This is a genomic window from Dysgonomonas termitidis (assembly GCF_054657735.1).
Window position 1 is genome coordinate 1,153,429 of sequence record NZ_BAAHYD010000002.1, and the last position, 461,373, is coordinate 1,614,801.

A 461,373-nucleotide genomic window follows, 5' to 3' on the forward strand; every position below is an offset into this window, starting at 1 on the left:
TAAAGAAAACGATTGGAGATATCTGATGAGAACATATAAACTACTGATTATTCCAGTTATACTGTTGATGTCCTATGCTACTTTACTGGCACAGGATGGGCGTGATTATTTGCAAAACATCAATACCTGTTTATTAAAAAATGATTGTCGGTGTGCAAAGAAATGGTATATAGCCTATAAGAACGTAACAGGAAAAACAGATGCCGGTGTAGAGAAGCAGATAGCTGCTTGTGAGGGTAATTTGCATACATCCAACGATTCGGGCAAAGTGGAAGAGAAACCATTCGTTACAGTAGAGCAGATGCCTGGCTTCCCCGGAGGTGAAACAGAAATGCACCGGTTTATCAATGATAATCTGAAATATCCGGTTGTAGCTCAGGAGTCAGGGATACAAGGCCGTGTTACTATACGTTTCGTTGTTACCAAAACAGGCGCAATCTCAGATGTAACGGTAATCCGTGGTATCGACCCTTCTTGTGATAAAGAAGCAGTAAGGGTTGTAAAAGCGATGCCAAAATGGATTCCGGGTAAGCAAAACGGTTTGAACGTACCGGTTTACTTTACTCTTCCGGTTGTATTCCGTTTGAGTGAACCGGGTTACAAGCAACATACAATACAAAAGGGAGAAACATTATACTCCATCAGTAAATTTTATGGAATTACCGTAGAAGAATTGATAAAAGCCAATCCTGAAATTAATAATAATGAATTTCGGACAGGCAATATTTTAGAAATCCGTACAAAATAAATAAACAAATGAAAACGTATAAATTACTGATGATTTTAGCCGCCCTGCTAATGGGGAGCATTACCTTATCGGCACAACAAGAAGGAAACGAATATCTGCAAAAAGCAGAAACCAGCTTATCGCAAGGTAATTGCAAGCAAGCCATGCTTTGGTATAATACCTATAAAAACTTAACGAATAGAACAGATGCCGGTATAGAGAAGCGGATAGCAGCCTGTGAAGAAGTAATCCCAGCTCTACAAATAGAGAATCGTGTTGAAACTGTTTTTTTTAGCCCAAAAAGTAGTGCAATCATTGATAGGAACCAAAAAGTTAACATCTTTAACACAGCTAAATATCTTCAAGATAATCCTAGCGCTAAAGTTAAAGTTGTAGGTTATGCAGACAAGAAAACAGGTACTCCTTCTATCAATGAAAAACTTTCTGAAAAACGTGCTAAGAATGTAGCAAACGAGTTGATCAAGAAATACAACATCGATAGCAACCGTGTAACTGTAGTATGGAAAGGTGACACAGTACAACCATATGCTGAAAATGCATGGAATGAGGTTGCTATTTTATTTCTATATTAAGATAGATAATTTTTGTAAATCTGAAAAAAGAATTTGTCGGGCAAAAGTCTATCACTTGTCCTTTGCTTGAAGTTTGGAATAGTTTTGTGTAGACAAATGAAACATTAAAAAACAATAGGATAACAAATGAAAACGTATCGATTACTGATGATTTTAGCCGCTCTACTATTGGGCAACATTATCTTACCGGCGCAAGAAGGGAACGATTACCTGCAAAAAATCGAAAGCAGCTTATCGCAAAGTGATTGCAAAAAAGCTCAGCTTTGGTATAAAGCCTATAAAAATGTAACAAATAAAACAGATGCCGGTATAGAGAAGCGGATAGCAGCCTGTGAGGGTAAAGTTAATATTCCGAACCCTCCCCCTCTTCATTCCTCCGAGCCTGCAATGGTCTATGTACAGGGCGGGACGTTTACCATGGGCTGCACATCCGAACAGGGCAATGATTGCTATGATAATGAAAAACCTGCGCACCGGGTCACATTAAGTGATTTTTACATTGGGAAATATGAAGTAACGCAGGCGCAGTGGCAGGCGGTCATGGGCAACAATCCATCGTCTTTTAAGGGTGATAACCTGCCGGTGGAAAATGTAAGCTGGGACGACGCTGTGAGTTTTTGCCGCGAACTGAGCCGTATGACAGGCAAGACTTACCGCCTGCCGACAGAGGCGGAATGGGAATATGCCGCCCGAGGCGGCAGCAAAAAGACAGATGCCAAATACAGCGGGAGTTATTCTCCCGACAAGGTAGCCTGGTACGGAGATAATTCAGGCAACAAGACGCATCCGGTGGGAATCAAGCAGGCTAACGAGCTGGGTATTTACGACATGAGCGGTAATGTATGGGAATGGTGCAGCGACTGGTACGGCATTTACCCTGCTTCTGCGCAGACAAATCCTGCCGGAGCTTCTGAGGGCTCTGACCGCGTGTTTCGTGGCGGTAGCTGGAGCTTCAGCGCGAGGAGTGTGCGCGTCCCGCGCCGCAGCTACAATTCGCCCGTCCTCAGGTACTACAATCTGGGCTTCCGCCTTGCCTGCAGTTCAAATCCGGAAAATGAAAAATAATAACAATTAAAAAATAAAATTATGCTTTGCAAGAAATGTAATTTTAAGAATGACGCAGACGCACGCTTTTGCGAAAACTGCGGTGTTAGTATTGAAAATGCTAGGGATACAGCTTTAGACAGTCAGGTTACTGACGTACCTCCACACCCATCTGAACCTGAAATGGTTTATGTACAGGGCGGGACGTTTTGGATGGGTTGTACACCCGAGCAAGGCAACGATTGCGATGAAAATGAAAGCCCTTTGCACAGTGTAACGTTAAGTGATTTTTATATCGGGAAATACGAAATAACGCAAAAGCAATGGCGGCTGATTATGGGAACCAATGTGAAACAGCAAAGGGATAAAGCCAATGCGAACTTGAAGATTTATGGTGAAGGAGATAATTATCCGATGTATTATGTAAGCTGGGCGGAGGTTCAGGAGTTTATACAACGGCTAAACGCGGCAACGGGTAAGGCATACCGTTTGCCGACAGAGGCGGAATGGGAGTATGCCGCCCGAGGCGGTAGCCGGAGCCGGGGATACAAGTACAGCGGTAGCGATACGGCAGGAGAAGTGGCGTGGTACAATGATAATTCAGGCGACAAGACGCACCCGGTGGGAACAAAGCAGGCTAACGAGCTGGGTATTTACGACATGAGCGGCAATGTATGGGAATGGTGCAGCGACTGGTACGGCATTTACCCTGCCTCTGCGCAGACAAATCCTGCCGGAGCTTCTGGGGGCTCTTACCGCGTGTATCGTGGCGGTAGCTGGTACAGCATCGCGAGGAGTGTGCGCGTCCCGTACCGCTACAACATTTCGCCCGGCTACAGGTACCTCAATCTGGGCTTCCGCCTTGCCTGCAGTTCAAGATAGATGTTTTGTGCCAGCAAGTATAGGCTTTTGTTAAAAAGCGACAAGGGACGAAGTCGCAAAAAGGCAAAAGCCTTTGATACCGCGAAGCGGTCGAATAATAAAAAATAATTATGCAATTTAAACTGTTTACAGTCCCGACATCGGATGATGGCGCAGCAATCGAGGAAATGAATAAATTTTTACGGTCGCACAAAATACTGGAAGTCGAACAACAACTGGTTTCTACCCGGACAGGTAGCCAATGGCATTTCTGTGTCAAATACCTGGCAAACGCACAGATAGAGAATAAACCCCAGAATGCGGTCAGAATTGATTATAAAGAGGTATTGGACGAAAAGGCATTTGCTGTTTTTTCACTTTTACGTGAAATCCGGAAAAAAATTGCAGGAGAAGACAGTTTACCTGTTTATGCCGTATTTACCAATGAAGAATTAGCCGGGATAGCTGTATTAAGTGAAATTACAGTTGAAAGTATTAAAGAAGTGAACGGTGTCGGTGATAAGAAAGCAGAACGCTTTGGTAAACGTTTAGTCGACCATTACAACCAAACTCAAACGGAAGGATGAAACGGAGGGGATATATTTTCGAACAAATTACGGATATCGATAACCTGCGCCTAGCTTTCTGCAAAGCCAAACAGGGAAAATCAGCAAAAAAAGATGTACTGCTATTTTGTGAAAATACGGATAGTAACTTATTGTCTATCAGGGATAGGCTGATGAGCGGAAACTACCGGTTCGGCATGTACCACTACTTTACAATTTACGACCCCAAACGCAGAGTTATATGCGCGGCATCTTTTGAAGAGCGGATCATCCATCACGCTATCATGAATATTTGTTCCGCCCATTTCGAAAATTATCAAATCCCCGCCAGCTATGCCTGCCGCAAAAGTAAAGGGACTTTTGCAGCCGTTAAAAAAGCAGCTTATTATCAAAAAAAATATACATGGTATCTGAAATTGGATATACGGAAATATTTTGATTCCATCGACCATGAAATATTATCCAGCAAATTGCAACGAATGTATAAAGATAAACGCCTGCTCGATACATTTTGGCGAATAATAGACAGCTATCATGTCAAAGATGGAAAGGGCGTTCCGATCGGCAACCTGACCAGCCAGTATTTTGCCAATCATTATCTTTCATTTGCCGACAAATATGCTACCGAACAGTTGCGTATCCTCGCTTATGTCCGCTACATGGACGATATGCTGCTGTGGGCTGATAATAAAACCGAATTAATGGAAAAAGGAACTTTGTTCGAACACTTTATCATTCAAAATCTGAAATTGTCATTAAAGCCTTTTGTCATGAATAAAACGGAGCACGGTTTACCCGCATTAGGGTTTATGCTATATCCCAATCAAATACGATTGAACAGGCGTAGTAAAAAACGTTTTGCAACCAAACTTACAGCTTATACAGCCCTACTGGATACCGGCAATATGTCCGAAAAACAATTTGCCCGGCGCGTTTTATCCCTCTATGGCTTTATATCCCACGCAAACAGTACAGGATTTATAAAACATATATTACAAGAATCCGGATTGGACGCTAAAGGCTCTAACCGCGTGAATCGTGGCGGTAGCTGGAACAACAACGCGAGGAATGTGCGCGTCCCGAACCGCAACAACAATTCGCCCGGCAACAGGAACAACAATCTGGGCTTCCGCCTTGCCTGCAGCACAAAACAACTTATTGATTTTGAACAAGTGTCCATATCCCTCCCTGAGAAAGGGTAAAAATAATTCATCCTTATCCGGCGAGTAGCAAATGTCCGAAAGACGGATAAGGTTTTTAGGTTTACAAAAAATATAAATAACCGACAATGAAAAAGTATAAACTATCGATAATATTGGTTGCCTTCTTAATGTGCTGTGTGATTTTACCGGCGCAGGAAAGAAATGATTACCTGCAAAGAATCGATTCCTGCACATCGCTGAACGATTGCCGGAAAGCCCGGATCTGGTACAATATATATAAGGATATCACGAATAAAACAGATGTCGGTATTGAACTACGGATAGCTGCCTGTGAAGGCACATCCCCCGAACCTGAAATGGTTTATGTGCAGGGCGGGACATTTACAATGGGCTGTACTCCGGAGCAGGGCAATGATTGTACTGGAGCAGAAAAACCTGCCCATAAGGTAACACTGGGTGATTTCTATATCGGGAAATACGAAGTAACCCAAATACAATGGGAAAAGATTATGGGAACGAACCCAAGTTATTTTAAGGGCGAAGGCGATAACTTACCCGTAGAGAAAGTAGATTGGGAACAAGTACAGGAGTTTATCCGCAGGCTGAATCAAAAGACAGGAAAAAATTACCGTTTACCAACGGAGGCGGAATGAGAATACGCAGCCCGTGGAGGTGTGCAAAGCAAGGGATACAAATATAGCGGTGGAAACCTTGCAGACGATGTAGCGTGGTACGACGGTAACAGCAATGATATAACACATCCGGCAGGTACGAAGAAAGCCAATGAGTTGGGCATTTATGATATGAGCGGCAATGTATGGGAATGGTGCAATGACATCTATGGGAATTATAAAAAAAGCGATTCGCAAACAAATCCCGAAGGAGCCTCTTCCGGTTATGACCGCGTGATCCGTGGCGGTGGCTGGCAATATAACCTAAGGGATATGCGTGTGCCGAACCGTTATGCCAACGCACCCGGTGACCGGTACGGTAATCTGGGTTTCCGTCTTGCATGCAGTGACTGAGGTATCCCTGCGTGGTGTAAATAGAAGTATCTGAAAAAATATAAGATTGCAAAATATGAGTGTGGATAGACTATTAATTGTTTCAGCCGCCTTGATTCCGGGCTGTATTGACTTTTCGGGACAGGATACTAATTTCCTGCAATAAGGTAAGGACTATTAACAATAATATGACTACATATCAACAATGTTAATTATTTGTTATACAATGTATAAAATAATTATATTTACAATTTGTAAATCGTAAATATAAAAGAAATGAAGAAACATAACGGAATGAGGCCGCAGGATGTGGTCATACTTTTGAAAATTTTAACTTTTAAGGGACGTCCGTGGACATTCTCTGAACTGGCCTCGTCTTTGCAAATCAGTGCAGGCGAAGTAAGCACTGCTATGGAGAGAAACAAGGAGGCTGGATTAGTCAATCCCGCTAAAAACAGAGTTAATAAACTTGCGCTACGTGAATTCCTGATACATGGACTAAAGTATGTTTTTCCTCCACAAGCCGGGCATTCTACACGAGGGATTGCCACTGCCCATTCAGCGCCACCTGTCAGCAACCATGTTGTGAAAGGCCGGGAAATATATGTATGGGCATATTATAAGGGAACGCGCACAGGTAATTCTATAGTTCCTCTATATGATAAGATTCCGAAATTTATAGAAAACGACGTGGAACTGTATGAATATCTGGCAATTGCGGATACATTCAGAATAGGAAAAAAACGGGAAGTGGAGGTTGCCACCATGGAACTGGATAAAAGAATGAATGATTATGGCGAATAATATAGAACTTATCCAGTGTGTAGCCGGAGGCCTTGGCTTATTGAAAGATGAGGTCGTTTTTGTCGGCGGTTCGGTTGCCGAATTATATGCACAGCAACCGGAGTTGTCGGATATAAGGCCAACGATCGATGTGGACTGTGTCGTTGAAATCAGCACATATAGCGCATATTATAAGCTGGAAGAAAAGCTGCGCCTATTGGGTTTCCATGACGACACAACTGCCGGCGCTCCCGTTTGCAGGAAAATATATAAGGGAGTCAAAGTGGATATTATGCCTGTAAATCCCGATATTCTGGGATTCAGTAACGAATGGTATGCAGACGGGATACAATATAAAATAGAAAGGGTATTACCTGATGGAACTTCTATTTTTATCTTCCCGGTAGAATATTACATTGCTACCAAATTTGAAGCATTGAACAGCAGAGGCGGGACGGATATAAGGAGTAGCCACGACTGGGAGGACATCGTATATGTAATGACCAATTGCCCGGCAATGCTGAGCAGGATTAAACAAAGCGACAATACGAAGCTTACCGAATACCTGAAAGAGCAATACCTACGCTTATTGAAAAATGCCAATATCCGCGAAATCATATATTCATCTTTACCTTATCATTCGGAAGAAGAGAGTATAGACGATGTCCTTGACCTGATTTATAAAATAGTAAATTAAAAAACGATGTCTAAAAAATAAAATAGAAATGATATTATGATAAATAAAATTTTCAGATCCGGTTTAATAATCTTTACGGTTATTGGTTTGGTTGCCTGTGGACGAAATAAGACAAATCATTCGGAAAAGGCGTTTGTTGAAACCATCTCCAATATAGAACGGGAAGGTGATTCCCAAATTAACATTGATGCCGTTTTCCAGTTGCTCGAAAACTATCCGGAAACAATGGACTTTTCTTTCGACGCTTATAAAGATTACGAAACAAATCCTGATGTACATCTGCCGGGATGGCTCTCTTTTGCCACTTCCAATGACGGCAAAGTAAGGATCTATAGCATTGAAATGAATGGCGGTGTCAGTAATCCCAACTATACCAGTTATTGCCATTTTATTCAATTCAGGCATAATGAAAAAGTGTTTCTTAAAAGTGTCATTGAATATTTTAATTCCGGTTTCTTCGTTGATGGGATTTTTTCTGTCGAAACAGAAAACCAAACATATTATCTTTTCAGATTTACATCGGGAATATTCGCACAAGGAAGCCATTATAAACAAATAATCAAAGCATATCAAACTGATAATAACGGTCATTTTAATAGTAAAAAATTATTCAAAACAAAAAAAGAAAACCTTGATGAAATAGAAATCTCGTGGGATTATGATTGTATCGAACAAGACATTCCTTCTTTGAGACATGAAGGTTGTGGAGATGAAATAATATACGACAGTAACGATAAAAAACTATTTGTTCCTTATATCATTGCCGTTGAAGGCGGTAACGCAATGACAGAGGGAAATCTTATCTATCAATGGAAAGGCGACCATTTTGAATATACCGGTATTGCTCCGGTCAAAATCCTGGAAACGGAAAAATTCCGTATACAAATAGATATAACGAACAACGGAAAGTACCGTTATACTTCGTGGTCTAAAGGAAAAAGAATGCCGGATAAACCTGATTTGATTATTGAGAATGGAATAAAAGAGTGCTGGTGTGAACCAGGGATAGAAGATTGCAATTGTAATACTACCTATGATAATGGCGAGAGCGCAGTACTCGGGGAAAGATATATTTTTGAGATGGGAAATTATATATATATGTATGAAGATGGTTGGATAAAAGGAGGCTATGTTAATGAATTATCCGTAATTAAAAACGGCTACAAAATTTTAACAGAAAGAATAGTCGAATGATAACCTGAAACCCGAACTAGGAAAAATCAGAGTTTATCAGTGGAATTAAAAATTTACCTGTGCTATTATCCGGAAGAAATGGATATAGATAATATTCCTAACCGGACTTATAAAACAGGAGATTAAAAATGATATCTAAAAAAATAAAATTACAGAAAAATGAACGTGAGCAGATTATTAATTGTTTCAGTAGCCTTGATTTTGGGCTGCTCTGCCCTTTCCGGACAGGAAACCGGTTTCCTGCAACAAGGCAGGGACTGTTACCGGCAAGGCGACTATGAATGCGCCATTAAAAATTACAAAAAATCGCAAGCCCTGGAAAACCAAAAGGTGGATGATTTGCTGGGCAATGCCGAAAGTTGCCGCGCCTTGTTGAAAAAAGGAGATGACTATTTTTTTCAATCAGACTATGCAAAGGCTAAAACGTACTATCAATTAATCCTTGAGACGAATCCGGAGGATGGCAATGCTAAGAACAGAATCACAGCCTGCGACAAAAATTTGAAACAATCAGAGGCTCCCTATGTGGAACTAAAAGGTGTCAATATCATTGTTGCAAAGAAAGATGCAAGTAACGAGAGTCTTGTTTGGGCGGACGCAAATACATTGTGTGAAAATTTAATACTTGGAGGATACACAGATTGGCGATTACCTACAAAAAATGAATTATCTACAATCTTTACTAACAAAGATATTATTGGAAGTTTTCATAATATGTACTATTGGAGTGGCACAAAATGGAGTAGCACTAGACATTCTGCTGTTGACCTAGCAGGTGGCAAAGTATTGGAAGCATATGACACACAAACTATGTATTGCCGTTGTGTACCTAGTACTATTCCACCGAGAGTATACCCGAGAGCTACAGGCTTAACAATATACAAAAATTAAATAAATAAAAACTATGTTCAACAAATTAATAAATTTCTTTGCACCGAAAGACGAAGAAATACCGAAAGAAACGCCGCAGCAAGAAGTCCCGAGAGCGGAAAGACAGGAGAAAAAGGGAAATAATCCACAAACGGCTACCGATACCGTAACATTCCGCAGTAATTTAATAGAGGCGATTGTGAACAAACTACGCCCACAAGCATTCGCGGATAAAGTGGACGGTTATTATACATTATATGTCGCAGGAACGAACGATGACCTGAATTACCAAGCCGAAATAAATAAGGCCGACTTCCTGAACGATTTACTTTTGGCATTGGAAAATGCGAATATTACGGCAGTAGCCAATGTTCCATGGACAATAAAAACCGAACTTCCGCCGGAAAACGCGGCAGGTATTTCGGAGGTGATGCCCGGCATCCGTTTGCAGTATGTAAATAAAGTAGCAGAAGCAACGCCCGCACAACCGGTTCACACCAAAGCCAGAGTGAGTATCTGGCACGGTAGGGGCTCCCTTGTACAGAATTCTTATCAGCTCGATTCCACAAAGCAAAAAACATACAACATAGGCAGAGGCGAGTTTAACGAAGAAACATTCCATGAAAATCATATCGTCATAAATGATCGGGAAAGCAATCCTGACAAAAATGAACTGAATACTTATGTGAGCCGGATGCATGCTAAAATCGTGTTTGTGGAAGGAAAAGGATTTTGCCTGCAAGTGTTGCCCGGCGGCAGTAAATTAGCTTCCAATGGCAGGACACGGATTATACACGGCGAAGATTCGAGTGTCGAAGCACAAAACCTAAATGTCCGGTACCAGTTGTTTAACGGGGACATCATAGAATTGGGGCGTAAGGTTTTGCTGAAATTTGAAACGGCAGACGATAATATGACGGAAAACAGAATCCGGCCCAATAAAGGTTTTGAAGAAGAAGACTTGTTTTAACACCGATAAAGATTATGAATGAATTAGGACAAAAAATAAAACAGGCGTTCCCGGATGTCGCAATCCTGAAAAACCAAGACAACTACAGTGTTTTCAACGGGCGAAATTTGCCTTCCTTTGTGAAAGATTTCCTTATCCGCAAGCATATCGATGGCGAAGGGATTTTGGACAGGAATGCCATCGTCTCATTTCTCGACAAGCATATTCCCGATGACAATAATATGGTAAAAAGCCGCCTGTTAAGCCAGGAAATCGTACAGCTTTTAACCCGCTTTATTATTTCAACCGACATCAAAGAAGGAAAAGTCCGATTGGCTATACCGGATGCGGGAATTAAACTTACCGAGGCATTTATTCCCGAATGGTTAATAAGCAAGCATAAAGACGACCTGATAGACGGTGAAAAATGGGGTGTTATCAAACTGAAATACAATCCGCCTTACGGACGGGAAAAAGGGTGTATCGAATTGACGGAATACAAGCCGTTCCGCCCCTATAAGGTCGATCTGAAATATTTTACAGATTGCCGCAAACAGTTTTCGACAGAAGAGTGGGTAGACGTCCTGCTCTCTGCAATGGAGTATAATCCTCAGGGATTTGATAATATGACTCAAAAACTGGAGTTTATATCCCGCCTGCTTCCTTTCGTAGAGCCGCGTTTGAATATGATTGAACTGGCGCCTAAGGGAACAGGGAAATCGTATGTTTTTGGCAATTTGAGTAAATACGGGTGGCTGGTAAGCGGCGGAAAAGTGTCGCGGGCCAAATTGTTTTATGACAAGGCACGGCAACAACCCGGAATAATGAAAAATTATGACCTGATTACTTTCGATGAAATACAAACCATTGTTTTTCAAGATCCATCCGAAATGCAAGCTATCCTTAAATCTTATCTGGAGGCAGGCAAGGCAACGGTGGATAACTACGCGTTCCTTTCCGAATGCAGTATGATGCTGATGGGAAACCTGCCTTTAACAAGCGACAACCAGCCCACCGACAACCGGTATTTTACGGCTTTACCTGAAAATTTCCGCGAATCCGCTTTGTTAGACCGTTTCCATGGATTCATAGAAGGGTGGAAACTGCCTCGTATGGAACAGGGTATGATATTGAAAGGCTGGACTTTGAACGTTGAATATTTTTCGGAAATCCTCCATGCACTCCGTACTGCTCCCGAATATTCATATCTCATTAATGAAGTAATATATTCCGAAGAAAAGAGCGACCTGCGCGACCTAAAAGCTGTAAAAAGGATTGTCACGGCATACTCCAAATTACTGTTTCCCCATATTACAAGCGTCGAAGATCTGGATAAAGAGGAATTCAACACCTATTGCCTTGAACCTGCCATCCGCCGTAGGGGAATCATAAAAGAGCAGTGCCATAAGATAGACGACGAGTTTAAAGAACATATGCCCGACATCCGGATTACAAATTATGGAACAATAAATAACAATTAAACCATATAATCATGTCACAATTATTTTTAAGCGAATATGAAATTTTAAGCAGCAGCACCTCCCACGAGGGCGCATTCGCTACTGTCTATAAAGTGCGCCACAAGCAGTTGGGTTACATCCGCGCTATCCGTGTATTGCGCGAAACCATCGTAAACGAGAGTGACCTGAAATACCAGAAGTTCCTTGCCGAATGCCGTCTGCTGTTGCGCCTGGGCAACGGCGGGCACCCCAACATCGTGCGTATCGCCCAACCGCGCCTGTTGCAGGGGCACGCCCTGGTGGAGATGGAATATGTACACGGCAAAGACCTGAATGACTATATCATTGAAAAGAGCCGTTTTATCCCCATAGACGAGGTACTCCGCTTTGTGCGAGAAATAAGCAGCGCGTTGGCCTACTGCCATGAAAGGATCTACGAGTTCTGCATGGACAGGGAGGAAGACAACTTGCGCGACGATCCCGAGGACGGCAGCAAGGTATTGCTCGACGCCTCCGCCAAACAACGCCTGACAGACAAATACAAGGTAATACATAACGATATCCACTCCAAGAATATCATCCGGAAATACGACGGGAGTTTTATCCTGCTTGACTTCGGCCTGTCCATCCAAAACGGCACAGTGGTAAAAAGCAGCACCCGCAAGGGAGGTGCAGCCGAGTATAAGGCGCCTGAGAAATGGGAGAACGAAGGCCTTATCACCGAGCAGACCGACATGTACAGTTTCGGGGTATTGATGTACGAGATGCTGGCGGGACAGGTTCCCTTCCCGTACAATACGGATGTCCCTTCCACCAAGGCCGAATACGACCTGATGCAGCAGCATGGGCAGGAGCGGCCCCCTGCGATAGAGTCTTTGCGCCGTTCTGCATTTGAGGAAGCGAATCCGGGCAAAAAGTATGAAAAGGATTATCCTGTCTGGCTGGAAGCAATGATCATGAAATGTCTTGAAAAGAAGCCAGGAAACCGTTACAGGAATGCACAAGTATTTTTTGACGAGGTTGAAAGGCAGCTTGCCGGCAGTAAGGGGTGGGCAGATAATGAATTGGCAGGGAAATTGCAGGCTGAAAATACACGCCTTGTCCAAACCGTCAATCAGTTGACGCAAACTACGGCTCAGTTACAGCAAGGAAATAATGATAAGGAAAACGAAATAAAACAATTAAAATCCAGAATCCAGGAACTGCAAAAAAGCAAAGCAACGCCAGAAAATGAAACAAAGCCGGTGCCAAAATCGCAAGAGGCTATTCCTCAGAAAGAAAGCCAGCGCATTATATCAGGTAAAGCTTGTCTGGTTTGTGGTAAAAACATCAATGAAAAAGCACATTTCTGCAAATGGTGCGGAGCACGGAGTGAAAACAGGAACAATTAAAAAATAAGGTATGATTTGTAAAGAATGTAATCTTGAAAATGACAAGGACGCACGCTTTTGTGAGAACTGCGGAACGGGTTTGCAGGTGAAAGGTCAATCAGGGCTTGAAAAAATGATATGGAGCTGTATTGTGCTGCTGTACGTGTTTGTTGTAGGCGTATTTGTTACAAATAAATACCAACATGCATTTTTCGATGAGTTGTGTACTACCGCTGAACGCGCTGATCAAATGCAGAGAGAAACAGGTATTTATGGTAGTGATACTGACGCACGCTTAGCATATGGATATGAAGCAAGTCAAGACAAATACCATAGAGCATATGAAACATTTGATTTAACAAAAATGTTATTGGGTATTCTTATTATATGTGTTTTTATTATGCTTATCGTGTTGCTCGTTATGAAAAAAATCAAACTGTCATTTGGCATAACAGCCATTTTATTGTGTATTTATGCTGTAATCCCTGTATTACTTTATGATGCACGTAAAGAACTAGGATTAATTGTTGTGTTCGTTACCGCCATAGTTACAATACTTATTTATAAATATTCATTTGCAGAAAATAAAAAACTGTTATGATTTGCAGGAAATGTAATTTTAAGAATGACGCAGACGCATGCTTTTGTGAAAACTGTGGAGCGGATTTGCAGGAAATTCGAATCGAAAAGCCGCGTAACAAATGGAATTTGTCGCTAATAATTAATGGGGTATTTTGTTTTATTATAGTAGTTTTTACCGTAATAATAAGCATAAACGAAGGTAGTAGCAATCATGCAGAATACCCAACGTTTGAAGCAGTAGATAGCATTTCATATGAAAATGAAGCGGCAAAAGACAGTGTGGCTTTGAGTAAAGTGATACAAGACAGTATGGTATCCTCTCAAGTAAAAACAGAAGCGGCATCGAAAAAAACGATTTCTGAAAATACAGAAAGTTACTATAATGTAATTACAGAATTTGCATACATATATGATTATTACGGAAATTCCGAAACAGATGCTTATTTTGATAAAATTCCTGCGGGGTCTTATTATCCATATGGAACAACCCTTTTGATTGAATATGAATTTAAAGGATTTGGAAAAATTACTTATCGTGATGAAAAAGGTAATAATGTAAGAGGTTTTATTTTAATGAGTGATTTAAAAAGAAATTAAAATATGTTTTGTAAGAATTGTAGTTTTAAAAATGACAAGGACGCACGCTTTTGTGAAAATTGCGGCGCAGGTATTGAAAAAAGTCCCATTGAAACTAATAAAGCGCTCAAACGATTAATAAAATGTTATTTGATACTGTTTTATGTTTTAACACTATTTGCCCTGTATTTTGCTATAGCAAGTGTATCCGAGCCGAAAGCCAAGGAGGAATATAGTGCTTCCGTAACACAGCATGATGAATCTTATAATAATAGTCTTAAAATATATGAAAACGAGAACAGTTCGCTTGCTGATATAAGCAACTCTCTTTCTACTATTTCAATTTTCGGATTCCTATTTATAATTGTAGCTGTCATCGTTTTATATAAATTGAAAATAGTTCATTTACCATTAGCTATTAATTCCATATTGATTAGTCTGTATGCTTTTATCGTTTTAGTTCCTATCATGAACAATGTCGAAATAAGTTCTCTGATTATATGTGCTTGCATTACATTGCTCTCCGCCATTTTCACTGCGCTTATCTTTAAGTATGTTCCGAATAATGTAGGTGTGGATAGGCCGTCTCCTACAGATAGTGACTGGAAGAAATCCAATCGAAAATTGGGTGAGTCACTGATGAAAAAAATGCATAACAGTAAAAAATAAGATATGATTTGTAAAAAATGTAATTTCGAAAATGATGTAGACGCATGCTTTTGCGAGAATTGCGGTGCAAGCATTGAAATAGAAACTCCCAAACCTAAAAGAACAGTTTTTATTTCTATTATTTTGGTTTTAACCGTAATAATTACTGTGCTTGCATGGAATTTATTGAAAATAGGACTTAACGGAGAATATCTTGAGAGTAACACACTAGGGACAGTTAGTGATTCAACTGTCGCTACCCCTCCTCACCCCTCCGAGCCTGCAATGGTCTATGTACAGGGCGGTACGTTTACCATGGGCTGCACATCCGAACAGGGCAATGATTGCTATGATAATGAAAAACCTGCGCACCGGGTCACATTAAGTGATTTTTACATTGGGAAATATGAAGTAACGCAGGCGCAGTGGCAGGCGGTCATGGGCAACAATCCATCGTCTTTTAAGGGTGATAACCTGCCGGTGGAAAATGTAAGCTGGGACGACGCTGTGAGTTTTTGCCGCGAACTGAGCCGTATGACAGGCAAGACTTACCGCCTGCCGACAGAGGCGGAATGGGAATATGCCGCCCGAGGCGGCAGCAAAAAGACAGATGCCAAATACAGCGGGAGTTATTCTCCCGACAAGGTAGCCTGGTACGGAGATAATTCAGGCAACAAGACGCATCCGGTGGGAACAAAGCAGGCTAACGAGCTGGGTATTTACGACATGAGCGGCAATGTATGGGAATGGTGCAGCGACTGGTACGGCAGCTATCCTGCTTCTGCGCAGACAAATCCTGCCGGAGCTTCTGAGGGCTCTGACCGCGTGGCTCGTGGTGGTAGTTGGGGCGACTTCGCGGAGGGTGTACGCGTCCCGAGCCGCGGCGACGGTTCGCCCGACAACCGGAACAACTTTGTGGGCTTCCGGCTTGCCTGCAGTTCAAGATAGTTAAATAAAAATATAGGTATCGTATTAGCGGTTGGATTAAAGAATAAAATATGTTTTGTAAGAATTGTAATTTCGAAAATGACACAGACGCACGCTTTTGCGAAAACTGCGGTGTCGGTATAGAAAATGTCAAACCCAAGTATAATCCGCTTTTTATTGTTTTGGCAATCGTATTTGCTATCATTGCCCTCGGTTTATGTGTTTATATCTCCACACTACGGCATGATTCAACACTAGCAGAACCCCGGGAAGCAACAGAAAAGACAATAGAGGAATTAAGGAAACTGGTTTTTCAGTGGAATGATGCCCATTTATCAAAAGATACAGGTTTATTTTCAGATTTATTTAATGGTATTGTCCTGTTTTACGGTACACAATTGGATAAAAATATATGTATAGAGAAAAAAATATCGCTTTTCTCTAAAATCCCGGATTTCAAACAGGCAATATTTGGCAATATAGATGTGGAGAAAATAAGCGATGCAGAATACAGGTGTAATTTTATGAAACGTGTTACAGCAGATAATAACGTTACTGATTATCCATCATATTTGGTATTCAGGGAAATAAACGGTGACTGGAAAATTGTAACCGAAAGCGACTTAATAACGGATAAAAACCTTGCAAAGCAAAGAAAAAAATAAGTAAGTGAATGAAAAAAAATGAAATCGTTAAACTTCTAATCATTATATTATGTTACAAAAATTGAAAGAAAAAATTGAAAAAATCGCAAGCGGTTTTATACCCAAAGACGATGCAACGGGTGTAAATAAGCCGGGGGAACTTTCCCGCCAACAATTAGTGAACCAAATATTGGAACACTTCCAACTGAGCTTTGCGGAAGAAACCACGGACGAAAGTATGCTTTATCCCACTTCGTTTAATATTGTGCTGCATCCCGATGATTATGCCAAACGCCAACAGGGTTTTGCGCAAACATCGAAAGATTCTGCATCCAAATTCCATAAGTTTTTAAAGGGAAAACTGGCCCAATATGCCGATCATATTCCACACGCCACTTATTGGAGTTTCCAGTTTTCGTCCTGTGGAGCCGGTGATAATGTAGAGGCAGGCAATGGTTCGTTCTCCGTAGTAGAGGCAGGTGAGGCAATAATAATGTCTTCACTTTATTCCATCGATTTTTCAGCGGCTAATATGGCATCCGGTACTAACATTAAAACAACCCGCAAACCCCAAGGTTCACTAACTACGGAATCATACAATATGAATAAGGATGCGTTATTAGGAATGGACATCCTGAATAAGGATAAATTCAGGATAAATTTCGATAAGGAGTTTGGTGCAGCCAAGGAACCTGTAAGCATAACCGGCTCTGATATGGAAGCCAATGCCTATGCCGTACTGAAATTCAAAGAAGGATCAGTTTCCAAATCCTACTTTATGATCGACCAGCAAATTGAAATATCGGGAAAGAAAGATACCCGTGGCGGAACAAAATTCCTTAAACTCGATAGTGACGATATGATAAACAGCCATGTGATTATAAAATTTGAAAAGAACGTGTTTCAGATTGCCGCCTTTGGAAATACCAAACTCAATTCGCGGACACTTAAACTCAGTCAGGGAGCAGATATAACATGGTATGATTTGGCAAAATCATCCTCAATACTTATAAATGATCATATTATTATTGATTTTAAAGCGAAATAAATTATGTTGAAATTTTTATTGATCATAGCAATTCTGGCGCTAGTCGTCTTTTTATTTAAACAACACCGCAATAATTATCCTAATTAAAAAATATATAAAATGGGACATACTATTTCTTTTTGGGGTAAAACCGATATGGGTAAAATCCGCACTAACAACGAGGATGCTTATATTGTCCAAAAAATTTGGGACGAAAATCATATCCTTGCCGTCGCTATCGATGGTGTAGGAGGCTACGACGGTGGAGAAGTGGCTGCCGAAATTGCTCAAAAAACCATAGTAGAGTATCTTCAGGAATACCCCAACGGCGAACGGCTCGAATTACTTAAACAGGCTGTTATCGAGGCTAACAACAAGATTTTTGAAGAGCGAACCGTTCAAACGCAGTTTGCCAATATGAGTTGTGTACTTACGGCATGTCTGGTAGAGGTAGCCCGCAAACAAATCAACATGGTACATGTGGGAGATACGCGATTGTACCAGTATTGGCATAATAAATTGGAAAAACTCTCCCATGACCATTCGCTTGTGGGCTATCGCGAAGAAGTAGGCGACCTGAGCGAAGACGAGGCCATGAACCACCCGCAACGCAATGTTATCAACAGGGATATAGGTTCCGGTCGTCACGAAACTAATGATGAAGATTTTCTCGATTCTGCCGTTTTCCCTTTACAGCCAAACAGTACACTTCTGCTTTGTTCGGATGGCTTGTGCGATATGGTTAAATCTTCGGAAATGGTATCTGTGCTGGCAGACACACGCACTCTCGACGATAAAGTACAACAACTGATTGAGTTAGCCAACCAAAAGGGAGGGAAAGACAATATTACAGCAGTTCTTGTGGAGTATCAAAGCGATGAACAGGAACCTGTCGGTATAGAAAACGAAAATGTACAACCTAATATCCGTGTAGAAACAATAGATGAATCCAAATCAAAAACCGGAAAAATGAAAAAACTCACCATCGCATCCGTTATGTTTATAGTCTTAGCGATTGCTTTTACCGGCGGCTGGTTTAGCAAGTCGTATTATGACAAGTCCAAATCTATGCAATTCCAACCGAAAACATCAGTTAATAATCCGACAAATGAAATACCTACAGATACTATAGAGGTTCGAAAAGACACGGTTATCAGCATTCCTGTCGACATATGTAAAATGAATAATAAACAGTTGTTTATCAAGGTACTTAATGAGCCTAAATAGGAGATGGAATATTGAAAATGAATCATTCAAAAACAAAAATATATGGCAATAATTGATTTAGTCAGATGGTCGCCGCAGGGAAATAAAACGATTTATGCATGGCGTTTCCCCGAGACCAATTTAAGTACCTACACGCAACTCATTGTGCAGGAATCGCAGGAGGCGGTATTATTCTCAAAAGGACAGATTGTTGGCAAGTTTGGCCCTGGGAAACATACATTAAACACTGAAAACCTGCCTGTTTTACGCAACCTATTCGGAATTCCTTTCGGCGGAAAAAATCCTTTTACGGCAGAAGTGTGGTTTGTCAATAAAACCACACCGTATAACATTGATTGGGAAACCAGTAGTATGTCAATGCATGATCCGGACTATAATACGCAACTTCCGCTTGTCTCAAAAGGACGTTACGGTTTGAAAATTACCGCTGCCGAGAAATTCCTGGTCAAAATCGTCGGAACAAAATCCGAATTTACACAGGACGATTTGACCGATCAGTTCCTGGGCGAATTTTCTACGAAAACAAAATCCACCATTCTGCAATTTATGCTTAAACACAGGATCGGTTTTAAGTCCATTTCCGCCTACTTAGACCAACTTTCCGAATTTTTGAAGGGTACAATGGCTGCATTTTGGGAAAATATAGGCCTGGATCTGACACAATTCTATATCACAAGCATTGATATCGATACTTTGACTGAAAGCGGCAGGCGAGTAGCAGATGCAATCGCACAGCAAAGTTCGATGTCGATTACAGGACATACCTGGCAACAGGAACAGATGTTTAATACAGCCAATAATGCAGTGGATAATTTTGGCAACGGTAACGGTAGCCTTATCGGCGGTTTAATGGCAATGAATATGATGGGAGGAATGGGAGGCGGAGGTAGTGCCGGTGCCGGAATGATGCAGCCGCAGTATAACCAGCCTGCTTTTGGCGGAAATAATCAGGATTTTCAAGGACAACCAATTCAAAAGGAACAACAGGTAAAAATGGTTTTCTGTTCAAATTGTGCTAAAAAGTTTCCAAACACAGCCCGGTTTTGTCCGCACTGCGGCGACTCCTACGATCCTTGCCCTAAGTGTGGAACGGACAATGCACGAAACGCAAAGCGCTGTGTCAGTTGCGGAACACCGTTAACAGGCAGTGGCGAAGGCGGGAATGTCTGCCCCAGTTGCAATGCGCCGATGCAAACGGGAGCAACTTTCTGTGGAAACTGTGGTAAACAGGTTTCTTCGGGTGATAATTGCAGCCGTTGCGGAACAGCATTGGCACCAGGCGTAAAGTTCTGTCCGAAATGCGGGAATAAGAGATAATTAAGAATTCGAATTAAAAAATCACAAATACCATGACTATAAAAAATATCCTTTCGTGGTTATTATTGCTTTTTGGTGAAGGAATCATTATAACGGCGTTTATCCTTTTTAAAGGCGAACCCCCAACAGATATTCTTATTTTGAATATTACAACCGGCTCACTCGTTTACGGGCTGTTTACTTTTAATTACCGTACACCTTGGATCAATCTGAAGGACAAATCGCAAAAACAGGTTGGAGCTTTGGGGATAAATTGGCTTATAACCTGGTCTTATGCCATTTTTGCAGCCGGATTGATTGTAATCGGCTATTTTGTACCTGAACTCACTTTTACCATTCAACTGTTTATCCACCTTGCGTTCTTATTTTTCCTGTTTTTGTGGCTCTTGCTTTCCCGTCACTCTGTCGACAAAGTAGCAGAAGTTTATATGCAGGAAACGCAAAACTATAACGAAATTAACGAAATGAAATCTGCGATGAGGCGCTTGAAAGACAAAATGAATGATTTGCCGGAATTACCCGGAAGCTTTACAAACCGCATTAATTCGCTCGAAGAAGGGTTACGCTTTATTTCTCCTGCAAATAACGAGGAAGCGTACAATTTAGAACGTTCTTTTACGAATATTGTGAGCGATATTTCTTCTGCAATTCATAATTATTCAATGAATGAGGCGGAAATAGAAAACAATCTCAAAAACCTTGAAAGAATTTATCAAAACAGAAAAAATACATATTCAAATTAAATCAAATAAACAATGACAGGTAAAATTTTCCCCGAATCGGGTAATATCTATCAAGACCAAGCGAAGATATTATTCAATTATTATAGCCGAGCGGCTGAAAAGATCGTAACCGAAGAGGAACGGTTAGAACACGAAATTGTGGTTTTGGAAGAAGAAAAGGTAATTTTGAAAGAACAGATTTCCGGTTTGTGGGTATGGTTCCTGACCATTATACTGTTCTTTATTTATTTCATAAAAAAGAACGGTCTGGAAAAAGAAATTGCAGAAAAAGACAGCCGTATTGCCGAATTTGAAAAGCAACACGCTGAAATTTTCCGCGATTACAAAATGAGTAAGCTTGGCGTGGCATATGTTCCCGTTGCCGACCAAATCAAGTATGAAGATAAAAGCTTTATTGTAGATTATACCGGCAAGGTTGATGAATCGGAAGTTACACTGCAACTCTCGCGTCAAAACGATTTGCTGATAGAGACTATTGCCGATCTGGAAAACCTCTCCTCCGAAGCGCCGATCGTTGAAACCTCCAATGAAACAGAAACGATTGAAACAGACGATTATTCCACTTCTATCCAGGAAATCAACCAGCACGATTATTTTGGAAAGCTGGAACGCTCGCTACGTACAATTTCTTACTGTATGGATGACCTTGACACTACTTCGGTATCGCTTCCGCTGGTTGCCGGGAAAAGTGAGTATTTACAGTTCCTGGATGAATTTGCGACTACGGAACTGCCTGTAAATGCTCCGGTTATCAATGTATTCGATAAAGGAAAATATACAGGAAGTATCAATAAATTTCAGGAACTCAATAAATTAAAAGATTCTTTATCGAATAAAACACAGCAGTTTGAAGATGTATTGAAAGGCTTAATGATTACGATGGCAAACTCCGTGCAGGCGATTTCCGCATTGAAAGTTGCTTCTACAGACAAGATTGTTTTCGAATCGAACAAAGTACTATATCAAATCCTCAAATCTCCATATAATCATTACTCGCCTATACTTGAACACGAAGAAATCGAACGTATCCGGAATGAGAAGTTTGATTATAGTGAATCAGTCCAGGGTTACGAGCCGTTCCAGCTTAAACTGAGTTCGCGGGTTCGCTACAACCTGCTTTCGGGTATGTGGACGGCAGAAGACGGCAGCACAATCAACCTGCCTTTTGGCGTACACCAGATTTATGAAGAAATCGTTGCGCCCGTAGTACAAAACCTGATGAATGAAAACCGCATTGAACGCCTGAAAATCTATAACCATATCAAAGACCAGAAAATTAATTATCTCAACAAGTGGCATCAGGATACCGATGCGTTCTATCGTGCCAACCGTGCCGAAAGCGCTGATATTATTAATTTGATGCAGGCAAGTTTACGTGAGTATGTTGCCGCTTACAATACTTTGATATCGTTACAGCGTACCGAAGACAGTATGGTACAGTCGAACGGTTCGCTTGATTCTACTGTTGTCGATGTAGTTGACAATACAACCGAAACGCTTGCCGCTTTCGAATTGCAATCTAATGAATTTAAAAATACGCAGGCAAATTTCGAGGAATATATGGAGCGCCTCAAAGAAGATATTGATCAAAAAGCTGAGAAATTTGGCCATATCGAATACTTCGACGCCAAACTGCGGGATGGACATTCGAACGAAGTTGCCGTCGCCACAAGCGAAATCCACGATTTAGATGCCCGCCGCAAACCGCTTGCTCTTGTAAATCCGTTGTTTGCAAAAACGTCCGAACTACCGCCTTCTCCAAATATTGAAGATATTACTTTTGAGCATATTTCTTTGAATCTGCCAGTTATTGCTAAAAATGTGTTGGAAAACCTGAAAGATGACAATTTGCAGACGGAAAACGAAATTTCACAATCTGAATTTGACACAACAGGAAGCGCAACGGATTTTGAAAAGGATACTTCTGATGAAAATTCTGAAATTCAGGAAAATAATAGTGTGGAAACGGGACAGGAAGGACAAGGAAGATATCAGTATTCCGCAGAAGAATTATATGGTTTCCCCGACGATGTATTACAGCAAATAATGGATGAAATGGGCATGGAATACAATGCTGAAGATTTTGAGCGCGAGAAAGCAATTATTGATATCCTTGAATCCCAAGGCGAATTTAATAACGAATAAGGAGGGACAACTATGGCTTCATATATCGATTGTGTAGTAGACACCAACCCGATGGCACAGGAAATAAGCACTGTGTCCAATCACATTAAAGGAACTACAACTGCTGTTGTAGCAATGCAAACTGCCGTTGTGTTAGCAGAGCAAAAGGCTGCCGACCATGTTTGCGATAATGTAAACAAAGGCTTTTATACTTTGATCCGTTCTCAGATTTCGCAGAAAATAGCCAAACTGCAAAGCGAAGTAGACTCACATTTAATGCATCTCAATCAGCAGCGTAAACAACTTTTGTCTGTCAAAAGCAGGATGGAGCACGATTATAACATGATTTCGGGCCGTTACCTGAAACTTTTCAACGGGCTTAACCAAAACCTGAAACAGCGGGTCTTGGAACTCGACAGACCTATGATTGACTTTGCCGTAAAAGAAGTGGAAAAAGTATCGAACAGAACCAAATACCTGGCAGCAACCGTCCCTGTTTCGCAGTTGGAGTCATTAGCGGCAAGCCAGAAAATTATTGCCTCGAATGTAAAATTCCGGGGTTTGAAGCTTATCAATTCAATGAGCAACTTCCTTGCCGATATGTCGGAACAGAAGAAATTGACTGACCGTATTTTGGTGGAAAAAGTAAACGCGGTTGAAAATTCCATATTGTTCATTCCTGTTCTTATCAGCGAATGTAATTTTGATAAGTACGGCAACGAAGATATCGATGTTGCGGTTAATAATGTTCAATTAAGCCAGCAGGCGCAGGCGGTTGTAAAAAATGCCGTTAATCATCATATTGAAAACCTGCAATGGCAGCCAGTAAAAGAAATAGACAAAGAAGTAAGAAGCGAATTCAGCAAATTGCTTTCATCAGCCAATACTTCGCAGCGTGTTAAAGAGATGGCTAACAAACTGTTTATGGCAAATAGTTTTCAAACAATAAAAACGGACAGTTATGAGTTATAGACGCAGTTTTAATAAAACAATTTCCGTGCATTATTCCGGTTCTGTCAGCTACCCTGCTTCCCAGCACGGCGGGAGTGTGTCGTATAGCGGAACTGCCCACGAGAATGTTACAGTGAATATCGATGTCGAAACCACTCCTTTTGATCGCAGCATCGATAACTGCAATAGTAATGTTAGTTTGCTCACTGGTGCAGTTGTTGCCACAGAAGCAGCGCAAATCGCATCAATCGACAATAATGCAAAAAAAATAGGACAAACCATAATTGATGGCTTTTTTAAGACTATCCGTTCCGAAATCAGCCAGCAAATAATGGAATTAACCACAAAACTTGATGCAACCTTAATGCATCTGCACGAATTGGCAAAACGCTGTGTGGGAAAGCAAAAACAGATGGAAACCGACTATAATCGTATTACAAGCCGCTATCTGAACATTTTTGAAGATCTGAACAACGAACTAGAAAACCGGATTTTCGAGTTGGATAAGCCCGCCTTTGTTTTCAAACGCGAAAGTGACAATCACACTAACCGTGCTTTGGGCAGCGATTTAGCCAGCACCGTCTCTGTTTTTGGGAAAGAAGGTTCTGAGTTACAGGCAAGAATCAGCGCTTCCATTGCCAAGAAACGCGCATTGGATACTATCGGCAAGGCAAATATATTTTTGCTGAAACAAAAAAAACTGGATGAAACAATTAACCAAAGCATGTTGAATGAAACTGTTACCGCTGTCCTGTACCTGCCGGTTTGCTTTATCGAGACGCAAAGCGAAGAAAGCCAAATTGACAGAAGACTGTTCCAATCCGGTTCCCTATCCAAAATGCAGGAAAACGAATTAATGGCTGATTTTCAGGCACAGCATTGGAGTATTATTTCCGGTGAAAGTAAAGCCCAGATCGGGCGTTATTTCAATGCCGAACTTAACCGTCATTTCAGTTCAGCCGATACACACAGCAATCGTGTAAAAGAAAATATTGCAAGTATGTTGAATTTCAATCATATTAAAAGTATATAATTAAAAAAATCAAATAAAATGAAAGAATTAAAAGAACTTCGTTTTAACGAAAGCAATATACAATTGAAGGATAATTTAGTGCGAAGTTCAATCCTGCCCGAAAAAGTTGCTGAACTCAATCGCACCATCACAGTACAAGGCAACACGGTTATAGAAGGGCCTGTATATGCCCACAAACTTGAAATTCAAAATGGTGACCTTGAAATCCAGGGAACTGTTTTCACACAGTTGGAACTTTATGTCAATAGCGAAGCAAAAGGCAATGTGGCATTTAAGAAGAGCGTTGGGTCGGCAAATTCCGTTGTTTCACGTGCAGCGAACTGCAATATCATGTTCTATTCCGATATTAATGCAAAAACTGTTACGCTATACAACGCATTTGTGGCGGGTACTATTTACGCCGATGAAATTATCTTAGAAAATTGTATAGTAATCGGCGGTGTTTTCGCAACACAGCAAATTGACCTGACAAATTGTATTGTTGGTACTTTCAATACGCCATCTGTAAGAATCGCACAAATGGTAAGTTTATTGTTACCAAGCGCGTTTTCGATTGAAAAAATACTTGCAACCGCCGAAGCAAAACTATTCAATTTGAGTTTGGCTGATTTAGGTGCATTATATAAAGGGCTACCGCAAGCCGGCAATTCCGGCAAGATTGAAATGAATATCGAGACCGATGAGGTGAAAACGACACTTGCCAATGAAAAAATCCAGAAAACGCTACGCAGTTATACAGTTGTTGGTAAAGTATTGGCAGCCGATCTACTGGACATGGACAAGTTCCAAAATCATTTCCTGCTCACAGCGGCAAGCCTGGGTTCGCAGCTACTCAAAACTTACGATATGGGTATTGACAAAAATGGTAAACCCGCTACGTTGACTTCCGAAAAAATCCGCGATTTCTTCTTTGATATTCTCAAAGGAAAGATAGAAATTCAGAACATTGACGGTAAGTTCGATATTTCGCAAATTACAGGAAAATTGTAGAAAAGTGAAATATTCTGTTCGATGGAAATTATCAGGCAACTTTTATTGAAGTTCTAGCCGGTGAAGTTAAGACTAACAGTACGGCTAATGACGGAAAAATAAGAGCCATATTGTTTCCAGGGTAGAATCTGATTATATGGGTTTATATATGTATTCAGGGTGGGTGGAACGGTAACACTGCCAAATACAATGAGCCAACGATATATAGTAAGTATTCGGCGAACCCTGCCAAGTACAATCAAAAAAAAATATATGGAAGCAGATTCCGTAACATACACTATACAAGGCATAGAGCTAGCTTCGGCGTTCAACTGAAAATAAACACGGTTGTATCAAGATTTAATCATAACGAAAGACTGACAGATTTTATTAACGAAATAAAACCTTTTCGCTGGAAAATCTTACAAGCCACAAGAATAGAAGGTCAAAATGATGCCGGTTTTAATGAAGTTGCCGTTACTTTTCCTGATTTTGAGTACTTTTGCAGCCGTAACAAAGCAGGTATTTTGCCTGAAATAGAGGTCATTATGGAAAATAACGAATTGATAAAAGGGTCTTACATTATGGTTGATTGTTTAGGCAGATTTTTTGACAACAGTAAAAATTGCCACAGTTACTCCGATAAAATTCTGGAAACTGGAGTTGAAAATGCTTTGAATCAAATAAATGTTGATTCTCAAAAGTTTATTGCACGAAACGGAAATTATTCAACAATAAGAGAAAACATTTTATGCACATTCTAAAAATCATTCACGGCTACCCGCCCAACTACAACGCAGGCTCGGAAGTTTACTGCCAATCCGTCTGTAATGAACTCTCTAAACGACACAAAGTTTCCGTTTTCACAAGGGAAGAAAACCTGTATGCCCCTGATTTTTCCATTCGCCACGAAAAACAAAGCGACAATTTAGATTTGTACATTGTCAATAATCCGCAAGGTAAAGACGACTACCGACACAAGCAAATGGACAATAATTTCGCCGATTTGCTAAAACAACTCAAACCTGACATTGCTTATATCGGACACCTCAACCACCTTTCAATAGGGCTAATTGACGAATTGAATAAACAAGTTTTTATGTTGCACGATTATTGGCTGATGTGTCCGCGTGGCACAGTACATGACAAAAAATAGAAAGTCCCTCTATATTGCCCTTACAGGGCGCGATTTGAGAGGAAGGACTCATTCTACCCAAGGCGTTGCCATTGGGCTAAAGTATGCAGCCCCTTCGGGGTGTCCTGAGAAAAAACAGGTTGAAAGCCTGATATACAACAGCCCGGGGTATCGCCCCGGGTATGGATAATCCTCTGCAAACGGCGCCCTGTAAGGGCAACATACAAAAATTGTCATGTACTAAGCCGCGTGGTCAGTTTTTAACTCGCAGTATCGGTAAGGAAAACAATTTTCAGGTTTGTAATAGACAAAACGACCGCAAATGCGCCTGTGATTGCTACGAAATTTATTTTAGCGGCAAAGAAACTGAAAGAGAACAGTATATTGCAGCGTGGGCAAATTGGATAAATCATCGAATGATTGAAACAAAGTCAATTATCAACAAAGTTAATTTGTTTATTGCTCCCGCGAAATACCTGCGTAACCGTTTTATTACTGACTTTGAAATACCAGAAAACAAAATCATTTATCTTTATCATCAGATTCTCCAGAATACCATCCGAAGTAACTATCATATGCACTTTAAATCCGTAGAAATAAACACGTTTAGATACGCATTTACCCCTGTATTCCTCTCCTTTGACTATACGGGAGTTTGTAATGCGAATATTCTGACAGACTGCCACAGGGAAACTGTCGATACAATAAGTTGTTTCAAGATTCATATTCTTTATTGCCTGGCCTGTACAGAAAAAGAGTTGGCTAAGAAATTCCCCTATATTGTGCAACCTGCGGTTGAAACGGCTTTTACCAAGCATATCAGGCATCAGGCCCGTACTACGGACAAAACTAAGGGATGTCTCGATATTTCCACCGAAACACCGGGCGGCAATCAAAACTACTGTTATAATTTCCGCATCAGTAGTTTTACGCCTTTCCGGCTCTTTGTGATTCATAGACTTAAGTATATCATCAAAAAATACGTATATTGCAACGGTTTTTGTAACCATGGTCAATCCTCTATTTATGTGAGTTAGCAACACTAAATTAAGGTATTGACCTTTTTTATTATAAATATTTATTAATAGCAACTTGAATTATATAGTAAATCATTTAGATTTCATTTGCAGTAATAAAGAAAAATATCAAAGCGAATATAGAACAGCTGACCGATAAACAACAAATGAGCGAGAATTAAGGAAAATGGAAAAGTAATTGAGAATTTTTCAAGAATTTTATGCTGACGTACTAATGGAAACTAAAATTGATGCCGTGAACCGGGTGGAAGAGTTATTCAGATAAGCAGAAAAGAAAGGAATATAAAACAATTCATTTCTCTTTCGTTAGAGCCTTTGAAAATCAGAAAATGATTCAAATTTCCAAGAGAATTTATAAATTTAGTCGTTTCTGCTTGCTAAGCAATTGGATTAGAGATAAAAAGTTAAATATTTACGAAAATTTGAGTATTTTTGCGGGACAAAAAATGCACCTATGTCAGTACAAAGTGAAGCAGTACTTGAAAACAGATTGATTACAAACTCTTAAATCGATGAACTATGAATACGTTCAGATTGATGAAAAGACTAATCTGTATTGCTTTTTTTGAACTGAACAGAAATAGATAGAAAAGTATGAGTTCAAAATTTTTCAATAATAATGTTGGCAATACGCTCTTTGACAAACTCAAAGGCGTTGCTTCTGAAATGGCAAACTTCAATCGTTTTCTTGCGGTAGTAGGCTTTTTCCGTTCTTCCGGATACTTCAAACTTCGCAAAGAACTTGGAGATGTAGAAGAAATCAAAATCTTGGTAGGCATAAATATTGATGACATATTCCGTAAACACAACAAGGCTTTGTTGATGTTGTCGAATGGAGAAAAGGCAAAGGAAATCTATCAAAAAGACTTCAAAGAGGATATTGTCAATGCACGATATGCCCAAGATGTTGAGGAAGGTATTTTACAAATGTGTGATGATCTTGTGTCCGGACGGTTGCAAATGAGAATCCATGATCAAAAGAACCTTCACGCAAAGTTCTATTTGTGTCTCCCGTACCACCATACGGAGAATTCTGATGGATGGGTGATAATGGGTTCATCAAATATTTCCGATTCAGGGTTAGGCATTACACAGTCCCCACGTTATGAATTGAATGTAGCGATGAAGGATTATGACGATGTAAAATATTGCTCCAATGAATTCAATTTACTATGGGAACAATCGATACCATTAACGGCAGATGACATAGAGAGCTATAAGAAAAAAACATACTTGGGTTATCAGCCTACACCTTATGAATTATATATCAAGGTACTTATTGACACATTTGGCGATCAAGTAGAAGATGACTTTACAATTCAGCTACCGGAAGGAGTGAAAGATCTGAAGTATCAGAAAGATGCTGTAATACAGGGCTACCAGATGCTGATGAGGCACAATGGTCTTTTCCTTGCTGACGTGGTAGGTCTTGGCAAAACCATGATTGCCACTATGATAGCAAAACGTTTTATGGAAGTTAATGGTAAAAATACGAATGTACTTGTAGTGTATCCTCCGGCATTGGAAGACAACTGGAAAAACACATTCAAATTGTTTGGCATATCAAAGAAAGCGCAATTTGTGACGAATGGTAGTCTTTCTAAAATATTGGATAGTAAAGCTCAATACAAAGACAAAGAGGAGTTTGACCTTATAATTGTGGACGAAGCACACGGCTTTCGCAGTGACAGTTCCGGAAAGTATGATGAATTACAAAAAATCTGCAAGTCACCCTGTTGCAATGCCGGATTATTGAAAAGTTTACAAAAAAAAGTAATGCTGTTATCGGCAACCCCACTAAACAATCGACCGGATGATTTACAGAACCAACTTCTTCTGTTCCAAAATAGCCAAAGCTGTACTATTGACGGAGTACCTAACTTAAAAGCATTCTTCTCTCCGTTGGTATTGGAATACAAAAAACTGATGAGAGAACGTGATACTCGCGATGTAACAACGGAGGTGGATAAACTCTATGAGACAATAAGAGAAAAAGTTATAGATAAGGTCACTGTTCGCAGAACGAGAAATAACATTATCAATGCTCCCGATTATAGTGCGGATATAAAGTCTCAAGGCATTGTATTTCCTCACATTTTGCCTCCTCATGAACTTGTTTATAAGATGGACGAAGATACAAGTGTTCGTTTTTATGCAACTCTCGCAGCCTTGTCTGACGAAAGCTATGAGCAGCATCTATTTTACGCCCGTTATCGTGCCGTTGAGTTTTTGAGACCGGAATTAAGAAAGAAATATGGCAATGCGGAACATATCGGTCAGACACTGGCGGGTATCTACCGGGTTCACATGGTAAAACGCTTGGAGAGTAGTTTTCATGCGTTCAAGAAGTCACTTCATACATTATTGCGCATTACCAATGATATGCTAAAAATGTTTGATGAAAACAAGGTCATTATAGCACCGGATTTAAAGATCAAAGACTTACAAGCTAAAGATATGGAGTTGGATCAGATTATTGAGCTTGCACTTGAAAAAGGATATTTGGAGAGTGACATATTATATAGGGCAGAAGATTTCAGCCCTGAATTTATTACGATGTTGCAGAATGACAAAGAGGTTTTGGAACGTTTAAACGCTGATTGGAATAAAGAAAATGAAGATCCGAAGTTTGATGAATTCAAGATTCGTTTGGAGACAGAGTTTATGAATGCGGATCTAAATCCGGCAGGCAAGTTGGTTCTTTTTTCCGAAAGTGTTGATACGCTTGAATATCTTAACAAACGATTAACCGGGGAGTTGGGACGTGAAGATGTGCTGATGATTACAGCGGCCAATCGTAACCGAATGGGACAAGCTATTAAGGAAAATTTTGATGCAAATAGTGTGGTGAAGAAAAATACTTATAATATCATAATCACTTCTGATGTATTGGCTGAGGGTGTAAACCTCCACCGTTCCAATGTGATTGTTAATTATGATTCCCCTTGGAATGCAACGCGGCTTATGCAACGAATAGGCCGTGTCAATCGTATTGGTTCTGTCGCAGATAATATATATAACTATATGTTTTATCCATCACAGCAAGGTGATAAGGAAATTCAACTCTACAAAAATGCACTTGTCAAGTTGCAAGGCTTTCATTCTGCCTTTGGCGAGGATGCACAGATTTATTCAAAGGAAGAAATTGTAAAGCAGTTTACTCTCTTTGACAATAATGTAAAAGATAGCGTTGATAAGAAAATAGCCTTGCTGCGTGAGGTACGGGAACTCTATAATTGTGACCGCAAACTGTATCACAAAATAAAAAATCTGCCAATGAAAAGTCGAGTGATGCGTGATACAGGTAAGAACTCCAGAAAGTCTGTTATTTTTGTTTCATCAAGTGTAAAGACAGAATTCTATCTTGCAACTGACAAACAGGTTGAAGCAATAGATTTTTTGGAAGCAGTGAAGTATCTTGAAGCCAAACCGGAAGAACTTCCTGCACCTTTTATGAACGAAGAAAAACATTATAAGCATGTAAACAAGGCTCTCAATATTTATACGACAGAATATGTAGAGGCATCGGACACTGCATCCATCAACCGAACAGACCTTGATAAAATTTCATTGGAAGCCAATAAGTTTTTGCGTACTATAAAACAAATCACTACAGATACCGAATTGACATCACAATGTGATGTGCTTATGGCTTATATCAATGAAGGTGTCTATGCAAAGTTGCCAAGATACTTACGTACATTGTCCCGTGAATATAAAAATGATCGGGAACAGATTAAGCTAAATGAGTATAATATTCAAGTCGCAATCTCAGGACTTATTGATGAATATCAAACCATGAGCAAAGAGCAACGGCATGAAATTGCCGATATTTCAGACCCACAAATCATAATATCAGAATCATTTATATAAAAAGACCATTATGGCATATAGTCAAGAATCACTTCGGCAGTTATTCCAGCAGAAGTTTAACTTGAATAATTGGTATTCGCTATTACGCGATTTTTTTCAAGCTTCAGAATTGAAAGCTAATGCTGAGAAGATTGCTGGTACCAGTATTGGAGGACAAGGATATTACCTTGGAACCATAGATACAACCGATAACTACAGAATCGGATTGTTTTACTATGACATCAAGGATAGCAATGTAGCCAGGAAGAAAGTTAAATTGCGCAATCTGGTAAAAACATTCATCAATCCTACATGGGGAGAGTTTGATGCAGCCCTTGTTGTCTTTGATAATAAGGAGAATTGGCGTTTGTCTTTCATTTGCGATATAAAGGGTGAGAATACCGCCGCCAAACGATACACTTATGTTTTTGGCGATGCAGAAAACTATTATAACACTCCCGTTGGACGTTTTGATGAATTGCAGCACCAAGGTGTTTCATTTGAGAATATCAAAGAAACATTCTCTGTTGAAGCGTTGACAAAGCAGTTCTACAAAGATTTGTTCGAGTGGTATCAATGGGCTGTCAGTGATGAGGCCGGTATCACTTTCCCCAACAATGCAGCCGTAGATGATGATGACCGTGAGAATATTGATGTAAAGATAATCCGAATGATAACCCGGTTAATGTTTGTCTGGTTTATCAAGCAGAAAGGCATTGTTCCCAATTATATCTTCGACATCTCGTATCTTCGTACTATTTTGAAAGATTTTCAGCCATTTGCTGCTGATGATGGAAAATACTATAATGCCATTCTGCAAAATCTGTTCTTTGCGACTCTTAATCGTGCAATAATTGATGAAGATGGTAAGAAACGCGGTTTTGCTCGTATTGCCAGTGGCAAAGATTTGAAAACATTATATCGCTATCAGGAACTTTTTACAATCCCAGAAGAAGAAATTATCAAGATATTTGCCGAAGTGCCTTTCCTGAATGGCGGTCTGTTTGAATGTTTGGATAAAACACGTACACTTGACGGTGTAGAAAAGGCGTATTATTATGATGGATTTAGCCGTAACGATGTAAAGCTTGCCGATGGCAGATATAAAAACCGTGCGTTTGTACCTAACAAATTGTTCTTTATGCCGGAGAAAGGGCTGTTCTCTATATTGGCACGTTATAATTTCACCATAGAAGAAAACACTCCCAATGAACAACAAGTGGCACTTGACCCGGAACTTTTAGGTAAGGTGTTTGAAAACCTGCTTGGTGCCTATAATCCAGAGACAAAGGAAACAGCCCGTAATCAAAGCGGTTCATTCTATACTCCTCGTGAGATAGTTAACTATATGGTGGATGAAAGCCTGCAAGCATATTTGGGGAAGACGCCTGTTGTAATGTCATTATTCAGTGATGACTTTGTGAAAGACCCTGCTTATGAAACGGAATATCAATCTATTGCCGGACGGTTAAAGTCCATTAAAGTTCTTGATCCGGCTTGTGGTTCGGGTGCTTTTCCTATGGGCTTGCTTAACAGGATGGTTGATTTATTGCAAAAGATTCATACAGAAGAAAGTGTTTACGACCTAAGATTGGCTATTATTGAGAATTGCATATATGGTAGTGATATTCAAAGTATTGCTGCGCAGATTACAAAGCTAAGATTCTTTATATCATTGATATGCGATTGCGGGAAGGATACTAATAAGTCAAACTTCGGCATTCCTACATTGCCAAATCTTGAAACCAAATTTGTCGCTGCAAACTCTTTGATCGCAAAGGAAAAACGTGCCGTTATTGGAAATCTGTTTGAAGATATGGAAATAGAACCAACCAAGAAAGAGTTGGCAAAAACTCGCCACGAACACTTCTCGGCAAAATCAGCATCGACCAAACGCCGTTTGCGTGATAAAGACCAGGAATTACGTGAGAAATTGGCAAGATTGCTTTCTGAAAATAGAGACTTTGCCCCTGAAGATGCTAAACAGTTAGCAGATTGGAATCCTTATGACCAAAATTCTGTCAGTCGATTCTTTGACTCTGAATGGATGTTTGACATAAATGATGGCTTTGATATAGTTATAGGTAATCCCCCATACATTCAATTGCAGAATAATGGAGGTGAGCTTGCTGCACTTTATGAAGATTGCGGATATAAGACTTTCGCCCGGACAGGCGATATTTATTGCCTGTTCTACGAACGGGGTTGGCAGTTATTGAAACCTGATGGTCATCTATGTTATATCACGTCTAACAAATGGATGAGGGCAGGGTATGGAGAGAAAACGAGAGAGTTTTTTGCAAATCAAAGCAATCCCCAACTTTTGATTGATTTTGCAGGAGTGAAGATTTTTGAGAGTGCCACAGTAGATACAAATATCCTGCTGTTTTCAAAAGGAGAGAATAAGCATGAAACCATTTGTGCCGTTACCAATAAACAGAATAAGGATAGCGTAAAGAATTTGAGCGTTTTTGTGCAGCAAGCGCAAGTAATTTGTGAGTTTACCAACTCTAATAGTTGGGTTGTACTTTCTTCTATAGAACAGAGTATTAAGCAAAAAATAGAGGCAATAGGAACCCCTCTGAAGGATTGGGATATTCAGATTAATTATGGCATAAAAACTGGACTTAATGAGGCTTTTATTATTCCAACAGAAAAACGAGATGAAATTTTGGCTGCTTGTTTAAGTGAGGAAGAGCGCAAAAAAACGGATGCACTTATACGACCTATTTTGCGTGGACGTGATATAAAAAGATACGGATATGAGTGGGCTGACTTGTGGTTGATTGCAACATTTCCATCGCGAAAGTATGATATAGAAGAATATCCTTCGGTTAAACAATATCTTCTTTCCTTTGGAAAAGAGAGGTTAATACAATCTGGAGGCATTGGGAGTCGTAAAAAGACTAATAACAAGTGGTTTGAAACCCAAGATAGCATTAGTTATTGGGAGGATTTTTTGAAGCCAAAAATCATTTACCCTAATATGACTAAATATATGCCTTTTGTTTTAGATAAAGATGGATATTATACCAATCAAAAATGCTTTATTCTTACAGGAGATGGTCTTGCTTATTTAACCGCATTTTTCAACTCTAACGTGTTTAAAATTTGCTATAGAAACAATTTTCCAGAATTACAAGGAGGAACGCGAGAATTATCAAAAATATTTTTCGAAGATATTAAAATTCCTCATCTGGAATCCATAATTGAAGAAGATTTTGAGATACTTGTAGAAGATATGCAAAATGGAAAAGACTATGCTGATATAAGGTTAGAAAAGGCTTTATTACTCACATTAAATCTACAAGATGAAGAAGATTATATTCTTAATTATAAGATTCAATAAAATTGATTTCTTCTTTATTCAAATCAAATGCTTCATAAATAGTTTTACTAGATACGTTTTTGGGGATTGAGATATTTAATACATAAATAGAAAACATTCTAACAGCAGTTTCCCCAAGCTGGACAGAGAGAGTTCTATAATACCAATTTATTAAATTTGAATTGAGGTATTCTATAAGTATAGGTAAATCATCATTATTTTTTGTCGTAATAAAATAAACAGTATTATTACAGTAAATGTGTTCTGAACAATAACAAAAACTTAATCTTTGAGATATGTCTGGATACAGAATTTTTGGCTTCAAAAAATCCTCCATATAAACGCAGTTACGCAAATTATATGGAGTATCACCTTGATCAGATCTATGTTCAATTCTTCCCCAGAAAGAGTCCAAATGAGCTTTTATTGCAGGGTAATTTTCAATGTCTACTCTTGGGATATTCTTCTCTTTTATTCCATTATGAGTGCTTATAAGCCATCGATCTGCCCACTCATATCCGTATCTTTTTATATCACGTCCACGCAAAATAGGTCGTATAAGTGCATCCGTTTTTTTGCGCTCTTCCTCACTTAAACAAGCAGCCAAAATTTCATCTCGTTTTTCTGTTGGAATAATAAAAGCCTCATTAAGTCCAGTTTTTATGCCATAATTAATCTGAATATCCCAATCCTTCAGAGGGGTTCCTATTGCCTCTATTTTTTGCTTAATACTCTGTTCTATAGAAGAAAGTACAACCCAACTATTAGAGTTGGTAAACTCACAAATTACTTGCGCTTGCTGCACAAAAACGCTCGTTTTATTTCATTCAAAAGCCACATTTTTTAAGAATCGGGCAAGAGTGTTTCTATCGACTTTACAAATTTTGGCTATCTTACGTTGAGATACTCCTGCATCAAGTAGTTCTGTTATTAGTCTTTTTTTGTTTGATAATTTATATTTGTCAGGATTGCTTTTCCTTCCTTTAGGACGTCCTAGTATAATACCTTCCATCTTTTTTCGTGCCAAAGCTTCTTTAGTTCTCTGACTAATCAGATTCCGTTCTATTTCAGCCGAAAGCCCAAAAGCAAAGGCGAGAACTTTGCTTTGAATGTCTTCTCCAAGACGATAATTATCTTTGATAGTCCACATCCGGCATTCTTTTGTCATGCAAATATTTAAGATTTCCATAATCATAAACAGATTACGCCCTAATCTGGATAACTCAGCACAAATAATCAAATCATCTTTCTGTACCTTTTTTAGTAATCTGCCAAGTTCCCGTTTATTGTAAGCTTTTGTCCCACTGATTGTTTCTTCAATCCAGCCATCAATATTAAGCTTTTCTTTATCACAAAAATTACCAATCTCGAACCGCTGATTTTCAACAGTCTGTTTATCACTACTTACTCTAATGTATCCGTATACCATAGTCTTTTTGATAAAACATAATAAAAATAATTGAAATGTACTCTCTATTTCTATTAAATCTGTATGTAAACAAAACAACAGCGGATTTGAGAGAATCAGAATAGGAGATGAAGACTATAGCGTTATCAGAACAAGCATCCATTGACTGCCATATGCAACCATTTTGCATACAATTGAATTACTTTTGTTACAAATAACAACAGCCTGAATGTTATACGCTTCTAAGATATTTGTACTATATTTGCGATACAGTACGATGGTACTGTACATATTGTAAGAAGCGTCACGTTTCATCCTTTGTTTAGGAAATCGCCAATTGACTAATGTAGCAAGGATAAACATAACGTTCCTGTTTGATGATTGTACTTTCTGTGCAACATATCAGGCGTGGGCTGTTGTTTATTTGCTACAAGGTGTTTGGCGATACCTCTAAACAAAATAGATAAGCAGTGCCATGCTTTCTGTGTTTATCGGAGAATGATTAGATAAAAACTCAAACTTATAAACTAAGAAAATGGAAAAGATAAAAAAAGGATTCATTAAAAAGTATTTTACATTATTTATATCGGTTATAGGGCTGTTGATACTGATTTGTTTTGCCCTATTGTTAATTCCAGAGTCTCAAATGCCAACACTGCTACAGAGTAGCGGATTAGTTGCAATTATTAGTGCTTTCCTAGGCGTTATTATGACAGTATCTGTAACTGCTATTCTATTAGAAAAACAAGCCGACATCGAGCAAACAAAAAATAAGAACATGAAAATCTTCGAGAAAAAGCAAGAAGTATATCATGCTTTTCTGGAAAAACTGAAAGAAATTATTCAGGATGATGAAGTAGCAATAGGGACTGTAAAGGGACAGGCTGTTGATGAATTGAAAGATTTAATTTTTCAATTGGGTTTCCTGCAAATGCATCAGAATTCAAAAGATAGCATGAATAATATATTGGAAAAGATAGCGAAGATTATCGAATTGATGAATAAATATAAAAATTCTGAATCCAAAAACGAAGAATTAGAGGGATATTATACGGAGCTCTCAATGGAGTTGTTCGAGGTCGTTGCTATCTTGCGAAAAGACCTTTATGACGAAGATGCAAAAGATATAAAGAACGACAAAATAAACGAAACGAGGAAACTCATAGGCGAGGTTCTAAAAAAAGGATTATGTGATAACACTCCTGATACGGATAGAAACATAATCCTGGCTGACTTTTTACACAAATTTTACAAACAATTTGAAGAGAAAGGATATCCGATAGATTTGAAAGGTGCTACAATCAAGCATTTGGTTGAAATTTTTTATAAAGAAAATCACCGCATTACCTTGTTTCTGGAAATTCCTGAAATAGAGATTGGTTTTGAAATAGAAATTAACAAAGAAGGCTTTTGGTACAGTATACCAAAAGATGAAGATGAAGAGGGTTGTAATCGCATAATAGAGTGTTTGAAAGACACTCCATTTAAGAAGAACAATAAAGATTGGATTGCCAGAAAAGAGTCGAATAGGAAGTTGAATTTTATGGATTGTAATGAAAACCTTAAAATACCAAACAAACGTTCTCAAGTTGTGCGAGAGTTAGTAGAGGAAATATATGAATATATAATCCGAATAAAAAATTGTTAAACTAATATTGCATTATTTCTTTCCTGTGCTCGTATTTGGCACTGGTTTAAATTATCTTTATACACATAATTATAAGATGAAATGTTGAATTTCGCATCCATTGATTTTGAAACGGCAAACTACAATCGCTCAAGCATTTGTAGCTTAGGTATTGTGATTGTAGAATGTGGAAAAATCATAGATAAGATATATCGATTAATACGTCCACGACCTAATTTCTATTGTTCGTGGGCAACAGATATTCATGGACTGTCTTATTATGACACACTAGACGAACCGGAATTTCCAGATGTTTGGGACGGTATTAAGCCCAAACTGAGAGATTTTCCATTGGTTGCTCATAACAGTTCTTTTGATGAGGGTTGCCTGAAAGCTGTTCATGATCTGTATGGGATAGAATACCCGAATTATGAGTTCCACTGTACATATCGAACAGCAAAAAGAAAGCTGCCTAATTTAGGGAATCATCAGTTGCATACGGTAGCAACACATATTGGGTATGATTTGGAGAATCACCATCATGCTTTGGCAGATGCGGAAGCATGTGCAGAGATCGCGTTACAAATTATAGATTATTGATATTAAGCCTTAATTACAATTAGAATTAGATGAACAATAGAGGAGTAAAATTAGAGCCTAAATTGGTAGGAGATATATCCGGAGATTTTTTCATTCCATCTTATCAAAGAGGATATAGATGGGATAAGGAGCAGGTTGAAAAGCTATTGGACGATATCCTTGAAAATGGGAGTAATAATTATTGCTTGCAACCAATCGTAGTAAAAAATAATAACAATGTGTATGAACTAATAGATGGACAGCAAAGGCTTACTACCCTCTTCTTAATTTTAAATTTCATAAAGTATGAAGGGTATAAGCCTAGAATTAATGTGAATTTTTCTTTGGATTATGAAACGCGCCCTGATAGCAAAGGATATCTTGAAAATGTAAATAAAAATTTAGCAGAAAAGAATATTGACTTCTACCATATATATGGAGCATATAAAGCAATAAGAGATTGGTTTATAAAGCAAAAGAATGATTCGGAAGCTGTTGATGATATATACCAGTATCTATGCAAGTTTGTTAAAGTAATATGGTATGAAACAAATGAAAATGACTCGACAGATCTATTTACCCGGTTGAATATAGGAAAAATACCTTTGACAAATGCAGAGCTTGTGAGGGCACTATTCTTGTCACGGGATAACAATTCTGATGTAACAGAAGAAAAACAAATTGAAATTGCAACCAGTTGGGATATTATAGAAAAAGAATTACACAATGAGGAATTCTGGGGATTTTTAACCAATAAAAAAGCGTCGAAATATAATACCCGTATAGAATTGCTGTTTGAAATGATAGCAGATAAGCACGAGCATGAAAAAGAGAAGTATTATACATTCTATTTCTTTAGTAATAAAATTAGTATGGATAAGACTCCTATTTCTGATTTGTGGAAAGAGATACAAAACTATTACCTAAGGTTAAAAGAGTGGTTCGAAAATAGAGATATTTATCACAAAGTAGGCTATTTGGTAGCTACAGGAGTTCACATACAAACATTAATAAAAAAAGCAGAGGGTAATAAGAAAAGTGTATTTTTAGCGAGACTTGACGAAGAAATCAGACAGAGAATATCGATTTCTACTGAAAATCTTTGGGAATTGTCATACGAGAATAACTCCGATAAAGAAAAAATAGAAAATATTCTGTTATTGTTCAATGTTGAAACTCTGCGTTTATTAAAAATTTCGCAAGAAAAATATTCTTTTAATGCACATAAATCGAAACAATGGTCGTTGGAACACATTCATGCGCAAAATTCACAAGGTTTGAATAAGAAAGAAGACCAGCAGAAGTGGTTAAGACTACACCTCGAATCATTGAGAATTATTGCTCAAACTGATACATCTTCAACAGTACGGGATTTAATTGAAAAAATAGAAGCTAAATATGAGAATATAGACAGAATTATTTTTGATGAAATTTTCACCGAGGTAACATCTGTCCTTTCCGAAAAAAATGATAAAAAAGATTATCTTCATTCTCTTTCAAATATGGCATTACTGAGTTTTGAAAACAATGCAGCCCTTAATAATTCGACATTCGATGTGAAAAGAAATAAGATATTGGATATGGATAATGCCGGACAATACATCCCGATTTGCACGAAGCGTGTTTTCCTGAAATACTATACTAAATCGCAAGATTATCAATTGCATTTTTGGGGGGAAACCGACAGAAAAGCATATATGGATGCTATGGCAGGAGAGAAAGGTATTTTGTCTAATTATTTAATGTAAAATTATGAGCGATATATACACTAACCCGATATCATTTAATCAATTATTTACTCAAGAATTTGGTAGTAAGGAAGAACAAAAAGAAAAAATTAATGTCATTGAAATCCCAATCATTCAACGGGATTATGCCCAGGGACGTGAAACTTCGGATGTAAAGAAAATTAGGCGAACTTTTTTAGATGTTTTATTTGACACATTAATTAACAGAAAAAACATCAAGTTAGACTTTGTTTATGGAGATATTACAAATGGGAAAATGACACCTCTTGATGGACAACAGAGGTTGACTACATTATTCTTATTGCATTGGTATATTGCATATCACGAAGACATAGAAGAGATTAACTTCTTATCAAAGTTCACATATCGCACTCGATTTAGTTCGAGAGATTTTTGTAGTGGGCTAGTTTCATTTAAGCCTGACTTCTCACAACAGAAAATCTCAGAAGATATAATTGACCAACCTTGGTTTATGGGAGCTTGGTCAAACGATCCTACCATTGTTTCTATGTTGGTGGTAATAGATGAAATTCATAATCGGTTCAAGAATACATCAAATCTATGGAGTTGTTTGGCTGACGATGCAAATCCAGCCATCAGTTTCTATTTCTTACCAATAAAAGAAATGGGGCTAACTGATAGTCTTTATATAAAAATGAACTCCCGGGGGAAACCTCTAACTCCCTTTGAACATTTTAAAGCGAATTTTGAAAAATTAATAAAAGCGATCTGTGTCGATCTGTATAATGAGTTTATATTCAAAATAGACAACAATTGGACTGATATTCTTTGGAAATATAGAGGTGAGAATAATATCATTGATGATGAGTTCATGAAATATTATCGCTATATAACAGAAATATTGTGTTATCAACATAATTATGAGATTGTGGATGACGATTTTGTTCTTTCTGAAATTGTATATGGGATAAATTGCCCGAAAGCCAAGTACAATCTAAGATTCTTGTTTAATGCTTTAGACTGTTGGGAAAAATATGATATAGATGCTTTTTTCGAAAGTCTTTTCTCTAGTAACCAATATGAAGAAAGGAAGGTCAAATTATACATAAGCAATCGTAATTTATTTTTGCAATGTTGTAACGACTATGGAATAAGGGACGGACATAGAAGGCGCTTTACTTTAAATTTTTCATTATTGCTATATGCTGTTTTGCAATTCCAGATGAATCGGGAATCTATTACACTTGATGAAATATTTGAGCGTTTAAGAATCGTCCGGAATTTAGTTTTTAACTCTTCTGATGAAATTCGTGAAGAAAGGATGAATGCATTACTTCAAGAAACATCTGATATTATAGTGAAAGGCGAGATTTCGTTAGACTCTTTGGGATATAGTCGGAATCAGAAAGAAGAAGAAATCTACAAAATGGAATGGAGGAGAATTAATCCGACATTAGCCGATTGTTCATGCCATTTGGAAGATCATTTTCTTCTGCAAGGTACATTGAGAATTATAGATATCGATGATATAGATAATCTACAAAACAAAGAGGAAGCATTTTTTAAGATGTTCGACCATTCTATTCCCTATATGACTATAAGTAGAGCATTGCTGACTATTGGAGATTATTCCCAATTATTTACGGGTTGGAGGTTTTCTCTAGGAAATACCAATGATTCTACATGGAAAGATTTATTTTCATTCAGTAATCAGCGAAAATATTTTGAGAATACAAAAGATTGCTTAAATAAGCTTCTTATTGATATTGATTCTGAACTTCCTGTTTTAGAGCAATTGGAAAGTATGATAACTGCATATAAAGCAAAAGCTATTTATGATTGGAGATATTATTTTATAGCATATGAGCCAATGAGAGCTGGTGATAGCGGAATGTACTATTGGGAGAATGATAGAGAAAGGCAAAAAAATAATGCGTATGAAGTAATTATGATGAATACTCCGTCTTCTTTGTCTGGAAGACATTGGTATCCGTTTCTATTGGATGTGTATTGGGATGGGACACTACACGAACATTTATTAATTGGAGAATATGGAGATCCATTATATATAAAAGAAACTGGAGAAAAAATATATTGTAAAAATGAAGCATGGGAAATCACAAATGAAGAGGGAGCTATTACCACTATTTCAATACCTCAGGACAATGGGATTGATATTGAAGATAGGCTGATTAAACTCAAAAATTATTTGATTTCATATTTGAAACTATAAACTTTTACTCATATAAAATATTCATTGACTACATCAAAGGGTTTATATTCGGGCAAGCCATAGATAATGCGCCTGGAACAGCTTCCGAATTAATGCTCAAGATAGAGAGCAATTTACTTTGGTTAAAATATGGAAAAATGATATATTATGATTGTAGAGAAACGGTGAGGACGTATGTTTGATTAAGAAAAAGCAAAATTAAAAATCAAAAAATATGACAGAAAATAGTTTTAAAGAGATAATGGCATTATTAAAGTCATTTACAGAAGTTTATAAAAAAGAAGAAGAAAAATTACCTTATCACATTAATTTGATAGATGATCTACGTGCCGATGAGAATGCGCATAGCCGAATTTTAGGAAAATTGCTGCAACAGAAAACTTCCGATAATAAATTTGAGATTCTGGAAAGTTTTTTGAGTTTTATAAAGGGAAAATATACAGACAAAGATTTAAAAAAAATAGAAATAAAAAAACCGCGAATTACACAGGAAAAATGTCGAATTGACTTGTGGGTGCAAGATAAAGATTATGCAGTAATTTTTGAAAATAAAGTAAATTATGCACCAGACCAACATAATAGAAACAAAGGACAATTAGAACACTATATTGATGTTACAAAAGAAAAATACAATATAGAAAATATATTTGTTATATATCTTCATAATGAAAAAGAGCCAGACGAACAATCTTGGGGCGAATATAGAGAGAATTTTAAAAACAGATATTTGAGAATGTCATTCAGCGATGATATCCTTTGTTGGCTTAAAAAAGATGTATTACCCCAATATATAAATACAAAAGATAAATTTCTTTCTTCCGCATTGGAACAGTATATTGACCATTTGGAAGGAAAATATAATTTACGAGAAATTGATAAAAATAAAAATATGGTATTACAAGAATTAATAAAAGAAGAGATAAGACTAAATGGTCTTACTTCACAAGAAAGCATTGAAAAGCTCAATGAAAAGAAAGAAGAGTTAAGTAAAATAATAAATCAAATCGATTTATTAACTAGCTCTTTAAACTTAGAATTGGCGGAGAAATATATTTCAGAACGAAGGAGTATTATAACCTATCCAGAAAATTTTATCGATCCTCAACGAGAGAAAAAGAAGAATGACGAAAATAATATATTAACTATTGTAGAAAAAGACAAAGGCTTTGCAACAGTATTATATTATGACCAATCTGAAAGCTGTTATTTTTATGGAATTAATACGTGGGACACTGACAATAATATAAAATATAAAGGAGTAGAATTCTTAGTTCAAGAGATAAATAAAGAACTAAACTTGAAAGGATGGGGAGATAAAGAATGGTATATTAAGTGTCGTATTGAAAAAGATGAAGACGCTTATTCTAAATTCGAACAGTTATTAGAAAAAGTCATAGAAACTGTCGGTAAAAAATAATACTGAATGCGCCTTCTCCACCTTTCCGACACCCATAACCTGCACAAGCAATTGACAGACTTGCCTGCTGCCGATATCATCATCCATTCCGGGGATCTATCAATGGCCGGAACAGAGAACGAAGTTATCGATTTTATAGAATGGTTCGGAGCATTGGATTACCAGTACAAAATTTTCATTGCTGGCAATCACGATTTTTGCCTCGACGGAAAAGCACCGGCGAGAATACAGAAATTTTTACCCGAAAACTGCTTTTATCTTTATGCTTCGGGCATTGAGATTGAAGGCTTGTGGTTTTGGGGCATCCCTTATTTTATATCTTACGAATTGCGCATGGAAAAATACCTGCATGATTTGGAATCAATTCCGTGTAATACAGATGTTTTGATTTCACATCGCCCACCGCTTGGTATTTTGGATAACGCCAATAATACCTTTTTTGGTTGCCCAGATTTGCTCCAGAAGGTATTAAACATTCGCCCGCATTACCATCTTTTCGGGCATATCCACGACGCCTATGGTATTGAAAAATCAGTATATACAACTTTTTCCAATGCGGCATTGGTAGATGAAAAGTACCGGTTATTAAACAAACCATCTGTATTTGACATTTGATTTAAGCTAATGCCCTCATTTGGCACAGGCCGGATGTATCTTTGTACAAGATATATAAACCATTAAAACCGAAACATTTATGGCAAATTTTTATTGCGAGTACTGCGGAGCAAAGTCTTCAAATGTTGCATCACTAACAAACAACTCTTGTATGCGACACCCAAATGGTTCCAATAAGGGGAAACATAAATTGTATGAAGGGAGTGAGAAAAACAGATACACCTGCAAATATTGCGGAACATCAAGCTCTTCAATAAGTTCATTGACAAATAATTCCTGCATGCGCCATCCTAATGGGTCGAATAAAGGGAAACATGCACCGGCTCTTTAGTATTTTCTATCGCATCATTAAAACTGCTCATACCGGGCAGTTTTTTTTGAAATCTTTTAAATGTATGCCGCTATTTGGCATATCATACACTTATCTTTACAGAAAATAATAGATATGAGACAGTTAAATATTACACAAAAGGGTGAAAGTATTAACAAGAAGGTTGATAAAAAGACTCCTAAAACTATATTGGATCATATAGAGTGTATAGTCGAATTAGTTGAAAATTCCGGTTTGAGTAAAGAGTTTTACCGGAAAGCAAAGAAAAGCATTGATTTTGTAGCCGGGAAAATGGGACTGACAATGAATCAGGCTGTCCTCTTTGCTATTTTCATAGAGAAATGTGATGATAGCAGGATTTATGTCAGCGATTTTTCCAAACTTATTGGCTGCCGGCTGGTTAGGATTATAGGTTTAATGAGTGATATCGATGAATTAGAAAAGCGGTACCTCGTTCGCTGTAAAAGAAGTGACAGCCAAAAAAGCTACCGGGTGCCTGTGGATGTTGTTAATACCCTGAAACAAGACATCGCATATACACCCGAAAGCACCCGGGGCCTTACTACAAAAGAACTATTCAAGCATATCAATCGCCTGTTCAATGAAAGGGAGGACTATGAAATTTCCTGTGCTGCATTATTGGAAGAACTACAATCTCTTTTAGAAGATAACCGGTCCTTACTTTTTTGCCGGCAGGTAAAAGAATACGAAAAGATATGCGAGGATAAAAATGACTTCTTATTACTATTACTCTTCTGTCACCGTTTTGCCAACCTGGATGATGATTGTGTCGGTTTCCATGATTTTGAGGATTTGTATGACGAGAAATGGATATTTAGAGGAATGAAGTCGAACCTGCAAAAAGGACACAGTGAACTGGTCAGAAACAATATTTTAGAATATTTTAATGATAATGGTTTTGGAGACAGGGAATACTTTAGCATATCGACAGTAGCCAAAGAAAAACTTTTTGCAGAATTAGACATAAAAGTCCAGCAAGCGGAAGGTAAGAAAAACCTCATTTTGCACGACAGTATTACGGCGAAACAATTATTTTACAATAAACGGGAACAATCGCAGATAGAACAACTTGCGGCGCTTCTTCACAAAGACCATTTTCAGTCTGTTCAGGAAAAACTGGAAAAAGGAGGGATGAGGAAAGGCTTTGCCTGTTTGTTCCACGGAGCGCCCGGCACAGGAAAAACAGAGACAGTATATCAAATTGCATATTCTACCGGACGGGATATTATGATGGTGGACATATCCGAAACAAAAAGTATGTGGTACGGGGAAAGCGAAAAGAGGATTAAAAAGATATTCGACTCTTACCGTGGTTATTTGAAAACGTGTGAAATAGCGCCTATCTTGCTTTTCAATGAAGCTGACGCTGTTATTGGAAAACGGAAAGACACAGGAAGGGGCTCCATTGACCAGACAGAAAATGCAATGCAGAATATCTTATTGCAGGAAATGGAGAATCTGGAGGGTATAATGATTGCAACAACAAACCTCACACAAAACCTGGATAAGGCTTTCGAAAGGAGATTTTTATATAAAATCGAGTTTGACAAGCCTTGTGTTGAAGCTAAAGAAAAAATCTGGCATACAATGTTACCTGTATTATCAGGGCAGGAAAGACTGGAGTTGGCCAATGATTATAATTTCAGCGGAGGCCAAATAGAGAATATTGTCCGGAAATATACTGTGGATTCCATCCTGAACGGAATAACGCCGACAATAGAGGCAGTGCATAGCTATTGCCGGAATGAGTTTTTATGTAAAGACGAAGAACGAAAAAGAGTAGGATTTACGAAATAATTGTATCATTAAATTGAATTATAAATTATACGAAATATGGGGAATAAAAAAAACGCCAAAGACTCCACCTCCAACCTTTTCAACCGTTATGTCTGGTTGGTTGACATTATTTATCGAAGGGGAAAAATAACATTCGAAGAGATCAATGAACTCTGGCAAAAGTCATCGTTGAACCTTGATAGCGAAGACTTTCCTTTGCGTACTTTCCATAACCACCGTGGTGCTATTGAACAGATGTTTGACATTATTATCGAATGTGATAAGCGGGATGGCTATAAGTATTATATCGAAAATACTGGGGATATGGAACGGGGAGGTGTCCGGAGCTGGCTATTGAATACATTTGCGGTTAATAACCTGATAAACGAAAGCCATAAGCTAAAACAGCGGATTTTATTTGAAAAAATACCATCCGGGCAGAAGTACCTCACACCAATAATTGAAGCCATGAGGGATAGTCTTTCATTGGAAGTAACGTATCAGAATTTTTGGAGTGATTCGTCCTATACATTCGAGATAGAGCCTTATTGTATCAAGGTGTTCAAACAGCGGTGGTATGTGATGGCATATAGCTCGTATAAGGAACAAATACTTATCTATGCATTGGACCGTATAAAAAATATAAGCATCACAAACAACCCTTTCCGGTTACCGGAAGATTTTGACGGTGAACTATTTTTTGCCGACTCCTTTGGGATTATTGCGGATGATGAAATCCCGGCTGAGACAGTAAAGATTAAGGTCTATAAAAAACAGGACTGCTATATCAGGACACTTCCGCTGCATCATTCCCAAAAAGAAGAAGAAAATACGCCTGAATACACTATTTTCAGTTATTATATTAAACCGACATATGATTTCCGGCAGGAATTATTATCCCATGGGGCAGACATTGAAGTATTAGCACCGGAATGGTTCAGGGAAGAGATAAGCGGTATCATCTACGACCAATATAAAAAACATAAAACATTATGAAAAATTTATTTAAACTTTTAGCATTAGTAGCATTATTTATATTTTGTAATTGTTCTGGAAACGACCCTTGGGTTGAACCAGAAGTAGGAACTCCGGAAGTTCCAATAAAACCTACGGAACCGAAGATTGATACAATTATCACTTCAAGAGGTACTTTTGTTAAAGTAAATTCTGGAACTTCTAATTCAAACAAGAGTGGTTACCAATTATCTTTGTACAAGAAAGTAATTGTTTATGATACTACTTATGTAACGAAGACTAAATCTCTTAAAGCAGGAGAATTAATCACTAAATTAGATCTTAAGAAAATAGTTCTTGCTGTTGAGGTTAACGGTAAAATGTATGAATTCGAAGCTCAGTTAACAATTGAAACTCAAAATAAATACGGAGAAGGACCTTTCGCTGCTGACCAATACTTTCATACTAAAACTGTCGATGAATGGATGAATGAGTTACTGCAACAGCCCTTTTCATCCAGTTTCCAGACTACATCAGAAAATTTAGTGAACTTCTCTTACTATCAAGACATGTTTGTGGAAGCTGCTCCAAAATATGTAGAGATTCATTTAAGAGGTTCAAAACAATTTACTCCATCTGAAATATTTTCTTACAATTTTCCGTCTAATTACGATACTAAGTATTATTCAGATTATCATGTAGGAAATCTAATGTTTCATAATACTATCTGGACTTCTAATTCTGAGATTCCAGCTTATGGAACAAGTACAAAAGTTGAAGACAATTCCGAATATAAAGTTAATATTTCAATTAAGACTATAACTGATATAGTCGGATTTGATTATAGTTCTTATCAATATTGTAAAACTAATAACCTAATAGGTGGAACTGGATATGATCATATGATTACCAATTATAAATTAACTCTGGATCAGTCAAAAGCTTATCCAGTTGTAACTGTTACCAAAAATGGCGCAGTTTGGTTTGAAGGGATTGTTCATGGAGTCCTAGAAAATAATCTAAACTCTATTTATGGTGGTGGTCCAGCTAATCATTTAGCAGCTATTAATTTCAAGACTGGTAATGAAATCGAATACTTAAATATATTTGATACAGTCGGTGATGTTGGAGAAAGTGGTAGAGTTGCTACTCCCATGAATTTCCAGAGATTCAATGAAATTGCAGGACAAGTTAATGTGGATGGAATGTCAGTGATCAATTATAAATACGTTTACTGTAATGAAAGCGAAACAAATCAAATTGGTAATAATTAATAGATATGAAATCTAAAATATGGGCTATAATATCTTATTAAATGAGTAACTCTGCAAGAATACCTTCTAGGTATTAGAGGAAAACCTTTCTTCTGTATAAAGAATTATAATGGAAGAATGTAAAAGGATCAGCCCAATCATAAAATTGGTAGGTGCAGGAGGTGGCGGTGGCAACATTGTAAACCAGATGTATAATAGCGGAATATGTGACATACCTGTTGTTTTATGTGATACAGACAGGCAGGCTTTATGTAAACCCGGTAGAAGTATGTGTATTCCTTGAACAAAAAACATGAGGCAAACCGAATGACGGGAATATCCCGGAGATTACCGAAGCCATAACTGAAAAAGACAGGGAAAATATAGAGCGGTTATTTAATGACGGAACCAGGATGGCATTCATTATTGCAGGAATGGGTGGAGCTACGGGAACAAGGACTGTTCCCATTATAACGCGTATGTGCAGGGATATGGGAATACTTACGGTAGGAATCCTTACAACGCCGCTTTTATGCGAAGGACGCGAACGGATTATATCAGCTTTGGATGGGATTGGGAGAACAGCAGAAAATGTGGATGCCTTATTGGTTGTAAACAGTGAACTCTTTATGGATAGCAATATTACCGCTATCAGCTCCAATACTTTCACCCCAATTAACGATATGATTATGACCTTGATCAAGGATATTACAGATATTATAACCATACCTGGCCATATCAATTTAGACTTTACTGATGTAAAGACTATCCTGAAAGACGGGGGAATAACCATTATAAGTAGGGTCTGCTGATAAACTGATAATTCGTTAAGGATGAGTGAAAATACTTATATTTGTTTTTTCCAAATGCAAGGATATATGAAGAAACAGCGCAAAAGTCGTGCACTTAGTCCCAATTATGCGAGTCCGAATCAGTTGGTTTTATCGGGATTTGAAAATCCATTCGATCAGCAACTCGATCCGGGAAACCGTTGGGTTGTATTGTCCCATTTGATTCCCTGGGATGAGATTTGCAATCTTTACCTCAAACATGTAGGGGTTAGTTCAACGGGTCGACCGGGATTGAGTCCTCGTGTGGTTTTGGGTTCTCTAATGATCAAGCATCTTTGCAATTTGGATGATCGGGAGACAGTGAGTCAGATTTCGGAAAACATCTATATGCAATACTTTCTGGGGTACTGTAGCTTCACCCATGAAGCCCCATTTGATGCTTCACTGTTTGTGGATTTACGAAAACGCTTGGGTCTAGATACGATCAATGCGATCAACGAGCGGATTGTTCAGTTGAAGACAGGGATGGAGTTTGTGAAAAAAGAATCGGATAAAGACGATTCCGGCATTGATCCTGATGAGGATTCCTTATCCGGTGGCTCAGCGAACAAAGGCCGGATCATTTTTGATGCTACTGCTTGTCCACAGGATATTGCTTATCCAACGGATTTGAATCTGCTCAACGAAGCTCGTGAAATATCGGAAAACCTGATTGATCAGCTCTATACCCATCTGTTACATGATAAAAAGCCGCGTAGCTACCGCAAGGTTGCTCGCAAACGCTATCTGAAGACAGCCCAGAAGAAGAAAAAGAGCAAGAAAGAGATCAGAAACTCCGTTCGCATTCAATTGGGGTATCTCAAGCGGAATATAAATTCTATCCATCGGTTGCTGGATGCTTATCCTAACCTTCCCTTAAAGAAGAAGGATCGGAAATATTTGTATGTTATCCAGACCTTGTTTGATCAACAGTTGTACATGTATAAGTCCAGGACGCATACAGTGGAAGACCGGATAGTAAGCATCCATCAACCTCATGTATGCCCCATAGTCAGAGGAAAGAGTCAAGCCAAGGTAGAGTTTGGTTCCAAGATACATGTTTCCATTATTGATGGCATCTCGTTTCTGGATGAACTTTCCTGGGATGCTTTTAACGAGGGAAGTCACATGGAGCACTATGTTGAAAAGTATCGTGAACGGTTCGGATGCTACCCCCGCGAAGTACTCGCTGATCAGATTTACTGTAGTCGTCCCAATCGGGTTATGCTCAAGGAAAAAGGCATCAAACTTTTAGCAAAGCCACTGGGCAGGCCTTCGCCCATGTCAATTCATGTAAGTCCGGGAGAGCGTAATCCAATAGAAGGAAAGTTTGGACAAGCCAAAACAGGTTATGGCTTAAACCGTATCAAAGCCAGACTCCGACAAACAAGCGAATCATGGATTGCCTGCATCTTCCTTGTGCTAAACCTGGTCAAATTGGCGGGGATGGCACTCCCGTGTCTTATTCAGAACTTATGGTTTAGTTTTTCAGCATTGCTGTTGGAGATAATCGCTAATAAATCGGATGGACGCAATAATAGTTATCGGAACCGGGAAATAGCGGACGCAAACCGAATTAAATATGAATTGGTCTGCTGAGTTTTTCAGCAGACCCTAGTATAGAACGTTAACCGCAGACAGAAAGAATCCAAAGCAAAAACCCTATATAAAATCCGAAGATGAATATCATTACTCTCCATGAACACCTCACCAAGCGTGCAGAAGCTCAAAACCAGCAACTCCGGATATTGAAGAGTGGGAACGAACATCTGAATAACGAAGAGAAAGCTCTCCCCCCTAGTCTGTCAGTCCGTCCAGCTTGCTGACTGCCTCACGCTTGTTCTTATCTATGACTTTGGCATATATCTGTGTCGTCTTCATATCGGCATGTCCCAATAGCTTACTTACTGTCTCGATAGGAACGCCCAGGGACAGCAAAAGGGTAGCGTTTGTGTGCCTGGCTACATGGAAGGTCACGCGCTTCTTTATCCCTGCCGCCAATACCCAGCTTTTAAGGGCCTGATTTGTAAAGCCGCTGGATGATAAGGGGTAGATGATATCTTCTCCCATAGCGGTTCCCCTTTCCGGGAGGAACTTCAAGGCTTCGTCAGATACCTGTAAGTATTCTTTCTTCTTCGTCTTCTGCTGGGTAAAGCAGATCTGCTTCCTGCCTTCATGGTCGGTCTGGATATCGTCCCATCTCAGGGCCTTGACATCCGAGAAGCGCAACCCGCTGAAACAACTGAACAGGAAGGCTGACTTTACCAGCGGTTTGATACATTCGGTCTTTACCAGCGCCCTGATTTCTTCCAGGCCTAAGTATTCCCTGTCGCTTTCCGGACGTTTGGGACGCTCGAAGCGGGTCATCTTCTTCATCGGGTTATCGGGAATGATACCATCCTGTACCGCACAGTTCAATACAATGGATAAGGCGCGGCTGTAACCGTAACGGCTGCCTTTGGATAACAGGCTGCCTTTAGCGTTTGCCGCAATGCCCCGGCGGCTGGAGAGGTTCTCCGCTGTCAGCAGGTATTCACTGAAGCCGCAGCAATACTCCCTGGTAACTGACCTGAAGGTTAGCCCGTCACCCTTATAAAGGATCAGGTGTTTTATAAGGCTCCTATAAGTATCGCATACCGCTGTCTTGCCCTCCGCTTCTTTACGTTCCGTCAATGCCTGCAAATATTTGATGAAATTCGCCTTTTGTTTCAGTCCCATATTGACAAAGCCGTTTTCCTTACTGGAGAGTTCGTCGATACGTTGCGCCTTGATACGGACGGCCTTGTCAAGCATACGGCGGTTCAGTTCCCTGTCTTCGGGTGTCCTTTCGGGTACAAGGTAAAGTTTGGGGAACTCGTATAAGCGCTTACCGTTCCTGTAGATATCGAAGTAAATGGATTGGCTGCCGCCGGAGAGTTGTTTGAAGCGTATCTTTACCGGCTCCTTTGCTTTGGGTTGTTTCCTGCTGTTTGTCATAAGGATAAATATTAAATTAAAAATTAAACCGGGGGCAAGATACAAACAAGGAACGGTATATCAAAGGAAAATAAGGATTAATTACCTTTTGATATATATGTTTTTAAATAACTAATAATCAGATATTATATAAATACAAGAAACATAATAGTTTACGAAAAACAAACAAGGTAACAATTATAAAAATACATAAGTAACAAACAGGTAACAAATAATGGATAAAAAAGGATTATGTAAATGAAAAATAAAAATCTATTTTTACTCTTATTAACTAGTTTAAATAACTGTATATAAGCGTATTTAGTTTCTTTTATATCCCTTTTATTTTCGTTTGCTTTCTGGGTGAATTTTGATGGTAACTTTTAAGGTAACAAAGGTAACACTTTTTTACTTATTACTTTTTACCCTCATCGTAAGTCCCCTTTGGGGGATTTAGAGGGCCTGTCAATACTTCAAAGAGCTATCGGCTAAAAGCCATATATATAGATAAAGTATTTACCAAAAAACAGATAATTATTATAGGAATAATCCCCCATTCACATTATTTATATAAAAAAGCCGAAAGACAAAATATCGTCTTTCGGCTTCTTGTATTATTACTTACCTGATTTTTATTTATAATCGTCCGGAGTGATAACGATTTCTCCTAACGATTTCTTGTCAGAATCAAGATAAATGTATTTATATGTGATCCCAAAATCTTTTGCAGACTTAAGTTCCGGTGAGTTTTTAAATGCATTTATCATTGTAGCTTTAGTTTCGTCATTTATTACTAATACAGACGGATCGGCTACGCTAAATTCTGTTACCATTGTGTCTCCTCCTTCAATGGTACACTTTTCCATAGTCATGCCGTTTCCCATATCAAGAGGGCATTGTTTGTTGACTATTCCAACTTGTAATTCCAGGTATTTCTTTTTTGCATCGCTACATTGGATAAAGAATGAACATGCAAATACAATAGCAATAATGCTAAGGGTAGTTTTTGTTAAATTTCTCATAAGTTGTATTTATTTATTAATAGTAAGGATGCAAAGATAATATTTATCTTTTAATTTTTGTTAAGGTTTGGTAAAGATAAAAAGAGAGCTGTTAATGACAACTCTCTTTCCTGTATTTTAGCGGTATCTTATTCAGAAACTACTTCGAAAGGAATTTCTACAGAAACTTCTTTGTGAAGCTTAGCTGTTGCTTTGTAAGTACCTACTTCTTTTACCGCATCTTTGATGATGATAACTTTACGGTCTACATTGTAACCTAATTTTTCAAGAGCTTCTGCGATCTGGATATTAGTTACAGAACCGAAGATAGTACCGGTAGAGCTTGTTTTTGCCCCGATAGTAAGTGATACTCCTTCAAGTTTGGCAGCCAAAGCTTCGGCGTCTTTCTTGATTTTCTCAAGTTTGTGAGCGCGTTGCTTCATGTTTTCAGCCAAAACTTTCTTTGCAGACTCTGATGCTATCACAGCTTTACCTTGAGGTATAAGGTAATTACGTCCATAACCGTCTTTCACAGTCACGACTTCATCTTTATATCCTAAGTTAAGGATGTCTTCTTTCAATATAACTTGCATTTCTTTTTCCTCCTTTTTATTATTTCATTAAGTCTGTAACGTAAGGAAGCAAAGCTAAGTGACGGGCTCTTTTTACAGCTTGTGCAACACGACGTTGGAATTTCAGAGATGTTCCGGTAATACGGCGAGGAAGGATTTTTCCCTGTTCGTTAAGGAATTTCTTCAAAAACTCAGGGTCTTTGTAGTCGATATACTTGATACCGTTCTTTTTGAAACGGCAGTACTTCTTTTTCTTGACATCAACTGAAGGCGGAGTCAAATATCTGATTTCTGATTGCTGTGCCATAATTTAGTTCTCCTTTACTTCTTCTTTTTTAGGTGATTTTAGATTTCTTCTCTTTTCTGCGTACTGGTGTGCAAACTTATCCTGGCGGAAAGTCAGGAAGCGGATAACACGTTCGTCGCGGCGGAAGTTGATTTCTAGTTTAGCGATAACAGCCGGATCAGCTTCAAATTCTAACATCGCGTAAAAACCGGTGGATTTCTTCTGGATCGGATAAGCCAGTTTGCGAAGTCCCCAGTTTTCTTCATTTACTATTTTTGCCCCTTCATTGGTCAAAATAGTCTTGAATTTTTCTACCGCTTCCTTCATCTGTACATCAGACAAAACGGGAGTCAAAATGAAAACGGTTTCGTAATTGTTCATAAATTAAATAATTATAAATTAAACATGTCATTTTTGCAAATGAGGTGCAAAGATAGAGCTTTTTATTTATATAACAAATGCTAAAGCTTTAAAAAATCTTTGATAAGCAGACTTCTTATCTTACATTTGTACACAATATAAGAGGAACCGTCAATGGAAAATGAAGAAATACTCAGCTTGGATGGAGATCAGGATCTTATCTTCCCTATCATCAACGGAAAAGTATCGATGGCAATTAACCGTATGATGTACCGCAACCTTCGTAAAGAAGGGCTCGATATTACACCCGAACAATGGACGGTATTAGCTTTTCTTTGGCGTGAAGATGGTGTCACTCAGCAGACCTTATGTAACTCCACATTTAAAGATAAGCCGAGTATGACCCGCCTGATCGATAACCTTGCCAAGCAAAATCTTGTCTACCGTAATGCTTCCACTACGGACCGGCGCTCCAATTATATATTTCTCACTGATCTTGGTAAATCAATAAAAGACAAGGCCAATAAAGCAGTGTATCAGACCATGGATGCTGCTTTGGCGGGAATTGACGAAGACGGGCTTAAGCAGGTGCGCTTCCTGTTGGCGGCTGTTTTCGGCAATATACGGGAGGCCCTGGAGGATTCTAATCGCTATTAGAACCTGATAAATATCTTATTAATCTGTCTCGCAGCTTTCCGGAGACAGGATAGTCAAATTTTCTCGCAAAGAACGTGTCCGAACGGATAATGTCCTCAAAATCCCTTTCGTCCAGATTGGCCGGATATACTCCGTCCCTGTTTTCCCATAACATGAATCTCAGGTTCTTTTTCGCTACCTTTTCTTTGAACGGGGAATTCATCAGTATGGAATGCAACAGGATCTCTTCGGAGCAAAACGTATATTTATAAGTTTCCAAAATATTAGGATACTTATCGAGAAAGCAGAGGAAGTATTTTACCGCCGGAAGTGTCAGAGTCCAATAGGTTGAACCTCCATAGAGGCTGTTTAGTTCGGATGGCAGTTTCCTTTTATAACCCGCAAACTTTTGTATCTGTACAAATGCTTTGATAAATAGGCGATGCCAGCTTTTTGCATTAAAGACCTCATACAGATTGTAATATATAACCCGGTTGAATCCTCCTCCTATCCATGTTTTAATAGGTAGTGGCCTGGCCGAAAGATACTCTGTTCCATAATTCTCTTTCAGATAACCGGATATCTGTTGCGGCGACTTTACAGGGAAGTCCTGTCCTGTGATCAGGTGGACATAATCTATGTCTTTGTCTTTCGCGCATTCCTTCGATAAAAGGAGGATGGCTTTGAGGTGGTCGACGCTACCCCAGTTGACTCTGTATTCCCGCGATACGAGCTTAACGGCAGGCTTCTCTTCCAGCATCTTAATATCAGAACCGGTAATCCGGCTTTTCTTATCTATATGGATATAGAATGAATAGTCTTCATCGAAGAAGTCTACCAGTTCGTTTAATTGCTGTGGATTCTTATATGCTGTTACCAGTATGGCGTGTTTCATTTCTTTAGTTTTTAATAATCAAATCCATATAAACAGGGAGGTGGTCGCTGTATCCTCCCAGATATTTAAATCCTGAATAAGTACGGAACGGCTTCTGTCCGCCATACTTTTTATTATCGTCATGCAAGAGGAATGATGCAGGGTAAACATGTGCTTCTTTCCCTTTTATCGAAATTTTAGAAGAGAGGTTCAATAGGTTCCCGCTTATAATAAACTGGTCTATGAAGTTCCATTTCCCCCTGTATTTATAAGAGCCTGCATTCTTCTCGCCTGAATAATGATAAAACATATTGTATAAGTTTTTGTCCGAAACCGGGGATTTGATGCTATGTGCGCCAAGGCTTTCAGATAGACTTATATCATTCGGATAGTCATTGAAGTCGCCCATAATAATGATATTCGCTTTCTTCCGTATGCGGAAAAGGCTGTCGGTCTTCTGTCTCAATAGTTCTGCACACCGTATGCGGTCGGGTCTTGTCCTTTTGATCCCTTCGCGCCGTGAAGGGAAGTGGCAAACGAATATATCCAGTATTTCATCATTGATGACTCTCCCTGTAACATGAAGTATATCCCGTGTCGTTTTCATTGGGTCCGATTGCAGGGTGGGAGTATAAGACCTTTTGCTTATTATCTTTATCTGGTCCCTTTGATAGAGCAGGGCAGTGTTCGAACCTCTGTTGTCTTTGGAGTTGGTTATTATATATTCATACTTATGTTTCCTCAGTCCGGCTCTTTTGGTAAGGTCGAACAGTACAGAGTCGTTTTCTACTTCGCATATGCCGACTAACGCAGGCGGATATTTATCGCCGGCAGATGCTATGACCGTGCCTATATCATTTAGCTTCTTCCAATACCGGCGGTTTGTCCAGTGCAATTGACCGCTTGGAGTGAGATCGTCATCGTTTGTTCCCGGATTGTCTTTTATGTCGTACATATTCTCTACATTGTAGAACATGATACGGAAATTTTCCTGGGCATTTGCCTGTATGCTGATTATCAGCAGCAATATAATGCCTTGCAGTATCTTCCGGAATTTATTTAATCTGCTCATAACAACCAATATCGGGGGAATCCTGACGGGATTTACCCCGCAAGTCGAAAGGCAGACCCCTGGAATATGTTTTATCAGCTTTATCTATGGCCGGAGATGATTCCTGTAACTCAAAGTTGTATGAATAGATACCTTCCGTATTTAAGTCTTTGAATAGAGGGTCTTTATTCCATATTATATTTTCAAAGTGCGAGTCTGAAATCTCCGTGCCTTTTATCAGGCAGTTTATGAACTGATGATTGTAGACTGCGTCAGCGTTTCTATTCATTAAGAATTCTCTGTTCAATGAACCGTAAACGATAGAGTTCATAAAATCACATTGAACTAACGGCATCTCCTTGCTGTTGCTTATTACCAGGCCCTCCGTCGTCCTTGCCGACCATCTGAAATAACTGGCGATCGTACAATGCAGGAATGAATATTTTCCCCCGTTGAGATTAAGTGCGGCGCCTTTCGAGTTGACAAGCAGGCAGTTCCCGCCGTCAATATTGCTGTTTGTGGCTAATATCCCGTATTCCAATGTGTTTTGTACAATTGCATTCAATAAGGTTGCTTTTTTGTACCGGATGTCTGACGCATAGAATGTTATGCCTTTTGTGGCATTCCGTATATTTATGTTTTCAAGTTGGTTGTTGTAACTTTCGGAATAGAAATACACGCCGTCCCATTGTCCCGGGACATTGTCGTAAGGTATATCTGCTTCAATCTTGTCAAAGCGGTCTCCCCTGAAAATGACAGGCTTTTCTATTGTCCCGCTGGCTATCAGCGTACCGTGTATCCGGATAGAAGCATTATTCCTCAAAAAGACTTTGGTGCCTTCAGCCATTGTAGCCGTAACCCCTTTGTCGATCACGATGGAATCATATACAAGAAGCGGTTTTTTGCCTGTAATTACAGAGTCTTGGGTAATCCGTTCGCCTTTCCATATATAGACATCCTGTCCTACAGCTTCCAGTTGCAGGTACTGGATATTTCCGTTTGTTTCGAATCTGATAGAATCGCGTATTAACAACGGATTTTCATTATTCGTAGGATTCACAGTAACTTCTATGAATCCAAAAAGACTGTCCTTTTTCAGTATTTCTACATTTGAGAGCTTCGTCCCTTTTTCTCCGTCGATATTCATTCTGAATCCGCTTTTTGCTGGGTTCATCAATTCTATCGAGCCTATCACGAGCGATCTGCTGTTCTTATTATATATTTTAAACTGCCGTGTCGCAGAGCCGATAGTAGTAAATACGGTATCGAAACTGATTGTATCGCTCGAGAATGAGAGGCTCAGGCTCTTGTCGTCCGAAAAATCATCTCTATCTTTACAGGAGCTGAATATCGAAAGGAAAACGGATAATAGAATAATCCCCCTTGCCAGCCTTTTCAAAGGAAACAACAGATAAAGCAGTTTCTTTAATTTGCAATTAGTTCCCGTTATTTTATAACTCATAATTAATGATTTCAGTACTCTGTCATTTTTATCTCGCCATACCAAATTTCAGATGGATGTAAAAGATATATTCTATCGGCCTGCTTCATTTAAAACTCCGGTTTTCTTTTTCAAATACTTCAATACGCAATAAGAGATTATACTTATCAGGCACGCTATAATGAGAAAGTAATTATAGGCTTTCTGATGTTCCACCCATTCTCCGGACAAATCGAAAGCACAGAATATCAGAAACAAGGCGAGCAACCCGTTCTTCTCTTTTTTCAATACTTTTTTCCAGCTAAACGACAATGAAGGTTTTATAAACAGCCCGAAGTCCGGTAAAAAAGCCGGAGTCTTGTCTGCCCATTCACTGTAAACTGTTCCGAATTTCCTACCTAGGAATTGTTCTTCCGCAAACATGATTCTTTCGTAGTAAACCCAGTATAGAAGGCAAAAGGCAATAATAAACCACAGGTTGCCGGTCAGCAGGCATACTCCTAACCACATTAAAAAATTTCCCAGATAAAGCGGATGCCTTACAACAGAATACACGCCGGTGGTATTGAGTGTATCCGCAACTTGCCCGTTGGCAGTGTTCCTGCCCGACGTATTTTCCGGTGTATATCCTACAGTATAAATACGGATACCTAACCCTAACAGACTTATAACCAGACATGCCACCTCATAATATGCTTCGTAAAGAGTTCCTTCGAGTATAAATGTCTCGGGGTATATTTCCGTTTGCAAATATAAGTATGCGCCTATAAACAGGATAATAATGGGTAATATACCCCTATAGCGGAAAAGCCAATTTCCTTGCCGCTCAAATTCTTCTTTCAATGCCATATCACTTTTCTATTGATGTAATTAAATATATAATCATAATTTTACTACCAAATTAGCACTATTGTCCCGGCGAGTATCAATGTTCCGCCGGCAATAGTTTTTATATCTATTGGTTCTTTCAGGAAAATAAATGCCAGCACCATTACAAAAACAATGCTCAATTTATCAATCGGCGCAACTTTCGATACATCGCCTGTCTCCAGAGCCTTAAAATAAAATATCCATGAAAGTCCTGTGGCTAATCCCGACAAAATCAAAAAAACAAGGCTGACTTTACTTAATTCCTTTACATCTTTCAGATGGCCGCTGAAAAAGACAATGCCCCAAGCTAAGAAGAGTACAACTGATGTCCGGATAGCAGTAGCCAGATTCCCATTGATATCTTTTACTCCAACTTTGGCTAAAACGGCTGTGAGCGCAGCAAATATGGCTGATAAAAGAGCATAGTATTTCCACATATTCTTCTTCCCTATATATGTTCGCCGAACCAGAAAGTAAATTCGGTGGATATTATTTTTACAACCATTATAACGAATTTCATGGGGTCCTTATTGTTCCGTTATCGACCTATTTTCATTTTTATGCAAGACATTTCCCTTTGTCAAAGTTATCGGGTGGTTTGCGATTCAACTGCAAACGCCGTCTATAGAACAGGATTGCCCGCTTATGATTTCTCCTTTTCCGGTAGATATGCCGTTTTGTTCCCATTCGGCATATGCTTTGTTCAGCACCTCCAGATAATCTTCAACAGGAATGGAACCCTGCACTATTTGCTTGTTGTTGAATACATAGAAAGGGATGTATTCGAGATCAAGCTCGTTTTCGCTATATTCAATATCCTCTTTTATCTTGTCCAGATATTTATCGCTGTCCAGCATTTCCACAATGGATTTTTCAGTCAGTCCTATTTGTGTACCCAATTTCACCAGAATGCTGTTGTCGCTTATGTCTGCACCTTTCACAAAATAGGCATCGAAGAGTATCTCTTCGGCTTCGGTTGCCAGTCCCGATTCATTTGCCAGCTTCACCAGACGGAGGGCGTCGGATGTATTAGCCACGATAAGATTGTCGTAATCATAATTTAATCCGACTTCTTTTGCCAGTTTAGCCGTATTTGCCATTGTTTCATGGGCTTCATTTATACTTATCTGATATTTATCCGCGAAATATCCGTAGATTTTCGACTCCAGAGCTTCTTTCGGAAGTTCAGGATCTAATTCATAGCTGTGCCAGACAAGTTCTATATTGTCTTTGTGCTGGAAACGGCTCAAAGCCGTTTCCAGTTTTCGTTTGCCTATATAGCAATACGGGCAGGCTATATCCGACCATATGTCTATTTTCATTTTATCCATCTTTTTATCTCTATTTCGTTGATAATTAGTTTTGTAGTTCCTAAAAGGTAACAAAAGTAACAGATATATCAGTTAACAGTAAACAGTGAACTAACTTGTAACTCGTAACTGCCCTAGGGCGAAGTAACTTGTAACTATTAAAAAAGGTAACAAAGGTAACAGTTTTTTTGTTTTTTATTTGTTACTATTTATTATTTCAAAGAGCTGCAAAACAATGCTTTATTGTATAGATAAATATATTTGTTAAACTTAAAAAGTAACAAGGCTATAATAATACAAAGATACTATTAACCTATAATATATTTACTCTTCGGCAGATATGAAATTACTTTTATAATAATATAAGATACCAGAAAAGTACATATAGCCAGTAGAGGGATTTTTATTGCGGCTGTGGAAAAAATATCATCGAAAGCCCAATAGAAGAAATTCAAAACCATTATATGCACAAGGTATATGCCATAACTCATAATGGAAATACTTGTTATTACTTTTTTCAGGATAGTGTCCTTTCTACATTTGATATTCTTTATGACAAGAAATATCCCCAAAGCCATGATTGCCACGTTGATGGTTCCGTAGTTCCATGACAATTCCAGATCCGGAACTAATTCCTCTGTCCCGAGCCGGCTTGCGAAGAGTGAATATGTAACTGTGTAACCTGTTATAATCAAAGACAGTCCGGCGGGCAGGTCCCATTTGCTCTTTGCCGTACAGAATTTTTTGAGATAGAAGCCGAGTATGGCGAATCCGAGAAATCCGGTAAAGTAATATAGCAGGGATGTCGGATTCCAGTAACATTCTCCCAATACCTCGGGGAATACCTGATGTATATAAGGGAGGAGTAATGTGATTGCCCATATAATGAGGTAAAAATGCAGGCCGTTGCGCGATGCATTATTCAGCCAGGGGGATATGACGGGAAAGAACAGGTATAACCCGATCAGCATATAGATATACCATAGGTGACCGACCTCTACCCCATAGTTAACCGGGATTTTGGCTATACTGACAAATATTCCTTCCATATCGGTCTTACCCATAGCGAAAGCATATAGTGCATATAATATACACCATATAATGAACGGTATCAATACACGGGTAAAGCGTTTCTTAAAGAATATATTCATCTGTTCCTTGACAGGCAGGACAAAATAGCCTGTAATTATTATAAACAGGGGTACTGCTGTTCTGAACAGCGAATTATAGATGTTGACCCAGAGCGGACCGTCTCCACTCGCGACGGTTCCTCCGTCCCCAATGTAATAAAATTCACCGGCGTGTACCTGTATTACCATATAGCAGGCTAATACTCTGAGCAAATCGAGACTGAATACCCTATCTCCTTTCATTTTTTTTCTTAATAAGTGTTTTATGTTGGAATTTTCTGTCTTGTTTTAAAGTTCTATTTTTCTAACGCGCCAGTCGGCTTGTATTTGGCTGTACCGATTTGGCTAACGCCGATTTTCAATTCCGCTTCGCTCCAATTCATTTTGCCTTGATGCAAAACGAAACAAAAAATCAAGGCAGCATCCCCCGGCGACCCAAAACCGTAGCTCCGGTGGAGCAAAATAATACGGAATCATCTTTAGCCGGATTATCAGTCAGGTATAGCAGCTACCGTATTTTGCTCTACACCTCCGCTTTACGGATTGGGTGCCCCGCCTGCTGGACGAGGCCGGAATCGCGATGCGACGACAGAACAGAGGCTCTTCAGGCTTTAGTCCTATGTGCATAAGCCTACTCGTAACTTGTAACTGCTCACAGAGCGTTGTAACTTGTAACTAAAAATAGAACAAATAAATCCTTTTATAAAAATGCCGTGCCAATTAAGCATATTACTATCGGCACGGCAAATATTTTATTTCAGATGCTATATATCGAATAGCCTGGTCGGTTTTATTTAGCAGGAATGTTTTTCAGTATTTCAAGTAAGAAAATCCACCATTTTTCAACGGAAGGGATTTCTACCTGTTCTTCCGGCGAATGTGCATTCCGGATTGTAGGTCCGCACGAAATCATGTCCAGATGTGGATACTTTTCCAGAAATAGCCCGCATTCGAGACCGGCATGGATTGCCATTATCTCCGCTTCCTTGTTGAAGAGCTTTTGATAAGCATCTTTAGCTACTGCCAGTACTTTAGAATCCGGATTAGGCCTCCATCCCGGATATCCCGCCGAATGTTCCACCTTAGCTTTCGCCATTGTGAATACAGCATTCACTATATTTCCTGCATCATCCTTCAATGAATTGGTAGAACTTCTCTGGCTTGTAGTTATCAGGATTGTATTTCCTTCTTTCATTTTCACCGAAGCCAGATTTGTAGATGTTTCCACCAGTCCGGGTATTTCAAAACTCATGCCCAGTACGCCATGGGGACAAGCATATAGTGCGTTCAGTAAGTTGTTTGCTGTGTCCTTATCTATAACAAACGATGGAGTGTCGGTAGATTCCACTGTCATTTTCAGGTTTGGATCTATGCTTTTCAACTCAGCTTCGATTTCCGGAGCCAGTGTATTCAATGCCACTATTACCTCTTCCTTTTTATTATAAGGTACTCCTGCTATGGCATATGCTTCGCGGGCAATGGCGTTATGCAGGTTTCCTCCGTTAAATTCTGCGAGGGACAGGCCATATTGCCTGCTGAGAGTCCATAGGTAACGGTTTAGTATTTTGTTTGCATTGCCGAGCCCTTTATGGATTTCCGAACCGGAGTGCCCTCCGTTCAATCCTTTTATCTGAGCTTTAAACCAGAAATAGTTTGAAGGAGTGCTTTCCTGTTTGTATGTAAACGTAGCTGTAGTTATCTTACCACCTGCGCATCCTATATATACTTCACCTTCTTCTTCTGTATCCAGATTGATGAGGATATCCCCATTCAGGAAATCTTTACTTAAAGCATAGGCTCCGGTCAGGCCTGTTTCTTCGTCCACGGTGAACAGGCATTCCAGCTTGCCATGCTCTATTGTATCTGATGAAAGTATTGCCAGTGCTGCTGCAACCCCGATGCCATTGTCGGCACCCAGTGTTGTGTTTTTTGCCTTTAACCAGTCGCCTTCTACGACTGTTTCTATCGGATCATTATCGAAATCATGGACAGTACCGCTGTTTTTCTCACATACCATATCTACATGTCCCTGAAGTATTACGGTCGGAAGATTTTCTTTACCTTTGGTCGCAGGCTTGGTAATAAGCACATTCCCGGCATCGTCTTTCTTTACCTCCAGATTATGCTTTTGAGCAAAATCGAGCAGATAAGCTATAATTTTACCTTCTTTTTTCGATGGGCGCGGGATCTGGCTTATTTCATGAAAATAATTCCACACTGCACCAGGCTTTAAATCTTTTATTGTCATATTCCGTTAAATTTTTTAGTAGATGACTACTCTAATTAGTAATAACATATAAAATTAGAGAGATAACATATAAAAAGCAATTTTTTTACATCTTTTAAAGGTTTCAATATAGCGTTGTTTTAACATAAAGATATATCTTTGCCAAGTCGTTCTCAAAAACAGGTATGGAAATGAGTCCCGTACCCACGGATTTTCTGTTTTAAAAAAGGATTAACTAATGCATTTAAATAAATGAAGAATATCTCTTATGTTATTAACGGTGTACTTGCAGTTGCAATAATCGTATTGTTTATTTTATTTTTTACATCTAATAAGAAAAGCACAGAAGGTGGATCTGCATCCCTGAAATTTGCAGAAGGTGATTCTACAGGCGTTTTGCCTATAGCTTATGTCAATGTTGACTCTTTACTTATCAATTACAATTATGCAAAAGATGCAAATGACGTTTTGATGAAGGAATATAACAATTCTAATGCTACATTGAACAACAAGCAACGTCAATTTGAACAGGAAGTAGCCGATTTCAGAAAGAAAATCGATAACAATGTGTTCCTCAGCCAGGAACGCGCGCAACAGGAACAAGTCCGTATCCAGAAAATGGAGGCTGACCTCCATACTACAGCAGAACGATTGAGAGAAGATTATATGAAAAAACAGGCTAAAGTAAATGCGGAGATAACCGATTCTGTACGTGTCTGCCTGAAAGATTATAATAAAAAGGCTAATTATCAGGTGATCTTTAGTAATACGGGATTGGATAATATCCTGCTTGCAAAAGATTCATACGATATTACAAAAGATGTGATACAATTGCTCAACAGCCGCTACAAACCGGAAGCAGCAAAATAACAGAAATGAAAATATAGAAATAGGATAATTGCCGTAGGGTATTATCCTATTTTTTTATACCTTTTCAGATCTATATAGTCAAAGCTAAATTTAAATATTATGGATTTGTATGGAATTGTAGGGAACCCTTTGGTTCAGTCTTTTTCACCCCGCTTCTTTACCGAGAAGTTTCAGAGGGAGGGTATCGATGCCGAATATGTGAAATTTGAGATACCGGATATTTCCTTATTTCCGGATATTGTCGAGGCACACCCGAATCTTAAGGGAATGAATGTAACCATTCCTTATAAAGAAAAAGTAATTCAATATCTCGATGATCTGGAACCTCAGACAAGGGAACTGGGTGCAGTTAATGTTATAAAATTCATACAGGACGGCGATAAGGTAAAGTTGGTGGGATACAACTCCGATATCATAGGTTTCCGAAATTCTATTGAACCACTGATTGACAAGCGGATTCATAAGAAAGCGTTGATACTGGGTACGGGAGGAGCTTCAAAAGCAGTGGCCGGAGGATTAAAGAATCTGGGACTCGATTTTATATATGTCTCCCGCACACCTAAGGCCGGACAACTGCAATATCAGGATTTGGATAAAGGTATATTTAATGAATATACGGTAATCGTGAATGCATCGCCATTAGGTACATTCCCGAATGTAGATGAAGCGCCGGACATTCCTTATCAGTATCTGACTCCGGATTCCTTGTTGTATGATCTGGTCTACAATCCTGCCGAAACTAAATTTCTGAGACTTGGCAAAGAAAGAGGTACTAAGGTGAAGAACGGTGCGGAGATGCTAGAATTGCAGGCTTTGGCAGCCTGGGATATATGGAATAAATAAATTTCGATTATTGATTTTGTGAAATTGAAAGAAAACAATTAAATTTGGCTCAAAATATAATAATGAAAACAATAAATTTATCGGAACAAAACACTGTATTGAATCGTTTTGTCAGTGAACTGCGCGATGTGGAAATCCAAAAAGACAGCATGCGCTTCAGACGTAATATAGAAAGGATAGGGGAGATCATGGCTTATGAGATAAGTAAGACGTTGAACTATTTTCCTCTGGAAACTGTGACCCCGTTAGGTACTTCGGTCACAAATGTACCATCCGACCCTATTGTGATAGGAACTATCTTGCGTGCCGGACTGGTATATCATCATGGCTTTCTGAACTGTTTCGATCAGGCGGAAAATGCATTTGTTTCAGCGTACAGGAAATACCGGGAAAATCATCAGAGTTTTCATGTGCATATCGAATATATAGCATCACCCCGAATTGAGGATAAAATATTAATTCTCACGGACCCAATGTTAGCGACAGGCGGGAGTATGGATTTGTCATACCAGGCATTGCTGACGAAGGGACAGCCTAAACATATCCATATTGCAACTATTATAGCCAGTAGGCAGGCAATAGGATACTGCGAACAGAATTTCCCGAAGGATAGGACTACTATCTGGGCGGCAGCTATAGATCCTGAATTGAATGAGTATGCATATATTATCCCGGGATTGGGAGATGCAGGTGATTTAGCTTATGGTGAAAAAGAATAAGATAAGGTATTGAAAATAAAAAAGTCCGGAATTTCCGGACTTTCTTATTTATGATATATTGATTAGTTTAATTGTTCCTTTTAGAATAGAGCCATGCGGACTCAAACTTGGGGTTTTCTTTCCTGAAAGTATCGAGGAACGATTCAGCCTCTGTTTTATCGTCGAACGAAGATACATATATCCTGTATCTGTCACCTCCTTCTACAATATTGGCTTTGTTGAAACCATTATTTTTAATTTTTGCGAGCAGATTATTCGCTCTGTCCATTGTGTCTTCTCCTCCGACAATAATATAATAAAGACGGCCGGATTTAGGCCTGGCCGGATTTTCTTCTGTCGTGTTGCCGGTTTGTTCTGTACTATATGCCTGATTGCTCACGTTTTCAACTTCTTTATCTTGATAGTGTGATAATGAACTTGTAATTGTTGATATAAAATCAGCTTTTTGAGAATTTTTATTATTGCTGTCTTTGATACTAACAGGCGTCATAAACAGTGTGATTGCAGCTACGCTGGCGGCAATGGCACCTATAGTGTACTTTAGGGACAGGTTCCTTTTATTCCTGAAGGTTATCTTGTCTATCTCGGCCAGTTGTTTTATACCCATAGGATATAGGCCAAACAGGCCGGGATGTATAATCATAATGTTCTGAACGAAAATAATATTGCCTCCATTGTCGGATGTAAATGAACCCAAATTGCCGAATGGAACCGTTTTGCCATCTTTCAGGCCCATCTTAATAGTTGCGACAAACTCCTTTATTCTTTTACATGCAGCGTTATAGGATATATTCTCATTTTTGGAAATGTATGATGCGATAATACCATCGTTATGATTTAATTCGGGATTGAATACAATACTGTTTTTAGGAGGGTTGATCTCGCCATTGGATAAAAACACGGCCGGTTCCATATTTAAGATGAAGCCACCGAAGTCAGGAATGATAACACAATTATGTATAGGAAGTGAAAATTCCAGGTATGTAAGTATTGTTTTTTCCATATTGCAAATATAAGCATAAGCCGGATATTTTTGTAGTTAAAACTGAAATTTTATTCTTAGGTCTGTCTATTTCGGTTGTGCTCAGTATTTAAGAAAATTTGTAAGTGTTTGCATCTGATAACAAGATTTGAAAAAAGAGTATGGATGAAAAAACCGTAGATTAATATAAAAGCATTAATTTTGTGAAAAAAGTAAACAATGGACACTAAAGATATTATTATTGGTCAGATAGAGAATTCAATTTCCGTGAAAGAGGCGATACTAACCGATATTACTTTGCTGAAAAATATTCAGGATGCGGCCGGAATGATAACGGATGCCTATAAACAAGGTGGAAAAACCCTGTTGGCCGGAAATGGAGGAAGTGCAGCCGATGCCCAGCATATTGCAGGGGAATTTGTAAGTAGATTTTATTTCGACAGGCCGGGTATACCTTCTATTGCTCTTTCTACGGATACTTCTATATTGACGGCTATAGGCAACGATTATGGTTTTGACCGGTTGTTTGAACGTCAGGTGCAGGCTCATGCTCAGGCTGCAGACGTTTTTATTGGAATTACTACCTCCGGTAACTCGGAGAATATAGTGAGAGCATTAATGGCTTGTAAGGAGAAAGGCATTAAGTCTGTTATTCTTACAGGTAAAAGAGGAGGGCGGGTGTCGGAGATTTGCGATATCTGCTTAAAAGTCCCTTCGGATGAGACTCCGCGGATACAAGAATCGCACATACTTATCGGCCATATAATTTGTTGTATTGTGGAAGAGGAACTGTTCGGATATTTAAATAATAAATAATTATTCTGGAATTAATCAGATTTAGGGTGTTTACCGGAAGGCGAAATGTTTGTCGATAATATGCTTGCTTTCAGCTAAAAAATGCCTACATTTGTAACGCAAAAAAAACAGGAGGGGGTCCGGCTGATTGTGGTTGTGGTAAATTCCTGATTTTGTGTGCTCTGGATTTATTTGACCGGATTGGAATCAATATCCTTTTAGGTTTAGGTGACATAGGGCTACCTTATACAAAATTTTTTTTAAAACGACGATAATTATATAGCTCAATTTAGAATTGGAGAATCATAAATTTCCGGAAAAATTAACTCAAATATATGAAAAGACTTATTCTTTATTTATTTACTTTTTTGATTTCGATTTGTTCCCTTTTTGCTCAAATGTCAGATGATCAGGTGATCAGTTATGTCAAGTCCGAAATGGATAAGGGTACGTCACAACAAACAATAGCGGCTGGACTCTTAAAAAGAGGTGTATCTCAAGCCCAATTAGAGAGGATAAAAGACGAGCAGAACCAAACGAGGTTAAAAGTTGCTCCGGGAGTTATAGATGACGGTTCAAAATTAAGGACGGATGTATTAGATGAGACAATGGCCAATGAACCTGCCGTTGATAATAAGCGACGGATATTTGGAAAGGATATATTTAATAAGAAAAATTTATCTTTTACCCCGAATGTTAATATTCCCACCCCGGAAGATTATAAACTCGGCCCTGGGGACGAGGTCGTGATTGATATTTGGGGCGCATCCCAAGCATCTGTGAGGCAGACTATATCCCCGGAAGGAAGTATAAGGGTTGATAGACTGGGGCCTGTTTATTTAAATGGAATGACGATAAAAGAAGCAAATGATTATGTTCAGCAAAAGTTTTCCGGGCTATATTCAGGGATAGGTGATTATGAAGGTGCTTCACAGATAAAACTTACTTTAGGGCAAATACGTACGATCCAAATAAATATAATGGGTGAAGTATCAGTTCCAGGTACTTATTCCATGTCTTCATTGTCGTCTGTTTTTCATGCGTTATATAATGCCGGAGGTATAAATGAAATAGGTTCATTAAGGTTAATTCAATTATACCGTAAGGGTAAATTGATTAAAACTATCGATATATATAAATATCTGTTGGATGGTGATTCGAGTGGTGATATACGGTTAAATGATGGGGATATTATTATTGTTCCGCCATATATATCACTGGTTGAAATAACAGGTAAGGTGAAGCGTCCGATGTATTATGAAATGACTTCGCAGGAAACATTAGCAGATTTAATTAAGTATTCGGGAGGTTTTGTAGGTGATGCATACCGGGATGAGGCTGGATTAGTACGGAAAACCGGAGGTTACGATAAAGTGTTTACATTGGCATCTGATAATTTTAAAAATTTTATCCTTGATGATGGTGATCAAGTTACAATTCATGCCGGATTAAATCTGTATGAAAACAGAGTGGAAGTACAAGGCGCTGTTTATCGGTCTGGTTACTATGAGATTGGTAAAGACATAAAGACTGTGAAGGATTTGATAGAAAAAGCCGGTGGCCTCAAAGATGATGCGTTTTTAAGCAGGGCTATATTGACGCGGGAAAAGGCTGATTTAACAATAGAGAATTTATCAATTAACTTAAGTTCGCTTCTTAAAGGTACTGTCAGCGATATAGTCTTAAGGAAAAATGATGTTTTATTTGTAGCAACGAAAGATGTTGTTACTGATTTAGGAAACTTTGCTATATATGGAAATGTTTCGAATCCAGGTTCATATAAATATGCAGATAATACAACAATTGAAGATCTTATAGTCCGGGCTGGAGGATTATTAGGGTCAGCATCTATGGCTAAAGTTGATGTTGCCCGTAGAATAGTAGATCCCATGAGTACAGAAAGTCAATCTGTGATTGCAGAAACATTTACTTTTAGTATAAAAGATGGTTTAATTGCGGATGGAGTATCTAATTTTACTTTGATGCCATATGACCAGGTGTATGTGCGTAGAAGTCCGGGATATATTGAACAGCGTAATATCGTGCTTCAGGGGGAAGTATTGTTTCCCGGGACATATGCCCTTAAAGAAAAGACCGAGAGAGTTTCCGATGTGATAAAACGAGCAGGGGATCTGACTCCGCATGCTTATTCCCGGGGAGCAAAATTGGTGAGGGAAAAGTCCCAGAGAGAAATAGAAAATCAGAGAAAATCCTTAAAAATGCTTTCCGAAAGCGGAGCAAAAGATTCTATCTCCAGCGATTTAATGGAAATCGATAAGTATTATACTATAGGAATTGAGTTAGATAAAGCAATTGCAAATCCTAGATCTGAATATGACCTGGTATTACAGCTCGGAGATATGTTGCTGATACCGGAATATGATAATACCGTGAAGATTAATGGATCTGTCATGTATCCGAATACTGTATTATATAAAAAAGGAGAAAAGGTTTCATATTATATCGATCAGGCGGGAGGTTATAACGATGTTGCTCAGAAGAAAAGGGCTTATATTGTTTATATGAATGGTACGGTAGCAAAGGTTAAAGGCTCAAGTAAAGATGTGATTCAGCCGGGTTGTGCGATAATAGTTCCATCCAAAGAACAGAAGCAAAAAATGACTTTAGCTGAAACGATCAGCATTGGTACCAGTATAACTTCGATGGCCTCAGTTGTAGCTTTATTGATTAATGCATTGACTAAATAAGGGATGGAAGAGAAGCAAAACAATATAGCAGAAGAAAAAGAAATAGATTTGCTTGCATTAGCTAATAAAATATGGGCAAATAGGAAGTTTATATTAAAGGCCTTAGGTGTCGGATTGGTTATAGGTCTTATTGTAGCATTTAGTATTCCGAAGGAATATACGACGACGGTAATTTTAACTCCGGAGTCTAAATCTACAACATCCGGAAATATGGGATCATTAGCAGCATTGGCAGGGATAAACCTGAATAGTGCTGCTGGTCAGGATGCTTTAGCTTCTCCGGAATTATATCCAAGCGTTATCAGTTCCACTCCTTTTTTAAGAGGACTGCTGGATATACAGGTAACAGATTCAAAGATGGGTATTGATACAACTTTATATAGCTATATAAATGATTACCAGTCTGCGGCATGGTGGGGTTATATCCTAAAGGCGCCCGGATTACTAAAAGGATTATTTTCATCGGAAAAGATCGATATGAATGATAGTAATTCTAATAGCCGTATTATATCTGAAGAGGAACAAAAGATATTAAATAACTTGACTGATAGGCTGACTATAAGCTCTGATAAAAAGACAGGGGTAACGACAATTGAGGTAATGATGCAAAGCCCTGAGATTTCGGCATATCTAGCCGATACGGTAACGTCTTATCTTCAGTCTTATATAATTGATTACCGGACTCAGAAAGCACGGAAAGATTTAGCGTATTCAGAAAAGTTATATGAGGAGTCCAAGGCCGATTATTATAAGACTCAAGCAACTCTGGCCGCATATGTCGATGGGAATATGAATGTTGTATCTGCCAAATATAGAACTACACAGGAAAGGCTTCAAAATGAGGCTAGTTTAGCATATACAGTTTATAATCAGATGGCTCAGCAATTACAGATGGCTAAAGTAAAAGTGCAGGATACTACTCCGGTATTTACAGTGATACAGCCGGCGGTGGAGCCTTTGTTTCCGGCTAAACCGTCGAAGAAGTTGATTTTGATGGGATTTATATTTATTGGTACTATTAGTGCTATTGTTTGGGTGCTGAGAGAGGATATGAAACGTTTTTTAATAAACTGAAAACATGATTAATATATTAGATTGCACTTTGCGGGATGGGGGATATTATACTAATTGGGATTTTGAAAATTCTTTAGTTGATCAATATATACACGCGGCAAATATATTGCCTATTGATTATTTAGAAGTTGGTTATAGGAATAATATCTCAAAATCCTATTTGGGAAAATATGCATATTCTCCAATTTACGAACTGGAGAGGTTAAGATCTAGAAGTCAAAAGAAACTAGCTATAATGTTAAACGAAAAAGATACAAAACTTGGAGATCTTTTTCATCTAACGGAACCTATAAAAGGCTTAGTTGACATGATAAGAATTGCTGTTGACCCGGTAAATATTGAAAGAGCAGTAAAACTAGCAGAAGCGATAAAATTGCAAGGATACGAGGTTGGTTTTAATGTAATGTATATGTCTAGATGGGGGCAGATAGAAAATTTTTATAGCAATCTTTTTAATTTAAATCGAGATACTATTGACCTTTTATGTATGGTTGATTCTTTTGGAGGAATAGCACCAGTAGAAGTTGCAGAATCTATAGATCGAATAAAAGAGAGAATTGATATTCCATTGGGTTTTCATGGGCATAATAATTTAGAATTGGCATTGGTAAATACGTTGACTGCAATAGAAAAAGGGGTTGATTTTGTAGATTCTACTATTTTAGGAATGGGAAGGGGAGCCGGTAATCTTAAAACAGAGTTATTATTAACCTACTTATCGAAATATTATAACCTCACTGTTGATTTCAATGTGATGGGTTCTTTAATAACGACATTTGGTCCATTACATGAAAGATACAGATGGGGAACAAATCTGCCTTATATGATTTCAGGAGCAAATTCTATACCCCAAAAGGAAGTGATGGAATGGGTTGGAAATAGAATTTATTCGTTTAATAGTATAATAAGGGCTTTGGATAATAAGAAAGAGTGCCAGATTGATAATAAGAAGTATCCTATTTTTAAGGATATAGCCTATTCTGATGTCCTGATAATTGGAGGTGGAAGTGGCTCAGTCGAACATTTAGATGGAATCATTCAATTTATTAAGACAAGACCAAATATCGCAATTATACATGCGACATCCAGGAATGCATTATATTATAAAAATATAGAAGCGCCACAATATTTTTGTTTGGTTGGAAGTGAAGGAGAACGTTTAAAAAAAATATTTAATAGCGATATAAGTTCTATAAGAAAGTGTGTTTTACCACCTTATCCTCGTATAATGGGTACAGATGTACCTTTGAGTGTAGAGGATCGAACCTTTGAACTGGAATCTATAACATTTACGGACCTATACAAAGATTCTTGTACATCTTTAGCCTTGGAAGTGGCTTTACAAATGATGCCTAAGAATATTTATATAGTAGGTTATGATGGTTATCCGAATGGATTGACTCAAAGAGAAAGAGAATTATCTAATGAGAATGAATATTTATTTAACGTTTTTACTGAAACTTGTAACATAAAATTAACCTCATTAACACCATCATTATATACAGACTTGATTGTAGAATCTATTTATCAAAAAATCTAATTTTATGAAAAAAATAATAGGAGTGATTCCCGCCCGGTATAAATCATCTCGTTTTCCAGGTAAACCTTTAGCTTTAATTAATGGTAAGCCTATGATTATCTATGTTGCTGAACTGACCGCAAAAGCTTTGGGTATAGAGAATACTTATGTAGCAACAGATGATCAACGCATTTTTGATAGTGTAACTTCATTTGGATTTAATGTGGTAATGACGTCGGAGTCATGTCTAACCGGGACTGATAGATTATGGGATTTTGCTCAGCAGATAGAAGCCGATATATATGTGAATATACAAGGAGATGAGCCTTTGCTAAACCCGGATGATATAAAGTCTATAGTTAATGAAAAGCTCAAATATCCCGACTATGTCATAAATGGAATGTGTTCAGTATTGGATGATGAAGATCCTAAAAATATTAATATACCGAAAGTTTTAACCGATAAGGATAAAAATCTTATTTATATGTCCAGATTGGCAATTCCAGGTATAAAGTCTGAGTCCTTGAGTATAAAGCCGATTTATAAAAAGCAAGTTTGTATTTATGCTTTTAGTTACGAAGAATTAAAAGCTTTTGGAAGTGAGACAGAAAAGGCATATTATGAGCAATTTGAAGATATAGAAATACTTCGTTTTTTTGATCTCAATATCCCTATTAAAATGGTTGAAACTACAGGGTCAACCATTGCAGTTGATAATCCGGAAGATATCCTGGCTGTTGAAAGAATACTAGGTATGAATTAATAGAAGAATATAAGCATTTAACAAAATATAATGAGAATATTTGTTTGTAATTTTCAAGAATATAAATCAAACGCTTTTAATGAATAGGTATATTTATTGTTTTCTTGTATTATTTTTATTATCTTGTACAAAAGAAGATGATTTAAATATTATTAATGTATCTAATATATCCGATCAGGTTGGTATAGTAGTTTCTGATACAACCAAAGAAAAACTCGCTCATTGCTCCCTTTTATACAGCGATAGATTCTTAAATGATGGAACTTTTTGGATATCTTATTATTGTGACGAAACCCAATCTATTGAAAATCCCCTTCATACAACAATATATCCTGTCTTATGCAGACTAAATATAAGAAAGAAATATAAGGATTCCCTTTTGCGTTGGCCTATCATAAAGGCAAATTCTATATTTAAAGACATCAGGATAGGAAATAGGGCTCTATATGACCCAAATTTACGGGTTAATGAAACTAATATACAAGTTTATTTTCAGGCTTTAATCAATGGAAAAACTAGTATTGTTTATCGGGAGTTTGATAAGAATAAGTTGCAGTTTAAAGAAGAATTGCAGATTTCGAAGTTGAGATATAATAACGTGGATGGGAAGGAACAAGTTTATAATTTAGATGATGATGGTGTTGCTCAATGTCTTAAAGATTTTGGTTATCAGGGTAAGGGAATAACCCATCTAATCATAACCCGTTTTATAGAGTATAAAGGATATACATATATGGCACTTACGCCATATTCAGGGACATCAAGAGGTATACTCCTTAAATCTTCAGATGGAATTGTTTGGGATGTGGTAACAATCCAACCGAAGGATATTCTTGACATAGAATCTCAAATAGAGATCGTTGATGATGTTATTTATTATGTTGCGCGTTCTGCATATAATAAATGTTTTATTGGAAAATATGAGATGTTATACAATCGATGGACTGATTTAATCGAAATTCCAAAAAGTATTGGCTCTCGCCCCGAAATATTTTTTTATAAAAATCACCTGTATACTGTTTATAATATAAGTAATCCTGTTAATTTTGGATGGGGAGTGGTTCCTCGGAATTCTGCAACAATAAGTGAAGTAAATCTTTCCTCTTTGGATTTAGTTACCAAGTTTACCATCCAGAATGAATATGGATTTCACTACTTTAGCGTCAGCCAATTTGACAATGGCCTTTATATGACTTACTCGGAAGATAGAAGAAAGTTGAATTTACATGCATCGGATATAGTTTTTTTAAAATTAGATCTTTGAGATAATGATGTCGTTACAAAGAATATATAAATCTTCTCTTTTTAAAAATACATCTATTTATATAGTTACAGATGCCTTAAATAAGGCAATTCCGTTCCTGTTGCTACCTTTCTTGACTCATTATCTGTTGCCGGAAGATTATGGGGTGATTACAAATTTTAACGTAATAATCCAGATATTATCTGTCTTTTGTTATAGTTGCACCGTAGCTGCACTACCTGTCATGTACTATAAATTGAATAAAGATGAACTGCGATTATATGTTTCTAATATAATCATACTTAATACGGCTATTACAGTAGTTGTTTCGGTTCTTTTGATTATATTTAACGGTTTGATATATGGTTCATTGCAGTTATCCTTGTTATACCAATTGGTTAGTCTTATTGTGGTGTGGTTCAGTTCGTTGACTTATGTTAATCTAGTTTTGTGGCGGTGTGAGGAAAGACCTTTATCATTTGGAAAATATCAAATTTCTCAATCTATATTTAGTGCTTTATCAACTATTTTGCTGGTGATAGTCCTTCTAATGGGATGGCAAGGTAGGGTTTACAGTTATTTGATTTCTGCTGTGGTTTTTGGGTTAGTAAGTCTTTATGTATTAAAAATAAGGGGATTTTTGGAGTTATCGGTATCAAAGAAGTATATGACGCATGCATTATTTTTTGCATTACCCTTGGTGCCTCATGCACTTTCTTTCTGGTTGAAAAGCGGTGTGGATAAAATATTATTGACTGATATGTGTAGCCTCACCGAGAACGGGTTATATTCAGTTGCAATGACATTAGGAAGTATTGTGACTATGGTGCTTCTTGCCTTTAATAACGCTTATGCTCCATACTTATATAAGAAGCTGACATATTTTGATGATAATAAAAATAATATTGGTATGGAGAAAGATAAGGTTAAATTAGTAAAATTGACATATAGTATCGTAATATTAGCATTAGTTTTGGTTTTCTTTGCATATTGGATATCTTGGTTTATTATAAAATATGTATATGATATATCATATTCAGATTCCATTAAGTTTCTACCCTATGTAATGATCGGGCAATTTTTCTATGGGGGATACTTAATGTTTGTATGTTACTTTCATCATACATTCAGGACAAAACTTTTAGGAACAATAACGTTTCTGTTGAGTATGTTACAGATTGCGATGTCATATTTATTTATTAAGTGGATTGATTCTACCGGTGTTGCAATAGCATCTGCTGTTGTATCTTTCCTCACATTTTTCTTTGTCGCTATATTTGCAATGAAAATTTATCAATTACCATGGTTATTCTTTATTAATAAAAAAAATGAATAATAAATTTCAAAAATATAAACAGCTCAAAGATCAACTGAATATTCAATATAAAGGCATCAATCTAAATAGGGTGATGGCTATTGAACTTTGGCCTTTTGTGAATGATAAGAAATCATTTTCTTTTAAGAGAATATTTTATTTTTTTATTTCTCTGAATTTAAAAAAAATAAAGACAGAAAGACCAATTTTGTCTACAATGGGAGTATATAACAGAAATGATCACACTGAATTGTATCAAAATGTTATTGAAAAATTGGAGAAGCAAATATCAATAAATGACCTAAAGGAATATAATAGAATTATTAGAGTTTATCCTAACTTAATTTTTAAATGTACAAAAGATGTATTGAAGAGATTAAAATATACGAATTTTAGTTTTATTCAAAAAATGATAATATCCGCGCGATTTGTACACTATGCCAATATAATTGAGGATATGCAGAAAGTTGACCTTACAAATATATCCAAATACTTAGCATTTAGTGGAGTTCATCCTTTAGAGAATCTGTTTACTCAATATTTATCCAATAAGAATATTAAAACATATTCTTTACAACATGGAGTAACTTTTTTATTGGAGAAGGATATATCTATTGATGCCTTGTGTTATGAGAATTTTCAGTCAGACATCCTCTTATGTTGGGGAAAATACACAGTTGATGAATATCATAGATTCGGAATTTCATCGGAAAGATTATTAGTAGCAGGATATCCTAAAACTTCAGAGTGTATAAATCTTAAGGTTAATAATACTTATCGCAAATGCTTGGTGCTTTGCTCTAGACATATCTATGATAATGCAAATCTCGAACTATTAAATATATGTGGAGAAATTAGAGAAATAGAATTCTTTTTGAAGTTGCACCCCTCTTTGGATATTGAAAGATATAAAAAACGGGTATCTAATGCCAGTAATCTAACAATCATTGAGAATGGTCAAACTTTAATGTCATTGGCCGATAATGAGTTATTCGATTTTTCTATTGCTGTTAATACAAGTGCATATTATGAGGTGTTAGCTAAAGGAATTCCTTGCTTACGTTACGATAATGGAGCCTTTGACAAAATGTATGGATTAAATGATATTTTCACATCAAAAAATCAAATGTTAGAAATTCTTGATCGGCTAAAAGCCCAGCCCCTTTCAGAATTTCAACAAGAAGTAAACTTACTATTAAACTATGTATTAGGTATCGGTGAGGACAAGTATAGAGAGATTTTATTGAACTTTGAGAAAAATGTTAATTTTGTAAACCATGATTGAGAAGATCTATAATAGATTGAAGATATTCAGAAATAATAGGAAATGGCGTCTATTAAATAGACATAATTTTACTACACTGAATAGTTTATGTTCTACAGAGCTTATTCAAGTTGGACGAGAAACTTATGGAAATCTCACCGTTTCAAGTTGGGGAGTAGCCAATGAAGGCTTAAAAATAGGAAGTTATTGTTCTATAGCTGATGAGGTCAAATTCATATTAGGCGGTAATCATAGATTAGATACATTCTCTACTTATCCTTTTAAAGTGAAAAAATTTAATATTCAGGACGCAGAGGCGATATCAAAAGGACCTATTATTATCGAAGATGATGTTTGGATCGGCCTTTATACGATCATTCTGTCTGGTGTAAAAATTGGCAAAGGATCTGTTATTGGGGCTGGATCCGTTGTTGCGAAAGATATACCTCCATATTCAATAGCCGTTGGAAACCCTGTTAGAGTATTAAGGAAAAGATTTAGAGATGAGGTGATTGAATTCCTTTTACAACAAGATTTTAATAGTATAGATTTTAACAAAGTAAAAATTGATGATTTATACAAATCAATATCCACTGTAGAGGATATAAAAGAGACCATTTTAAAATAATATAAGATTTAATCTAAAATAATATATGAGGATATTGTTGCTTACAGGAAGTATTAATGCGAAACTGGCATCTCCGGTTATGACCAAAATAGTCAATATAGAGGATAGGCGTAATCAATATCTTAATACCATAAAAAGGTATATCAAAGAATCTGATTTCGATACTATAATTTTTTGTGAAAACACAAAGTCTGATTTTCCCGTGGAAGAATGTCAGGATTTAGCTGACGAATATGGAAAACAGATTGAATTTATATTTTTCTTAGGTAATGTAACTTGTATAAACAAGCAAGGAAAAGGCTTTGGAGATGGAGAATGTATTGAATATGCAATTAATCATAGCAAATATTTACAGGATGACTCAGCCTGTTTTTATAAAGTGACAGGACGGCTTTTCGTCGAAAATATTAATGATATATTGAAAAATAGTTATAAGAATGAGAATTGTTTTTATCGATTAGGTTTTAAAGCTCTAACTGTAGGAACATTCTTTTTTAAGGTACAAGTTGGCTTCTTCAAGAAGAACTTAATGACAGAATACAAGTTTGTAAATGATTCGGATGGTAGATATTTAGAGGTAATCTATTATGATATCCTTATAAGAGAAAAGGTACGAGCATTTAATCCTTACCCATATATTAATGGCCTATCGGCTTCTACAGGAGAATCATATTTAAAGACGTTGAAACTTAATAAAAGAACATCCTATATTTTTAATAGCTTGGGATTATATAGAGTGAATGGTATTTGGTCTAGTTTGTTTAATTTTATAAAAAAGAAACTTTTACTAAAAAATACTATTTCATAATATTATAACTTAGAACCTTTTTTACTGGTCTCATGCATTTAGAATATATTTATATATAATTGGGGTCGTATATGAGCTGATTAATATCGTTTTAACATATCTCTGTGATCTAAATAATTTAGTTTATTGATAAATAATACACTCATATTTGAGATAACGTAACATTAAAATGAACAAATCGCATTTGATTTTAAATTTGAAAAAAATATTAAAAAGGAATCAACTCCTTTTTATTTTAGCCTATAAAGGTCGACATTTTCTATTAAGATTAAGCAATTGGATTCATATAGGTTTCTCGGTATCCAACAATGGTGTTTATTCTAAATTGAAATATGATATAAGAGGTAAGGGTAATTCAATTTCAATAGGTCGAAATGTTGTATTAATCAATGTTTTAATTTATATACGAGGTAATGGAAATAATGTTGTTATACAAGATGATGTTTTGATTATGAACTCCATTTTATGGATTGAAGATAACTCTAACCTGATTCTATTGGGGAAAAATGTAACCATTGAGGGCGCACATATGGCAGTTACCGGTATTGAAAAGAAGATTGTGATTAGTGACAATTCTATGTTAAGTAATAATATTACAATTAGAACGGGAGATAGTCATGCTATCTTGAATGAGAAAGGAGAAAAAATAAATGTAGAAAAGGATATATTCATTGGTAAGCACGTTTGGATTGGAAGCAATGTTACAATTCTCAAAGGAGTACATATTGAAGATAATAGTATTGTAGGAACTGGGTCTTTAGTCACAGACAATATCTCTCATTCATCAATTGCAGTAGGCATTCCGGCAAAAGTGATAAAAAATAATGTTTCTTGGATTAGGGATAGATATTTATGATAAAAGATATTGAAAAAATAAAATCAGATATTAGTATTATAACTGTAGTATACAACGGTATCTCAGATATTGAAAAAACTATATTATCAGTTATAAATCAAGAATATGAAAATATTGAATACATTATTATCGACGGTGGTAGTACTGATGGAACAGTCGATATAATTAAAAAATATCAGGATAGAATTACATATTGGGTGAGCGAGCCTGATAAAGGGATCTATGATGCAATGAATAAGGGAATCGAGAAGGCGACGGGGGAGTGGGTCAATTTTATGAATGCCGGAGATTGCTTTTTCAATAATACTGTTCTTCAAGATATCTTTATTGATAGCCAGATTAAAGATAACTGTGCCGTCATTTATGGTGATACCGTACAATGCTTCTCTTATGGAAATTTTGTAATTAAAGCTTTCCCTCTCGAAATGCTAAAAAAGAGGATGGCATTTTGCCATCAATCTAGCTTTGTCCGTCGAAATATACTAGTTCTCCATCCATTTGACTGTTCTTATCGGGTATGTGCCGATTATAATCTTTTTTATAAAATATTTGAATCCGGATATCAGTTTTATTATCTATCTATGTGTATTTCGATATATGAAGCTGAGGAAGGTTTGTCTTCAATAAATCGTCTTCGGGTACTTAAAGAAGAATGTAAAATAAATGGTATTCAAGGGCTGGCGTATTATAAATTGTTCTTAAGAAACAGGATACGCGCATTAATTGTTGCATCTTTACCTCATTATATATCTCACAAGCTATTGATTAGGCGCCTGAATAAGACAAAAGATATGTATATATATGAAGCAAAAGAATTACATGGAACAATAGAAAAAAAATGAAAGGATGATCTTTAATGAAAGCTAAAATACAAAAGGTAATTTTATTGCTGTTTATACTGACACCTCTTTTTTGTCTTTCTGAGATCTTTGAATATTTAGGTCTTGGATTGTCTTTTGATATGTTTTTCATAAAACTACCCAAAGATATCTTAATGATATTTTTATTGCTTATGTGTACTATATTCTCGTTCAGATATAAACATCCTCATAATTATTATATTTGCTTGTTATTGCTATTTTCATTTACAATAATATGCTTTGCTTTTTCATATTCATTAAATGGATTACAAATAGCAATGGCGGGCGTTCGCTGGGCTATACCTTTTTTTTTGCTAATCCTTTTATACGATGTTGTTGATATTGATTTATTAAAAAAAGTAACAAAGATACTCTTTTGTTTACTGATATTGCATGCGGCAGTACAACTTCTGGAAATGCTATTCTTCCCTCCACGTAAGGGCCTGAACATTTTTGGGTTTCCAGGAAGACTTCCGGGCATCTTTGTACATCCCAGCGCAAGCGGTACGTTCGCCGCTTTTTGTTTCTATGTTATCCGGTATTTTCAGGAAGGTAAAATACGGCTTTTAGGCTTAGTAATAGCTATCTTGTCTGTATTTCTATCCATGTCTTCTACCGGAGTGATATTATTGTTTTTACTGATATTTATGCCTTGGTACTTAAAGAGTAAACATAAGGGAATATTATCTATTGTAGCCGTGTTATTTCTATTCTTAGTTGTGACTAATTTGGATTTCTTGACTGGACGGGGAGAAGGGTCATCAGCCGTTTCTGGGGGGACAAGAATACAGATACTGCAAGAAATTGTGGATTCAGCAGAGCCTATATCTACAAATTTTGGGCTGGCGACCAATACAGCTATTAATTTGATGTCCAGTTTTGGAATTCAATCTAATGCATATATTGCTGATTCCTTATATACTTCTGTTCTGACAAATTATGGGGCTATCTTTTTCTTTTTGTTTATTAGTGCTATATTATATTTACTATTATATTTATTTGTAAGAAAGAAGATTGATATCCCTTTTGGCTTGATATTTCTTATATCAATAACATCTGGTGTATCTATAATCATAGTGGAAATGTTTCCTATGAATATTATTATCGCTGTATTTCTTTCATATTTTATGAAAGAATATAGCTTTATATCAAAAAATAAATAAGATGAAAATTCAGTTTATAACCAATTATAGCAAATTATATGGTGCAAATAAGATTCTTTTAGACTTGTTGAAATATTTAAAGTCAGAAGGCTATGACATATCTATTTTAGTGCCATCTAATGGAGACTTAGTTCATGAATTAGAAAAAGAGGATATAAAATATGAAGTTATTTTTTATTATTCATCATTTTTGTATTTCAAAAAGACTATAAAATTTATTGCATACCCATTACTTTTATTGATAAATATAGTAAATTTTCCAAGGATATATTATCATATAAAAAAACAAGACCCGGATCTGATATACTCAAACACCTCTGCTGAAAATATCGGAATATTAGTTGCCAAATTATTGGGTAAAAAACATATTACACATGTTCATGAGTTTATGTCCATAAATCATGGTGCATTATTCATGGGAGGACAGAAGCTAAAGGCAAAGTTTTTAGACAAAAGTGATGGCCTTATTTTTGTTACGAAAGCTGTTGCATCACATATACTAGGGGGAGGATATTTGCAGGGGAAACATAGGATAATATACAATGGATTATCTATGCCAAAAGTTCAATATGATAACATACCTAAATTTAATGCTCCTCCGGTTAATTATGGGATTGTGGGTATATTCTCTCGTGGCAAGAGACAGGATGTTGCAATTAAATATTTTAAAAAAATAAAAGAAATTTATCCGCAGTCAAAATTACATCTGTATGGTGACAAAGAAGGAGCATACAAAACTCACTTGATAAATTTGGTGAAAGGATTAGGCCTTGATTCGGATATTATTTTTCATGGTTTTGAAAAAGATATTGAGAAAATATATCGAGATATAGATATTTTATTAATGTTTTCAAAATCTGAAGGTTTCGGTTTGGTAACACTTGAAGCAATGCTGCGAAAGATTCCTGTAATTGGATATGATAGCGCAGGAACATTAGAATTAATAGGAAATGAAAATTCCGGATATTTGTTCAAAGATATTGATAGTTTTATTGATGCCGTAAAACAATTGCAGTCGCCAGTTAAATATAATAATATAAGAGAAAATGCATTTGAAAGAGCGCAATTATTATTTAGCGACAAGAATTTTTGTATCAATATTGAGAATTTTATAAATCAAATAGCAAACAATGAGTAAAATCATTATTACAGGAGGTTCAGGCTTTATTGGGACTAATCTTATTGATAATTTCTTGAAAAAGGGTAGTGCAATTCTGAGTCTTGATATGTTCGAGCCAAAGAAAACTGAACACATACCTTTTTTTAGAAAAATAGATATATGCAATTATTATGAATTAGAGTCGGCTATATTGGATTTTACTCCTGATTATGTAATTCATCTGGCAGCACGAACTGATTTGAATGGAAAAACATTAGAGGATTATAATGCTAATATCTTAGGAGTCGAGAATCTGATAAAGGTGTTAAAAAAAGTAGAGACTCTAAAAAGAGTAATTTTTACTTCTTCTATGTATGTGTGTAATCCTGGATATATACCTGATGGAGATAATGATTATCATTCTCATACAGTATACGGAGAAAGTAAAGTATTGACCGAAAAAATTATTAAAGAAAGTGATCCGGAATATTGTTGGTCTATTATTAGGCCTACCTCTATCTGGGGACCATATTTTGGAGAACCGTATAATTTATTCTTTAATATAGTATTAAGTCGAAAATATTTTCATATGGGAGATAAGGCTTGTTCTAAAACATATGGATATATAGATAATACTATCTATCAGATTGAGTCAATATTGACGGCTAATGAAGAAATTGTAAATAAGAAAGTCTTTTATTTAGGTGATTATATTCCTTATAATATAACAGAGTGGGCGAACGAAATTGCTTCTGAAGCTGGATTTAAAATTCCAAGGATACCATATTTTTTGTTCAAATGTGGAGGATTGTTTGGTGATTTTGTTAAACTCTTTGGTGTAAAATTTCCAATGACGAGTTTTCGCCTTAAAAATATGACGACTGATAATATACATAATCTTGAACCAATTAGGGAAATAGCACCTAACTTACCAGTAGAAAGGGCTGAAGGTGTTAAACGTACTATAAAATGGATAAAAAATTGATGCGGATTCTAATCTATGGAATAAACTATTATCCAGAGCTTACAGGCATTGGTAAATATACAGGAGAAATGGCCTCTTGGTTTGCACAGCAAGGGCATGATGTAAGTGTTTTTACAGCGATGCCGTATTATCCAGAATGGGAAATTCATAAGCAATACAGAGGCAAATTATGGTATAAAGAAGTCATTGATAATGTGAAGATTTATCGTTGTCCTTTTTACGTGCCCAAAAGAATAAATTCGAAAAAAAGAATATTACATGAATTTTCTTTTTTGTGGAGTAGTTCCTTTCGTTGGCTTCCTGCATTGTTCAAGAAAAGATTTGATTTAGTAATAACAATTAATCCTCCGTTTTATATAGGATTTTTCTCTTATATTTATTCTATATTTAAGAAGACTGTCTTAATTACACATGTTCAAGATTTACAGATAGATGCTGCTAAGAATTTAGAGATGCTATCTAATCAAGAAGCATTAAATATTATGTTTAAGCTAGAGAAATTTCTTCTAAGAAAAAGTGACTTTATATCCACATTAACTTTAGGTATGAAAGAACGGATAATCAAAAAAGGAATAGGAGAGAGCAAGATTATAATGCTCCCTAATTGGGTAGATACTGATTTTATAAAACCTATACCAAAAGATCAATCTTTAAGAAACCAATTTAATATTCCTATAAATGATACCGTTATCTTGTATTCTGGAAATATGGGAAAGAAACAAGGTTTAGATTTATTGATAAATGTTGCTGGACAATATAAATATAGATCTGATGTTCATTTTATAATGGTTGGGGCAGGAGCCGAAAAAGATAATTTAGAAAATATGGCTAGAGAAAAGGGACTTAGTAATATGAAGTTTTATCCATTACAGCCATATGAGAAATTGCCAACCCTATTGGCTACTGCAGATATTCATTTAGTTTTACAGAAAAAGGATGCGTCAGATTTAGTTATGCCCAGTAAGTTAACAGGGATTTTATCAGCAGGTGGATGTGCAATTGTGACAGCTGTATTGGGATCCTCCTTATATGAGGATATAAGAAATCATGATATGGGTATATTGTGTGAACCAGAATCAGAACAAGCGTTAAAAGAAGCTATAAATATAGCTTTATTGAGAGACACAACTCAAATTAAAAAAAATGCCCGAAAATATGCTGAAAGATATTTGAACAAAGATAAGATACTTACGTCTTTTATGTCACTAATAAATAAGAATTAATATTTTATGGGCGAGATAGTATATTGTGGATATAATACATACTTTTGTAGATTAAAATGAGAATCCAATTTATAGCTCATAATGGGCAATTATATGGGGCAAATCAAGTCTTATTGACATTAATCAAAGGATTAATAGGAAAAGGTCATGATATATCTGTTCTTCTTCCTACTAAGAAAGGTTTAGCGGAAATATTGAAAAAAGAGAATATAAATTATACCGTTATACCTTGCTTTCCTCAGTTTATGTATATTAAACTTATGCCCCAATATTTAATATATCCATTATTAGTAATGCTTAATATAATTGTATTCCCATATATTATATATAAAATAAATAAATTTAAGCCTGATATAATATATTCTAATACTTCTGCTGAAAATATTGGAATCTGGGCTGCAAAGATTCTAAAAATAAAACATATATCCCATGTTCATGAATTCATGTCACTAGATCATAAAGCTTTATTTTGGGGTACAAGAAAATGTAAAGAAAAATATTTAGAAAAAAGTGACGCTGTAATTTTTGTATCAGCTTCTGTTATGAAGCATGTTTTTTCCATTTTCCCTAAAACTAACTATACAGTTATTGCCAATGGATTAGAAATCCCTAATGTAAATATCAAAGATAAACACTTATCAAAGATTATTAATTTCGGAATAATTGGGGTATTTAGTCCTGGTAAGAGACAACATATGGCAGTTGAGTATTTTAATGATATAATATTACCATATTACCCACAAGCAAAATTACATTTGATAGGAGATAAAAAAGGAGCTTATAAAAAGCATCTTTTGAAAATAGTTGAAAATCTCAATTTAAAAGATAATATTATCTTTCATGGTTTTATTCATGATACAAACAAAATATATGATGAAATAGATATTCTTCTGGTCTTTTCGGAAGCCGAGGCTTTTGGCTTAGTTACTATAGAAGCAATGTTAAGAGGTGTTCCTGTAATTGGATATGATAATGCCGGTACTACGGCACTCGTCACAAGCGGAGAAACAGGATATCTTTTTTCTGATAAAGATAATTTCTCAATTGCTTTGTCAGAGTTATTATCCAATGATAATTACAATAATATCAGGCAAAAAGCTTTATCATACGCTCAAAATACGTTCTCAAAAGAAACTTATTATAATAATATTGAAGAGTTCATAGCAAAGATTATAAATGAATAATTTACAGAGTATAGAAATTCCTGCTGTATCCATAATAACTGTTGGTATGAATCATCTATCCTATTTAAAAGGGTTACTCGTATCATTGTTTAAAGATAATTCGCTTGCTATACCATTTGAGATGATATATATTGACAATTGTTCTTCAGATGGCACTATAGAATATATAAGAGCTAATTATCCTATGGTTAGAATATATGAAAATACGACGATTAAAGGATTTGGTGAGAATAATAATTATGGTGTCTCTCATGCTAAGGGAAAATATATTGCAATTATTAATCCCGATATAGTGATACTAAAGGACAGTATAGAATCCTTGTTCAACTATATGAATCTATATAGGAATATTAGTTCCTAAATTGTTAAATCCAGATATGTCCATTCAATACTCCGTAAGATCCTTTATTTCTATTAAAATATTATTTTCACGTATTCTGTCCAAAGGGAATGACAGTTGTAAGAATAAATATATAGACAAATATCTCCGAAAAGATCTGGATATAACTAAAATACAGGATGTTGATTGGGCAATAGGCGCTGCAATGTTTATGTCGAGAGATTTTTTTAATCAACTTAAAGGTTTTGATGAAAGATATTTTTTATATATGGAAGATGAAGATTTATGTCTTTCTTCTTGGTTAAAAAATAGGCCTGTTATATATGTGCCTGCTTCACAGATGATTCATAATCATTTAAGGGCAAGCTCTAAAATAAACAAAAAAACTCTAATTCACATTCAAAGCATGTGCAAATTTTTTTTAAAGAATGGGTTAAATCCTAGAAGAAATAAATACTAAAAATGAAAGGAATCGTCTTAGCCGGAGGCTCCGGCACTCGTCTTTATCCTATTACTAAAGGAGTAAGTAAACAGTTGTTGCCTGTATACGATAAACCGATGGTTTATTATCCCATTTCAGTGTTAATGCTTGCAGGAATCAGGGATATATTGATAATCTCTACACCAGACGATCTGCCGTCTTTCCAACGACTGTTGGGAGATGGCTCCGATTATGGGATAAGGCTTCAGTTTGCAGTACAGCCTTCTCCCGATGGTTTAGCCCAGGCTTTTCTTATAGGGGAGGATTTTATCGGAGACGACTCTGTTTGCCTTGTGTTAGGTGACAATATATTTCATGGTCAGGGATTTACTGCTATGTTGAAAGAGTCTGTTTATCAAGCTGAAGAAGGTCAGAAAGCGACAGTTTTCGGATATTGGGTAAGCGATCCTGAACGTTATGGAGTTGCAGAGTTTGATAAAGAAGGTAACTGCCTATCGATAGAAGAAAAACCTGAAATGCCAAAATCACATTATGCCGTTGTCGGTTTATATTTCTATCCCAATAAGGTTGTAAATATTGCAAAAAATATAAAACCATCAGCAAGGGGGGAATTAGAAATTACAACAGTGAACCAACAATTCCTTCAAGATAAAGAGTTAAAGGTTCAGACCTTAGGAAGAGGCTTTGCATGGTTAGATACCGGTACGCATGATTCATTGAGTGAAGCCTCTACTTTTGTAGAGGTAATTGAGAAACGGCAAGGACTGAAAATAGCATGTTTAGAAGCTATTGCGTATAACCAGGGATGGATTGCGAGAGAGAGATTGCTTGAGGTCGCAAAGCCAATGATTAAAAATCAGTATGGGCAATACTTAAATAAACTAGCAAACGAAAAAAGATGAATATAATAAAAACAGATATTGAAGAGGTTGTTATTATCGAACCTCGTATTTTTGAAGATGCGCGAGGCTATTTCTTTGAATCTTTTAGTCAGCAGATATTCGAAGAAAAAGTGTGTAAAACAACTTTTGTCCAAGATAATGAAAGTAAATCTACTTTTGGTGTCTTACGAGGATTACATTTCCAGAAGCCGCCCCATGCTCAGAGTAAATTAGTCCGGGTTATAAAAGGGAAAGTTCTTGATGTTGCCGTTGATATAAGAAAAGGTTCTCCCTCTTTTGGACAATATGTTGCCGTAGAGTTATCCGAAGAAAACCATCTGCAACTTTTCGTCCCACGGGGATTTGCTCATGGCTTTGTTGTATTGAGCGAAAACGTTATTTTTCAGTATAAATGTGATAATTATTATGCACCTCAAAGTGAAGGTGCTATCGCTTGGGACGATCCCGATCTGAATATTGATTGGAAAATATCTACAGATAAAGTTATTTTATCTGAAAAAGATAAACAGAATAAACCATTGAAACATGCAGAATGGTTATTTGATTATAAAGAAAATTTATATTAATAATGAACATACTGATTACAGGTGCTAACGGACAACTAGGTAATGAGATTCGCCGGATAACCGGAGATAGTCAGAATAACTATATCTTTACAGATGTTGCAGAATTAGATATTACAGATTTAGATGCTATTCGCCAACTGGCAATAGGGGAAAAACTGAGTATTATAGTAAATTGCGCTGCATATACCAATGTAGATAAGGCAGAAGATGACTATGATATGGCAGACCTTATAAACAATAAGGCTGTAAGAAATCTTGCTGTCATTGCTAAAGAGACTGGAGCTACTCTGATTCATGTATCGACAGACTACGTATTTAACGGGGAGTCTTGTATACCTTATCAGGAAACTTGCAGAACGAATCCGATCGGAGTATATGGAAAGACTAAATTAGCAGGAGAACTGAGTATACAAGAGATAGGATGTAAATATTTGATATTTCGCACGTCTTGGCTTTATTCTCAATATGGCAATAACTTTGTAAAAACTATGCAGAGGTTAACTTCAGAACGAGATACTCTTAATGTTGTATTTGATCAGGTTGGAACTCCTACCTATGCCGCAGATCTGGCCTCTCTTATATATAAAATAATTGAAGAGGATATATATCATAAACAAGGTACTTATCATTTTAGTAACGAGGGCGTATGTTCCTGGTATGATTTTGCAAAAAAAATATGCGACCTTTCAGAAAATATTTGTGATATTCAACCTTGTCATAGTGATGAGTTTCCGAGTAAAGTCAGACGTCCTAATTTTTCTGTTTTGGATAAAACTAAAGTTAAAGAAACATTTAATATAAAGATTCCGTATTGGGAAGAGTCCTTAACGCAATGTATAAAAGAATTAAAAGCACAAACAAATGAATTTTAAAAAAAATATACTAATCACAGGGGGAGCCGGTTTTATAGGATCCCATGTCGTGAGATTATTTGTAAATAAATATCCCGAATATCATATCATTAATCTGGATAAACTGACTTATGCCGGAAATCTGGAAAATCTTAAAGATATAGAGGGAGCTTCTAACTATACTTTTGTTAAGGCGGATATCTGTGACTTTGAGAAAATGAAAGATATTCTTGAAACTTATAAAGTTGACAATATAATCCATCTGGCGGCTGAGAGTCATGTTGACCGTAGCATCAAAGATCCATTCACTTTTGCTCAAACTAATGTGATGGGAACTTTATCTCTACTTCAGGTAGCCAGACTATTTTGGAACGGAGATTGGGAAGATAAACTTTTCTATCATATTTCTACAGATGAAGTATATGGCAGTTTAGATTTTGATGGAACGTACTTTACTGAGACAACCAAATACGATCCTCATTCTCCTTATTCAGCGAGTAAAGCTTCCTCCGATCATTTTGTACGAGCATATCATGATACTTATGGAATGCCTGTAATTGTGACTAATTGCTCGAATAATTATGGGCCATATCAGTTTCCGGAGAAATTAATACCTCTGTTTATCAATAATATTCGTCGAGGAAAACCACTACCTGTATACGGTAAAGGCGAAAATATCAGGGACTGGCTTTATGTGGTAGATCATGCGTGTGCAATTGATACAATCTTTCATAATGGTAAGGTTGCGGATACATACAATATCGGAGGATTCAATGAGTGGAAAAATATAGATTTAATTAGAGTTATTATCAAAACGGTAGATAAATTATTAGGCAATCCCGATGGAGCGTCCGAGCATTTGATAACTTACATTACAGATAGAGCAGGACATGATCTTCGTTATGCTATTGATTCTTCAAAGTTGAAAAATGAATTGGGATGGGAGCCGTCGTTACAGTTCGAAGAAGGGATTGAAAAGACCGTTCAATGGTATTTGGATAATCAGCAATGGATGGATAATATAACGTCCGGAGAATACGAGAAGTACTATAACGAAATGTATAAAGGTAGATAAAATAGAATAAAAGAACTCTTATGTCCCACACCCTCCACCTCACCCCCACCTCTTCCAAAGAAGAAGCCTACAGGTCCCTCCTTCCCCAACTAAAAGCGTTACTGGAAGGAGAGTCTGATACTATTGCAAATTTTGCCAATATATCAGCAGCGTTGAAGATGACTTTCGGCTTCTTTTGGGTAGGCTTTTATATCGTGAAAAGGGACGAGCTCGTTCTCGGGCCATTCCAGGGAACAATAGCCTGTACCCGTATTAGATGCGGAAAAGGAGTTTGCGGAACAGCATGGAAGGAAAAGAGAACGGTTATAGTCGAAGATGTAAATCAGTTTCCCGGGCATATTGCCTGCGATGCGGCTTCCCAATCTGAAATAGTAGTACCTTTATTCCGGAATGATGAAGTCATCGCGGTACTCGATATAGACAGTGAGCATCTGAATCACTTCGATGAAACAGATGCCCATTATCTTCAGCAAATAGTTAAATTGTTGGAATCCTAAACTCCGGTCACTTTATCAGAACGGGAACAATAGCGGCAATACCAGTATCATCACTATTCCCATGATTAATTGTAGAGGCAATCCCACCTTTATATAATCCATAAAGGTATAACGCCCGGCACTCATAACCAATGCATTTGGAGGAGTCGAGAATGGTGATGCAAAACACATGCTGGCAGCCACCGCCACCGCAAATAAGAACGGATAAGGGCTGATACCCATGCCAATCGCGGCTTTAAGGGCTATCGGGGTGAACAGTACAGCTGTTGCCGTATTACTTATAAACATGGTGAGCAATGATGTACAGAAGTATATCCCCGCTAACAGGGCATAAGGGCCGAAGTCACCCAGTTCACTGACCAGTCCACCGGAAATCAATGTATCTACCCCTGTATTTTGAAATGCTGTTGCCATGGGCAACATGGCTCCGATTAGGACTACACTCTCCCAGTTGATACTCGTGTAAGCTTCCTCCACATTACGCAGGCATCCGGTAACCACCATTGCCACTGCCGCCAGTAAGATTGCTATCACGGACGGTACAAGCTCAAATACCATGGCTATCACCATCAGTATCATAATACCGGCAGCGACAGGAGCCTTCTGATCCAGTGTTACCTTTGCTGCTTCTTTCAGGGGTTGTCCCACCAGTACGAGGTCGTCCTGCCTGTCATCGAGGTTTGCGAGGTCTTTCCACGTACCCTGTATCAAGAGTGCATCTCCCGAATGTAATTTTGCATTCTTTATATCATGCATGCGATATTCATTCTGTCGCTGGATACCGAGTACATTTACATTATATTCCTCTCTGAACTGAATCTCTGAGATTGTCCGGTTTATAAGTTTGGAGTTAGGCATGATAAATATCTCGGCAATACCTGATTCCTGAAAATCCGCAAAAGGATAATCTCCGTTTGTTTCCTCAAGATACAGATGATTTTCGGAAACGAATCTCTCTATATCGTCCACACTTCCATGACAATATAATATATCACCTTTCTGTATCGTTGACTTTGGGCCGGCAACTTCTTCAATTACATTCTTTCTGAATCTGGAATTACCGGTTTTTCGTACAATCTTACTAATGCTTACATTGTAATGTGTTGCTATTTTCAGTTCGGCGAGGGTTTTATTGGATAATGGAGTGTCATTCTTTACCTCTATCCTGTATGACTGGTTTTGCAGTTCATACTCCATTGCCAGTTCAACCAGCGATTTTCCCTGTTTCTTTTTTGTAGCGGAGGCATCACTCTTGGAAATAAGTAATTTGCTGAGGAAAAACAGGATAACGACCCCGACACTTAGTGCGACAAAGCCGATAGGAGCAAAAGAAAAGAATGATAACGCTTTATATCCCGCTTCTACCAAAGCATTGTTAATTACCAGATTGGGAGGTGTACTGATTAGCGTAAACATACCCATACTACTGGCAAAAGCTAGCGGCATAAGATATCTCCGGGGGCTGATATTGGCACTTGTGGCCATGCTGACAATGATAGGCATCATTACGGCTACAGTTCCGGTATTGCTTACAAATGCGCCGATGGATGCGGTAACGAGCATTACCAGTATGAAAAGTTTATTTTCGCTGTTTCCGGCTGTCTGCAATATCTTACTGCTGATTACCTTGGCTAGTCCTGTGCGGAAGATTCCGGCGCCTACAATGAAGAGTCCGATCATCATTATGACGACCGGGTTCGAAAATCCGGCCAATGCTTCCGATGTATCCAGTATTCCGGAAAGAACCAATGCCAGCAGGGCGCATATAGCCACGAGGTCGGAGCGGACCTTTCCCCGCATAAAGAAAACGGATGCCGTAATAAGGATTGCTAATGTAATATTGATAGGGGATAGCAAGGTGGATAATTCCATATTTAAATATATATTATATGATATATAAGCAGCTTGTTTTTTTCGAATGTACACAAAGATAAAGAAACCTTCAGCTCAAAGCGAATACTTTTAAATAAGAACATTAAAAAGATAAGAATTGTTTATCTTTTTTCACGTTCGTTAATCAGGCCATTATTTTTTCGGAAAACCATTTGGAATATATCTTACGGGTATAGCTTCTAATTTTTATTCTTTGCAAATCTTCACTAAAAAAGACTGACAAAATGGGAATTAATATGTAATTTTGTCAGGTTTTATTTACTGTTTAACAGTTGATAGCAGGCAACTATTAGCCGTAATTATAGACTAATGTGTTGGATACTTATGATATATAATCTATTAACTTGTAATTTATAATGGCAAAACCGGACATTCAACAAGTAAAGCAACGCTTCGGTATCATCGGGAATAGTCCTGATCTGAACCGGGCTATAGATATCGCCCTTCAGGTGGCTCCTACCGATATGTCGGTATTGGTGACCGGGGAGAGCGGAGTAGGGAAAGAGAACTTTCCACAGATTATTCATCAGTTCAGTCACCGTAAACACGGGACATATATCGCGGTCAATTGCGGCTCTATTCCCGAAGGAACGATCGATTCCGAACTTTTCGGACACGAAAAAGGTTCTTTTACAGGGGCGACAGGCGAGCGAAAAGGATATTTCGAGGTAGCTAACGGAGGTACTCTGTTCCTCGATGAGGTAGGAGAGTTGCCTTTGTCTACTCAGGCACGCTTATTACGTGTACTGGAAACAGGCGAATTTATAAAAGTCGGTTCGTCGAAAGTGGAGAAAACCGACGTACGTGTCGTTGCCGCTACCAACCTGGATATGGTGACCGCTACCCGCAACGGGCGTTTCCGTGAAGATTTATACTATCGTCTTAACACGGTGCCTATCCGTATTCCGGCACTTAGGGACCGGAAAGATGATATACCGTTATTATTCAGAAAGTTTGCAAGCGATTGTGCCGAGAAATACAGTATGCCTCCAATCGCGCTGACCGATTCTGCAAGGCATATGCTAAAAGAATATTACTGGCCCGGCAATATCCGCCAGTTAAAGAATATTACAGAACAGATCTCAATAATAGAGCAGACGAGGGATATAACTCCTGATATACTGAAGTTATATCTTCCGGCTAATGAGGTCGGGCTTATACCTGTAGGAACAATAAGCGCCGGAGAACAGAAGAGTTTCAATAACGAGCGTGAAATATTATATCAGGTACTGTTCGATATGAAGAAGGATATGAATGAGCTGAAAAAGATCGTTCATGATATCGTAGCCGGAAATATGAAGCCCGGAGATATTATATCCTCTCCTGTAGTAAACAGTAATGAGAAGCCCCTTACGCCGATGGTTGTAAATCAGGCGGACAGAGCATCCGCTTTGCCTATTAAAGATGACGGCCACACGATAATACCCGCATCTACGATTGCCGATGCCGATGTGATCGATGCGCCTGAATATGAGGAAGAGACTCTATCGTTGCAGGATGTAGAGAAAGATATGATTATAAAAGCCCTTGAACGGCATAACGGTAAACGTAAAAATGCAGCTCAGGATCTGAAGATATCGGAACGTACATTGTATAGAAAAATAAAAGAATATAATCTGGAAAACTTATGAGAAAGATATTACTGTCGCTTTTCTTTATCGCACTGTTTGCCGGCTGTACGGTGTCTTATAAATTCAATGGGGCATCTATCAACTACGCCGAGACGCCGACAATCGATATACGCGATTTCCAGAATCAGGCCCCTTATGTATATCCTCCGTTGACCCAGGTATTCAATGAGCGGATGAAGGACGTATTTACCCGTAATACGAAACTGCAATTCACTTCGGTCAATCCATCGCTCGAGATAGAAGGGGAGATTGTTACATATGAATTAACACCTTTATCTGTAAAGGAAGATAACTTCTCCGCCGAAACCCGTTTGACATTAGGAGTGAAGATGCGGTTCAGGAACAATAAAAATCCGAATGAGGACAAAGAGGAAACGATTACCGCCTACCGTGATTTCTCCAGTAGCCTGATGCTTACCGATGTACAGGACGGATTGATTGACGAACTGACGAAAGATATTGTAGACCAGATTTTTAATACGACAATGTCTAATTGGTAAAAACAATGTGCCAATATGTCAATGAGGAAATATGCTAATTGGCGCGAAGCGATAAATAGGTCATTATTTATATATTAGCACATTGGCATATTAGCTAATTAATTTAATAAAAGTGGATATTCAACAATTCTATAAACTGACCGGAAAAGGCGTAAATCCTTCGCAAGAGGATATACAGCCCTTAAAGGCTTTTGTTGAAGAATTTCCATATTCGCAGACGGGTATATTTACTTACCTGAAGTCGGTATATTTGTTCGAATCTGAAAATTTTCAGGAAGAACTGGGTAAGTTGAGTATTTTCGTAAACGACCGCAAGGCTTTATTTTATTATATTTTGAGCGATGAGTACGACTCGTTTTTCCATCAGACGGGAAAAAATGAGGTGAGTGAAGATAAAACCAGTCTGTTACTGAATGCTTTTTTTGAATTGAAGGGAAATAATGATGCGGATGCAGATCTGGAATATAGCATATCGCATTCAAGTCTTGCTACCACAGATTATTTTACTTATATGCAGGTGACTTCTGTGCCGGACGGTGAAGATATTCCGGTTCAGGAAGAATCATCGAGTCTCAAACATCAGAACATCATAGATACGTTTATCACCCGTTCGGAGATGGAAGGAGGTATCCGCATACAAATAAGCGGAGCTGACGAGCCATTATCGGATGATATGGAAAAAGCGGATGAAAAAGATGACGAACTCGACGAAGATGTATTTTTTACCGAGACATTGGCGAAAATCTATATAAAACAGAAGAAGTATGAGAAAGCATACAAAATTATTAAACACTTAAGCTTGAATTATCCGAAAAAAAATATTTACTTTGCAGACCAATTGAGTTTTTTGGAAAAACTGATTATAAATTCGAAATTTAAAGATACAAAATGATTACACTTATTACTGTATTAATTGTAATTGCAGCGATTGCCTTAGTACTGATAGTTCTTGTTCAAAATTCCAAAGGTGGTGGCCTTTCATCAGGTTTTTCATCATCTAACGCCATTATGGGTGTTCGTAAAACTACCGATTTCCTTGAAAAAGCAACTTGGGGACTAGCCGGCTTCATCATGGTGATGAGTATCGTATGTGTTATGATTAGACCGAAAGCGACAACTACTCTTCAACCGGAAGTAGGTGCTCCGGCTCCGGTTAACACTGGTGCTCCTGATATGTCGACAACTCTGCCTGCCATACCAAGCAATAATGCGCCTGCGCCTGCTACAGAGCAGCCGGCGACACCTCCTGCAGAATAATCTCGGACTAAATATAATTAAGATATGTGAAGGCTTCTCTTATGAGAAGCCTTTTTTGTGGTATGGGAGTGTGTATTTACCGGATATATTTATCTATATGGTTTTACGGGTTCTTTGAAAGATTGATTGGCAGATTGGTAAACTAGCAAATAAATGAAAAGGTATAACCTTTGTTACTTTTTGGGAAACTGTAGGGGCAAAATAGCTATAAAACCTGTAACCTTTGTTACCTTTTGCGCCTTAGCGTCTCTGCGTGAAATACTGTTTACTGTTTACTGTTAACTGTTAACTGTTTACTGTTAACTGATATTTCTGTTACCTTTGTTACTTTTTAACTATATATGGTTAAAATATGTAATTTTCCGGAAAGCTATAATTCTGTATATGTTGGTATATCGGCAAGATATTCGAATGTTTGTGTGCTGTAATCCATCCGGCAACAGTAATGGCTAAGCCCGTTGGATACAATCAGGTATTTTACTTTCAGTACGATGTTATATCTTACTATCTGGTCGAAAACAGCTTGGGTAATTTCCACATCCGGCGACTTATATTCGACTATGACCAGAGGGGAAATAGTTTTATCGTAAACGACGGAATCACACCTGCGTTTCTGGTTGTTCAGGTTAATTTGTATCTCGTTGGCTATTAAAGCCTGTGGATACCCCTTCTCCGTTATCAGGTAATTAATGAAGTGCTGGCGTACCCATTCTTCAGGTGTAAGTGTCACAAACTTACGACGTAGCCTGTCGAAAACGCTAAGTCTTCCGTCCGTTTTTTTTACATTTATATTGAAAGGGGGCAGATTTAAATCCAACATTTGTTACCTTTGTTAATCCTGTACAACAAAAAATAAAAGATACTTGTTGTATCTTAAAACAAAAGTAAAGTTAATATGAAAACAAAACAAGAAATTGTAGACAATTGGCTTCCAAGGTATACCAAAAGGCCGTTAGAACAGTTTACCAAACATATATTACTTACCAATTTTGCAAAGTATGTAGAGGTGTTCGCAGGTCATTTCAACGTGCCTATTGTAGGGCTCGACGGCAATATGCCGAATGCATCGGCTAATGGTATTACTATTATTAATTTTGGTATGGGAAGCGCCAATGCGGCCACCATAATGGACCTACTAAGTGCTGTTGAACCCGAAGCCGTATTGTTTTTAGGCAAATGTGGAGGGATAAAGAAGCATAACAACCTGGGAGATTATATATTGCCTATCGCGGCTATCCGGGGAGAAGGGACATCGAACGATTATTTTCCGCCCGAAGTGCCGTCTTTACCCGCTTTCAGCCTGTTGAGGTCGGTATCGTCCACTATCCGTAATCACAACCGTGATTACTGGACTGGGACAGTATATACCACCAATCGCCGGGTGTGGGAATATGACGATGTATTCAAAGATTATCTGAGGCGGATTCGCACAATGGCTGTGGATATGGAAACGGCGACATTGTTTACCTGCGGGTTTGCTAACCAGATCCCGACCGGAGCGTTGCTATTGGTATCTGACCAGCCAATGATTTCGGACGGTGTGAAAACTGAAAAAAGTGACAGCCTGGTCACTAAAAGTTTTGTGGATGAACATGTGCTTATAGGCATAGAGTCTCTTACAACACTGATAAACAACGGGCAAACGGTTAAACATCTGAAATTTGAATAAGGACTATGACTTTTGAGCAAATTATAGCCGATATAAAAGCCCGTAAATTTAAGCCTGTTTACTTATTGATGGGTGATGAGCCGTATTACATCGACGAGATAACAGATATGCTGGTAAGCACCGTCCTGCCCGAGGAAGAAAAGGACTTTAACCAAACTATCCGCTATGGAATGGAGACTGATGTGGCTTCTGTTATTACTATGGCGCGTAGTTTCCCGATGATGTCCGATTATCAGTTGATTGTTATAAAAGAAGCTCAAAATCTGAGTAAAATAGAGGAACTGGAGGTTTATGCAAAGAATCCGCTTCATACAACCGTCCTTGTACTCAACTACAAGAACGGGACGCTGGATAAACGTAAGAAGCTGTATGCGGAAATAGATAAGAACGGTATAGTGTTCGAGTCGAAGAAGATACCGGAATATAAAATACCCGCCTTTATCTCTTCTTACATGCAACAAAAAGGGCTAACTATAGATGCCAAATCGGCACAGATGCTATCCGATTACTTGGGAAACGATCTGAGCAAACTGACAAATGAGATAGCTAAGTTGCTGATTGCCATACCGGGAGGCCAGACACAGATTACTCCTAATCTGATAGAAGAGAATATTGGTATAAGCAAGGATTTTAACAACTTCGAGTTGCTAAAGGCTGTTATAGAAAAGAATACGTTCAAAGTGAACCAGATAGCGGATTATTTTGAAAAGAATCCCAAGAACAATCCTTTGATTGTGACATTGGTAGTTCTTTTCAACTTCTTCAGCAACCTGATGATATGCTACTGGGCAAAGAATAAAACAGAGCAGGGTATCGCTGCCGAACTGGGATTCAGGAATCCATATCAGGCAAAAGATTATGTTGCGGCGATACGCAACTACAATGCTTTTAAATGTATGGAGATACTTAGCCTGCTGAGAACATACGACGCTAAATGCAAAGGGGTGGATAATGTATCTACGCCCGATGGGGAATTGCTAAAAGAGTTACTGTATAAAATAACACATTAGTCTGCGCCTTATGAGAAAGAGTTTTATATACATCCTGTCGGCTTTATTATTGCTAAGTATCACTATTAGAGCAAATGACCCTCTAAGGAAGGAGACATATATCTATTCCGTAAAAGGGACAGACACCCTTCGTCTCGATAAATATGATTTGCCCGGGCCGGAAAAAGAAAAGCCATGCATCGTTTTTATGTTTGGAGGAGGTTTTGTCGGAGGAGTTCGTGATAATAAGAATTACATTGGGTATTTCAATCATTTGGCGAATAAAGGCTTTACCGTAGTTTCTATTGATTATAGGCTGGGAATGAAGAGCCTGAATACCCAGGACCCGATGCGTATCGTAGCCGCTCTTAATAAAAGTATATCTATGGCTGTGGAAGACCTCTTCGATGCCACGGCTTTTGTAGTGGATAATGCCGGAGGTTGGAATATTGATAAGGATATGATTGTCGCCAATGGTTCCAGTGCAGGTGCCGTATCTGTTTTACACGGCGAATATGCTATCTGTACCCGGGCAAAAGTAACGGAGAAACTTCCTGTTGGGTTTAATTATGCCGGGATTATCTCTTTTGCCGGCGCAATATTCAGTATAGACGGGGAGTTGCAGTGGCAGACACCTCCGGCTCCGATGCAGTTATTTCATGGCGATGCCGATAGTAATGTACCTTATGATAAGATAGAGCTCTATAACTACGGCTTTTACGGATCGAAATATATTGCAGGACAGCTAAATAAGATAGCTTCGCCTTATTATTTCTTTGATGTGAAAAATGCGGCGCACGAAATATCAGAGAGTCCGATGACTTCCAACTTACAGGAAATAGACAGCTTCCTGGAAAAATATGTGGCTGGCAGGCAGCCACTGATGATTCATACGGAAGTACAGCAGATCGGTAAACCGGAAATGAAGAAAGACTTTCAGATGTCAGACTATATAAAGACCAATTTTAAGTGACAGATCCCTTTTCTAAAGGAACAATCTCTTTTAAAATACAGGCTTGTCGGCAGATAGTGAGGGGCTGCCACCTTCTATATACGGCCATCCGTCTTTATCCCATTTTACCTGGTCCAGCAATAATACACGGCCTTTAGGATTTTCCACATCTACTCCATGATAGAAAATCCAGTCGTTTCCTTTCTTGTCCTGTACTATCTCGGAACAATGGCCATTGCCTACGAACCGGGAATTGGAGCCTATGACAACTGAATATCCGTTGTCCATCATGTCTTTACCTGATTTATCCACATATGGGCCAAATAGAGATTTGGATCGTCCTACAACAAGTTGGTAGGTGCTCTTTATTCCTTCGCAACAACTGCCAATGGACGCGAACATATAATAGTACTTTCCTTTCTTGTAAATATATGTTCCTTCGAAGGCAGTTCCCGCTATCCGCTTTTTGGCGGCGCCCGGTTTCAGACTTAGGCCATCCTTACCCAGTTCAATGGCATAAATACCTCTGAAGCTGCCCCAGAAAAGGTATTTCTTGCCTTTGTCTTCTATATAGAACTGGTCGATGGAGTTCTGGACGTCTATATCCTTACTTTGGAAAAGCTTTCCTTTATCGAGGAACGGCCCTTCCGGTTTATCGGATACGGCAACACCGATGCCGCATGTCCATTCGCCGCCCCATACCGACATGGAATAGTATAGGACATATTTCCCTTTGATGTAGTTGATATCGGGCGCCCATAGTCCGCCTTTCGGTTCGAAATTTGGGCGGGTACTATTTGTAAAAGCAGTACCGGTAAATGTCCAGTCGGTGAGGTTATCTGACTTGTAGATGGGTATATTGCGGGTATTTTCGGTTGCATATAAGTAAAAGCTGCCATCTTTAGTTTTGATGATAGTAGGATCGGGTAAGCTGGTATTGATTACCGGATTCTGATATGTATTGGAGTTCTGGGCTGATGTATTAATACAGAGAGACTGTATTAGAAAAAGGATAATGGAAAGCAATAATGGTTCTGTTTTCTTCATAATATATAAATTGGAATTCTTCAAATAGGAACGGATAAATGTTCCGGACGCTCCAAATATAATGCATATATTTTGAAGAACAGGAGCCATTAGTGTACAAATGAATATGGGTGATTAAGATTGACTAAAAATTACCTTTCGCTGGCTGAAATTTGCTATAAATGGCTGCCCATACCATTTTATCCTATATAAATTCATCGGGCAGATTAACCAGATATAATTTTGCACTGGCCCGGGTAATTGCAGTATATAGCCACCGGTAAAAGTTTACACCAAGATGCTCTTCCGGGATATAGCCTAAGTCGAGAAATACATTAGACCATTCTCCCCCCTGAGCTTTGTGGCAGGTTACGGCATAAGCAAATTTAACCTGTACCGCATTATAATAGGGATCTGCTTTCAGTTTCTTCATCTTGCCTGCACGGGTAGATATATCGGCATAGTCTTCCATTACATTCACGAATAGTTCTTCGGAACGTTCGCGTGTAAGTCCTGCCACATCGGAATGAAGCGTATCCATCAGTATTTTTAGCTCCAGTTCTATGTCATAATCGATGCTCTTTACCAGTACATCCCGGAAACGGAAACCATACAACTCCTGTTCCCCGCGGACACGCAATACTTCTACTATTTCGCCATTGGCAAGAAAGTCTATGCCTTCAGTATTCTCAGTCCAGAAGTAATTGTTCTTGGTAATCATCAGCATATCGCCGGCAGAGAGTTCTTCTTCCCGGTAAAGTATGCGGTTTCTTACGCCTTGATTATAGATGTTGGAACGTTTATTGGAGCGGGAAATAATCATAGTATTCTCCAATCCGTCGCGGTCATAGGCCGCCGATATTTCATCTATAAGGTCTTCCCCCGATATACGGACAATATCTGTGAACTTTTTTAGCTTTAACCTGGGATAAGCTTCTGTTTTCCCCTTGTTAAGCGCATTCCGGATATGGGTAGCATTATATAATATACCGGAACTTTCGGCTTGCCGGACGATTTGTGATAACATAGTTTCACGCACTTCCAGTCCGTATCCGGTAAGTACATCGGTTTGTAATGCTGGGCTGTCGTCTTCGCCTACAGGCGGTAGCTGGGCAGAGTCGCCAATCAATAATAACCGGCAGTTTTCTCCCGAATAAACGTAATGAATAAGATCATCGAGTAACCGTCCCGTGCCGAAAACGGATGAATCAAGCCCATTGTTGCTTATCATAGACGCTTCATCGACAATGAATAAAGTATCTTTATGCAGATTGTCCATTATTCCGAAACTGCCGAAGTCACCGGAATACTTTTGCTGGCGGTATATTTTCTTATGAATAGTGAATGCAGGGTGGCTGGAGTATGAGGAGAAAACTTTGGCTGCACGTCCCGTAGGAGCGAGCAGGACGGTTTTTTGCTTAAATTCGGTCATTGTTTTTACCAATGCTCCTAAAAGGGAAGATTTACCCGTACCTGCGTAACCTCTCAATAAGAATAAAGATTCTTCTTTCTGTAAAAAAAGAAAATCCACGATCTTTTCCAAAGCGGTAGCTTGTTCGGAAGTAGGTTCGAATGGAAAATTCTGCTTTATCTTATCCAGGAAGAATTTATCAATCATAATGAAGGGTTAAGTGAATTGAAGTTCAAAAATAGTGGATAAAAATTTCTTTTTCTAACTTTGTACATATTAAATCAGGGAAATATATCAATCTTTATAAATAGATTTATCTATAGATTGGAGAAAGAGTAATAAGTATTGAGTAATATGTATGAATGAATATTATTCTGTTTACTTTGCAATATAAAATTTAAATATGTTCTTACCGGAAAATATAGATCTTGGACAGTCAGAAAAATACGTTTTATCCATCCGTATAAAAACGGATGAATTTATGTTTTCTATCTCCGATCCGGAGAATAGGAGGGGATACTGTCTGCGTGAAACTACATTTTCGGCTAATGATAAACTATTAGGTAATATTCAGCGGATTATTTTTGATCTGAATTTCCTTACTCAGGAATTTAAACGGACAAATGTTATTATTGTTTCTCCTGATTATGAACTGGTTCCCGCACCTTATTTCAACATAAAGGAGAAAGATAGATTATATAACTTTACCCATAATCAGGAAGCCGGACAATTGATGTCGGGATTGATTGAAAAACAGGATGCTATATGCCTGTTTAATGTAGAGAAAGATATTTTTGAGTTTCTTTCGCGTAATTTATGGAATCCTCACTTTTTTCACCATTCCAATCTGCTTATTAATCTATTAGAAGACAGGAGAGGGGTAACAAACTTAAGGTCGATGGTGTATTTGAATTTTCATGGTAGCTTTATGGATGTTATTTGTTTTTCAGGTTCAAAGCTTGTCCATTGTTTGACTTATGAAAACGAACCGGCAGCCAATCAGATTTATTTTATTCTTAAATTATGGGAGAGTTGTGGTTTTAATCAATTGGAAGATTATATATATATTAGCGGCAAACCAGATGAACTGGTTGTTATCCGGCTACAGGAGTATATAAAGAATATAGAAAGGGTAAATGCTCCGAGCGAAGTATATTTATGGAATGAGGATGCTCAAAAGGCTCCACTCGATTTATTGGCATTAGCATTATGAGAATTATCAGCGGAAAATATAAGGGGCGAAGATTCGATCCGCCTAAAAGTTTCAAAGCACGGCCAACTACTGATTTTGCAAAAGAGAATCTTTTCAATGTGCTGAATAACACGATAGATTGGGAAGATACCGTTGCTCTCGATTTATTCGGAGGGACAGGGGGGATAAGTCTCGAGCTGGTATCGAGAGGATGCCCGCAGGTCATATGCGTTGAGAAAAATTTCAGTCATGCATCATTTATTGAAAAAACGAAAGAGGAATTGAAAATAAAATCAGAATTATTATTGCTTAAAATGGATGTTTTCAGTTACTTGGAAAGATGCAGGGAGCAATTCGATCTTATTTTTGCAGACCCTCCTTACGATATGAAAAATTTTGTGGATGTTCCGCGTATTGTTTTTGAGAAGGGTTTAATAAAGCCGGGAGGTATATTTATACTGGAGCACCCTAAAGATTATGATTTTTCCGGTTTACCTTTATTTGAGGATAAAAGGGTATATGGAAGCGTGAATTTCAGTATTTTCAGGGATCTTCTATAAAAAAGAAAAGGTTGTCATCCCGACAACCAATCTTCATTGTTAACCTTAAATCTAATACCATGAAAAACACAGTACAAAGATAATTGATTTTTATGTTATAAAACATGTTTTGGTGTTTTTCTTTTGTTTATTAACTTTATTTAACTTAATTAATAATTCTTCATTAAAGTAAAACAGAATATAAACGATCTAAAACTCCGGTTTATCCTTATAGTTTCGTGAATTCGGATGTGGTACGCCAAAGACTTTCGTTGAAACACTATCAATTTCCACCTTCCAAACCCGAACATTATTTATAGATGGCGTGGAATACGTGAATTTCCTTTCGGTATATTGTTTCATAATGATATCCAACGCTTTTATCTTTTCTTCGAAATCGTATTCGAAAACAACCTGACCACGACATATGACACTACTACCTTTCATCCTGTAGCTGCATGCTACTTCCCTGTTCTGATATGTGAGCACCGGTTCGGTACAGAAAGTAATACATACATTCGGATTTTTCTCCAACGAATTGATACTGCTCCCTTCCTGTGCCGAATGTAAATAGATGACATCATCCTGATAACCGAAATTCATCGGTATTATATATGGCATACCATCGGTATCTATCATACCAACATAACAGATCTGATTCTTTAGAATAATTTCATTTATCAGGGTGCGTTCCTCAACAGTAACCGTCATCATAGTGTCTCAAACTTTATTTTGAGGTAAAGATAAGAAGAATATACTTTGAGGAAAACCCCTTATTCCTAATTCTTCACGGACACAATGTAATCGCCTGCAGGGAATGCCAATGTATGCTTAGTTTGATGTTTATAAATATCCTTTGGTTCATATTGTCCGGAAGCAAGTTTCTTGCCATTGATTGTTATTGTTTTATCCCGGCTTTCCGGTAAATAGACTATTGCCTGAGTTCCCTGAGGCACATAAAACTTCAACAATAGTCCATCGTTAGTGCTAACAAACCCGGATTTTATTTTACCTGCTACCGAAGGTATTGTAATAGACGCATCGGGGTATGATGCCGGATCTGGTTCTATTTTAAAAACTTTATATGCCGGCTCTAAAGGATAAACACCACAAAGATACTGGGCCAGCACAGTCAGGGCTCCTCCACTCCATGCATGATTAACACTACCACCGCCAAAGCCACCTTCATCCCAGCCTTCAAACAGAGTAGTGTATGCCCTGTTATTTACCATATATGAGAAACGTCCTTTCGTCCTCTCTAATGCATACTTGCCTTCTCCCATTATAAACAGGGCCTCCATTACATATTTCTCCATATAAGGGCTGGCATGGAACTGTGTATTAAGGAGCTTTATGATGTCCGGATATTTAGTTTTATCTGCAATACCGGATATGACAGCCAATGCCTGTACGCGGTCATCAATACTTCCTCGATATTCGGGATGCTGGTAAGCTACACCATTCCAACATGAATTATACCCCATCCTTACTCTATTCATAATAGCCCTGTATTCCTTCGCATCATCTGTATTTCCCAATTCGTCGGCCATCAGGGCAGCACCCTTCAGAGCAAGGTAATGCCACCCTGCAAATATAAGCCGGATATCTCTGTTGTCTCCCCAGTCCCCCCATGTCCAGCCTCCCGATCGAAAAGCTGTTAACCCGCTATTATCCAGCGTCCACAAGGAAAGATATTTCTTTACGGCAGGATAAACCTCTTTTATTGTTTCTTTGTCTCCGGTATTTATATAATATTTCCAGAAACCATAATATCCTATACTTGCCAGCATTTGTCCGGGAAGCTCGCTGTCGAAATTTCCGGACGGAACAGGAGAGAAAAGAGTTCCATCATCTTTCTGCCAGGCAGCAAGCTCCTTTACAGCCTTCCTCATCAACAAATGCGTGGATGTCGAATAGGTATAAAAACTTTCACCCATAAGCACTACCACGTCGCCCCACCACTGGGCACGTTCCCTGTCGGGGCAATCGAAATATGTATCCCGCATATTTATATAGAGGGTGCGTAGAGCTTTGTCCCAAAATCGCATATAGAAAGTATCACTACATGAGAATTCGCCTTCCACATTTGTATTATAACCGGTTTCCCTGTATTTTATGCCGTCAACTTTCACTCCGGGGGGCACAATAAGATATATTCTCTGTCCATTGAGCCAACCCAAAGATTCATAGTTCTGATCCCCTTTCTTTGTTATATATTCAGCTCTCAGGTTTATATCTCCACCAGCCTCCGTATGATCGGTAAAAATTGAAATCAAATTGCCTCCGTCTTTGTCTGAGACATTGATGATAGGGGTCATCTGCATATTGTAAGGGAGAGTAGCTACAATAGTATCATTTATTGCACCTTTTATCCGTTGCAATTTAACGGCTTTCTTAATACCGAAATCCTTCCAGAACGGGATCGGCCTTTTCACCAGACTATTCCAGGGAGCATCACCCCACTTACCTGCTTCGACAGCATTTCCAAAGCCATATAAGCTTCGGCAATCGGCCGTTTGCCAGTTACCAATATCTTCACGGGCATCGAAACGGATATTCGACTCCGGCAGGCGGTAATTTGGCAAAGGCTCTCCACTATTCCCATAGGCAGGATGTATTTTACATAACCATGAGGCATCGCTTACCAGATCCTGAGCATCTAGTTTTGCATCGAAAATGAGTCCGGCTTTACCACTACTCTTATGAGAGAACCCCTCTTTGCCAAAATACCATAAAAGAATGGCTATTTTATTCTCACCTTTTTTAAGGAATGGGGCTATATTTACTTCATCATAGTATGTATCTCTCGGATTAGGACCACGTTTAAGGCCTCCTTCAAAAATAACCATCTCTCCATTAATCCAAAGCCAGTATTTACTATCGACAGCAATTTTGGCTATGGCTCTGGAAGGTGTTCTATCAATGGATATATCTTTGCGATAAGCAATCCAGGTATTCGACTCGTTTACTTTTTCTTCCGGCGATGTTATCCATTTGGATTGGGCATTTGTAATTTGCAGGCTAATTAAATAACAAGTAATTAATAAAAAGATGTTAATAGTTTTTTTCATGTTCCATAAATTAGTGAAGAATTTACCAATTAAGTCTCCGGAAATCTATCTAAGGGCATTAATATAGAGCAACGGAGATCAATTCATGTTATTATTTAAGCCTGGTTAGCAGGCTTTGTCTCTTTAATTGATTATACACTTGTATAAATTTATTTATCAATTTTGTAGATTTTTTGAATTTTTGTGATTGAGGCATATTTATTGAAGCAATAGGTAACAGGCAGTGACTTTAGTTAATTATGTGTGATATCAGGAATACGAGAAGCGGGCATATTATTTATATCTCCCAACCTCTGATATCTTAGGGTATATCCGTAAAATACCATGCTGATAATAAAAATATTCATTTCTTTGAGGTTCTTCTTATACAGAACTCATCACTATATCTATGATGTTTTTATTCCTGGAAGTATTTCTCTTTGGTATTCTTATTAATTCTTCTGTTATTACATCCATAAGACTTAATCTAAAGTATAATTGGGCAATTTCATTTGTACATCTAAATTACTACCTTTTGAGCAGACAACAAAATTAAAATCCAAAAAATTCTAAAAAAATTAACATTCCATCTGCCAAGGCCTTTGTAGACCGGAAATAAAAATCCCCCCGCAATATAACTATAGCGGAGGGATTCATATATAGATCTATTTTATAGCATCAAGGAATGCCTTAGTTACTGTTTTTGGACATACGCTTACGATCATTTTCATCGAGATATATCTTCCGCAAACGGATAGAATTAGGGGTGACCTCCACATATTCATCTTCTTTTATATATTCCAATGCGTCTTCCAGGCTAAAGATAATAGCCGGAGCCAAACGTACCTTATCATCTGTACCCGATGCGCGTACATTGGTTAATTTCTTAGACTTGGTAAGATTCACAACCAGGTCCCCGTCTTTATTGTGTTCTCCTACAATTTGTCCCATATAAATATCCGTCTGGGGCTCCACAAAGAAACGTCCCCTGTCTTGCAGTTTATCTATAGCATAGGCAAAAGCATTACCCGATTCACTGGCGATTATGGAACCGTTCGCACGTTTTTCTATATCGCCTTTCCAAGGCTGGAATTCAAGAAAACGATGTGCTATAACAGCTTCTCCGGCAGATAATGTAAGAGCGGTATTGTTTAATCCGATTATTCCTCTCGAGGGTATAGTAAATTCAAGATACACACGGTCTTTTTTACTGCCCATCATTGTTAATTCGCCCCGGCGACGTGTTACCAGATCAATAATCTTACTGGAATATTCTTCCGGCAGGTTGATTGTCAGCTCTTCTACCGGTTCATGCTTAATACCGTTTATTTCCTTTATAATTACTTTCGGTTGTCCTACCTGTAATTCATATCCCTCACGACGCATCGTCTCTATCAGGATAGACAAGTGGAGAATACCGCGACCGAATACCAGCCAACTGTCGGCATTCGCTGTTGATTCTACACGCAATGCCAGATTACGGTCAAGTTCTCTCATCAGGCGGTCATGTATATGGCGCGATGTCACGAACTTACCATCTTTTCCGAAGAAAGGCGAATCATTGATCGTGAAAAGCATAGACATAGTAGGTTCATCGATATCGATAGTAGGTAATGGTTCGGGATTTTCTATACTGGCAATTGAATCGCCAATTTCAAAACCTTCGATTCCCACAAGGGCACATATATCTCCGCATTGAACACCCGGAACTTTGGTACGGCCGAGTCCTTCAAATGTATTTATTTCCTTTATCTTCGTCTTAATTATGCTCCCATCTCTCTTACAAAGAGAAACATCCATATTTTCCTTCAATTCGCCCCTATGAACACGGCCTACGGCTATACGTCCCACATATTTGGAATAATCGAGCGATGTGATCAGCATTTGGGGAGTACCTTCCAATATTTCAGGAGCAGGAATATGCTTTACAATGGCATCGAGTAGCGGGGTGATATCTTCGGTAGGTCTGCGCCAGTCTTCCGACATCCAGCCTTGTTTTGCCGAACCGTATATGGTCGGAAAATCCAACTGTTCCTCTGAGGCATCCAGGCTGAACATAAGGTCGAAAACCATTTCATGTACTTCGTCGGGACGGCAATTAGGCTTGTCTACTTTATTGATAACCACAATAGGTTTTAGCCCCATCTGGATGGCTTTCTGTAAAACAAAACGCGTTTGTGGCATAGGTCCCTCGAACGCATCTACTAATAGTAAACAGCCGTCAGCCATATTCAATACCCGTTCTACCTCGCCTCCGAAATCGGCGTGTCCGGGAGTATCTATTATATTGATCTTTGTTCCTTTATAATTGATGGAAACGTTCTTGGACAGGATAGTGATCCCTCGCTCACGTTCCAAATCATTATTATCGAGAATAAGTTCTCCTGTTGATTGATTCCCTCTGAAGAGTTGTCCGGCAAGAAGCATCTTATCTACAAGGGTAGTCTTACCGTGGTCTACGTGCGCGATAATCGCAATATTTCTAATATTTTGCATATATATGATTTGAGGCTGCAAAGGTACTACTTTTTAATAATATACAATCAAAAACAGCCTTAAAAGAGAAGCGCATTTTGTACTATATTCAGGACTGCACTCCGGAGCATCCTCTGCTTTCTGCATGGATAAACAGATAATCGCCAGATAAGTCTTTCAGCACCTCTTCGTCTGAGGTCAGCTGCCCGTCATACAATTTACAGGGGATATATCCCAGATTTTCAAACAGTTCTTTTACAGGTTTCTCATTTTCGCCCCATACTTCTACCTGGACAACCGGCTTGAACTTGTCTATTATACTTTCCATATCAGACAAGACGACATATTCAAAACCTTCGATATCGCATTTTATATAATCCAGCCTGTCTACAGAAGAAAACAGAACCGAAGGAATTTTCATCTTAGCATCGAATGTAAATTCCTGATTTTGAATATCTCCGTCTCTCTGTGGGTCATAGACATGAGGCAAGCCCGTCCTTAAATATCCGACATTAGGCGAACAAACCAGCGTCACATCTTTTTCTTCTTTACCTAATGCATAGGGATATAGAATGATATTCTTCCGTTTGCGGGCTTTTTCATTGAAAATCTTATTGTATAAGGCAATAGGCTCAACCGAATAGACCATTCCGGATTTTCCTACCCACGAAGACATTAATATCGAGTAATAGCCCAGGTTAGCCCCTATGTCTATCACCACATCCCCTTCATGTATAAGATTCCTTATGTAATAATGATATTCGTACTCTTTCTTATTCTTTAGTAATCCCTGTTTGTACATCACAAAAAAAGATCTTTGCAGCAAGCGTAAGTAATTTTCAAGGCTCAGGCAGCGAAAGATTATTTTTTTTATGCTATTTTTCATATGTTATCCGGATTACCTAAGGCTTTATCCGCAAGGCCTTTTTTGAAGATCAAAGAAAAGAGGTTTATTATCCCATATACCCTCTGACGATTCCGCGAGGTGAGTTTTTCACAAAATCAACAATCTGTCTCATTTCAGGAGTTTCTTCAAATTCTTTCTCTATCTTGCTTATGGCATCAGAGAAATTGAAACCCGACTGATAGATCATACGGTATATCTCCTGTATTTCATTTATTTTCTCATTGGAATACCCGTTCCTTCTCAAACCTACCAGGTTCACACCGGAATAGCAAACAGGTTCGCGCCCTGCAATAATATACGGAGGGATATCTTTCCCCAAGCGTGTACCACCCTGTATCATAACATGAGCGCCTATGCGTGTAAACTGATGCACCAATGTTCCGCCACTCAGGATGGCATGATGATCTACCTCTACTTCTCCGGCCAGTTGTGTCGCATTTCCGACTATCACATAATCACTGATTACACAATCGTGCGCAATATGGCTATATGCCATCAATAAACAGTTACTGCCAACTTTTGTATATCCCTTCGATGCCGTCCCCCGGTTTACGGTAACACATTCTCTTACTGTGGTATCATCTCCCACAATAGCAAGACTATCCTCTCCTCTAAATTTAAGGTCCTGAGGAAGACCTCCGATCACAGCCCCCGGAAATATACGGCAGTTCTTTCCTACACGGGCTCCGTAGCGTATATTAGCACCCGACATGATAAGCGTGCCATCCCCTATTTCAACATTTTTATCAACAAAAGCGAATGGTTCTATTACTACATTCTCTCCCAGTATTGCTTCAGGATGTACATATGCCTGATGAGATATATTTGACATGATATACTAAATTAAGGCCTTAAGCCTATTTATTACTTTTGTATCTGCAGCAGCCATAGTCGACTATGATCGAATAATGTTGCATTAAATACTTTATTTTACTTATTTGTTTTTTACAATTTGCGCAGTAAACTCAGCTTCAGAGACAAGTTTATCCCCGATAAAGGCGTATCCTTTCATATTAGCTATACCTCTGCGGATTTCAGACATCATATTTAACCTGAAAATAAGTGTATCGCCCGGTACGGCTTTACTTCTGAATTTAACATTATCTATTTTCAGAAAATAGGTTGAGTATCTTTCCGGTTCATCAACCTGCGAAAGTACCAGCAATCCTCCTATCTGCGCCATAGCTTCGATTTGAAGTACTCCCGGCATAACAGGTTCCTGAGGAAAGTGGCCTTGGAAGAACTGCTCGTTCACACTAAGATTCTTAATGCCGACAATATACTTTTGCCCAATTTCTATCACTTTATCTACCATTAAAAATGGATAACGGTGAGGCAAAAGCTCTTTTATTCTGTTTATATCAAATACAGGCTCTTTGTTTGGCTCGTATACCAGAGGTTGCACTTCGTTCAGTTTAATTTGTTTACGAACTAAACGTGCTAATTTGTTATTTATTTTATGCCCCGGGCGTGTTGCTATAATCCGTCCTTTGATCGGTTTTCCTATCAGGGCCATATCCCCAATGATATCGAGGAGTTTATGTCTGGCCGGTTCATTTGGATACTGGATTTGCTTGTTATTGAGATAACCTAGTTCCGATGCATTCTTATGCGGTACTCCTAACAAATCGGCAAGGCTGTCCAAATCTTGCTGGGATATCTGGCGTTCGTAAATAACGATTGCATTATCCAGGTCACCACCTTTTATCAATCCGGCATCACGCAATTTCTGTACTTCGCGGACAAAGACAAAAGTTCGGGCACTTGCAATCTCTTTTGTAAAATCTTCCAGATTATCAAGAGACGCAGATTGATTTGGTATATATTTCGATTCAAATTCGATGAATGAGTTTATGCAAAAACGGTCGTCCGGCAACAAAGTCAGTTTTGAACCTGTTTCTTCATCCACTACTTCTATTTTCTGACGAACAACAAAATAATCCCTTTCTTCCAATTGCTCTACCGTACCTACCCTGTATATTTCCTGAACATATTGTATAGAACTTCCATCCAGAATAGGGAACTCAGGAGCATTTACTTCAATAAGGCAATTATCTATTCTTAAAGCATATAGCGCCGCCATTGCATGTTCTATGGTACTTATCTGCACTCCGTCTTTTACGAGTACTGTCCCACGTTGAGTATTACCAACATTTTCAGCCAGAGCATCTATTACAGGTTGGTTCTCCAAGTCAACTCTCTTTATTTTATAACCATGGTTTTCAGGAGCCGGATTAAATGTTATCGTGATTGGTAGTCCTGTATGCAAACCTTTTCCTTGTAAAGTAAAACTGCCTTTTAGCGTATATTGCTTGCTCATTATCAATTAATAAATGGTTCTTATTTATTTAGGTTAGATTTCAACTCTTCTATATCCTTTTGTAGCTGGGCCAGCTGACGGTACATATCGGGCAGCTTAGGAAATACGACACTCGATTTAAAGAAATTCCGGACAGGGATAGCCGGAGATCCCAGAATCTTGGAACCGGCTTCGATATTGCTTATTATACCGGACTGGGCTCCAATACTGGCATTATCTCCGATAGTGATATGGCCGCCAAGCCCGACTTGCCCTCCAAATACGCAATGCTTCCCTACCTTCGTAGATCCGGATACTCCTACCTGGGCAGCCATTACCGTATCTTCTCCTATTTCTACATTGTGAGCTATCTGTATAAGGTTATCCAGTTTAACGCCCCTGTGTATGATAGTGGCGTCCATAACGGCACGGTCGATAGTCGTATTCGCTCCTATTTCAACATCATCCTCGATGATAACAATACCCATTTGCGGAATTTTCTTATAGACTCCATCTTCCGGAGCAAACCCAAAGCCATCGCTGCCGATTACAACCCCTGCATGAATTATGCAATTATTGCCGACAGTACAGCCCTGGTATATTTTAACGCCGGGATATATTATAGTATTGTCCCCGATAGTCACATTATCTCCAATGTAAACCTGGGGATATATCTTTGTATTGTCTCCTATTTTAACGTTTTCGGCTATATAAGCAAAAGCACCCACATATATATCCTCTCCATATTTAACATCCGGAGCTATATATGACATGGGCTCAATCCCTGTCTTCTGGGGTTTTGTTTTTTCTACCATATCCAACAGTATTGCCAGCGCGGCATAAGCGTTAAAGCACCGGATAAGAGTTGCCCGGACGGGCTGTTCGGCCACAAAGTCATTGTTTACTAAAACAATACTGGCGTTTGTACTATATATATAGTGCGTATATTTGGGATTCGCTAAAAATGTCAGTGTCCCCGGTTTACCCTCTTCAATTCTGGAAAAATTATTAACTACAACTGAAGAATCACCTTCAATCGTACCGTTTAATACTGTGGCAATTTGCTCTGCAGTGAAGGATATTTGCATAAATAAATATTCAAAAGTATTTGGCGTCCCTTTAAGAGATGCGAAATAAATAATAATTTTCCAAATATATGACTTTTATACTTAAAAAAACAGTTGGTGAAGGTGAAATATTATATATTTATTCTATCTTTCCGTAAAAACTAATGGTTTGCCTATTCGTATCCTGCACAGTCAGAGTCGCATATCCGGTATTACCTATTTGTAATGTAAGCGTATATCTTTTCGCGTTATCCTGCGGTTTTATCACGGCCTCCCACATATCTTTCTTACCTTTGGTCAACGTATATTCAAAATCTGCGGAGACAAATTTTATCCCTCCTTCGTCTGTCGACATTGGAGCCACATATGCCCGTCCGAAATAAGGTAAATATGAGTTTACGGTATCTTTGGAAACATTTAAAGAGTACGAGTAGCCAAGGTTTATAGATTTACCCGATGAGGGTAAGGCCGTGGTAGGAATAAATGTATAATCCTGATTTTCAATTTTATCCGTAATCTGCAAAATGGTTTCCTGCTTCGACAGGCTTTCGCCAGGTTTACAACCAATCATAAATAATGCAATCAGTACAGTTGCTACGAGTGTTTTCATATTAGAATCCCTTTATTTGTATATATTTTCTATTCCAATTGGCATATCCAACTTATTAAATAGAAACGTATAAAATATTATAAATGTTTTATTTATAAAGATAAAAAAGAAAAACACACGCGAGGATATAAAAAATCATCGAGATATAAAACAGGATTACACCTCCTCTTTTCTCTACCAGGGCAAAGAAATGTGAAAGTAAAAAGGCCCCGGTTAGTAAAGCGATAAACTGATATATGACAAAATCAATATTCAAGAACAGGAAGGCCAATATGGAGAATACCGTTATAAAGCTCAATAAGCTCAGATAAGCCCGCGTCCTGATCTTGTCCTTATGGCGGTTGATATAATTATCACTCACAATTATGACCAGCAGTATGGTAGAGGAACCTAAAATAATCCAGTCCCCGATATTTAATTGATAAAATGGAAAACCGGCCAGTTGCTCCGCACTCACAGATGTAAAAGGTGCAAGGAATATATCCAGGCTGTCGGTCAGAAAATAATAGGAAAATGCCGGAAAATATAATAAAAACATTCCTAACAGCGATGCCAGCAATGATTTAAAATTAAAACACCTCATCATTACCAAAGCGAGCCACAAAACAGGCAGGTAGACTAGTAAAGCAGGAATAAACATGCTGCCTAAAGCAAGGATAAAACTTGTCTTGAAAGAGAATATCTGTTTGTCGGGACTGTTATATGCAGTAAATAATATAAATATTATAACCAGAAAAAGCATGGTACTGATATATTCGGCCGACATCTGCATAAACTGAGGATGGCAACTGAATAATAATATGATAACAGCCGGCAACAATATCGTCTTTCTCCGGATAAACAAATGCGTTGTATTTATATGTGTAGCCAGAACAGCCATACTTCCAACAACCAAACTACTGCATAGCAATGAAACCAATCCATCGTTGAAGATGTATAATAAAGGCTTCCACAGATAGCCATTTACCGGCCTGCTATGGGTAAAATCGAAATACAGGAAATAGACAAGACGAATAATAACAGCAAACACAATGGAAATAATAAGCATCCCATTCCCCTCTGTAACACTTTTTTTATATGATTTGGGTATTGCCGCCATTTATTTTAAGTCAAAGCCTATATCTTTTCTATAATATTTTTTATCGAAAACTACTTTCTCCGCATTCTTGTATGACTTAGCCAATGCTTCGTCTTTCGTATCTCCATATGAACTGATGGCAATAACCCGTCCGCCGCTGGTCAGCACTTTATCACCTGCTAATTTCGTTCCTGCATGAAAGAGGATGCTATCCGGAACAGAGTCCAATCCTGTCATTTCTTTATTCTTCTCATAATCTCCGGGATATCCGCCCGAAACAAGCATAACAGTGACAGCATAACGATTGTCTATCTCCATTGTTTTTTCTCCAAGGGTCTTTGTGGCCACACCTTCCAGTAATGATACAAAATCCGATTTGACGCGTAACATCACGGCCTCCGTTTCAGGATCTCCCATACGCACATTGTACTCTATGACCATCGGCTCGCCTTTTACCTCTATCAATCCGAGGAAAATAAAGCCTTTATAGACAATATTATCTTTCTTCAATCCCTCAACTGTAGGGATGACAATACGTTCTTCAACCTTCTTCATAAAAACATCGTCGGCAAAAGAAACAGGAGAGACTGCACCCATGCCGCCCGTATTCAATCCGGTGTCTCCTTCTCCAATACGTTTGTAATCTTTAGCCACAGGGAGTATCTTGTATGAATCGCCATCTGTAAGGACAAATACCGAACATTCTATACCCGACAGGAATTCTTCGATAACGACCGTTTTACTGGCCTCACCGAACATACCTCCAAGCATTTTTTTCAGTTCCTTCTTAGCTTCACCCAAATCATTGAGGATAAGCACACCTTTACCGGCGGCCAGTCCGTCAGCTTTCAGCACGTAAGGAGCCTCCAGTTCTTCCAAGAAAGAATAAGCTTCATCGAGCTGCTCCAGTGTAAAACTCCGGTAGCGGGCAGTAGGGATATTGTGACGCATCATAAACTGCTTTCCGAAGTCCTTGCTGCCTTCCAGTTTAGCGCCTTCTTCCGAAGGGCCGATTACAGGGATATGCCTGATCGCGGCATCGCTTACGAAGTAATCATAGATCCCGCGTACCAAAGGTTCTTCCGGCCCTACGACAACCATATCGATATTATTACCCAACACAAACTTCTTTATTGCCGGAAAATCGGTAACAGACATATCTACATTTTTTGCAATCAGATGTGTGCCCGCATTACCGGGTGCTACATACAGATTGTCGACTTTTGTACTTTGTATTATCTTCCATGCAAGTGCATTTTCGCGTCCTCCGCTCCCTAACAATAAAATGTTCATAGTTGTTATTAATAAGTGGTATCTCAAAACTTTGGACTGCAAAGATACATGATTATTTTCTTAACAGAATAATCAGAAATAATTATTGTAAATTTGCACGCTGAAAAATTAAGGAAAAACTAGTAGCTAAGATATATGCAAGAGGAAAAAGGGATATTTAAAAGGGCCGAATTACTGCTCGGCGACACATTGATGGGCCGGATTGCCGATATCCGGATTATATTATTCGGAATAGGCGGGGTCGGTAGCTGGTGTGCCGAAAGTCTCATACGCACAGGGGTAAAGCACCTTACGATAGTAGATTCGGATTTTGTCTGTGAAACGAATATCAACCGCCAGCTAATGGCCACGACCAAAACCGTAGGGCTAAGAAAAGTTGACGTACTGAAAGCCCGCCTGCTCGACATAAATCCCGATGCTGAAATAACTACAATCGCGGGAGTGTACAGCGAGGAAACTTCGCCCTCCTTCGATCTTGAAAGCTATGATTATATTATCGACGCCATAGACAGCCTCAAACACAAAGTAAACTTAATACTGACCGCCACCCGTACCAGAGCTAAAGTCTTTTCATCGATGGGAGCCGCTCTGAAAATGGACCCTTCCCGCATAAAAACGGATGAATTCTGGAAAGTGAAGGGCTGCCCCTTGGCTGCCGCTATCCGACGGAAGATGAAACAAAGTGGAAAACCTTCTAAAAAAGTAATGTGTGTTTATAGTGATGAGGTTCTCGATAACAAAGGGCTGAAATATGAGAATGACGAATCGAAAAGTTCTCAACTCCTCAAACAGGATAACCCCAGTGTAAAAGCACAGACAAATGGTACATTGGCACACATAACTGCTATATTCGGGTTTACGCTGGCCGGATTGATAATAAAAGATATTTGCAGAGATTAAAGCTGTCTTCAGTTTTATTTTGCATTTTTGTATTAATAAATTAAACAATATAAGAATTATGAACGAACTGAATATCAACTACGAAGAAATATCCTCAACCAAAAAGACAGCAAATATAATAACGGGTGCATACCTGGCTGTTTTTACGTTGTATTTTACAGTTACAGAAGGAATCGCAAGCAGATTCGGACTGTTGTTCTTTTGCGCTACCGCCGGGTTTATACTGGCGGCTATATTAATTTTAAGTAATACTGTATGGCTAAAGGGTGCGGTTCTCAGGATTGATACCGGTTCCATTACATCCGCTTTACCCAAACAAAGTAAAGCGACTATTGACTGGACCAGCGTAAGCCGTGTAAATATCGGTATGAGCTATATCGTTTTTCTGATAAACGGGGAGAAAAAACAAAGAAGGCTCGACCTTGTTACACTCCGGTATGAAGATGTACTGGCCACCAAAGCTAAAATAGTGGAAATATGCGAATACAAAAATATCCCGTATCAGAACGATTAATTGAAAAAACTTTATCTATAGGAAGGAGCTGTCAGCCTTCCGCTATCTCCGTAGCCTGCAATAACCGGTTCGACCGGATATAACACAGCAACGTCTACACAATGGTAGCCTTGCGAAAGGATATAACTCAATCGTTCTGTACATTCTAAAAATGGCTTCATCTCCTCCCAGTATGGCTCATGGAAATGATTGCATGGAGGAGCCCATTCCCACCAGCCTCCCATTGCGCTATAGTAAAAACCATGAAGGCTCAACAGATTTTGTCCGGAAGCGTAATTAGCAAATACTGCTTTGGTTAGCTGTTCTGTATTGGTTGACCATCCACCAAAAGAAAGGAACTTCTCCGTATCCTTTCGGCGGATTTGCGAAATTACTCCTAATATCTATAATCCCGGAACGTTGAGGATAGCCGGGAGAGCGTTCCTAAGCGTTAATAAATATTCGAAAATACCCCTAGGTAAGATATAAGAATTAAAAAAACAATCAATTTCTTCATTGCTATTTAATAATTAGGCACATATTCTAATGTGACAGGTCCCATCAATCCAGATTTCTGTAGAGGTGAATCAGGTTGGTAATCATTTATTCCCGCCCAGGTTTCCCGCTTTTCTTTTGGTAAGGTTTTATCTCCTATCATCCTGTTAACCCATGTGTTGACAACATCTATACAGAGAGTATTTTTCCCTTGTTTCAATGCAGAAGATATATTTACTCTGTACGGCATTGTCCATGTACCACCTACATATTGGCCGTTCACCCATACTTTAGCCATCTTATTGACTTCTCCAAGATCAAGGTATATCTCTTTCCCTTTTGCTGTATTCGTATCAAAATCGAACGAAGTAGTATAGATCATATTTCCAGAGAAGTATTTTATACTATCGTTTGCCGATTGTGCCAAATCTAGAAGTCCGTTTAAACGAATCGGTGCTGGATTCGATAGTTTACCATTGAAGGCGACTTCCCATGCTGCATCAAGATTAGCAACTTTTACCGGTTCGGGGAAATTTTTCGTCCCCACAACAGGTGTGCCTTTTCTCCGGAACACGATAAACGCACTCTCATATCCATACAAAGAGATCGGTACGGTAGTCGTTTCTTTATCGGAAGAGAATTCGGTAAGTTTACGTATTGTTCCGGTAACTGGATCAAACAGTTCGGGCTGCATATCTTTTTTTACTCGGAATTTGAGTTCTGTTTTCTGAGTCGTTTCGCTCTGGTTGGATATAAAATAGATATCTATATTGTCCAGCTTGCGATGCCCAAAAAGAATCGGAGCATTTGCTGGTATCTTGCAATCTTCTATATATCCTATTTTTGAAAACACTTCTTCAAGGTTGACGCCGTTAAATAACATACCTTTACCCACTCTTGCAGAAGTTATATTAATGCCGTCAACTCTTCCCCATAGTTCAGAGGCCATTTCTCTGATTGACCCGTCAGCCTGAGGTTGATCCTGTAAGCTCGGCGAATGTGTTGGAGGAGCACCCAACACTACTGCTCCATCAGCTATCAGCTGTTTGATTTTAGTCAGTACTTCAGGACGCATTGTGCTTACTTTAGGTAAAACTAACACACGATAGGTTGTTCCATGTGGCAATGTTATAAATCCGTTTTTTACTTTCGCATCACGAACCAAAACTTCGGCATTGATATAATCGAACTGATAACCGGAGGGAAGTAAAGGATCTTGTATTCCTGTCATTTTAGGAGTATCTTCACCGATAAAGTATGCTACATCGGCGATGTTAAGCCCCTGACGTAACATATAATTGCAACGTTTGGTGTAATCTATAAACAAATCGATATGCGAAAACCATGTATTATTACGATTGAATTCGGTACCGAACCATGCATTTGTTCCCGGATACCTATCCAGATCGGGTTGATGAACCCATACATGGAATAATGTATTGTTTATACCTTCTGAGAAGTATTTATCCGTACGCTGTTTTGCATCTGCTGGTACGCGCGAGAACGCAGGTCCACCACTGGTATTCGATTCTGCAGTCACAAGATTTTTGCCGTATATATGAGCACAAGAGGATGCCGCCCGGTTTTCAATATTACCTAAATCGTTTTCCCAAGACGGGAATGCGCTAGGCAACCAATACTCACCACCAACCTCATCCGATTGACCTCCATATTGTAAGAATTCAGCAGGAAAACCCCAATGTCCATAGTTTTCAAGCCATGTGCGCAATCCATGTTTATGGCATAACTCCCTAAAACCGCCTACGTAATCGTATGCAATTTTATCAGCCACCAAACGCCGCATATCCCATAAAAATCGATCTGACTCCTTTTGGCTGCCGACCACCTTTCCGAAATATGTCGGCAGAAATGGTAAGGCATCATAACCATAGCACTCTTTGAAAGAATCTAAAAAATCGTCTGTGAAATTTTCTCCTCCAGACTCATAGCTGTCCTGAACAACTAACTTAAAGGTTTTGCGATCTTCAGCTGGAATACGATCTAGTATTTTTCCTATAAAAGCATCAAAATGAGTTGCAATATGTTTTTTGTTCATTTTGTCAATTTCAAGACCTGTACCATCAGGCCCTGCCGGATTATTTGTAACTCCTGTCGGAGTCATACCAATTCGCAATATTACCCACTCTCCTTCAGGGGCATCCCATGCGATCCTTCCATCCGGAGACATATATTCAGAAATATCCAGAATTTTTTTCGGATCAATATTCAATTCTGAATTTTTCGGTTCAGGTTGTTCTCTCCACATATAGTAATCAAATGGAGGAAGTGGTCCTTGAAACATTTTAGCAAAGGTTTTTGCTGCATAATTTTCAATACGTGGCGAGGCCGAAAGCTCTATTTCTCCAATGCCTCCTTCGTGATGTTTGTTGTTCATCACAATCCTGAATTCTTTAGCTGTAGTTTCATCGATTGACATGACAACAGGAGCAAAAGGTTGAAAACCTACGATGAGTCCTAAATTATGCCAGTCAATAACAAAATTTGAAATTGTTTTAAATTCATTACCCACTTTTGCCTGTACATCGAAAGAAACATTAATATTTGAATGCCCCGGATAAACAGTTATACTTCGTGCAGTAAATTCTTTATTGGCAATGATATCTACAGTAACATCTACATTTTGAGGCATACCCGCCCCATTAAAATTATCACCATCGAACAATCTGTCTGAGTTTACAAGGTCTGGAGATATTTTTATTCTAGAATTGGACTTATTTAAAGTTAGAAGATCATTTTTTGGAGCGGGATATGCAATTACTTTTACATCTTGAAACTCAGCAATAGGTTTTTCCAACTGGGTTGAAATGGTTGCAGGGCCCTTTATTCTCATCTCGGACGATGTAAGATAACGCATTGCCTGGCTGGGTTTCACCCAGGGCCCCCCGGCCTGAGTCCAGCCAGGGGAATTGAAGATCCCAATCTCAATATCTAGTTCTGAGGCTGTCTTCAAGGCAGTATGAGTAATATCCCACCATTCATCGCTCATTAACCTTACTGTACGCCCTCCTTCATAAGGATCAAAATAATTATTGCCGATGAAAGCACGATTAATGCCAACTTTTTTCATTGCTTTAAGATCCGCTACAACGCCCTCCTTGGATATATTTCCACACATCCAGTACCAATAGATGGCTGTTTGAACACTTTCGGGAGGGGTGATAAAGTCTTTTTCCAACTGTATTTTTTGTGCAGAACAATATATGCAGGCTAAAACACAGATTAGTATATTCAGAACTCTTTTCATGTCCGTATTATTTTTTTAGAGAATTACAAATTTCCTGATTGATCTTTTTCAATCTGCCTTCCTCCACTTTAATGACCTTGCGGCCGTAAGTAATCAATCCATTGACTTCGCTTTCTACAAAAGAGAACGGAGTGTATCCACCGGTATGACTACCAACTTTAATATCGTTAATGAAGACTTCTGTTTTCCAGTCTACCGCACCGAAATACAACAGTATATTTTTACCCTTCCACTTTGAAGGCACTGTAAATGTACGCTTATTCCATAATTCATTGTTGTTTCCTAATGGTTTTATTACTCCCGACATACTTGATTCAACAGCAAAAGGAACAAGGATTTGTCCATCGAAAGATTTAGGTTCTTGTTGATTTGCCGGTACAATCGAATATTTCCACAAGCCATTCACGTTTGTCCATGCTGAACGCTTCATAATTGGGCGGGGGTATTCGGGCAATAAGTTCTTAGTATCTAATGTCTCGGCCCATTGAGTTTTGATTTTGTCGCCTGCCGATTGCCATTGAGCAAATACTGATACGCTTAAAAGCATCATTGCGAATAATAAAATCTTTTTCATTTAATTACAGATGATTTTAGATTGGTTATTCCATTTTTTACAGGAAAAGAATGATTCGATTTCCTATTAATTAAATACTCCTTCACTTGACTTTAACGAAGCTAAACGTGCAAACATTTCTACTGTTGCCCCGACATGCAATATATCCCAAGCGGTTTGCCTAACTTCACCTTTAAAACTATCGTAGTTCAGGATATTGTATGTCTTGTTGCGGCAAGGAGACATCCATGTATGCGACAGTATCTCCTTCATAAGCTGTTATATATTTTCTATCACCATCAACTTTATATAATTCAATAAGGCCACGCAAAGCAATTGCATTGAACCATGTGTGATCACTGTTTAACCTATATCTTTATTGAATACTAAAGAGTGGAATGTTGTAAACCAGTTTTTGTACATAACCTCGGCTATTTGTTGGGCTTCTGATAAATAATGTTCTTCTTTTGTAAGATTATATACCAGTCATCGTAAATCAATTAGCATTTATCCTACTATAACCCGTAAATATCTAATAAAAGCCGTCTTAACGTTTTTCAACTAGAATAAAATAAGGAAGCATTAATTTTGTAATCGCTAAACAACAAATAAATAACGCTTCCTTTGTATAAAGTACTTCGCAAAGATATGATTGAAAATGAAATATTACATCATTTATCCAGAGCAAAAAAAACTTACCAAACATAAATTCAAATTCTCCGGGCTCAGTTACAAACTGCATTTGCTAGCTCCATAGGCTCAGGTCTTTGTATGACAGGTTGAAAGAAACCCGCTTACTCTCTCCCAGATTTAAATCTATTTTCTCAAACCGTTTGAGCACCATCACGGGAGTAGTTACCGTACTGATTTTATCATTTATATAGAACTGCACAACCTCTTTTCCTCTTCGCTTTCCGGTATTAGTTATATTTACAGAGACTTGAATATCTTCCTTACCGAGCTTTTTCTTTGATACTTGCATATCCGAATATTCAAATGCCATTCCTAAATAGCGCGAATGCCATAGCTAAGAAATACAAGAAGCAATGTTTTAATAATCACGTATTACCTCTGGTTGGGAGCAAAGAAGAAACACATATACAAAAAGCCAGCAAAGTAGGGAGTATATCTCATGAGCTAAATAAAACGATGAAAAAAATTGCTTCAGAGTACGGATATACTGATAAAATTGTTTGGTATTCAGCCAAAGGAACATTCATAACCAAAATGATGCGGTTAGGGTATGAAGCGCCGGACATAGCGGTTATGTGTGGGAATAGCGCGGCTACAATATATAAGAACTATTTCAAGCCTAAAGACCCTAAAAGCATCAAAAATGATCTGAACAAGCGATTCCTGTTATCCGGTAACTTTAAAGTAAAATAGGTTTGGAATACTTTGTATAATATGATGTTTATTTCATATCACGAGAGGGGCTAATGTTCCTTTTTATTCTTATACCATCCACGGATTCTTCTACGGATCATAATCCGTCTGGAATGTGGGCAATTGCCAATGCGTAACAGGCATTTTATCTTCAGCAAACTTCCGGAGTATCTGTGTGTAGGTTATAAAACATTAGCAAAGCTTACACACAAGGATATATCCCGGTTACCAAAATAAAAATTACGTATTGTGAAGATTTCTTTTGATCTACACTAAAAAAACGAAAGAGTCCGGGCCCGGACTCTTTCAATGTTGATGCATCTCTGCATTAAGAGTGTGTTTGTATGAAGGATGTAACTTTAAGGAGTACATCCGGTCCCCTGTATCATAAACTACTATTAATTATTTAGTTAACAGCCTGCTGCCTAATTTAATTATTATCCGCAGTATCCCACCATACTCTGGTATCGAAATTATCCGGCCCCTGAGCTGCAATAGCTGCGTCATAGTTATTTTTATTAGTCAGATAGTCGTCCGGATAATACTGCCGGCGGTAAGGTATATGTGTTACTGTTGCGGCAGGGCCCGGTTTTAGAGCAGGCACATTAAGGCGTCTCCAGTCAGACCAGGCTTCCACTCCGTCCTGCATGAAATTGCCTAACCAGCGCTGCATCGCTATCTTTTCTATTTTTTGAGCATCTGTTCCCGCAAGTTTTATAGCATTTTGACCATAATATGTTTCAATTTGACCGGATAAACCGTGCTGACCGAAAGAAGCTGTAATCCCAGCTTTATATAAAGTCTCGGCATCGGCTGTAATCCATCCTCTGACGGCAGCTTCAGCCTGGATCAGCAGGATATGTGAAGGGGAAATAACAACCCTTTCGGCATCTTGTTTGTAATAAAGCGGATCAAAGACGGCGGTATTTTTATAGTTGGCTATTTCATTCTGGCTTATACCATAGGGCACACCATCATAATTTCCGTTCTGATTAGGGTCGGCATATGCTTCCAGACGTGGGTCATTATAGGCTATAAGCTGATCCAGGATCGTTTTTGACGGGGCAAAATCCTTACGGCCTGAAATTACCACATTGTCGTAAAGCGGATTCTGATTTGCGGTTTCCAGCAGGTATTTATATGAAAGAATATCTGCATTATCTATTATTCCGCCATCTGCATATGCTTTTGCAAACCGTGCTTTGCCGTCTGCCGGCTTGACATCCGACAATTTAATTGCCAGCATCATGCGTACGGAAGCATTCAGTTTTTTCCATTTGCTTATATCGCCGCTATACAAAATATCAAAAGTGCCGTTAAGCGTTTCCGCTTCATTAAATTGTGTATAAGCTTCCGTCAGTTCCTTGTCCAGGTCGGTATAAATATATTCCTGGGTATCATATTTCGGTGTAAAATTACCATCATCCCCTTTCAAAGCTTCCGAGTAAGGAATCATTCCTAGTATGTCTGTCAGGTGCATGTATATGAAGGCACGCAGGGTACGGCTTGCCGCAATCTGGTTATTGACCGAACCAAGCTGGGTGACATAGGATTCATTTTTAGTCGCTTCGTCTGTGTTCAGCTTAATGACTGTTTCCAGGTTCCTTATATTTTCGTAATAATACGGGCCGACACTGAAATCCACCATTGCGTAATTCGAATACTGGATATTCTGCCTTTCCGACAAATATTGGGGATACAACTGGTTCCAGGGATCATAAGTTCCGACCATTGTAAACAAGGGAACCCGTTTACACGCATAAGTGAATAGAAAACGGGTATCCGGACTGGACGGGTTGTTCGGATCAACGTTAATATCGTTAAAATCGCCACAACCGTTAAATAATAAGGTTCCAACCAGGATATATGTATATAATATTATTCTTTTCATATTTTTTACTTTTTTAATTTAAGGTTTAGAACGTAAGATTTACCGTAAAACCAAAAGAGCGTGTGGATGCAGCTTGTCCTCCTTCTATATAATTATATGTTGCACCGCCCGATTCCGACGGATCTATATTCGGCGCTCCCGAATAGATCAACCAGGGATTCTGGGCAACGAAAGAAAGACTCGCTTTTTTTATTCCTTTAACCGTATTTCGTAAGAAACTGCCGGGAACATCATAAGTCAAACTTAATTCGCGAAGCTTCAAATAACTTGCATCGTAGACATAGTCCTCCCAAATCAGGCTTTTACGACCCTGATAATAGTAATTCGCATCGACATATGCTGTCACAGCTTCAAAGTTACCATTCCCCCGGTCAACCACGCCGTCGACACGAACCCCGCCGCCGTCCGCTACAGACGACCGGATAGGATTCCCCTTGTCATTCAATCCTACCGTTGAAGTTAACAGCCCTGAACCTTCTCCAAACATATTGGTCGCTGATGCAATATCCCCGCCTATCTGGAAATCGAAGGATGCTCCCAGGCTAAAGTCTTTATAACGCAAAGAAGTGGAGAAACCTCCGGTAAAATCAGGCTGGATATTTCCCAGTTCTTCCTGAGCCGAAGCTTCCAGCAAAGGTGCATACTGGCCAAGCGCGTGATTAGGGTTTCCCCTGTCGGAAAGGATAATCTGCCCTTTATCGTTCTTTTTCCATGTAGAACCCCTGATAACACCGATTGGCTTTCCTACCTCCGCATATGAATATATGCGTGTAGACCAGCTCATCCAGTATATCTGATAGGAGTCTGTTCCTTCGACCAATTCTTCAAGGGTATTCTTATTCTTTGAAATATTGGCATTAACTACCCAGTCCCAGTTTTTTGTCTGGACAGGTTTACCACCTATGGTAAGTTCTATCCCACGGTTGCGGATAAGCCCGGCGTTCATTTTTCGGGATGTATATCCGCTGACCGGTGTTGTATTTACATTGATGATCTGGTCTTTCGAGTCTTTTGTGTAATAATTGACATCTGCCCATAACCTGCTGTCGAACAACCTTACATCCATACCGATTTCATATGAAGTCGAGATCGTAGGCTTAATGTACGGGTCTTTCAGGTTGCGGTCGAGCCACATGTTTGACAGTGAACCGTATTTGACAAGGTTACCGTCACCATCTTTCAGTTTATATGTCTGGTATATATTATAGGGGTCTATGGTGGAACCTACCTGTGCAATGGATGCTCTTAATTTCCAGAATGAAAGCCAGTCGGTCTTTACAAGGTTGCTGAGTATAGCAGCTCCAGACAAGCCTCCATATAAGTAATTGTTTTTATCCGGGTGAAGGGTAGAAGACCAGTCGTTCCGTAAAGAGAAATCAAGGTAATAGGTATTATCCCACCCAAGGGTTCCTGTTCCGAAAATACTTTGCTCTTTCAATTTGCTTCTGGAGGTACTTCCGCCCGGAAGCCCCGAAGAGGCTGCCGTACTGAAGAATTTATCCAGGAATAAACCATCGCGGGTAAATGCTGAAGTAATATCATAGACATAATCCCGTTGTTCAGCGAATAAAGCGGCGTCAACAGTCAGGCGGTTTTGTAAAAACGAACCGTTCCATGTTAAAAAGCCCTGAACCTGCGTATCTATAACAGAACTTTGCTCCTGTTCGTATTTAGAGACTTCCCCTAAAATATTCATAGGAACTGTCGTTTCATTATTCCGGTTGCGGATATTTCCGTTGACGCGCAGCCCTGCTTTCAGATTTCCTATAATATCCAGGGTTGCAGTAGCATTAAATACATTCCATTGGTAAATGTCGTTTTTATTAATTTCATTAAATAAAGCGAAAGGATTATCATGGAACTGTGGTGTAAGATTATCCGGGCTTGTGATATTCCATGAGCGGAATGAACCGTCCGGACGCTTATAATCTTTCAGGTCTTTCAGGTCAACATTCGTTTGTCCCCATTGCTGATAAGAATACAGGGCATTACCCAAACCTCCGTAACCTTCTGCGGCTGCATTGTGGTTTTTACGGTATGTATATTTATAATCCAAAGATACAGTTAACCTGTCCAATGGTTTGAATTGGGTTTTCACAGCCAAAAACCGTCTGACCGCATCACTGTTAGGGGTGACACCGTCACGTTGAGCATTCGTAAATGAAATTCTGGACATGTAGTCTTTTCCGGACTTGGAAAGGGCTATATTAGTAGTATTGCTTACCCCTGTCTCAAATAAATCAGCCAGGTTCATTCTTGATTCCCATTTTTCAGTCTGCCCGAATTTGGGATGAGTGGGGTCCCATGCATACCAGGGCGCATATTCCCGTCCGTCAAATTTAGGGCCCCAACTGGCATCATCCGCATAATCATAATATTGCAGTCCATTCAGTTTCTCCAAATATTTAGGATGTATGGCAGGGTCATATTCGAAGACATCCATTTCGGCATCGGCACCGTAATATCCCCCACCGTATTCCTTTTGCAGTTTGTTATGTAAATAAACCTTTTCGAAGGCCAGTGTGTGGCTGACATTGATCTCAGTTTTCTCTCCTGTATTCCCTTTAGTTGTGATTATAATAGCTCCGTTTCCACCCCGTGATCCGTATAGGGCTGTTGCCGCAGGGCCTTTCAGTACATTGACGGATTCTACATCGTCCATATTCAGGGAATTAACATTGGCTATAACTCCATCCAGTACATAAATAGGTTCATTACCCCCTGCATTGGTTAAAGAGTTTGTCCCCCTTAAAACGATTTTACCCGCATCGAACTTTGCTCCTGAACCACCTAAAAAACGGACTCCGGAAACTTTTCCTACCAGGGCATTGTTTAAGTCGGTTTGGCGGACTTTTACAAGGTCTTCACTTTTTACCTGCTGGGTAGCATATCCCAAAGATTTTTCTTTCCGGCTCAAACCCATTGCTGTTACTACGACAGCATCGAGGTCACGTGTATCTGTTTGCAACTCTATTTTCAGATTTGGAGCTACAGCTACTTCCTGTGTAACCATTCCGATAAGTGATACCACCAGCGTTTTGGAACCGTCAGGCACATTCAGTGTAAAATTACCGTCAGGATCTGTTACAGTTCCGGTTAAAGTCCCTTTTACTACGACAGAAGCACTGATAACAGGTTCGCCGTTACTGTCTACCACAGTACCGGAAATCCTGGTTGTTTGTGCTACTGTAAATCCGATGCTTAACAATAAGCAGGATAAAACTAACACTACTCTTTTCTTCATACTTAATACACAATTTTTATTAATATTAATACCAACCCACCTGTGAGGTCTGATTTTTTGTTCCTTATATAGATCGGAGAGACAGGCTATTACCGGCCCAAAAGTTTTAAAACAAGTAAGTCCGGAACCGAAACGGCCCGGACGAAAAACAAAAAAATCCCTATACAGTCTGAAAAAGACTGTACAAGGATTGTACTTTTAAAAAAAGTTATATATTTATTTTCTATTATGCGGGCATAGCCTCTCTCTCTCTCTCTCTCTCTCTCTCTCTCTCTCTCTCTCTCTCTCTCTCTCTCTCTCTAACAAAATAGAATTAACCCCCAAATTTTCAGGGAGAAAAATGCGGTTTAACGTTGAATATTTTAAGGATTTCTGTACCTTTACATTCATTGGGAAATACTATTTTTAAGAAGAAGAATGACGCTAATTCATTCGTTCAGGTTGCAAATTTAAATTATTTTTCCAAATAAAGCATAAAAAAGACAATAAAAGTATAAAAAGTATAATATGACAGGAGGTATAGAAAAATAATGTAACAATATATATGGAATGAAATCACGGAATCAGTCCTTATTAGCATGAGATTTTAACCGCACCAGAGGTGCAGATACGGCAAGCCATTGCTATAACCACCTCCAGGTTTACTTCCCGTATATCATACCTGATACGATTGCCCCTGATATATAAGTCACACTTGCAGGATTTTTCCATATCAATACCATATAGAATCTATGCTGACGTTGATTGTTTGTATGCTCACACCAAAAGGTAGAGGCAATTCTACCTTACGGAGCCATACGGTAGAATTTACGGGCTCAAATACAGGGCTGAACAGGGAGGAGAAGGCTTCCCGGTAAATTTAATTGCTAGGGGATGGATTATCCTGCTGTTTGCCTTTGCAGATCGGGTTGTTTTGCTACCTTGGGCAGTAGATTTCACTGTTCAAAAAAGGTAACGGACTGGTAACGGAAGTATGGCTTAAAAACGCCTTTTCCTGCTTTTTCCCCTTCGGAAAACCAATGCAAACGAATATGTTATACACTGGTTGTCAATGTGATGTTATTAAATTTTATTAATCCGCGGGTATATCGTACCTTTGTTACCTTTTAACAGTTTCAGGTTTTGCGCCATTGGTTGATTTCAACTACACTTCGTCAGTTGAACGATATTTCAGATATGCTAATTGGCATATTGGCACATTCATTTCATGTTGGTTTTTAGGGAAAGGTACCAGAATTAAGAATAATAATATAGCTGTAAAACCCCGGCTATTATTAACCGACAACTCCAAACGCCCGAAAAAAAGTGATACTTTAATGTTAAAAAACAAACATTTAGAATACTCAAAACACCTATTGCACACTTTTTGATATTCTGTGCAAAAACAAAGTTTTTTTACAATTTTAATTTCGTTGTCTTATAATTTAATAGTACCTTTGCGCGGAACTAAATAATAACTTTTTATTCAGATAAAATCATGGATATTTCACACATTGAACATTTAGGTATTGCTGTAAAAAGCATCGAAGAACAATTACCTTATTATGAGGGTGTCTTAGGTCTAAAATGTTATAACATTGAAGTTGTAGAAGACCAAAAAGTAAAAACTGCATTCTTCAAAGTGGGACAAACGAAAATTGAACTTCTGGAGCCAACAAGCCCTGACAGCACAATTGCTAAATTTATTGAGAAAAAAGGAGAAGGCATCCATCATATCGCATTCAGCGTGGCAGACGGAGTAGCCAATGCTCTTGCGGAAATGGAATCGAAAGGGGTACAACTGATCGACAAAGCTCCGCGCGGTGGTGCAGAAGGACTAAACATAGCATTCCTTCACCCGAAATCAACAGGAAGCGTCCTCACCGAATTGTGTGAACATCCAAACAAATAAAGTAAGAATGACTTTACCCACCAAATGATGACGTAAGGTCATTTTTACGTTAAACAGATTAATTTATTAGAATCTAAAATATTAAAACATGAGCCAACTTGAAAAGGTAAAAGAGCTAATGGAACTTCGTGCTAAAGCCCGTTTGGGTGGTGGTCAGAAAAGAATAGACTCACAGCACGATAAAGGCAAATACACAGCACGCGAACGTATAGCTATCCTTCTTGACGAAGGTAGTTTCGAAGAATTTGATATGTTCGTGGAACACCGCAGTACCAACTTTGGAATGGACAAACAAAAATTCCTGGGTGACGGTGTTGTAACCGGTTGCGGTACCATCGACGGCCGTCTGGTTTATATTTTCGCACAGGATTTCACCGTAATCGGCGGTTCATTGTCAGAGACTATGGCGTTGAAGATATGCAAAGTAATGGATATGGCAATGAAAGTAGGCGCTCCGGTAATCGGAATCAATGACTCGGGTGGCGCACGTATCCAGGAAGGTGTAAATGCATTGGCAGGTTATGCTGAAATATTCCAACGCAATATCCTTGCATCAGGTGTTATCCCTCAGATTTCGGGTATCTTCGGACCTTGTGCCGGTGGGGCTGTATATTCTCCCGCCCTTACCGACTTCACACTGATGACCGAAGGCACTTCATATATGTTCCTTACAGGACCTAAAGTGGTAAAAACTGTTACAGGTGAAGACGTTACTCAGGAAGAACTTGGAGGAGCAAGCGTACATACAACAAAATCCGGGGTTGCTCATTTCTCTGTAGCAAACGAAGACGATGGACTTGCTCTTATCCGTCACCTATATAGCTTCCTTCCTCAAAATAATATGGAAGAAGCTCCTCGCAAAGAATGTACCGACCCTATTGCCAGAATGGAAGATTCACTAAATGAAATTATCCCTGACAACCCGAACAAGCCTTACGATATGTTTGAGGTTATCGGAGCGGTAGTAGATAATGGAGAATTCCTTGAAGTACATGGCAATTATGCTAAAAACATCATCATCGGCTTTGCCCGTATGAACGGACAATCGGTAGGTGTGGTAGCAAACCAACCTAAATATCTTGCAGGGGTACTTGATATCAATGCATCACGCAAAGCTGCTCGTTTCGTGCGTTTCTGCGATGCATTCAATATTCCGTTGGTAACATTAGTAGACGTTCCGGGATTCCTTCCGGGAACAGGACAGGAATACGGCGGCGTAATCACTCACGGAGCAAAACTTCTTTATGCTTACGGTGAAGCTACTGTACCTAAAGTAACAGTGACTCTTCGTAAATCTTATGGAGGTTCTCACATTGTGATGAGCTGTAAACAACTTCGCGGAGATATCAACTATGCATGGCCTACTGCCGAAATCGCAGTAATGGGTGCCGATGGTGCTGCCGAAGTATTATACGCAAAAGAAATCAAAGAGGCTGAAAATCCTGCTGAAGCACTTGCTGCTAAGAAAGCTGAATACAACAAACTATTCTGTAATCCTTTCAATGCTGCACGTTATGGATATATCGACGATGTTATCGAACCACGCAACACCCGTTTCCGTGTGATCCGTGCTTTGGAACAACTGAGAACCAAAAAGCAAGTTAATCCTGCTAAAAAGCACGACAACCTGCCTCTGTAATCTCTAAAGTGAAATTTAAAAAATTAAAGATTTAACAATTTAAACAAATACTTTGATTATTAAATTTTTAAACATCACAAAAGAAAAAATAAGATGAGCGATCAGAATATATCAAAAGAAGTATTGGCGGCGATAGCACTGGCTATATATGATGCACAGCATCAGCATGATATAGAAAGCAATGTGCTTACTATAAAACATGTATCGAAAGATTATTTGCCTTGGGCCGACAAAAGGGAGGCTATGCTTCAAATGCCAATAAGAAAATAAAATTCGGAAAAACATCATGAAACAATTCATATACAGAATCAACGGCCAGGAATATATAGTTGCCGTAAACAAAATGGAGGGTGACCTTGCAGAAGTAGCTGTAAACGGAACTAACTACAAGGTAGAGTTGGTAAACAGCGACGAGGATGTAAATTTTGTTGCCCGTCCTGCTGCTAAAGCAGCACCAGCGCCTGCAGCCGCCGCGCCAAAAGCAACAGCTGCTGCACCAAGTGCAAACAAACCTGCAGCAGGCGGTGCCGGTACAGTAAAATCACCACTACCGGGTATCGTTATCGGAGTTCAGGTAAATGTAGGTGACGAAGTGAAAAAAGGCCAGACGGTTGCTATGCTTGAAGCCATGAAAATGGAAAATGCCATACAGGCACCTATGGATGGTAAAGTAACAGAAATATATGTAAATGCCGGCGACTCGGTACTCGAAGGTGTAGCCCTTTTATCTATCGGATAATAAAATATTACGCTATATTTGTTAAGAACACTGTATAATTTTATCTATACAGTGTTCTTGCTTTATTACCTGCCTGTGTCCTGCAAAAGCAAGATTTGATCTTTGACATCGATGGTCATATGTTTGAGAAAAATATCCTGTAACAATGCCAGTTCTTTTTTATAAATTGTTTTTTTCCTCTGGACAAAATACAGTGTATTTTCTATTGGTGTGAAACCTTCCCAAACAAGCTGTATATTTCCTTCTTCCAACTGCTTGCGGCATAAAAAATCCGGAATAACGGCAAAGCCTTCCTTATCCGATATGCAACGTATAATCGAACTCATATTCGGAACAATATAGTTCGGCTTAAAATTGGGCCTTTTCTTAAAGTTGTGTATCCAGAAATTGCGGAGATGTTCCATATCTCCGGTTGTTCCAAACCACGCCTGTTTATTCAGCCAGTCTTCAGCAGCTTCGGCATTGCGGACATTTACAGCTTCCCTGAATCCGGATAAATCACTCTTGCTCCCGGCTATCAGTATCAGCTTCTCTTTCGAAAAAGGGGTGTACTGGATATTAAATACCTCGTCTTTTTGAGGGGAGATAACAAAATCGAGCAGGCCTTTATCCAGATCATTCAGCATATCCTGATATACTCCAAACTTTGTAATAAGATTGAAAGGCAGCTCGCTGATAAAAGGTTCGAGCACATACTGGAACGTTTCAAAGCACATCCCGATACTTATACTCGGCCTGCCTGAATCAGCATTCCTGTAAAAATGCCCTTCGGCTTCCTCCAGTTTTTTCACGGCATCCACAATGGAATTATAGAGCATATTCCCATATTCGGTCGGCAACATCTTACGTGTACCCCTGTCGAATAATTTATTTCCGACATGTGCTTCCAGCGAATTCAGATGGAGGCTGACACCGGGCTGGGATATGTAGAGTTTGTTGGCAGCCGAGGTTAATGAACCGGTTTCATATATTGCTTTAAATGTTCTGAACCATTCCAGATTTACCACAATTCTTATTTATTATAATTATGATGCAAATATATAATTTATATTATTTTATTTATCAATAAAAAGGTTATAATTTTGTGGCAGAAATATTAAAAATAAGAAAAGCAATTATGAAAAAGATATTTGTAATAAATGGAGCACCAAAGTTTGCTCATTCGGGAGGAGAGTTTAACAAAACACTTACAGACTGGACGGTAGATTATTTTAAAAACTACAAAGGTTATGATGTAAAAACTACAGATATCAATGACGGCTATAAACCTGAAGAGGAAGTAGAAAAATTTGTGTGGGCAGATGTCATCATTTACCATACTCCCATCTGGTGGTTTCAATTACCTAACCATCTGAAAAAGTATATAGATGAGGTTTTTACTGCCGGACATCAGAACGGTATCTATTTCAGTGACGGCAGGCGCTCTGCCAATCCAACCCGCAACTACGGCACGGGCGGGCTGTTACAGGGACGTAAATATATGCTGACAACGACATGGAATGCTCCGGTTGAAGCATTTACCCTGGAGGATGAATTCTTTAAACAGCATAGTGTAGATAAAGGAGTGATGTTCGGGTTCCACCAGATGAATGCATTTGTAGGCTTAAAGCCTCTTGATAGTTTTCATTTCTATGATGTAATGAAAAATCCGAATATCGGGCAATCGGAAAAGAATTACCGGGCACATCTGAATAAGGTATCCAAAGAGCTATAAAATAGATTATTAGAAATAATAAAGGCTCAGATGATAAAATCCTGAGCCTTTACTTATCTCCATAGAATCATTCTAACGAGTGAATACCTTATACTCCCAAGCCTTCAAGGTATTAGGTAACTTGTTTACCTTCTTCCCTGAGAAATAGTCTGTATAGCTATCCCTGTTTAGAGCATCATTACTCTGATAAGTAATATTTTTGCCCGACAGGTTCAGCATTACCATAATCTCCTTTCCTGCTGCTTCACGGGAATATATCAACACATCTTTACTTGCAGAAGAGGTATAGAATCTTAGTTTACCGCCTATCTTCCCTGCACGTAATGCCGGATGAGTATGTTTCAGTTCGTTCAGCTTTTTATAGAATGCAGTGGTTGCATTGGCTGTCCACGACGGCACCATATCCTTTTCAAAGAAAGAAAGGCGCTTCTTCATCCCCACTTCCTGCCCTGTATATATCATTGGCATGCCATTGAGGGTGTATGCAAGCACGGCAAAAGTTTCCACCCCTTTTCCATAGCGTTCGAATTCTGTACCATTCCATGAATTCTCGTCATGATTGGTAAGGAAGTTCATTTTGTAACCATCGGGACACATAAGGGTATCCAGCTTCTGAACGTATGCCTGAATATCTTCGGCGGTCTTAGTTCCTTTATTCACGTCGGACATCATATGCATCAACTCCCATGAATAATTAGCATCGAAAGCATGCTCCAGTAAGTCATAGTTTTCTGATTCAGCCAGCATAAATACAGGTTTGATACTATCTAATGCAGGGCGTACATCGTTCCAGAAATCAGTAGGCACTTCATGTGCCATGTCGCAGCGATAGCCATCGATATTGAAATCTGTCACCCAATACTTCAGCGCATCCGTCATTGCCGCGCGCATATCTTTATTATCATAGTTCAACTCGTAAGTATCCGTCCAGTCGTATGGGCTTTTCGGATTTCCGGCCTCATCCTTTACATACCAGTCGGGATGCTCAGACAGCCATACATTATCACCGCCTGTATGATTGGCAACCCAGTCCAGTATCACTTTAAATCCTGCTTCGTGCGCTTTGTCGACAAGACGCTTGAAGTCCTCTTTTGTACCGAACTCAGGATTTACCTCCTTATAGTCCTTTACTGCGTAATAGCTGCCCAAAGTTCCTTTACGGTTCTTTTCGGATATCGGATGTACCGGCATAAACCAAAGCACATCAACGCCCAGCTCTTTTAACCGTGGCAGATGTTGCTCGAATGCTGCAAATGTGCCTTCTTTGGTATATTGTCTCACGTTCACTTCGTAAATAACGGCATTGCGTGTCCAGTCGAGATGCTGTACGGTACACTTTTCCTGCGGCTTGTCAGACGTTACCTGCGGTTTCTGTCTGCAAGAATAACCTGTCAGGGCGATTGCCGCAATGGCTAGTAATAGTTTATTTCTCATAAATTATATTTTTAATAAGTATTATTTTATATTCTCAGGCTGTACTGCAGTATTTTTATCCTGTACAAATGCGACAGAGATTGCAGCCAATAACATGGATACACCTGCTACGACAAGCATCATTATCGAACTGCCTCCGGCAATATGTTTCAATAATAAACTGCCGGTCAATCCCGCGGCAATTTGTGGGATAGTAATGGTTGCATTAAATATGCCCATATATACCCCCATCCTGCTTGCAGGCAGGACTGCCGATAAGATGGCATACGGCATCGCCAGAATTCCCGCCCATGCAATACCTACGCCAAGCATGGAAACCAGTAACAGGTTTTTATCATTAAAGAAATACATGGAGACCAATCCTAGTGCCCCCATAAGCAATGCAAATGAATATACTTTCTTCCGCCCGAGCTTATTTGCCATTTTTGCCATCACAATAGAAAATCCGACAGCAAAAACACCATATACCGCGCTTAATACACCATTCCAGTTACCGGCTTCATTGTATGCCTGAGATAACGGATCTTTGGTATTCCATACATTCTCGGCAATGCCGTCAGTAGCATAAACCCACATGAGAAACAGTGCAAACCACGAAAAGAACTGGACAATACCCAACTGGAACATTGTCTTTGGAGTACTCTTCAAGATATGGATGAAAGACTTCTTCTGCTTCTCATCATCTGTTATATTGTTATATTCTTCGTATTCTTTTGGGGGATACTCCTTTACCCGGAAAGATGTCCATAAAACAGTGAGAAGTAAAGCTCCTCCACCAAAATAGAATGCCCATATCACTGAAGGCGGCACCATTTCACCCTCGTTAGGGATATTCCTTATGCCAATCCAGGTGAGTACAAAAGGAAGCAATGAACCAACAACTGCCCCAACATTAGTCAGAAAGCTCTGGGTAGAATATCCTTGATTCCGTTGCCTGTCATTTACCATATCACCTACTAACGAACGAAACGGCTGCATGGATACATTAAAAGCACAATCCATAAACAACAACATAAAAGCTCCGAACAGAAACGGAGGCATAATATGAGCTACAAACTCCGAGTTAGGCATAAAAAACATAGCAAGAGCCGATACAATAGCTCCTCCCAGGATGAAAGGAATGCGCCGTCCAAATCTTGTCCATGTGCGATCGCTGGACATCCCGATAAGAGGCTGGACAATAAGTCCCGCAATAGGCGCAGCTAACCAGTAATAATTGAGATGACTGAGGTCTGCTCCCAATGCCGATAATATACGGCTGGTCTGCGAACTCTGTAATGAATATCCTATCTGAATGCCTAAGAATCCGAAACTGAGGTTCCAGATCTGCCAAAAGGTAAGTGTTGGTTTTTGTTTCATGGTATATTTTAGTATGTATTAATCAATCTCCTCCTTCGGCGGGCAGTTCCCGTGTGGTTTGCCTTGCTATCAAAGAGGTCTTTATCAGTTTGTTCTTCCGCGATACATTTCCGGGGTTCTCTATTTTTTCCAACATAAGTTGCATCGCTTCCTCCCCTACTTTTTTAGGATGCTGATCCATAGTAGTAAGCATGGGATCGGTATCCTGCGATATATTGGAATTGGAAAAGCCGAAGATCGAAACCTCTTCCGGCACATTCAAACCAAGCTTCTTTGTTGCCAGCAATATACCCGAGGCCGTATAATCGTTCATCGCCATAAATGCATCCGGCCTGTCAGGTTCCTGCAGTATCTGCATTGCTCTCTCATAACCGAGCTGCTTGGTATCAGCTATACGCATCAGATTTTCATCTACGGGCAGATGGTATTTGCGCAATGCATCCAGATAACCATTTCTCCTGTTCTTGGATATTTCGAGGTGCAACGGGGCCGAAAAAAAGGCTATACGCTTACAACCTGTCTTTATCATATATTCCACAGCGGTAAATGTTCCCGAATAATCATCCACCACTACCTTATCCGTGTCGATTCCCGTACAAATACGGTCGAAAAAGATGACCGGTATATCGTTATCTATCAATTCCTGAAAATGATCGTATTTTGTAGTCATTTTCGACTGAGAGATCAACACGCCGCATACACGGGCCTTGATAAGAGTCTGTACATTCCGTATCTCTTTCTGGTAATCTTCCGACGACTGACATACAATTACATGGTAATCCTTCTCCTCGGCGATAGTCTCCATACCGGATAATACACCGGAAAAGAAGTGGTTTGCCAATTCAGGAACGATAACCCCGATAATATTGGTATGCTGTGTTCTCAGGCTCAAAGCCAACGCATTTGGCTTATATTTATACTTTTTCGCATAATCCTGCACCAGTTTCCTTGTTTCGAGGCTTATGTCAGGATTATCTTTCAAAGCCCTCGACACGGTCGAGGGCGATATATTCAGATCTTTAGCAATATCCTTAATTGTTAACGGCCCTTTTTTCATGGTCTTCAAATTTTGCATTTACTTTGTATAAAAGTAATCAAAATTCTAATACCAAGACACTTCGAGGCTGCAATGTTAAAGACCCGTTATTTAAGTTTACAATATTTTCACTTATAACATCCTTTGCCTGGCTCTTCGGCAACACTTCTTTATATGGTGAAAGGTCTATCGTCTTTTCACTATCCGAGCCGGACAGGAATACAACAACGGACTTACCGTTGAATTTACGTTCATAAACATAAACACTATTGTTTGTCACAAAATGCTTTAGAGTTCCTTTTGATATAGCTTCATTTCCTTTTCTCCATTGCAACAATTTACGGAGGTAATCGAAAGCCTCGTTCTGTTGCGGCGTTCTGTTAGCCGAAACGAACAGGTCCGTCTTATCACCCTGCCATCCTCCGGGAAAATCGCGACGCAGATACCCGTCTCCCTCTCCCTTGTCGGCAGCCATTAATATTTCAGTACCATAATATATTTGCGGGATTCCACGGGTAGTCAACAGGAATGCAAGAGCCTGTTTATAACGGTTCAGATTAGAGGTTTGCTCTTCGGTCCTGTAAAAACGTGATGTATCATGATTGTCAAGGAAAATAAGCAATTCCATAGGATCGGCATAAACTATATCCTGAGCCAGATATTCATGTATGCGCGACAGGCCTTGTCCCCAATCTGTGGTTTCCTGATCGAATGCGCTGTTCATTATATCCGTAAGAGGGAAATCCATCACCGAACGCAGATAGGAATTTTTCGGATAAGCCAGCTTGCTGTCTTTCTGCCAATAAGCCACACCTACATTCGTATTGAGCCATGTCTCACCCACAATATTAAAATCGGGATATTCCTCTGTAACTTCCCTGCACCAGTCCGACATCATGTCATAATCGGCATAGGGGTGTGTATCCTGACGAATACCATCAATACCGGCATATTCTATCCACCAGATACTATTCTGGATAAGGTATTTGGCTACATGCGGATTTCGTTGGTTCAAATCGGGCATAGACTCTACAAACCAGCCATCCGCGGATCTCTTAAAGTCGTATGCTGATACATGCGGGTCGAACTGTGTAACTGTCTTATATGAAGTCTGCACATATCCGTCAGGATAATTGAACCAGTCTTTAGATGGCCTGTCCTTAAAGAAGAAATGTTCACTGCCACAGTGGTTGAAAATCATATCCATTACCACCTTCATCCCTTTAGCGTGAACCTTATCCACTAAGTCTGCAAACTCCTGATTAGAACCGAAACGACGGTCTACTTTATAATAATCCGTTGTTGCATATCCGTGATACGAACCCTCCGGCATATCATTCTCCATCACCGGATTGAACCAGATGGCGGTTACACCGAGATCGTGTATATAATCCACACGGTCGCTTACTCCTTTAAAATCTCCACCATGACGGGCATATTGTCCGTTACGGTCTATTTTGGCCTCGCGCATCCCTGCAATTACATCATTCGATGTATCTCCGTTTGCAAAACGGTCGGGCATAATCAGATAAAGTACATCCGAAGCATTGAAGCCTATCCTGTCGGATGAGCCGGACTTCCGGCCTTTAATCTCATAAGGAACCACCTTCTTGTCCTTGCCCTGCTGCAATACAATATCGAACTTTTCGGGTTGAGCTCCGGATAAGTCGAAATATAATATAAGATAATTAGGGCTTTCCAGCTTTACAGTTTCTTTCAGCCTTACCGATTTTGAAGTAATACTTACGTCCGATTTAGCCACACCTTCTCCGTGTATCAATACCTGCAATTCAGGATTTTTCATCCCTGACCACCAAAAAGCAGGATCTACTGTTTTTATATCGATTGCAAAAACCGATAAGCTCAGTAAAACGAGTAATAATACTAAATAGATTTTCTTCATGTACTATATAATTTATATTTGATTTATGTCGGTTTTGCCACTCCTACATTTTTTCAGTTATCAGTCAACAACTCGTAACTGAAAAAGGTAACAAAAGTAACACTATCTACAGTTAACAGTAAACAGTTATCAGTCAACAACTCGTAAGATGTAAAACTTTGCGCCTTTGCGTCTTTGCGTGAAACAAAACAAAACGCCAGCCAACCTGTAATTTGTAACTGCCCGCCGGGCGCAGAAATAACATTCGCCGAAGCGAAGGCGAGGCAAACCTGTAACTGTTAAAAAGTAACAAAAGTAACAACCTTTCGAAATTTTTCACACTGTTACTTTTCTATCGACAACACGCTTGTTATCTGTACTCTATAGATAAATTTATAAAAAAAAGTAACACCTGTTCAGTCATCGGTCACCAGTAAGATATTATCTAATTTTTTACTTTTCACTTTTCGTTTTTCACTTTTCCATTACACCTATTCCCTCCCCGATGAACCTACCATCGATTTAACCCTCCGGTTAAAATCTGTAGCTTCGAGTAATTCTTCCAGAGTAAGATGCATCCTGTACCGCCAATAGTGTTGCGATATAGCCGGAATATTTATTCGTTCATCTTCGGCAACAGGACGTTTCAGAATGTCGTCTATCGACAGCCAGTCCTGAAGCGGCAGAATAGCAAGCATAGCCGGAGAATATAAATGATTACTTACAATTTGTGCGCACAAATCGGCTGTGCATTCTTCCGGAGCAGCACCATGCTTCCATAATACCTGATTGTAATATTGCTGGGTCAGCTGCCTGTCTTCTTTCCACCACAAACGGAGAGGTGACATATCGTGGGTCGATGTCGTGCAAACACTCAGGTATGGCAGATGATGCAGGTCGTTGAATAATACCTCCCGTTCTTTTGGCATCCGTTCTATTTCAAGGCTCAATATCTGAAGTTCGTTCATCACCGAAGGCACAGATTCAGGGACCATACCCAAATCTTCGCCGCATACAAGCATCGAGGTCGAAGAAATAAGGGTCGGCAGCTTCGTCATTGCCTGATCGCGCCAATACTGAGAATGGCGGCGATAGAAAAATTCATTATATAACCTGTTGAACGTATCTTTGGCGCTATCGTCCAGGTCCCTGTAGGAATAGTTGTACTGGGCGGTTATACGGGGATGAAACTTATAAGGCTCACGTTTATCCCTGACAAAAAGCACTTCATTGCACAGGCTGTACAAACCGTCCCGGATATAATTTGATTTATCATCATCCCTGCCGGTAAAATGTTCCTTGATCTTGGCTTGCGTATCAAATTCTTCTTTCAGTTCGAAACGCTGCCATCCGGTAGGCCGAAGGTATTTTTCAATTACCTCAGGCACATGGCTGCCGAATATATCAGCCAGGAAACTTTCGTGAATATAATGTTTCAGCATCCTGTCCTCATCGAACCAAAGGCCGTAAGAACGGATTTCATCGGCCGTAAGGGGAAGAGCCGGACTAAAATATCCCAACAATCCCTGAACGGATGACAAAGGTATTTCCCAGATGCGGAAAAATCCCAGAATATGATCGATACGGTAGGCATCGAAATAGTCTGCCATTTTGCGGAAGCGTTTCAGCCACCACCGGTAACCATCCTTAGCCATTTCTTCCCAATTATAGGTGGGAAATCCCCAGTTTTGCCCGAAGAACGAAAAGTCATCAGGTGGCGCGCCCGTCTGTACATCCAGATTGAACAGATGGGGCTCTACCCATGCTTCCACGCTGTCGCGGCTGATGCCGATAGGAATATCGCCTTTGAGCACCACCTCATTCTGGTGCGCGTACTCTTTTACATCTACAAGTTGTTTGTGTAGCAAGTACTGCGTGAAGCACGATAATTCGATATATTTTTTTGCATCTTTATCCGTTTCGGTCAATTTAATCAGTTTCTTTTTATCAAAAGCATTGTTTGTTTTCCATTTTCTGAAATTGGCCGTTTTATATTTATCCCGAAGATAAGAGAAGCAAGCGTATGGAAACAACCATTCTTCGTTCTGCTCATAAAAGGCCTGGTAGTCTTTGCTTTTTAATGTATTTGTGCCTGATTGGGTGAAAAGATCTTTTATGTAACGCCATTTCAGAGCCAGAACCCTGTCATAATCGACATTTTCCAGGGTGTTTAGTTCGCCTGCTTCTCTTTCGTATTCTTTATATAGATTTTCATCTTTCAGCGGATATTCTTTCAGACCCAGATAGACAGGATGCAATGCGTAAATGGAAATTGCATTGTAAGGGTACGAATCTATCCAGGTGTATGTGATGGTAGTATCGTTGATAGGCAGTACCTGTATTATTTTCTGTCCGGTCGCTACTGCCCAATCCACCATTTTCCGCAGGTCCGAAAACTCACCTATGCCAAAACTGTCATTCGAACGTAATGAAAATACGGGGATGGATACACCTGCGGCTTTCCAGTTCATCCAGCCATAAGCGTAGGCAATGGATTCCACCTTAACCATATCTTCTTTTGCCGGAGAGGCGGGCAATGGTGATAAGACACGGTTGAAACCCTCTTCCCAATGTACAATTTTCTTCGTGCTATTATCATAGATTGCAAGTTTGTATTCTAATGTGGTTTTTATTTGTGGCGCATTAATCGCTACCTGCCAACTCCCGAATCTTACCTGTGTAAGCTCCAGAGCATCTTCGGGCTTCCAATTTCCTAATGTCTCCGAAGCTCCGCAAAGTATCAGTTTCTGATTTTTCTTTACATTCACACAGGTAACATTAATAAGGATGGTCTTCTTGTAATATTTGACTTTCGCATTATCACCATGCGCAAAGAAACTTTCCGAAAAACACGACGTGTAAAGGAATTTCTGTTGGGGTACGCCCCGCCATACATCCTGCACATCGAACCGTTTATCAGTCTCTGTTCTCAACCAGTGCGGGCTTCCCCATTCGTGAGCGATTATGTTGTTTTGGTCTTTTACCAGATATTGATATTCTATATCGGTGGCATCACCGGCTTCAATCTCCAACTCCCATATGGATGGAGAAATATTTTTCATTTCTGCGGCCTTGTCCTTCTCCCAATTACCCAAAGCAGGCACTGAACCGCAAACATATACAGTCTGTCCCCAATCGGTATGGTAATCTATTTGTAGTTTTAGTCTCATGAATGATGCATTTTATGGTTTTTAGACTTATGCGTTTTTATGCATGGCTTTGTCCTAAACAAATCTACATAATAATGAGTTAGAATATATCCGGCGCCTCATTATTTTAGTCGAAATTAACTTGCAAACGATTGCAGGGAGCATGCTAACAAGTTACAAACAGGCGAAATACAAGTTGTTAACTGTTGTCTGTTAACTGTTAACTGAAAATTCCTATCTTTGCATCAGAATTGTATGTAACAATGCCGGAATTTAGAAATATAAACGAAAAAGAAAAAATATCAGCACAGCGGTTTGCCGACCTTATACTCGATATAGGAACATTCCTGCTTGCTTCGGGTGCGCACTGCGGACGTCTCAGCAGCAATATAGGAAGGCTGGCCGCGACATGGGAATTCGATATAAATATGAGCCCTACTTTCAACGGCCTCACAGTCACGGTAAAGGATAAGAACGATCCTTCCAATTCCGTCACCTGCTATAAAAACTCACCTCCACACAATGTACATCTGGCTATACTGACCGCTGTATCACATATGTCGTGGAAAGTGCAGGAAGAGAACCTGCCCATATCTTACGTGGAAAAAGAGTTTGCCAGGATAAAAGCCAAGCCTAACTACAAAGATATTGTAGTGGCTGTAGCTGTCGGATTTTCGTGCGGAGGTCTTTGCCTGTTCTCGGCAGGGGACGAAAAAAACGCACTGGTAGCTTTCGTTGCTGCATTTATCGGTTATCTGGTAAGGGTTTTCTTCGCCAAGAAGAAATTCAATCCGATGATATGCATATCTATCGCGGCTTTTATCACAACGTTGATAGCAGGGTTTGGCAGATTATACGGATTCGGGGAGCATCCCGAAGCCGCGATGGCGACCGGCGTTCTGTACCTGATACCGGGTGTACCTCTGATAAATTGTGTCATAGACCTGATAGAAGGCTATTTGCCTTCGGCTCTGAACCGGGCTTTGTTCGGCGGATTCATTCTGCTTTGTATCGCAGCAGGTATGACCCTGTGTATTACACTATTGGGAATAGGTAATTTTTAATTAGAAAATTAGCAAATGGAAGAACTGACAATAATAAATATATTCCGCGACTTTACCATCGCTTTCCTTGTAGGTTTCTGCTGGGCTATACTGTTCGGCTCGCCTAAACGCCTGTTGTGGGTTGCCGGGCTACTTGGCGGTATGGGACATGCTCTTCGCTTCATCCTTATACAACTCGATTTCGGGATGATAACGGCTACATTAGCCGGTTCGGTACTGATAGGGTTAATTGGTATTTTCGCGGCGCACAGGGTAGACAGCCCGCCGGTAGTATTCACCATGCCGGCCTGTATTACAATGATTCCGGGTATGTTCGCCTACAAAACGATGCTGGCCGGAATAAAGGTTACCGACCTGCCTACAGTGGAACAAAACCCGCATATCCTGATAGAGATGTCTCACAACCTGATGCTTACCATGTCATTACTGTTTACATTGGCGATAGGCATCTGTATAGGAGCGCTGCTCTTCCGCAAGTCGAGCGTGAAGAATATATCGTTTAAAGATGTGATAGGAAAGGGTTAAGAAAGAACCTTTTCCCGTCTGCTTTTCTGAATGGCCTTCACTATCCAGCGCGATACAAGGAATACGACTATCTGCGTAAAGATGATAAACACCCCTGACGGAACATCCAATACCGCAGACATGAACAGGCCGACAATACACCCGAAAAATCCGATCAGGATGGAAAGAATAATCATCTTTACAAAGTTGGAAGTAAACAGGTTGGCTGTCATCTGGGGAACGGTAAGTATCGACATCAGCAGCACAATGCCTACCAAGCGGATAGAAAGTACGATTGTAATAGCAATCCCCATCATCATGGCATACTTTATCAGGTTGACGGGCAGGTTGCGAGTCTTTGCAAAATCGGAATCGAAAGCCGCAAACAGTATATGACGGCCAAAGAGCAAAAAGACAATAATCAGCACTATGGACAAAATGGCCAGATAAGTTATATCCGGCTTTGTGATAGTAAGTATATTGCCAAAGAGATAATCCGAAAGATTAGGAGCAAAGCCGGGTTTGAGGTATATAAAAATAATCCCTATTGCCATTCCGAGCGACCAGAAAGAGCCGATTGCCGAATCTTCCCTCACTCCCTGCCTCGATGATAACCATTCGATACCGAAAGCCGACAAGATGGAAAAGATCATAGCGGCAAATATCGGATTCCACCCGAAATAGAAGCCCATACCGATACCTCCTAGCGAAGCATGCGTTATTCCCCCGCTGATAAATACAAGCCGGCGAATAACAACATAAGAGCCTATGATACCGCAGGCGATACTGGCAAAGAGGCTACCCAACAGGGCATTCTGGAAAAAAGTATATGAAAGGAGGTCTATAAATTCCATTCCATTATAAGTTGTATCTGATTTATATCAAATTTGCACTCAAAAACTTACGAATCTGCTCTGCATCCTCTCCTCTTCTTTCTATATATGCCTCTAACTGGTCGTCGAGTATATTGCCTATATTGAAATATTTGGATTTAGGATGTGAAATGATAATACCGCTGACCGAAGCATTCGGAAGCATCACACCGTTTTCGGTCAGCTCCACTCCTATCTCTTCGGATTGCAACAAATCCTTATTCAGCAGGAAATTGACTGACTGGTCGGGTATGGACGGATAGCCCACTGCCGGACGGATTCCCTGGTATTTAAGGGTAAACATATCATTTACACTTATATTTTCATCGGGTGCGAACGCCCAGTACTTCCGCCTTATTTCGGCATGCAGCCATTCGGTAGTTGCTTCCGCCAGACGGTCTAAAACCGACTTGAGAAGCAGTACTTTATATTCATCTCCCTGACGTTCATACTCGCTCATCAGTTCATTTGCACCTACGCCTGCGGTAACGGTAAATCCTCCTACATAGTCTTTCTTTCCTGAAGATTTCGGCGCAACGAAATCGCAAAGGGAAAGGTATTCCTTCTTTTCATTTTTTTTCTGTTGACGCAGCATCGGGAAACGTATGCCGTCGATATACAGGGATTCATTATCGCTATATGATTCATAAACGCCGAATACAGCATTGATATAACCGGCCTTATCATATACCAGCTGGTCCAGCAACGCCTTGGCATCTTTATATAATTGCATACCCTCCGCAGCTTTTTCCCTTTCTTGTTCAGGAAAGGAACTCAGCCATGCAGCCTTGCATGAAGGGCAATCATCGATATTTTGCACAGAGGCATAGCGCGCCGACAAATTCCATGAATGAAAGAAGAATTTCCAGTCTATATAAGGCACAATGATTTCCACCGGGATATGTTTCAATGTCTGACGTCCTTTCACCCGCGGTTCGGGAGTATTGTAATCCTCCCAATTCAGTTTCATGCCCTTATCCAGTACTTCGGACAATGGTAGCAGATCTGCTTTCTTATCACCCGCCGTATCCCTCAATGAAGCATATTCGGAGCGTACATCTTTTATATAGTTTTCCTTTGTCTTAGGATTTATCAGCTTACCTACAGCCGCAGGCGCCTGCGAAGCATCCTTGACATATACCACCGAACCGTTATTGTATTTCGGATCTATCTTAATTGCCGTATGCAGCTTAGATGTAGTGGCCCCGCCGATCATCAGAGGAATGGTAAAGCCAGCCTTTTCCATCTCATGGGCAACGATGCTCATTTCTTCCAGAGACGGAGTTATAAGGCCGCTCAGGCAGAGTATATCAGGTTGTTCTTCTTTTACTTTCTGGATAATTACTTCCGGAGGAGTCATCACCCCTAGGTCGATTACCTCATAGTTGTTGCAGGCAAGGATAATAGATACTATGTTCTTACCGATATCGTGCACATCTCCCTTTACGGTAGCAATAACCAGCTTTCCTGCCTTGTTGCTTCCTGCCGAGGAAGCTTTTTGCGCTTCCAGAGTCGGTTGCAGGATAGCCACTGCACGTTTCATTGTACGGGCAGTTTTTACAACTTGCGGAAGGAACATCTTACCGGAGCCAAATAGGTCACCTACCTTGTTCATTCCGTCCATTAATGGCTTGTCGATAATATCCACCGCCTTCGGATACACCTGAAGCGCTTCCGTCAGGTCTTCTTCCAGATAGTCGCTGATACCTTTTATCAGAGAATATTGGATACGTTCATCGAGCGGATAAGAACGCCATTCTTCCACTTTTTGCTCTGTCTGCCCTGTATTTTCGTTCTTTATCTTTTCGGCATATTCAATCAGTTCATCCGTAGCTTCCGCCCTGCGGTTGAAGATAACATCCTCCACCAGATTTCTCAGATCGGTAGGAATATCATCATATACAACAGATTGCCCCGGATTTACGATACCCATATCCATACCCCGCTGAATGGCGTAATAAAGGAATACGGCATGCATGGCCTCACGCACATAATCATTTCCACGGAACGAGAATGAGAGATTACTTACTCCACCGCTGATTTTAGCATGCGGCAGGTTTTCTTTTATCCATGTGATCGTTTCCAGGAAATCGACTGCATAGCCCCGATGCTCCTCTATACCGGTCGCGATGGCAAGTATATTGGGGTCGAAAATAATATCCAGCGGATTGAATCCGTCATTGACCAACAGCTTATAAGCCCTTTCACATATTTCTATCCTGCGGGCAAATGTATCGGCCTGCCCCGTTTCGTCGAAAGCCATGACAATGACCGCCGCGCCGTACGCCTTAACCAGACGTGCCTGACGGAGGAAATCTTCCTCTCCTCCCTTCAATGAAATGGAGTTTACAATCGGCTTACCCTGTACGCATTTCAGTCCGGCTTCGAGCACCTCCCATTTCGAGGAGTCTATCATTACAGGCACACGGGACACGTCCGGGTCGGATGCCATCAGGTTGAGGAAAGTGGTCATTTCCTTCACTCCGTCCAGCAAACCTTCATCCATGTTCACATCCAATACCTGCGCGCCGTCTTCCACCTGCTTGTGAGCAATAGTCAACGCTTCCTCGTATTTTTCTTCCTTTATCAGACGGAGAAATTTGCGGGAACCCGCCACATTCAGGCGCTCTCCTATATTTATAAAGTTGATCTCTGGCTTGGCTTCCAGTAATTCCAGTCCCGACAGCCACATATATTGGGGCTTCCGGGCCGGTTTATGCGGAACGGCGCCCTGTATGAGGTCTACATATTTTGCGATGTGACCGGGAGTTGTGCCACAACAACCTCCCAGAATATTTACGAGGCCTTCGTCAATATATTCTTTTATCTGGCCTGCCATTATTTCGGGCGTCTCGTCATATTCCCCAAACTGGTTCGGCAGTCCGGCATTCGGATAAGCAGATATAAAATTCGGCGCTATACGTCCCAGTTCTTTCAGGAATGGTTTCATATCCGATGCTCCGAATGAACAGTTTAGTCCTACAGATAAGAAATCTATATGGCTGACGGATGCCAGAAATGCCCCTACCGTTTGCCCCGACAATGTCCGCCCCCCTTTATCGGAGAGAGTGACAGAAATCATTATGGGCAGATCTATATTGCGTTCTTTTCTCACTTCATCGGCTGCAAACAAAGCAGCTTTCGCATTCAATGTATCGAAGATAGTCTCGATAAGCAATAAATCCACGCCTCCGTCTGCAAGTCCTTCTACCTGCTCTTTGTAAGCATAATACAGATCATCGAAAGTCACCGCTCTGAATATCGGATTCTCAACTTTGGGACTCATCGAAGCCGTCTTGTTAGTCGGCCCTATAGAGCCGGCAACATAACGAGGCTTATCCGGATTGCGCCTTGTATAATCGGCGGCGGCTTTCTTTGCCAGTCTGGCCGCTTCAATATTTATCTCCTTTACCAAATCAGACATATTATAGTCTTCCATCGATATAGAGGTTGCATTGAACGTATTTGTTTCAATGATATCGGCGCCCGCTTCGAGATATTCGCGGTGGATGGCTTCTATCACATCGGGACGGGTTAGGCAAAGCAAGTCGTTATTACCTTTCAGTAATGTAGTTGAACCTTTAAACCTTTCGCCGCGGAAATCTTCCTCTGTCAGCTTATAACGTTGTATCATGGTGCCCATGGCACCGTCGAGTATAAGGATTCTATCCTTCAATATATCGTGTATTTTATTCATTTCTATTTTCAATTATTGAATATTTTGCAAAAATACGGATTGTTTATTTTTAATATTTTATCCGATTCAATGTCTTAGTTTTATCGCCAACCAAAAAGAAACATCCTATATTAAATTCTTAGTCTTATTTATCAAAAATTTTTACAGTGTTCACCCCATAATAACGCCCACATGCATTTTGCAGCCATAAGACAGAATCCAATGGAATATCTCCGGTCTTAGGTTTCACAAACCACGAATCCGAAGCCTTGAAACGTCCGTAGATTACAACATCTTTCACACCTTTTTGTTTTTCTGCCAATATGATCCTCTCTCTTTCCGCCCATATATCATGAATCTGCCTAAAATCGTTCAGGCTCTGCCAATAAGAATAGAAAAAGACTAATGTGACCATACCTGTAATAATATACAAAGGAACTTTTAATAAGATTACAGAAAAATCAAGATTGGCATACAGCAAACCTGTAGCCGTAAACATCAGTATAAGTATAGCGAACCAAACCCTTTCCGGAAAAATGGGAGCTGCCACCATAGCCAGGATCGCGACTCCTGCTGTAGCAGCAAATAACAGGGACAGGAGCAATATCCTTTTATCATTATCTTTTTTGAATTTAAGATATAAAAACATAAATATCAGATAGATAATAACCGGAATAAGGAAATACCTTGTTGCAATCTTCAATATATTTGTAAAACGGTAAAAGTAAAACATGTAGGCTGGTTCTTCCCCGCTCGAATTCAAAACATTCAGTTCCACTATGTTCCGTACATAATTCCCCGGGGACAAAAGCATAAAAGCGCAGCCCACAAGCCCGCCTAACAGACCGAACAGCATCCACTTACACAACACTCGCTTCTCTTTCCGGATAAGCAATATCAAACATACTATAAAGAATATCATTGCCACCGCCATATTCTCATTTGTCCATCCGGCAATAATTCCGAACAGGAACATCGCTGTCCTTTTTATCCGGCTATCTTCTAAATTATTGTTCAGAAAAGCCGAACAATAAAAAGATATGAAAAGAAATATAAGTAATGTACCCCACAAATAATTCGCACTTCCTGTTATCCAAAAGACATTCTCTACAAGGGAAGGAACTAAAAACCAGATCATCAGGTTAATTCCCACAAACAAAGATATATTGACCTTATTATTTTTATTCGCTATGCAGTAGATGGTCAGGGCTAATGCAACATAACCGATACTATTGATAATGTCGCCCCAAAATATACCGGAGGCCAGCATAAACTGAGCTATTGCATGTACAACAGACCTGCCACCCCAGTTAAAATAATGCGCATGTTGATAAGGAATAATATCTGCAAAACTTACCCGTGAACCATCTGCATTCATACTATATATCCAGTCATCCAGCGTAATAGGGAAATAATAATTCAGCCCATATATACCGGCGAACAGTAATATGGAAATGAGTATAATATATTTCTGTTCCGAAAGAAACCGCCTTGCTTTCAACATTCAATAGATATTAAGAAAACTGTTTACTATTGTTTCATAGCCCTGTCCATTGCCCGTTTATCGTCTTTTTCGCGCAGGCTCTGGCGTTTATCATATTGCTTTTTACCTCTGGCAACAGCTATGTTCACCTTGGCAAGCCCCCGGTCGTTGAGAAAGACACGGGTGGGCACAATGGTATAGCCAGTTTCTTTGACAAGGCGCTGCATTTTTTTCAGTTCCTTCTTGTTCAGGAGCAGTTTGCGGTCGCGGCGTGCCGAGTGGTTATTGTACGAGCCATAGAAATATTCGGCAATATACATATTGCGCACCCACAATTCGTTTTTTTCAAATATACAGAAAGTATCTACCAGACTGGCTTTTCCTAAACGTATCGATTTTATTTCCGTCCCGGTAAGTACAATACCGGCAGTATATGTTTCGATAAATTCATAATCGAAGCTGGCCCGCTTGTTCTTTATATTAATGTTTGGTTGATTCATATTCTTCTGTTCTGATAACGTACATTTTATTCGAACTTACAAAAATAGTAAATATTAGGCTATTATATTCATTCAAAATCATATTATCAAAACAAACGCGCGAAATTTAATCTTTTTGAAAAAGTTTATCTATATATAGCTTTTAGCCGTTAGCTATTAGCTTATAGCTCTTTGAAATTTTATAGTTACGGGTTTGCCTCGCCTTCGCTTCGGCAAATGTTATTTCTGCGCCCTCCGGGCAGTTACAAGTTATAAGGAAAAGCTGACAGAATAAAAAAGCGTAAAATGTGTCAGATGTGTCAGGTTTTAACATTATATGGTTAATAAATGCAAATTGAACGAATAATTATAACGGTACATTTTCGCGCAGCTACCCTACCATATTGTGAGATAATAAGAGAAAACTCATGAGATTTCCTTTTTTTATCTTTAACTTTATACCTTTAACAAATAAATTTAACCATGAAAACCTCATACGGAATCATCCTCATCCTTCTTCTGTCCGGAATGCTCTTTTTCTCATGCAAAAGTGACAAACCCATAAGTCCATTTGGAGCGTTACCATCCGAAGACCAAACAAAGTGGCAGCAATTGGAATATTATATGTTTATCCATTTCGGGCCTAATACATTTACCGATGTAGAATGGGGTGACGGGAAAGAAGACCCCAAAGTATTCAACCCCACCGGTGTGGATTGCCGCCAATGGGCTTCGACAGCGAAAGCCGCCGGAATGAAAGGCATTATCATTACGGCAAAACACCACGACGGTTTCTGCCTATGGCCAAGTAAGTACAGCACACATACCGTCCGCGAAAGCCCATGGAAAGACGGCAAAGGCGACATACTAAAAGAATTGTCAGACGCCTGCCGTGAATATGACCTGAAGTTCGGGGTTTATCTTTCCCCGTGGGATCAGAATCATCCGGCATACGGAACGCCTGAATACAATCAGGTTTTTGCAAACACCCTGGATGAAGTTCTATCCGGTTACGGAGAAGTATTTGAACAATGGTTCGACGGGGCAAACGGCGAAGGGCACAGTGGCAAAAAACAGACATACGACTGGAACCTGTTTCACGAAACAGTATATCGCAACCAGCCTCATGCCATCATCTTTAGCGACGTAGGCCCGGGCTGCCGCTGGATGGGCAATGAGAGAGGCATAGCCGGCGAAACCAACTGGTCAACAATAAATATAGACGGATTCGAACCCGGACGGAATGCCCCTCCTTCCGAAATATTAAATAGTGGGGAACAAGGAGGAAAAGCATGGGTTCCGGCCGAAACCGATGTATCTATCCGTCCGGGATGGTTTTACAGTCCTTCTACTGACGATAAGGTAAAAACAGTGGACGAACTGATGGATATTTATTATACTTCGGTAGGACGAAATTCAAATTTATTGCTGAATGTCCCTCCCGACCGCAGGGGACGGATACACCCGGCAGACTCGATACGCCTGATGGAATTCCGTACGGCCAGAGAGGAAGCTTTCAGGAAAGACCTGACAGTAAGCGCTAAAGCCAAATCTTCTGAAACCAGAAACGGACAGCAATATAAGACATCCAACGTACTGGACAATGATTATAATACATATTGGGCATCCGGAGATGACAAAACGGCTCCGGCACTGGAAATCACCTTCGAAAAGGTAACAACCTTCAACAGGCTGCTATTGCAGGAATATATTCCTTTAGGACAGCGTGTTTATTCATTCTCTGTCAAATACTGGGATGATGCAAAAAGCGATTGGTCTCTACTCTCAGATGCTACCACTATCGGATATAAACGCATCCTGCGTTTCCCTGCTATCACCAGCAACAAGATAAAAATAGAATTCAACGCTTTGGCCTGTGTTGCAATAAGTACCATTGGTGTGTACAAGGCGCAGGAACAGTTATCCGCTCCCACTGTAGAACGCGACAAATCCGGGATGGTAACAATTAAATGCAAAAGTCCGGACCCTGCCATATATTACACTACAGACGGGAAAGAACCTGCAATAAGCTCCGATAAATATGAGAAGCCTTTTCCATTGGCACAGGGAGGCGTCGTTAAGGCCATTGCGCTAGTAGAAGATGGAAGCAGAAAAAGTGAAACAGTAACGGTAAACTATGACATTGCCCCCGCAAAATGGACGATCGTATCACCTGGCACCAACGGAGCGGAAAACTCAATAGATAGTAATAGCCGCACATCAGCAAAAATAGGACAAAATGAAGCATTAGTAGTCGACTTGGGAGAAAGTATCGCATTAAAAGGATTTTCGTATACCCCGGCAGCGAATGTTCAGGCGGCAAATGTTTCCAGATACGATTTGTATGTGAGTATGGATGGAAAAGCATGGGAGAAAGTAAAAAATAACGCCATCTTCAGTAATATTAAAAATAATCCGGTAGTCCAGAACGTTCTATTCGATAAAGTGATCAATGGCCGCTACCTGAAATTTTATCCGGTAGAACTGACGAATAAAAGTGAGGCCTATGTTATAGCCGAATTAGGCATTATAACCCGATAAGGTGAAATTTTATTTATCTTTACATTCGAAAAGAAATAAAAAATGAAGAAACTCTTATATTTCATATTTCCCGTTATGGTAGCGTTTGCAGCCTGTGGAAGCGATGACGGTATAAGTCCCTTGAAAAGATGGACGGGAACGAACGACATAAGCGATTTTCAGGTGTATATAGGTGCAACGGGAGGTGCTATACCGATACCATACCCACCAGATACAACGGGCAGTATCGACAGTGCGAGAAACGCCCTGTATACCAGAAAAATGAACTCTGTATATAATGTCAACCTGTTTAGAGAGATGAGCGTTTATTTTAATGAAGATAAGATAACGTACGTGGATTCCCTCGGATATTATAAAATAGTATCCAACTATCATTTCAAAGATGATTCCCTTTTCGTACTGAAAGGCGGAAATAAGGATCTGTTCATTGCTATGGGCAACATGGATACACTATACAGGATCAAAGGCTATGCACGTTATATAAGTCCTAAAACCGGGAATGATACAATTTCGTATCACGATTTCCCGCTCACACCGGATATAGTCGCCAAACTTGCAGGATTTCCGGGCGCCGCTGCTATGGAAAGTGACAACGACACCATCGTATGGCTTAATGCCAAGTATATATTTAAGTAATAGTAACAGCATTTGAAGAATATTTTAACGGTTTGTATCTCATAAGCCATTTTCTATATATCTCAGAATCCGATAAAAATGCGTACCTTTGCAGCAAAATTTAAAGAGTACAAGTATATTATGGGAAATTTAGTAGCTATAGTCGGTCGCCCCAATGTGGGTAAATCAACATTATTCAATCGTTTGACCGAAAGCCGGCAGGCTATTGTAGACGAAACTTCAGGAACAACCCGCGACCGCCAGTACGGAAAAACAGAATGGGGCGGACAGGAATTTTCCCTGGTAGACACCGGAGGCTGGGTTGTAAATTCGGATGACGTATTCGAAAGCGAAATAAACAAACAGGTATCCATAGCGATAGAGGAGGCTGATGTTATCCTTTTCCTTGTGGATGTGATGAACGGACTTACCGACCTGGATTCCAGCGTAGGAAACATGCTTCGCCGTTCCAAAAAACCTATCATATTGGTATCCAATAAGGCTGATAACTTTAACTTGCATCATCAGTCTGCCGAATTTTATGCTTTGGGATTAGGTGATCCTGTAAACATTTCCGCCATCAATGGCGCAGGAACAGGAGATCTACTCGATCTGATCATCACCAAATTTACAAAGAAAAGTGAGGAAGAGCACCTCGAAGACATTCCGCGTATAGCTATCGTTGGCCGTCCCAATGCAGGAAAATCTTCCTTTGTCAATGCGCTGATGGACGAGGAACGGAATATCGTAACCAACATAGCCGGTACCACCCGCGATTCCATCTATACCCGTTTCGATAGGTTTAATATGGATTTCTACCTTGTAGACACGGCAGGTATCCGCAAGAAGGGAAAAGTAACGGAAGACCTCGAATACTATTCGGTTATCCGCTCTATCAAAGCGATAGAAAACTCCGACGTATGTGTACTAATGCTAGATGCCACACAAGGAATAGAAAGCCAGGATCTGAATATATTCTCACTGATTCAGAAAAACCGTAAAGGACTTGTAGTCTGTGTCAACAAATGGGATTTGGTTGAAAATAAGGAACAGATCGTCATCAAAACCTTCGAACATGCCATACGCGAACGCCTGGCCCCTTTTACCGACTTCCCCATCGTATTCGCTTCTGCCGTTACCAAACAAAGGGTATTGAAGGTATTGGAAACAGCCAAAGAAGTGTTTGTCCGCAGAAAGACGAAGATACCTACTCATAAGCTGAATGAAGTATTGCTTCCTATCATAGAGCATACTCCACCGCCTTCGAATAAAGGTAAATACATTAAGATAAAGTATATCACGCAGCTGCCTAATACACAGGTACCTACATTTGTATTCTTCTGTAATCTGCCGCAATGGATCAAAGACCCTTACAAGCGCTTTCTGGAGAACCGTATACGGGACAATTGGGACCTGTCGGGTACACCAATAAATATCATTATCAGGGAAAAATAGAATCCGGAGTTTAAAGCACAAAAAAAGGACAACCGAAGGGTCAGGAGTGGTCGGAAGAAATTCCGATCACTTTTTGTTTTCTACGTTTTGAAGAAAATAGAAGGATCACCACCACACTGCACAACAATCATAGATATAATCAGGTTTCTCAATTCCATGGAAAATCTTCTTTTAGCAGTTTTATATCCAAGTTTATTAGCCTGTTTATATATCAAGATAAGTATAGCCACAATCAAAGTCATATATAGGATAACTTTTATTCCATTTTTATTGAGTGACACAAGAGTACTCACATTTAGTTCCTGCTTTATAAATCGGAAGAATACTTCGATATCCCACCTTCGCCTGTAAGCGTCCGTAATATCTTTGGCTGATAAGTTAAGCACATTGGTGATAAACCAAAATTCTTTATCAGGATCATCTTTGCTTTGTGCTACAATTAAGCGAAAAGGTACTTCTACCAGCTCTTCTTTGTAATGGATATTACCTCGTTTATTATTAATAGGCTTACCGGTATATAAATAAACTTCACTATCTTTCAAAAGCATCAAACTACCCAAGTCTAGATCAATATCATCGCTTTTCAAGGATTTTAGTTCAACATGTTTTCGATTCTCTTTTGCTCTTATTATAAAAGGGATAGATTCTCCGGAAAAATCTTTCATGGTTCTAGCTGACTGCAATCCTCTGTCCAAAATGTAAATATTGTGATGTCCGGTTTCTTGTTTCACATGACTTCTTATAACCTCAGGTAAAGCTGTTTCTTCGCCAGAGTATTTGGAGTCTGTAAATATCTTAACATCACAAGGTAAAATGCCATCAAAAGCAATGCTATACTTAACTGACTTCTTTCCGTTTTTATGGTCAATACCTTCTTCTAAGAGTTTGCTACAAGCTTCACTTACCATTGAAGAATCAACTCGTATCAGATTATATTCCTCTTTTTCTGTCGATGAATAGGCTGCTGAGAATTGTTCATAAATACATTCATATATTTGTTTGAAGAAGTCCGCATCAATCTTAGAAAGCCGTTCTGATATGGAACTTCGGCGAACACTCTCTGATTTGTCTAAGTTAAAAAGCATCTTGAAGACTGGATCATTAAAGGTATCCTCTAAGGTTCGCTGACTTAATCTGTCATTCTCTAAAATGCCATACATCAAAAGGTAAAACAATTTCTTGCCATGCAGAACTTTTGAATAATAGTCAACTTTTGTATTTTCGGATAAATGACTTAAAAGTGCCTCTGGAATAACTCCCAATAGTTGATTTATTCCAATCCTATGATCTTTAAATATTGCCATAAATATATGATTATCAATACTTAAAGATAATAAAACTATGTGATAAAAACAAACATAATCAGCTTAATATCAAATGATTATATAAAAAAATAGTCGGAAGATATTTCTTCCGACCACTCCTGACCGAAGGGTTGTCCTTTTTTAATATTATGGTTTTCGATCAATATGCCCATTTCAGATATACGGCACCCCATGTGAATCCGGCTCCAAATGCTGCAAGGATAACATTATCTCCTTTTTTCAGCTTCGATTCCCATTCATATAAGCATACAGGTATAGTACCCGAACTGGTATTGCCATATTTCTGTATATTTACCATCACCTTATCGGCCGATAAGCCCATACGGTTACCGACGGCTTCAATAATACGAACATTCGCCTGATGAGGAACAAGCCATGCCACGTCATCTTTCGACAGATTATTGCGTTCCATTATTTCTACGGAAGCGTCCGCCATACGCGACACTGCATGCTTGAATACAACCTGGCCTTCCTGATATACATAGTGCATATCGTTATCTACCGTTTCGTGTGAAGCGGGGTAAACCGAACCTCCGCCACGCATATGCAGATGCGGTATACCAACACCATCGACATGTAGTGAAGAATCCATTATACCTACCTCTTCGTCCGTTGGTTCCAGCATAACAGCACCTGCCGCGTCACCAAATAGAGGACAGGTGGTACGGTCTTTATAATTGGTTATCGCGGTCATTTTGTCTCCGGCCACAACAACCACTTTTTTGTATTGTCCCGAACGAATGAAATTAGACCCTATTTCCAATGCATAGATAAAGCCCGAACATGCAGCCTGTATATCGAAGCCTAAGGCATTCTTTATTCCACATGCTTCGGCTGTCATTGCTGCAGTAGACGGAAATATAAAGTCGGGAGTAGTAGTGGCAAAAATTATCACCTCTACCTCCTCGGGCTTCGTATTCGTTTTTTCCAACAACTCCTTCACTGCTTCGGCCCCCATAACAGAAGTGCCGAGACCTTTGCCTAATACATGACGTTCCTTGATACCTACACGCGACATAATCCATTCGTCGGTAGTATCAACAATTTTCGCTAATTCTTCATTGGTCAGGATATCCTTAGGGATATATGCACCAACACCGGTAATTGCGGCTCGAATCATTATTATTTTCTGGTTTTGTGAGTACTTAATAAAAAAAATGCCCTATTTCAGGGCCTGGAGTCTCGGTTAAATATGAATTAAACTTCAGCTCCTTTTTCTATAGCTAATTTGCCTCTGTAGTATCCGCACTCAGGACAAACTGTGTGAAATACATGCCAAGAACCACAGTTAGAACATACAGCTAATGTAGGGGCTACTGCTTTGTCATGAGTTCTTCTTTTAGCCGTTCTTGATTTCGACTGTTTTCGCTTCGGATGTGCCATTTTCTTGTTTTATTTAGTTATTTTTATTTATCTGAATTAGAAAAATCAATTTTCTATTATAGTATTCAATCTTCGTCGACAGGGGCATCTTTGAGGCCATCCCAACGCGAATCGGTAAATGAATCGTCATCGTCCAGCGAGATATCATCATCCGAATCATCGTCCAAATCATCATCCGCACTCTTGGCCCTGTGTTTATTTAACTTGGAAGACATCGCTTTATTGCATGTACCCGGAGGATGTACCTTTTTGGCAGGCAGGCTCAATACAATAAATTCATATAAGAACCATGCAATATTAATCTCTCCGTCTTCTTCCGGTATAATTACGATTTCGTCACTTTCTTCGGAGTATTCCTTTCCGAATTTGACGATCAGTTTGTTCTTTGTATCTACGTCCAGCGAGATATCATCCAGACATCTGTCGCATGGGACATGCACTGTACCGGTTATATCAAAATTCAATTCGAAAGTAACAGAGGTCTTTTTCAAAGATACCACAACTTTCAAATCGCCTTTTTTAACGTCGGCCGTACCGTCGTCGATCAGAGCGAAAAAACTTTTGTCCAAATCGTACCTGAACTCATGTTTTCCTTCCGACAAACCTCTGAGAGGTATATTATATAAGCTAAACTTTCCCACGTCTGTATATATAACTCAAAAAGAACGGCGCAAAGGTACAAAGTTTTTTTTGAATTAAAGAATAAATAATTCAAGTTTTCAGAAATTGGCTTCATCAGGCTTTTCTTCTCTTCATTTTGGATTTCGAAAAGGATAAAACCCCAATAAATTATAAATGTGAAATTCATTTATCTATACAGGAAAAGCTTATAGTTCTTTGAAATGTTGACAGGCCCCCTCAATTGGCTCCGCCGAACGTTGTTTTCCCAAGGCGGACTTACAATGAGGGTAAAAAGTAATAAGTAAAAAAGTGTTACCTTTGTTACCTTTTTTAAGAGTTACAAGTTTGCCTCGCCTTCGCTTCGGCGAATGTTATTTCTGCGCCCTGCGGGCAGTTACAAGTTACAGGTTGGCTAGCGCCCTATTTTGTTTCACGCAAAGACGCAAAGGCGCATTTTTTTTACATCTTACGGGTTAATGACTGTTTACTGATTACTGTTTACTGATATATCTGTTACCTTTGTTACTTTTTTGAGCACAAAACACAGATTATCAATATCAGCGGAAGGATTAGAAGATATATACCAAACTTTATTTAACTTTATAATGTTGATTTATATGAATCTTAATTAAAGAATCATGGCAAACTATCCCGAAAATATTCTCAGCATATCAGACATTGAAAAGATAATAGACGGCGAAGATATTGTAGATATATACAACCATAATCTGTCCGGATTGAAAAAGAATTGTATCTATGCGATGCTGTTCTGCATTCCCTTGCTGGTTATAGTCATTCTTTTCAATAAAATAAATTATGCTAATTATATCATGTGGGTACTGGCCACACCTGTGGTAATCATCTTCGGAAAGCAATTTTTCATTAAGGCATGGAAACAAATCCGGTATTTTACTACCAATGTAGACACCCTGGTGGCTTTAAGCACAGGAACAGCCTATATTGTGAGTGTATTCAATACTTTTTATCCTTCTTTCTGGGCAGGCAAAGGACTGGAAGCATATGTATATTTTGAAGTTTCGGCGGTAATTGTCGCATTCGTTCTATTGGGACGATACCTGGAGTATAAGGCAAAAAGGAATATTACTGTCGCCATTAAACAACTGATAGGGCTACAGCCAAGTACTGCCACAGTATTTAAAGACGGACAACTAATAAAAACCCCTATCAAAGATATCCGGATCGGAGATGAAATATTTGTAAGACCAGGTGAAAGAATTGCAGTAGATGGCAAAATAACCCGGGGCGGTTCTTTTATCAACGAAAGTATGATAAGCGGAGAAGCAATGCCCGTGGAGAAAAATGAAGGAAAGAAAGTGTATGCCGGCACTGTCAATGAGGCCAACAGCTTCTATTTCGAAGCTTACAAGGTAGGACGGAATACCCTGATCGGACAAATTGTAAAAATGGTACAGGATGGTGAAAGTAGCCGTATCCCGGTTATTAAAGCTGTCGACAAAGTTTCATCCATATTTATTCCCATCATAGGGATCACTGCCATTGTAACATTTTTCACATGGTTGCTTTTTTCCCCTGACGATGGCTTTACACAAGGTCTTTCCTCTATGATCGCAGTATTGATCATGGCTTGTCCGTGCGCATTGGGACTTGCAACTCCGACCGCTATCATGGCAGGGATAGACAACGGAGCCGCAAATGGCATCCTGATAAAAGGAGATGAAGCCCTCGAAAATGCAAAAAAACTAACAGCTGTTGTTCTGGACAAAACAGGAACTATAACCGAAGGTATATTCCGTGTTACGGATATGAAATGGCTGACAGAAGCCACACCCGAATTGAAGGGTATATTATACAGAATCGAATCTTATTCGGAACATCCGCTTGCCAATGCGGTAAGAACATATATAAGAGACGATATGCGGGCAGAGCCTGATATGAAAGTATCTTCTTTATCAGGACGCGGACTCATGGGGGAAACCGTTAGCCGCAAGTATTACGTGGGTACCTCCAAACTTCTGGAAGAATATCAGGTTGAAATTTCGGATAAAGAAAAAAAGTGGATAGACAGGGAAACCGAAAAGTCGAATACGATCGTGCTTTTTGCCTGCGAAACTGCTTTATTAGCGATCATAGCTATAACCGACGCCGTAAAAGAGACATCACTAAGTGCTATAGACCGGATGAAAAGGGCCGGATTAAAATTGTATATGCTCACGGGTGACAGTAAACGCTCGGCCGATATGACAGCCGGAAAAGCAGGAATAGATACGGAAAATGTAATGGCCGGAGCTTTACCGGCAGGCAAAGCCGCATTTATAAAGGCTCTGAGAGAACAAGGCGAGACGGTGGCAATGACCGGAGACGGCATCAACGATGTGGGCGCATTGGCAATGGCTGATGTAAGTGTGGCTATGGGAAAAGGCAGCGATATAGCAATGGAAGTGGCACAGGTTACAGTTGTTTCATCAGACCTGAATAAGCTGGTACAGACAATAAACCTGTCGAAGATAACAACGAGAACGATACACCAGAATCTGTTCTGGGCTTTTATCTTCAATGCCATCGGGATACCGGTTGCAGCGGGTATATTATTTCCTGTAAACGGTTTTCTCTTAGAACCGCTGTTTGCAGGGATAGTCATGGCATTAAGTTCTGTGACGGTTATCGGTAATAGCCTCCTATTGAGAAAGAAACCAATATAAAAAGGTAAAGAATCCCTGGAATATCGGTATGCCTATAAAAATCAAGACCGCCCTTTCGAGTGGTCCTGAAATCGTAGTTGTAAAGCGTAAAACTTTCCTTAATTTGCAGATGTGCAATAGTTGGCTTGTTTTGAAGCCCACCAAAGTGGAGAAGATGTTTTATCTCCGTCTCTCAGTTGTGCTACACCTGCATTATATTTTTTCTCGTTTATTAGTTTTTCGCTTTGAGGATATACTGTCCTTTGGATATAATTTTTAGCATTGTGAATATCATCATCTGCCGGATATGTCCCCGCACCACTATCTCTGAATTCAGGGATTTCCAGTGCCGGCAAATTCAATCGTCTTTTATCATTCCATATTTGCAACGACAAGTCCGGATAAAATGCTATATATTTCTGGGTAATTATTTTTTCCAGATTCGTATCTCCTGCCCCTTGCGATTTGTTATATTTAGCCGAAGTACCCCAACTATTCCTACTTTCGGAAGTCAGATATGTAGTCGCATTATCGTCCGACAACCCCCATGTTTTAAATGACTCCCTTACCCCGGCTTCATACCACTCAAGAGCTGTTTTCCCAGTATTTACAGAAAAACGTTCTGTTGCTTCGGCAGCGAGGAAACAAGCTTCCACATATAACATAATATCGGTTTTCTTCGTATCGTTTGGTATTACATAGGTTACACTCATCGCTGAAACTTTTGATCTCATATCTCCTACCTCAACCCTGATTCCCGCTTTCAGACCTTTCCATAAATTATCAGTTGGACTAGGGTCAAAATATCGGCTACCCCTTGGATCTACTTTGGCCGGAGCTGTAGTTGCTGTACCGGAATAATCCATTCCTCCTATATTTGTCAGTGTTTTTTCCATCGATACCATCATCACTTGCCTATCACTCCATCCTACCTGATACATGTAATATGGATATTGATTCCCCCAACCCGCAGAACTACCGATTTTGGCATCGTCTCCCTGTTGCATTATCCCACCATCGGCATTAATAGCCGCTAATGCTTGTGTTTTGCACAAATCAGGAGCAATTTCAGACAGTTTAATAGCCATCCTCAATCTAAGCGTGTTGGCAAAGCGTTTCCACTTAAGTATATCTCCTTTATAAACAGGGTCTTCCCTAACCAAAGTAGGTTTTGAATCATCAAATCCTTTGACTGCATCATCTAATTCCGTGAATAAAACCGGATATAATTCATCAAGTTTCATATAATCCGGATTTGGATCATCAGGATCTAAAGAGAAAGGAGCTGGCCCAAAATAGTCAGTAAACATAGTCTGAATATAGACTCTCCATATACGTGCGATAGCCTTTGTATTCTCCCTGCCTTCATAAAGGTCAGCATCCCTGATTACTGTGTTAAGCACAGCAAGCTGGTTGTTGAAATGGTTTTTCCAATAAAGGGATTGCCAATCATCGTTAGGCGTCCAAACACGGGCGGTACTGTTTCCTCCAACATACTGGACAAAGACATCTATACCTAAAGCTTTAACGCGTTGGTGTGCGTCTGCGCCTTCGTAAGTAGCACCTTTTCTAATCTGGCTTCCTACCAACGCTCTCGAAAAGTCATATTGCTCGTCTGTACGGTCATTAGGATTCTCATTCAAGGCATCAAAACCCGTGGTACATCCTGAACCGAGTAAAATCAGGCTTAATATGAAAGATTGTAATATTATTTTTGTTTTCATGAATTCCGGCTTTAAAATGTAACATTTATATTAAATCCTAAACTACGCATAGTCGGCATTGCTCCATACTCAAAACCTTGAGCATTACCTGTAGAGAAACCAGCTTCAGGGTCAAAGCCATCTGTTTTGCTGTATATCATCCAAAGGTTCCTTCCAACAAAACTTATTTTCGCACTTTGGATAAAGGTCTTAGATAATAATTTACGTGGAAGCTTATAGCCAACGCTTAGTTCTCTCAATCTGACATTTGTGGCGTCATATATCCATGCTTCGCTTATACCGCTCAATACACCATAATATTTTTCGGCGGTTGTAGTTATATTATTAGGAGTACCATCTGCCAATACACCCGGGACAGTCATGGACTCACGTCCTGCTTCTGTCATTTTTAGAGTCCCAGCTGCTGCTCCGGATCTTATCGAGCCCATATATACATTACCTCCGTATCTCATATCTATCTGGAATGAGAAATCAAAGTCCCTATATCGCAGACTATTGGTTATCCCTGCCATCCATTTAGGATTTCCATTACCTAACTTCTTTTCGTCACTATCAATAATAGGTAAGCCGTCAGCACCTATCAATATTTGTCCGTTTTCATGCCTCATGTAGCCTTTGCCATAAAAATCGCCGTAAGAACCACCTTCTTCAGCCACTATTTTCAGCAATCCATTATAGGAAGGGTCACTCAAAACCTGCTGAGTAATACCCTCTGCCAATTCTACTATTTTATTACTGTTTTTGGAAAAATTCAGGCTGACATCCCATGTCAAGTCTTTAGACTGTACAGGCGTGCCGGTAAGTAATATTTCTATCCCCCTGTTTCTGACATTTCCGGCATTAACATACTTATATGAAAATCCGGTTGATGATGGAGTATTCATTTTCAAAATCTGATTTTTCGCTTCTTTATTATAATATGCGAAATCCAGACCTAAACGATTCTGAAAGGCCTTTAATTCCAGTCCAAGTTCATAAGAGTTGACCGTTTCATTCTTCAGATCATATAATGCTTTAGTGTCACTCTTGGTCGGGTTAAGATTCGCCACGCCATTTTCCAAAGGAAGACGCACCGTATAATAGTCATAAAGCTGATAAGGAGATGCATCATTTCCTACCTGCGCATAGGATAGTCGCAATTTACCGTAATTAAGGAAGTCGGGTAAAGAATTACTCTTTTTGAGAGTCTCGGTAAATAGCCAACTTCCGCCAACCGAAGGATAAAAATAAGACCTGTTGTCAGGATTTAAGGTAGATGACCAATCGTTGCGGGCAGTAAGGTCTAAATATAACATATTATCCCAAGCTAAAGATGCAGTAGCATAAAGGGAATTAATTTGTTTACGAGAGAGAGACTCTGTAACATCTTTATTCAACCCGTTTACAATAGAGAAAAAATTCTCAATATAGAGGCCGTTTGCCTGTGTCCAAATATTTTCCGCCCGGGCATACATTATATTCCCTCCGGCTGTTGCAACCAAACCAAGTCTGTCAGAGAGCTGTTTATTGAGAGTTATTAAAAAATCAGCATTCGATTCATAACCATTATCATCACTAAGTATATAATCCCCTGATGACTCCCAATAAGGAGTGTAGGTAGCATGTCTCATGATATATTTAGCTGTGGAAAAATCCATTCCATACCGGCCTTGTATATTCAGCCAATCTGTAATATCATATTTCAAAGATGCAAACCCGATGAAACGGTTCTTTCGATCGTTATTGGTATTATTATACGCGGCCCAATACGGATTTCTAATCAATCCTCCGTATTGATCCGTCCATGAAATCGGTTTTCCTGTCATATCTGTCTTGGTACTGGAACTCACTGTCCCTTTCGGATAGCCATACGGATTGAGGACTTTACCTTCTCCTACATATCCCTTAGTCCCATATGAAAGATCAGAGAAATGTACGGAGCGCGGCATCATCAAATAATTATTAAAGACATTATCAGGGTCACCTCCCAATTTGATCCTATTATCAGTTTTTTGTGTTACATAGGTGATCTTGGAATCCATTGAAAGTTTGTCTGTGAGCTTAGATGTAGCCCGTAGGGTAAATGATGTCTTATTGAAAGAACTATTAGGAACAATACCTTTGTTAGACATATTCATTACCCCGAGACGCATCGTATTCTTATCCGAACTACTAGTCAGTTCCAAGCTGTTAGTCCATGTAGTACCCGTTTCTATAAAATCCTTGAGATTGTTATCGTAAGGAGAATATACTATATCACGTCCTACAAAATCTTTAAATGTTTGTCCTGTCATCTTTTCTCCCCAGCTACTAGTCGCATTAGCAACATATTTATTTCCAGAACCCTGCCCATAGACATTTTGGTATTCAGGTAATTCCATAGGAGAGTCAAACGTCAGATTTGAATTGACCGATATTCCAATACCCTTCTTCCCTGCTCCGGTTTTTGTCGTAATCATGATTACGCCATTTCCTGCACGGGATCCGTAAAGAGCTGCCGCCGCAGGGCCTTTCAGAACTGATATTGTTTCAATATCGTCAGGTGAAATGTCTGCCATACCCGAACCTTTATCAACAGCTCTATTCCCCCAATAATCGTCAGAGCCCCCAGTAGAACTATCAATCGGAACACCATCAACAACTACTAATGGCTGATTATTTCCTCCAATTGAGTTGTTACCACGAAGCACTATACGACTGGAACCCGCAGGACCTGTACCAGACTGTTTTACCTGCAATCCAGCTACTTTTCCCGACAATGAATTAGCAATATTTGCATCTCTGGTCTCTGTCAATTGATCACCTTTTACCTCAGACAAAGCATACCCCAAAGATTTTCGGTCACGTTTAATACCCAAGGCTGTAACGACTACTTCATCAAGTACCTTTGAGTCTTCGACAAGTGAGATTTTGATCGTTGTTTGTCCGCCAACCTCCACTTCTTTTGAGTGAAATCCCACATAGGTCACAGTTAATGTTCCATTAGGAGCAACAGACAGAGTAAAATCTCCATCAACGCCCGTCATTGTTCCGTTTGTAGTACCTTTTTCCGATACTGTAGCTCCGGCCAAAGGTTCTCCGGTAGCATCAGTAACCACACCTTTTACAGTAATCTTACTTCCTGTTTGTGAGTAAACAGCACTACTCAGCATCATGAAAAATGTAAGAAGATAAATGAAAGCATGGACATTCCGTCCAAAAGGATTGATCCTTTTCTTTTTAATTTTACACATCATAGTTCTTTTTATTTAAGGGTTCAGCACATTCACATACAAATGTATAAGAGAAAATAACACAAACGCAACACAAAGTGTTAATTAACAATTTAGATATTTTAAACCTTCCAAAACACCAATAAAATATTAAAACTCTAAAAATGTGATGTTTAACAAAACAAAAACTTGTAAATAAAATAGTTAATTTGTGAAAATGTGTTATTAAACATATTCAGATACTTATACGCAACGGAAAACTACTGCTCAAATCTTAATTAACATTTGATAAAAACCATCTATGTCCCAATAGACCCGATATATGAGAATCACACCCGGAACAACTCTATAGATAAAACGCACCGAAAACAATTACAAGAAAAAGCAAGATATAAAACAAAACTATAGAATCAGATGTATTATAGACACATCTTATAAAACACACCATCAAAAACCTCTTTAAACGCAATTTGCAATCTGCACTGAACAAAATGCTATGTTTTTGTCCCAGTGCGCATTTAATTACCAATATTGATAAAATATATGAGCCATTTTGTTCTTTTTTGATAAATAAAAAAAGTATCTTTGTGTCCTGTAAAACAAAGTATGTTAAAAAGAAAATTATGAGTTCAAATCTATACGATTTTTTACCCATATTGATGCAGATAGCTTTTTCTGTCGTATTTGTCTTTGCTACAGTATTTGCATCGAATATGCTAGGGCCCAAACGCAAAAATGCGCGAAAACAGGCAAATTTCGAATGCGGCCTTGATCCGATAGGCAACGCACGTTCACCTTTCCCTATTAAGTATTTTCTGGTTGCGATACTATTTGTTCTATTCGATATAGAAATCGTATTCATGTACCCTTGGGCTGTAAACTTCAAGGCTATCGGATGGGATGGTTTATTGAAAATGGGCGGATTCATCGCATTACTACTTATAGGTTATCTGTATATAGTGAAGCGTAAAGCTTTAGAGTGGGAAAAATAACTAAAAGAAGATATATAAAGTTATAATCCAGAACCATTATCCATGATCGTTGTTATCACAAGAGAGAGGGATAAATAAGGTTTTAAGATTCTAATATAAAAGAAATATGAGCAAGTCTTCTAATATAAATGTAGTACCAGCTCCTGATGGATACACAGGGCATGGATTCTTTGCTACAAAATTCGATTATGCCATTGGGCTGGCACGAGCCAATTCATTATGGCCTCTGCCTTTTGCCACTTCTTGTTGTGGTATTGAGTTTATGGCAACAATGGCATCAACCTACGACATGGGCCGGTTCGGAGCCGAACGGAATAGTTTTTCTCCACGTCAGGCCGATATGCTGTTAGTAATGGGAACCATATCTAAAAAGATGGCTCCTATCCTACGTCATGTGTATGAACAGATGGCCGAGCCCAAATGGGTTATCGCCGTAGGCGCTTGCGCATCATCAGGCGGTATATTCGACACATACTCGGTACTCCAAGGTATAGACAAAGTGATCCCGGTGGACGTGTACGTGCCCGGATGCCCGCCCCGCCCCGAACAAATACTGGATGGGGTAATGCAGTTACAAGAGCTCGTAAAACATGAATCTATCCATCGCAGGGGTTCGGACAGATACGATAAATTACTTGAATCATATAAATTTGAATAAATCGGCATAATGGCACTTGAAACTACAGTTATTGAAAGTAAGATAAGTGAAAAGTTCGGATCGGAGGTCCTGAACTTCAGAATGGAGCACGATATTTTTGTATTCGAAGCTACACCTGCTGTTATTAAGGACGTAATCCGTTTTATGAAAGAAGACAAAACGCTTCGCTTTAATTTCATGACTGACCTATGCGCTATACATTATCCCGACAATGATAAAGATTCCCGGTTTGCAGTAGTTTACCTGCTTCACAACTGGATAGACAATGTAAGGGTAAGAATAAAGACATACCTGAACGGAGACAAACCGGAAGTGGATACGATGGTAGAAATTTTCGCTGCCGCCAACTGGATGGAACGTGAAACATACGATTTTTACGGCATCATATTCAAAGGACATCCAAACCTGAAACGGATACTGAACGACGAAGGTATGGTTTCCTTTCCTATGCGCAAAGAATTTCCTCTGGAAGATTCGGGCCGTACAGATAAAGACGACCGTTTCTTCGGTAGAACACCGAACAACTATGAACCTAATAAATAAAGCAAAGTAAGGAAATGTCAGACCAACTAATAAATCCCGAACATCGCTTTGCGAAAATAGTAAGAGAACAAAAGTTCGATGACGGAAGAGAGTTGAATATATTAAACTTCGGCCCTACCCATCCTTCTACTCATGGTGTATTCCAGAATATACTGCTGATGGATGGCGAACGCATTCTGGATGCAGATACAACGATCGGATATATCCATCGTGCTTTTGAAAAGATTGCGGAACGCAGGACGTTCTATCAGATCACAACACTTACCGACCGGCTTAATTATTGTTCCTCCCCCATCAACAACATGGCATGGTGGATGACAGTAGAAAAAGCGTTGGGAGTGGAAGTTCCCAAGCGTGCGCAATATATGCGTGTCATAGTAATGGAACTGGCGCGTATCACAGACCATCTTATATGTAATTCTATATTAGGTGTCGATCTGGGCGCATATACTCCTTTCCTGTATGTAATGAAATACCGCGAGCTCGCGTATGAAATCTACGAAGAAATCTGTGGAGCCCGCCTAACTACTAATATGGGGCGTATCGGAGGTTTTGAGCGTGACTGGAGTGAGGCGGCATGGCGCAAACTGGATGAATTCCTTGAAGGCTTCCCTAAGGCATGGGGGCAACTGGAAGCGCTTTTCGTTCGCAATCGCATATTTATGGATCGTATCGTGGGGGTAGGCTCAATTTCGGCCGAAAAAGCAATGAATTACGGTTTCACTGGTCCTAATCTCCGTGCCACCGGCATCGATTATGATGTACGGGTGGCAAAGCCTTACAGTTCATACGAAGATTTCGATTTCACAGTTCCTGTCGGTGAGTCGGGAGACACTTACGACCGTTGGTGTGTACGCGCTGCTGAAATAAAAGAAAGTCTGAAAATAATCCGTCAGGCTCGTGACAATATGCCTGAAGGCCTGTATCATGCTGATGTACCGGATTATTATCTTCCGCCGAAAGAAGAAGTATATACCGAAATGGAAGCACTGATACAACACTTTAAGATTGTAATGGGTGAAGTTCCCGTTCCGGTTACCGAAGTGTACCACTCGGTAGAAGGGGCAAACGGCGAATTGGGAGTGTACATAGTCACAGACGGTTCACGTGTACCATACAGGGTTCATTTCCGCAGGCCATGTTTTATCTATTATCAGGCATTTCCTGAAATGATAAAAGGAGGGCTGTTTTCGGATGCGGTAGCTACACTTTCAAGTATTAATGTTATTGCCGGAGAATTAGATGCATAGCCTGAATATGCCAATATGAGAATGTGCCAATGTGCCAATTGAATATAATAATATAAAAAGAGCTAATAGCTAAAGGCTAACAGCTAACAGCTAAAAACAATGGAACAAGTAAGAGATTACAAACAAATAATAAATATGTCGGAAGAATTGATGGCACGCATCAATGAACTATTGAGCCATTATCCTGCCGACAAAAAGAAATCGGCGCTACTTCCCGTACTTCACGCTGTACAAGATGCTCACGACAACTGGTTGAGCCTCGAACTCATGGACAAAGTAGCCGAAATTTTAGAAATAACTCCTATCGAAGTGTATGAAGTTGTAACATTCTATACAATGTTCAATCAGAAACCGGTAGCAAAATATATGTTCGAATTCTGCCGTACCGCTTGTTGCGGATTACGGGGCGGAGAAGACCTGATGGACTATACCTGCCGGAAACTCGGGGTTAAACAGGGAGAAATTACCCCCGACGGTATGTTCAGTGTTGTGGGTGTAGAGTGTCTCGGCGCATGTGGCTACGGCCCGATGCTTCAATTGGGAGACAACTATCACGAAAACCTGACAAAGGAAAAGATAGACACCCTCATAGAAGATTGTAAAGACGGAAAAGTAAATCTATATTAATTGCGATGGCTAGAAAGATATTATTTGAGAAATTAGATATTCCCGGAATACAGGAATACGAGGTTTATCGCAAAAACGGCGGTTATGCATCTGTAGAGAAAGCATTGAAAACAATGACTCCCGACGAAGTTGTTGAACAAGTGAAGACTTCAGGCATGCGTGGTCGCGGAGGAGCCGGTTTCCCTATGGGTATGAAGTGGAGCTTTATCGACAAAAAGTCCGGAAAGCCGCGGCATCTGGTAGTAAACGCCGACGAATCGGAACCGGGTACATTCAAAGACCGTTTTCTGATGCACCACATTCCTCACTTACTTATCGAAGGTGCTATTGTTTCCAGCTACGCTCTGGAAGCGAATCTCTCCTATATCTATATCCGCGGAGAATACATGTGGATATTCAAGATCCTGGAAAAAGCTATAAAAGAAGCCTATGCCAACGGTTGGCTGGGTAAAAATATATTAGGTACGGGATATGACCTCGACCTCTATGTCCATTGCGGTGCAGGAGCCTACATCTGCGGAGAAGAAACCGCGTTGATAGAATCCCTCGAAGGTAAACGGGGAAATCCCCGTATCAAACCGCCGTTCCCTGCTGTAAGCGGACTTTGGAACGAACCTACTGTAGTAAACAACGTAGAATCTATCTCTACCGTTTCATGGATCATAAATAATGGCGGTGAAGAATATGCAAAAATCGGAGTCGGCAGATCGACCGGCACAAAACTAATGTCAGCTTCGGGACATATCAAAAATCCGGGAGTATACGAAATAGAATTGGGCATGTCCGTCGACGAGTTTTTCAATTCGGATGAATATTGTGGTGGTATGCTGGACGACCGTCCTCTCAAAGCTGTTATCCCGGGCGGATGTTCCGTACCGATTCTGCCTCCTCAATACATATTCAAAACAGCAAACGGAGAAGACCGTCTCTTATCATACGAATCTCTTTCCGACGGTGGATTTGTAACAGGTTCGTCACTGGGCTCAGGAGGATTTATCGTTTATAACGATACTGCCTGTATCGTTCGCAATACTTGGAATTTCTCCCGTTTTTTTCACCACGAAAGCTGCGGACAATGTTCTCCTTGCCGCGAAGGAACAGGATGGATGGATAAAATACTTCACCGTATCGAAACCGGTTTTGGCCGCGAAGAAGATATAGACCTTCTGTGGAGCATACAAAGCAAAATAGAAGGGAACACAATATGCCCGCTGGGTGATGCCGCATCATGGCCTGTGGCTGCTGCGATACGTCACTTCCGCGAAGAATTCGAATATCATGTTCGTTTCCCTGAAAAGATTAAGGACAGGAACCATTTTGTGAATGAACCGATGGAAAAAGTTCGTCATTTATTGAAGCCGTTAGCCAGTAGCCTTTAGCTGTTAGCAAAACGGATTGTCATTATATATTTATATTATTCTAAAAATGCTAATAGCTATAAGCTAAAGGCTAACAGCTAAGAAAATGAAAGTTACAATAGATGGACATACTATAGAGGTCGAAGCAGGGACTACCGTTCTGCAAGCTGCACGCATGATTGGCGGAGCCAGCGTTCCTCCTACTATGTGTTATTATTCCAAACTAGAAGATTGCGGTGGTAAATGCCGCTGCTGCTTAGTGGAAATAAGCAAAGGCAGCGAGAGAGATCCCCGTCCTATGCCAAAACTTCAGCCATCGTGCGTTACTGCCGTACAGGATGGAATGGAAGTACTGAGCGCCGATTCGCGACGTGCATTGGAAGCCCGTCAGGCTGTTACCGAGTTTCTGTTAATCAACCATCCGCTCGACTGTCCTGTTTGTGACCAGGCCGGAGAATGTGATCTGCAAAATCTCGCATATGGCAACGGAAACTTCAAATCGCGCTACATAGAAGAAAAACGTACTTTCGAACCCGAAAATATCGGCCCGTATATACAATTGCACATGAACCGTTGTATTCTGTGCTACCGCTGTGTAAAACTAGCCGAGCAACTGACCCCCGAACGTGTTCATGGTGTAGTCGGACGTGGCGACCATGCAGAGATATCCACTTACATCGAGCGGGCAATTGATAACGACTTTTCGGGAAATGTAATCGACGTATGTCCTGTAGGGGCACTGACTGATAAAACATTCCGCTTCAAATCGCGTGTATGGTTCAACAAACCGTTCAATGCACATCGTCATTGCACCAAATGTTCGGGTAAAGTCACATTATGGATGTTTGGGGATACCGTTCAGCGTGTTACTGCACGCAAGGATGAATGGCATGAGGTAGAGGATTTCATCTGCAACGAATGCCGTTTCGAACATAAGAATGTAGAAGACTGGATTGTGGAAGGCCCTCGTAAGTTTGAGAAGCCATCTGTAATCAATGTCAATAACTATACCACTCATCTGAAAAAGGTAAAAATTGAAACCGAGGAGCTTGTACTCGAAGGCAGGGATGAAGACCGAAAGAAAATAAGTATGTCCGGTTCGCCTTATGATGAAAAGGAAAAAGAAGCTATAGAGAAAACAAAAGAAGAATGATATAAATGATGAGTTATAAGTTATGAATGATGAGTTTACATCATGATAGCTATTAACTGATGACTGATAACTGAATTTATGGAAGTTGCATTTATTTTAGAAAAATTAATCTTTATCGTCCTTGTATTTGCGGTAACAATGCTGTTTGCATTGTATTCCACGTATGCTGAACGAAAAGTCGCCGGATTCCTGCAAGACCGTTACGGGCCTAACCGGGCGGGTCCATTTGGGCTATTGCAACCTATTTGCGACGGAGCAAAACTTTTCTCGAAAGAAGAGTTTATGCCAAACACACCCAATAAGATACTTTTCGTTGTGGCTCCTGCCATTGCGATGTCCGTATCTTTGTTAGGTGTTGCTGTAATTCCCTGGGCTGAAAAGTTCGTCATACCGGGGTATGGTGAAGTAATGGGTTACATTGGAGATGTAAATGTAGCCGTACTCTACATTGTAGCTGTATTATCTACCAGTGTTTACGGTGTAGTAATCGGTGGTTGGGCGTCTAACAACAAATATTCGCTGATGGGAAGTATCCGTGCGGGTGCCCAGATGATTTCATATGAAATAGCAATGGGGCTATCCATCATTGCGCTGGTGATGATGACAGGTTCGCTCAGCCTTGTGGAAATAACCGGACAGCAAAGCGGATGGCACGGAATGCAATGGAATGTCATCTATCAGCCTCTGACCTTTATCATTTTCCTTGTATGTTCTTTCGCGGAATGTAACCGTACACCGTTCGACCTTGCCGAGTGTGAGTCGGAGTTGGTTAACGGCCACCATACCGAATACTCGTCGTTGGGTATGGGATTCTTCATGTTCTCCGAATATGCGAGTATGTTCTTCTCTTCTGCATTCATATCGGTGCTTTTCTTCGGAGGATACAACTATCCAGGTATAGACTGGGTAAACGAAAACTGGGGAGTAAATATAGCAAATGCAATCGGTGTTTTGTCTCTGTTGGCAAAAACAACATTCTTCATATTCTTCTATATGTGGGTGCGCTGGACAATACCGAGATTCAGATACGACCAGCTAATGAAACTGGGATGGAAAATGTTATTCCCGCTGGCTATCGTAAATATCTTCCTTGTAGGAATTGCTATTCTGATTTTTAAATAAAAAATAAGGATTTGAGATGTCATCAATAAAAGATATATCGTTATCAGGCAAAAAAGTGGAAGTTACCGATAAAAAAATGACTTTTATCGAGAGCATTTATTTACCTGCTATTGTGCAAGGGATGTGGATTACGATTAAACATTTCTTCAAAAAGAAAAACACAATCCAGTATCCCGAGCAGCAACGTGAGTTCAGTCCTGTATATCGCGGCCAGCATGTATTGATGCGTGACGATCAGGGACGCGAACGCTGTACGGCTTGTGGATTATGCGCCCTGGCTTGTCCGGCTGAAGCTATTACAATGGTAGCTGCGGAACGTAAGAAAGGCGAGGAACATCTTTACCGGGAAGAAAAATATGCCGCTACATATGAAATCAATATGCTGCGCTGCATATTCTGCGGACTATGTGAAGATGCTTGTCCTAAAGATGCGATCTATCTTACCAAATCCAAGCTTCTGGTAAAACCGAAACTGGAAAGAGAAGATTTTATCTATGGCAAGGATAAGCTGGTGATTTCAGTAGAAGATGGTAAAGCGCGGAAATACGATTAGCCTCCTAATCCCCCCGAGGGGGACTTAGAATGAAATAATGAAATGACTAGAAAATATAATAATATAACGCTCTCCATCGTGGTTTTACCACTCCTCCCTCCGGGGAGGTCGGGAGGGGCTTTAACTAATAATATATGATATCTGTAATTTTTTACATTCTGGCAGCCATTACACTCGGTACAGGTATTTTGACTGTAATATCAAAGAACCCTATCCACAGTGCGGTGTATATGATTATCTGTTTCTTTTCCATATCAGGACATTTTCTGTTGCTGAATGCTTTGTTTCTGGCAGTAATAAATATTGTGGTTTATGCTGGGGCAATTATGGTGTTGTTGCTTTTCACCCTCATGTTGATGAACCTCAGTGAACAACACGAGCCTAAAAAGAAAGTGATTAGCCGTGTAGCCGCCACCGTTTCTTCCTGCCTGATGGGTATTGTATTACTGGCAGCACTAATAAAATCGGCTCCTGTGGTAGAGACATACGAAGCCGAGGGGCTGGATTACCAGTCGGTAAATATTATCGGACAGGTACTACTCGATGAATACCTTGTTCCGTTCGAGTTTGCTTCTATACTGTTGATAACAGCCATGATCGGAGCCGTATTAATTTCTAAAAAAGAGAAAAAAGCTTAAGCTATGCTGAATAATATATTAGAACAAGTAGGAATCGACAATTACATCTACCTCTGCATACTTTTGTTTACGGTAGGTGCGATCGGATTGTTGTATCGTCGGAGTACGATAGTTATGCTGATGTCGGTAGAACTAATGCTTGCAGCTGCCAATATGTTGCTTGCAGTATTTTCGGTTTACCATCAGGATACGAGCGGACAGGTGTTTGTAATTTTCTCGCTGGCAGTAGCCGCCGCCGAGGTTGCCGTAGGGTTGGCTATTCTGGTAGCCATTTACAGGAATATAGGCACTATCGATATTGATGAATTAAAAAACTTAAAAGGATAAACACGGATGGACACACTATTAGTATTAATACTTCTGCTTAGCCCCTTTGTTGGTTTTTTAATCAATCTGCTCGTCGGCAAAAAAATTCTGGGACGGACAATGCCCGGAATTATCGCCACGTCGGCTGTACTTGTCAGTTTTGTTATATCGCTCGTATTTTTTCTCCGCGTACTTTCCTCCGGTGAAGTTGTACATGTAGACTTATTTAAATGGATTGCGCTCGGTGAGTTCACTACAAATCTGGCCTTCACACTTGACCAACTGTCCCTGTTGTGGCTGATGTTTGTTACAGGTATCGGCGCGCTGATCCATATCTATTCGATGGGATATATGCACGACGACAGGAATATAGACCGGTTTTTCGCTTATCTCAACCTCTTTATATTCTTTATGTCGGTACTGGTAGCAGGAAGCAACCTGCTGGTTATGTTCATCGGCTGGGAAGGTGTCGGACTGTGTTCTTATCTGCTGATCGGGTTCTGGTCGAGAAATCAAAAATACAATGACGCGGCAAAGAAAGCCTTTATAATGAACCGTATCGGCGACTTAGGCTTCCTTATCGGTATCTTTACACTCGCTTATCTGTTCAAGACCGTGGATTACGATACATTGAAAACCGCCGTATCTACAACATCCAATCCTGAAGTTTCCACATTACTTGGCGTTGCTACTTTAGCTCTATTTGTTGGAGCAACAGGTAAAAGTGCACAGATACCTCTATATACATGGTTGCCGGATGCGATGGCAGGACCTACCCCTGTTTCCGCACTGATACATGCTGCAACAATGGTAACAGCAGGTATCTTTATGGTGACACGTCTTAACTTCCTTTTCGATCTGACACCGGATATACAGACGCTGATAGCCGTTGTGGGAGCAGTGACAGCATTGTTTGCAGCTTCGATAGCTATTGCACAGACCGATATAAAGAAAGTGCTGGCATACTCCACTGTGTCGCAACTGGGACTTATGTTCCTCGCTTTGGGGCTGGGAGCATACCATGTGGCTGTATTCCATGTTATCACGCATGCTTTCTTCAAGGCCTGTCTCTTCCTTGGTTCGGGTTCGGTTATACACGCGATGGGCGGCGAACAGGACATGCGTAAGATGGGCGGACTAAGGAAAGCTATGCCTAAAACATATTATACATTCTTAGTATCTACACTATCCATTTCGGGAATACCCCTCTTTGCAGGTTTCTTCTCAAAAGATGAAATAATGCTGACAGCTTTCGAGCATAACAAAATACTCTGGATACTCGGCGCTCTGGCATCACTGCTGACAGCCTTCTATATGTTCAGGGTACTGTACCTGACATTCTTCGGAAAATTCAGAGGGACGGAAGAACAGAAGCATCATTTGCACGAGTCACCGAATACAATGACAATGCCGTTAATCATATTAGGCTTCTTAGCTGTATTCGGCGGGGTTATCAGCCTTCCTTCTTTCCTTGGTGTTCATAGCTGGTTAAACGGATTTCTTGCTCCGATACTGCCAAGCGCAACAGCAGAACATCCACCTCTGGACATGCAGCTGACAACAGTGATTATCTCATCTCTGATTGCATTTATAGGTCTTGGACTGGCTTACTTCAAATATATTAAGAAATCGGAAGTACCTGCCGGGGATAATAAAATTACAGGATTTGGAAAAGTGCTTTACAATAAATATTATATCGATGAAATATACAATGCATTATTCGTAAAACCACTTTATGCTCTGGCCGGTTTCTTCGATAAATATATGGAACAATGGCTCAAAGGCTTCTTTAAAGGAGGAGGAGAACTAGTCGAAGCTGTTTCCCCGTACTTCAAGAAGTTGCAGAACGGAAGCCTCGGATTTTACCTGTTCTTCTTTGTGTTAGGTTTCAGTGCACTAATAATCTGTTTATTCCTTGTATAAAAATTTTTAAAGAAACATGAATATCGCTATTATATTAATCATATTATTAGTAGGTGCAATTCTTACTTATTTTTCAGGGAACAGATTTGCCTCCAAGGTTGCCATCCTGTTCAGCGTCGCAGCAGGTATATTCTCTGTTGCCCTATGTCTTAAATACGGTGCCGCAGGTACAAGCTACAGCGCGGAATGGATAAGCAATCCGAGTATATCATTCTCGCTCAAGGCAGATGGATTGGCCATCGCCATGATCCTGCTGACAACAATTTTATTACCCATCATTATACTGGCTGCGCATAACCGTGAGTTTAAAAACGAAAAGCTCTTATTCAGCCTTATCATGTTTATGGCCTTTGCCATGACAGGGGCTTTCCTTAGCAGTGACGCGCTACTATACTATGTATTCTGGGAAATGTCGCTTATCCCGATTTACTTCATCATCATATTATGGGGTAACGGAGAAATGGCCAAGCGCCGCAAGGCTGCCATGACATTCTTCCTGTTTACATTCGCCGGATCATTGTTTATGATGGCTGCAATTATATACATGTATGTAAAAACCGGAAGTTTCCAACTGGAAGCATTTTACAACGCTAACCTGAGCAATACGGAACAGATATGGATATTCCTAGCTTTCTTCCTTGCCTATGCGATAAAAATACCAATTTTCCCATTCCATACATGGCAGGCTAATGTGTACCAGAAGGCCCCGGCTGTAGGTACAATGCTGCTGGCCGGCCTGATGTCGAAAATGGGGGCATACAGCGTTATACGCTGGCAGATACCGACTACGCCTTTTGCCGCGCAGGAACTAAGGACAGTTATTCTTATACTTTGTATCATCGGTGTAGTGTACGGCGCTATAATGGCATTGAGGCAAGATGACCTGAAACGATTTATGGCTTATGCCTCACTTTCCCATGTAGGCTTTGTGGCGGCAGGTGCTTATGCCCTTACCTATGACGGTTTGCAGGGGGCAATAGTGCTAATCATAGCACACGGTTTCGGCATTGTAGGACTGTTCTACTCTGTAGATATAATCCAGAACCGCACCAATACATTATCAATGAGTAAACTCGGAGGAATCGCTTCCCATACGCCTAAATTTACAGTCGCGTTCTTCCTTGCCATATTATCTTCTATCGGTGTGCCGCTGACATTTAACTTTATCGGGGAATTTACCATTATGTATGGCCTCTATGAAGTAAATCCATGGTATGCCCTGGCAATAGGAACATCGTTATTCCTGGGAGCATTATTTATGCTGCGAATGTTTCAGCGCGTTATGCTTGGAGAGCCTTCTGAAACTAAGTTCAGGGATCTGTCCAAAACTGAAATTTTCGTATTCAGCCTGATCGTCGCGGTACTATTATTCTTCGGAGTGTATGTAAAACCGGTGACAGACCTTGTATCTTCCAGTTTAGAAGAGATTGTAATGCATATTAAGTAGCAGATAGTATTTAATGATACATTGTTGAATCATAATTTATTATTGCTGTTTTACATATTAAAATAACAAATAGGTCTGTGACCTTAACAGATAAAAATTTAGTCAGATATATAATGAGTACATTGATAGCCATCTCGGGATTAGGAATTATTTGCCTGTTATTAGAGATTCTCAATTTAAGAAAGATCCTTATACCTGTCACCCTTATCGGATTGATAGCGGCATTGGGATTGACTGTTACCGAATTTTATCTGGGAGAGTCATTCCTTGGCACGGATAAGTACAACATGGTGGTGACAAGCGGGTTTTCGCAAGGGTTTTCCATCTTATTCATCGTCCTTGCCATTCTCATCATAACGATGAGCCCCAAATTCTATCAGGACAAGATGGTAAAAATTGCAGACTATGTAGCCCTGAAAGTATTTATGCTCGCGGGTGCCATAGCAATGGTTTCGTTCGGCAATTTCGCCATATTCTTCATCGGCCTCGAAGTGCTTTCCATTGCAGCCTATATATTGGCGGCAAGCGAACCGAAAAACCTGAAAAGCAACGAAGCGGGTATGAAATATTTCATCATGGGAGCATTTGCCTCCAGTTTCATCCTTTTTGGTCTCGCTTTGGTGTACGGTGCAACAGGCTCATTCGATATAAACGAAATAGCAGTGAACTCGATGCTATCGGGAATGCCTTTATGGTTCAATATCGGTTTTATTATGATATCGGTGGGTATGCTCTTTAAGGCATCTATCGTTCCGTTTCATTTCTGGGCACCCGATGTATATGAAGGTTCTCCTACCCTTGTTACAGCGATGATGAGTACGTTAGTAAAGGTAGCTGCAATAGGCGCTTTATACAAAATAGTAAGTATCCTTGCCGCGGGTATAACCCCTGCTTATCAGATAGCCCTGATCGTACTTTCCATACTGACGATGACCGTAGGTAACATCACTGCAATGAAACAGTCCAATATTAAGCGTATGATGGCTTATTCGGGTATCTCGCATGCAGGATTCATGATGATGACATTACTGGCTATCGGTAGTTCAGCCAACACAGTATTATATTATGCCGCGGCGTACAGTCTTGCCGGAGTAGCGGCATTTGCTGTTATACTGGGTGTATGCAGAGGCAAGGACAACGAAGATATTTCCAATTTCTTCGGGCTGATAAAACGGCAACCTGTGCTGACAGCAGTAATGATATGTGCTTTCCTTTCACTGAGCGGTATTCCGGTCTTTGCAGGATTCTTTGCCAAGTTTTTTGTATTCGGGCAAATGTTGCAAACAAACCATCTGATACTGGTTATATTCGGTATCATCAACTCCGTAATAGCTGTATCATATTATCTTGGTGTTGCCAATGTAATGATTACAAAAGAGCCGGAAACCACCGAACGGCTGAGAGTACCTTTCGAATATAAGGCGGTTGCTGCCGCAGCCATTGTATTGAATTTATTGCTGGGTATCTTCCCCGATTTGATTATGGGATTGGCTTTGTAAAGAACAGATACAAAAGATATAAGGAAAGAGCAGGCCTGGCAGTCTGCTCTTTCTGGTTTATATAAATTCAAATATATCTTCTATCGGTGTTTTAAGGGTTCTGGATATATCAATCCCCAGTTTGAGAGACGGGTTATACTTGCCTGCTTCGAGACGAATAATCGTTTCGCGGCGGACATTTACTTTTTCAGCCAGTTCTTCCTGCGTAAGACCTGCCAATATACGGTATTCCTTGAGATGGCTTATAAATTCCGGCATCGGGATTAGGTATAACGTTCAAAATAGTAGAGGACAGAATAATAAACAATTATTGTCACTCCATAGCCGAGAGATGAAAGTGCAATAAAAAATTCCTTTGTAACAGAAAAATAAGGAATGCACAGAGACATAACAAGCAGTAACAGAAACGGTATTTTGGAAGCAATAAGCCACGCACGCTTACCGTTTTCCAAGAATCTTTCATCTTTTTTTTCCCCGGCAAGTTTACCTATAAAATAATTACCAAAAAACATAAAGAATATAAAACCAAACAATGACTTCGGATCATGATTTATAAAGTAGACTAAGCCCGTGAAACCACCAAATCCCAAAGGCCATGTATACTTATAATAGTACATAATATTTTTGTTTGTTCTCCCCTTTATTTCCATAGCGCTAATAATTTAAAGACTATAATTTGTGACAAATATATCACTTTTTATTATTGTGACAAATATATCACGTAAAAAAACCCAGATTATAACCGAAAAACTTTATCTATAGATAGGAGCTGTCAGCCTTTAGCTTATAGCTATCAGTTCTTTGAAAGAATGAAATGGCCCCCTCAATTGGCTCCGCCGAACGTTGTTTCCCCAAGGCGGACTTACAATGAGGGTAAAAAGTAATAAGTAAAAAAGTGTTACCTTTGTTACCTTTTAACAGTTACAAGTTACTGCGCCCTTCGGGCAGTTACGAGTTACGAGTAGACAAGATACGAGATACAAGATACGAGTTGTTAACTGATGACTGTTTACTGTTAACTGTTCACTGTTCACTGAAACAAGTGTTACTTTTGTTACCTTTTTTAATAGTTACAAGTTACTGCGCCCTGCGGGCAGTTACGAGTTACAAGTTAGTTCACTGTTTACTGTTAACTGATATATCTGTTACTTTTGTTACCTTTTTGGGAATAGTTACAAGTAGACAAGACACGAGATACAAGTTGTTAACTGCTAACTGTTGACTGTTTACTGATATATCTGTTACCTTTGTTACCTTTTAACAGTTACGGGCTACGGGTTGTGGTTGTTTACTGCTAGTTGTTTACTGAAAGATATCCGCTTTCGCTTTTTTCTTTCCGAGAAAAAAATGTAGTTTTGTATTGTCCATAATTCAAGACGTTCTGTCTTGAATCTTTTGTAACCGATAAAACAGCTAACGCGTGAAAACAGAACATGAAGAGAAGGTGACCGGGCTACCTGAAAATGCCTTCCGTGAACTGAAGTCCGGCGAAGAATACAAGCCGGTAATGTCTCCCGACAAACAGTATAAAGAAGTAACTCCATGGTCGGTACTATGGGGGCTGGTAATGGCTGTACTCTTTAGTGCCGCCGCTGCTTACCTCGGCCTGAAGGTGGGTCAGGTCTTTGAAGCAGCCATCCCGATAGCGATCATTGCCGTAGGGTTATCGACAGCTACCAAGAGAAAGAATGCTCTGGGTGAAAATATAATTATCCAATCCATTGGAGCCAGCAGTGGGGTTATTGTGGCAGGTGCGATATTTACGCTTCCGGCTTTATACATCCTGCAATCCAAATATTCCGAAATTAGTGTCGACTTTTTTCAGGTATTCTTAAGTTCCTTGCTGGGTGGTATATTGGGTATTCTCTTCCTGATTCCGTTCCGTAAATATTTTGTATCCGATATGCATGGAAAATATCCTTTCCCCGAAGCTACAGCAACCACACAGGTGCTTGTATCGGGTGAAAAAGGCGGCAGTCAGGCCAAACCCCTTATATTCGCCGGAATCATCGGGGGAGTTTACGATTTTGTCATTGCCACATTCGGCGCATGGTCGGAGACGTTCACGACGCGCGTTTTGCCTTTTGGCGAAGAAATTGCCGATAAAGCCAAAGTGGTCTTCAAAGTAAATATAGGTGCCGCCGTTTTAGGGCTGGGCTATATAATAGGACTGAAATATGCCGCAATAATCTGTGCCGGTTCCGCATTGGTATGGTTCGTTATCGTTCCGCTTCTTCCGTTCCTGGGAGATACTATGCTGACGACTTTGAATCCTACTTTTGCAGGAGTTATCTCTACTATGACGCCGGAAGCAATATTCACTACTTTTGCGCGCCATATTGGTATCGGTGGTATTGCAATGGCCGGAGTTATCGGTATTATAAAATCGTGGGGAATTATAAAGAGCGCCGTCGGTCTGGCATCCAAAGAACTTAGAGGTGGAGCTGCCGATACAAAACAGATAGACAAACGCACACAACGCGACCTGCCGATGAAAATTATCTCTATCGGTATCATTGTTGCGCTGATTGTGACATTCCTTTTCTTCTATTTCGGAGTGATACACAATTTATTGTACGCAATAGTAGGTATTCTTGTTGTTGCCATTATAGCTTTCTTGTTTACCACGGTTGCTGCTAACGCGATCGCGATTGTAGGCACAAATCCGGTTTCGGGTATGACGCTGATGACTCTTATCCTGGCCTCAGTGGTTATGGTAGCGGTAGGATTGAAAGGGACATCGGGTATGGTTGCAGCCCTTATTATAGGTGGTGTGGTTTGTACTGCGTTGTCTATGGCGGGAGGTTTCATTACCGACCTTAAAATAGGTTACTGGCTGGGATCAACACCAGCGAAACAACAGTCATGGAAGTTTTTAGGCACACTGGTTTCCGCAGCAACAGTAGGCGGTGTAATACTGATATTGAATAAAACATACGGATTTACAGGAGCTAATGCTCTGGTAGCACCGCAGGCTAATGCCATGGCTGCAGTTATAGAGCCGCTGATGATGGGAGCCGGGGCACCGTGGGTATTATACGCCGTAGGTGCTTTGATCGCCATTTTACTCACTTTATTACGCGTGCCTGCTCTGGCATTTGCCTTAGGGATGTTTATCCCGATGGAACTGAACGCACCTTTATTAATAGGTGGCGCAGTCAGCTGGTACGTTGGCAGCCGCAGTAAAGATGAAGCCCTGAATGCCGCACGGCTGGAGAAAGGTACATTATTAGCCTCCGGATTTATAGCGGGAGGTGCATTGATGGGTGTAGTCAGCGCTGCTATGCGTTTCGGAGGAGTGAATCTGGTTAATGAAGAATGGTTGGCAAACAGCGGTTCCGAATTACTGGCTCTGGCTATGTATCTGGTTATAATCGGTTATCTGGGATATTCTTCCATGAAGGCAAAGAAAGAAATGTTGTAATACTCTGTATTCTTAAATATAGGGAAAAGGATGGGGCAATTACCCCATCCTTTTCTTTTATCAAAACAAGGCCGTATTTTTTCCGGAAAACTTTATCTATATCATAAATTATCAGCTAAAGAGTTCTTTGATTTTATAAAGCCTTCAATGATGTTCATTGGTACTTGAAAAGAAATTGTTCAAAAAAGGTAATCAGTTAAACTGAACTATTCGTCGATAAAACCACTCTGTTTGTCGAACATTTTTGCCCGATTCTTTTAATAGGAGTAATATTGAAAGCTCAAATTCACAAAAACCTATTAAAGTATGAGAATCCATAAATTCGTTTTTAGCTTTTTTTGTAGTATATGTTTGTTTGTAATATCATCCTGTAGTGATAGTACAGATGACATTATTACTGATGAAGATGGAGTTGACGATGATACTGAAGTTGTTATTGATGACGATTTTGAGACCAACTCCCGGGACTCTGTGTTTTCGAATGCAGTTACCATTACCTTTTCTGATAATGCAGCAATAATTACGAACCCGTATGAAAATGACGGAGTGAATATTACCCAAAGTAGTGGCAATGTAGTTGTTACCTCTACAAATCTGATAACAGAAATTAATTACGTCTTGTCAGGGAGCATACAAAGCGGTTCATTTAAGATTTATAGCGATTATAAATTCGGACTTATGATGAACGGGGTGGATATTACCAGTAGCGATGGTCCTGCCCTCAATGTTCAATCCGGGAAAAAAGTAACTGTAACTCTCGTAAACGGAACAAACAGCAGACTTATCGACAGTAATACTTATACGGCTTACGCTGATGAAGATATGAAAGGTGCATTCTTTAGTGAAGGACAATTGAACTTCGAAGGAGAAGGAAGCCTGCTTGTTTATGGAAGATATAAACATGCTATTTGCAGTGATGATTATATAAGAGTGAAAACAGGAAATATCACAATCGCCACGGCCGTCAGTGATGGTATCCACGCCAAAGATTATTTCCGTATGGATGGTGGAACCCTGAATATTAAAGCTTCAAGCGATGGTATCGATTGCGACGAAGGATATATTCGGATAGATGCCGGAAATATTACAATAAACAGTAGTGATGATGGCATTGTAGCTTCATATGAAGATGCCGATACGACTATCGATCCATACATAACTATCGGTAATGCGACCATAAATATTACTACCACAGGCCAAAAGGCTCAGGGTATAAAAAGTGACTTAGGCTCTTTATCGGTTACTGCCGGAACAATCAACGTAACCACTAAAGGGACTGCTGCCAAGGCCTTCAAGACAGGGGGCGATATGAACATAAGCGGAGGCAACATGACATTGATTACAACCGGAGATGCTTTTTATGATACGGATGATAAAGATATATCATCTGCGGCAGGTATAAAGTGTGACGGAAATCTGACCATTGATAAAGGAACAATCACTATAGAAAGTTCCGGCGCAGGAGGAAAAGGCATCAGTGTAGACGGTGAACTTGTCGTTAATGGTGGAACTATAAAGGTCACAACAACAGGAGGCCAGTTTAAATACGGTTCGGACGACACTGCCGCCAAAGCTATAAAAAGCGATGGAAACCTGACTGTCAATAGTGGAAATATCACGATCAAGACCTCCGGCGTGGAAGCTGAAGGACTGGAAAGTAAAAAGACCCTGACCATCAATGACGGCACAATAGAGATAGAGGCATATGATGACTGTATCAATGCATCCAATCACATAGGGATCAATGGTGGAAATATATACTGCTATAGTGAGAGTAATGACGGTATCGACTCAAACGGCACATTGACCGTTACGGGGGGACTTATCGTTTCGTCGGGCACAAAATCTCCCGAAGAGGGTTTCGACTGTGATAACAACACGTTCAAGATTACTGGCGGAATACTTGTAGGCACCGGCGGAGCAACCAGCAACCCAACAGCGAGTGTCAGTACCCAACGGTCGGTTGTTTATGGAACTACAGGCACAGCCAACCAGATTATACATATAGAATCTGCGGACGGAAAAAGTGTACTGACTTATAAAATACCACGTACATATTCACCACTGACGCTGTTGTTCAGCAGTCCCGATCTGGCAGCAAATACAAGTTACACTATATATACAGGCGGAAGCGTTTCGGGCGGAAGCGATTTCCACGGACTGTATACAGGAACAACATATACAAAAGGTACGGCAGCTACGACTTTTACAACAAGTTCTATGCTGACAACTATCGGAACATCTTCAGGAGGGCCGGGAGGACGGCCCTGATTAATACGTTTTTTAGGTTAATTGTAGAGAGCTATTCCGGGATGGAATGGCTCTTTATCTTTTTCAGATAACTTTATCTATATATAAAAACAGTACTATAGACTGATTTCCGGAGAGAATTATTAGTGAGATCAATCTAAAATGATAATTTGTATATATCGGATTTTAATAATATACTTGTATAAGAATAACCCGTTTATAAAATTTAGCTGTATGAAACAAGCTATTTGTTTTATCTTGATTTTATTGACTGCTACATCCTGCAGTTCTACTTACTTCTTTTCTACATTGAATACGAATAACGAATATGTAGAGAAAGTAGACAATGGAGATTTCCTCCTTGAAACCGATAGTTTATGGATCGCCTATTGTTTCAAGGGAGAAAGCGCTCCCATACAGATTACGGTTTTCAATAAATTGTCTGTTCCGCTATATGTAGATTGGCAACGCTCTGCTCTTATACTGGATGGCACAGCATATTCTTATGCGAAAGACAAACTTAATTTCTCAGGAAGCACTCAAGTATTTGTGGATAATTACAATCTTACTCCGGATAAGACATACAGTTTTGCAGACGGAAGTTTTGCCGGAGATATAGAATCGCCTCAGAATATAAGCTTCATACCTCCCGAGACCATGATTAGCTATATCCCTTTAAGGTTGAATATGAATTTTGATAAATTGGACAAGAAGCTTTATCGAGATTCTTATCTGGGAGATAAAAACAGTAATACAATAAAAATAAAGAGGATAGATTACTCCGAATCTGACAGCCCCTTACACTTCGAAAGTTACCTGACTGTTTATGCCCGACCGGAACACCTTATGACATTCCAGCAAAGCTTCTATATGTCGAATTTAATTAAAACCCAGTCTATAAAGCCATCTAACCTTCCGGGAGATATGGCTGAGAGAGGAGATTTCTTTTATATAGAAAAACCCGCCAACAATACTTTCTGGGAGATACTGTTGGGTACAACACTTGTTGTTGGAGCAGTCGCAATTGAAGTTGCTGTAGACGCGAATACCAGATATTAGAAATCACCCCTCCAACAGCTTAACAGCATCAATGTACCGGGCTATTCCCAGCGCTACTTGCTTAGCTTCACGCATCGCCAAAACAACAGTCTGCGGCGTATGCACTACATCCCCTCCGGCAAAAACACCTTTACGGGTGGTCATACCGTATGGATGTTCTTTAGTTATTACATAGCCGCTATCATTCACCTCAATACCCAGAGATGTAGAGACTATACGGTTGGCTGGCTTTGAGCCTATAGCAATGAAAACACGTTCCATAGGCATTATCTTATCTCCGTCGGGGGTTTCGACACGAATAGCTTTGAGTGTGTTATTTTCTCCGATACATTCTACTGTCCGGCTCTTCCATAGAAAATTAGTGCCTTCCTCTACTGCTTCATTATACTCGGTTCTCAATGCAGGTAACTCATCTTCTGTACCTCTATATATCACATTTACAGAATTAGCTCCCATTCTCAAAGCTGTGCGTGCAGCATCCATAGCTACATTTCCGGCACCGATAATCGCTACGTTCTCACCTTCTACCAAAGGGACTGCATTTCTGCTTATATCACCATTATTATACAGATTGACCATCCTGAGAAAATAAGAAGACTGCAATACCTTATACAGATTAATTCCGGGAATATCCAGCCTATTGGGGACGGAGGTTCCTGAGCCTATAAAAACAGCATCAAATTCATGTGACAGCATTTCATCGACGGTCATTTTTTCTCCAACAAGAAAGTCATTTATGAAAGTAACACCCAAAGCTTCTATTTTCTTGATCTCTCTACGGACAATATCCTTAGGCAAGCGATACTCCGGTATGCCATACATTAATACTCCCCCGGGTTCCTTTTGCCCTTCAAATACAACGACATTAAACCCTTCCCTGGCCAGGTCTCCGGCAACAGTCAGTCCTGCCGGTCCGGAACCTATCACTGCCACTTTTCCTCTTGTCTTGGGTTTCAAGCGCTCTTTTATGAGGTTCATATCACTGTCGAAGTCCGCGATAAAGCGTTCCAATTTGCCTACCCTTACCGGATTGTCTTTTTTATTAAGGATACAATGACCTTCGCATTGTTTCTCATGAGGACATACTCTTCCACATATAGCCGGAAGGTTGCTCTTCTCATTTATTATTTGCATTGCCGCACCAATATTTCCCATTGACAGCTGATTTACAAAACCCGGGATATTATGCTCTATAGGGCAACCTTGTATACATAGCGGGTTTTTACAGTTAAGGCATCGCTTGGCCTCGTCAATGGCTTCTTTAGCGGTGTAACTTACATTTATTTCAGCAAATTTATTACTTCTCATTTTCTCTCCGATTATCTATTTAGTCTATTTTGCAATATAAACATTGCAAATATATATACTTTTTTGTTATGTCAAGATTGCAAAATAAACTTTATTGAAAAAATAATAAGAATAAAAGGGAATTGCGGAAATAGAACTTTACTAACTAAAAAGTAAAATCCTGATTCAGTCATTCCTATATCCTTTCTATATAGATAATCCTTTTAGAAAAAAATAATAAATCAGAGGGTAAAGTTGATAAAATAGTGATTTGAAGGCTTAAAACCGAACAGTTTAATGAAAGGCCATATCAATACGGGTTAAATAAAGTTAATAAACGAAAGAAAAACGCCAAAACATGTTTTATAACATAAAAATCAATTATCTTTGTACTGTGTTTTTCATGGTATTAGATTTAAGGTTAACAATGAAGATTGGTTGTCGTGATGACAACCTTTTCTTTTTTATAGAAGTTCCTTTTTGTTCTACCTGTCTAAAAGTGTACTACTTCAAATTAAATGATTCTCAGCAATATATCTCCATAGCGGCGCAGCTTGAACAGACTGCTTGATACCATCCTTTTTTAATAACGATACAAGTTCATCTGCAGATAGCAAATGTACAGATATATCCTCGGTAGCTTCCAGATTCTGCTCCGAAACCTTTTCTACATCGGTAGCAAGAAAACAATGAGTCATATTGGTATGCGTTCCCGGATTGACGGATATTTCCATATATTTCATCCAGTTACCCTTACCATATCCTGTTTCTTCAAGCAACTCCCGTTGCGCAGAAACCTCAAAGGAAGGGTCATACTTTTCAGCTACTCCCGCGCATAATTCCATAGACGTGTATCCGAGTCCGTGCCTGTATTGGCGTACAAGAATAAATTCCTTGTCCTTTGTGATGGCTATAATATTTACCCAATCAGGGTAGTCGAGCAGGTAGTAATCGGGGATTTCATTTCCGTTCGGCAGTTGTATATGCTCGCGCCGGACTGTAAGCCAAGGTTCCTGAAAAAGATATTCACTATTTAATACTTTCCAGGCTTTGTCATCAGTTTTATTGTTCATTATCGTAATTTGTAGATTATCTTATATAAAATCTTTTCTCACGGGAGAAAATGCATCTATGACCGCACCTTTTTCCTGACAGATAAGTCCGTGTACTGCTCCCGAAGGCACATAAAAGCCGTCACCCTTCACCAGTTCCTCTTTTTTTCCATCTATGGTGACTTCAAATCTGCCGCTTTCTATATATGATGATTGTACATGCGGATGGCTATGCATATCGCCGATGCTTCCTTTTTCAAAAGATACTTTGACCAGCATCAGTTCGTCATTATATCCCAGTATTTGTCTGGTAACACCTTCACCTACGGTTTCGGTGATTATATCTCTTTGAAAAATAAACTCTTTGCTTTCTTTCATATTCAGGTAATCTCCAATGTTTAGCTATATATTGAGTTGTTAAGCCAACAAGGCCAACAGCTTTATTTTTCTAATACTATGACATTCATAAGGATACCTTTCAGTGGTTTATCCTTCTCATTTGTTTTCACATTCTGTATTTTGTCCACTACATCCAGACCTTCGATCACTTCACCAAAGACGGTATATTCATTATCCAGATGCGGCGCTCCTCCCCTGGTTTTATAATATTCGCGCTGCTCGTCGGTATATATTGTTTCCGGTTTCCTTGCACTTGCCTGTTCTTCTGCTTCAGAAAGCATCTTACTTCTTAATTCTGTTATAGCAGAACGGTTCCCTTCCTTATACAGAGCCTTGATTGTATCCATGTTGGCCGACTGGATGCCATTGTAAATGCTTTGTTTCAACCGTTCGAACCGTACTTTTTCCAGTTCGTTCAGTTTATTGTCGAAAGCAAGTTCCCCGGTGACGATATAAAACTGTGAAGCATCGGAAGCTTTTGTCGGGTTTTCGGCATCACCCCAGCGGGCTGCGCCTATGGCTCCCCGTTTATGGTAATGTAGAGGAAATCTTATTTCGGAAGGGATAGTATCTCCCATCGTTTTATCTTCGGGTATAGTATCTCCGTCGGCTATATTCCGGGTTTTAGGGTCACCCCCTTGAATCATAAAATCCTTTATTACCCGGTGAAATGTCAGGTCTTTATAGAACCCTTCCTCAGCCAGTTTAAGAAAATTATCACGATGTACTGGAGTCTCATTATACAGCTTGATTTTTATATTGCCATAGCTGGTCTGTAATAGCACAACGGGTTCTTTCGGTTTGTTACTGCACATAGTTATTGTTAATAGGATTATAGGTATAAACCAAAGTTTCTTCATATCGGTTTCTTTAAGTAGGTGCAAATGTACTCATTCTTAAAACAAGTCATAATAATATGTGCTCATCCTTTCCATGGATTTTGTCATGTCAAAACCGGCCTCTTCCGCTTTCCTCTTCATATCCACTTCATTATCGAATACTTCAGCCTGTTTTGTCGCAAAATGGAATATGACATATTTTATTTCAGTCTTGGAATACGATACCGTTTTTGCCAGCAGCATATTCTTATCAAAAGCAAAAAACGTGATGTTGGAAAGTACATTTTTAGCCTTGTTTGTTTCTTTGACTATATTTTTTATACCGCCTTCATCATCCAGAGTCCCGTATTCCATATCATCTATGGCATTTATAGAATAAGGATATATCAGCGGAATACGATAGCTATCCCTGAATCCGGCATAGGTAAAATATGTTTCGGGGATGATAGAATCCGCAGGCTGCATCGCTTTCAGGCTGTTCATATAAGGAGAATCACCGTAATACATTGTATATGCACCGGCAATAGTTTCTACGGCCTGTTCTTTTATTTCAGGCACTTTCTCAATGACGGTATTAACCCCTTTATATACAAGGTAGACTCCGCAGAAAGCAGCAAGTATAAAGAATAGAATAGCCAACAGGCAACCCGTATCACGGCTTTTTTTATTACTCCATTTTACAATGGCCCAGAATACGGCCACTATCATAAACAAACCTGACAAAAGAGTAACAACCAGAAGAATCAAACCTTTTATAACCATAATTCATATTTTTTTATTCGTATTCCAGGTATTCTTGAAAACAAAAATAGCTAAATATTATCAAATCAGCATATTTTGAACAAGGCAAATGGCTTTTCAGTTAACAGTAAACAGTCATCAGTTAACAATCCATAGCTTGTAAAAACTTCGTGCCTTTGCGTGAAACAAAATAGAGTATCTTGTAACCCCTAACTGTTAAAAGGTAACAAAGGTAACAGATATATCAGTTAACAGTAAACAGTTAGCAGTAAACAGTGAACTAACTTGTAACTCGTAACTGCCCTAGGGCGGAGTAACTTGTAACTACTTTAATCAATCTATCAAAGAACTATCAGCTAACAGCTAAAGGCTATCGGCTCTTATTTTATTGATAAACCTCTTCAAAAAAGATAAAATCCTGTGTGTTTGTCCTGATGTTTTGAAAGAATAAAATCTGAATAGCAGATTTTGTTTTTCATAATTTAGTAAATTATGCTAGATTTGCATATACAAAAAATGAAATATGGCAAAATACGGAAGAATCCTCCTGAAGTTAAGCGGTGAATCCCTGATGGGAGGCCAGCAATACGGTATAGATGTTAACCGGCTGAACTCTTATGCCGAGCAGATAAAGTCTGTCGCTGATATGGGTGTCCAGATCAGCATTGTCATAGGAGGAGGGAATATATTCCGCGGACTGAGTGGAGCTTCGAAAGGTTACGACAGGGTGAAAGGCGACCAGATGGGCATGCTTGCAACAGTAATTAATAGCCTGGCATTAAGTTCGGCTTTGGTTGCTATCGGCCAAAAAGCCAGAGTATTGACTGCTATCCGTATGGAGCCTATCGGCGAAATTTACAGCAAGTGGAAAGCAATAGAGTCTATGGAAAACGGCGAAGTCGTTATTTTATCATGTGGCACGGGAAATCCGTTCTTTACTACGGATACGGGTTCATCGTTGCGTGGAATAGAAATTGAAGCCGATGTTATGCTCAAGGGCACACGCGTAGATGGCGTATATACGGCAGATCCGGAGAAAGACCCGTCAGCCGTTAAATTCGAAAGTATCTCATATGACGAAGTTTATTCCCGAGGGCTGAAAGTAATGGATATGACAGCTACCGTGATGTGTAAAGAGAATAACCTGCCTATCGTCGTCTTCGATATGGATACTCCGGGAAATCTGGAGCGGTTGATGAACGGCGAGAATATAGGCACTTATGTGCATGCGTAGTTAGTAGCAAGTTTGCCTCGCCTTCGCTTCGGCGAATGTTATTCTTTCGCCCTGCCGGACAGTTACGAGTTACAAAAGTCTTTAATCCTGAAATATTAAAATCCTGAAATAAATTATGACAGACCTAAAACAAATCGGAAAAAAAGCAGAAGATAAAATGCAGGCTTCTGTAGAGTTTCTTGATGAAACTCTATCCCGTATACGCGCGGGAAAGGCTAATCCTCATATCCTCGACGGGATAAAACTTGAATATTATGGCTCGCTTACTCCACTTAGCGGCGTAGCGGCAATTAATACACCGGATGCGCGGACTATCGTTATTCAGCCATGGGAAAAACAAATGCTGAAAGAGGTTGAAAAAGCTATTCTTAACTCCGATGTGGGCATTACTCCTGATAACAACGGGGAGATCATCCGCCTGTCCATTCCTCCTTTGACCGAAGAACGCCGTAAACAACTGGTAAAGCAAGCCAAACAAGAGGCTGAGGAAGCAAAAGTGAGTATCCGCAATGCGCGCCGAGATGCTATCGATTCAATCAAAAAGTCGGTAAAAGACGGAGTTGCAGAAGATATGGCAAAGGACGCGGAAAATGACATGCAAAAACTTCACGATAGATACATTAAAAAAATAGATGATGTATTTGCCCTGAAAGAAAAAGAAATATTGACAGTATAAAACTGATTATCTTATTATCTAATATGCCAATGTGCCGATGAAGTTCTGCAATTATTCATCATTGGCACATTGGCATATTAATTCATTGGCACATTAAGTATATGAATGGTCTTGTAATAAAGAATACGGGTAGCTGGTATTTGGTCCGCACTGATGACGGGAAGAATATCGAATGTAAGATAAAAGGGAATTTTCGTCTTAAAGGTATACGCAGTACCAATCCCATAGCTGTAGGAGACAGGGTCGGCATTGTTGAAAACAATGAAGGTACAGCCCTGATAACCGAAATAGAAGACCGGAAGAATTATATTATCCGCCGTTCTTCCAATTTGTCGAAGCAGTCGCATATTTTGGCGGCGAATATCGACCTGTGCTTTCTCATCGTTACCATTAATCATCCGGTGACATCTACTGTTTTTATCGACCGTTTTCTGGCATCGGCAGAGGCATACTGTGTTCCCGTGAATCTTATATTCAATAAAACGGATATTTATACCGAAGACGAGACCGCATATATGGAAGCTCTGATCAGCCTATACAACCACATAGGTTATCCGTGCCTCAGGATCTCGGCTTTAGAAAAAGAAGGAATAGAAACTTTACAAGAAAAGATAAAAGGGAAAATAACATTGTTTTCAGGGCACTCGGGCGTTGGAAAATCTACCCTCATCAATACCCTCATTCCTGATACGGGACTAAAGACGGGAGCAATATCAGGTTATCATGGAAAAGGAATGCATACGACCACTTTTTCCGAAATGATAGAATTATCTCAGGGAGGTTTTATCATAGATACTCCCGGTATCAAAGGCTTTGGCACGGTGGATATGGAAAAGGAGGAGATTTTTCATTTCTTCCCCGATATCTTCAGGTTTTCGAAAGACTGCCGTTTTCACAATTGTATCCATATCAATGAGCCCGATTGTGCGGTGAGGGCTGCTGTAGAAAAACATTACATAAGCGAGAGCCGATACAAGTCATATCTGAATATGATGGAAGAGGATGCTGACGGGAAATACAGGAAATAACCTTGCATGTTATAGAATCTGCGCTTCGACAATAACGATTAAATTTAAAAAGTTAATGCCTAAAACTCATATTTTATTATAACTTTGGTGTTATATGCTATTTGTATGCCAATGGAATCAATGGAAGCTGCAGATAATCTGATCCTTATTTTTCAAATCCTGTATGTTGTTACAGCATTGGGAACGATGGTCGTTGTCATCTCGGAAAACAGGAATCCTTTGAAAACTATTTCATGGGTGCTTATTCTGTTGTTGTTACCGTTGGTTGGGCTCGTTATCTATTATTTTTTCGGGGAGGATAGCCGGAAACAGCGTCTGATCTCCCATAAGATGTATAAGAAACTTAATCGCCGTTCTATCGGTCGCAAAGAGTTGCTCGAGACATTGAATCCGCCTGCCGAGCATAGAGGATTGGTAAATCTCTTGAACAGGCTCAAAGGCGCACCTTTATATGGTGGTAGCAATGTCACTTTTTATTCGGATGGAATAGCAAAATTTTATGCTCTATTCGAGGAATTGGAAAAAGCTAAAAAGCATATCCATATCCAATACTATATTTTTCTTGAAGATGAAATAGGGCGTAAAACGCGGGATATTCTTGTGCGTAAAGCGGCAGAAGGGGTGGAGGTACGTCTTATATATGACGATGTAGGGTCGTGGAAGGCCAAGCGCCGCTTCTTTAAGGAAATGCAGGGGCAGGGCATTGAAGTACAGCCTTTCCTGAAAGTAGCGTTTAAATTCCTGACCAGCCGGGTAAACTACCGTAATCACAGGAAAATCGTAGTCATAGACGGTAAAGTGGGATTTGTAGGAGGGATGAATATTGCAGACAGGTATATTTACGGAGTAAGCTTCGGTACCTGGCGCGACAGCCATATAAAAATTGAAGGAAAAGCCGTAGCCGGATTGCAAACATCTTTTCTGATAGACTGGTATTCTTCACGCAAAGAATTTCTGGCTTCCGATGCCTATTATCCAGCATTGGAAAACAAAGGGGATAATCTCATACAATTGGTTACCAGCGGTCCCGTGGGCCCGTTTAAAGATATACATCTCGGTATTTTGCAGGCAATATCCACCGCCAAGGAATGTGTATATATTCAAACACCATACTTTGTACCTACCGACGCATTATTACTGGCTATCCAGATGGCTTCGATGCGGGGGGTGGATGTAAGGTTGATGCTTCCCCGCCATTCGGATACTACATTTGTACATATTGCATCGATGTCATATTTAAAAGATGTGCTGGACGCAAAAGTAAGTGTGTTTTTCTATGAAGCCGGATTTTTGCATTCGAAGTTAATGGTAATCGACAGCTCCCTGACAATAACAGGTTCGGCAAATATGGATGTGCGGAGTTTCGAACATAATTTTGAAATAGATGCATTTATTTACAATGAAGGCACATGCAATGCTGCAAAAGAAATATTCTTCCGCGACATGGAAAAATCCTCGTTATTATCTGCCGAAGAGTGGGAAAAAAGATCGAGATTTGAGAAATTTAAAGAATCCGTTATGCGGTTGTTTTCACCTTTATTATGACCCGTTCCTCCGATTAAATATTATAAGAAAGCAATGAGTAAAAGACGGTTTTTCCATTATCTGATATATTTTATTCCGCTAATAGCCAATGCTCAGAAAATAAGTATATTATTGCCGCAACAGGCCAATAAGGAGTATGTATTTGTTCTGAGTAAGGGGATACAGCAAGATACTATTCAAAAAGGCATACTTCCCTTTACAGGAGATGTGATAATTAACATACCGGAAAGAGAAAAAGATTATGCGGGTATGGGATCGTTGCAAATAAAGGATGCAAGAGCCTTTAATATGATTGTTAATCACGAAGATTTTAGCGTGACACAAGCCGCAGATCAGAAATACATATTCAAAGATTCCCGTGAAAATGAATATTTATATTCTGTTATACAAGAAGGAGCCCGACCGCCCAAGGATACAACACTCTATGCTTCATCTTTTATCGAACTGGTGCGTTATATGCAGCAATTAAATAAACTGACCTCTCAGGGCGGAAGCCTTATGGAAAAAGCTAATGCCCGTTTGTTTGCGTTAAATCAACTTGATATGGATAAGCTTTATACCAGTGGTATATGGTATAATGTTGTAGACGGATTGGTGAAACTAACCGCTGACCAACAATTGATGGCAGAGGATATGTTTCGTTTAATGAAGCGGATAAACTCACAAGAGATCTTTGAGCATTTCGCAAACAATTTGATTGTTATTACCGAGCAATACGGGTGGGATGACGCATTCGGTATTATTGTGCCGTATATAGAAGAATCAGGCAGAATAGCTATTCCGCAAGGAAGGCTATTCGATGCTTTCGCTTTGGCAAAAGTGCGCAAGGGAACATTAGCACCGGATCTGGATGGGCTAACACCTTTGTTGGGGGAGTCTGGTTATAGACGGACTCTCTTGGTATTCTACCAGCCGGATTGTGAAAACTGCCATGTTCAGATAGACCGGTTGATCAGTGATTATCCGAAACTAAAAGAACAAAACGTACGGATAGTTTCGATATCTTCTGATACCAGTAAAGATACATTTGCCGGAGATGTAAAGCGTTTTCCGTGGTCCGATTCTGACAAGTTGTGTGATTACAAAGGATTTGCCGGTGGCAACTTTGTCAAATATGGAATAATGGGCACTCCTGCGTTCTTTCTCCTGGATGAGAAAGGCTTGGTCATAAAACGTTATGCTTTAGTCACTGATATTGATTTCAGTACCAATGTAAAAGAAGAAAAATGAAGTGTTTTTGCCAAAATAAAGATATTTTTATTTGAATTAGTTAAAAAAACTATATCTTTGTGACTTGTATGTTCTGTTTGGAAAAACAGACTTGATTTGTAGAGTTAAAGAATAATTATTGAAAATAAATCTTAATAAGGTGTTTATTAAGTGAATTTTATGAGCAAAAAAGTTGCACTCATCACAGGCGTTACAGGACAAGATGGAGCATATCTATCTGAATATTTGATAAAAAAGGGCTATACGGTTCATGGTATTAAAAGAAGATCGTCCTTGTTTAATACGGAGCGTATAGATCATTTGTATCAGGACCCTCATGATGAAAATCGAAATATGATACTTCATTACGGAGATATGACAGATAGTATGAATCTGACCCGTATTATAGGAGATGTCCAACCAGATGAAATCTATAACCTTGCGGCAATGAGTCATGTAAAGGTTAGTTTTGATACCCCCGAGTATACAGCAAATGCTGACGGTATCGGTACTCTTCGAGTATTAGAGGCTGTCCGATTGTTAAATTTGACCGGTAAAACCAGGATATATCAGGCGTCAACATCTGAATTATATGGATTGGTGCAGGAAATACCGCAAAAAGAGACTACGCCATTCTATCCCAGAAGCCCTTATGCTGTAGCCAAACTGTATGGATACTGGATTACAGTAAACTACAGAGAGGCATATGGAATGCATGCAAGCAATGGTATTCTGTTTAATCATGAATCACCACTGAGAGGGGAGACTTTTGTGACGAGAAAGGTTACCCGTGCTGTATCTCGTATAGCTCTCGGCCTTCAGAAGAGAGTATATATGGGGAATCTGTCCAGTAAGAGAGACTGGGGCCACGCCAAAGATTATATAAAAGCGATGTATCTTATTCTTCAGCAGGATACTCCTGATGATTATGTAATTTCTACCGGAGTAACAACCACAATCCGTGACTTTATAAAAATGTCGTTTTCGGAATTAGGAGTTGAAGTAGACTTTAAAGGAGAAAATGAAAATGAAGAAGGCTATATTGTTAATGTAAATGACGATGCTTTCTCAAAAACAGTTGGAGAAGAATATCTGTCTTCTTTTAAGAAAAGAATAGGAGATATCGTGGTCGGAGTAGATCCGGCATATTTCCGTCCCACAGAAGTTGAAATACTGATTGGAGATAATACCAAAGCCAGAACCAAGTTGGGATGGGAACCTACTTATGATCTCAGAGCTCTCTGTGAGGATATGGTAAGACATGATATTGAATTGATGAAGAAAGAAGAGTTCTTGAAAAATGGAGGCTATCGGATTTTGAATTACTTTGAGTAAGGAGAAAGGTTGTATAATAAATGATAGAAAAAGACGCTAAAATATATATAGCCGGGCATAGAGGGTTAGTCGGTTCAGCTATCCTCCGGAATCTGAAAGAGAAGGGATACTGTAATTTTATCTTAAAAACCCATGCCGAACTTGATCTAACCAGTCAAGAAGCAGTTGCCGATTTTTTTGCAAAGGAAAAGCCTGAATACGTCTTTTTAGCAGCGGCTAAAGTTGGTGGTATTGTGGCTAATAATACATATCGTGGGCAGTTCATATATGAAAATCTGATGATTCAGAACAATGTTATTCATCAATCATATGTGAATAATGTAAAAAAATTAGTATTTTTGGGTAGTTCATGTATTTATCCGAAGGAAGCACCTCAGCCTATGGCTGAAAATGCGTTGCTGACAGGCCCCTTGGAATATACAAATGAACCATATGCTATAGCGAAAATTGCTGGATTGAAAATGTGTGAAAGCTATAATATTCAGTATAATACCAATTTTATAGCTGTAATGCCTACTAATCTGTACGGACCGAATGATAACTTTAATTTGGAAACATCGCATGTTTTACCTGCGATGATTCGTAAAATTCATTTAGGGAAGTGTCTTGAAACGAATGATTGGCATGCCATAAGGAAGGACTTTGATATACGTCCTATAGAAGATATAACAGGCCGGTCTTCAGAAAAAGAGATTCTTGATATGATGAATAAATATGGTATTAAAAAAGTTGGAAATAGTGTGCAGGTCGAATTATGGGGTTCAGGAAAACCAATGCGGGAGTTTCTATGGAGCGATGAAATGGCTGACGCAACAGTTTTTGTAATGGAATCTGTAAACTTTTTAGACTTAATTAGTGTTATAGAAGGTAAAGAAATACGAAATACGCATATTAATATAGGCACAGGCACTGAGATATCAATAAAAGATGTGGCAAATACTATAAAGAGGATCGTTGATTTTTCAGGGGAACTATGGTTTAATATAGAAAAGCCTGACGGAACTATGAGGAAGTTGTCTGATGTATCTAAATTGAATTCATTAGGGTGGAGACATAAAATTGAAATAGAGGAAGGTTTAAACCGGATGTATTCATGGTATAATAAATATATAGTAGATTAAAATAATAGTGTTTAATTATAATTTAAAAGATTGATTATGAAAAAAGTAAGTTTACTTTTAGTTTTAGTTTTTGCGGCTATTACTATTTCTGCTCAAGAGAGTGGATTTAGCACAAAAGCTGGCCGTAAAGCGACTTTTGCGCGTAACGGTTTTTGGGACAATTGGTTTATCGGACTTGGTGCTGGAGCTAATTTTGTACAAGGCGATAACAACAAAGATGCAGATTTTCTGAATCGTCTTACAGTTGCTCCAACTATTCAGGTTGGTAAATGGTACAACCCTTATATTGGAGGCCGTTTGAAATTCCAGGGAGGTTCTTTGCACAATTTCCAAAACAATGCTACTGACATGATCCATAACAAATATTTCGGTGTAGAAGCTGATGTTATGTGGGATGTTACTAACTATTTAGGTAGGTACAACGAGAAACGTGTTTATAGCCTTATACCTTATGTAGGTATCGGTGGAGCAATCGGTTGGGACTACAAATTGGATGACAAAACACATCCAGGTGGAAAACAAAGAAACTTCACTATCAATGGTGGTATCATCAACAAATTCAAATTCTCGAACAGAGTAGCTTTGGATATCGATTTGTCTGCTATGTTGCTTAAAGAAGCTTTCAACCACGGGGGGGCAAACTCTTATGATGGTTTGGTGGCTGCTTCTGCCAGCTTGGTATTCAAAGTAGGTAAGAAAACTGATTTCTCTGAAGCTTTATTGATGGATCAAGGTCTTATCGATGACTTGAATGGTCAGATCAACAAACTTCGTCAGGAAAACGACAGACTTCGTAACCAACCTGCGAAAGAAGTTATCAAAGAAGTTGTTAAGGATTGCCCTAAATGTCCGGAAGCAACTAAAGGTTCATTCGTGTCTAACGTAGTGTTCTTCCGTTTGGGTAGCGCTAATATCGACAAGAACCAAGAAGTTAGCATCTTTAACACAGCTAAATATCTTCAAGATAATCCTAGCGCTAAAGTTAAAGTTGTAGGTTATGCAGACAAGAAAACAGGTACTCCTTCTATCAATGAAAAACTTTCTGAAAAACGTGCTAAGAATGTAGCAAACGAGTTGATCAAGAAATACAACATCGATAGCAACCGTGTAACTGTAGAATGGAAAGGTGACACAGTACAACCATATGCTGAAAATGCATGGAACCGTGTTGCAATTTTCGTAGCTCAATAATCTGAGTCAGAAATATAGAAAAAGAGAGTAGGATTCCTACTCTCTTTTTTTGTTATGTATTTTCTGATATAGAATAATTAAAGGCGAAACGATGCCTCCTATAAATAGGAGACTGTACGTTAAGTTATATATACAGACAGTCTCGTTATTTCTCTATCTGCAGAAAATAATGAGACCCGGACTATAATATTAGCCGGGTCTTATTATTTCTATAATTAAAGATAAATCTTATCTTTTTATTTTACAGTCTCGGTTTCAGTATCTGCTTTCTCCTCTACTACTTCCTCCTCTTTCTCGAAGTCGATATTTGCATTAATAAGGATATTATACCATCCTATTATCTTCTTGATATCGGTTGGATACACACGGTCCCTGTCAAAGTCAGGAAGTATCTCAAGAAAGTATTTCTTCAATTCCTCCGGTTTTGCACTGGTGTTGATAGAAGCTTTCTCTCCGTTTTCCTTTTGTTTGATGGATGCCAGAATGCCTTTTAACGGGGCGTCATCAGTTTCGGTATAGATAGATATATCTCCAAGGGATACAACTTTGTCCCGTGCATGAATCGGCATTTTCTTGCCATCTACCAATGACTCGACAATGACCATATTCTTTGCACTCGAAATAAGTTTATACAACCCCGGTTTACCGGAAACGGATAAGATTGTCTTTAACATAACAATTTGGTTTAGTTTAATATTATAGTTCTATTCTTTTCAGTTAAGCGACAAAAATAATGCTAAAGCTATTAATATCCATATTTACTGTATGGAAAAATATCAAAGTATTTCTTAAAATATTAAAATACAGGGTATTTACTTTCAGAATATCTTTTTATATACATGGCAATAAGGTTTTGTCCCCTTATGCTCATAATATTGCTGATGATAATCCTCTGCTTTCCAGAATGTAGACAGCGGTTTTAGCATAGTGGCAACCTTATATCCTTTACCCTCCAGTATTTCTATATACTTCTCCGCTATTTCTTTTTCATTCTCGTCCGTATAGAATATGCAAGAGAGATATTGCGGGCCTATGTCGGGACCCTGGCCATTTGTTTGGGTAAAGTCATGCGTTTCGAAGAATAACTTCACTAAGTCTTCATAAGTGGTTTTAGACGTGTCATATTCCACTTCGGTCGTCTCCAGATGTCCTGTATTCTTCTGGCAAACCTGCTCATAACTCGGGTGGTCTACATGCCCCCCCATAAAGCCCACAGATGTATGTGCTACACCTTTGGCCTTCATAAAATAATACTCTGTGCCCCAAAAACAACCTGAGGCGAAATAAGCCTTCTTAATCATTTTATTTTCTTCCGGAATAAATTTTAGAGAAATAGAATTAACGCAATGTCTTGTTTCTTTGGCTGTGAACCCCTCATTGAGGAACACATGCCCGAGATGTGCCCCGCAATTGTTGCATATAATCTCGGTACGCATCCCGTCAGCATCAGGAACACGTTTTACCGCCCCTTTTATTTCATCATCGAAAGAAGGCCATCCGCAATGCGAATCGAACTTATCTGATGAATTATATAATGGGGTATTACATCTTTTGCAGACATATACGCCTTTCCGTTTATTATTTATGTATTCACCTGTATATGGCGCTTCAGTCCCTTTGTGGAGAATTACACGTTCTTCCTCGGCTGTTAGTTTATTGTAATTCATATTTTCATTATTTATTTTGTTTTGGCTCCGGACGCATGATATCCCCATCAGGGCTATGCATAATAAGTATATCAACCGTTTCATATCTATTCTTTCTTTTTATAATAACTACGGAAAGCAAATAGCTTTCTTCTTTTCAAATACGATAGATCATACATCTGGGAATAAGCTTCCCGTTCGAATGAAATATTTTCATATGCTCTTAACCTGTTTTTATATTGTATCAATCTGATGAGCCATTCAAGTATATAGCATAGATAAAATAAAAAGATCAGCATCTCCAGCATTTGCCGGGTGTGAATCCGTTCATGATTCTTTTCTGCCTCACTCAGTGAACCATAGTCCTCGCGTACAATAATTAGCCCGAGCAGATTAATTGCGCCGAAGTCTTTTGGTGGAAAACGTTTACTATATATCATTCTCATCTTGGTTTTGTCCAACAAAAATATCTTCGAAAGCAAATGTTCACAAGTTTTTTGAGGCAAATTTTGTTAAAGGCTATATTTTGAATAACTTTCGCTCTCTTTAAAACAAATCAGTATGGAATTAGTTTATGCCTCTATTATACTAGTACTGGCGATTGTGCTTATCCTTTTTATGCAGAAAGGAAATAAGCAGCGTGAACAGGAATTGAAGAATGAGATCAACCGTTTGTCGGCAGATAAAGATGCCATACAAAAAGAGCAAATGGAGAAAATCCGCGAAATAGCCGAAACAAGGGCTTTGTTACAATCGAAGGATGAACAGCTGCGGCTTCAACAGGAAGAGCTGCTCAATACCCGTGCTCAACTAAATAAGGATTTCCAGATACTGGCCAATCAGATACTGGAAGAGAAAACGCTTCGCTTTACGGATATGAACAGGTCGAATATGGAAGCTATCCTGAAGCCTCTGAATGAAAAGCTTGTAGAGTTTAGGGTGAAAGTAGAGGAAACCTATGATAAAGAATCCAAGCAGCGTTTTTCTCTGGAAGAGCGTATCCGGGAACTTGTCGCCCTTAACAATCAGATAAGCGAAGATGCCAATAATCTGACTAAGGCCTTGAAGGGCAATAACAAAATACAGGGAAACTGGGGTGAGATGATTCTCGAATCTATTCTTGAAAAGTCCGGACTGAAAAAAGGAGAAGAGTATTTTACCCAGGAATTCATTGTGGATGAGAATGGCAGCCGCGTCCGAAATGCACAGGACAAGTATATGCAACCTGATGTTGTTGTGATGTATCCGGGAGGACGGAAGATAATTATAGATTCAAAGGTGTCCCTGAGCGCTTATGTCAAGTATGTGGAGGCAGGGTCCGACGATATTAAGCTGATAGCGGAAAAAGAGCATGTGATATCCATTAAGCAACATATAGACGAACTGAGCCAGAAATCTTATCAGGACTATGTAGAGTCACTCGATTTTGTAATGATGTTTATTCCTAACGAACCTGCATATATTCTGGCAATGCAGCTCGATTCTACTCTTTGGGATTATGCCTACCGCAAGCGTATCCTGCTGATTAGCCCGACTAATCTGATTGCGTCATTGAAGGTTGTTTCCGACTTGTGGAAACGGGAGTATCAGAGCCGTAATGCCATTGAAATTGCCAAGCGGGGCGCTGCTCTCTATGATAAATTTGCAGGCTTTGTGGATACCCTTCAGGATGTAGGTAAGAATATAGAGCGTTCCCAAAAATCGTATGATAAAGCTTTTTCCCAGTTAAAAGAAGGTAATGGAAATCTGATGCGCCAGGCAGAAATGCTTAAAGAATTGGGAGTTAAGGCGCAAAAAGAACTTCCGGATAGTAATATATAGTTAAATATTGCTAATTTTTGAAAGAAAAACACCAAAACATGTTTTATAACATAAAAATCGATTATCTTTGTACTGTGTTTTTCATGGTATTAGATTTAAGGTTAACAATGAAGATTGGTTGTCGGGATGACAACCTTTTCTTTTTTATAGAAGATCCTAAATCTATCTGCAAATTGCTTATAAGTGAAAAGTTGACAAACCTGACACTTTTTACTCTTTTTTATCTGTTATCTTTTCCCAAATCATTTTAGATTCTGTAATTAGATGTCAAAGAACCTTTGATATATAGATAAAGAATTCCGAAAATAATAACTGTCCGTATTTTATAGGATGTATCTATAATTCCGGATAGTAAATGGATTGGCATGTGCAAGAAAGCGCAGTCCTTAATTCGTATTAATGTAAAGAAATAACTATCTTTGCGCCAATAAAAATCGCAATAAAAACCCGGTTATGGAATACAATTTTAAAGAGATTGAAAAACGTTGGCACCAGTATTGGATCGACCACAAAACTTACAAAGTAACGGAAGATAAGAACAAACCAAAATATTATGTACTCGATATGTTTCCTTATCCGTCAGGAGCAGGCTTGCATGTCGGCCATCCACTGGGCTATATCGCCTCTGATATTTTCTCCCGATACAAACGTTTGAAAGGCTTCAATGTCCTTCATCCGATGGGCTATGATGCCTATGGGCTTCCTGCCGAGCAATATGCCATCCAGACAGGTCAGCATCCGGCTGTTACTACAGCGCAGAATATAAACCGCTATCGGGAACAACTGGATAAGATAGGCTTCTCCTTCGACTGGAGCCGTGAAATTCAGACATGCGATCCCAGGTATTATAAGTGGACGCAATGGGCATTTATCCAGATGTTCAACAGCTATTATTGCTATGATGAAGATCAGGCCCGTCCGATCGCTGAACTGATCGCTGCCTTTGAACAAGTGGGCACGAATGGCCTGAACATAGCTTGCAGTGAAGAATTGCAATTTACCGCGGATGAATGGAAAGCATATTCCGACGAGAAAAAACAAGAAATATTACTTAACTACCGCATAGCATATCGCAGCGAAACCAAAGTAAACTGGTGTCAGGCTTTAGGTACTGTATTGGCTAACGATGAGGTTATCAACGGATTGTCGGAGCGTGGCGGATATCCTGTAGAGCAACGTTTGATGCGCCAGTGGAGCTTGCGTGTATCGGCTTATGCTCAACGCCTGCTTGATGGTTTGGACAAGATAGACTGGAGTGAATCCATCAAGGAAACCCAGCGCAACTGGATTGGACGGAGCGAAGGAGCAGAGATCCACCTCCCCCTGGCCCCCTCCAAAAGAGGGGGGAGCGCTACACCACCCAATTACACTACAAATAAATTGGATTGGAATACAAATATAGATAACGCGCGTAAAAACCGTAAGGAGTCTACAGTGGCTGAAAATGCCTTATGGCAGATGTTGCGGAATAAAAACATCGGATATAAATTTAGAAGACAGCATCTCATAGACCGCTTTATTGTAGATTTTGTTTGTTTCGAAAAGTCTGTAATCGTAGAAGTAGATGGGAAATATCATGAAAGTGATGAACAAATGCAGGCTGACCAGCAAAGAACCGATATTTTGAAAAGTCTTGGATATGAAGTTCTTCGCTTCTCTAATGAAGAAGTTATTGGTAATATCGAAGAAGTTTTGCAGAAGATAAAATCGTATTGCGACGCCCAAGTCCCCTCTTTTGGAGGGGATTTAGGGGAGGTGGCTATCTTCACCACCCGTGCCGATACGATTTTCGGGGTTACCTTTATGGTGCTTGCTCCTGAGAGCGATTATGTATCTCAGGTCACCAAGCCGGAACAAAAAGCAGAAGTTGACGCTTATATTCAGGCTACAAAACGCCGTACAGAACGTGACCGCCTGATGGATAAAAAGGTATCCGGCGTATTTACTGGATCATATGCTATAAATCCGCTGAACGGCAAAGAAATTCCTATCTGGATATCGGATTATGTACTTGCCGGATACGGAACGGGCGCTATTATGGCAGTACCCGGACACGATAGCCGTGACCATGCTTTTGCGAAGCATTTTGGATTACCTATCATTCCGTTGATAGAAGGTTGTGATGTATCGGAAGAAAGTTTCGATGCCAAAGAGGGTATCATGATGAATTCCGGTTTCCTGGATGGCCTGACTGTAAAAGAAGCTATCGAAAAAGCCCGTGAATATATCAAAGAACATAAGCTGGGACGTATAAAAGTAAATTATCGTTTACGCGATGCTATTTTCTCACGTCAGCGTTATTGGGGGGAACCATTCCCTGTTTATTATAAAAACGGCTTGCCATACATGCTTCCAATAGATAAGTTGCCTTTGGAATTGCCGGAAGTGGATAAGTATCTGCCGACCGAAACGGGTGAACCACCGTTAGGACGCGCCACAAAATGGGCTTGGGATACAGTAAACAATGTGGTGGTAGAGACATCGAAAATAGATAACAAGACTATATTCCCGCTTGAGTTGAATACCATGCCGGGCTTTGCCGGTTCGTCCGCCTATTATCTGCAATATATGGACCCATATAATGCGAAGGAATTGGTATCGAAAGAAAAAGATGAATACTGGCGCAATGTCGACTTGTATATCGGGGGAACCGAGCATGCTACAGGCCACCTTATATACAGCCGTTTCTGGGATAAGTTCCTATATGATATAGAAGTTTCGTGTGAAGAAGAGCCGTTCAAAAAACTTATCAATCAGGGAATGATACAGGGACGTAGCAACTATGTTTATCGTATAAACGGGACAAATAAATTTGTGTCCTATAATCTGAAAGATCAGTATGAAGTACAGGAACTTCATGTAGATGTCAACATCGTTAGTAATGATATCTTAGATTTGGAAGCATTCAAAAAATGGAGGCCGGAATATGAAACAGCGGAGTTCATTCTCGAGGATGGCAAATATATTTGTGGCTGGGCTGTAGAGAAGATGTCCAAATCATATCATAATGTCGTTAATCCGGATGATATTGCTGAAAAATATGGTGCAGATACCCTTCGCATGTATGAGATGTTTTTAGGACCGTTAGAGCAATCCAAACCTTGGGATACAAACGGTATTGACGGGGTGCACCGTTTCTTGCGCAAAACATGGAATCTGTTTTACAAAGGAGATGATTTTGTGGTAACGGACGGAGAACCGACAAAGGAAGAATTAAAATCATTGCATAAGCTGATAAAGAAAGTTTCGGGCGATATAGAGACATTCTCATTCAATACATCTGTTGCCGCCTTTATGATCTGTGTAAATGAACTGACTGCCGCGAAATGTAGCAAGAGAGCGGTTTTACAAGAGTTTCTTGTCGTTCTTGCGCCATTTGCGCCGTTTGTTGCGGAGGAACTTTGGCGTGCTCTAGGTAACACAACTACTATCTTCGATGCCGAATGGCCGGCATTTAAAGAAGAATATCTGGCAGAAGATTCGTTCCGTTATGGGGTGGCGTTCAATGGTAAAGTACGTTTCGATATAGAATTCCCGGCCGACGCGGTTCAGGCTGATGTAGAAGAAACCGTATTGAAGCATGAACTTGCAAAAAAATGGCTTGAGGGTAAAACTCCTAAGAAAATCATTTTTGTACCTAAGAAAATGATTAACGTTGTGTTGTAAAGAGAAATGAATGCTTTCAGAAATATAAGTAGAAGAAAGCATTTTATGATATGTTTTTTTAGTCTAATTACTTGTTGTATTTAAACTTAATAAAATAATAAATAGGTCCGTGACCTTAGAAGCTATGCCGAAAAGATATTTGAAAGAGTTTTACTGGAAAGATTATGTATCTATATTCTTTGGCCTTGCGCTTTATGCAGTTGGGCTTATCGGATTTATAAAACCGGTCGGGATTGTCACAGGGGGGCTTACAGGTATAGCCCTTCTTGTGGAGTATGCATCGGGAATACCGCTTCAATATACATATTTCTTCACAAACTGTGCATTGCTCCTGGTAGCCTTGAAACTTCTGGGTTTCAAGTTTATGATAAAGACTATTTATGGAGTTATTGTGCTTACATTCCTGCTTACCCTTTGCCAGACATATATAACCGAACCTATTGTGAAAAATGAGCCGCTTCTGTCGGGCGTAATAGGAGGAATGATGTGCGGAACGGGTATAGGCCTTGTTTTCAGTGCCAACGGTAGCACCGGGGGGACGGACATTGTAGTGGCACTGATAAATAAATATAAGAATATTGCTTTTGGCAGGGGGATGCTCCTTTGCGACTTTATTATCATCTCTTCTTCATACTTTCTATTTTACGATTACCAGAAGATCGTATATGCCCTGATCGTAATGGGTGTAATGACGTATTGCATCGATATGGTTATCAATGGGTTCCGGCAGTCGGTACAGGTGCTTGTCTTTTCTGAAAAATACGAAATAATAGCTACCGCGATAAATCAGGAATTACATAGGGGATGCACGGTTTTGGATGGCACAGGCTGGTATTCGAAGAAACCGACCAAAGTGATCATTGTACTGGCCAGAAGAACAGAGGCTGTAGAAATGTTCCGCCTGATAAAAAGTATAGATGAGAAAGCATTTATATCCCAAAGTACGGTACGTGGTGTTTACGGTGAAGGCTTTGACAAAATAAGGACCTGACCTTATGAACCTCAGAGGCAAACATATCATACTCACTGGAGCTTCCTCCGGTATAGGCCGAGAGATGCTCGGTATACTTGCTTCATATAACGGAGTGAAGATTCTTGCTGTAGCCCGTCATATAGATGATATACCGGGGGTAGAGGGCGTGGTGTACCCATTCTCTGCCGATGTCAGCTCTTCAGAGGGTATTGATAAGGTCTTTAGTTATGCACAGCAGGTATTCGGACATATTGATATTTTTATAGCCAATGCAGGGTTTGCATATCTCGAAAGGCTGGAAACCACCGATTGGCAGCATATCCGAAAAATCTACGATCTGAATGTATTTTCTCCGGTTTATTCATTGGAAAGACTTGTTGCTCTCAATAAGGACAGACCGGTAGCTTTTGCCTGTACTATTTCAGGGGCAGGATTGGTTTCCTTGCCGGCCTATTCACTTTATTGTTCTACAAAGGCCGCGCTGCATCATTTTGTACAGACCTACAGGTATGAGAAAGCGGATAACCTCCAATTGACTGCGGTTTATCCTGTAGCTACCCGCACAGCCTTTTTTGATAAGGCTACAGGTGAAAAAGATACACCACTTCCTTTTCCTGCGCAAGATGCGAAGACTGTTGCAAGGAAGTATATAAAAGGTATTGAGAAAGGTAAGAAGAATGTTTATCCATCTACTTTATTCCGTTTATTATATCCTATAGGCAGAGCGTTTCCTTTTTGCCTGAAAGTATATTCGCTACTGGAGAGGAAGAAAGCAGGGAAGTGGTTAGGGCTTTAATAGTTCCTTTTTCTTTTTGAACCTTTGGAAAAGTATGTAACCCGCTATTCCTGTCATTATTCCGAAGATAATTCCTATCATTACGTCGAACGGGTAATGTTTGGCCACGTAAATCCGGCTATATGCAACCACTGCTGCCCATAAGACGGCAATATAACCGTAGAATCTTTTCTTTCGGAAGAAGAGAAGGAAAAATACAGCCATCGTAAAAGTAGTAGCTGAATGGGACGAGAAGAAACTAAAACTATTGCTATATTTTTCTATTGCGTGAATCGTGCCTTCCCATAATTCGTTATGAATAGGGCGGGGCCGTTCTATAATCAGTTTTATTATATTTGTAAGCAGGGCGCTGGCTCCGGTGGATAGGAGAAAAAAGAATACTCCTGTTTTCTTCCATACTTCCGCTTTGAAGTAGATCAGGGCGGACATGGCCAGACAGGCCAGAATCCAGTTTGTGTAGGAACTGAGAAAAAGCATGATAGGATCGAGCCAGTCAGCATGTTTCCCATTGAGGAATAGAAAAAGTTCTTCGTCCCAATACCGTAATTTATCTAACATAATTGTTCATCTATAATGAATTGGAAATGCAAAGGAAATATATTATGGTTATATCCCATAATAATATTTATCTCTTTTGTTTTTTTTGTAAAAGTTTATCTATAAAATAAGAGCCGATAGCCTTTAGCTGTTAGCTGATAGTTCTTTGAAAGATTGATTAAAGTAGTTACAAGTTTGCCTCGCCTTCGCTTCGGCGAATGTTATTTCTGCGCCCTACGGGCAGTTACTAGTTACAAGTTAGTTGACTGTTGACTGACATATCTGTTACTTTTGTTACCTTTTGCGCCTTAGCGTCTCTGCGAGAGAATACTGTTGACTGCTAACTAATATATCTGTTACCTTTGTTACCTTTTAACAGTTAGGAGTTATAAGATACTCTATTTTATTTCACGCAAAGACGCAAAGGCGCGAAGTTTTTATAAGCTATGGATTGTTAACTGATGACTGCTGACTGTTAACTGTAAAAGCTGTTAACTGTTAACTGAAAAGTGTGTGTAAATTAAATATATTGATGTAAATTTGCATCCGAACATATGGAAGAAACATTCGACATACACCGAGGAAATATAAACGACAGCGAAAAGGAGTTTGAAAATGCCCTGCGCCCACTTACCTTTAATAGTTTCAGTGGACAAAGCAAGGTAGTGGAGAATTTGCAGGTTTTTGTCACAGCAGCCAAAATGCGGGGAGAATCACTGGATCATACCCTCTTGCATGGTCCGCCGGGATTAGGTAAAACCACATTGTCGAATATCATAGCAAATGAACTGGGAGTGGGGTTTAAGATAACTTCGGGTCCTGTATTGGATAAACCCGGAGATTTAGCCGGACTTCTGACTTCTCTTGAGCCAAACGATGTGCTTTTTATAGACGAGATACACCGTTTATCACCTGTTGTGGAAGAATATCTCTATAGCGCGATGGAAGATTACCGTATCGATATTATGATAGATAAAGGTCCTAGCGCGCGCTCTATACAGATAGATCTGAATCCGTTTACTCTTATTGGCGCCACTACCCGGAGCGGTTTGCTTACAAGTCCGTTGCGCGCCCGTTTCGGTATCAATATGCATCTGGAGTATTACGATATAGAGACTCTGACGAATATTATTCTGCGTTCGGCTAATATACTCGATGTTCCTACCTCTAAAGAAGCTGCCGTAGAGATAGCTTCCCGTAGCAGGGGTACTCCCCGTATCGCGAACGCATTGCTGCGCCGGGTACGCGATTTTGCGCAGGTAAAAGGTTCCGGCAAGATAGATAAGGCCATTGCGGCCTATTCGCTGGAAGCTCTTAATATAGACAAATATGGATTGGATGAGATAGATAACAAGATCCTCCTGATCCTTATCGATAAATTTAAGGGAGGGCCTGTCGGTATCTCTACTATTGCAACGGCTTTAGGTGAAGACGGAGGTACAATAGAAGAGGTCTATGAACCGTTCCTTATCAAGGAAGGTTTTATGAAACGTACACCCCGCGGGCGTGAAGTCACCGAACTTGCCTATAAGCATTTGGGACGGAAAAGGGAAAGTGAGCAGGGTTTCTTGTTTTAATTATGAATTAAGAGTTATAAGTTATAAGTTATAAGTGGTTCTTACTGATAACTGATAACTGTTGGCTGATAACTGATTTTGAATTTAGAACTATTTATAGCGAAACGTATCCATTTTAATGGAGAGAAAGGGGAGAAGCGGGCTTCTTCTCCTGCCATTAAAATCGCTGTTGCCGGAGTGGCAATAGGTTTGGCGGCTATGATACTGGCTCTGTCTATCGTTGTGGGCTTCAAAAAGGAGGTGCGCAACAAAGTTGTAGGTTTTGGTTCCCATATACAAATCACCAACCTGGCAAACAACAGTACTTACGAAACGCAGCCCGTATGCGTTACTCCTGAACTGATAAGCCAGCTCGAAAAGACAGAAGGGATTAAACATGTGGAGGTCTTTGCCACAAAGCCCGGTATAATAAAGACTGATAGTGCCTTTCAGGGTGTGGTTTTGAAAGGAGTCGGTACAGATTATGATTGGGATTTCTTTAAACAAAATATGATTGCCGGTACGGTAATCAATCCGGATGATACAACTCACGCCAATCAGGCAATTTTGTCCGGGAATATAGCGGGTAAATTAAATCTGAAGACCGGAGACAGCTTCCTTTGCTACTTCGTAGGGGAGAATATCCGTTTCCGTAAGTTTTACATAACAGGTATATATAGCACAAACTTTGAAGACTATGATAAACTGTTCGTAGTAACGGATATCAATCTCATCAAAAAGCTGAACGACTGGGACGATGATGAGGTCAGTGGGATCGAGCTGCTTGTAAATGATTACGACAGGCTGGATGAAATACAACAGCGTGTATTTGTGGATATGATGACCTATCGTGACCATAAGGAGAATACTTTCCTTGCCCGTTCTATCAAGGAGTTGAATCCTATGATATTCAACTGGCTCGAACTTCTGGATATGAATGTTGTGGTTATCATTATACTTATGTTTGCCATATCGGTTTTCACCATGATATCAGGATTACTTATCATAATCCTTGAGCGGACTAATATGATAGGTATGCTGAAAACCCTCGGCGCGCGTAATCTAAGCATTCGCAAGACCTTTCTGTATGTATCCTCATTCCTCATTCTGAAAGGTATGTTCTGGGGTAATGTTATTGCTATTGCGATATTGGTGATTCAGAAGAATTTCGGTCTGGTAAAGCTGGACCCTGAGACGTACTATGTGTCGGAAATGCCGGTGGATATCAATGTCTTATACATCTTATTGATTAATGCCGGTACATTGATCCTTTCCATCGTAGCCATGATAGGACCATCCTATCTGATAGCCAAGATCTATCCGGCTAAATCATTAAGATTCGAATAAAGCCTTCAAAGAATACTAGAGAATAGCCATATAAAAATGCCCCGCTCTTTCAGGGAACGGGGTACTTTGCTATATCTCATATGAGTTGCTTATCCGCATTTGGATGCACCACAGTTTGTACATTTCATACAGCCTTCCTGATATACTAAGGTTTCCAGTCCGCACACAGGGCATTTCTGACCTTTAGCTTCGGTTTCGCTAGGCAGGTATTTCTTGAGGGCGCGTTCTACACCGTTTTTCCAGGTATTGATCGTTTCGCTGTTCAGTTCCAGGCCTTGTACCAGTTTCACAACCTGATCGATAGGCATGCCATAGCGAAGTACACCGGAAATAAGTTTGGCATAGTTCCAGAATTCAGGGTTGAATTTGCCGTTCAATCCTTCGATTGTGGTTTTGTATCCCCTCTTATTCTTGAACTGGAAGTCATAAGAGCGGCTTCCTTCATCATTTAAAGTCTTGATAATGGTTCCGTGGTTAATATTCTTAGGCAGCATCAGACCTTCATCATCATCCGACAATCCGGTGAATATCTCGTATGGGCGTCCGTTGTGTAACCCGATGAACGCAATCCATTTTTCCTTATTGTTCTGGAATTTGATAACATCAGCGGCTAGTTCACGAGGGCGCTCCTGAAGGATTTCCGGACGTTCGTAGCAGTCATCACAATTCTCTTCTGCTTGTTTTTTATCGTCAGCAGCAACCAATACTCCGGCGCGCGAGCCGTCACGGTAAACGGTACAGCCCTTACATCCGCTTCTCCAGGCTTCGATATACAAATCGTTTACAAGGTCTTCCGATACATCGGATGGCAAATTGATTGTTACGCTGATAGAATGATCTACCCATCTTTGGATACGGCCTTGCATTTTCACCTTTTGCAGCCAGTCAACATCGTTTGAGGTTGCTTTATAATATGGAGATTCGGCCACCATAGTCTCTACCTCCTCATTCGTATATTTTTTCGTGGTAGGATAGCCTTTGCTTTCCATCCATGTTACGAATTTGTGATGGAACACAATGTATTCTTCCCATGAGTCTCCATTTTCATCAACGAAGTCAACTCGTACTTCCTTATCATTAGGATTTACTTTGCGGCGGCGTTTATATACCGGCATAAATACCGGCTCAATACCCGATGTGGACTGTGTCATCAAGCTGGTTGTCCCGGTTGGGGCAACTGTAAGACAGGCTATATTACGGCGTCCGTATTTCTCCATGTCTTTGATTAGCTGAGGATCGGCTTCTGCCAAACGGTTGATAAACGGATTTTCCTTTTCACGCTTAAAATCAAAAATTTCAAAGGCCCCACGTTCTTTAGCCAGTTCTACGGATGAACGATAAGCCGCAATAGCCAGAGCCCGGTGTACATCTTCGGCAAAAGCAGTCGCTTCTTCCGTACCATAGCGAAGTCCCATAGCGGCTATCATATCGCCTTCGGCGGTGATACCTACTCCGGTACGACGTCCCTGAAGGGTTTTTGTACGGATCTTTTCCCAAAGGTGTCTTTCAGGCCATCTTACCTCGTCTGTTTCCGGATCGTCATCTATTTTTTGTAATATTTTGTCAATCTTTTCTGTTTCCAGATCAATGATATCATCCATAATACGTTGAGCCAGCCCAACGTGTTTAGAGAATAGTTCGAAGTCGAAATGGGCATCGTCTTTGAACGGATTTACTACATATGAATATAGATTGATCGCTAGCAGGCGGCAACTGTCGTACGGACAAAGAGGTATCTCTCCGCAAGGGTTAGTTGAAATAGTCTTAAATCCGAGATCTGCATAACAATCAGGGACAGACTCCTTAATAATAGTATCCCAGAAAAGAACTCCCGGTTCGGCGGATTTCCATGCATTATGGACTATTTTTCTCCAAAGTTCCGTAGCCTGAATATCTTTTACAGTGGTAGGATTTGATGAATCGATAGGGTATTGCTGCGTATATTTCGATCCGTTTACAACGGCCTGCATAAAAGCATCGTCTATTCTTACAGAAACATTTGCACCTGTAACTTTGCCCTCTGTCATTTTTGCATCGATGAACGATTCCGAATCGGGGTGCTTGATTGATACGCTCAACATAAGGGCACCACGGCGTCCATCCTGAGCAACTTCGCGAGTGGAGTTTGAATACCTTTCCATAAATGGCACCAGTCCGGTAGAAGTCAAAGCCGAGTTCTTTACAGGTGAGCCTTTCGGACGGATATGCGACAAGTCGTGGCCTACACCTCCACGGCGTTTCATCAGTTGCACCTGTTCTTCATCGATACGGATGATAGCTCCGTAAGAGTCAGAAGGGCCGTTCAGGCCTATCACAAAGCAGTTTGATAAGGACGCTATCTGAAAATCATTTCCGATACCGGTCATAGGGCTTCCCTGGGGTACGATGTATTTGAAATGATCGAAGAGATCATACAATTCTTTATTCGTTAAGCCCTTTTCGTATTTTGCCTCGATGCGTCCAATCTCATTTGCCAAGCGCCAGTGCATGTCCTCGGGCGATTGCTCATAGATATTGCCCATTGCATCTTTCAATGCATATTTATTTACCCATACTTTTGCAGCGAGTTCATCACCATCAAAATAACTTAATGCGGCGTTATATGCCTCATCAAAAGTATAAACCTTTTGTGCCATTTGTCTTATATTTTTAGATTTTTTTCAGTCCTTGTTTTTGACGAAAGTCTGCGATATTTTTCACAGTACAATATTACTCAATTCAGAAAGATGAAACAAATTTTGCAACAATATTTTTTTAAAAAAAATAAAAGTTTCCCATAATTTATTTTAATAATCTGATTATTATGTATATAATATTTTGTTTTTTGAAAAAAGTTTTCCGTTTTAAAATTCGAACTGTAAAATGTATAACACTGTCTAAAATACAAAGTTCACAATATATAGATAAAAAAAATCGAAAAAGTTGCATTTAACTTTTCCGATTTTTTGCATATATCAGTTATTTTTTATAACCCGTATTATTCTTCGACTCCAATTAGTTCAGGATCAATCATAATGCGTCCGCAATATTCGCATACGATAATTTTCTTGCCTATCTTAATATCCATTTGTTTCTGAGGTGGTATTTTATTGAAGCATCCTCCGCAGGCACCACGTTCGATACATACTACAGCCAGACCGTTGCGCGCGCTTTTGCGAATACGCTTGAATGCCTGCAATAGACGAGGCTCAACCTCAGTTTCTATTTCCTTAACCTCTTCGCGAAGCTGTTCTTCCTGTTGTTTGGTTTCGGATACTATATTGTCCAGTTCTTCTTTCTTTTGTCCCAGATCGGCAGAACGCTCCTGCAAGAAAGTTTTGCTCTTCTCTACCTGTTCTGTCAGATTTTTGGAGTCTTGTGTAAATTCACGGATTCGTTTCTCTGATAATTCGATTTCCAGTGTTTCGAATTCGATCTCTTTGCTCAGATGGTCAAATTCACGGTTGTTACGCACATTGTCCAATTGTTCTTTGTATTTTTCAATTTTCAGTGTGCTGTCTTTCGCTTTTTGTTTTTGGAAAGAAATTGCAGTCTCGGCTTCTTTCAGTTCAGTCTCGTATTTTTTGATACGGGTCTCCAAACCGATAATTTCATCTTCCAGGTCTGCTACTTCCAACGGAAGTTCTCCGCGGAGAATCTTTATATTATCTATTTCAGATAATTTCTGTTGCAGGGCATAAAGCGTCTTTAGCTTTTCCTCTACTGTAATCTCTTTTTCTTGCTTTTTGGCCATGAGTTTATATCAATATTTAAGTTATAAGACTAGACTATTGTAATAAAAAAATGCAGTAATCAAACAGCATCCGGCTATTCTCTTACTACATCATCCGTAAATAGCGGGAGTATGTCACCGCTTATCTACAAATAGTTCACAGGATTTACATCAAATCCTGACATATATACCGCAAAGGTAGGATATTTTTTTGAGATAATATCGAAAAATATATTCTTTGTGAAAATTTCGGATTCGTAGTGTCCTACTGTCGCCAGCAGAATCTTATCTTCCACATCATAATAATCGTTATACTTAACCTCACCTGTAATAAATACATCGGCACTATATGATATCGCTTTCGGTATCAGGAACGATCCGCTTCCGCTGCAAATGGCTATATCTCTTACAGGCTTCCCCCTTAAGGCGGAATGCTGTATTGTTTTCAGGTGGAATGTATCTTTCAGCAGATAAAGGAAGTCTTCCTCTTCTGTCTCTTCGGGCAATGTGCCTACTATTCCGCTTCCGGCCTGCGACCATGTATTCTCCAGTAAATAGAAATCATATGCAGGCTCTTCATAGGGGTGCACAGCTATCAGTGCGCGTTTTACCTCCGATTGCTTATATATGGGTAGGATTATTTCAATTCTTACTTCCGGTTCGGTATGCAGTTCTCCTATCTCTCCCGTGAAAGGATTTGTATTTTCTCCGGCCTTGAAAGTCCCTTCTCCGGATACATTATAACTGCATGAATCGTAATTTCCTATATTTCCGGCTCCCGCATTGAATAAAGTATTGCGTACCAGCTCGGCATGCGAATGAGGTACGAAAGTCACCAGTTTGAGCAACTTGCCCTTCTGAGGATCGAGAATCCGTACGTGTTGCAGGTTAAGCATTTCTGCCAGATAATGATTGATTCCCTGTGCCGCGTTGTCCAGATTCGTATGTGCAGCATAAACTACAATATCGTGCTTGCAGGCTTTTATCATGCAGCGCTCTACATAGTTTTTTCCCGTCAGTGATTTGAAACTGCGGAAGGCGAGGGGATGGTGTGAAATAATAAGATTACAGCCTAACGCGATGGCTTCGTCCATTACAGCTTCGGTCACGTCAATGCAGACCACAGCACCTTTGGCTTCCTGATTTATATCTCCGATCTGGATACCGCTGTTATCAAAGCTTTCCTGCAATGGTATCGGGGCGAGTTGTTCTATGGTATGTAAGATTTCCTTTATTTTCATGATCTCCCGTATTTAGATCCTCAAAGTTATAATTTTACAGGATATTAAGGTCACAGACCTTCTTATTTCTTTAATTAGCATAACAGCCAAAACTGATTATGGTTCGAAATGACCATTAAATACTATCTGTGTCTTATCCTCTAAAAGCAGTCGATAAGAGACTGCTTTTAGATTTTTTATCAATCAAACATCTTTCTGAAATGATTGAATATCTTCTCTTTTACTGATTTGCTAGGCTGAAAATTTGGAGAGTTTTCGAGTCCGCTTAATGTCGATTTCTCACTATCACTAAGATTTTCAGGGATATATACGCTTATATTTATAAGCAGATCTCCTGTGCCATACCTGTTGATGCTCGGTAATCCTTTATTTTTCAGGCGAAGCACTTTACCCGGCTGTGTTCCCGGCTCTATCGTCACTTTTACCTTTCCGTCTATTGTCGGTACCACTACATTACCTCCTAATGCGGCGGTAGACACGGATAGCAATAGGTTGTAAACAACATCGTTATCATCTCTGAACAGTTCCGGATGTTGTTCTTCTTCTACAAGGATCAGCAGGTCGCCGTTTACACCGCCATGACGGGCCGCGTTTCCTTTGCCGCTCATCGAAAGTTGCATTCCTTCGGCAACTCCGGCAGGTATATTGATGGAGATTACTTCTTCTTCGCGAACGATGCCTTCTCCGGCGCAATGGCTGCACTTTTTGGTAATGCTTTTGCCTTCTCCGTTACAGGTCGGGCAGGTTGTTTGCGTTTGCATCTGCCCCAGAATGGTGTTCATTACGCGGGTTACCACTCCCGAACCTTTACAGGTAGAACAGGTTTCGTATGCTGTACCGCCATCCGCACCTGTACCTCTGCAATGTGAGCAGGAAACGAATTTGTTTACCTTAATTTTTTTCTCAACCCCCTGGGCTATATCTTTTAATGTCAGCTTTACCTTTACGCGTAAGTCCGAACCGCGGTTTTGCCTTGGTCCGCGTTGTCCGCCGAAACCACCAAATCCCCCGCCAAAATGACCGCCGAAGATATCACCGAACTGTGAGAATATGTCGTCCATGGAGAATCCGCCCGAATGTCCGCCGAATCCGCCCGGAGCTTCGTGCCCGTATCTGTCATATTTAGCGCGTTTTTGCTCATCGCTCAGTATTTCATACGCTTCTGCCGCTTCCTTAAACTTTTCTTCAGCTTCGCTGTTTCCCGGATTTTTATCGGGATGAAACTGAATCGCTTTTTTACGGTAAGCTTTTTTTATCTCTTCGAAAGTTGCGGTCTTGGTAACTTCCAGTACTTCGTAATAGTCTCTTTTTGTTGTAGTTGCCATTGGAATCTCTTCTTTTTTATTTTGCAACGATTACTTTGGGGTAACGGATAACTTTATCATCCAACATATATCCTCTCTGGACACTGTCTACGATCTTGTCCTTATCTTCTTCCGACTGTGCGGGAACGGTGGTGATCGCTTCATGTTTGTCGGTATCGAAAGTATGTCCGATTGCTTCTATTTCCTTCACGCCATGTTTTGTAAGGAAGTTGATGAATTTGCTGTAAATCAGATCTACTCCTTCTTTCACTGCTTCCACATCTTCTGTTTTGGATATGTTTTCCAAAGCGCGTTCGAAATCGTCCACAACGGATATTATGTCGATTAGTACACGTTCGCTACCTGATTTCAGTAATTCTGCTTTTTCTTTCAGGGTGCGTTTGCGGTAATTATCGAATTCTGCATTCAGGCGCAAATATGAATCGTTCAATTCATTATATTTGGCCTCCCAGTCAGTCAGATTGTCACCTGTTTCTGCTTCTGCCGTTTCTTCAGGCTGATTATTTGTCATATTATCAGCCTCTGCAGGCTGTCCGTTATCAAACTCCTTTTCGGTAAATTCCTCTTTCATATCTTAGTATCTATTTTATTCAGAATCAATTACAAAAGAATATCATGCAAATCGACAATAGGCGATTTGTATTTCTTCAAATGTGCATTTTATTTATAACAAAAGGCTTGCCAAAGTTACAGGAATTAATCGAAATCCTTATAGATTAACTTTCTTAGTCCATAGAAGAAATTCAATTTTGTTAAAAAGTAACAAAGGTAACAGATATATCAGTAATCAGTCAACAGTTAGCAGTTAACAACTCGTATCTCGTGTCTTGTCGACTTGTAACTATTCCCAAAAAGGTAACAAAAGTAACAGATATATCAGTAAACAGTGAACAGTAAACAGTGAACAACTTGTATTTTGTATCTCGTATCTTGTCTACTCGTAACTCGTAACTGCCCGCAGGGCGGAGTAACTTGTAACTATTAAAAAAGGTAACAAAGGTAAATCGCTTTCGTAATAGGCTGACAGTAAACATATAAACCTACTTTTTAAAAATAGCGAGTAACAAACCAGCAACAAAAATGCAAAAAACAATATCAGTCAGGTAGGTTACTGTATGTAAAGGTACTTTTCTTTTCCGATATTATCAACTACTATTCTTTTCCTTTCCGTGACATCATTATACAGACAATAGCCGGAAGATAAAAAAAGAAAACTGTCATATATTACATGTTTTATTTAAACGGGCTATATTTTGCAGATTTTTAAATTAAAATTTTACATTTGCAATATGCAACAGCCCATTTTGGGGATAAAAACACTAGACGTGTTGGGAATAATTATTATATTTGCCGTGTCGGTTGGTTACATCCGGCAGACATATTGGTAAAAAACAAACATGGAAAGTGTTTGGCTTATCTCTCTATAACGAAATCTGGTAAATTTTGATAGAACGAGAATAAGTTAAATTGTTCCCGTGCCCTTATAGGCGTGTGGACTGTTGCTTATTTTAGTTCTAAGGCTTACCAGAGCCCCGTTATATAAGATATGGCAATGGTTCCACGCTTTCTTTATTTAATTAAATTTCTTTCCGGAACCGAAGGAATTATATTTGCTGTATGAAGCAATTGTTCCCTGCCGGGATTGTGGAAAATACCGTGCAAACACACTGGACGAAACGCCATTCCAAATCGAAGATTATTTATCTTATAATTATCATTGGTCTAATAACCACATTAGTCAGCCTACCCTTTATTTATATCGACGTATCCGTACAAAGTAAAGGGACAGTCCGGTCTGTAAACGAAAATAATAGTATACAGTCGGCAGTTTATGCTGAGGTTGCCCAAATAGCCATTTATGAAAATAAAAGAGTTGAGCAAGGTGACACCCTTATATGGCTCCGTACAGACGAACTGGACGAGCAGATTAACCGGCTGATCGAAAAACAAATAGAAAACGGCTTGTTTATCCGTGATATTGACAGGCTGGTTAATGGCTCCTATTCTGCTGCGACCCCCAAATACCAAACTGAACTGGCACAGTATAGAGCGAAATTAGCGGAACAGGATATAACGCTTTCACAAGCGCAAAACGAATATGCTGTCTCTAAAGAGTTATACGAAAAGGGTGTCGAGGCTAAATACGATTACCAACAGACAGAAAGCCGTTACAAAACAGCAGGCTCGCAAAAAGCATTGGTAAAACAACAGCAAATAAGCAACTGGCAGGCGGAAAGGACACGCCTCGAATATGAGAACAAAGACCTGAATTCCGAATTGCTGCAACTGCAAAAACGGAAAACCCAATATATCATAACCGCACCTGTCATTGGCAATATTGTGCAGTATAACGGCATACAGGCGGGTAATTTTACACAGACAGGGCAATCCATTGCCCAGATTACCGCATCCGATACCCTGTTGATAGAATGCTATATTTCTCCTATCGACATCGGCTATATAGAGAAAGGGCAAAAGGTACAGGTTCAAGCCGACGCCTACAATTACCAGCAATGGGGATTACTATCTGGAGAAGTTACCGAAGTATTACCCGATATCGTGGAAATGAATAACCAGCCTTATTTTCGTGTCAGGTGTACGATGAACCGCAACTACCTTGAACTGGCAAACGGCTACAAAGGCTATATGAAAAAAGGAATGAGTGTTACAGGCAGGTTTTATCAGACCCGCCGGAGCCTGTGGCAATTACTCTTTGACGAAATAGACAACTGGATGAATCCTAAAATAAAAACAGATGAACAAAATTAAGATTGGCAAAAATATAAAAATCAAGCAGCGTGATATAACGGATTGCGGGGCGGCCTGCTTAGCGTCCGTATCGGAACATTACAATTTAAAGCTGCCTGTTTCAAGGATACGTCAGGTAGCGGGCACAGACCAAAGGGGTACGAATGTGCTGGGTATGGTCGAGGCTGCAAAACAACTCGGATTCGAGGCAAAAGGTGTTAAAGGGAAAACGGATAATTTATCTAAAATACCGCTTCCTGCAATAGCCCATGTTATTGTAAAAGATGTATTACAGCATTATATTGTTATTTATCAGGTAACGGAGAAACAGATAAAGTATATAGACCCGGCAGACGGGGAAATGCACAAGGCATGCATTGAAGATTTTGCAAAGATATGGACGGGCGTACTTATCCTGCTCATACCCGGCGATACTTTTGAGGTAAGGAACGAAAAGGTTTCCAATATTGCCCGCTTCTTCTTCCTGCTGAAACCGCACAAAGGGATACTTTTGCAATGCCTGACAGGGGCTATACTTTACACTATACTGGGATTATCCACCTCTTTTTATATCGGGAAGATTACAGACTATGTACTTGTGGGAGGAAATACCAACCTGTTAAACCTGATGAGTACAGGGATGCTGATTATACTGGCGTTAAGGTTTTTTTTAGCTGTATTCCAAAGCCTGTTTATATTGAACACTGGACAGCAGATAGACGCAAGGCTGATATTAGGCTATTACAAACACTTACTAAAGTTGCCCCAACGTTTCTTCGATACAATGCGTGTCGGGGAAATTATATCCCGTGTCAATGACGCTGTTAAAATCAGGGCGTTCATTAACGATGTGGCTATCTCCTTAGTCGTTAATGCCTTTATCGTGCTGTTCTCCTTTATGCTGATGTTTATATACAGTTGGAAGCTGGCTTTGGTGATGCTTATCACAATACCCCTGTATGCCGTTATCTATATCGCTGTAAATAAACTAAACAAAAAGCAGGAGCGTAAAGTAATGGAAGATGCAGCCGAATTGGAGAGCCAGCTTGTGGAATCTTTAAACTCGGTAAAGACTATTAAGCAGTTCGGTATAGAGGAGTTTGCGAATATAAAAACGGAAACACGGTTTATCAAGCTGCTCAATACAATCTACCGTTCAGGCGTTAACTCTATATTCTCTAATGAAAGCTCCGGCTTTATCAATTTCCTATTCACTGTGATACTGCTGTGGTTCGGTTCCTATCTGGTGTTGGATAATGAACTGACTGCCGGAACACTGTTTTCGTTCTATGCGATAATCGGTTATTTTACCTCTCCTGTGGCATCACTTATCGGTGTGAACAAGACAATACAGAATGCCCTGATAGCGGCAGACCGCCTTTTTGAGATTATGGATTTGGAGAGTGAAAGCGATAATGAAAAAGAAAAGATAGAGTTTACGCCTAAAATGAATAGAGATATATTATTCAACAACGTAAGTTTCAGCTACGGCACACGCGCTGAGGTGTTTAAAGACTTTACACTGGAAATACCCAAAGGAAAGATAACGGCGATAATAGGTGAAAGCGGTTCGGGAAAAACAACGCTTGCCGTACTGTTGCAAAAACTCTATACCCTGAACAGTGGGAAAATATATATCGGAGAACATAATATCGACTATTTCAGTATCGACAGTTTGCGGGAGCATGTAGCCACCGTGCCACAGCAACTGGACTTGTTTTCGGGAACGATTATAGAGAATATTGCTCTGGGAGAGTTCAATCCTGATATGGAACGTATAATAAACATCTGTAAGAATTTGGGCATTATCCAATTCATAGAAAACCTTTCTAAAGGCTTTGCAACCCGTATCGGCGAGCATGGTGTCGGCTTGTCAGGCGGGGAACGGCAACGGATTGCCATTGCACGGGCATTGTATCGAAATCCTGAAATACTGGTACTGGATGAAGCGACTTCATCGCTTGATTCGGTTTCGGAACATTATGTACAGCAGGCGATACTGGATTATAACAGGCAAGGAAAAACGGTTATTATTATCGCCCACCGTTTGAGTACGGTGATGTCAGCAGATAAGATTGTGATACTCGAAAAAGGGAAGCTGATAGAAGAAGGGACACATATACAACTCTACAAGGAGGGCACAAGATATTATGAAATGTGGCAGAAACAGATACCAATTATGTAAACATAAATTATTAATGATATGAGTATTTTCAGTACAATAGAACGGATAAACCAGTTACATTCTTTGATAAAGACAGGTAAAACAGGAAATCCAAAAACATTGGCAACGCATTTGTCCATAAGTAGAGCGACATTATATAATTTACTCAATGAATTAAAAACTTTTGGTGCTCCAATTATATATTCTCGTGCCCAAAAGTCATTTCTATATACTAGAGAGTTTAATTTGGAACTAAAGTGTACAATTGAATTAATAGAAACGGATGAATTAACAAGAATTAACGGAGGTGGGTATTCTTTTTTTCTTCCGTTTAATTTTTTAGACGGAAGAAACATACTTTTGTAAAGAAATTAAGTTAAACCGGTTTGCTTTTTTGTGATTATTTATTAATTTAAAAAGCATTTTATTATGAAAAATTTAGATTTAGCTACACTTGGTGTAGAAGAAATGAATGATGCTCAAATGCAGGAAGTTGATGCAGGAAGTTGGCTCAGCGACTTTGCTTGTGCGGATATCACATTTAAGTTGGAACTTATCGGAGCATTCATGAATGGATATAACCAAAACAAGAGATAAATTTAGAACTTAAAAAAGCGTCAGAATATTATGAAAAATTTAGATTCATTTGAATTTATGGAGTTAACCAAAGAGGAATTGGTTAACATAGAAGGAGGTTCTCTGTCTGCTCATGCAAAAACTATTGCTCACTATGTAGGTGCACATGTAGCAGATACAATTGATTTTTGGGATGGTTTTTTTAGCTAAAAATAGGATTAAATTTTTAATATTTCTATTATGAATAAATTAAAACTCGATGATGCTTTAATTGCATTACAGGATGATGAGTTAAGGAGCATTAATGGTGGTTCTCAACAATCATATGAAATGGGGAAAGAGTTCCGTAAAGCTGTGGATAATTTTATACTCTTAACTTCTATATTATCGCCTTTCTGGTAAGCTCACTGAAAACAGAAACAGGAGAGATTAATAATCTTCCTGTTTCTATTTTTTTATCAATAATGAATAACTGTATATGTCAATCTGGTCAATAATTCAGGATATAATATTGTTTTTTAAGTCTTCCTCAGAAGAAAAACTACAAAAGCAAAATTTTTCAAGCACTAATAATAAATTCATCCAGACCTTATTATTATCGCTGAAATGTTACGTAATATTATTTATAGTATTATTAATGCTTAGCTTTTTTTTAGCTCCATTCAAAGTATTCGAACTAGTACCTCCCAGACCTGTATTAGATGAATATCCATTACTCTTAATAATGCTTGTTGCTCCTTTCTATGAAGAAATAATGTTTCGCCTGCCTCTCATATTCGATAAGAAATATATCATTATTTCCATATCAATTGCTATCTTATTTCTAAATAAACATGATTTAATATTTGCAATAATATTATTAGTTGTATTCATTAGTATCTCAACCTTCCTCCTTTACAACAAAAAGATAAAATTGAGTAATACTCTCGAACAATTCTGGACAAATCACTTTAATATAGTATTTTATACGCTATGTATAAGTTTCGGATTACTGCACATCTTCAATTTTAAAGAAATGACAACAGCGCAAGCCATATTGTCGCCTTTGGCGGCATTCCCTCAAATTGTAATGGGATTATTTATGGGATATGTCAGGATACGTTTTAACAACGGTTTGATTATTGCCATTCTGCTACATATATATCAAAATTCAATAACAACTCTTTGGCTTAGTATATAGCCCGGTTATCTTTTGGACACTACTCAAGAAAAGACTACGGAATAAAGGAATATATTTATCCCACTACCATTTGAGAAAATAAAACATATAAAACTACAATTCCAAATTTCAATTTTTAGAACACAAGAGGCTTGATACATGAATTTGTGGAAAACTCTTATAACTAACTCAATATTTCGGACTCTCTAAAGCTATTGGGAACGCTAGCTAGCAAATAACATATATATTCATACCCCTTCACCTGATGCTGTCGCCTGCATCAAATATCTATTTAAATACAAAAAGAAAATCATGATAAACAAATAGGTATAAACCCTATTTTACCTTTTGATATATACCTATTTAATTATTTGATATATAGAAATAGAATACTTCAAAGTAACAGTATATTTTACATAAAATGGAAAAAGTAACAAGATATTTCAATTACGAGTAACAACTTGGTGACAAAAGTAACAAAAAAGTCAATAATTCGATTTGGAAATACAGCGTTTTATAAGCATAATATATATGTTATAACTATTTATATATAAGATTATTAAATTGTATTATTGTAATTTTAATTTTTTGGAGTTTTTTATTTTACCTTTTAAGGTAACAAAGGTAACACTTTTTTACTTATTACTTTTTACCCTCATTGTAAGTCCGCCTTGGGGAAACAACGTTCGGCGGAGCCAATTTAGGGGGCCATTTCAATATTTCAAAGAACTATACGCTATCTATCAAAGTCAGATGGCTTTTGTTATATATAGATAAAGTAATAAATAAAAAATGCCATTGGCCGGGATTTTTCAATTTGACCAAAGGCATTCTCAATTATCTGGTTGAGAGGGAGTACTATTTTAATCCTTCAACTCTATAACTTCCAGATCGGAAATATTACCTTCATTCAATACAAAGCGTATCAGTGTCCTTACTTTATGAAATCCGTATTTTCCGGCCGCCCCGGGGTTTATATGCAGGCAGTTCAGTTTTTTGTCGAACATCACCTTCAATATATGCGAATGTCCGCAAATAAACAGCTTTGGCGGATTGGCGAACAGAACGGAACGGGCTCGCGGGTCGTATTTGCCCGGATAACCGCCTATGTGTGTCATCAGTACGTCCACTCCTTCGAGTGTAAAACGCAGGAATTCGGGATATGCCGCCCGTATCTTGCTGTCGTCGATATTTCCATACACTGCCCTGAATGGTTTAAAGGCTTCGAAGCGCAGGGCCAGACTTATAGAACCGATATCGCCGGCATGCCATATCTCATCGCATTCGGCAAAATACTTTTCATACTTGTCGTCCCACCAGCTATGGGTATCGGATAAAAGACCTATTTTTTTCATTGCAGATTGATACATATAATGAAACAAACGGACAGAACGAATGTGCCCATAGATGTATATTTCAGGTAGGGGTCGAGCAGGCGGTTTTCCTCTATACGAAATATATCTATCAGTAGTTTGATAAAAATAAGGAAACACAACAGGTACAGATACTGGTACCAGTGGGTCGTATGCAGAATTGAATATATAGTAAAACAGGCTAGCGCGCCGAATGTAAGGAAAGCATGATAGTACTTCGCATTTCTGAAACCTATACGTACCGGAATCGTTATTTTACCCGAATTCTTGTCATTCTCCATATCCCGCATATTGTTCAGGTTGAGTACAGCTATAGTCAATAGCCCCAGTCCGGTTGCAGGAAGCCACGGCATGAGATCGACTATGTGTGTATGCAGAAAATAAGTACCCGCTACCGATACCAATCCAAAAAAAGTAAAAGAGAATATATCGCCCAGCCCTTTATACCCATACGGATTTTTACCTGCTGTATATTTTATCGCTGCTACAATGCTGGCGGCACCCAGAATCAAGAATAGAGTGATATATCTCCAGTCCATAAATTGGAGTGCTATATATATAAGGAGTATGCCGACAATTGCAGCTACGCCGATTGCTGTAATAATGGCGTTTTTCATCTGTCCGGGAGTGATAGCTCCGCTTTGCACTGTGCGCTGAGGGCCTACACGTTCGCCGGTGATATCGGTACCATGCTGGTAATCCCCTAAATCGTTTGCCATGTTGGATAATAACTGAAGGATGGTTGCTATCAGCATAGTAAGTATGCAGACGGAAATACTGAAATTTCCGGTGCTGTATGCTATTCCGCTGCCGCACAAGGCGGTTGCAACAGCCAGAAACAGGGTGCGGGGGCGAAGTGCCGATATCCACGATTTGAATGAAGCCATTATTTGTTGCTGAATTTTTGAAGTGCAAATTTACAAGAAATAAAGTACAGGTGATCCCAAATCCGGAATTTTTAATTCCCCTATACCTCCCGATCCTTACTTGAATAGTTTCTTTGACTTTTCCAAATCGAACATGATACGGATTCCGAAGTCCTGATACTCGGCTTTTCTGAAAGAAGCGAATGTCCCGAAATTTAAAAGGCGCGTTATATTGATGGAATAGCCTATTTCCGAATATAGCTTCATATCCGGGGTATATAAATTTTTCAGGTGAAGGCTTTCTGTGAACATTTTGCCTTGCAGAAAAGGCAGGCGTTTCAGGAGCAAATAGTTGCTGTCGTAGTTGAATTCGCCTTTTAGCCAGTGCTTGTTGGTCGACGCTGTATAGTTATCGAGTAACATAAACGAAGTGAACGGCGATCTCAGGCTGATGGTTATGTCCGATGTATTGAACTGCTGGAAGTCGGCAAAATGCATTTTATCCTTATTGCCCAAGAATGCTCCTCCTTCGATGTGATAACCGAAACGGGAGAATTCGCTTAACCTGAGTTGCTGATATATTCCCAGCCTTAGTTTCCTGTATTTCGAATTATTTGTCTGCCACGAAGCGAAAGCTTCGCTATACCTGATGAAGAATACGGGAGAGGCGATTCTTTGATATTTTTTCACGCCGTCGCTCAGTGTGTAATATACATATGGTATATAATCTACTCCTATATTATAGGCCGTTCTGTCGAAGCGGTCACCCGAAAACATATTGGGAGTTATCCTGCTTTTCTTACCCCATGTATAATCCGTATGATTTGACAAGCCCGAGCGTTTTGCAGTTTCAATCCCTGTGATAAGCGTCAGTCCGTGAGTCAGCTCGATATTATTGGACACAGATATGTAATCGTTCTGATAAAAATGGTTGTAGTTTCTCCCTCTGATAAGAGAGTTGGTCGCATTATTGAACCTGTGTATGCCCGTAGGATTGAAGTCTTGACTGGCAGAACCGCCCGAAATTATAAGTTCGCCCATCTTCATACGGGAGTAGAGCAGACTGATATCACCTCCTCCGGCTATTCTTTTTCGGGAAGTTGTGTAATATATATAAGGCGATATACTTAGTCTGTTATTTTTTCCGATTTTGGTGGTCAGATCGAATTTTTGCCCCAGCCATAATCCGTCAACAAAATTGTATTCCGGCACCCCGAGCAATAAACCATCAAATTTGAATGTAAAACGGGTAGAATCCCCGCCAATTTTTCCTCCCGTGAAAATATCCTGAAAGGAGAATTTGGAATTATGATGATCTTTGCGTACCGAATCTATATGCTGCTGTACGGAATCTTTTTTTATATAGCTTACTATTTCCCTCTCTTCCAGCGGTATCGCGCGTATGCTTGCCCAATATGCCGAATCACGTTTGGTGGCAAGGCTGTCTGATTCCGTCTTGTAAAGAGAATCTTTTTTTATTTCGAAATCTCTTTTCTTAGTTTTTTTCTTTTCAGCAAGTTCCTTTACTATCTCTTTATTAATCTCTATATCCTTGTATTTAAGTGAAGCGTAGTAATTGAATGTGAACTTATTACCCAGTATGTCTATATTCGAATTTATGAGATAGGAAACGGGTAGGAAAGCATTTTCCTTCAATTCCTGATAAGTGATGGTATGCTCTTCCTTTACGCCATATACATTACTGGTCAGTTCGGCGGAATAAATATGCCATGTATTGTCGGCAATATAAATATATCCGCTGTATAGTATAGGGTCTTTCATTTTCGGGTCCACTTTAATCTTGTTCACTGTTATATTACCGTCTTCGAAGAAACTTTCATACCTGAACCTGTAGTAAGTAAAGGCTTTAGGATTTAGCGGGGATATGAACATACCGGCCTTAGGCATATACAGGGACGATTGTATTACACCCATCGCATCTTTCGCATCAAGATTATCGGGGATACTGCTCGAAAAGGCTTTTACAGTTTGCCTGTACTTATCCGGGGAGGTGAATTGCACTTCATTAAAGGATTCCTGCACAAATACCTGGTTCTGTAATTCCGATAATTTAATTCCTTCTGCATTTTTCGACAGCCTGTCCACCAGGGAGCCGACTTTTAGTATCTCCCCGTTTCCTTTTATATATACATCGGCTGTGTATTCTTTTATTGCTCCTGCGTAGAGTGGGGCCTTTTCTATGGCTTTCCGCATGATGGGGTAGGCCGGGTCTTCATTGTTGGAGACAGTGACCTCTTTCAGTGTATATGGGTTTTCTTCCAGCGTGATATCCAGGGTTAATGTTTCGTTGCCCTTTATTTGTATTTTCCGTTCCACTCTTTTAAAGCCGAGACACTTATATTCTACACTGTAGTTGCCTGCTGCAAGATTTGTCTGGTAAAACCCATCATCATTACAAACCAGGCCCTGATTTGCTTCATTTATATATATGGAGCTCCCATAGAGGGGTTCCCCCGACTTGCCGGTAATTTTGCCTTTGAAATTCTGCGCGGATAGAGATATGTGGGTCGAGGATAAGGCTAAGAATATGAGTAAGTAAAGGGGTTTCATCAGGATATTCGTTAATTAACTTAGTTTAAATAACTACAAATATATCAGATTTATTATTTAGGTGGAGTGTAACTTTTTCACTAAAGATTAAATTTTTGTTACAAAGGGATGACAATATTCTATAAATGAGTAGAAAATAGGATAATTTTATTATTTTTGCGCAGTTTAAAAAAAGTTGAAGTCTTAAATAATAAAATGCTTACAGTAGAGAAAATTGGCGGAACCTCCATGTCCCAGTTTAAAGATGTGCTGGAAAACGTGATTGTGGGGAAAAGAACACCCGATGAAATGTATAACCGTATATTTGTGGTGTCGGCGTATAATAATGTGACTAACTGGCTGTTGGAACACAAAAAAACGGGTGAGCCGGGAGTTTATGTGCAATTTCTCGAGAACAGCGATTATAGTATAGGACTCGATAGCCTGTGTCAGCGTCTGTTGCTGATAAATAAAGGTTTTGAAGAAATAGGTCTGGACCAGCTCGAAGCCCGCGAGTTTATCACTTATCGTATCAAGCAGGCTAAGACCATGTTGCATAGCCTGAGTAAAGTGATGGCATCGGGTTATGTAAATGCCGATGATATTTGTCTGGCTGCACGGGAGATTCTGGCTTCGCTGGGTGAAGCGCATTCAGCATGGAATTCGGTTAATATTCTCAATAATAATGGTATATCGGCGCGGTTTATAGATTTGTGCGGGTTTAACGACTCCCTGCCGCTGACTATCGATGAACGAATTCACAGAGCATTCAAAGGAATTGATTTTAGTAAAGATTTATGTATAACTACCGGGTATACCAAAGGTACTGAAGGGATTATGCGTGCTTTCGACCGTGGCTATACCGAAGTTACTTTCAGTAAAGTAGCTGTAGAGGTACATGCCAATGAGGCCATTATACATAAGGAATACCATCTTTCGAGCGCCGACCCCAACATTGTCGGGGTCGAGAAAACTGTTCCGGTAGGGCGTACGAATTACATTATAGCAGACCAGCTGGCTGATATCGGTATGGAGGCGATTCACCCCAAGGCGGCTAAACCCCTGGAACTGGCCAATATAGATATCCGTATAAAGAATACGTTCGAGCCGGAGCATCCCGGTACTCTGATAACAAGGAATTATGTGTCAGAAGTGCCTAAAATAGAGATTGTTTCAGGTACAAACAAGGTGCTGGCTATCGAAGTACATGACCCTATGATGGTAGGGGAGGTAGGATTCGACCTTAAAATAATGCAGATATTTGCTAAGTATGGAGTAAGTTATATACTAAAATCGACTAACGCCAACTCCATAACTAACATTGTCTGGGATAATTATAAATCGCGGGAGCTGATCGCCGAACTGGAGCAGAATTTCTATCAGGTAGTTGTAGAACGGGTTGCTTTGGTTTGTGCTATGGGTACTAATATAGCATTGCCGGGATTCCTGTACAGGGCGGCAAAAGCATTGTTTGACAGAGGTATTAACGTGGAAAGTTTCGGGCAGTCGCTGCGTCAGGTAAATATGCAGTTTGTAATCAAAAGGGAATTTTACAATGATGCTGTAATAGCCCTTAATGATGAATTGTGCATAGATAAATAGATTTAATAAGACTTTTTTTATATTTTTTAATTGTGTAGAATCATTTTTAATTCTATTTTTGTTAGCTGTAATAATGGAATATTTTGCAGATTTAATACCTAGTGGACACATCTAGATGTAGAAACTCCACATATACAGATATATAGACCTTTGAATTAATTAGTAATAATTTTTATAAAGTTGTTTTTTTCAAAGAATAAAAACCTATTTTTTACGTTATATTTAACTGAAAGCGTTAGTCGGAGTGCAATTTTGGAACAAAATACATTGAAAGATAAAACGGAATAGTATATTTGTAACCTAAAATTGACGCCCTGAATAGCTTTTTTTGAGTTTGAAATATTGAATGTATAACAATCATAAAACAAAAAATTGATTCACTAAACTTAAATTATTTATTATCATTATGGAAACTAAAAAACAACAATCGAACAAAAAGCCTAGATCAAAAGGTGTTTCAGCTTTTGTAGTAGTTATTGGATGTGCTATCGTAGCTCACCTATTCTTCTATCTGGTAGCCGGTGCAGACAGTAACTTCGACGAAAAAGGACATCCGATCAACGGAAACATACTCGGGACTCTGTTTCAAGGGGGTTTCGTAATTCCTATCGTAATCACGTTGCTGCTTACAGTATTTACCCTTTCTGTTGAAAGATTTTTCGCATTGAACAGAGCTAGCGGTAAAGGAAGTACAGCTAAATTTGTGATGAACGCAAAAGCTAAACTGGAAGCCGGTGATATCGCCGGAGCATCTAAGCTTTGCGACGAGCAGAAAGGTTCGGTTGCTAATATTCTTAAAGCAGGTTTAATCAGATATGCAGATGTTGAGAAATTGACAGACCTGCACAATGACGAAAAAGCTGCGATCATTCAAAAAGAAATTGAAGAAGCTACAACATTGGAACTTCCATATTTGCAACAAAACCTATCGGTAATCGCTACCATCTCTACATTAGGTACATTGATGGGGCTATTCGGTACGGTACTTGGTATGATCAAGTCGTTTGGTGCGATGGGACAAGAAGGAGCTCCGGATTCAACTGCATTGGCAATCGGTATCTCTGAAGCGCTTATGAATACTGCAATGGGTATCGGTACAGGTGCTTGTGCTATCATTTCTTATTCTTACTTCTCCGGAAAAGTTGAAGATATGACTAACGCTGTAGACGAAGTAGGTTTTGCTATTGGCCAGACTTACACTAACCTACACGGAGGTTTAGCTAAATAATTAAAAATTTTCGGAATAATTTGTGGAATTTCTGTGAAATTCTACTCTAATAAGTAAAAACAAGAAGATGGGAAAGATTAAGGTAAAAAAACAGAGCACGTTCATCGACATGACCGCGATGAGTGATGTTACTGTACTCTTGCTCACATTCTTCATGCTTACAGCAACATTCTTGCCAAAAGAGCCGGTACAGGTTTTGACACCGGCGTCAGTATCCGAACGTAAGATCTCTGAATATAATGTATTAACTATATTGATAGACACACAAGGACGGGTATTTCTGAATTTGGACGATGATAATGCCAAAAAATCGGTATTACAGTTGATGGGGCAGGACTATGGTATTACGTTTAATGACAAGCAGGTAAGGTCTTTCGTAGAGCAATCCCATATCGGGGTGCCTATGAGTAGAATGTCCGCTTTCTTAGATTTGCCATTGAGTGCGCAGGATGAAGAAATCAAAAAAATGGGTGTTCCAACCGACAGTACCAACAATCAGTTGACACGTTGGGTGAAACATGCGCGTGAAATAGGTGGTGACAATATGCAGATTGCTATTAAATCAGACCAGACAACACCATATCCCGATGTGGATAAAGTGATGAAAATTCTGGTGGAGATGAAAGAAAACAGGTATAGCCTCGTTACAACTCTCAAGAAAATGCCGGAAGGCTTGTAATAATCAAATTTAGAATTTTAAAAAGAAAAGATTATGGCTTCAATAGAGACCGGTGGGGGAGAAGAAAAAAAAGGTAAACCGAAAAAACAGACACTGAGGGTGGACTTTACCCCCATGGTAGATATGAATATGCTTTTGATCACATTCTTTATGTTCTGTACCACATTGAGTAAGCCGCAGGTAATGGATATCGCGATGCCTACCAATGAGAAACTGAACGAAGATGAAGAAGTAAAGGTGAAAGAATCAAAAGCGATCACCCTTATACTGGGAGAAAATGATAAGGTATATTATTATACAGGTATACCGAATTATGAAGACTATACAACCTTGAAAGAAACAGATTTTTCACCGGAAGGACTTCGTGCGCTGCTTTTGGACAGAAACAAAAGCATTGTGGCAAAAATGAAGGAACTGAAACAAGAGAAGTATGTGACTAACAAGAAAATGTCTGATGAAGAGTTTCAAACAAGATCAAAAGAGATAAAAGGCGATAAGGATGGACAGGTTGTTGTTATCAAGCCTACCGCCGACGCCAATTATGCAAATCTTGTAGACGCTCTGGATGAAATGCAGATTTGCAGTATTGACAAATATGCTATCGTGGATATGACCGAAGGAGACCAATTCCTTCTGGAGAATCTCAAGACTAAGGGAGCTTATGGGGCACAGGCAGCACCACCAAAAAAGTAATCACATTATAAAAAGGAGTAAATTATGTCAAAAGATATCAGATTAAATTCCGCAGAATGGTGTGATGTAGTTTTTGAAGGGAAAAATAAACAGTATGGTGCCTACAGACTACGTCAATCATCCTCGAAGAGACATATCGTAGCATTCCTTGTCGTTTGTGTATTCGCGGCTTTTGTTTCAGCTTTACCAGGATTGGTAAGTGAAATCAAAAAACTTACGCAGAACCAGAGCGGACCAATGGATGAAGCTTATGAAATGTCTAATATTCCGGTAGAACAGGAAATTCCGGAAGAGAACATTATTAAACAAGAAACGGCTCCACCGCCGCCACCGTTAAAAACGACAGTGAAATTCGTTCCGCCAACAATTGCAAGGGATGAAGAAGTAGCTGAAGAAAAAATGGTAGGCCAGGAAGAAATTCAGGAAACTAAAATCCAGATTTCGGTAGCTGACGTAAAAGGTACTGACGACAAACATGGTATCGATATCGCAGAGTTGAGAGAGCACAAACAAATTGTGGAAGAAAAACCTGTGGAAGAGAAACCATTCGTTACAGTAGAGCAGATGCCGAGCTTCCCCGGAGGTGAAACAGAAATGCACCGGTTTATCAATGATAATCTGAAATATCCGGTTGTAGCTCAGGAGTCAGGGATACAAGGTCGTGTTACTATACGTTTCGTTGTTACCAAAACAGGAGCAATCTCAGATGTAACGGTAATCCGTGGTATCGACCCGTCTTGTGATAAAGAAGCAGTAAGGGTTGTAAAAGCGATGCCTAAATGGATTCCGGGTAAGCAAAACGGTTTGAACGTACCGGTTTACTTTACCCTTCCGATTGTATTCCGCCTGAAACAATAATGCATGTTTAAATAACAAACATAAAACTGAGTAAAGAAGAGAAGTTTGAAATTAAAAATCATCTTCTCTTCTTTCCCAATAATAGAAGATATGAAAGAAGAAAACAAGACTCCGGTAAAAAAAATATATGGATTTTTTATGTCTCTATTCTATTTTGGAATAGGTTGTGCATTGTCGTTTACAACAGTATTAGAAAATATTATTCCGGTTGGAGTACCTCGTATCATAGGGGGAGTTTTACTTATTGTATATGGTTTATTCAGGGCTTACAGAGCTTGGAAAGAATAAATTTTGACAGTTTAAAAAAATATTTATGAAAAGGTTGAGCTTTATTTTATTCATCTTATCGCTGGTACTGTATTCGTGTAGCGGGCCCAAAGTTACGCGTACCGATACCCCGACCAGTGGCTTGGCAGCAATAGTTGCTGATGAATGTTTCGCACCTATCGTCCAGGAACAAGTCGATGTGTTCGAAGCATTGAACAGAGATGCTACTATTATCCCTATCTATACCGGTGAAAATCAAGCTTTCGACTTATTCATGAAAGACAGTGTGCGTGTTATTATAGCAGCTCGCGAACTGACAGCAAATGAAAGGCTGATTATAAAAGAAAGAAACCGGGTTGTACGTTCGCAGAAGTATGGTACGGATGCCATTGCTTTGATCGTGAATAAAGCGAATACAGATACACTGATAACAGTAGCAGATATAAAACGGATAATGACAGGGGAGGTTCGTACATGGAAAGAACTTAATCCCAAGTCATCGCTAGGCGAGATCGCCGTAACATTCGATAGCCCCAATTCAAGTACTGTCAGATACCTCAGAGACTCTGTCTGTGGTGGTAGACTGGGTAATAACCTGAAAGCAAGAGCTTCGGATAGTACCAAGACTATTGATTTGTCGGAACGTACACCGAATCAGCAAGTGATAGATTATGTCGCGTCCACACCGAATGCTTTAGGCATCATAGGGGTGAACTGGATCAGTAATCCGTCCGATACAACCAATTTAAGTTTTATTAATAAAATCAATGTGATGGCTGTCAGTAGAGCTGAAGAAGCCACTGATAGAAACAGTTATCAGCCTTTTGCGGCTTATATAGGGTTGGAAAAATACCCTTTAAGCCGGAGTCTGTATATAATAATTTCAGATGTGAGAGGTGGATTGCCATCAGGTTTTGTTAACTTTGCAGCGGGTGAAAGAGGGCAACGTATTGTGTATAAGGCCGGTCTTTACCCTGCATATGGCTTAACACGGGTAGTAAGTGTAAGGCCTTCTTTATAAATACTGTAGCAACTATATAAAATAGAATCATTAATCACAAAAATATTACTTAGAAAGATGAAAATGAAGTATTTTTTAGGCTCTTTTCTGAGCCTTATGATCAGCATTTCGGCCCTAGCGCAAAATAGCCCGGGGGCGGATTACTTGAGCCTCGGAGAATTGAAGCTAGCGAAAGAATATTTTCAAAAAACGTTGAGCCAATCTCCGGCAGAAGCAAATTACTATCTTGGTGAAATTGCATTTCAGGAAGGTAAAACAGCCGAAGCCAAATCATTTTATGAAAAAGCGCTGGCTGCCAATCCTGAGGCTGCCCTCGGTGCTATTGGCTTAGCTAAACTGCAATTAAAATCAGATCCTAAAGCAGCTGAAGACCAACTGAAAGAAATTCAGAAGAAAAATAAGAAAGACGTAGCAGTCATTCTTGCTATTGCTCAGGCATATCTTGATAACGGCATGAAAGAAAAAGCTCTGGAGAAATTGCAGGATGCCCGTAAGGCAGATAAAAAATCTCCATATATATACATATTTGAAGGTGACATGTTAGCTAAAGAAAATAAGCCGGGCGATGCGGCTATGCAATACGACCAGGCTATCAACTTCGATGCTAACTGTGTTCTTGCGTATATGAAAGGAGCCAGAGTTTACGAGTTTATCAACCGTAAAACAGCTACGGATATGTTGAAGAAAGTGATTGAAATAAATCCGAATTACAGTATAGCTTACAAAGCCCTGGCAGACGTGTCGTATCGCGATGGATTCTATCCGGATGCTATTGCAGCCTATAAGGAATACTTCAAAGGTGGCGATTATACAATCGAGGATATTACCCGTTATGCAGCAGCCGAGTATTTCACTCAACAGTATAATGAGGCTAAAACACTTATTAGCGAAGGGTTGAGCAAAGAACCAAACAACTTTGTATTGAATCGTTTGTCAATGTATACCAGCAGCGATTTGAAAGATTATGCAGCAGCCGTATCGGCCGGTGACAAATTCTTTAGCCTGCCTAAAGCGAATGATACGATCAAATATCTGAAGCAGGATTATCTGGCTTATGCAAGTTCTTTGAGCGAAACCGGGAATAAAGCTAAAGCAATCGAGCAATATAAGAAACTAATAGAACTCGATCCTTCTAATGTGGATATATATAAAGAGATAGCAACTATCTGTGCAAACGAGAAAATGTATCCGGAAGCAGCCGAATTCTATAAGAAATATACTGAACTTGGTGGAGAGAAGATCGACGCTCAGGATTACTATCAGCTAGGTTTATATTATACCAATGCAGGTAGGGCGGCTAAAAATGATACAATCAATATGACTGCCGACCAAGCTAAAGCTAAATCGGTAGAATTCTATAAACTGGCTGATGGGGCGTTTGCCACCGTTAGTGAAAGAATGCCTGACAGTTATCTAGGTTTTTATCAGAGAGCACGTACAAACTTTGAGTTAGACCCTGATAGCGAACTAGGCCTGGCTAAACCTCACTATGAGAAAACAATTGAAGTTATTCTGGCTAAAAACGATGGAGAGAACACCAGAATATTGATAGAAGCATACAGCTATCTAAGCTACTACTACTATCTGCAGTTTGATAAAACTAAAAAAGCAGAAGATAAAGCTAATGTAAAATTATATGCAGAGAAGGTCCTGGAACTGGATCCTGAAAATGCAAACGGTAAGGCTTTATTCGAATTTGCAAACGGTAAATAATTCATCCGAATATAGTTGAGGTAACCCGGGCTTGATTAAGTCCGGGTTATTTTTTGTGAAAAAAATGATTAAATAGAGAAAAAACCGTATCTTTGCAGCCAATTAAGTGGATAGATTTGTATTGATTGCAACCACATGAAAAAATGCTAAACCATTTTCTGCACTGCATTATACATATCCTTCCTGTTTTCTTAACAGTAAAATTTTTATATACAAATGAGTTATTTATTTACATCCGAATCTGTTTCGGAAGGACATCCGGATAAAGTTGCAGACCAGATTTCAGACTCCCTGTTAGATGAGTTTCTTGCATACGATGAAAACTCCAAAGTAGCTTGTGAAACACTGGTTACCACCGGACAAGTCGTATTGGCCGGAGAAGTTAAATCAAAAGCATATATTGATATACCGGAAACTGCCCGCAAAGTGATCGAACGTATCGGTTATACAAAAAGTGAATATCAGTTTGAGGCGCAATCTTGTGGCGTTTTGTCTGCCATACACGAACAATCCGACGATATCAACAGAGGAGTGGATGGTAAATCCGACCCGATGGATCAGGGGGCAGGAGACCAAGGTATGATGTTTGGTTACGCTACATCTGAAACGGATAACTATATGCCTCTCGCGCTTGACTTGTCTCATGCTCTTTTATTGGAATTGGCGGCAATCCGTAAGAACGAACTGCAGTTAATGCCTTATCTTCGTCCCGATGCAAAATCTCAGGTAACGATAGAATATGATGATAACGGAACACCATTGCGCATAGATACCATTGTTATCTCTACCCAGCACGACGAGTTTGGAGACGATGCGGCTATGCAGGCCAGAATCAAGAGTGATGTTATCAATATCCTGATACCTCGTGTAAAAGAAAAATATAAGTTCAGAGAGGATATTTCTAAATTATTCAATGACAATATTACCTATCACGTAAATCCTACCGGACGTTTTGTTATCGGAGGGCCTCATGGAGATACCGGGCTTACTGGCCGTAAAATTATTGTCGATACCTATGGAGGTAAAGGTGCTCATGGAGGAGGTGCCTTTTCGGGCAAAGACCCGTCTAAAGTAGACCGCTCGGCAGCCTATGCAGCACGTCATATCGCAAAGAATCTGGTGGCGGCAGGTGTATCTTCCGAAATATTGGTTCAGGTATCATATGCCATAGGTGTGGCCAAACCGATGAATATTTATGTAAATACATACGGTAAGAGCAATTTAAATATTACGGATGGGGAAATAGCCAGGAAAGTTGAAAAACTCTTTGATATGCGCCCTAAAGCGATTGAGCAGAGATTGAAACTGCGCAATCCTATATACGCCGAAACTGCAGCTTATGGCCATATGGGACGTGAACCGCAGGTGGTGACTAAGTTATTCAGATCACGTTACAATCCTGAAGGAGTATCCCGTGAAGTGGAACTGTTTACTTGGGAGAAACTGGATTATGTAGATGCCGTGAAGAAGGAATTTGGCTTGTAATAAGAATAAGCAGGGGGTGCAGGTCCGGAGAATGCAGGATCTGTACCTTTCTGGTAATAACTAACGGATTATTTTGGTAAAAGATTCCATACCTCGTACCGATGTCGCAGGGGATAGCGTCGCTTCAAACGATTCAGCCCGTCAGGATTTCTTTGGACTCCGGTCAGTTCAGGGAGAAGTATTCGATGTGGCAGACGGCAGTACCGATTATAGTCTGTATACAGAAAAAAACGTAAGGAAAGAAAGAACCGGGCATGATGGTGTGCATATACCATTCCATATAGAACAGGCAGACGGAGTATTCGGGCTGTTATTGATCTGTTTTATTTTCTTTGCGCATATATACAATGGAGGAATTGCTTTTCTCAAGGAAAATATATCATTGCTATTCTCCTCCGAAAAAGGGCAAAAGATATATCGCCAGACAACGGTAAGGGAATATTTATATAGTTACTTTCTTATTTTCCAGACAATAGTTCTTATTTCTATTTGTACCTACAATATTTTTATTGAGTTCGATTCACGGTCGGAGGCTGTTCAACGGCCATTCATTTCCATTTTATCATATATAGTACTCATCGGTCTATTTTTAGGAATAAAGGATGTCATGTACCTTATACTGGGATACATCTTCGATGAACAGAAACGGATGGGAGTGTGGAGACGTACCTATATTATCGGCATAGAAATTCTGGGTATGCTTTATTTTATACCTACATTACTGCTTATCTACTCGAACTATTATCATTTGCAGATTATTATTTTCATGTTGATTTTATTTCTAATCGTTCAATTAATACTTTTTTACCAAATAATAATCTTTTTTATTAGGGAAAAATTTAACTTTTTGTATCTGATTGCGTACCTTTGCACCTTTGAAATATTACCATATATATTTCTAATGATCGGCTTGGTTTATTTATATAGAATTGACGTATTTAACACACTATGGCTTTAAAAGTAAAGAAAGTCTTGATCTCGCAGCCTGCACCTGTAACCGAGAAATCTCCATACTATGATATTGCTGAAAAATATCATATACAGTTGGACTTTCGACCGTTCATACGAGTAGAGGGATTAGACGCTAAAGAATTCAGACAACAACGGATAAATATACAGGATTACACGGCTGTTGTATTCACTGCAAAAACCGCTATTGACCATTTCTTTGCCTTGTGCGAAGAGTTTAGGATTGTAATGCCTGAGACGATGAAGTATTTTTGTATTTCGGAAGCGGTCGCTTTGTATCTGCAAAAATATATTGTTTATAGAAAACGTAAAATATTTTTCAGTGCCACAGGTAAAATGGATGGCTTGTCAACAGCCTTGACCAAGCATAATAAAGAGAAATTTATCGTACCTGTGTCTGATGTACATACCGAGGACCTGACAGCAGTTCTGGATGAAAAAAAGGTAGGATATACCAAAGCTGTCATGTACAGGACAGTAAGTAATGATATTACCGAACAGGAAATCCTGTCATATGATATGCTCGTGTTTTTTAGTCCGTCGGGAATCGTATCCCTGTTCAAAAATGCACCTCATTTCAAACAGGAGGAAATAGCCATAGGCTGTTTTGGAGCATCTACGGCAAAAGCTGTCCGTGATGCAGGCCTGAGGCTAGACTGTGAAGCTCCGCTTCCGGGTGTGCCGTCGATGACTGCTGCCTTGGAGAGCTTCATAAAAGAGAATCATAAAGCAAAATAAGTTATTGAAATATAAAAAAGAAAAGCTTAACCGGACAGTTAAGCTTTTTTTGTACGAAGTATGGTGATTAAAGATAAAGATCTGGGCGATATAAAGCTTGTGAAAAATGCACAGGCCCGGAGGATTATTGTCCGTCGCAAAGATGATTACCTGCAATTGACATACCCTCCGGGCGTGAGCATATCCTACATAGAGAAAACAATAGAGGAAATGAAACCGCGCCTGTTCAAGCTTTTGGAAAATAAAAAAAAGCAATATCTGTTCACTCCGCAGACAGAATTCAAAACATTTAGTTTCGCTCTGAAGATATTTGAGAGTGCCCCGACAAGCAATTACTATCTGAAATTGAGGGACGGGATTCTGTCCATCTCTTGTCCGCCGGATACGGAATACGATACTCCTGCAGTGCAAACCACAATAAGAGGCTTAATAGAAAAAGCATTACGCTATGAGGCTAAACGTCTTTTCCCTCAAAAGGTAGAAGCATTAGCGCATCGGCATGGTTTTACATTCTCGAATGTGAAAATCAATCAGAGTCGTACCCGTTGGGGAAGCTGTTCTTCGAAGAAAGATATAAACCTGTCTTATCATTGTATGTTGCTGCCGGAATACCTCGTTGATTTTGTTATCCTCCACGAGCTTTGCCATACCAAAGAAATGAATCACGGAGAGCGTTTCTGGCTATTATTGGATAAGGTATCCGGTGGGAAAGCAAAAGAACTGACGAAAGAACTGAAAACATTCAAAACAGGCTGGTAAATAATGTTTAGTTGCGAGGAAACAAATAAACGAGATACAAGTAACCGAATTATGAGTTGCTTACGCCATTGTTAATTCAATAACAATCTATTCTGACAACGATTCCTTTCCAAAGCTAAGCGGCAACAGGTCTTTAGCCGATTCTACTTCATAAATTTTATCCTTCCCGTACATAATTACCCTGATGGATTTTTCAAACCGGTTCTCCACTTCTACCATAACCTGCCTGCAGCCACCGCAAGGGCAGCAGGGTAAATCGGTGAAATCTCCATCATGAAATGCTGCTATGGCAATAGCTTCTACAGGCGTATCCGGTTTTTGGGAATTTGAGGCAAATATTGCCACCCGTTCGGCACACAGACCTGATGGATATGCGGCGTTTTCCTGATTGTTCCCTGTTATGATTTCACCGTCGGATAAGAGGATTGCAGCACCGACATGAAAGCCCGAATAAGGAGCATATGCCTTTTTTGTAGCTAATTTAGCTTCATTTATAAGCTTTTTTATATTTTCCGTACTTTCATCAAAGCTATAAACGAGTATCTTTGTAGTTAAACTTAAACTTTCCATCGTGAATGTTGTTAATTAGTAGAAGTAAGCATTTAACGATCCGTTTACAGAGTGTAACTTTCTATCGTTGTTTTACTTACAAATGTAATAAAAAGGTCTGAGACCTTAATTAAACATCATAAATATATGAAAAAAGCTTATTGTCTGAAGACTTTATCCCAATTTATTATATTATCTCTGCTTATCTTATTCCCTTCTGTTTCTGCTTTTTCCCAGGCTAAACGATATAAAATTTACGACGACTATATTGATACCTACAAAGGTATTGCGATAGATCATATGAAAAAATATAAAATCCCGGCAAGTATTACGCTTGCTCAGGGCTTACTGGAATCGGGTGCGGGTAAAAGTTCTTTGACTCAGAGTTCGAATAACCATTTTGGTATAAAATGCCACAATGATTGGACAGGCGGTCGGGTATACAAGGCAGATGATACACCGAATGATTGTTTCAGGAAGTATAAAAAAGCGGAAGAATCGTATGAAGACCATTCCCGTTTTTTAGCAGAGAAGCCGCGCTATAAATCGCTTTTTTCTCTGAAGATAACTGATTACCGGGGTTGGGCTAAAGGGTTGCAACAATGCGGATATGCCACGGACAAAGCATATGCAAACAAGTTGATAAAGATTATCGAAGACTATGAACTTTACCAGCATGACAAAAAAGGCGGAGGAAAAGAAAAAGACAAGGACAAGGAAGAGCAAATAGTAATAAGAGAATATAAGCATACTCCATACAAAACTCACAATCTGATCTATGTGAGGGCTGAAGATGGAGATACATACGAAGCCATAGCCGCCGAATTTGGATTTAAGTCCAAAGATCTGTACAAATATAATGAAGTGCCGGAAGGTTTTCCTCTTAAACAGGGAGATTTAGTCTATTTTGAGAAGAAAAAATCGAAAGCAGATAAACCTTATTACGACCATGTGGTACAGGTTGGGGAGTCGATGCACAGTATCTCGCAATTATATGGCATAAAAGTCAAGAATCTTTACAAAATGAACAAAAAGGATTTCGAATACGTTCCTGAAGAAGGAGATGTCTTAAAGTTAAGATGAGAATTAAAACACAAAACTTGAATTTTTATTGAGAATGAAACAATTATTTTTTACAGCTGCCTTTCTTATATTGGCAATGAGCGTTTATGCGCAGGATGACAAGAATAAACTCGAAGATGGGAAATGGTATCTGAAAGGAGTAACAGGACTTAATGCTTCACAAACCGCAGTAAGCAATTGGTCGGCCGGAGGTGAAAATGCGATGGCGGGGACAGCCTACCTGAATGGGTCTCTTGTCCGCAAAAGCGGAAACTGGCTTTTTTCAAATGCGCTCGCTTTGGAATATGGACTGACAAATACCAAATCGCTGGGCACACAGAAAACAAGCGATAAAATAGATTTTACCACTCAGTTGGGGTATTCTACCAATAATAAATGGTATTATACTATAATGGGCGATTTTAAGTCCCAGTTTTATAAAGGATATAATTATCCGGACAAGACGAACTATATATCGAAGTTTTTCGCTCCCGCTTATTCCAATATATCAATAGGTTTCGAATATAGGCCCAACACAAGCTATTCACTCTATTTATCACCGCTTGCGGGAAAACTGACGTTTGTAGAAGATGATTATCTTTCCAGTATAGGAGCATTCGGGGTAGATCCCGGAGATAAATTCAAAGCAGAATTAGGTGCTTACTTCAAAGCCCGTGCAGAGAAGACATTGATGGAAAATGTAAAAGCTATATCGACACTGGATTTCTTTACTGCGTATGACAAGTCTTTTGGTAATGTGGATGTGAATTGGGATTTATTGATTAGCATGAAAATAAATAAAGTATTGTCGGCAAGTGTGAATACGACATTGAAGTACGACGATGATGTAAAAATCATAAATGAAGACGGTACTACCGGCGGCCCGAAAGTTCAGTTCAAAGAAATGATCGGGGTAGGGGTTGCCTATAATTTCTGATATATAAGCAAAGTTCACTATATAAGCGGGATCAGCATTTTGTCGATCCCGCTTTTTTGAATGGAATCCGGTTTTAATAAATAATAAAAGGCCGGAACTTTGTTTGTCGGTTTCTGATTTTATGCTAATTTTATACAATAAACAAATTTAACCCGGCGAATATGAATAAATTCCTTTTAATCTCGTTATGTGCAATTATCCCGGTCCTGTCTTACGCTCAGGAGGATGCAAAATATTTGGCAGGTGCGGTACCTGAGGTTGACGGTAAAGTCATTTTTTCCAAATCCATACCGGTAAAGAATCCTATATCTGATGACGATTTATTCAATATCATGGATAAATGGGCGAATGACAATTATGGTTCTAATCTTAATGAAAATTTAGATAATAGGGTTCTGTTATCTAATAAAGAAGAGAAAGATATAGCATGTCTGGGTGAGAAATTCCTTGTGTTCAAGAAAAGCGCGTTTGTATTGGATCAGGCTAAAATGGTCTATCAGCTGATCCTGAATATAAACGGAGGTAAATGTAATGCCACTGCGCGTTATATCAAGTATGAATATTCGGATAGTAAAACGCCTCTATCTGCCGAAGAAATGATAACGGATAACATTGCGCTGAATAAGAAGGGAGATAAGCTCAACAGGTATTATGATAAATTTCGCAGACAAACGGTTGACAGCATCAATAGTATATTCAATTCTATCGACAAATATTTGAATGGTACCGTTACAACAGGGGTTGTTTCTTCAGCAGTTCCTGCATCGGTAGGTGTTCCGGACAGACAGGAGAATATCTCTCCGGCATTGGCTACAGCGACTAATGCACTTGCTGAAGCTTCCATCCCAGGATTCAAAAAGGTGGATACAGGGAAGATACCTGCGAGCCTGCAAGGCAGCAAAGCTTTAATCCTTTCAGGGACGGTGAGTAGTCCTTCTGTTGTTCCAGCATCGTGGGGAGGCATTACTTCCTTGATGGAAAGACCGGTGGCGTTGAGTAATGTCAATACTGCGCAATATACAACAGGAGCAATAGATAATGCCGGAACTTATACAATATCTTTTTATACCGAGGTATATGGTGATGCATTGAAAGAATTTGAAAATACAAAAGGAAATATTAATGACAAAATAAAGGCTTCCGGGCTTACGCCGGTTATTGCACCTTCAGGCGCACCTGTATTCACAGAAGCATGGATGATTATCGAATGCAAAAAAGCAGGAGTAATGCCGTCTTCCGATCCAAAAGCCGCATCGGATAAAACATATTTGGGTGAAATATTGAACGTTTGGATAAAATAAACACAGAATAAAAGCTTATGAGAAAAATAGCTTTAATCACCGGAGCTACTTCCGGACTAGGTAGAGCAATAGCTTTGAGGTTGGCAAAGGAAGGCTATGATGTAATCATAACCGGACGCCGCAAAGATAGGCTGGAGGAACTGGAACGGGAGATTGAAATAAAATACGAGTCGAAGGTATATTCGCTTTGCTTCGATGTGCGGGTATACAAAGAAGTGGAGAAAGCGATTACTGATCTGCCCGAAGAATGGAAGGCAATCGATATCCTTGTTAATAATGCCGGGCTTGCCGTAGGATTAGACCCTATCCAGCAGGGAGTAATTGATGATTGGGAGCGGATGATAGATACCAACATCAAGGGGCTGTTATATGTGACCCGTGTAGTGTCCCCGGGTATGGTGGCGCGAAAATCGGGGCATATCGTTAATCTTGGTTCCATTGCAGGAAAAGGTGTTTATCCTAACGGAGCGGTATATTGTGCTACCAAGCATGCTGTAGATGCATTGAGCCAGGGTATGCGTATGGATATGCTGCCATATAATATACGGGTTACTCAGGTTTGTCCGGGTGCAGTGAATACAGAATTCTCGCTTGTCCGCTTCAAAGGAAACCAGGATAGAGCCGATTTGGTATATGACGGGTATGATGCCCTGACAGCCGAAAATATTGCCGATGCTGTTTTTTATGCAGTATCCCAGCCACCCCATGTAGATATACAGGATATACTGGTGATGCCGACAGCACAGGCCAATGGCAGCATGTTCCATAAAAATAATTAGACAATGTGCTAATGTGCCAATTAGCCCCCCAAAAATAATTTTAAAAAATAAGAACTTTTTGTCGCTTCGCGCCTTGGCACACCGGCATATTTTCTCATTATCACATTATTTATGCGGATAGATATCATAAGTGTTTTGCCTCAGATGTTCATGGGGCTTGTTGACTGCTCTATACTGAAACGGGCACAGGATAAGAGTCTTGTAAAAATAGTCGTTCATAATCTTCGGGATTATGCTACCAATAAACACCGGAATGTGGATGATTATCCCTTTGGTGGCGAAGCAGGTATGGTAATGCAGATAGAGCCGATTGATAATGCGATAACTGCATTGAAACAACAACGTAATTATGATGAAATAATATATACATCTCCGGATGGCGAAGTTTTCAATCAGAAGATCGCAAATCAGATGTCGGCATATGAAAATATCATCATTCTATGCGGGCACTATAAAGGTATAGATTATCGTGTTCGTGAGCATCTGATAACCCGTGAAATATCGATAGGGGATTATGTGCTTACCGGGGGAGAACTTGCTGCTGCTGTAATGGCAGATGCCATAGTGCGGCTTATCCCGGGGGCAATAGGAGATGAACAGTCGGCTTTGTCGGATTCTTTCCAGGACAATCTGCTGGCTCCGCCTGTCTATACCCGTCCGGCAGAATATAAAGGCTGGAAAGTCCCTGATATATTATTGTCAGGTCATCAGGCCAAGATAGATGAGTGGAAGTTGCATCAGGCAATAGAGCGCACCGAAAGGTTGCGTCCCGACTTATTAAAAAGTGAAGAATAAATCTTCAAAAGTTGATGTTTAGAATTCGACCTTTACAGTAACCCTTTCTTTGCTTCCTGTAGTCCAGCGCGGACCTGACTGGATCAGTCGTATAGCTTCATTATCGGACGTGCCGCACAAACTGTACTTTATATCAAACAAGAATGGCCGCCCCAGGGAATTAACGGAGAATTCCACAGCGACTTTTCCTTTACGGTCCTTGCAAATGTCATCGGTCGGTCGGCGAAGCGATTTTTTCAGATATTCGTTATATTTTTCGTAGCCGCCTATAGGTTCAGGTTTGCCGCTATTTGTTTCTTCCGGACCGGATGTTTTGCTCTCGAAATCATCGGGTACATATATTTCTATAGGTACTTCGCTCATGCGTTTGGCATCTTCCGACAAGATTTCCTGCTCGGCTTTACTCATCGAAGCACTTTCTTCACTTTCTATTTTGAAACGGGAGATATCCGGCTTATAAGCCTTTGCCAGTTCAGAATTCTTTTGTGCGATCACTACTATATTTTCAGCATAATATGCTTCAGGTACATAGATCTCGATGATAGAATTTTCATTTGCCTGTTGGGCATATAGTCCCGATTTATGATAGTCGGTCAGAAAATATCCGCCGATGCCGATTATGATAATAATAGCGGCGGCAGCCGATTGCCACATATGCCTGCCGTTTGCCCTGTTTTCTGTTTTCGATCCGGCCTTTAGCCGGTTTTGTATATTATTGATACGTTCGATATGGTTGTCGTCGATGCTGTCGAATCCGTCTATAGCCTCGTACAAAAACGGATCTTTCATCGAATCTTTTTCTATCCGATGGGCATCTTTACCTTTTCTTTGTCCTTTTATGTAATCTAAGAATTTCATTCTTTCAGATTTTTTTCGATACAAATTTTTAAATTCCGTTTACCGTTTTGTATATAACTTTTTACACTTTTGAGATGAAAGCCTGTTTCATCCACGATGTCCGCATACGATTTGTCTTCGTAAAAAAACTTTTCTACTGCTATCCGTTGAGGTTCCGGCAGTTTTTCCAGGCACTCATTCAGAGCGCTTTCCTTTTCTTCATCCCTGCTGTCATCAAATAGAGTAAAAGAACTGTCCGATTCCATAAGCCGGGAATCGAAATTAACAATAATTTCCTTCTTGTTTTCTTTCAATATATGGAAGCAATGATTCTTTACTACACTATAAAGCCAGTTTTTGAATACCTTGATTTCGTAATCCTGAATCTTTTGCGACAGGTTTTCGTATATATCTATTACCGCATCCTGAGATTGCTCGGGACTTTGCAGATATTTGAGGCAAAGACCGTAAATGAGGGGAATATAACGTTCGTAAAGCTGTTGGAAATATTCAGCTTTACGCGTTTCTTTAAATTTTGACAAGAGGGTCTCGTCGCTATCCGATTGTTTTTTCTTATGTAGGCCAAAGAATTGCAAGGGAAATCATTTTTACACAAATCTACAAGAATTTAATTAAAAATCAAACAGTTTGAAAACTTAACCTGAGTGTCATAATCCTGCATTTTTGTTAAAATTTACGATGTAAAATTGTATAGATGGTTCATTTTATGTACTTTTGTCATTGAAATAATAACGAGTTTAATTTTTTAACGAGCACCCATTATGAAAGAAAAAATTGGATCAAACGCAGGTATTATTTGGACTTACCTAGATGCAGAAGGAAGTAAACCTCTCAAAGACATCAAGAAAGCATGCAAATTGACAGAAAAAGATATGTATGCGGCTTTAGGCTGGCTGGCAAGAGAAGGCAAGATTGCTTTCAATGAGCTAAAGGACGACTTGCAGGTCGTTTTGTTGTAAAAAGCAAGAACAAAAATTTCAGATAAAAGGCCCGCTTATCTCTCGTATAAGCGGGCCTTTTTTTTATTTGTATAGATTTGGTTTCTTTTTAGTAAATTTAGAAGAGTAATAATTTTGTTAATTCGTTGGTATTTTTTATTTTTGTCTAGCATTTTGGCTGCTTTATGACTGAAAATGATGAAAAACTTCTGGCTGAATTCGAAATTAGAATGCGGCAATTAATGTATCTCTGCGATAGGCTAAAGGAAGAGAATGCCTTGTTGAAGCAGGAACTGGCACAGAGAAGTGTGACAATTGAAGGTTTGACATCGGAAGCAGAAGAGCTGAAAAGAAAATATGACAATCTGAAATTTGTAAAATCTTTCTCATCGGAGAACAAAGATACATTGCAGGCAAAGAAACGATTGTCAAAATTAGTGCGAGATGTAGATAAGTGTATCGCCATGCTGAAAAATTAACAGATAAAGACGAAGTTATGGACGAGCATTTAATAATTAATCTACGCGTAGCGGATATGAGATATCCTCTCCGGATAAAACGGCAGGAGGAAGAAATATTCAGGAAAGCTGCGGAGGAAATAGATTATAAAATAGGACAATATAAAAATTATTTTACAGGAGATTCATCCCATTCATTGCAGAATAGCGATTATATGGCAATGACGGCTATACAGGCTGTAGCAGAGAAAGTTGAACATCAATTGCGGGCATGTGGATTTGAATCCAGGATGAAAGAACTGACACAGGAATTGGAAGATTATCTGAAAGGTAACGTAAAATAAAATTATAGTACTGAGAAAAATCTAGAGCACTAATTTTAAGTATGAGAGTAATATTCATACTTAAGTTAGTGTTTTTTAGTTTATATAGATATGGTTTTTTAATAATGAAAATGAAATTATGGATATATTATTTTATGTAATAGCTTTCCTTGCCGGAGCAGTCGTGGCGTGGGTAGCTTTGAATTCTATCGGGAATTCGAAGTTCAAACGTCAGGTCAAAGAGGCGGAACTGGAAGCTGAAGTAATCAAGAAAAATAAATTGCTGGAAGTAAAAGAGCAGGCATTACAGATGAAATCTGAGTTTGAAAAACAAGCTAATGCCCGGAACTCTAAAATACAGGCGGCAGAGAGTAAGATCAAGCAACGCGAGTTGAGCCTGAATCAAAAACAGGAAGAACTCCAACGTAAAAAAAGTGAAGCCGATACGGTTAAAGCTAATCTGGAAAGTCAACTGGAGATAGTAGAAAAGAAAAAACTGGATCTGGATAAACTTCATAAACAGGAAGTAGAAAGGCTCGAAGCCCTTTCAGGGTTGTCGGCCGAAGAAGTGAAGGACAAACTCGTAGAGGCTTTGAAAGATGAGGCGCAAACGCATGCCCAGTCATATATCAATGAGATAATGGAAGAGGCTAAGATGACAGCCAATAAGGAAGCAAAGAAGATCGTAATACAATCTATACAGCGCGTTGCTACGGAAACAGCTATAGAAAATGCAATTACGGTTTTCCATATAGAGTCTGACGAAATCAAGGGACGTATAATTGGCCGTGAAGGACGTAATATACGTGCATTGGAAGCCGCGACAGGTATTGAAATCGTAGTAGACGATACACCGGAAGCGATAGTGCTTTCAGGTTTTGATCCTGTAAGGCGCGAAATAGCCCGTCTGGCATTACACCAGTTGGTAGCGGACGGCCGTATCCATCCTGCCCGTATCGAGGAAGTGGTAGCTAAAGTGAAGAAGCAGATAGAAGAAGAAATTATAGAAACAGGTAAACGTACTACTATCGACCTGGGCATTCATGGTTTGCATCCTGAGTTGATACGCTTGGTAGGTAAAATGAAATACCGTTCGTCATACGGACAGAACTTGTTGCAGCATGCCCGCGAAACAGCCAACCTGTGTGCGGTTATGGCTGCAGAACTGGGCTTGAATGTGAAGAAAGCGAAGAGGGCAGGGCTATTGCACGATATAGGTAAAGTGCCTGATGACGAGCCGGAATTGCCTCACGCTTTATTGGGGATGAAGCTGGCTGAGAAATATAAGGAAAAACCGGATATTTGCAATGCTATCGGGGCTCACCACGATGAGGTGGAAATGACCAGTCTTCTGGCTCCGATTGTACAGGTTTGTGATGCTATATCGGGAGCGCGCCCGGGAGCACGCCGTGAAATTGTAGAAGCGTATATCAAGCGTCTGAATGACCTCGAGCAACTGGCCCTTTCATATCCGGGCGTATTAAAGACCTATGCGATTCAGGCAGGTCGCGAACTACGTGTGATAGTAGGAGCAGACAAGATAGACGATGTGGAAACAGAAAAACTATCAGCCGATATTGCCAAGAAAATACAGGACGAAATGACTTATCCGGGACAGGTGAAAATTACCGTTATCCGTGAAACCCGTGCTGTGAGCTACGCTAAGTAAGGAAAACGATTTTTTATATAATAAAAAACGGAGGCAAACATTGTCTCCGTTTTTTTGTTTAGAAAAAGTAGTGTGTGTTACTCTGATCTCTCGGAGTTGTTTTGTATAAGTAGCTGTTATCACCGAAAGGTCACAGTCAGGGCAAAATTTTTTTGAGATTCAGGAGAAAAAAAAATAAGTTTATCTATATATTAGCTTTTAGCCGTTAGCTTATAGTTCTTTGAAGTATTGACAGGCCCCCTCAATTGGCTCCGCCGAACGTTGTTTCCCCTCGGGGGACTTACAATGAGGGTAAAAAGTAACAGATAAAAAATAGTGGGAAAAGTGTAACTTTTGTAACTTTTTGGATATAGTTACGAGTTTGCCTCGCCTTCGCTTCGGCGAATGTTATTTCTGCGCCCTTTGGGCAGTTACGAGTTACGAGTAGACAAGATACGAGATACAAAATACAAGTTGTTCACTGTTTACTGTTTACTGATATATCTGTTACTTTTGTTACCTTTTTGGGAATAGTTACAAGTAGACAAGACACGAGATACAAGTTGTTAACTGCTAACTGTTTACTGTTTACTGATATATCTGTTACCTTTGTTACTTTTTATATAGTGTTCTTTGTGTAAATCTTTGTGTCCCTTGTGGTAAAGAGTTTTAACCACCAAGTACACGAAGGAAATCACAAAGGGCACAAAGGCTAAAAAGACTGTTACTTTTGTTACCTTTTACGCCTTAGCGTCTCCGCGTGAAATATTGTTGACTGCTTGCTGTTAACTGTAAAAATAATGAGCAGTATGTAAATAAAATGAAAAAAACGGGCGGAAAAAGAACTAATCAATGTAGTTTTTGAGGATAAAGGTTATTTTAATTACTTTTGCAATCAGGTATAAAGGATTAATAATATATATAGTAGATAAAGCTATGGCATATAAAATAGCGGTTTTTGATGCAAAGCCTTATGATATGATTACTTTCAACAAGGCCAACGAAGCATATGGTTTTGAACTGGTTTACCATAAAGAACATCTCGATAAGAACAATGTTCTTTTGGCCAGTGGAACAGATGCTGTTTGTATCTTTGTTAATGCAAAGGTAGATGAAGAGGTGGTAACAAAACTTCATTCCTACGGTGTAAAACTGATCGCATTGCGTTGTGCCGGATTTAATAATGTGGATATAGCTGCCGCGGCTAAAAAAGGTATAACGGTGGTACGTGTCCCTGATTACTCACCACATGCTATTGCCGAACATACACTGGCTCTGATGCTTTGTCTCAACAGGAAAGTACATCGGGCCTTTTTGCGTACGCGTGACGGTAATTTTTCTTTGATAGGGTTTCAGGGATTTGACATGTATGGCAAGACCATCGGTGTGATAGGCACAGGAAAGATAGGGAAAGTCGCTACAGGCCTCTTTCAGGGATTGGGTATGAACGTAGTGGCCTATGACCTGTATCCGGATACAAAATGGGCTGAGGCTACAGGGGTTAAGTATGCGCCTCTGGATGAGTTGTATGCCAACGCGGATATTATTACATTGCATTGTCCGTTAACAAAAGAAACTGAATATCTGATCTGTGACGAATCCATAGCCAAAATGAAAGAAGGTGTGATGATTATCAATACCGGACGCGGAAAGCTGATTCATACAAGACATCTGATAGAAGGGTTACTTAGCGGCAAAGTAGGTTATGCAGGCCTGGACGTGTATGAAGAAGAGGGTGCCTATTTCTATGAAGACCATTCGGATAGTGTGATGACTGATGATGTGCTGGCGCGGTTACTGTCCTTCAATAATGTGATCGTAACCTCTCATCAGGCTTTCTTTACACAGGAGGCCATGTCTAATATCGCACATACGACTATGAATAATATACTTGACTTCTTCAACGGTAAAGAATTGAAGAATGAGGTTGTTTATAATAAAGCTTAATGTAAATTCTTACAGTTCGGATTGCAGGTATGAAACGGTTCTTTATTCTTTTTGTTTATATATTCACGTTCTTGGGAATCACAATTGCAGCTGAGTCTAAGTTTGTCGTTGTTATCGATGCCGGACATGGAGGCAAGGACGGCGGAGCAGTGAGGGGTATATATAAGGAGAAAGATATAAATCTGGGAGTGGCTAAGACTTTGGGTGAGCTGATAGAAGCAAACTTTAATGATGTTAAAGTTGTTTATACCCGTAAGACGGATGTTTTTGTAGACTTGGATAAGCGGACACAGATAGCTAATAAGGCTAAAGCCAATTTGTTTATATCCATCCATACAAATTCAACGGCGGCAAAGATGACCAGCGCTTCCGGTGCTGATACTTACATATTAGGATTGGCGCGTAGTGCTGAAAACCTGGAGGTAGCAAAGCGGGAAAACTCCGTTATCCTGTTGGAGGATAACTATACATCAAAATATGAAGGCTTCGATCCAAATTCGACGGAGTCGTACATTATATTTGAGTTTATATCGAATAAATATATGGAGCAAAGCCTGCAATTTGCAGATTATGTACAAAAAGATTTCAGAGGTATCGCAAAACGCACCGATAGAGGTGTGCGGCAGGCCGGATTTCTTGTGCTAAGAAAAACCAGTATGCCAAGTGTGCTTATCGAACTCGGGTTTATCAATAATCAGGCAGAAGCCAAATATTTATCTTCCCGATTGGGTCAGAGGGCGATGGCGACCGCTATATACTCGGGGTTTAAAAAATATAAAAGGGAATTTGATAAAAAGCAAGGCCGGTATGTTGCAGCTCCGGATAAAAATGAGGAAATCGATGATATTGCAGTTGACGAAGCTATCATAAAAGACAAAGCAGTCATTCAAGATACTTATGCCGTAGAGAAAGTCGATACTCCGGTTGCGAAAGAACCGGCCAGAGTAAAAAATATGGTAGAAGTACCAAAGAAAAGAGAGCAATCTCCAAAGAAGATCGGGGAAATCCCGAAAAAGGAGCCTGAAACTTCTGCAAAAACAGAGAAAGCTGCTACAAAGAATATTAACAATCAGACAGAGTACAGGGTGCAGTTTTTGGTGTCACCAAAGAAGCTCTCAGATAACTCGAAAGAATTTAAAGGTCTTTCACCGGTTTCATTTTATAGAGACGGCAGCAGCTATAAATATACTTATGGCTCAACGGCAGATTATAATGAGATAATTAGAATACAGCACCAAGTCAGGGCTAAATTTAAAGATGCGTTCGTGGTGAAATTTAAGAACGGAGAACGTGTTAAATAAGTAACGGCAAAGCGGTATATGGATGGTAGATGGTTTTAATAGCGTATTATTCCAATATAACTATTTGTTGTATTTAAACTTAACAAGAGAATAAACAGGTCTGCGACCTTAGAATTACATATATTTAATAGTTATGAGTAAAATGTCGAAAGAAGTAAGAATAGGTATAGCCTTTGTAATCGCAATTTTCCTTTTGTATTACGGTATCAGTTTTCTGAAAGGGGTAAATCTTTTTAAACCATCAAATTCATATATTGTCGTATTTGACGATGTGTCCGGGCTGACTCAGTCAACACCCGTTACACTGAATGGTTTTCAGGTGGGTCTGGTGTCTTCGATGGAACTTGACCCTAAAAATCAAAAGCGTGTAATTGTATATCTGAACATGGACAAAGGCATGCAGATACCCAAAGGTAGCAAGATGTCACTGGATGTCTCTGTTCTGGGTACGGCAACAATCATGCTCGAGACTAACCCTTATACAAAAGAGAACCTCTCTTCCACCGATACTATAAAAGGTATCCGGGTGAAAGGCATGATAGATGCGGCTGGCACAATGTTGCCTCAGGTGGAACAACTTATACCGAAGATTGATTCGATACTTGTCGGCCTTCAGACACTGGTCAATAATCCTGCCTTGAACCAGTCACTGACAGATATCAATCAGATTACAGGCGATCTGGCCAAATCTACCAAACAACTGAATTCTATGATGACTGCCTTGAATAAGGATGTTCCTGCCATAACCGGGAATCTGGGTAAGATGTCTAATGACTTAAGCAGTGTGTCTGGCAAGATAAATCAAATGGATTTGGTATCAACATTCAGATCTGTAGATTCTACGATGAAAAATATAGAATATCTTTCTACGAAAATGACATCTAAAGATAATTCTTTGGGCTTATTATTGAATGATCGTCAATTATATGATAGTATTAACGGAACAATTAGTAATGCTTCGTTGTTACTTAAAGACGTAAGGCAAAATCCATCCCGTTATATCAATGTGAAGGTCTTTTAAATCATTTTATTTAGAATCGATCTAAATAAGTAAAAATAATTTTTTTGCTTAATAGTGTCACCCTTATACTTTTCGGGCAGTATTACGAAATTGTTAAAACGTAATTAAAATGCTATTAAAAACATAACTTATTGATAACTAGTTGGTTGTTTGTGGCTGAGGGGGTGATTTTGTAATAACATCATAAGTCGTTGAAATTAAAATAGATGTTTCCAAAACTAGAAATCCAAATTTGGGGGTACTTTTTTTTTATGAAATAAATGATGAAATTTACATTACGAAACTGAGAGAGTAATATAGACAAAAATAACTAAACTAGTAAATGGATTCTTCTTCAACTCAAAATTTATGGGCTAATTGTTTAACGGTCATTCAGGATAATATACCTGAAGCGGCTTTCAAAACATGGTTCTTACCTATTGTACCCTTATCCTATGAAAATAAGGTATTTACAATACAGGTACCAAGCCAATTCTTTTATGAGTATCTGGAAGATAAGTTTGTCGATTTACTGAAAACCACTCTGCATCGCGAAATCGGTAAAGATACAATACTACAGTATCGCATATTGATGGAGAATACAACTAATACAGTTGTAGATTATAGAGGTGACGCTAAGACACTACCTGTTGATAAGGGGTATATTAAAAGCTCCAATAAAGTACCGAACCCTTTTCAGAAAGTTGTCGCAGATGATTTTGATTCGCAGTTGAATCTGAAATATACATTTGATAACTTTTTCGAAGGAGAAAGTAATAAACTGGCCCGGACCGCAGGTGAGACCATAACAAAAAATCCTGGTAAGACGGCTTTTAATCCGTTGTTTCTTCATGGTGCATCCGGTGTGGGTAAAACCCATCTCTGTCATGCTATAGGAACACGCATAAAAGAACTGTTTCCGGAGAAACGTGTATTATATGTGTCGGCTCATTTATTTAAGATTCAGTATGCCGATGCCGGGCGTTATAATACGACCAATGACTTTATCAACTTCTATCAGGGTATCGACGTACTTATCATAGATGATATACATGAATTGGCCGGAATAGAACGTACGCAGAATACACTATTCCACATATTCAATCACTTGCATCAGAATAATAAGCAGCTTATCCTTACTTCGGACAAGGCTCCGTCCGAGCTTCAGGGGGTAGAGGAGCGTTTGCTCACACGTTTCAGGTGGGGGTTGACCACGAAAATAGACCATCCCGATAAAGGCTTGAGGTTAAAGATCCTTCAAAATAAGATTCTTCATGACGGATTGTCCATACCAGAAGATGTAGTGGATTATATCGCAGAAAATGTAACAGATAATGCGCGTGATCTCGAAGGTATTATCGTATCTATAATGGCACACTCGCTAGTATATAACAAAGAGATAGATTTATCTTTGGCCCGGCGTGTTATCGGACAGGCAATAAAGAAAATAGAAGCAAAGAAGATAACCATCGGTGCAATAGAATCTGTTGTTTGTGACTTTTACAATATAAAAAGCGAGTTGATTCATACAGCTTCCCGCAAACGGCAGATAGTGCAAGCCCGCCAGGTGACTATGTACCTGTCGAAAAGTTATACTGAAATGTCGTTGGCTCAGATTGGTTCTCTTATAGGTAAGAAGAACCATGCTACAGTGCTTCATGCTTGTAAGACTGTCAAAGAGCAAATGGAAGTAGATAAAGTATTCCGGGACGAAATAGCAGAAATAGAGAAGAAAATAAAAAGCTGAGGACGTTGAGTTCCCAGCTTTTTAGCTTCGTCTTGATGCCCTGTTAAGATGTTCTGTGTTTATTATAATTATTGATCAAGATTTCCTTAATACTAACTTCCTTTTAGTTGCAGTTGCTATTTCAGCAAAAAATGCCTTAATTTCTTTATACTGCGATTTGTCATATCTTCCTGTAAAGATATCGATATTTTGGATATATATTATCTTATTTCCATCTTGTTTTACTTGTGTCTCAAATTCGCCGAAAGGAGTTTTTAGGATTATATCCTTGGGTAAAGATTCGGCCGTATATGACTCGGGGATATTGATGAGGATGGAGTCTGATTCTGAGAACCCATTATTAATTACAATATCCTGAATCCGCGTATTGGATGAAAGCATATTGTAGCTCCCTTTTTCCAGAGGGCAGGCCGGAATAAATAAACGGGTACCTGTTTTATTAACAAAGTCTGTAGCGACGAAGTCAGCGGATAAAGAGCAAGACGGTAATGATGACTTATCCTCTTCTGTCCTTATATTATCTATTTGTACTTTAGGAAATTTGACGTTTCGGTTGATGTATCCGACTACTTTATCTCTGTCCTTTGATGTCATTGCAGATACATTGTACAAGTATCCATGCAGATGTTCAACAAAGGCTAAGGTTCCCTTTGCAGTTCCATCTTCTGAGACATTAATAGTGATCATTGATTCCTGTTTATTGTCTTTGTCCTGATATTGGGAAACTCTACAAACTTTACCTCCGTTTTCAGTTACAACGAGGGCGTCATGACTGGCTATATTATCGTGGATATAGCCAAAAGGTATTGTTTGGGAAGTACATTCGAGCCATAAACTGTCATTCTGAAGAGGTACAAGTAAAATAGCATGATTCGTTTCACTTATATTCGAAAAGCCTTTAGTAAAGGACTTCCTGTTTCCGGAATATATCTCACAATAGTTTGAAGGTATGCCAATGGCATTTAACATGGCTTTCATTTCATTTGATAAACCTTTGCAGTCTCCGAAGCCGGTTTTCATTGTATTTGATGCTTCTATTGGCTGGAATCCTCCGATACCTAATTGAATGCTAACATAACGGGAATTCTCTTGCAGATATCTGAATAGTATTTCTACCTTTTCTCTATCCGTTTTGGCATTCTTTACAAGGGATATAAGCTTGTCAACAATATTATTTGGCAAAGTGTCACGTCCTTTAAGTAAACCTGACACCCACATACCATAGTTCTTCCAATCCGACATATTCCCGCAAGAGGAATCATAGCAAAAATCAGCCGGAGCGATCAATACTCTCGGATATATATCCCTCAGGGCAGGAGCCAAAGGTTCATTATTGATTGCTTTCAGGTTGTTTGCGGTAAATGAATATATGTGTTTATTGCCTACGATTTCATCTTTAGCATTGCAATCGAAATTTGCGTCATATCTCAGGTTCATATCCGCAGGTAGTTCTATCCTGTAGCTCGCATTGACCAGCGACTGCATATAGCTTTGAATGGGCGTGAAAGCGGGGTATGAGATTATACCGTTTTTCCATTTTTCTTCATATGTATATTCTATCGTATATGGATATGTGGGAACTTTATATTCGTAGACAATAGAATAGGCATCTGTCGCCATCTGGTCGGACATGGAAGATATAGTCAAATCTTTCTTTCCGATTTTCCGGATAACGCTACCTGATGCATTTTTTATGACAGCGGAAAAGTCTTTCATTTCCTTGAATTTATCATTGTAAGCATAAAAATGCGCAAAGCCTTCTCCCTGTTTGCTGAGTATTGTCATTGTTTTCGTTATCTTACATGTGGCATTATTCATATCCGTCTGGATTATTACCATATCGGAGTTCTGGACAATCGCAACCGCATTTTCACGGAGGCTGTCGGAAGCCTGACTGGTCGAATTATCATCTGCATATATCATTGCAGATGATATTATATATAAAGTTAGAATGAAGTGTCTGTACATAATTGTTCCGGTTTTAGTTATTCCGCAGCAGCAGCTTTTTTGAGTACGATCTGTTCTGAATTTTTAGCAATCAGCTTCGAAAAGAAATCACGCAGATTTTCATATTCGGCAGGTAAAAATTGTAATTTCTTCAACTGATACTGATAATGAAGCCGGATCTGGCTACCTGATTGAATAATCCGGTAAATAAGGCTCATATCATTGTCATTGAGTACCATTCTCTCACCTTTAGGAAGCTCTTCCACTGTATATCCTTCAGGAACAATGAAATCTATTATTTGCACAAAATTGAGTAGGTAATCAAATTCGATGGGATACTCACGTGTTTCTTTCTTAAATGGATTTTCTGAATATGGTTTATCAGTCAGAGGGGTAATATATAAGAATTCATCTGCCATATCAATATCCAATGATTGTGCATAGTTTATTTTTAATGCTTCGCTTGTATTATCCAGATTTGATATGGTGAAGCTGTCTATCTCACATGAAAGCCTTTTACTAACCGATTCTATATAATCATTCTGGTCTTTATGGTTATAGTAGCTGACCTTGGTATTGTATGCGGCATTACCTTTACGAGTGTCAGCCGATTTTCCAATCAGTTTAGAATCGTTAATAGTCAGATTCATTGTTTTTAATATTGAACCGGACGAAATTCCGGTAAGGTCCACCCAGTCGGAATAGCTTGTCCTCAGAATACGTGCTTGTGGTACCATGCATTTTTCGGGAAGCAAGTTCCAGTCCCCGTATTTGGCTGCGGCATCGGTAAAGTACATGGTAGTGTCAATTTTGATACCTGTGATTACATAATTGAACGCGGAAATACTCGGATGCGATATAGGCATACGGCCATTGCTTCTGGTACTCAATATTACGGGGAACGCATCGAATCCTCCGGCCTGAAGTGCGTTTATTAACAGGAAGTTTACATCAGCGCTTGTGCCGATTCCGTTCTTTAAGGCATCTTTCAGATTTTTTGGATAGAAAGCATTTTGGTCATTCCATTTTACTTTGTATTTGACCATATCCTGTATTTCTTTTGCTTTGTCAAAGTTTACATTCCCTTTGGTTATTTCGTCCTTGAATAAGTCTGCTTTCTTCAGATTACCTCCAAACTGACTGGATTCCATAATTTCTTTATCAATATTGTTCCACGATGAAGAATAGTTTTTCACTGTGGTGTATGGCATTTGTATGCTTTTAAGTTCAAAAGAAACTTTCGATATATAATCGTTTATTGTCCATAGATACGATTCATTTTTAATGGCGGGAACATTGGTTGCCTCAAATGTATAACGATCGGCAGAACACCGTACCTGAGTTGCTTGCGATCGTCCGTTGTCATCTTTATACTGGATATGGAACGTTTCATTTACAGGCTCTTTTTTGGGTGCTAATGCAATATATCCCTGGGTATTCAAATTGTACCGGAAATATTCAGGCAGTGTGACCTCGAATGAAGTATAGATAATAGGTATTGACGACTGGAAATTGAAATCGCGGAGATCGTAAAAGAAATCGGATACAATCGTATATTTATATTCTATAACAGATCCTACTTTTGCAGTAGGCATTGTAAATTTCCTTACTTTCCATTTATTGTCGGTATCTTCTTCAAAAATGAAATCTTTGGATAGTTTTGTCTTCACTACCTTACCTCCTTCCAGATTGTAAGTTGTTCCTGATAATCCCCTGATATCTTCTTTTGATGAATTGCTGGCCTGGTAATACGGGATTTCCTGGTCACACCACTCAAGGCCTTCGGTTTTAAGTATTTTTATCTTCACCTGAAGTGTGTATTCAAACTGAAAGCCATATAGGTTGTTGTAGACGAAGCGTGTATCACCTTTTTTCAATAACATAACGGCGGCGGCAGTCGTATCCTGACGATATGAGGTCATCGATAATTCTTCGACAGTTGCATTTCCGTATTTTGATTGCGAATAGCAATTGTAACCGTTCAGAAATACAAGAATAAATAGAACGAGAAGGGTGATTTTTTTCATAATATTAGGTTAATTAAATTAGAGTAAATGTATAAAAATGTTTACAGATATTAATTATTAAAAGTATGCCGTAAAGCATATTTTTGACATATTGTGCGTTCTTAAAACAAGGATTGTGAATTTTATTTTTATTATTTTTATTATATGAAACTATATGCTGCTTTATTATGGGAATTTTTCAAAAGTGACACATCTGCCTGGTGTTTATTATTACTTTTTTTAATTTTTCTATTATAGGCAATAACTGAAAATAATTAGTTGTAGGTTGATCGCTTCTTTGTATGTATAGATAAATATGAAGGAAGATTTCCATATATTTTACTAAAAATTTCAGATAAAAATCAGGCTGTCGAAACAGGAAGAGCAAATTCAGGATGATTTGCTGTTGTCTACAGATCTTCGATGAAGCTGGTAGAAGGATACCCGGATAGGAATTATATTTATTTCACGTCAGATGCAGGTTTATTTGTGTCAGAGAAACGAATTTATTATTTCAGGTGTTAAAAAAGAACTTCTTTGTTGATAATTATCCGGAACCTTTATTTGAGAACACGGATATGGTCATGTTGGAGAAAGACCTATTAGAAAACAAAAGAGCCATGCTATTCTGCATGGCTCTTTATGTATTTTGTCAGTGACTATTAATATTCACGTCTTCTGTATCCACCATTGTTGCCACCACCTCTGTTATTGTCATAACTTCTGCGAGGACGGTCACCTTCTGTGCGAGGACGAGCTTCAGATACGGAGATAGTTCTTCCGTCATATTCAGCACCATTCAGTTCTTCAATAGCTTTTTGGCCAGCTGCATTATCAGCTAATTCAACAAAACCGTAACCTTTAGAGCGGCCGGTAGCTTTGTCCATAATAACTTTTGCTGAAGTGATTTCTCCATATTCAGTGAATAGATCCTTCAAATCATTGTCGTTGATGCTGTAGCTCAACCCTGCGATAAAAATGTTCATTGTAAAAAAATAAAAATTAAATAATAAATACTCTATGCAGAAGATGTAAATAAATAGGAAAGCTAAAAGAAACTAGACAAGAAAGGTTACCAAAGAAGGGAAATGACTTGAAAAGAAAAATTTAAACTACACTTAAGAACTCTTATGCAATAGCAAATGTAAAAATAAAAATCAGTTATTTAGCATTTTAACCAATTATTTTTTTGTTACACTTCGCTTTTTTATAATTTATTGTATCATATGGACTGAAATTATCAGGAATTGAGCCTTTTGTAATTTTCGATAACGCCCATCACCGTGTCTTTATCATTCCCGATCTGTTTCTTTAACGTATCAATGTCGATAAATTTTTCGTCAGGACGTACAAAATCAATAAATTCGGCAGTCAGCTCCTTATTATATAGATCTCCGTCGAAGTTGAACAGATTTACTTCTATACTTATATTATCTCCATTGTGCAGAGTAGGGCGTTTCCCTATATAAAGCATGCCGTCGTATTTTTGCCCGTCCACATGCACATATACGGCATATACGCCAAAAGCAGGAATTACCTTATATGTCTCCCATACCTGAATATTTGCAGTAGGAAAGCCGATTGTCCGTCCTACTTTAAAGCCTTCCACTATTTTTCCCGAGATAGTATAATTATACGAGAGCAGTTTGGCTGCCTTACGGATATATCCTTCAGCAAGTAATTTGCGAATACGGGATGAACTGACATGGTCTTCTCCGGGAAGCTCCCGGGCTTCAACAACATCGATGCCGATTTCACCGCCGTAGCGCTTATAGTCGGTAAACCCGTCTTCCCTGTTATGTCCGAAGCGGTGATCGTACCCGATAACCAGGGTGTTTACCGACAGTTTGCCTTTCAGTATATCTTCCATAAACTCTCGGGCTGAGAGTTGGGAAATCTCCTTTGTAAAATCAAGACATACACAATAATCGATTCCGGTGGAAGCCAGACGTTCTGTTTTTTCATCAAATCCGCATAGCAATGCGGGCTGATAATCTTTTTGCAAAACCTTTCGCGGGTGTATGGGAAAGGTTATGACTGCAGAAGGCCGCTTCCTCCTGGCCGCTTCCTCTTTCACCTGGTCTATCAGAAAGCGGTGGCCGGTATGTACGCCGTCGAAAAAGCCTATTGTGGCTACTAACGGCGCGTGCTGAAGTTTATGTTCTCTGTCTATAAGCAACATATATAGTTACTGTTTAGAGTAATCTTCTGTCTGTAAAAACCTTTCGCAGATCTTCATCCTGATCTGTCAGATAAGTCCGGAATCCCAGTTTTTCGCCGATTTCTACATTTGCTTTTCCGTCATCGAAGAATAGGGTTTCGGCAGGATTCATTCTGGAATCGGCTATAATGAAATCGAAAATTTCCCGGTCTGGTTTGGCGCATCCTATTTCATATGATAAATAACATTTATCGAAATAAGCATCAATGGGTAATCCTTCGGGGGAAAATTCATGAGTCATGGCCCATCCCATTACAGAGGGATTGGTATTGCTAAGTAAATAAACTTTATATTTTTTACGGAGGTCTTTCAATAACTGATATTTATAATCAGGGATGCCAGCCAGAAAACCTAACCACGCATGGTCTATTTGTTCTGCTGTGACATCCGGGTTATTCGACAATTTGCGAAATTCGGTAACAAAATCTTCCCGGTTTATTTTCCCCTCTTCATATTCCAGAAAAATGCCTTTCTGGCGGAATTCACCCAAATATTCGTTGATATTGGGAAATCCCAATGCGGTGAAACGATCTAATGCGGTTTGTTTGTGCAGGCTTACTATTACACCACCAAAGTCGAATAAGATGTTCTTGATATCTTTGCTCATAAAATTATAAAATTACATTTTGCGCTATTATAGCACGAAGTTAGTTATTTATTCTTTAAGAGCCGTTGTTTTCAATTTTGTATTTGTATTTTTGTTAATATCAAGTAGGAGAAAGTATCTGATGATTACATTATTTAAACCTCACTGCTTATTGTATTAAATTTTAATAGGCTAATAAATAAATTTGTGACTTTAAAATCGTTTCAAAGTGCTCTATAAAACAAGGGGATTAGTACTCAATACCATCAACTATAACGACAAGTATATCCTTGCTCAGGTTTTTACCGAATCGTTCGGGCGGGTGACTTATATGGTTTCGAAGGCTAAGGGAAAAGGTTCGAAAGTACCCAGATCTCTCTTTTCACCGCTTGCTGTCCTCGATATGGAAGCAGAGCATCAGGCCTCACGCGATATTCAACGGATACGTGAAGCCCGTGCAGATATGTATTTGTACGATATATCCGGGGATTTGAGCAAGACTTCCATGATTTTTTTTCTCTCCGAATTTCTCACACGTGTATTGAAGGATACAAATGATAGCCGGTTACTATTTAGTTTTCTGGAGCAATCGGTGCAGATTCTGGAAATGACAGATAAGAGCATATCTAATTTCCATTTGGTATTTATGCTTAAACTCAGCCATTTTTTAGGATTTTACCCCAATCTGGAGGAATACAGGGAGAATAGTTTATTTGATATGATAAATGGCGAATTTGTCCTTCATCAACCTTTACACAAGCATTTCCTGAACCGGACGGAAAGTAAGTCTTTATCCCTGCTGGCCCGTATTTCATACGAGAATATGCACCATTTTGTCTTTTCGCGTCAAGACAGGATAAATATTATAAACAGAATACTGGAGTATTACCGCTTGCATCTTTATGATTTTCCTGCATTAAAATCCCTGGATGTATTGCATGAATTATTTTAATCTGATCCCAAAAATTGATAATTTAGCAGTTTTCGTGATTGAAACTAATATATTCGTAATATCTAATTAACATCTATGACATTGGAAGAAATAAGGAATTCGTATAAAAATCGTATCGATAAAGAGAAAATAACACTATCCAAACTGAAGAAAGTCATATTTCAGGTAGGGACAATGCGGTTGGCTATTGTATTGGCTTGTATTACCATGTGTTATATCTTCTGGGATGGGATTCCTGTTGTATTGGCTGCAATAGGTATATCCGTAGCGCTCTATCTTTTTTTTATGAAATATCATGACAGGCTGTTTATTCAAAAGAAATATTGTGAATTGCTTATTCAAAATGCGGAGAACGAACTGAAAGGGATCGATTATGACTTTTCTGCATTCGATGGCGCACCCGAAAAAGCAGATGCAAACCATAGTTACAGCGTAGATCTGGACTTGTTTGGCAATCATTCATTCTTCCAATCGGTAAACCGGACTGTGACATCTTTCGGGAAAGACAGGCTGGCGGATACATTGCTTTACCCCTTCGAGAAGAAAGACGAAATCGTGGCTCAGCAAGAAGCGTTGAAAGAGTTGAGAGGGAAGACCGAATTACTTGACCATTTCAGGGCAGTAGGGCAAATGACAGGTGCAGAAGATTTGAATATCCATTTCTTTTCGCAGCAGTTTATGCAGACAAAGCTTTTATCCAAGAGCTTCTGGCGGTATTTTATGTATATCTCTCCTGTTGTATCCGTTACGGTTCTTATTCTATGTATTGCCGGTCTGCTTCCATATGCTGTATTAGGTCTGGTCTGGACAATGTTCTTCTTGTTGAGTCTTGCTCCCCTAAAGGATATTAATGCGAAGAAGAACCTGTTTGAAAAAAAAATAGAGACGCTCGGCACATATTCCAAACTATTTAAAATAATAGAGAATGAAAAATTTGAGTCTACATTACTGATTAACATACAGAACAAGATAAACAGCGGAGAATCTGCTTCTTTGGCTATACATCAGTTGAAATCGCATAGTAATAATCTAGATCAGTCGTCGAATGTTCTGGGACTCCTTTTCCTCAATCCCTTCTTTTTCTGGAATATTATCTATTCCATAAAAATAGAGAAATGGATTATCCATCATAAGGATAATATCATTACCTGGCTGAAAGTTCTGGCTAAGTTCGACAGTCTTGTTTCTCTCGGAATCTTTGCCTATAATAACCCTGGTTACACATATCCGGAAGTTGCAGATACTTTTATGCTGGAAGGAAAAGATTTAGGGCACCCGATGCTTAACAGATGCGTTTGTGTTCGGAACGATGTGACGATAAGCCGGCATCCTTATTTCCTTGTTGTAACAGGGGCAAATATGGCTGGAAAAAGTACTTATCTCCGTACAGTCGGTATAAACTTAATTCTGGCATGCGCGGGTGCGCCGGTATGTGCCACTTCACTGACATTTTATCCTTATAAATTGGTTACAAATTTGCGGACCTCCGATTCGCTTACAGATAACGAGTCTTACTTCTTTGCCGAACTCAAACGATTGAAGATGATTATCGATCGTCTGCAATCGGGTGAGCAGCTGTTTATTATCTTGGATGAGATATTGAAAGGAACCAACTCGGAAGATAAGCAGAAAGGTTCGATAGCTCTGATGAAGCAATTGGTTTCGCTCGAAGGTAACGGCATAATTGCCACGCATGACCTCGTGCTGGGTAATCTGGAAAAAGAATTTCCTGAAGCAATAAAAAATTATAGATTTGAAGCCGATATAAAGGATGAGCAGCTATCTTTTACATACAAGATAAGGGAAGGGATAGCACAGAATATGAACGCGAGCTTCCTGATGAAAAAAATGGGAATAACAGGGCTTTGAGTCCCTGCTATCCTCTCCTCAAGGAGAGGGGTTGATTTGAGTATTGATTTATGGCTTTGCTAAAGTCCCCTAAGGGGGATTTAGGGGGCTTAACTAATATATTATGGAAGATATTCTACATTACATTTGGAAATTCAGGCTTTTTCAGAAAGATCTGAAAACGACTACAGGCCAGCCTATAGAAGTGATTGACGTTGGTTTGCCTAACACAAATGAAGGCCCTGATTTCTTCAATTCGAAGATCAAGGTAGGAGATAAGATCTGGGCGGGTAATGTGGAAATCCATAGATCATCGGATGAATGGGTGAAACATAAACATGATGTAAGCAAGAGTTATAACTCGGTAATCCTGCATGTTGTGGAAAAAGCTAATTGTGAAGTATATAATGAACTGGGGCAACCTGTTATACAATGTGAAATAGCTTGCCCTGAGCATATAAAAGAGAATTATGATTTTCTGATTCATTCCAATACAGATATTCCTTGTTGTAATTATTTAGGGTCGATGTCCTCTTTCCATCTTAATTCGTGGATGAATACCTTGCTGATAGAGCGATTGGAACGGAAATCGAAACATATACAGGGATTACTTGAGCGATACAATAATTCGTGGGAGGATGTGTTCTATGTAATCCTGTCACGAAATTTCGGATTTGGATTGAATTCCGATTCTTTTGAACGATTGGCTTTGAGCCTGCCACTTAAGTATATACGGAAGCAGGGAGATAACCTGATTCAGATAGAAGCCTTGTTGTTTGGGCAGTCAGGCATGCTGGACAATCTTAAAGTAAATGACGATTATTATTCATTACTACAAAAAGAATATGCTTTCCTGAAAAATAAATACGAACTGAACCCGTTAGAATCATATGTATTCAAAAGTTTAAGAACGCGGCCGACTGCTTTCCCTCAGATTCGGATAGCACAGTTAGCTGCTTTATTACAGAGTTCTCATGGATTATTTTCTAAAATTACAGCCTGCGATGATGTGGGACGCATCAGGTTGATGTTTCATGTAAATACTTCTGAATATTGGCAGACGCATTATGCATTCGGAGTTTCATCCGAACGAAAGACTAAATATCTGGGAGATGCTTCTCTCGACATTATACTTATAAATACGGTAGCTCCGATTCTTTTTATTTATGGGAGGACTGTCGATAGTGAAATACATCGTGAGCGGGCACTTCATTTTCTTGAGATATTAAAGCCGGAGAGAAATTTAATAACGAAACGTTTCGAGAAACTCAAAATGCCATTAAATAATGCTGCCGATTCGCAGGCAATGATTCAATTGAAGCGTGAGTATTGCGAACTCAGGAAATGTTTATTTTGTAGAGTAGGGCATCAACTATTAACCAGTTAACAGTAATCCGTCAACAGTTGGCAAATCAATTAACCTATAACTAAAATGAAATATATAGATCTTTTTAATCATCTCAAAAAAATAGAGAATTATACTGATAGCGAGATTGAAATTGATAGTCATCTTGTTATGCGTAATTTTACTTTCGAGTCTAATTATCGTTTTATCCTTCCCGGAGGACTTGGTAATAATGACGACTATGAGTATATTCCAAGTATACCTGAAGATTATGAACCTGACGTCATTCAGCAAATGCTGAATAAGAAGGATGCGGAGATTATGGAAAATATAAAATTCCGCTACCATATGATAATGCCAAAGAAGGAGCAGAAGGCCAAGGGGATTATTTTTATGTTTCATGGCTTTAATGAAAAATACTGGAATAAATACCTGCCTTGGGCAAAATATATAGCGGAGAAAACAGGCAAATCGATAGTGATGTTTCCTATAGCTTTCCATATGAACCGTGCGCCTGCGACTTGGAGCAACTCGCGGGAGATGTATCATGTGAGTGAACAGCGAAAGCAGCGGCATCCTGATGTTATCTGTTCCAGTTTGTCTAATGTTGCTATCAGTACCCGTCTTCATAACAAGCCGCAACGGTTTCTTTGGTCAGGCCTACAGACTTATTATGATGTAATTGATTTTGTCGAAGCTTTTAAAGAGGGGCTGCACCCCGCAATAGAAAAGGATGCTTCAATTGATTTCTTCTCTTACTCTATTGGTACATTCCTAGGCGAGATATTGATGATGAGCAATAAGGACGGGCATTTTACACATTCAAAATATGCGACATTCTGCGGAGGGGCGGTGTTTAACAGGCTATCACCCGTGTCAAAGTTTATCCTCGACAGTGAAGCCAATGTGAGTCTATACTCTTATGTGGTGGAGCATCTGGAAAGCCATATGAAGCGGGACGAAGTACTTCGCCATTATATGCATACCCATCCCGAAGGGAATAATTTCAGGAGTATGCTCAACTACCGCTCTATGACGAAAGAACGGGAGGCCAGGTTCAGGGATATGAGCGATCAGTTCTATGCCGTCACACTGGCTAAAGATGAGGTTGTACCTGCTTATGAAGTTATCAATACATTACAGGGTTCGGACAGGGATATTCCTATCAGAATAGAGATGTTGGATTACCCGTATAAATATATCCATGAAGACCCGTTTCCCGCGCTTCCGAAAATTGCGGATGAGGTGGATAAACAATTCTGCTTAACTTTCGATAAAATAAGTGATTTCTTAAAATAAATACCTATGAACAAGATTTTTAATGTAGTAGCGCTAACCCTTTTGTTTCTAACGTCGTTCTCCGGACAGGCGAAAGCTCAGGAAGTGGAAAAGCTGTTTAACGGAACAGATTTATCTAACTGGAATTTTGTACTGGATAAAAATAACGTGCCGGCAGAAAAAGTGTTTTATGTAAAGGATGGCTTGATCCATATAGCAGGTGAGCCGCTTGGATATATGTATACCAAACAGAAGTACGGCCATTATCATTTGCATGCAGAATGGCGTTGGCCGCAGGGGATAGAATCAAATAGCGGGATTTTCTTATTGATAGAAAGACCGGAGACACCTTTTCCAAACGGTATAGAGTGTCAGTTAAAGGCCGGAAGCGCAGGCGATTTTGTATTGCTCAATGGTTCTGATCTGGCTGAATATAAGAATCCTGAAAGCGGACGTCCTAAATTTCCTGTGATCGCGAAGGCTAAGGTATCAACGGAAAAAGTTGCAGGGGAATGGAATTGTGCTGATGTATATTGTCACGACGGAGTAATCTCGGTATATATCAACGGCGTTTTCCAGAATAAGGGTACAAATAAAATCAAAGAAGGTTATATCGGTTTACAGAGCGAAGGTAAAGATGTCGAGTTCAGGAACGTGACATTAACGCCGTTACCTTGAATATAAATAGATAGGGAGTAGAAAAGAAGGGGAATTTATTTCCCCTTTTTCAATTTCTCTATAATAATCTTCGCTGCGTGTCCGGATGCTCCCGGTTTACCCAGTATGTTTATTATTTCATCATATTCCGATAACATCTTATTGCGGTAGGAGTTGTCATTTAATAATCTGTCTGTTTCATTCCTTATGGCCCCGATGGAAAAGAATTTGGCGAATAACTCCTGCACTACTGCCTTATCCGCAATCAGATTGACCAGCGAAATATATTTTGTATGGAGCAGGTTCTTAAATACCCAATATACTACATGAGGTATCGGAGTTTCGTAACAGACAACCTGCGGAACGCGGAACAGCGCCGTTTCCAATGTTGCTGTACCTGAGGTAACCAAAGCTGCTTCTGCATATTCAAGTAAACGATATGTTTGTCCGAAAATTATCTTACAAGGCTTATCCCCTATGTATTTTTTATAATAACCGGCTTCTATAGCAGGTGCTCCGGCTATGACAGGCTGGTAACCGGTAAATTTTTCTATAGATTCGAGCATCGCCGGCAGGTTATCTTTTATCTCCTGCTGACGGCTTCCGGCTAACAGCGCAATAAGAGGTTTATTCTCCAGCTTATTCTCTGATATGAATTTATCGCGGGTATCATCCTTATTCTCTTCTCTGAAATTTGCCACCGCGTCCACTACAGGGTTACCTACATAGTGGATTCGGTAGTTATGCTTTTTATAGAAGTTTACTTCGAATGGAAGGATCGACAACATTTCATCCACATACTTTTTGAACGATTTTACCCTGTATTCTTTCCATGCCCATACTTTCGGCGAGATGTAATAATAGACAGGTATCTCTGTATGTGTCTTTATATATTTGGCTACTTTAAGGTTAAAGCCCGGATAATCTATAAGTATAAGTACATCGGGCTGAAACCTGATAATTTCCTCATTGCACATTTTCATGTTGCGCAGAATAGTTCTCAGGTTGAGCAATACAGGAATAAAACCCATAAAGGCCATTTCTCTGTAATGCTTTACCAGCCGGCCTCCCTGTGCCTGCATAAGGTCACCCCCCAGAAAACAGAACTCTGCATTTGTGTCCTGTTCTTTCAATGCCGCCATCAGATTCGACCCGTGCAGGTCGCCGGAGGCTTCTCCCGCTACAAGAAAATATTTCATAAATATCAGTTAACAGTCAGCAGTCAACAGTTAGCAGTAATGCATGATATTTATGCCTGCAACTCATAACCCATAACTTATAATTAAATCAAGTTTTCCCAAGCCCTTATCGGTTCCAGGTAATCATGGTTTGTCATATCCACTTTTACGGGAACAACCGAAACATAATTGTGAGCTAATGCCCATTCGTCCGTATTTTCATCGTGTGGCTCATCATTGGTAAATTCTCCGGTGAGCCAATATACCTGTTTGTTGGCACCATCTTTCGACAGTACAAATTCATTTGTCCATTTTCCGGACGTCTGACGGCATATTTTCAGACCTTTTATATCATGGCCTTTTGGTATATTTACATTAAGACAGGTTCCCGAAGGTAATCCATCTTTTAATACCTGGCTTGCAAGCATGCGTGTATATTTATGGCAGGCAGAGAAGTCTGCCTGGTAATCGTGATCGAGTAGTGAAAAACCGACAGAAGGTATCTTGAATACGGCTCCCTCCATAGCTGCACCCATTGTACCGGAGTATAGGACTGCAACAGCTGCATTCGACCCATGATTAATCCCTGAAAGGACAATATCGGGCTTACGTTTGGCCAGTTCGGTTATCCCCAACTTTACACAATCGACCGGGGTTCCTGTACAACTGTATATTTTCAGATCCGTCTCATCCTTTATTAAATGTGCCCGCAATGGTTGCAACGAAGTTATTGCGCTCGACATTCCCGAACGGGGGCCGTCCGGAGCCACTACGACTATTTCACCTAATCCTTTTACGCTTTCTATCAATTCATTTATGCCTTTTGCCTGATGCCCGTCGTCGTTTGTTATCAGTATCAGGGGCTTCTTATTATCCATTATTTTGAGTTTATATTTTTCAGTGTTTTGTTAAGAAACAAAGATACGTCAATATTTTTTAAATCTCTTGCAGTACATTTGCTTTATCTGGTCTGAGCGTAGAATGCAGATATATATTTTAAGTATTCTGTACATAATACGGAACCTGCCCTTTTTGGAGTTGCGGCTGTTAACTGTTAATCGTATTTCGCCCCATATCCTTGGCTATAAACCGCACGATACAATACAGGATAAAAATAAATACCAAATACATAATGGCTCCTAAATGATGTAAGTATATTACAGCAAATGTAGCAATCAGAATAGCAGCCGTGACGGATAATGCCTGCCACAGACGGGTATATACATCCAGCTTCTCACCCCATACCTTTGGGCGGAATACCCAGTTGACAGGATGTACAAATGCATTGAGCAGAAGAATTGAGTATGACATGTATTCGTATTTTACGTCATTGAGAATACAGATAATGGCTACAACGCCTATCATTGCGCCATAATAGAGTTTCCCACATTTAGTAGAGGCACTGGAGGGCATATCGGTAGCCATAAAGATAGCCCCCAATAACAAACCTCCTAACGAAAACTGTATGCTATATGGAGTGAATGCTGAGAATATCAATAGTAGAACGGTGAATGCTACCAGTAAGGCTGTAGGTATATGCCACGAAATCCGGCGACGCACCAAAAGAAATATTCCTCCTGCGATTAACAACAGGACAGAATACTCTCCTATCGCCCCGGATGCTTTATATACCAGCTGGTCGAAGAATTTATCTCCGAAAAGACTGAGTTCAGGTATATTTACAGATGTTTTGTCATACCATATAGTACGGGAAGTCATTACCACGGGAAAGAATATTGCCATAAATTCGCGTCCGACCAAAGCCGGATTGAATATATTGCGCCCCATCCCGCCCCAAAGAAGTTTTCCGAACAGTACAGCCATGGCTCCGCCGAACGCGACGATATACAGAGGCGTAAAAGGCGCGATGGTAAACGATAACAGAATGCCCGTTATAATGGCTGAACCATCGGCTACAGAATCTGTCTGTTTGAAAAAGATCGCGGAAAAGATAAATTCGGTTACCAAAGCACTACCCACAGCAACAAGTATCACCATCAAAGGGACAAAGCCAAAAGCCAGATATGATACGGCTATACAGGGAAGTAAGGATATTATGACATCGGTCATTATTTTGCCGGTACTTACATCTTTCCTTACAAAAGGAGCATATATCATTTTATCGTATTGCATCTGCCAGTTGTTTTAATTTGATTTTCCCCTCCTTTATACTCTCTATCAGAGGAACATTACTCGGACAAATATATTCGCAGGCAGCGCATTCTATACAGCTGCTGATACTGTATTTTTCGAGATTGAAGTATTTCCCCCTACGGAAATTTTCTTCGAATTTCATCGGCATCAGATACATCGGGCATACATCTACACAATAGCCGCAGGATATGCAATTACTGCGCTTGATTTTCTCTTTACGGAAGAACAGTACTCCGGACGAACCTTTCGATACTGGTACATTCCAATCGGTAATACCCCGTCCCATCATAGGGCCTCCCAATACAACTGTCTTATTTGTAACAGACAAGCCAAACAGTCTTATAAAATGACCGACAGGCGTACCTATCTTAACTTCAAAATTACCCTCGTTGCGTGATTCCTCTCCCGATATGGTTATTGTCCGGCTAATTACCGGATGGCGGTTTACCACTGCGTCATATATGGCACAAATAGTTCCTACATTACTAACGATAACCCCTATATCGCGGGGACGTTGCGAACGCGGCATCTCGATACCCGTTACCGACCTGATAAGCTGGAGTTCGCCACCTTGGGGATATTCGTCCGGGAGAACAACGACACGGTAGTTCTTATATCCGGCTCTTTGAAGAAATGGTCTGAATACCTTCTGAAGTTCCCTATTCTGTTCTTCGATGGTGATAACAACATCATCTGCCTGAAGTATTCTGTTCGCTATGCCGATCCCTTTGAATAGTTCTTCTGTACGCTCCGCCATCAGTGCATAATCGGCAGTCAGATATGGTTCGCATTCCGTACCGTTAATGATAAATGTATCTATCTTGTGGCCATCCAGTCTGTATTTCACAGATGCAGGAAACTGAGCTCCACCCTCTCCGGCTATTCCGGCTGCTTCTATCAGTTCTATCAATTGTTTGGAAGTATAAGAACCTGTATCGCCTTTCGGCAGCTCGACCTCTGTTTCCTGAAAATCGTTACTTATCACAACTGTAGTCGCCATAAAACCATCAGCTTGCAAAGCTTCCCTTATATCGGTCACTATTCCCGAAACCGGGGAATGCATATTAGCCGGCATATGGTTTATACTCCGCGCTATCAATTGGTATTTCCTTACCTTATCCCCTACATTTACAACAGGCTCGGACATACAGCCATAAGATCTGAGTAAAGGTATGTAAAGAACAGGAGCATCTTCGAGAGACTGAATCTTCTGCTTCTTGGTCTTGCTCTTCATCGAAAAAATATGCATCATAGGCAGAATTTTGATTATAAGTTATGAATTATAAATGATGAGTTAAGGCATCGAAACCTTTTGTACAGGTCATTTTGTCATCCTCATCTATCAAGAAGCCTTCGAATTTAAAATCAGTAGACAGCATATCTGCTTTTTGCAGAAAACCTTCTGCCGTTTCATTAAACAATGCAGTAGAGAGGATATCTCCGGTCATACAATTATCGCTTATTATGCCAACCTGCTTTGTCGCAGATGGAAACCCTGTTTTAGGATTCAATATATGTCCGTACTTTTTTCCTCCTATCTCTACAAAAGTCTTCTCTTGGGTCGATGTTGAGTAACACTCGTTACTTATGTCCAGATTGAAAAGCTGTTGCCCGCTATCCGGGTTTCTCACTACTGCCTGCCACGCCGGATGCGATTCGTTGTTGATTGCCCGGATAGTGCTTCCTCCTGCATTGATAATAGCATCCGTGATACCGATATCAGCCATCTTCTCCACAAGTTTATCTACCGCGTAAGCCTTGATAAAAGAACCTGTGATTATTTCCTGTTCTTTTGCTATCCTGACCCGGTTTTTTTTTATTTCAATTTTGCGGTAATCAATTAGCTTCTTTGCATTCATGAGTTCCCCAGAAAAGGGTACGCCTTGCTGTTTATCCTTATAGAAACCCCATAGACGAATCAGTGGCATGATAGTAATATCGTATGTACCATCGAAGTAACCGGATAAGCTGATAACCCGTTCTAATATCTTAACCGTTTCATCGTCAACCTCAACAAAGTGTCCTGCATGTTTATTTATCCGGTCTATATATGAATCCGGCTGATAGGAGTTATAGTTTTTGTCAACATCCTCCAGAACAGCATATAACTCATCGAAAATATCGTCGTCGTAAAAAGCAGATACTTTAATCTTTATATGAGCATGAAACAGGAAACGCGTCTGTGCCTTGTATAATAACTCCATTATTAATTACTCGGTTCCCGAAGCTTCTTCCGGAGTCGCTTTTTCTATTACTGTTTGTTTTGGTTCTTCTACTTTCTTCGGCTCTACTTCTACTTTCTTCTCCGCTTCTTTTTTTACAGCGGGTACAGTAGATACAGCTTTCGGTTTTGCCGGAGTATTCACAGGAGTTTCCTTCTTCACCTCTTTAGGTTGCGCTTCTGCCGGCTGTTCCGTTTGGGGCTTCTCGTCTTCTTTTTCAGTTGCAGTGACAGGGAGAACCTCTACCTCCTTAGCAGCCTTGTCATTCTCTTCTTCAGCTTTGGCGGTATTATTCGCCGCATTTACCTTATAGCCCCATATAATGAGAATGACACCGAAAAGGAATAGCGTTATTTTTTTTATATTTTGTATTATATTACGCATACTCTTAATAAGTTATGATTATTTAATTTCCTTGTCGCAAATGTAAAATAATAGTTTGACTTGAAAAAAAACATTAACTATTTATAGCATTTTGATTTTAGTATAGATAAAACTAATAAAGTTTTATATTTTTGCACCGGAACTAATTATATACTTATATTACTTATGACTAGAATAAAACTACTGTCCATCCTTATTACATTTTGTTCATTACAAACATTCGCTACTCCACCCCGTACAAAAATAGAGAAAGACAAGGTTACCCTAACCTATATAGAAGTAAAAGACGAAGCTATTGAATTTGCTGCGTCCGATATACATAGTATGATTCTCAGGAAGAACAAAGGATTCTTATGGCCCGCTACAAAAATAGCATTTTCCAGGAAAAACGGGCAACTCTACTTCGACGTAACAGCAATAGATAATTCATGGTGCAATATGTTCCGTACTGACGAAAACCCGTATGGCTATTTTGTTATCGGTGGGAGAATGTTCATCGTAACATCCAAAGGTAATGAGCCTATCGATCTCGGTGAATATTTTACCTGTGATAACGATATAGAAAGAACATTCTACAAACCGGATGCTACAGTGAAACCTGTAAGTAAAAATCCAGTCTGGTATTATCTCCACAAAGGTAAAATGGCAACCGTCTTAGATTCTATAAATATAGCAAGCTTAGGAAGATAAAAAACAAAAGGACTGGGTTTTCAGTCCTTTTGCTATATTACTATAATTTACAATTTACCGGCCAGACTCTTCGGCAGATAAAATGTATCATTCTTATCTATATAGACTACAACTGAAGACAGTGTCACAGGCTGATCATTTAAGTACACTACCGATTTGAAGGCGGGAACAGATAAAGTCACATTCCCTTTCCTTACTTTCAACACAGGAAAACCGGCCGACTTATCGATTGTATAATCCATACCCTTAAACACATCTGTATGCTTTGCAAATATTTCCCTGGTCATTTCAGTCAAAGGTGTCTTAAATCCAAACGCATCACACAGGTATTGATTGATCTCCACATTTGTATTCATTCCTACCGGTATATCTCCATTGGGGTGATAAGCCGCGAGAAAGACTTCTTCTCCGGTGTGTCCTCCGGTGGTGAAACCGAAATAAGTATGTGAATCCATAATATTAATGATGCTGGAACCCATATTTACACTGTTACTTACCTTCATATAATCTGCTTCTTTATAATTCTTTGAACTCAACAGCAGGTTTAGTTCTTCTTCGCTGAGGTCGATATCCGTGTATTCTTTAAATATCGCTTTAAACTCTTCCGGCTTGGATTTCAGTAAGATTCTTTCCAGTCCCTCACCTGTCTTTTTGAACTTGGATACATTTTTAAACAAGTCATCAAGGGTTGCTTTATCATAACTTTTCAGATCCCTGCGCCCGATAGTGAATCCGCTGTTTCCATGGTCAGGAAGTACGATCACTGTTGTTTCCCCGTTTTTCTTCGCAAAATCCATTACTGTAGCTACTGCCTTATCAAAGGCCAGATACTCTGTAATACATCCCACCGCATCATTTCCATGTGCCGACCAGTCCACCTTGCTACCCTCTACCATCAGGAAGAAGCCGTTTTCATTTTGTGACAGCCTGTCTAACGCTTTTTGAGTCATCTCCTGTAAAGACGGGATCTGTTCAGGGTCCCGGTCCAGATCGTACGGCAATTCCCTTTCGTTGAATAATGCCCAAACTTTCTCTTTTCCATTAAATGATCTGAAAGTTTTAACATCATCCTGAATCAGTGTGGTACCTGTATTTTTGAAATGCTGTTTGATATCGTCTGTCAGTATAGAGTTTCCTCCACCAAACATTACATCCAGATTCTGGTATGCCATTTGGGACGCTATATATTCATATTTGCCACGTGCATAATAATGTGCCGAGCAATCAGCAGGGGTAGCATGCGGAAATTCCACCGTAACGACTAATCCCGTCGCTTTATTTTGCTGATATTTAGCGGCCTCCAATACTGTAGCCAAAGGCTGATAAGCCATCGCGGGATCTACGGGAACCAGATCGTTATCAGGATCAGCAACCGGATAAATAGCTACATTACCGGTCTGCTGTGGCATTCCCGTCATATAACAAGAGGTAGTAGGGGCAGAATCACCAATAGGTGCATTGGATGAAAATGTTTTCACCGTACCGCACAGATAAGGGTCAACAGCCAGATTATCTCCGCCCAGTTTATTATAAATCTGATACCAGCGTGCAGCCGAAACAACTCCGATAGAGGTTCCATCCGGTATCATTACTATGACATTCTTTGTCGGTTTTACAGGTCTCCGATACTGCTGCTGGGAAAAAACAGTAATCGAAAATACAAAGAAGAGCAATAAGCCCACACTTACTTTTTTCATTTGTTTTTTTAGATTTTGCGTTTAATTAAGATTCTCAAAGTTACAAATTATTATTTAGATTGATTACAGGCCATAGGTCTCAATATGCTTATAATATATATCATATCAAAGATATTAATTCTATCTCCTGACCCTCTTCATTGATTAAAATAAAAAGTAACAAAAGTAACAGGTATATCAATTAACTACCAACACTTATTTGTTAAGAATAATTGAATATTTTCAACCTATTCCTTAAATCTGGCAGGAAGCAATAAAATAATGAAGCAAGCAATTTACCGTTTGCCTGTCGAACGGTGTTCCTATCGAGACACTCAGCCGGATGCTGGGACATAAGAATATCAGTACGACACATATTTATGCTAAAATAATAAACAAAAAGGTGGATGAGGATATGCAGGCGCTGGAAAAGCGATTGGACGGAAAATATCAGTTTCCATAGCCAAATCATTTATAAATAAATTTACAACAGACAGCAACGATATGAAAACATCAGATAACCCAAATGAAGGGATACTAAGGATAGAGCAAGGGGGAAATAATTCATACCGGATTGTATTTGAGCCTGTAAACGCTGCTGTCTTTGATTTATTTATGTTTATTATTTGCATAATGATTTGGTTTTAAAGGATAAATATGATTATTGCCATGCAGATAAGGATAAGGCAAAGCAGGGAGATAAGGGGGAGTATAATCCGAACCGGCAAGGAGATGACTTTAAGCGCTTTGCGGACAAGTATATAAATACCTGCCACAACCAACAGCGACACCCCCGTTTTAGCCATATACCACATGCAAACACCTGCCAGAGAGACTCTCAATTAAGTGGAAAGGACGAAAAATCGTTGGTGTGGAAAGTCTGGTGAAGATGATTTTGCAAAACCATCCGTTACAGGCAGGTGTACAGCTAAAACGATGTACCCTTGCATGGCTTTCCGAAACTGTCTTTTCCGTGAATCGTTATGCAGTGTGGCGAAAATATATAGTAATGGTATATATATTTCCGCCGCATATAAGTATAACTGCGGAAAAGAGGGTTACAGGATTTAGATAGTATAAAATAAAACTTGTACCTATCCTCGCAGCATATTTTAAAATACAGCTTTCAGTCAAGATTTCTTAATGCATCTCTAATATTTACCTATACTTTCTCAAGATTAGAAAGTCATTAATATTGTTAAAATCAAAAATATTCATTTCCTTTGATTGTGAATATTTAACCTTTTATTTAACTAATATGATAGACTTTTCCGGGAACAGTAGATATTGGGCACTCGCAGGATACGACCTGCGCCTGCCATATAAAGATAATGAAGCGAATTTTATAGTTCCAAGTGTAGAATTGGCTATCCCTCCAAATGTAGATGAAATTACATATGTTGAAGCATATGAAAAAGTGTTTTTTCTAAAAAAAAATATCTCAAATGTAATATATTCCCAATATTTTCCGCACGCAAAGGCTTATAAAGGTTATAATAATTCGTTAATAAAGTTAGCTAAAGATAAACTGAGATTAGACAAACTAGAACAGTATGAGTCAGATTATTCTATTCTGAAATTAAAAAGTACAAAGAAAAATCTGTACGCTCTTCAAAAAGCAGATAATAAATTTTATATATCTAAAATATCTATTTTTGAAAATGGATTTAATGACAGAGAAGATGTAAAAGAAGTTGTTATCCCTTTTCCTGGTAGCATTGAATCTATTGATCAGGATGATATAAGCATAGAAATATTTGATATAAATGATTTTGAAGCAGACATATATATTCTTAGTAAAAAGATGAAAACTATTTATATCTCTAAGTTCCGTTCTTCAAAGGAAAAATGCGTTTTCTCCCAGAATCTTGACGTTTTAACGAATGAACATTTTTTGCCGACATCATTTTGTAAATATGATAAGGGAATCATAATTATGGATGAAGATAGAAAAGCTTTCTGTTTTTTAGAAGCAAAAAAAAACAGATTTGTTAAAAGGGAAACAGTACTTTTTGAAGAAACGGTTAAAGGAATTAAATTTTTCAGTGTTGATTTTGAAAATATTGTTTGCGATTTAACAGGAGAGTATAATAAAATTGACACAGATGTAACCCAAATAGATGTGGTTCTAATATTTAATGAAAATAAAATCTGGTATTTTAACTGTTTTACAAAAAAAATGGAACTTCTTTTTGGTGATGGTACAACACATATACGTAATGCTCCAAATGAGAAAAAAAATTTAAAAGAGTACCGCCTTATTGAAATAAAAGATATAACCCCGATTAGTAATAATTGTATTTTTTTCAAAGAGGAGGCTGAAAACTCCTATAAGTATTCCTTATTAACGCCAAGAATCAGAAGTTTATATATGCTGGGAAACATACCTATAAAAAATACAGAATCAACAACCTATGATATATCCTGATATACATGGAGAACAATTTACCAAATTGGTTTTTTTGATAAACAAAGAACTGGTTAATTATCAAAAAAAGAATACTAATTTATGTTTAGATAAGACTTCTTTTCTGGTCTCTATCGGAAAAAGTATTGATTATTCTGTAATTGACAAGAATTTTGTACATTTTGATGATGTACTGAATCCCTCATCTTACGGTTGGAGATCTGATGTTGAGTTACCATCTATTGAATGGCTGTCTGCTATAATCGCAAGCCATTTAATTAATTATAAATTAGCTATCAAATATTTGACTATGTCATTAAGTGCGATTACGTATTTGGGCTTTTACGGATTATTTGAAATATTTGAAAACGTCGAAGTTAAAGAAGCTTCTAAAGAGCTTCAATTTGAATATTATAGGAAACTATCAAAGTATCATAAAGAACAAGGGAACTATGAACAAGCACAAGACTTCCTCCACAAAGCCATCTTTGTCTCAAAAAAAAGCGTTTTTTTTCCCTATGCTCTTGTTTTATTGTCAAAATTTTATTCGGATTATTTACAACGAAATGGGATAAGTATCGCATATAGTAAAATTGTTTATAACAGAATAACCAATGATAATGACACGACTCGCAGAAATATCATCTGCCTGGATACATATGCTAAAAATATAAAAGATACTGATTATGAAGCAAGCCTCAGGATATATCGAGAATTGATATCAATTACCGGTATTCACTCATTAAGTCTTCAAAGAATCAAATTCAGATATCTTGAACTGGAGATAGATAACTCTATAAAAGAGAGAAATGTCAAGGCGCTGACTCCTTTATTAAAAGAATACGATGATTTAATTCAAAATATACTTAAAAATCCGAAAGCAAAATATATCAGAAATATTCATTTTATAGGCTTTTTCCGAAAAATAATTGAAACGATTGACAGCAAGGACTATAAGAGAAGCCGGTGGCTATATAGTAGAGTATCTAACTTGAAAAATCAAGAGGCTGAATTTACATTAAACGAATGTATAAACGAAGCGAATAAATATAGAGATAGAAAAAATATATCAATTGCCTACTTCGAAAAATCATTCTGGTCTACCGCTGAAAATGAGATTATAAGACGGAAGAAGGTTATCGACAACCTGACAAAAGGCTTGTCTTATATGAACTATTCCAACCACAAATCTATCTTTAATAAAATATATACTAAACTCCTTTTTAGATTAGCGGAAACACATATAACATTGAATAATTGGGATGAAGCGATTAAATACTATAATAAATTATATGATTATATCTCTGTTTTAATAACAGAATTGGATATTGATAAGCAAAAAGTGGATTCTATTGTCAATAGAGAAAAGCATATTGATTTTGAATCCTTAGAATATGTCGGTTTAGTTGATTTGTCTTTCCCTGAGTTAACGGAAATACAATCCTCATTATCTATGGACTACAGAACACTAACAGCAGAAATGATAGATATTAATCAAAAAATAAGTCATATACAAACTTTACAGATGTCAAATTATGGAGATATTATCGAGTCTCTGAAAAAGATCATAAAACATGATTTTGGAAATGCAATCTCCACAATCGGTAATAATATTAAACAGGCCGAAGAAAGTGCTTCAAAATATAAGTGGGATATAGACCTGAGGGATGCTAAAAAAGGGCTTTACAAAATTAACTCCCTGATTGATGAAAGTATCAGATCCAGGTTTGAAAAGCTGATTAATCCGGATGAGATTCCGGATTTAAATACCACTATAAATAATTATATTGTTATATATAACTTCTATCGGGAATATCTGACTATTCACTTTACGGTCAAAGATAAAATTAAAATTAAAATACCCTCAGAACTAATAGGACGATTAATACATAATTTGATTGAGAATTCCCGGGAAGCAGGCATCCGCAACAACATAAATTCTGTCTGGATCACGGTAGAATGTAAAGAAGAGTTTAATATGATTTTTCTAATTTACTCTGACAATACAAAAGAATATGATACACTGAAAAAAGTTATTGATAATTTAAATCAGGAAAATGATATTGTTGCAAGTCACAAAAATCCCCAAAAAGGAGGGAACGGATTGAAAAATTTAAAAAAACTATTCAGCTCATATAATAAAAACAGACTCTGGGAACTAAAAGGTGATGATAATCAAAAAACACTAATTATTCCGTTGAAAGAACGTAGAATAGAATGAAAAATAGAATAATAGAATTCCATATCGGGCCAAGAAATAGTGGAAAATCTGTTTATGTCGAAAATAAAATGCTTATTTTTGACAAGTTGCTTTATATTGCAACGCTGCCTCAAAAAGTAGAATACGGTGATTCCATTAGGAAACACCAAACACGAAGGAATGACAATTGGCATACAATTGAGGTAACCTTCGATTATTACCGGGACATATCTACAATTAGTTCGTTTCTGAACACATCCAGTGAACAGCATGCCTGTATGCTTGATGGGATCTGGACATGGTATCATTTTCAAAATGAATTAGGAGATACAATTAGCCCAAGCGAATTTGCGCAAGGAATTGTTAACCTCGTTATAAACTCAAAATCAAACTGGTATATGGTTGATATAGATTACTATGATTATTTTCCTCAATTGTATACGATTCATAATAAGATAATTAACGACCTATATATAACAAAAATTCATAAAAAAAGTTATGAGTAAAAACGAATTTAATATATTATGGATTGATGACGATTGGGCCAATCCGGATTCATTGGGTTATCAAAATTTAAGCTTGGTCAAAGGAGCTCTTGAAGACAGAAACAAGAATATAAGATTCGAGATCGAGGCAAATATAGTTAGAGGATTTATTGCCATTCAAAATCTTGATAGTGGAAAAATCAGATTTGATTTAATAATTATTGATTTGAATTTTGGCGAAATGAATGAAGGAATATGGAGTGACTTAGTAACAATGATATTGAATAAAAAAAATCAATTTGCTATATATACTTACCATAGAAACAAATACAATGATGACCTGGCCGAGGTTAGAAAAAAATGTCGGGATTATCTGATTGACATATATGATAAAAGTGATAGTGAACGTTTTATAGATGAAATAATTCAAATCTCAGAATTTACTCCCATCACTTTTGTTCATCTGAGTGACTTTCATTATGATTCCACTATAGAAAATTCGCGGAAGAAAAATCAAGAGATGCTATTTGATAACCTTATAGAATTTATATCAGAGGAGCACAAAAATACGCCGATAGATTTTTTTATTTTTTCCGGAGATTTTGCGGCAAAAAATCCCTTACTCGAATCCAAACAAGTTGCCACTTTGTTAAGAAAGATAATATCTGTAACGAATAATGATTTAAATAAACTACTGTTAGTTCCCGGTAATCATGATGTAAACTGGAATGATTTTGAAAAAGGCGTATTAGCGGAAGAACCAGGACTGCCATCTAAAATGTTATATGAGGAAATTTTTGGAGACTCTAAGGACTTTTTCAATAAACTGTCCGGACACAGCGACATGGGTTTAGATACAAAGAATTTGGATTCATTGTGTTTCTCTAAAAAATATAAAAATGGTCAAATAAACATTCTCGGACTTAATTCTGTCTCATTAGATCCAAAGCTAAAAGGTTGTGGTAGTATAAGCGAAAAAGTTATTAAATATATAAAGAATAAATGGAGAGAAGATTCTGCCCTTAATGAATTTAGGATTGCAACTTTTCATCATAATGTACTACCGTCTTTCTCTGAAAATGATTTGGACGAAAATCAAGGAATAACAAATGCCGGAAAAATTATTGAATTGTTAACAAATCAGGGTTGTGATTTATTGCTAAATGGGCATTGTCATTTTTCCGGATTGTACAATTTTTCTTTTTCTTCTTTAAATCATTCCGGTTATTCAGAAATTAAACAATTAACCACCTTATCTACAGGTACGACTGGTGGATACGCACCACAGTATGATAGAGCCAGAAGCTTTAATATTATCAGGATTTATCCAACAACAGATAGGTATAGAAAAAGTCTGAAAATCACACCTGTTATATATGATAGTACAATGAATAAATGGATAAAATGTAATGAATTACAAACAGAGATATCTAAAAGTCAAGATAGTACAATAAACTAAATTTACGAAGATTATGGTTTAAAAATTATTAATTTAAAGATTTAATTTCTTCGAGAAGTGTATTTATTCTCTGAACAGAATAGATACATTTCTTTTGGATCATAAAGCAGTAAGGTGAAAAAACAGGCAGGTAATATTTACAGTCTGAAGAATGCCTGCTTTTATGCAATCGAGGTATTTGAATCTATAAAAATAAAGCGGGACGAGGTCCCGATTATTCCTAAATCATTATCTGCTTAAAATCAAGGATCGCAAAACTTCGGAGCGTATCAACCTTTTTATTTCAGTATTGTTTTCCCAAAGAATAGTCCAATTACAGACCGGGCTCCTAACTCTATCAGTTTCCGTTTCATCTGGACAAAGCTGTCCCCGGTCGTAAATATATCATCTACCAGAAGAACGTTTTTACCTTTTATATATCTGGTGTTGAAGTCAAGATTGAAGATCTTATCCCGATGGGTTTGTCCTTTCATCTGTTCCCGGTCTTCCTTTATCCATATTGCTTTGAAGCCATCCTCTATTTTTAATCTTTTAGCCAGTATATAGTTAAACCGGGCAAACCGCTGTATGTTCCGTTCCCTTGTTGCGGCTGGTATAGGTATAAGTACCGGATTCTCCAGCTCCTTAAAAAAGGGCATGCGCAGGATAGCCAGAGAGAAAAGTTTGGCTACTAAAGCCGATTGCTTTCCCTCCTTAAAACGAAAAACAAGGTTAGAGACTTTCTTTTGATAAGTAGATATTTCTTTCTGATGAGAGACAGGATGATAGTCATGGATGTAGAAGCATAAGGCATTATCTACCTGCAGTTTTCCTTTGAAATGGTTGGTATAAGGAAAAAACTGACGGACAAAGTCGCTCATAAAAGTAAAGTGAAGAATATCCCGCCACAGAGACAGGGTTTGTTCATCCTTCAATCTATAGACTTCCCCTTCGGCATGATCTTCTCCTGCCAAACCGGCCCCGATCAGCAGTGATCCGTTAAACCTATCCCGGGAAACGATGTACCAATCAAACAAAAGGCATATCTTTTCAATAGGACAATCATTTGTACATAAGAAATAGAACTGGCTGTCTTCTTGCTGAATTAACAGAAATTCCCCGGGCAGTTTCAGAAGTTCAAAATAATTTCCGACATCATTTACTTCGGCTTCTTCTATCGGTATGGATATTTTAAGGTTGTTGATCATTAGTGGAAAGGTTTTGATGCTTATTTTTCTATATTCAGTTCCTCTAATTTCCTCTTTACTGCGCTTGGTTGCCTTTTCAGTAACTCAGCGACTTTATCTATTTTTTTGAATTTAGCGTATGCCTTGGTCATAATCTCGATTTCCCCGGCAGACCAGAACTCGTATGCCCGGGAATAGAGTTTTCTCGTTTCTATTTGAGGAAAGGTAAAATCACTCATTTCTCTTTTAGGTAATCTCTCAATATGCGGCCTTGCCTGTTTGATTAATTCGTCAATTTCGATATCCGTAAGTTCAGGCATTTTTATTTCCCTGTATTCATTGTTTGGCTCTGCCGGCAAGCATTCTTCCTGATGTACCCGATAGAAATACCACTCCATGAAAATATCACTGTTTGCATTCCTCTGCGGCTTGCATTGTGGTATCAAAGATTCCAGGACTCCCATCTCATAGAGATAGCGCAAAAATTTGCGGAAGTGTACTCCATTGTCTTTATCTTTCTCAATAAGGTTCTTTCGGGCGAGTACCGGATAAAGATCTGTGGAGCGCAACCCATCGCTATTGATTGATTCCAGATGGGCCTGGATTTCCCTGCTTATCCGTCTGGCTTTTTGAAATTCTTCATGAGTTAGTCCCATAGTATAGTTCCATTTGTGCGTTACAATTCCCTAAAATAATAAAAATTAGATATAAAGTCATTAATCCTGTGGTGTTTTCTGTATTAAAAACATTGTGTACCTTTCTTCAAAGAGTTATTTGAATCTATGAGAACAAAGTAGAATGAGGTATTTTGATCGTTTTAAGTCATTAACAGTTCTCTTCTTTCTGTTTCTTATCAAATGAAAATCAATTACATCCCATTTTTGCATCCTGTGGAGCTGTAAAAAATATGTACCATGTCCACCGACGAAACGAACAGAATAATACACAACTAATTTAGAAGAGCTGAATTACTTTGATCGGCCACTTTACCAAACAATAAAATATTGTATAATATTACGATATTTACATTACCTGTCCGTTATCCCTGTAGTTACCGGAATCAGGTAGGTAACAGGGTGGAACAAGCAGCAAAACCGTTTGTTATGTGTTAATTTGCAATATTTTACATAACCGATAGCTTATATAAACCAGGAATGTTGCCTTCGGCAAAGTCCACAAAAATATAAGCGTAAATGTAACATGAAAAATTAAAGCATTTTCTTTATATGGAAAAGAGCAGCCCTGACTAGTTTAAGATCTGACGTGGACCCCTCCGCCCATTGGGTAAATTCATCATAAAAGAAATCCAGGATCAAAAATCCGGCTTTTGGGTAACTAAATGAATAATTTACCTATATGCAGATATGATTAATGGTTATTTATAACCTGTCAACCGATATCAGAACATGACAAAAAGAAGGCGAGAATTACTTCCCGCCTTAAATGTTTTCACAACGGAATAATCCTTATTGTGATAAGCTTTTAATTTTGTTTTACAAACATAAATTTTTTCTTTGAAAAATCCAAGAGATTGTTAAAAATAATTTACCTTTAAGTGCTAAAAGTAAGATTGTGAAACGAAACATGATTTTATTACAAAAGTTTATAATATAAGGTCATGTGTTTTTTTAACCTTAAAACACAAATTAGTTATATCGCATGAAAAAGATATTAGGTTTGGATTTAGGCACGAACAGTATTGGGTGGGCATTGGTAGATAAAGATGCTCAAAAAATATTAGGTATGGGTAGCCGGATTATTCCGATGAGTCAGGATGTCTTGGGGAACTTCGACAAGGGAAATTCTGTTTCGCAGACAGAGGCAAGAACAGGGTTTCGGGGAATAAGGCGATTGAGGGAAAGACATTTGCTGCGTCGGGAACGGTTACACCGTATTCTTCATATTCTCGGTTTTCTGCCTGAACATTATGAGAAATATATTGATTTTGAAAAGCGTTTGGGACAGTTTGCCAATGAAACCGAACCTAAGTTAGCATACAATGATGATTTCATCTTCAAAGAATCTTTTGAAGAGATGGCGGCCGATTTTAAACGACAAAATCCGGCTTTGTTTTATATAAAACCGAATGGGAAGGAAACGAAGATTCCATACGATTGGACAATTTATTATTTACGAAAAAAAGCCTTGTCGCAAAAAATCGAAAAAGAGGCACTCGCCTGGATTATCCTGAATTTCAACCAAAAGCGTGGCTATTATCAATTGAGAGGCGAAGAGGAGGAAGAAAATCCGAATAAATTAGTGGAATTTCACTCTTTGAAAATTGTTGAAGTTAAAGCAGACGAAAAACCCAATAGCAAAGGTGATACATGGTATTCTCTGCATTTGGAAAACGGATGGATTTATCGCAGATCGAGCAAGAACCCATTGTTTGACTGGAAAGATAAAGTCAGGGATTTCATTGTTACTACCGACCTGAATGATGATGGTACAGTAAAAACTGACAAGGAGGGGAATGAAAGGCGTTCGTTCCGTGCACCCGGTGAAGAAGACTGGACATTGCTGAAAAAGAAAACTGAAGCAGAAATCGAACATTCCCGGAAAACAGTCGGTACATATATATATGAGAATCTGTTGTCGAATCCAAGTCAGAAAATCCGTGGCAAGCTGGTACGAACCATCGAACGTAAGTTTTACAAAGAAGAACTAATCGCCATTCTCAAAAAACAAATAGAGTTACAACCTGAACTGTTTTCCGAGGACTTATATAACGATTGCATTAGGGAACTGTACCGCAATAATGAAGCTCATCAGTTTATTCTGAGCAAAAAAGGTTTTGTCCATTTGTTCGTAAACGATATTATTTTCTACCAACGCCCTCTCAAAAGCCAGAAATCATCTATCTCAAACTGCTCCTTAGAGTTTAGAAAATATAAAGATGGAGACGGGAACGAAATTAAAGAATACCTGAAAGCCATACCGAAATCCCATCCGCTGTATCAGGAGTTTCGCCTTTGGCAGTGGATGTATAATCTCAAAATATACAGGAAAAATGATGACGCAGATGTTACCTCACAATTTATTGCAAGTATTAATGATAAGGAGAATCTCTTTGATTTCCTGAATAACCGGAAAGAAGTCGATCAGAAAGCACTGCTAAAGTATTTTAAATTGACAGAAAAAACGCATCGCTGGAACTTTGTGGAAGATAAGACCTATCCTTGCAACGAGACCGGGACACAGATAAAAACACGGTTGGCAAAAGTCGAAAATCTTCCGGCTGATTTCTTAACATCCGGAATAGAACAGAATTTATGGCATATAATCTATTCGGTAACAGACAAAAAAGAGTATGAGCAAGCTTTGTCTTCCTTTGCAAAGAAATGCAAAATAGATGAAATTTCTTTTGTAGAAAACTTCAAAAAATTTCCGCCATTTAAAAGCGAATACGGAACATATTCCGAAAAGGCGATTAAAAAGTTATTACCATTAATGCGTTTAGGCAAATATTGGGAATGGAATGCCATAGATGCAAAAACAAAAGCCAGAATTGATAAGATACTTACAGGAGAATATGATGCGGAAATAAAAGACCGCGTTCGCGAGAAAGCGATAAACCTGAATGGCGAAAACGATTTTCAGGGTTTGCAACTATGGCTGGCACAGTATATCGTTTATGATCGTCATTCCGAAGCAAGTGATATTATCCGTTGGAAAACGCCACAGGATATTGATGCTTATCTAAAAGAATTTAAGCAACATTCTCTACGGAATCCTATTGTAGAGCAGGTGATTACCGAAACGCTACGGGTAGTACGGGATATCTGGAAGAAATACGGAGACATTTCCGAAATCCATATCGAACTTGGACGTGAAATGAAAAAAACAGCGAAAGAACGGGAGCAGCTTACTTCGTATATTACAGAAAATGAAAACACCAATCTTCGTATCAAGGCCCTGTTGATGGAATTGAAGGAAAATACAGATGGAAAATTGAATGTAGATAATGTTCGTCCATATTCTCCTATACAACAGGAATTATTGAAAATTTATGAAAATAGTGTTATCAATTCCAATGTTGAGATTCCCGAAGATATTCTGAAAATAAGCAAAACGGCACAACCTACAAGCTCGGAGCTTCAACGTTATAAATTGTGGCTGGAGCAGAAATATCGTTCGCCTTATACCGGACAGTTTATTCCGCTCGGCAAATTATTCACTCCTGAGTATGAGATAGAGCATATTATCCCGCAAAGCCGCTATTTTGACGACAGTTTCAGCAATAAGGTGATATGCGAGGCCGCTGTGAATCGATTGAAAGATAACCAACTTGGTTTAGTGTTTATAAAAGAACATCATGGAGAGAAAGTACCATTGGGATTGGGACAGGTAGTCGAAATCTTTTCAGAAGAAGATTATCAGAACTTTGTAAAAGAATATTATGCAAATAACCGTTCGAAACGGACTAAACTTCTGTTAGAAGATATCCCTGAATCATTTATCGACCGTCAAATGAACGATACCCGATATATCAGTAAGATGGTGAAGGGGTTATTATCAAATGTTGTTCGTGAAGAAGGGGAGCAGGAGGCTACCTCAAAAAATATGGTGCCTTGCAGTGGTAGCGTAACCACCGTATTAAAACGAGACTGGGGCTTGGATGCTGTTTGGAACAGCCTGATTATCTCTCGCTTTGAACGAATGAACATATTGACAAACACTACCGCATTTACTGCCTGGAATGAGCAATACCAGAAATTCCTGCCAACTGTTCCTTTGGAATTGTCGAAAGGGTTTCAAAAGAAACGTATCGACCATCGCCATCATGCAATGGATGCTTTGGCTATTGCCTGTGCTACAAGGGACCATGTGAATCTCCTGAATAATCAGTCTGCTAAATCCGACCTGAAAAGATATGATTTACAACGAAAATTAAGATTGTTCGAACAGGTTTCATATTTCGATAAAAAAGCCGGCAAACAAGTAGAACGGGAAATACCGAAAGAATTTATAAAGCCGTGGGATAGTTTCACTACCGATGCCCGGAATGAGTTGGAGAAAATAGTTGTTAGCTTTAAGCAAAACCTGCGGGTAATAAATAAAACTACCAACAAGTATCAGGCTTACGAAAATGGGAAAAAGGTATTGAAATCGCAAGCGAAGGGCGACAGTTGGGCAATCCGGAAGCCTCTACACAAGGATACGGTATTTGCCAAAGTTTCGTTGCAGAGAATAAAGAAAGTAAAACTGAGCGAAGCATTGAAAAACATAGAAAATATTGTTGATAAAGAATTTAGGAACGAAATAAGGAGAATCGGTGCGGCATACGGAAAATTCGATGCGGATAAAATCAATAAATACTTCAAAGACAGGAAATATCTTTATGAGAAAAAGGATGTATCCAAGGTGGACGTTTATTATTTTGAAACGGAGAATGCCGCCGTGCGGAAATCGTTGGACACTTCTTTCACCGAAAAATTTATAAAAGAATCTGTAACAGATAGCGGGATACAAAAGATTCTTCTGAATTATTTAGCGGTGAAGGATAATAAGCCGGAACTGGCTTTTTCGCCGGAAGGCATCGAGGAAATGAACCAAAATATTACTGCGTTCAATGATGGAAAGCCTCATCAGCCAATCCGTAAAGTACGTGTGTATGAAACAATCGGTAATAAGTTCCAAGTAGGATATACAGGGAATAAGAAAGCTAAATATGTTGAGGCAGCAAAAGGGACGAATTTATTCTTTGCCATTTATGCAGACGAAAAAGGTAACCGTTCGTATGAAACTATTGCCTTAAACATTGTGGTAGAACGGTTGAAACAAGGATTAAGAGCTGTCCCTGAGCGGAATGAAAAAGGACATGAATTGCTGTTCCATTTGTCTCCGAACGATTTGGTGTATGTGCCAACGGAAGAGGAGTTGGTCAGTGGAACCAAATGCTGTATTGAGAATATTAGAGTGGACAGGATATATAAAATGGTAAGTTGTACGGGAACAGAATGTCATTTTGTCCCTCAGAATACTTCCAATCCAATAGTAAATAAAGTCGAATTTTCTCCTTTAAATAAGATGGGCAGGAGCCTTTCTGGAGAAATGATAAAGGATGTGTGCATTAAGATAAGTGTTAACAGGATAGGAAATATTTTGTGAAACAAAAAGACAGGCTTTATCAATTTAGTAAGTAAAGCCTGTCTTTAATTTAGTTTAGCTTTTTTCTAGCTTTTTTCCACCCAAAAATGAAAAAACTTACTACCTTTGGGATAGATTTTCTTGCCTTTCTTTATAATGTAGCGGCAAAAAATCTCGATTTTATTATTTTCTTTATTCATAAAGATAAAATAATAATGTGAAATAATTGAGGTGCCTTACCTCTAGGAAACCTAATCAAATTCCCGTTTGATTAGGTTTTTATCTTCAGAAAGGCATAAGATAAAAATTAAAAGCCTATCACAACACTCTCATATATATTATAATATGAAGTTCTTTATTTTACTTATGCCTTTATTTTCTCTTTATACTCTTCATATATATATAATATGAATACACTATTTATACAAAAAACCAAAAAAGAATATTTTTTATAAAAATATGAATCTTTTTTTACAAACAAAACATTTTGAAAAAAAAAAATTATATTTGTTATAAATCTTAACATTCAAATGAAATACCATGATAAAAAAGACACTTTATTTCGGCAACCCGACATACCTGAGTATGCGCAACAACCAGTTGGTAGTGAAACTGCCCGAGGTTGAAAAGAACGATACTCTGCCCGAAAAATTCAAAAAGGATAGCGAAACAACTTTCCCTGTCGAGGATTTGGGCGTCGTTGTCCTCGATCATAAGCAAATCACCCTGACACATGGGCTGATAGAGATGCTTTTGGAGAACAATACCGCTCTTATTACCTGCAATAGCAACCGTATGCCGGTTGGGCTGATGCTTCCGCTATGCGGGAATAAAACGCAGACAGAGAAATTCAATGCGCAAATTCAGGCTACCGATCCTTTGAAAAAGAACCTTTGGCAACAGACCATCAAAGCTAAGATAAAGAATCAAACTGAAGTTTTGCGAAAATTCCGTTCATGCAATATTCGTAATATGGAATATTGGTCAGGCGATGTGAAAAGTGGTGATCCGGATAATTATGAAGCACGAGCTGCCGCTTATTACTGGAAAGAGGCTTTCCCTAAAATTGAAGGCTTTGTCAGGGGCAGGGAGGAATCTCCTCCCAACAACCTGCTGAACTATGGTTATGCTATTCTCCGGGCTGTTGTGGCGCGCTCACTGGTTTCCAGTGGATTACTGCCTACTTTGGGAATACATCACCACAACCGTTACAATGCTTACTGCTTGGCAGATGATATTATGGAACCTTATCGTCCCTTTGTCGATGCGATTGTACTTTCCATTGTAGATAGCGGGGAAAATATTGAAGAGCTGTCACAGTCCATAAAAGCACAATTATTGCAAATACCTACCATTGATGTAATGATTAATGACCGGAGAAGTCCTTTAATGGTCGCAGTCAGTCAGACTACATCTTCTTTGACGCAATGTTTTGAAGGTAAGTTGCGGAAAATAAAATATCCTGAATTTGTAATGTGACATCATGTTATGCAACAGGACAGATTAAATCAATATAGGGTTATGTGGGTTTTAGTACTGTTCGATCTTCCTACCGAAACAAAAAAAGACCGGAAGGTATATGCTGATTTCCGTAAAAATCTGCAAAAGGATGGATTTACGATGTTTCAGTTTTCAATCTATCTCCGTCATTGTATGAGTATGGAAAACGCGAATGTGCATATCAAGCGGGTTAAAAAGTTTTTACCTGAAAAAGGGCATGTAGGAATCATCTGTATAACGGACAAACAATTTGGAATGATGGAATTATTTTATGGCAAAACTGCGGAAGCCAAGAAAACGGAAGGACAACAACTGGAACTTTTTTAAGAATAAAAAATCCCGATTTTGGTCGGGATTTTTATTTGAAATACATCATTTTTTGAAATCCTAATGAGTTGTGCTAGTTGTTGAATTACAGAATATTATCTATACCTATACTGTATTTCAATGAACTAAGATACAAAATTGAAAGCTTATCACAACGCAAAAGCCGATAATATTTGAAAAAATGCAACTGTATTTCAATGAACTAAGATACAAAATTGAAAGCTTATCACAACCATATCCAACGGCCTGAAAAAGCTAAAAAGACTGTATTTCAATGAACTAAGATACAAAATTGAAAGCTTATCACAACGGGCTTCATTGGCTTTGTCTTCCGCCTCTAACTGTATTTCAATGAACTAAGATACAAAATTGAAAGCTTATCACAACATATTGAAACAAATATAATAATTATGGGAGACTGTATTTCAATGAACTAAGATACAAAATTGAAAGCTTATCACAACTTCCAGGCACTTTTCACAGAAATAAGTATCACTGTATTTCAATGAACTAAGATACAAAATTGAAAGCTTATCACAACCTTTTTTCGCATATATGTCAGGATATGTAACTGTATTTCAATGAACTAAGATACAAAATTGAAAGCTTATCACAACTTACAAAGCTTTGCTGAATATTCAGCCGATACTGTATTTCAATGAACTAAGATACAAAATTGAAAGCTTATCACAACTGATATTCTTCAGGTACTCCCACGGATGGGACTGTATTTCAATGAACTAAGATACAAAATTGAAAGCTTATCACAACTGCTAACAGGAGAGCCTCCAGCTCTTCATCACTGTATTTCAATGAACTAAGATACAAAATTGAAAGCTTATCACAACTCTTTTTAGGTATGTCTTCGCCGAAAACAACTGTATTTCAATGAACTAAGATACAAAATTGAAAGCTTATCACAACTAATATCCAATTCATCCATTAAGCCCGACAACTGTATTTCAATGAACTAAGATACAAAATTGAAAGCTTATCACAACTATCGGGAAGAAGTATCTCCAGATTACCTGACTGTATTTCAATGAACTAAGATACAAAATTGAAAGCTTATCACAACTTTCTATTGATAAAGTTGCCATAATATTAACTGTATTTCAATGAACTAAGATACAAAATTGAAAGCAAAGAACCGAACAACAGACCAAAAATATCTCACTACAAATAGAAAAGGCTTCGAAGGAACTCCTCCAAAAATCGAAGATTCTAAAGAATAAGATATATTTATATAATCAAAATAAAAGAAGATTATTCCTCCAAGGTTGATCTTTTTCTTTTTTCATTCATGATTGATTCTTAAAAAAGAATACATATTTTTGTCAAAAGAGTTATTTGAATCTATGAAAATAAAGCGAAACGAAAAGTATCTTGGTTGTTTCTAAATTGTTACCTGTTTCTCTCTTTCTCTCCCTTATCAATTGAAAATCAATTAAATTCTATTATTCTGCATACTTAGGTAACAAAGGTAACAGGGATATCAGTAAACAGTAAACAGTGAACAACTCGTATTTTGTATCTCGTATCTTGTATACTCGTAACTGCCCGAAGGGCGCAGTAACTTGTAACTGTTAAAAGGTAACAAAGGTAACAGATATATCAATAAACAGTCAACAGTAAGCAGTTAACAACTTGTATCTTGTATCTCGTGTCTTGTCTACTTGTAACTATTCTCAAAAAGGTAACAAAGGTAACACTATTTACAGTCATCAGTCAACAACTCGTAAGATGTAAAACTTTGCGCCTTTGCGTCTTTGCGTGAAACAAAACAAAACGCCAGCCAACTCGTAACTTGTAACTACCCGAAGGGCGCAGTAACTTGTAACTTTCAAAAAAGTAACACCTTTCCATTCATTTACTAATTTACAAATCTCCTAACCGGTCTTTCAAAGAACTCATAGCTTTTGCCATCTATATAGATAAAATTCTTGTAAGAATATGCGGTAATCTTCTCTGCATTTTATTCTAAATGAATATCTAAAATGTGAAAATGTATTTAAAAAATACGTTTGCATAAAAATATAGCGTTAAAAGGACGCTTTGTGTGAACAATTTATAGCCTTTCTTCCTTTTATCTAATACACTACTTATGTTTCATCTTTTAAAGTGAGGACTGCTATGAGATTTAATGGAACTTTAAAAGTCGGGGATATTTTATACAGGGTAGACCCGAAAATATTGTCTGTCAATGTGTTTCGGATTAATAACATTGATGATAAACAACAGACGCCGACCACTCATGAAAACTTCGTGATGGAGAAGAAAGAGTCAAGGTTAATTCCGATGTTGATCGAGAAGTTCCCGTTTGAGTTTAAAGGTTTGTTATACTTTTTGACAGAAGATGATGCGAATCATTACGTTAAGACTCAGATAGGAATGTGAAGCCTCCTGAAAAAAAACAAAAGGCCGTGAAATCGTTTGTTTTTCATGGCCTTTTTATTCTGAAAGCTATTATTACTGTACTTTAACTACTTTTCCGGAACCCGATATGGCCTGATCTACCTGCGCATTTCCCTTATACTGCACATTGCCGCTACCCGATACTCTTACAGTCAGCAACTTTTCAGCGTATACAGAGAAGTTTCCGCTGCCTGATACAGAACATGTTACTGTGTCGGCTTGCATATCCATCGTATTTGTTTTTCCACTGCCTGATATACTGCTTTCGATCCGGTTCACTTTACCGGTCATTGCAATATCACCCGAGCCGGAAACTTTTGTAGTCACGCTTTGTGCTACAATGCTGTCTCCTAGGATATTTGCACTGCCCGAAACCGATAAAACCAGGTCGGAAGTTTCCAGTTTTCCTTTGATGTGGAGCTTGATTGAGCCGCTTGCACTCACACGGGCCAAAGTCGTAGAGTTGGTATAGATATTGTATTTAGTAGGGCTCACATTTTCCTTATTCCTGATAGAGAGGATGCCATCATTGGATTCTACAATCAGCAGAGGGAAAATATTTTCGTCTGTTTCTATCCTTAGATATGGTGCGGCATCTGGTTTTTGTTCATAGACAATGCTTGAGCCTCCACTGAACTCTATCTCCTTATAATCCGAGATACTGACTTCATTCTCTGTTATATTTCCATTTCCTCTCACTGAATTGAATGAACAGGACTGGGCGCTTAAAACTAATAGCGTAATACCGATTGTGTACAATAGTGTTTTCATCTTAATATTCTTTTTTGAAATGATTATTTATAGGTATGACGCATCCCTTTCTAATTTGGTTACATCAAAATGGAAAAAATATCAGAAAATTTTATTTTTAATAAAAAATATAATCAATAACAGCCATCCTGCAATCAGGAATAATCCCCCTACAGGCGTTACCGGACCTAAGAAACGCAGATTTATTCCCCAATGTCCGGAAAAGGATAAAAAATAAATGCTGAAAGAAAAAAGCAGGACTCCTGTAATAATACAGATAGCAGCCCACTTTTCCAATGGCGATGTAAATGGCAGTGTGAGGCCTATAACCAGTAATACGATGGCATGGTACATCTGATAACGCACTCCGGTTTCGAAACTGATAAGTTTTTCCGGTGTGAGTATGTCTTTAAATGCATGTGCGCCGAATGCTCCCAGTATTACCGAGAGCATTCCGTATATAGCAGCGATAATTAATACCGTTTGTTTCATTTTCTATCGGCAATGGGTATGTATTCTTTTATGTCGGCGGCATTCTTGTATGCAGGGCGGATAATCCGCTTTTGCTTGAAGTTGAGTTCTTCGATCCGGTGGGCACACCAGCCCACGATACGCGCCATCGCAAACAATGGAGTGTATATTTCCTGGGGCAGGCCTATCATATCATATACGAAGCCCGAATAGAAGTCCACATTGGCGCATACCTGCTTATTGACATTCTTACCCTTTTTCTCCATAAAGTTGAGGATCGCTCTTTCTTCCAGCAGCTTATAGAAGTTATATTCTTCTTCCCGCCCTTTCTCTATGGCAAGCTCGCGGGCCATTTCCTTGAGTAGCATGGTACGGGGGTCCGATATTGTATATATGGCATGTCCTATACCATAAATGAGGCCTGTTCTGTCATAAGCTTCTTTATTTAATATCTTCAGCAGATAGGCGTCTACTTCTTCAACGCTTGTCCAGTCTTTCACATTGGTCTTAATGTTCTTCATCATATCGATGACTTTCAGGTTTGCTCCTCCATGCAGAGGCCCTTTCAGTGAACCTATGCCCGCGGCAATGGCCGAATAGGTATCCGTACCTGTCGAACTGGTGACACGTACCGTAAAAGTGGAGTTATTACCTCCCCCGTGGTCGGCATGTACCATAAGCGCCAGGTCGAGAATTTTTACATCCAACTGTGTATAGTGGTGTCCTTTCATCATATACAGGAAATTTTCGGCAAGCGACAGGTTCGATTGCGGATGTCTGATGTGGAGAGACTTGCCATTGCTGTGCCTTAATGCATTATGGGCATAAGCTATGATAGTAGGGAAAGTGGCAACGAGGTTCAGCGATTGGCGTATCAGGTTCTCGGGGGTGGTTTCGTCCGGCTTGTCGTCGAATGTATATAATTCGAGTACACAACGTGAAAGATAATTCATAATATCATTCCCTACGAGGTCAAGTATATGCATTACAATTTTTGGTTTCAGGTCCATGATACAACTCATCAGTTCTGAGAATTCCTTCAACTCCTTCTTGTTTGGCATATTTCCCGAAAGGATAAGATAGACCACCTCTTCAAATCCCAGCCTGTTTTCTTTCTGGGTACCCCTGACTATGTCTTCGAGACTGATTCCCCTGTATATAAGTTTGCCGGGGATAGGTGTCAGCTTGCCGTCTTCGCTGCGTTCATACCCCACAACATCGCCCACTTTGGTAAGTCCTACAACTACGCCGGTATGATCTTCGTTGCGAAGGCCCCGTTTTACATTCATTTTCTGGAACAGTTCGGGGTCGAAGTTACTAGTTACCCTCACTGTTGCCGATATCTTATCCACTATTTCCTTATCCAGTAATCTCTCCATAGTATATTTGTTATATGGTTTATATTTTGAGTTTAAATTATGGCTTAAAATAATAAGTCACAATTTCGTTCCACTTCATTAATTGTCGCACCCAGACCCTTTAAAACTTTATCGCAGGATGGTTCCATTCCGAAACCTGCCAGCGCAGGCCATTACAACATTCTTTTTTAGCATAAGCGATCACCTTGTTAATAAGGAGTGTACCTATACCTTTTCCCCTGTATGCCTGTCTGACATATAAGTCATCCATGTACAGGGATTTGCCTGTCCATGTATAATAAGCGAAGAAGTAAGTCGCATATCCGATAATGGAGCCATCCTTATCCCTGGCTACAAAGCCGTGAAAATAATTCTTTTCTTTTAGCATCTGTCCGACGGAATTAGTCATCTTTTCAGGTAATTTTTCAAAGGTGGCAAATTCCAGAAATAGGGAGACCAGCTCTTCAAAATCGGATTCCATTATGGGTTGTATATCTATATTCATTTAATCTGCTGATTGCAAAAGTTATCGGTGCTTTCATCTTCCTGCCAATTATATTCTATCCTGAAAGCTATCTTCCGGGCTTCTTCTGTCCCCAGCATGTCGCGAATAAAGCCTAAAGCCATATCCATTCCGGCGCTGACGCCCGATGAGGTGTAATACTTGCCGTCTTTTACCCAGCGTGCCTGCTTTATCCAGTTAACTTTGGATGAGGCACTTTCCACCCAGCCGAAAGCACATTTGTTTGATGTCGCGCTTCTGCCGTCCAGTAAACCGGTTTTAGCTAATAATGCACTACCCGTGCAAACAGTAAGAGTATATTGACTGCCGCTGGCTAACGTCCTTATCTTCTCTATAAAGACCGGATTGTCTATTTCCTTTCGTGTGCCCGTTCCTCCGGGAATAAGCAGTATATCCGTTTCCTCCGGCATTAATAATTCTGCCGGATCGGTTTTTATCTCAATATTGTCCGTGTTGCGGATAAGGCCTCCGGTTTCAGAATAATATCTGATTATGTTACCTTCAACCTTACCGAATATTTCCACAGGCCCGAATACATCGAGTGTTTCAAAACCTGGAAAAAGAAGTATATTGAAAACCATGCAGACTCCGGTTATTATTGTTTCATATAATTCAGGGCACTCCCTGCCTTAAACCATTCTATCTGCGTATCGTTATAGGTATGGGCTACCTCGAACGATTCTTTTTCACCGTTTTTATGGGTGAGCTCGACGGTAAGGTTCTTTCCCGGTCTGAAATCGGTTAGCCCTTGTATGCTTATTTTATCATCTTCGCTTACCTTGTTATAATCATTCTTATCGATAAAGGTAAGGGCAAGCATACCTTGTTTTTTGAGATTGGTTTCATGTATGCGTGCAAAAGACTTTACAAGTATAGCCTTCACATTCAGAAACCGGGGTTCCATTGCTGCGTGTTCACGGGATGAGCCTTCCCCGTAGTTTTCTTCAGCCACTACGACAGACCCAAGCCCTTCCGCTTTGAATTTCCGGGCAAGTTTAGGAACGGCTATAAATTCTCCGGTTTCCACATCCAGTACAGCATTTGTCTTGTCATTGAATGCATTGACCGCGCCGATCAGCATATTGTCGGATATATTATCCAGATGTCCTCGGAAGCGGAGCCACGGGCCAGCCATCGAAATGTGGTCGGTAGTACATTTGCCTTTTGCTTTTATTAACAGCGGCTGGGCGGTAATATCTTTTCCGTCCCATGCAGGGAACGGTTTCAGCTCTTGCAGGCGTTGTGAATCGGGGGCTATTTTTACCTCAATATTTGAACCGTCAGCTGCCGGAGCGATAAATCCGTCATCATCTTTTTTGTATCCGTTTGGCGGTAGTTCATATCCCTGAGGTTCCTGTAGTTTTACATGTTCCCCGTTTTCATTTACCAGTGTATCCGTCATCGGATTGAAGCATAGATCTCCGGCAATGCTGAGTGCCGCCACAATTTCCGGTGATGTAACAAAGGCATGGGTATTCGGATTACCGTCGTTTCGTTTGGCAAAATTACGGTTAAACGATGTTACGATTGAATTGGGCCGCTCCGGGTTATCCGACTCCCTTTTCCATTGTCCGATACAAGGCCCGCAGGCATTTGCCATGATGGTTGCCCCCGCTTCTTCGAAGACCGGTAATATACCATCTCTTTCGGCGGTATAGCGTACCTGTTCCGAGCCGGGATTGATTATAAATTGAGCTTTTACTTTTATATTTTTCTTTTTGGCATCAGCGACGATCGATGCCGCACGCGACATGTCTTCGTATGAAGAGTTTGTACATGAGCCGATTAGGCCCACTTCCATCTTTTGCGGATAACCGTTTTCTTTTACCGCTTTGGCAAACTGAGAAATAGGATGTGCCGCATCGGGTGTAAAAGGCCCGTTTACATACGGTTCGAGAGTCGATAAATCTATTTCAATTATCTGGTCGAAATACTTTTGAGGATTACCGGCTATCTCAGCATCAGGCTGCAGATGCTCCATTATTTTGTCGGCCAGCTCTGCGACATCATTGCGGAAAGTCGCTTTCAGGTATTCGGATGATTTTTCATCATAGGGGAAAATGGATGTCGTAGCACCTACTTCCGCACCCATATTACAAATCGTACCTTTCCCTGTGGCAGACAATGAAGCGGTGCCTTCGCCAAAATATTCGATAATGGCGTTTGTCCCACCTTTCACGGTGAGTATACCTGCCAGTTTCAGTATGACGTCTTTAGGAGAAGCCCAGCCCGACAATTTTCCGGTCAGTTTTACCCCGATGATTTTCGGCATTTTCAGTTCCCAGGGCATTCCCGCCATTACATCTACTGCATCGGCGCCACCTACGCCTATGGCTACCATCCCCAGCCCTCCGGCATTTGGAGTGTGGGAGTCTGTTCCGATCATCATCCCGCCGGGGAAGGCATAGTTTTCGAGTACCACCTGATGGATGATACCTGCGCCGGGTTTCCAGAAACCGATTCCGAATTTATTGGATACGTTGCTCAGAAAGTCAAATACTTCTTTGTTTGTTACTTCGGCAGTGTTCAGATCTTCCTTTGCCGATTTGTATGCCTGTATCAGGTGGTCACAGTGTACTGTCGATGGTACAGCTACTTTTGTGCGTCCCGAATTCATCAATTGCAACAGGGCCATTTGTGCGGTAGCGTCCTGCATGGCAACCCTGTCCGGTGAAAAGTTCACATAATCTGTTGCGCGTACAAAATCCTTAATGGATTCATCTTTCGATAGATGTGCATATAGGATTTTTTCGGACAGAGTCAAAGGGCGTTTTAGTTTGTTCTTAGCCTCTTCAACCTTTGATGGGTAGGATTCGTAGAATTTGCGAATCATATCTATATCAAAAGTGGTACTTTTCATTATAATTGAAGTTTTTAGTTAATTTTTTAATCTCCCAGAACTAACAAAAATAATAAAAAAATTCTATGATATGACGTCTTTTATATTACATTCCTGTTTGAGTTTATTCTAAAGTCCGGCATATCTGAAGTTTGTCTTTCTGTTTTTGGACGAGTGTGGTTCGGTGATAATTTTGTGTTTTAAGGCTTTATATGTGGAAATTTGCAACTGCTTGTTTTAAAAAATAAGACATATTGAAATGTAATAAGTGGCTATTATGAGAGATTCTATTTATCATTGATAGAAAAATAAGATAGGAATTCAGTTTATTGTTCACTTAATTATTTCGGTTTAGAGTATCTCTTTACCTTCTAGGGTTGCCAAGCTAAGTAGTGATGTTCTCTTTGTCGGTTGACGGCAACCTGTATTGATTGATCCCCAAAAGAGGTGTGTACTAATACATAAAAAAAGTACACGAATATGTAATTTAATCATATGCGACAAGGATAAACATATTTAATAATAATATCTATATTTGCCTCCTATCCATTCGGTTTTTAATCCGGAATATTTTAATTGGATTCTAAATCCATAAAATGGAAGTAGTTACTTAACAATCTATCAGAAAATATGTAGTCAGATGCCCAAGGTTCATATATATATAATTTAATATCTATTATTTACGGCCCATATTAATATTTACATATTAACTTAACCTAATTTTTCAGCCCAATGAGAAACTACTATTCTTTTATCCGAAATCAAATTACGAATAAGCGTAATATCTTCTTGTATTTTTCTTTTATTCCGCTATTTTTCTTCATTTCCTGTAGCGAAGATCCGGATACAAACCTGCATTCGCTTGGTGATGTGACCGGTCAGGTCGTCGAACTTGGCAACCCCCTAAAGACGCGGTATGCGGACGGTACCCAGCGCGTTTATGCCCGTAATGTATGGGATATGTATGCTTATCACGGCAAGATATATTTCGGCGGAGGGAACTCGTCTAACAATCCTCCCGCATCCAATGCCGGGAGAGCTGACCTGTGGACCTTCGATCCGGTATCGCAGAAATTTGCCGTGGAATATACCGTCGACGAAGAACAGATACACCTGATCCGTGAGTTCGATAACGAACTTTATCTCCCTGGTCATGATTCGCGGGAGAGCTGGAGTTTGGGTAATTTTTACCGGCTGGAGTCCGGAGCCTGGAAAAAATACCGAACCATTCCCAATGGCGTACATGTATATGATATTTACAAGTATGGTAACAAACTCTATGCAGCCATCGGGCCGAATGGTAATTCAGCCATACAGGTCTCGTCAGATAACGGACTAACCTGGAACAATTCCGGCAAGACTATAATCGGTTCGCGGATTTATACATTGGTACCCCTGGCAGGTGCCCTGTATTCGAATTTCAACTGGATTTACTGTCCCGGGGAAATGAGTGATTTCGTTTTTTTGCCACAGAAGGATCGCCCGCTTTTCACGGCAGGCATCAATGTCGGCGGGGAAACCCGTGTGGAACGTGCCGTAGTATTTAACGGGCGAACCGTTTACATCATAGGTCATACATATAACGACCATCAATACAAGCCGGTGGCACTTATACGCGCACGCGGTCACAGCGATATATCCCGTTTGTCTTTGCCGGAGGAGGCATTACCGAGGGATATACTGATTAAAGGTGAATGGTTGTTGGTACTGGCATCCATCCGGACGGGCGATGAAGTTTACAAAAATATCGTACTGGCAACACGGAATATCGACGCCGATCCCGTGGAATGGACTACTCTGTTTCATTTTACAGCACCTGCTTTTGCCCGCTCATTTGAATACCTGAACGGAAAGTTTTATTTTGGATTGGGTTGCGATGCCGAGGAGCTTACTGCTACTACATGGCTTTCTCCGGCTACCGGTAATATTCTAAGTGTTGAATATAAAGATTTATAATATTCATACAATGGCAGGGGATTAAGCCAGATCTATTTCCCCTGTCCTTTATTCTTTGTATTTGTAGACCGTAACAGTTATCAGATAATGAATCTTGTTTGCGAAAAACAGAAAACCAGAGCTTCCCTGCTACAGGAATTTAAACCTTCCTTCTATAAAATTGTCAAAGAATCTGAACAGAGAATACATTTAAAGAGTATTTTCTTACTTTTGTATTTCATAAAACGAAATATTGCATGAGGAACGGCTTAATTATATTATTCTTATTATTTACAACATTAACAATATATGCACAACCCTCTTCCGATAAATTAATAAGGCAGGGTGTGGCATTGCATGATAAGGGACGCTATAAAGAGGCAATAGCCTGTTATGAGGAAGCATTGAAAGTAAACCCGACATCAATGTCCGCTATTTATGAGATGTCTTTATCATACTTGCAGCTCAAAGATTACGATAAAGCCATTCGCAACAGTACGAAAGTGATCACGGCCAATTTTCAGCCTCTGCTGATGGACGCGTATATTGTAAAAGGCACGGCGCTGGCCAATCAGGATAAAATGGGCGATGCCCTGAAGATATTAAACGAAGCAGTAGAGAAATGCGGAGATGAATACCTGTTGCATTTCAATCTGGGGCTTTGTTACTTCAATAATAAGGATAACCGTATGGCAGTGCAGCATCTGCGGAAGGCCATAGAAATAGATGCCACTCATTCCAGTGCATTTCTTCTTTATGCCTATGCTCTGAACGATTTGGGACGCTGGGTGCAAAGTTTTTATGCATTTCATTTCTTTTTGTTGCTTGAGCCCAACACAGAACGTTCGAAAGACGCTTTCGGAGAAATGTTTGATATAATCAATACTAAGATCGATCCCGGTTCGGAGAAATTATCTCCTGAAGACGGGGTAGACAGACGCTACCTGTATGATGCGATACAAAAACACAAGACAGGGGCCACAGACGAGGTGTCGCAATATACATTTTTTGTAGAATCGTCCAAATTGATATTTTTCACATTGGCTCAGATGCAGAATGATTCCCTGAATGGTTTATTGTGGTATTTCTTTGTGCCTACCTATGAGGAAATACTGGGTTCAGGACATTTCGATACATATTGCCGCTATGTCAGTGTGGCTTATTTCCCCGAATCGCTTAAATGGTGGGAGAATAATAAAACACATGTAGATAACTTTATAGAATGGTTTGAGAACGGACAGGGCGGAGCTGATGAAGAAGCCGATTACGGTGATGATTCCGATTTAGAAGATCACGGGCAGTAAAAAAGGATTTTGGAATAAATGTTACAAGATACAGAGAATAATTTAGTAGAAAGGTTGCATGACCCGAAAAATCAGCAGGCTGCTTTTTCTGAACTTGTGAAAGAGTTTAGCGAGACGCTTTATTGGCAGATCCGTAAGATCGTACTGAGTCATGACGATGCAAACGATGTCCTCCAGAATACCTTTATTAAGGTATGGACCAGCATTGAGAATTTCAGGGGAGATTCCAAATTGTCCACATGGCTGTACCGTATTGCGATTAATGAAGCGATTACATTTTTGAATAAGCAACGCACATTAAATAATGTGTCGATAGACGATGCGGATACGTTTCTGGTCTCACGTCTCGAAGGTGATGAATATTTTGACGGAGACAAAGCGCAACTGAAACTGCAAAAGGCGATATTGACACTTCCTGAGAAACAACGTATCGTTTTTAATATGAAATACTTCGATGAAATGAAGTATGAAGATATGTCGGATATACTGGAAACTTCGGTTGGCGCACTGAAAGCATCATACCATCATGCAGTGAAAAAAATAGAAGAATTTTTATCTGCTGACGATTAAACCTTTTTATCTAATCATAGTCTATAGTATAGATAGAGTTATTAAAGAAAAGTAATTATGTTGGATAGTTTTGACAAAAAGAAGAATCCGTTTAAGGTTCCCGAAAATTATTTCGAGAATTTTAATGCTGATATGATGGGTAAACTTCCTGAAAAAGAAACAGAAAAAGCGAAAGTTGTCCCGTTGTGGAGAAAGGCATTGCCTTGGACAGCCGCGGCTGCCGTGTTTTGTGGAGTCATATTTTCAACAGGAATACTGAATGAAGAAAAGACTGCCGAACCTGATCCTGTAGTTGCTTCTGCTATAGCCTCTTCTTCTGAGGAGGAAGATTATTATTTGTTTCTTGAAGATGAAGTAGCAAGGGCCAAGTACCGGGATGTGATGTATAGTAATTAAACTAAAAAATGTTTTTTATATGAAATTTAAAAGTATTCTGATCTTATTGATTATCATAGTGTCTACAACACATTCAATAAATGGTCAGGGTCTGAAACGAAGTGGTTTTGATATAGAAACTATAAAAAAGGAGAAAGCAGCTTTCCTGATAAAAGAACTGAACCTGACAGATGCCGAAGCCAAAGCGTTTATTCCTTTGGAGTCGGAGTTCATGTCCAGAAAATTTGAAGTGAACAGGGATGCCCGTAGAGAAACCCGCGTGTTGAAAGAAAAACCTAACAAGACCGAAGAAGATTACCAACGCATAACCAAACTGAATCTGGAATCGGAAAAACGGGAAGCAGAACTTCAGATAGAATATTATAAAAAATTCGGGGAAGTATTGTCTGCCCAGAAAGTAGAAAAATATCGTGCAGTGGATATGAAATTCAAAGAATATATGCTGCAAAAGATTGAAGAGCGCAGAAAAGCAAATCCACAACGAAACAGACACGGAAAATAAATTGACAAAAGTTTGTTTTATTGTGAAAAATATATACTTTTGTTTTCGTAAAGAATATAATTATGTACAATAAAGCACATCATCATCATCTTATATTACTGCCGATCGGTAAGTAACGTATATTGATGTGATTTGTTTGCAAAAATATAAAAAGAGCTTGCCTGATGAGGGTAAGCTCTTTTTTTGTTTTCGAAATAATATAAAATTAAATATACTATGGTATTAAGAATTGCAGTACAATCGAAAGGCCGATTATTTGAAGAAACTATGGAGCTTCTGCAGGAAGCAGGTGTAAAACTGAATAATATTAAGCGTACATTACTGGTGCCGGCAAAAGGTTTTCCGGTAGAGATACTTTTTTTACGTGATGATGATATTCCGCAAGCTGTGGCTACAGGTGTTGCCGACATAGGAGTGGTGGGAGAGAACGAATACATGGAAAAAAATGAGGATGCAGAGATTGTAAAACGACTGGGCTTTAGTAAATGCCGTCTGTCTCTGGCCATTCCCAAAGATGAAAATTATGAAGGCATAAAATGGTTTGAAGGAAAAAAAATCGCTACCTCTTATCCTTTTATCCTGAATAAATATATGAAGGAACTGGGTATCCATTCCGATATACATATTATTACAGGTTCGGTAGAGATTTCACCGAGTATCGGATTATCGGATGCAATTTTCGACATTGTCAGCTCCGGAGGTACACTTGTCAGTAACCGGTTGAAAGAAGTGGAAGTAGTTATGCAGTCGGAAGCTTTGTTAATTGCGACAAAGAATCTTTCGCAAGAAAAAAAGAATATTCTTGACGAATTGATTTTCAGAATCGAAGCAGTGCAAACCGCAACTGATAAAAAATATGTACTTTTGAATGCGCCTGAAGATAGATTGAGCGAAATTATCGATATTCTTCCCGGGATGCGTAGTCCTACTGTAACCCCATTGGCGACGAAAGGCTGGTGTTCGGTGCAATCAGTAGTGGAAGATAAGCGTTTCTGGGAAGTGATAAGTAAGCTGAAATCTTTAGGTGCAGAAGGAATATTAGTGTTACCAATCGAAAAAATGATATTATGATACAGGTTTCGGACGATATAGTTTTATATCCGCTGTCGGTAGATGACATTTTTAAGATTTTCAATACATTGAATGACGAGCGTGAATATATGCGCGAGTGGTTGCCCTTTGTAGATACGACAAAGGAAGTAGAGGATACCGCCAGCTTTGTAAATCATGTTTTGGTAACGGCAGATAAGCAGTTTACCATTTATTTCCAGGGACAATTTGTAGGCTTGGTCGGTTTTAAAGATACTGATTCAATCAACAAAAAGGTCGAAATAGGCTACTGGCTGTCACAATATGCACAGGGAAAAGGGATTATGTTACATTCCGTCAGAAAATTGATAGAATATGCTTTTACCGAAATGGATATAAACCGCATACAGATAAAAGTTGCAATAAACAATCACAAAAGCAGGCGGATACCCGAAAAACTGGGTTTTCAGTCTGAAGGGATTGAACGTGATGGCGAATTACTCGTTGATAATGTATTTACCGATATTGCCATATATAGCTTGTTGAAAAAAGAATATGGAGGATAGACAAATGCAGATAATAAAATATCCCGAACGTTCGGAATGGGCAAGTATTTTGTCCCGCCCTGTATTCGATACATCAGCATTGAATAGCACTGTCGGTGCTGTGCTGGATGAAATTAAAACACGGGGAGATAAAGCGGTGTTCGAATACGAAGAGAGATTCGACAAAGTAAAGCTTTCTTCATTGGCAGTAAGTAGAGAGGAGATAGAGGCTTCCGTATCTTTGGTTTCCGAAGAACTGAAAGCGGCCATACGGTTGGCGAAAGAAAATATAAAGACTTTTCACCACAGTCAGATTTTCGAAAGTAAGAAGATCGAGACTACTCAGGGAGTTACATGCTGGCAGAAAGCAGTAGCTATAGAAAAGGTCGGCTTATATATCCCGGGAGGGACGGCGCCTTTATTCTCAACAGTGCTTATGCTTGCTGTTCCGGCAAAGATTGCAGGCTGTAAAGAAATTGTACTTTGTTCTCCACCGGGTAAAGACGGGAAAATACATCCGGCAATACTTTTTGCCGCGAAGGAAGCCGGAGTAGATAAAATATTCAGGATAGGAGGGATACAGGCCATCGGAGCCATGGCTTATGGTACCCAAAGTGTGCCGAAAGTATATAAGATATTCGGGCCCGGCAACCAGTATGTAATGACAGCTAAACAGCTTGTAAGCCTTCGCGATGTTGCTATAGATATGCCTGCCGGACCATCGGAAGTGCAGGTAATAGCCGATGATACGGCAAACCCGGCATTTGTGGCGGCGGATTTATTATCTCAGGCAGAACACGGGGCTGACAGTCAGGTGATACTGACTACTACGAGTGAACAGTTTATTGCGGATGTATTGCAGGAAATAGAACAGCAATTGGTTGAATTACCCCGCCGTGAAATAGCGGAAAAGGCTTTGCTGAATAGTAAACTGATTCTGTTAAAAGACAACAGTGAAATAATCGATATGACGAACCAATATGCGCCGGAGCATCTGATTATAGAAACATCCGATTATATGAATATTGCCGATCAGGTCATAAATGCAGGTTCGGTTTTTCTCGGACATTATACGCCTGAAAGTGCAGGAGATTACGCTTCGGGAACGAATCATACTTTGCCTACCAACGGTTATGCAACAGCTTACAGCGGTGTAAACCTGGATAGCTTTGTCAAGAAAATCACTTTCCAGAAAATCACGAAAGACGGTATCCGTAATCTTGGCCCGGCAATAGAAGTGATGGCGGAGAATGAGGAATTATATGCGCATAAAAATGCTGTAACATTACGGTTGAAAGAATGATTACTCCCTTGATTATAAAATATAAGAGCCGGGAATATGAGGAAATGCTTATTCTTCGGACAAAGATATTGAGAGAGCCTTTAGGCCTGACTTTTACGGATGAAGATATCACAATGGACAAGGATGATATGCTTTTGGGACTTATTTTGTCAGAAAAACAAAAGATGGTTGCCTGCTGTATCCTCACCCGCTTGAATAATAAAACTGTCAAAATGCGGCAAATGGCTGTAGACACAGAAGTACAAAAAAGTGGACTTGGCACGAGTATGCTTTCTTTTGCCGAATATGTGGCCGAAAGGGAAGGGTTTGAGAAAATCGTGCTTCATGCCCGCAAGGTTGCTATGGGTTTTTATCGGAAATATGATTATAAAATAGTAGGAGAAGAATTTACTGAGGTGGGTATTCCTCACTTTGAAATGGAAAAGCAAATAAAAATGGAAAAAGAAAAACAACAGGTAATTGACGAAGTTTCGAAATATATCGACATTACACTAACTCCTTTTGGTAAGTCGCAGCGTGGCGTAATAGATGTGGAAAAACGTGACCCTATGTACGATGGGAATGGTGTGGTATATATGCTCTCTGTCTTTGAGAAAGGAGAGTTGGTAAACAACCGTATCGGTACATATATGGTTCTGCTGAATAAGGGAGATCAGGCGGGGTTTCATGAGCATGGAACCAAGAAAGAACAGGAGCTGTATGTGCTTGTACATGGTGAGGGAGAATATATAGAACGTGAAGGACAGGATAAAATAACAAGGAAATTTAACCTGAAAAAAGGAAATGTGACATCTATACAGGGTGATGATAATTACCATTCTATCATCAATACCGGTGATGAGCCGTTGATCATATTTGTGGTGACGACATACGAAAAGGCCTGATTAATTATTTTTTACTATCGGAACCTGTTCAATTTTAACAATTATCCTTATATTTAGGCTAGTAAATTGATTGTTGAATTTCTAAATCTGTTTAATCATGGGTAAAAGAATATTGATGCTTGCAGGCGATTTTGTTGAAGATTATGAATTGATGGTTCCTTATCAGGCTCTTTGCAGTATTGGCTTTCATGTCGATGTAGTATGTCCGGGAAAGAAAGCCGGGGATCAGGTAGCAACAGCAATACACGATTTTGTGGGTTTCCAGACATATGTGGAATTGAGAGGCCACAATTTTACACTAACGAAGAGTTTCGATAGTGTGAAACTGGAAGATTATGCAGGGCTTTATATCACAGGTGGACGTGCTCCTGAATATATCCGTCTCGACCCTAAGGTGATAGAATACACACGCTATTTCTTTGAAAAGAATTTGCCTGTAGCTGCTATTTGTCACGGCATTCAGATACTGACAGCCGCCAATGTGGTAAAAGGACGTACATTAACATGTTATGTAGCCGTAGGTCCGGAAGTAACATTGGCCGGTGGTAATTATAAAGATATTCCGGCAACGGAAGCTGTCACAGACGGTAATTTGACCACCTCTCCTGCATGGCCGGGGCATCCCGCTATATTAAGGGAGTTTTATAAATTGCTGGGGGTAAAGATAGAGTTATAAATGGTCAGCTTTCGCAGGCTGATTGAAGATAAATAGTTTTAATGTCCTTTGTGCTAAGCTCTTGAATTGTGCAAAGGGCATTAAATTTAAATGATAATTGAATAAACAATGAATCTGCAACAATTAGTCCGCAAGAATGTATGGAATATGAAGGCCTATTCTTCGGCACGTGACGAGTTTAAAGGGGAGGCTTCCGTATTTCTGGATGCAAATGAAAATCCGTTAAACGATAAGTACAACCGTTATCCCGACCCATTGCAATGGGCACTGAAAGAAAAAATATCGAAAATAAAAGATATTCAGCAGGGGAAGATTTTCCTGGGCAATGGGAGTGATGAACCCATAGACCTTGTCATTCGTATATTTTGCGAGCCCCGTATAGATAATATTGTGGCTATCGATCCTACATACGGTATGTATCAGGTGTGTGCTGATGTAAACGATGTGGAATATCGCAAAGTATTGCTGAACAGTAATTTTGATCTTGATGCCGGTACATTGTTGGAAAAGGCAGATGAGAATACAAAACTTATATTCCTCTGCTCTCCAAATAACCCGACAGGTAATTTGCTGAACAGGAAAGAAATAGAAAAAGTGTTGAACTCTTTTCCCGGTATTGTAGTCGTAGATGAAGCCTATATCGATTTCGCATCAGAAAAAACATGGCTGAATGACTTACAAAAATATCCGAACCTGATAGTTTTGCAAACATTTTCCAAAGCATGGGGATTAGCCGCTGTCCGTCTGGGGATGGCTTTTGCGTCACCGGAAATTATCAAACTATTCAATAAGGTAAAGTATCCGTACAATGTAAATATCCTCACGCAGAACTTTGTGAATGGAGAACTGGATAAACTGGAATTGAGGAAAGAATGGATACAAATCTTGCTGAAAGGACGCGATTATCTGAATGAGGAATTACTAAAACTCCCTTTTGTAGAGAAAATATATCCGACAGACTCTAATTTTATATTGGTCAGGGTTACAGATGCAAACGGATTATATAAGCAGCTGGCAGATAAAGGTGTGATTGTGCGTAATCGTAATTCTGTATCTCTCTGTGCAGGTTGTCTGCGTATTACTGTGGGTACAGATGAAGAAAATAAGATATTGATAGAGACTTTGAGAAATATTTGACATGAAGAAAAGAGCATTATTTATAGACCGTGACGGAACAATCGTGATAGAACCACCGGTAGACTATCAGCTGGATAGCCTTGAAAAGCTGGAGTTCTATCCTAAAGTTATCCGTAACCTTTATTTTATCCGTAAAAATCTGGATTTCGAGTTTGTTATGGTAACCAATCAGGATGGATTGGGGACCTCATCGTTTCCCGAAGATACATTCTGGCCGGCACATAATCTGATGCTGAAAACATTGCAGGGTGAAGGGATTACTTTCGACGATATACTTATCGACCGCAGTTTTCCCGAAGACAATGCGCCTACCCGGAAACCCCGAACAGGGCTATTGGGTAAGTACATGAATGAAGAATATGATATGACGCATTCATTTGTAATCGGTGACCGTCTGACCGACGTGGAACTGGCAAAAAATTTAGGAGCGAAAGCTATATTCTTACGCGATGATATGGATGTTCCTGCCGGATTACAAGATGCTTGTGTATTGCAGACTACCGACTGGGATATTATCAGTGAATTTCTTTTTGCCGGAGAGCGAAAGGCAGAAGTAAAGCGTACGACAAAAGAAACGGATATCTATATTGCTTTGAATCTGGATGGAAAAGGCATTTGCGATATAACTACCGGTCTTGGATTCTTTGACCATATGCTCGAACAGATAGGCAAGCATTCGGGCATTGATTTGACCATAAAAGTAAAAGGTGACCTGAATGTGGATGAACATCATACGATAGAGGATACTGCGATAGCTCTGGGTGAAGCGCTTTATAAGGCTTTTGGCGATAAACGGGGAATAGAACGCTATGGATATTACTTGCCGATGGATGATTGCCTGTGTTCTGTTGCTCTTGATTTCGGAGGACGTCCGTGGCTGGTATGGGATACCGAGTTTCATCGCGAGAGGGTGGGAGATATGCCTACCGAGATGTTCCTGCATTTCTTCAAATCGTTGAGCGATTCGGCAAAGATGAATTTGAATATAAAAGCGGAGGGTGCAAACGAACATCACAAAATAGAAGGTATATTCAAAGCTTTTGCCCGTGCCGTCAAAATGGCAAAGAAACGGGATATTTTCAACTATGAACTTCCGTCTACCAAAGGAGTAATCTGATTCATTGGTTATTTTGATACAATAAATAGACGCTAATCTCTGTTTTTATAGAAACATTAACTTCTCATTTTTCATTTTTTGTGTAAGTTTGCACCGATGAAAAAATATATACTGACAGCGTTTCTGTTTTTTGCCATATTTTCCGTGCTGAACGCTCAGGATAGCAGGCGTAGACCCACCCGGTCTACCCCCCCCGTTCAAAAGCAAAAAGAGGATTCGGCAGCTCCGGTTCCGGATAATTTTCCGGTAACGGTTACGACGGTAGATACTGCCAAAGTTGAAGTCCCACCTATATATGGATGGAAGATTTCGCCTCGTTTGGGAGAGCGGATTTTCTTACCGATGGATACGGCTATCGTTAATTTTCATCAGAGTATGCTGGTCGATGGTTTCGATGTCAATGTGGGGTATCTGGGGAATGTCGGTTCGCCGGCACAATCGATGATATTTTTCGACCGCCCCGAATCATCCCGTTTTGTATTCCTCGATGCCATGCACTATTGGCGTAAAGATCCACAGGATAAGTATTATCTTAATACAAAAGTTCCGTATTCTAATGTCCGCTATCAGACAGGAGGCGGGGGGCAGAGCGCAGAACAGCGTTTGCAAACGGAGATCTCCATGAACCTGGGTAAGAAACTGAATGTTGGCTTTGACTTCGACTATGTATATTCGCGGGGAAATTATACTTCGCTGTCCAATAAGCAGATGAACTATGACTTTTATGCCAGCTATATAGGGGATAAATATAAAATGCATGCGTTTCTGGCAAATAACAATTTCAACAATATAGAAAATGGCGGGATCACCAATCCTTTATATATTACCAATCCGAATTCGGATGAAATAGTGCAGACTCAATTCAGAGGCAATTCGCTGGACATTCCTGTGAGGATGCAAAGTACATGGAACAAGATGAGGGGTAAGCATCTCTATGTGACCAATCGCTACGATCTGGGCAATGATGAAGAGGAATATATGGTAAATGATACCACCAAAGCCTGGCGTAAAAAAGCAAATTATATTTCTCCGGCCAGTGTGATATTCACAACACATTATACTGACCAGAAACGTCGGTTTTTATCGAACTATGCAGGAATAGATACTCTATATCAGTATTACAATAATATAGATGGAAGTGTTGATCCGGAACCTAAATATATGAGTAATATAAATGACTTTACGTCGTATTATTCATTTAAGAATACATTTGCCTTGGCTATGAATGAAGGTTTCCGTAAATGGACTAAGTTCGGGCTGACAGCCTTTGCCGAATACGATGTGCGTAAATACTCAATGCCGGGAGGATTGCCGGGACTGCATGAACGGTATAGTGAAAATGCGTTGACTATAGGTGGTGTTCTGTCAAAAGAGAAGGGTAAATATCTGAGATATAAAGCTTCGGCAGAATTTAATATTCTGGATGGGAAGGACTATAAACTCGAGGGGGAAATTACCACTATGCTGAATCTTTTCGGCAAGCAGGTTTCGGCAAAAGCGAACGGATATATAAAAAGCATAAGCCCCAGTTTCTTCCAAAAGAATTTTTCTTCCAAATACTGGAACTGGAATAGTGAAAATACCAACTTTAGCAATACCAACAGGGTATATGTAGGCGGGGAAATTAATTTCCCGGAATTATCCTTTTCTAAAACACGCATTAGCGGAGGGGTGGAAAATATAAAGAATTATATATACTATAATGAAAATAAAGTAACGGCGCAAGAGTCCGGTAGTGTTCAGGTAGTTTCTTTACGCTTAGATCAGAATCTGAAAGCGGGAATCTTTCATTGGGATAACCAGATCGTATATCAGAAGTCCGGGAACGAGAATGCAATTCCTCTGCCCGAACTTAGTATATATTCCAATATATACCTGATGACCAAAATAGCAAAGGTATTGACCCTGCAAATGGGTGTTGACGGACACTTCTTTACCGAATATTATGCTCCCGGTTACGAACCGCTCACCATGCAGTTCTATAATCAGCAAAAGGAGAAGATTGGTAATTTTCCGATAACAACGGCATATATAAACTTACACTTGAAATTTACCCGTTTCTATATCATGATGTATAATCTGACAGATGGAATGGGCAATGGACAATCTTTTACACTCTATCGCTATCCGGTAAATCCCCGGATGTTAAAACTTGGTATTTCGTGGCGGTTCAATAATTGATTACACCATGACAAAGAAAAAAACTCTGGTTTCTGTCTTACTATTTATTACAGTATCAATAATCATCTCGGTTTTTGTATTCAGCAAAAGCGGTCAGCCAAAGGACTTTGCGCAGATAAAAAAAGATGGGGTACTGCATATTGTTACTGATTATAATTCTGTAGGCTACTTTGTTTCAGGAGATACTATAGCAGGATTCAATCATGACCTGATTCAGTTACTAAAAGCGCATATTCCGTTGAAAATCGAAATTCTGCTGGAAGCTAGCCTCGGTAAAAGTATCGAAGGACTTAAACACGGAAAATATGATGTCATGGCACGTAATATCCCGGTTACTTCCGAATTGCGGGGTACTCTCGTTTTTACCGACCCTGTCGCTCAAAACAGGCAGGTGCTGATACAGCGGAAGAAAGAGTTTAACGAAGGGGTGGAGCCTTTGCGAAGTCATCTCGCTTTGGCTAAAAAGACATTGTATGTCCCTCTCAATTCCCCTGCCATATTGCGGATAAGAAACCTTTCGCACGAGATAGGTGATACGATCTATATAAAAGAGGATTCTACCTATGGTGCCGAACAGTTGGCTATGCTGGTAGCGTCCGGAGATATTGACTACGCTGTTTGCGATGAGAAAAGTGCGGAGAAAATAGCGCGGTCTTTGCCGGAAATAGACTATTCCACATTGATAGGTTTCACGCATATTGAAGCATGGGCGGTAAGCGAAAAATCTCCGGTTCTTTTAGACTCGCTTAATACATGGATAAAGCAGGTTAAAGGATCGAAAGAGTATAATGATATATACCAAAAGTATTATAAATAGGAATCTGATCCTACTATTTGTTATACAGGTCTTCTATGTTTGATAAATTATCTTTATAATATTACCTTTGTACTCGCTTATTGTAAGTTACAGTTCTCTTTTGGCAGGTCTCCATTGTTTTTTGATAAAAAATGATTAAAATTGCTATGTAGACTTTGCAATGACGTAAAAAAAAAGTACCTTCGTCAGATTTTAATTTAGATTATTAAGATTACAGAGTGGAATCATTCTTTCGTACACATAGATATTTAGTAGAACACCTTGACAGTGTTATTCCAAGATTGTTGATGAAGCAGATTGACTGGTCTCAGCGGTTAATCGGGATAAAAGGTACCAGAGGGGTTGGAAAAACTACATTTTTACTCCAATACGCAAAAGAGTTTTTCGACATAAACAGGAGGGATTGCCTCTATATAAATCTCAACCAGTTTTATTTTACTATCAGGTCTATAACTAGTTTTGCGCGAGAATTTGTAGAGCGTGGAGGTAAAACATTGTTGCTGGATCAGGTCTATAAATACCCTGACTGGGCAAGGGAACTAAAAGAATGCTACGAGCTTTATCCGCAATTGAAGATCGTATTTACCGGTTCTACCGTAATGAAACTTCATGAAGACGAAGGTCTTTCGCCTATTGTGGATGTATATAACCTGAGAGGTTTTTCCTATAGGGAGTTTCTTAATATCCAGTTCGAAAAAGATTTTTCAGCATACACTCTGGATGAGATTCTTACAGATCACGAAAGGATAGCGGAAGAAATCTGTACCCGGATAAGGCCGCTTGATAATTTCTGGTCTTATATGCATCACGGCTATTATCCGTTCTATCTTGAGAAGAGAAATTTTTCTGAGAACCTGCTGAAAACGGTAAATATGATGCTCGAAGTAGATGTGTTGTCAATTAAGCAGATAGAGTTAAGCTATCTTCCCAAATTGAGAAAACTATTGTACTTATTGGCGCAATCCGCGCCGGGTAAGCCGAATATAAGTCAGTTGAGTATCGATTGCGAAATATCAAGGGCGACAGTTACCAACTATATGGAATATCTGCGAAGTGCACGCCTCATAAATATGTTATATAGAGAAGGAGAAGAATTTCCTAAAAAACCGGATTTGGTATATATGCACAATACCAATCTTATATTTCCGTTGAAGATGTCCCAGATAGAGGATCAGGCTTTGCGGGAAACCTTTTTCTACAATCAGATACACCACAGCGACAGCAAACTCAAGAAAGGGGTGAAAAGTGGAATGTTCGTTGTAGAAAGTGAAGGGAAAATGTATAAATTTAAGATAGAAGGACAGAAAAGCAGAGGTAAGAATAAGTCAGATATGTTCTATGCTGTAGGTAATCTCGATACAGGCGACAAAAATATAATTCCTCTTTGGCTCTTTGGCTTTTTATATTGAATAAAGAAAAGGATTTGATCTAGTATAGGTTTATATAAATCAAATCCATGAATCATAAAGTAAACTAAATAAGATAATCAACTATTACAAAAAGGTATGGCTAAACAAAAAAAATTCCTTACATGTGATGGTAATCAGGCGGCCGCGCATATTTCATATATGTTCAGCGAAGTAGCTTCGATTTATCCTATCACACCATCATCGACAATGGCAGAGTATGTTGATGAATGGGCGGCAGCCGGACGCAAAAACATATTCGGCGAAATACTAAAAGTACAGGAGATGCAATCTGAAGCAGGTGCTGCAGGTGCTTTGCATGGATCATTACAGGCAGGTGCTCTGACGACCACATATACAGCCTCACAAGGTTTGTTGTTGATGATTCCTAATATGTATAAGATTGCAGGAGAACTTCTTCCGAGCGTATTCCATATTTCGGCACGTGCGCTGGCTGCTCAGGCTCTTTCTATCTTCGGAGACCATCAGGACGTTATGGCTGCGCGCCAGACTGGTTTTGCGATGTTCTTCTCCGGTTCGGTGCAAGAAGTAATGGATCTTTCGGCAGTTCCTCATTTAGCAACGCTTGAGGCTCGCATTCCATTTATGAATATCTTCGATGGCTTCCGTACTTCTCACGAAATACAGAAAGTAGAAGAAATGGATCAGAACGATCTTATTCCTTTGATCGATCAAAAAGCATTGAAAAAATTCCGCGAAAGAGCATTGAATCCTGAAAACCCTGTAACACGTGGTACGGCTCAGAACGATGATATTTATTTCCAATCCCGTGAAGCTGCAAATAAATTTTATGATGCGGTACCTGAGATAGTAGAAAAATATCTTGCTGAAATAACCAAGATTACAGGCCGCAAATACGGCTTGTTCGATTATTACGGAGCGGAGGATGCAGACCGTGTAATTATAGCAATGGGTTCAGTAACAGAAGCTATCAAAGAGACTGTAGACTTCCTGAATGCTAAAGGTGAGAAGGTAGGTCTTGTTGCAGTTCACTTATATCGTCCGTTCAAGGCTGAAGCATTTATGGCTGCTATACCAAAAACAGCTAAGAGAATCGCTGTACTTGACCGTACAAAAGAACCGGGTTCTCTCGGGCAGCCATTATATATGGATGTAAGAGACTGTTTCTATGGAAAAGAAGAAACTCCTACTATCGTTGGTGGTATTTATGGTCTTTCATCCAAAGATACTACTCCGGCTCAGATAATGTCAGTTTATGAAAATCTGGCAATGGCTATGCCGAAGAACGATTTCACAATAGGTATTGTGGACGACGTGACATTCAAATCTCTTCCGTTGAAAGAAGAAGTTTCGGTAGATGAATCTGCATACGAAGCGAAATTCTACGGATTAGGTTCTGATGGTACAGTTGGTGCGAATAAAAATACTGTGAAAATTATTGGTGATAATACGGATAAATATTGTCAGGCATATTTTGCCTACGACTCTAAGAAGTCGGGAGGTTTTACAGCTTCCCACCTTCGTTTTGGTGACAATCCTATCCGTTCTACATATTTGGTAAACACACCAAATTTCGTAGCATGTCACGTTCCGGCTTATCTTCACCTTTATGATGTAACCAAAGGCTTGAAGAAAAACGGTACATTCCTTCTCAACTCTGTATGGGATAAAGAAGATGTAGGAAATTATCTTCCTGACAATGTGAAGAAATATCTTGCAGTAAACAATATCAATTTCTATATAATCAATGCAACCAAGATTGCTACGGAAATTGGTCTTGGAGGCCGTACAAATACAATCCTTCAATCTGCATTCTTCAAAATTTCAAATGTGATTCCTTACGATCTGGCTGTAGAGCAGATGAAGAAATTCATCGTTAAATCATACGGCCGTAAAGGGGAAGACGTAATTAAGAAGAATTATGCAGCGGTAGATCGAGGTGTTGAAGTAGAAAAGGTAGAAGTCCCTGCAGAATGGGCTAATATCGTAGTCGGTAAACCGGTAGAGGATGATGCTCCTGAATTTATCAAAAAAGTGGTGCGTCCTGTTAATGCCCAACGTGGTTACGATCTTCCGGTATCTGTATTTGTAGGCCGTGAAGACGGTACATGGGATCATGGTACAACTGAGTATGAGAAACGCGGCGTGGCAGCTTTCGTCCCTGTGTGGGAGGCTGAAAATTGTATACAGTGTAACCAGTGTGCTTATGTATGTCCTCATGCTACTATCCGTCCGTTCGTACTTGATGCTACAGAGCAGTCTAAAGTTCCGGAAGGAGTGGAATTGCTTAAGGCTCAAGGCAAGCAATTTGATGGAATGGGATTCCGTATCCAGGTAGACGTGCTAGACTGTCTTGGTTGCGGAAACTGTGCTGATATCTGCCCGGGCAAAAAAGGTAACTCAGCCCTTAAGATGGTAGAGATCGGTACTCAGTTCCCTGAACAGAATAACTGGGATTTCATGATAAAGAATGTAACCAGCAAGGCTCACCTTGTGGATACTAAACTGAATGTGAAAAACTCTCAGTTTGCAACTCCATTATTCGAGTTCTCAGGTGCATGTTCCGGTTGTGGTGAAACTCCGTATATCAAACTTGTTACCCAATTGTTTGGGGACCGTATGTTGATTGCCAATGCTACAGGCTGTACTTCAATCTATGGTGGTTCGGCCCCTTCAACTCCTTATCGTAAGAATGAAGAAGGTAAAGGTCCGGCATGGGCTAACTCTTTGTTTGAAGATAATGCTGAGTTTGGTCTGGGATATGCTTTGGCAAACATCACAATGCGTGACCGTATCCAGAAATTGATGACTCAGGCCCAGGACTGCGATAAATGCTCGCCGGAACTGAAAGCCCTGTATAAAGAATGGATAGAAAATAAGAATGAAGCTGAAAAGACAAAAGAACTTCATGCTCAGATAATGCCATTGCTTGAAGTAGAGAAAGATAACTGCGAGTATTGTAAGGAAATTTATTCTTTGAAACAATATATTATCAAACGTTCTATCTGGATCTTTGGAGGTGACGGTTGGGCTTACGATATAGGTTTCGGTGGTCTGGACCATGTGATTGCTTCTGGTGAAGATGTAAATATTCTTGTACTCGATACAGAAGTTTACTCTAATACAGGAGGTCAGTCTTCTAAATCTACCCCGGTAGCTGCTGTAGCTAAATTTGCTGCCGCAGGTAAGAAGATCCGTAAGAAAGACCTCGGAATGATTGCGGCTACCTATGGATATGTATATGTTGCTCAGGTGGCGATGGGTGCTAATCAGGGACAATGCCTGAAAGCAATTAAAGAAGCTGAAGAATATAAAGGCCCATCATTGGTTATCGCGTATTCACCATGTATCAGCCACGGATTACGTAAGGGTATGGGGCATGCTCAGGATGAAGAGAAAGCAGCTGTAGCTTGCGGATACTGGCACCTGTGGCGCTACAATCCGATGTTGGAGGAAGAAGGAAAGAATCCGTTTACGATGGATAGTAAAGAGCCGGATTGGTCTAAATTCCAAGAGTACCTTGGCAGTGAGGTTCGTTACACTTCTCTTCAGAAGTCTAATCCGACAGAAGCATCAGATCTGTATAAAGCTGCTCAGGATAATGCGATGTGGCGTTACAAAGGCTATCAGCGTCTTGCTGCTGCAACATTTGATAAATTTGACGAAGCTTCAGAGCTTCAAAATTAATGATTGTTAATTATTGATATATAATAACATTTGGAGAGCCAGTCATGATGATTGGCTCTCTTCTTTGTTAAAAGCCTTATAGCTACATGTTTATTAAATATAAAGAATCGCAATTTAATATATAAAAGAATTCTAAATTAAAAAATATGTATTATCTTTGCCAAACCTGATATATAGTTATTATAACTGATACAAAACATATGAACAGAAAAACTTTACTAACTTCACTGCTATTGCTCTGTGTATCAATAGTATCCTTTGCTCAGACAAATCAATCAGAGCAATATTCCGTGCCAACGCGGAATGAATATTTACAGAAAGAGCCTGTTTGGTTTATTTCCATAGGAGCCGGAGGACAGGTTTATTTCGGAGAGGACGATAATGGAGTGCCTGGCAACCGTATAAGCCTTGATAAAAGAGTAACTTTCGCGCCCACATTGACAATCGGGCGGCGGATGAGTAACATAATAACCCTTCGTCTGCAGCTATCGGGCGGTAGCCTGCATGGTTTCAACGATGGCTGGAACGGGACTTACACCCGTTGGTGGAAAGATGGGGCTAATGGTGAGGATTTTATGCGCCTTTCTAAAGATCCGCAATGGGATTATATGGGATGGGTAGAAGGTGTGGACTATGAATATAGTGCTGTAGATGCTACGGGAGTGCCTGTATATCATCCGGCGAGAGGTGGTAAGTTTGGTGCTGAAAATCAGAGTTACTATATGCAGCATATGCGTTATATAAGCGCTACCGGAGATGTGTCTCTAAATTTGTTGAACCTGTTAAGGGGATATCAGCCAAATCGTAAATTTGAAGTGTCTCCTATTGCCGGTGTGGGTTGGTATCAACGTTTTGCGCATATGGGTACACTCAATAATACGTTCTTCGGCGGTAGCTTAGGTTTGAACTTAGGTTTTAATTTAACCCGGAAATTCCAAATCTTTGCCGAAGGCAGAGGTATTATTGTAAGCGATAAATTTGACGGACAACAAGGCGATTTGAGTAATAATGGTATTGCGCAGGCTACAATGGGGGTGACATATAAGTTCGGAGAACCGAAATATATTGATCCTGCTATTGAAACACGTTTGGTTATGCCATATAATATAGCACGAGGCTGCGATAAAATGGTACTTGTGCCCGGAGGTAATATAGAGATGGGGACAGGTGTAGACCCGCTTTGGGGTGATTCTGTTCCACGTAAACTGGTTGCTGTAAGTCCTTTCTGGATGGATGAAACGGAAGTGACAAATAAACAATATCGTGAATTCGTTTATTGGGTACGTGATTCCATTATCAGAGAACGTTTAGCAGACCCGGCTTATGCTGGAGATCCTACATTTAAAGTGTTGATTAGGCCAAGTGATAATTCTTTCACTTCTGTAGGGCAACGATTAAACTGGGTTAAGCCAATACCATGGAAGAATCCGACAAGCAGAGAGTCGGCCGCCATAAACAGTGTTGTGGGAGGAAATCCTTTTGGCGCGGACAAAGGCGGATTGATTGTGTCAGCAATGAATTATAAATATGATTGGTTCGACTCTAAGAGTTATTATGCATTCTTAGGCAAAATGCGTGCAGGTGAAGCTACAGCTATTGCTATTACGAAAGATACAGCATATGTAAATTCGAGAGGAGATATTGTTCGCGAAACATTATCAAGAATGTCTCACGGTGACCGGATCGATTTTACGAATACTTATATAGTAAATATATATCCTGATGTAATGAGCTGGATGACAGACTTCGCCAATGCAAAAAGCGAGCGTTATGTAGAAAGTTACTTTACAACGAAAGCCTACGATAATTTCCCTGTGGTTGGCGTATCATGGGAAGCTGCCGATGCTTACTGTGCATGGCGTACAGACCGTTATATCGCAGAAGGTAAATGTACTCAGGCCGGTTTTGAAGGTTATCGGTTACCTACTGAAGCAGAATGGGAGTTTGCCGCCAGAAACGGACGTTCCGAACTGGAATATCCATGGTATTCGGATCAAACACACACTACAGATGGTCTGGCTCATGCTAATTTCAGGGCATCTAAAGATTTAAAAGATTTGGTATCTCCTGTGGCAACATTCCTGCCTAACCGTTTCGGTTTGTATGATATGGCCGGAAATGTGGCAGAGTGGACTACCACAACATTTACGGAGTCGGTAGACCGTATGGCCGATGAGGCTAATCCTGACTTTAGTTACAGAGCAGTATTAGCTGACCCTGCTATCCTTAAACGTAAAATAGTGAAAGGTGGTTCGTGGAAAGATGCGACAGTGCGTTCGGGAGACAGGTCAGTTGAGTTTCAGGACAAAGGCCGTTCATTCATCGGTTTCAGATGTGTGAGATCGTGGGGTGTGGACGAAAAAGGAAGATTTAGATAATAAATCCGTTAAATATAAGTTTATACTTATATAACATCACTTATAGTTTAGCAAAATGACGAAGAAAGAAAATATTAAACATTTCATATCCAGCAGAAGGGGTCAGATAGTATTCAACTATTTATATAGCTGGGGGGCTGCGGTAGTTATTATTGGAGCCATGTTTAAGATTATTCATCTTCCTTATGCCGATTATATACTAATGGCGGGAATGATTACGGAAGCAGTTGTATTCTTTATTTCTGCATTCGATTATATTTCCCCGACTCCCGCTACTGAAACAGTTGCTAATGCTGGAGTGGTTATAGGTAGTAGTGTGACTGGCGGCACAGTTGTTGCACCCCAAACTGCAGCAGCGGTAAGAACAGATTCGGTTAAAGGCAAAGCGGAAAGTTCTGGCCCTGTAGTCGTTATTGCAGGTGGGGGAGGAAACGTCTCCGGTAGAGTTTCTTCTGGCTCTGGTGTATCTTCTGCCGGAAATACAGAAGGTGGTAATGTGAGCCAGACAGTATCGGCTGGAGTATATTCATCCGGTGCTTCAGGAGGGGGAAATGTCTCGGGTGGAGGCTTTTCAGGTGTGCCTGCTTCGGGAAATGCAGGCGGAGATAATTCTTCGGGAAGAAGTATTGCTCCTGAGTATGCACAAAGCTTAAATGATACCGCGCAAAATTTGGAAGAATTTTCTACAACTATACAATCGTTGAATGAAGCATCCCAGAAGCTGCTGGGTGCTTATAGGCACGTTACCGAAACTCAAGGTTTTGTGGACAACCTGGCGACATTGAATCAGAATGTAAGTGGACTGAATGATGTATTCAATACCCAGCTACAGACGATAACAGAGCAAATGTCGGCCATCAGATATATAAACGATAGCTTAATCCGGATGAAAGGTTTATATGACGGAGCTATCGGGGATAGTTATATGTTCAGGGAAGAATCTGCAAAAATGACTAGGCATATAGAAGCATTGAATAATGTTTATGCCCGTTTATTACAGGCGATGACAACAAATAACAACAATATGAACCCAACTAATTTTTAAGTGGAGATCGTTAGACTTGATTTGAAAATTAAAAAGAAGATAACTGATGGCATTAAGTAGAGGGCAAATGACGCGGCAGAAGATGATAAATCTGATGTATCTGGTTTTTATTGCTATGCTCGCTTTAAATGTATCGACAGAAGTTCTCGATGGATTTGTATTGGTAAATGATAATCTTCAGGAAAATATAGCGGTTACAGCTGCACGGAATAAACAAATATATTCAGATATAGACGAGGCATATGCTACAAATCCTGAAAAAACCCGCAAGGGGTATGATACATCGCAGGATGTAAGGCGCAAAACTGATTCGCTCTTCAACTATATACAATACCTGAAACAAGAGATTGCAAAAAAAAGTGATGGAGCGGATGCCGATATTGATAATCTGAAATCGAAAGACAATCTTAATGCTTCATCCGAAGTAATGATTTCTCCCGTCGGCGGACAGGGAAATAAACTGAAAAAAGCATTGGATGAATACAGAGAAAGCATATTAACCCTGATATCTGATAAAACAAAGAAGGATGTGGTTAATAAGACTTTGTCTACTCAGCCGAACGAACGTGCGAAAAAAGACGGAAAGAACTGGTTACAGGCTTCTTTCGACAGAATGCCAAGCATTGCCGCTATAACTTTTTTATCGGAGTTGCAGGTGAATGTGAAGCAGGCGGAAGGGGAAGTGCTGAATAGTTTGATTCAGGATATTGACGTAAAAGATATGAGGGTCAATCAATTGAGTGCTTTTGTTGTTCCTCAATCCAGCATGGTAATGCGTGGAACAACATATTCGGCACAGATTATTATGGCCGCGGTCGATACAACACAGCGTCCGCGTATAGTTGTCAATGGCAAAGAGTTGCCGGAAGATAAAAAAGGTTTATATGAATTTGCCGCTACAGGTACAGGAAAGCAGACTTTCAATGGTTTTATAGAGATGCTGGACCGGAGCGGATTCCCATTGAAGCGGGAGTTCACTCAGGAATATACAGTTATGGAACCGATGGCTACAATTGCTCCTTTACTGATGGATGTACTTTATTCGGGTATTCCCAATCAGATTAGTATATCAGTTCCCGGTGTTCCAATTAGCGAAGTCTCAGCAACTGCTGTAGATGGTGGAACATTGAGTGCTTCGGGCAATGGAATCTGGGTAGCTTCACCTTCTCCATCCAAAATAGGGCAAAAATTTGTAATTGCCGTGTCTGCGAGAGTGAATGGAGCGACTCAAACTGTGGCAAGAAAAGAGTTCAGAATACGCCCATTGCCTCCGGCATTGGCATATATTGATTATAAAGATGCTAATGGTAACCAACGGAAATTCAGGAAGGGTGCTTTATCCAGGGCTTTGATACTAAATTCGCCGGGAATTAAGGCTTCAATAGATGATGGTATTCTTGATATTCAATTTACGGTATTAAGTTTTAGAACATATTCGTTTGATGCCATGGGAAATACTACACCGGAATTATCAAATGGTGCTAATTTTTCTCAACGTCAGATAGAACAAATAAGGAAGATGAGTAGAGGAACGCGTTTCTTCATAGGCGACATTAAGGTAAAAGGTCCTGATGGAGTAGAACAGGAAACGAATCCAATGCAAGTAACGATTAATTAATTAACACAAAAATAGCATATTATGAAATCTATCATTTCATTTATGATGGGCGGATTACTGATTACAAGTTCGCTTTTCGCACAAAACTACGCAAATAACAGACCTAGAATCTTAGATGAAGTATCAGTTGTTACTTCAACTTCGGAAGATATGGCTACGGATATTTCTACAAGAGAGTTATCCGTGATGGAAAATTCAATGAATGATTATACTTCTTCGATCTGGTCGCGTGAGATTTACCGACAGATTAGTGATGTGGAAGGTAATGAGACATTCTTTTATCCTCAGGCATCTACAGAACAGAGAACCAACCTGTTCTCGTTATTGGTAAACCTTTTGAGTACAAATACAATAAACGGATATAAATACGAAGCCCAACCGGAGTTGGGTGCCAGGCTTACCGGAAAAGAAACCCTGGAGGAAGCGGCTATTCCTTTTACAGAAGCTAGTGATAGAACTCTTAATGTGAAAAGGGAAGATATCCCATCCGATAAGATAACTCACTATCTGGTAAAGGAGAGATGGTATTTCGATGCCAAGACATCCAAAGGGGATGTGCGAGTGACGCATATTTGTCCGGTATTATTCGAAAAGGGTAAATATTTTCCATTGTTCTGGGTTCGCTTCGATGATGTGAGTGTATATCTGGCAAGAGCGGTATCGCCGGTAGGAGTAGCTAATGTAACTCCTGTTTTGACGAATGCTTCTATGTTTGATATTATCCGTAACAGATGGTATCGAGGTTGTATATATCAGGTGGGAATGAGACAACTGTCTGCTCACTTCCCAGAAATGAAAGACCTGATAAATGAACGTAAGCGTATAGAGAATGAACTGGATTATATCCAGTCTAAATTCTATGCTGCGGAAAGAAGAAGATAAAAAGAATCAGTATTATATAAGAAGCCTTGTAGAGAATCTATGAGGCTTTTTCCTTTTATATGAGAAAGGAAAAAATCCCCTTGGAATCACCTCAGGGGATTATATATCGTACTGTTTAGCTAGGCTTCTGCACCTCCTGTATTATCTCCATTCCTTTCAGAATAGCTTGTTCATTCATCGGTAGTAACTTGTGATGACGTTCAGGTAGCGATTTTTTCAGCCCCAGCATTACATTATCAAGCTGCACCATCGGTGATACCTTGAGGAGGCCACCCAATACGATCATATTAAAAGCCTTAGTATTTTGCATTAATGTGGCTGTATCTATGGCTTCTATTTTGTATATATATATGTCCTTCCTTGTTGGCGGATGCTGGAATCCACTAGGGTCATATATTAATATTCCTCCCGGTTTTAAGTGAGGTTCAAACTTATCGAGTGAAGGCTGGTTAAGTATAATTGCTATATCATACTCGTTTACAATAGGCGAACTGATAGCATTATCGCTTAGTATAACTGTTACGTTAGCAGTACCACCGCGTTGTTCCGGACCATATGATGGAAACCATGAAACTTCCTTATCTTCCATCAGCCCCGAATAAGCCAGTATCTTACCCATCGACAGCACACCCTGCCCTCCAAAACCTGCTATTATTACTTCTTGTGTCATGCCTTCTCTTTTAGATATTTTTTAAGTCTCCCATAGGGTAAACAGGGAACATATTCTCCACCATCCAATCATTTGATGCCTGAGGCGTCATTTTCCAGCCGGAACTACAAGTTGATACTATCTCAACGATGGATGTACCTTTATTCTCCATAGAGTTTTCAAACGCTTTCCTAATCATACGCTTTGCCTTTTTTACGGTTGCTGCTGTATGCACACTCTGACGGGTTGCAAGACATACGCCTGGTAATTGTGCCAGCAAATCCGTTATTTTGAGGGGGTAGCCATTTTCATAAACATCCCGTCCGTTGGGCGTTGTGGCAGTTTTCATATCCAGAAGAGTAGTCGGAGCCATCTGTCCTCCTGTCATACCGTATATACCATTGTTAATAAAGATAATGGCAATGTTCTCACCTCTGTTTGCAGCATGTATCGTTTCTGCTGTACCGATAGCAGCAAGGTCTCCGTCTCCTTGGTAAGTGAATACCATTTTCTCAGGATTAAGACGTTTGACGGCGGTAGCCACTGCCGGAGCACGTCCGTGAGCTGCTTCCTGCCAGTCTACATCCAGATAATTGTATGCGAAAACAGCACAACCGACAGGCGCGATAGCGATGGTTTTATCCATAATTCCCATTTCTTCCACCACTTCGGCTATCAATTTATGTACAACCCCATGTGAGCAACCGGGGCAATAATGCATCTCGGTATCGTTCATTAATGCAGGTTTTGCATACACGAGATTAGCCGGATCTATAATGTTTGTACTCATAATCTTAAAATTTGAATTTGAAAATACTGTTTTTAGCAGTCAAATTTACGTTGCAGAGCATCTACCACTTCGCTTGGAGTAGGTACTATACCTCCCAGACGTCCGTAATGTTCTACTTTTACTTTTCCGCTTACAGCCAGACGAACATCTTCCACCATTTGGCCGGCATTCATTTCTACTGTAAGTATTCCTTTTATTTTGGATGCGTATTTGTCTATTTCTTTTGAAGGGAACGGCCAAAGTGTGATAGGACGGATAAGTCCCACTTTTATGCCTTGTGCACGTGCCAGATCCATTGCTTTCTGGCATATACGTGCTGCGGAACCGAAAGCCACCAATATATAGTCGGCATCTTCACAGTTGATTTCCTGATGCAGGCATAATTCTTTTTCAATTTTCCTGTACTTTGCCTGAAGGCGGAGATTATTCACCTCCATTTTATTTGAATCCAGTTCGAGAGTGGTTATTATCGTAGGCTTTTTTCCGGGTAGCCTGCCCAATGTCGCCCATGGGCATTGCTCTCTGATTTCGGCATCAGTTCTTCTGCGGGTGTATGCAGGGAGTTTGACTTTTTCCATCATCTGACCGATAACACCGTCGGTAAGTATCATTGCCGGAGTTTGATATTTAAAAGCGAGATCGAAACCCAATGTAACAAAATCGGCCATTTCCTGTACCGAACTTGGAGCGAGAGTGATTAATTTATAGTCTCCGTGGCCTCCTCCTTTTACAGCCTGGAAGTAATCGGCCTGCGACGGCTGTATGGTACCTAATCCCGGGCCTCCGCGCATTACGTTTACCAGCAAGCAAGGTAGTTCGCCTGCGGCGATATATGAAACCCCTTCGAGCATAAGGCTCATTCCGGGGCTGGAAGACGATGTCATAACTGCTTTTCCACAGCCTGCGCCACCGTATACCATATTGATAGATGCTGTTTCACTTTCAGCCTGAAGGACAACCATTCCTGTCGTTTTCCAAGGAGCCTCGGCCATTAATGTTTCCATTATTTCCGATTGGGGAGTAATTGGATATCCGAAGTAGCCATCAGCACCATATCTGATTGCAGCATGAGCTATGGCTTCGTTGCCTTTCATTAAAAATATTTCTTCTGACATAAGCTTTTAATTGATTAAAAAAACGAATTACGGATAGTCAGGCCTATAGGCACGGACAAGTAATTCGTTATACTATTCAAATTTTTTCTTGTAAATGGTGAGACATCCGTCGGGACATACATAACCACAATTGGCACAACCGATACAAGCTTCGGGATTTTTCATAAAAACATAGTGGTATCCTTTCTGATTTACATTTCGGGGCTGAAGCTCCAAAACATCGCAAGGGCATGAAACTACACATAGATTACAGCCTTTGCAGCGTTCTTCATTAACTACGACTGTTCCTTTGATTTTGGCCATTTCCTTATAATAATTATTTTAGCATTACTTTTCCGCCAGGGAATTTTCATCCGATCCTGACACAAAGGTATGCGTATTTATTTTTATATTCTTCTTTTTGGATAACAAAGATGTTAAAAAAAATCATGTCACTAAACATATTATTATTTTTTAGGAGAATATGAGTGCTTGAATTTCAGTTGGTTGTCTATGCAATATTGCATTCGGCTATTTTTTTCTGTCTTTATGTCAACTACTTGGATCAAATCGTCCGGTCTTATCTGAATTTGTAAACCTCTTTTTCCTGCACTTATATAGATAAAATTATATTTTTTACATGAAACATCTATATATGTCGGAAATTTCTTCTTCATCCCTATAGGCGAACACGCACCCCTTATATATCCTGTCACATTCAGCAGATCTTTCATCGGTATCATGTCACAGCTCTTGTTACCGGATACCTTTGCCGCAGTTTTCAAATCCAGTTCTTTTGCTCCGGGAATAATACAGACAAAATATCCTGATTTATCTCCTTTCAATACCAATGTTTTAAATAATTGTTCTACAGGTTCATTTAGCTGTTCGGCGACATGGACGGCGCTAAGGTCTGATTCATCGACTTCATAAGGAATAAGTTTATACTCTATTTTTTCTTTGTCCAGTAATCTAACGGCGTTTGTTTTCTCTATTTTCATAGCTGGCATATCTTACCTTTTTCGGTGTTTAAAACAAATAATTTATCAAGATGTTTATGGAATTAACCATTTATAGTTATCTATTAACTAAAACACGAATTTAAACATTTATATCATGAAAAGCATAACTAATCTTTTTATAATCGCTATCATAGGATTTCCTGGCATGCTGTCTTGCGGCAACAGTAATAAAAGTATTCAGCAAGAACAATCTTATGAGATGTCCATGACTGCTGTAGAAGATGAAAAAAGCAGTGCAGACCAAGTTCTCGACGAAGCATATGAAGTGGAGAAGAAAGAGAAAGCTCCTTCTACTACACTCAAATTCACTCCGCCACAGATTGTTCCTAATTTTATCACCTCTTCAGCTGCCGTTGCAACCTATGATGATGGTGTACATAAGTTTGTGCGTACAGCCTCTACAAAATTTAAAGTAAGAGAAGTCGTTCCGGCTACACAGTCAATAGAGGATATAGCGCTGAAAAACAGAGGCTTTATTATTAAGTCTGCCATCAATAACGAGAACCTGTATTCGGAAACTGTCAATATTTCAAAGGATTCCGCAATAGTCAACTATTCATGTAATCTTCTTGCAACCATCGAGTTGAAAGTTCCTGCGTCATTGCTCGATTCCGTTCTGCGCCAGATAGCACCTTTGGCCATTCTGGTGGATTACCGGACGATAGATGCGCAGGACGTTACAGTAAAACTGATGGCTGACCAGTTGGCTCAAGTTCGCTTGTCTAAGAGGCAAAAACGCATATCTAACGCGATCAGTACAACCGGGCGTAAGCTGGATGATGTAATGGCAGCGGAAGATGCCCTGGATACAAGCCTCGAAGACGCTGACAGAAAAGTGATCTCCGAATATATGACTAATGAGCAGATTGCATACAGCACCATAAACATCAGCATGTATCAGGACAAAATAGAGTATTCCGAGAAGATACTCCGTAAAACTGCAATTAAGGAGTACACTCCGGATTTTGGCTCCAAACTGTTAGATGCATTTGCCGGGGGGTGGTACATTATTAGTGCCACATTTCTTATTCTGGTTCATATCTGGCCACTCATCATTGTTTTCGCTATCGGGTTGTTTATCTTTATGAAGATAAGGAAAAGGAATAAGCAGGGGTGATCATGGCAGGAAGGAGATAGATACTCAGGTGTTTATCTCCTTTATGTTTTACGGAGCTAAGCGCTCGATCTTCCAGCCCCCGTCCGCCAATGTATATTGTATCCTGTCGTGCAGGCGGTTTTTGCGTCCCTGCCAAAATTCTATTAGATCTGGCTTAACGATGTATCCTCCCCAGTTTTCAGGGCGGCTTATCTCTTTTCCTGTGAAACGGGTTTCAAAATCTGCCATGAGTTGTTCCAGATATTGCCTGTCAGGTATTATCCGGCTTTGAGGCGAAGCCCATGCTCCGAGTTTACTTTTTGCAGGGCGTACATCGAAATACGAATCGGAATCTGCTTCCGGTATTTTTTTTGCAATACCTTCAATTCTCACCTGTCTTTCCAGTTCATGCCATACAAAGTTAAGGGCGCAATGGTTATTCTCCGTTATTTGGACAGCCTTCCTACTATCGTAATTGGTGAAGAATACAAACCCTTCCGGCTTTATCTGCTTTAGCAGAACAATGCGGGAAGATGGTTTGCCGTCACTGGTCGCTGTAGCCAGATTCATTGCGTTGGGTTCTAAGGTTTCGGCAGTTACGGCCTCATTGAACCACCGTTCGAACATGATAATGGGATCGGGTGTGACTTCACTTTCATCCAGCGTTTTTAGGGTAAAGTCTCTACGTATATTAAATAGATCAGTCATTTTATCAGTATTTATTGATCTTCAAAAATACTTAAAAGTTGACAAAGTTGACACTTTTTTCGGTTAACAGTCAATAGTCAATAGCATGTAACTCATTACTCGTAACTAAAAAGTAACAAAGGTAACAGGGAAAGCAATTAAGAATGAAGAATGAAAAATTAAGAATTAAGAACCAACGGTCAGCGGAGCTAATTTTTTTTCTTGCAGATTCTTATATCCTCTTTGTCATGTTGAACGAAGTGAAACATCTCCTAAATCGAAGGAGATCCTTCGTCCCTCAGGATGACAAGAGGGTAACAGCTAAAATTAAAATCAGAATTTAACAGTTCTGCCCCTTGAGGATTGAGGAGGCTCGATCAATACATAAAAGAACGCGGAAATCAAGTTTCCGCTATATAGATAAAATATTAGGGATAAGATAAAAAAAATCCCCACTGACATCTCGTCTGTGGGGACCTAAGATCAACTAAAAAAACTATCAATAGAAAAGTTATGCTAAACAAAGTATGTGCTTGTCCTTTTCTTTTTTCTTTTTGCAGTACCGGTTACATTGTTCACTGATACTGTATCCGAGTAATATGCCAAGTATAAAGTCCTCTTCCGGAGTCAGCAGGTTTAATGGTTTGTCGCCACAAATCCGGTTTGCCACATTCAGGCATTCATCTTTTCCGAAGAATACATTTATATTACCATTTCTTAACCGTTGTATTTTATAACTGATTCCGTTTTTCTCCAATTTCCAGATTACTTTTTCTTCCGTATCTGCGGTCAGGGTGCAGAGCATCAGGTCGCGGACACCTTTCTTATATTCATAAATGAGATGGTAGAAAACACGCATAAATCAGTCGGATTTTTAAATTACTTTTTTCAAATCTTCTGTCCAGAGCGCGATCCGTTGGTCAGTAAGGTTCGATTCGTTGTCATTGTCTATTAGCAGGCCTACAAACTGACCGTCAACTACAGCTTCCGAACTGTCGTATGTGTAACCTTCTGTACTTACCTGCCCGATAAATTTACAGCCTTTGCTTTTTATCGCATCATATATTTTGCCTACTGCATCACCGAAAGTGTCGCTGTATGATGAAGAATCTCCGCATCCGAAAAGGGCGACTTTCTTCCCGTTCAGATCGGCAGCTTTCACCTTGTCGAGATAGTATTCCCAGTCGTCTTGCAAATCTCCAAGACCTAATGTAGGTGATCCGAACAATAGGACATCATAAGCCGCGTAATTTGTATCAGCTTTGGATACATCGTGTAAATCAGCTTTGTCTACATTCAGTTTTTTTGCTATCTCTTCCGCAACTTCTTGAGTGTTTCCGGTTGTGGAACCGTAATATATTCCAATCTTAGACATATTGTAAATAAATTATAGTTATTAATTTCAATTTGACAATGCAAAGAAACAATATATATCGGACAGGGGCAATACCGAGAAATAATGAAAATTGCAGGCAAAACTACTTATTTATAAGTAGAAAGACGTTTCAGGACATTTGCTCAAAGGTATTCAAAATAAAAAAAGCAGACTGAATATTCAGCCTGCCCTCTTTATACCGTTTAAACTATGTTTTAAGCTTCTGCCTTAGGAAGTACAGAAACATAAGATCTATCGTTTTTCTTTTTACGGAATGATACTACTCCGTCTGTCAATGCAAACAAAGTGTGATCTTTTCCGATACCTACATTTTCACCAGGGTGATGTGTTGTACCTCTCTGGCGAACTATAATGTTTCCGGCTTTAACTGTTTCTCCGCCGAATGCTTTAACGCCTAATCGTTTACTTTCCGATTCACGGCCGTTTTTCGAACTACCTACACCTTTCTTGTGTGCCATTTTCTTCTGTTTTTACTGATTAAGCAATAATTTCTTTAACTACAACTTCTGAAAATTGTTGACGGTGACCGTTCAATTTACGGTGTCCTTTCCTTCTTTTCTTGTGGAATATAAGCACTTTGTCTCCTTTTGCCTGAGATATTACTTCTACTACCACTTTAGCGCCTTCTACGGTAGGAGCACCTACAGTTACAGCACCATCTTTGTCAACTAATAATACTTTTTCGAACTCTACTTTAGAGCCATTTTCTGCGTTGATTCTGTGAACGAACAATTTTTGATCTACTTCAACCTTCATTTGTTGTCCTTGAATGTCTACAATAACGTACATCTGTTTTTATATTTACAGGTTATGTGCCTGAGGCGAACCCGTTTACACGGATTTCTTGTTGGCCTATTGGCAATCGGGTGACAAAAGTAATAAAATATTATGGAATACTCAAATATTTTTTAAGCGATATTATTTCTTATAATCTATAATAGTCAATACTCCTTCTATTTCGTCCAGCATCGGTATATTTATATCGCCGCCAATTTCAGTAATGATAGCTTTAATCGCCTGTTTGTTTACTTTGGTTACTGTAGTTAATTTATTACCGGATATGATGTTTGTTCCCGGCATATTGCCCAGTATTCCGTCTACTATAAATATGCTGTCTCCTTTTGTGGTATATGCACTTTCTCTTTTTCTTGCATTCAAACCATTTTGCCGGTTTACAGCCAACGTGGATATAGCTCCCGAATTCGGATCATTTTCATTTACATCGAAAATCCTTTTTATTTCGAGTAACTCTGCATCCCGGATGAACATACTGTTTACTCTCTCATCTACAGTGGGGTCGTTTGATTTTAATACACGTTTTTCGTTGAGCCATTCGCCGTTTAATGGTGCAGGTGGCTTGGGTTCATAATCATCGCCGCATGAATAACTGCAAATACTGATGATAACAAGCAATGTAAGAAAGGTGATGTTTTTGTTCATCGCTCACAGATTTGTTTTGTAAAATGTTTATGCAAAGATATGTATTATTTTTTTTGGAATGAATTTATCATAGTTAAATGGTGTATTTATGTAATTGCAACGAGAATATTTTGCTTCAATCGTGTTTTGACAATGTGAGATAAAATATAAATAAAATGTGTTATATTTCTGTTTTATATTTTGAATTAAGAATAAAATGATATAAATTTGCCGGACTGTGGTAAAGTATAAAGCTAACAAAAAAAATAATTATAGATATATGTGTGGATTTGTAGGTGTATTCGATTTGACTCAAGATATAGATGTGCTTCGTGGGCAGGTGCTTCGCATGGCCAAGAAGATACGCCATCGGGGGCCTGACTGGTCTGGGGTATATTGTGGCAGTAAATCTGTTCTTGCCCATGAAAGGCTTTCCATTGTGGGAGTTGATTCGGGCAAGCAGCCTCTGTATAGTAAAGACAAAAAACTTGTATTGGCCGTTAATGGCGAGATATACAATCATAAAGAAATAAGAAGCCGGTATCCTGACTATGAGTTTCTTACTCATTCCGATTGTGAAGTTATCCTGGCTTTGTATAAAGATAAAGGAGCCGGTCTGTTTGAAGATCTGAATGGGATATTTGCATTTGCACTCTATGACGTTGAAAAAGATATTATATTGATCGGTCGCGACCATATGGGTATTATACCTTTATATATGGGCTATGACGATTACGGGCAATTCTATGTAGCCAGTGAGTTGAAGGCGCTGGAGGGTATTTGTCCGAATATTCAGGAATTTTTACCCGGTCATTATATCTTCAGTGAAGATGGAACGATGCTTAAACCCTGGTACAAGCGTGACTGGATGGAATACGAGAATGTGAAAGACAATAAGTCGGATGTCGAAGAATTGAGAACTGCTTTGGAAGCAGCGGTGCACCGCCAGTTGATGTCGGATGTGCCTTATGGGGTTTTGCTTTCGGGTGGCCTGGATTCGTCTGTTATATCGGCTGTGGCGAAGCGTTATGCTGCACGGCGTATAGAAGACGACAATAAGACGGAGGCGTGGTGGCCGCAACTTCATTCTTTTGCCGTAGGTTTGAAAGATGCTCCCGATTTGATTGCAGCCCGTAAGGTGGCGGAGTATATAGGCACGGTCCATCATGAGATTAATTTTACGGTGGAGGAAGCTATAGATGCATTGAGCGATGTGATTTATCATATCGAAACGTATGATGTGACAACTGTGCGGGCGTCCACTCCTATGTATTTATTAGCTCGTTTTATAAAGTCTATGGGTGTGAAAATGGTGCTGTCAGGTGAAGGCTCGGATGAGCTTTTCGGCGGTTATCTGTACTTCCATAAGGCGCCTGATGCAAGGGCATTTCATGAAGAAACAGTTCGTAAGCTGGACAGGCTTCATTTATATGATTGTTTGCGTGCAAACAAGTCGTTGGCAGCATGGGGGGTTGAAGGGCGTGTGCCGTTTTTGGATAAGGAATTTATGGATGTGGCTATGCGCCTGAACCCTCAGGATAAGATGTGCGGTAATGGTAAGATCGAAAAACATATACTCCGGAAAGCTTTCGAGGATTATCTGCCCGCGAGTGTAGCGTGGCGTCAAAAAGAGCAATTCTCGGATGGTGTAGGATATAACTGGATAGATACATTGCGTGAGGTTGCTGATAAAAAAGTAAGCGACCGTCAGATGGAGCATGCAGCAGAGCGTTTTCCTATCAACCCGCCAATGTCGAAAGAAGAATACTGGTATCGCACAATGTTTGAAGGGCATTTTCCATCGGCGTCAGCGGCTCATACAGTGCCGTCAGTGCCTTCGGTGGCCTGCAGTACGGCTGTGGCTCTGGAATGGGATGCTTCATTTAAGAACAGGGTGGACCCGTCCGGCCGTGCGGTAAAAGCGGTGCATGCCGAGGCGTATGATAAGTAATAGGGGTTAGCTTATTGCTTATGCGGGTGTATTGAAAGTGTTTTTTTCTCCTCATCTGTGTACTCCTCCTGCGGAAATTCTTTCAATATGCCCCGTGATGTGATAATCTGATAAACAAGGATAAGCCATACGGCAAGGCTTGGGATCGCTTTCAGTGAATATCTTTTAAATATATCGTCGTGTATGCTTTTCGGGAATATATGGGATGATGTTATCAGTGTCCAGAATAAGGTGAATACCAGTAGTCCGGTTATCCATTTGTTCTTCGGGTACTTTTGCAGGCTGTACCAAAAGGCCAGGGCCGTCATGGCAATAATGTATGTTTCTTTTTCGGAACCGGTGCTGAAAAGGACAATGAAGAATAAGGCGGATGCAAGGATGCCGAATTGGTAAGCCAGATCGTCGTAGCATCTGACTTTTATATATTGAAGTCCGAATAATACAAGTCCCGGCACGATTATATAAAATGCCGGTGCATCCAGTATATTGAAGCATCTTCTGATGAGTCCGATGGCAGAGATGTCCTGTGAAAAGTTAGTTATATTAATAACGTTTTTAGCAGATAAGGTCTGGAACCAATCTCCATAACTCTGTATGACGAATTCGGGAGAAGAGATCAGCATTGGCAGGGTGAAGAATATGGCTGCCCATATACCCATGTATAGCGTAAGTTTTCCTTTGTGTTTTGAGAAAAAGAACAAGCTTAATCCCACTATGCCATATAGTTTTATAAAAGTGCCGAGCATAATGAGGCATGCGGCCCAGAAATCTTTCTCTTTCCGTATACAGATGAAGCTGCCGATAACCAATGCGGCAATCAGGCCGTTTGTTTGGCTATTCATTACGCAGGTATAGAGATCCACTCCTATTATGTAAAAAAACAGGTATTTCCTTTTCCAGGCAATCGGCAGATAATAAACGGCAAAAAACAGGGTAAGGCTCATGGCTACATCCCAGAGTAATATTCCGAGCCTGTCGGGTAGGAGAGCAAATGGTGCAACAATAAAGGTGAAGACCGGGCCATAATAAAACTTATCATGATGTTCGGCCGGATAAGGCGCGTACAGGTTGATCTGTTCAAGGGCATGATAGAATGAGCCACTGAATATTTTATAATTATTATGAATACGACTGGCTTTGAGTGCGCCAATCACAGGGATGAGGGTCCATACGAAGAGGAGGAATCTCTTATCAGAAAATACAGGTTTTCTGAAAAAATTAACAATCGGGCTCATTTTCTATCTCTTATTATCCAATAATTAAAGTGATAGCCCTGTGCTTTGAAAAAGGTGCATGCTATACGCTTTTTTTGAGTTATTATTTCTAAAATCTAATATTCCGGATTCTAGAGTTTGCAAAGATGCGTATTTTATGTGGGATAGGAAATTTTTTATTAACATTTTAGGGAAAACCTATGAAAATTGAGAGCTATAACTATTAGTTGTTTTTTTATATAAATTAACTATACAATGTTAAAACCTGACACTTCTGACACATTTTTGCTATTTTTTCACCTGTCATTTTCGTATTAATTAACTGTATGCTTTTAAAAGGTAACACTTATTTCAGTAAACAGTAGTCAGTAATCAGTAAACCAACTTGTAACTCGTAACTGCCCTAGGGCGCAGTAACTTGTAACTCTTAAAAAAGGTAACAGTATTTACAGTCATCAGTAAACAGTCATCAGTCAACAACTCGTAAGATGTAAAACTTTGCGCCTTTGCGTGAAACAAAATAGAGTATCTTGTAACCCCTAACTGTTAAAAAGTAACAAAGGTAACAGATATGTCAGTAAACAGTCAACATAGCAGTCATTAGTCTACAGCTCGTGACTCGTCGTATCTCGTCTACTTGTATCTCGTGTCTCTTTTACTCGTAACTGCTTTAATCAATACTTCAAAGAACTATCTGCTGACAGCTAAAGGCTATCAGTTCTAATTATATAGATAAATTTTTTTCCATTACTTAATATGGTGTTCAAAAGAAATATTTTGCTCAAATAAATAGAAAAAAGATAGATTAAAGGTGTCGAATCTGTAAAAGGTGTGACATTTGTAAATCATTTAGTCTTGCGTTCTGACTTTATGTTTGTTGTTTTGAAAATTTACAAGTCAAAAAGATTTTTTATTTTATTAAAAATGAAAAAATGATACAAATTTCTTGTGAAATCGAATAATTTGTACGAAATTTGCGTCTTGAAAATAGGAATAATATAATACGTAAAAAATAGGTAGGGGTAGAGGATGAAGAAATTGAAATTTACTAAAATGCATGGCGCCGGAAACGACTATATTTATATGAATGGATTCACTCAGAAAATAGAGAATCCTTCTGAGCTGGCAGTCCGTCTGAGTGACCGTCATTTTGGTGTCGGCTCCGACGGCTTGGTGTTGATATTACCCTCGGATACCTGTGATTTTAGAATGCAGATGTTTAATTCCGATGGTTCGGAAGCCGAAATGTGTGGTAATGCTTCGCGCTGTGTGGGCAAATATGTGTATGATAACGGGCTGACCGATAAAAAAGAAATAACACTGGAGACAAAAGCCGGTATAAAATATATCACATTGAAGGAAGGTAATGCAGTTGCGCGAAAGGTGACAGTGGATATGGGAGAGCCGATACTTGCACCTACCCTGATTCCGGTACAGATTGCGGAAGAGCCCGTATTGGATTATCCTTTGGATATAGACGGCAGGATATGGAAGATATCGTGTGTGTCTATGGGAAATCCGCACGCTGTAGTGTTTATGAAGGGGATCAAAGATTTGGATCTGCCTGTTTTAGGCCCTAAGTTTGAGACCCATTCTGTCTTTCCTCGCAAAACCAATACCGAGTTTATCGAAGTGGTAGACCGCAATACCTTAAATATGCGTGTGTGGGAACGCGGGGCAGGGGAGACTCTGGCTTGCGGGACAGGGGCTTGTGCCGCTGCCGTGGCTGCCGTGCTGAATAATCATTGCGACAGGGAGATCACGATACATTTGCTGGGAGGCGACCTCAAGATAGAGTGGAGTGTCTTTAATAACCATGTGTATATGACAGGTGAAGCTGTTACTGTGTTCGAAGGCGAACTGGTAAATTAGCAGATTTGAATATTAGTAAATTAGAATATTAGCAAATTAGAAAATGAATATAAATACTGGTTACTTATTTATTTGCCGATCATACGGCTCGTAATTCGTAACTCGTAACTCGTAACTAAAAATGATATTAATAAACGAAAATTATACAAAGCTCCCGGGAAGCTACCTGTTCTCGGATATAGCACGCAAAGTAAACGAATTCAAAACTGCACATCCCGGCGCGACCATCATCCGCCTGGGTATCGGAGATGTGACAAAACCGCTTCCGCAGGCCTCTATCGAGGCTATGCATAAAGCTGTGGATGAGATGGCTGATGCGGCTACGTTCAGGGGGTACGGACCGGAGCAGGGTTATGATTTCCTTGTAAATACAATTGTTGAAAACGATTATAAAGCGCGCGGACTGGATATCTCGGCAGATGAAGTATTCGTCAGTGACGGTTCTAAAAGCGATACTGGGAACATCGGAGATATTCTCGGCCTGGATAATATTGTCGCCATTACAGATCCTGTATATCCGGTTTATGTGGATACCAATGTGATGGCTGGTCGTGCGGGCGATTTGAACGAGAACGGCAAATGGAGTAAGATTATATACCTTCCATGTATTGCGGAGAATGATTTTGTACCTTCACTGCCTGCCGGAAAAGTGGATATAATCTATTTATGCTATCCGAATAATCCGACAGGAACGACTTTGACAAAAGAGCAATTGAAGATATGGGTAGATTATGCATTGAAAAACAAGGTGCTTATTCTTTTCGATAGCGCTTATGAAGCATATATAACCGAAAGCGATGTACCTCACAGCATATACGAAATTGAAGGAGCAAAGGAAGTAGCTATTGAATTCCGGAGTTTTTCCAAAACTGCAGGATTTACCGGTACACGTTGCGCATATACCGTGGTGCCTAAAGCGCTGGTGGGATATACCGGATCGGGAGAAAAAGTATCATTGAATAAATTATGGAACAGACGGCATACGACAAAATTTAACGGTGTGCCATATATTATACAACGTGCCGCTGAAGCCTGTTATTCCGTCGAAGGTAAAAAGCAGGTAAAAGAAACTATCGATTATTACCTGAATAATGCTAAGATCATACGTGAAGGGCTTAGTACGCAAGGGCTGAAAGTCTATGGCGGAGTGAATTCCCCATACATTTGGGTGAAAACTCCTGATGGTATGACTTCGTGGGGATTTTTCGATTATCTGCTCAATGAACTGAATGTGGTAGGGACTCCCGGTGTCGGTTTCGGGCCGAGTGGCGAAGGGTATCTGCGACTGACGGCATTCGGCACGCTGGAGAATACAAAAGAGGCGGTGAGTCGTCTCAGAAAGATATCTATTTAATAAAAAGATTCTGTATTTTATTGGTGTACAAAATATTGAAACATAAAATTTTGAAATAAAATCTATATAACTCAATAAAAACAAGTTTATGACAAAGTTACGTTTTAGAGCAGTAGCGATGGCCTCGGAAAGAAAACCGGTAGAGGTGCGAAAACCGGAAAAGAAGACATCGGAATATTATGGAGAGAAAGTATTCAACCGGAAAGCTATGACTAAATATCTTTCGAAGGAAACTTTCAAAGCACTGAATAATGCTATCGATAAAGGAGGGTCTGTGAATCGTAATCTTGCTGAGCACGTAGCTGCAGGTATGCGTATGTGGGCTTTGGAAAACGGTGTGACTCATTATACACACTGGTTTCATCCATTGACAGACGGAACTGCCGAAAAACACGACGCATTTGTAGAACATGACGGCCAGGGCGGTCTGATAGAAGAATTTGAAGGAAAGCTTCTGGCGCAACAGGAGCCGGATGCATCCAGTTTCCCGTCGGGAGGTCTTCGCAATACATTTGAGGCCCGCGGATATTCGGCCTGGGACCCGTCTTCCCCTGCATTCATTGTTGGTAATACGCTGTGTATCCCTACTATATTCATCTCTTACACAGGCGAGGCGCTGGACTATAAGACTCCATTGCTGAAAGCTCTGGCTGCCGTAGATAAGGCTGCGACTGAAGTCGTTCACTATTTTAATAAGGATGTAAAGAAAATACAATCCAATCTGGGTTGGGAACAGGAGTACTTCCTTGTAGATGAAGACCTTTTCATGGCTCGTCCCGACCTGGCTTTAACAGGGAGGACGCTGATGAGCCACGAGAGTGCAAAGAATCAACAGTTGGAAGATCACTATTTCGGTTCTATACCTGAACGTGTACAACGCTTTATGGAAGAACTGGAGTATGAAGCATATGCTTTGGGTATTCCGGTGAAGACCCGCCACAATGAGGTTGCGCCGAATCAGTTCGAGCTGGCCCCTATATATGAAGAGTGTAATCTGGCTGTAGACCATAACCTGCTGGTGATGTCTGTGATGGATAAAGTAGCACGTAAACACTCATTCCGTATATTATTCCACGAAAAACCGTTCAAGGGAATCAATGGTTCGGGTAAACATAATAACTGGTCGCTAAGTACCGATACAGGTATCAACCTGCTGTCTCCGGGTAAAGATCAGGTAGAAAACCTGCGCTTCATTACTTTTGTGGCAAATATTCTTGCGGCAGTGCATAAGAATAACGGATTGCTGAAAGCATCTATTTCTTCTGCTACAAATGCTCACCGTTTAGGTGCGAACGAAGCGCCTCCGGCTATCATATCCGTTTTCCTCGGCTCTCAGGTAAGTGATATACTCGATAAGTTTGAGAAGAGTGCGGTGAAAGACGCGATTGTAGTCGACAGTAAGAAGCAGATCAGCCTTGGTGTGGGGCAGATTCCTGAAATTCTTCTCGATAATACCGATCGCAACCGTACATCTCCGTTTGCCTTTACTGGTAACCGTTTCGAATTCCGTGCGGTGGGTTCTTCTGCAAACTGTGCTTCTGCTATGACTGCACTGAATGCATCTGTTGCCGAGCAACTCCGGTTGTTTAAAGAAGAAGTGGATGGCTTGATAGCTAAGGGTAAATCGAAGGAGGAAGCTTTATATGAAGTGTTGAAAAAATACATCAAGGAATCTCGTCCTATCCGTTTCAACGGTAATGGCTACAGCGATGAATGGAAGGCTGAAGCCAAGAAGCGCAAACTGGATTGCGAAACCAGCGTTCCTGTGATTTATGACGCATACACATCGAAACAAAGTATCAAAACATTTACAGGTATCCTTTCCGAAGTGGAATTACATGCACGTAACGAAGTGAAGTGGGAAACCTATACCAAAAAGATACAGATAGAATCTCGCGTACTTGGAGATCTGGCTCTGAATCATATTATTCCTGTGGCAATCTCCTACCAGTCCATCCTGCTTACAAACGTATCGAAACTGAAAGAAGTGTCGGACGACTATAAAACACTGGGCGCAGAGCAATTGCGGCTGATAGAGAAAGTTTCTACTCATGTGAACGCGATAAATGCTAAGGTGCACGAGATGATAGATGCACGTAAGATAGCCAATAATATCGAGAGCGAACGCGAAAAAGCCGTAGCTTATCACGATAATGTAGCGCCTTATCTGGATGAAATCCGTTATCATGTAGATAAACTGGAATTGATTGTGGATAATGAAATGTGGCCGTTGGCTAAATACAGGGAATTACTTTTTATACGTTAATCGCTTTTATTTATAATGAAAAATCCCGGCTTCGTAAGAGGTCGGGATTCTTTTTGTTTGTATCCGCCCTGTTTTTTATCCGCACCGCTGTTATATCGCCCAATACGGGTTTATGGTATTTCTTGCCGTCTCCTTCATTTTTTTTCGGGTTTCTACCGCTCCTGCTGCCTAATACTATTGCCCGGGAGGTATCCTGACAGAAATTATTTCATGATTCTTATATTTTTAATAGAGAGTGATATGTCAAAAGTATTAATTAACGATTATATTCTCAGGTAGCCGGTATAAAAATAATTTTAAATAGATTTTTGTTAAATAAAATAGGTTAAATCTATTTTTTTTACGTAAAAAATCATTTTTTCGAACAAAAGGAGATTTTATGTCTTGAAAATTTGTATATTTGTCATCTGTCTTAGTTTGGGGCGGAAATCGGAATTTCTATCAATTATATATCAACTAATAACTATGCAGGATTTAAAATCAGCAGTACAGCACGGATTATATGACCCGGCCTATGAGCATGACGCATGTGGGGTAGGGATGGTGCTTCATATGAAGGGTGCTAAATCCCATGCCATCGTTGAGAATGGTCTCCGTGTATTGGAGAACATGACTCACCGTGGGGCAGAAAATGCAGACAACAAAACCGGAGACGGGGCCGGTATTATGTTGCAGATACCACACGAGTTTATACTACTACAAGGGATTCCCGTTCCCGAAAAAGGACATTATGGGACAGGACTCGTCTTTTTACCTAAAGGTGAAAAAGAAATGGAGTCATGCATGATTACCCTGACACAATATATAGATAAGGAAGGTTTAAAGCTTCTGGCAGTACGTGATGTACCTGTCAATAGCGATATATTGGGTGAAATGGCTCTTTCGAATGAACCGAATATAAAACAAATATTTGTGGTTGGAGAAGAGGGGATGTCTCAGGATGAACTGGAACACCGGCTCTATATTCTTCGCAAGAAGATTGAAAAGGAGATATTCAGTTCAAAGGTTTTCTCTTTAGATACAAAAAGGGCGTTTTATATTGTCAGCCTGTCCACAAAGCGTATCATATATAAGGGTATGTTGTCGTCGGAGCAGCTCCGCCATTACTTCCCCGATTTACTGAACCCGCATCTGACAAGTGCTATTGCTCTGGTACACTCGCGATTCAGTACTAATACATTTCCCACATGGGATTTGGCACACCCTTTCAGAATGGTAGCCCATAACGGGGAAATTAATACAATCAAGGGCAACCGCCTGTGGATGGAAGCCCGCGAAAGTGTGTTGAAATCGGAATTATTAGGTAATATCAGTGATTTGTGGCCGATTGTACAGCCGCATATGAGTGATAGTGCTTCATTCGATAATGTGCTCGAATTCCTTGTGATGTCCGGTAAATCGCTTCCGCATGCTATGGCAATGATGGTACCTGAATCGTGGAACGATAAGAATCCTATTTCGAACGATCTGAAAGCCTTCTATGAGTATCACAGTATATTTATGGAGCCGTGGGATGGTCCCGCTACATTGCTGTTTTCTGACGGACGATATGCAGGAGGATTGCTCGACCGCAACGGCTTACGTCCTGCGCGCTACCTGATGACTCACAGTGGTATTATGGTAGTGGCTTCAGAGATGGGAGTACTTCCGTTCGAACCATCTGAAATAAAGGAAAAGGGGCGTCTTCGTCCAGGTAAGATGCTGATGGTGGATACCGAAGAGGGTACTATACAATATGATGCCGAGCTAAAAGAAAAACTGGCAAAAGCATATCCTTATCGCGATTGGTTGGCAAAAAATCGTATCTCACTCGATGATATTTCTTCGGGTAGGACTCCTAAATATAATGTGGAAGACTACACCAAGATGCTGAAAGTATTCGGCTATTATAAAGAAGATATTGAAAAGATACTGACACCTATGGCAGCGGAAGGGAAAGAACCTACTGCCTCGATGGGTAACGATGCGCCTGTGGCTGTTTTGTCGAACAAGCCGCAACGCTTGTTTACATACTTCCGTCAGTTATTTGCGCAGGTAACAAATCCGCCTATCGACCCGATCCGTGAAGAGTTGGTAATGTCACTGGCCGGATATATCGGTTCGCTTCACAAGAATATACTGGAGCCGATGCCGGAGCATACCAAGATGGTCGGATTGTCAAATCCTTTCCTTTCCAACAGGGAGCTGGACTTGTTGATTCACCTGCAATACAAAGGCTTTAAGTGTGAAGTGTTGTCGATACTTTTCGATCCTAAGCAAGGTGGCACAGGTTTGGAAAAAGCCATAGACGAACTATGTAAAAAAGCAGAAAAGGCCGTTGATAACGGTAATAATTATATCATTCTCAGCGATAGGGGCGTTAACCCTGATAATGCCGCTATCCCGTGTCTGCTGGCCGTGTCTGCCGTACATCATTATCTGGTGGAACGCCGCAAGCGTATGCAGATAGACATTGTTGTGGAATCTGCCGAACCGCGCGAGGTGATGCATTTCGCATTGCTGTTCGGTTACGGGGCAAATGCTGTGAATCCGTATCTGGCACTGGCTGTCATTGAAGAACTGGTGAAGAAAGGGGATATACATCTCGATTTTCATACAGCCATGAAGAATTATGTGAAGGCCATCAACAAAGGTTTGCTGAAAACCATGTCTAAGATGGGTATTTCAACATTGAAAAGCTATATCGGAGCGCAGATATTCGAAGCTGTTGGTATCAGTTCGGCAGTTATAGATAAATACTTCAAAGGAACAACATCCAAAATAGAAGGTGTCGATTTGAATGATATTGCCAGCGATACGATAGAAGCTTATTACGAAGCTTTCGAGGAAGATTTTGCAGATCCTTCATTGGTGAGTCAGGGTATATATGCATGGCGCCGCAATGGTGAGTATCATGCATGGAATCCCGAAACGATAATGAATCTCCAGATGTCGACACGTCTGGGCAGCTATAAGAAATTCAGGGAATATACAGATCTGATAGACAAGAAGCCGGAAAAGATTTTCCTGCGTGATTTCCTTGATTTCGATCTGGCAAAGAAGCCTGTCGATATTTCTGAGGTGGAACCTGTGTCGGCTATTACCAAGCGTTTTGTAACAGGAGCCATGTCGTTCGGTTCTATCAGTCGCGAAGCGCATGAAGCTATGGCTGTGGCAATGAATGCTATCGGAGGTAAAAGCAATACCGGAGAGGGTGGTGAATTGCCCGAACGTTTTGCGACCAATGCGCGTTCAGCTATCAAGCAGGTGGCATCCGGCCGTTTCGGTGTAACTACCGAATATCTGGTTAATGCGGACGAACTCCAGATCAAGATAGCACAGGGTGCAAAGCCAGGTGAGGGAGGACAACTTCCGGGCTTCAAAGTAGATCAGATTATAGCTAAGACCCGGCATTCGATTCCGGGTATCTCGCTGATATCACCGCCACCGCACCACGATATATATTCTATCGAAGATTTGGCGCAGTTGATTTTCGACCTGAAAAGCGTAAATCCGGCCGCACAGATAAGTGTGAAGCTGGTATCTGAAAGCGGGGTGGGAACTGTTGCCGCCGGAGTGGCGAAAGCAAAAGCCGACCGCATAGTCATCAGTGGTTGCGAAGGAGGTACAGGCGCAAGTCCTGCCAGTTCGATCAAGCATGCCGGGCTTCCGCTGGAAATCGGTTTGGCTGAGGTACAACAGACTTTGGTGCTGAATAATCTGCGCGGACAGGTGTATTTGCAAACAGACGGTCAGTTAAAGACCGGGCATGATATTATAGTAGCTGCGATGCTTGGGGCGGAAGAATTCGGCTTTGCAACCAGTGCGCTGATCGTATTGGGATGTATTATGATGCGCAAGTGTCACCTGAATACCTGCCCTGTAGGTGTGGCTACACAGAATGAAGAGTTACGGAAGAAGTTTATCGGCCGTAGTGAATATCTGGTTAACTACTTCAATTTCCTTGCCGAAGAAGTACGTGAGCATCTGGCATCATTAGGAGTGAAGACGTTGGATGAGATCGTAGGCCGTGCCGATTTACTTAAGTATGTTAAGAGCCATGATAGTAAGAAGGTGGCGAAGCTGGATTTGTCCCGCCTGATCTATTTCCCTGTTGAAGCGAAGGAGAATGCCATACATAGAGTTAAAGGACAGGAACATAAGCTGGACGATGTACTCGACCGTAAGTTGATCACTACGTCTCGTCTGGCTATCGATAAGGCTATGCCTGTCGTTATTACCCATACAATACGGAATACGAATCGTACTGTAGGAGCTATGCTTTCGGGTGAAATAGCGAAGAAATACGGTAATGCCGGACTTCCTGCGGATACTATCCAATGTACATTCCAGGGGGCAGCCGGACAGAGCTTCGGTGCATTTCTTTCTCATGGCGTGACATTCAAGCTGGAAGGCGACGCCAATGACTATGTGGGCAAAGGCTTGTCGGGAGGTAAGATCATCATTGTACCACCTGCGGTATCTACTTTCAAACCGGAAGAAAATATTATTGCCGGTAATACCTTATTATATGGTGCTACTTCCGGCGAAATATATATCAACGGACGGGTAGGGGAGCGCTTTTGTGTACGCAATAGCGGTGCAACTGCTGTTGTGGAAGGAGCCGGAGACCACTGTTGCGAATATATGACGGGTGGCCGTACTGTAGTGCTTGGAAAGACAGGACGTAATTTCGCGGCGGGTATGAGCGGCGGGGTTGCTTATGTATATAACATAGACGGCGACTTCGACTATTATTGTAATATGCAGATGGTTGAACTTACATTGATAGAAGATACTTACGATAGTAAGGAACTTCGTCAGTTGATCACCAATCATTATGAATATACAAACAGCCCTCTGGCAAAACATATTCTCGATAACTGGAATACAGAGGTAGAGAAATTCATGAAAGTAACCCCTATTGAATACAAGAAAGTATTACAGGATGAGAAACTGGAAGCTATAAAGAAAAAGATAGCACAAGTAGAATTCGATTACTAAAACAATGTGCTAATGTGCCAATTTGCCAATGAGCAAATTTATAAATGAAAAGACTATTATATCCTTGTTCCATTAGCATATTGGCATATTAGATAATTAGCATATTAAAAGCATGGGAAATCCAAAAGCATTTTTAACAGTAAAAAGAAAAGACGCAGGATACCGTCCGGCACAGGAGCGTATCCTCGATTTTGGTGAAGTAGAACAGACCCTGAATACAGAAGACCGCCGCGAACAGGCATCACGCTGCATGGACTGTGGTATCCCGTTTTGTCATTGGGGATGCCCGCTAAGCAATAAGATGCCCGAATGGCAGGAATATATATATAAAGGAAACTGGAAACTGGCTGCGGAAGTCTTGATGCAGACCAATGACTTTCCTGAGTTTACAGGACGTATTTGTCCCGCACCTTGTGAAAAGTCATGTGTACTGTCGATACATCGTGCTCCTGTAACTATCCGTGAGAATGAAGCGTCTGCATTGGAACACGCTTTCAATGAAGGTTTTATTCAGCCTAAAGTGCCTGTACACCGTACCGGAAAGAAAGTGGCCGTGATAGGTTCGGGGCCATCAGGACTGGCTGTAGCTAATCAACTGAACCAAAAAGGGCATGATGTGACTGTTTATGAGAAAAATTCCAACATAGGAGGCTTACTCCGTTTCGGTATTCCTGATTTCAAGCTGAATAAGAATATCATCGATCGCCGCTTGAAGCTGATGGAAGCCGAGGGTGTGAAGTTTGTAGTAAATACTGAAATAGGTAATGATATAAAAGGCAAAGATATCCTGAAAGAATATGATGCTGTCTGTGTCGCTATCGGCTCACAGGTACCCCGTAACCTCCCGGTTGAAGGACGTGAACTGAAAGGCGTCTATTACGCTATGGAATATCTCACGGCTCAGAATAAGATGATTGCAAAGGAAGAGATTCCGGCAGACCAGATTATAGATGCCAAAGGTAAGAATGTTCTTGTCATCGGTGGCGGAGATACAGGTTCGGACTGTATCGGTACGGCTAACCGTCAGGGAGCAGCCAATATATTGCAGATAGAGATTCTGCCGAAGCCGGCCAAGCTGGAGGATATAGAAAATCCCTGGCCTAATCCGTTTCCTGTCGTTCTTAAGACATCATCATCCCATCTCGAAGGCTGTGAGCGCCGCTGGTCGCTGAATACGAAGCGGTTCATCGGTGAAGACGGCAAACTGACAGCCGTTGAACTGGTTGAGATAGCCTGGGAAAAGGACGAGAACGGCAAACATGTTATGAAAGAAGTCGGCGAACCCGAAATCCTCAAAATGGACCTTGTATTCCTTGCTCTCGGTTTCGTTCATCCTATACAGGAAGGCCTGTTGAAAGAACTTGGAATAAAGACCGATGATATCCGCCATAATGTTGCCACGGATGCCAAACGGGCTACAAATGTGGCAAAAGTATTCGGTGCAGGCGACTGTGTGAGCGGGCAATCTTTAGTAGTAACCAGTATCGCATCGGGACGGAAAACAGCTCAGCATATAGACGAATATTTAAGCAAATGAATGTTATTTTTAGTTAATATTTTTACTGTTCGATATAGTTATGATGTTATAAGCTTTGTGAAGTTGAATATCTTTATGCAACTTTGGATTGGTAGAATGCATCAATATATCTGAAACACCAATTTTATTAACCAAATAAATTCATTATGAACAAGAAACTTTTATGTTTATTAATGTTTGTCTTTTCATTAGGACTGACTTTTACAGCATGTAGTAGCGATGACGATGATCCGGTAAACCTGTCATTGGAAAAAAGTGAAGTGAATGTAGATCAGGGTGCTACTGTAACAGTGAAAATAACTCAGGGTAATGGAGACTACAAAGTAAACTCAGCAAGTGACGCTATCGCGACAGCTTCGGTAAGCGGCGATGTAATTACTTTAACAGGCGTAGCCGCAGGTGAAACTACTATAACAGTTACCGATAAGGATAAAAAAACAACTACTCTTAAAGTTACAGTTGTCGGTCTTGCTGACCAGGTTGCAGGAACATATAGTGGAACACTTTCTGTATTAGGCCAAGATTCTGAAAGTGAAATAACTCTTGAGAAAATCTCAAGTGATAAAGTTAAAGTAAGTCTGAAGAATTTCTCATTTTCTGAGATGGAATTGGGTGATATTATTGTAAGTGATATTCCTCTGACATTAAGTAATGGGAAAGTAATATTAGAAGAAACTTCTACATCTCTAACATTAACAATGATGGGTAATCCGATAGAAGTTGATGTTGCTGTTTCAGGAACTGTCGAAGAAGTATCTATGAACTTGGCTATTGCAGTAACAAAGGTTCCTCTATTAGGAAGCATAGATGTAACTTTCTCAGGTGATAAAAAATAATGACGTCTATTAATTTCTTTATTTAATATACGGAAAGCGGTTTTTGGAAACAAGAGCCGCTTTTTCTATTATATAATACTTACCTTTAGCATGTAAACCAGATTTTATGAAAAGATTCATCCTCTATTCCATACTATCCGTCCTGTTGATTCTGTTGGTTACTTCCTGCGGGACACAAAAAACTCCGGGCGGGCAATTGTATGATCCTAAAGAAGTTGCGGAACTTTCCAAAAAGCTAGGCATCCCTCTCAGCAATACAGATAAGGATGATGACAAGAATATGCCATTATATGCCGAAGTTTCCCAATGGCTTGGTGTGCCATACCGTCATGCGGGATTGTCACGGCGGGGTCTTGACTGCTCAGGATTTGCATTTCTGATGTATCAGAAGGTATATAGAAAGAGGATTCCAAGGTCTACGTCAGACCTGGCGGATATGAAAATGCATAAGGTATCCAAAAATGAACTTAAGACAGGCGATCTCGTTTTCTTTGCCACATCTAAGAATTCAAAGCGGATCAACCATGTCGGGATTTACCTGAAAGATGGAAGTTTTATACATGCATCAACCTCAAAAGGAGTGATTGTAAGCCATCTTGACGAAGGTTACTACAGCCATGCATGGAAAAAAGCGGGCCGGATAAAATAGTTAAAATAGTCCTTAAATAATTATAAAAAAAACGGGAACTTAGTCCTATATTAAGTTGATTTTTTTACTTTTATCCGATTTAAAATTTAACACCCATGCTTGCACAGAAGAAATTTTTGAGAATATCCACCATGCTATTAGTGTTTTCGATGGGATTTATGCCAATAGCAGCGATTACACCAAAGCAATCAAAGACAGGTAAGAAAAAATCAAAGATAAGTGCGGTCACTGCAAAAAAGGTCAAAGTAGAACAATCTGCCCGTAATATAGAAGTTGAAACTACCGATGGTAACATAGTAGCTTTGCCTCAGGTAAAGCAGACACTGGAAGACCATTCTACACTATTCTCTTCATCGGATAACCTGATGGCTGATGCCGGTATTTCAAGATCATTGGACGCTATTCAGAAGCACATGATAGAAATTAAAGAGATGCAGGAACTATCCTCTCAGTTAGGTGTTGCCATAAAGGATGTATCTTTTCTTCCCTTGTACCGGGAAGTGGCCGACTGGTTGGGAACACGCTACAGAAGAGGTGGGATGAGCCGCAAGGCGGTCGATTGTTCAGGGTTTACCAATATTATTTATAAGAATGTATTCGGGCAACAGCTGGACAGGGTGAGCACCACGATAGCTAAAAATGTAAAGGAATCCGTTCTTGATAAAGATGACCTTATTCCCGGTGATATGGTATTCTTTTCTACATTCAACAAGAAATACATCAATCATGTAGGCGTGTATCTGGGAGAAGGGAAATTTATTCATGCATCTATAAAATATGGCGTTATTGTAAGTTCCCTGGCCGAAGGTTATTATAGCAGGACCTGGCGTAAAGGCGGAAGGAATTAATATCCGGCAAATATCAAATACGGGGAGATATCGAAAGGTATCTCCTTTTTTTTTCCTAAGTTTTGAATACTATATCACAGGACTCTCTTCGTTCTAGAAATCAGAGCGAAGGAAGTTTAAAACAAGGCTTTTTCTTATTCCAGTCCCAGAGTCCTAAGGCTCAGATCGATTTCTCTTTCATCACCTGTATGCTTGCCTGCAACATCTGAAAGCTTTACGGCTTTCAGATAATTAGTATCTTTCTTATGTACTTTTACATCTGTGAGTTTTATTACTATATTCAGAGGTTTTACTCCTACATCGTTGGAAAAGAATGTGCCGATACCATATGTGTCGTGCATACGCCCGGCCACATGGCTTTTTATTGCTTTCACCGACTCCAGATTCAGGGAATCACTGAATACAAGCGTTTTTGATATTGGATCGATACGGTTTTTCTCATAAAACTGAATTGCTTTGTCAGCAAATACCAGCGGATCACTACTGTCGTGACGCACGCCGTCGAACAATTTTGCATGTTTGAGGCTGAACGAATCAAAGAACGCATCGGTTGTATAAGTGTCTGTAAGAGCAATACCCAGACTACCGTCATATACATCTACCCATGCTTCCAGTCCTTTGATATTTGCCGAGCGGTATCCATAGATAGCCCCGTGATACATAAACCATTCATGCGGCATAGTACCAATGGGGGTAGTATTGTATTTCATAGCCAGATACACGTTACTTGTACCTTTGAAATATTCTCCCGAATGGGCTTTTAATGTCCCTACCACTTTATCCTGTACCTCAAAGGAGAAACGGCGCCGTGTACCGAATTCCGAATAATCGGCTTCTATTCCGCTCAGCGCTTTAGCTTTTTCCACAGCTTTCCCCTCCACATCTGCGGGCGTAGCTCCGGTCATTTTGAAATATAGCTCGGATATGATAGCTAGCAAAGGAACTTCCCACAAAACAGTACGATACCAATAACCTTCTATAATTACACTGAGGTCTCCTCCTTCTTGTATGATAGTGACCTCTTCGGGCTTATACTTGAATCCTTCGAGAAAGTCGACAAATACCGGATCGAAGAAATAGCATTTAGTCTTTACGAATTTCTTTTCTTCCTGTGTCAGTTTCAGATCGGCCATTGCCGCCACTTCTTCCCGCATTCTTTCGGCAAATCCTTCCGGAAACTGTGTCCTTCCCCGGTTGGTAAATGCATACTTGACATACGCCCACGGATATAGTTTCTGTATGGCAAGCATTACGGAGAATTTATAAAGGTCGTTGTCGGTGAAATGTTTAATTATCATATATCCCGGATTTTTAATGAAATAACAAATATAAGTTTATTTATCTGATTGCGACTAAGGTAAACGCGCTAAAATAGAAACCATTCAATACTTATTACTTTGTAAAAGGTAACACTTATTTCAGTTAACAGTAAACAAAACAAAACGCCAGCCAACTTGTAACTGCCCTAGAGTGAAGTAACCCGTAACTATATCAAAAAAGTTACAAAAGTTACACTTTTCCCACTATTTTTTATCTGTTACTTAAAACTTACTACTTAAAGCTTTTCAAAGAACTGCAAGCTAACGGTTAATGGCTATCAGCTTAAAAATGTATAGATAAACTTTCTGTAAAAAACACATATTTCATATATTCTAAATTGTAACAAGTAAAAAATATGGTTGTTTCCAAACAATAAAGAAGAAATCACATATCTTTGTATAGATACATATAATTTTTTGCCTATGGTGTAAAGTGTAAAAACTGCGCACATTTTAAAATATTGGAAAAAGCGTATAGCTTTTATTCTGGCTTTATGAAACTTCGCAAATTTCAAAAAACCGCCAAGAGTAAAGCGATGACGCTCACGCTTTGGCGTGGGCTTTACTCGTTTATTTGGCGGTTAAGTATTGCGAAGACCTCATAAAGCAGATAATACAGTAATTGTCCACGCTTTTTTTGTGTGCGTATGGAAAAGGATAAAGGACAAAAAGAAATATTAGTAATACATAAACTTTATTAAAAATTAAACCTGAATGAAAAATATCGAAGAATTTGCCGATGAGGTTATATCTAAAAAAAACAAAGTCATAACCGATGAAGTCTTTTTACTTATTCAGAATGATAAGGTGTTGATGCATCAGTATCTCAGGCTTGTTGAAAAACATGGACTTGATTTAGTGAACCGGACAATAGGAATGCTTATCAAAAAGAAGTATGGGTTAGAGAACGACACACAAAGATGTACAAATCCTACGAGTACATTGATTATGAGCCATCAGGAATTTGAATAACAGAAACGCAATTATGAAAACATTGAAAATCATTTTAAGAATCATTTAGTTAATGTTGGCCTCAATCCTGAATTTTATAGGAATAATATCAACTATGATATTTTTTTGTTGTTTATTGATGTATATCGGGATGCAGGAATCAGTATCGGCAATTGATTCTCTTCTAAGCACAAACTGGTCACCTGGCGGTGACAATTTGCTAAACGGAATCATTTTTTATTCAATCCTTTCTCTTGTATGCTTCTTCTTGAAGTATCTCATCCTTGACACATGGAAAGCAGATGACAAGGTACGCATCGTATCAAATAATAAATACGAAACATTTGAACAAAGAAGGATGTAAGAAAAATTTATTTATCATAAGAAAGAAGCCGGTATTGACATAAAATCAGACATCGGCTTCTGTCTTTTACAAAACCTTTGCCGGCATAGATATTTATCCGTGTCCTGAAAATCGAAATCCAAAACCACAACAATTAACGCCTCTCCGCCCAAGTGTATTACTTTTTTTCGAATGTTTGCACAAAGCTAAAGCAGATATAATTATGACAGTTATCACAGAATTGGAATTTAAGCGAAACTTCTCAAAGTATCTGTATATGGCTCATAATGAAAAAGTTATTATAACCAGAGGTAAAAAGAAACTGGAGTTAGGAGTTAAGAAACCATTGATTTCGGAAGAGGATCTGGCTAACGCAATGACAATGGATGAGGCTAAAAAAGCCATTGAACCCCAGATAAGAGAAATGTTTAGGAAGTAGGCGGATGAAAGTATTAATGACGGAAGAAGTCGATGACTATCTTACCGAATTGGTTCAGGTATTATACGATGAAAGCTATTTTGGCTTCGAAGACGCAGCTATTGAATATATTTTTGACTTGTACGACGATATTAAAACTTCCTTGCCCTGAAAACTCAGGAAAAAAGCTCCTCCCTACTTTGATAAATACGGTAGAGACTTATACTACGCCGTTTACAGGAAAAACCGCAACACACAGTGGTATGTATTCTTTCAATACGAAAATGGAATATACCTGATACGTTATATAGGAAATAATCATTCCATATCGCAATACTTGTAAGAGAGAACAAGAATCCCGACTACAGATAAAGGGACGAATTAAGCCGTCCCCTTCTTCTGCTTCACTCTTTTTGTCAGTCTAATTTATGTATTACTAGCCCCGAACGGAGTTTTGGCTCGAACCAGGTTGTTTTCGGCGGCATAATATTTCCGGAATCGGCAATATCCATCAGCTGCTTCATGGTCACAGGATATAAAGCGAGCGCCAGTTTCATTTCACCGCTGTCGACACGTTTTTTCAATTCGCCTAATCCCCTGATACCTCCGACGAAATCTATACGCTTATCCGAACGCAGGTCTTTAATCCCCAGTATCTCGTCCAAAACATATTTTGACGAAATAGTCACATCCAGTACACCGATGGGGTCATTGTCGTCATAAGTACCTTCTTTGGCAGTCAGGCTATAACATTTACCTTCGAGATAGATAGAAAAATTATGCAGGCCGGTAGGAGGCGCTATATCCGCACCTCTTTCTTCCACGATGAAATGCTTATCCAGCTTTTTCAGGAATTCGGCTGCCGATAACCCGTTCAGATCTTTTACCAGACGGTTGTAATCTATTATATTCAACTGGGTATCAGGGAAACAAACTGCCATAAAGAAGTTATATTCTTCATCCCCCTTATGATCCGGGTTCTGTTTTGCTTTTTCCGCGCCTACCAGTGCCGCAGCTGCCGAGCGGTGATGTCCGTCGGCTATGTACAGGTCAGGTATTGCGGCAAACAATTCCGTGATCCGCTGTATATCGTTCTTATCTTTTATCACCCAGAAATGATGGCCGACACCATCGCTTGCCGTAAAATCATATTCGGCGGCAGTTGAAATAATTCTTTTCACTATCCCATCCAGTTCTTTATTGTCAGGATATGCAAAGAATACAGGTTCTATATTGGCGTTATTTATCCGCACATGTTTCATCCGGTCTTCTTCCTTATCCCTGCGTGTCAATTCGTGCTTTTTTATCCTGTTGTTCATGTAATCTTCCACATGGGAGCAAACAACAAGTCCATACTGCGTTTTTCCGTTCATTGTCTGGGCATACACATAGTAGTATTCTTCGGGGTCTTGCACCAGCCAGCCTTTTTCCTGGAATTTATTAAAATTCTCTACGGCACGGTTGTAAACATCCGGATGGTGCTCATCAATTACTGTTTCAAAATCAATTTCAGGCTTAATTATGCGATATAACGATTTCTCATTGCCTTCAGCTTCGAGGCGGGCCTCGAGTGAGCTCAGGACATCATAAGGACGGGAAACGACTTCCTTTACAATACTTTTGGGAGGTCTTACCCCCCTGAACGGTTTAATTACAGCCATGACACTCTGTTTTTTATAATAAGGTTAAACAAAACTTCGAATAAGGTAATGAGTTTTTAATAACGGATACTTTCTTTTTGTCAACTACAAATATATAAAAACAATGAAAGACAAGAGCTGTTTTATCGAATAATTGATTACAAATATGTTGTAAAAAACATTTTGATACAACCTTCAAAATTAAGAAAAGAATAATTCTTTTAAAAGACCTTGTTTTAAGATATAATTACTAATTTTGAGAGCCTTAAGGCTTCTGACCTCTTTATTGTTCTTGGCAGACAAGATAACAATAAACTAGTTGTAATCAGAAAAATATATCATTAAAATATTCACTTTTATTTAAATAGCGCAGAAGAATACTAATTCCTAATTTTTATAACAATGAAGAAATATAATTTTAGTGCAGGTCCTTCAATTCTTCCTCAGCAAACAATAGAGGAAACAGCGAAAGCCATACTGGATTTCAACGGGTCATCATTCTCTTTGATGGAAGTGAGCCACCGTGGGAAAGACTTCCAGGGGGTAATGGACGAAACTGTTGAATTATTTAAAGAACTATTGGAAGTACCCGCAGGTTATTCAGTAATCTTCCTCGGCGGAGGTGCCAGCCTTCAGTTCTGTATGATTCCATACAACCTGCTGGAGAAAAAAGCTGCTTATCTGAATACTGGCACATGGGCCAGCAAAGCATTGAAAGAAGCCAAATTATTCGGTGAAGTAGTAGAAGTGGCAACATCAAAACCTGCTAACTTTACATATATTCCTAAAGATTATGTTATCCCTACCGACGCGGATTATTTCCATGTTACTACCAATAATACAATCTTTGGTACCGAATTGCATAAAGATCTGGATTCTCCGGTTCCATTGGTGGCCGATATGTCTTCCGATATATTTTCCCGTCCTGTAGACATTTCCAAATATGGCTTGATATACGGTGGCGCTCAAAAAAATCTGGCTCCTGCCGGAGTTACATTTGTAATCGTAAAAGACGAATTGCTGGGTAAAGTAACCCGTCCGATACCGACAATGCTGGATTACCGCACACATATTGAGAACGGTTCTATGTTCAATACACCTCCGGTTGTACCTGTCTATGCTGCCATGCAAACATTGAGATGGCTGAAAGCTAATGGAGGTGTACCGGCTATGTACAAACGTAACCAGGAAAAAGCAGCATTGCTTTACAATGAAATTGACCGTAATCCTGTATTTAAAGGGACTTGCGCTATCGAAGACCGTTCACTGATGAACGTATGTTTCGTTCTTACTTCGGAATATGAAGGAAATGAAGCAGCATTCCTTGATTTTGCCAAATCGAAAGGATTGTACGAACTGAAAGGACACCGTTCTGTCGGCGGCTTCCGTGCTTCCATATACAATGCAATGCCGATTGAAGGCGTACAGGCATTAGTGGATGCAATGAAAGAATTTGAAAAACAAATCGCAAAATAATTATTTAATGCGCCGATATGCCAATGTGCCGATGCTTAAAAAGCTAACGGCTGATGGCGAAAGGCTAAAAGCTTTTTTTTAATGAAAGTATTAATAGCAACAGATAAACCTTTTGCAGCGGAAGCAGTAAACGGTATCCGCGATGTAATCGAAAAAGCAGGCTTCGAACTTGTTTTACTTGAAAAATATACTGAGAAGAAACAATTACTGGATGCTGTAGCTAATGTTGATGCGGCAATTATCCGCAGCGATATATTCGATAAAGAAGTATTGGATGCGGCTAAAGATCTGAAAATCGTTGTGCGTGCAGGCGCGGGTTTCGACAATATCGAACTGGATGCTGCCACAGCAAACGACATTTGCGTGATGAACACTCCGGGACAGAATGCAAATGCTGTAGCAGAACTGGCTCTTGGACTGGCTGTATATGCAGTGCGTAACTTCTATAACGGAACATCAGGCACCGAACTTATGGGTAAAAAGCTTGGTATCCACGCATATGGAAATGTAGGGCGCAATGTGGCGCGCGTAGCGAAAGGATTCGGTATGGAAGTGTATGCTTACGACCCGTTCCTGACTGCGGAAGCTATCGAAAAAGAGGGAGTGAAAGCGGTAGCGTCAGCCGAAGATCTATATACTACCTGCCAGTTTGTTTCATTGCATATTCCTGCAACTGCCGAGACTAAGAATTCTATCAATTATGCGCTGTTGAGTAAAATGCCGAAAAATGCATTACTCATCAATACGGCACGTAAGGAAGTTATCAATGAAGCCGAAATCGTTAAGCTGATGGAAGATCGTAAAGACTTCAAATATGTCACCGACATTATGCCGGGCAACCATGCTGAAATGGCGGAGAAATTTGCAGGACGGTATTTCTCCACTCCTAAAAAAATGGGTGCGCAGACTGCCGAAGCTAATACCAATGCAGGTATAGCAGCAGCCAGCCAGATCGTCGATTTCATTAAGAACGGAAATGAACGTTTCAGAGTGAATAAAAAGTAATATGCTAATAAGCTAATATAAAAATAGAAAACTCCGGTAAGTTATTATCGGAGTTTTTTAATTGGCACATCGGCATATTGACACATTATATCATTGCTTACCCTGACATATCGTTACCCATCTTCATCAATCTCACAGGTTTAAACTGAAGAAAATAAAGTACGATACAGACTAAAAGGAAAATACCAAGAATCAACATCCAGCCTGCAATGGTTTTTATACTGACTGTTACCGCTTGTATCTGTATCTTCTGATACAACGCGTTAGTCGCTATCCGTTGTGCATCCTCGAGGCTCCAGCCCTGCGACAATGCAGTATTTACAGATGAGGTAAACTGGCTGCCGGCCAAGGCATTCTGCATATCCACACCTTCTGAAAGGATACTGACATTTTTTTGTTGCAGACGGTACAGCCAGTTTGTAAGCACTGATGCGCCGATTGCCGGAGCAAGAGCCGAACGGGCTGATATCATAAAGAATGCATTATATATAAGCTGTTTAGGTGAGAGTCCGTATATGCCATAAATAGCAAATGCCACAAACAGCACCAACATACCTACACCCCTGAGAAACATCAGCAGATAAAGGTCTTCGTACAAGCCTGCAGGTGTTATCATAAAATACAGGAGCGCCAGTGATATTGTAAAACAGGCAAAGCCCATGAAGATAAGCCAGGCCATACGGATTTCTTTTACAAACCAGTAATAGCATATGATCCCTCCTACCAGAAAGCCCGGAATCATATACAAATACAGTTCATTCATATGCGTACTGTCCAGTCTCAGCACACTGGTAGTATAAGACGATACCAGTATACTGAACGATGCGTAGAACATCAGCACGAAAGAAAGGAGATATACCGTTACCGAATTACGGTTTTTCAGCACGCTCATATCCAGAAAAGGCGTACCGGAAAACTGGCGGCGTAGAAAAAGCCAGCCTGTCAGCGGGATCAGTATTGTTGCTATTATGATACTGGTTGAAGAAAACCAGTCTTTCGTTTTCCCATACGTTGCCACATATACAATAGCCATAAAGCAGACCGACACAAGGAAAAAGCTCAGCCAGTCTATATCCCTTAAAGGAATACGCACCAGCCTGCGGGCAAACGACATACATACAACCACTGCGATAATGGCGACCAGCAACATCAGTATCATGAAATAGTACATATACTGCCAGTTATACAGATAAGCCAGCTCGGCTGTGAGGACTAAAGACAATTGTCCGCATATCAATGTAATAGGATAAAATTTTGCATAGAACTCGTTACGTGTTCCGCTCGGGCTTAATGCCGGCATCAATATGTTGATAGTCTCAATCATCGAAAAAGCCTTAAAATAGCCGATAAAGAAGCTGCAAACGATGATTACTTCTATGTAGTCTGTTTCGGCACATATCAGGCTGAGTAATACCTGAAATAGGAGTACCACAAGAATAATTGTTTTGGCTGTAGCCAGAGGCTTTACCTTCGGTATAACCAGATATGCAACGGCCATGCCGACGGACGATGCATAATAAGCCATGTTGATATCCTCGGATATAACACCAAGATAACTGGATATGTCTATATTACTGCCGGTGTATGCTCCATTGACCAGCAATACAGGAATAAGTATAGTCAGGGCAACAACGACCTTGAGCCAGTCCGGGACCCAGCTTCTGAAAGGACTGATTGTCGTTGTACGTATTACCGGAATTATCATATTAGTTACGAATTACAAGCCGCTTACGCCACTCTTAATTCTTAATTTTTCATTCTTAATTAATTCGTCATTCTTTTATCGCCTCGGTAACCACCATCATTCCCGCACGCAATTTCTGCATGTCTTCAGCCGGTATATTATCAAAATCGATACGGACAGGGATACGCTGCTGTATTTTCACAAAGTTGCCGGCGGAGTTATCGGTCGGCAGCATTGAGTATTTAGCTCCCGTAGCTTCGGATATCGCCGTTATCTTACCTGTGAATGTTTTACCGCTTATAGCGTCAACCTTTATATTTACTTTCTGCCCGATATAAATATTTTCAATCTGTTTTTCGCGGTAGTTCGCTATAATCCATTTATTGTCGTTTTTAATCAGGTTGGTTATTGTCTGTCCGGCCTGAACCAGTTGTCCGGTTTCAAGGGTGCGGCGGCCTACATAACCGCTATACGGAGCAATAATTACAGTATAAGACAGATTTAGTTTAGCCATTGCCAGGTCAGCTTCGCGGCGGAGGATCGTAGCTTCCGCATTCCCCTGTTTTTTTGCGGCTTCGGCAGATGTCGACCTCAGGGATTCTTTCTGCCGGTGCAAAGCATTATAATGAGCGCTTTGAGCATCATATTCACTTTTTATCTGGTCGTACTGTTGCCGGGAAACCGATTCGGCATCCAGCAGATTCTTATAACGTTTCAGGTCTTGCTCTGCTTTCCACAGACGTGCTTTTGCTTCTTCTATGTTTGCATCAGATACGGCCACATTCGTAGAAGTTGTAGCTATATTGGATGAAAGTACAGATGAAGAACTCTTTGCATCCATCAGTGCGGCTTCGGCATCCATCTCTTTTATCTTAAACTCCCTGTCATCTATTATCAATAGGGTATCTCCTGTATTTACCCACTGGTGTTCGGTAAAACGCACTTCTTTTATATAACCCGATACACGTGAGTTGATAGGTGTTATATATTGCTCTATTGTTGCATCGTTTGTTATTTCGTAACGGTAGTAACGGATGAAAAAAGTCACTCCCCATGCGATACCGCCTAATGCCAGTAATATACTGATAATATTAAGTATAATATTGCGTGTGCGTTTCTTTTTCAGTTTACGATAGGCCTCTTTTTCTTCTTTTCTGTCAGCCATGTTTGATTTATCTGTATCCATAATTAAGCAACTGAAAGGATTTAATCATATATTTTATTATTATAACAAACTCTATAGGTTTCCGCTAACTTTTTGTAATTGGTAATAGGTATATATCGCGTTTGTTTTTGCAGCAGTAAGTTGTAACTCCGAATTCAACTGTACTGTATTTGCATCCAGCAGATCGGTCAGTATAGCCAGCTGGTTGAAATACCTGTTTTTTACTATCCGGTAGTTTTCATTCGATTGCTCTACAGATTTTCCCAATGCTTTTATTCTGTCCAGTGCTTCCTGATGTTTTACGAATGCCGATTTCACATCTGTACGGATATTTTGCCTTTGCTGTTCCTGCGCCAGTTCTTGCAGGTGTATCTGGCTTTTTGCCGCGTTGGTGGCATGTTTCCTGTCAAATAATGACGAAATATGATACGACAGATTTAGCGTCACACCCCATGCATTCAGATACAAGTCTTGTGCAGGTGAGACATTCGGAATGGGACGGGCCAGAGTATTGCTTGCCTGTAATGATAATGCAGGTAAATAATCAGCCTTTGTCAGTTTCAGGTTATTGTGTGCTAAAGCAATATTCTTTTCCATAATTTTCATATCCGGATATTGTGCGTAAGCCTGATATATATAGTCGTTTTCCTGCTGTATATCGAGCTTAGATGAGAGCAGATTCTGATCCGGTTCAAGAATTGTATTTTCGTCCATTCCCAGTATAATATCCAGTTGCTGGGAGGTAAGGGTAATATTATTCTCCGTTTCTTTATACGATAATTCATAATTTGTAAGAAGTAGTTGACTACGCAAAACATCGTTTGTGGTAATCATCCCCTCCTCCTTCATTTTCTCAATGTCCCGCAGACGGATCTGAGCTTCTTCAATATTTTTGGCATATACTTCCCGTTCTTTATATAAATTAAATAGATCGAGATATTTACCTATTAACCAGAGTTTCAGCTCCGATTTATCCTTCTGTAAAGACAATTGAGCTATCTCCTTTTCCAATTCGGCTTTCTCTATACTGTTCTTTATCCGCCCACCCTGATATATAGGCTGAGTTGCCGCTACCTGATAATTCTGTTTCCAGTCGGGGGTGTCGGAATGTTTCAGGAATGAAAAGTCTTTATCGAGAATGGTCGGCGTACCCACATAGCCGAACAGGCCGCTGACCGAAATATCGGGCAATCGTTTATTCTTTGCCAAGCCTGCCTTATCTTCCGATATCTGTGTTTTTATCACAGATGATTGTATTGTGATGCTGTTTTGTACTCCGCGTTCAAACAGCTCGTTTACTGTAAGCCTGTATGTATTCTGTGCAGTAAGCGATGATATGTATGTTAATGTAGCCAGTAATATGTATAGTGTTGTTTTCACTTAACTTTCCTTATTAATATCCGTAAATTCCTTCATATATTCTATGCATAGCTGGATATGCCCCTGATTGACATTTTCTTCCAGCTTTGTATATACGTCTTCTATTATCTCCCTGATTTCTGCATGCATTTTTTCCCCTTTAGCCGTTAATACCACAAGTTTGTTGCGTTTGTCGGACGGATCTTCCTCACGTGAGACCAGTCCTCGTTTTTCCATATTCTTTATCAGATAGGAGAGGCTCGATTTGTCCTTATATGTCAGATTTGCCAGTTCCTGTTGGTTTATTTTACTATCAACCCTGTCTAAACACCTCAATATATGCAACATTTCGAATGTTACATCTATATTATGTTCTCGCATTTTCCGATGGATTATCTGACGGTAGAAAGACTGAGTCTGCAATATTGTCTGTACAAATGTTTGCATCATATATCTCTTCAGTTTTTTCGAATGCAAAGATATAACAAAATAATTAGTTGAATGTTTAACTAATATACATTTTTATGCTTATTATAAAAATAATATTGTATAGAGATGTCGGTGATATTTATCGATACAATGTTGAGTTTTAATGTTGGATTTTTTTCTACATAGTTCCTATCCTTAATTATACATTGAGTCTTAGCTCCTCTCTGCCGCGCCCTGCGAGGCTTGTCCTCATTTTTGGCATTGCCCAAAAGTAAGCAAAAGGCTAGCGCTCCGTCCCTTTCTAAGCCGACTGCACCGTGTGGGTGCCCCGCCTGCGTAACTAATGCGCAGAGGCTGACGCACGACAAGGCTGGCGCATATTGGGCTTAATGCGTCAGCCTGCGCCGTTAGCTTCATGGACGGGGTACCCGTAGGATGAAAAGACGAAAAAAACGAAAACGTGTTTGAGCTTATCCGCTGATTCGGGTTATAAAATCTTTCCAGCGAGTTTTTTCGTTTCGTCTTTTTTCCGTTACGGGTCGGCCTTTGAAGCGGGGCGCTAAAGCATTTTTGGTTCCTTTTTTTGCTTAGGAAAAAAGGAACACAAGCAATCTTTGATTGCGCGTAGTAGAAAAAAATCCACATTAAAATCCAACGAATAATAAATACAAAGTAATTCATCAGATTCTTCTTTACATGAAGATTAATCGTTGCTTCATCGAAAAGACACAGAAATGTCTTATCTTTGGGATAATTAATAATAAAACTTTGTGACTGAAAAATCATTTCACAATCTAAAAAAATAATGAATATGAAAAAAAGACTGACAATAGCTCTCGTAGCGCACGACCACCGCAAAGCGGACATGGTAGAATGGTGTTATTACAATTCGGACTTCCTCGCTAAACAACATTTGGTTTGCACAGGAACAACCGGAACTTTGATAAAAGATGCATTCGAAGAGAAAGGAATAGAGGCCGAAATCACCCGGATGAATTCGGGGCCGTTAGGAGGTGATGCGGAGATTGCAGCGATGGTGGTACGCCACGAAATAGATTTGGCGATATTCCTTATCGACGACCTGAATCCGCAACCGCACGAAGCCGATATTATGATGTTGCTACGCCAGTGCCGCGTACATAATGTGCCTATCGCATGTAACCGTTACAGTGCCGACCTGATGATTACCAGTACCTTATGGGATGTAGAGGATTATAAGCCTACACTGCCAAGGTATGAGATATTCGACAGGGCGAAATTTGATACGAATTTCAGAAGAATGAAAGACTGAAAATAATTAAGAATGAAGAATTAATAATTAAGAATAAAACTGCATTTCAATTTTTAATTGTTGATTATTAACTATTAATTATCTAATTATGAGCGATTGGAAAGACCGTCTGAATGTGGTATATTCTACCAATCCGGACTTTAAATATGAAAAAGAAGGCGAAGAGGAACAGGATACCTTGCCAAAAGAAAAGCAGGCATTACGCATCTCCCTGGATAAACGAAACAGGAAGGGAAAAGCGGTCACACTGATTACCGGATTTATCGGCACTGCCGAAGACATGGAAGCGTTGGGTAAGCTGCTGAAAGTGAAATGTGGTGTCGGAGGTTCTGCCAAAGACGGTGAAATCATCATACAAGGCGATTTCAGAAACAAAATACTGGAACTCCTGCAAAAGGAAGGATATGCCAAAACACGCATTATTTGACGATGAAGTAAATCTGCATGTATATAAAGCATCGGCAGGCTCGGGTAAAACTCACCGCCTGACCGCTGAATATCTGTGCCTGCTATTTTCATCACCCTTTGCCTACCGGCATATATTGGCTGTAACCTTCACCAATAAGGCTACGGACGAGATGAAAAGGCGTATCATCGCCGAACTGGCAAATCTGGCACTAGGCCGCAACTCCGATTACATCGGATTATTAACCCATGAGTACAGCTTCAACGAAGAGCAACTTAGAAAAGAAGCCTATGACATCCTTGTACGAATCCTACACGACTATTCAGCCTTTTCGGTAAGTACCATCGATAAGTTTTTCCAGCAAACCATGCGGGCCTTTACCCGCGAAATAGGATTGGGAGGAGGCTACAACGTGGAACTGGATACCGACAAAATATTGGGAGAAGCCATTGACTCCATGCTCTACGATCTGGAAAGCAAAGATAACAAACAGCTGCTCGACTGGCTCATCCGTTTTTCGGAAGAAAAAGTGGAGAATGGCGAAACATGGAATATCCGCAACGATATACAATCCCTATCGAAAGAGATATTCAAAGAAAGTTTCAAAACATACAGCAATAAGGTACAGGAAAATATCTCCGATAAACAGCTGATGACAGACTACAAGGAGATGCTTTTCGCCATCATCCGGAACTTTGAAAAGACTTCACAGGAGACAGGCGAAAAAGCCCTGAATATAATGACCCGCTACGGGCTGAAACCCGAAGATTTTAAAGGAGGTTCGCGTTCTCCCTTCTTCTCATTCCTGAAATGGGCTAACGGCACGATAGAGGAGCCTACGAATACCTTCCGTACGATGGCTGACGAAGTGTCCGGCTGGTACACGGCAAAAACCGGAGCGGAGATCAGAAGCAAAATAGAAGACGCATATCCGGAACTGAATGTTTGCGTTTGCAGTATAATGGGCCATTACGACAATTCACGTACCTATCAGACGGCATATGAAATAAACCGCTATTTTTTCACTCTTGGAATACTGGGCGATGTGGATAAAAAGATTCGGGAATATGCCGCGGAAAACAACGTCATGCTGATTTCGGATACCACCGAATTGCTTAACCGTATCATAGAGGGGAATGAATCACCGTTTATCTACGAAAAGGTAGGAATGCGTGTCAATAATTATATGATAGACGAGTTTCAGGACACATCCGGCATGCAATGGCAAAACTTCCTGCCTCTGGTACGCGACAGCCTGAGCGGAGGTAATAAGAATTTTATTGTAGGGGATGTAAAACAGAGTATCTACCGTTGGCGGAATTCGGATTGGAAGCTGCTGGACGAACAGCTCGACAAGGATTTCGCTAATGAGGGCATTAATCACGAAACACTCGGCACCAACTGGCGCAGTTCATACAATGTAATAGCGTTCAACAATGCCATTTTTACTATCGGTGCAAATCTGTTGCAAGATACATACAACAAGCCTCTGCAAGACACGGATGATAAGCGGCTGCAACCTTTTTTCTCCCGCATAACCAAAGCTTATAACGAATTATATCAGGAAATACCCGAGAGCCATAAAAGCAACGAAGGGCATGTCAAAGTAGAGTTTATAGATACCGATGAACATGTGTGGCAGGATTATGCCCTGGAACAGTTACCGGAACAGATAGAAAGCCTGCAGGACAGGGGCTATAAGCTGAAAGACATCGCAATCCTCGTTCGCACGAAAAAGGAGGGTGCCGATGTAGCTAACCGCCTGCTGGAATATAAAAGCGAACACAGGGATGCAAAATACAGGTACGATATCATTTCCGATGAAGCGTTGTTTGTTGGCAACTCGAAAAGTATAAAGCTCATTATCGCCCTGCTGAAATACCTGCATAATCCACTGGATTCTTCCCTGAAAGCACTGGCGGTTTATGAATATTTCAAGTACAGCAACCAGCTAAGTGCAGAAGAAGCCCTGTTGAAATATTTTTCGTCTAAGGATGATCTACCCGAAGAGGTTAAAGAAAAGCTGAACCGTATCAGGGAACTGCCTCTATATGAAATGACGGAAGAAATGTTCGAATTGTTCCGCAATGCAATGGAAGACAACGAACAAATATACATACAATCGTTCCTCGATATGGTGCTCGATTTCACCATCCGCAACTCGTCGGATCTCGACGCATTCCTTAAATGGTGGGACGAAACAGGCGTAAGCAAGACTATATTTACTCCCGACGGGCAGGATGCTATCCGTATCATGACCATACACAAGTCGAAAGGACTGGAATTTAAAGTGGTACTCATTCCCTTTTGTAATTGGGAGATAGACCATAAGCTGGCAACTGTACTGTGGTGCCATCCGCAGGCCGAACCATTCGACCGGCTGCACCTTGTACCCGTAAAGTATTCGCAGAAACTGAAAAATACGATCTTCGACTATGAATATTTCGATGAACGCCTGCACGCGTTTATCGACAATATAAATGTGCTGTATGTGGCTTTTACGCGTGCCGGAAATGAACTGATCGTTTTTGCTCCGCGCCCGAAGAAAGATGAGGTAAGCAATATATCCTCTTTGCTGTGGGCTTGCGTAAATACATCTCCGGCCTTGTTATCCGGCAGGCGGACATATATAGACCTGCCTCAATATCTGGATGAAGAAAAAGGTATATTTGAAATAAATAAAATATATTCTCCTGTAAGAAAAGAGAAGAAATCTCTTGTTGAAGAAATAAATATAGACACTTTGTCCGGCACGCCGTATGACGAACGGGTAAAACTGCTATTAAAAAACAAGTATTATTTTTCCGATTCGGGACAACGCGACTATGGTACCCTGATGCACGAAATAGTAAGCAAGGTACAGACTCTGGAGGATATTGAAAATGCGGTGGAAGAGTATCATATATCGGGTGATATTACCCGGGAACGGAAAGAGACAATAATAAAACTGCTTAGGAATTATCTGTCCAATCCGGCTGTTTTGCCCTGGTATTCGGGAGAATACAAGGTATTGAACGAGGTCCAGATATTGCAACCAAAAGGCACTTTCAGCCGTCCCGACCGTGTAATGATGAAAGATAGCGAAGTAGTCGTCATCGATTACAAATTCGGGGAAAAGGAAGATAAAAAATACATCCGTCAGGTAAAATATTATATAGAACAGATAGAAAAGATGGGATATACGGATGTAAAAGGCTATATTTGTTATCTCGCACTGGCGAAGACAATAGAAATCCGATGTTAATAAAAAATAGAAAATAATATATATGACGTTATTTAAATTTACTTTTATTATATCTCTGGCTATCGGCCTGATATCATGTAATAATAAAAATAAAGGAAATAATGAGCCTGCACCTGTAGAACAGAGTTTCAACAATGAGGAAATCATTAATAATTTCGATTTGAATAAAGGTTTGCTGATAGACCTGATGATGGAGATCCCTTCAGCTGTCTATACGGTAGAGGGTAAAGGTCAGTATTCTATATTGTATGTCCCGAAAACGGATAAAGGCGTACTAAAGTATAAAGACTTTGAGAAAAAGAATAATATACAATTGATTAAAGATTCGCTCGGAAATCTCTTTTATGATGACGAAACCGCGAGAAAAATAGACGAGATATTACGGAAAGATTTAGATATTAAAGACTTCTGCCTGTTTGGACGCTATATACCGGCCCAATACCTGGTGGCTGATACCTTATCATCCAAGGGCGACTATAGTGTAACCATACCATACGAAATGCTTATTTATAAACTCGAAGGCCAAAAATGGCTTCAGGTGAAGCAGGTGGTTATATCGGACATAATGAATTACGATTATTACGAGACATTAAGTACCTACCGGAAAATGATGGAGAAGGAAGACGGCCAGTAATGATCTCAATATATTTCACCTTTTACTAAATCGATAAAAAGTTCCGAGAGTTTTTTTGTAACTGCTTCGGCATACACCTTACCCTTCTCGGCTGTGGACTTTTTCGGATTTCCAATGCCTGTATCTTGTGAAACCTGTGCCCAGTTGCGCGGAGTCCATCCTGTACCGTCACGCAGTGTTTCCGGCTTGAAAGGGGTATACGCTCCATTTCCCGCCACGGATAAACTCACAAGTTCGGGATAATAATGCATCATTACCGATGTTTCCATTTCTCCGGCATGGTCGTCTTTTTCTTCAAAATATTCGGTTTGGGATAGTACAGCAAACCAATCGCTGACCACTATCAGGAAATGAGGATAATCAACAGCAAGGTCACGGACCATATTTTTGAAGCTATTACCTCCATGACCATTCACGATAACCAATGTATATATCCCCTGATAATCGAGAGAAGCTACAATATCCGTTAATATGGCTTTTTGAGTTTCGTACCGGGCATGCAGGCAAAAAGGCAGTTCCCGTTGCCCCGGATTCTGGGCGCCTAGCGGAACTGGCGGCAATACCATTCCTTTTATTTTTTGAGCATTATACGCTTTTATTACAGCATCCACCGATATACCATGCGCAAGGTAACAATCGGTGAGATATGGTAAATGATAGTTGTGAGGTTCGGTAGCGCCCCAGGGAAGGACGGCAAAATCATAAACCTGTCCTTTTATATCATTATATATGGAAGCCTGTATATCGAACAAAGAATTCATGTGTTTTCGTCTTTAGGATAAATAGAATGACAAAGCTAGTAAATGATAATGAATTTCAGACAATTTTATCTATAGAAATGAAGCGGTTAGCTTGCAGTTCTTTGAAGTATTGATTAAAGCAGTTACGGGTTACTTCGCCCTAGGGCAGTTACAAGTTGTCTGGCGTTTTGTTTTGTTCCACGCAAAGACGCAAAGTTTTACATCTTACGAGTTGTTGACTGATGACTGTTTACTGATGACTGTAAATAGTGTTACCTTTGTTACCTTTTTTAAGAGTTACAAGTTACTTCGCCCTTCGGGCAGTTACAAGTTACGAGTAGACAAGATACAAGTAGATGAGATACGAGTCACGAGTTGTAAACTAATGACTGTTTACTGTTAACTGAAATAAGTGTTACCTTTTAAAAGCTAAAACAAAAGTCACAAAAAATCAAATGATGATTGTTTCCCGGTAATAAAATCACGACCTTACTCAGGGCTACTGCATTCTGTAAAAAATAATAGCACGGACTATAATATATCCGTGCTATCTATCTTATTTTCAGATCAAATGCACTACCCTTTCTCTGAGTACATTTATCATATCAGCGGTCATCTTCTCCAGATCATATTCAGGTCTCCAATCCCACTCCTGGCGGGCGCAGGTATCATCCAGTGAGTTGGGCCATGAATCGGCAATCGCCTGCTTCAAAGGGTCGACATCGTATTCCATCTCAAAATCCGGATAATGCTTCCTTATGGCCGAATATAACATTTCGGGATCGAAGCTCATTGCCGCGATATTGAACGAATTGCGGTGGATCAGCCTGTCTGGATTAGCTTCCATTATGTTGATGGCGGCATTCAGGGCATCCGGCATATACATCATATCCATAAAAGTTCCGGCCTTCAACGGACAGATAAACTTCTCCTCTTTCACCGCATTGTAATATATCTCTACGGCATAGTCGGTAGTTCCACCTCCCGGATGGGTAAGGTTGGATATAATACCCGGAAAACGTACCGAACGGGTATCCACCCCCCAGCGGTCATGGTAATAATCGCTAAGCAATTCGCCCATCACTTTGGTTATACCATACACGGTTTTCGGGCGCTGAACTGTATCCTGAGGCGTCCTGTCCTTTGGTGTATCAGGCCCGAAGGCGCCGATAGAACTCGGAGTGAACACAGCACAATTAAACTCCTTAGCTACATCGAGGCAATTCATCAGGCTGCCCACGCCCACATCCCATCCCAGCTTAGGATTTTTTTCGGCCGTTGCTGACAATATAGCAGCCAGATTGTAGATGGTATCTATCTTGTATTTCTTCACTGCATCGGCGATCTGTTTTATGTCGGTGGCATCTATCTCTACGGTGGGGCCCCAATCGAAAAAACCATCGGGATAAGGCGGCTTATAATATCCGCAGATTACATTACTGTCGCCGTAAATCGAGCGCAATCTGATACTTAGTTCCGAGCCGATCTGACCCGTACTGCCTACTATAAGAATGTTATTCATCGTTTATTTAATGGTCGCGGACCTGCTTGTACTTATGGTTGAAATATATATCCTTTATTCTGCGAATTTAAGTCCGTCCAGCTTATTCCATGCTCCACGGGTGAAATCCGGAATTTCTACCGGGGAGCTACTGTTATCCAGAGATATTTCGGTAAGAGGTATCAGGCTGCACCATTCAGCCAGGTCATAGACGTCCATATCCAGCGGCAGTCCTTTTTGGAGACAGTAGATCAGGCGGTAGTCCATGATAAAGTCCATGCCGCCATGCCCTCCTACCTGTTTTGCCTTTTCTTCTATGTCTTTTGCTATCGGATGTTTATATTTCTGCATCAGGGCTTTGCGTACATCATCGGGAACGAAACTGTGTGCGTTCAGATTTTCGTGATTGGCTGCGACCTCAGGGTCTATCGCTCCCCCATCGAGGGCATAACCTTGAGTCGGATACTTATTGGCAAAGCCTTTTGTGCCTGTCAGTTGGTACATACGGCTATAAGGGCGCGGCGAATTTACATTGTGCTCGATAAGGATGGACTTGCCTTTTTCCGTGGAGATAAGGGTTGAGGTATGTTCCCCGTTCCGGAAATCCTTTACCTCTTCGCCTGTTTTCTCTTTTATGAAGTTTATACTTGATAGCTGTTTTGCATCAACCGATACAAGGTAATTCAGCTTATCTCCGCGGTGTATGTTCATGGCCTGGCATACAGGTCCGAATCCATGTGTAGGGTAGAGGTCGCCCCTGTGTTTCCTGTTATAATCCATGCGCCAGTTGTTCCAGTACTGGTTCCAGAATGGCTGAAGCCCGTGTATATAGGCTCCCTCCCCGTGTACAATCTCACCAAGCAGTCCCTGCTGCACCATGTTGAGGGTGGTCAGCTCGAAGAAGTCATAGACGCAGTTTTCGAGTTGCATACAGTGCTTGCGGGTTTGTTCTGAGGTATTGACCAAAGCCCATATCTCATCCATGGTCATTGCCGAAGGTACCTCAATGGCGACATGCTTGCCATCCTTCATCGCCTGTACACCTATTGTGGCATGGGACTTCCAGTCGGTAGCTATATAGATCAGGTCTACATTTGGCAGGGCTGTTACTTTACGCCATACGGAAGTATCTCCATAGAATTCCTGAGCCTTGGGAAATCCCCTTTTTTCGAGCATTCTGTTTACTTTCCCCGTGTTTTTTTGTTCCACGTCGCACAGGGCAATTATTTCCACGCCGTCTATATGTGTCATGCGTTCCACTGCACCCGGGCCGCGCATACCCAGCCCGATAAAAGCTACACGTACCATAGGTAGCGGATCAGTCCTTAGTTCGAGTACATCTGTTTGTCCGGCAGGACGTACAGGAACCGGTATTTTAATCACGTTCTGGGCTTTCGGTTGCTGGCTGATGCTCATAGCGATAAAGCCGGCGAATAATAAAAATAATATCTTCTTCATTTCTTATAATTTTTTTAATGGTTTTTATTATAGGAGGATTTTTCCTTTTTATCTTCCCTTACTTAATCTTTATGTCGCAGACAATTCTCCCGATGACGGAGAGCATCTCATCATAGTTTTCCTCCATAGACAGCAATAGTTTATACTGCGCCCGGGTTCGTACCAGATTATGCGTCTCATACTTAACCTTGTAATAATTATCCCCATCGATGTAATCCATCAGGAAACGCAGTACCTGTTCGAAGGTAATATACAGGGCGGAGAAAGCGAGATTGTCAATTTCCGGTTGCGTCAGGAAGGACGATGCTTCCGACAGGTATCCTCTGGTATAGCTCTCAAAGATATCCATCTTCATATACACATTTTCAAGATTTTCATCATCTTCCTTTCCTGCATTTGTATATGAACGTATGGCATCGCCATAGTCGTTCAGGCACATGCTGCTGAGGACGGTATCCAGGTCGATAACGCATAATACTTCTCCTTGCCTGTCGAACAGTATATTGCTGATCTTGGTATCGTTATGGGTAATCCTGACGGGTATTTCCCCGGATTCGAACTTTTTCCATAAAGCCAGCATCTGACTACGGCGGCTCTCTATCCAGCCGATCTCCTCTGCGACCTGCGCTTTGCGTCCGGCCGGGTCTTTTCCGAGGACTTCATCCCACTGTTTCAGGCGGAACCGCATATTATGGAAGCCCGGTAATATATCGGCCAGCTGTTCCTTCATACCGGCCAGCATAGCCTGAAACTTACCAATCCCCCTTCCGCCCTGCGATGCCAATTCAGGGGAATCGGCATAGTCATAGGCAGTTGTATTATCTATAAAGAGGCAGGCAGCCCAGTATTCGCCTGCGGCATCTTTATAAAACAGCCTGCCGTCTACCGTCGGTACGACAGTCAGGGCCTCTCTTAGCGGATCGCCTCCCCGTTCAGAGATTATCTTCTTCAGATGCGTGGTTACCTTATGGATATTATCCATCATCGCGGGTACATCCCTGAAGATATTCTTATTCTTCCGCTGGAGGATATAGTCGGGATTATTTCCCTGCGTTTCAACGAAAAATGTATCGTTAATCAGCCCTTCACCCAGCGGGCGTATTTGCAGTATGGGACCGCTGAATAAAAAATGAGGGACTATTTTTTCCAAATTCATATTCATTCGTATTTTTATTCTTGTTCTTTCTCTTTCAATATCCTTACCTGCCGGTTTCATGCAGGCATCAGTGTGTTTTCTATTTTAAGTCAGGGCCTGCTGATAAGAGCCTTTCTCGCCTTTATTAACCTGTTTTAGTTTTATCTCGATTACAAAAGGTTCACTTAGTTTCTGAATGTCAGCCGGAAGAACTATGTCATAATAAACGGAGCCGGATTTATCCCGTCCTCCATCCCTAATAACAGCAGCTTTTTTAGTCGGTTTAAACATAGCGTTCTCTATCACATAAATCATGTCTTTATCTTTGCTTCTCGGGACTTTTATTCTCAGAAGATTATTCATCGGTTTATTAAACACTGTAAGATAAGTAATATCGCCTTTTGCGGTCGAATGTCCCCAGTCCTGTTTCTCAAGTACGGAATGTTGTACTCCATACACGGCGTCTCCATTTACTGACATCCAGTTTCCTATACTCTTGGCAATATCCGTTTCTTCCTGACGGATATTACCGTCTCCGTCAGGCCCGAAATTAATCACAAAATTTCCATCCAGGGAATTGGCTTTCACAGTCATTTCAATCAGGTCATAAGGCGTCTTCACGTAAGTCAGGGACCAGTCACGGTGGTATCCCCACTGGTTTTCAGGTATTGTCATTACGCAATCCCAGTCGAAGCCTTTGGTTTCTGCCAGGCTGTTGGGAAGATTACGCTCAAAACGCTGATCGTAATCGTCTATCAGGTCTCCGTTCGTATCCTCATGGCGTTTCCCGTTTTCATCCGCACGGAAACGGCTGCCGATAATCAACCCCGGGTGCATATCCCGCAATTCCGTACCGAGCGCATCCACCCAGGCGGCTTCTTTCATCCATGCGCCATCCCAGGAACCGTCGAACCAAAGCCCTTTGACGGTTGGGTAATTTGTCAACAATTCTATCAACTGATTCCGTGTAAATTCCTTAAATGTTTCGTAGCCAGCCTTGTCTTTTTCATTTGAAATCGCTGTATATCCTGCCCAGTTAAGTCTGTCGTCGTTCGTGATTGCTGTTCCCGCCTGATAGCCGGGATGGCTCCAGTCAATAATGGAAAAATAAAGATATACATCGATGCCTTCGGCTGTATATGCATCTACCAGTTCCTTGACTATATCGCTCTTATACGGGGTATTCGCTATGGTATAGTCAGTATATTTGCTCGGCCACATGCAAAAGCCGTCGTGGTGTTTTGTGGTAAATATCATATATTTGGCACCCATCTGTTTAGCTTGTTTCGCCCATTTTTTTGCATCGAATTTTGCAGGATTGAACTGTTTGTACAGATTATCGTATTCTTCTTTTGTTATTAATCCCGATGTACGAAACCATTCGGCAGCATAATGCGTCGTTTTACCGTTCCACTGGCCGCCGGGGATCGCATAGACACCCCAGTGGATAAATTGCCCCAATCCGTACTCGCGCCAGCGCTGCATATCGGCATCGGTACGTTTTCCGACACGGTGTGCCCCATGTTTTAAGGGTATTCGCATTTTTTTTTCAGGAGATTGAGCGATGCTTTGTAAGAAGAACAGTATGCAAAATAAAAGTGTAAAAAAATGTATTTTTTTCATTATGTTGATATTTTTAATTATTCAGTTATTATCTACAAGCCAATATGCTCCGCCGTTTTTTTCTCAGGCTGTTTAGTATTCGCTGCTTTTTTACTATCCGGTGAATAATTCCATACAATCTTGTCGCTATATTCTTTTCCGTCTTTCACTGCCTTGGCTTCTATTACGTTCTCCCCTGTATTTAATTTTATATTGTTAAAAATATAATGCACCGGGGTCGTTCCTTCTTTAAAATTGGTGATTTCCAATCCGTTGACAAACAATCGCGGAACACCTATATTAGAGTATACGGTAACCGGGGTCACTTCATTTTCCCGCTCGATAGCCCTGCGTTGAGTCAGGTATAAAACAGGTTCCTTGCTCCAGTTTGCTTTATACCAGTAAAACGGATCTTTTTTTATCTTACGGTCAAACGTCACAAGACCTTTCATATTACGCGCTTCCACGCCTCCCTGTGTATTGACAGGCGTAGCAAAATCAAATGTATTCCATACATAAGAAGCGAGCAGGTAAGGATGTTTGGATATAAAACCCCACTGTATCTCATGAAACTTAGTTGAAAACGTTTCAGGATAGAACTGGGAAAAATACCTCCCGAACTCGCCGACTACTTCTTCCTGCTGGTCTACATTGGCTTCTGCACCATATTCGGAGAATATCACTTTGTAACCCGGAAAATCTTTTTCCATACCTTTAATCCATTTTTCCACATCGCTTATCTCCCCGCTGTACCATCCGAAATAATGATTTATCCCTTGTATATCGGCGTTCAGATTGGATGCCTGGTCAACCTTCGAATAACCGCTTACCGAAACCGTGTATCTGTCCGGGTCTTCTGTTTTTGCCAGATCATTCAGGTCTGTGGTAAGGGAAACTGTATAATCGTAAGGTGTGTAGACTTCGTTATGCAAACCCCAGACATAAATGGAAGGATGATTGTAATTCTGGCGGATAAGTTCCGTAAGCTGTTGTCTGGCGTTCCCGGATTCCCGGGTACTTACCCTGTTCACAAAAGGTATTTCAGCCCAGACAATGAACCCTATACTGTCGCATTTTGCATAAATCCTTTCGGCCTGCTGATAGTGGGCAAAGCGGATTGTCGTTGCGCCGATTTCCTTTATGATTGCCAGGTCAGTATCGTGCTGCTCATTGGTCAGGGCGCTGCCTGTACCCCACCAGTCCTGATGGCGGCATACCCCATACATGGGAACCTTTTTGCCATTCAGGTACATACCGTCGCCGGCTTTCAATTCAAAATGCCGTAATCCCAAAGGTTGTATCACTTCATCTATGACCTTATTATCCGATACCAGTTGTATAACGACTTTGTACAGGTATGGGTCTTCAAGTCCCTGCCACAAATGCGGGCTCTTTAATGCAAACTCCTGTACAAAAAATTGTCTTCCCTGGGGCAGGACGGTAACAGGCATTTCCTGCTTTGATTTGACTTTTCCGTCCATTTCATATATAGTAGTCAGTAAACGGACATTTTTTGTGTCGTGATTCTTGTTTTCCAGTTTAATTTTTACGCTTATTTCGGCTGACTTATCCGAAACATTCTTCTGGCTTATATAAATTCCCGGCGAAGCATAATCGGTAACGGTAATATTCAGCTTTTCCGTTACAATAAGCTCCATAGGACGGTAAATTCCGCCATAAACACCGAATAAAGTATGATTTACGGGTATAACATCCGGTCTGGAATTGTTGTCCACTTTTACCAGTATCTCATTTTCCTGTCCGTATCGTAACAGCTTTGTCATTTCGATTACGAAAGCGGAATATCCTCCCTTGTGGTTTCCCGCAAACACTCCGTTTATATAAACCTCGGCTACCGCCGCTACTCCTTCAAATCGTAGGAACACCCGTTTATCGCCTAATGACGGGTCGGGAGTGTATGTCTTTCTATAATAGGCTTCGCCCGCATAAAACGTATTCTTCTTCACCTGCATGTCTTCAGCGTTCCAAGTGTGTGGGATTTTAACAGGCAGCCAGTCTTCGTTCAATGTTTTAGGTAAATCTTCGGCCTTCTTGAATAACCACCCGTCATTGAACGGCTGGCTATCGCGACCATAGGCCTGAATCAACATAAATATACAAAGTAGACTTGGAAGAAATCTTTTCATGATATAGTTTTAGTTTAATCGGATTCGGATGATAAATATATAAAAACCGTACCGGTTGTTACCTGGTTTGGATTTGCTCTTATTGGCTTTCTTTTTGCTCTAATTAATATTTTTGATAAAAAATCCTTTCAGATGAGGCAAGCCAAACCTGAAAGGATTCTGCTGATACTTCAATCTATCTAACCTAAAAACATTTATTTTTTATTTTTCAGGCCAAGCTCTGCAAACTGCATTGTGCTTCCGCCGGAGTTATCCCATTCATCAAACCTCATTTTTAGATACCGGTAACGGACTGCCGCATCCAGGGTGATTTCATTTACCGTGGCATTAGGAAGTCCGACGTGCTCCTTAACCGGGGTGAAGGTACTTCCGTTGTCGCTTCCATAAAACGATACGGCTTTTGTATTTAAAAATGCCTGAAAATTTCTGTTGGTCAGGACAATCGTGTTAAATGTCATTTGCTTCCCAAAATCTATGACAGCCCATACTTCCTCACCTGTGGCCGGTACTGAAACTCCCCCGTAACTTTTGCCGGGTTTCACCATTGACAAGCAAGTCGACAGGTCTCCGTCCACAAGACTGCCCGGGGCGTTTGATATTGCATCGTCCGCCGGAAGAGGATGTGATGTCGTTACCGACCAGTTTCCGTCATTTATAACATCTTCGCTTTCGAAAGTATATGTTCCTCCGGTATTTACCAAATGGTATGAGTAGGGTTGTGAAGTGCTTTTTGCGGTTCCGTTCTCCATTAGGATAGTTACACCCACTTTATAGTCGAAACTATTGACTTTCATTTCTTCGATTGGAATATCCAGCTGAAAGGTGTTCCCTACAGGCTTGGCCACAAAAGCCACGCTCGTATAACCATGCGAGCCTCCCAAAAACGTTTCGGATACATTGTAAAATCTGATGATTACATCCGTTACCGGAACGGATGCGATGAAGTTGCCTTTCACCGTGCAGGTACCGCCGTTTATTTCCACGCCTGAAATTTTTAATGAGGCGGTAACAGTCTCATAAAACGTTTTCTTCGTAAATGAAGATAGCTGGCAATTATTCATGATAGCTGCGCTTGCGTGATGCATAAATGTGGCAGTCTTACCATAAGTCTGATTTCCTGCTCCCATCAATGACATTCCGAAATCCACGTTGTTCTTTTGAGAATTGGTCGGCCCCACATGCGGTTCGTTTAGCGCATGACCGAGTTCATGAAACATACCACCAATAGAATTGTTGGTAATGCCGCCAACTGGTTTTATCGGATTACCCGTAATAGGATCTCTTTGCATATTTTCGTATGCCATGCCTTCATATTCATAGGCAAAGCACCACTTGCCGAGTCCATAGAAAGGCGTATCTTCGTTTGACCCGTTTATGGCGGTGAGTACAAGCGTATGCTCACTATATTTTGTCAGGCTATTCTGTGTATAGTACTCATTTATTTCCGTAATCATCTTACTCCCGCCTCCGTCATAAGGATAGTCTGCTTTTTTACCCTTCGCATTTATTTTAACAATATCCACCATGCCATTTTCATCTAACGGTAATCCGAAACTTTTTTCATCATATCCCCAATACTTCATCCACTTGCAAATATATAGCTGATGCTTTAACAATAATGTACTGATCCGCTTTTTATAACCCGGATTTTCTATAATATCGGACGGAACGAAGTAAACCACATTCAGTTTGTACGGATAATTATCGTTGTTGGGATCGCCTTTTACATCATAAAGCACATCGGGGCTTATTTTTGAAACAACGGTTACTGTATTCGATTTTATATTCCGGGCCTGTGTCTCGCCATAGAATATACTTTGGGTATTGAATCCGCTGTAATTCAGACCGGATAGTTCTTCATCGGTAATACCGGGCTTTAGGCTTGTTTTTATGATTATAGTAATGGTGGACGAACCCAGGTAACTGTACGAACCACTGTTTTTTGCAAACGAAACCTTTATCGTATTTTGGTCGATTGTGACCTCTGTCTGAGTAACCGTCGCACCTTTCGAGTCGGTAACAGTAATATTGTCTGCCGACAATATGAACAAACTGCTGAAAGACAGTTCCAGAGAAGGTTTTGACCAGTTGATCGTTTTCCCGTTGAATTCTAATTGGGAAGAGAAGTTAAGTTCTTCGTCAACCTCTGTCAATTCAAAGGATTCTTTGCCGTTAACCGTTTGTTTCAGGCTGACGTCTGTCAGGTCGGCATACACCGGTGGGTTTTCCGGTTCTTCATTATTGTCGCTACACGAAAAAAAAACGCAGAATAAAATCCCTAAAGTAAGCAACAGGTAGAGTTTGTTCTTTTTATTCATGGTATATTTTTATATAATTGAACAAGAAAGACATAGGGCAAGGCGATAATAACCTTGCCCTATTTATATAAAGAATATTTATTCGATTACAATTTTCCCTAAACCGAATTCGGCTATTTGCATCGTATTGCCACCGCTCGTATATCCGGCACCGGGATAATCCGGATGCTGGTATTTATCAGTAGCATAATTCTTACTTTGCACAGCCAAGATTACCTTGACATAACGATAGGTAGATGGGGTTATTGGAATAATATAAGGCTTGTCCTCAACCGAAGTAGCATCACCTACATACGAAACTTTTTGCGGTACCCAAACTATATTCGCATTATTTCCGGCAGGTTCGCCAGGGGCTATTACGGTAAAATTAGTACCGTCATTACTACCTTCTATTATAATACCGTACACCCGCAAATAATTGTAGTTATTGGTACCTACAGATCCATTGGTATTAGCATATGTTCCACTCCGGTGTGACCATTTGATATACTCAAACTCTTGCGCTGTTTTCATATCAACAATAAACGACGGTGCTTCGGAATCTGCCGGAGGTTGTTGTCCGGCTGCGTTGCCGCCAGGTTTCACTAATGACAGGTATGAACCGGATTGACCGTCGAACATATGTTCGGGTAAGCCAGTTACGGGACTTTCTTTTGTATTGCCGTCCCACGCATAACCATAACCATTGTGGGTCTGTGTGGTTACTGTCCAGTTTGTCCGGTCTATATCCACCGGAGTATTTGTCACATCTAATACGCTTACATTCCAGTTTACCGACAGGTTACTGCCGTCGGTTGTCCTGATCGTTACCGTTGTAGAACCTACACTAACGGGAGTTACAATACCAGCCGCATCAACCGTAACAATAGCTTCATCATTGGATGCATAGGAAACGGCTTTATTCCAGGTATCTGCCGGAGCGAGTGTTACATTGGCAGCCAAATCGAAAGGTGCGCCTCCTATTTTCAGCTGCTTATTCTGTGCAGCTGCGGCTATATTGATCGCAGTGGCTTTCACCATATGGTCTATGATATTCACTATAAACCGTGTGCTTAACCCCGACCCGTCTGTCGCGCTGACTATCAGGGTATCTTTTCCAAAAGATTTCGGTTTAAGAAGTCCGCTTTCGGTTACAGTCATTAATTCCGGATGCTTATTAGTAAAGGTTACTTTTTGGTTTTTAGCGCTTTGAGGTAAGATTACCACATTAAGCTGTAGTTCTTCGTTATCTTTGAACGAAATTTGCATAGACGGCGTTCCCGTACTTACATAAACGGCTTCCTTTACGGCTATTGAAGTAACTTTTCCATCATTATCCGGTTCAAACCCCTGCGGATCACAACTGCTAACCAGCATAATAACTGCCAGAACTGATAAATATATAATTTTCTTCATGTTTTATTATTTGACGGTTACTAATTAACGTTTTATATCTTGCCATTGGGGACTTTGCGTCAAATTCTTGTTTAACTCAAGTTCCTGCAAAGGAATCGGATTATAATAATACTTGTCGTTCCATTTTACAACACCATTTGTTACATTCGGACTTTTCGGATAACCAATGATAAAGCCTTCACTGTCTACAAAGACATCCGAATTAAGTGTCGCTTTCGGCGCATCCTTAGCTTTGCTTGTGTTTGTTCCGTCATATAGTTTTTGTTTTTCTGCCGTAAATTTCATGCCCCTTATAGGCTTTTCTATAAATTTACCGGCTTTCCAGCGTACCAAATCTTCGCGGCGAAGACCTTCCATAGCCATTTCTATGCGGCGTTCGCGGCGTATTTCACGAAGTATTGGCCCAGGAACATATCCGGCATATTGCTGATACAGATTGTCCAGACGGGCGTCAGCAGGGATATTCTGTAAAGTCAGCTTGCTGTTGGGATATTTCGTGAAGTCAAAACCGGCCCGCAGGCGTAAGGCATTGACGGTAAGATCGAGGTCTCCATTGGTAATTGTACCCAGTTCTGCTTTGGCTTCCGCATACATCAGCAAAGCTTCTGCATAACGGAAAATCAGTGCTGTCTGCGTTCCACTCGTTGTAGAACCATTGTCTATTGGTTCATTTGTCCAGTGTTTGATAAACATATAGCCGGTGACACAAGGACCGCCGGTCGGCGTCTGGTTGGCAGTAGGACAATTGTAAGTGATTTCGGGATATTTAAGGCCTTGCAGCGTCTGATTAATTACGCCACCGTTTTCGTCCCTGTTGAAAATAGTAATGTATTCACCCGGTTTCACTACAGTTTGCCGCAGGCGTGGATCACGGTTATCCAGTTCGCGCCAGTCGTCACCGTCATAACCTTTGAAAAGCGGGCTTGAAGTAACCGGTAACCCGTCTATACATAAATATTCGTCTATCAGGTCTTTCGTTGCCCCTTTACAATATCGTCCGCTGGCATTTCCTCTGTTCATACTGAAGTAGCGGGAAGTTCCGTGCCCGAGTTTAGAGCCGTCATATACACGCGCGAGAATCGCTTCTTTGTGATCGCCGCCTGTCATCCCATTCAATTTGAATAGGTGCCAGTAAGGGTCATTCCCTACCTCGCTCGGTACATTGTATAATTGGTATTTACCGGAAGATATGATTTCATTACATGCTGTAGCGCATTCCTGGAGGAACCGGTTGGCAGTCGCTTGCAGGTTCAGTTCCGTATGATATTTGCGGAAAGTGCCTTCAAACAGACAAAAACGCGCTTTCAGGAAATTTGCCATATCACGGTTGATACGCCCGGTCGCCCCTACCTGAGTGCTTGTATACTGTACGGCATAGTTGAGGCATTCCAGTATCTTGTCGGCAAGTTCTGCACGGGAAGTACGCGGAGAATACAATTCGGGAGAATCTATATTCAAATCCTTCTCCAGCCATGGTACTTCACCAAAAGCGACTATTTTTTGGTAATAGTCCCAAGCCTTGAAGAAATAGGCTTCCGCTGCATATTTATTTAAAAGTTCCGGGCTGCTCACAGATCCTTCCGCCTCACGATAGTGATTGAGGAAATAATTAATGGTACGCAGATTATTCCATCTCCAGCCTGTGTTGTTGGCATCATCAAGCGAAGTTGTCGCACTGGACGGTACCGGCCAGGTATCTTGCATACGATTTACAATATCGCCGGAAGTGTTGCTGAATCCGATGGCATTGTCGGTAAATATATCGCCATACATAATCTGGCTTCCACGCGTAATAAAAAACGGAGGGCTGTAAGAATAGGCGTTGCCTGACTGATGCCCCTGCGCATATATATTATACAGCTGATTAAGGTACAAAGGCAGGTCGCCTTCGTTCTTCAAAAACACGCCCTCGGCGAGGTCTTGGATAGGATCTTGCTGCATAAAAACATCGTTACACGAGCTTAACGCGAAGCCTGTCGAAACACAACCGATCGCTATATATTTTATTATTTTTTTCATAACTTGGTTCATTATTAATGTTTAAAAAGTGATCTGAGCGCCCAGAGCAATCGTCCTTTTCTGAGGATAGCTGTCCGAAATCTGGTCCGGGTCGAAAATTGATGGTACTTCCGTAATCTCAAACAGGTTGTATCCCGACAATGTAAAGCGTAACTTTTCGACATGCAGTTTTTTCAGTAAAGACGCCGGAACGGTATAACCTAATACTGCCTGCTTCATACGCAGGTAAGCTCCGTTTACCAACCAGCCGGTCTGGACGGATGGCGCCCCTGCCGCAGACCTGTAACGAGGAAAATTCGCGTCTGTCTGATCGGGTTTCCATGAGCGCTCGTACATCCATTTACTACCGGCATTGTTAGTACCTCCACCCCAGTAAGTTGTACTGCCTATCCATAAATCACGTTTAACTACCCCCTGCAGCAACATGCTGAGGTCGAAACCTTTCCACGAAGCTCCCAGTGTGACACCGAATTTATAACGCGGTGTATTGTTCCCTATAATCCGCCTGTCTCCCGGATCGTCGGCAGTGTTGGAGCCTGTGTTGATGACTCCGTCGCCATTCAGGTCTTTCAGCCACGGATCGCCCGGATAAAGATTGCCCGAATGCTGGGGACCATAGAAAACATATTGATTGCCATTTAGCACGAGGTCTTCCGCCTGCAGAATGCCACCTGTCTCATATCCCCAGATTTCACCTACGGTCATACCATTATAGTACATATAGTCACCTAGTGTTTTTATAGCATTGGACGGATAGTTCAGCACTTTGGTCACAGCATCTGACAGGACAAGTCCTGCATTATACTGCAAACCGTTGGCTAATTTATCTTTCCATTCCAATGTAAGTTCCCATCCTCTCCCCCTGATGACGCCGGAATTTTCACGAGGTGGTGTCGCACCCAATAAATTCGGATACGCGGCGCTTCCTTCTACAAGAATATCGGAAACTTTGCGTTCGAATATATCCAATGAAAAATTCAAACGGTTAAGGAAGGTCGCATCCAACCCAAAGTTGGTGGTTGCCGTTTTTTCCCAGGTCAGATAAGGAGACACCAAATTAGGCGCATTAACCGTGTTACTCCAATTCCCACCAATCCAGTAATTGGAACTTGTTGAGCTCATTGATGGCTGATATGGGTAATAGGAATCGGGTTGGCTACCAAGTTTACCATACGAAACCCTTATTTTCAGGTTTGAGAGCCATTCTTTCGAAACATCCATGAATTGTTCTTCCGATATCCTCCATCCGGCAGAGAAAGATGGAAAGAAAAAGTAGCGTCCGTCCTGTGTAAAACGGCTGCTGCCATCGTAGCGTCCGTTTACTTCGAACAAGTATTTATTAGCATAATTATAGTTGATCCTGCCAAACACTGCTCTTCCGGTTCTCTTTTGTGCCGAGGTTTCCATTGTATTTAAAGTCGGGTCTTCCGTTGCATTAGGATTTAAGACATCCGGTGAAAATAGATTACGAAGGTTAAGAACAGACTGGCTGTATTCCACATATTCCTGATTGAACCCGAGTATAGCCGAAAGTGTATGCTTTTCTTTGAATGTTTTGTTAAAATCTGCATACACATTGATTTGGTAATTGTCGGTAACATCTTTCTCAAATCTTCCGCGGTTTTCTTTATATTCTTGCTGTTCGCTTACCGGTGACCATGTATAAGTGATATAGTAATGCGAAGGGTCTTTGCGCCTCATTGTGCGCCCTTGCGGTAGATAGGAAAGATCCGCCTTGAGTTTCAACGTATTCGGGATAACAATAAATTCCGGAGATACGGATAAAGCTGTAGTCCATCTGTTTGTAACCGTCCTGTTGCCATAATCCAGCCATGCGAGGTAATTATCCGTCCATTGTTCACCGCTCGGATCGGAAGCCAGTGTTTTGATAGGCATATTGATATTCTTGTCGGCGTCCTGTTTCAATACAGACCATATATTCCCCTTGTAACTAGGTACATATGGCTCGTCATAACTGTAACGATTATAATTAACCTTTGTTTCGAGGTTAAACCAGTTTGTTACTTTCGCGTTAAAGCGAGTAGCTATATTGTAGCGGTTATATTTATCTTCGCCTATCTTATACATACCATCTTCGGAGAGGTAACCCAGCGAAAGATGATAGGCAACTTTTTCCGTACCACCTGATATGCTCAGGTTGTGTTTTTGTGTCGGGGTCCAGTCACGCACAACCAATTTGTAAGGATTCATATCTCCTACCCATACGATAGAATTTCCGTTCATCATATAACGATTATCTGGATTGTTCGGGTCTGCCATATATTTCTCTATGGCTTCCATTTTTCTCTTATCCAGATCACTGACAGTACCAAGCGTCCATTCTGAGTTTTGCATTACAAAGCGTTGAATTTCGTATGCATTCATAATATCGGGAAGAGCCGAAGGTTTATCCCATGAAATATCGTAACTGTAACTTATTTTTCCTTTCTGATTGAACTTACCCGACTTGGTGGTGATCAGCACGACGCCACGGCTCGCTTTTGTCCCGTAAATAGCAGAAGCCGATGCGTCTTTGATGACGCTCATACCCTCTATGTCGTTTGGGTTCATTTGATTTACCAATGTAGAACTCATCTCTACTCCATCAACCAGAATCAATGGTTCTCCATTTTTTAATTCCCATCTATTGTCAGTTGAATTGTAATCAATCGAAGTAGTTCCACGGATATTAAAGTTTGGCACAGTGGAAGGCTTTCCATCACCCATAGTAATATTCAGGTTAGGGACAACACCTTGTAATGCCTGCCCGATATTTGTCACGGGCCGGTTTTCGAAAGCTTCGGCTCCTACCGCACTTACAGCTCCGGTAAGATTCACTTTCTTTTGGGTACCGAACCCCACAACTACAACCTCATCCAACAGCTTTGAATCTTCCGCAAGCTGCACATTAATCACAGTCTTAGAGCCTGTCTGAATCTCCTGCTTCGCATATCCGACCAGTGAGAATACCAAAACGGCGTTTTGATCGTTAACGGTGATATTATATTTCCCATCAACATCGGTCATCGTTCCTTTAGTCGTATTCTTTACGGCGACACTGACCCCTATGAGAGGTTCGTTCTTATCGTCCGTTACCGTTCCGCTAATTGTCTGGGCTTTGATACAAGCTATCGACATAAAAGTGAATAACAGTAACATGAATATCCTGCCAGAGGATAATTCAATAACACATTTCTTTTTTGATAAATGTTTCATATAACATAGATTTAATAAGATAAATGAATTTTGGTATCATTTCGGGTTATGAATACTGGAAATTCTAAGGTTACTTAAGTATAAATGCAGAACAAAGGATGCTTATCCGGAAACCTGAAAGTTCCGGATAAGCATCCTTTGTTCTCTAATAAAAGAAGGTACTTTTTCTTTGAAATAAAGAAAAAAATTATACGATAGCTCTCTCTCTCTCTCTCTCTCTCTCTCTCTCTCTCTCTCTCTCTCTCTCTCTCTCTCTCTCTAATAAAATAGGTGTAACTCCCAAATAATGAGAATTAAAAAACGATAAATTGTGTGTTTTATTTTGTGCTTTCATATGATCCGGACCGCTTTAATTTGCAATGCGACATGTCTTTTTACTTATTAATTCTGAATATCTCGCTCCCGGCCAGAAGAAAAGCTCCCACACCATAACTGGCGGTCATGTCTCCGGTCACTTTTTTAGGGTCCGCTCCGATAGGTTGTACCCAGCCGAGCTTTCCATCTTTATCTATGGTCGAGAGCAGGGCGTCCCACGATTTTTTCAAAGCAGGCTTGTACTCTTCCTTTCCCAGTAATCCATCATTGATTCCGTAAGCTAAGGCATATGTGATAAGGGCCGTCGCACTGGTTTCCGGAGAAGGATAGCTTTCAGGATCTAAAAGGCTTGCATGCCAGAAGCCGGTGGGGCTTTGCAATGTGGCCAGGCGGGGTATAAATTCCCTGAATAAGTTTTCGTAGAAAGGGCGGTAAGCGGAATTTTCGGGCAGTAGCTTCAATATATTTACAAGTCCTGCGGCGACCCAACCGTTACCTCTTCCCCAGAAGACCTTTTCTCCGTTTTCTTCTGTCTTGTCAAAGTAACTGCTATCCCTGAAGAACAGCCTGTTTTCCTTATCGTATAAGAAGTTATATGTTCTTTTGAACTCCCTGTCCATGTATTCAAGATATCTGTCATCTCCCTTGATTTTTGCCGCGTGTGCGTACACAGCCGGAGCCATGAATAAAGCATCGCACCATGTCCATGACTGCTTATTGGATATAAGCATTGTTGAATCTTGGGGATTGTCTATTATCCAGTCGAGTCTTTCTATTGTGGAAGATGCCATTTTTTCATCTCCGTATAAATCAAACATATTCAGATAAAACTGTCCGATACACAACTCGTCTGCATGATACATCCGGTATTTGGGATAGCTTGCAAAATTGGCGGCTAACTTCCAGTTACCGGCTAAACCTATATCAGTCAGCCAGTGATAGTAAGTTGAATCGCCCGCAATTTTTGCCCATTCGGTCATACCAATATATAAGGTAGCGTTTGTCCATGCGTCTATTCCGTAATCGTGCAGATTCCCGATCGTGGAATACCTGAAATTGCCGATTTGCCAGTCGGCAACTTTTTTCATTGCCGATTTGGTGGAGTGTTTATCTATTGTGGATGATAAGACATAACCGTAAGGGTAGATGGTACATCCTGCCAGCATGAACATATATAATAAATAATGCAGAAGAGTATAGTCGGGACTATACTTCGTTTTGTTTCTCATAGCATCTGTTTAAAAAAGTTAAACAAATGTATTTTAGGTACGACTAAGAGCAGGTATTTTTGATATGCTATTATTGCTTTATTTTTTGCTCTAAATGTCAATCTGTTTGTTCATGCGGTATTGTAAGGAATGAAAATCAGTTAAGGATTTGTTTTTCTTTTATGCTTCGCAGCAAAAGCAGCAGGTGTTTCTCCGAATTCGATTTTAAAAGCCTTTGAAAAATAAGACTGGCTTTTGATACCGACTTTATCCATTACCTGAAGTATAGACATATCCTGCTCGATAATCAGCCGTGCCGCTTTCCTCAACCTGTAATTCAGAATAAATTCGACAATGGATTTATCTGTAAGAGTCTTCACTTTTGAATACAGTTTGCTCCGGCTCATGGATAATTCGGAAGCGATATAATTAACATCTATATTGGGTTGGTTAAGATTTACCTCTATGGTTTCTATCAATCTTTTCAGGAAAATATTGTCCTGTTCATTTGCTGATAGTTCGGCACTGTCCACGTAATAGTTCTTTGCATAATATTCCCTCAGGTTTTGCTGGCGTTTGAAGATATTTTGGATAGACAACAATAACAAATTCAGGTCGACGGGTTTTTCAAAGTAAATATCTGCTCCGGACCCGGCACCTTCTATCTTAGACTCCAGCCCTGTTTTTGCAGTCAGCAAAATAAACGGTATATGGGATGTATTTATATCCTCTTTCACTTCACGCAGTAGTTCGACCCCGTTTTTCAGGGGCATCATTATATCGCTGAGAATGAGATCCACATCTGTGTCTTCCAAAATACAGGAAGCCTCGACTCCATCGGCAGCCGAAATTATCTCGTAATGTTGTGATAAAAAATTCGACAGGAGAATTTTCAGGTCGGTATTGTCTTCAACTATCAGTATCCTCTTTTTATTGCGCAGGAATATATCGTCCATACTGTCCGGATTGCCTCTATTGCTTTTGGGTAATAATTCCCTGCTTATAGATTCATCTTCCTTCTTTCCTGTATCATCGAACTCGGATTCATCATAAACCGATCCGTCGGCAGGAAGATAAACTACAATGTCAGTACCCTTATCCCTCTCACTGAAAATGGAAATTGTACCTTTGTGTAATAATATCAGGCTTTTGACCAAAGCCAAACCTATTCCGGTCCCAAGATGTTCATTCAGGTTCGCTGTATTTACTTTGTAGAACCTTTCAAAAACAGTACCGATTGAATTCCCGGATATACCTACTCCGGTATCGCGGACAACCAGAAGAAAAGCATTTTCAGGAATGGGATTTTCAAGAATCGTGTGGCTGTATTTATACTTTGATGAAAATTCAGAATAGTGGGAATATGTTTCTATAACGATCTCACCACCATCCTTTGTATATTTAAAAGCGTTATTCAGGAGGTTCATCACAACCTTTTCCACTATTTGCTTGTCTGCGCAGAGTGTTTCAGGAATACGGGGATCACATTTTATTTCAAATCTTATATGGCGTTTTTGAGCATAATCCCTGAAATCGCATGACAAATCAGTAACCAGACGGTTTATATTAAGATGTTGAACCTGTAATTGCATTTTACCGTTCTCCACAGTCCTGAAATCCATCAGTTCGTTTACCAGGTTTAGAAGCCGTTGGGCATTGTTATGCAGTATACGGTAATAATATTCTTTCAGTCCTTCCTGTTTCAGATTATCTACCGAGGCGAGGATTAGTGATAGCGGTGTCCTGAAATCATGCGATATATTGGTAAAAAAACGTAATTGAGACTGGTGGATCTCTTCTTTTTTCAGCCTGTCGAGATTGTCAAGGTAAAGCTGCATTTTTAATTTTCTTTTGTCCTTGTAATAATGTAGAATGATGCCCAGGACTGATAATACCAAAACCGTATACAGTAAATAAGCTGGCCAGCTTACCCAAGGAGCCGGCCTGCGCTCTATTTTTATAACTGTCGGCGTATTATTCCATATACCATCATTGTTGGCTGCTGATATTTCAAAATAGTATGTCCCGGCAGGAACTTTCGAATACATGGCCGTACGGCTGGAAGCATCAACGGTTATCCAGCGGTCGTCGTATCCCCGTAAGCGGTACCTGAACATATTCTTATGGGGGGACAGATAATTATCTGAAGAAAAGCGGAATCCGAAATTCGCCTGATTATGATTCAATATAATCTCATTGTTTAATATATCCGATCCTGACGTTACAGGAACATTATCTATATAAAAATCGGAAATAATGACCTCCGGTATGAGAGAATTGAATTTAATATTCTGAGGATTAATGGCTGTAAAGCCATTGGTGCCACCAAAATAAAGTTCCCCCGTGCGGCTTTTAAAAGAAGCCAGAGGATAATACACCTGGCCCTGAAGCCCGTCGCTTTCGTCAAACCTGTGATAAGAATTATCTCCCGGGTTATACCTGAATAATCCGTTGTCCGTACCCAGCCATAGGTATCCCGAGTTATCGGAACACATGCTGTATATGGCAGATACATTAAAATTCAGTATGTCCCGGAAAGATATGAACCGGGACGCGGAAGTATCATACTTCACAAGTCCGCGCCCTACTGTCCCTATCCATACATTATTTTCCGCATCCATGCAAAATGACTGGGCATTAAGGGTTTCCTGTTCTTTGGAAGAAATATTTTCTACAATCCTTGTTTTTATATTCATCCTGTAAAACCGTTCATGCGTAATGATCCACAGGTTTCCGTCATTGTCTTTTTGCATGTCGAGTATATAAGCATTTTTGTCAAAAGGATAATGTGTGAATTTTCCGCTTTTGAACGACAAATATGATATGAGTGAACGGTTGGCCTGATATGCGATCCATAACGCCGAATCCCCTTCGAGGACAATCTTTCTGAGATCGTTACTGTATAAGCTTTCTTTATCACCCGGATTATTAAGAAAGTGGCTGAATTTCTTTGTTTTCGTGTCGAAACAATCAAGGCCACCCCTATACATGGCAATCCACAGTTTTTTTTCGGAATCAAATGCTATCGACTTGACATTGTTGTATGACAGGCTGTTACTGTTATCCATATGCTGGTAAGATGTAAACATGCCGGTATTTTTATCCAGACAGTTCAATCCTCCGCCTTCTGTGCCTATCCATAAAGAGTTCCCATCTTCGGCAAAACTACTGACCAGATTATGATTTAGCGAGCTCTCAAAAGGCGTATATGTTCTGAATGCAGTATTTTCATCCAGGTTTACATAACATAAACCTCCTGCATAAGTTCCTATCCATACGTTTTTATAACGGTCCCCGGCTATTACCCACACCGAGTTGTTCGGCAAACTGAACTTGTCCGACTTTGAATGAAGGTATAGCCGGTGTTCTTTGGTTACAGGATTCACTATATACAATCCTTTTTGCGTACCGATCCATATTTTGCCATTTTTATCCACATAAAACGTATGGAGAGGTGTATTCTCATTTTTATCGCGAAATAACAATTGTTCTTCGATCTCACGGGATAAAATATTCATTTTAAGAACACCATGCTTCTTTGTCAGTATCCAAAGATATCCGTCTATTTGCCTGATTCCTGCAATAGAGTGATCTGAAGGAAGAAGATGGAAAAGGGTAACTTCCCCCGGATTTTCATAGCTGCTATAATAAATCCTGTTATAATATGAAGCAAAATACATTCCGGATTCTCCTTTAGCAATGTATCCGATGTTGTTCATCGGCATTTGGTTATATAGGACCGGTTCGGGTTTGTCCCCTGCTTTTTTGATCCGGCAGAGCGTTCCTTTTGATATATACCATATATTATCTTTGATATCTATTGATATGGCAGCTATATCCCCCTCCGTTATTTGCTGGAAAGAATCGGATTGCTTATGGTATTTGAAAAGCCCGTTACTGGTGGAGACATAAAGACAACCCCGGATATCTTTATACATATTGTGAAAAAGGCAGGTTGTGGGAATATCCGTATTCTGGAATTGAGATGAATACTTTTTATATTCATATCCGTCAAAACGTTGCAGGTCATTTTCAAGGGATATCCACATAAAGCCGTCATCATCCTGAATTATATCCTGTACCCCGTCATAATAGAATCCTCCTTTTGGGGAAAGGGTTCTGAACAGGTATGTATCTTGGGAATATATACATATGCTTACCAGTAGTAAAAGAACAATGTTGAGGCTATATTTCATTATTTTTCAGGAAAACTAGACGTGATAAATTTGGGTTAACTCAAATGTTTCTATTCATAAAGAATGTTCTTGAACAAAATTATTCGTTTTTCTATGAAGAACCGGTTTAATAGTTGAAAATATCAGATGATTATATCAAATTTTAGCATACATATTCCAATAGTGTACTTTTCATTTTTATAGATGAAAAATTTTAAGAACAGGTCAGATGGGGCGATGAAATTGCGGCACATCCAGCTTAAACCAGATAGGAACAGCCGCTTATTTCCTGCAACCATCACATCCGTCATTATGCCACTGATACAAAACGGTAACAGTCTTTTCAGTTAACAGCTTTTACAGTCATCAGTCATCAGTTAACAATCCATAGCTTGTAAAAACTTCGCGCCTTTGCGTGAAATAAAATAGAGTATCTTTTAACCCCTAACTGTTAAAAAGTAACAAAGGTAACACATTTTTCAATAGTTTTTATCCTGTATCTTTTTGCTCCGCTGAACAAAGGGTATATGCTATAGATAAATTATCCTGCCGATAATGGCATCGGCAGGATAATTTATCTATTTATTGCAGGGCAAGGCCCGGTCTGAAAAACCGTAAGTACAGAGTATATACTATTTATATATGAGAGGCATGGGAACTGCCATAGTTTGTGCAGCACAGAGATTCTGCACTTTTGTATATAACAGAAGGCATATTCATCCTATTGGTCAGAGTTTCGTTAAACATGTTGAATAAATTATTTAACCGCAAACTTTACAACAGAATCTCCATTGAGGAAAGCAACGGAGTCTATATTTAAACTGGCATCAAAAGTAAAAACTTTAACCGGAGCTATTGTAAATGACCGTTCGGAAGATTCCTGCATAATCGAATATACAATATTGAGGGTTCTTCCTTCTATATACGGGCTGTCTAATGAGATTGTAACTGCGTTCTTTGTTTCCGGTAAAATAATAGCGCCGACTCTTTGGGTGTCAAAATCTATCATGGTCAGTACATTGTCCAATGTCTTTGCAGGGTGAAAATGTTTATCGAAGTCAGTTTCGTTCAATAGCATAACTTCAGGTGCAGTTACTCTTTTTGTGGAAAAATAGCCATCTACATCCGTCAATTCAATGTCTTTCAGATACTGGGAATCATTGCCGGCCGCAGATGTTTCCATAGCCGGATCGTTCTTGGGTATATCATTGCTTTTGTTTTGGATGCATGCTGAAACCAGTAAAGACAAGGCTGCAACAGATAATATCGTTCTCATAAAATTATTTTATTAAATTCTCTATATTAACAATTTACAGATCGGAATGTTTTTTCTTAGTCATGACAAAAATTTATACGCTGCCCATTGGCGTCGCTTTGCTCTGCCGAACGTTGTTTCAGGGTGCGGTTTCAGACGCGTTATCCATACCCGGGGCGATACTCCGGGCTATAGTATATCGTGATTTCAGTCCAACCGCAACGCCTTGGGGTGAATTGAAGAAGGGGATTTACTTATTTTTGGTCAACACTAACCGTTTATCCACTATATCAGGGATCTCATCTTCATAATGCGTTACATAAATGAGAGATTTATCCGTATCGCAGAAGCTTTCTATCAGTTTCTTCACTCGCTTTTTGTTTGCGGCGTCAAGCCCGTGCAACGGCTCATCCAGTATCAGCAGATCAGGATTTTTCACAAATACCCGCGCTAATAGAACCAGACGCTGCTCTCCTGACGATACATTAAGAAAAGAGATGTCTTTAAGATGCCCGATATTGAAAGCCTCCATCCATTCCAACGCAAGGTTTTCCTGCTCCGGGTTACATTTGCGGTACAGCCCTATTGTATCAAAGAATCCTGAGCCTACAACGTCCAGACATCTTACGTTTTTCTGATAATAGAGATGCATTTCGGGAGAAACATAACCAATACGCCTCTTTATATCCCAGATGCTTTCTCCTGTACCCCGCTTCCGGTCAAAAAGGGTAATGTCGTTTGCGTAAGCTTGCGGATTATCTCCACAAATAAGACTTAGCAGAGTCGATTTTCCAGAACCGTTAACACCCAGTAAAGCCCATTTTTCGCCGCGTCTTACCTGCCAGTTCAACTCTTTGAGTATCGTACGTTCTCCGTACCGGATATGTATGTTCTTCATGTCCGCCGCGTATTCGAAAGAATATGGCTGTTTGCCGGAATTATCTTTCAGCAAAGTTGTATCTATGTTGGCTGCCTGTCTGAATAATGAATTTATCAGACCTGTATCGTCCAGGAAAGCCGTACGGGAAAGAGCCGGTAATATCCGTTTGTTATATACAGGCAATATATGTGTGACAGCCACCGGTATATCATGAGGGTTGGAAAGAACCAATACGATCTGAAGGTTTTCCAGTTCCGCCAAACGAGCCAGGAGGTTGTTTAAAACGGTACGTGAAGCCGCATCCAACCCTATGAACGGATTGTCCAGTATAAGTATCCGGGGTCTGGATAGCAGTGAACGTACAATAAGGAACTTGCGAAGCTCCCCACTCGATAGCATATTCACTTCCTTGTCCATCAGTTCGGATATACCGAACCAACCGAGCAAAGTATCCAGCCATAGCGGATCGGCTGCAGATACAAGTTCTTTTACCAATGGGATCTCCTGTTCGTCACCCTTGTTCCATCGTTGCTGATAATAGCTGTTTTGAGAATCTATGATGCTGTATATATCGCGGAAAGCGACACTTTTGACAACAGACGAAACCGGTAAAGCTTTTCCATCCCTGTCTTTACATATTATTTCACCCGTTTTGAGAGCGTATTTTCCCAACAGGATATCAGTCAATACGGTCTTACCGCTTCCATTGGGACCGACGACGGCCCAGTGTTCCCCGTTTTTGATCTGCCAGTCTATAGCTTTTTCAAATTGCAAATATTCCAGACGGGGTATAGCCGCTGATATTTCTATGATTGTTTCTTGTCCCATTTTTTCTTATGTGAAATAGTAATTAAAAACGGAAATTGTTTTATCCCGTTAATGTACGCTGCTTAAAAGAGTAACAAAAGTAGTGTTTTATTTATATTTTTCTGTCTCTTGCTTTTTCCGGATGACATTGGTGTTATAGATTATCGCCTGATCTTAAAACCCGTTTTTTTCTTGATTAAAAAGCTGAAATACCTATATTTATCGTTAAAAATGAATCTTTTCGTAAAAAATAAAAAATAATATCAGAATAATGTATAAATTTGTATTCTAGAAAAAAAGACTTACTAAAACTATAAATTAGGTATTACCTTAACACCATATGAAATTATGAAAATAAGATTTTTATTACTGCCAATCCTGTTCTGGGTATTGACTTTTTCTTTAAGTGCACAAAACAATAAGGTTAAAGACCCTTGTAATTGTGAAACTTCCAGAGATTCCGTACTTCTTCAACTGAATAGCGGAGAGGAAGTAATAGTTGTAAAAAGGAGTGCGCAACAATTAAATGTGAGCCAGTCGAATATGGCTAAACGCAGGAAATATTTCGATTGTCCCGATATTTTAGCTCCTCCGGCTCCGCAACCGGAAGCCCCTAAAATAGAAGTTACACCACCAACATTATCTCAAACCCCAGCTCCGGAGCCACCAGTAAGACGCCAGCCATTCTTTTTGCCGGATCCGGTGTTTTTCCGAATTAATAAATGGGTGATCGATGAGTCGGAATGGTCTAAAATTGAACTGGCTGTTAATTATCTGAATACAAATCCCGGGTCTACTGTCGTTGTTACAGGATATGCCGATAAGAAAACAGGGAATGCGGCTATTAATCTACGCTTGTCGAAAGAGAGGTCAAACGCGGTAGCAAAGGCATTGGAAGAGAAGTATGGTATCAATAAGAATAGAATTTCCGTTAACTGGAAAGGTGACGGATTGCAACCGTTCGAACTTGATAATGATAAGAACAGGGCAGTATTGTTCCTGATAAATCCATAAAAGAATTACTTATATATAAAATGAGAAAGGCCGCTAAATCAGCGGTCTTTTTTTCTTTAAATATCTCGTAATTCATTAGTTGCTATATAAATGTATTATTGATAGGCACATGTTACTGCACTACATTTTAGTTAATTATTGTTAATAATAGTGGTGTAACTATATTTTATAGTTGTATTACTGGGAAATATAGTTACGTTTGTAATATAGTTATTATAAAAGAATATTTCCATGAAAAAACTGACGCAAAAAGAAGAAGAAATTCTTGCCTGTTTCTGGAGTAATGGTCCGATGTTTGTACGTGAATTGCTTGATTTTCAGGACGATCCGAAGCCCCATTATAATACCCTTTCCACGATTGTGCGCACATTGGAGGAAAAGAGGTATATAGGTTATAAAGCTTACGGGAATACATATCAGTATTATGCTTTAGTATCGGAAGATGATTACCGGAAAAGTACACTTAGCAATGTGGTGGATAAGTATTTCGGCAATTCGTACACTCGTGTTGTTTCATCTTTGATTGAAGAAGAAAAGCTGTCGATCGATGAATTGCAGGAACTGATACGTCAGATCAAGAATAAGTAGGGAAATATAAATGCCTTAAATCCCGGAAAACAATGGAAGTATTTCTTCTATATATATTCAAAACCGCGACGTGTCTTACTCTATTTTACATTTGGGTGAGAGCATTTCTGACTAATGAAACTTTTCATCGTTTCAACCGCGCGGTCATACTTATTGGTACGGCAGCCTGCTTAACTTTACCTCTTGCAGAAGTGAATATCCAAGAATACAGTAGCATACAGAAACCTTTTGCTCTGGTAGAAGAGGCTCTCATGCCTGTTGAAGAACCTTCTCATCCGCAACTATATCAATATGAAGTAAGCGTTTTGCCTTCTTTATCCGAACCTGAGAATCCGGCTATTTCAATTGGTACAGTATTGTTGCTTATATACCTGATAGGCGGCGGAATCAATCTTATAATACTGGCAAAATCCGTTTATTCGATGTATCGCCTTATCCGCGGCGGGCGTAAGATTGTACAAGGACAGCATATATTTGTTATTGTTACTTCTGATATAAATCCTTTTAGCTGGGGTAGGTATATTGTTTTATCAAAAGCGGACTATGTCGGCAACCCTTCGGAAATCATAACGCATGAGATAGCTCATATCACACATTGTCATTCTCTCGATTTGATCTATATGGAATTGATTATTCTTGTACAATGGTTTAATCCGGCCGTGTGGCTGTTGAAAAGGGAATTGAAAGATATACACGAATATCAGGCCGATATAAGTGTTTTGGAATCCGGTATCGATGCAACAAAATATCAACTCTTATTAGTGAAAAAAGCCGTTGGCGCAAGCTCCTACACTCTAGCCAACAGCTTTAACCACAGTAAAATTAAAAAACGAATTACTATGATGTTAAAAGAAAAATCGAACAAATGGGCGCGGTTGAAGCTCTTATTATTGCTCCCGCTGGGTGTACTCACTGTATATGCCTTTGCCCGTCCGTCAGTAAATGAACCATTAAGCTCACTGATTAACTACGAAAGTACAAATATTTTAGAAATAACGAAAATTACGGGAGGCTCAGGTGAAGACTATCAGGAGAAGCAGAAGCCCGATAATTATAATCCGGCTTACTATACAGTAGACGGGGTCAGGGTTTCTGATGCTGAATACAAAGATTTGAAAGCTAACAGTATTTCGCTCATCGAGCCTCAGTACATTCCGTTTGCAAAAGGAAAAGTAGTAAAGGTTCAGGGTGTGTTCAATACGGGATTACTTTCCCCTGTGTACCTACGGGAGATGTTTGTGGATGGCAAAGCTCCGGACAGGTCGCATGTTTACTATGTGATAGACGGTGTAAAGAATGAGTATGACGGAACGGTATATAAGGTTACCGGAGATGCATATCTGAACAGACCGGATGCAGAGAAAAAATCCGAAACTCAAGGTGGTAAGGTAGTTGAGTGCCAGTTTGTGGCTAAGGATGGAAGCAAGTCTTCTGATGTATGGTATGTATCTCATATTAAATTTACGCCTCCGCCGCCACCCCCTCCACGACATTATCAGAAAAGTGCAGTGGATATCAGGGAACAGAGAGATAGTGTAAGTAAGGCTCTGAATGCATATATAGATAAGAACGGATACAAGTCTGAAAATAGAATTGGTAATCCGTCGCTAGGCAAGTTCGAAGTAATAATGATGAGTGACACGAGGGATCTGGAATACAAAACTACCGTTTATCCAAGTTCATACAATAAAAAAGCAGACGGGAAGGAATCCGGTTATCTCCGCATTTACTGGTATGTAATAGACGGGAAGAAATATTCATGGAATAAATTTATGGATAAATGCCGCTATGGTAAAGTCTTTTTTGACAGAAGTAAGATAAAACCGGAAGATGGCAAGATAACAGAGTTATATGGAATAACAACGGATGGAGCTAAAACGCCCGCTTTCTATATGGCAGGGTGTAAGGAATAAAAGGAAGAGGCTGCCCGTCAGTAAATGACAGGCAGCCTCCTGATTATGCTTTTTCTATAAATTTCTTCTTCCGTTCCACTTTTACCAATTTGAAAAGCTTGTCGGAAGGGCGGATTTTATCACTTACTTTTATAGAGAATTTCTCGCCTTTAACTGTTTCTTCGACGGATTTAAGGTCGACACGGATCTCTTCGATCGTCTGGAAGACAGCTCCGGTAGTAGGCCCTGTAATCAATATTTCATCTCCGACTTTCAGGGACTGGGTTTCCATCAGGAATTCAGCTACACCCAGATTGGAGAAGTATTTGATTCCTTTTGCTATATACACTTTCCGTTTGGTAGCTCCCGAACCGTAATTGCTGGACCACTCGCCGAGCCTTTGTCCCAGATAGTAGCCATCCCAGAACCCACGGTTGAATACCGTCGCCAGCCGTTCGTCCCAGTTCTCGACTTTTTCTTCAGTGAATGTGCCCTCACAATAGGCTTTTATGGCTTCCTTGTAGCATTCTACTACAGTACGGACATATTCCGGGCCGCGGGCACGGCCTTCTATCTTGAACACACGTACACCTGCATCCATCATTTTGTTCATGAAGTGGATTGTTTTGAGGTCTTTGGGTGACATGATGTATTCGTTGTCTATCTCAAGCTCTATATCCGTTTCTTTGTCTTTTACAATGTAACTGCGACGGCATATCTGATTACATGCGCCACGGTTTGCCGAAAGGTCGCGTTCGTGCAGGCTGAGGTAGCATTTACCCGATACAGCCATACAGAGTGCGCCATGTGAAAACATCTCTATGCGGATGAGTTCGCCATTAGGGCCTTTTATGTCCTGTTCTACAATATCTTTATAGATAGCCGCTACCTGGTCGAGATTCAGTTCGCGGGCCAATACCACAACATCGGCAAATTGTCCGTAAAACTTCAGGGCTTCTGTATTCGTGATGTTCAGCTGGGTAGATAGATGTACTTCAACACCGATACTGCGGGCATACATCATTACCGATACATCGGACGCAATGATGGCCGACAGGTCTGCTTCTTTGGCTGCATTTACTATCTGATGCATCAATGCAATATCATTGTCATAGATAATAGTGTTGACTGTAAGGTAGCTTTTCAGCCCGTTTTCCTTACAGACAGATGCTATTTGCTTCAGATCGTCGATAGTGAAATTATTGGATGACCTGGCACGCATATTCAGCCCTTCGATGCCGAAGTATATAGAATCAGCTCCTCCTTGTATGGCTGCTGTCAGTGAGTCGTATGACCCTACAGGTGCCATGATCTCAAAATCGGATATATTATTTTTCATTACGGATGTTTAATATTTTACGGGAAAAGATGTGCAAAATTATACTTTTTAAGCTGAATAGACAACTCTGCCATATAGATTAAGCCTATGCTTTTATTAATTTTATATATTGGCAATCTTTTCCTTTGTTATGCGTATGCTGATTTCCACATCATTTTTTATGTCACTGTCACTGCTTTCGTCAAGATTAGCCAGTACTGCCTCGTAATCCTCCAAAGCTGCCTGGTAATTGGCCAGTTCGTAATGTGTATTTCCTCTGTTGTACCAGGCAACGGGCGATCCTTCCAATTTTATGGCTTCATCAAAGTCGGAGAGTGCTTCATCGTAATGTTCCATTTTTTCATGTGTCAGACCCCTGTTATTATAGGCGCTGGCATAATCGGGCTGCAATTCTATGGTACGGTTAAAGTCATGCAGAGCTTTTTCATACAGTCCCATATTGCTGTAGATCGATCCCCGGTTATAATAAGCCATTCCGTCTTTAGGATCGAGTTCTATGATTTTTGAGCAGGTATTGAGCGTCTCCATTTCGTTGCCTGTCTGATAATAGATAGTCGCAAGATGCATATATGTTTTTAGCAGTACTTTATTGCGCCATTCGGTATCTTTTTTATATTTCTCGTCATTGTTGATGCGCTCGATCAGATTGTTCAGCATATTTATTTTCTGCTGAGGAACAGATAGTTTATTGAGCGCAATATAGATGTCATTGTTAAATTTCACCAGGCTTTTTTCTCCCTGTTTCCGTCTTTTTGCAATCAGGAAAAACATGACAGCAAAGAGAATAAACATCAGGACAAACATGGCAACGATGCCCGCTATACCGAATCCGGCGACAGAACTTACATTACAAGATGTGAATAAGAACGGTGTGAGTATTATTATATATTTCATGTGGCAGATCGGGTTTATTCAGTGGTATTAATATATGTCTTTATAAAAGTCCTTACTTTTTCTACGTATTGAGGTTGTATTTTATCCTTATTATATGCCAGATAAAGCGTATTGGTCGCGGGAGCCTCTCCTTTCCAGAGAACTTTTACCAATCCCTTTTCCAGAGCTTTTCCCGCAATCAGGTCGGATGAAACGGCCAGTGCGTCGCTGTTGCTTACCGCCCTCAATATACCGTCGTTGTCGGGTATGGTCGCATGTAGTTTCAGTATAGGACGTTTCTTGAAATTTTCCCGCCAGAATCTCCTTACTAATGCCAGATCGGTACTATAGGCAATCCATTTTTGTGCTTTGAGCCATTTTTCGATATCTTCTATACTGTTTTTTTCTATACAGGCATCGAACCCGGTTGTGTCCATAGCCGGATTGCATACGATCATAAACGATTCGGTGAATAATGCTTCATAAGTGAGGTTATCCGCCGATTTATTTTGTCGTGTGATGATCGCTATATCGAGATCATGACTGATGGTTTTCTCGGTCAGGATATCAGCGAGGCCGTATTCCACCGTCAGGTGCAGATCTTTTTGATTGCCTACATGCTCAGCCAGATAATCATTAAAGATTTCGGCAGGCGTGCCTAAACGGATGCTTGGAGCCTTGTTCAGTACTGTACGCTTAAACTCGGTTTCTACTCGCTCCAGATTATCTATCGATTCCACAATTTGGGTATAGAGCTGCTTGCCGTACTCGGTGGGCATCATTTTGCGGGGGAGCCTCACGAAGAGTTGTTGCCCTATATAGCTTTCGAGCGATGCCAGCTGAATACTCATATTGGGCTGGGATATCATCAGCTCCTGCGCGGCACGGGTGAGTGTCCCGTACTGATAGATTGCTTTGAATGTCCTGTACCATTCCAGATTGACCATATATAATTATGATTTATAGATTTTCAGAGTGAACATGTCATACGTCAAATACGTTTACTCTTTAGTTATAGATTTTTATTTAATTGATTTATTCTGCAAATCTATTAATTTTTTTATGATTATGTATCAATATAACTATTTTGAGAATAGAATGAAGTATTTTAACTTTGCGACATATTTAAAACAAAATTATATTAATATTAAACAAGGAAATTGAAAATGAAAACATATTTATTGGCAATCGCATCATTGGTATTCATGGCATCGTGCAACAACGCTGCTAAAAATAAGGTAGAAGGAACGGATGCTCAGGCGGCTGCATCGGGAACCGGAGTTGAACTGGCAGTAGATCCTTCGGCATCGTCCATACATTGGGTAGGATCTAAAGTGGGAGGGTCCCATCACGGGACAATCGGTATAAAGAGCGGAAGCCTTGCCGTTAATGGAGAAGAAGTGGCTTCGGGCTCATTCGTAATAGATATGAATGCAATTGTAGATGAAGACCTTACGGAAGCTAAAATGAATGATATGCTGGTAAACCATCTGAAAAGTGAAGATTTCTTCGATGTAGCCAAATATCCGGAAAGCACTTTTACCATTACCAAAGTAGAAGCACTTGCAACACCGAATGACAGTGTGAACTATACGGTCAGCGGAAATCTGAAACTGAAAGATGTGGAAAAAAATATCTCTTTCGGCGCGAAAGTTACTAAAGAAGGTGAACTGTATAAGGCTGTTACCGTTCCGTTTACGATCGACCGTACACAATGGAATGTAAAATACGGTTCAAAAACCCTGTTTGCCAATCTGAAAGAAAATATTGTGAACGATAATATCGAATTGCATATAACAATTGTAGCAAAAGCAGCTCAATAATACATAAACGGTATTTAATATTATATACGGCTTTGACTATAACAGTCAAGGCCGTTGTTATATAAATCAGACATTTTTTAATGTATCAATTATAATATTTGGACTACCGGTCCGTATTAATAATAAATTATTGTTACTTTGCACAGCATAACCCACTGATTTTGTGAATGAGGTTTAAATATACCATATTATCTGTTTTGTTTTTCATTTTTGGTTTCGGAGCTGTTCACGGACAGTGGGATGCCCAGATAAGCCAGTATTGGCGAATGAAGAACTTCTACAATCCGGCCTTTATCGGCGAAACGGGTAATATAGAAAGCTCAATGTTGCACCGCCGTCAATGGGTGGGCATAACCAATGCTCCTGTTACTTCCGTGGTCTCACTGAATATGCCGGTTAACTTCTTCGGGAAAGAGCATGGAATAGGTGCTATAATCACAAATGAAAAAGCAGGACTGTTCTCAAATACGTATTTCTTAGGGCAATACGCGTACAAATTCAAATTTAAAAATAATAAGATACTGCATATCGGACTACAGGGCGGCCTGCTTAATGTAAGTTTTGACGCCGCTAAAATACATATTCCAAACAGCGATTACCATACTCCGGGGGAGCAGGACCCCGCATATCCTTCAGCCGCAGGAAGCAAGGTGGTCGATGCAGGACTGGGTGTGGCATGGGTCACCCCTGATTATTACATAGGTTTCTCGGCCACTCATCTTTGGGAACCGAAGTTCGACCTGAATGATAACAGCTCGGCATTCGTCGGGCGTACTTATTATTTAATGGGCGGATACAATATAAGGCTGAATAATCCGTTAATAGAATTGCAGCCTTCTGCTTTCTTTAAATCTGATGCTGTGACCTATCAGTTTGATATTACGGCAAAAATTGAATATAATAAACTGTTCAATGGAGGAATATCTTGGAGAAAAGACGAAGGTTTTGTATTTTTGTTGGGCGTAAAAATAAGGAACATAGACGCAGGCTATTCATACGACTTATTGACATCGGATGTGTCTACTGTCAGTCATGGAAGCCATGAATTGTTTATACGCTATAGTATTCCGTTACAAAAGAAACGTGAAGTAAAAGCAAGCAAGAGTATAAGGATATTATAGAGCCCCGCTAAGCCTCCCCGGAGGGGGGAGGATGTAAAATAGAATAATAATGAAGAGTTTCCCTTTGGGGTAGGGGACTTAATACAAAATTACGACAAACAATTAAGATCAAGCCTAAAAAATAAGTAGCCGAAGGCTAACAGAGATATATGAAACAACTGTTTTTTGTAACTATAGCTTCACTTGTATTACTGGTTTCCTGCGGAAGGTCGACAGGCGGTTCAGGTATCGGAGGTGAAGTAACCGGAGAAAAAGGTTCATCATGGGCCGAGCCGTCACCTTATGGGATGGTACTGGTGTCGAGAGGCTCGATAGAGATGGGCCCTGCAGAGAATGATTCCCTATGGGATATAAAAGCCAATCCGAAAGGCGTATCCGTCGATAACTTCTGGATGGACGAAACCGAGGTGACTAACTCCAAGTATCGTCAGTTTGTATATTGGGTGCGGGACTCCATTATCCGCGAGCGTCTGGCCGATCCTGCTTTTGGGGGAGACGAAACCTTTAAAATTACGGAAGACCGCTACGGTGAACCGGTAAAACCTTATCTGGACTGGAAAAAACCAATCCCGAAAAGGCCTTTGGAAGAAGAAGAGCGCGCTATCAACAGTGTGACGTCTGTTCATCCGATAACCGGAAAGAGGGGATTAGACCCTGCCCAAATGAATTTTAAATACGAATGGTTCGATTATACGGAAGCTGCGAAACGCAGAAACAGGCTAAATCCGCAAGAAAGGATATTAAACACTGATATAACCGTAGATCCCGGTCAGGTGGTAATGATTTCGAAAGATACGGCATATATCAATGAAGAAGGACTTCCGGTTAACGAAACGATTGTTCGACCGTTGGGCTCACTCTTCGACTTTGTACATACCAAGATCGTAAATATATACCCTGATACGACAGTTTGGGTGAATGACTTCAATAATGCTTACAATGAGCCTTACATGAGAATGTATTTCTCCCATCCGGGTTATAATGACTATCCTGTTGTGGGTGTTTCATGGGAGCAAGCCACGGCTTTTGCCGAGTGGCGTACGATGTTCTACCGTATGGGGCAGCCGAAGAATGCCCGTCCGATAGAGAATTTCCGCTTACCTACCGAAGGTGAATGGGAATTTGCTGCACGGAACGGACGCAGCGAGAATAAATATCCGTGGGACCGGGAAGGGACAATGGATGAAAAAGCCTGCTTCATGGCAAACTTTAAACCGGGAGAAGGCAATTATACCAAAGATGGCAACCTGATACCTTCGCGTGTAGCGTCGTATATCCCAAACCGGTTTGGAATATACGATATGGCCGGTAATGTATCTGAATGGACTTCAACTTCATATACCGAATCGGGTACGGAACTGATGAATGATATGAATCCGCAATACAAATATGATGCGGCAAAAGAGGACCCTTATGCTATAAAGAAAAAAGTCGTAAAAGGCGGTTCGTGGAAAGATATAGGACGCAATATCAGAGGAGATATGAGAGAAGGTGAATTCCAGAACCAACCACGCTCTTATATCGGCTTCAGATGTGTAAGGACACAAATAGGCTTTGCAAAATCAAAGAAATAATGAAAAGAATATTCCACATAACAACAATATTGCTCTGCGTGTTCTGCCTAACTAATATGATGCAGGCGCAGAACCAGCAGGAATCGCTGCGCGACAGACTGGCCAGAAAACAGCAGCAAGAACAAGGAGCACAAGGTCAGAGCAACGGACCTAAAGTGCCTCAATTATCCGTTCGCGCAGAAATGATGAACGAAAATCAGACCCGTGATTTGTCGAATGCCACATGGATACGCGAAGTATATCGTTTTCTGGATCTTACGAAAGGGAAAAACGCGGCTTTATTCTATCCTGTACAACCGGTAGGCGAAAAGATGAACCTGTACACAATGATATTCAAGCTGATGGCTAACGGAAGCCTTATAGGATATGACTGGAATCAGGGACAGGATCTATTTACGGACAACCTGATTATAGATTTCGGCGATGTACTCAACCGGCTCGAAATACCATACCAGAAGAATGGCAACATTTACACATTTGATGAATTTAGTATTCCCAGCAATGAAGCGTTGGGTTATTACATAAAAGAAGCCTGGTATTTTGACCAGTCGAATTCAGTACTGGGGGTAAAAACAGTAGCTATATGCCCGGTCTTGTTCCGCCAGCGGTATTTTGGTGATGACGATATGGAATCGTCTATGTCAGCTACCGGTTCCCGCGAACCGCAATTCTGGATACCATACGAATATATAAGGCCATACGCTGCGCGAATGCCGATAATGACTTCTGACCTGAATAATGTAATGAATAAAACCATTGACGATTATTTCAGGCTCAGGCTGTATGAAGGTGAAATATATAAGACAACCAATATGGAAAATAAGTTCCTGCAAGAGAGATTTACCACTCCGGAGGCATTGCAACATGCGCAGGACAGTATCGAAACCCAACTAAAGCAATTCGACAAGGACCTGTGGGTTATCAACGACTCGATAAAAGCAGCCGGGGATATGAATCCTAAAAAGACAAAGGCATCCAAAGTCAGCAAACCGAAATCGTCTTCATCAAATGCAACCTATTCCGCTCGCGACAGGAGATAAGATAAAATATAATATAATAGAGAAGGCGGCAATCATTAGATTGTCGCTTTTTTGCTATTCTTTCACGAAAACTTTATCTATAGAATGTCGCCGATGGTCTTTTCATCCGGGAATAGTTCTTTGACATTTTTTTTGAACCTGAAAACGGAGATACAGTAAAAAGTAACAGTAAGAAAAGTTTACTTTTTAACAGTTACGAGTTACAAGTAGACAAGATACGAGATACAAGATACGAGTTGTTAACTGCTGACTGTTTACTGAAACAAGTGTTACCTTTGTTACTTTATAGTTACAAGTTACTCCGCCCTAGGGCAGTTACGAGTTACGAGTGGACAGAATACGAGATACAAAATACGAGTTGTTCACTGTTTACTGTTAACTGATATATCTGTTACTTTTTAACAGTTACAAGTTACTTCGCCCTAGGGCAGTTACGAGTTACGAGGGAAAAAATTAGCTCCATTAACCGTTGGTTCTTAATTTTTCATTCTCAATTCTTAATTGCTTTCCGTGTTACTTTTGTTACCTTTTCATATCTGTATCCATATAAAAACAAGAGAGGCTTTCCTCTCGGAAAACCTTCTCTCTCACATTAATTATCTTAACTAATTAGTGACAGATCTCTTAAAATCTGATTCCTAATTTTATCATCGGTTGTGATAAGATTGAAAAAGAGTGACTATCAGATGAAAGCAGTCCTAATCCTGCCTGAGGACGGATGCTATAAGTTGAGTATTGATAAGCCACCGGACGGATATCAAATCCTAAGAATAAAGCAGAATTAATAAAATAGTCCGCACCTACAACCGGAGCTACCTTTAATACATAAGCTTCACCTACGCTTGTACCCAGATAGTCTTCACTATCTACAGCATTTGCAGATACACGGCCGTAAGCATAACCGAATTCACCTCCTATGCGCAGATGTAATTGATCCCATTTCGTTTTGAAATAATGGTCTGCTCCTATGCCTGCAAAGAATTGTATATTGTCTCTGCTTGGCACTGCATTATATGTAGGAATGTCTCCTGCTTCGAAATCCTCGCCTAAGGCTGCTCTGGTAACTTCCTTATAAGCGGGATTGTGACTGAAGTTAAACCCTCCCGTCAATTTTAGCGCCCACTTGTCCGACACGAACCACCTGCCTTCTATATCCAATATAGGATTCTTATCGAACCATGCCGATGTAGATGCCGATAATGTATAGGCCGGATTATTGGGAGCCGGAGCGTCTGTCCCGATATATGACCCGACTCCGAAGTTGACGGAGACCATCCAGTCGCCTTTTTTTGGAGCCACGTCACTTGAGTTTTGAGCAAAAGCCGAAAAAGCAAAAGACAGGAGCATTGTTAAACATAATATTTTCTTCATTTTAACTTCTGTTTTTTATCAGAATGAGTTGAGGAAGGAATATTGTTCCCTCAACTCATTGCCAGATAGATTAACCTTCCAGTGTTTTTATTTGATTTTTGCGTCTATTATAGCTTTAGCAACAGCTGCGTCCTTTTTAGCTGCATCCATCTGGAGTTTTTCTTGAGCTACTTCTTCTGTCAGAGCAGCAATCTCGGCTACTTTCGTAGATATATCGTATGTAGTAGTAGCTTCCAACTCTTTGATATTTCTCTCTATGTTACTGATAGACAATTCAGTGCTAGCAATAGCATCTTCAAGTCTTTCTATCTGCTGCTCTTTTATATCTCCTATATATGTGCCGTTAAATACAGCTGATTCAAGCGTCCAGTAGTAGTTTCTCAAAGAATTTGCTTCACGAACTTTTACATCCTTAGCATCAACAGCTGCATAATAGTCTGTTCTTGCTTTATCATAGGCAGCTTTTAACGTTGCCGGAGTAGATTCATCTTTGTAGATAGCTTTCACGGCTTCCATATCAGCAATATCTTCTGTCAAATAGTTAATAGAGTTAGTAGCGTATTCTACTGCACGCTGCGCATTGTCAACCTTATTTTGGCCGTCGTAGTACTTGTTGCTTTTATCGGCAAGAGTTACTGCGGCTGCGTTATCTGCAGTATCAGCAGCGGTAACAGCAGCGTCAGCAGCATCTTTCTGAGCCTGTGTAGACGAAGGGTTATTATAAACTGTATTGCGATCTTCTATTGCTTTATCCAGAGCCGCTCTTGTTTTAGCTTTGTCAGCTTCTGCTTTTCTGAAATCGGTATGTAATCCTACCAGTGCTGAAGTAGCAGCAGTAAAATCAGCTTCTGCTTTAGTCTTATCTGCTTTAGCTGTAGCCAGATTAGCTTTCATGTCTGCAAGGATTGTGTTCAATTCCGCGATTGTATACACCTTGCCGGTTCTCCAGTTGTAAGCGTTATCATAGAAATCGTACCATGTATTACTTGCATTGTTGTAAACGATCTCTGCTTGCAAACGTTTGTTTTCAAGAGCAGGGATATCAGTAAACAGCAGTGCTTTTTCGTCGGCTTTTGCTTTAGCTATTTCTTTTTCGGTATCTTTTATATCAGTAGTAGCTAAAAGATCCTGCCATCTCTTAAGGTCGGCTTTGTCGTTTTCGAGGCCAATGTTCATATTAGCGATATCTCTTTCCTTCAACCTGATATCATTAGCTAAAGTTTCATTTTTCCCTGCTTTATATCCGGCAAGCAACTCATTTTCTTTAGCCAATCTGATTGTCTTTTCAGAGAAAATAACTGTATGGAGATTTACTTTAGCTATCGCATCCTGATATGCAAGTACTGCTGCTTTCAATGCCGGGTCTTCTACTGTAGCCTCAGCTAAAGCTTGAGCTAAAGCCTGTTGAGCTCTTACAAGATTAGCTTTCTCTTTCTCCAATTCAGCCTCAGCTTTCTTGATAGCTACTTCTGTAGCTTTTTCCATTTTCTTGATTTCTTCAGCCCAATACTTTTTATGGTATTCTGTTTCGGCTTTCTTGTACTCAATTTCTGCTTTAATTTTTTCTGCTTCCGCTTCTTTCAAAGCTTTTTCAGCTTCTGCAAGGATTTTTTCAACCTCCGCCTGTGCTCTTTTAAGCTCTGCATCAGCCTTCAGCTGGTCGGCCTTAGCGCCACGCAATTGGGTTACGCTTTGCGACTCGTTGTCATCAACGCACGATGTTGTAGAAAATACAATTCCTGCGCACGCTATAGCCAATACAGGAATATAAAACTTAAGTTTTTTCATAATAAAAAAGCTAGTTGTTAATAAATTAGTTGTTTATCAATTCAGTTATTTATGTGATAGCATATGTTGTCTCTAAATATTAAAATATATCAAAAAGATATGTTTCTACGATAATTATCTAACTTTACTTGTTTATATATACTGTGAATAGCTAAGCACTATTCATAAATACAATATTTGATTGCAAATATACAATTTTATATTGTATAAAAAAGTTTTTTTGATATTATTTTAAAATTTGTAAAAGGAAAATGAACGACAACTGGGATAGACTTGTAAAAGTCATAGAATCGACCAATCTCTCTATCAATAAATTTGCAACCTCAATAGGTCTGAAAAGATCTGAAAACTTGTACCGCATAAAAAATGGCAAGAATTCAATAAGCAAAGATCTGGCAGAACAAATTACAACAAAATATTGCAATATAAGTAAAGCGTGGTTACTTACCGGGGAAGGAACGATGTACATCAACGAATCTGAAGAAAACAGGAAATCTTCATCCAAAAAGAAAATACCATTCTATGATTCCATAATAATGGACTCGGATGAACAGACCGAAATCACTCTTCCCGAACCACTATATTATATCGAGGTACCATCATTGGCTAATTGTGATCTTGCAGCACTCTTTGTCGGAGAATCAATGAAGCCGGAGATACCATCCGGTTCGATAGTTGCACTGAAAGAAATAAACCTGCATCTGATACTCCCGGGAGAAATGTACCTGATTGTAACGGACAAGTACACAACAATTAAATATCTAAGAACTGTAAACGAGAATAACACTCTGTTGCGGCTCATCCCACGCAATACCGAACATTATGATGAAATGCTTCTGGATAAATCTCTTATACGCCGCTTGTTTTTAGTTAAGGGTGTAATTTCTACAAAAGTGTTATAAACTTATACAAATAGAGAAAAGGCTGATTTCCAACCGTCAGCCACTCCAGATGCTATTTATTACCAGATAAATACTGCGTTTCTATAAACTGTAACTGACTTCTCAGCATAGCGATCCGTGTCATTTTATATCCCACACTCTCTGCCTCGGAAATAGGACGTGAATATATATACTCTATCTCCATAGGCCTCCGATAATCAAAGTCCAGCTTCATGCTGGGAGAGTATGGTGTCATATGCCGTGTCATCTCCAATATATCCCTTGCATAACTTTCTGGTATAGAGAACCTGCCCTGACCGACAGAATTAGCTCCATGCACGACTTCGAGCATAATGCTGTAAAGTAACTCTACCATAACCGGATCACCCATTAAATTAGCGGTGGTGCTATTCATTACAACTGTCATACCATTATAAGGGATATTCCAGATCAACTTCATCCAGCGGGCTTTCTCCAGCTCGAGCACCTGTGTTCTTACACCGGATTGTATGAGATCGCTGCATACCTGTTCTAATATTTCGGGATTGGCACACGAATAAGAGCCAATGTTGAGATGCCCCTCATCGAAATGCCCGATATGTCCTTCCCCTATTTTACTGGAACAAATAAAAGCAAGTCCTCCGGCAATGCTCACTCCGGGAAAATCTTTTTGTAAATCGGCTTCCAGCCCCAGGCCGTTCTGAATAAGGATTACTACAGTATCTTTATGTAGCAGGGGAGGCAAGAGTTCTTTTAACAGCTTATTATTTGTTGTTTTTAAGGCAACAAGTACGACATCGCATTTCGGCATATCCGATGTTGATCTATATGCGTGTACCGACTTCAAGTAAAAATTCCCATGAACGGAATCTACTTTCAAACCATGCTTCTTTACAAACTCATAATCAGAGTGCAACAGGAAGTGTACTTCCTGTCCTGAGTTGGCCAGCCGTCCGCCATAGTAACCTCCTATGGCTCCGGTACCTATTACTGCATATTTAAGTGACATAAAACGATTTTCTTGAAAAATTATTTAATTAATTAAATATAAAATGTACAAAAATCTAACTATAAGGTCAATCTTCGTCATCTCTTTACCTATAGATAAATATATTTAGATTTCATAAATATACAAACAAAAAGCGACTATCTTCAGATAGCCGCTTCCAATTCTATAATCAAAACTTACTAGTCTTTATATTTTGCTTTCAGGAACTCACGGTTCATACGCGCAATGTTCGCAATAGAAACGTTCTTCGGACATTGTACTTCACAAGCCTGTGTATTTGTACAGTTACCGAAGCCAAGTTCATCCATTTTGCTAACCATCGCTTTTGCACGGCGCGCTGCCTCTACACGTCCCTGTGGAAGAAGTGCCAGCTGGCTTACTTTCGCGGATACAAACAACATAGCCGAACCGTTTTTGCAAGCTGCCACACAAGCACCGCAACCAATACACGATGCTGCATCCATAGCTTCGTCAGCAGCCGTCTTAGGGATAGGAATAGCATTAGCGTCCGGCACACCTCCGGTATTTACGCTAACATATCCTCCTGCCTGCATGATTTTATCGAAGGCAGTACGGTCTACCATAAGGTCGCGGATAACAGGGAAACCTGCGGAACGCCAAGGTTCAATGGTGATAGTTTCGCCATCCTTAAACTTACGCATATGCAACTGGCAGGTAGTAATATCTTCATCCGGCCCGTGCGGATGTCCGTTTATATAAAGGCTGCACATACCACAGATGCCTTCGCGGCAGTCGTGGTCGAACACAACAGGTTCCTGGCCTTCGTTGATTAAGTTTTCATTCAAAATATCCAACATTTCAAGGAAAGAACTTTCTGTAGAAATGCCTTTTAATGGATATGTCTCAAAAGCCCCTTTTTCCTGAGGACCTCTCTGACGCCAAACTTTTAATGTTATATTGATTAATTTTTCCATCGTTTTTCTGAGTTACAAGTTACGCTTTATAGTTTCTTTGTTGTCTAACTACAAATTCATAGTCGAGAGGTTCTTTCACAAGCTCAGGAGCTTGGCCTTCTCCGTCATATTTCCAGCAGGCAACATAAGAATAATGTTCATCATCACGCATAGCCTCACCTTCCGGTGTCTGATATTCTTCACGGAAGTGGCCTCCACAAGACTCATTACGATTCAATCCATCATATGCCATCAATAAGCCTATCTCGATAAAGTCTGCTAAACGCAATGCTTTTTCAAGCTCAGTGTTCAGACTGGTAGCTTCACCCGGTATGCGGACATTAGACCAGAACTCTACCTTCACAGCTTTCAGCTTTTCGATAGCTGTTTCCAAAGATTCCTTGGTCCGGCCCATTCCTACAAAATCCCACATAATGAGACCCAGTTCCTTATGAATAGAGTCAACTGAGCGTTTACCCTTGATATTCATTAGCTTGGCAACTTTTTCCTTGATTTCATTTTCTGTCTGCGCAAATTCAGGCAGATCGGTACTGAAACGGGGAACAGAAATCTGGTCGGCCAGATAGTTCTGGATAGTATAGGGCAATACGAAATATCCGTCGGCTAATCCCTGCATCAGTGCAGACGCTCCGAGACGGTTAGCACCGTGGTCAGAGAAGTTCGCTTCTCCAAGTGCAAACAGGCCTTTGATAGAAGTCATCAGTTCATAGTCAACCCAGATACCACCCATTGTATAGTGGATAGCCGGATAAATCATCATTGGTGTTTCGTATGGATTTTCATCCACTATTTTGTCATACATCTGGAACAGGTTACCATATTTAGCTTCCACCACATCCTTACCAAGACGGTTGATGGCATCGGCAAAATCGAGGTAAACAGCAAGGCCTGTGGAACCTACGCCATAACCGGCATCGCACCTTTCTTTCGCTGCACGTGAAGCCACGTCGCGCGGAACAAGGTTACCGAATGCAGGATAACGTCTTTCCAGATAGTAATCCCTGTCTTCTTCTTTGATTTGAGTTGGTTTCAATTTACCGGCACGGATAGCTTCCGCGTCTTCTTTCTTTTTAGGCACCCAGATACGGCCATCGTTACGAAGCGACTCCGACATCAGAGTTAGTTTCGACTGGAATTCGCCATGAACAGGAATACAGGTAGGATGGATCTGAGCAAAACAAGGGTTTGCAAAGTAAGCACCTTTTTTATATGCCTGAATGGCAGCCGAGCCATTCGATCCCATTGCATTGGTAGAAAGGAAGAACGCATTACCGTAACCTCCTGTAGCAATTACCACGGCATGAGCAGCGAAGCGTTCCAGTTTACCTGTAACAAGGTTGCGGGCAATAATACCGCGTGCACGCTCTTCGCCGTTGTTGTCTTTTATAAGAACCACGTCTACCATCTCGTAACGGGTATACAGTTTTACGCTGCCTTTGTGTACCTGACGGCTAAGAGCCGAATAAGCACCAAGCAACAATTGCTGTCCTGTCTGCCCTTTAGCATAGAATGTACGCGATACCTGAGCGCCACCGAATGAACGGTTGTCAAGCAGGCCTCCGTATTCGCGGGCAAAAGGAACACCCTGGGCCACACACTGGTCGATGATACTGTTTGCAACCTCAGCAAGGCGGTATACGTTTGCTTCACGGGCGCGGTAATCACCACCTTTGATAGTATCGTAGAAAAGACGGTAAACAGAGTCACCATCGTTTTGGTAATTCTTTGCGGCATTGATACCTCCCTGTGCTGCAATGGAGTGTGCACGGCGAGGGGAATCCTGAATACAGAAGTTAAGCACGTTGAAGCCCATTTCTCCAAGAGAAGCGGCCGCCGATGCTCCTGCAAGGCCTGTACCTACTACAATAATGTCGAGGCGACGTTTATTAGCGGGATTCACCAATTTCTGGTGCGCCTTATAGTTGGTCCATTTTTCTGCCAATGGTCCTTCAGGTATTTTTGAATCTTTTTTTGGATCTAGTATATTACTCATATCTGTTTTTCTTTTAATCTTTAACAAAAATAATCAGCGCCTACTTAACAAAACGGACACAGTAAATGTCTTGCATAAAAGTAGATGGTTACAAAAGCAAATGCCAGACAAATAACAGTGGCAAGTACCTGACTGATTACTTTCCAGCGATTCATCCAAACCAGATTATTCCAACCGATGGTTTGAACCGCACTCCAAAATCCGTGAGATAAATGGAACCATAGTGCAACATACCAAACAAGGTATGCAACCACAACCCAGGTTTGGCTGAAATAATACTTGATGAAAGCAGCCCCATCCTGAGGGGAAACCATTTCACCGCCAAGGGCCACTTCGTGGTGTCCCATCAGCTCGGTGAACATCATCTTATACCAGAACTGGCTAAAGTGAAGCACCATGAAACCGATGACAATTACACCCAGGACAAACATGTTTTGTGAAGCCCACTCTACATGTTTAGGGCGTACGTTTACTGCATAAGCGTCACCTCCGCGCGCTTTACGGTTTTGTAAAGTCAGAATGAGAGCGTAGATGAAATGGATGGCAACAAGTGCACCCAAAGCAGCAGTCCCCGCCACAGCATACCAATTAGCTCCTAATAAAGCACAGATGGTATTGTAGGCATCCTCCGAAAATACAGCCGTCACGTTCATCGAAGCGTGAAACAGCAAAAACAAGATAAGAGCGATACCAGTGATACTCATTATCAACTTCTTACCAATAGAAGATTTAAGTAACCAACTCATAAATTAAAATTGTTTTAGTTATTTAGAATAGTTAAATTTTTAGCTGATAGTGATAGAAAATAACCATATGCAATTGCTTTTTTCTATTGTCATGCAAAAATAGATTAAATAAAGGGATTTTCAAAAGAAATGGAATGCGTTTTTGATTAAAAAGTAAAATGATTTGTTAATCCTTGAACATATTTTCCCATATATTCTATTTTGTTCACAGCTAGGGATTACGGTAATAATCATAATGTAAATTTTGAGTGGAAATAGTAACAGAACGTAATTAATAACTAAGAATGAAAAATTAATAATTCTGTAAGTTCAGATTTGCTTTTTATCTCACTACTGACACTTTATTCTAATTTCGTATTCTCAGCTATATTTAGTTAAAAGGTAACAAAGGTAACAGATATATCAGTGAACAGTAAACAGTGAACAGTAATGTAGCTTTCTCAACTTATGACTTACTACTTATTACTTAAAATTTACTACTTGTTAAAAGGTAACAAAAGTAACAGTCTTTTTAGCCTTTGTGCCCTTTGTGATTCCCTTCGTGTACTTAGTGGTTAAAACTCTTTACCACAAGGGGCACAAAGATTTACACAAAGAGCACTATATAAAAAGTAACAAAAGTAACAGATATATCAGTTAATAGTAAACAGCTATCAGTCAACAATTTGTGTCTTATGTCTCGTCTACTCGTACCTCTTTACTTATAACTTACTACTTGTTAAAAGGTAACAAAAGTTACAGCTTTTATACATTTTAATTTTTAAACCTTAAATCTTTAAATCCTTATTCAACCTTTCAAAGAACGGCAAGCCGTTAAGCTCACTATATAGATAAACCAGAAATATAAACATAACAAAGAGGGTGTGTCAAAAGTAAAACTGTACTATCAAATTATTACCCTCTTTGTCATTCTGAATGTAATGAAGAATCTCGACCCTTCTGGCACGAGATGTTTGACTCCGTTCAACATGACAACCAACGGTCACAGGAGCGTAGCGTATGTAAATAGAAAGTAAAAACTGCTTTTGACACACCCTCCTTATCTTTTCTATCTAAGCTTTTTATATATATTTCTGCGCAAGGTCATAAACCTGCCGGGCGGATTCATCCCACGAATATTTTTTTATCTGTTCCAGACCTTTAAGGCGAAGTTGCTCCCTTAAATCCTGATCTTTCAACAATAGGTTTATTTTTGATTTCATATCTTTCACATCATAAGGGTCAACATACAAAGCGGCGTCTTCGCTAATTTCACGCAAAGCGGGAATGTCGGAACAGATTGCAGGACAACCATAGGTCATAGATTCCAAAGGAGGTAGCCCGAAGCCTTCGTATAGAGAAGGGTAAACCGACAATAGTGCATTCTGATACATTTCTTGTAGCTCATCGTCAGGTATATATCCCGGCAGATGTACATTCTCTCCTATAAGTTTTTTCAAGTCTGGAGTATTGAATGCCTTGAAGGACATGCCGATGATATATAGCTTTACCGATTTATCGTCTATCTTATTGAATGCTTCCACAAGCCTGCTGAAATTTTTACGGGGGTCCATGGACGATACAGCAATTATATATTTTTCACTGTCCGGGTCAGGCTTATAATTCAATATTTCTTCCCGCGCAGGTTTATTATGAAACGGCACATTACTATGTATCACATGTATTTTAGCCGTATCTATCCTCAGTGTATCTACAATCTCATTTTTAGAAAACTCACTCACTGTGACTACCGCGTGCGCTTTTTTGCCTATGCGGGGCATCATAAAATGATAAAAGCGGTAGTAGTTCTTCGAGAACCATTCGGGGTAACGCTCATGCGATACATCATGGATAGTCATTATCTGGTTACTGTAGTATAAAGGGCCACAACCTGTAAAACTGACAAGTAGCGGATCACCTATACTTTTCAGATAACGCGGCAATGAGATTTGCTCCCACAAATGAGTCTTCATCGAACCGCACTTTACCGTCTTGAAGCTGAACTTGTATTCGGGATGTATTTTCTGAGGGGTAGCTACATGAAAATCCACACCCATTTCATGCAGTTTATTGCATATCTCGAATGCATAGCGGTGAACGCCCGTAGCCCTCTGAGTAAGAAATCTCCCGTTTACAACAAACATATAAATTTTATTTGGGTAACCAGTCTTTATTTTTTTCAATAAATGCATCCACAAGGCTATCTACCCGCTGTGCCATTGCATCCACATTCGAAGAATTTATTTCATACCTGGGGTTAAACATATTCATCATTATGCTATCGCCCAAGGCAGGGCTAAAATGGGTAACATCCCCATAATAGTTCAAATCTGTAATTTCATTTCTGTCGAGAAAAGAAACCACCCTTACATTGTCGTATTTCTCCACCATCCGGGTAAACTTAGCTGCAAAGCCAAGAAACTGGTTATAATAATCATGCTTGCGTGTATGGTACCAATACAGGGCCGAATAGGACGGGAACATAAATGTGTAATTCACATCCTTGTGTTTATCTATTTCCAGCTTGGCAATAAAGGAAGTGAGGCTATTGTCCATCCGCTCTTCGATATGTTCCACATGCTGGTATAATACGCTGTTTCCTGCCAGGTAGTAGTTTTTTACAAATTCGGCATCGTAGGTCTTGGCATAACTCTCAGTACCTATCTGGTCAATATTTGTTTTCATCCTATATATATCCGGCAGATTACCGTCTTTAATTTTAAAATACAGTTCCAAGCCTAAGTCTGCGGGAATGTATTGTATCTGGGCTTCATAACTATACAGGTATTGTAGCTTATCCAGGAAGCCATCTGCATAAAGATAATCCGGATAACGGGATACAACCCCGGCCTGATTGAAGAACGGCATATCTACGTTCATTATGATGTTTTTCACACCCCTCTCCTGTACGATTGAATACAATAGTTCCATCTCTGCCAGGTTCATTCCCCCCGAAGATAACTTTACAGGCTTCATCCCCTGATAAGTATTACGCATAGTTGATATATCGAAACTCTGTACCATCGACGAACCTATAAGCGCCGTATTGTATTCATAATTCCTGGCCAGTCCTCCATTTACAAAACGGGGATTCAATATATAACGGGATTCTGGATTCACCCTGAATTGCAGAAACGGGTCGATGATATAGCAAGTCAGCCCGATAATTAGCAGCAAGGCGACTGCCGATATGCTAAATGCCGTCAGAAAGGTTTTGGATGTATATTTCTTATCTGATGTATCCATATTTTACTAAAAATTAAAATAGATAAAAGCTCCCACCTTAGAAAAATGGATTACGGCTATCGAAAACATAACTGCCGACATTATGGCGATTTTCGGTTTCGGTTTGAATTCATTATACAAATCGATACTGTTCTTCGGGAAGAGGAATACAAAATATGATACTATCAGAAGAGTTCCAATTACAAATATCGACTGCATCATGTCCGGATAAGCCAATGTCGTATTGAATGCCAGGTGTGAAATTCCGTCAAACGAAATTGTATCAGGAATATACATTGTTTTCAGCATTATCAGTGCATCGTTTACGGTCAACGAACGGAACAATACCAGCGCCGAACTTACAAACAGGAATGTAAAGAAAATCCTTATCAGGTCAGGAACTTTATCCAGTTGCTTGTCAAATATCTTCTCAAATACACGGACAAGCCCGTGTAACGAACCCCATAATACAAACGTCCATGCTGCCCCATGCCAGAGTCCACTCACAAAGAACACAGCGAAAAGATTAAAGCAGGTACGGGCATATCCTTTCCTGTTACCTCCGAGCGGAACGTAAATAAGAACAAACAAGGAGCGTCCCAGTGTTATATGCCACCGTTTCCAAAACTCGGTAATACTTTTCGACTTATAGGGTGAATAGAAGTTCACAGGCAGGTTAATATTGAACATCTTACCCAGGCCTATCGCCATATCGGAATAACCGCTGAAATCGAAGAATAACTGGAATGTATAAGCCAGAGAACCGAGCCATGCCGCTCCGAAAGATAAAGAATTGGGGTCGAAAAAAGCATTCGAGGATAAGATATTCAGCGTATCGGCTACCACCGCTTTTTTGAAAAGACCAATGATAAATATGAAAAGGCCTTGTGCAAAATTGTCTATATTGAAGAAACGGTTCTTGTCATCCTGATACTGAGCCATTACATCCTGAGAAAAGACGATAGGACCTGCTACCAGTTGGGGGAAAAAGGTGATAAAAAGAACATAATCCAATACTCCGGGCACTTTTTCCTGTCTCTTATTCACGCTTATCAGGTAGGCTATCTGCTGGAAGGTAAAGAAGCTTATCCCAAGCGGCAGCATAATGCCTTTGAGTACAAAATGCGTATCGAATACGGTATTGAGGCTGTCTAAGAAGAAATTATAGTATTTATAATATCCCAGTAAGCAAACATTAAATAATATCCCCGTGACAAAAAACAATTTCTTCCAAATAGTCCTTGCTGCACTCTGCACACCCGTAGCCATTACATAATTGACAGATATAGAAATGAGTATTAGCCATACATAGAATATATGATTGTATCCGAAAAATACCAGTGAAGCGAATACCAAAAATAAATGCTGTACTTTTCGTGATACATAGCGCGATATGCCGAAATAAAGAATCAGTAATACCGGCAAAAAGACGAGAGTGAATATATAGGTGGAAAATATCATAAATCTGAAAAATCGCTTTTACTCTATTACTTTATATGTTTTTTTGCTATACCAGCTACGTTTTACAAAACATTTGCTCAACCCTATCCAGAAGTTCATTTTAAACCGGTTCCACGCTTTATTCCCGGATTTCACCTGCGGGAAATAATCAGTGCCGGCCAGTATATTAAAATAGCGTTTTTTTTGTTCCATTCCGCCTTTCAGAAACTCGATATGATGAGTTACTGTCCTGGATTTTGGGAATATATAAAAACGCCCTTCCCTGATATTGGGTACATAAGGATAACTGTATCGGATATAGCTTGGTACATGTACCGGCATATTCTCTCTTATCCATATGAATCTAACATTTGTATCTCGTAAAAAGTTTGTGATATGACATTCCGGAAAGAGTTCAAAATCAAATATCCCGGGGTTGTCTTTTATATATTTTGTTTCTATAATAGCAAAGTCTGTAGCCAGAGCATAATACTTGTCATACCAGTCGGCGCTGGCCCACACGGCATCTGCTTTTTCCGATAGCAGTTTCGTATATTTAGACTGTATACTATCTCCATAAACCCATGTGTCGGCTTCCAGTATCAATGTATATTTACAGTCGTCGGGGATGCACTTCATACCTTCTATCAGCAGCTGGGAGTTCCCCTTCCTATGTCCGGCATTTTCCTCGAGAATTATCAGTTTGTCTATATAAGGGATAGATTCGGGTAAAATGTCGTGGCCATTTTTTTTACCGTTACTGACGACTATAATATAATAATCATTCTCTTTCCAGGTATCGGAGATAATCTGAAGATTGTATTTCAAATCCTCGATTCTATCGTAAACGCGTATAAGGACAGCCAGCTTCATTCGTTTATCTTATATGCCAGGTTTCCAACCCTTTTTTAGTAAAAGAATACTGCTGCACCCTTCCTCCCAGTCTTTCCAATGCCTTAGATACAGCGAACCGTGTATTGCCCGGACAATAAAAAAACACATATCCGCCTCCTCCGGCTCCCGATATCTTCCCTCCCGATGAGCCTGCATTTATTGCTGTATTGTATATTTCTTCAAACAGCGGTGTTGATATACCGTCTGCCATTTCCCGCTTATAGGTCCATCCGCGATGCAGAATATGTCCTATTTCGCCAAGGTTGTTTTTAAGAATAGCTTCCTTTATTTCATATGCCTGATTCTTTATCTGGTGCATTGCCTCAATAGACTTTGACTTCTGTTCTGTGACGTTCTTTTGCTGCTTTTCTATTATATCACCTGAATTATGGCCTGTATTGGTATAATACAGCAGCATATTGTTCGACAGTTCATTTATTGTTTCGTTGCGGATACGCAGAGGGTTTACAATAACCTTATCCTCGGAGTAGAACTCCATGAAGTTGAATCCTCCGAATGCCGCTGCATACTGGTCTTGTTTCCCTCCGGCTTGCTTCAGGTCGGCACGTTCGATCAGGTATGCCAAATAAGCCAGGTCGTATTCGCCTAAAGGCAATGTAAGCCATTCGGCATATGCCCCTAATATAGCAACCGCTAATGTGGAAGATGTTCCCAACCCCGATCCGAAAGGAACTTCCAGGGCGCAGGTAAGAGTGAAAGATAATGGTTTACCGGTAAAATCTTTCACCACCCTGTTGTAAATTCCTTTCATCAGATCGGCTTTGTCATTCAATATAGGAAGTTCTAAGGCCGCATCGAATACATATTCTTCATTATTCTGAGGTATACGGAATACGATTTTGTTATCGGAGCGGGGTTCTATATTGGCATATGCATACAAACTGATAGTCGCATTCAGTATGCAGCCGCCATACAGATCCGAATAGGGAGAAACATCCGTTCCCCCACCTGCCAATCCCAGTCTGAAAGGCGCTTTACTTCTTATAATCATAGCCGGATTTTTTATTTTGTAAAATTAACTGCAAACTTATACAGATTTTCGTAATAAGCATTTACAGACTCATATATTTTAGTTCCTTTTTTATATTTATCACCTACCAATATGGTAAACATTCCCAGCTTATTACCGAATTCAATATCTGATTTGCTGTTGCCTACCATTATTGACCGGGCAAAGTCAACCTCAGGATAATCCCGCTGGATCTGGAATGCCATACCTATATTGGGTTTCCGGTTTACAGCTGAAGTATCCGGATCGGTACAAAAATATACACGGGTAATATTTCCTCCGGCTTTTTCTATCTCATGTAACATATAGTTATGTACATGCTCAAGATCAGACAACGACATTACATTCCGCCCTACACCTCTCTGGTTAGTCACCACAAATATATAATCAAAAGCCTGAGATAATAGCTCGACTGCCTTTAATGAATCTTTTTCGAAGACAAATTCGGATGTATTTTTTACATAATCACCGGGACGCTCCACATTAATTACGCCATCTCTGTCCAGAAAAAGATATTTGTATTTCTTCATATTACCCATATTCTTATTCGCTCCTCCTATTTTCCAAGAAAATCCACATTCGCTTTCTCAAAATCGGAAGGTATCCCTATATCTATAAAGTAATTATCCAGCCGGTGACCGTAAATATTTATACCGTGAATATGTGACTCCATTATATCTTTTTCAAAAGAGAATTTTTCGGGCAGAGATAACTTTGAAAATAGTTTTTTTGCGATTATATATACACCCCCGTTTATCAATCCTTCTTTTTTATATTCCTTTTCATTAAAGCGTATAATACGTTGTTCATCATCCAATTCTACAGAGCCGTACCTGTCAAAATCCTGCATCGGTTTAAGTGCTACTGATATATCTGATTCCTTTTCCCTGTGAAATTCCAGAAATGATTCCGAATCTAAATCAAAAAAAGTATCACCGTTTATGACAAAGGCTTCTGTCCCTTTTACTTTTGTGAATGCCAGTTTTATAGCTCCGCCTGTACCTAAAGGATATTCTTCCGCTACATATGATACTTCGAAAGGCATGTTTTGCGTTTCCAGCCAGCTGATAACAATTTCAAACTTATAGCCCAATGAGAGGATTATGTGGTTGAATCCCTCATTAGCCGCGTAATCAAATAAGTACCGTAAAAACGGCTTTCCGGCAACTTCCGCCATACATTTAGGAACATCGCTCACAACCGACTGCAAACGTGTGCCAAAGCCTCCTGCTAAAATGATGCACTCTTTCATTATTCTTTATTTAAGGTCTATGACCTGTTTGTTCCTTTTTTATGTATGATGGTTACTGTTGGTTGCGACTAAATAATATTTTCTTTACTTCCGGTTACTTATGATATGGTCGATTCCCTGCTTCTTCTACTCCTTTCATTTCTGAAACTAGCCAGCGTTCTGGTTCCTATATTCCGGCCCGGTATATAGATATAGTATTTATAGAACATGAAATAAAAGAAGAACAGGTATATAATCAGATTTAGATCTATCCATCCTTTTACATTCAACCCCAGGCAATACACTATAATAGCCACTGATACCAGATTTACCGCCCAGTCTTTAGTCTGGTACAACTTGGCGATAATCATCGGGTAACAATAAAAATACAATGTACCGGGAATGCCTACATAATACAGCATACGTGAATATCCGACATCCGTGCCCATGAAGATCATCCTCCCTGTACCAAATATCAGCGTATCTAAATCAGTCGGTATCTTAAACATTTTTTCCAGACCGGCCGATGATCTGGTCTCCAGTTTACCTGTGCGCAGAAATGTTGTAAATAGCTCAAAAGCCCAATCCGAGAAGTGCGGAAAATAGAACATAGCGAAGACGTAGCCCCCGGCCATCATAAAAATGGATGATATGAAAAAGATTCTGGCCTGTTTCTTCACCGACCTGTTGTCCCACAGATATAATATAGCTATTACCAGCAATCCCACAGCGGCGCCGATTACTGTCGTACGCGCCATAAACAGGCCGATATAGAATGTGAAAACGTATAATAGCGCCAGCGCTATGAAACCTGTATTATTAAGTTTCATCCTCATCAGCAGGTAAGAGATAATGATAAGTCCCAGCCCGGCTACAGCTCCTGCTCCAAAAAAAGCGATACCATACCCCATAATACGCTGGCCGGCCCCCTCTTCCAGGATTTCTTCCGTAATTTCGGATTGCATCTGTAAAGAGAAAAAGAAATCTTTTATACTATCATTGACATTCATCCCGAAAGCTATAAGCGCCTGAAGGCCTATTGCTGCGGCAATATATAGCAACACTGTATTGAAAGAAGGTTTTTTATGTATTTTGAAAATGGTGAATATAATGAAGTATGCAGAAAAAAGCCATGCTATCTGACTTCGGAAATATCCGGTTGTATAAGGGTCATCTACGTTATTCAACCAGCCGGAGGTATAAAATATAAAATACATTGCCCCCATCGCTATTAAAACAGATACTATTTCTTTGAAGGGAAAACGGTGATAGGCGAACAGGCCGAATCCCAATATCCCCGACAAGAAAGTAAAAGCCCTTCCCCCCACATCGAGTGCCTGCGGATATATGAGGTAAAACGTCAATATCAACGGCAAAAACATAGGTATAATCTGCTTTAACTTGGACATATATTACCTGAATACAAATTTGTAAATAAGCGACTTTCTATATTTGAGTTTAAATGTACACTTTGTGTAAAGAATAGCAAAATCTCTTGATGTATAATTTTCTTCCTTATACAAAGGGGACTCTTTCAGTTTGCGCAGGACTTTCAACCCCAGACGCGAATTTGCACATAACCGGAGCCAGTGAACTGATAGCATGTGCTCAAGATAGGCTCCATCACAAAATGGTTTATCCCTGTTTATCCGAATCAATGAAAGCATGAACCCTTCACACATATCCAAGTACTTAAAAGATGAATGTAACGGTACACATTCTGCGACCGATGAATATATTTCCAGGAAATCATCGTCTATGGGCAGACCTAAATGCCTGCAATGGATCTTGAATACTTTTTTCTTATTGTCAGTTTGTAGTGCTTCATTCAGTGACGACACCTGTTGTTGGTGAACACGATACAAAAGAAGTGGTTCCCCTATATTAGCAAGTTTTGTTTTATATATAGCCTTGGACCATAACGCATAATCTTCGACATGAAGATACTCTGTCTCAAAACTCAGCCCTAATTCTTTGAATACACGGCTGCGGATCATAACAGCCGGATGGCAAATACCCGATTTAAATAGCAGGTAGGCTCTTAATTCCTCATCTTTCAGGGGACTATGGTGCAAATCCCGTTTTCCGGGATTCCCTGTTCTGAAAGCATAAAAAAGCGTACTGACAATATCATGTTCTTTGTTTTTCTCCAGAAATGCGACTTCCTTTTCTATACGGGTGGGCAAAGCTATATCATCCGCATCCATGCGGGCAATATACTCACCTTTACAGAGGTAGATCCCTTTATTCAAGGTTTTTATAAGTTTCAGGTTTTCCTCATTCTCCACGACCGTTATACGCGGGTCTTTTCGGGCCAGTTCCTGCAGTATCCGGCCTGTATTATCCGTAGAACAATCGTTTATGGCTACAATCTGCAAATCTGTATATGTTTGATTCAGAATCGAGTTCATTGATTCTCCCACATACTTTTCCACATTGTAACAAGGCATCAATACTGAAACCAGAGGCTTGTTCATTTTTTATTTGCAACGATTGCGTTAAAGACAGATTTATATCCGTCTACCATTTTTTCGATTGTAAAGTTAGCAAGATATGATTGTCTTGCATGTATTGACATGCTTTTTTTTATATTTTCATCCGAAAGGATGTATTCTATCTTCTCTGTAAACAGGTTTATATCATTGTTTACAGCAAAACCGTTTTTCCCGTCGAGTATTTCAGTTATACCCCCGACTGCAGATGCAACCACCGGAACTCCGAATGCCAAAGCTTCCAGTAAAGACATGGGTAAACCCTCATAATTAGACGGAAGTATAAACAGATCTGCATATTTCAGGTAGGAGCATGCCAGATGGGCCTCTCCTAAACAGAAAACATTGGAAGGAACATCATGTACCTCCTTTTTATTTCCAATCCACACAAATGCGTATTGCGGCATTCGTTTCGCTATATCAAGGAAAAGGTCGAATTTCTTCTGTTTTGAGATACGGGATATGCACATTACGGTTTTGGAGTATGATAATTGCAGCTTGTCCAGTTCTGTCGTAATCCGGTCCTTTATTTCCACCTGCTCCGGATACAGGTCCGTAACGCCATTGTATATACATTCCACATTCTTATAGATACCTTCCTCGCGCATGCTGTCCACATCGTATTGGCTGACCCCGATTATTTTGTACGCACGGTTTTTGAGAAAACGTTCTACGATAAGGAAACGCTTAAAAGCTTTCCGTATCGAATCGAAACCATGAACCGTATATACTGTTTTTTTTCGGCTAAAAACAATACGTCCCAATACACCCATCTTTGAAGAATGAAGGTGTACGACATCAGGATTATACTTGAATCTATAATAATAAAGTTTGAGGAGCAGACCTATATCTCTTATTGATACCTCTTTGCGGTGATTGTTTAATTTTATTTTTGTAAAATTATTTCCTAAAGCGTTCCATGCTTCGCCATCGCCTCCATATAAAACAAATAGTTCGTGTTCGGAACTCAAAGTTTTAATCAGATTTGCCACAATCGTCTGCGCTCCCCCATATTCTGAAACTGTTATGATCTGGAAAATCTTCATTTAATACTTTACCTACAATTTGAATTTGTAAAGATAATAGGAATAATCTATATATTGAGAAAAATATTGCTTTTATATATTTTCTTTAGCTTATTTTTAGATACTTAATTGACTGGTAATCATTCTTCTCCAATTGATATATCCGAAAATAGATACTACGAAAAAGATGAAAAATAATATTCCCGACATGATATCTTGTTGTACGAATAATAATATGCTTGATACAGCATTCGCAGGTATTACGAGCAACCACTGCTCGGCCCACTTACGGGAGATCATCCACAACGCGACAATATTGAGCGATGTGGTAAGGGCGTCCCCGATAGTAACAAAGGACGGATTGTGGCTAAATTGTATCAGAATAAGATAAATCAACAACGAGATAATTATCACTCCTATGATAATGGGAATAATGAACCGCTTCCCGACATGGGTAATAATCTCCGCTCCCGAATCTTTGTCCCTGTTACGCATAATCCATACTATCCAGCCATAGACAGAAGCCAGAAAGAAATAGATATAAATCCCCATGCTGGCATACAACCCTGTCTTATAGAATATATAAATATAGAATGCAGCCATAACGATACTTACAGCCCACATCCATACATTTGCTTTGTATTCCAAATACAGGAAAACCAACCCTATAATTGCGCCGGTTATACTTACCCAGTTATTTTCTATAAAAGAAAGAATTATATCCATCATAAAGTTACGGGTTATTTCGCCCTTTGGGCAGTTACAAGTTACGAGTTGCAATACACGGTTACTTGTAACTCGTAACTTGTAACTCGTAACTAATATTTCTATCAGAAGCGGTATCTTATTTTCCCCAGCAGGTTCGCGCCTGCCTGTGGATATAAACCACGGTCAACCGATTCGCTTCCATCTTTGAAACGGGCAGTATATACCCATGCATTCGCACTATATTTGATACTTGCCAGATTATTGATAAAGAACTGAAAATCAAATTTACCTATTTTAGGGGCATCCAGCGTATATGAAGCTACCATATCAGTTACAAAATAATCTGATAAACGATTTCCGGCATTCGAGGTGTTGTCATAATACATACGACCAACATACTTATTGATAAAAGACAGCGTAAAATCTTCTTTCTCGAATGGTTTGAATGTAACGCCGAGGCTACCTACCGTATTCGGCGAGAATGAGATATCAGTTGATTTATGGAATTCCGAAACTTGTCCTACCGGATTCCAGTCATTCTGATTATCATACAGATCGTAATAAACCGTATAGTTCTTTATCTTATTACGGCTCAATGTCAGGTTCCCATCCAGGCGCAACCATTCGGTAGGGGTATAAGCCAATGACAGTTCTATACCAGTACGGTAACTGTCAGGTACATTTTCCTGCAACTTATAACCGATATCATTCAGTTTCCCGGTTTGCACCAACTGGTCTTTATAATCCATATAATAGAAATTGGCACTGAACGAAACCATTGAATTAGCATATTTATAACCTAGCTCATAATCATATAATCTTTCGGGAGCAATACTTCGCGAACCTCCGCCTTTCAGTGATTCTTTCAGGTCAGCCCGCAATGGTTCCCTATTAGAAATTCCGAATGATCCGTAAATTTCATTATAGTTGCTGAACCGGAATGAAAGGCCTCCTTTCGGATTTATAAAGTTATAATAATTCTTATTGGTCAAATCCATCAGATCGTCGTCCAATCCTTTCATGCGATAATCTATATAGCGTTCCTGTACCTCCGCAAATAGCGACAGGTTGTCCACCGGGCGGTATTCCATTTTAAGGAAGGCATTCATATCCTGTTTCACGGCCGTATTCCGGTTCCAGTTATACCCTTCCGGAATATTCTCATTATGCTTTACCCACAATAGTTTACCGTAATGCGATCCATCATAGTAGCTGTACATTGCTCCGACCGTAATGCCCAGCTTACCAGCTTTATAATCCAGATTGAAACCGCCTACATAAAAGTCATTTTGCATCAGTTTACGCAATGTAAGATCCGAACTCTCATAGGTCGTCCCTCCTACAATTTGTTTACCTAGTCCGTAATCAGCAAAATCCTCATCTACTTTATAATTCTCGTAATAGCCGTAACCATTATTATAACTCAGATTTACATTCAGTGTCAGCCTGTTTGTAAGATAACGGGTATAAATCAACTGTCCGATATTGGAATAGTAGTTATCCGTCTCGTTATCATAATATTGAGTTCTGCCATTATCATCTTTATATTCTCCGGCAGGATTGTAGCGCCTGTTAATTTTTATCATTTCAGGACTTATGCCTTCCCATGTAATACCCGTATGCTGGATACCATTCATGTATATAAGACGAATCAATTGTTTATCGGAATAGTGTGATAATGCCGCATATATATTCTTGTGGTCTACTTTTCCGTTCCGTATATATCCGTCACTCTTGATATACGAATAGCGGGCATCGAGTGACAGGCCGCTTTTCATGATACCTGTTCCCGCAGCACCTGTCAGCAGTAGAGTATTGTATTGCCCATATGCAGATGACAAGTCGGCATAGGCCTTATTTCCCTTTCCTCCGGCTGTCTGCATCGAGATACTGGCACCAAAAGAGGCTGTACCATTCGTTGATGTGCCCACTCCCCGCTGCACCTGCATGCTTTGCAATGAGTTAGACAAGTCCGGCAGATTAACCCAATATACCTCCTGGCTTTCCGGATTATTTAGCGGCATACCGTTCAATGTCACATTTATACGGCTTGCATCCGTACCTCTGATACGAAGCGCCGTGTTTCCTACGGCTGTTCCGCCTTCGGTATATGAGACTACCGATGGTAAGGATTGTAATATAAAAGGAATGTTCTTTGCAGCATTATCCTTTTTAATTTCCACTTCGCCCAGATCCGAATAGGAGATAGGGGCACCACGGCTTACCCGTGTGGCAGACACTACTACCTCCTCCAGTTTTATGAGCTTAAGGCTATCCGCCTGTTGTTGAGAATAAACTGCTTCTGCTCCACTGATTACAAGAGCAGCAAAAGCTAAAAATACCTTTTTCATTTAAATACAAAATTTCTATAAGCATAAGACAAATCATTCTTGTTTTATACTTTGACGTTAAACAAAAAAGGGGTTTGATAAGATGATTTCCCGGAATTTAAGAATATGCACGTGCGCAATAGCATCTTCTTTCCCTACGCCGGCATTACCCGGATCAGGTTTAATGGGTGTGATCTCAGCCTGTAATTTTAAGGCACCCCTAAGACTTCGAGGCAAAGATAACCAAACCTTTTCAATAAATAAGTGTTTACCTATTATAAAATTTTTCTATAACTGGGATTTCCGATGTTACAAAACGGGATTTTCCTAGTCATATATAATATTAGATAAAATTAATTTACCTTTGTAACATAAAACTTAAAAAACATGAAAAAGAATATTTTTGTCGCGGTTCTCTTTTCTATTGTAGCGTTGGTTTCTTTCTCGTCCTGTGAGACTGATCACTATTACTGGGACAGAGGACGTTTAGATTATGTCGCAGAACTAAGAGTTCCAACCAATAATACTTTTCAGACGAGTTTCAGAATTTACGAAAATGATATTAGACTAAGAGGATATGACAGATATGTGGAGATACATGATCTGAAATTTATTAGTGGCTATTCAGATATATATGTATATACCACGGGATATATAGACTGGATGGATCTTCGTGTAGATGGGACAAATGCCGTTTTACAATATGATATCATATATTTAGGTTATCCCGTCCAGGACGAAACTGAAAAAGCACAATATTTTCTTAATGCAATGACAGAGCAGATACGGCGTTATGGTTATGCAACTATTATAGTCGAAGGAAAAGGGAAAATGAATTCAGATTATGATATTGAGATAGGCGTAGATCTGGATATTTATATCCGTGACTAAACCATTATGTCAGATCATATCTCACTGTCAGCATCTTTTGGCTATCTCTCCGAAATACAGCAAATAGATAGTTCCGGCCTATCATTAAGAAATAAATATATCCGCCTGAAACAGGTGCTGGAAAGAGTCTGCAAAGATATCACGGCAAGTGAATCTTTGCAGTTTCCCTCTTTATTCTCCCGCCTTGTCTTTATCGGGCAAAAATATGAACTGCCAAAATCATTGGAATGGCAGTTGCAAAACATACGCATAAAAGCATCCTGCCTGCAGCGGAACGATAAGAATCTGGTATCTCCCGGACAGTATCAGCAGGCAAGGGAAGGTCTGGAAAATTTCCTTTTATATATCGAGGGTGAGAAACAGGATTTCAACTATGTGGAAGATACTGTTTTCGATTATGAACCTGTGTCTCAGGATTTATCAAATAAGATACGAGTACAGATATTGGAAATCGATGCCGAAGACGAACTTCTTATTTGCAGGTCCGAAACACTTATCGGTCAGAGCTTAAAAGTGAAATATAACGTCTCTCCCGTTAATAATATATTCAATGAAACTATTGAACGCCTTTGGATTGGCGCGCAACTCAACCTCATTGACGTAAAAGTAGACGATGCGGGGTTCTACATCCCTAAAATGTTTGTACTGGAACCCGATTATCTGATAGATGCTTCAGCAATGGCTGAATGTTTTCAACCCTATGGCAGTTCATATCTGCACTATTTTCGCCGTAAATTCGAACCCAATGTAAATACTCATTACATATTATTGGGGAATCTTGCCAATTTCTTTTTGGATGAACTTATTTATGCAGGGGATGCCGATAATCTGGTATTCGAAGAGGTGTTTATGAAGTCGTTCCGCTCCATGCCATTCGAATATGCGGCATGCAAAGAGATTCGTGATAACGCTGCTTTCAAAGAGTTTATGGTCAAAGCCCGGAGCCAGTTCGAAAACATAAAGCGAGTGGTGTTGAACGATATGCCTGCAAACGGATTCGATGTGGCATCCTGCACGCTTGAGCCATCCTTCTTTTGTGAGAAGTACGGGTTTCAGGGACGGCTCGATTTACTTCAACTATCAAACGACAAAACAGGGACAGACCGTATAATCGAACTGAAATCAGGCAAACCTCCCTATCCTCGCGAAGACGTTACCAAAATAGCGCCCAATCATGAGACGCAGACAGCCGTTTACCGTCTTATGATACAAAGCGTATTCGAAAAAGATGCACGCCATATATATCCTACCATCCTTTATTCTTCGGCCGAAAACGCGGGAGAGAACATTCGGTTTGCCGCTATCTATCAGCAATTAGAAAAGGAGATTATTAATATGCGGAATCTCATTGTAGCGACCGAACATGATTTATATATCGGTGATACGCAATCCGTAGAGAAGACTTTCGGCAGTCTTTCCAATCCGGATAATTACGGACGTGTGCCCCAGTTTTTTATAGACAAGTTGGCTGGGTTGGAGAAAGTAATAGATAAGGCCGCTCCATTAGAACGGGCATATTTCTATCGGTACATCAGTTTCATTACCCGAGAATTATACCTTCAGAAGACAGGTGATGAGGGTTATAATACATCGATGAGTGTATCCGCCTTGTGGAATACCTCTTTTGAAGAACGGCAGGATGCTTTAGATCTGATTGCAGGCCTTGAAATAGATGATATTGACAACAGCGGACGGGACATGATTATCCGTTTCCGCAGGGATAGCCCGGATGATTGTGTCAATTTCCGTGAAGGGGAAATATGCATCCTGTATCCCCGTCAAAACAATGATGATTCTGTATTGACAAATCAGATACTGAAAGGCACAGTGGTAGAAATTACCTCAGGCCATGTTATTCTGCGCTTCAGATATAAACAGCGAAACCATGATTTTTTCTCCCGTTACAAATACTGGGCTGTAGAGCATGATAAACTGGATCATAGCTATAATACGATGTACAAGAGCCTGTTTGCTTTTTTGTCTGCCCCTGATGACAAAAAAAGGTTATTGCTTGGCTTACATGAACCTGCTTCATCTGCCCGCTGTAAACAACAGTATGCTAATGCGACAAAAGAGGAAAGGCAAGAGGTTATCATAAGTAAAGTCCTGGCTGCGGAAGATTACTTCCTTATTGTGGGGCCTCCGGGAACAGGCAAGACATCCATTTTTGCCCGGCAACTTATAGAACGCTTCTCTGCCGGGAAGGATACAAATATCCTAGTAATGGCATATACCAACCGTGCCGTGGATGAATTATGCGCTTCCATTTGTCAGGCATTCGGCAAAAGTGAAGACGAGTGTGACAGATATATCCGTATAGGCTCGGAATTATCGTGCGGTGAAGGTTACCGCCATCGTCTGTTGCAAAACATTTCCCATCAGGCTGAGAACAGAAAAGAATTACTCCAGGCTATAGGTAATGCCCGCATTTTTGTCGGCACTCTGGCTTCCATTACCGGAAAGCCCGAATTATTTGATCTTAAGAAGTTCGATGTTGCTATCATAGACGAGGCATCTCAAATACTGGAACCTCAGCTTATAGGCCTTTTGCCCCTGTTCGACAGGTTCATTATGATAGGGGACCATAAACAATTGTCTACAATCACCTTACAGGATGAAAACAAGTCGGGGGTAAAAGAGGCTATATTGAATGACATTGAACTGTATGACTGCCGGGAATCCTTATTCGAACGATTGTTCCGTATCTGTCAAAAACGAGGCTGGACACATGCATATGACACTTTGACCTATCATGGACGGATGCATGAGGATATTGCCACTCTCGTCAACCCTACCTTCTATGATAATTTGCTGAAAACTGCCACCGGCAGGCAAAGCATGCCTCTCGAATTCCGGGAATATGAAAGATCAGACAAATTACAATCTCTAATAGCAACTAGGCGTACGGCCTTTATCCCAGTCAGAGAAACAGATGATACAAACAACTCGGACAAGCTGAACAAACATGAAGCGGACGTTGTTATTTCATTGATAAAAGCGATACTTGAGATTTACAGGCTTAACAATATGAATTTTGACGCCCGGAAAACAATCGGCGTAATCACTCCTTATCGTAATCAGATTGCCTTGATAAAGCATAAACTGGAAGAAGCGGGAATTCCGGAGTCTAATGACATTATGGTGGATACCGTAGAACGTTATCAGGGTAGCCAGCGGGATATTATCATTCTTTCATTTTGTTTCAATAAGCCATATCAATTGAGATTCTTTAGTAATCTGAACCGTGAGGGCACTGTGGACCGCAAACTGAATGTCGCTCTCACCAGAGCCCGCGAACAGCTGTTTATGATTGGGAATGATTATATACTGAATCAGGATTCAATCTATAGAAAGATAGTAAACCAATCGCTTATCAGTTTACGATAACTTCTTTTTGTCCCGAAAAAACGAACAAGCAATGACCAGCAAAATAAAAGAATTACGGAAAATAGTCCCTGTACCAATGAATGAGGCCTTGCAGCTATTACAGGCAAATGACGGGGATGTGGAAAAATGCGTCTATCTGTTCAAAGCCAAATCAATCAAAGAGATATGTGAACAGACAGGCTGTGACGAACAAACTGCGGCTGAATACTACGAAGCTGAGAAATTCGATATAAACAGGGCTGTATCCAATATCAAGGAAGCCATCTTTGATAAGAACTATCAGCCAATACCTGGCGTCACTAAAGAGGGTATCGGTAATATCCTGCAATGGTTGCGTGTGGTCGAAGCCGAAGATTTCGGCATATCTCTCGATTATCAACTGCTGGATAAAGCATTGGAGACATTGAGCCTTATTTCCTCGTTACATGATATTGCGGCGAAAGTAAAAGCCGCTAAACAAGCTAAGGAGTTGATCTTTCAGGGCTATACGGATGCCGATAGCCTTGAAGACTTTGTCCGTCGCCACAGGGAGCTGGATGACGATCAGGATTTTATAGAAGCGAATCAGGTCATCGGTCTTAGATTTACAGTAATTAAAGAGGAACTTTTGAGGCATGTACGAAATCTTAACTAAAAGGTCTTAAAATAAGATGCAAAGAGGTGCTGATTTTCCCATCAGCACCTCTTTTATTATAATGATCTTACTGTTAAGCTTTCGCAAGTTCATGGGCTACAGCTTTCAGTTTATCCTTTTCTTTATCTACTTCGAAGGATATAGTGCTGCCTTCTTTGGCTGCACCCGAAAGTATCAGTTCGGCTATTTCGTCCTCCACATAGTTTTGGATAGCACGTTTCAACGGACGGGCCCCGAACTGGACATCATAACCCTTATCGGCAAGGAAATCTTTCGCGTCCTGAGTGAGCTCGATAGTGTAACCAAGCTCGGCCATACGTTTGTAGAACCCTCTCAATTCGATATCTATAATCTTTTCGATAGAAGTTTTGTCCAGCTGGTCGAATGTAATAATATCATCCACGCGGTTCAGGAACTCAGGCGAGAACGTCTTGTTCAGCGCTTTTTGAAGTACGCTTCTCGAATACTCGCGGTTTGCCGCCGATTGCTTGTTAAAGCCGATACCTCCGCCAAAGTCCTTCAACTGACGTGTACCGACATTCGAAGTCATTATCAGTATTGTATTCTTAAAATCTATCTTACGTCCCATGCTGTCGGTCAGATGACCTTCATCCATTACCTGAAGCAGGATATTATACACATCGGGGTGAGCTTTCTCTATCTCGTCGAGCAATACTACAGAGTACGGTTTGCGACGGACCTTTTCACTCAACAGACCACCTTCTTCGTATCCTACATATCCCGGAGGTGCCCCGACCAGACGCGATACGTTGAATTTCTCCATATATTCGCTCATATCGATACGGATAAGCGCATCGGCGGAGTCGAACAATTGTTCGGCGATCATCTTGGCCAAATGGGTTTTACCCACCCCTGTAGGTCCAAGGAACATAAATGAACCTATCGGGCGGTTAGGGTCTTTAAGGCCTATACGGTTTCGCTGTATCGCTTTCACAATCTTATTTACAGCTTCATCCTGGCCAACAACCGATGCTTTCAGGCTGTCCTGCATTCCTACAAGCTTGATGCCTTCCGATTCACCGATACGTTGCACCGGTACTCCCGACATCATGGAGACCACTTCGGCAACCATCTCTGCATCCACAGTTTCCGGTTTTTCCTTCAATGAAGCTTTCCATTCGGCCTCTGCCGTATCCAGTTTTGCCATCAATTGGCGTTGTGTATCACGGAAGCTTGCTGCCAGTTCGTATTTCTGAGCCTTAACAGCTTCGCCTTTTTGTTCTACAACATCCTTCAGTTCCTTTTCAATATCTTCTATCTCCTTAGGAACATGTATGTTTGCGATATGCATACGGGAACCCGCTTCGTCCAGGGCATCGATAGCCTTATCCGGGAAGTTGCGGTCCGTAATATATCTGTCAGTCAGTTTCACACAGGCTGCGAGCGCATCTTCGGTATATTTCACATTGTGATGTTCTTCGTACCGCTCCTTGATATTATGCAATATCTGCAATGTTTCTTCAGCAGTAGTAGGATCTACCATCACTTTCTGGAAACGGCGTTCGAGTGCACCGTCTTTCTCTATATTTTTACGGTATTCGTCAAGCGTAGTTGCACCGATACATTGTATTTCACCACGGGCCAAAGCCGGTTTCAGCATATTGGCGGCATCCAGCGAACCGGTTGCCCCTCCTGCACCCACTATAGTGTGTATCTCGTCAATGAACAATATGATGTTCGGATTTTTTGATAATTCGTTAAGTATCGCTTTGATACGTTCCTCAAATTGTCCACGGTACTTAGTACCGGCCACTACCGAAGCCATATCGAGGGCGATCACACGTTTATCGAACAAGACACGTGACACTTTCTTCTGGGTAATACGTAAAGCCAGTCCTTCTACAATAGCTGATTTACCTACTCCGGGTTCACCTATCAGTATGGGATTATTCTTCTTGCGGCGGCTCAATATCTGCGCCAGTCGCTCTATTTCCTTTTCACGGCCTACTATCGGGTCCAGCCTGTTTTCCAGTGCGGCCTTTGTCATATCCATACCGAAGTTGTCCAGTACGGGTGTATCGGTTGCCTGGCGGGGCTGTTGGGTATTCACATTTGAGTTGCCGCCCACAGCTTCGTCCTCATCATCGTCGTCATCTGTGAAATCGGCTCCCATACGGGGCGATTCCTTGCTGTTTTTATGTAATATATCACCCATGCTTTTAATATAGGTGAAAGCTCCGTTGTAATCCATATGGTTTTCTTCCAGTAACATCGCCGTAACATTGTCGTGATCTTTCAGAATAGCAAGAAGTAAGTGTTCGGAGTCAGTTTCCTGGCTTTTAGTCAAACGCGCTTCCAGTATGCTCATCTTCAGAATCTTTTCAGTGCTTTTACTTAATACGATCTCACTGTTTGGGTATGCATCCTCCTGTTGCTTTAATATGTTATTATCAATACTGTCTTTTAACTCAATTAGATCTATTCCGAAATCCTTCAATGCCTGTATGGCTAATCCTTCTCCGTTGCGGAGTATTCCAAGCATCAAATGTTCGGGCGCTAGATAATTCGTTTGCAGACGTCCGGCCTCCTCACGACTATAAGTCATGATTTTGCGAACTCTTGGTGAAAAATTATTTTCCATAACCGTCTTATTTGATGTTTTATGCAAATTATGCGTATGTTACAAATATAAGATTTATTTCTAAAATGTATTTCAGATAAAATCTTAATAATCTAATTTATTATATTCAAACAAAAATGGTGCCATAATGTTTACATCTGCTATGCAAATCTAAAAACAATATTTCAAATTGTAAAATTTTAAATGTTATATATGACAATATGAAATATTATGCATTACATAAATATTACAATAATGTTAAATAATTATTTTTAATTACTTTTTGTTTGATAATATAAAAATAGTTCCATACTTTTGTAAAGTATTTTTCATGGTATTAGATTTATGGTTAGGAGTGAAGATTGGTTGTCGTGAGACAACCATTCCTATTTAATAGGGTTTCGTTCCGCCTATTTTCCGCCTTTTAAATTGGAAAACCTAAGACTAATTGATGTCTCTCTTTACCTCATTTCTTTATTCTGTTACTATCCGTCATTTATATTGGTTTTGCTTTCCACTATTGATTTAAGTTATTTATTATCAATGATTAATATCGAAAAAGGTAACAAAGGTAACAGATATATCAGTTAACAGTTAACAGTAAACAGTAATGTAGCTTTCTCAACTTATGACTTACTACTTACTACTTAAAATTTACTACTTGTTAAAAGGTAACAAAGGTAACAACCTTTTCAGTGAACAGTTATCAGTAAACAGTATCGTGGTCTGTCATGCTGAGAGAAACGAAGCATCTCGTCCGAGAGTAGTTAACAACCTGTATCTCGTATCTTTCTCCAAAAAGGTAACAAAAGTAACAGATATATCAGTGAACAGTCAGCAGTTAGCAGACTTGTAACTTGTAACTGCCCGCAGGGTGAAGTAACTCGTAACTGCTTTAATCAATACTTCAAAGAGCTGACAGCTAACAGCTCAAAGCTATCAGCTATATACATAGATAAAGTTTTCCATAAAACTTTTACTATATTTACCACAAAGCTAATATTAAGAGAAAAGATTATCTTTGCTGACTATGGAAGATACTTTCAGGACAATCGCCAAAGCATCCAAAGCAATCTATACAGAGAAGCGAAGCAAATTTATAGCTTGCGCTATCCCTGTATTGTCGGCCGAAGAAGTTAAAAATGAAATAGAAAAATTACGAAAAGAATACTATGACGCCCGCCATGTATGTTGGGCGTATATGCTGGGTGCCGACAGAAAAGACTTCCGGGCAAACGACGACGGGGAGCCCTCCGGCACGGCAGGGAAGCCGATACTCGGGCAAATAAACTCCAATGAACTGACAAATATTCTTGTTGCCGTAGTGCGTTATTTTGGCGGGATAAAACTGGGTACAAGCGGACTTATTGTGGCATACAGAGAAGCGGCAGCCGGGGCAATCAGTGAAGCCGGAATAATAGAAAAAACCGTAGACTGTCAAATCTCATTTAGCTTCGAATATCCTTTCATGAACGATGTGATGAAAACTGTGAAAGATCTGGAGCCGGCTATTTTAAATCAAAGCTACGAGATGGACTGTCTGATGACCCTCGAAATACGTAAAGCTAAATTTGAAGAATTGAGAAACCGTCTCGAAAAAGTAGAAAGTTTGAAATTTATTGAATAAAATAGCGGCTATCGGATACTTGACAGCCGCTAAATTCATATAAGAAATAATTACGATAAAATTTAAACCGGTTCTTAGATTATTCCCTGGGCCATTACAGCTTTTGCCACTTTCATAAATCCGGCTATATTCGCACCTTTCACGTAATTTACATAACCATCCGGCTCTGTACCGTGTTTTACACAGTTTTCGTGAATATTAGCCATAATCCATTTTAGTTTGCTGTCCACTTCTTCTTCTGACCAGCTAAGGCGTTCTGAATTTTGTGTCATTTCTAGTCCCGATACAGATACGCCTCCCGCATTGGCGGCTTTACCCGGTGCATACAGTATTTTTGCTTTCTGAAATACAGCGATAGCTTCCGGTGTGGACGGCATATTTGCTCCTTCCGAAACAGCAATAACTCCATTTGCCACAAGCTTTTGCGCGTCTTCGCCGCTAATCTCGTTTTGTGTTGCCGACGGAAGGGCGATGTCTCCTTCTTCACCCCAGGGGCGGGCACCGGCCACGTATTTACATCCGTAAGTTTCGGCATACTCGCTGATGCGTCCCCTGTAAAGTTCTTTCAGCTCCTTCACATATTCCAGTTTCTCTGCCGTAATGCCATCCGGATCGTAAATATAACCGCTCGAATCTGACAATGTTACAGGTATTGCTCCCAGTTCTATCAGCTTTTCACAAGTATATTGCGCCACGTTGCCCGAACCAGACACAAGGCATCTTTTACCGCTTATGTTTATGTTTTTAGTTTTCAGCATTTCCAGCAGGAAATACACATTTCCATATCCTGTTGCTTCCGGACGAATCAGAGATCCCCCGAATGTAAGGCCTTTCCCTGTGAAAGTTCCTGTAAATTCGCGAGCCAGTTTCTTGTACATACCAAACATATAACCAACTTCTCGTCCGCCCACGCCTATATCTCCGGCCGGAACATCCGTGTCAGGGCCGATATGACGCCACAGTTCTGTCACAAAAGCCTGGCAGAAGCGCATAACTTCCGCGCTCGATTTCCCTTTAGGGTTAAAGTCGGAACCCCCTTTACCTCCACCCATAGGCAGTGTAGTAAGCGAGTTTTTAAATGTTTGCTCAAAGGCAAGGAATTTAAGTATCGACGGATTCACCGAAGCATGCAAACGGATACCTCCCTTGTATGGCCCGATAGCATTGCTATGCTGTACACGATATCCCATATTGGTATGTGTATTCCCTTTATCATCCACCCATGTTACACGGAACGAAAAGATACGGTCGGGGATACAGAGCCTTTCTATCAGATTGGCTTTTTCAAATTCAGGATGTTTGTTATACTCTTCTTCAATGGATTCCAATACTTCATATACTGCCTGATGATATTCAGGCTCGTTAGGGAATCTGCGTTTTAAGTCCTCTAATACTTGTTCTGCTTTCATTTTTATTTATGGATTTTGATTTATGGATGCTACAAATATAGGGAAAAAACATCTATTTGTTAATTTTTATTTCAAAAATGTGATAATTTATTTATGCCGGGGCTTGCTTGGATATTCAGGATGGTTCATTTCACGGGAATAAATAAAGGGGCTAACCGCGCCGGGGAAAAGAACAAGCGAAGCAGAACCAACCGAAGAAAAACTGGAAAATGCTCATAGAAGAATATTCGAGGGAATTGAAGATTCATGAATGCCTGAAAATACGATGAACTGGAATTTAAACAGGCTCTAAGTACACCCTAAATTACGAATTGGAGTATCTTTACCATGATATATTGTGCCACAGATATTTTTTAATCTCGTTTTTTTCTTATTTTTGTGAATAATATAATTTTAAATTAAAAAAATGACATATTTAATCACAGGCGGAGCCGGTTTTATCGGCTCAAATTTTGTGAAACATATGCTGGCCGTATATCCGGACGCAAAACTGATCATATTCGACGCCCTTACGTATGCCGGTAATCTCGGGACATTATCGGAGGAGCTGAAAGATCCCAGGGTTACTTTTGTAAAAGGAGATATCTGTGACAGAACGGCAACCGAGAAAGTTTTCTCCGGATACGATATAGATTATGTCATTAATTTTGCGGCGGAAAGCCATGTCGACAGAAGTATCGAAAACCCGCAACTGTTTTTGCAGGTGAATATTCTGGGCACTCAGAACTTGCTGGATACTGCAAAGAAATACTGGACCACAGGTAAGGATGAAGATAATTATCCTGTTTGGCGCGAAGGCGTAAAATACCTGCAGGTATCTACCGACGAAGTATATGGCTCCTTAGGTGACGAAGGCTATTTTACAGAAACTACCCCTTTGGACCCGCGCTCACCGTACAGTGCAGGAAAAGCCGGAGGCGACCTTATTGTAGGTGCCTATGGTGAAACATATAAAATGCCTGTGAATATAACCCGTTGTTCGAACAATTACGGCCCCTTCCATTTCCCCGAAAAGCTGATTCCGCTTATTATACGCAACATCTTGTCGGGAAAACAACTGCCTGTATATGGAGACGGCAGTAATGTTCGCGACTGGCTGTACGTGGAAGACCACTGCAAGGCTATAGACGCGGTCCTTCATAAGGGGCGCATCCACGAAGTTTACAATATAGGCGGACACAATGAGAAAAAGAATATAGATATAGTTAAGCTTGTTATCAGGACCATTCACGATATTATGGACAAAGAACCCCGGTATCGTGAAGTATTGAATAAAAAGGAAGCAGCTGCCGACGGCAGTATAGACATCAGCTGGATAAATGAGAATCTGATCTCATTCGTCAAAGACCGTCAGGGGCACGATCACCGTTATGCGATAGACCCCACAAAAATAAGTGCCGAACTGGGGTGGTTGCCCGAAACAAACTTCGATACAGGTATCGTAAAAACGATCTACTGGTACCTCGACAACCAAAAATGGGTGGAAGAGGTAACCTCGGGTGACTATATGAAGTATTACGAACAAATGTACGGAAACCGATAAATATGTAATCGTAATAAAAAATGGAACGCTTAAAAGCAATTCTGGCCGATAAAATACTGGATATATCATCCGCCAGCGGTGATGAAGTAAAGGCGAAAATAGACAAAATGCAACGCTTCCGCGACTTTGCCAATGCCTGTCAGACCTTGATGAAAAAATATCCTGCCATAGAGGATGAGCTCATTAAGATGGTCGAAAACGGAGACTTTGATACTAAAGTTGCCTCGTCACGTGTAGATACCGTTATTCGCCTGGCAGACACCGAAGCGGCGCAGGCCGGCAGGATTATCATACCTCAAATTACAGAACCTGTAAACGCAGAAGGCAATTCTACAGGAGTACCGGTTGCCGGGGAAAGTGAAGTGTCTGATATACAGGAAGAACAGTTCCCGGACGAGACCGGGGCAGAATTTCAATACACTTCTGTAGATGACATACCGATGGAGATCATCCACACGGAAGATGCAGACTACGAAGAATTACAATCATCACCCGGAGAGGATACGGAAAATTATGTACCTTTCGAAGATGTAAGCCCGGCAGAGGAAACTGAAACCGGTATATCGTTAGAGGCGGAAGAAAACTTCGAACAGGAATTATACCCCGATTCTGAACCGGAACCGGATACGATCACCGAAGCCATCATAAGATCCGGACAGGAAGGACCCAAGCCGGACTCATACGAAGAAGACGAAGCCGGATTGAGCGAAGAAGAGCGTGTTGCCCGGCGTAAAGTTATTATCAAAAGGGTTATTCAGATAGCAGGGCTTGTAGCTGTAGTGGTAGCATTGATCTTTATAATCAGATTTGTGATGGACCATTGGCTAACCATACTGATTATTCTCGGTGTTCTGGCTGTTTTAGCCATATTATTCTTCTGGTTTAAGCGAAAGCGGTAACCGGATCATGTCGAACCAATTATTTCCGAAATGGACTATTATAGGCAATTCTCGTTAAAAAATTACAATTCATTTAAGACTGAAGCTTCGGCAAAGATATTTTGCCAGCCAAAAAATGTAGAAGAGCTTCGAAGATGCCTGACAGAGCATCCATACGAACAAAAACTGATTATAGGAGGTGGTTGTAACCTCTTTTTTACCAAGGATTTTGACGGGCTTGTCATCCGTCCCGAACTGAAAGGCCTTCGCGAGATATCCGACGAAGAAGAAGAGGATGAGGACATATTTATTGAAGTAAATGCCTCCGAAGACTGGGACGAATTTGTTTCCTATTGCGTAGAACGTGGTTTCGCCGGGCTCGAAAACCTGTCTTTGATTCCCGGCACAGTAGGTGCGGCGCCTATTCAGAATATAGGAGCATACGGAGCAGAAGTAAAGGATGTTATCCACGAAGTCGTAGCCATAAATATGGTAACCGGGGAGGCCGTGTCTTTCTCGAATGCCGAATGTGAGTTTGGATACAGAGACAGTATTTTTAAACGGACAAACAAATATCTCATTATTTCAGTCGTGTTCCACCTGAAACGTACTTTTGTTTATACACCGAAATACTTCGACCTGAACAAAGAACTGGAGGATATAGAAGAACCCACGATACAGGATGTGCGCAGTGCTGTAATACATGTCCGCCAGCGAAAATTACCGGACGAAAAAGTATTGCCTAATGCCGGCAGCTTTTTTAAGAATCCATATATAAGCCAGGAACACGCAGAAAAGATAAAGACTGATTATCCCGAACTCCCGGCCTTTTTACAGAAAGACGGCTCGGTGAAGACATCGGCTGCTTTCCTTATCGATAAAGCCGGTTATAAAGGCATAAGGATCGGCGATATAGGTACTTATCCAAACCAACCGCTTATTATCGTAAATTACGGTTCTTCGGATGGAAACGATATTGTGCGTTTTATGCGTGAAATCCAGAGTGCCGTAAAAGACACATTCAATATAGAATTGGAACCCGAAGTAAGAATATTTTGAAAGCCATTAGCCCATAGCCATTAGCCCATAGCCATTTGTGCAAAAGCTAATAGCTAACGGCTAATAGCTAACAGCTAAACAAACAACTAATAACATGGCATCATTTATCATAGAAGGCGGTTGCCGCCTCAAAGGTGAAATAACTCCGCAGGGAGCAAAGAACGAAGCATTACAGGTAATCTGTGCAGTATTACTCACACCCGAAGAAGTAATAATAGAAAATATCCCTGATATACTGGATGTGAACAACCTTATTGCCCTGCTGGGCGAAATGGGTGTGGAAACAAAACGATTAGGTGAGGATACATGGTCGTTCAAAGCCGAAAATGTAAATATCGATTATTTACAAACACCTGAATTTTTGAAGAAAAGCGCGTCCCTTAGAGGATCAGTCATGATTATCGGTCCGCTCGTGGCCCGCTTTGGAAAGGCTATGTTGCCGAAACCGGGGGGGGATAAGATAGGACGCCGCCGTTTAGATACCCACTTTATAGGCATTCAGAAGTTGGGCGCCGACTTCGTGTATGATGATGTTCAACAAATCTATAATATCTCTGCCGGGAAGCTACAAGGTACTTATATGTTGCTTGATGAAGCGTCGGTAACAGGTACAGCGAATATCCTGATGGCTGCCGTATTGGCAGAAGGGGAAACAACTATCTACAATGCAGCTTGTGAACCATATTTGCAGCAGCTGAGCAAAATGCTGAATAAGATGGGCGCCAAAATTTCGGGTGTAGGTTCTAATCTGTTGAGAATAGAAGGTGTAGAATCTCTTGGAGGGGTTAAGCACCGTATTTTACCCGATATGATCGAAATAGGCAGTTTTATAGGAATGGCAGCTATGACAGGTTCGGAAATTACTATAAAGAATGTTGCATATGACGATTTAGGTGTCATCCCCGACACCTTCCGCAGATTAGGTATTCAGCTGGAAAGGAAAGGCGACGACATACATATCCCGGCTCAGAAAGAGTACGAAATAGACACGTTTATCGACGGGTCTATACTCACTATTGCCGATGCGCCGTGGCCGGGTCTGACACCCGACCTTATCAGTGTATTGCTGGTGGTGGCTACACAGGCCAGGGGCAGCGTACTCATCCATCAGAAGATGTTCGAAAGCCGCCTGTTCTTCGTCGATAAACTGATAGATATGGGTGCGCAGATTATATTATGCGATCCGCACCGGGCGACAGTTATCGGTACAGGCAAGCGTCCGATGCGCTCTACTACGATGACATCACCTGATATCCGCGCAGGTATAGCACTGCTTATAGCTGCAATGTGTGCTGATGGAAAAAGTACAATCCACAATATAGAGCAGATAGACCGGGGATATCAGAATATAGACGTGAGACTGAATCAATTAGGCGCAAATATTATGCGATTGGACTAAGGGTCCTGCTCTCAATCTCACCGGGGGGAAGATATTCGACAAATGATAATGGAAAGGCTATTCGATAACATAAATACTATTAATTTATACTCTTAGCCCCCTTTTTGGGAAGGGATGGGGGCTACAATTTTTTTTTACACTATGACAGAAAATGAAAAATATCTCTACGATCATTTCCTTATTAGTATAAAATCAGGATTTGAAGCATTAGAAGATATTATTAACGATGCGCTGGAGGCCGTAGAAGATGAGGGCTGGGAGAGCGAAATTTCCGAAGAATGGATTCGTGAAACATTTGAAAGGGAATACAAAAAGAATGAGGACGAAAGCAAAACATGGCAGCATCCAACCGATACGGAAAAACTACGTGTGGTATTTGATACACTCTGTAAGGAAAAGATAGTTGCTTTGCATAACGCCGGATATACCCAATCCGATGCTATCTATGATGTGCAGGATGTATGGACAGATCTGGAAGACGAAGGTATTAAGCCTATCGGCTACTGTTACTATCACGGACAGGATTTGGAGCGTGTGATAGAAACCGGAACGCTTTCTATCGGATTCTATGGGGAAAAAGAGAAGAATGATAAGGAAGCCATCCTTATAGGCAATAAAGTGGCTGCAGCTCTTAAAGAAGCAGGTTTTACCATCGACTGGAATGGTTCTGCGTCAAAAAGAATAGAAATAAAAGATTTCAACTGGCAAAATGTATTTATTTCCGATGATGATGTGGAAGAAAAGTGGGGTTATGCCCGCGTTTTACAATTGATGGAAGAATAAGATATTTTGGTAAAATTAAAATTCGTCAGAAAATAAAAAAAGGCGGGAGAAAACTAATACTGGTTTCTCCCGCCTCTTTTTATCAAACGGTTGTCAAAATCTTACACCATATCCTAACATGATATTTGCATTATCTACATCCTGGAACGAATATTTAAATTCAAGGTTCAAATAACCATTATTCCCTATATCATAACTGCCTCCTGCACCGATATTCACACCGAAATCCGTACTGCTGTCGGAATGCCCACCGTGAGACCAGCGATTATTCACCATGGCAACGCCAGCCAGAGGATATAATGAAAAACCGCTCTGGATAGGAAATACATAATGTATATTCGCATTAAAATCCAATCCGGTCAGATGATTATTCGGAAAATAGAAAGTAAAATCCGGTGCCAACCGGAGATTGTTTGTTATAGAATAACGACCTTCAACGCCTAATCCGAATCTTTCATAATCTGTTTGATATCCGGCTTTAACTAATACTGATTTAGAACCGCTTTGGGAAAAAGCTCCCATAGAAAGGCCTATCAGAGCTATTAGTACGAGTAATTTTTTCATCTTGTGATAAATTAGTTTATAAATAAATGAGTTTTTGATCGATTTTCTTTTATCTATAACAATAAAATATTGAATAGGTTCACTCGCTGCTATGGCTTCTCATGAAAAGAATCCCTTTGTTGAACTCATTTTTTATATGATTTTATGCTCTTTATAAAAAAATTACTACTTTTGAATTAAGAATAAAAATGTCTATTGAAAATGGTATTCAGATTTTTACTTTTATCGGATGAAGTGGAAGACTTCAAACGTGAAATTCAGATAGATGCAGATGCTACATTCTTTGATCTGCACAAAGCTATTGTCAAATCGGTCGATTATAAAGAAGGCGAAATGGCTTCATTTTTTATTTGCAGCGACGATTGGGAAAAAGAACAGGAAATCACACTTGTGGAAATGGATACAAGCCCCGAAGAAGACTCTTACACAATGGAGGCATCCGTATTGAATGATTTTCTGGAAGATGAGCGCCAGAAACTTATGTATGTATTCGACTATCTGACCGAACGCGCGTTCTTTATGGAATTGCGCGAAATTATCACAGGAAAAAATATGGAAGAAGCCGTCTGCACCAAATCTATCGGAAATCCGCCTGCACAGGTCGTTGATTTCGACACAGTAGCGTCAACCTCTTCCTCCCTTGATATAGGAGAGAATTTCTATGGAGACGAAGGTTATGACATGGACGAGCTCGATGCTGAAGGTTTCGACGGTCTGGATAACGCTCCGCTACCGAGCGACGAGGAGTATTGATGAAACAGCTTATAGTCCTGCTTGGCCCTACCGGCGTAGGGAAAACGGAGCTTAGCCTCAATCTTGCAGAGCACTATCGTTCGCCCGTTATTTCTGCCGATTCCCGGCAATTTTTCAAAGGACTGGAAATAGGAACTGCTGCACCTACGACAAAGCAATTGTCGCAAGTGCAGCATTTTCTTGTTGGTATGCTCGGTATCACAGACTATTACAGTGCCAGTGAGTTTGAACGGGACGCATTGAATATAATAGCGGAACAGCATAAAATACATGATGTGCTGGTTGCCACAGGTGGCTCCATGATGTATATAGACGCGTTATGCAACGGTATAGACGACGTGCCTACAATAGACGAAGGACTGAGAAAAGAGCTATATGACCTATACGAAAAAGAAGGACTGGAACCCATTCGTGACCAATTGAAAACTATCGACCCGGATTTTTACAATATAGTAGATCTCAAAAATTACAAACGAGTGATTCATGCGCTGGAAGTTTGCCTGATGACCGGAAAACCATATTCGTCTTTCCGTACCAATACAAAGAAGCAACGTCCGTTCGACATTGTAAAGATAGGGCTGACGCGCGAACGCGGACAGCTTTACGAACGTATCAATCAACGGGTGGATGAAATGATGGAACAAGGCCTGCTTGAAGAAGCGGAACAATACTATCCGCAACGCCATCTCAATTCCCTGAATACAGTAGGATACAAAGAACTTTTCAAATATCTGGATGGCGAATGGACTCTCGATTTTGCCATCGAAAAGATAAAGCAAAACAGCCGGATTTATTCCCGTAAACAAATGACATGGTTTAAGCGGGATGAAGATATACACTGGATAAATCTGTCGGAAACGACTGATAGTGAGGCTTTACAAAAGATAATTGCCATAGCGGGTTCTTGAACCTGTTTTTTTCTTACCTTAGAAGGATGAAACGAGGACATGCCGATTTACCCCTTCACTACGGGACAGTACCCCCTTGGTTGGCCCAGCGTATGAGCCTTCTGGGCGGAGCCATTGCCGAAGCCATCGTTATCGAATATGGGCGTCCGGCATTGTTGCAGCGGCTTAGTGACCCGTTCTGGTTCCAGTCATTGGGATGTGTGTTGGGTATGGACTGGCACTCGTCAGGTATTACCACATCAGCGATGAATGCTTTAAAGAAGGCCATAAACAAGCGTTCCGCCGAATTGGGTGTCTACGTTTGCGGCGGACGGGGAAAATCTTCACGGCAAACGCCTGCCGAGCTTATTGAGATAGCTAATAAAACAGGTTTGAACGGAGATGAACTGGTAAGGAACAGTAAATTATCGGCCAAGGTAGATAATACGGCCGTTCAGGATGGTTACCAACTTTACCTGCATTCTTTTGTTGTAACTATCGATGGAGAATGGACTGTTATCCAGCAGGGGATGAACGGAAGCAACCGTATGGCGCGGCGCTATCACTGGCTTTCGTCTTCTCTTGAATCCTTTATGGAAGAGCCGCACACTTCTGTTTGCGGAAAGAATCAAGGGTTGATCCTTAACCTGACGGATAAACTCGCAGCCCCGGCCAAAGAAGGGATTCTGGAACTGACAAAAGAAACTCCGGATAAACTGATGAAAGAAGTTTCAATTATTTTGCCAAACCATCATGACGTACGGGCCGAAGATGTAAATCTGAAACGTTTGGGAGCCGCGCTCATTCTTGCCCATGAAACAGATGTCTCTGATATGGAATCCCTGCTCCTGCTCGAAGGAGTAGGTCCCCGCACTTTACAATCACTCACACTGGTCAGCGAAGTGATACATGGTACGCCATCGCGCTTCTCCGACCCGGCGCGCTTTTCGTTTGCCCACGGGGGAAAAGACGGGCATCCTTTTCCTGTCCCTACACGCGTGTACGACGAAACTATCGGGATTTTCGACAAGGCTATTCATCAGGCGAAACTGGGAGACAAAGATAAATCGGAAGCTCTGAAAAACCTCTCTAAAATATCGCAGGAAATGGAGAGGGGATATACTCCAAATAACTATTTCGACGATCTGGTACAGCACGAACGTAATACATCATATAAGTACGGAGGAAAAACGGTATTCGGCGACACCAGGAAGCCGAAAGATGAAGGGACACAACTGAAATTGTGGGACTGACTATGAGACTCCGCTAATACAGAGCGAAATATATTAGTTTAACAGAATAAATTCGTAATTTTGCAGTCTCTTTATAAAACTTTAAAACAACCCGGATGATTGCCGCTATATTGTGCTGGTTCTTAATAACGCTTGTTTTCTTTTCATTTGGAGACATATTCGTCAGCCTTTATTCGAAAGTCTTGAAAAGGGATGAAGACTACTCATTCTTTGAGACATTCCTTATCGGCCTGTGTATTACGGGAACAATAATCTGCATCACATCCATCTGGTTGCCTTCCGGTATAAAGATAGCCGCTACTCTGGGCGTAATCTCAATTCTCTACCTGATTGCTGTCAGGAGAAAAGATATTGTGACTAAAGTACGGACCGTTATCAAAAGCCTGTCTCCATTGCAGGTTATCTTAATTGGTTCTGCCGGATTGCTATTTATGTTATTCTTTCTTGTACCGCCGCAATTTCCCGATATATATTACTACCATCTGCAGAATATACTGTGGAATGAGGAATACCATGTCGTACCCGGCCTGGCAAATCTGGAAGAACGTTTCGGCTTCAACAGCAACCTGTTCCTTTTATGCTCTGCATTTGGCCTGCGCCCGTTGACCGGAGAATTTGTCTTTGGAATAAACGCGCTATGTATGGTGTTTATGATGGCATATATAATCAGGCAGGCCGGCCGTCAACGGCTGTTTCTTATTGTTTTGTTCATTGTCGTATTCGTTCCGTTCTTTATGGAATATAAGACGCATATAGGTTGCTCTTCGGCCGACTTATTACCTAACCTGCTTATCGTATATCTATTATTTACTCTTTTAGCCGGCCAGCAAAACCTGAAGAAAAAAAGTATACTCTTCTGGCTGGTCCCGATATTCTGCATCACTCTGAAAGTGTCTACTGTGTTTATTTGCCTGGTATCCCTTTACCTTCTTATTCTGTTTATCAAAGAGAAGAATTATAAAGCCGTAGCTTTTATTTGTATTTCTGCCCTGATAGTTGTTGCCCCATGGCTGGTACGTAATGTAATTATATCAGGCTATCTTATACATCCCTATCCTTCAGTAGATTTATTTACTTTCGACTGGAAACTTCCTGTAGAATACAGTATAGAATCGAAGCGGTATATCGAATCTTTTGCCATCAGCTACGATGCCATGTATAACTCCAGCGACTATATTCTGGATATGCCATTAGCTGTAAAGGTTCAGAAATGGCTGGGAGAAAGGCATCCGCTCGACATTTGTATTGCAGGCGCAGGTCTGGTTTCCCCGCTGTTGATGCTCGGGGCATTGTTGAGGAAGAAGGTGCTTATAAAAGAATATTCTGTGCTATTGCTCGTCTGGGTTATAGGACTGATGGGCTTTATATTCTGGCTGGTAATGGCTCCGGCCGTGAGGTTCGGGTATGGATTTATAGCCATCGTATTTTCCATTCCGGTCTATCTGTTATTCAAAGATTTTAGAAATCCGGTCAGGTCCTTACCTGCAAATGTGTTTCTGGTAGCTACGATAGCCTATTTCGGAGTATTATCAGTCCGCTACTTCCTTGTTGTAAAAGAGCCTTATGTGTCTTACGCAGAGATATTCTATAAGCCGCAAAGCATACAAACCCGCCTCGATAAATATCCTGTGACAATGGAGATATTCAAATTGAACAACACAGAATTCTTTAAACCTCTTGATGGTGGTTGTTATGACCATGTCATACCTTGCAGCAACAATTACATAAAGAATCTGGAGATGAGAGGTAAAACCTTGCAGGAAGGTTTCAGGGAAAAGGAAAATTAAAAAGGCAGAAGACTGAACTATACAATTTACCGGGTGTTTAATCTTTTTCGTTTGGTTTATTCTTTTATTCAATTCTGATGCTCCTCGATTACCGTTTCGAAGAAGAATAAATCGGACTTGGGATAGTTCTGATAGAAACAAATAAAATTGAAACAAGCTCTTGAGATAAAATTATGACACTAAAAGACTTACATAAACAAGCCATGCAGTTTCAGGATACGCCGCTTATGCCGGTTGTATTTGTCGGACATGGTACACCCATGAATGCCATTGAGGATAATGAGTTTGTACATGCATGGACCAGTTTGGGGCAGGATCTTCCGCAACCACAGGCCATTCTTTGTATTTCCGCCCATTGGGAAACACGCGGGACTTTCGTCACAGCCATGAACGAACCTAAGACGATACACGATTTTTATGGCTTTCCCCGTGAATTATTTGCCCAACAATACTCTGCCCGGGGATCGAAAGAACTGGCGGATTTAGTAAGAGAACGTATAAACGATGTTGCCATCGGAGAAGATTACGAATGGGGACTCGATCACGGTAGCTGGAGCGTGTTGAAACACATTTACCCGCTGGCGGATATCCCGGTAGTGCAGATGAGCATCGACCATTTCCAAGTAATGCAGTATCATTACGACCTGGGACGGGAACTGGCTTTTTTGCGTCGTAAAGGTGTTTTGGTGATAGGTAGCGGAAATATGGTTCACAATCTGCGGATGGTACGCATCGAAGGGGATGATTTCAATACAGAATATGGTTACGACTGGGCTTTCGAACTGAATGACTTATTCAAAGATAAGATATTGAACGGCGATTTCCATTCCCTGATAGATTATACACGTTTGCACGATGCAGCCCGTCTGGCTATTCCTACACCCGAGCATTATATTCCATTGCTTTATACTTTGGCTTTGAGGCAGAAAAATGAACCGGTTCGGATTTTCAATGATAAGGTAATCGCCGGGTCTCTGAGTATGACCTCACTTGTAATAGGATAGAGGCTCATCTTGAAGGTTCTACATGTATCAGCACATCTGCTATTTCGGGTTTATGGGCTATTAGCCTGCGCTTCAGTTCGTGGGCAATGTCATGCCCTTCTTTCACTGTAATATTTTTATTTACAATAATGTGTAAGTCTACATAGTAAGACATTCCCGTTTTGCGGATATGGCATTTTTCGGTATCTGCCACTCCGTCTATTGTTTTTGAAAAATCGCAGATATCGTTGGCTATATCCGTATACATGTCTTTATCCATCATTTCTCCCCATGCAGGTTTCAGTATGTGGTAACTGTTATACAGGATAATAAACGCTGCGAATAATGCTGCCCAGTCGTCAGCCGATTCATACCCTTCTCCTTTATAAATAGCGATGGATATTCCTATAAAAGCTGCGACAGAAGTAATAGCGTCGCTACGGTGATGCCAGGCGTCAGCTTTCAGAGATGTGCTTCCTGTTTGTTTTGCTTTTCTTATTACCAGACGGTACGATAATTCTTTCCAGATAATGATTGCTCCCAGTACAAATAATGTAAATAGCTTGGGGCCTTCGTGCGGCGTACGTATATTTTCTATACTTTCTATTGCGATAATTGTAGCAGAAATGATAAGAAAGCCTACAACCGCGAAGGTAACAAGCGGCTCTATCCGCCCATGCCCGTATGGGTGGTCTTCATCCGCAGGTTTGCTGGCATACCTTATGCCTAAGAGAACGAGAATGGAAGAAAATATATCAGCGGTGGATTCAATTGCGTCGGCAATCAGGGCATAGGAGTTACCGAAATATCCTGCCAGCCATTTGCATACAGCTAAAAGAGTATTGCCTATTATACTAAAAATAGATGCCTTTTGGGCTGTCTGGGTTTTATCCATTTATCTATATTTAAAGTACAAATATACAGTTTTAAATAATTGGATTTTATTTTGTACTTGTAATTTTGTCACCTCTGAAAGTCAGGTTTCCAGCAGGATAAGACCATTGTTCCGTATTTCCGTTTTCTTTTATTTCTGTTGGCTCACCACATGCCAGGCGGGTCATTTCCTTTGTCATCCCAACCCTGATTTTATTTTGCAGGATACGGCGGAAATTATTTGCATTATATTTTCTTGTCAGGGCTGAAGCTTCAGCCGCAGTATATACTTTCTTTATACTCTCATTATTCAATATAGCGGAGTAGGGGATAACTGTTTTTATGCCCTTAGTATTTTGCAGGACCAATGAAAGTTCGTTCATCGTATTGTCCATAGTCACATCCGTACATTTCCATGTCTGCCCGGTGGTGAAAATCAGAGCCTTGCCTGTAACCAAATTACGGGACATCCTTAATATATCGTCCGATATTACATATTCTTTTCCTGTCAGTAATTCTTTCTGCTTTTCGAAAAAGCCTCTTACGAGAAAAGGGAAGGTGTAGTCGGATTCGGCATTATATTTATAATACATAATATCACCATTCGAAAGTTCCTGTAATTTCAGATAGAATTCGTCACTGTAATCTTTTACTTCTGTTTTTGATCTCGGGTGGCGGATCACTTCTATTACACGGAAATACTTACCGGCCAGATCTTCGTAACGGGAATTGTAATTATCGTTCGGTTTATATATATTTTTTTCGTCGTTCAACAGGTCGTCGTCTTTCTTGTATTTAAGTATAAAACCGCTATATCCGAAAGATTGGGATGATTTATCCAATCCTTTCAGGTACAGTTCCTGCCCTGTATATCCCATTGCATTTTTGCCCAGGAAATTAGCTGTACTGTCATATGCAAATGCCGGAACTGTTTCTTTCTGCGCAAACAGGGTGATACTAAATAAGACGGGGAATATTATTAAATATATTTTTTTCATTGTCCAGATATTGTAACCGCTTCTTTTTTACCTTTTTCCACATAGCTCATGTCTGCCATCGATTCGACTGTAAACTTACCGTCGTGGTAAATAACCTTGCATACAGCTGCATTCTCCAATGGCTTCTTGAATAATTTGTCTCCTCCCAAGCCTAATAACATAGCCAGTATGCTCATCCCGTGCGAGATAACCAGTATATTAGCATCGCCATGTTGAGACTCATTCTTTGCTATTTCGAGAAGACTTTCCTGAGTGCGCGCTTCTACCTGGGAAAAATTTTCAGCCATGCCCATTTTATCCAGTTTTTTGACGGCATCAAGTACCTCCCGGTAGCTGATCTCTTTTTCCATAATCGCTTTAATCATACTTTCAGAGGACGTGTGATGGAGGTATAAAGCGGCACTATGCCACATATGATGATTAAAGTCGGCTTCGAAACTACCAAAGCATGCTTCGCGTAATCCTGAGAGCTCGACCACGGGAATGTCTTCCTGTCCTTTGGCGCCCAAAACTATTTTGGTTGTCTGCACGGTTCTACGCAGGTCGCTGCAATAAGCAGTACGGAAATTTATATCGCTCATTCCGTAGCCCAGATAGCGGGCTACATCTATACCTTCTTTCGTTAGCGGTGAATCACACCAACCCTGCACCCTGTCGAGGGTATTCATCATTGTCTTGCCGTGACGGGCAATGTATAATGTAATCTTTGAACTCATTGTTTTAATTATTAAGGTACCAATATAATATCTTTATCATTCCATTGGTATATTGGCATATTAGATAATTAGTATATTATTTTATATAGTCTGCAAAAGCTTTATCGAACATATCCGGCGTGGAAACTTTACCATCCATTAAACACACTACCTCTATAACAGCACTAGCGCATAAAGTGTTGTCGGGCACACGGATTATTTGTTGACGGAAATAATACCTGACCCCTTTCCTATCTATGTTGACAGTACAAATGAAGCATTCTGAGCCGCGGAGGGAACTTTTGTAGCTGATATTGGCATTCCGTACGACGGGGATGATATTAGCCTCTGTAAGATCGCGCAATCGCAGGCCGCATCTTTCCATCAGTTCGTGGCGGGTAGCTTCGAAATAATGCAGATAGATAGCATTATTGACCACGCCCTGCGAGTCACATTCGTAGTCGCGTACTTTCATATTGTTTTCAAAAGTCAGAGCCATAGTTTTGTGATTAGCTGGTTAGCAAATGTCCGAGAGCTTTATCGAATAATTCAGGTTTTCCCACTTTTCCGTTTACCATACAGGCTGTTTCTACCCTCGCTGTCGAACAAGCTTTATTGTCTTTCAGCCGAATGATTTTCTGGTTGAAAATATAACGGATACCATCTTTTTCGATGGAATCGACAGTACAGATAAAATCATTGGCTCCGCGCAGGGAATGTTTGTACCGTATATAGACACTTACTACTACAGCATCGATACCTTGCTCATGCAACTCGTAGAAGTTCAACCCGTGTTGCTCCAGAAATTCGTGGCGGACTACTTCGTAATAATGCTGGTAGTTAGCGTTATTCACTATGCCTTGCGCATCGCATTCGTAGTCGCGAACTTTCATTTTATATTCGTATATAGATGTCTTATTCATTGTTTTATATCTTCTTTATTTTTTTATACGCCATTATCCGGTTATACAATATGTATGCCACCCCGAAGAATATAGCATTCATCGGTATCCAGAACCGTGTGGAAACGGGGCTGGCAAATACAGTAGCAGCATAATATAGTATTCCGGCAGCAACGATTATCCAGAATATCTTACGCTCGTTTTCTCCCCATTCCAGATGTTTTCTCCATATTATGGAAAGTACTGCGGCTACGGCGATAATGAGCCATGCGGTGAGGTATGATATTGTTATCGGTTTATCTAAATAA

392 protein-coding genes, 2 pseudogenes, 1 CRISPR repeat array and 1 riboswitch (2 of these 396 cut by a window edge) are annotated in these 461,373 nt (G+C 39.9%); of the genes and pseudogenes, 233 read left to right on the forward strand and 161 right to left on the reverse strand.

The window, feature by feature from the left end:
• The 30 genes and pseudogenes from ACYQ3L_RS08695 to ACYQ3L_RS08840 all read left to right on the forward strand — a co-directional run.
• Positions 1–26, forward strand: partial view of a serine/threonine protein kinase gene (locus tag ACYQ3L_RS08695; protein ID WP_459952390.1) — the final stretch only. Its footprint begins 1,624 nt before the window's first position; only the last 26 of its 1,650 coding nucleotides appear in the window; the start codon falls outside the window, past its left edge; its stop codon occupies positions 24–26.
• Positions 26–748 carry a TonB family protein gene (locus ACYQ3L_RS08700; protein WP_379998544.1) on the forward strand — a complete coding sequence of 241 codons (723 nt, stop codon included), beginning with the start codon at positions 26–28 and terminating at the stop codon, positions 746–748. Before ACYQ3L_RS08695 ends, ACYQ3L_RS08700 begins: the two co-directional genes overlap by 1 nt.
• Before the next feature lie 8 nt (positions 749–756).
• Entirely contained in the window at positions 757–1,320 is a 564-nt protein-coding gene (locus ACYQ3L_RS08705) for an OmpA family protein (protein ID WP_379998542.1), read from the forward strand.
• A 126-nt stretch (positions 1,321–1,446) separates the two neighbouring features.
• Entirely contained in the window at positions 1,447–2,385 is a 939-nt protein-coding gene (locus tag ACYQ3L_RS08710) for a formylglycine-generating enzyme family protein (RefSeq protein WP_459952391.1), read from the forward strand.
• 21 nt (positions 2,386–2,406) lie between these two features.
• Positions 2,407–3,246, forward strand: coding sequence for an SUMF1/EgtB/PvdO family nonheme iron enzyme (locus tag ACYQ3L_RS08715; protein WP_379998538.1), 840 nt, complete (start codon positions 2,407–2,409; stop codon positions 3,244–3,246).
• Between the two features lie 110 nt (positions 3,247–3,356).
• Positions 3,357–3,812, forward strand: coding sequence for an HRDC domain-containing protein (locus ACYQ3L_RS08720; protein ID WP_379998536.1), 456 nt, complete (start codon positions 3,357–3,359; stop codon positions 3,810–3,812).
• Complete coding sequence (locus ACYQ3L_RS08725; RefSeq protein WP_379998534.1) at positions 3,809–4,993, forward strand: RNA-directed DNA polymerase; 1,185 nt, start codon at positions 3,809–3,811, stop codon at positions 4,991–4,993. The genes ACYQ3L_RS08720 and ACYQ3L_RS08725 overlap by 4 nt, the downstream gene beginning before the upstream one ends.
• 128 nt (positions 4,994–5,121) lie before the next feature.
• A pseudogene (locus ACYQ3L_RS08730) lies at positions 5,122–5,979 on the forward strand (formylglycine-generating enzyme family protein).
• Between the two features lie 255 nt (positions 5,980–6,234).
• Positions 6,235–6,762: a hypothetical protein gene (locus ACYQ3L_RS08735; protein ID WP_379998532.1), complete on the forward strand. Its 528-nt coding sequence runs from the start codon at positions 6,235–6,237 to the stop codon at positions 6,760–6,762.
• Positions 6,752–7,438 (forward strand): hypothetical protein, encoded by a 687-nt coding sequence (locus tag ACYQ3L_RS08740; protein ID WP_379998530.1) that lies wholly within the window; start codon positions 6,752–6,754, stop codon positions 7,436–7,438. Before ACYQ3L_RS08735 ends, ACYQ3L_RS08740 begins: the two co-directional genes overlap by 11 nt.
• A 36-nt stretch (positions 7,439–7,474) precedes the next feature.
• Positions 7,475–8,632 carry a hypothetical protein gene (locus ACYQ3L_RS08745; protein WP_379998528.1) on the forward strand — a complete coding sequence of 386 codons (1,158 nt, stop codon included), beginning with the start codon at positions 7,475–7,477 and terminating at the stop codon, positions 8,630–8,632.
• Between the two features lie 159 nt (positions 8,633–8,791).
• Positions 8,792–9,523, forward strand: coding sequence for an Lcl domain-containing protein (locus ACYQ3L_RS08750; protein WP_379998526.1), 732 nt, complete (start codon positions 8,792–8,794; stop codon positions 9,521–9,523).
• A gap of 13 nt (positions 9,524–9,536) precedes the next feature.
• Positions 9,537–10,472, forward strand: a complete 936-nt coding sequence (locus ACYQ3L_RS08755; protein ID WP_379998524.1) for an FHA domain-containing protein — start codon at positions 9,537–9,539, stop codon at positions 10,470–10,472.
• Between the two features lie 14 nt (positions 10,473–10,486).
• Entirely contained in the window at positions 10,487–11,932 is a 1,446-nt protein-coding gene (brxL, locus tag ACYQ3L_RS08760) for a BREX system Lon protease-like protein BrxL (RefSeq protein WP_379998522.1), read from the forward strand.
• An 11-nt stretch (positions 11,933–11,943) separates the two neighbouring features.
• Positions 11,944–13,302 carry a protein kinase domain-containing protein gene (locus tag ACYQ3L_RS08765; RefSeq protein WP_459952392.1) on the forward strand — a complete coding sequence of 453 codons (1,359 nt, stop codon included), beginning with the start codon at positions 11,944–11,946 and terminating at the stop codon, positions 13,300–13,302.
• Between the two features lie 10 nt (positions 13,303–13,312).
• Complete coding sequence (locus tag ACYQ3L_RS08770) at positions 13,313–13,882, forward strand: zinc-ribbon domain-containing protein (RefSeq protein WP_380002006.1); 570 nt, start codon at positions 13,313–13,315, stop codon at positions 13,880–13,882.
• Complete coding sequence (locus ACYQ3L_RS08775; RefSeq protein ID WP_380002004.1) at positions 13,879–14,460, forward strand: hypothetical protein; 582 nt, start codon at positions 13,879–13,881, stop codon at positions 14,458–14,460. The genes ACYQ3L_RS08770 and ACYQ3L_RS08775 overlap by 4 nt, the downstream gene beginning before the upstream one ends.
• A gap of 3 nt (positions 14,461–14,463) precedes the next feature.
• Complete coding sequence (locus ACYQ3L_RS08780) at positions 14,464–15,108, forward strand: zinc ribbon domain-containing protein (RefSeq protein ID WP_380002002.1); 645 nt, start codon at positions 14,464–14,466, stop codon at positions 15,106–15,108.
• Positions 15,109–15,111: 3 nt separating this feature from the next.
• The gene (locus tag ACYQ3L_RS08785; RefSeq protein WP_380002000.1) at positions 15,112–16,035 is read left to right on the forward strand and encodes an SUMF1/EgtB/PvdO family nonheme iron enzyme; all 924 of its coding nucleotides are present in this window, start codon (positions 15,112–15,114) and stop codon (positions 16,033–16,035) included.
• Between the two features lie 161 nt (positions 16,036–16,196).
• A complete protein-coding gene (locus ACYQ3L_RS08790) occupies positions 16,197–16,679 on the forward strand; it encodes a hypothetical protein (RefSeq protein ID WP_380001998.1) in 483 nt (160 codons plus the stop codon).
• 49 nt (positions 16,680–16,728) lie between these two features.
• Entirely contained in the window at positions 16,729–17,706 is a 978-nt protein-coding gene (locus ACYQ3L_RS08795) for a hypothetical protein (RefSeq protein WP_380001996.1), read from the forward strand.
• A gap of 99 nt (positions 17,707–17,805) precedes the next feature.
• Complete coding sequence (locus tag ACYQ3L_RS08800; RefSeq protein ID WP_380001994.1) at positions 17,806–18,912, forward strand: PP2C family protein-serine/threonine phosphatase; 1,107 nt, start codon at positions 17,806–17,808, stop codon at positions 18,910–18,912.
• Between the two features lie 42 nt (positions 18,913–18,954).
• On the forward strand, positions 18,955–20,229 hold the full coding sequence (locus tag ACYQ3L_RS08805; RefSeq protein ID WP_459952382.1) for an SPFH domain-containing protein: 1,275 nt from the start codon (positions 18,955–18,957) through the stop codon (positions 20,227–20,229).
• Positions 20,230–20,261: 32 nt separating this feature from the next.
• Positions 20,262–20,972, forward strand: coding sequence for a hypothetical protein (locus tag ACYQ3L_RS08810; RefSeq protein ID WP_380002196.1), 711 nt, complete (start codon positions 20,262–20,264; stop codon positions 20,970–20,972).
• A 12-nt stretch (positions 20,973–20,984) separates the two neighbouring features.
• Entirely contained in the window at positions 20,985–23,117 is a 2,133-nt protein-coding gene (locus ACYQ3L_RS08815) for a hypothetical protein (protein ID WP_380002194.1), read from the forward strand.
• 12 nt (positions 23,118–23,129) lie between these two features.
• A complete protein-coding gene (locus tag ACYQ3L_RS08820; protein WP_459952393.1) occupies positions 23,130–24,068 on the forward strand; it encodes a hypothetical protein in 939 nt (312 codons plus the stop codon).
• Positions 24,058–25,080 carry a hypothetical protein gene (locus ACYQ3L_RS08825; RefSeq protein WP_459952379.1) on the forward strand — a complete coding sequence of 341 codons (1,023 nt, stop codon included), beginning with the start codon at positions 24,058–24,060 and terminating at the stop codon, positions 25,078–25,080. The genes ACYQ3L_RS08820 and ACYQ3L_RS08825 overlap by 11 nt, the downstream gene beginning before the upstream one ends.
• A gap of 18 nt (positions 25,081–25,098) precedes the next feature.
• On the forward strand, positions 25,099–26,070 hold the full coding sequence (locus tag ACYQ3L_RS08830; RefSeq protein ID WP_380002173.1) for a hypothetical protein: 972 nt from the start codon (positions 25,099–25,101) through the stop codon (positions 26,068–26,070).
• A 527-nt stretch (positions 26,071–26,597) separates the two neighbouring features.
• Positions 26,598–26,813: a hypothetical protein gene (locus ACYQ3L_RS08835; RefSeq protein ID WP_459952394.1), complete on the forward strand. Its 216-nt coding sequence runs from the start codon at positions 26,598–26,600 to the stop codon at positions 26,811–26,813.
• Positions 26,801–27,205, forward strand: coding sequence for a glycosyltransferase family protein (locus ACYQ3L_RS08840; protein ID WP_379994128.1), 405 nt, complete (start codon positions 26,801–26,803; stop codon positions 27,203–27,205). Before ACYQ3L_RS08835 ends, ACYQ3L_RS08840 begins: the two co-directional genes overlap by 13 nt.
• Before the next feature lie 410 nt (positions 27,206–27,615).
• Here the strand turns inward: ACYQ3L_RS08840 and ACYQ3L_RS08845 are convergent, their stop codons facing one another.
• Positions 27,616–28,194: a transposase gene (locus ACYQ3L_RS08845; protein ID WP_459952395.1), complete on the reverse strand. Its 579-nt coding sequence runs from the start codon at positions 28,192–28,194 to the stop codon at positions 27,616–27,618.
• A 621-nt stretch (positions 28,195–28,815) separates the two neighbouring features.
• Here ACYQ3L_RS08845 and ACYQ3L_RS08850 point away from each other — a divergent pair.
• Positions 28,816–32,094, forward strand: a complete 3,279-nt coding sequence (locus ACYQ3L_RS08850; protein WP_379994131.1) for a helicase-related protein — start codon at positions 28,816–28,818, stop codon at positions 32,092–32,094.
• A gap of 10 nt (positions 32,095–32,104) precedes the next feature.
• Positions 32,105–35,422, forward strand: coding sequence for an Eco57I restriction-modification methylase domain-containing protein (locus ACYQ3L_RS08855; protein ID WP_379994132.1), 3,318 nt, complete (start codon positions 32,105–32,107; stop codon positions 35,420–35,422).
• Here the strand turns inward: ACYQ3L_RS08855 and ACYQ3L_RS08860 are convergent.
• Both ACYQ3L_RS08860 and ACYQ3L_RS08865 read right to left on the reverse strand, forming a co-directional pair.
• On the reverse strand, positions 35,403–36,206 hold the full coding sequence (locus ACYQ3L_RS08860) for a TaqI-like C-terminal specificity domain-containing protein (protein WP_379994133.1): 804 nt from the start codon (positions 36,204–36,206) through the stop codon (positions 35,403–35,405). The genes ACYQ3L_RS08855 and ACYQ3L_RS08860 overlap by 20 nt on opposite strands.
• 18 nt (positions 36,207–36,224) lie before the next feature.
• Positions 36,225–36,830, reverse strand: a complete 606-nt coding sequence (locus tag ACYQ3L_RS08865) for a master DNA invertase Mpi family serine-type recombinase (RefSeq protein WP_379994134.1) — start codon at positions 36,828–36,830, stop codon at positions 36,225–36,227.
• A 514-nt stretch (positions 36,831–37,344) separates the two neighbouring features.
• Between ACYQ3L_RS08865 and ACYQ3L_RS08870 the strand changes: the two genes are divergently transcribed.
• The 12 genes from ACYQ3L_RS08870 to ACYQ3L_RS08925 all read left to right on the forward strand — a co-directional run bounded on the left by ACYQ3L_RS08870 (position 37,345) and on the right by ACYQ3L_RS08925 (position 51,753).
• Positions 37,345–38,457 (forward strand): hypothetical protein, encoded by a 1,113-nt coding sequence (locus ACYQ3L_RS08870; RefSeq protein WP_379994136.1) that lies wholly within the window; start codon positions 37,345–37,347, stop codon positions 38,455–38,457.
• An 81-nt stretch (positions 38,458–38,538) separates the two neighbouring features.
• Positions 38,539–39,036: a 3'-5' exonuclease gene (locus ACYQ3L_RS08875; RefSeq protein WP_379994138.1), complete on the forward strand. Its 498-nt coding sequence runs from the start codon at positions 38,539–38,541 to the stop codon at positions 39,034–39,036.
• Positions 39,037–39,065: 29 nt separating this feature from the next.
• Positions 39,066–40,763, forward strand: a complete 1,698-nt coding sequence (locus tag ACYQ3L_RS08880) for a DUF262 domain-containing protein (protein WP_379994139.1) — start codon at positions 39,066–39,068, stop codon at positions 40,761–40,763.
• A gap of 4 nt (positions 40,764–40,767) precedes the next feature.
• On the forward strand, positions 40,768–42,957 hold the full coding sequence (locus ACYQ3L_RS08885; protein ID WP_379994140.1) for a GmrSD restriction endonuclease domain-containing protein: 2,190 nt from the start codon (positions 40,768–40,770) through the stop codon (positions 42,955–42,957).
• 214 nt (positions 42,958–43,171) lie between these two features.
• Positions 43,172–44,374, forward strand: coding sequence for a PDDEXK-like family protein (locus ACYQ3L_RS08890; RefSeq protein ID WP_379994141.1), 1,203 nt, complete (start codon positions 43,172–43,174; stop codon positions 44,372–44,374).
• Positions 44,375–44,380: 6 nt separating this feature from the next.
• Positions 44,381–44,989, forward strand: coding sequence for a metallophosphatase domain-containing protein (locus tag ACYQ3L_RS08895; RefSeq protein WP_379994142.1), 609 nt, complete (start codon positions 44,381–44,383; stop codon positions 44,987–44,989).
• 445 nt (positions 44,990–45,434) lie between these two features.
• Positions 45,435–47,138: an ATP-binding protein gene (locus ACYQ3L_RS08900; RefSeq protein WP_379994143.1), complete on the forward strand. Its 1,704-nt coding sequence runs from the start codon at positions 45,435–45,437 to the stop codon at positions 47,136–47,138.
• A gap of 36 nt (positions 47,139–47,174) precedes the next feature.
• A complete protein-coding gene (locus ACYQ3L_RS08905; RefSeq protein WP_379994145.1) occupies positions 47,175–48,113 on the forward strand; it encodes a helix-turn-helix transcriptional regulator in 939 nt (312 codons plus the stop codon).
• Positions 48,110–49,345 carry a hypothetical protein gene (locus ACYQ3L_RS08910; protein WP_379994146.1) on the forward strand — a complete coding sequence of 412 codons (1,236 nt, stop codon included), beginning with the start codon at positions 48,110–48,112 and terminating at the stop codon, positions 49,343–49,345. Before ACYQ3L_RS08905 ends, ACYQ3L_RS08910 begins: the two co-directional genes overlap by 4 nt.
• A gap of 109 nt (positions 49,346–49,454) precedes the next feature.
• Positions 49,455–49,628: a hypothetical protein gene (locus ACYQ3L_RS08915; RefSeq protein WP_379994147.1), complete on the forward strand. Its 174-nt coding sequence runs from the start codon at positions 49,455–49,457 to the stop codon at positions 49,626–49,628.
• Positions 49,629–49,671: 43 nt separating this feature from the next.
• Positions 49,672–50,136 (forward strand): FtsZ/tubulin family protein, encoded by a 465-nt coding sequence (locus ACYQ3L_RS08920; protein WP_379994148.1) that lies wholly within the window; start codon positions 49,672–49,674, stop codon positions 50,134–50,136.
• Positions 50,137–50,202: 66 nt separating this feature from the next.
• Positions 50,203–51,753, forward strand: a complete 1,551-nt coding sequence (locus ACYQ3L_RS08925) for an IS5 family transposase (protein WP_459952396.1) — start codon at positions 50,203–50,205, stop codon at positions 51,751–51,753.
• A gap of 198 nt (positions 51,754–51,951) precedes the next feature.
• On the opposite strand, the gene ACYQ3L_RS08930 is transcribed toward ACYQ3L_RS08925, so the two are convergent.
• The 5 genes from ACYQ3L_RS08930 to rpsF form a co-directional block, all read right to left on the reverse strand.
• Entirely contained in the window at positions 51,952–53,130 is a 1,179-nt protein-coding gene (locus tag ACYQ3L_RS08930; RefSeq protein ID WP_379998549.1) for a tyrosine-type recombinase/integrase, read from the reverse strand.
• A 611-nt stretch (positions 53,131–53,741) separates the two neighbouring features.
• Positions 53,742–54,131, reverse strand: a complete 390-nt coding sequence (locus tag ACYQ3L_RS08935) for a hypothetical protein (RefSeq protein ID WP_379998551.1) — start codon at positions 54,129–54,131, stop codon at positions 53,742–53,744.
• A 128-nt stretch (positions 54,132–54,259) separates the two neighbouring features.
• A complete protein-coding gene (rplI, locus tag ACYQ3L_RS08940) occupies positions 54,260–54,703 on the reverse strand; it encodes a 50S ribosomal protein L9 (RefSeq protein WP_379998553.1) in 444 nt (147 codons plus the stop codon).
• Positions 54,704–54,722: 19 nt separating this feature from the next.
• On the reverse strand, positions 54,723–54,992 hold the full coding sequence (gene rpsR / locus ACYQ3L_RS08945) for a 30S ribosomal protein S18 (protein WP_183305946.1): 270 nt from the start codon (positions 54,990–54,992) through the stop codon (positions 54,723–54,725).
• Positions 54,993–55,349, reverse strand: a complete 357-nt coding sequence (gene rpsF / locus ACYQ3L_RS08950; protein ID WP_006798739.1) for a 30S ribosomal protein S6 — start codon at positions 55,347–55,349, stop codon at positions 54,993–54,995.
• 153 nt (positions 55,350–55,502) lie between these two features.
• Between rpsF and ACYQ3L_RS08955 the strand changes: the two genes are divergently transcribed.
• Positions 55,503–55,985, forward strand: coding sequence for a MarR family winged helix-turn-helix transcriptional regulator (locus tag ACYQ3L_RS08955; RefSeq protein WP_379998555.1), 483 nt, complete (start codon positions 55,503–55,505; stop codon positions 55,983–55,985).
• Here ACYQ3L_RS08955 and ACYQ3L_RS08960 read toward each other — a convergent pair.
• The 7 genes from ACYQ3L_RS08960 to ACYQ3L_RS08990 all read right to left on the reverse strand — a co-directional run bounded on the left by ACYQ3L_RS08960 (position 55,972) and on the right by ACYQ3L_RS08990 (position 62,883).
• Entirely contained in the window at positions 55,972–56,859 is an 888-nt protein-coding gene (locus ACYQ3L_RS08960) for a beta-1,6-N-acetylglucosaminyltransferase (RefSeq protein WP_379998557.1), read from the reverse strand. The two genes, ACYQ3L_RS08955 and ACYQ3L_RS08960, sit on opposite strands and share 14 nt — an antisense overlap.
• A gap of 4 nt (positions 56,860–56,863) precedes the next feature.
• Positions 56,864–57,910: an endonuclease/exonuclease/phosphatase family protein gene (locus tag ACYQ3L_RS08965; protein ID WP_379998560.1), complete on the reverse strand. Its 1,047-nt coding sequence runs from the start codon at positions 57,908–57,910 to the stop codon at positions 56,864–56,866.
• Positions 57,894–59,351: a choice-of-anchor Q domain-containing protein gene (locus ACYQ3L_RS08970; RefSeq protein WP_379998562.1), complete on the reverse strand. Its 1,458-nt coding sequence runs from the start codon at positions 59,349–59,351 to the stop codon at positions 57,894–57,896. The genes ACYQ3L_RS08965 and ACYQ3L_RS08970 overlap by 17 nt, the downstream gene beginning before the upstream one ends.
• Before the next feature lie 72 nt (positions 59,352–59,423).
• Positions 59,424–60,179 (reverse strand): methyltransferase family protein, encoded by a 756-nt coding sequence (locus ACYQ3L_RS08975; protein ID WP_379998564.1) that lies wholly within the window; start codon positions 60,177–60,179, stop codon positions 59,424–59,426.
• 44 nt (positions 60,180–60,223) lie between these two features.
• Entirely contained in the window at positions 60,224–60,637 is a 414-nt protein-coding gene (locus tag ACYQ3L_RS08980) for an EamA family transporter (RefSeq protein ID WP_379998566.1), read from the reverse strand.
• A gap of 168 nt (positions 60,638–60,805) precedes the next feature.
• The gene (locus ACYQ3L_RS08985) at positions 60,806–61,522 is read right to left on the reverse strand and encodes a DsbA family oxidoreductase (RefSeq protein WP_379998568.1); all 717 of its coding nucleotides are present in this window, start codon (positions 61,520–61,522) and stop codon (positions 60,806–60,808) included.
• Positions 61,523–61,818: 296 nt separating this feature from the next.
• Positions 61,819–62,883 (reverse strand): acyltransferase, encoded by a 1,065-nt coding sequence (locus ACYQ3L_RS08990; protein WP_379998570.1) that lies wholly within the window; start codon positions 62,881–62,883, stop codon positions 61,819–61,821.
• Between the two features lie 149 nt (positions 62,884–63,032).
• Between ACYQ3L_RS08990 and ACYQ3L_RS08995 the strand changes: the two genes are divergently transcribed.
• Positions 63,033–63,269: a hypothetical protein gene (locus ACYQ3L_RS08995; RefSeq protein ID WP_379998572.1), complete on the forward strand. Its 237-nt coding sequence runs from the start codon at positions 63,033–63,035 to the stop codon at positions 63,267–63,269.
• Between the two features lie 161 nt (positions 63,270–63,430).
• Here ACYQ3L_RS08995 and ACYQ3L_RS09000 read toward each other — a convergent pair whose 3' ends face one another.
• Complete coding sequence (locus ACYQ3L_RS09000) at positions 63,431–64,888, reverse strand: aminoacyl-histidine dipeptidase (protein WP_379998574.1); 1,458 nt, start codon at positions 64,886–64,888, stop codon at positions 63,431–63,433.
• A gap of 231 nt (positions 64,889–65,119) precedes the next feature.
• Between ACYQ3L_RS09000 and ACYQ3L_RS09005 the strand changes: the two genes are divergently transcribed.
• The 3 genes from ACYQ3L_RS09005 (at position 65,120) to upp (ending at position 67,299) form a co-directional block, all read left to right on the forward strand.
• Positions 65,120–65,737 (forward strand): OmpH/Skp family outer membrane protein, encoded by a 618-nt coding sequence (locus tag ACYQ3L_RS09005; RefSeq protein WP_379998576.1) that lies wholly within the window; start codon positions 65,120–65,122, stop codon positions 65,735–65,737.
• Positions 65,738–65,836: 99 nt separating this feature from the next.
• Positions 65,837–66,580 carry a shikimate dehydrogenase family protein gene (locus ACYQ3L_RS09010; RefSeq protein ID WP_379998578.1) on the forward strand — a complete coding sequence of 248 codons (744 nt, stop codon included), beginning with the start codon at positions 65,837–65,839 and terminating at the stop codon, positions 66,578–66,580.
• Between the two features lie 62 nt (positions 66,581–66,642).
• Positions 66,643–67,299 (forward strand): uracil phosphoribosyltransferase, encoded by a 657-nt coding sequence (upp, locus tag ACYQ3L_RS09015; RefSeq protein WP_379998580.1) that lies wholly within the window; start codon positions 66,643–66,645, stop codon positions 67,297–67,299.
• Positions 67,300–67,366: 67 nt separating this feature from the next.
• On the opposite strand, the gene ACYQ3L_RS09020 is transcribed toward upp, so the two are convergent.
• Complete coding sequence (locus ACYQ3L_RS09020; protein WP_379998582.1) at positions 67,367–68,302, reverse strand: HU domain-containing protein; 936 nt, start codon at positions 68,300–68,302, stop codon at positions 67,367–67,369.
• Between the two features lie 198 nt (positions 68,303–68,500).
• Between ACYQ3L_RS09020 and ACYQ3L_RS09025 the strand changes: the two genes are divergently transcribed.
• From ACYQ3L_RS09025 to ACYQ3L_RS09135, 23 genes are all read left to right on the forward strand, one after another.
• The gene (locus tag ACYQ3L_RS09025; protein WP_379998584.1) at positions 68,501–69,097 is read left to right on the forward strand and encodes a D-sedoheptulose-7-phosphate isomerase; all 597 of its coding nucleotides are present in this window, start codon (positions 68,501–68,503) and stop codon (positions 69,095–69,097) included.
• A gap of 314 nt (positions 69,098–69,411) precedes the next feature.
• Positions 69,412–71,784 carry an SLBB domain-containing protein gene (locus tag ACYQ3L_RS09030; protein ID WP_379998586.1) on the forward strand — a complete coding sequence of 791 codons (2,373 nt, stop codon included), beginning with the start codon at positions 69,412–69,414 and terminating at the stop codon, positions 71,782–71,784.
• 3 nt (positions 71,785–71,787) lie between these two features.
• Positions 71,788–72,858 (forward strand): Wzz/FepE/Etk N-terminal domain-containing protein, encoded by a 1,071-nt coding sequence (locus tag ACYQ3L_RS09035; RefSeq protein WP_379998588.1) that lies wholly within the window; start codon positions 71,788–71,790, stop codon positions 72,856–72,858.
• A gap of 4 nt (positions 72,859–72,862) precedes the next feature.
• Positions 72,863–74,398, forward strand: coding sequence for an aldolase catalytic domain-containing protein (locus ACYQ3L_RS09040; RefSeq protein WP_379998590.1), 1,536 nt, complete (start codon positions 72,863–72,865; stop codon positions 74,396–74,398).
• A gap of 4 nt (positions 74,399–74,402) precedes the next feature.
• Positions 74,403–75,140, forward strand: coding sequence for a 3-deoxy-manno-octulosonate cytidylyltransferase (locus ACYQ3L_RS09045; protein ID WP_379998592.1), 738 nt, complete (start codon positions 74,403–74,405; stop codon positions 75,138–75,140).
• A gap of 79 nt (positions 75,141–75,219) precedes the next feature.
• Positions 75,220–76,404: a hypothetical protein gene (locus ACYQ3L_RS09050; RefSeq protein ID WP_379998594.1), complete on the forward strand. Its 1,185-nt coding sequence runs from the start codon at positions 75,220–75,222 to the stop codon at positions 76,402–76,404.
• Between the two features lie 7 nt (positions 76,405–76,411).
• Entirely contained in the window at positions 76,412–77,719 is a 1,308-nt protein-coding gene (locus ACYQ3L_RS09055) for a lipopolysaccharide biosynthesis protein (protein WP_379998673.1), read from the forward strand.
• Positions 77,712–78,983, forward strand: a complete 1,272-nt coding sequence (locus tag ACYQ3L_RS09060; protein WP_379998596.1) for a hypothetical protein — start codon at positions 77,712–77,714, stop codon at positions 78,981–78,983. The genes ACYQ3L_RS09055 and ACYQ3L_RS09060 overlap by 8 nt, the downstream gene beginning before the upstream one ends.
• Entirely contained in the window at positions 78,976–79,590 is a 615-nt protein-coding gene (locus ACYQ3L_RS09065; protein ID WP_291107637.1) for a CatB-related O-acetyltransferase, read from the forward strand. The genes ACYQ3L_RS09060 and ACYQ3L_RS09065 overlap by 8 nt, the downstream gene beginning before the upstream one ends.
• 25 nt (positions 79,591–79,615) lie before the next feature.
• Positions 79,616–80,398 (forward strand): hypothetical protein, encoded by a 783-nt coding sequence (locus tag ACYQ3L_RS09070; RefSeq protein ID WP_379998598.1) that lies wholly within the window; start codon positions 79,616–79,618, stop codon positions 80,396–80,398.
• A 196-nt stretch (positions 80,399–80,594) separates the two neighbouring features.
• Entirely contained in the window at positions 80,595–81,254 is a 660-nt protein-coding gene (locus ACYQ3L_RS09075) for an acyltransferase (protein WP_379998600.1), read from the forward strand.
• A complete protein-coding gene (locus ACYQ3L_RS09080) occupies positions 81,251–82,096 on the forward strand; it encodes a glycosyltransferase family 2 protein (RefSeq protein ID WP_379998602.1) in 846 nt (281 codons plus the stop codon). The genes ACYQ3L_RS09075 and ACYQ3L_RS09080 overlap by 4 nt, the downstream gene beginning before the upstream one ends.
• 14 nt (positions 82,097–82,110) lie before the next feature.
• Positions 82,111–83,277 (forward strand): hypothetical protein, encoded by a 1,167-nt coding sequence (locus ACYQ3L_RS09085; RefSeq protein ID WP_379998604.1) that lies wholly within the window; start codon positions 82,111–82,113, stop codon positions 83,275–83,277.
• A 1-nt stretch (position 83,278) separates the two neighbouring features.
• Positions 83,279–84,415 (forward strand): glycosyltransferase family 4 protein, encoded by a 1,137-nt coding sequence (locus ACYQ3L_RS09090; RefSeq protein WP_379998606.1) that lies wholly within the window; start codon positions 83,279–83,281, stop codon positions 84,413–84,415.
• A complete protein-coding gene (locus ACYQ3L_RS09095; RefSeq protein ID WP_379998608.1) occupies positions 84,408–85,361 on the forward strand; it encodes an NAD-dependent epimerase/dehydratase family protein in 954 nt (317 codons plus the stop codon). Before ACYQ3L_RS09090 ends, ACYQ3L_RS09095 begins: the two co-directional genes overlap by 8 nt.
• Positions 85,346–86,584 carry a WcaI family glycosyltransferase gene (locus tag ACYQ3L_RS09100; RefSeq protein WP_291107654.1) on the forward strand — a complete coding sequence of 413 codons (1,239 nt, stop codon included), beginning with the start codon at positions 85,346–85,348 and terminating at the stop codon, positions 86,582–86,584. The genes ACYQ3L_RS09095 and ACYQ3L_RS09100 overlap by 16 nt, the downstream gene beginning before the upstream one ends.
• 56 nt (positions 86,585–86,640) lie before the next feature.
• Positions 86,641–87,768, forward strand: a complete 1,128-nt coding sequence (locus ACYQ3L_RS09105) for a glycosyltransferase family 4 protein (RefSeq protein ID WP_379998611.1) — start codon at positions 86,641–86,643, stop codon at positions 87,766–87,768.
• A complete protein-coding gene (locus ACYQ3L_RS09110) occupies positions 87,761–88,129 on the forward strand; it encodes a glycosyltransferase family 2 protein (protein WP_379998613.1) in 369 nt (122 codons plus the stop codon). The genes ACYQ3L_RS09105 and ACYQ3L_RS09110 overlap by 8 nt, the downstream gene beginning before the upstream one ends.
• 441 nt (positions 88,130–88,570) lie before the next feature.
• A complete protein-coding gene (gene rfbA / locus ACYQ3L_RS09115) occupies positions 88,571–89,452 on the forward strand; it encodes a glucose-1-phosphate thymidylyltransferase RfbA (RefSeq protein ID WP_379998615.1) in 882 nt (293 codons plus the stop codon).
• The gene (gene rfbC, locus ACYQ3L_RS09120) at positions 89,449–90,018 is read left to right on the forward strand and encodes a dTDP-4-dehydrorhamnose 3,5-epimerase (protein ID WP_379998617.1); all 570 of its coding nucleotides are present in this window, start codon (positions 89,449–89,451) and stop codon (positions 90,016–90,018) included. Before rfbA ends, rfbC begins: the two co-directional genes overlap by 4 nt.
• 2 nt (positions 90,019–90,020) lie before the next feature.
• The gene (rfbD, locus tag ACYQ3L_RS09125; protein WP_379998619.1) at positions 90,021–90,890 is read left to right on the forward strand and encodes a dTDP-4-dehydrorhamnose reductase; all 870 of its coding nucleotides are present in this window, start codon (positions 90,021–90,023) and stop codon (positions 90,888–90,890) included.
• A complete protein-coding gene (rfbB, locus tag ACYQ3L_RS09130) occupies positions 90,880–91,944 on the forward strand; it encodes a dTDP-glucose 4,6-dehydratase (protein WP_379998621.1) in 1,065 nt (354 codons plus the stop codon). Before rfbD ends, rfbB (ACYQ3L_RS09130) begins: the two co-directional genes overlap by 11 nt.
• A 20-nt stretch (positions 91,945–91,964) precedes the next feature.
• Positions 91,965–92,441 carry a GAF domain-containing protein gene (locus tag ACYQ3L_RS09135; RefSeq protein ID WP_379998623.1) on the forward strand — a complete coding sequence of 159 codons (477 nt, stop codon included), beginning with the start codon at positions 91,965–91,967 and terminating at the stop codon, positions 92,439–92,441.
• 15 nt (positions 92,442–92,456) lie between these two features.
• On the opposite strand, the gene ACYQ3L_RS09140 is transcribed toward ACYQ3L_RS09135, so the two are convergent.
• Positions 92,457–94,286, reverse strand: coding sequence for an SLC13 family permease (locus ACYQ3L_RS09140; protein ID WP_379998675.1), 1,830 nt, complete (start codon positions 94,284–94,286; stop codon positions 92,457–92,459).
• A 404-nt stretch (positions 94,287–94,690) separates the two neighbouring features.
• Between ACYQ3L_RS09140 and ACYQ3L_RS09145 the strand changes: the two genes are divergently transcribed.
• The 4 genes from ACYQ3L_RS09145 (at position 94,691) to secG (ending at position 97,722) form a co-directional block, all read left to right on the forward strand.
• Positions 94,691–95,965 carry a sigma-54 interaction domain-containing protein gene (locus ACYQ3L_RS09145; RefSeq protein WP_379998625.1) on the forward strand — a complete coding sequence of 425 codons (1,275 nt, stop codon included), beginning with the start codon at positions 94,691–94,693 and terminating at the stop codon, positions 95,963–95,965.
• Positions 95,962–96,465, forward strand: coding sequence for an LPS assembly lipoprotein LptE (lptE, locus tag ACYQ3L_RS09150; protein WP_379998627.1), 504 nt, complete (start codon positions 95,962–95,964; stop codon positions 96,463–96,465). Before ACYQ3L_RS09145 ends, lptE begins: the two co-directional genes overlap by 4 nt.
• Positions 96,466–96,577: 112 nt before the next feature.
• Positions 96,578–97,357 (forward strand): hypothetical protein, encoded by a 780-nt coding sequence (locus ACYQ3L_RS09155; RefSeq protein WP_379998629.1) that lies wholly within the window; start codon positions 96,578–96,580, stop codon positions 97,355–97,357.
• A complete protein-coding gene (secG, locus tag ACYQ3L_RS09160) occupies positions 97,354–97,722 on the forward strand; it encodes a preprotein translocase subunit SecG (RefSeq protein ID WP_379998631.1) in 369 nt (122 codons plus the stop codon). The genes ACYQ3L_RS09155 and secG overlap by 4 nt, the downstream gene beginning before the upstream one ends.
• Positions 97,723–98,092: 370 nt before the next feature.
• On the opposite strand, the gene ACYQ3L_RS09165 is transcribed toward secG, so the two are convergent.
• Positions 98,093–98,542, reverse strand: a complete 450-nt coding sequence (locus ACYQ3L_RS09165) for a type I restriction enzyme HsdR N-terminal domain-containing protein (protein WP_379998633.1) — start codon at positions 98,540–98,542, stop codon at positions 98,093–98,095.
• Positions 98,543–98,617: 75 nt separating this feature from the next.
• Between ACYQ3L_RS09165 and ACYQ3L_RS09170 the strand changes: the two genes are divergently transcribed.
• The 3 genes from ACYQ3L_RS09170 to ACYQ3L_RS09180 are packed head-to-tail and all read left to right on the forward strand — an operon-like array spanning position 98,618 to position 101,353.
• Positions 98,618–99,391: an AMP nucleosidase gene (locus ACYQ3L_RS09170; RefSeq protein WP_291107690.1), complete on the forward strand. Its 774-nt coding sequence runs from the start codon at positions 98,618–98,620 to the stop codon at positions 99,389–99,391.
• 5 nt (positions 99,392–99,396) lie between these two features.
• Positions 99,397–100,401 carry a DNA polymerase III subunit delta gene (gene holA / locus ACYQ3L_RS09175; protein WP_379998635.1) on the forward strand — a complete coding sequence of 335 codons (1,005 nt, stop codon included), beginning with the start codon at positions 99,397–99,399 and terminating at the stop codon, positions 100,399–100,401.
• A gap of 10 nt (positions 100,402–100,411) precedes the next feature.
• Positions 100,412–101,353 (forward strand): alpha/beta hydrolase family protein, encoded by a 942-nt coding sequence (locus tag ACYQ3L_RS09180; RefSeq protein ID WP_379998637.1) that lies wholly within the window; start codon positions 100,412–100,414, stop codon positions 101,351–101,353.
• A 30-nt stretch (positions 101,354–101,383) separates the two neighbouring features.
• Here ACYQ3L_RS09180 and ACYQ3L_RS09185 read toward each other — a convergent pair whose 3' ends face one another.
• Complete coding sequence (locus tag ACYQ3L_RS09185; protein WP_379998639.1) at positions 101,384–102,379, reverse strand: family 43 glycosylhydrolase; 996 nt, start codon at positions 102,377–102,379, stop codon at positions 101,384–101,386.
• Between the two features lie 184 nt (positions 102,380–102,563).
• Positions 102,564–103,976, reverse strand: coding sequence for an ATP-dependent DNA helicase (locus ACYQ3L_RS09190; RefSeq protein WP_379998641.1), 1,413 nt, complete (start codon positions 103,974–103,976; stop codon positions 102,564–102,566).
• Positions 103,977–104,172: 196 nt separating this feature from the next.
• Here ACYQ3L_RS09190 and ACYQ3L_RS09195 point away from each other — a divergent pair, with 196 nt between their 5' ends.
• On the forward strand, positions 104,173–104,982 hold the full coding sequence (locus ACYQ3L_RS09195; RefSeq protein ID WP_379998643.1) for a DUF3822 family protein: 810 nt from the start codon (positions 104,173–104,175) through the stop codon (positions 104,980–104,982).
• Positions 104,979–105,521, forward strand: coding sequence for an RsmD family RNA methyltransferase (locus ACYQ3L_RS09200; protein WP_379998645.1), 543 nt, complete (start codon positions 104,979–104,981; stop codon positions 105,519–105,521). The genes ACYQ3L_RS09195 and ACYQ3L_RS09200 overlap by 4 nt, the downstream gene beginning before the upstream one ends.
• Before the next feature lie 189 nt (positions 105,522–105,710).
• On the opposite strand, the gene ACYQ3L_RS09205 is transcribed toward ACYQ3L_RS09200, so the two are convergent.
• The 10 genes from ACYQ3L_RS09205 to purD all read right to left on the reverse strand — a co-directional run bounded on the left by ACYQ3L_RS09205 (position 105,711) and on the right by purD (position 118,279).
• Complete coding sequence (locus tag ACYQ3L_RS09205; protein ID WP_379998647.1) at positions 105,711–106,214, reverse strand: pyridoxamine 5'-phosphate oxidase family protein; 504 nt, start codon at positions 106,212–106,214, stop codon at positions 105,711–105,713.
• A 65-nt stretch (positions 106,215–106,279) separates the two neighbouring features.
• Positions 106,280–108,571, reverse strand: coding sequence for an alpha-L-rhamnosidase-related protein (locus tag ACYQ3L_RS09210; RefSeq protein ID WP_379998649.1), 2,292 nt, complete (start codon positions 108,569–108,571; stop codon positions 106,280–106,282).
• Positions 108,572–109,240: 669 nt separating this feature from the next.
• Positions 109,241–111,046 carry a translational GTPase TypA gene (gene typA, locus ACYQ3L_RS09215; protein WP_379998652.1) on the reverse strand — a complete coding sequence of 602 codons (1,806 nt, stop codon included), beginning with the start codon at positions 111,044–111,046 and terminating at the stop codon, positions 109,241–109,243.
• Positions 111,047–111,134: 88 nt separating this feature from the next.
• Positions 111,135–111,911, reverse strand: a complete 777-nt coding sequence (locus tag ACYQ3L_RS09220; RefSeq protein WP_459952397.1) for an FkbM family methyltransferase — start codon at positions 111,909–111,911, stop codon at positions 111,135–111,137.
• Positions 111,912–111,978: 67 nt separating this feature from the next.
• Positions 111,979–112,764, reverse strand: coding sequence for an acyl-ACP--UDP-N-acetylglucosamine O-acyltransferase (lpxA, locus tag ACYQ3L_RS09225; RefSeq protein WP_379998654.1), 786 nt, complete (start codon positions 112,762–112,764; stop codon positions 111,979–111,981).
• Between the two features lie 102 nt (positions 112,765–112,866).
• On the reverse strand, positions 112,867–114,252 hold the full coding sequence (locus tag ACYQ3L_RS09230) for a bifunctional UDP-3-O-[3-hydroxymyristoyl] N-acetylglucosamine deacetylase/3-hydroxyacyl-ACP dehydratase (protein WP_379998656.1): 1,386 nt from the start codon (positions 114,250–114,252) through the stop codon (positions 112,867–112,869).
• A 20-nt stretch (positions 114,253–114,272) separates the two neighbouring features.
• Positions 114,273–115,313, reverse strand: a complete 1,041-nt coding sequence (gene lpxD / locus ACYQ3L_RS09235; RefSeq protein WP_379998679.1) for a UDP-3-O-(3-hydroxymyristoyl)glucosamine N-acyltransferase — start codon at positions 115,311–115,313, stop codon at positions 114,273–114,275.
• A gap of 124 nt (positions 115,314–115,437) precedes the next feature.
• Entirely contained in the window at positions 115,438–115,908 is a 471-nt protein-coding gene (locus tag ACYQ3L_RS09240; protein WP_379998658.1) for a DUF4251 domain-containing protein, read from the reverse strand.
• Between the two features lie 88 nt (positions 115,909–115,996).
• The gene (locus ACYQ3L_RS09245) at positions 115,997–117,007 is read right to left on the reverse strand and encodes a hypothetical protein (protein ID WP_379998660.1); all 1,011 of its coding nucleotides are present in this window, start codon (positions 117,005–117,007) and stop codon (positions 115,997–115,999) included.
• Positions 117,008–118,279: a phosphoribosylamine--glycine ligase gene (purD, locus tag ACYQ3L_RS09250; protein WP_379998662.1), complete on the reverse strand. Its 1,272-nt coding sequence runs from the start codon at positions 118,277–118,279 to the stop codon at positions 117,008–117,010.
• A gap of 135 nt (positions 118,280–118,414) precedes the next feature.
• Between purD and ACYQ3L_RS09255 the strand changes: the two genes are divergently transcribed.
• Both ACYQ3L_RS09255 and ACYQ3L_RS09260 read left to right on the forward strand, forming a co-directional pair.
• Positions 118,415–119,179, forward strand: a complete 765-nt coding sequence (locus tag ACYQ3L_RS09255) for a tRNA threonylcarbamoyladenosine dehydratase (protein ID WP_379998664.1) — start codon at positions 118,415–118,417, stop codon at positions 119,177–119,179.
• A 58-nt stretch (positions 119,180–119,237) separates the two neighbouring features.
• Entirely contained in the window at positions 119,238–119,693 is a 456-nt protein-coding gene (locus ACYQ3L_RS09260) for a hypothetical protein (RefSeq protein ID WP_379998666.1), read from the forward strand.
• An 11-nt stretch (positions 119,694–119,704) separates the two neighbouring features.
• On the opposite strand, the gene ACYQ3L_RS09265 is transcribed toward ACYQ3L_RS09260, so the two are convergent.
• The 5 genes and pseudogenes from ACYQ3L_RS09265 to ACYQ3L_RS09285 form a co-directional block, all read right to left on the reverse strand.
• Positions 119,705–119,947: a hypothetical protein gene (locus ACYQ3L_RS09265; RefSeq protein WP_379998668.1), complete on the reverse strand. Its 243-nt coding sequence runs from the start codon at positions 119,945–119,947 to the stop codon at positions 119,705–119,707.
• 248 nt (positions 119,948–120,195) lie between these two features.
• Complete coding sequence (locus ACYQ3L_RS09270) at positions 120,196–123,432, reverse strand: glycosyl hydrolase (RefSeq protein ID WP_459952398.1); 3,237 nt, start codon at positions 123,430–123,432, stop codon at positions 120,196–120,198.
• A gap of 64 nt (positions 123,433–123,496) precedes the next feature.
• A pseudogene (locus ACYQ3L_RS09275) lies at positions 123,497–124,006 on the reverse strand (sugar-binding domain-containing protein); the annotation flags it as partial.
• A 66-nt stretch (positions 124,007–124,072) separates the two neighbouring features.
• The gene (locus tag ACYQ3L_RS09280; RefSeq protein WP_379993462.1) at positions 124,073–124,258 is read right to left on the reverse strand and encodes a hypothetical protein; all 186 of its coding nucleotides are present in this window, start codon (positions 124,256–124,258) and stop codon (positions 124,073–124,075) included.
• A 472-nt stretch (positions 124,259–124,730) separates the two neighbouring features.
• Complete coding sequence (locus ACYQ3L_RS09285; RefSeq protein ID WP_379993463.1) at positions 124,731–124,967, reverse strand: fibronectin type III-like domain-contianing protein; 237 nt, start codon at positions 124,965–124,967, stop codon at positions 124,731–124,733.
• A 14-nt stretch (positions 124,968–124,981) separates the two neighbouring features.
• Here ACYQ3L_RS09285 and ACYQ3L_RS09290 point away from each other — a divergent pair, with 14 nt between their 5' ends.
• Positions 124,982–125,371 (forward strand): hypothetical protein, encoded by a 390-nt coding sequence (locus ACYQ3L_RS09290; RefSeq protein ID WP_379993464.1) that lies wholly within the window; start codon positions 124,982–124,984, stop codon positions 125,369–125,371.
• Positions 125,372–125,801: 430 nt separating this feature from the next.
• Here the strand turns inward: ACYQ3L_RS09290 and ACYQ3L_RS09295 are convergent, their stop codons facing one another.
• The 4 genes from ACYQ3L_RS09295 to ACYQ3L_RS09310 all read right to left on the reverse strand — a co-directional run bounded on the left by ACYQ3L_RS09295 (position 125,802) and on the right by ACYQ3L_RS09310 (position 131,217).
• The gene (locus ACYQ3L_RS09295; RefSeq protein WP_379993465.1) at positions 125,802–127,262 is read right to left on the reverse strand and encodes a SusD/RagB family nutrient-binding outer membrane lipoprotein; all 1,461 of its coding nucleotides are present in this window, start codon (positions 127,260–127,262) and stop codon (positions 125,802–125,804) included.
• Between the two features lie 25 nt (positions 127,263–127,287).
• Entirely contained in the window at positions 127,288–130,506 is a 3,219-nt protein-coding gene (locus ACYQ3L_RS09300; RefSeq protein WP_379993466.1) for a SusC/RagA family TonB-linked outer membrane protein, read from the reverse strand.
• A gap of 216 nt (positions 130,507–130,722) precedes the next feature.
• Entirely contained in the window at positions 130,723–130,896 is a 174-nt protein-coding gene (locus ACYQ3L_RS09305) for a hypothetical protein (RefSeq protein WP_459952399.1), read from the reverse strand.
• A gap of 183 nt (positions 130,897–131,079) precedes the next feature.
• A complete protein-coding gene (locus ACYQ3L_RS09310) occupies positions 131,080–131,217 on the reverse strand; it encodes a hypothetical protein (protein ID WP_379993467.1) in 138 nt (45 codons plus the stop codon).
• Positions 131,218–131,983: 766 nt separating this feature from the next.
• Between ACYQ3L_RS09310 and mce the strand changes: the two genes are divergently transcribed.
• From mce to ACYQ3L_RS09330, 4 genes are all read left to right on the forward strand, one after another.
• Positions 131,984–132,397, forward strand: coding sequence for a methylmalonyl-CoA epimerase (gene mce, locus ACYQ3L_RS09315; protein ID WP_291108165.1), 414 nt, complete (start codon positions 131,984–131,986; stop codon positions 132,395–132,397).
• An 88-nt stretch (positions 132,398–132,485) separates the two neighbouring features.
• Positions 132,486–134,036 carry an acyl-CoA carboxylase subunit beta gene (locus ACYQ3L_RS09320; RefSeq protein WP_291108163.1) on the forward strand — a complete coding sequence of 517 codons (1,551 nt, stop codon included), beginning with the start codon at positions 132,486–132,488 and terminating at the stop codon, positions 134,034–134,036.
• Positions 134,037–134,129: 93 nt separating this feature from the next.
• Positions 134,130–134,306: a hypothetical protein gene (locus tag ACYQ3L_RS09325; protein ID WP_379993468.1), complete on the forward strand. Its 177-nt coding sequence runs from the start codon at positions 134,130–134,132 to the stop codon at positions 134,304–134,306.
• Between the two features lie 16 nt (positions 134,307–134,322).
• Positions 134,323–134,775, forward strand: a complete 453-nt coding sequence (locus tag ACYQ3L_RS09330) for a biotin/lipoyl-containing protein (RefSeq protein ID WP_379993469.1) — start codon at positions 134,323–134,325, stop codon at positions 134,773–134,775.
• A gap of 65 nt (positions 134,776–134,840) precedes the next feature.
• Here ACYQ3L_RS09330 and ACYQ3L_RS09335 read toward each other — a convergent pair whose 3' ends face one another.
• Positions 134,841–135,782 (reverse strand): LysR family transcriptional regulator, encoded by a 942-nt coding sequence (locus tag ACYQ3L_RS09335; RefSeq protein WP_379993470.1) that lies wholly within the window; start codon positions 135,780–135,782, stop codon positions 134,841–134,843.
• 110 nt (positions 135,783–135,892) lie between these two features.
• On the opposite strand from ACYQ3L_RS09335, the gene ACYQ3L_RS09340 reads away from it, so the two are divergent.
• Positions 135,893–136,489, forward strand: a complete 597-nt coding sequence (locus ACYQ3L_RS09340) for an NAD(P)H-dependent oxidoreductase (protein ID WP_379993471.1) — start codon at positions 135,893–135,895, stop codon at positions 136,487–136,489.
• Positions 136,490–136,561: 72 nt separating this feature from the next.
• On the opposite strand, the gene ACYQ3L_RS09345 is transcribed toward ACYQ3L_RS09340, so the two are convergent.
• From ACYQ3L_RS09345 to ACYQ3L_RS09365, 5 genes are all read right to left on the reverse strand, one after another.
• Entirely contained in the window at positions 136,562–137,923 is a 1,362-nt protein-coding gene (locus tag ACYQ3L_RS09345; RefSeq protein WP_379993472.1) for an alpha-amylase family glycosyl hydrolase, read from the reverse strand.
• 21 nt (positions 137,924–137,944) lie between these two features.
• On the reverse strand, positions 137,945–139,282 hold the full coding sequence (locus ACYQ3L_RS09350; RefSeq protein ID WP_379993473.1) for an SLC45 family MFS transporter: 1,338 nt from the start codon (positions 139,280–139,282) through the stop codon (positions 137,945–137,947).
• 22 nt (positions 139,283–139,304) lie between these two features.
• The gene (locus ACYQ3L_RS09355) at positions 139,305–140,339 is read right to left on the reverse strand and encodes a LacI family DNA-binding transcriptional regulator (RefSeq protein WP_379993474.1); all 1,035 of its coding nucleotides are present in this window, start codon (positions 140,337–140,339) and stop codon (positions 139,305–139,307) included.
• 37 nt (positions 140,340–140,376) lie between these two features.
• Positions 140,377–142,221 (reverse strand): glycoside hydrolase family 13 protein, encoded by a 1,845-nt coding sequence (locus tag ACYQ3L_RS09360; RefSeq protein WP_379993475.1) that lies wholly within the window; start codon positions 142,219–142,221, stop codon positions 140,377–140,379.
• A gap of 470 nt (positions 142,222–142,691) precedes the next feature.
• Entirely contained in the window at positions 142,692–145,370 is a 2,679-nt protein-coding gene (locus ACYQ3L_RS09365) for a 4-alpha-glucanotransferase (RefSeq protein WP_379993476.1), read from the reverse strand.
• Positions 145,371–145,612: 242 nt separating this feature from the next.
• Here ACYQ3L_RS09365 and ACYQ3L_RS09370 point away from each other — a divergent pair, with 242 nt between their 5' ends.
• Positions 145,613–146,413: a threonine/serine exporter family protein gene (locus tag ACYQ3L_RS09370; protein ID WP_379993477.1), complete on the forward strand. Its 801-nt coding sequence runs from the start codon at positions 145,613–145,615 to the stop codon at positions 146,411–146,413.
• 15 nt (positions 146,414–146,428) lie between these two features.
• Positions 146,429–146,938 carry a threonine/serine exporter family protein gene (locus ACYQ3L_RS09375; protein WP_291108135.1) on the forward strand — a complete coding sequence of 170 codons (510 nt, stop codon included), beginning with the start codon at positions 146,429–146,431 and terminating at the stop codon, positions 146,936–146,938.
• Here the strand turns inward: ACYQ3L_RS09375 and ACYQ3L_RS09380 are convergent.
• From ACYQ3L_RS09380 to smpB, 4 genes are all read right to left on the reverse strand, one after another.
• Entirely contained in the window at positions 146,935–147,771 is an 837-nt protein-coding gene (locus ACYQ3L_RS09380; RefSeq protein ID WP_379993478.1) for a metal ABC transporter permease, read from the reverse strand. The two genes, ACYQ3L_RS09375 and ACYQ3L_RS09380, sit on opposite strands and share 4 nt — an antisense overlap.
• A 22-nt stretch (positions 147,772–147,793) precedes the next feature.
• Entirely contained in the window at positions 147,794–151,486 is a 3,693-nt protein-coding gene (gene metH / locus ACYQ3L_RS09385) for a methionine synthase (protein WP_379993479.1), read from the reverse strand.
• A 124-nt stretch (positions 151,487–151,610) separates the two neighbouring features.
• A complete protein-coding gene (locus ACYQ3L_RS09390; RefSeq protein ID WP_379993480.1) occupies positions 151,611–152,969 on the reverse strand; it encodes a DUF3329 domain-containing protein in 1,359 nt (452 codons plus the stop codon).
• 26 nt (positions 152,970–152,995) lie between these two features.
• On the reverse strand, positions 152,996–153,448 hold the full coding sequence (gene smpB, locus ACYQ3L_RS09395; RefSeq protein ID WP_044215471.1) for an SsrA-binding protein: 453 nt from the start codon (positions 153,446–153,448) through the stop codon (positions 152,996–152,998).
• Between the two features lie 462 nt (positions 153,449–153,910).
• Between smpB and ACYQ3L_RS09400 the strand changes: the two genes are divergently transcribed.
• The 3 genes from ACYQ3L_RS09400 to der all read left to right on the forward strand — a co-directional run bounded on the left by ACYQ3L_RS09400 (position 153,911) and on the right by der (position 158,038).
• Complete coding sequence (locus tag ACYQ3L_RS09400; protein WP_379993481.1) at positions 153,911–155,968, forward strand: alpha-L-fucosidase; 2,058 nt, start codon at positions 153,911–153,913, stop codon at positions 155,966–155,968.
• Positions 155,969–156,010: 42 nt separating this feature from the next.
• On the forward strand, positions 156,011–156,604 hold the full coding sequence (locus ACYQ3L_RS09405; RefSeq protein ID WP_379993482.1) for a hypothetical protein: 594 nt from the start codon (positions 156,011–156,013) through the stop codon (positions 156,602–156,604).
• 120 nt (positions 156,605–156,724) lie between these two features.
• Positions 156,725–158,038, forward strand: coding sequence for a ribosome biogenesis GTPase Der (gene der / locus ACYQ3L_RS09410; RefSeq protein WP_379993483.1), 1,314 nt, complete (start codon positions 156,725–156,727; stop codon positions 158,036–158,038).
• An 80-nt stretch (positions 158,039–158,118) separates the two neighbouring features.
• Here der and ACYQ3L_RS09415 read toward each other — a convergent pair whose 3' ends face one another.
• The 4 genes from ACYQ3L_RS09415 to ACYQ3L_RS09430 form a co-directional block, all read right to left on the reverse strand.
• Positions 158,119–159,342: an IS4 family transposase gene (locus tag ACYQ3L_RS09415; protein WP_459952373.1), complete on the reverse strand. Its 1,224-nt coding sequence runs from the start codon at positions 159,340–159,342 to the stop codon at positions 158,119–158,121.
• Positions 159,343–159,502: 160 nt separating this feature from the next.
• A complete protein-coding gene (locus ACYQ3L_RS09420) occupies positions 159,503–160,483 on the reverse strand; it encodes a beta-ketoacyl-ACP synthase III (protein ID WP_379995909.1) in 981 nt (326 codons plus the stop codon).
• Positions 160,484–160,560: 77 nt separating this feature from the next.
• Positions 160,561–160,746 (reverse strand): 50S ribosomal protein L32, encoded by a 186-nt coding sequence (gene rpmF, locus ACYQ3L_RS09425; RefSeq protein ID WP_379995907.1) that lies wholly within the window; start codon positions 160,744–160,746, stop codon positions 160,561–160,563.
• Between the two features lie 65 nt (positions 160,747–160,811).
• Positions 160,812–161,387, reverse strand: a complete 576-nt coding sequence (locus ACYQ3L_RS09430) for a YceD family protein (RefSeq protein WP_379995905.1) — start codon at positions 161,385–161,387, stop codon at positions 160,812–160,814.
• Positions 161,388–162,005: 618 nt separating this feature from the next.
• Here ACYQ3L_RS09430 and ACYQ3L_RS09435 point away from each other — a divergent pair.
• Positions 162,006–164,048, forward strand: a complete 2,043-nt coding sequence (locus tag ACYQ3L_RS09435) for a copper-translocating P-type ATPase (RefSeq protein ID WP_379995903.1) — start codon at positions 162,006–162,008, stop codon at positions 164,046–164,048.
• Between the two features lie 98 nt (positions 164,049–164,146).
• Here ACYQ3L_RS09435 and ACYQ3L_RS09440 read toward each other — a convergent pair whose 3' ends face one another.
• Together ACYQ3L_RS09440 and ACYQ3L_RS09445 are read right to left on the reverse strand one after the other, a co-directional pair.
• Complete coding sequence (locus ACYQ3L_RS09440) at positions 164,147–165,751, reverse strand: SusD/RagB family nutrient-binding outer membrane lipoprotein (protein ID WP_291108015.1); 1,605 nt, start codon at positions 165,749–165,751, stop codon at positions 164,147–164,149.
• Positions 165,752–165,762: 11 nt separating this feature from the next.
• Positions 165,763–168,966: a SusC/RagA family TonB-linked outer membrane protein gene (locus ACYQ3L_RS09445; RefSeq protein WP_379995901.1), complete on the reverse strand. Its 3,204-nt coding sequence runs from the start codon at positions 168,964–168,966 to the stop codon at positions 165,763–165,765.
• Positions 168,967–169,565: 599 nt separating this feature from the next.
• Here ACYQ3L_RS09445 and ACYQ3L_RS09450 point away from each other — a divergent pair.
• The 14 genes from ACYQ3L_RS09450 to ACYQ3L_RS09515 all read left to right on the forward strand — a co-directional run bounded on the left by ACYQ3L_RS09450 (position 169,566) and on the right by ACYQ3L_RS09515 (position 183,011).
• On the forward strand, positions 169,566–169,934 hold the full coding sequence (locus tag ACYQ3L_RS09450; protein ID WP_379995899.1) for an NADH-quinone oxidoreductase subunit A: 369 nt from the start codon (positions 169,566–169,568) through the stop codon (positions 169,932–169,934).
• 106 nt (positions 169,935–170,040) lie between these two features.
• The gene (locus tag ACYQ3L_RS09455) at positions 170,041–170,592 is read left to right on the forward strand and encodes an NADH-quinone oxidoreductase subunit B (RefSeq protein WP_379995897.1); all 552 of its coding nucleotides are present in this window, start codon (positions 170,041–170,043) and stop codon (positions 170,590–170,592) included.
• A gap of 9 nt (positions 170,593–170,601) precedes the next feature.
• On the forward strand, positions 170,602–171,135 hold the full coding sequence (locus ACYQ3L_RS09460) for an NADH-quinone oxidoreductase subunit C (RefSeq protein WP_379995895.1): 534 nt from the start codon (positions 170,602–170,604) through the stop codon (positions 171,133–171,135).
• A 14-nt stretch (positions 171,136–171,149) separates the two neighbouring features.
• Positions 171,150–172,385, forward strand: coding sequence for an NADH dehydrogenase (quinone) subunit D (gene nuoD / locus ACYQ3L_RS09465; protein ID WP_379995893.1), 1,236 nt, complete (start codon positions 171,150–171,152; stop codon positions 172,383–172,385).
• A 99-nt stretch (positions 172,386–172,484) separates the two neighbouring features.
• The gene (locus tag ACYQ3L_RS09470; protein WP_379995891.1) at positions 172,485–173,012 is read left to right on the forward strand and encodes an NADH-quinone oxidoreductase subunit NuoE family protein; all 528 of its coding nucleotides are present in this window, start codon (positions 172,485–172,487) and stop codon (positions 173,010–173,012) included.
• Positions 173,013–173,017: 5 nt separating this feature from the next.
• Positions 173,018–174,391: an NADH-quinone oxidoreductase subunit NuoF gene (nuoF, locus tag ACYQ3L_RS09475; protein WP_291107995.1), complete on the forward strand. Its 1,374-nt coding sequence runs from the start codon at positions 173,018–173,020 to the stop codon at positions 174,389–174,391.
• Positions 174,392–174,476: 85 nt separating this feature from the next.
• The gene (locus ACYQ3L_RS09480) at positions 174,477–175,523 is read left to right on the forward strand and encodes an NADH-quinone oxidoreductase subunit G (protein ID WP_379995889.1); all 1,047 of its coding nucleotides are present in this window, start codon (positions 174,477–174,479) and stop codon (positions 175,521–175,523) included.
• Positions 175,524–175,601: 78 nt separating this feature from the next.
• Positions 175,602–176,645 (forward strand): NADH-quinone oxidoreductase subunit NuoH, encoded by a 1,044-nt coding sequence (gene nuoH / locus ACYQ3L_RS09485; RefSeq protein WP_379995887.1) that lies wholly within the window; start codon positions 175,602–175,604, stop codon positions 176,643–176,645.
• A gap of 16 nt (positions 176,646–176,661) precedes the next feature.
• Entirely contained in the window at positions 176,662–177,198 is a 537-nt protein-coding gene (locus ACYQ3L_RS09490; RefSeq protein WP_379995885.1) for a NuoI/complex I 23 kDa subunit family protein, read from the forward strand.
• A gap of 134 nt (positions 177,199–177,332) precedes the next feature.
• A complete protein-coding gene (locus ACYQ3L_RS09495) occupies positions 177,333–177,836 on the forward strand; it encodes an NADH-quinone oxidoreductase subunit J family protein (protein WP_379995883.1) in 504 nt (167 codons plus the stop codon).
• Positions 177,837–177,839: 3 nt separating this feature from the next.
• Positions 177,840–178,163 carry an NADH-quinone oxidoreductase subunit NuoK gene (gene nuoK, locus ACYQ3L_RS09500; protein ID WP_006798591.1) on the forward strand — a complete coding sequence of 108 codons (324 nt, stop codon included), beginning with the start codon at positions 177,840–177,842 and terminating at the stop codon, positions 178,161–178,163.
• A 6-nt stretch (positions 178,164–178,169) separates the two neighbouring features.
• Positions 178,170–180,065 (forward strand): NADH-quinone oxidoreductase subunit L, encoded by a 1,896-nt coding sequence (nuoL, locus tag ACYQ3L_RS09505; protein WP_379995881.1) that lies wholly within the window; start codon positions 178,170–178,172, stop codon positions 180,063–180,065.
• Between the two features lie 16 nt (positions 180,066–180,081).
• The gene (locus tag ACYQ3L_RS09510) at positions 180,082–181,512 is read left to right on the forward strand and encodes a complex I subunit 4 family protein (protein ID WP_379995879.1); all 1,431 of its coding nucleotides are present in this window, start codon (positions 180,082–180,084) and stop codon (positions 181,510–181,512) included.
• 113 nt (positions 181,513–181,625) lie between these two features.
• On the forward strand, positions 181,626–183,011 hold the full coding sequence (locus ACYQ3L_RS09515; RefSeq protein WP_379995877.1) for an NADH-quinone oxidoreductase subunit N: 1,386 nt from the start codon (positions 181,626–181,628) through the stop codon (positions 183,009–183,011).
• Between the two features lie 57 nt (positions 183,012–183,068).
• Here the strand turns inward: ACYQ3L_RS09515 and ACYQ3L_RS09520 are convergent, their stop codons facing one another.
• Together ACYQ3L_RS09520 and ACYQ3L_RS09525 are read right to left on the reverse strand one after the other, a co-directional pair.
• Entirely contained in the window at positions 183,069–183,269 is a 201-nt protein-coding gene (locus tag ACYQ3L_RS09520; RefSeq protein ID WP_379995874.1) for a helix-turn-helix transcriptional regulator, read from the reverse strand.
• A 5-nt stretch (positions 183,270–183,274) separates the two neighbouring features.
• Positions 183,275–183,628, reverse strand: a complete 354-nt coding sequence (locus ACYQ3L_RS09525; protein ID WP_379995872.1) for a DUF3796 domain-containing protein — start codon at positions 183,626–183,628, stop codon at positions 183,275–183,277.
• Between the two features lie 803 nt (positions 183,629–184,431).
• On the opposite strand from ACYQ3L_RS09525, the gene ACYQ3L_RS09530 reads away from it, so the two are divergent.
• From ACYQ3L_RS09530 to ACYQ3L_RS09540, 3 genes are all read left to right on the forward strand, one after another.
• On the forward strand, positions 184,432–186,435 hold the full coding sequence (locus ACYQ3L_RS09530) for an OPT family oligopeptide transporter (RefSeq protein ID WP_379995869.1): 2,004 nt from the start codon (positions 184,432–184,434) through the stop codon (positions 186,433–186,435).
• Between the two features lie 306 nt (positions 186,436–186,741).
• On the forward strand, positions 186,742–188,706 hold the full coding sequence (locus ACYQ3L_RS09535; protein WP_379995867.1) for a carbohydrate-binding domain-containing protein: 1,965 nt from the start codon (positions 186,742–186,744) through the stop codon (positions 188,704–188,706).
• A gap of 213 nt (positions 188,707–188,919) precedes the next feature.
• Positions 188,920–189,744, forward strand: coding sequence for a hypothetical protein (locus tag ACYQ3L_RS09540; protein WP_379995864.1), 825 nt, complete (start codon positions 188,920–188,922; stop codon positions 189,742–189,744).
• Between the two features lie 3 nt (positions 189,745–189,747).
• On the opposite strand, the gene ACYQ3L_RS09545 is transcribed toward ACYQ3L_RS09540, so the two are convergent.
• From ACYQ3L_RS09545 to ACYQ3L_RS09565, 5 genes are all read right to left on the reverse strand, one after another.
• Positions 189,748–191,052: an NAD(P)-dependent oxidoreductase gene (locus ACYQ3L_RS09545; protein WP_379995862.1), complete on the reverse strand. Its 1,305-nt coding sequence runs from the start codon at positions 191,050–191,052 to the stop codon at positions 189,748–189,750.
• A 488-nt stretch (positions 191,053–191,540) separates the two neighbouring features.
• A complete protein-coding gene (locus ACYQ3L_RS09550; RefSeq protein ID WP_379995860.1) occupies positions 191,541–192,104 on the reverse strand; it encodes an NUDIX hydrolase in 564 nt (187 codons plus the stop codon).
• Positions 192,105–192,125: 21 nt separating this feature from the next.
• Positions 192,126–192,461, reverse strand: a complete 336-nt coding sequence (locus ACYQ3L_RS09555; RefSeq protein ID WP_379995858.1) for a cupin domain-containing protein — start codon at positions 192,459–192,461, stop codon at positions 192,126–192,128.
• 62 nt (positions 192,462–192,523) lie between these two features.
• Complete coding sequence (locus tag ACYQ3L_RS09560; protein ID WP_379995855.1) at positions 192,524–193,342, reverse strand: peptidylprolyl isomerase; 819 nt, start codon at positions 193,340–193,342, stop codon at positions 192,524–192,526.
• Positions 193,343–193,378: 36 nt separating this feature from the next.
• Complete coding sequence (locus tag ACYQ3L_RS09565; RefSeq protein ID WP_379995853.1) at positions 193,379–194,083, reverse strand: hypothetical protein; 705 nt, start codon at positions 194,081–194,083, stop codon at positions 193,379–193,381.
• Positions 194,084–194,585: 502 nt separating this feature from the next.
• Between ACYQ3L_RS09565 and pyrH the strand changes: the two genes are divergently transcribed.
• The 8 genes from pyrH to ACYQ3L_RS09605 all read left to right on the forward strand — a co-directional run bounded on the left by pyrH (position 194,586) and on the right by ACYQ3L_RS09605 (position 203,401).
• Positions 194,586–195,296, forward strand: coding sequence for a UMP kinase (pyrH, locus tag ACYQ3L_RS09570; RefSeq protein WP_379995851.1), 711 nt, complete (start codon positions 194,586–194,588; stop codon positions 195,294–195,296).
• Positions 195,297–195,411: 115 nt separating this feature from the next.
• Positions 195,412–195,972, forward strand: coding sequence for a ribosome recycling factor (frr, locus tag ACYQ3L_RS09575; RefSeq protein WP_379995849.1), 561 nt, complete (start codon positions 195,412–195,414; stop codon positions 195,970–195,972).
• 101 nt (positions 195,973–196,073) lie between these two features.
• Entirely contained in the window at positions 196,074–197,000 is a 927-nt protein-coding gene (rsgA, locus tag ACYQ3L_RS09580) for a ribosome small subunit-dependent GTPase A (protein ID WP_379995847.1), read from the forward strand.
• 111 nt (positions 197,001–197,111) lie between these two features.
• A complete protein-coding gene (gene cls, locus ACYQ3L_RS09585; protein WP_379995917.1) occupies positions 197,112–198,545 on the forward strand; it encodes a cardiolipin synthase in 1,434 nt (477 codons plus the stop codon).
• Between the two features lie 33 nt (positions 198,546–198,578).
• Positions 198,579–199,775: a peroxiredoxin family protein gene (locus ACYQ3L_RS09590; RefSeq protein WP_379995845.1), complete on the forward strand. Its 1,197-nt coding sequence runs from the start codon at positions 198,579–198,581 to the stop codon at positions 199,773–199,775.
• 159 nt (positions 199,776–199,934) lie between these two features.
• The gene (gmd, locus tag ACYQ3L_RS09595) at positions 199,935–201,089 is read left to right on the forward strand and encodes a GDP-mannose 4,6-dehydratase (protein ID WP_379995842.1); all 1,155 of its coding nucleotides are present in this window, start codon (positions 199,935–199,937) and stop codon (positions 201,087–201,089) included.
• Positions 201,090–201,112: 23 nt separating this feature from the next.
• Positions 201,113–202,210, forward strand: coding sequence for a GDP-L-fucose synthase family protein (locus ACYQ3L_RS09600; RefSeq protein WP_379995915.1), 1,098 nt, complete (start codon positions 201,113–201,115; stop codon positions 202,208–202,210).
• A 36-nt stretch (positions 202,211–202,246) separates the two neighbouring features.
• Entirely contained in the window at positions 202,247–203,401 is a 1,155-nt protein-coding gene (locus ACYQ3L_RS09605; protein WP_379995840.1) for an OmpA family protein, read from the forward strand.
• Between the two features lie 236 nt (positions 203,402–203,637).
• Here ACYQ3L_RS09605 and ACYQ3L_RS09610 read toward each other — a convergent pair whose 3' ends face one another.
• From ACYQ3L_RS09610 to ACYQ3L_RS09620, 3 genes are all read right to left on the reverse strand, one after another.
• The gene (locus ACYQ3L_RS09610) at positions 203,638–204,075 is read right to left on the reverse strand and encodes a DUF5606 family protein (RefSeq protein WP_291107792.1); all 438 of its coding nucleotides are present in this window, start codon (positions 204,073–204,075) and stop codon (positions 203,638–203,640) included.
• Between the two features lie 144 nt (positions 204,076–204,219).
• Entirely contained in the window at positions 204,220–205,152 is a 933-nt protein-coding gene (locus tag ACYQ3L_RS09615; RefSeq protein WP_379995838.1) for a bifunctional methionine sulfoxide reductase B/A protein, read from the reverse strand.
• A gap of 2 nt (positions 205,153–205,154) precedes the next feature.
• Positions 205,155–205,493: a hypothetical protein gene (locus ACYQ3L_RS09620; RefSeq protein ID WP_379995836.1), complete on the reverse strand. Its 339-nt coding sequence runs from the start codon at positions 205,491–205,493 to the stop codon at positions 205,155–205,157.
• Positions 205,494–205,608: 115 nt separating this feature from the next.
• On the opposite strand from ACYQ3L_RS09620, the gene ACYQ3L_RS09625 reads away from it, so the two are divergent.
• The 4 genes from ACYQ3L_RS09625 (at position 205,609) to ACYQ3L_RS09640 (ending at position 212,303) form a co-directional block, all read left to right on the forward strand.
• A complete protein-coding gene (locus ACYQ3L_RS09625; protein WP_379995834.1) occupies positions 205,609–206,868 on the forward strand; it encodes a DNA recombination protein RmuC in 1,260 nt (419 codons plus the stop codon).
• Between the two features lie 453 nt (positions 206,869–207,321).
• Complete coding sequence (gene leuS, locus ACYQ3L_RS09630) at positions 207,322–210,534, forward strand: leucine--tRNA ligase (protein ID WP_379995832.1); 3,213 nt, start codon at positions 207,322–207,324, stop codon at positions 210,532–210,534.
• A gap of 124 nt (positions 210,535–210,658) precedes the next feature.
• Entirely contained in the window at positions 210,659–211,525 is an 867-nt protein-coding gene (locus ACYQ3L_RS09635) for a YitT family protein (protein WP_379995830.1), read from the forward strand.
• 4 nt (positions 211,526–211,529) lie between these two features.
• The gene (locus ACYQ3L_RS09640) at positions 211,530–212,303 is read left to right on the forward strand and encodes an SDR family NAD(P)-dependent oxidoreductase (protein WP_379995828.1); all 774 of its coding nucleotides are present in this window, start codon (positions 211,530–211,532) and stop codon (positions 212,301–212,303) included.
• On the opposite strand, the gene ACYQ3L_RS09645 is transcribed toward ACYQ3L_RS09640, so the two are convergent.
• Positions 212,292–212,861, reverse strand: a complete 570-nt coding sequence (locus ACYQ3L_RS09645; RefSeq protein ID WP_379995826.1) for a phosphatase PAP2 family protein — start codon at positions 212,859–212,861, stop codon at positions 212,292–212,294. The genes ACYQ3L_RS09640 and ACYQ3L_RS09645 overlap by 12 nt on opposite strands.
• 533 nt (positions 212,862–213,394) lie before the next feature.
• Between ACYQ3L_RS09645 and ruvB the strand changes: the two genes are divergently transcribed.
• Positions 213,395–214,417: a Holliday junction branch migration DNA helicase RuvB gene (gene ruvB / locus ACYQ3L_RS09650; protein WP_006798653.1), complete on the forward strand. Its 1,023-nt coding sequence runs from the start codon at positions 213,395–213,397 to the stop codon at positions 214,415–214,417.
• A gap of 78 nt (positions 214,418–214,495) precedes the next feature.
• Positions 214,496–215,743 (forward strand): ABC transporter permease, encoded by a 1,248-nt coding sequence (locus ACYQ3L_RS09655; protein WP_379995824.1) that lies wholly within the window; start codon positions 214,496–214,498, stop codon positions 215,741–215,743.
• An 89-nt stretch (positions 215,744–215,832) separates the two neighbouring features.
• Here the strand turns inward: ACYQ3L_RS09655 and ACYQ3L_RS09660 are convergent, their stop codons facing one another.
• The 5 genes from ACYQ3L_RS09660 to ACYQ3L_RS09680 form a co-directional block, all read right to left on the reverse strand.
• On the reverse strand, positions 215,833–218,379 hold the full coding sequence (locus tag ACYQ3L_RS09660) for an adenosylcobalamin-dependent ribonucleoside-diphosphate reductase (protein ID WP_379995822.1): 2,547 nt from the start codon (positions 218,377–218,379) through the stop codon (positions 215,833–215,835).
• A gap of 341 nt (positions 218,380–218,720) precedes the next feature.
• A complete protein-coding gene (locus ACYQ3L_RS09665) occupies positions 218,721–219,476 on the reverse strand; it encodes a zinc ribbon domain-containing protein (RefSeq protein WP_379995820.1) in 756 nt (251 codons plus the stop codon).
• Positions 219,477–219,601: 125 nt separating this feature from the next.
• A complete protein-coding gene (locus ACYQ3L_RS09670) occupies positions 219,602–220,696 on the reverse strand; it encodes a Nif3-like dinuclear metal center hexameric protein (protein WP_379995818.1) in 1,095 nt (364 codons plus the stop codon).
• 179 nt (positions 220,697–220,875) lie between these two features.
• Complete coding sequence (gene dnaJ / locus ACYQ3L_RS09675) at positions 220,876–222,021, reverse strand: molecular chaperone DnaJ (protein ID WP_379995816.1); 1,146 nt, start codon at positions 222,019–222,021, stop codon at positions 220,876–220,878.
• A gap of 16 nt (positions 222,022–222,037) precedes the next feature.
• The gene (locus ACYQ3L_RS09680; RefSeq protein ID WP_379995814.1) at positions 222,038–222,592 is read right to left on the reverse strand and encodes a nucleotide exchange factor GrpE; all 555 of its coding nucleotides are present in this window, start codon (positions 222,590–222,592) and stop codon (positions 222,038–222,040) included.
• Between the two features lie 1,046 nt (positions 222,593–223,638).
• Between ACYQ3L_RS09680 and ACYQ3L_RS09685 the strand changes: the two genes are divergently transcribed.
• From ACYQ3L_RS09685 to ACYQ3L_RS09715, 7 genes are all read left to right on the forward strand, one after another.
• Positions 223,639–224,790, forward strand: coding sequence for an HlyD family secretion protein (locus tag ACYQ3L_RS09685; RefSeq protein ID WP_379995812.1), 1,152 nt, complete (start codon positions 223,639–223,641; stop codon positions 224,788–224,790).
• The gene (locus tag ACYQ3L_RS09690; RefSeq protein WP_379995809.1) at positions 224,777–226,954 is read left to right on the forward strand and encodes a peptidase domain-containing ABC transporter; all 2,178 of its coding nucleotides are present in this window, start codon (positions 224,777–224,779) and stop codon (positions 226,952–226,954) included. The genes ACYQ3L_RS09685 and ACYQ3L_RS09690 overlap by 14 nt, the downstream gene beginning before the upstream one ends.
• A gap of 18 nt (positions 226,955–226,972) precedes the next feature.
• Positions 226,973–227,299: an HTH domain-containing protein gene (locus ACYQ3L_RS09695; RefSeq protein WP_379995807.1), complete on the forward strand. Its 327-nt coding sequence runs from the start codon at positions 226,973–226,975 to the stop codon at positions 227,297–227,299.
• Between the two features lie 63 nt (positions 227,300–227,362).
• Positions 227,363–227,530, forward strand: coding sequence for a hypothetical protein (locus ACYQ3L_RS09700; RefSeq protein ID WP_379995805.1), 168 nt, complete (start codon positions 227,363–227,365; stop codon positions 227,528–227,530).
• A 30-nt stretch (positions 227,531–227,560) separates the two neighbouring features.
• Positions 227,561–227,719 carry a hypothetical protein gene (locus tag ACYQ3L_RS09705; RefSeq protein WP_379995803.1) on the forward strand — a complete coding sequence of 53 codons (159 nt, stop codon included), beginning with the start codon at positions 227,561–227,563 and terminating at the stop codon, positions 227,717–227,719.
• A gap of 30 nt (positions 227,720–227,749) precedes the next feature.
• Positions 227,750–227,911 carry a hypothetical protein gene (locus ACYQ3L_RS09710; RefSeq protein ID WP_379995800.1) on the forward strand — a complete coding sequence of 54 codons (162 nt, stop codon included), beginning with the start codon at positions 227,750–227,752 and terminating at the stop codon, positions 227,909–227,911.
• A gap of 322 nt (positions 227,912–228,233) precedes the next feature.
• The gene (locus ACYQ3L_RS09715) at positions 228,234–228,689 is read left to right on the forward strand and encodes a CPBP family glutamic-type intramembrane protease (protein ID WP_459952469.1); all 456 of its coding nucleotides are present in this window, start codon (positions 228,234–228,236) and stop codon (positions 228,687–228,689) included.
• 842 nt (positions 228,690–229,531) lie between these two features.
• Here the strand turns inward: ACYQ3L_RS09715 and ACYQ3L_RS09720 are convergent.
• The 3 genes from ACYQ3L_RS09720 to ACYQ3L_RS09730 all read right to left on the reverse strand — a co-directional run bounded on the left by ACYQ3L_RS09720 (position 229,532) and on the right by ACYQ3L_RS09730 (position 233,478).
• The gene (locus ACYQ3L_RS09720) at positions 229,532–230,023 is read right to left on the reverse strand and encodes a metallophosphoesterase family protein (RefSeq protein ID WP_379995796.1); all 492 of its coding nucleotides are present in this window, start codon (positions 230,021–230,023) and stop codon (positions 229,532–229,534) included.
• The gene (menA, locus tag ACYQ3L_RS09725) at positions 230,020–230,928 is read right to left on the reverse strand and encodes a 1,4-dihydroxy-2-naphthoate octaprenyltransferase (RefSeq protein ID WP_379995794.1); all 909 of its coding nucleotides are present in this window, start codon (positions 230,926–230,928) and stop codon (positions 230,020–230,022) included. Before menA ends, ACYQ3L_RS09720 begins: the two co-directional genes overlap by 4 nt.
• A gap of 96 nt (positions 230,929–231,024) precedes the next feature.
• Positions 231,025–233,478 (reverse strand): DUF5686 and carboxypeptidase regulatory-like domain-containing protein, encoded by a 2,454-nt coding sequence (locus tag ACYQ3L_RS09730; RefSeq protein ID WP_379995792.1) that lies wholly within the window; start codon positions 233,476–233,478, stop codon positions 231,025–231,027.
• 195 nt (positions 233,479–233,673) lie between these two features.
• Between ACYQ3L_RS09730 and ACYQ3L_RS09735 the strand changes: the two genes are divergently transcribed.
• The 12 genes from ACYQ3L_RS09735 to ACYQ3L_RS09790 all read left to right on the forward strand — a co-directional run bounded on the left by ACYQ3L_RS09735 (position 233,674) and on the right by ACYQ3L_RS09790 (position 245,469).
• Positions 233,674–235,059 carry an aspartate kinase gene (locus ACYQ3L_RS09735; protein WP_379995790.1) on the forward strand — a complete coding sequence of 462 codons (1,386 nt, stop codon included), beginning with the start codon at positions 233,674–233,676 and terminating at the stop codon, positions 235,057–235,059.
• A gap of 406 nt (positions 235,060–235,465) precedes the next feature.
• Positions 235,466–236,287: a MotA/TolQ/ExbB proton channel family protein gene (locus ACYQ3L_RS09740; RefSeq protein ID WP_379995788.1), complete on the forward strand. Its 822-nt coding sequence runs from the start codon at positions 235,466–235,468 to the stop codon at positions 236,285–236,287.
• A 67-nt stretch (positions 236,288–236,354) separates the two neighbouring features.
• Complete coding sequence (locus ACYQ3L_RS09745) at positions 236,355–236,966, forward strand: ExbD/TolR family protein (RefSeq protein WP_379995786.1); 612 nt, start codon at positions 236,355–236,357, stop codon at positions 236,964–236,966.
• A 33-nt stretch (positions 236,967–236,999) separates the two neighbouring features.
• Positions 237,000–237,659: an ExbD/TolR family protein gene (locus ACYQ3L_RS09750; protein ID WP_379995784.1), complete on the forward strand. Its 660-nt coding sequence runs from the start codon at positions 237,000–237,002 to the stop codon at positions 237,657–237,659.
• 24 nt (positions 237,660–237,683) lie between these two features.
• Complete coding sequence (locus tag ACYQ3L_RS09755) at positions 237,684–238,517, forward strand: energy transducer TonB (protein WP_291107855.1); 834 nt, start codon at positions 237,684–237,686, stop codon at positions 238,515–238,517.
• Between the two features lie 90 nt (positions 238,518–238,607).
• A complete protein-coding gene (locus tag ACYQ3L_RS09760) occupies positions 238,608–238,805 on the forward strand; it encodes a hypothetical protein (protein ID WP_379995782.1) in 198 nt (65 codons plus the stop codon).
• Between the two features lie 25 nt (positions 238,806–238,830).
• The gene (locus tag ACYQ3L_RS09765; protein ID WP_379995780.1) at positions 238,831–239,805 is read left to right on the forward strand and encodes a PstS family phosphate ABC transporter substrate-binding protein; all 975 of its coding nucleotides are present in this window, start codon (positions 238,831–238,833) and stop codon (positions 239,803–239,805) included.
• Positions 239,806–239,868: 63 nt separating this feature from the next.
• Entirely contained in the window at positions 239,869–241,518 is a 1,650-nt protein-coding gene (locus tag ACYQ3L_RS09770) for a tetratricopeptide repeat protein (RefSeq protein WP_379995778.1), read from the forward strand.
• Positions 241,519–241,734: 216 nt separating this feature from the next.
• Positions 241,735–243,003 carry a methionine adenosyltransferase gene (gene metK, locus ACYQ3L_RS09775; protein ID WP_379995776.1) on the forward strand — a complete coding sequence of 423 codons (1,269 nt, stop codon included), beginning with the start codon at positions 241,735–241,737 and terminating at the stop codon, positions 243,001–243,003.
• Between the two features lie 73 nt (positions 243,004–243,076).
• Complete coding sequence (locus ACYQ3L_RS09780) at positions 243,077–243,961, forward strand: DUF4271 domain-containing protein (protein WP_379995774.1); 885 nt, start codon at positions 243,077–243,079, stop codon at positions 243,959–243,961.
• A complete protein-coding gene (locus tag ACYQ3L_RS09785; protein WP_379995772.1) occupies positions 243,952–244,710 on the forward strand; it encodes a uroporphyrinogen-III synthase in 759 nt (252 codons plus the stop codon). Before ACYQ3L_RS09780 ends, ACYQ3L_RS09785 begins: the two co-directional genes overlap by 10 nt.
• Before the next feature lie 60 nt (positions 244,711–244,770).
• Complete coding sequence (locus tag ACYQ3L_RS09790) at positions 244,771–245,469, forward strand: M48 family metallopeptidase (RefSeq protein ID WP_379995770.1); 699 nt, start codon at positions 244,771–244,773, stop codon at positions 245,467–245,469.
• Between the two features lie 87 nt (positions 245,470–245,556).
• Here the strand turns inward: ACYQ3L_RS09790 and cdd are convergent, their stop codons facing one another.
• Entirely contained in the window at positions 245,557–246,039 is a 483-nt protein-coding gene (cdd, locus tag ACYQ3L_RS09795) for a cytidine deaminase (protein ID WP_379995768.1), read from the reverse strand.
• 126 nt (positions 246,040–246,165) lie between these two features.
• Here cdd and ACYQ3L_RS09800 point away from each other — a divergent pair, with 126 nt between their 5' ends.
• The 5 genes from ACYQ3L_RS09800 (at position 246,166) to trmD (ending at position 250,892) form a co-directional block, all read left to right on the forward strand.
• Positions 246,166–247,101: a glucosaminidase domain-containing protein gene (locus ACYQ3L_RS09800; RefSeq protein ID WP_379995766.1), complete on the forward strand. Its 936-nt coding sequence runs from the start codon at positions 246,166–246,168 to the stop codon at positions 247,099–247,101.
• 34 nt (positions 247,102–247,135) lie between these two features.
• Positions 247,136–248,017 (forward strand): DUF3078 domain-containing protein, encoded by an 882-nt coding sequence (locus ACYQ3L_RS09805; RefSeq protein ID WP_379995764.1) that lies wholly within the window; start codon positions 247,136–247,138, stop codon positions 248,015–248,017.
• Positions 248,018–248,178: 161 nt separating this feature from the next.
• Entirely contained in the window at positions 248,179–249,318 is a 1,140-nt protein-coding gene (locus ACYQ3L_RS09810; RefSeq protein WP_379995761.1) for a DUF4468 domain-containing protein, read from the forward strand.
• A gap of 17 nt (positions 249,319–249,335) precedes the next feature.
• Positions 249,336–250,097, forward strand: coding sequence for an SDR family NAD(P)-dependent oxidoreductase (locus ACYQ3L_RS09815; protein WP_379995759.1), 762 nt, complete (start codon positions 249,336–249,338; stop codon positions 250,095–250,097).
• Positions 250,098–250,208: 111 nt separating this feature from the next.
• A complete protein-coding gene (trmD, locus tag ACYQ3L_RS09820) occupies positions 250,209–250,892 on the forward strand; it encodes a tRNA (guanosine(37)-N1)-methyltransferase TrmD (RefSeq protein WP_379995757.1) in 684 nt (227 codons plus the stop codon).
• A gap of 18 nt (positions 250,893–250,910) precedes the next feature.
• Here the strand turns inward: trmD and ACYQ3L_RS09825 are convergent, their stop codons facing one another.
• Both ACYQ3L_RS09825 and ACYQ3L_RS09830 read right to left on the reverse strand, forming a co-directional pair.
• Complete coding sequence (locus tag ACYQ3L_RS09825; RefSeq protein ID WP_379995755.1) at positions 250,911–251,750, reverse strand: hypothetical protein; 840 nt, start codon at positions 251,748–251,750, stop codon at positions 250,911–250,913.
• A complete protein-coding gene (locus ACYQ3L_RS09830) occupies positions 251,747–252,325 on the reverse strand; it encodes an RNA polymerase sigma factor (RefSeq protein ID WP_379995753.1) in 579 nt (192 codons plus the stop codon). Before ACYQ3L_RS09830 ends, ACYQ3L_RS09825 begins: the two co-directional genes overlap by 4 nt.
• A 186-nt stretch (positions 252,326–252,511) precedes the next feature.
• On the opposite strand from ACYQ3L_RS09830, the gene ACYQ3L_RS09835 reads away from it, so the two are divergent.
• The 8 genes from ACYQ3L_RS09835 to dnaA all read left to right on the forward strand — a co-directional run bounded on the left by ACYQ3L_RS09835 (position 252,512) and on the right by dnaA (position 261,112).
• Entirely contained in the window at positions 252,512–252,709 is a 198-nt protein-coding gene (locus ACYQ3L_RS09835) for a winged helix-turn-helix domain-containing protein (RefSeq protein ID WP_006798623.1), read from the forward strand.
• 164 nt (positions 252,710–252,873) lie between these two features.
• Positions 252,874–253,167, forward strand: coding sequence for a hypothetical protein (locus ACYQ3L_RS09840; RefSeq protein ID WP_379995751.1), 294 nt, complete (start codon positions 252,874–252,876; stop codon positions 253,165–253,167).
• A 17-nt stretch (positions 253,168–253,184) separates the two neighbouring features.
• Positions 253,185–253,490: a cell division protein ZapA gene (locus tag ACYQ3L_RS09845; RefSeq protein ID WP_379995749.1), complete on the forward strand. Its 306-nt coding sequence runs from the start codon at positions 253,185–253,187 to the stop codon at positions 253,488–253,490.
• A 118-nt stretch (positions 253,491–253,608) separates the two neighbouring features.
• Positions 253,609–255,138, forward strand: coding sequence for a ribonuclease Y (rny, locus tag ACYQ3L_RS09850; RefSeq protein ID WP_379995747.1), 1,530 nt, complete (start codon positions 253,609–253,611; stop codon positions 255,136–255,138).
• 915 nt (positions 255,139–256,053) lie between these two features.
• The gene (locus ACYQ3L_RS09855) at positions 256,054–257,064 is read left to right on the forward strand and encodes a 2-hydroxyacid dehydrogenase (RefSeq protein ID WP_379995745.1); all 1,011 of its coding nucleotides are present in this window, start codon (positions 256,054–256,056) and stop codon (positions 257,062–257,064) included.
• Between the two features lie 29 nt (positions 257,065–257,093).
• Positions 257,094–258,365 carry an N-acetylmuramoyl-L-alanine amidase family protein gene (locus ACYQ3L_RS09860; protein ID WP_379995743.1) on the forward strand — a complete coding sequence of 424 codons (1,272 nt, stop codon included), beginning with the start codon at positions 257,094–257,096 and terminating at the stop codon, positions 258,363–258,365.
• Between the two features lie 133 nt (positions 258,366–258,498).
• A complete protein-coding gene (locus tag ACYQ3L_RS09865; protein ID WP_379995741.1) occupies positions 258,499–259,386 on the forward strand; it encodes an MlaD family protein in 888 nt (295 codons plus the stop codon).
• 322 nt (positions 259,387–259,708) lie between these two features.
• Entirely contained in the window at positions 259,709–261,112 is a 1,404-nt protein-coding gene (gene dnaA, locus ACYQ3L_RS09870; RefSeq protein WP_379995739.1) for a chromosomal replication initiator protein DnaA, read from the forward strand.
• A 75-nt stretch (positions 261,113–261,187) separates the two neighbouring features.
• Here dnaA and ACYQ3L_RS09875 read toward each other — a convergent pair whose 3' ends face one another.
• The 5 genes from ACYQ3L_RS09875 to ACYQ3L_RS09895 all read right to left on the reverse strand — a co-directional run bounded on the left by ACYQ3L_RS09875 (position 261,188) and on the right by ACYQ3L_RS09895 (position 267,893).
• Positions 261,188–263,035 carry a DUF3858 domain-containing protein gene (locus ACYQ3L_RS09875; RefSeq protein ID WP_379995737.1) on the reverse strand — a complete coding sequence of 616 codons (1,848 nt, stop codon included), beginning with the start codon at positions 263,033–263,035 and terminating at the stop codon, positions 261,188–261,190.
• A gap of 62 nt (positions 263,036–263,097) precedes the next feature.
• Positions 263,098–265,086: a DUF3857 domain-containing protein gene (locus tag ACYQ3L_RS09880; RefSeq protein WP_379995735.1), complete on the reverse strand. Its 1,989-nt coding sequence runs from the start codon at positions 265,084–265,086 to the stop codon at positions 263,098–263,100.
• 641 nt (positions 265,087–265,727) lie between these two features.
• Positions 265,728–266,051: an RNA-binding regulator gene (rbp, locus tag ACYQ3L_RS09885; protein WP_379995733.1), complete on the reverse strand. Its 324-nt coding sequence runs from the start codon at positions 266,049–266,051 to the stop codon at positions 265,728–265,730.
• 254 nt (positions 266,052–266,305) lie between these two features.
• Positions 266,306–267,247 (reverse strand): riboflavin biosynthesis protein RibF, encoded by a 942-nt coding sequence (ribF, locus tag ACYQ3L_RS09890; protein ID WP_379995731.1) that lies wholly within the window; start codon positions 267,245–267,247, stop codon positions 266,306–266,308.
• A gap of 13 nt (positions 267,248–267,260) precedes the next feature.
• A complete protein-coding gene (locus tag ACYQ3L_RS09895; protein WP_379995729.1) occupies positions 267,261–267,893 on the reverse strand; it encodes an HAD family hydrolase in 633 nt (210 codons plus the stop codon).
• Between the two features lie 208 nt (positions 267,894–268,101).
• On the opposite strand from ACYQ3L_RS09895, the gene recO reads away from it, so the two are divergent.
• The 5 genes from recO (at position 268,102) to ACYQ3L_RS09920 (ending at position 273,973) form a co-directional block, all read left to right on the forward strand.
• Positions 268,102–268,824, forward strand: a complete 723-nt coding sequence (gene recO / locus ACYQ3L_RS09900) for a DNA repair protein RecO (protein ID WP_379995727.1) — start codon at positions 268,102–268,104, stop codon at positions 268,822–268,824.
• Positions 268,825–268,899: 75 nt separating this feature from the next.
• On the forward strand, positions 268,900–270,693 hold the full coding sequence (locus ACYQ3L_RS09905; RefSeq protein WP_379995725.1) for a MutS-related protein: 1,794 nt from the start codon (positions 268,900–268,902) through the stop codon (positions 270,691–270,693).
• 103 nt (positions 270,694–270,796) lie between these two features.
• Positions 270,797–272,059: a DUF2851 family protein gene (locus tag ACYQ3L_RS09910; protein ID WP_379995723.1), complete on the forward strand. Its 1,263-nt coding sequence runs from the start codon at positions 270,797–270,799 to the stop codon at positions 272,057–272,059.
• Between the two features lie 45 nt (positions 272,060–272,104).
• Positions 272,105–273,316, forward strand: coding sequence for a DUF6051 family protein (locus tag ACYQ3L_RS09915; protein ID WP_379995721.1), 1,212 nt, complete (start codon positions 272,105–272,107; stop codon positions 273,314–273,316).
• A gap of 6 nt (positions 273,317–273,322) precedes the next feature.
• A complete protein-coding gene (locus tag ACYQ3L_RS09920; RefSeq protein WP_379995719.1) occupies positions 273,323–273,973 on the forward strand; it encodes a 3-keto-disaccharide hydrolase in 651 nt (216 codons plus the stop codon).
• A gap of 35 nt (positions 273,974–274,008) precedes the next feature.
• On the opposite strand, the gene lpxB is transcribed toward ACYQ3L_RS09920, so the two are convergent.
• The 6 genes from lpxB to ACYQ3L_RS09950 form a co-directional block, all read right to left on the reverse strand.
• Entirely contained in the window at positions 274,009–275,151 is a 1,143-nt protein-coding gene (lpxB, locus tag ACYQ3L_RS09925) for a lipid-A-disaccharide synthase (RefSeq protein WP_379995716.1), read from the reverse strand.
• An 83-nt stretch (positions 275,152–275,234) separates the two neighbouring features.
• Positions 275,235–276,008: a 5'/3'-nucleotidase SurE gene (gene surE, locus ACYQ3L_RS09930; RefSeq protein WP_379995714.1), complete on the reverse strand. Its 774-nt coding sequence runs from the start codon at positions 276,006–276,008 to the stop codon at positions 275,235–275,237.
• Positions 276,009–276,177: 169 nt separating this feature from the next.
• The gene (locus tag ACYQ3L_RS09935) at positions 276,178–277,263 is read right to left on the reverse strand and encodes an RnfABCDGE type electron transport complex subunit D (RefSeq protein WP_379995712.1); all 1,086 of its coding nucleotides are present in this window, start codon (positions 277,261–277,263) and stop codon (positions 276,178–276,180) included.
• Positions 277,250–278,536 carry an electron transport complex subunit RsxC gene (rsxC, locus tag ACYQ3L_RS09940; RefSeq protein ID WP_379995710.1) on the reverse strand — a complete coding sequence of 429 codons (1,287 nt, stop codon included), beginning with the start codon at positions 278,534–278,536 and terminating at the stop codon, positions 277,250–277,252. The genes ACYQ3L_RS09935 and rsxC overlap by 14 nt, the downstream gene beginning before the upstream one ends.
• A gap of 28 nt (positions 278,537–278,564) precedes the next feature.
• A complete protein-coding gene (locus ACYQ3L_RS09945) occupies positions 278,565–279,488 on the reverse strand; it encodes an FAD:protein FMN transferase (RefSeq protein ID WP_379995707.1) in 924 nt (307 codons plus the stop codon).
• A 6-nt stretch (positions 279,489–279,494) separates the two neighbouring features.
• A complete protein-coding gene (locus ACYQ3L_RS09950; RefSeq protein ID WP_379995705.1) occupies positions 279,495–279,890 on the reverse strand; it encodes a hypothetical protein in 396 nt (131 codons plus the stop codon).
• Positions 279,891–280,055: 165 nt separating this feature from the next.
• Here ACYQ3L_RS09950 and ACYQ3L_RS09955 point away from each other — a divergent pair, with 165 nt between their 5' ends.
• A complete protein-coding gene (locus tag ACYQ3L_RS09955; RefSeq protein WP_379995703.1) occupies positions 280,056–280,580 on the forward strand; it encodes a hypothetical protein in 525 nt (174 codons plus the stop codon).
• Positions 280,581–280,627: 47 nt separating this feature from the next.
• Here the strand turns inward: ACYQ3L_RS09955 and ACYQ3L_RS09960 are convergent, their stop codons facing one another.
• Positions 280,628–282,277, reverse strand: coding sequence for an alkaline phosphatase (locus tag ACYQ3L_RS09960; RefSeq protein ID WP_379995701.1), 1,650 nt, complete (start codon positions 282,275–282,277; stop codon positions 280,628–280,630).
• A 617-nt stretch (positions 282,278–282,894) separates the two neighbouring features.
• Between ACYQ3L_RS09960 and ACYQ3L_RS09965 the strand changes: the two genes are divergently transcribed.
• The 5 genes from ACYQ3L_RS09965 to ACYQ3L_RS09985 all read left to right on the forward strand — a co-directional run bounded on the left by ACYQ3L_RS09965 (position 282,895) and on the right by ACYQ3L_RS09985 (position 288,807).
• A complete protein-coding gene (locus ACYQ3L_RS09965; RefSeq protein WP_379995699.1) occupies positions 282,895–283,143 on the forward strand; it encodes a hypothetical protein in 249 nt (82 codons plus the stop codon).
• A 371-nt stretch (positions 283,144–283,514) separates the two neighbouring features.
• Entirely contained in the window at positions 283,515–284,684 is a 1,170-nt protein-coding gene (locus ACYQ3L_RS09970; protein ID WP_379995697.1) for a hypothetical protein, read from the forward strand.
• Complete coding sequence (locus ACYQ3L_RS09975; protein ID WP_379995694.1) at positions 284,671–286,884, forward strand: hypothetical protein; 2,214 nt, start codon at positions 284,671–284,673, stop codon at positions 286,882–286,884. The genes ACYQ3L_RS09970 and ACYQ3L_RS09975 overlap by 14 nt, the downstream gene beginning before the upstream one ends.
• Positions 286,881–287,369 carry a bifunctional adenosylcobinamide kinase/adenosylcobinamide-phosphate guanylyltransferase gene (locus ACYQ3L_RS09980; RefSeq protein ID WP_379995692.1) on the forward strand — a complete coding sequence of 163 codons (489 nt, stop codon included), beginning with the start codon at positions 286,881–286,883 and terminating at the stop codon, positions 287,367–287,369. Before ACYQ3L_RS09975 ends, ACYQ3L_RS09980 begins: the two co-directional genes overlap by 4 nt.
• On the forward strand, positions 287,362–288,807 hold the full coding sequence (locus ACYQ3L_RS09985; RefSeq protein WP_379995690.1) for a metallophosphoesterase family protein: 1,446 nt from the start codon (positions 287,362–287,364) through the stop codon (positions 288,805–288,807). The genes ACYQ3L_RS09980 and ACYQ3L_RS09985 overlap by 8 nt, the downstream gene beginning before the upstream one ends.
• Positions 288,808–289,085: 278 nt before the next feature.
• Here the strand turns inward: ACYQ3L_RS09985 and ACYQ3L_RS09990 are convergent, their stop codons facing one another.
• The gene (locus tag ACYQ3L_RS09990) at positions 289,086–289,994 is read right to left on the reverse strand and encodes a ComF family protein (RefSeq protein WP_379995688.1); all 909 of its coding nucleotides are present in this window, start codon (positions 289,992–289,994) and stop codon (positions 289,086–289,088) included.
• Positions 289,995–290,014: 20 nt separating this feature from the next.
• The gene (locus tag ACYQ3L_RS09995; RefSeq protein ID WP_379995686.1) at positions 290,015–290,629 is read right to left on the reverse strand and encodes a hypothetical protein; all 615 of its coding nucleotides are present in this window, start codon (positions 290,627–290,629) and stop codon (positions 290,015–290,017) included.
• A gap of 1,003 nt (positions 290,630–291,632) precedes the next feature.
• Between ACYQ3L_RS09995 and cas9 the strand changes: the two genes are divergently transcribed.
• From cas9 to cas2, 3 genes are all read left to right on the forward strand, one after another.
• Positions 291,633–296,084 (forward strand): type II CRISPR RNA-guided endonuclease Cas9, encoded by a 4,452-nt coding sequence (gene cas9 / locus ACYQ3L_RS10000; RefSeq protein WP_379995684.1) that lies wholly within the window; start codon positions 291,633–291,635, stop codon positions 296,082–296,084.
• A gap of 519 nt (positions 296,085–296,603) precedes the next feature.
• A complete protein-coding gene (gene cas1, locus ACYQ3L_RS10005; RefSeq protein WP_379995682.1) occupies positions 296,604–297,542 on the forward strand; it encodes a type II CRISPR-associated endonuclease Cas1 in 939 nt (312 codons plus the stop codon).
• 42 nt (positions 297,543–297,584) lie between these two features.
• Positions 297,585–297,890 carry a CRISPR-associated endonuclease Cas2 gene (gene cas2 / locus ACYQ3L_RS10010; protein WP_379995680.1) on the forward strand — a complete coding sequence of 102 codons (306 nt, stop codon included), beginning with the start codon at positions 297,585–297,587 and terminating at the stop codon, positions 297,888–297,890.
• A gap of 109 nt (positions 297,891–297,999) precedes the next feature.
• A CRISPR array of direct repeats spans positions 298,000–299,044; the repeat unit is 47 nt; unit sequence ACTGTATTTCAATGAACTAAGATACAAAATTGAAAGCTTATCACAAC.
• Between the two features lie 1,315 nt (positions 299,045–300,359).
• Here the strand turns inward: cas2 and ACYQ3L_RS10015 are convergent.
• From ACYQ3L_RS10015 to ACYQ3L_RS10040, 6 genes are all read right to left on the reverse strand, one after another.
• On the reverse strand, positions 300,360–301,076 hold the full coding sequence (locus ACYQ3L_RS10015; protein WP_379995676.1) for a head GIN domain-containing protein: 717 nt from the start codon (positions 301,074–301,076) through the stop codon (positions 300,360–300,362).
• Between the two features lie 81 nt (positions 301,077–301,157).
• Positions 301,158–301,547, reverse strand: a complete 390-nt coding sequence (locus tag ACYQ3L_RS10020) for a DUF423 domain-containing protein (protein WP_379995674.1) — start codon at positions 301,545–301,547, stop codon at positions 301,158–301,160.
• On the reverse strand, positions 301,544–302,905 hold the full coding sequence (locus ACYQ3L_RS10025; RefSeq protein ID WP_379995672.1) for a citrate synthase: 1,362 nt from the start codon (positions 302,903–302,905) through the stop codon (positions 301,544–301,546). The genes ACYQ3L_RS10020 and ACYQ3L_RS10025 overlap by 4 nt, the downstream gene beginning before the upstream one ends.
• Positions 302,906–303,005: 100 nt before the next feature.
• Positions 303,006–303,389: a GNAT family N-acetyltransferase gene (locus tag ACYQ3L_RS10030; RefSeq protein WP_379995669.1), complete on the reverse strand. Its 384-nt coding sequence runs from the start codon at positions 303,387–303,389 to the stop codon at positions 303,006–303,008.
• On the reverse strand, positions 303,386–303,988 hold the full coding sequence (locus ACYQ3L_RS10035; protein WP_379995667.1) for a DJ-1/PfpI family protein: 603 nt from the start codon (positions 303,986–303,988) through the stop codon (positions 303,386–303,388). Before ACYQ3L_RS10035 ends, ACYQ3L_RS10030 begins: the two co-directional genes overlap by 4 nt.
• A gap of 14 nt (positions 303,989–304,002) precedes the next feature.
• Positions 304,003–306,267, reverse strand: a complete 2,265-nt coding sequence (locus tag ACYQ3L_RS10040) for an aconitate hydratase (RefSeq protein ID WP_379995665.1) — start codon at positions 306,265–306,267, stop codon at positions 304,003–304,005.
• A 711-nt stretch (positions 306,268–306,978) separates the two neighbouring features.
• Between ACYQ3L_RS10040 and ACYQ3L_RS10045 the strand changes: the two genes are divergently transcribed.
• From ACYQ3L_RS10045 to ACYQ3L_RS10140, 20 genes are all read left to right on the forward strand, one after another.
• Positions 306,979–308,202, forward strand: a complete 1,224-nt coding sequence (locus tag ACYQ3L_RS10045; protein WP_379995663.1) for a hypothetical protein — start codon at positions 306,979–306,981, stop codon at positions 308,200–308,202.
• Positions 308,203–308,438: 236 nt separating this feature from the next.
• Positions 308,439–309,485, forward strand: a complete 1,047-nt coding sequence (locus ACYQ3L_RS10050) for a tetratricopeptide repeat protein (protein ID WP_379995661.1) — start codon at positions 308,439–308,441, stop codon at positions 309,483–309,485.
• A gap of 18 nt (positions 309,486–309,503) precedes the next feature.
• Positions 309,504–310,055 carry an RNA polymerase sigma factor gene (locus ACYQ3L_RS10055; protein ID WP_379995659.1) on the forward strand — a complete coding sequence of 184 codons (552 nt, stop codon included), beginning with the start codon at positions 309,504–309,506 and terminating at the stop codon, positions 310,053–310,055.
• 57 nt (positions 310,056–310,112) lie between these two features.
• Positions 310,113–310,451 carry a hypothetical protein gene (locus ACYQ3L_RS10060; protein WP_379995657.1) on the forward strand — a complete coding sequence of 113 codons (339 nt, stop codon included), beginning with the start codon at positions 310,113–310,115 and terminating at the stop codon, positions 310,449–310,451.
• A gap of 19 nt (positions 310,452–310,470) precedes the next feature.
• A complete protein-coding gene (locus ACYQ3L_RS10065) occupies positions 310,471–310,953 on the forward strand; it encodes a hypothetical protein (protein WP_379995655.1) in 483 nt (160 codons plus the stop codon).
• Positions 310,954–311,169: 216 nt separating this feature from the next.
• Positions 311,170–312,024 (forward strand): ATP phosphoribosyltransferase, encoded by an 855-nt coding sequence (gene hisG, locus ACYQ3L_RS10070; RefSeq protein ID WP_379995653.1) that lies wholly within the window; start codon positions 311,170–311,172, stop codon positions 312,022–312,024.
• A complete protein-coding gene (locus ACYQ3L_RS10075; RefSeq protein ID WP_379995651.1) occupies positions 312,021–312,548 on the forward strand; it encodes a GNAT family N-acetyltransferase in 528 nt (175 codons plus the stop codon). Before hisG ends, ACYQ3L_RS10075 begins: the two co-directional genes overlap by 4 nt.
• Before the next feature lie 4 nt (positions 312,549–312,552).
• The gene (gene hisD, locus ACYQ3L_RS10080; protein WP_379995913.1) at positions 312,553–313,830 is read left to right on the forward strand and encodes a histidinol dehydrogenase; all 1,278 of its coding nucleotides are present in this window, start codon (positions 312,553–312,555) and stop codon (positions 313,828–313,830) included.
• A complete protein-coding gene (locus ACYQ3L_RS10085; RefSeq protein WP_379995649.1) occupies positions 313,827–314,714 on the forward strand; it encodes a GNAT family N-acetyltransferase in 888 nt (295 codons plus the stop codon). Before hisD ends, ACYQ3L_RS10085 begins: the two co-directional genes overlap by 4 nt.
• 97 nt (positions 314,715–314,811) lie before the next feature.
• The gene (locus ACYQ3L_RS10090) at positions 314,812–315,390 is read left to right on the forward strand and encodes a DJ-1/PfpI family protein (RefSeq protein ID WP_379995647.1); all 579 of its coding nucleotides are present in this window, start codon (positions 314,812–314,814) and stop codon (positions 315,388–315,390) included.
• Positions 315,391–315,498: 108 nt separating this feature from the next.
• Positions 315,499–316,527, forward strand: coding sequence for a histidinol-phosphate transaminase (hisC, locus tag ACYQ3L_RS10095; protein ID WP_379995645.1), 1,029 nt, complete (start codon positions 315,499–315,501; stop codon positions 316,525–316,527).
• 1 nt (position 316,528) lies between these two features.
• The gene (gene hisB / locus ACYQ3L_RS10100) at positions 316,529–317,644 is read left to right on the forward strand and encodes a bifunctional histidinol-phosphatase/imidazoleglycerol-phosphate dehydratase HisB (protein WP_379995643.1); all 1,116 of its coding nucleotides are present in this window, start codon (positions 316,529–316,531) and stop codon (positions 317,642–317,644) included.
• Positions 317,645–317,740: 96 nt separating this feature from the next.
• A complete protein-coding gene (locus ACYQ3L_RS10105; protein ID WP_379995641.1) occupies positions 317,741–319,825 on the forward strand; it encodes a putative porin in 2,085 nt (694 codons plus the stop codon).
• Positions 319,826–319,832: 7 nt separating this feature from the next.
• Entirely contained in the window at positions 319,833–320,642 is an 810-nt protein-coding gene (locus tag ACYQ3L_RS10110) for a transporter substrate-binding domain-containing protein (RefSeq protein WP_379995639.1), read from the forward strand.
• Positions 320,643–320,860: 218 nt separating this feature from the next.
• Positions 320,861–322,051 carry an ATP-binding protein gene (locus ACYQ3L_RS10115; protein ID WP_379995637.1) on the forward strand — a complete coding sequence of 397 codons (1,191 nt, stop codon included), beginning with the start codon at positions 320,861–320,863 and terminating at the stop codon, positions 322,049–322,051.
• A 96-nt stretch (positions 322,052–322,147) separates the two neighbouring features.
• Positions 322,148–325,717 (forward strand): pyruvate:ferredoxin (flavodoxin) oxidoreductase, encoded by a 3,570-nt coding sequence (gene nifJ, locus ACYQ3L_RS10120; RefSeq protein WP_379995635.1) that lies wholly within the window; start codon positions 322,148–322,150, stop codon positions 325,715–325,717.
• A 200-nt stretch (positions 325,718–325,917) separates the two neighbouring features.
• Positions 325,918–328,095 carry a T9SS ring complex lipoprotein PorK/GldK gene (gene porK, locus ACYQ3L_RS10125; RefSeq protein ID WP_379995633.1) on the forward strand — a complete coding sequence of 726 codons (2,178 nt, stop codon included), beginning with the start codon at positions 325,918–325,920 and terminating at the stop codon, positions 328,093–328,095.
• Positions 328,096–328,150: 55 nt separating this feature from the next.
• Positions 328,151–329,140 carry a type IX secretion system motor protein PorL/GldL gene (porL, locus tag ACYQ3L_RS10130; protein WP_379995630.1) on the forward strand — a complete coding sequence of 330 codons (990 nt, stop codon included), beginning with the start codon at positions 328,151–328,153 and terminating at the stop codon, positions 329,138–329,140.
• Positions 329,141–329,186: 46 nt separating this feature from the next.
• On the forward strand, positions 329,187–330,758 hold the full coding sequence (gene porM / locus ACYQ3L_RS10135; RefSeq protein ID WP_379995628.1) for a type IX secretion system motor protein PorM/GldM: 1,572 nt from the start codon (positions 329,187–329,189) through the stop codon (positions 330,756–330,758).
• 21 nt (positions 330,759–330,779) lie between these two features.
• The gene (locus ACYQ3L_RS10140; RefSeq protein ID WP_379995626.1) at positions 330,780–331,640 is read left to right on the forward strand and encodes a gliding motility protein GldN; all 861 of its coding nucleotides are present in this window, start codon (positions 330,780–330,782) and stop codon (positions 331,638–331,640) included.
• A gap of 115 nt (positions 331,641–331,755) precedes the next feature.
• On the opposite strand, the gene ACYQ3L_RS10145 is transcribed toward ACYQ3L_RS10140, so the two are convergent.
• The 5 genes from ACYQ3L_RS10145 to ybaK form a co-directional block, all read right to left on the reverse strand.
• A complete protein-coding gene (locus ACYQ3L_RS10145) occupies positions 331,756–332,310 on the reverse strand; it encodes a 2-oxoacid:ferredoxin oxidoreductase subunit gamma family protein (RefSeq protein ID WP_379995624.1) in 555 nt (184 codons plus the stop codon).
• 10 nt (positions 332,311–332,320) lie between these two features.
• Positions 332,321–333,079 (reverse strand): thiamine pyrophosphate-dependent enzyme, encoded by a 759-nt coding sequence (locus tag ACYQ3L_RS10150; RefSeq protein WP_291108218.1) that lies wholly within the window; start codon positions 333,077–333,079, stop codon positions 332,321–332,323.
• Positions 333,080–333,111: 32 nt separating this feature from the next.
• Positions 333,112–334,194 carry a 3-methyl-2-oxobutanoate dehydrogenase subunit VorB gene (locus ACYQ3L_RS10155; protein ID WP_006798522.1) on the reverse strand — a complete coding sequence of 361 codons (1,083 nt, stop codon included), beginning with the start codon at positions 334,192–334,194 and terminating at the stop codon, positions 333,112–333,114.
• A 72-nt stretch (positions 334,195–334,266) separates the two neighbouring features.
• On the reverse strand, positions 334,267–334,497 hold the full coding sequence (locus ACYQ3L_RS10160; RefSeq protein WP_006798521.1) for a 4Fe-4S binding protein: 231 nt from the start codon (positions 334,495–334,497) through the stop codon (positions 334,267–334,269).
• A gap of 143 nt (positions 334,498–334,640) precedes the next feature.
• Positions 334,641–335,174, reverse strand: coding sequence for a Cys-tRNA(Pro) deacylase (gene ybaK / locus ACYQ3L_RS10165; protein WP_379995621.1), 534 nt, complete (start codon positions 335,172–335,174; stop codon positions 334,641–334,643).
• A 115-nt stretch (positions 335,175–335,289) separates the two neighbouring features.
• Here ybaK and ACYQ3L_RS10170 point away from each other — a divergent pair, with 115 nt between their 5' ends.
• Positions 335,290–336,312 (forward strand): DUF4349 domain-containing protein, encoded by a 1,023-nt coding sequence (locus tag ACYQ3L_RS10170; protein ID WP_379995619.1) that lies wholly within the window; start codon positions 335,290–335,292, stop codon positions 336,310–336,312.
• 48 nt (positions 336,313–336,360) lie between these two features.
• On the opposite strand, the gene pdxH is transcribed toward ACYQ3L_RS10170, so the two are convergent.
• The 6 genes from pdxH to ACYQ3L_RS10200 form a co-directional block, all read right to left on the reverse strand.
• Positions 336,361–336,999, reverse strand: coding sequence for a pyridoxamine 5'-phosphate oxidase (gene pdxH, locus ACYQ3L_RS10175; protein ID WP_379995617.1), 639 nt, complete (start codon positions 336,997–336,999; stop codon positions 336,361–336,363).
• 490 nt (positions 337,000–337,489) lie between these two features.
• Entirely contained in the window at positions 337,490–337,837 is a 348-nt protein-coding gene (locus ACYQ3L_RS10180; RefSeq protein ID WP_379995615.1) for a DUF2023 family protein, read from the reverse strand.
• 15 nt (positions 337,838–337,852) lie between these two features.
• The gene (locus ACYQ3L_RS10185) at positions 337,853–338,353 is read right to left on the reverse strand and encodes a flavodoxin (RefSeq protein ID WP_379995613.1); all 501 of its coding nucleotides are present in this window, start codon (positions 338,351–338,353) and stop codon (positions 337,853–337,855) included.
• A gap of 215 nt (positions 338,354–338,568) precedes the next feature.
• Positions 338,569–338,832, reverse strand: coding sequence for a 50S ribosomal protein L27 (gene rpmA, locus ACYQ3L_RS10190; protein ID WP_379995611.1), 264 nt, complete (start codon positions 338,830–338,832; stop codon positions 338,569–338,571).
• 19 nt (positions 338,833–338,851) lie between these two features.
• Positions 338,852–339,163, reverse strand: a complete 312-nt coding sequence (gene rplU, locus ACYQ3L_RS10195; protein WP_379995609.1) for a 50S ribosomal protein L21 — start codon at positions 339,161–339,163, stop codon at positions 338,852–338,854.
• A gap of 129 nt (positions 339,164–339,292) precedes the next feature.
• The gene (locus tag ACYQ3L_RS10200; RefSeq protein ID WP_379995607.1) at positions 339,293–339,814 is read right to left on the reverse strand and encodes a hypothetical protein; all 522 of its coding nucleotides are present in this window, start codon (positions 339,812–339,814) and stop codon (positions 339,293–339,295) included.
• Positions 339,815–340,073: 259 nt separating this feature from the next.
• Here ACYQ3L_RS10200 and asnB point away from each other — a divergent pair, with 259 nt between their 5' ends.
• Positions 340,074–341,744, forward strand: a complete 1,671-nt coding sequence (asnB, locus tag ACYQ3L_RS10205) for an asparagine synthase B (RefSeq protein WP_379995911.1) — start codon at positions 340,074–340,076, stop codon at positions 341,742–341,744.
• Between the two features lie 11 nt (positions 341,745–341,755).
• On the opposite strand, the gene ACYQ3L_RS10210 is transcribed toward asnB, so the two are convergent.
• Entirely contained in the window at positions 341,756–342,979 is a 1,224-nt protein-coding gene (locus ACYQ3L_RS10210) for a glycosyltransferase family 87 protein (protein WP_379995604.1), read from the reverse strand.
• A gap of 1,008 nt (positions 342,980–343,987) precedes the next feature.
• On the opposite strand from ACYQ3L_RS10210, the gene dapF reads away from it, so the two are divergent.
• From dapF to ACYQ3L_RS10250, 8 genes are all read left to right on the forward strand, one after another.
• A complete protein-coding gene (gene dapF, locus ACYQ3L_RS10215; RefSeq protein WP_379995602.1) occupies positions 343,988–344,830 on the forward strand; it encodes a diaminopimelate epimerase in 843 nt (280 codons plus the stop codon).
• A 121-nt stretch (positions 344,831–344,951) separates the two neighbouring features.
• The gene (locus ACYQ3L_RS10220; protein ID WP_379995599.1) at positions 344,952–346,184 is read left to right on the forward strand and encodes an LL-diaminopimelate aminotransferase; all 1,233 of its coding nucleotides are present in this window, start codon (positions 344,952–344,954) and stop codon (positions 346,182–346,184) included.
• Positions 346,185–346,272: 88 nt separating this feature from the next.
• Positions 346,273–348,450: a glutamine synthetase III family protein gene (locus tag ACYQ3L_RS10225; protein WP_379995597.1), complete on the forward strand. Its 2,178-nt coding sequence runs from the start codon at positions 346,273–346,275 to the stop codon at positions 348,448–348,450.
• Between the two features lie 465 nt (positions 348,451–348,915).
• Complete coding sequence (gene gltB / locus ACYQ3L_RS10230; protein ID WP_379995595.1) at positions 348,916–353,433, forward strand: glutamate synthase large subunit; 4,518 nt, start codon at positions 348,916–348,918, stop codon at positions 353,431–353,433.
• 112 nt (positions 353,434–353,545) lie between these two features.
• On the forward strand, positions 353,546–354,970 hold the full coding sequence (locus tag ACYQ3L_RS10235; protein WP_379995593.1) for a glutamate synthase subunit beta: 1,425 nt from the start codon (positions 353,546–353,548) through the stop codon (positions 354,968–354,970).
• 146 nt (positions 354,971–355,116) lie between these two features.
• A complete protein-coding gene (locus ACYQ3L_RS10240; RefSeq protein ID WP_379995591.1) occupies positions 355,117–355,806 on the forward strand; it encodes a calycin-like domain-containing protein in 690 nt (229 codons plus the stop codon).
• A 106-nt stretch (positions 355,807–355,912) separates the two neighbouring features.
• Positions 355,913–356,455, forward strand: coding sequence for a C40 family peptidase (locus tag ACYQ3L_RS10245; protein ID WP_379995589.1), 543 nt, complete (start codon positions 355,913–355,915; stop codon positions 356,453–356,455).
• A gap of 95 nt (positions 356,456–356,550) precedes the next feature.
• Complete coding sequence (locus tag ACYQ3L_RS10250) at positions 356,551–357,303, forward strand: C40 family peptidase (RefSeq protein ID WP_379995587.1); 753 nt, start codon at positions 356,551–356,553, stop codon at positions 357,301–357,303.
• 134 nt (positions 357,304–357,437) lie between these two features.
• Here the strand turns inward: ACYQ3L_RS10250 and pncB are convergent, their stop codons facing one another.
• Positions 357,438–358,601 carry a nicotinate phosphoribosyltransferase gene (pncB, locus tag ACYQ3L_RS10255; protein ID WP_379995585.1) on the reverse strand — a complete coding sequence of 388 codons (1,164 nt, stop codon included), beginning with the start codon at positions 358,599–358,601 and terminating at the stop codon, positions 357,438–357,440.
• 735 nt (positions 358,602–359,336) lie between these two features.
• Here pncB and ACYQ3L_RS10260 point away from each other — a divergent pair.
• The 3 genes from ACYQ3L_RS10260 (at position 359,337) to ACYQ3L_RS10270 (ending at position 360,506) form a co-directional block, all read left to right on the forward strand.
• The gene (locus ACYQ3L_RS10260) at positions 359,337–359,594 is read left to right on the forward strand and encodes a hypothetical protein (RefSeq protein WP_379995583.1); all 258 of its coding nucleotides are present in this window, start codon (positions 359,337–359,339) and stop codon (positions 359,592–359,594) included.
• A gap of 545 nt (positions 359,595–360,139) precedes the next feature.
• Entirely contained in the window at positions 360,140–360,355 is a 216-nt protein-coding gene (locus ACYQ3L_RS10265) for a hypothetical protein (RefSeq protein ID WP_379995581.1), read from the forward strand.
• Between the two features lie 4 nt (positions 360,356–360,359).
• Positions 360,360–360,506 (forward strand): hypothetical protein, encoded by a 147-nt coding sequence (locus ACYQ3L_RS10270; protein ID WP_379995579.1) that lies wholly within the window; start codon positions 360,360–360,362, stop codon positions 360,504–360,506.
• Between the two features lie 244 nt (positions 360,507–360,750).
• On the opposite strand, the gene ACYQ3L_RS10275 is transcribed toward ACYQ3L_RS10270, so the two are convergent.
• Entirely contained in the window at positions 360,751–361,995 is a 1,245-nt protein-coding gene (locus ACYQ3L_RS10275) for a DUF1015 domain-containing protein (RefSeq protein WP_379995577.1), read from the reverse strand.
• A 381-nt stretch (positions 361,996–362,376) separates the two neighbouring features.
• On the opposite strand from ACYQ3L_RS10275, the gene serC reads away from it, so the two are divergent.
• Both serC and ACYQ3L_RS10285 read left to right on the forward strand, forming a co-directional pair.
• Positions 362,377–363,450 carry a 3-phosphoserine/phosphohydroxythreonine transaminase gene (gene serC, locus ACYQ3L_RS10280; protein WP_379995574.1) on the forward strand — a complete coding sequence of 358 codons (1,074 nt, stop codon included), beginning with the start codon at positions 362,377–362,379 and terminating at the stop codon, positions 363,448–363,450.
• Positions 363,451–363,531: 81 nt separating this feature from the next.
• Positions 363,532–364,455, forward strand: a complete 924-nt coding sequence (locus ACYQ3L_RS10285) for a 3-phosphoglycerate dehydrogenase (protein WP_379995572.1) — start codon at positions 363,532–363,534, stop codon at positions 364,453–364,455.
• Between the two features lie 97 nt (positions 364,456–364,552).
• Here the strand turns inward: ACYQ3L_RS10285 and ACYQ3L_RS10290 are convergent, their stop codons facing one another.
• From ACYQ3L_RS10290 to ACYQ3L_RS10305, 4 genes are all read right to left on the reverse strand, one after another.
• Positions 364,553–366,160: an MFS transporter gene (locus ACYQ3L_RS10290; RefSeq protein ID WP_379995570.1), complete on the reverse strand. Its 1,608-nt coding sequence runs from the start codon at positions 366,158–366,160 to the stop codon at positions 364,553–364,555.
• 67 nt (positions 366,161–366,227) lie between these two features.
• Entirely contained in the window at positions 366,228–367,325 is a 1,098-nt protein-coding gene (locus ACYQ3L_RS10295) for an HlyD family secretion protein (protein ID WP_379995568.1), read from the reverse strand.
• Between the two features lie 51 nt (positions 367,326–367,376).
• Entirely contained in the window at positions 367,377–368,684 is a 1,308-nt protein-coding gene (locus ACYQ3L_RS10300) for a TolC family protein (RefSeq protein ID WP_379995566.1), read from the reverse strand.
• Complete coding sequence (locus ACYQ3L_RS10305; protein ID WP_379995563.1) at positions 368,685–369,113, reverse strand: MarR family winged helix-turn-helix transcriptional regulator; 429 nt, start codon at positions 369,111–369,113, stop codon at positions 368,685–368,687.
• A gap of 790 nt (positions 369,114–369,903) precedes the next feature.
• On the opposite strand from ACYQ3L_RS10305, the gene ACYQ3L_RS10310 reads away from it, so the two are divergent.
• The 4 genes from ACYQ3L_RS10310 (at position 369,904) to ACYQ3L_RS10325 (ending at position 374,667) form a co-directional block, all read left to right on the forward strand.
• Complete coding sequence (locus tag ACYQ3L_RS10310) at positions 369,904–370,383, forward strand: methylglyoxal synthase (RefSeq protein ID WP_379995561.1); 480 nt, start codon at positions 369,904–369,906, stop codon at positions 370,381–370,383.
• Between the two features lie 88 nt (positions 370,384–370,471).
• Positions 370,472–370,810, forward strand: a complete 339-nt coding sequence (locus ACYQ3L_RS10315) for a translation initiation factor (protein WP_379995559.1) — start codon at positions 370,472–370,474, stop codon at positions 370,808–370,810.
• On the forward strand, positions 370,788–374,033 hold the full coding sequence (locus tag ACYQ3L_RS10320; RefSeq protein ID WP_379995557.1) for a UvrD-helicase domain-containing protein: 3,246 nt from the start codon (positions 370,788–370,790) through the stop codon (positions 374,031–374,033). The genes ACYQ3L_RS10315 and ACYQ3L_RS10320 overlap by 23 nt, the downstream gene beginning before the upstream one ends.
• A 22-nt stretch (positions 374,034–374,055) precedes the next feature.
• A complete protein-coding gene (locus ACYQ3L_RS10325) occupies positions 374,056–374,667 on the forward strand; it encodes a hypothetical protein (protein ID WP_379995554.1) in 612 nt (203 codons plus the stop codon).
• Between the two features lie 5 nt (positions 374,668–374,672).
• On the opposite strand, the gene ACYQ3L_RS10330 is transcribed toward ACYQ3L_RS10325, so the two are convergent.
• The 15 genes from ACYQ3L_RS10330 to ACYQ3L_RS10400 all read right to left on the reverse strand — a co-directional run bounded on the left by ACYQ3L_RS10330 (position 374,673) and on the right by ACYQ3L_RS10400 (position 400,859).
• A complete protein-coding gene (locus ACYQ3L_RS10330) occupies positions 374,673–375,428 on the reverse strand; it encodes a creatininase family protein (protein WP_379995552.1) in 756 nt (251 codons plus the stop codon).
• Between the two features lie 541 nt (positions 375,429–375,969).
• The gene (locus ACYQ3L_RS10335) at positions 375,970–376,929 is read right to left on the reverse strand and encodes an NAD-dependent epimerase/dehydratase family protein (protein ID WP_459952400.1); all 960 of its coding nucleotides are present in this window, start codon (positions 376,927–376,929) and stop codon (positions 375,970–375,972) included.
• A gap of 54 nt (positions 376,930–376,983) precedes the next feature.
• Entirely contained in the window at positions 376,984–378,366 is a 1,383-nt protein-coding gene (locus ACYQ3L_RS10340; RefSeq protein WP_379996180.1) for a Gfo/Idh/MocA family protein, read from the reverse strand.
• A 58-nt stretch (positions 378,367–378,424) separates the two neighbouring features.
• The gene (locus tag ACYQ3L_RS10345) at positions 378,425–379,528 is read right to left on the reverse strand and encodes a phosphotransferase enzyme family protein (RefSeq protein ID WP_379996178.1); all 1,104 of its coding nucleotides are present in this window, start codon (positions 379,526–379,528) and stop codon (positions 378,425–378,427) included.
• 78 nt (positions 379,529–379,606) lie between these two features.
• Positions 379,607–381,043, reverse strand: a complete 1,437-nt coding sequence (locus ACYQ3L_RS10350; RefSeq protein WP_459952401.1) for an alpha-L-fucosidase — start codon at positions 381,041–381,043, stop codon at positions 379,607–379,609.
• 113 nt (positions 381,044–381,156) lie between these two features.
• A complete protein-coding gene (locus ACYQ3L_RS10355; protein ID WP_379996174.1) occupies positions 381,157–383,250 on the reverse strand; it encodes a glycoside hydrolase family 2 protein in 2,094 nt (697 codons plus the stop codon).
• A gap of 194 nt (positions 383,251–383,444) precedes the next feature.
• Positions 383,445–385,568 carry a discoidin domain-containing protein gene (locus ACYQ3L_RS10360; protein WP_379996172.1) on the reverse strand — a complete coding sequence of 708 codons (2,124 nt, stop codon included), beginning with the start codon at positions 385,566–385,568 and terminating at the stop codon, positions 383,445–383,447.
• 78 nt (positions 385,569–385,646) lie between these two features.
• Positions 385,647–386,963, reverse strand: coding sequence for an Ig-like domain-containing protein (locus tag ACYQ3L_RS10365; RefSeq protein ID WP_379996170.1), 1,317 nt, complete (start codon positions 386,961–386,963; stop codon positions 385,647–385,649).
• A gap of 24 nt (positions 386,964–386,987) precedes the next feature.
• Complete coding sequence (locus ACYQ3L_RS10370) at positions 386,988–388,982, reverse strand: RagB/SusD family nutrient uptake outer membrane protein (RefSeq protein ID WP_379996168.1); 1,995 nt, start codon at positions 388,980–388,982, stop codon at positions 386,988–386,990.
• A 21-nt stretch (positions 388,983–389,003) separates the two neighbouring features.
• Positions 389,004–392,198 carry a SusC/RagA family TonB-linked outer membrane protein gene (locus ACYQ3L_RS10375; RefSeq protein ID WP_379996165.1) on the reverse strand — a complete coding sequence of 1,065 codons (3,195 nt, stop codon included), beginning with the start codon at positions 392,196–392,198 and terminating at the stop codon, positions 389,004–389,006.
• A 187-nt stretch (positions 392,199–392,385) separates the two neighbouring features.
• Positions 392,386–392,532, reverse strand: coding sequence for a hypothetical protein (locus ACYQ3L_RS10380; RefSeq protein WP_459952402.1), 147 nt, complete (start codon positions 392,530–392,532; stop codon positions 392,386–392,388).
• 40 nt (positions 392,533–392,572) lie between these two features.
• A complete protein-coding gene (locus ACYQ3L_RS10385; RefSeq protein ID WP_379996163.1) occupies positions 392,573–393,742 on the reverse strand; it encodes a glycoside hydrolase family 88/105 protein in 1,170 nt (389 codons plus the stop codon).
• A 140-nt stretch (positions 393,743–393,882) separates the two neighbouring features.
• Positions 393,883–397,917, reverse strand: coding sequence for a hybrid sensor histidine kinase/response regulator transcription factor (locus ACYQ3L_RS10390; RefSeq protein WP_379996161.1), 4,035 nt, complete (start codon positions 397,915–397,917; stop codon positions 393,883–393,885).
• Positions 397,918–398,653: 736 nt separating this feature from the next.
• On the reverse strand, positions 398,654–399,172 hold the full coding sequence (locus tag ACYQ3L_RS10395) for a putative periplasmic lipoprotein (RefSeq protein WP_379996159.1): 519 nt from the start codon (positions 399,170–399,172) through the stop codon (positions 398,654–398,656).
• Positions 399,173–399,401: 229 nt separating this feature from the next.
• On the reverse strand, positions 399,402–400,859 hold the full coding sequence (locus ACYQ3L_RS10400; RefSeq protein WP_379996157.1) for an ATP-binding cassette domain-containing protein: 1,458 nt from the start codon (positions 400,857–400,859) through the stop codon (positions 399,402–399,404).
• Between the two features lie 327 nt (positions 400,860–401,186).
• Here ACYQ3L_RS10400 and ACYQ3L_RS10405 point away from each other — a divergent pair, with 327 nt between their 5' ends.
• The 3 genes from ACYQ3L_RS10405 to ACYQ3L_RS10415 all read left to right on the forward strand — a co-directional run bounded on the left by ACYQ3L_RS10405 (position 401,187) and on the right by ACYQ3L_RS10415 (position 404,353).
• Positions 401,187–401,852: an OmpA family protein gene (locus ACYQ3L_RS10405; RefSeq protein WP_379996154.1), complete on the forward strand. Its 666-nt coding sequence runs from the start codon at positions 401,187–401,189 to the stop codon at positions 401,850–401,852.
• A gap of 231 nt (positions 401,853–402,083) precedes the next feature.
• A complete protein-coding gene (locus ACYQ3L_RS10410) occupies positions 402,084–402,440 on the forward strand; it encodes a BlaI/MecI/CopY family transcriptional regulator (protein ID WP_379996152.1) in 357 nt (118 codons plus the stop codon).
• 32 nt (positions 402,441–402,472) lie between these two features.
• Positions 402,473–404,353, forward strand: a complete 1,881-nt coding sequence (locus tag ACYQ3L_RS10415) for a M56 family metallopeptidase (RefSeq protein ID WP_379996150.1) — start codon at positions 402,473–402,475, stop codon at positions 404,351–404,353.
• A 43-nt stretch (positions 404,354–404,396) separates the two neighbouring features.
• On the opposite strand, the gene ACYQ3L_RS10420 is transcribed toward ACYQ3L_RS10415, so the two are convergent.
• The 3 genes from ACYQ3L_RS10420 to ACYQ3L_RS10430 form a co-directional block, all read right to left on the reverse strand.
• Positions 404,397–405,671 carry a peptidase U32 family protein gene (locus tag ACYQ3L_RS10420; RefSeq protein WP_379996148.1) on the reverse strand — a complete coding sequence of 425 codons (1,275 nt, stop codon included), beginning with the start codon at positions 405,669–405,671 and terminating at the stop codon, positions 404,397–404,399.
• 102 nt (positions 405,672–405,773) lie between these two features.
• The gene (locus tag ACYQ3L_RS10425; RefSeq protein ID WP_379996146.1) at positions 405,774–406,565 is read right to left on the reverse strand and encodes a tetratricopeptide repeat protein; all 792 of its coding nucleotides are present in this window, start codon (positions 406,563–406,565) and stop codon (positions 405,774–405,776) included.
• Positions 406,566–406,579: 14 nt separating this feature from the next.
• Positions 406,580–407,491 (reverse strand): LysR family transcriptional regulator, encoded by a 912-nt coding sequence (locus tag ACYQ3L_RS10430; RefSeq protein ID WP_379996144.1) that lies wholly within the window; start codon positions 407,489–407,491, stop codon positions 406,580–406,582.
• A gap of 219 nt (positions 407,492–407,710) precedes the next feature.
• Here ACYQ3L_RS10430 and ACYQ3L_RS10435 point away from each other — a divergent pair, with 219 nt between their 5' ends.
• The 4 genes from ACYQ3L_RS10435 to porN all read left to right on the forward strand — a co-directional run bounded on the left by ACYQ3L_RS10435 (position 407,711) and on the right by porN (position 412,102).
• Positions 407,711–408,367, forward strand: coding sequence for a YceI family protein (locus ACYQ3L_RS10435; protein WP_379996142.1), 657 nt, complete (start codon positions 407,711–407,713; stop codon positions 408,365–408,367).
• A 167-nt stretch (positions 408,368–408,534) separates the two neighbouring features.
• Positions 408,535–409,488, forward strand: coding sequence for a PorP/SprF family type IX secretion system membrane protein (locus ACYQ3L_RS10440; RefSeq protein WP_379996140.1), 954 nt, complete (start codon positions 408,535–408,537; stop codon positions 409,486–409,488).
• Positions 409,489–409,637: 149 nt separating this feature from the next.
• Positions 409,638–411,062, forward strand: coding sequence for a T9SS ring complex lipoprotein PorK/GldK (porK, locus tag ACYQ3L_RS10445; RefSeq protein ID WP_379996138.1), 1,425 nt, complete (start codon positions 409,638–409,640; stop codon positions 411,060–411,062).
• Positions 411,062–412,102, forward strand: a complete 1,041-nt coding sequence (gene porN / locus ACYQ3L_RS10450; RefSeq protein WP_379996136.1) for a type IX secretion system ring subunit PorN/GldN — start codon at positions 411,062–411,064, stop codon at positions 412,100–412,102. Before porK (ACYQ3L_RS10445) ends, porN begins: the two co-directional genes overlap by 1 nt.
• Positions 412,103–412,726: 624 nt before the next feature.
• On the opposite strand, the gene ACYQ3L_RS10455 is transcribed toward porN, so the two are convergent.
• On the reverse strand, positions 412,727–413,473 hold the full coding sequence (locus ACYQ3L_RS10455) for a BT1926 family outer membrane beta-barrel protein (protein WP_379996134.1): 747 nt from the start codon (positions 413,471–413,473) through the stop codon (positions 412,727–412,729).
• An 87-nt stretch (positions 413,474–413,560) separates the two neighbouring features.
• Positions 413,561–415,261: a hypothetical protein gene (locus ACYQ3L_RS10460; RefSeq protein WP_379996132.1), complete on the reverse strand. Its 1,701-nt coding sequence runs from the start codon at positions 415,259–415,261 to the stop codon at positions 413,561–413,563.
• Between the two features lie 251 nt (positions 415,262–415,512).
• Here ACYQ3L_RS10460 and ACYQ3L_RS10465 point away from each other — a divergent pair, with 251 nt between their 5' ends.
• Positions 415,513–416,163 (forward strand): S24 family peptidase, encoded by a 651-nt coding sequence (locus ACYQ3L_RS10465; protein WP_291108337.1) that lies wholly within the window; start codon positions 415,513–415,515, stop codon positions 416,161–416,163.
• 52 nt (positions 416,164–416,215) lie between these two features.
• Here ACYQ3L_RS10465 and ACYQ3L_RS10470 read toward each other — a convergent pair whose 3' ends face one another.
• The 16 genes from ACYQ3L_RS10470 to ACYQ3L_RS10545 form a co-directional block, all read right to left on the reverse strand.
• A complete protein-coding gene (locus ACYQ3L_RS10470; RefSeq protein ID WP_379996129.1) occupies positions 416,216–417,151 on the reverse strand; it encodes a putative 2-dehydropantoate 2-reductase in 936 nt (311 codons plus the stop codon).
• Between the two features lie 179 nt (positions 417,152–417,330).
• The gene (locus ACYQ3L_RS10475; RefSeq protein ID WP_379996127.1) at positions 417,331–418,086 is read right to left on the reverse strand and encodes a succinate dehydrogenase/fumarate reductase iron-sulfur subunit; all 756 of its coding nucleotides are present in this window, start codon (positions 418,084–418,086) and stop codon (positions 417,331–417,333) included.
• Positions 418,087–418,105: 19 nt separating this feature from the next.
• Positions 418,106–420,079: a fumarate reductase/succinate dehydrogenase flavoprotein subunit gene (locus ACYQ3L_RS10480; RefSeq protein WP_379996125.1), complete on the reverse strand. Its 1,974-nt coding sequence runs from the start codon at positions 420,077–420,079 to the stop codon at positions 418,106–418,108.
• A 44-nt stretch (positions 420,080–420,123) separates the two neighbouring features.
• Entirely contained in the window at positions 420,124–420,825 is a 702-nt protein-coding gene (locus ACYQ3L_RS10485) for a succinate dehydrogenase cytochrome b subunit (protein ID WP_291108327.1), read from the reverse strand.
• A 1,061-nt stretch (positions 420,826–421,886) separates the two neighbouring features.
• Positions 421,887–422,948 (reverse strand): glycosyltransferase family 4 protein, encoded by a 1,062-nt coding sequence (locus ACYQ3L_RS10490; RefSeq protein WP_379996123.1) that lies wholly within the window; start codon positions 422,946–422,948, stop codon positions 421,887–421,889.
• 7 nt (positions 422,949–422,955) lie between these two features.
• A complete protein-coding gene (locus ACYQ3L_RS10495) occupies positions 422,956–424,050 on the reverse strand; it encodes a hypothetical protein (protein ID WP_379996121.1) in 1,095 nt (364 codons plus the stop codon).
• A gap of 6 nt (positions 424,051–424,056) precedes the next feature.
• Positions 424,057–425,490, reverse strand: coding sequence for an MBOAT family O-acyltransferase (locus tag ACYQ3L_RS10500; RefSeq protein WP_379996118.1), 1,434 nt, complete (start codon positions 425,488–425,490; stop codon positions 424,057–424,059).
• Positions 425,491–425,508: 18 nt separating this feature from the next.
• Positions 425,509–426,342 carry a hypothetical protein gene (locus ACYQ3L_RS10505; RefSeq protein ID WP_379996116.1) on the reverse strand — a complete coding sequence of 278 codons (834 nt, stop codon included), beginning with the start codon at positions 426,340–426,342 and terminating at the stop codon, positions 425,509–425,511.
• Between the two features lie 4 nt (positions 426,343–426,346).
• Positions 426,347–427,375 carry a GHMP family kinase ATP-binding protein gene (locus tag ACYQ3L_RS10510; protein ID WP_379996114.1) on the reverse strand — a complete coding sequence of 343 codons (1,029 nt, stop codon included), beginning with the start codon at positions 427,373–427,375 and terminating at the stop codon, positions 426,347–426,349.
• 11 nt (positions 427,376–427,386) lie between these two features.
• On the reverse strand, positions 427,387–427,923 hold the full coding sequence (locus tag ACYQ3L_RS10515) for a D-glycero-alpha-D-manno-heptose-1,7-bisphosphate 7-phosphatase (protein WP_379996112.1): 537 nt from the start codon (positions 427,921–427,923) through the stop codon (positions 427,387–427,389).
• Positions 427,924–427,949: 26 nt separating this feature from the next.
• On the reverse strand, positions 427,950–428,645 hold the full coding sequence (locus ACYQ3L_RS10520; protein WP_379996111.1) for a nucleotidyltransferase family protein: 696 nt from the start codon (positions 428,643–428,645) through the stop codon (positions 427,950–427,952).
• A 98-nt stretch (positions 428,646–428,743) separates the two neighbouring features.
• The gene (locus ACYQ3L_RS10525) at positions 428,744–430,033 is read right to left on the reverse strand and encodes a hypothetical protein (RefSeq protein ID WP_379996109.1); all 1,290 of its coding nucleotides are present in this window, start codon (positions 430,031–430,033) and stop codon (positions 428,744–428,746) included.
• A 3-nt stretch (positions 430,034–430,036) separates the two neighbouring features.
• Complete coding sequence (locus ACYQ3L_RS10530; protein ID WP_379996107.1) at positions 430,037–431,101, reverse strand: glycosyltransferase family 2 protein; 1,065 nt, start codon at positions 431,099–431,101, stop codon at positions 430,037–430,039.
• Positions 431,098–432,162 (reverse strand): glycosyltransferase, encoded by a 1,065-nt coding sequence (locus tag ACYQ3L_RS10535; protein ID WP_379996105.1) that lies wholly within the window; start codon positions 432,160–432,162, stop codon positions 431,098–431,100. Before ACYQ3L_RS10535 ends, ACYQ3L_RS10530 begins: the two co-directional genes overlap by 4 nt.
• 96 nt (positions 432,163–432,258) lie before the next feature.
• Positions 432,259–432,870 (reverse strand): nicotinamide riboside transporter PnuC, encoded by a 612-nt coding sequence (gene pnuC / locus ACYQ3L_RS10540; protein WP_379996104.1) that lies wholly within the window; start codon positions 432,868–432,870, stop codon positions 432,259–432,261.
• A gap of 101 nt (positions 432,871–432,971) precedes the next feature.
• Positions 432,972–435,200 carry a TonB-dependent receptor gene (locus tag ACYQ3L_RS10545; protein WP_379996101.1) on the reverse strand — a complete coding sequence of 743 codons (2,229 nt, stop codon included), beginning with the start codon at positions 435,198–435,200 and terminating at the stop codon, positions 432,972–432,974.
• 114 nt (positions 435,201–435,314) lie between these two features.
• Positions 435,315–435,411, reverse strand: a riboswitch (TPP riboswitch).
• A 155-nt stretch (positions 435,412–435,566) separates the two neighbouring features.
• Here ACYQ3L_RS10545 and ACYQ3L_RS10550 point away from each other — a divergent pair.
• The 3 genes from ACYQ3L_RS10550 to ACYQ3L_RS10560 are packed head-to-tail and all read left to right on the forward strand — an operon-like array spanning position 435,567 to position 440,091.
• Positions 435,567–436,070 carry a hypothetical protein gene (locus ACYQ3L_RS10550; RefSeq protein ID WP_379996099.1) on the forward strand — a complete coding sequence of 168 codons (504 nt, stop codon included), beginning with the start codon at positions 435,567–435,569 and terminating at the stop codon, positions 436,068–436,070.
• A 6-nt stretch (positions 436,071–436,076) separates the two neighbouring features.
• Complete coding sequence (locus ACYQ3L_RS10555) at positions 436,077–439,457, forward strand: AAA domain-containing protein (protein ID WP_379996097.1); 3,381 nt, start codon at positions 436,077–436,079, stop codon at positions 439,455–439,457.
• Between the two features lie 31 nt (positions 439,458–439,488).
• The gene (locus ACYQ3L_RS10560) at positions 439,489–440,091 is read left to right on the forward strand and encodes a hypothetical protein (protein WP_379996095.1); all 603 of its coding nucleotides are present in this window, start codon (positions 439,489–439,491) and stop codon (positions 440,089–440,091) included.
• A gap of 73 nt (positions 440,092–440,164) precedes the next feature.
• Here ACYQ3L_RS10560 and ACYQ3L_RS10565 read toward each other — a convergent pair whose 3' ends face one another.
• Positions 440,165–442,693 carry an ATP-dependent Clp protease ATP-binding subunit gene (locus ACYQ3L_RS10565; protein WP_379996093.1) on the reverse strand — a complete coding sequence of 843 codons (2,529 nt, stop codon included), beginning with the start codon at positions 442,691–442,693 and terminating at the stop codon, positions 440,165–440,167.
• Between the two features lie 1,009 nt (positions 442,694–443,702).
• Here ACYQ3L_RS10565 and ACYQ3L_RS10570 point away from each other — a divergent pair.
• Entirely contained in the window at positions 443,703–444,299 is a 597-nt protein-coding gene (locus tag ACYQ3L_RS10570) for an IMPACT family protein (protein ID WP_379996091.1), read from the forward strand.
• 74 nt (positions 444,300–444,373) lie between these two features.
• Here the strand turns inward: ACYQ3L_RS10570 and ACYQ3L_RS10575 are convergent, their stop codons facing one another.
• Complete coding sequence (locus tag ACYQ3L_RS10575; protein ID WP_379996089.1) at positions 444,374–445,708, reverse strand: NADP-specific glutamate dehydrogenase; 1,335 nt, start codon at positions 445,706–445,708, stop codon at positions 444,374–444,376.
• A 406-nt stretch (positions 445,709–446,114) separates the two neighbouring features.
• Here ACYQ3L_RS10575 and rfbB (ACYQ3L_RS10580) point away from each other — a divergent pair, with 406 nt between their 5' ends.
• The 5 genes from rfbB (ACYQ3L_RS10580) to ACYQ3L_RS10600 all read left to right on the forward strand — a co-directional run bounded on the left by rfbB (ACYQ3L_RS10580) (position 446,115) and on the right by ACYQ3L_RS10600 (position 451,370).
• The gene (gene rfbB, locus ACYQ3L_RS10580) at positions 446,115–447,251 is read left to right on the forward strand and encodes a dTDP-glucose 4,6-dehydratase (protein WP_379996087.1); all 1,137 of its coding nucleotides are present in this window, start codon (positions 446,115–446,117) and stop codon (positions 447,249–447,251) included.
• Between the two features lie 20 nt (positions 447,252–447,271).
• Entirely contained in the window at positions 447,272–448,150 is an 879-nt protein-coding gene (locus tag ACYQ3L_RS10585) for a phage holin family protein (protein WP_379996085.1), read from the forward strand.
• A gap of 30 nt (positions 448,151–448,180) precedes the next feature.
• Positions 448,181–449,188: a UDP-N-acetylmuramate dehydrogenase gene (gene murB / locus ACYQ3L_RS10590; protein ID WP_379996083.1), complete on the forward strand. Its 1,008-nt coding sequence runs from the start codon at positions 448,181–448,183 to the stop codon at positions 449,186–449,188.
• Positions 449,189–449,282: 94 nt separating this feature from the next.
• Positions 449,283–450,587, forward strand: a complete 1,305-nt coding sequence (gene murA / locus ACYQ3L_RS10595; RefSeq protein ID WP_379996081.1) for a UDP-N-acetylglucosamine 1-carboxyvinyltransferase — start codon at positions 449,283–449,285, stop codon at positions 450,585–450,587.
• A 141-nt stretch (positions 450,588–450,728) separates the two neighbouring features.
• A complete protein-coding gene (locus ACYQ3L_RS10600; RefSeq protein WP_379996079.1) occupies positions 450,729–451,370 on the forward strand; it encodes a DUF6891 domain-containing protein in 642 nt (213 codons plus the stop codon).
• A 93-nt stretch (positions 451,371–451,463) separates the two neighbouring features.
• On the opposite strand, the gene ACYQ3L_RS10605 is transcribed toward ACYQ3L_RS10600, so the two are convergent.
• The gene (locus ACYQ3L_RS10605) at positions 451,464–451,934 is read right to left on the reverse strand and encodes an outer membrane beta-barrel protein (protein WP_379996077.1); all 471 of its coding nucleotides are present in this window, start codon (positions 451,932–451,934) and stop codon (positions 451,464–451,466) included.
• A 201-nt stretch (positions 451,935–452,135) separates the two neighbouring features.
• On the opposite strand from ACYQ3L_RS10605, the gene ACYQ3L_RS10610 reads away from it, so the two are divergent.
• The 5 genes from ACYQ3L_RS10610 to ygiD all read left to right on the forward strand — a co-directional run bounded on the left by ACYQ3L_RS10610 (position 452,136) and on the right by ygiD (position 457,618).
• On the forward strand, positions 452,136–452,687 hold the full coding sequence (locus ACYQ3L_RS10610) for an IS1096 element passenger TnpR family protein (RefSeq protein ID WP_379996075.1): 552 nt from the start codon (positions 452,136–452,138) through the stop codon (positions 452,685–452,687).
• Entirely contained in the window at positions 452,687–453,595 is a 909-nt protein-coding gene (gene miaA, locus ACYQ3L_RS10615; RefSeq protein ID WP_379996073.1) for a tRNA (adenosine(37)-N6)-dimethylallyltransferase MiaA, read from the forward strand. The genes ACYQ3L_RS10610 and miaA overlap by 1 nt, the downstream gene beginning before the upstream one ends.
• A gap of 26 nt (positions 453,596–453,621) precedes the next feature.
• The gene (locus ACYQ3L_RS10620) at positions 453,622–454,827 is read left to right on the forward strand and encodes a DUF763 domain-containing protein (protein ID WP_379996071.1); all 1,206 of its coding nucleotides are present in this window, start codon (positions 453,622–453,624) and stop codon (positions 454,825–454,827) included.
• A gap of 95 nt (positions 454,828–454,922) precedes the next feature.
• On the forward strand, positions 454,923–456,614 hold the full coding sequence (locus tag ACYQ3L_RS10625) for an LIC_10190 family membrane protein (RefSeq protein WP_379996069.1): 1,692 nt from the start codon (positions 454,923–454,925) through the stop codon (positions 456,612–456,614).
• A gap of 173 nt (positions 456,615–456,787) precedes the next feature.
• Positions 456,788–457,618: a 4,5-DOPA-extradiol-dioxygenase gene (ygiD, locus tag ACYQ3L_RS10630; RefSeq protein ID WP_379996067.1), complete on the forward strand. Its 831-nt coding sequence runs from the start codon at positions 456,788–456,790 to the stop codon at positions 457,616–457,618.
• A gap of 4 nt (positions 457,619–457,622) precedes the next feature.
• Here ygiD and ACYQ3L_RS10635 read toward each other — a convergent pair whose 3' ends face one another.
• The 6 genes from ACYQ3L_RS10635 to ACYQ3L_RS10660 all read right to left on the reverse strand — a co-directional run.
• On the reverse strand, positions 457,623–458,492 hold the full coding sequence (locus ACYQ3L_RS10635) for a cation diffusion facilitator family transporter (protein WP_379996065.1): 870 nt from the start codon (positions 458,490–458,492) through the stop codon (positions 457,623–457,625).
• A 46-nt stretch (positions 458,493–458,538) separates the two neighbouring features.
• Entirely contained in the window at positions 458,539–459,468 is a 930-nt protein-coding gene (locus tag ACYQ3L_RS10640) for a hypothetical protein (RefSeq protein WP_379996063.1), read from the reverse strand.
• Positions 459,465–460,184 carry a histidine phosphatase family protein gene (locus ACYQ3L_RS10645; RefSeq protein WP_379996061.1) on the reverse strand — a complete coding sequence of 240 codons (720 nt, stop codon included), beginning with the start codon at positions 460,182–460,184 and terminating at the stop codon, positions 459,465–459,467. Before ACYQ3L_RS10645 ends, ACYQ3L_RS10640 begins: the two co-directional genes overlap by 4 nt.
• 76 nt (positions 460,185–460,260) lie before the next feature.
• Positions 460,261–460,662: an acyl-CoA thioesterase gene (locus tag ACYQ3L_RS10650; RefSeq protein WP_379996058.1), complete on the reverse strand. Its 402-nt coding sequence runs from the start codon at positions 460,660–460,662 to the stop codon at positions 460,261–460,263.
• Positions 460,663–460,672: 10 nt separating this feature from the next.
• Positions 460,673–461,086 carry an acyl-CoA thioesterase gene (locus ACYQ3L_RS10655; protein ID WP_379996056.1) on the reverse strand — a complete coding sequence of 138 codons (414 nt, stop codon included), beginning with the start codon at positions 461,084–461,086 and terminating at the stop codon, positions 460,673–460,675.
• Between the two features lie 4 nt (positions 461,087–461,090).
• A protein-coding gene (locus ACYQ3L_RS10660; protein WP_379996054.1) for a G protein-coupled receptor family protein crosses the window boundary here: on the reverse strand, positions 461,091–461,373 show its 3' portion. 1,193 nt of this gene lie beyond the right edge of the window; 283 of the gene's 1,476 nt are visible here — the last part of the coding sequence; its start codon lies off the right edge, out of view — the gene reads right to left on this strand; the stop codon is at positions 461,091–461,093.

Bases quoted from the DNA above. Each gene is read 5' to 3' on its own strand.
- ACYQ3L_RS08700 (WP_379998544.1), top strand. From the start codon at position 26: ATGAGAACATATAAACTACTGATTATTCCAGTTATACTGTTGATGTCC.
- ACYQ3L_RS08705 (WP_379998542.1), top strand. From the start codon at position 757: ATGAAAACGTATAAATTACTGATGATTTTAGCCGCCCTGCTAATGGGG.
- ACYQ3L_RS08710 (WP_459952391.1), top strand. From the start codon at position 1,447: ATGAAAACGTATCGATTACTGATGATTTTAGCCGCTCTACTATTGGGC.
- ACYQ3L_RS08715 (WP_379998538.1), top strand. From the start codon at position 2,407: ATGCTTTGCAAGAAATGTAATTTTAAGAATGACGCAGACGCACGCTTT.
- ACYQ3L_RS08720 (WP_379998536.1), top strand. From the start codon at position 3,357: ATGCAATTTAAACTGTTTACAGTCCCGACATCGGATGATGGCGCAGCA.
- ACYQ3L_RS08725 (WP_379998534.1), top strand. From the start codon at position 3,809: ATGAAACGGAGGGGATATATTTTCGAACAAATTACGGATATCGATAAC.
- ACYQ3L_RS08735 (WP_379998532.1), top strand. From the start codon at position 6,235: ATGAAGAAACATAACGGAATGAGGCCGCAGGATGTGGTCATACTTTTG.
- ACYQ3L_RS08740 (WP_379998530.1), top strand. From the start codon at position 6,752: ATGGCGAATAATATAGAACTTATCCAGTGTGTAGCCGGAGGCCTTGGC.
- ACYQ3L_RS08745 (WP_379998528.1), top strand. From the start codon at position 7,475: ATGATAAATAAAATTTTCAGATCCGGTTTAATAATCTTTACGGTTATT.
- ACYQ3L_RS08750 (WP_379998526.1), top strand. From the start codon at position 8,792: ATGAACGTGAGCAGATTATTAATTGTTTCAGTAGCCTTGATTTTGGGC.
- ACYQ3L_RS08755 (WP_379998524.1), top strand. From the start codon at position 9,537: ATGTTCAACAAATTAATAAATTTCTTTGCACCGAAAGACGAAGAAATA.
- brxL (WP_379998522.1), top strand. From the start codon at position 10,487: ATGAATGAATTAGGACAAAAAATAAAACAGGCGTTCCCGGATGTCGCA.
- ACYQ3L_RS08765 (WP_459952392.1), top strand. From the start codon at position 11,944: ATGTCACAATTATTTTTAAGCGAATATGAAATTTTAAGCAGCAGCACC.
- ACYQ3L_RS08770 (WP_380002006.1), top strand. From the start codon at position 13,313: ATGATTTGTAAAGAATGTAATCTTGAAAATGACAAGGACGCACGCTTT.
- ACYQ3L_RS08775 (WP_380002004.1), top strand. From the start codon at position 13,879: ATGATTTGCAGGAAATGTAATTTTAAGAATGACGCAGACGCATGCTTT.
- ACYQ3L_RS08780 (WP_380002002.1), top strand. From the start codon at position 14,464: ATGTTTTGTAAGAATTGTAGTTTTAAAAATGACAAGGACGCACGCTTT.
- ACYQ3L_RS08785 (WP_380002000.1), top strand. From the start codon at position 15,112: ATGATTTGTAAAAAATGTAATTTCGAAAATGATGTAGACGCATGCTTT.
- ACYQ3L_RS08795 (WP_380001996.1), top strand. From the start codon at position 16,729: ATGTTACAAAAATTGAAAGAAAAAATTGAAAAAATCGCAAGCGGTTTT.
- ACYQ3L_RS08800 (WP_380001994.1), top strand. From the start codon at position 17,806: ATGGGACATACTATTTCTTTTTGGGGTAAAACCGATATGGGTAAAATC.
- ACYQ3L_RS08805 (WP_459952382.1), top strand. From the start codon at position 18,955: ATGGCAATAATTGATTTAGTCAGATGGTCGCCGCAGGGAAATAAAACG.
- ACYQ3L_RS08810 (WP_380002196.1), top strand. From the start codon at position 20,262: ATGACTATAAAAAATATCCTTTCGTGGTTATTATTGCTTTTTGGTGAA.
- ACYQ3L_RS08815 (WP_380002194.1), top strand. From the start codon at position 20,985: ATGACAGGTAAAATTTTCCCCGAATCGGGTAATATCTATCAAGACCAA.
- ACYQ3L_RS08820 (WP_459952393.1), top strand. From the start codon at position 23,130: ATGGCTTCATATATCGATTGTGTAGTAGACACCAACCCGATGGCACAG.
- ACYQ3L_RS08825 (WP_459952379.1), top strand. From the start codon at position 24,058: ATGAGTTATAGACGCAGTTTTAATAAAACAATTTCCGTGCATTATTCC.
- ACYQ3L_RS08830 (WP_380002173.1), top strand. From the start codon at position 25,099: ATGAAAGAATTAAAAGAACTTCGTTTTAACGAAAGCAATATACAATTG.
- ACYQ3L_RS08835 (WP_459952394.1), top strand. From the start codon at position 26,598: ATGGAAAATAACGAATTGATAAAAGGGTCTTACATTATGGTTGATTGT.
- ACYQ3L_RS08840 (WP_379994128.1), top strand. From the start codon at position 26,801: ATGCACATTCTAAAAATCATTCACGGCTACCCGCCCAACTACAACGCA.
- ACYQ3L_RS08845 (WP_459952395.1), bottom strand. From the start codon at position 28,194: ATGGTTACAAAAACCGTTGCAATATACGTATTTTTTGATGATATACTT.
- ACYQ3L_RS08850 (WP_379994131.1), top strand. From the start codon at position 28,816: ATGAGTTCAAAATTTTTCAATAATAATGTTGGCAATACGCTCTTTGAC.
- ACYQ3L_RS08855 (WP_379994132.1), top strand. From the start codon at position 32,105: ATGGCATATAGTCAAGAATCACTTCGGCAGTTATTCCAGCAGAAGTTT.
- ACYQ3L_RS08865 (WP_379994134.1), bottom strand. From the start codon at position 36,830: ATGGTATACGGATACATTAGAGTAAGTAGTGATAAACAGACTGTTGAA.
- ACYQ3L_RS08870 (WP_379994136.1), top strand. From the start codon at position 37,345: ATGGAAAAGATAAAAAAAGGATTCATTAAAAAGTATTTTACATTATTT.
- ACYQ3L_RS08875 (WP_379994138.1), top strand. From the start codon at position 38,539: ATGTTGAATTTCGCATCCATTGATTTTGAAACGGCAAACTACAATCGC.
- ACYQ3L_RS08880 (WP_379994139.1), top strand. From the start codon at position 39,066: ATGAACAATAGAGGAGTAAAATTAGAGCCTAAATTGGTAGGAGATATA.
- ACYQ3L_RS08885 (WP_379994140.1), top strand. From the start codon at position 40,768: ATGAGCGATATATACACTAACCCGATATCATTTAATCAATTATTTACT.
- ACYQ3L_RS08890 (WP_379994141.1), top strand. From the start codon at position 43,172: ATGACAGAAAATAGTTTTAAAGAGATAATGGCATTATTAAAGTCATTT.
- ACYQ3L_RS08895 (WP_379994142.1), top strand. From the start codon at position 44,381: ATGCGCCTTCTCCACCTTTCCGACACCCATAACCTGCACAAGCAATTG.
- ACYQ3L_RS08900 (WP_379994143.1), top strand. From the start codon at position 45,435: ATGAGACAGTTAAATATTACACAAAAGGGTGAAAGTATTAACAAGAAG.
- ACYQ3L_RS08905 (WP_379994145.1), top strand. From the start codon at position 47,175: ATGGGGAATAAAAAAAACGCCAAAGACTCCACCTCCAACCTTTTCAAC.
- ACYQ3L_RS08910 (WP_379994146.1), top strand. From the start codon at position 48,110: ATGAAAAATTTATTTAAACTTTTAGCATTAGTAGCATTATTTATATTT.
- ACYQ3L_RS08915 (WP_379994147.1), top strand. From the start codon at position 49,455: ATGGAAGAATGTAAAAGGATCAGCCCAATCATAAAATTGGTAGGTGCA.
- ACYQ3L_RS08925 (WP_459952396.1), top strand. From the start codon at position 50,203: ATGAAGAAACAGCGCAAAAGTCGTGCACTTAGTCCCAATTATGCGAGT.
- ACYQ3L_RS08930 (WP_379998549.1), bottom strand. From the start codon at position 53,130: ATGACAAACAGCAGGAAACAACCCAAAGCAAAGGAGCCGGTAAAGATA.
- ACYQ3L_RS08935 (WP_379998551.1), bottom strand. From the start codon at position 54,131: ATGAGAAATTTAACAAAAACTACCCTTAGCATTATTGCTATTGTATTT.
- rplI (WP_379998553.1), bottom strand. From the start codon at position 54,703: ATGCAAGTTATATTGAAAGAAGACATCCTTAACTTAGGATATAAAGAT.
- rpsF (WP_006798739.1), bottom strand. From the start codon at position 55,349: ATGAACAATTACGAAACCGTTTTCATTTTGACTCCCGTTTTGTCTGAT.
- ACYQ3L_RS08955 (WP_379998555.1), top strand. From the start codon at position 55,503: ATGGAAAATGAAGAAATACTCAGCTTGGATGGAGATCAGGATCTTATC.
- ACYQ3L_RS08960 (WP_379998557.1), bottom strand. From the start codon at position 56,859: ATGAAACACGCCATACTGGTAACAGCATATAAGAATCCACAGCAATTA.
- ACYQ3L_RS08965 (WP_379998560.1), bottom strand. From the start codon at position 57,910: ATGAGCAGATTAAATAAATTCCGGAAGATACTGCAAGGCATTATATTG.
- ACYQ3L_RS08970 (WP_379998562.1), bottom strand. From the start codon at position 59,351: ATGAGTTATAAAATAACGGGAACTAATTGCAAATTAAAGAAACTGCTT.
- ACYQ3L_RS08975 (WP_379998564.1), bottom strand. From the start codon at position 60,179: ATGGCATTGAAAGAAGAATTTGAGCGGCAAGGAAATTGGCTTTTCCGC.
- ACYQ3L_RS08980 (WP_379998566.1), bottom strand. From the start codon at position 60,637: ATGTGGAAATACTATGCTCTTTTATCAGCCATATTTGCTGCGCTCACA.
- ACYQ3L_RS08985 (WP_379998568.1), bottom strand. From the start codon at position 61,522: ATGAAAATAGACATATGGTCGGATATAGCCTGCCCGTATTGCTATATA.
- ACYQ3L_RS08990 (WP_379998570.1), bottom strand. From the start codon at position 62,883: ATGAAAGGAGATAGGGTATTCAGTCTCGATTTGCTCAGAGTATTAGCC.
- ACYQ3L_RS08995 (WP_379998572.1), top strand. From the start codon at position 63,033: ATGCAAAACGAAACAAAAAATCAAGGCAGCATCCCCCGGCGACCCAAA.
- ACYQ3L_RS09000 (WP_379998574.1), bottom strand. From the start codon at position 64,888: ATGACAATAAAAGATTTAAAGCCTGGTGCAGTGTGGAATTATTTTCAT.
- ACYQ3L_RS09005 (WP_379998576.1), top strand. From the start codon at position 65,120: ATGAAGAATATCTCTTATGTTATTAACGGTGTACTTGCAGTTGCAATA.
- ACYQ3L_RS09010 (WP_379998578.1), top strand. From the start codon at position 65,837: ATGGATTTGTATGGAATTGTAGGGAACCCTTTGGTTCAGTCTTTTTCA.
- upp (WP_379998580.1), top strand. From the start codon at position 66,643: ATGAAAACAATAAATTTATCGGAACAAAACACTGTATTGAATCGTTTT.
- ACYQ3L_RS09020 (WP_379998582.1), bottom strand. From the start codon at position 68,302: ATGGAAAAAACAATACTTACATACCTGGAATTTTCACTTCCTATACAT.
- ACYQ3L_RS09025 (WP_379998584.1), top strand. From the start codon at position 68,501: ATGGACACTAAAGATATTATTATTGGTCAGATAGAGAATTCAATTTCC.
- ACYQ3L_RS09030 (WP_379998586.1), top strand. From the start codon at position 69,412: ATGAAAAGACTTATTCTTTATTTATTTACTTTTTTGATTTCGATTTGT.
- ACYQ3L_RS09035 (WP_379998588.1), top strand. From the start codon at position 71,788: ATGGAAGAGAAGCAAAACAATATAGCAGAAGAAAAAGAAATAGATTTG.
- ACYQ3L_RS09040 (WP_379998590.1), top strand. From the start codon at position 72,863: ATGATTAATATATTAGATTGCACTTTGCGGGATGGGGGATATTATACT.
- ACYQ3L_RS09045 (WP_379998592.1), top strand. From the start codon at position 74,403: ATGAAAAAAATAATAGGAGTGATTCCCGCCCGGTATAAATCATCTCGT.
- ACYQ3L_RS09050 (WP_379998594.1), top strand. From the start codon at position 75,220: ATGAATAGGTATATTTATTGTTTTCTTGTATTATTTTTATTATCTTGT.
- ACYQ3L_RS09055 (WP_379998673.1), top strand. From the start codon at position 76,412: ATGTCGTTACAAAGAATATATAAATCTTCTCTTTTTAAAAATACATCT.
- ACYQ3L_RS09060 (WP_379998596.1), top strand. From the start codon at position 77,712: ATGAATAATAAATTTCAAAAATATAAACAGCTCAAAGATCAACTGAAT.
- ACYQ3L_RS09065 (WP_291107637.1), top strand. From the start codon at position 78,976: ATGATTGAGAAGATCTATAATAGATTGAAGATATTCAGAAATAATAGG.
- ACYQ3L_RS09070 (WP_379998598.1), top strand. From the start codon at position 79,616: ATGAGGATATTGTTGCTTACAGGAAGTATTAATGCGAAACTGGCATCT.
- ACYQ3L_RS09080 (WP_379998602.1), top strand. From the start codon at position 81,251: ATGATAAAAGATATTGAAAAAATAAAATCAGATATTAGTATTATAACT.
- ACYQ3L_RS09085 (WP_379998604.1), top strand. From the start codon at position 82,111: ATGAAAGCTAAAATACAAAAGGTAATTTTATTGCTGTTTATACTGACA.
- ACYQ3L_RS09090 (WP_379998606.1), top strand. From the start codon at position 83,279: ATGAAAATTCAGTTTATAACCAATTATAGCAAATTATATGGTGCAAAT.
- ACYQ3L_RS09095 (WP_379998608.1), top strand. From the start codon at position 84,408: ATGAGTAAAATCATTATTACAGGAGGTTCAGGCTTTATTGGGACTAAT.
- ACYQ3L_RS09100 (WP_291107654.1), top strand. From the start codon at position 85,346: ATGGATAAAAAATTGATGCGGATTCTAATCTATGGAATAAACTATTAT.
- ACYQ3L_RS09105 (WP_379998611.1), top strand. From the start codon at position 86,641: ATGAGAATCCAATTTATAGCTCATAATGGGCAATTATATGGGGCAAAT.
- ACYQ3L_RS09110 (WP_379998613.1), top strand. From the start codon at position 87,761: ATGAATAATTTACAGAGTATAGAAATTCCTGCTGTATCCATAATAACT.
- rfbA (WP_379998615.1), top strand. From the start codon at position 88,571: ATGAAAGGAATCGTCTTAGCCGGAGGCTCCGGCACTCGTCTTTATCCT.
- rfbC (WP_379998617.1), top strand. From the start codon at position 89,449: ATGAATATAATAAAAACAGATATTGAAGAGGTTGTTATTATCGAACCT.
- rfbD (WP_379998619.1), top strand. From the start codon at position 90,021: ATGAACATACTGATTACAGGTGCTAACGGACAACTAGGTAATGAGATT.
- rfbB (WP_379998621.1), top strand. From the start codon at position 90,880: ATGAATTTTAAAAAAAATATACTAATCACAGGGGGAGCCGGTTTTATA.
- ACYQ3L_RS09135 (WP_379998623.1), top strand. From the start codon at position 91,965: ATGTCCCACACCCTCCACCTCACCCCCACCTCTTCCAAAGAAGAAGCC.
- ACYQ3L_RS09145 (WP_379998625.1), top strand. From the start codon at position 94,691: ATGGCAAAACCGGACATTCAACAAGTAAAGCAACGCTTCGGTATCATC.
- lptE (WP_379998627.1), top strand. From the start codon at position 95,962: ATGAGAAAGATATTACTGTCGCTTTTCTTTATCGCACTGTTTGCCGGC.
- secG (WP_379998631.1), top strand. From the start codon at position 97,354: ATGATTACACTTATTACTGTATTAATTGTAATTGCAGCGATTGCCTTA.
- ACYQ3L_RS09165 (WP_379998633.1), bottom strand. From the start codon at position 98,542: ATGTTGGATTTAAATCTGCCCCCTTTCAATATAAATGTAAAAAAAACG.
- ACYQ3L_RS09170 (WP_291107690.1), top strand. From the start codon at position 98,618: ATGAAAACAAAACAAGAAATTGTAGACAATTGGCTTCCAAGGTATACC.
- holA (WP_379998635.1), top strand. From the start codon at position 99,397: ATGACTTTTGAGCAAATTATAGCCGATATAAAAGCCCGTAAATTTAAG.
- ACYQ3L_RS09180 (WP_379998637.1), top strand. From the start codon at position 100,412: ATGAGAAAGAGTTTTATATACATCCTGTCGGCTTTATTATTGCTAAGT.
- ACYQ3L_RS09185 (WP_379998639.1), bottom strand. From the start codon at position 102,379: ATGAAGAAAACAGAACCATTATTGCTTTCCATTATCCTTTTTCTAATA.
- ACYQ3L_RS09190 (WP_379998641.1), bottom strand. From the start codon at position 103,976: ATGATTGATAAATTCTTCCTGGATAAGATAAAGCAGAATTTTCCATTC.
- ACYQ3L_RS09195 (WP_379998643.1), top strand. From the start codon at position 104,173: ATGTTCTTACCGGAAAATATAGATCTTGGACAGTCAGAAAAATACGTT.
- ACYQ3L_RS09200 (WP_379998645.1), top strand. From the start codon at position 104,979: ATGAGAATTATCAGCGGAAAATATAAGGGGCGAAGATTCGATCCGCCT.
- ACYQ3L_RS09205 (WP_379998647.1), bottom strand. From the start codon at position 106,214: ATGATGACGGTTACTGTTGAGGAACGCACCCTGATAAATGAAATTATT.
- ACYQ3L_RS09210 (WP_379998649.1), bottom strand. From the start codon at position 108,571: ATGAAAAAAACTATTAACATCTTTTTATTAATTACTTGTTATTTAATT.
- typA (WP_379998652.1), bottom strand. From the start codon at position 111,046: ATGCAAAATATTAGAAATATTGCGATTATCGCGCACGTAGACCACGGT.
- ACYQ3L_RS09220 (WP_459952397.1), bottom strand. From the start codon at position 111,911: ATGAAAAATAGCATAAAAAAAATAATCTTTCGCTGCCTGAGCCTTGAA.
- lpxA (WP_379998654.1), bottom strand. From the start codon at position 112,764: ATGTCAAATATATCTCATCAGGCATATGTACATCCTGAAGCAATACTG.
- ACYQ3L_RS09230 (WP_379998656.1), bottom strand. From the start codon at position 114,252: ATGAGCAAGCAATATACGCTAAAAGGCAGTTTTACTTTACAAGGAAAA.
- ACYQ3L_RS09240 (WP_379998658.1), bottom strand. From the start codon at position 115,908: ATGAAAACACTCGTAGCAACTGTACTGATTGCATTATTTATGATTGGT.
- ACYQ3L_RS09245 (WP_379998660.1), bottom strand. From the start codon at position 117,007: ATGGCGGCAATACCCAAATCATATAAAAAAAGTGTTACAGAGGGGAAT.
- purD (WP_379998662.1), bottom strand. From the start codon at position 118,279: ATGAACATTTTATTGTTAGGGAGCGGAGGACGCGAAAATGCACTTGCA.
- ACYQ3L_RS09255 (WP_379998664.1), top strand. From the start codon at position 118,415: ATGCAAGAGGAAAAAGGGATATTTAAAAGGGCCGAATTACTGCTCGGC.
- ACYQ3L_RS09260 (WP_379998666.1), top strand. From the start codon at position 119,238: ATGAACGAACTGAATATCAACTACGAAGAAATATCCTCAACCAAAAAG.
- ACYQ3L_RS09270 (WP_459952398.1), bottom strand. From the start codon at position 123,432: ATGAAAAGAGTTCTGAATATACTAATCTGTGTTTTAGCCTGCATATAT.
- ACYQ3L_RS09280 (WP_379993462.1), bottom strand. From the start codon at position 124,258: ATGAAGGAGATACTGTCGCATACATGGATGTCTCCTTGCCGCAACAAG.
- ACYQ3L_RS09285 (WP_379993463.1), bottom strand. From the start codon at position 124,967: ATGCAAGTATCAAAGAAAAAGCTCGGTAAGGAAGATATTCAAGTCTCT.
- ACYQ3L_RS09290 (WP_379993464.1), top strand. From the start codon at position 124,982: ATGCCATTCCTAAATAGCGCGAATGCCATAGCTAAGAAATACAAGAAG.
- ACYQ3L_RS09295 (WP_379993465.1), bottom strand. From the start codon at position 127,262: ATGAAAAGAATAATATTATATACATATATCCTGGTTGGAACCTTATTA.
- ACYQ3L_RS09300 (WP_379993466.1), bottom strand. From the start codon at position 130,506: ATGAAGAAAAGAGTAGTGTTAGTTTTATCCTGCTTATTGTTAAGCATC.
- ACYQ3L_RS09305 (WP_459952399.1), bottom strand. From the start codon at position 130,896: ATGAATGTAAAGGTACAGAAATCCTTAAAATATTCAACGTTAAACCGC.
- ACYQ3L_RS09310 (WP_379993467.1), bottom strand. From the start codon at position 131,217: ATGGAAAAATCCTGCAAGTGTGACTTATATATCAGGGGCAATCGTATC.
- mce (WP_291108165.1), top strand. From the start codon at position 131,984: ATGGATATTTCACACATTGAACATTTAGGTATTGCTGTAAAAAGCATC.
- ACYQ3L_RS09320 (WP_291108163.1), top strand. From the start codon at position 132,486: ATGAGCCAACTTGAAAAGGTAAAAGAGCTAATGGAACTTCGTGCTAAA.
- ACYQ3L_RS09325 (WP_379993468.1), top strand. From the start codon at position 134,130: ATGAGCGATCAGAATATATCAAAAGAAGTATTGGCGGCGATAGCACTG.
- ACYQ3L_RS09330 (WP_379993469.1), top strand. From the start codon at position 134,323: ATGAAACAATTCATATACAGAATCAACGGCCAGGAATATATAGTTGCC.
- ACYQ3L_RS09340 (WP_379993471.1), top strand. From the start codon at position 135,893: ATGAAAAAGATATTTGTAATAAATGGAGCACCAAAGTTTGCTCATTCG.
- ACYQ3L_RS09345 (WP_379993472.1), bottom strand. From the start codon at position 137,923: ATGAGAAATAAACTATTACTAGCCATTGCGGCAATCGCCCTGACAGGT.
- ACYQ3L_RS09350 (WP_379993473.1), bottom strand. From the start codon at position 139,282: ATGAAACAAAAACCAACACTTACCTTTTGGCAGATCTGGAACCTCAGT.
- ACYQ3L_RS09355 (WP_379993474.1), bottom strand. From the start codon at position 140,339: ATGAAAAAAGGGCCGTTAACAATTAAGGATATTGCTAAAGATCTGAAT.
- ACYQ3L_RS09360 (WP_379993475.1), bottom strand. From the start codon at position 142,221: ATGAAGAAAATCTATTTAGTATTATTACTCGTTTTACTGAGCTTATCG.
- ACYQ3L_RS09365 (WP_379993476.1), bottom strand. From the start codon at position 145,370: ATGAGACTAAAACTACAAATAGATTACCATACCGATTGGGGACAGACT.
- ACYQ3L_RS09370 (WP_379993477.1), top strand. From the start codon at position 145,613: ATGCCGGAATTTAGAAATATAAACGAAAAAGAAAAAATATCAGCACAG.
- ACYQ3L_RS09375 (WP_291108135.1), top strand. From the start codon at position 146,429: ATGGAAGAACTGACAATAATAAATATATTCCGCGACTTTACCATCGCT.
- ACYQ3L_RS09380 (WP_379993478.1), bottom strand. From the start codon at position 147,771: ATGGAATTTATAGACCTCCTTTCATATACTTTTTTCCAGAATGCCCTG.
- metH (WP_379993479.1), bottom strand. From the start codon at position 151,486: ATGAATAAAATACACGATATATTGAAGGATAGAATCCTTATACTCGAC.
- ACYQ3L_RS09390 (WP_379993480.1), bottom strand. From the start codon at position 152,969: ATGTTGAAAGCAAGGCGGTTTCTTTCGGAACAGAAATATATTATACTC.
- smpB (WP_044215471.1), bottom strand. From the start codon at position 153,448: ATGAATCAACCAAACATTAATATAAAGAACAAGCGGGCCAGCTTCGAT.
- ACYQ3L_RS09400 (WP_379993481.1), top strand. From the start codon at position 153,911: ATGAAAACCTCATACGGAATCATCCTCATCCTTCTTCTGTCCGGAATG.
- ACYQ3L_RS09405 (WP_379993482.1), top strand. From the start codon at position 156,011: ATGAAGAAACTCTTATATTTCATATTTCCCGTTATGGTAGCGTTTGCA.
- der (WP_379993483.1), top strand. From the start codon at position 156,725: ATGGGAAATTTAGTAGCTATAGTCGGTCGCCCCAATGTGGGTAAATCA.
- ACYQ3L_RS09415 (WP_459952373.1), bottom strand. From the start codon at position 159,342: ATGGCAATATTTAAAGATCATAGGATTGGAATAAATCAACTATTGGGA.
- ACYQ3L_RS09420 (WP_379995909.1), bottom strand. From the start codon at position 160,483: ATGATTCGAGCCGCAATTACCGGTGTTGGTGCATATATCCCTAAGGAT.
- rpmF (WP_379995907.1), bottom strand. From the start codon at position 160,746: ATGGCACATCCGAAGCGAAAACAGTCGAAATCAAGAACGGCTAAAAGA.
- ACYQ3L_RS09435 (WP_379995903.1), top strand. From the start codon at position 162,006: ATGGCAAACTATCCCGAAAATATTCTCAGCATATCAGACATTGAAAAG.
- ACYQ3L_RS09440 (WP_291108015.1), bottom strand. From the start codon at position 165,751: ATGAAAACAAAAATAATATTACAATCTTTCATATTAAGCCTGATTTTA.
- ACYQ3L_RS09445 (WP_379995901.1), bottom strand. From the start codon at position 168,966: ATGATGTGTAAAATTAAAAAGAAAAGGATCAATCCTTTTGGACGGAAT.
- ACYQ3L_RS09450 (WP_379995899.1), top strand. From the start codon at position 169,566: ATGAGTTCAAATCTATACGATTTTTTACCCATATTGATGCAGATAGCT.
- ACYQ3L_RS09455 (WP_379995897.1), top strand. From the start codon at position 170,041: ATGAGCAAGTCTTCTAATATAAATGTAGTACCAGCTCCTGATGGATAC.
- ACYQ3L_RS09460 (WP_379995895.1), top strand. From the start codon at position 170,602: ATGGCACTTGAAACTACAGTTATTGAAAGTAAGATAAGTGAAAAGTTC.
- nuoD (WP_379995893.1), top strand. From the start codon at position 171,150: ATGTCAGACCAACTAATAAATCCCGAACATCGCTTTGCGAAAATAGTA.
- ACYQ3L_RS09470 (WP_379995891.1), top strand. From the start codon at position 172,485: ATGGAACAAGTAAGAGATTACAAACAAATAATAAATATGTCGGAAGAA.
- nuoF (WP_291107995.1), top strand. From the start codon at position 173,018: ATGGCTAGAAAGATATTATTTGAGAAATTAGATATTCCCGGAATACAG.
- ACYQ3L_RS09480 (WP_379995889.1), top strand. From the start codon at position 174,477: ATGAAAGTTACAATAGATGGACATACTATAGAGGTCGAAGCAGGGACT.
- nuoH (WP_379995887.1), top strand. From the start codon at position 175,602: ATGGAAGTTGCATTTATTTTAGAAAAATTAATCTTTATCGTCCTTGTA.
- ACYQ3L_RS09490 (WP_379995885.1), top strand. From the start codon at position 176,662: ATGTCATCAATAAAAGATATATCGTTATCAGGCAAAAAAGTGGAAGTT.
- ACYQ3L_RS09495 (WP_379995883.1), top strand. From the start codon at position 177,333: ATGATATCTGTAATTTTTTACATTCTGGCAGCCATTACACTCGGTACA.
- nuoK (WP_006798591.1), top strand. From the start codon at position 177,840: ATGCTGAATAATATATTAGAACAAGTAGGAATCGACAATTACATCTAC.
- nuoL (WP_379995881.1), top strand. From the start codon at position 178,170: ATGGACACACTATTAGTATTAATACTTCTGCTTAGCCCCTTTGTTGGT.
- ACYQ3L_RS09510 (WP_379995879.1), top strand. From the start codon at position 180,082: ATGAATATCGCTATTATATTAATCATATTATTAGTAGGTGCAATTCTT.
- ACYQ3L_RS09515 (WP_379995877.1), top strand. From the start codon at position 181,626: ATGAGTACATTGATAGCCATCTCGGGATTAGGAATTATTTGCCTGTTA.
- ACYQ3L_RS09520 (WP_379995874.1), bottom strand. From the start codon at position 183,269: ATGCCGGAATTTATAAGCCATCTCAAGGAATACCGTATATTGGCAGGT.
- ACYQ3L_RS09525 (WP_379995872.1), bottom strand. From the start codon at position 183,628: ATGTACTATTATAAGTATACATGGCCTTTGGGATTTGGTGGTTTCACG.
- ACYQ3L_RS09535 (WP_379995867.1), top strand. From the start codon at position 186,742: ATGAGAATCCATAAATTCGTTTTTAGCTTTTTTTGTAGTATATGTTTG.
- ACYQ3L_RS09540 (WP_379995864.1), top strand. From the start codon at position 188,920: ATGAAACAAGCTATTTGTTTTATCTTGATTTTATTGACTGCTACATCC.
- ACYQ3L_RS09545 (WP_379995862.1), bottom strand. From the start codon at position 191,052: ATGAGAAGTAATAAATTTGCTGAAATAAATGTAAGTTACACCGCTAAA.
- ACYQ3L_RS09550 (WP_379995860.1), bottom strand. From the start codon at position 192,104: ATGAACAATAAAACTGATGACAAAGCCTGGAAAGTATTAAATAGTGAA.
- ACYQ3L_RS09555 (WP_379995858.1), bottom strand. From the start codon at position 192,461: ATGAAAGAAAGCAAAGAGTTTATTTTTCAAAGAGATATAATCACCGAA.
- ACYQ3L_RS09560 (WP_379995855.1), bottom strand. From the start codon at position 193,342: ATGAAGAAACTTTGGTTTATACCTATAATCCTATTAACAATAACTATG.
- ACYQ3L_RS09565 (WP_379995853.1), bottom strand. From the start codon at position 194,083: ATGGTTATAAAAGGTTTGATTCTTCTGGTTGTTACTCTTTTGTCAGGT.
- pyrH (WP_379995851.1), top strand. From the start codon at position 194,586: ATGGCAAAATACGGAAGAATCCTCCTGAAGTTAAGCGGTGAATCCCTG.
- frr (WP_379995849.1), top strand. From the start codon at position 195,412: ATGACAGACCTAAAACAAATCGGAAAAAAAGCAGAAGATAAAATGCAG.
- rsgA (WP_379995847.1), top strand. From the start codon at position 196,074: ATGAATGGTCTTGTAATAAAGAATACGGGTAGCTGGTATTTGGTCCGC.
- cls (WP_379995917.1), top strand. From the start codon at position 197,112: ATGGAATCAATGGAAGCTGCAGATAATCTGATCCTTATTTTTCAAATC.
- ACYQ3L_RS09590 (WP_379995845.1), top strand. From the start codon at position 198,579: ATGAGTAAAAGACGGTTTTTCCATTATCTGATATATTTTATTCCGCTA.
- gmd (WP_379995842.1), top strand. From the start codon at position 199,935: ATGAGCAAAAAAGTTGCACTCATCACAGGCGTTACAGGACAAGATGGA.
- ACYQ3L_RS09605 (WP_379995840.1), top strand. From the start codon at position 202,247: ATGAAAAAAGTAAGTTTACTTTTAGTTTTAGTTTTTGCGGCTATTACT.
- ACYQ3L_RS09610 (WP_291107792.1), bottom strand. From the start codon at position 204,075: ATGTTAAAGACAATCTTATCCGTTTCCGGTAAACCGGGGTTGTATAAA.
- ACYQ3L_RS09615 (WP_379995838.1), bottom strand. From the start codon at position 205,152: ATGAAACGGTTGATATACTTATTATGCATAGCCCTGATGGGGATATCA.
- ACYQ3L_RS09620 (WP_379995836.1), bottom strand. From the start codon at position 205,493: ATGAGAATGATATATAGTAAACGTTTTCCACCAAAAGACTTCGGCGCA.
- ACYQ3L_RS09625 (WP_379995834.1), top strand. From the start codon at position 205,609: ATGGAATTAGTTTATGCCTCTATTATACTAGTACTGGCGATTGTGCTT.
- leuS (WP_379995832.1), top strand. From the start codon at position 207,322: ATGGAATACAATTTTAAAGAGATTGAAAAACGTTGGCACCAGTATTGG.
- ACYQ3L_RS09635 (WP_379995830.1), top strand. From the start codon at position 210,659: ATGCCGAAAAGATATTTGAAAGAGTTTTACTGGAAAGATTATGTATCT.
- ACYQ3L_RS09640 (WP_379995828.1), top strand. From the start codon at position 211,530: ATGAACCTCAGAGGCAAACATATCATACTCACTGGAGCTTCCTCCGGT.
- ACYQ3L_RS09645 (WP_379995826.1), bottom strand. From the start codon at position 212,861: ATGTTAGATAAATTACGGTATTGGGACGAAGAACTTTTTCTATTCCTC.
- ruvB (WP_006798653.1), top strand. From the start codon at position 213,395: ATGGAAGAAACATTCGACATACACCGAGGAAATATAAACGACAGCGAA.
- ACYQ3L_RS09660 (WP_379995822.1), bottom strand. From the start codon at position 218,379: ATGGCACAAAAGGTTTATACTTTTGATGAGGCATATAACGCCGCATTA.
- ACYQ3L_RS09665 (WP_379995820.1), bottom strand. From the start codon at position 219,476: ATGGCCAAAAAGCAAGAAAAAGAGATTACAGTAGAGGAAAAGCTAAAG.
- ACYQ3L_RS09670 (WP_379995818.1), bottom strand. From the start codon at position 220,696: ATGAAAATAAAGGAAATCTTACATACCATAGAACAACTCGCCCCGATA.
- dnaJ (WP_379995816.1), bottom strand. From the start codon at position 222,021: ATGGCAACTACAACAAAAAGAGACTATTACGAAGTACTGGAAGTTACC.
- ACYQ3L_RS09680 (WP_379995814.1), bottom strand. From the start codon at position 222,592: ATGAAAGAGGAATTTACCGAAAAGGAGTTTGATAACGGACAGCCTGCA.
- ACYQ3L_RS09685 (WP_379995812.1), top strand. From the start codon at position 223,639: ATGAAGCAATTGTTCCCTGCCGGGATTGTGGAAAATACCGTGCAAACA.
- ACYQ3L_RS09690 (WP_379995809.1), top strand. From the start codon at position 224,777: ATGAACAAAATTAAGATTGGCAAAAATATAAAAATCAAGCAGCGTGAT.
- ACYQ3L_RS09695 (WP_379995807.1), top strand. From the start codon at position 226,973: ATGAGTATTTTCAGTACAATAGAACGGATAAACCAGTTACATTCTTTG.
- ACYQ3L_RS09700 (WP_379995805.1), top strand. From the start codon at position 227,363: ATGAAAAATTTAGATTTAGCTACACTTGGTGTAGAAGAAATGAATGAT.
- ACYQ3L_RS09705 (WP_379995803.1), top strand. From the start codon at position 227,561: ATGAAAAATTTAGATTCATTTGAATTTATGGAGTTAACCAAAGAGGAA.
- ACYQ3L_RS09710 (WP_379995800.1), top strand. From the start codon at position 227,750: ATGAATAAATTAAAACTCGATGATGCTTTAATTGCATTACAGGATGAT.
- ACYQ3L_RS09715 (WP_459952469.1), top strand. From the start codon at position 228,234: ATGCTTGTTGCTCCTTTCTATGAAGAAATAATGTTTCGCCTGCCTCTC.
- ACYQ3L_RS09720 (WP_379995796.1), bottom strand. From the start codon at position 230,023: ATGAAAAAAATAGGTCTTTTATCCGATACCCATAGCTGGTGGGACGAC.
- menA (WP_379995794.1), bottom strand. From the start codon at position 230,928: ATGGCTTCATTCAAATCGTGGATATCGGCACTTCGCCCCCGCACCCTG.
- ACYQ3L_RS09730 (WP_379995792.1), bottom strand. From the start codon at position 233,478: ATGAAACCCCTTTACTTACTCATATTCTTAGCCTTATCCTCGACCCAC.
- ACYQ3L_RS09735 (WP_379995790.1), top strand. From the start codon at position 233,674: ATGCTTACAGTAGAGAAAATTGGCGGAACCTCCATGTCCCAGTTTAAA.
- ACYQ3L_RS09740 (WP_379995788.1), top strand. From the start codon at position 235,466: ATGGAAACTAAAAAACAACAATCGAACAAAAAGCCTAGATCAAAAGGT.
- ACYQ3L_RS09745 (WP_379995786.1), top strand. From the start codon at position 236,355: ATGGGAAAGATTAAGGTAAAAAAACAGAGCACGTTCATCGACATGACC.
- ACYQ3L_RS09750 (WP_379995784.1), top strand. From the start codon at position 237,000: ATGGCTTCAATAGAGACCGGTGGGGGAGAAGAAAAAAAAGGTAAACCG.
- ACYQ3L_RS09755 (WP_291107855.1), top strand. From the start codon at position 237,684: ATGTCAAAAGATATCAGATTAAATTCCGCAGAATGGTGTGATGTAGTT.
- ACYQ3L_RS09760 (WP_379995782.1), top strand. From the start codon at position 238,608: ATGAAAGAAGAAAACAAGACTCCGGTAAAAAAAATATATGGATTTTTT.
- ACYQ3L_RS09765 (WP_379995780.1), top strand. From the start codon at position 238,831: ATGAAAAGGTTGAGCTTTATTTTATTCATCTTATCGCTGGTACTGTAT.
- ACYQ3L_RS09770 (WP_379995778.1), top strand. From the start codon at position 239,869: ATGAAGTATTTTTTAGGCTCTTTTCTGAGCCTTATGATCAGCATTTCG.
- metK (WP_379995776.1), top strand. From the start codon at position 241,735: ATGAGTTATTTATTTACATCCGAATCTGTTTCGGAAGGACATCCGGAT.
- ACYQ3L_RS09785 (WP_379995772.1), top strand. From the start codon at position 243,952: ATGGCTTTAAAAGTAAAGAAAGTCTTGATCTCGCAGCCTGCACCTGTA.
- ACYQ3L_RS09790 (WP_379995770.1), top strand. From the start codon at position 244,771: ATGGTGATTAAAGATAAAGATCTGGGCGATATAAAGCTTGTGAAAAAT.
- cdd (WP_379995768.1), bottom strand. From the start codon at position 246,039: ATGGAAAGTTTAAGTTTAACTACAAAGATACTCGTTTATAGCTTTGAT.
- ACYQ3L_RS09800 (WP_379995766.1), top strand. From the start codon at position 246,166: ATGAAAAAAGCTTATTGTCTGAAGACTTTATCCCAATTTATTATATTA.
- ACYQ3L_RS09805 (WP_379995764.1), top strand. From the start codon at position 247,136: ATGAAACAATTATTTTTTACAGCTGCCTTTCTTATATTGGCAATGAGC.
- ACYQ3L_RS09810 (WP_379995761.1), top strand. From the start codon at position 248,179: ATGAATAAATTCCTTTTAATCTCGTTATGTGCAATTATCCCGGTCCTG.
- ACYQ3L_RS09815 (WP_379995759.1), top strand. From the start codon at position 249,336: ATGAGAAAAATAGCTTTAATCACCGGAGCTACTTCCGGACTAGGTAGA.
- trmD (WP_379995757.1), top strand. From the start codon at position 250,209: ATGCGGATAGATATCATAAGTGTTTTGCCTCAGATGTTCATGGGGCTT.
- ACYQ3L_RS09825 (WP_379995755.1), bottom strand. From the start codon at position 251,750: ATGAAATTCTTAGATTACATAAAAGGACAAAGAAAAGGTAAAGATGCC.
- ACYQ3L_RS09835 (WP_006798623.1), top strand. From the start codon at position 252,512: ATGAAAGAAAAAATTGGATCAAACGCAGGTATTATTTGGACTTACCTA.
- ACYQ3L_RS09840 (WP_379995751.1), top strand. From the start codon at position 252,874: ATGACTGAAAATGATGAAAAACTTCTGGCTGAATTCGAAATTAGAATG.
- ACYQ3L_RS09845 (WP_379995749.1), top strand. From the start codon at position 253,185: ATGGACGAGCATTTAATAATTAATCTACGCGTAGCGGATATGAGATAT.
- rny (WP_379995747.1), top strand. From the start codon at position 253,609: ATGGATATATTATTTTATGTAATAGCTTTCCTTGCCGGAGCAGTCGTG.
- ACYQ3L_RS09855 (WP_379995745.1), top strand. From the start codon at position 256,054: ATGGCATATAAAATAGCGGTTTTTGATGCAAAGCCTTATGATATGATT.
- ACYQ3L_RS09860 (WP_379995743.1), top strand. From the start codon at position 257,094: ATGAAACGGTTCTTTATTCTTTTTGTTTATATATTCACGTTCTTGGGA.
- ACYQ3L_RS09865 (WP_379995741.1), top strand. From the start codon at position 258,499: ATGAGTAAAATGTCGAAAGAAGTAAGAATAGGTATAGCCTTTGTAATC.
- dnaA (WP_379995739.1), top strand. From the start codon at position 259,709: ATGGATTCTTCTTCAACTCAAAATTTATGGGCTAATTGTTTAACGGTC.
- ACYQ3L_RS09875 (WP_379995737.1), bottom strand. From the start codon at position 263,035: ATGATATATGCAGATGATAATTCGACCAGTCAGGCTTCCGACAGCCTC.
- ACYQ3L_RS09880 (WP_379995735.1), bottom strand. From the start codon at position 265,086: ATGAAAAAAATCACCCTTCTCGTTCTATTTATTCTTGTATTTCTGAAC.
- rbp (WP_379995733.1), bottom strand. From the start codon at position 266,051: ATGAACATTTTTATCGCAGGGTTGAGCTACAGCATCAACGACAATGAT.
- ribF (WP_379995731.1), bottom strand. From the start codon at position 267,247: ATGTTGCTTATAGACAGAGAACATAAACTTCAGCACGCGCCGTTAGTA.
- ACYQ3L_RS09895 (WP_379995729.1), bottom strand. From the start codon at position 267,893: ATGAGCAAAGATATCAAGAACATCTTATTCGACTTTGGTGGTGTAATA.
- ACYQ3L_RS09905 (WP_379995725.1), top strand. From the start codon at position 268,900: ATGACATTGGAAGAAATAAGGAATTCGTATAAAAATCGTATCGATAAA.
- ACYQ3L_RS09910 (WP_379995723.1), top strand. From the start codon at position 270,797: ATGGAAGATATTCTACATTACATTTGGAAATTCAGGCTTTTTCAGAAA.
- ACYQ3L_RS09915 (WP_379995721.1), top strand. From the start codon at position 272,105: ATGAAATATATAGATCTTTTTAATCATCTCAAAAAAATAGAGAATTAT.
- ACYQ3L_RS09920 (WP_379995719.1), top strand. From the start codon at position 273,323: ATGAACAAGATTTTTAATGTAGTAGCGCTAACCCTTTTGTTTCTAACG.
- lpxB (WP_379995716.1), bottom strand. From the start codon at position 275,151: ATGAAATATTTTCTTGTAGCGGGAGAAGCCTCCGGCGACCTGCACGGG.
- surE (WP_379995714.1), bottom strand. From the start codon at position 276,008: ATGGATAATAAGAAGCCCCTGATACTGATAACAAACGACGACGGGCAT.
- ACYQ3L_RS09935 (WP_379995712.1), bottom strand. From the start codon at position 277,263: ATGCAATACGATAAAATGATATATGCTCCTTTTGTAAGGAAAGATGTA.
- rsxC (WP_379995710.1), bottom strand. From the start codon at position 278,536: ATGATGCATATTTTTTCGATGAAGAGCAAGACCAAGAAGCAGAAGATT.
- ACYQ3L_RS09945 (WP_379995707.1), bottom strand. From the start codon at position 279,488: ATGGAGTTATTATACAAGGCACAGACGCGTTTCCTGTTTCATGCTCAT.
- ACYQ3L_RS09950 (WP_379995705.1), bottom strand. From the start codon at position 279,890: ATGCGTAATATAATACAAAATATAAAAAAAATAACGCTATTCCTTTTC.
- ACYQ3L_RS09955 (WP_379995703.1), top strand. From the start codon at position 280,056: ATGACTAGAATAAAACTACTGTCCATCCTTATTACATTTTGTTCATTA.
- ACYQ3L_RS09960 (WP_379995701.1), bottom strand. From the start codon at position 282,277: ATGAAAAAAGTAAGTGTGGGCTTATTGCTCTTCTTTGTATTTTCGATT.
- ACYQ3L_RS09970 (WP_379995697.1), top strand. From the start codon at position 283,515: ATGATAGACTTTTCCGGGAACAGTAGATATTGGGCACTCGCAGGATAC.
- ACYQ3L_RS09975 (WP_379995694.1), top strand. From the start codon at position 284,671: ATGATATATCCTGATATACATGGAGAACAATTTACCAAATTGGTTTTT.
- ACYQ3L_RS09980 (WP_379995692.1), top strand. From the start codon at position 286,881: ATGAAAAATAGAATAATAGAATTCCATATCGGGCCAAGAAATAGTGGA.
- ACYQ3L_RS09985 (WP_379995690.1), top strand. From the start codon at position 287,362: ATGAGTAAAAACGAATTTAATATATTATGGATTGATGACGATTGGGCC.
- ACYQ3L_RS09990 (WP_379995688.1), bottom strand. From the start codon at position 289,994: ATGATCAACAACCTTAAAATATCCATACCGATAGAAGAAGCCGAAGTA.
- ACYQ3L_RS09995 (WP_379995686.1), bottom strand. From the start codon at position 290,629: ATGGGACTAACTCATGAAGAATTTCAAAAAGCCAGACGGATAAGCAGG.
- cas9 (WP_379995684.1), top strand. From the start codon at position 291,633: ATGAAAAAGATATTAGGTTTGGATTTAGGCACGAACAGTATTGGGTGG.
- cas1 (WP_379995682.1), top strand. From the start codon at position 296,604: ATGATAAAAAAGACACTTTATTTCGGCAACCCGACATACCTGAGTATG.
- cas2 (WP_379995680.1), top strand. From the start codon at position 297,585: ATGTGGGTTTTAGTACTGTTCGATCTTCCTACCGAAACAAAAAAAGAC.
- ACYQ3L_RS10015 (WP_379995676.1), bottom strand. From the start codon at position 301,076: ATGAAAACACTATTGTACACAATCGGTATTACGCTATTAGTTTTAAGC.
- ACYQ3L_RS10020 (WP_379995674.1), bottom strand. From the start codon at position 301,547: ATGAAACAAACGGTATTAATTATCGCTGCTATATACGGAATGCTCTCG.
- ACYQ3L_RS10025 (WP_379995672.1), bottom strand. From the start codon at position 302,905: ATGGAGAGATTACTGGATAAGGAAATAGTGGATAAGATATCGGCAACA.
- ACYQ3L_RS10030 (WP_379995669.1), bottom strand. From the start codon at position 303,389: ATGAATATAGATATACAACCCATAATGGAATCCGATTTTGAAGAGCTG.
- ACYQ3L_RS10035 (WP_379995667.1), bottom strand. From the start codon at position 303,988: ATGGTTTTCAATATACTTCTTTTTCCAGGTTTTGAAACACTCGATGTA.
- ACYQ3L_RS10040 (WP_379995665.1), bottom strand. From the start codon at position 306,267: ATGAAAAGTACCACTTTTGATATAGATATGATTCGCAAATTCTACGAA.
- ACYQ3L_RS10045 (WP_379995663.1), top strand. From the start codon at position 306,979: ATGAGAAACTACTATTCTTTTATCCGAAATCAAATTACGAATAAGCGT.
- ACYQ3L_RS10050 (WP_379995661.1), top strand. From the start codon at position 308,439: ATGAGGAACGGCTTAATTATATTATTCTTATTATTTACAACATTAACA.
- ACYQ3L_RS10055 (WP_379995659.1), top strand. From the start codon at position 309,504: ATGTTACAAGATACAGAGAATAATTTAGTAGAAAGGTTGCATGACCCG.
- ACYQ3L_RS10060 (WP_379995657.1), top strand. From the start codon at position 310,113: ATGTTGGATAGTTTTGACAAAAAGAAGAATCCGTTTAAGGTTCCCGAA.
- ACYQ3L_RS10065 (WP_379995655.1), top strand. From the start codon at position 310,471: ATGAAATTTAAAAGTATTCTGATCTTATTGATTATCATAGTGTCTACA.
- hisG (WP_379995653.1), top strand. From the start codon at position 311,170: ATGGTATTAAGAATTGCAGTACAATCGAAAGGCCGATTATTTGAAGAA.
- ACYQ3L_RS10075 (WP_379995651.1), top strand. From the start codon at position 312,021: ATGATACAGGTTTCGGACGATATAGTTTTATATCCGCTGTCGGTAGAT.
- hisD (WP_379995913.1), top strand. From the start codon at position 312,553: ATGCAGATAATAAAATATCCCGAACGTTCGGAATGGGCAAGTATTTTG.
- ACYQ3L_RS10085 (WP_379995649.1), top strand. From the start codon at position 313,827: ATGATTACTCCCTTGATTATAAAATATAAGAGCCGGGAATATGAGGAA.
- ACYQ3L_RS10090 (WP_379995647.1), top strand. From the start codon at position 314,812: ATGGGTAAAAGAATATTGATGCTTGCAGGCGATTTTGTTGAAGATTAT.
- hisC (WP_379995645.1), top strand. From the start codon at position 315,499: ATGAATCTGCAACAATTAGTCCGCAAGAATGTATGGAATATGAAGGCC.
- hisB (WP_379995643.1), top strand. From the start codon at position 316,529: ATGAAGAAAAGAGCATTATTTATAGACCGTGACGGAACAATCGTGATA.
- ACYQ3L_RS10105 (WP_379995641.1), top strand. From the start codon at position 317,741: ATGAAAAAATATATACTGACAGCGTTTCTGTTTTTTGCCATATTTTCC.
- ACYQ3L_RS10110 (WP_379995639.1), top strand. From the start codon at position 319,833: ATGACAAAGAAAAAAACTCTGGTTTCTGTCTTACTATTTATTACAGTA.
- nifJ (WP_379995635.1), top strand. From the start codon at position 322,148: ATGGCTAAACAAAAAAAATTCCTTACATGTGATGGTAATCAGGCGGCC.
- porK (WP_379995633.1), top strand. From the start codon at position 325,918: ATGAACAGAAAAACTTTACTAACTTCACTGCTATTGCTCTGTGTATCA.
- porL (WP_379995630.1), top strand. From the start codon at position 328,151: ATGACGAAGAAAGAAAATATTAAACATTTCATATCCAGCAGAAGGGGT.
- porM (WP_379995628.1), top strand. From the start codon at position 329,187: ATGGCATTAAGTAGAGGGCAAATGACGCGGCAGAAGATGATAAATCTG.
- ACYQ3L_RS10140 (WP_379995626.1), top strand. From the start codon at position 330,780: ATGAAATCTATCATTTCATTTATGATGGGCGGATTACTGATTACAAGT.
- ACYQ3L_RS10145 (WP_379995624.1), bottom strand. From the start codon at position 332,310: ATGACACAAGAAGTAATAATAGCAGGTTTTGGAGGGCAGGGTGTGCTG.
- ACYQ3L_RS10150 (WP_291108218.1), bottom strand. From the start codon at position 333,079: ATGAGTACAAACATTATAGATCCGGCTAATCTCGTGTATGCAAAACCT.
- ACYQ3L_RS10155 (WP_006798522.1), bottom strand. From the start codon at position 334,194: ATGTCAGAAGAAATATTTTTAATGAAAGGCAACGAAGCCATAGCTCAT.
- ACYQ3L_RS10160 (WP_006798521.1), bottom strand. From the start codon at position 334,497: ATGGCCAAAATCAAAGGAACAGTCGTAGTTAATGAAGAACGCTGCAAA.
- ybaK (WP_379995621.1), bottom strand. From the start codon at position 335,174: ATGAAAATAGAGAAAACAAACGCCGTTAGATTACTGGACAAAGAAAAA.
- ACYQ3L_RS10170 (WP_379995619.1), top strand. From the start codon at position 335,290: ATGAAAAGCATAACTAATCTTTTTATAATCGCTATCATAGGATTTCCT.
- pdxH (WP_379995617.1), bottom strand. From the start codon at position 336,999: ATGACTGATCTATTTAATATACGTAGAGACTTTACCCTAAAAACGCTG.
- ACYQ3L_RS10180 (WP_379995615.1), bottom strand. From the start codon at position 337,837: ATGCGTGTTTTCTACCATCTCATTTATGAATATAAGAAAGGTGTCCGC.
- ACYQ3L_RS10185 (WP_379995613.1), bottom strand. From the start codon at position 338,353: ATGTCTAAGATTGGAATATATTACGGTTCCACAACCGGAAACACTCAA.
- rpmA (WP_379995611.1), bottom strand. From the start codon at position 338,832: ATGGCACACAAGAAAGGTGTAGGTAGTTCGAAAAACGGCCGTGAATCG.
- rplU (WP_379995609.1), bottom strand. From the start codon at position 339,163: ATGTACGTTATTGTAGACATTCAAGGACAACAAATGAAGGTTGAAGTA.
- ACYQ3L_RS10200 (WP_379995607.1), bottom strand. From the start codon at position 339,814: ATGAACAAAAACATCACCTTTCTTACATTGCTTGTTATCATCAGTATT.
- asnB (WP_379995911.1), top strand. From the start codon at position 340,074: ATGTGTGGATTTGTAGGTGTATTCGATTTGACTCAAGATATAGATGTG.
- ACYQ3L_RS10210 (WP_379995604.1), bottom strand. From the start codon at position 342,979: ATGAGCCCGATTGTTAATTTTTTCAGAAAACCTGTATTTTCTGATAAG.
- dapF (WP_379995602.1), top strand. From the start codon at position 343,988: ATGAAGAAATTGAAATTTACTAAAATGCATGGCGCCGGAAACGACTAT.
- ACYQ3L_RS10220 (WP_379995599.1), top strand. From the start codon at position 344,952: ATGATATTAATAAACGAAAATTATACAAAGCTCCCGGGAAGCTACCTG.
- ACYQ3L_RS10225 (WP_379995597.1), top strand. From the start codon at position 346,273: ATGACAAAGTTACGTTTTAGAGCAGTAGCGATGGCCTCGGAAAGAAAA.
- gltB (WP_379995595.1), top strand. From the start codon at position 348,916: ATGCAGGATTTAAAATCAGCAGTACAGCACGGATTATATGACCCGGCC.
- ACYQ3L_RS10235 (WP_379995593.1), top strand. From the start codon at position 353,546: ATGGGAAATCCAAAAGCATTTTTAACAGTAAAAAGAAAAGACGCAGGA.
- ACYQ3L_RS10240 (WP_379995591.1), top strand. From the start codon at position 355,117: ATGAACAAGAAACTTTTATGTTTATTAATGTTTGTCTTTTCATTAGGA.
- ACYQ3L_RS10245 (WP_379995589.1), top strand. From the start codon at position 355,913: ATGAAAAGATTCATCCTCTATTCCATACTATCCGTCCTGTTGATTCTG.
- ACYQ3L_RS10250 (WP_379995587.1), top strand. From the start codon at position 356,551: ATGCTTGCACAGAAGAAATTTTTGAGAATATCCACCATGCTATTAGTG.
- pncB (WP_379995585.1), bottom strand. From the start codon at position 358,601: ATGATAATTAAACATTTCACCGACAACGACCTTTATAAATTCTCCGTA.
- ACYQ3L_RS10260 (WP_379995583.1), top strand. From the start codon at position 359,337: ATGAAAAATATCGAAGAATTTGCCGATGAGGTTATATCTAAAAAAAAC.
- ACYQ3L_RS10265 (WP_379995581.1), top strand. From the start codon at position 360,140: ATGACAGTTATCACAGAATTGGAATTTAAGCGAAACTTCTCAAAGTAT.
- ACYQ3L_RS10270 (WP_379995579.1), top strand. From the start codon at position 360,360: ATGAAAGTATTAATGACGGAAGAAGTCGATGACTATCTTACCGAATTG.
- ACYQ3L_RS10275 (WP_379995577.1), bottom strand. From the start codon at position 361,995: ATGGCTGTAATTAAACCGTTCAGGGGGGTAAGACCTCCCAAAAGTATT.
- serC (WP_379995574.1), top strand. From the start codon at position 362,377: ATGAAGAAATATAATTTTAGTGCAGGTCCTTCAATTCTTCCTCAGCAA.
- ACYQ3L_RS10285 (WP_379995572.1), top strand. From the start codon at position 363,532: ATGAAAGTATTAATAGCAACAGATAAACCTTTTGCAGCGGAAGCAGTA.
- ACYQ3L_RS10290 (WP_379995570.1), bottom strand. From the start codon at position 366,160: ATGATAATTCCGGTAATACGTACAACGACAATCAGTCCTTTCAGAAGC.
- ACYQ3L_RS10295 (WP_379995568.1), bottom strand. From the start codon at position 367,325: ATGGATACAGATAAATCAAACATGGCTGACAGAAAAGAAGAAAAAGAG.
- ACYQ3L_RS10305 (WP_379995563.1), bottom strand. From the start codon at position 369,113: ATGATGCAAACATTTGTACAGACAATATTGCAGACTCAGTCTTTCTAC.
- ACYQ3L_RS10310 (WP_379995561.1), top strand. From the start codon at position 369,904: ATGAAAAAAAGACTGACAATAGCTCTCGTAGCGCACGACCACCGCAAA.
- ACYQ3L_RS10315 (WP_379995559.1), top strand. From the start codon at position 370,472: ATGAGCGATTGGAAAGACCGTCTGAATGTGGTATATTCTACCAATCCG.
- ACYQ3L_RS10320 (WP_379995557.1), top strand. From the start codon at position 370,788: ATGCCAAAACACGCATTATTTGACGATGAAGTAAATCTGCATGTATAT.
- ACYQ3L_RS10325 (WP_379995554.1), top strand. From the start codon at position 374,056: ATGACGTTATTTAAATTTACTTTTATTATATCTCTGGCTATCGGCCTG.
- ACYQ3L_RS10330 (WP_379995552.1), bottom strand. From the start codon at position 375,428: ATGAATTCTTTGTTCGATATACAGGCTTCCATATATAATGATATAAAA.
- ACYQ3L_RS10335 (WP_459952400.1), bottom strand. From the start codon at position 376,929: ATGAATAACATTCTTATAGTAGGCAGTACGGGTCAGATCGGCTCGGAA.
- ACYQ3L_RS10340 (WP_379996180.1), bottom strand. From the start codon at position 378,366: ATGAAGAAGATATTATTTTTATTATTCGCCGGCTTTATCGCTATGAGC.
- ACYQ3L_RS10345 (WP_379996178.1), bottom strand. From the start codon at position 379,528: ATGAATATGAATTTGGAAAAAATAGTCCCTCATTTTTTATTCAGCGGT.
- ACYQ3L_RS10350 (WP_459952401.1), bottom strand. From the start codon at position 381,043: ATGCGAATACCCTTAAAACATGGGGCACACCGTGTCGGAAAACGTACC.
- ACYQ3L_RS10355 (WP_379996174.1), bottom strand. From the start codon at position 383,250: ATGAAAAGATTTCTTCCAAGTCTACTTTGTATATTTATGTTGATTCAG.
- ACYQ3L_RS10360 (WP_379996172.1), bottom strand. From the start codon at position 385,568: ATGAATAAAAAGAACAAACTCTACCTGTTGCTTACTTTAGGGATTTTA.
- ACYQ3L_RS10365 (WP_379996170.1), bottom strand. From the start codon at position 386,963: ATGAAGAAAATTATATATTTATCAGTTCTGGCAGTTATTATGCTGGTT.
- ACYQ3L_RS10370 (WP_379996168.1), bottom strand. From the start codon at position 388,982: ATGAAAAAAATAATAAAATATATAGCGATCGGTTGTGTTTCGACAGGC.
- ACYQ3L_RS10375 (WP_379996165.1), bottom strand. From the start codon at position 392,198: ATGAAACATTTATCAAAAAAGAAATGTGTTATTGAATTATCCTCTGGC.
- ACYQ3L_RS10380 (WP_459952402.1), bottom strand. From the start codon at position 392,532: ATGAAAGCACAAAATAAAACACACAATTTATCGTTTTTTAATTCTCAT.
- ACYQ3L_RS10385 (WP_379996163.1), bottom strand. From the start codon at position 393,742: ATGAGAAACAAAACGAAGTATAGTCCCGACTATACTCTTCTGCATTAT.
- ACYQ3L_RS10390 (WP_379996161.1), bottom strand. From the start codon at position 397,917: ATGAAATATAGCCTCAACATTGTTCTTTTACTACTGGTAAGCATATGT.
- ACYQ3L_RS10395 (WP_379996159.1), bottom strand. From the start codon at position 399,172: ATGAGAACGATATTATCTGTTGCAGCCTTGTCTTTACTGGTTTCAGCA.
- ACYQ3L_RS10400 (WP_379996157.1), bottom strand. From the start codon at position 400,859: ATGGGACAAGAAACAATCATAGAAATATCAGCGGCTATACCCCGTCTG.
- ACYQ3L_RS10405 (WP_379996154.1), top strand. From the start codon at position 401,187: ATGAAAATAAGATTTTTATTACTGCCAATCCTGTTCTGGGTATTGACT.
- ACYQ3L_RS10410 (WP_379996152.1), top strand. From the start codon at position 402,084: ATGAAAAAACTGACGCAAAAAGAAGAAGAAATTCTTGCCTGTTTCTGG.
- ACYQ3L_RS10415 (WP_379996150.1), top strand. From the start codon at position 402,473: ATGGAAGTATTTCTTCTATATATATTCAAAACCGCGACGTGTCTTACT.
- ACYQ3L_RS10420 (WP_379996148.1), bottom strand. From the start codon at position 405,671: ATGAAAAATAATATATCCGATTTTGAGATCATGGCACCTGTAGGGTCA.
- ACYQ3L_RS10425 (WP_379996146.1), bottom strand. From the start codon at position 406,565: ATGAAATATATAATAATACTCACACCGTTCTTATTCACATCTTGTAAT.
- ACYQ3L_RS10430 (WP_379996144.1), bottom strand. From the start codon at position 407,491: ATGGTCAATCTGGAATGGTACAGGACATTCAAAGCAATCTATCAGTAC.
- ACYQ3L_RS10435 (WP_379996142.1), top strand. From the start codon at position 407,711: ATGAAAACATATTTATTGGCAATCGCATCATTGGTATTCATGGCATCG.
- ACYQ3L_RS10440 (WP_379996140.1), top strand. From the start codon at position 408,535: ATGAGGTTTAAATATACCATATTATCTGTTTTGTTTTTCATTTTTGGT.
- porK (WP_379996138.1), top strand. From the start codon at position 409,638: ATGAAACAACTGTTTTTTGTAACTATAGCTTCACTTGTATTACTGGTT.
- porN (WP_379996136.1), top strand. From the start codon at position 411,062: ATGAAAAGAATATTCCACATAACAACAATATTGCTCTGCGTGTTCTGC.
- ACYQ3L_RS10455 (WP_379996134.1), bottom strand. From the start codon at position 413,473: ATGAAGAAAATATTATGTTTAACAATGCTCCTGTCTTTTGCTTTTTCG.
- ACYQ3L_RS10460 (WP_379996132.1), bottom strand. From the start codon at position 415,261: ATGAAAAAACTTAAGTTTTATATTCCTGTATTGGCTATAGCGTGCGCA.
- ACYQ3L_RS10465 (WP_291108337.1), top strand. From the start codon at position 415,513: ATGAACGACAACTGGGATAGACTTGTAAAAGTCATAGAATCGACCAAT.
- ACYQ3L_RS10470 (WP_379996129.1), bottom strand. From the start codon at position 417,151: ATGTCACTTAAATATGCAGTAATAGGTACCGGAGCCATAGGAGGTTAC.
- ACYQ3L_RS10475 (WP_379996127.1), bottom strand. From the start codon at position 418,086: ATGGAAAAATTAATCAATATAACATTAAAAGTTTGGCGTCAGAGAGGT.
- ACYQ3L_RS10480 (WP_379996125.1), bottom strand. From the start codon at position 420,079: ATGAGTAATATACTAGATCCAAAAAAAGATTCAAAAATACCTGAAGGA.
- ACYQ3L_RS10485 (WP_291108327.1), bottom strand. From the start codon at position 420,825: ATGAGTTGGTTACTTAAATCTTCTATTGGTAAGAAGTTGATAATGAGT.
- ACYQ3L_RS10490 (WP_379996123.1), bottom strand. From the start codon at position 422,948: ATGTTTGTTGTAAACGGGAGATTTCTTACTCAGAGGGCTACGGGCGTT.
- ACYQ3L_RS10495 (WP_379996121.1), bottom strand. From the start codon at position 424,050: ATGGATACATCAGATAAGAAATATACATCCAAAACCTTTCTGACGGCA.
- ACYQ3L_RS10500 (WP_379996118.1), bottom strand. From the start codon at position 425,490: ATGATATTTTCCACCTATATATTCACTCTCGTCTTTTTGCCGGTATTA.
- ACYQ3L_RS10505 (WP_379996116.1), bottom strand. From the start codon at position 426,342: ATGAAGCTGGCTGTCCTTATACGCGTTTACGATAGAATCGAGGATTTG.
- ACYQ3L_RS10510 (WP_379996114.1), bottom strand. From the start codon at position 427,375: ATGATTATAAGAAGTAAAGCGCCTTTCAGACTGGGATTGGCAGGTGGG.
- ACYQ3L_RS10515 (WP_379996112.1), bottom strand. From the start codon at position 427,923: ATGAAGAAATACAAATATCTTTTTCTGGACAGAGATGGCGTAATTAAT.
- ACYQ3L_RS10520 (WP_379996111.1), bottom strand. From the start codon at position 428,645: ATGAAAGAGTGCATCATTTTAGCAGGAGGCTTTGGCACACGTTTGCAG.
- ACYQ3L_RS10525 (WP_379996109.1), bottom strand. From the start codon at position 430,033: ATGTCCAAGTTAAAGCAGATTATACCTATGTTTTTGCCGTTGATATTG.
- ACYQ3L_RS10530 (WP_379996107.1), bottom strand. From the start codon at position 431,101: ATGAACAAGCCTCTGGTTTCAGTATTGATGCCTTGTTACAATGTGGAA.
- ACYQ3L_RS10535 (WP_379996105.1), bottom strand. From the start codon at position 432,162: ATGAAGATTTTCCAGATCATAACAGTTTCAGAATATGGGGGAGCGCAG.
- pnuC (WP_379996104.1), bottom strand. From the start codon at position 432,870: ATGATGGATATAATTCTTTCTTTTATAGAAAATAACTGGGTAAGTATA.
- ACYQ3L_RS10545 (WP_379996101.1), bottom strand. From the start codon at position 435,200: ATGAAAAAGGTATTTTTAGCTTTTGCTGCTCTTGTAATCAGTGGAGCA.
- ACYQ3L_RS10550 (WP_379996099.1), top strand. From the start codon at position 435,567: ATGAAAAAGAATATTTTTGTCGCGGTTCTCTTTTCTATTGTAGCGTTG.
- ACYQ3L_RS10555 (WP_379996097.1), top strand. From the start codon at position 436,077: ATGTCAGATCATATCTCACTGTCAGCATCTTTTGGCTATCTCTCCGAA.
- ACYQ3L_RS10560 (WP_379996095.1), top strand. From the start codon at position 439,489: ATGACCAGCAAAATAAAAGAATTACGGAAAATAGTCCCTGTACCAATG.
- ACYQ3L_RS10565 (WP_379996093.1), bottom strand. From the start codon at position 442,693: ATGGAAAATAATTTTTCACCAAGAGTTCGCAAAATCATGACTTATAGT.
- ACYQ3L_RS10570 (WP_379996091.1), top strand. From the start codon at position 443,703: ATGGAAGATACTTTCAGGACAATCGCCAAAGCATCCAAAGCAATCTAT.
- ACYQ3L_RS10575 (WP_379996089.1), bottom strand. From the start codon at position 445,708: ATGAAAGCAGAACAAGTATTAGAGGACTTAAAACGCAGATTCCCTAAC.
- rfbB (WP_379996087.1), top strand. From the start codon at position 446,115: ATGACATATTTAATCACAGGCGGAGCCGGTTTTATCGGCTCAAATTTT.
- ACYQ3L_RS10585 (WP_379996085.1), top strand. From the start codon at position 447,272: ATGGAACGCTTAAAAGCAATTCTGGCCGATAAAATACTGGATATATCA.
- murB (WP_379996083.1), top strand. From the start codon at position 448,181: ATGGACTATTATAGGCAATTCTCGTTAAAAAATTACAATTCATTTAAG.
- murA (WP_379996081.1), top strand. From the start codon at position 449,283: ATGGCATCATTTATCATAGAAGGCGGTTGCCGCCTCAAAGGTGAAATA.
- ACYQ3L_RS10600 (WP_379996079.1), top strand. From the start codon at position 450,729: ATGACAGAAAATGAAAAATATCTCTACGATCATTTCCTTATTAGTATA.
- ACYQ3L_RS10605 (WP_379996077.1), bottom strand. From the start codon at position 451,934: ATGAAAAAATTACTCGTACTAATAGCTCTGATAGGCCTTTCTATGGGA.
- ACYQ3L_RS10610 (WP_379996075.1), top strand. From the start codon at position 452,136: ATGGTATTCAGATTTTTACTTTTATCGGATGAAGTGGAAGACTTCAAA.
- miaA (WP_379996073.1), top strand. From the start codon at position 452,687: ATGAAACAGCTTATAGTCCTGCTTGGCCCTACCGGCGTAGGGAAAACG.
- ACYQ3L_RS10620 (WP_379996071.1), top strand. From the start codon at position 453,622: ATGAAACGAGGACATGCCGATTTACCCCTTCACTACGGGACAGTACCC.
- ACYQ3L_RS10625 (WP_379996069.1), top strand. From the start codon at position 454,923: ATGATTGCCGCTATATTGTGCTGGTTCTTAATAACGCTTGTTTTCTTT.
- ygiD (WP_379996067.1), top strand. From the start codon at position 456,788: ATGACACTAAAAGACTTACATAAACAAGCCATGCAGTTTCAGGATACG.
- ACYQ3L_RS10635 (WP_379996065.1), bottom strand. From the start codon at position 458,492: ATGGATAAAACCCAGACAGCCCAAAAGGCATCTATTTTTAGTATAATA.
- ACYQ3L_RS10640 (WP_379996063.1), bottom strand. From the start codon at position 459,468: ATGAAAAAAATATATTTAATAATATTCCCCGTCTTATTTAGTATCACC.
- ACYQ3L_RS10645 (WP_379996061.1), bottom strand. From the start codon at position 460,184: ATGAGTTCAAAGATTACATTATACATTGCCCGTCACGGCAAGACAATG.
- ACYQ3L_RS10650 (WP_379996058.1), bottom strand. From the start codon at position 460,662: ATGGCTCTGACTTTTGAAAACAATATGAAAGTACGCGACTACGAATGT.
- ACYQ3L_RS10655 (WP_379996056.1), bottom strand. From the start codon at position 461,086: ATGAATAAGACATCTATATACGAATATAAAATGAAAGTTCGCGACTAC.